This is a genomic window from Mesorhizobium ciceri biovar biserrulae WSM1271 (assembly GCF_000185905.1).
GTDB classification, from domain to species: domain Bacteria; phylum Pseudomonadota; class Alphaproteobacteria; order Rhizobiales; family Rhizobiaceae; genus Mesorhizobium; species Mesorhizobium ciceri.
This window is the reverse complement of record NC_014923.1, coordinates 5016739-5471587: the sequence shown is the minus strand read 5'-3', so window position 1 is coordinate 5471587 and position 454849 is coordinate 5016739. Positions and strand designations below refer to the sequence as shown.

Annotated in this window: 425 protein-coding genes, 2 tRNA genes, 3 pseudogenes and 2 riboswitches (1 of these 432 cut by a window edge); of the genes and pseudogenes, 217 read left to right on the top strand and 213 right to left on the bottom strand. The window is 62.8% G+C overall.

The window, feature by feature from the left end:
• The 3 genes from MESCI_RS26580 to MESCI_RS26570 all read right to left on the bottom strand — a co-directional run.
• Nucleotides 1–350: the 5' portion of a D-ribose ABC transporter substrate-binding protein gene (locus tag MESCI_RS26580; protein WP_013533056.1), read on the bottom strand. Its footprint begins 592 nt before the window's first position; the window shows 350 of its 942 coding nt (coding positions 1–350); the start codon lies at nucleotides 348–350; its stop codon lies off the left edge, out of view.
• A 329-nt stretch (nucleotides 351–679) separates the two neighbouring features.
• On the bottom strand, nucleotides 680–1507 hold the full coding sequence (locus MESCI_RS26575) for a phosphogluconate dehydrogenase C-terminal domain-containing protein (RefSeq protein WP_013533055.1): 828 nt from the start codon (nucleotides 1505–1507) through the stop codon (nucleotides 680–682).
• A 302-nt stretch (nucleotides 1508–1809) separates the two neighbouring features.
• Complete coding sequence (locus tag MESCI_RS26570) at nucleotides 1810–2484, bottom strand: GntR family transcriptional regulator (RefSeq protein ID WP_013533053.1); 675 nt, start codon at nucleotides 2482–2484, stop codon at nucleotides 1810–1812.
• A gap of 226 nt (nucleotides 2485–2710) precedes the next feature.
• Here MESCI_RS26570 and MESCI_RS26565 point away from each other — a divergent pair, with 226 nt between their 5' ends.
• From MESCI_RS26565 to MESCI_RS26520, 10 genes are all read left to right on the top strand, one after another.
• Entirely contained in the window at nucleotides 2711–3838 is a 1128-nt protein-coding gene (locus MESCI_RS26565; RefSeq protein ID WP_013533052.1) for a sugar ABC transporter substrate-binding protein, read from the top strand.
• 79 nt (nucleotides 3839–3917) lie between these two features.
• On the top strand, nucleotides 3918–5450 hold the full coding sequence (locus MESCI_RS26560) for a sugar ABC transporter ATP-binding protein (RefSeq protein WP_013533051.1): 1533 nt from the start codon (nucleotides 3918–3920) through the stop codon (nucleotides 5448–5450).
• Nucleotides 5447–7531: an ABC transporter permease subunit gene (locus MESCI_RS26555; RefSeq protein ID WP_013533050.1), complete on the top strand. Its 2085-nt coding sequence runs from the start codon at nucleotides 5447–5449 to the stop codon at nucleotides 7529–7531. The genes MESCI_RS26560 and MESCI_RS26555 overlap by 4 nt, the downstream gene beginning before the upstream one ends.
• A 13-nt stretch (nucleotides 7532–7544) precedes the next feature.
• Complete coding sequence (locus tag MESCI_RS26550) at nucleotides 7545–8351, top strand: SDR family oxidoreductase (RefSeq protein WP_013533049.1); 807 nt, start codon at nucleotides 7545–7547, stop codon at nucleotides 8349–8351.
• A 10-nt stretch (nucleotides 8352–8361) separates the two neighbouring features.
• A complete protein-coding gene (locus MESCI_RS26545) occupies nucleotides 8362–9309 on the top strand; it encodes a 3-hydroxyacyl-CoA dehydrogenase (protein WP_013533048.1) in 948 nt (315 codons plus the stop codon).
• The gene (gene kce, locus MESCI_RS26540) at nucleotides 9306–10268 is read left to right on the top strand and encodes a 3,5-dioxohexanoate:acetyl-CoA acetone transferase (RefSeq protein ID WP_013533047.1); all 963 of its coding nucleotides are present in this window, start codon (nucleotides 9306–9308) and stop codon (nucleotides 10266–10268) included. Before MESCI_RS26545 ends, kce begins: the two co-directional genes overlap by 4 nt.
• Before the next feature lie 46 nt (nucleotides 10269–10314).
• Nucleotides 10315–11193 carry an SMP-30/gluconolactonase/LRE family protein gene (locus MESCI_RS26535; protein WP_013533046.1) on the top strand — a complete coding sequence of 293 codons (879 nt, stop codon included), beginning with the start codon at nucleotides 10315–10317 and terminating at the stop codon, nucleotides 11191–11193.
• 189 nt (nucleotides 11194–11382) lie between these two features.
• On the top strand, nucleotides 11383–12039 hold the full coding sequence (locus MESCI_RS26530) for a GntR family transcriptional regulator (RefSeq protein ID WP_013533045.1): 657 nt from the start codon (nucleotides 11383–11385) through the stop codon (nucleotides 12037–12039).
• A gap of 75 nt (nucleotides 12040–12114) precedes the next feature.
• On the top strand, nucleotides 12115–12909 hold the full coding sequence (locus MESCI_RS26525; RefSeq protein WP_013533044.1) for a DeoR/GlpR family DNA-binding transcription regulator: 795 nt from the start codon (nucleotides 12115–12117) through the stop codon (nucleotides 12907–12909).
• Nucleotides 12910–12986: 77 nt separating this feature from the next.
• The gene (locus MESCI_RS26520) at nucleotides 12987–15464 is read left to right on the top strand and encodes a GcvT family protein (RefSeq protein WP_013533043.1); all 2478 of its coding nucleotides are present in this window, start codon (nucleotides 12987–12989) and stop codon (nucleotides 15462–15464) included.
• Here MESCI_RS26520 and MESCI_RS26515 read toward each other — a convergent pair.
• Nucleotides 15461–16330, bottom strand: a complete 870-nt coding sequence (locus MESCI_RS26515) for a LysR substrate-binding domain-containing protein (RefSeq protein ID WP_013533042.1) — start codon at nucleotides 16328–16330, stop codon at nucleotides 15461–15463. The genes MESCI_RS26520 and MESCI_RS26515 overlap by 4 nt on opposite strands.
• A 155-nt stretch (nucleotides 16331–16485) precedes the next feature.
• Here MESCI_RS26515 and MESCI_RS26510 point away from each other — a divergent pair, with 155 nt between their 5' ends.
• The 10 genes from MESCI_RS26510 to MESCI_RS26465 all read left to right on the top strand — a co-directional run bounded on the left by MESCI_RS26510 (nucleotide 16486) and on the right by MESCI_RS26465 (nucleotide 29034).
• Complete coding sequence (locus MESCI_RS26510; protein WP_013533041.1) at nucleotides 16486–18186, top strand: Na/Pi cotransporter family protein; 1701 nt, start codon at nucleotides 16486–16488, stop codon at nucleotides 18184–18186.
• Between the two features lie 125 nt (nucleotides 18187–18311).
• A complete protein-coding gene (locus MESCI_RS26505; protein ID WP_013533040.1) occupies nucleotides 18312–19511 on the top strand; it encodes a 2-aminoethylphosphonate--pyruvate transaminase in 1200 nt (399 codons plus the stop codon).
• A 24-nt stretch (nucleotides 19512–19535) separates the two neighbouring features.
• On the top strand, nucleotides 19536–20792 hold the full coding sequence (gene phnA / locus MESCI_RS26500; protein WP_013533039.1) for a phosphonoacetate hydrolase: 1257 nt from the start codon (nucleotides 19536–19538) through the stop codon (nucleotides 20790–20792).
• A gap of 227 nt (nucleotides 20793–21019) precedes the next feature.
• Nucleotides 21020–22477: a phosphonoacetaldehyde dehydrogenase gene (gene phnY, locus MESCI_RS26495; RefSeq protein WP_013533038.1), complete on the top strand. Its 1458-nt coding sequence runs from the start codon at nucleotides 21020–21022 to the stop codon at nucleotides 22475–22477.
• A 72-nt stretch (nucleotides 22478–22549) separates the two neighbouring features.
• Complete coding sequence (gene pbfA, locus MESCI_RS26490) at nucleotides 22550–23908, top strand: (R)-1-hydroxy-2-aminoethylphosphonate ammonia-lyase (protein ID WP_013533037.1); 1359 nt, start codon at nucleotides 22550–22552, stop codon at nucleotides 23906–23908.
• 2 nt (nucleotides 23909–23910) lie between these two features.
• Entirely contained in the window at nucleotides 23911–24921 is a 1011-nt protein-coding gene (locus tag MESCI_RS26485) for a C-terminal binding protein (protein ID WP_013533036.1), read from the top strand.
• Nucleotides 24922–25176: 255 nt separating this feature from the next.
• Nucleotides 25177–26208, top strand: coding sequence for a 2-aminoethylphosphonate ABC transporter substrate-binding protein (locus MESCI_RS26480; RefSeq protein ID WP_013533035.1), 1032 nt, complete (start codon nucleotides 25177–25179; stop codon nucleotides 26206–26208).
• Nucleotides 26209–26237: 29 nt separating this feature from the next.
• Entirely contained in the window at nucleotides 26238–27383 is a 1146-nt protein-coding gene (locus MESCI_RS26475) for an ABC transporter ATP-binding protein (RefSeq protein ID WP_013533034.1), read from the top strand.
• Nucleotides 27376–28233 carry a 2-aminoethylphosphonate ABC transporter permease subunit gene (locus MESCI_RS26470; protein ID WP_013533033.1) on the top strand — a complete coding sequence of 286 codons (858 nt, stop codon included), beginning with the start codon at nucleotides 27376–27378 and terminating at the stop codon, nucleotides 28231–28233. The genes MESCI_RS26475 and MESCI_RS26470 overlap by 8 nt, the downstream gene beginning before the upstream one ends.
• A gap of 3 nt (nucleotides 28234–28236) precedes the next feature.
• A complete protein-coding gene (locus tag MESCI_RS26465; RefSeq protein ID WP_013533032.1) occupies nucleotides 28237–29034 on the top strand; it encodes an ABC transporter permease subunit in 798 nt (265 codons plus the stop codon).
• Nucleotides 29035–29048: 14 nt separating this feature from the next.
• Here the strand turns inward: MESCI_RS26465 and MESCI_RS26460 are convergent, their stop codons facing one another.
• The 8 genes from MESCI_RS26460 to MESCI_RS26425 all read right to left on the bottom strand — a co-directional run bounded on the left by MESCI_RS26460 (nucleotide 29049) and on the right by MESCI_RS26425 (nucleotide 36350).
• The gene (locus MESCI_RS26460) at nucleotides 29049–29504 is read right to left on the bottom strand and encodes a MaoC/PaaZ C-terminal domain-containing protein (protein WP_164920076.1); all 456 of its coding nucleotides are present in this window, start codon (nucleotides 29502–29504) and stop codon (nucleotides 29049–29051) included.
• Entirely contained in the window at nucleotides 29501–30577 is a 1077-nt protein-coding gene (locus MESCI_RS26455) for a Gfo/Idh/MocA family protein (RefSeq protein ID WP_013533030.1), read from the bottom strand. Before MESCI_RS26455 ends, MESCI_RS26460 begins: the two co-directional genes overlap by 4 nt.
• The gene (locus MESCI_RS26450) at nucleotides 30570–30899 is read right to left on the bottom strand and encodes an L-rhamnose mutarotase (RefSeq protein ID WP_013533029.1); all 330 of its coding nucleotides are present in this window, start codon (nucleotides 30897–30899) and stop codon (nucleotides 30570–30572) included. The genes MESCI_RS26455 and MESCI_RS26450 overlap by 8 nt, the downstream gene beginning before the upstream one ends.
• A gap of 10 nt (nucleotides 30900–30909) precedes the next feature.
• Entirely contained in the window at nucleotides 30910–32022 is a 1113-nt protein-coding gene (locus MESCI_RS26445; RefSeq protein WP_013533028.1) for a mandelate racemase/muconate lactonizing enzyme family protein, read from the bottom strand.
• Between the two features lie 5 nt (nucleotides 32023–32027).
• Nucleotides 32028–33125 carry an ABC transporter ATP-binding protein gene (locus MESCI_RS26440; protein WP_013533027.1) on the bottom strand — a complete coding sequence of 366 codons (1098 nt, stop codon included), beginning with the start codon at nucleotides 33123–33125 and terminating at the stop codon, nucleotides 32028–32030.
• Nucleotides 33126–33129: 4 nt separating this feature from the next.
• A complete protein-coding gene (locus tag MESCI_RS26435) occupies nucleotides 33130–33996 on the bottom strand; it encodes a carbohydrate ABC transporter permease (protein WP_013533026.1) in 867 nt (288 codons plus the stop codon).
• A 2-nt stretch (nucleotides 33997–33998) separates the two neighbouring features.
• Complete coding sequence (locus MESCI_RS26430) at nucleotides 33999–34895, bottom strand: carbohydrate ABC transporter permease (protein WP_013533025.1); 897 nt, start codon at nucleotides 34893–34895, stop codon at nucleotides 33999–34001.
• Between the two features lie 135 nt (nucleotides 34896–35030).
• The gene (locus tag MESCI_RS26425) at nucleotides 35031–36350 is read right to left on the bottom strand and encodes an ABC transporter substrate-binding protein (protein ID WP_013533024.1); all 1320 of its coding nucleotides are present in this window, start codon (nucleotides 36348–36350) and stop codon (nucleotides 35031–35033) included.
• Between the two features lie 169 nt (nucleotides 36351–36519).
• On the opposite strand from MESCI_RS26425, the gene MESCI_RS26420 reads away from it, so the two are divergent.
• The gene (locus MESCI_RS26420) at nucleotides 36520–37305 is read left to right on the top strand and encodes an IclR family transcriptional regulator (RefSeq protein ID WP_013533023.1); all 786 of its coding nucleotides are present in this window, start codon (nucleotides 36520–36522) and stop codon (nucleotides 37303–37305) included.
• A gap of 65 nt (nucleotides 37306–37370) precedes the next feature.
• Entirely contained in the window at nucleotides 37371–38210 is an 840-nt protein-coding gene (locus tag MESCI_RS26415) for an amidohydrolase family protein (RefSeq protein WP_013533022.1), read from the top strand.
• 9 nt (nucleotides 38211–38219) lie between these two features.
• Here MESCI_RS26415 and MESCI_RS26410 read toward each other — a convergent pair whose 3' ends face one another.
• The 8 genes from MESCI_RS26410 to MESCI_RS26375 all read right to left on the bottom strand — a co-directional run bounded on the left by MESCI_RS26410 (nucleotide 38220) and on the right by MESCI_RS26375 (nucleotide 45787).
• Nucleotides 38220–39191 (bottom strand): ABC transporter permease, encoded by a 972-nt coding sequence (locus MESCI_RS26410; RefSeq protein ID WP_013533021.1) that lies wholly within the window; start codon nucleotides 39189–39191, stop codon nucleotides 38220–38222.
• Nucleotide 39192: 1 nt separating this feature from the next.
• Entirely contained in the window at nucleotides 39193–40143 is a 951-nt protein-coding gene (locus tag MESCI_RS26405; protein WP_013533020.1) for an ABC transporter permease, read from the bottom strand.
• Complete coding sequence (locus MESCI_RS26400; RefSeq protein ID WP_013533019.1) at nucleotides 40140–40898, bottom strand: ATP-binding cassette domain-containing protein; 759 nt, start codon at nucleotides 40896–40898, stop codon at nucleotides 40140–40142. Before MESCI_RS26400 ends, MESCI_RS26405 begins: the two co-directional genes overlap by 4 nt.
• The gene (locus MESCI_RS26395; RefSeq protein WP_013533018.1) at nucleotides 40891–41628 is read right to left on the bottom strand and encodes an ATP-binding cassette domain-containing protein; all 738 of its coding nucleotides are present in this window, start codon (nucleotides 41626–41628) and stop codon (nucleotides 40891–40893) included. Before MESCI_RS26395 ends, MESCI_RS26400 begins: the two co-directional genes overlap by 8 nt.
• A gap of 66 nt (nucleotides 41629–41694) precedes the next feature.
• Nucleotides 41695–42882, bottom strand: coding sequence for an ABC transporter substrate-binding protein (locus MESCI_RS26390; protein WP_013533017.1), 1188 nt, complete (start codon nucleotides 42880–42882; stop codon nucleotides 41695–41697).
• Between the two features lie 25 nt (nucleotides 42883–42907).
• Nucleotides 42908–44077 carry an extracellular solute-binding protein gene (locus MESCI_RS26385; protein ID WP_013533016.1) on the bottom strand — a complete coding sequence of 390 codons (1170 nt, stop codon included), beginning with the start codon at nucleotides 44075–44077 and terminating at the stop codon, nucleotides 42908–42910.
• The gene (locus MESCI_RS26380) at nucleotides 44074–45234 is read right to left on the bottom strand and encodes a CaiB/BaiF CoA transferase family protein (protein WP_013533015.1); all 1161 of its coding nucleotides are present in this window, start codon (nucleotides 45232–45234) and stop codon (nucleotides 44074–44076) included. The genes MESCI_RS26385 and MESCI_RS26380 overlap by 4 nt, the downstream gene beginning before the upstream one ends.
• Nucleotide 45235: 1 nt before the next feature.
• Nucleotides 45236–45787 (bottom strand): MaoC family dehydratase, encoded by a 552-nt coding sequence (locus MESCI_RS26375; RefSeq protein WP_013533014.1) that lies wholly within the window; start codon nucleotides 45785–45787, stop codon nucleotides 45236–45238.
• A 199-nt stretch (nucleotides 45788–45986) separates the two neighbouring features.
• Between MESCI_RS26375 and MESCI_RS26370 the strand changes: the two genes are divergently transcribed.
• A complete protein-coding gene (locus MESCI_RS26370) occupies nucleotides 45987–47084 on the top strand; it encodes a lactonase family protein (protein WP_013533013.1) in 1098 nt (365 codons plus the stop codon).
• A gap of 41 nt (nucleotides 47085–47125) precedes the next feature.
• Here MESCI_RS26370 and MESCI_RS26365 read toward each other — a convergent pair whose 3' ends face one another.
• From MESCI_RS26365 to MESCI_RS26355, 3 genes are all read right to left on the bottom strand, one after another.
• The gene (locus MESCI_RS26365) at nucleotides 47126–48109 is read right to left on the bottom strand and encodes a Tim44 domain-containing protein (protein WP_013533012.1); all 984 of its coding nucleotides are present in this window, start codon (nucleotides 48107–48109) and stop codon (nucleotides 47126–47128) included.
• A 73-nt stretch (nucleotides 48110–48182) separates the two neighbouring features.
• Nucleotides 48183–48485, bottom strand: coding sequence for a TFIIB-type zinc ribbon-containing protein (locus tag MESCI_RS26360; RefSeq protein WP_013533011.1), 303 nt, complete (start codon nucleotides 48483–48485; stop codon nucleotides 48183–48185).
• Nucleotides 48486–48735: 250 nt separating this feature from the next.
• Nucleotides 48736–49725: a zinc-dependent alcohol dehydrogenase family protein gene (locus MESCI_RS26355; RefSeq protein ID WP_013533010.1), complete on the bottom strand. Its 990-nt coding sequence runs from the start codon at nucleotides 49723–49725 to the stop codon at nucleotides 48736–48738.
• A gap of 101 nt (nucleotides 49726–49826) precedes the next feature.
• Between MESCI_RS26355 and MESCI_RS26350 the strand changes: the two genes are divergently transcribed.
• Nucleotides 49827–50729: a LysR family transcriptional regulator gene (locus tag MESCI_RS26350; RefSeq protein ID WP_013533009.1), complete on the top strand. Its 903-nt coding sequence runs from the start codon at nucleotides 49827–49829 to the stop codon at nucleotides 50727–50729.
• Between the two features lie 17 nt (nucleotides 50730–50746).
• Here MESCI_RS26350 and MESCI_RS26345 read toward each other — a convergent pair whose 3' ends face one another.
• The 7 genes from MESCI_RS26345 to MESCI_RS26315 all read right to left on the bottom strand — a co-directional run bounded on the left by MESCI_RS26345 (nucleotide 50747) and on the right by MESCI_RS26315 (nucleotide 59512).
• Nucleotides 50747–52774 (bottom strand): CocE/NonD family hydrolase, encoded by a 2028-nt coding sequence (locus tag MESCI_RS26345; RefSeq protein ID WP_013533008.1) that lies wholly within the window; start codon nucleotides 52772–52774, stop codon nucleotides 50747–50749.
• Between the two features lie 48 nt (nucleotides 52775–52822).
• On the bottom strand, nucleotides 52823–53797 hold the full coding sequence (locus MESCI_RS26340) for an ABC transporter ATP-binding protein (RefSeq protein WP_013533007.1): 975 nt from the start codon (nucleotides 53795–53797) through the stop codon (nucleotides 52823–52825).
• Entirely contained in the window at nucleotides 53794–54777 is a 984-nt protein-coding gene (locus MESCI_RS26335) for an ABC transporter ATP-binding protein (RefSeq protein ID WP_013533006.1), read from the bottom strand. The genes MESCI_RS26340 and MESCI_RS26335 overlap by 4 nt, the downstream gene beginning before the upstream one ends.
• Nucleotides 54774–55619, bottom strand: a complete 846-nt coding sequence (locus MESCI_RS26330; RefSeq protein ID WP_013533005.1) for an ABC transporter permease — start codon at nucleotides 55617–55619, stop codon at nucleotides 54774–54776. The genes MESCI_RS26335 and MESCI_RS26330 overlap by 4 nt, the downstream gene beginning before the upstream one ends.
• A gap of 22 nt (nucleotides 55620–55641) precedes the next feature.
• Nucleotides 55642–56589 carry an ABC transporter permease gene (locus tag MESCI_RS26325; protein ID WP_013533004.1) on the bottom strand — a complete coding sequence of 316 codons (948 nt, stop codon included), beginning with the start codon at nucleotides 56587–56589 and terminating at the stop codon, nucleotides 55642–55644.
• A gap of 52 nt (nucleotides 56590–56641) precedes the next feature.
• Nucleotides 56642–58201, bottom strand: coding sequence for an ABC transporter substrate-binding protein (locus tag MESCI_RS26320; RefSeq protein WP_013533003.1), 1560 nt, complete (start codon nucleotides 58199–58201; stop codon nucleotides 56642–56644).
• A gap of 318 nt (nucleotides 58202–58519) precedes the next feature.
• The gene (locus MESCI_RS26315) at nucleotides 58520–59512 is read right to left on the bottom strand and encodes a dipeptidase (RefSeq protein WP_013533002.1); all 993 of its coding nucleotides are present in this window, start codon (nucleotides 59510–59512) and stop codon (nucleotides 58520–58522) included.
• 195 nt (nucleotides 59513–59707) lie between these two features.
• Here MESCI_RS26315 and MESCI_RS26310 point away from each other — a divergent pair, with 195 nt between their 5' ends.
• A complete protein-coding gene (locus tag MESCI_RS26310; protein WP_013533001.1) occupies nucleotides 59708–60979 on the top strand; it encodes an NAD(P)/FAD-dependent oxidoreductase in 1272 nt (423 codons plus the stop codon).
• A 3-nt stretch (nucleotides 60980–60982) separates the two neighbouring features.
• On the opposite strand, the gene MESCI_RS26305 is transcribed toward MESCI_RS26310, so the two are convergent.
• The gene (locus MESCI_RS26305) at nucleotides 60983–61900 is read right to left on the bottom strand and encodes a LysR family transcriptional regulator (protein ID WP_013533000.1); all 918 of its coding nucleotides are present in this window, start codon (nucleotides 61898–61900) and stop codon (nucleotides 60983–60985) included.
• A gap of 128 nt (nucleotides 61901–62028) precedes the next feature.
• Here MESCI_RS26305 and MESCI_RS26300 point away from each other — a divergent pair, with 128 nt between their 5' ends.
• Together MESCI_RS26300 and MESCI_RS26295 are read left to right on the top strand one after the other, a co-directional pair.
• The gene (locus MESCI_RS26300) at nucleotides 62029–63366 is read left to right on the top strand and encodes an aromatic ring-hydroxylating oxygenase subunit alpha (protein WP_164919966.1); all 1338 of its coding nucleotides are present in this window, start codon (nucleotides 62029–62031) and stop codon (nucleotides 63364–63366) included.
• An 84-nt stretch (nucleotides 63367–63450) separates the two neighbouring features.
• A complete protein-coding gene (locus tag MESCI_RS26295; RefSeq protein ID WP_013532998.1) occupies nucleotides 63451–65097 on the top strand; it encodes an acetolactate synthase large subunit in 1647 nt (548 codons plus the stop codon).
• 48 nt (nucleotides 65098–65145) lie between these two features.
• On the opposite strand, the gene MESCI_RS26290 is transcribed toward MESCI_RS26295, so the two are convergent.
• From MESCI_RS26290 to MESCI_RS26255, 8 genes are all read right to left on the bottom strand, one after another.
• The gene (locus MESCI_RS26290; protein WP_245265311.1) at nucleotides 65146–66294 is read right to left on the bottom strand and encodes a substrate-binding protein; all 1149 of its coding nucleotides are present in this window, start codon (nucleotides 66292–66294) and stop codon (nucleotides 65146–65148) included.
• 103 nt (nucleotides 66295–66397) lie between these two features.
• Nucleotides 66398–67099, bottom strand: a complete 702-nt coding sequence (locus MESCI_RS26285; RefSeq protein ID WP_013532996.1) for an ABC transporter ATP-binding protein — start codon at nucleotides 67097–67099, stop codon at nucleotides 66398–66400.
• A gap of 2 nt (nucleotides 67100–67101) precedes the next feature.
• Entirely contained in the window at nucleotides 67102–67806 is a 705-nt protein-coding gene (locus MESCI_RS26280) for an ATP-binding cassette domain-containing protein (protein WP_013532995.1), read from the bottom strand.
• Nucleotides 67803–68789, bottom strand: a complete 987-nt coding sequence (locus tag MESCI_RS26275) for a branched-chain amino acid ABC transporter permease (RefSeq protein ID WP_013532994.1) — start codon at nucleotides 68787–68789, stop codon at nucleotides 67803–67805. The genes MESCI_RS26280 and MESCI_RS26275 overlap by 4 nt, the downstream gene beginning before the upstream one ends.
• Complete coding sequence (gene urtB / locus MESCI_RS26270; protein ID WP_013532993.1) at nucleotides 68786–69643, bottom strand: urea ABC transporter permease subunit UrtB; 858 nt, start codon at nucleotides 69641–69643, stop codon at nucleotides 68786–68788. Before urtB ends, MESCI_RS26275 begins: the two co-directional genes overlap by 4 nt.
• 4 nt (nucleotides 69644–69647) lie before the next feature.
• Nucleotides 69648–70769 (bottom strand): class II histone deacetylase, encoded by a 1122-nt coding sequence (locus MESCI_RS26265; protein ID WP_013532992.1) that lies wholly within the window; start codon nucleotides 70767–70769, stop codon nucleotides 69648–69650.
• An 83-nt stretch (nucleotides 70770–70852) separates the two neighbouring features.
• The gene (locus MESCI_RS26260; protein WP_013532991.1) at nucleotides 70853–73579 is read right to left on the bottom strand and encodes a winged helix-turn-helix domain-containing protein; all 2727 of its coding nucleotides are present in this window, start codon (nucleotides 73577–73579) and stop codon (nucleotides 70853–70855) included.
• A complete protein-coding gene (locus MESCI_RS26255; protein WP_164919965.1) occupies nucleotides 73576–74238 on the bottom strand; it encodes a GNAT family N-acetyltransferase in 663 nt (220 codons plus the stop codon). The genes MESCI_RS26260 and MESCI_RS26255 overlap by 4 nt, the downstream gene beginning before the upstream one ends.
• Before the next feature lie 203 nt (nucleotides 74239–74441).
• On the opposite strand from MESCI_RS26255, the gene MESCI_RS26250 reads away from it, so the two are divergent.
• Genes MESCI_RS26250 through MESCI_RS26235 form a run of 4 tightly spaced genes read left to right on the top strand, consistent with a single transcriptional unit; the run spans nucleotide 74442 to nucleotide 78788 of the window.
• Nucleotides 74442–75737: an ArgE/DapE family deacylase gene (locus MESCI_RS26250; RefSeq protein WP_164920073.1), complete on the top strand. Its 1296-nt coding sequence runs from the start codon at nucleotides 74442–74444 to the stop codon at nucleotides 75735–75737.
• Nucleotides 75734–76792 carry a phosphotransferase gene (locus MESCI_RS26245; protein WP_013532988.1) on the top strand — a complete coding sequence of 353 codons (1059 nt, stop codon included), beginning with the start codon at nucleotides 75734–75736 and terminating at the stop codon, nucleotides 76790–76792. The genes MESCI_RS26250 and MESCI_RS26245 overlap by 4 nt, the downstream gene beginning before the upstream one ends.
• Entirely contained in the window at nucleotides 76793–78103 is a 1311-nt protein-coding gene (locus MESCI_RS26240; RefSeq protein ID WP_164919964.1) for an aspartate aminotransferase family protein, read from the top strand.
• Between the two features lie 16 nt (nucleotides 78104–78119).
• On the top strand, nucleotides 78120–78788 hold the full coding sequence (locus MESCI_RS26235; RefSeq protein WP_013532986.1) for a GntR family transcriptional regulator: 669 nt from the start codon (nucleotides 78120–78122) through the stop codon (nucleotides 78786–78788).
• On the opposite strand, the gene MESCI_RS26230 is transcribed toward MESCI_RS26235, so the two are convergent.
• The 5 genes from MESCI_RS26230 to MESCI_RS26210 are packed head-to-tail and all read right to left on the bottom strand — an operon-like array spanning nucleotide 78785 to nucleotide 83514.
• The gene (locus tag MESCI_RS26230) at nucleotides 78785–80089 is read right to left on the bottom strand and encodes an NAD(P)/FAD-dependent oxidoreductase (protein WP_013532985.1); all 1305 of its coding nucleotides are present in this window, start codon (nucleotides 80087–80089) and stop codon (nucleotides 78785–78787) included. The genes MESCI_RS26235 and MESCI_RS26230 overlap by 4 nt on opposite strands.
• Nucleotides 80086–81069, bottom strand: a complete 984-nt coding sequence (locus tag MESCI_RS26225; protein ID WP_164920072.1) for a branched-chain amino acid ABC transporter permease — start codon at nucleotides 81067–81069, stop codon at nucleotides 80086–80088. The genes MESCI_RS26230 and MESCI_RS26225 overlap by 4 nt, the downstream gene beginning before the upstream one ends.
• On the bottom strand, nucleotides 81066–81974 hold the full coding sequence (locus MESCI_RS26220; RefSeq protein WP_013532983.1) for a branched-chain amino acid ABC transporter permease: 909 nt from the start codon (nucleotides 81972–81974) through the stop codon (nucleotides 81066–81068). Before MESCI_RS26220 ends, MESCI_RS26225 begins: the two co-directional genes overlap by 4 nt.
• On the bottom strand, nucleotides 81971–82720 hold the full coding sequence (locus MESCI_RS26215; RefSeq protein ID WP_013532982.1) for a branched-chain amino acid ABC transporter ATP-binding protein: 750 nt from the start codon (nucleotides 82718–82720) through the stop codon (nucleotides 81971–81973). Before MESCI_RS26215 ends, MESCI_RS26220 begins: the two co-directional genes overlap by 4 nt.
• The gene (locus MESCI_RS26210; protein WP_013532981.1) at nucleotides 82717–83514 is read right to left on the bottom strand and encodes an ABC transporter ATP-binding protein; all 798 of its coding nucleotides are present in this window, start codon (nucleotides 83512–83514) and stop codon (nucleotides 82717–82719) included. Before MESCI_RS26210 ends, MESCI_RS26215 begins: the two co-directional genes overlap by 4 nt.
• A 126-nt stretch (nucleotides 83515–83640) precedes the next feature.
• On the opposite strand from MESCI_RS26210, the gene MESCI_RS26205 reads away from it, so the two are divergent.
• The 6 genes from MESCI_RS26205 to MESCI_RS26180 are packed head-to-tail and all read left to right on the top strand — an operon-like array spanning nucleotide 83641 to nucleotide 87994.
• Nucleotides 83641–84375, top strand: a complete 735-nt coding sequence (locus MESCI_RS26205) for a GntR family transcriptional regulator (RefSeq protein ID WP_013532980.1) — start codon at nucleotides 83641–83643, stop codon at nucleotides 84373–84375.
• Nucleotides 84372–84854 carry a DUF3830 family protein gene (locus MESCI_RS26200; protein WP_013532979.1) on the top strand — a complete coding sequence of 161 codons (483 nt, stop codon included), beginning with the start codon at nucleotides 84372–84374 and terminating at the stop codon, nucleotides 84852–84854. Before MESCI_RS26205 ends, MESCI_RS26200 begins: the two co-directional genes overlap by 4 nt.
• 1 nt (nucleotide 84855) lies before the next feature.
• Nucleotides 84856–85209: a TIGR04076 family protein gene (locus MESCI_RS26195; RefSeq protein WP_013532978.1), complete on the top strand. Its 354-nt coding sequence runs from the start codon at nucleotides 84856–84858 to the stop codon at nucleotides 85207–85209.
• Nucleotides 85206–86261, top strand: coding sequence for an aldo/keto reductase (locus tag MESCI_RS26190; protein WP_013532977.1), 1056 nt, complete (start codon nucleotides 85206–85208; stop codon nucleotides 86259–86261). The genes MESCI_RS26195 and MESCI_RS26190 overlap by 4 nt, the downstream gene beginning before the upstream one ends.
• Nucleotides 86258–86686, top strand: coding sequence for a hypothetical protein (locus MESCI_RS26185; RefSeq protein ID WP_013532976.1), 429 nt, complete (start codon nucleotides 86258–86260; stop codon nucleotides 86684–86686). Before MESCI_RS26190 ends, MESCI_RS26185 begins: the two co-directional genes overlap by 4 nt.
• Nucleotides 86687–86734: 48 nt before the next feature.
• Nucleotides 86735–87994: an ABC transporter substrate-binding protein gene (locus MESCI_RS26180; protein ID WP_013532975.1), complete on the top strand. Its 1260-nt coding sequence runs from the start codon at nucleotides 86735–86737 to the stop codon at nucleotides 87992–87994.
• A 91-nt stretch (nucleotides 87995–88085) separates the two neighbouring features.
• Here MESCI_RS26180 and MESCI_RS26175 read toward each other — a convergent pair whose 3' ends face one another.
• From MESCI_RS26175 to MESCI_RS26140, 8 genes are all read right to left on the bottom strand, one after another.
• Nucleotides 88086–88886: an ABC transporter permease gene (locus MESCI_RS26175; protein WP_013532974.1), complete on the bottom strand. Its 801-nt coding sequence runs from the start codon at nucleotides 88884–88886 to the stop codon at nucleotides 88086–88088.
• Nucleotides 88883–89755: an ABC transporter permease gene (locus MESCI_RS26170; protein ID WP_013532973.1), complete on the bottom strand. Its 873-nt coding sequence runs from the start codon at nucleotides 89753–89755 to the stop codon at nucleotides 88883–88885. Before MESCI_RS26170 ends, MESCI_RS26175 begins: the two co-directional genes overlap by 4 nt.
• Nucleotides 89752–90855, bottom strand: coding sequence for an ABC transporter ATP-binding protein (locus MESCI_RS26165; protein WP_013532972.1), 1104 nt, complete (start codon nucleotides 90853–90855; stop codon nucleotides 89752–89754). The genes MESCI_RS26170 and MESCI_RS26165 overlap by 4 nt, the downstream gene beginning before the upstream one ends.
• 75 nt (nucleotides 90856–90930) lie before the next feature.
• On the bottom strand, nucleotides 90931–91956 hold the full coding sequence (locus tag MESCI_RS26160) for an ABC transporter substrate-binding protein (protein ID WP_013532971.1): 1026 nt from the start codon (nucleotides 91954–91956) through the stop codon (nucleotides 90931–90933).
• Nucleotides 91957–92007: 51 nt separating this feature from the next.
• Nucleotides 92008–93006: an AraD1 family protein gene (gene araD1 / locus MESCI_RS26155; protein ID WP_013532970.1), complete on the bottom strand. Its 999-nt coding sequence runs from the start codon at nucleotides 93004–93006 to the stop codon at nucleotides 92008–92010.
• Nucleotides 93007–93038: 32 nt separating this feature from the next.
• Nucleotides 93039–93815 carry an SDR family NAD(P)-dependent oxidoreductase gene (locus MESCI_RS26150; RefSeq protein ID WP_013532969.1) on the bottom strand — a complete coding sequence of 259 codons (777 nt, stop codon included), beginning with the start codon at nucleotides 93813–93815 and terminating at the stop codon, nucleotides 93039–93041.
• Nucleotides 93816–93826: 11 nt separating this feature from the next.
• A complete protein-coding gene (locus MESCI_RS26145) occupies nucleotides 93827–95554 on the bottom strand; it encodes an IlvD/Edd family dehydratase (RefSeq protein ID WP_013532968.1) in 1728 nt (575 codons plus the stop codon).
• Nucleotides 95551–96294, bottom strand: coding sequence for a FadR/GntR family transcriptional regulator (locus MESCI_RS26140; RefSeq protein WP_013532967.1), 744 nt, complete (start codon nucleotides 96292–96294; stop codon nucleotides 95551–95553). The genes MESCI_RS26145 and MESCI_RS26140 overlap by 4 nt, the downstream gene beginning before the upstream one ends.
• A 109-nt stretch (nucleotides 96295–96403) precedes the next feature.
• Here MESCI_RS26140 and MESCI_RS26135 point away from each other — a divergent pair, with 109 nt between their 5' ends.
• Nucleotides 96404–97333: an aldose 1-epimerase gene (locus tag MESCI_RS26135; RefSeq protein WP_013532966.1), complete on the top strand. Its 930-nt coding sequence runs from the start codon at nucleotides 96404–96406 to the stop codon at nucleotides 97331–97333.
• 18 nt (nucleotides 97334–97351) lie between these two features.
• Here the strand turns inward: MESCI_RS26135 and pcaQ are convergent, their stop codons facing one another.
• Nucleotides 97352–98269, bottom strand: coding sequence for a pca operon transcription factor PcaQ (pcaQ, locus tag MESCI_RS26130; protein WP_013532965.1), 918 nt, complete (start codon nucleotides 98267–98269; stop codon nucleotides 97352–97354).
• 93 nt (nucleotides 98270–98362) lie between these two features.
• Here pcaQ and pcaD point away from each other — a divergent pair, with 93 nt between their 5' ends.
• Genes pcaD through pobA form a run of 6 tightly spaced genes read left to right on the top strand, consistent with a single transcriptional unit; the run spans nucleotide 98363 to nucleotide 103175 of the window.
• Nucleotides 98363–99172, top strand: coding sequence for a 3-oxoadipate enol-lactonase (gene pcaD / locus MESCI_RS26125; RefSeq protein WP_013532964.1), 810 nt, complete (start codon nucleotides 98363–98365; stop codon nucleotides 99170–99172).
• Nucleotides 99165–99572 carry a 4-carboxymuconolactone decarboxylase gene (gene pcaC / locus MESCI_RS26120; protein ID WP_013532963.1) on the top strand — a complete coding sequence of 136 codons (408 nt, stop codon included), beginning with the start codon at nucleotides 99165–99167 and terminating at the stop codon, nucleotides 99570–99572. The genes pcaD and pcaC overlap by 8 nt, the downstream gene beginning before the upstream one ends.
• Nucleotides 99562–100317, top strand: a complete 756-nt coding sequence (pcaH, locus tag MESCI_RS26115; RefSeq protein ID WP_013532962.1) for a protocatechuate 3,4-dioxygenase subunit beta — start codon at nucleotides 99562–99564, stop codon at nucleotides 100315–100317. The genes pcaC and pcaH overlap by 11 nt, the downstream gene beginning before the upstream one ends.
• Complete coding sequence (pcaG, locus tag MESCI_RS26110) at nucleotides 100317–100931, top strand: protocatechuate 3,4-dioxygenase subunit alpha (RefSeq protein WP_013532961.1); 615 nt, start codon at nucleotides 100317–100319, stop codon at nucleotides 100929–100931. Before pcaH ends, pcaG begins: the two co-directional genes overlap by 1 nt.
• Before the next feature lie 19 nt (nucleotides 100932–100950).
• On the top strand, nucleotides 100951–102003 hold the full coding sequence (locus tag MESCI_RS26105; protein WP_013532960.1) for a 3-carboxy-cis,cis-muconate cycloisomerase: 1053 nt from the start codon (nucleotides 100951–100953) through the stop codon (nucleotides 102001–102003).
• A complete protein-coding gene (gene pobA / locus MESCI_RS26100) occupies nucleotides 102003–103175 on the top strand; it encodes a 4-hydroxybenzoate 3-monooxygenase (RefSeq protein ID WP_013532959.1) in 1173 nt (390 codons plus the stop codon). The genes MESCI_RS26105 and pobA overlap by 1 nt, the downstream gene beginning before the upstream one ends.
• Nucleotides 103176–103185: 10 nt before the next feature.
• On the opposite strand, the gene MESCI_RS26095 is transcribed toward pobA, so the two are convergent.
• Entirely contained in the window at nucleotides 103186–103656 is a 471-nt protein-coding gene (locus MESCI_RS26095) for an NUDIX hydrolase (RefSeq protein WP_013532958.1), read from the bottom strand.
• A 173-nt stretch (nucleotides 103657–103829) separates the two neighbouring features.
• Here MESCI_RS26095 and MESCI_RS26090 point away from each other — a divergent pair, with 173 nt between their 5' ends.
• Nucleotides 103830–104363 (top strand): sterol desaturase family protein, encoded by a 534-nt coding sequence (locus MESCI_RS26090; RefSeq protein ID WP_013532957.1) that lies wholly within the window; start codon nucleotides 103830–103832, stop codon nucleotides 104361–104363.
• A 19-nt stretch (nucleotides 104364–104382) separates the two neighbouring features.
• On the opposite strand, the gene rsgA is transcribed toward MESCI_RS26090, so the two are convergent.
• Nucleotides 104383–105423, bottom strand: coding sequence for a ribosome small subunit-dependent GTPase A (rsgA, locus tag MESCI_RS26085; protein WP_013532956.1), 1041 nt, complete (start codon nucleotides 105421–105423; stop codon nucleotides 104383–104385).
• A 339-nt stretch (nucleotides 105424–105762) separates the two neighbouring features.
• On the opposite strand from rsgA, the gene MESCI_RS26080 reads away from it, so the two are divergent.
• Nucleotides 105763–106797 (top strand): LacI family DNA-binding transcriptional regulator, encoded by a 1035-nt coding sequence (locus tag MESCI_RS26080; RefSeq protein ID WP_013532955.1) that lies wholly within the window; start codon nucleotides 105763–105765, stop codon nucleotides 106795–106797.
• Here the strand turns inward: MESCI_RS26080 and MESCI_RS26075 are convergent.
• The 3 genes from MESCI_RS26075 to MESCI_RS26065 form a co-directional block, all read right to left on the bottom strand.
• Nucleotides 106794–107747 carry an alpha/beta hydrolase gene (locus MESCI_RS26075; RefSeq protein ID WP_013532954.1) on the bottom strand — a complete coding sequence of 318 codons (954 nt, stop codon included), beginning with the start codon at nucleotides 107745–107747 and terminating at the stop codon, nucleotides 106794–106796. The two genes, MESCI_RS26080 and MESCI_RS26075, sit on opposite strands and share 4 nt — an antisense overlap.
• 10 nt (nucleotides 107748–107757) lie before the next feature.
• Nucleotides 107758–108906: a Gfo/Idh/MocA family protein gene (locus MESCI_RS26070; protein ID WP_013532953.1), complete on the bottom strand. Its 1149-nt coding sequence runs from the start codon at nucleotides 108904–108906 to the stop codon at nucleotides 107758–107760.
• Between the two features lie 267 nt (nucleotides 108907–109173).
• Complete coding sequence (locus tag MESCI_RS26065; RefSeq protein ID WP_013532952.1) at nucleotides 109174–109935, bottom strand: DeoR/GlpR family DNA-binding transcription regulator; 762 nt, start codon at nucleotides 109933–109935, stop codon at nucleotides 109174–109176.
• A 162-nt stretch (nucleotides 109936–110097) separates the two neighbouring features.
• Between MESCI_RS26065 and MESCI_RS26060 the strand changes: the two genes are divergently transcribed.
• The 12 genes from MESCI_RS26060 (at nucleotide 110098) to MESCI_RS26005 (ending at nucleotide 121695) form a co-directional block, all read left to right on the top strand.
• The gene (locus tag MESCI_RS26060) at nucleotides 110098–110898 is read left to right on the top strand and encodes a beta/alpha barrel domain-containing protein (RefSeq protein WP_013532951.1); all 801 of its coding nucleotides are present in this window, start codon (nucleotides 110098–110100) and stop codon (nucleotides 110896–110898) included.
• 3 nt (nucleotides 110899–110901) lie between these two features.
• Nucleotides 110902–111852, top strand: coding sequence for a PfkB family carbohydrate kinase (locus MESCI_RS26055; protein WP_013532950.1), 951 nt, complete (start codon nucleotides 110902–110904; stop codon nucleotides 111850–111852).
• Nucleotides 111853–111940: 88 nt separating this feature from the next.
• Nucleotides 111941–113086: an ABC transporter ATP-binding protein gene (locus MESCI_RS26050; RefSeq protein ID WP_013532949.1), complete on the top strand. Its 1146-nt coding sequence runs from the start codon at nucleotides 111941–111943 to the stop codon at nucleotides 113084–113086.
• A 110-nt stretch (nucleotides 113087–113196) separates the two neighbouring features.
• Nucleotides 113197–114444: an ABC transporter substrate-binding protein gene (locus MESCI_RS26045; protein WP_013532948.1), complete on the top strand. Its 1248-nt coding sequence runs from the start codon at nucleotides 113197–113199 to the stop codon at nucleotides 114442–114444.
• Between the two features lie 138 nt (nucleotides 114445–114582).
• Complete coding sequence (locus MESCI_RS26040) at nucleotides 114583–115479, top strand: carbohydrate ABC transporter permease (RefSeq protein WP_013532947.1); 897 nt, start codon at nucleotides 114583–114585, stop codon at nucleotides 115477–115479.
• A 5-nt stretch (nucleotides 115480–115484) separates the two neighbouring features.
• Entirely contained in the window at nucleotides 115485–116327 is an 843-nt protein-coding gene (locus MESCI_RS26035; protein ID WP_013532946.1) for a carbohydrate ABC transporter permease, read from the top strand.
• Between the two features lie 63 nt (nucleotides 116328–116390).
• A complete protein-coding gene (locus tag MESCI_RS26030) occupies nucleotides 116391–117212 on the top strand; it encodes a sugar phosphate isomerase/epimerase family protein (protein ID WP_013532945.1) in 822 nt (273 codons plus the stop codon).
• Nucleotides 117213–117223: 11 nt separating this feature from the next.
• On the top strand, nucleotides 117224–118300 hold the full coding sequence (locus MESCI_RS26025) for a Gfo/Idh/MocA family protein (RefSeq protein WP_013532944.1): 1077 nt from the start codon (nucleotides 117224–117226) through the stop codon (nucleotides 118298–118300).
• Nucleotides 118300–119118 (top strand): sugar phosphate isomerase/epimerase family protein, encoded by an 819-nt coding sequence (locus MESCI_RS26020; protein WP_013532943.1) that lies wholly within the window; start codon nucleotides 118300–118302, stop codon nucleotides 119116–119118. The genes MESCI_RS26025 and MESCI_RS26020 overlap by 1 nt, the downstream gene beginning before the upstream one ends.
• On the top strand, nucleotides 119118–119951 hold the full coding sequence (locus MESCI_RS26015) for an alpha/beta fold hydrolase (RefSeq protein ID WP_013532942.1): 834 nt from the start codon (nucleotides 119118–119120) through the stop codon (nucleotides 119949–119951). Before MESCI_RS26020 ends, MESCI_RS26015 begins: the two co-directional genes overlap by 1 nt.
• Nucleotides 119948–120670: a ribulose-phosphate 3-epimerase gene (locus tag MESCI_RS26010; protein ID WP_013532941.1), complete on the top strand. Its 723-nt coding sequence runs from the start codon at nucleotides 119948–119950 to the stop codon at nucleotides 120668–120670. The genes MESCI_RS26015 and MESCI_RS26010 overlap by 4 nt, the downstream gene beginning before the upstream one ends.
• The gene (locus MESCI_RS26005; RefSeq protein ID WP_013532940.1) at nucleotides 120667–121695 is read left to right on the top strand and encodes an ROK family protein; all 1029 of its coding nucleotides are present in this window, start codon (nucleotides 120667–120669) and stop codon (nucleotides 121693–121695) included. The genes MESCI_RS26010 and MESCI_RS26005 overlap by 4 nt, the downstream gene beginning before the upstream one ends.
• A gap of 67 nt (nucleotides 121696–121762) precedes the next feature.
• Here MESCI_RS26005 and MESCI_RS26000 read toward each other — a convergent pair whose 3' ends face one another.
• Nucleotides 121763–123091: a dicarboxylate/amino acid:cation symporter gene (locus MESCI_RS26000; protein WP_013532939.1), complete on the bottom strand. Its 1329-nt coding sequence runs from the start codon at nucleotides 123089–123091 to the stop codon at nucleotides 121763–121765.
• A gap of 169 nt (nucleotides 123092–123260) precedes the next feature.
• On the opposite strand from MESCI_RS26000, the gene MESCI_RS25995 reads away from it, so the two are divergent.
• The 3 genes from MESCI_RS25995 to MESCI_RS25985 are packed head-to-tail and all read left to right on the top strand — an operon-like array spanning nucleotide 123261 to nucleotide 127026.
• Nucleotides 123261–125219, top strand: a complete 1959-nt coding sequence (locus MESCI_RS25995; protein ID WP_013532938.1) for a sensor histidine kinase — start codon at nucleotides 123261–123263, stop codon at nucleotides 125217–125219.
• On the top strand, nucleotides 125216–126607 hold the full coding sequence (locus MESCI_RS25990; RefSeq protein ID WP_013532937.1) for a sigma-54-dependent transcriptional regulator: 1392 nt from the start codon (nucleotides 125216–125218) through the stop codon (nucleotides 126605–126607). The genes MESCI_RS25995 and MESCI_RS25990 overlap by 4 nt, the downstream gene beginning before the upstream one ends.
• Entirely contained in the window at nucleotides 126604–127026 is a 423-nt protein-coding gene (locus MESCI_RS25985) for a GNAT family N-acetyltransferase (RefSeq protein WP_013532936.1), read from the top strand. Before MESCI_RS25990 ends, MESCI_RS25985 begins: the two co-directional genes overlap by 4 nt.
• Here MESCI_RS25985 and MESCI_RS25980 read toward each other — a convergent pair.
• The gene (locus MESCI_RS25980; protein WP_013532935.1) at nucleotides 127023–128138 is read right to left on the bottom strand and encodes an anhydro-N-acetylmuramic acid kinase; all 1116 of its coding nucleotides are present in this window, start codon (nucleotides 128136–128138) and stop codon (nucleotides 127023–127025) included. The genes MESCI_RS25985 and MESCI_RS25980 overlap by 4 nt on opposite strands.
• Nucleotides 128139–128509: 371 nt before the next feature.
• Between MESCI_RS25980 and MESCI_RS25975 the strand changes: the two genes are divergently transcribed.
• From MESCI_RS25975 to cuyB, 4 genes are all read left to right on the top strand, one after another.
• Nucleotides 128510–129199 carry an SDR family NAD(P)-dependent oxidoreductase gene (locus tag MESCI_RS25975; RefSeq protein WP_013532934.1) on the top strand — a complete coding sequence of 230 codons (690 nt, stop codon included), beginning with the start codon at nucleotides 128510–128512 and terminating at the stop codon, nucleotides 129197–129199.
• A gap of 204 nt (nucleotides 129200–129403) precedes the next feature.
• Nucleotides 129404–130243, top strand: a complete 840-nt coding sequence (locus tag MESCI_RS25970) for a substrate-binding periplasmic protein (protein ID WP_064995078.1) — start codon at nucleotides 129404–129406, stop codon at nucleotides 130241–130243.
• Nucleotides 130244–130335: 92 nt separating this feature from the next.
• Nucleotides 130336–131607, top strand: a complete 1272-nt coding sequence (locus MESCI_RS25965) for a dicarboxylate/amino acid:cation symporter (RefSeq protein ID WP_245268569.1) — start codon at nucleotides 130336–130338, stop codon at nucleotides 131605–131607.
• Nucleotides 131604–132401, top strand: a complete 798-nt coding sequence (cuyB, locus tag MESCI_RS25960) for a cysteate racemase (RefSeq protein WP_013532931.1) — start codon at nucleotides 131604–131606, stop codon at nucleotides 132399–132401. Before MESCI_RS25965 ends, cuyB begins: the two co-directional genes overlap by 4 nt.
• Nucleotides 132402–132407: 6 nt before the next feature.
• Here the strand turns inward: cuyB and MESCI_RS25955 are convergent, their stop codons facing one another.
• Entirely contained in the window at nucleotides 132408–133763 is a 1356-nt protein-coding gene (locus tag MESCI_RS25955; RefSeq protein ID WP_013532930.1) for a glutamine synthetase family protein, read from the bottom strand.
• Nucleotides 133764–134246: 483 nt separating this feature from the next.
• Between MESCI_RS25955 and ftsZ the strand changes: the two genes are divergently transcribed.
• On the top strand, nucleotides 134247–135281 hold the full coding sequence (ftsZ, locus tag MESCI_RS25950; RefSeq protein WP_013532929.1) for a cell division protein FtsZ: 1035 nt from the start codon (nucleotides 134247–134249) through the stop codon (nucleotides 135279–135281).
• A gap of 57 nt (nucleotides 135282–135338) precedes the next feature.
• Here ftsZ and fba read toward each other — a convergent pair whose 3' ends face one another.
• The 3 genes from fba to MESCI_RS25935 all read right to left on the bottom strand — a co-directional run bounded on the left by fba (nucleotide 135339) and on the right by MESCI_RS25935 (nucleotide 138569).
• Entirely contained in the window at nucleotides 135339–136403 is a 1065-nt protein-coding gene (fba, locus tag MESCI_RS25945; protein ID WP_013532928.1) for a class II fructose-bisphosphate aldolase, read from the bottom strand.
• Nucleotides 136404–136567: 164 nt separating this feature from the next.
• Nucleotides 136568–137041 carry a 6,7-dimethyl-8-ribityllumazine synthase gene (locus tag MESCI_RS25940; RefSeq protein WP_013532927.1) on the bottom strand — a complete coding sequence of 158 codons (474 nt, stop codon included), beginning with the start codon at nucleotides 137039–137041 and terminating at the stop codon, nucleotides 136568–136570.
• 77 nt (nucleotides 137042–137118) lie between these two features.
• Nucleotides 137119–137333, bottom strand: a riboswitch (FMN riboswitch).
• Between the two features lie 66 nt (nucleotides 137334–137399).
• A complete protein-coding gene (locus MESCI_RS25935; RefSeq protein ID WP_013532926.1) occupies nucleotides 137400–138569 on the bottom strand; it encodes an MFS transporter in 1170 nt (389 codons plus the stop codon).
• A 49-nt stretch (nucleotides 138570–138618) separates the two neighbouring features.
• Here MESCI_RS25935 and MESCI_RS25930 point away from each other — a divergent pair, with 49 nt between their 5' ends.
• Nucleotides 138619–139158 carry an Lrp/AsnC family transcriptional regulator gene (locus MESCI_RS25930; RefSeq protein WP_013532925.1) on the top strand — a complete coding sequence of 180 codons (540 nt, stop codon included), beginning with the start codon at nucleotides 138619–138621 and terminating at the stop codon, nucleotides 139156–139158.
• 10 nt (nucleotides 139159–139168) lie between these two features.
• Here MESCI_RS25930 and mtnA read toward each other — a convergent pair whose 3' ends face one another.
• Both mtnA and mtnK read right to left on the bottom strand, forming a co-directional pair.
• Complete coding sequence (gene mtnA, locus MESCI_RS25925; protein WP_013532924.1) at nucleotides 139169–140263, bottom strand: S-methyl-5-thioribose-1-phosphate isomerase; 1095 nt, start codon at nucleotides 140261–140263, stop codon at nucleotides 139169–139171.
• Entirely contained in the window at nucleotides 140260–141534 is a 1275-nt protein-coding gene (gene mtnK, locus MESCI_RS25920) for an S-methyl-5-thioribose kinase (RefSeq protein ID WP_013532923.1), read from the bottom strand. Before mtnK ends, mtnA begins: the two co-directional genes overlap by 4 nt.
• A 135-nt stretch (nucleotides 141535–141669) precedes the next feature.
• On the opposite strand from mtnK, the gene MESCI_RS25915 reads away from it, so the two are divergent.
• The 4 genes from MESCI_RS25915 to MESCI_RS25900 all read left to right on the top strand — a co-directional run bounded on the left by MESCI_RS25915 (nucleotide 141670) and on the right by MESCI_RS25900 (nucleotide 146307).
• Nucleotides 141670–143181, top strand: a complete 1512-nt coding sequence (locus MESCI_RS25915) for a sugar ABC transporter ATP-binding protein (RefSeq protein ID WP_013532922.1) — start codon at nucleotides 141670–141672, stop codon at nucleotides 143179–143181.
• A 79-nt stretch (nucleotides 143182–143260) separates the two neighbouring features.
• On the top strand, nucleotides 143261–144256 hold the full coding sequence (locus MESCI_RS25910; protein WP_013532921.1) for an ABC transporter permease: 996 nt from the start codon (nucleotides 143261–143263) through the stop codon (nucleotides 144254–144256).
• A gap of 51 nt (nucleotides 144257–144307) precedes the next feature.
• Nucleotides 144308–145360 (top strand): substrate-binding domain-containing protein, encoded by a 1053-nt coding sequence (locus MESCI_RS25905; protein ID WP_013532920.1) that lies wholly within the window; start codon nucleotides 144308–144310, stop codon nucleotides 145358–145360.
• A gap of 101 nt (nucleotides 145361–145461) precedes the next feature.
• A complete protein-coding gene (locus tag MESCI_RS25900; RefSeq protein WP_013532919.1) occupies nucleotides 145462–146307 on the top strand; it encodes an acyl-CoA thioester hydrolase/BAAT C-terminal domain-containing protein in 846 nt (281 codons plus the stop codon).
• 53 nt (nucleotides 146308–146360) lie between these two features.
• Here MESCI_RS25900 and MESCI_RS25895 read toward each other — a convergent pair whose 3' ends face one another.
• Nucleotides 146361–148415 carry a bifunctional aldolase/short-chain dehydrogenase gene (locus MESCI_RS25895; protein ID WP_013532918.1) on the bottom strand — a complete coding sequence of 685 codons (2055 nt, stop codon included), beginning with the start codon at nucleotides 148413–148415 and terminating at the stop codon, nucleotides 146361–146363.
• Between the two features lie 91 nt (nucleotides 148416–148506).
• On the bottom strand, nucleotides 148507–149472 hold the full coding sequence (locus MESCI_RS25890) for a sugar-binding transcriptional regulator (RefSeq protein ID WP_013532917.1): 966 nt from the start codon (nucleotides 149470–149472) through the stop codon (nucleotides 148507–148509).
• 190 nt (nucleotides 149473–149662) lie between these two features.
• On the opposite strand from MESCI_RS25890, the gene MESCI_RS25885 reads away from it, so the two are divergent.
• The 4 genes from MESCI_RS25885 (at nucleotide 149663) to MESCI_RS25870 (ending at nucleotide 156915) form a co-directional block, all read left to right on the top strand.
• Complete coding sequence (locus MESCI_RS25885) at nucleotides 149663–151303, top strand: acyl-CoA synthetase (RefSeq protein WP_013532916.1); 1641 nt, start codon at nucleotides 149663–149665, stop codon at nucleotides 151301–151303.
• A gap of 452 nt (nucleotides 151304–151755) precedes the next feature.
• Nucleotides 151756–152361 (top strand): TetR/AcrR family transcriptional regulator, encoded by a 606-nt coding sequence (locus MESCI_RS25880; protein WP_013532915.1) that lies wholly within the window; start codon nucleotides 151756–151758, stop codon nucleotides 152359–152361.
• A 56-nt stretch (nucleotides 152362–152417) separates the two neighbouring features.
• The gene (locus tag MESCI_RS25875; protein WP_013532914.1) at nucleotides 152418–153569 is read left to right on the top strand and encodes an efflux RND transporter periplasmic adaptor subunit; all 1152 of its coding nucleotides are present in this window, start codon (nucleotides 152418–152420) and stop codon (nucleotides 153567–153569) included.
• A 199-nt stretch (nucleotides 153570–153768) separates the two neighbouring features.
• Nucleotides 153769–156915: an efflux RND transporter permease subunit gene (locus tag MESCI_RS25870; RefSeq protein WP_013532913.1), complete on the top strand. Its 3147-nt coding sequence runs from the start codon at nucleotides 153769–153771 to the stop codon at nucleotides 156913–156915.
• A 68-nt stretch (nucleotides 156916–156983) separates the two neighbouring features.
• Here the strand turns inward: MESCI_RS25870 and MESCI_RS25865 are convergent, their stop codons facing one another.
• From MESCI_RS25865 to MESCI_RS25795, 16 genes are all read right to left on the bottom strand, one after another.
• Entirely contained in the window at nucleotides 156984–158693 is a 1710-nt protein-coding gene (locus MESCI_RS25865; protein WP_013532912.1) for a trimethylamine N-oxide permease, read from the bottom strand.
• A gap of 390 nt (nucleotides 158694–159083) precedes the next feature.
• Nucleotides 159084–161453, bottom strand: coding sequence for a trimethylamine N-oxide demethylase (locus MESCI_RS25860; RefSeq protein ID WP_013532911.1), 2370 nt, complete (start codon nucleotides 161451–161453; stop codon nucleotides 159084–159086).
• A 145-nt stretch (nucleotides 161454–161598) separates the two neighbouring features.
• Nucleotides 161599–162222, bottom strand: coding sequence for a sarcosine oxidase subunit gamma (locus tag MESCI_RS25855; RefSeq protein ID WP_013532910.1), 624 nt, complete (start codon nucleotides 162220–162222; stop codon nucleotides 161599–161601).
• Nucleotides 162215–165196, bottom strand: a complete 2982-nt coding sequence (locus tag MESCI_RS25850; RefSeq protein ID WP_013532909.1) for a sarcosine oxidase subunit alpha — start codon at nucleotides 165194–165196, stop codon at nucleotides 162215–162217. Before MESCI_RS25850 ends, MESCI_RS25855 begins: the two co-directional genes overlap by 8 nt.
• A complete protein-coding gene (locus tag MESCI_RS25845; protein ID WP_013532908.1) occupies nucleotides 165196–165471 on the bottom strand; it encodes a sarcosine oxidase subunit delta in 276 nt (91 codons plus the stop codon). The genes MESCI_RS25850 and MESCI_RS25845 overlap by 1 nt, the downstream gene beginning before the upstream one ends.
• A 16-nt stretch (nucleotides 165472–165487) precedes the next feature.
• Nucleotides 165488–166741: a sarcosine oxidase subunit beta family protein gene (locus MESCI_RS25840; protein WP_013532907.1), complete on the bottom strand. Its 1254-nt coding sequence runs from the start codon at nucleotides 166739–166741 to the stop codon at nucleotides 165488–165490.
• Between the two features lie 36 nt (nucleotides 166742–166777).
• Entirely contained in the window at nucleotides 166778–168085 is a 1308-nt protein-coding gene (glnT, locus tag MESCI_RS25835; RefSeq protein WP_013532906.1) for a type III glutamate--ammonia ligase, read from the bottom strand.
• 61 nt (nucleotides 168086–168146) lie between these two features.
• A complete protein-coding gene (locus tag MESCI_RS25830) occupies nucleotides 168147–169475 on the bottom strand; it encodes an FMN-binding glutamate synthase family protein (protein WP_010914750.1) in 1329 nt (442 codons plus the stop codon).
• A 6-nt stretch (nucleotides 169476–169481) separates the two neighbouring features.
• A complete protein-coding gene (locus MESCI_RS25825) occupies nucleotides 169482–170207 on the bottom strand; it encodes a GltB/FmdC/FwdC-like GXGXG domain-containing protein (RefSeq protein ID WP_013532905.1) in 726 nt (241 codons plus the stop codon).
• 4 nt (nucleotides 170208–170211) lie between these two features.
• A complete protein-coding gene (locus MESCI_RS25820) occupies nucleotides 170212–171108 on the bottom strand; it encodes a class II glutamine amidotransferase (RefSeq protein ID WP_013532904.1) in 897 nt (298 codons plus the stop codon).
• Nucleotides 171109–171212: 104 nt separating this feature from the next.
• Nucleotides 171213–171536 carry a hypothetical protein gene (locus MESCI_RS25815; protein WP_013532903.1) on the bottom strand — a complete coding sequence of 108 codons (324 nt, stop codon included), beginning with the start codon at nucleotides 171534–171536 and terminating at the stop codon, nucleotides 171213–171215.
• Nucleotides 171533–172222, bottom strand: coding sequence for a hypothetical protein (locus tag MESCI_RS25810; protein WP_024502593.1), 690 nt, complete (start codon nucleotides 172220–172222; stop codon nucleotides 171533–171535). Before MESCI_RS25810 ends, MESCI_RS25815 begins: the two co-directional genes overlap by 4 nt.
• A gap of 45 nt (nucleotides 172223–172267) precedes the next feature.
• Nucleotides 172268–173671, bottom strand: a complete 1404-nt coding sequence (locus MESCI_RS25805; protein ID WP_013532901.1) for an APC family permease — start codon at nucleotides 173669–173671, stop codon at nucleotides 172268–172270.
• A 14-nt stretch (nucleotides 173672–173685) separates the two neighbouring features.
• Nucleotides 173686–173847: a hypothetical protein gene (locus MESCI_RS32370; protein WP_013532900.1), complete on the bottom strand. Its 162-nt coding sequence runs from the start codon at nucleotides 173845–173847 to the stop codon at nucleotides 173686–173688.
• Between the two features lie 35 nt (nucleotides 173848–173882).
• On the bottom strand, nucleotides 173883–174260 hold the full coding sequence (locus MESCI_RS25800) for a hypothetical protein (protein ID WP_013532899.1): 378 nt from the start codon (nucleotides 174258–174260) through the stop codon (nucleotides 173883–173885).
• 12 nt (nucleotides 174261–174272) lie between these two features.
• The gene (locus tag MESCI_RS25795; protein ID WP_013532898.1) at nucleotides 174273–174560 is read right to left on the bottom strand and encodes a hypothetical protein; all 288 of its coding nucleotides are present in this window, start codon (nucleotides 174558–174560) and stop codon (nucleotides 174273–174275) included.
• A gap of 286 nt (nucleotides 174561–174846) precedes the next feature.
• On the opposite strand from MESCI_RS25795, the gene MESCI_RS25790 reads away from it, so the two are divergent.
• The 4 genes from MESCI_RS25790 (at nucleotide 174847) to MESCI_RS25775 (ending at nucleotide 178731) form a co-directional block, all read left to right on the top strand.
• Nucleotides 174847–175980, top strand: a complete 1134-nt coding sequence (locus tag MESCI_RS25790; RefSeq protein ID WP_013532897.1) for an aminomethyl transferase family protein — start codon at nucleotides 174847–174849, stop codon at nucleotides 175978–175980.
• A 142-nt stretch (nucleotides 175981–176122) separates the two neighbouring features.
• Nucleotides 176123–176719: a dimethylamine monooxygenase subunit DmmA family protein gene (locus MESCI_RS25785; RefSeq protein WP_013532896.1), complete on the top strand. Its 597-nt coding sequence runs from the start codon at nucleotides 176123–176125 to the stop codon at nucleotides 176717–176719.
• Complete coding sequence (locus MESCI_RS25780; protein WP_013532895.1) at nucleotides 176716–177681, top strand: PDR/VanB family oxidoreductase; 966 nt, start codon at nucleotides 176716–176718, stop codon at nucleotides 177679–177681. Before MESCI_RS25785 ends, MESCI_RS25780 begins: the two co-directional genes overlap by 4 nt.
• Nucleotides 177682–177690: 9 nt before the next feature.
• Nucleotides 177691–178731, top strand: coding sequence for a heme-dependent oxidative N-demethylase family protein (locus MESCI_RS25775; protein WP_013532894.1), 1041 nt, complete (start codon nucleotides 177691–177693; stop codon nucleotides 178729–178731).
• Nucleotides 178732–178785: 54 nt separating this feature from the next.
• On the opposite strand, the gene MESCI_RS25770 is transcribed toward MESCI_RS25775, so the two are convergent.
• Complete coding sequence (locus MESCI_RS25770; RefSeq protein WP_013532893.1) at nucleotides 178786–179502, bottom strand: helix-turn-helix domain-containing protein; 717 nt, start codon at nucleotides 179500–179502, stop codon at nucleotides 178786–178788.
• A gap of 318 nt (nucleotides 179503–179820) precedes the next feature.
• On the opposite strand from MESCI_RS25770, the gene MESCI_RS25765 reads away from it, so the two are divergent.
• Entirely contained in the window at nucleotides 179821–181179 is a 1359-nt protein-coding gene (locus MESCI_RS25765; RefSeq protein ID WP_013532892.1) for an NAD(P)-binding domain-containing protein, read from the top strand.
• 15 nt (nucleotides 181180–181194) lie between these two features.
• Here MESCI_RS25765 and MESCI_RS25760 read toward each other — a convergent pair whose 3' ends face one another.
• The 7 genes from MESCI_RS25760 to MESCI_RS25730 form a co-directional block, all read right to left on the bottom strand.
• Nucleotides 181195–181572, bottom strand: coding sequence for a GFA family protein (locus tag MESCI_RS25760; RefSeq protein WP_013532891.1), 378 nt, complete (start codon nucleotides 181570–181572; stop codon nucleotides 181195–181197).
• A gap of 29 nt (nucleotides 181573–181601) precedes the next feature.
• Nucleotides 181602–183584, bottom strand: coding sequence for an ABC transporter permease (locus MESCI_RS25755; protein ID WP_013532890.1), 1983 nt, complete (start codon nucleotides 183582–183584; stop codon nucleotides 181602–181604).
• Nucleotides 183581–184666, bottom strand: coding sequence for a quaternary amine ABC transporter ATP-binding protein (locus tag MESCI_RS25750; RefSeq protein ID WP_013532889.1), 1086 nt, complete (start codon nucleotides 184664–184666; stop codon nucleotides 183581–183583). The genes MESCI_RS25755 and MESCI_RS25750 overlap by 4 nt, the downstream gene beginning before the upstream one ends.
• A gap of 77 nt (nucleotides 184667–184743) precedes the next feature.
• Nucleotides 184744–185718: an ABC transporter substrate-binding protein gene (locus MESCI_RS25745; protein WP_013532888.1), complete on the bottom strand. Its 975-nt coding sequence runs from the start codon at nucleotides 185716–185718 to the stop codon at nucleotides 184744–184746.
• A 419-nt stretch (nucleotides 185719–186137) separates the two neighbouring features.
• Complete coding sequence (locus MESCI_RS25740; protein WP_013532887.1) at nucleotides 186138–186902, bottom strand: SDR family oxidoreductase; 765 nt, start codon at nucleotides 186900–186902, stop codon at nucleotides 186138–186140.
• An 80-nt stretch (nucleotides 186903–186982) separates the two neighbouring features.
• Entirely contained in the window at nucleotides 186983–187852 is an 870-nt protein-coding gene (locus MESCI_RS25735; protein ID WP_013532886.1) for a DUF427 domain-containing protein, read from the bottom strand.
• Between the two features lie 17 nt (nucleotides 187853–187869).
• Nucleotides 187870–189525, bottom strand: a complete 1656-nt coding sequence (locus tag MESCI_RS25730) for an ABC transporter substrate-binding protein (protein ID WP_013532885.1) — start codon at nucleotides 189523–189525, stop codon at nucleotides 187870–187872.
• Between the two features lie 111 nt (nucleotides 189526–189636).
• Between MESCI_RS25730 and MESCI_RS25725 the strand changes: the two genes are divergently transcribed.
• Nucleotides 189637–190539: a LysR family transcriptional regulator gene (locus tag MESCI_RS25725; RefSeq protein ID WP_013532884.1), complete on the top strand. Its 903-nt coding sequence runs from the start codon at nucleotides 189637–189639 to the stop codon at nucleotides 190537–190539.
• 25 nt (nucleotides 190540–190564) lie between these two features.
• Here the strand turns inward: MESCI_RS25725 and MESCI_RS25720 are convergent, their stop codons facing one another.
• From MESCI_RS25720 to MESCI_RS25690, 7 genes are all read right to left on the bottom strand, one after another.
• On the bottom strand, nucleotides 190565–192595 hold the full coding sequence (locus MESCI_RS25720) for a dipeptide ABC transporter ATP-binding protein (RefSeq protein ID WP_013532883.1): 2031 nt from the start codon (nucleotides 192593–192595) through the stop codon (nucleotides 190565–190567).
• Nucleotides 192588–193466 (bottom strand): ABC transporter permease, encoded by an 879-nt coding sequence (locus tag MESCI_RS25715; protein ID WP_013532882.1) that lies wholly within the window; start codon nucleotides 193464–193466, stop codon nucleotides 192588–192590. The genes MESCI_RS25720 and MESCI_RS25715 overlap by 8 nt, the downstream gene beginning before the upstream one ends.
• Nucleotides 193463–194416 carry an ABC transporter permease gene (locus MESCI_RS25710; protein ID WP_013532881.1) on the bottom strand — a complete coding sequence of 318 codons (954 nt, stop codon included), beginning with the start codon at nucleotides 194414–194416 and terminating at the stop codon, nucleotides 193463–193465. The genes MESCI_RS25715 and MESCI_RS25710 overlap by 4 nt, the downstream gene beginning before the upstream one ends.
• Nucleotides 194417–194547: 131 nt before the next feature.
• Nucleotides 194548–196212, bottom strand: a complete 1665-nt coding sequence (locus tag MESCI_RS25705) for an ABC transporter substrate-binding protein (RefSeq protein WP_013532880.1) — start codon at nucleotides 196210–196212, stop codon at nucleotides 194548–194550.
• Between the two features lie 247 nt (nucleotides 196213–196459).
• Nucleotides 196460–197644 (bottom strand): mandelate racemase/muconate lactonizing enzyme family protein, encoded by a 1185-nt coding sequence (locus MESCI_RS25700; RefSeq protein WP_013532879.1) that lies wholly within the window; start codon nucleotides 197642–197644, stop codon nucleotides 196460–196462.
• Between the two features lies 1 nt (nucleotide 197645).
• Nucleotides 197646–198752 (bottom strand): mandelate racemase/muconate lactonizing enzyme family protein, encoded by a 1107-nt coding sequence (locus MESCI_RS25695; protein WP_013532878.1) that lies wholly within the window; start codon nucleotides 198750–198752, stop codon nucleotides 197646–197648.
• A gap of 35 nt (nucleotides 198753–198787) precedes the next feature.
• Nucleotides 198788–199480 carry a GntR family transcriptional regulator gene (locus tag MESCI_RS25690; RefSeq protein WP_013532877.1) on the bottom strand — a complete coding sequence of 231 codons (693 nt, stop codon included), beginning with the start codon at nucleotides 199478–199480 and terminating at the stop codon, nucleotides 198788–198790.
• A gap of 132 nt (nucleotides 199481–199612) precedes the next feature.
• Here MESCI_RS25690 and MESCI_RS32740 point away from each other — a divergent pair.
• Nucleotides 199613–199744, top strand: a pseudogene (locus MESCI_RS32740) (LysR family transcriptional regulator); the annotation flags it as partial.
• 109 nt (nucleotides 199745–199853) lie between these two features.
• Entirely contained in the window at nucleotides 199854–200039 is a 186-nt protein-coding gene (locus tag MESCI_RS32735) for a type 2 periplasmic-binding domain-containing protein (protein WP_224620052.1), read from the top strand.
• 22 nt (nucleotides 200040–200061) lie between these two features.
• Here the strand turns inward: MESCI_RS32735 and MESCI_RS25680 are convergent, their stop codons facing one another.
• The 3 genes from MESCI_RS25680 to MESCI_RS25670 are packed head-to-tail and all read right to left on the bottom strand — an operon-like array spanning nucleotide 200062 to nucleotide 204653.
• On the bottom strand, nucleotides 200062–201213 hold the full coding sequence (locus MESCI_RS25680) for an efflux RND transporter periplasmic adaptor subunit (protein ID WP_013532876.1): 1152 nt from the start codon (nucleotides 201211–201213) through the stop codon (nucleotides 200062–200064).
• Nucleotides 201214–201228: 15 nt separating this feature from the next.
• Nucleotides 201229–204405: an efflux RND transporter permease subunit gene (locus MESCI_RS25675; protein ID WP_013532875.1), complete on the bottom strand. Its 3177-nt coding sequence runs from the start codon at nucleotides 204403–204405 to the stop codon at nucleotides 201229–201231.
• The gene (locus tag MESCI_RS25670) at nucleotides 204399–204653 is read right to left on the bottom strand and encodes a hypothetical protein (RefSeq protein ID WP_013532874.1); all 255 of its coding nucleotides are present in this window, start codon (nucleotides 204651–204653) and stop codon (nucleotides 204399–204401) included. The genes MESCI_RS25675 and MESCI_RS25670 overlap by 7 nt, the downstream gene beginning before the upstream one ends.
• 241 nt (nucleotides 204654–204894) lie before the next feature.
• On the opposite strand from MESCI_RS25670, the gene MESCI_RS25665 reads away from it, so the two are divergent.
• Nucleotides 204895–205485, top strand: coding sequence for a TetR/AcrR family transcriptional regulator (locus tag MESCI_RS25665; protein WP_013532873.1), 591 nt, complete (start codon nucleotides 204895–204897; stop codon nucleotides 205483–205485).
• Nucleotides 205486–205815: 330 nt separating this feature from the next.
• Here MESCI_RS25665 and MESCI_RS25660 read toward each other — a convergent pair whose 3' ends face one another.
• From MESCI_RS25660 to MESCI_RS25635, 6 genes are all read right to left on the bottom strand, one after another.
• The gene (locus MESCI_RS25660) at nucleotides 205816–206838 is read right to left on the bottom strand and encodes a LacI family DNA-binding transcriptional regulator (RefSeq protein WP_013532871.1); all 1023 of its coding nucleotides are present in this window, start codon (nucleotides 206836–206838) and stop codon (nucleotides 205816–205818) included.
• 137 nt (nucleotides 206839–206975) lie between these two features.
• On the bottom strand, nucleotides 206976–207767 hold the full coding sequence (locus tag MESCI_RS25655) for an ATP-binding cassette domain-containing protein (RefSeq protein ID WP_013532870.1): 792 nt from the start codon (nucleotides 207765–207767) through the stop codon (nucleotides 206976–206978).
• A 3-nt stretch (nucleotides 207768–207770) separates the two neighbouring features.
• Nucleotides 207771–208757 carry an ABC transporter permease gene (locus MESCI_RS25650; protein WP_013532869.1) on the bottom strand — a complete coding sequence of 329 codons (987 nt, stop codon included), beginning with the start codon at nucleotides 208755–208757 and terminating at the stop codon, nucleotides 207771–207773.
• A 114-nt stretch (nucleotides 208758–208871) separates the two neighbouring features.
• A complete protein-coding gene (locus MESCI_RS25645) occupies nucleotides 208872–209807 on the bottom strand; it encodes a substrate-binding domain-containing protein (RefSeq protein ID WP_013532868.1) in 936 nt (311 codons plus the stop codon).
• 321 nt (nucleotides 209808–210128) lie between these two features.
• On the bottom strand, nucleotides 210129–210674 hold the full coding sequence (locus MESCI_RS25640) for a histidine phosphatase family protein (protein WP_064995104.1): 546 nt from the start codon (nucleotides 210672–210674) through the stop codon (nucleotides 210129–210131).
• 76 nt (nucleotides 210675–210750) lie between these two features.
• Nucleotides 210751–211908 (bottom strand): fumarylacetoacetate hydrolase family protein, encoded by a 1158-nt coding sequence (locus MESCI_RS25635; RefSeq protein ID WP_013532866.1) that lies wholly within the window; start codon nucleotides 211906–211908, stop codon nucleotides 210751–210753.
• A gap of 237 nt (nucleotides 211909–212145) precedes the next feature.
• On the opposite strand from MESCI_RS25635, the gene MESCI_RS25630 reads away from it, so the two are divergent.
• The 9 genes from MESCI_RS25630 to MESCI_RS25590 all read left to right on the top strand — a co-directional run bounded on the left by MESCI_RS25630 (nucleotide 212146) and on the right by MESCI_RS25590 (nucleotide 219988).
• Nucleotides 212146–213426 (top strand): NAD(P)/FAD-dependent oxidoreductase, encoded by a 1281-nt coding sequence (locus MESCI_RS25630; RefSeq protein ID WP_013532865.1) that lies wholly within the window; start codon nucleotides 212146–212148, stop codon nucleotides 213424–213426.
• 104 nt (nucleotides 213427–213530) lie between these two features.
• Nucleotides 213531–214415 carry an ABC transporter permease gene (locus tag MESCI_RS25625; RefSeq protein WP_013532864.1) on the top strand — a complete coding sequence of 295 codons (885 nt, stop codon included), beginning with the start codon at nucleotides 213531–213533 and terminating at the stop codon, nucleotides 214413–214415.
• A complete protein-coding gene (locus MESCI_RS25620; RefSeq protein ID WP_013532863.1) occupies nucleotides 214412–215281 on the top strand; it encodes an ABC transporter permease in 870 nt (289 codons plus the stop codon). The genes MESCI_RS25625 and MESCI_RS25620 overlap by 4 nt, the downstream gene beginning before the upstream one ends.
• Entirely contained in the window at nucleotides 215266–216336 is a 1071-nt protein-coding gene (locus tag MESCI_RS25615; protein WP_013532862.1) for an ABC transporter substrate-binding protein, read from the top strand. The genes MESCI_RS25620 and MESCI_RS25615 overlap by 16 nt, the downstream gene beginning before the upstream one ends.
• A 173-nt stretch (nucleotides 216337–216509) precedes the next feature.
• Nucleotides 216510–217118 (top strand): cupin domain-containing protein, encoded by a 609-nt coding sequence (locus MESCI_RS25610; RefSeq protein ID WP_013532861.1) that lies wholly within the window; start codon nucleotides 216510–216512, stop codon nucleotides 217116–217118.
• Nucleotides 217108–218193 carry an ABC transporter ATP-binding protein gene (locus tag MESCI_RS25605; protein ID WP_013532860.1) on the top strand — a complete coding sequence of 362 codons (1086 nt, stop codon included), beginning with the start codon at nucleotides 217108–217110 and terminating at the stop codon, nucleotides 218191–218193. The genes MESCI_RS25610 and MESCI_RS25605 overlap by 11 nt, the downstream gene beginning before the upstream one ends.
• A gap of 177 nt (nucleotides 218194–218370) precedes the next feature.
• Nucleotides 218371–218976: a 2'-5' RNA ligase family protein gene (locus tag MESCI_RS25600; protein WP_013532859.1), complete on the top strand. Its 606-nt coding sequence runs from the start codon at nucleotides 218371–218373 to the stop codon at nucleotides 218974–218976.
• A 134-nt stretch (nucleotides 218977–219110) separates the two neighbouring features.
• Nucleotides 219111–219464 (top strand): nuclear transport factor 2 family protein, encoded by a 354-nt coding sequence (locus MESCI_RS25595; RefSeq protein WP_013532858.1) that lies wholly within the window; start codon nucleotides 219111–219113, stop codon nucleotides 219462–219464.
• A gap of 173 nt (nucleotides 219465–219637) precedes the next feature.
• Nucleotides 219638–219988 (top strand): ArsC family reductase, encoded by a 351-nt coding sequence (locus MESCI_RS25590; protein WP_013532857.1) that lies wholly within the window; start codon nucleotides 219638–219640, stop codon nucleotides 219986–219988.
• 213 nt (nucleotides 219989–220201) lie between these two features.
• On the opposite strand, the gene MESCI_RS25585 is transcribed toward MESCI_RS25590, so the two are convergent.
• Genes MESCI_RS25585 through MESCI_RS25575 form a run of 3 tightly spaced genes read right to left on the bottom strand, consistent with a single transcriptional unit; the run spans nucleotide 220202 to nucleotide 222822 of the window.
• On the bottom strand, nucleotides 220202–220555 hold the full coding sequence (locus tag MESCI_RS25585) for a DUF488 domain-containing protein (RefSeq protein WP_013532856.1): 354 nt from the start codon (nucleotides 220553–220555) through the stop codon (nucleotides 220202–220204).
• Between the two features lie 21 nt (nucleotides 220556–220576).
• Nucleotides 220577–221833 (bottom strand): aminopeptidase, encoded by a 1257-nt coding sequence (locus MESCI_RS25580; RefSeq protein WP_013532855.1) that lies wholly within the window; start codon nucleotides 221831–221833, stop codon nucleotides 220577–220579.
• Nucleotides 221830–222822, bottom strand: coding sequence for a LysR substrate-binding domain-containing protein (locus MESCI_RS25575; RefSeq protein WP_013532854.1), 993 nt, complete (start codon nucleotides 222820–222822; stop codon nucleotides 221830–221832). Before MESCI_RS25575 ends, MESCI_RS25580 begins: the two co-directional genes overlap by 4 nt.
• Nucleotides 222823–222916: 94 nt before the next feature.
• Here MESCI_RS25575 and MESCI_RS25570 point away from each other — a divergent pair, with 94 nt between their 5' ends.
• The 3 genes from MESCI_RS25570 (at nucleotide 222917) to sbmA (ending at nucleotide 225788) form a co-directional block, all read left to right on the top strand.
• Nucleotides 222917–223138 carry a hypothetical protein gene (locus tag MESCI_RS25570; protein ID WP_013532853.1) on the top strand — a complete coding sequence of 74 codons (222 nt, stop codon included), beginning with the start codon at nucleotides 222917–222919 and terminating at the stop codon, nucleotides 223136–223138.
• Nucleotides 223139–223254: 116 nt separating this feature from the next.
• Entirely contained in the window at nucleotides 223255–224415 is a 1161-nt protein-coding gene (locus MESCI_RS25565) for a YbfB/YjiJ family MFS transporter (protein ID WP_013532852.1), read from the top strand.
• A gap of 113 nt (nucleotides 224416–224528) precedes the next feature.
• Nucleotides 224529–225788 carry a peptide antibiotic transporter SbmA gene (gene sbmA / locus MESCI_RS25560; RefSeq protein ID WP_013532851.1) on the top strand — a complete coding sequence of 420 codons (1260 nt, stop codon included), beginning with the start codon at nucleotides 224529–224531 and terminating at the stop codon, nucleotides 225786–225788.
• Nucleotides 225789–225821: 33 nt separating this feature from the next.
• Here sbmA and MESCI_RS25555 read toward each other — a convergent pair whose 3' ends face one another.
• On the bottom strand, nucleotides 225822–226829 hold the full coding sequence (locus tag MESCI_RS25555) for a polysaccharide deacetylase family protein (RefSeq protein ID WP_013532850.1): 1008 nt from the start codon (nucleotides 226827–226829) through the stop codon (nucleotides 225822–225824).
• A gap of 213 nt (nucleotides 226830–227042) precedes the next feature.
• On the opposite strand from MESCI_RS25555, the gene MESCI_RS25550 reads away from it, so the two are divergent.
• On the top strand, nucleotides 227043–227708 hold the full coding sequence (locus tag MESCI_RS25550; RefSeq protein WP_013532849.1) for a tetratricopeptide repeat protein: 666 nt from the start codon (nucleotides 227043–227045) through the stop codon (nucleotides 227706–227708).
• Nucleotides 227705–229138 (top strand): ribosome biogenesis GTPase Der, encoded by a 1434-nt coding sequence (gene der / locus MESCI_RS25545; RefSeq protein WP_013532848.1) that lies wholly within the window; start codon nucleotides 227705–227707, stop codon nucleotides 229136–229138. The genes MESCI_RS25550 and der overlap by 4 nt, the downstream gene beginning before the upstream one ends.
• A gap of 32 nt (nucleotides 229139–229170) precedes the next feature.
• Here der and MESCI_RS25540 read toward each other — a convergent pair whose 3' ends face one another.
• Nucleotides 229171–230079, bottom strand: coding sequence for a LysR substrate-binding domain-containing protein (locus MESCI_RS25540; protein WP_013532847.1), 909 nt, complete (start codon nucleotides 230077–230079; stop codon nucleotides 229171–229173).
• Between the two features lie 119 nt (nucleotides 230080–230198).
• Here MESCI_RS25540 and MESCI_RS25535 point away from each other — a divergent pair, with 119 nt between their 5' ends.
• The 7 genes from MESCI_RS25535 (at nucleotide 230199) to MESCI_RS25505 (ending at nucleotide 235776) form a co-directional block, all read left to right on the top strand.
• The gene (locus MESCI_RS25535) at nucleotides 230199–231491 is read left to right on the top strand and encodes an MFS transporter (protein ID WP_013532846.1); all 1293 of its coding nucleotides are present in this window, start codon (nucleotides 230199–230201) and stop codon (nucleotides 231489–231491) included.
• Between the two features lie 145 nt (nucleotides 231492–231636).
• Nucleotides 231637–232821, top strand: a complete 1185-nt coding sequence (locus MESCI_RS25530; RefSeq protein WP_013532845.1) for a cell wall hydrolase — start codon at nucleotides 231637–231639, stop codon at nucleotides 232819–232821.
• A gap of 254 nt (nucleotides 232822–233075) precedes the next feature.
• Complete coding sequence (locus tag MESCI_RS25525) at nucleotides 233076–233483, top strand: AtpZ/AtpI family protein (protein ID WP_013532844.1); 408 nt, start codon at nucleotides 233076–233078, stop codon at nucleotides 233481–233483.
• Nucleotides 233484–233542: 59 nt separating this feature from the next.
• Nucleotides 233543–234301, top strand: coding sequence for a F0F1 ATP synthase subunit A (locus tag MESCI_RS25520; protein WP_013532843.1), 759 nt, complete (start codon nucleotides 233543–233545; stop codon nucleotides 234299–234301).
• Nucleotides 234302–234386: 85 nt separating this feature from the next.
• Nucleotides 234387–234611 (top strand): F0F1 ATP synthase subunit C, encoded by a 225-nt coding sequence (locus tag MESCI_RS25515; protein ID WP_006206606.1) that lies wholly within the window; start codon nucleotides 234387–234389, stop codon nucleotides 234609–234611.
• A 63-nt stretch (nucleotides 234612–234674) separates the two neighbouring features.
• Entirely contained in the window at nucleotides 234675–235274 is a 600-nt protein-coding gene (locus tag MESCI_RS25510) for a F0F1 ATP synthase subunit B (RefSeq protein WP_013532842.1), read from the top strand.
• Nucleotides 235275–235284: 10 nt separating this feature from the next.
• Nucleotides 235285–235776, top strand: a complete 492-nt coding sequence (locus tag MESCI_RS25505; protein ID WP_013532841.1) for a F0F1 ATP synthase subunit B — start codon at nucleotides 235285–235287, stop codon at nucleotides 235774–235776.
• Nucleotides 235777–236053: 277 nt separating this feature from the next.
• On the opposite strand, the gene MESCI_RS25500 is transcribed toward MESCI_RS25505, so the two are convergent.
• The gene (locus tag MESCI_RS25500) at nucleotides 236054–236755 is read right to left on the bottom strand and encodes a ribonuclease HII (protein WP_013532840.1); all 702 of its coding nucleotides are present in this window, start codon (nucleotides 236753–236755) and stop codon (nucleotides 236054–236056) included.
• 152 nt (nucleotides 236756–236907) lie between these two features.
• A complete protein-coding gene (locus MESCI_RS25495; protein WP_023808673.1) occupies nucleotides 236908–238062 on the bottom strand; it encodes a PA0069 family radical SAM protein in 1155 nt (384 codons plus the stop codon).
• Between the two features lie 149 nt (nucleotides 238063–238211).
• On the opposite strand from MESCI_RS25495, the gene MESCI_RS25490 reads away from it, so the two are divergent.
• Together MESCI_RS25490 and MESCI_RS25485 are read left to right on the top strand one after the other, a co-directional pair.
• Nucleotides 238212–238736, top strand: coding sequence for a glycosyltransferase (locus MESCI_RS25490; RefSeq protein WP_013532838.1), 525 nt, complete (start codon nucleotides 238212–238214; stop codon nucleotides 238734–238736).
• A gap of 143 nt (nucleotides 238737–238879) precedes the next feature.
• Nucleotides 238880–239854, top strand: coding sequence for a hypothetical protein (locus MESCI_RS25485; RefSeq protein WP_013532837.1), 975 nt, complete (start codon nucleotides 238880–238882; stop codon nucleotides 239852–239854).
• A 20-nt stretch (nucleotides 239855–239874) separates the two neighbouring features.
• Here MESCI_RS25485 and moaB read toward each other — a convergent pair whose 3' ends face one another.
• From moaB to MESCI_RS25455, 6 genes are all read right to left on the bottom strand, one after another.
• On the bottom strand, nucleotides 239875–240429 hold the full coding sequence (gene moaB, locus MESCI_RS25480) for a molybdenum cofactor biosynthesis protein B (protein WP_013532836.1): 555 nt from the start codon (nucleotides 240427–240429) through the stop codon (nucleotides 239875–239877).
• Nucleotides 240416–241315 (bottom strand): 4-(cytidine 5'-diphospho)-2-C-methyl-D-erythritol kinase, encoded by a 900-nt coding sequence (locus MESCI_RS25475; RefSeq protein ID WP_013532835.1) that lies wholly within the window; start codon nucleotides 241313–241315, stop codon nucleotides 240416–240418. Before MESCI_RS25475 ends, moaB begins: the two co-directional genes overlap by 14 nt.
• Before the next feature lie 20 nt (nucleotides 241316–241335).
• Entirely contained in the window at nucleotides 241336–241521 is a 186-nt protein-coding gene (locus MESCI_RS25470; protein WP_013532834.1) for a membrane protein, read from the bottom strand.
• An 83-nt stretch (nucleotides 241522–241604) separates the two neighbouring features.
• Nucleotides 241605–242468, bottom strand: coding sequence for a S49 family peptidase (locus tag MESCI_RS25465; protein ID WP_013532833.1), 864 nt, complete (start codon nucleotides 242466–242468; stop codon nucleotides 241605–241607).
• A 79-nt stretch (nucleotides 242469–242547) separates the two neighbouring features.
• Nucleotides 242548–243348 (bottom strand): tRNA1(Val) (adenine(37)-N6)-methyltransferase, encoded by an 801-nt coding sequence (locus MESCI_RS25460; RefSeq protein WP_013532832.1) that lies wholly within the window; start codon nucleotides 243346–243348, stop codon nucleotides 242548–242550.
• On the bottom strand, nucleotides 243348–243572 hold the full coding sequence (locus tag MESCI_RS25455; protein WP_013532831.1) for a putative signal transducing protein: 225 nt from the start codon (nucleotides 243570–243572) through the stop codon (nucleotides 243348–243350). Before MESCI_RS25455 ends, MESCI_RS25460 begins: the two co-directional genes overlap by 1 nt.
• A 201-nt stretch (nucleotides 243573–243773) precedes the next feature.
• Here MESCI_RS25455 and MESCI_RS25450 point away from each other — a divergent pair, with 201 nt between their 5' ends.
• The 5 genes from MESCI_RS25450 to MESCI_RS25430 all read left to right on the top strand — a co-directional run bounded on the left by MESCI_RS25450 (nucleotide 243774) and on the right by MESCI_RS25430 (nucleotide 248738).
• On the top strand, nucleotides 243774–244790 hold the full coding sequence (locus MESCI_RS25450) for a polyprenyl synthetase family protein (protein WP_013532830.1): 1017 nt from the start codon (nucleotides 243774–243776) through the stop codon (nucleotides 244788–244790).
• Between the two features lie 105 nt (nucleotides 244791–244895).
• A complete protein-coding gene (locus MESCI_RS25445) occupies nucleotides 244896–245564 on the top strand; it encodes a GntR family transcriptional regulator (protein WP_013532829.1) in 669 nt (222 codons plus the stop codon).
• Between the two features lie 107 nt (nucleotides 245565–245671).
• Nucleotides 245672–246265 (top strand): biotin transporter BioY, encoded by a 594-nt coding sequence (locus MESCI_RS25440; protein WP_013532828.1) that lies wholly within the window; start codon nucleotides 245672–245674, stop codon nucleotides 246263–246265.
• A complete protein-coding gene (locus MESCI_RS25435) occupies nucleotides 246262–246705 on the top strand; it encodes a DUF1284 domain-containing protein (RefSeq protein WP_013532827.1) in 444 nt (147 codons plus the stop codon). Before MESCI_RS25440 ends, MESCI_RS25435 begins: the two co-directional genes overlap by 4 nt.
• Nucleotides 246706–246962: 257 nt before the next feature.
• A complete protein-coding gene (locus tag MESCI_RS25430; RefSeq protein ID WP_013532826.1) occupies nucleotides 246963–248738 on the top strand; it encodes a tetratricopeptide repeat protein in 1776 nt (591 codons plus the stop codon).
• An 81-nt stretch (nucleotides 248739–248819) separates the two neighbouring features.
• Here MESCI_RS25430 and MESCI_RS25425 read toward each other — a convergent pair whose 3' ends face one another.
• Nucleotides 248820–249281: a GNAT family N-acetyltransferase gene (locus tag MESCI_RS25425; protein ID WP_013532825.1), complete on the bottom strand. Its 462-nt coding sequence runs from the start codon at nucleotides 249279–249281 to the stop codon at nucleotides 248820–248822.
• Between the two features lie 218 nt (nucleotides 249282–249499).
• On the opposite strand from MESCI_RS25425, the gene MESCI_RS25420 reads away from it, so the two are divergent.
• Nucleotides 249500–250420, top strand: a complete 921-nt coding sequence (locus MESCI_RS25420) for a glycine--tRNA ligase subunit alpha (RefSeq protein ID WP_174299093.1) — start codon at nucleotides 249500–249502, stop codon at nucleotides 250418–250420.
• Nucleotides 250421–250423: 3 nt separating this feature from the next.
• Here MESCI_RS25420 and MESCI_RS25415 read toward each other — a convergent pair whose 3' ends face one another.
• Entirely contained in the window at nucleotides 250424–250738 is a 315-nt protein-coding gene (locus MESCI_RS25415) for a hypothetical protein (RefSeq protein WP_145923741.1), read from the bottom strand.
• An 88-nt stretch (nucleotides 250739–250826) separates the two neighbouring features.
• On the opposite strand from MESCI_RS25415, the gene glyS reads away from it, so the two are divergent.
• The gene (gene glyS, locus MESCI_RS25410; RefSeq protein ID WP_013532823.1) at nucleotides 250827–252947 is read left to right on the top strand and encodes a glycine--tRNA ligase subunit beta; all 2121 of its coding nucleotides are present in this window, start codon (nucleotides 250827–250829) and stop codon (nucleotides 252945–252947) included.
• Between the two features lie 109 nt (nucleotides 252948–253056).
• Nucleotides 253057–253356 carry an ATPase gene (locus MESCI_RS25405; RefSeq protein ID WP_013532822.1) on the top strand — a complete coding sequence of 100 codons (300 nt, stop codon included), beginning with the start codon at nucleotides 253057–253059 and terminating at the stop codon, nucleotides 253354–253356.
• 105 nt (nucleotides 253357–253461) lie between these two features.
• Here the strand turns inward: MESCI_RS25405 and MESCI_RS25400 are convergent, their stop codons facing one another.
• Together MESCI_RS25400 and MESCI_RS25395 are read right to left on the bottom strand one after the other, a co-directional pair.
• Complete coding sequence (locus MESCI_RS25400; RefSeq protein WP_245268568.1) at nucleotides 253462–253815, bottom strand: hypothetical protein; 354 nt, start codon at nucleotides 253813–253815, stop codon at nucleotides 253462–253464.
• A 170-nt stretch (nucleotides 253816–253985) separates the two neighbouring features.
• On the bottom strand, nucleotides 253986–254471 hold the full coding sequence (locus MESCI_RS25395) for a hypothetical protein (RefSeq protein ID WP_013532820.1): 486 nt from the start codon (nucleotides 254469–254471) through the stop codon (nucleotides 253986–253988).
• Between the two features lie 192 nt (nucleotides 254472–254663).
• Between MESCI_RS25395 and MESCI_RS25390 the strand changes: the two genes are divergently transcribed.
• From MESCI_RS25390 to MESCI_RS25380, 3 genes are all read left to right on the top strand, one after another.
• Complete coding sequence (locus MESCI_RS25390; protein ID WP_164753806.1) at nucleotides 254664–255638, top strand: L-threonylcarbamoyladenylate synthase; 975 nt, start codon at nucleotides 254664–254666, stop codon at nucleotides 255636–255638.
• Nucleotides 255639–255646: 8 nt separating this feature from the next.
• The gene (locus MESCI_RS25385) at nucleotides 255647–257077 is read left to right on the top strand and encodes an FAD-binding oxidoreductase (protein ID WP_013532818.1); all 1431 of its coding nucleotides are present in this window, start codon (nucleotides 255647–255649) and stop codon (nucleotides 257075–257077) included.
• Between the two features lie 186 nt (nucleotides 257078–257263).
• Nucleotides 257264–257830 carry a DUF6101 family protein gene (locus MESCI_RS25380; RefSeq protein WP_013532817.1) on the top strand — a complete coding sequence of 189 codons (567 nt, stop codon included), beginning with the start codon at nucleotides 257264–257266 and terminating at the stop codon, nucleotides 257828–257830.
• Between the two features lie 167 nt (nucleotides 257831–257997).
• Here the strand turns inward: MESCI_RS25380 and ubiA are convergent, their stop codons facing one another.
• The gene (ubiA, locus tag MESCI_RS25375) at nucleotides 257998–258981 is read right to left on the bottom strand and encodes a 4-hydroxybenzoate octaprenyltransferase (protein ID WP_064995195.1); all 984 of its coding nucleotides are present in this window, start codon (nucleotides 258979–258981) and stop codon (nucleotides 257998–258000) included.
• 68 nt (nucleotides 258982–259049) lie between these two features.
• A complete protein-coding gene (locus tag MESCI_RS25370; RefSeq protein ID WP_013532815.1) occupies nucleotides 259050–259961 on the bottom strand; it encodes a LysR family transcriptional regulator in 912 nt (303 codons plus the stop codon).
• Nucleotides 259962–260050: 89 nt separating this feature from the next.
• Between MESCI_RS25370 and MESCI_RS25365 the strand changes: the two genes are divergently transcribed.
• Both MESCI_RS25365 and purD read left to right on the top strand, forming a co-directional pair.
• Complete coding sequence (locus MESCI_RS25365) at nucleotides 260051–260866, top strand: phytanoyl-CoA dioxygenase family protein (RefSeq protein ID WP_013532814.1); 816 nt, start codon at nucleotides 260051–260053, stop codon at nucleotides 260864–260866.
• Between the two features lie 278 nt (nucleotides 260867–261144).
• Complete coding sequence (gene purD / locus MESCI_RS25360) at nucleotides 261145–262422, top strand: phosphoribosylamine--glycine ligase (RefSeq protein ID WP_013532813.1); 1278 nt, start codon at nucleotides 261145–261147, stop codon at nucleotides 262420–262422.
• A 13-nt stretch (nucleotides 262423–262435) separates the two neighbouring features.
• On the opposite strand, the gene MESCI_RS25355 is transcribed toward purD, so the two are convergent.
• From MESCI_RS25355 to MESCI_RS25345, 3 genes are all read right to left on the bottom strand, one after another.
• A complete protein-coding gene (locus MESCI_RS25355) occupies nucleotides 262436–263545 on the bottom strand; it encodes a glycoside hydrolase family 25 protein (RefSeq protein ID WP_032809930.1) in 1110 nt (369 codons plus the stop codon).
• Nucleotides 263546–263791: 246 nt separating this feature from the next.
• A complete protein-coding gene (locus tag MESCI_RS25350; protein ID WP_013532811.1) occupies nucleotides 263792–264010 on the bottom strand; it encodes a hypothetical protein in 219 nt (72 codons plus the stop codon).
• Nucleotides 264011–264438: 428 nt separating this feature from the next.
• Nucleotides 264439–265521: a glycosyltransferase family 9 protein gene (locus tag MESCI_RS25345; RefSeq protein WP_013532810.1), complete on the bottom strand. Its 1083-nt coding sequence runs from the start codon at nucleotides 265519–265521 to the stop codon at nucleotides 264439–264441.
• Between the two features lie 938 nt (nucleotides 265522–266459).
• Between MESCI_RS25345 and MESCI_RS25340 the strand changes: the two genes are divergently transcribed.
• Entirely contained in the window at nucleotides 266460–268229 is a 1770-nt protein-coding gene (locus MESCI_RS25340; RefSeq protein WP_013532808.1) for an acyl-CoA dehydrogenase family protein, read from the top strand.
• Nucleotides 268230–268248: 19 nt separating this feature from the next.
• Nucleotides 268249–269001 carry a crotonase/enoyl-CoA hydratase family protein gene (locus MESCI_RS25335; protein WP_013532807.1) on the top strand — a complete coding sequence of 251 codons (753 nt, stop codon included), beginning with the start codon at nucleotides 268249–268251 and terminating at the stop codon, nucleotides 268999–269001.
• Nucleotides 269002–269010: 9 nt separating this feature from the next.
• Here the strand turns inward: MESCI_RS25335 and pdxH are convergent, their stop codons facing one another.
• Nucleotides 269011–269628, bottom strand: a complete 618-nt coding sequence (gene pdxH / locus MESCI_RS25330) for a pyridoxamine 5'-phosphate oxidase (protein WP_013532806.1) — start codon at nucleotides 269626–269628, stop codon at nucleotides 269011–269013.
• A gap of 72 nt (nucleotides 269629–269700) precedes the next feature.
• On the opposite strand from pdxH, the gene MESCI_RS25325 reads away from it, so the two are divergent.
• The 4 genes from MESCI_RS25325 (at nucleotide 269701) to MESCI_RS25310 (ending at nucleotide 272752) form a co-directional block, all read left to right on the top strand.
• On the top strand, nucleotides 269701–270162 hold the full coding sequence (locus MESCI_RS25325; protein WP_013532805.1) for an RT0821/Lpp0805 family surface protein: 462 nt from the start codon (nucleotides 269701–269703) through the stop codon (nucleotides 270160–270162).
• Nucleotides 270163–270262: 100 nt separating this feature from the next.
• Nucleotides 270263–271192, top strand: coding sequence for a DnaJ C-terminal domain-containing protein (locus MESCI_RS25320; protein ID WP_013532804.1), 930 nt, complete (start codon nucleotides 270263–270265; stop codon nucleotides 271190–271192).
• A 106-nt stretch (nucleotides 271193–271298) separates the two neighbouring features.
• A complete protein-coding gene (fabI, locus tag MESCI_RS25315; protein ID WP_013532803.1) occupies nucleotides 271299–272117 on the top strand; it encodes an enoyl-ACP reductase FabI in 819 nt (272 codons plus the stop codon).
• Nucleotides 272118–272164: 47 nt separating this feature from the next.
• Nucleotides 272165–272752 carry a histidine phosphatase family protein gene (locus MESCI_RS25310; RefSeq protein WP_013532802.1) on the top strand — a complete coding sequence of 196 codons (588 nt, stop codon included), beginning with the start codon at nucleotides 272165–272167 and terminating at the stop codon, nucleotides 272750–272752.
• 169 nt (nucleotides 272753–272921) lie between these two features.
• Here MESCI_RS25310 and MESCI_RS25305 read toward each other — a convergent pair whose 3' ends face one another.
• Complete coding sequence (locus tag MESCI_RS25305) at nucleotides 272922–273182, bottom strand: DUF1344 domain-containing protein (protein ID WP_013532801.1); 261 nt, start codon at nucleotides 273180–273182, stop codon at nucleotides 272922–272924.
• A gap of 179 nt (nucleotides 273183–273361) precedes the next feature.
• On the opposite strand from MESCI_RS25305, the gene aroC reads away from it, so the two are divergent.
• The 3 genes from aroC to MESCI_RS25290 all read left to right on the top strand — a co-directional run bounded on the left by aroC (nucleotide 273362) and on the right by MESCI_RS25290 (nucleotide 276259).
• Entirely contained in the window at nucleotides 273362–274471 is a 1110-nt protein-coding gene (gene aroC, locus MESCI_RS25300) for a chorismate synthase (RefSeq protein WP_013532800.1), read from the top strand.
• A gap of 111 nt (nucleotides 274472–274582) precedes the next feature.
• Nucleotides 274583–275683, top strand: a complete 1101-nt coding sequence (gene ribB, locus MESCI_RS25295; protein WP_013532799.1) for a 3,4-dihydroxy-2-butanone-4-phosphate synthase — start codon at nucleotides 274583–274585, stop codon at nucleotides 275681–275683.
• A 33-nt stretch (nucleotides 275684–275716) separates the two neighbouring features.
• Nucleotides 275717–276259 (top strand): GNAT family N-acetyltransferase, encoded by a 543-nt coding sequence (locus MESCI_RS25290; protein WP_013532798.1) that lies wholly within the window; start codon nucleotides 275717–275719, stop codon nucleotides 276257–276259.
• A 37-nt stretch (nucleotides 276260–276296) separates the two neighbouring features.
• Here MESCI_RS25290 and MESCI_RS25285 read toward each other — a convergent pair whose 3' ends face one another.
• Nucleotides 276297–277520, bottom strand: coding sequence for an MFS transporter (locus MESCI_RS25285; RefSeq protein WP_013532797.1), 1224 nt, complete (start codon nucleotides 277518–277520; stop codon nucleotides 276297–276299).
• A gap of 120 nt (nucleotides 277521–277640) precedes the next feature.
• On the opposite strand from MESCI_RS25285, the gene MESCI_RS25280 reads away from it, so the two are divergent.
• The gene (locus tag MESCI_RS25280) at nucleotides 277641–278249 is read left to right on the top strand and encodes a TetR/AcrR family transcriptional regulator (RefSeq protein ID WP_013532796.1); all 609 of its coding nucleotides are present in this window, start codon (nucleotides 277641–277643) and stop codon (nucleotides 278247–278249) included.
• A 287-nt stretch (nucleotides 278250–278536) separates the two neighbouring features.
• A complete protein-coding gene (locus MESCI_RS25275; protein WP_013532795.1) occupies nucleotides 278537–279520 on the top strand; it encodes a hypothetical protein in 984 nt (327 codons plus the stop codon).
• A 122-nt stretch (nucleotides 279521–279642) separates the two neighbouring features.
• Here the strand turns inward: MESCI_RS25275 and bluB are convergent.
• Nucleotides 279643–280260 (bottom strand): annotated as a pseudogene (bluB, locus tag MESCI_RS32730) (5,6-dimethylbenzimidazole synthase); the annotation flags it as partial.
• A gap of 111 nt (nucleotides 280261–280371) precedes the next feature.
• A riboswitch (cobalamin riboswitch) is annotated at nucleotides 280372–280551 on the bottom strand.
• A 121-nt stretch (nucleotides 280552–280672) separates the two neighbouring features.
• Here bluB and MESCI_RS25265 point away from each other — a divergent pair.
• The 6 genes from MESCI_RS25265 (at nucleotide 280673) to MESCI_RS25240 (ending at nucleotide 285758) form a co-directional block, all read left to right on the top strand.
• Nucleotides 280673–281599 carry a histone deacetylase family protein gene (locus MESCI_RS25265; RefSeq protein ID WP_013532793.1) on the top strand — a complete coding sequence of 309 codons (927 nt, stop codon included), beginning with the start codon at nucleotides 280673–280675 and terminating at the stop codon, nucleotides 281597–281599.
• Between the two features lie 3 nt (nucleotides 281600–281602).
• Nucleotides 281603–281854, top strand: coding sequence for an exodeoxyribonuclease VII small subunit (locus MESCI_RS25260; protein WP_013532792.1), 252 nt, complete (start codon nucleotides 281603–281605; stop codon nucleotides 281852–281854).
• A 110-nt stretch (nucleotides 281855–281964) separates the two neighbouring features.
• A complete protein-coding gene (locus MESCI_RS25255) occupies nucleotides 281965–282231 on the top strand; it encodes a DUF2277 domain-containing protein (RefSeq protein WP_013532791.1) in 267 nt (88 codons plus the stop codon).
• A gap of 39 nt (nucleotides 282232–282270) precedes the next feature.
• Nucleotides 282271–283191: a pirin family protein gene (locus MESCI_RS25250; protein ID WP_013532790.1), complete on the top strand. Its 921-nt coding sequence runs from the start codon at nucleotides 282271–282273 to the stop codon at nucleotides 283189–283191.
• A 142-nt stretch (nucleotides 283192–283333) separates the two neighbouring features.
• Nucleotides 283334–285247: a 1-deoxy-D-xylulose-5-phosphate synthase gene (dxs, locus tag MESCI_RS25245; protein WP_013532789.1), complete on the top strand. Its 1914-nt coding sequence runs from the start codon at nucleotides 283334–283336 to the stop codon at nucleotides 285245–285247.
• A gap of 148 nt (nucleotides 285248–285395) precedes the next feature.
• The gene (locus MESCI_RS25240; RefSeq protein ID WP_013532788.1) at nucleotides 285396–285758 is read left to right on the top strand and encodes a hypothetical protein; all 363 of its coding nucleotides are present in this window, start codon (nucleotides 285396–285398) and stop codon (nucleotides 285756–285758) included.
• A 19-nt stretch (nucleotides 285759–285777) separates the two neighbouring features.
• Here MESCI_RS25240 and MESCI_RS25235 read toward each other — a convergent pair whose 3' ends face one another.
• Nucleotides 285778–286929: a GNAT family N-acetyltransferase gene (locus tag MESCI_RS25235; RefSeq protein ID WP_013532787.1), complete on the bottom strand. Its 1152-nt coding sequence runs from the start codon at nucleotides 286927–286929 to the stop codon at nucleotides 285778–285780.
• Complete coding sequence (locus tag MESCI_RS25230) at nucleotides 286926–287921, bottom strand: sterol desaturase family protein (protein WP_024503607.1); 996 nt, start codon at nucleotides 287919–287921, stop codon at nucleotides 286926–286928. The genes MESCI_RS25235 and MESCI_RS25230 overlap by 4 nt, the downstream gene beginning before the upstream one ends.
• Nucleotides 287922–288247: 326 nt before the next feature.
• Between MESCI_RS25230 and MESCI_RS25225 the strand changes: the two genes are divergently transcribed.
• Together MESCI_RS25225 and MESCI_RS25220 are read left to right on the top strand one after the other, a co-directional pair.
• The gene (locus MESCI_RS25225; protein WP_013532785.1) at nucleotides 288248–289012 is read left to right on the top strand and encodes a TlyA family RNA methyltransferase; all 765 of its coding nucleotides are present in this window, start codon (nucleotides 288248–288250) and stop codon (nucleotides 289010–289012) included.
• Nucleotides 289009–290250 (top strand): class I SAM-dependent RNA methyltransferase, encoded by a 1242-nt coding sequence (locus MESCI_RS25220; RefSeq protein WP_013532784.1) that lies wholly within the window; start codon nucleotides 289009–289011, stop codon nucleotides 290248–290250. The genes MESCI_RS25225 and MESCI_RS25220 overlap by 4 nt, the downstream gene beginning before the upstream one ends.
• A 16-nt stretch (nucleotides 290251–290266) precedes the next feature.
• On the opposite strand, the gene MESCI_RS25215 is transcribed toward MESCI_RS25220, so the two are convergent.
• The gene (locus tag MESCI_RS25215) at nucleotides 290267–290926 is read right to left on the bottom strand and encodes a transglutaminase-like cysteine peptidase (RefSeq protein WP_064995142.1); all 660 of its coding nucleotides are present in this window, start codon (nucleotides 290924–290926) and stop codon (nucleotides 290267–290269) included.
• A gap of 449 nt (nucleotides 290927–291375) precedes the next feature.
• Between MESCI_RS25215 and MESCI_RS25210 the strand changes: the two genes are divergently transcribed.
• Complete coding sequence (locus MESCI_RS25210) at nucleotides 291376–291615, top strand: hypothetical protein (RefSeq protein WP_164919960.1); 240 nt, start codon at nucleotides 291376–291378, stop codon at nucleotides 291613–291615.
• A gap of 25 nt (nucleotides 291616–291640) precedes the next feature.
• On the opposite strand, the gene tldD is transcribed toward MESCI_RS25210, so the two are convergent.
• Together tldD and MESCI_RS25200 are read right to left on the bottom strand one after the other, a co-directional pair.
• Complete coding sequence (gene tldD / locus MESCI_RS25205) at nucleotides 291641–293053, bottom strand: metalloprotease TldD (protein WP_013532782.1); 1413 nt, start codon at nucleotides 293051–293053, stop codon at nucleotides 291641–291643.
• A 157-nt stretch (nucleotides 293054–293210) separates the two neighbouring features.
• On the bottom strand, nucleotides 293211–293765 hold the full coding sequence (locus MESCI_RS25200) for an invasion associated locus B family protein (protein ID WP_013532781.1): 555 nt from the start codon (nucleotides 293763–293765) through the stop codon (nucleotides 293211–293213).
• A gap of 376 nt (nucleotides 293766–294141) precedes the next feature.
• Between MESCI_RS25200 and coxB the strand changes: the two genes are divergently transcribed.
• From coxB to rnhA, 12 genes are all read left to right on the top strand, one after another.
• Entirely contained in the window at nucleotides 294142–295041 is a 900-nt protein-coding gene (coxB, locus tag MESCI_RS25195) for a cytochrome c oxidase subunit II (protein ID WP_013532780.1), read from the top strand.
• Nucleotides 295042–295079: 38 nt separating this feature from the next.
• Nucleotides 295080–296732, top strand: a complete 1653-nt coding sequence (ctaD, locus tag MESCI_RS25190) for a cytochrome c oxidase subunit I (RefSeq protein ID WP_013532779.1) — start codon at nucleotides 295080–295082, stop codon at nucleotides 296730–296732.
• Between the two features lie 75 nt (nucleotides 296733–296807).
• A complete protein-coding gene (locus MESCI_RS25185) occupies nucleotides 296808–297752 on the top strand; it encodes a heme o synthase (RefSeq protein ID WP_013532778.1) in 945 nt (314 codons plus the stop codon).
• A gap of 2 nt (nucleotides 297753–297754) precedes the next feature.
• On the top strand, nucleotides 297755–297913 hold the full coding sequence (locus MESCI_RS25180) for a hypothetical protein (RefSeq protein WP_013532777.1): 159 nt from the start codon (nucleotides 297755–297757) through the stop codon (nucleotides 297911–297913).
• Nucleotides 297913–298545, top strand: a complete 633-nt coding sequence (locus MESCI_RS25175) for a cytochrome c oxidase assembly protein (protein ID WP_013532776.1) — start codon at nucleotides 297913–297915, stop codon at nucleotides 298543–298545. The genes MESCI_RS25180 and MESCI_RS25175 overlap by 1 nt, the downstream gene beginning before the upstream one ends.
• A gap of 1 nt (nucleotide 298546) precedes the next feature.
• The gene (locus tag MESCI_RS25170; RefSeq protein ID WP_013532775.1) at nucleotides 298547–299428 is read left to right on the top strand and encodes a cytochrome c oxidase subunit 3; all 882 of its coding nucleotides are present in this window, start codon (nucleotides 298547–298549) and stop codon (nucleotides 299426–299428) included.
• A 91-nt stretch (nucleotides 299429–299519) separates the two neighbouring features.
• Nucleotides 299520–300011 (top strand): L,D-transpeptidase family protein, encoded by a 492-nt coding sequence (locus MESCI_RS25165; RefSeq protein WP_013532774.1) that lies wholly within the window; start codon nucleotides 299520–299522, stop codon nucleotides 300009–300011.
• A gap of 21 nt (nucleotides 300012–300032) precedes the next feature.
• Nucleotides 300033–300419, top strand: a complete 387-nt coding sequence (locus tag MESCI_RS25160; RefSeq protein WP_024503617.1) for a DUF983 domain-containing protein — start codon at nucleotides 300033–300035, stop codon at nucleotides 300417–300419.
• Complete coding sequence (locus MESCI_RS25155; RefSeq protein ID WP_164766140.1) at nucleotides 300416–301171, top strand: SURF1 family protein; 756 nt, start codon at nucleotides 300416–300418, stop codon at nucleotides 301169–301171. The genes MESCI_RS25160 and MESCI_RS25155 overlap by 4 nt, the downstream gene beginning before the upstream one ends.
• Before the next feature lie 88 nt (nucleotides 301172–301259).
• The gene (ispH, locus tag MESCI_RS25150; RefSeq protein ID WP_013532771.1) at nucleotides 301260–302270 is read left to right on the top strand and encodes a 4-hydroxy-3-methylbut-2-enyl diphosphate reductase; all 1011 of its coding nucleotides are present in this window, start codon (nucleotides 301260–301262) and stop codon (nucleotides 302268–302270) included.
• Between the two features lie 5 nt (nucleotides 302271–302275).
• Nucleotides 302276–303238 carry a homoserine kinase gene (locus MESCI_RS25145; RefSeq protein ID WP_013532770.1) on the top strand — a complete coding sequence of 321 codons (963 nt, stop codon included), beginning with the start codon at nucleotides 302276–302278 and terminating at the stop codon, nucleotides 303236–303238.
• 4 nt (nucleotides 303239–303242) lie between these two features.
• A complete protein-coding gene (gene rnhA, locus MESCI_RS25140) occupies nucleotides 303243–303773 on the top strand; it encodes a ribonuclease HI (protein WP_013532769.1) in 531 nt (176 codons plus the stop codon).
• A gap of 132 nt (nucleotides 303774–303905) precedes the next feature.
• Here rnhA and MESCI_RS25135 read toward each other — a convergent pair whose 3' ends face one another.
• The 3 genes from MESCI_RS25135 to MESCI_RS25125 all read right to left on the bottom strand — a co-directional run bounded on the left by MESCI_RS25135 (nucleotide 303906) and on the right by MESCI_RS25125 (nucleotide 305829).
• On the bottom strand, nucleotides 303906–304382 hold the full coding sequence (locus MESCI_RS25135) for a DUF2938 domain-containing protein (protein WP_013532768.1): 477 nt from the start codon (nucleotides 304380–304382) through the stop codon (nucleotides 303906–303908).
• Between the two features lie 72 nt (nucleotides 304383–304454).
• The gene (locus MESCI_RS25130) at nucleotides 304455–304937 is read right to left on the bottom strand and encodes a peroxiredoxin (RefSeq protein ID WP_013532767.1); all 483 of its coding nucleotides are present in this window, start codon (nucleotides 304935–304937) and stop codon (nucleotides 304455–304457) included.
• 85 nt (nucleotides 304938–305022) lie between these two features.
• Nucleotides 305023–305829: a protein-disulfide reductase DsbD domain-containing protein gene (locus MESCI_RS25125; protein WP_013532766.1), complete on the bottom strand. Its 807-nt coding sequence runs from the start codon at nucleotides 305827–305829 to the stop codon at nucleotides 305023–305025.
• 170 nt (nucleotides 305830–305999) lie between these two features.
• Between MESCI_RS25125 and MESCI_RS25120 the strand changes: the two genes are divergently transcribed.
• Nucleotides 306000–306608 (top strand): YqgE/AlgH family protein, encoded by a 609-nt coding sequence (locus tag MESCI_RS25120; protein ID WP_013532765.1) that lies wholly within the window; start codon nucleotides 306000–306002, stop codon nucleotides 306606–306608.
• Nucleotides 306609–306613: 5 nt separating this feature from the next.
• On the opposite strand, the gene MESCI_RS25115 is transcribed toward MESCI_RS25120, so the two are convergent.
• From MESCI_RS25115 to MESCI_RS33100, 5 genes are read right to left on the bottom strand one after another with little or no spacing between them, the layout of a single operon-like run.
• Nucleotides 306614–309502: an EAL domain-containing protein gene (locus tag MESCI_RS25115; RefSeq protein ID WP_013532764.1), complete on the bottom strand. Its 2889-nt coding sequence runs from the start codon at nucleotides 309500–309502 to the stop codon at nucleotides 306614–306616.
• A 3-nt stretch (nucleotides 309503–309505) separates the two neighbouring features.
• The gene (locus MESCI_RS25110; protein WP_013532763.1) at nucleotides 309506–310102 is read right to left on the bottom strand and encodes a GNAT family N-acetyltransferase; all 597 of its coding nucleotides are present in this window, start codon (nucleotides 310100–310102) and stop codon (nucleotides 309506–309508) included.
• 15 nt (nucleotides 310103–310117) lie between these two features.
• Nucleotides 310118–311410: a M16 family metallopeptidase gene (locus MESCI_RS25105; RefSeq protein ID WP_013532762.1), complete on the bottom strand. Its 1293-nt coding sequence runs from the start codon at nucleotides 311408–311410 to the stop codon at nucleotides 310118–310120.
• A 14-nt stretch (nucleotides 311411–311424) separates the two neighbouring features.
• Nucleotides 311425–312822 (bottom strand): threonine synthase, encoded by a 1398-nt coding sequence (thrC, locus tag MESCI_RS25100; protein ID WP_013532761.1) that lies wholly within the window; start codon nucleotides 312820–312822, stop codon nucleotides 311425–311427.
• Nucleotide 312823: 1 nt separating this feature from the next.
• Nucleotides 312824–312952, bottom strand: coding sequence for a hypothetical protein (locus tag MESCI_RS33100; RefSeq protein ID WP_263499029.1), 129 nt, complete (start codon nucleotides 312950–312952; stop codon nucleotides 312824–312826).
• Here MESCI_RS33100 and MESCI_RS25095 point away from each other — a divergent pair.
• On the top strand, nucleotides 312951–313682 hold the full coding sequence (locus MESCI_RS25095) for a hypothetical protein (RefSeq protein WP_013532760.1): 732 nt from the start codon (nucleotides 312951–312953) through the stop codon (nucleotides 313680–313682). The two genes, MESCI_RS33100 and MESCI_RS25095, sit on opposite strands and share 2 nt — an antisense overlap.
• Nucleotides 313683–313724: 42 nt before the next feature.
• Here the strand turns inward: MESCI_RS25095 and MESCI_RS25090 are convergent, their stop codons facing one another.
• Nucleotides 313725–314411 (bottom strand): HAD family hydrolase, encoded by a 687-nt coding sequence (locus MESCI_RS25090; RefSeq protein WP_013532759.1) that lies wholly within the window; start codon nucleotides 314409–314411, stop codon nucleotides 313725–313727.
• Between the two features lie 175 nt (nucleotides 314412–314586).
• On the opposite strand from MESCI_RS25090, the gene MESCI_RS25085 reads away from it, so the two are divergent.
• Nucleotides 314587–315720, top strand: a complete 1134-nt coding sequence (locus MESCI_RS25085; protein WP_013532758.1) for a site-specific DNA-methyltransferase — start codon at nucleotides 314587–314589, stop codon at nucleotides 315718–315720.
• Nucleotides 315721–315786: 66 nt separating this feature from the next.
• On the opposite strand, the gene MESCI_RS25080 is transcribed toward MESCI_RS25085, so the two are convergent.
• The gene (locus MESCI_RS25080; RefSeq protein WP_013532757.1) at nucleotides 315787–316398 is read right to left on the bottom strand and encodes an HAD family hydrolase; all 612 of its coding nucleotides are present in this window, start codon (nucleotides 316396–316398) and stop codon (nucleotides 315787–315789) included.
• Entirely contained in the window at nucleotides 316391–317596 is a 1206-nt protein-coding gene (gene mutY, locus MESCI_RS25075) for an A/G-specific adenine glycosylase (protein WP_013532756.1), read from the bottom strand. Before mutY ends, MESCI_RS25080 begins: the two co-directional genes overlap by 8 nt.
• Before the next feature lie 53 nt (nucleotides 317597–317649).
• On the opposite strand from mutY, the gene MESCI_RS25070 reads away from it, so the two are divergent.
• From MESCI_RS25070 to smc, 3 genes are all read left to right on the top strand, one after another.
• Nucleotides 317650–318150: a DUF721 domain-containing protein gene (locus tag MESCI_RS25070; RefSeq protein WP_013532755.1), complete on the top strand. Its 501-nt coding sequence runs from the start codon at nucleotides 317650–317652 to the stop codon at nucleotides 318148–318150.
• Between the two features lie 163 nt (nucleotides 318151–318313).
• Nucleotides 318314–319057, top strand: a complete 744-nt coding sequence (locus MESCI_RS25065; RefSeq protein WP_013532754.1) for a DsbA family protein — start codon at nucleotides 318314–318316, stop codon at nucleotides 319055–319057.
• Nucleotides 319058–319162: 105 nt separating this feature from the next.
• A complete protein-coding gene (gene smc / locus MESCI_RS25060; protein WP_013532753.1) occupies nucleotides 319163–322624 on the top strand; it encodes a chromosome segregation protein SMC in 3462 nt (1153 codons plus the stop codon).
• A 263-nt stretch (nucleotides 322625–322887) separates the two neighbouring features.
• Here smc and MESCI_RS25055 read toward each other — a convergent pair whose 3' ends face one another.
• The 5 genes from MESCI_RS25055 to MESCI_RS25035 form a co-directional block, all read right to left on the bottom strand.
• Entirely contained in the window at nucleotides 322888–323103 is a 216-nt protein-coding gene (locus MESCI_RS25055) for a hypothetical protein (RefSeq protein ID WP_082826424.1), read from the bottom strand.
• Nucleotides 323104–323283: 180 nt separating this feature from the next.
• Nucleotides 323284–323652, bottom strand: a complete 369-nt coding sequence (locus MESCI_RS25050; protein ID WP_013532752.1) for a VanZ family protein — start codon at nucleotides 323650–323652, stop codon at nucleotides 323284–323286.
• Nucleotides 323653–323744: 92 nt separating this feature from the next.
• Nucleotides 323745–324626, bottom strand: coding sequence for a hypothetical protein (locus tag MESCI_RS25045; protein ID WP_013532751.1), 882 nt, complete (start codon nucleotides 324624–324626; stop codon nucleotides 323745–323747).
• Nucleotides 324627–324701: 75 nt separating this feature from the next.
• Nucleotides 324702–325904, bottom strand: coding sequence for an alpha-2,8-polysialyltransferase family protein (locus MESCI_RS25040; RefSeq protein ID WP_244514274.1), 1203 nt, complete (start codon nucleotides 325902–325904; stop codon nucleotides 324702–324704).
• A gap of 761 nt (nucleotides 325905–326665) precedes the next feature.
• Entirely contained in the window at nucleotides 326666–328303 is a 1638-nt protein-coding gene (locus MESCI_RS25035; RefSeq protein WP_013532749.1) for an ABC transporter substrate-binding protein, read from the bottom strand.
• 128 nt (nucleotides 328304–328431) lie between these two features.
• Between MESCI_RS25035 and MESCI_RS25030 the strand changes: the two genes are divergently transcribed.
• Entirely contained in the window at nucleotides 328432–329331 is a 900-nt protein-coding gene (locus tag MESCI_RS25030) for a LysR family transcriptional regulator (RefSeq protein ID WP_013532748.1), read from the top strand.
• 86 nt (nucleotides 329332–329417) lie between these two features.
• On the opposite strand, the gene MESCI_RS25025 is transcribed toward MESCI_RS25030, so the two are convergent.
• From MESCI_RS25025 to MESCI_RS25010, 4 genes are all read right to left on the bottom strand, one after another.
• The gene (locus MESCI_RS25025; protein WP_164745819.1) at nucleotides 329418–330290 is read right to left on the bottom strand and encodes a phytanoyl-CoA dioxygenase family protein; all 873 of its coding nucleotides are present in this window, start codon (nucleotides 330288–330290) and stop codon (nucleotides 329418–329420) included.
• A gap of 168 nt (nucleotides 330291–330458) precedes the next feature.
• Nucleotides 330459–332549, bottom strand: coding sequence for a glycosyltransferase family 25 protein (locus tag MESCI_RS25020; protein ID WP_013532746.1), 2091 nt, complete (start codon nucleotides 332547–332549; stop codon nucleotides 330459–330461).
• A 221-nt stretch (nucleotides 332550–332770) separates the two neighbouring features.
• Nucleotides 332771–332845: transfer RNA gene (locus MESCI_RS25015), tRNA-Gln, on the bottom strand.
• 127 nt (nucleotides 332846–332972) lie between these two features.
• Entirely contained in the window at nucleotides 332973–333317 is a 345-nt protein-coding gene (locus MESCI_RS25010; protein ID WP_013532745.1) for a VOC family protein, read from the bottom strand.
• Between the two features lie 222 nt (nucleotides 333318–333539).
• Between MESCI_RS25010 and ppdK the strand changes: the two genes are divergently transcribed.
• From ppdK to MESCI_RS24995, 3 genes are all read left to right on the top strand, one after another.
• Nucleotides 333540–336218, top strand: coding sequence for a pyruvate, phosphate dikinase (gene ppdK, locus MESCI_RS25005; RefSeq protein WP_013532744.1), 2679 nt, complete (start codon nucleotides 333540–333542; stop codon nucleotides 336216–336218).
• Between the two features lie 118 nt (nucleotides 336219–336336).
• The gene (locus MESCI_RS25000; protein WP_013532743.1) at nucleotides 336337–337440 is read left to right on the top strand and encodes a glycosyltransferase family 9 protein; all 1104 of its coding nucleotides are present in this window, start codon (nucleotides 336337–336339) and stop codon (nucleotides 337438–337440) included.
• 168 nt (nucleotides 337441–337608) lie between these two features.
• On the top strand, nucleotides 337609–338349 hold the full coding sequence (locus MESCI_RS24995) for a polysaccharide deacetylase family protein (RefSeq protein ID WP_013532742.1): 741 nt from the start codon (nucleotides 337609–337611) through the stop codon (nucleotides 338347–338349).
• 35 nt (nucleotides 338350–338384) lie between these two features.
• On the opposite strand, the gene MESCI_RS24990 is transcribed toward MESCI_RS24995, so the two are convergent.
• Together MESCI_RS24990 and MESCI_RS24985 are read right to left on the bottom strand one after the other, a co-directional pair.
• Entirely contained in the window at nucleotides 338385–338774 is a 390-nt protein-coding gene (locus tag MESCI_RS24990) for a DUF427 domain-containing protein (RefSeq protein WP_013532741.1), read from the bottom strand.
• A 147-nt stretch (nucleotides 338775–338921) separates the two neighbouring features.
• Entirely contained in the window at nucleotides 338922–339278 is a 357-nt protein-coding gene (locus MESCI_RS24985; RefSeq protein ID WP_013532740.1) for a hypothetical protein, read from the bottom strand.
• Nucleotides 339279–339460: 182 nt separating this feature from the next.
• Between MESCI_RS24985 and MESCI_RS24980 the strand changes: the two genes are divergently transcribed.
• Both MESCI_RS24980 and MESCI_RS24975 read left to right on the top strand, forming a co-directional pair.
• Entirely contained in the window at nucleotides 339461–341089 is a 1629-nt protein-coding gene (locus MESCI_RS24980) for a fatty-acid--CoA ligase (RefSeq protein ID WP_013532739.1), read from the top strand.
• 80 nt (nucleotides 341090–341169) lie between these two features.
• Nucleotides 341170–341955: a DUF1499 domain-containing protein gene (locus MESCI_RS24975; protein WP_013532738.1), complete on the top strand. Its 786-nt coding sequence runs from the start codon at nucleotides 341170–341172 to the stop codon at nucleotides 341953–341955.
• A 31-nt stretch (nucleotides 341956–341986) separates the two neighbouring features.
• Here the strand turns inward: MESCI_RS24975 and MESCI_RS24970 are convergent, their stop codons facing one another.
• On the bottom strand, nucleotides 341987–342895 hold the full coding sequence (locus tag MESCI_RS24970; protein WP_013532737.1) for an MBL fold metallo-hydrolase: 909 nt from the start codon (nucleotides 342893–342895) through the stop codon (nucleotides 341987–341989).
• Between the two features lie 117 nt (nucleotides 342896–343012).
• On the opposite strand from MESCI_RS24970, the gene MESCI_RS24965 reads away from it, so the two are divergent.
• The gene (locus MESCI_RS24965; protein ID WP_013532736.1) at nucleotides 343013–343603 is read left to right on the top strand and encodes a biotin transporter BioY; all 591 of its coding nucleotides are present in this window, start codon (nucleotides 343013–343015) and stop codon (nucleotides 343601–343603) included.
• Between the two features lie 92 nt (nucleotides 343604–343695).
• Here the strand turns inward: MESCI_RS24965 and MESCI_RS24960 are convergent, their stop codons facing one another.
• Both MESCI_RS24960 and MESCI_RS33095 read right to left on the bottom strand, forming a co-directional pair.
• On the bottom strand, nucleotides 343696–344208 hold the full coding sequence (locus MESCI_RS24960; RefSeq protein WP_244514275.1) for a Fic family protein: 513 nt from the start codon (nucleotides 344206–344208) through the stop codon (nucleotides 343696–343698).
• 6 nt (nucleotides 344209–344214) lie between these two features.
• Nucleotides 344215–344268, bottom strand: a pseudogene (locus MESCI_RS33095) (Fic family protein); the annotation flags it as partial.
• A 483-nt stretch (nucleotides 344269–344751) separates the two neighbouring features.
• Between MESCI_RS33095 and MESCI_RS24955 the strand changes: the two are divergent.
• Together MESCI_RS24955 and MESCI_RS24950 are read left to right on the top strand one after the other, a co-directional pair.
• The gene (locus MESCI_RS24955) at nucleotides 344752–344904 is read left to right on the top strand and encodes a Rossmann-fold NAD(P)-binding domain-containing protein (protein WP_158515784.1); all 153 of its coding nucleotides are present in this window, start codon (nucleotides 344752–344754) and stop codon (nucleotides 344902–344904) included.
• Nucleotides 344904–345929, top strand: a complete 1026-nt coding sequence (locus MESCI_RS24950; protein WP_013532735.1) for an NAD-dependent epimerase — start codon at nucleotides 344904–344906, stop codon at nucleotides 345927–345929. The genes MESCI_RS24955 and MESCI_RS24950 overlap by 1 nt, the downstream gene beginning before the upstream one ends.
• Nucleotides 345930–345951: 22 nt before the next feature.
• On the opposite strand, the gene MESCI_RS24945 is transcribed toward MESCI_RS24950, so the two are convergent.
• The 6 genes from MESCI_RS24945 to MESCI_RS24920 all read right to left on the bottom strand — a co-directional run bounded on the left by MESCI_RS24945 (nucleotide 345952) and on the right by MESCI_RS24920 (nucleotide 349368).
• Nucleotides 345952–346245 carry a hypothetical protein gene (locus MESCI_RS24945; protein WP_013532734.1) on the bottom strand — a complete coding sequence of 98 codons (294 nt, stop codon included), beginning with the start codon at nucleotides 346243–346245 and terminating at the stop codon, nucleotides 345952–345954.
• Nucleotides 346246–346251: 6 nt separating this feature from the next.
• On the bottom strand, nucleotides 346252–346461 hold the full coding sequence (locus tag MESCI_RS24940) for a hypothetical protein (RefSeq protein WP_013532733.1): 210 nt from the start codon (nucleotides 346459–346461) through the stop codon (nucleotides 346252–346254).
• Between the two features lie 11 nt (nucleotides 346462–346472).
• Complete coding sequence (locus tag MESCI_RS24935) at nucleotides 346473–346652, bottom strand: hypothetical protein (RefSeq protein WP_013532732.1); 180 nt, start codon at nucleotides 346650–346652, stop codon at nucleotides 346473–346475.
• Nucleotides 346653–347210: 558 nt separating this feature from the next.
• A complete protein-coding gene (locus tag MESCI_RS24930; RefSeq protein ID WP_013532730.1) occupies nucleotides 347211–347921 on the bottom strand; it encodes an SOS response-associated peptidase in 711 nt (236 codons plus the stop codon).
• 192 nt (nucleotides 347922–348113) lie between these two features.
• Nucleotides 348114–348893: a thermonuclease family protein gene (locus tag MESCI_RS24925; RefSeq protein ID WP_244514276.1), complete on the bottom strand. Its 780-nt coding sequence runs from the start codon at nucleotides 348891–348893 to the stop codon at nucleotides 348114–348116.
• Between the two features lie 49 nt (nucleotides 348894–348942).
• Nucleotides 348943–349368: a calcium-binding protein gene (locus MESCI_RS24920; RefSeq protein ID WP_224674090.1), complete on the bottom strand. Its 426-nt coding sequence runs from the start codon at nucleotides 349366–349368 to the stop codon at nucleotides 348943–348945.
• Between the two features lie 119 nt (nucleotides 349369–349487).
• On the opposite strand from MESCI_RS24920, the gene MESCI_RS32720 reads away from it, so the two are divergent.
• From MESCI_RS32720 to MESCI_RS24885, 8 genes are all read left to right on the top strand, one after another.
• Entirely contained in the window at nucleotides 349488–350195 is a 708-nt protein-coding gene (locus tag MESCI_RS32720) for a hypothetical protein (RefSeq protein WP_245268566.1), read from the top strand.
• Nucleotides 350188–350676, top strand: a complete 489-nt coding sequence (locus MESCI_RS32715) for an O-antigen ligase family protein (protein ID WP_244514278.1) — start codon at nucleotides 350188–350190, stop codon at nucleotides 350674–350676. The genes MESCI_RS32720 and MESCI_RS32715 overlap by 8 nt, the downstream gene beginning before the upstream one ends.
• 143 nt (nucleotides 350677–350819) lie before the next feature.
• The gene (gene rfbA / locus MESCI_RS24910) at nucleotides 350820–351701 is read left to right on the top strand and encodes a glucose-1-phosphate thymidylyltransferase RfbA (protein WP_013532727.1); all 882 of its coding nucleotides are present in this window, start codon (nucleotides 350820–350822) and stop codon (nucleotides 351699–351701) included.
• Nucleotides 351702–352256, top strand: a complete 555-nt coding sequence (gene rfbC / locus MESCI_RS24905) for a dTDP-4-dehydrorhamnose 3,5-epimerase (RefSeq protein ID WP_013532726.1) — start codon at nucleotides 351702–351704, stop codon at nucleotides 352254–352256.
• Between the two features lie 22 nt (nucleotides 352257–352278).
• The gene (rfbB, locus tag MESCI_RS24900; RefSeq protein WP_013532725.1) at nucleotides 352279–353349 is read left to right on the top strand and encodes a dTDP-glucose 4,6-dehydratase; all 1071 of its coding nucleotides are present in this window, start codon (nucleotides 352279–352281) and stop codon (nucleotides 353347–353349) included.
• Complete coding sequence (rfbD, locus tag MESCI_RS24895) at nucleotides 353346–354233, top strand: dTDP-4-dehydrorhamnose reductase (protein WP_013532724.1); 888 nt, start codon at nucleotides 353346–353348, stop codon at nucleotides 354231–354233. The genes rfbB and rfbD overlap by 4 nt, the downstream gene beginning before the upstream one ends.
• Before the next feature lie 94 nt (nucleotides 354234–354327).
• Nucleotides 354328–355077 carry a class I SAM-dependent methyltransferase gene (locus MESCI_RS24890; RefSeq protein WP_013532723.1) on the top strand — a complete coding sequence of 250 codons (750 nt, stop codon included), beginning with the start codon at nucleotides 354328–354330 and terminating at the stop codon, nucleotides 355075–355077.
• 172 nt (nucleotides 355078–355249) lie between these two features.
• Nucleotides 355250–356032 carry a sulfotransferase family 2 domain-containing protein gene (locus tag MESCI_RS24885; RefSeq protein ID WP_064995165.1) on the top strand — a complete coding sequence of 261 codons (783 nt, stop codon included), beginning with the start codon at nucleotides 355250–355252 and terminating at the stop codon, nucleotides 356030–356032.
• Here MESCI_RS24885 and MESCI_RS24880 read toward each other — a convergent pair.
• From MESCI_RS24880 to MESCI_RS24855, 6 genes are read right to left on the bottom strand one after another with little or no spacing between them, the layout of a single operon-like run.
• Entirely contained in the window at nucleotides 356018–356713 is a 696-nt protein-coding gene (locus MESCI_RS24880) for a class I SAM-dependent methyltransferase (RefSeq protein ID WP_013532722.1), read from the bottom strand. The two genes, MESCI_RS24885 and MESCI_RS24880, sit on opposite strands and share 15 nt — an antisense overlap.
• A gap of 32 nt (nucleotides 356714–356745) precedes the next feature.
• Complete coding sequence (locus MESCI_RS24875; RefSeq protein ID WP_013532721.1) at nucleotides 356746–358197, bottom strand: ABC transporter ATP-binding protein; 1452 nt, start codon at nucleotides 358195–358197, stop codon at nucleotides 356746–356748.
• Entirely contained in the window at nucleotides 358187–358981 is a 795-nt protein-coding gene (locus tag MESCI_RS24870; protein ID WP_013532720.1) for an ABC transporter permease, read from the bottom strand. The genes MESCI_RS24875 and MESCI_RS24870 overlap by 11 nt, the downstream gene beginning before the upstream one ends.
• Nucleotides 358978–361788, bottom strand: coding sequence for a glycoside hydrolase family 99-like domain-containing protein (locus MESCI_RS24865; protein ID WP_013532719.1), 2811 nt, complete (start codon nucleotides 361786–361788; stop codon nucleotides 358978–358980). The genes MESCI_RS24870 and MESCI_RS24865 overlap by 4 nt, the downstream gene beginning before the upstream one ends.
• On the bottom strand, nucleotides 361788–362672 hold the full coding sequence (locus tag MESCI_RS24860; protein ID WP_013532718.1) for a class I SAM-dependent methyltransferase: 885 nt from the start codon (nucleotides 362670–362672) through the stop codon (nucleotides 361788–361790). The genes MESCI_RS24865 and MESCI_RS24860 overlap by 1 nt, the downstream gene beginning before the upstream one ends.
• Complete coding sequence (locus tag MESCI_RS24855) at nucleotides 362669–364387, bottom strand: sulfotransferase family protein (protein ID WP_013532717.1); 1719 nt, start codon at nucleotides 364385–364387, stop codon at nucleotides 362669–362671. Before MESCI_RS24855 ends, MESCI_RS24860 begins: the two co-directional genes overlap by 4 nt.
• A 565-nt stretch (nucleotides 364388–364952) precedes the next feature.
• Here MESCI_RS24855 and MESCI_RS24850 point away from each other — a divergent pair.
• The 3 genes from MESCI_RS24850 (at nucleotide 364953) to MESCI_RS24840 (ending at nucleotide 368626) form a co-directional block, all read left to right on the top strand.
• On the top strand, nucleotides 364953–366938 hold the full coding sequence (locus MESCI_RS24850; protein ID WP_063167692.1) for a nucleoside-diphosphate sugar epimerase/dehydratase: 1986 nt from the start codon (nucleotides 364953–364955) through the stop codon (nucleotides 366936–366938).
• A 93-nt stretch (nucleotides 366939–367031) separates the two neighbouring features.
• Nucleotides 367032–367967: a glycosyltransferase family 2 protein gene (locus tag MESCI_RS24845; protein ID WP_013532715.1), complete on the top strand. Its 936-nt coding sequence runs from the start codon at nucleotides 367032–367034 to the stop codon at nucleotides 367965–367967.
• 122 nt (nucleotides 367968–368089) lie between these two features.
• Complete coding sequence (locus tag MESCI_RS24840; protein ID WP_013532714.1) at nucleotides 368090–368626, top strand: sugar transferase; 537 nt, start codon at nucleotides 368090–368092, stop codon at nucleotides 368624–368626.
• A 35-nt stretch (nucleotides 368627–368661) separates the two neighbouring features.
• On the opposite strand, the gene MESCI_RS24835 is transcribed toward MESCI_RS24840, so the two are convergent.
• The 3 genes from MESCI_RS24835 to MESCI_RS24825 are packed head-to-tail and all read right to left on the bottom strand — an operon-like array spanning nucleotide 368662 to nucleotide 371377.
• On the bottom strand, nucleotides 368662–369597 hold the full coding sequence (locus MESCI_RS24835; RefSeq protein WP_013532713.1) for an NAD-dependent epimerase/dehydratase family protein: 936 nt from the start codon (nucleotides 369595–369597) through the stop codon (nucleotides 368662–368664).
• Nucleotides 369594–370892 carry an O-antigen ligase family protein gene (locus tag MESCI_RS24830; protein WP_013532712.1) on the bottom strand — a complete coding sequence of 433 codons (1299 nt, stop codon included), beginning with the start codon at nucleotides 370890–370892 and terminating at the stop codon, nucleotides 369594–369596. Before MESCI_RS24830 ends, MESCI_RS24835 begins: the two co-directional genes overlap by 4 nt.
• Complete coding sequence (locus MESCI_RS24825; protein ID WP_127224166.1) at nucleotides 370889–371377, bottom strand: hypothetical protein; 489 nt, start codon at nucleotides 371375–371377, stop codon at nucleotides 370889–370891. The genes MESCI_RS24830 and MESCI_RS24825 overlap by 4 nt, the downstream gene beginning before the upstream one ends.
• Between MESCI_RS24825 and cysD the strand changes: the two genes are divergently transcribed.
• From cysD to cysQ, 3 genes are read left to right on the top strand one after another with little or no spacing between them, the layout of a single operon-like run.
• Nucleotides 371376–372281, top strand: a complete 906-nt coding sequence (cysD, locus tag MESCI_RS24820) for a sulfate adenylyltransferase subunit CysD (protein WP_013532711.1) — start codon at nucleotides 371376–371378, stop codon at nucleotides 372279–372281. The two genes, MESCI_RS24825 and cysD, sit on opposite strands and share 2 nt — an antisense overlap.
• A 2-nt stretch (nucleotides 372282–372283) precedes the next feature.
• On the top strand, nucleotides 372284–374221 hold the full coding sequence (gene cysN / locus MESCI_RS24815) for a sulfate adenylyltransferase subunit CysN (protein WP_024503688.1): 1938 nt from the start codon (nucleotides 372284–372286) through the stop codon (nucleotides 374219–374221).
• A gap of 10 nt (nucleotides 374222–374231) precedes the next feature.
• Nucleotides 374232–375023: a 3'(2'),5'-bisphosphate nucleotidase CysQ gene (gene cysQ, locus MESCI_RS24810; protein WP_063170189.1), complete on the top strand. Its 792-nt coding sequence runs from the start codon at nucleotides 374232–374234 to the stop codon at nucleotides 375021–375023.
• Between the two features lie 14 nt (nucleotides 375024–375037).
• Here cysQ and MESCI_RS24805 read toward each other — a convergent pair whose 3' ends face one another.
• The 4 genes from MESCI_RS24805 to MESCI_RS24790 form a co-directional block, all read right to left on the bottom strand.
• The gene (locus MESCI_RS24805; RefSeq protein ID WP_013532708.1) at nucleotides 375038–376180 is read right to left on the bottom strand and encodes a DegT/DnrJ/EryC1/StrS family aminotransferase; all 1143 of its coding nucleotides are present in this window, start codon (nucleotides 376178–376180) and stop codon (nucleotides 375038–375040) included.
• A gap of 247 nt (nucleotides 376181–376427) precedes the next feature.
• Complete coding sequence (locus tag MESCI_RS24800) at nucleotides 376428–377351, bottom strand: carbohydrate kinase family protein (RefSeq protein WP_013532707.1); 924 nt, start codon at nucleotides 377349–377351, stop codon at nucleotides 376428–376430.
• Nucleotides 377348–377794 (bottom strand): RbsD/FucU family protein, encoded by a 447-nt coding sequence (locus tag MESCI_RS24795; protein WP_013532706.1) that lies wholly within the window; start codon nucleotides 377792–377794, stop codon nucleotides 377348–377350. The genes MESCI_RS24800 and MESCI_RS24795 overlap by 4 nt, the downstream gene beginning before the upstream one ends.
• Nucleotides 377794–379020, bottom strand: a complete 1227-nt coding sequence (locus tag MESCI_RS24790) for an ROK family transcriptional regulator (protein WP_013532705.1) — start codon at nucleotides 379018–379020, stop codon at nucleotides 377794–377796. The genes MESCI_RS24795 and MESCI_RS24790 overlap by 1 nt, the downstream gene beginning before the upstream one ends.
• A 267-nt stretch (nucleotides 379021–379287) precedes the next feature.
• Between MESCI_RS24790 and MESCI_RS24785 the strand changes: the two genes are divergently transcribed.
• From MESCI_RS24785 to bglA, 10 genes are all read left to right on the top strand, one after another.
• A complete protein-coding gene (locus MESCI_RS24785) occupies nucleotides 379288–380265 on the top strand; it encodes a sugar ABC transporter substrate-binding protein (protein WP_395316708.1) in 978 nt (325 codons plus the stop codon).
• Between the two features lie 159 nt (nucleotides 380266–380424).
• Nucleotides 380425–381486: an ABC transporter permease gene (locus tag MESCI_RS24780; RefSeq protein ID WP_013532703.1), complete on the top strand. Its 1062-nt coding sequence runs from the start codon at nucleotides 380425–380427 to the stop codon at nucleotides 381484–381486.
• Nucleotides 381462–382271, top strand: a complete 810-nt coding sequence (locus MESCI_RS24775) for an ATP-binding cassette domain-containing protein (protein ID WP_224621066.1) — start codon at nucleotides 381462–381464, stop codon at nucleotides 382269–382271. Before MESCI_RS24780 ends, MESCI_RS24775 begins: the two co-directional genes overlap by 25 nt.
• 232 nt (nucleotides 382272–382503) lie before the next feature.
• Nucleotides 382504–384972 carry a glycogen/starch/alpha-glucan phosphorylase gene (locus MESCI_RS24770; protein ID WP_013532701.1) on the top strand — a complete coding sequence of 823 codons (2469 nt, stop codon included), beginning with the start codon at nucleotides 382504–382506 and terminating at the stop codon, nucleotides 384970–384972.
• Between the two features lie 108 nt (nucleotides 384973–385080).
• The gene (glgB, locus tag MESCI_RS24765) at nucleotides 385081–387294 is read left to right on the top strand and encodes a 1,4-alpha-glucan branching protein GlgB (RefSeq protein ID WP_013532700.1); all 2214 of its coding nucleotides are present in this window, start codon (nucleotides 385081–385083) and stop codon (nucleotides 387292–387294) included.
• Between the two features lie 52 nt (nucleotides 387295–387346).
• Complete coding sequence (glgC, locus tag MESCI_RS24760) at nucleotides 387347–388612, top strand: glucose-1-phosphate adenylyltransferase (RefSeq protein WP_013532699.1); 1266 nt, start codon at nucleotides 387347–387349, stop codon at nucleotides 388610–388612.
• 3 nt (nucleotides 388613–388615) lie between these two features.
• Nucleotides 388616–390061: a glycogen synthase GlgA gene (glgA, locus tag MESCI_RS24755; protein ID WP_013532698.1), complete on the top strand. Its 1446-nt coding sequence runs from the start codon at nucleotides 388616–388618 to the stop codon at nucleotides 390059–390061.
• 3 nt (nucleotides 390062–390064) lie between these two features.
• The gene (locus MESCI_RS24750; RefSeq protein WP_013532697.1) at nucleotides 390065–391693 is read left to right on the top strand and encodes an alpha-D-glucose phosphate-specific phosphoglucomutase; all 1629 of its coding nucleotides are present in this window, start codon (nucleotides 390065–390067) and stop codon (nucleotides 391691–391693) included.
• A 199-nt stretch (nucleotides 391694–391892) separates the two neighbouring features.
• Entirely contained in the window at nucleotides 391893–393908 is a 2016-nt protein-coding gene (glgX, locus tag MESCI_RS24745; RefSeq protein WP_013532696.1) for a glycogen debranching protein GlgX, read from the top strand.
• Nucleotides 393895–395517: a beta-galactosidase BglA gene (gene bglA, locus MESCI_RS24740; protein WP_013532695.1), complete on the top strand. Its 1623-nt coding sequence runs from the start codon at nucleotides 393895–393897 to the stop codon at nucleotides 395515–395517. The genes glgX and bglA overlap by 14 nt, the downstream gene beginning before the upstream one ends.
• A 10-nt stretch (nucleotides 395518–395527) precedes the next feature.
• Here bglA and MESCI_RS24735 read toward each other — a convergent pair whose 3' ends face one another.
• On the bottom strand, nucleotides 395528–397309 hold the full coding sequence (locus MESCI_RS24735) for a TadG family pilus assembly protein (protein ID WP_013532694.1): 1782 nt from the start codon (nucleotides 397307–397309) through the stop codon (nucleotides 395528–395530).
• Nucleotides 397310–397723: a TadE family protein gene (locus tag MESCI_RS24730; protein WP_174299092.1), complete on the bottom strand. Its 414-nt coding sequence runs from the start codon at nucleotides 397721–397723 to the stop codon at nucleotides 397310–397312. It abuts the gene before it with no gap.
• 412 nt (nucleotides 397724–398135) lie between these two features.
• Between MESCI_RS24730 and MESCI_RS24725 the strand changes: the two genes are divergently transcribed.
• The 4 genes from MESCI_RS24725 to MESCI_RS24710 all read left to right on the top strand — a co-directional run bounded on the left by MESCI_RS24725 (nucleotide 398136) and on the right by MESCI_RS24710 (nucleotide 403600).
• Nucleotides 398136–399728, top strand: a complete 1593-nt coding sequence (locus tag MESCI_RS24725; protein ID WP_013532692.1) for a peptide ABC transporter substrate-binding protein — start codon at nucleotides 398136–398138, stop codon at nucleotides 399726–399728.
• A 164-nt stretch (nucleotides 399729–399892) separates the two neighbouring features.
• Nucleotides 399893–400816: an ABC transporter permease subunit gene (locus MESCI_RS24720; protein ID WP_013532691.1), complete on the top strand. Its 924-nt coding sequence runs from the start codon at nucleotides 399893–399895 to the stop codon at nucleotides 400814–400816.
• On the top strand, nucleotides 400809–401933 hold the full coding sequence (locus MESCI_RS24715; protein WP_013532690.1) for an ABC transporter permease: 1125 nt from the start codon (nucleotides 400809–400811) through the stop codon (nucleotides 401931–401933). The genes MESCI_RS24720 and MESCI_RS24715 overlap by 8 nt, the downstream gene beginning before the upstream one ends.
• A gap of 47 nt (nucleotides 401934–401980) precedes the next feature.
• The gene (locus tag MESCI_RS24710; RefSeq protein WP_013532689.1) at nucleotides 401981–403600 is read left to right on the top strand and encodes an ABC transporter ATP-binding protein; all 1620 of its coding nucleotides are present in this window, start codon (nucleotides 401981–401983) and stop codon (nucleotides 403598–403600) included.
• A 33-nt stretch (nucleotides 403601–403633) separates the two neighbouring features.
• Here the strand turns inward: MESCI_RS24710 and MESCI_RS24705 are convergent, their stop codons facing one another.
• From MESCI_RS24705 to MESCI_RS24685, 5 genes are all read right to left on the bottom strand, one after another.
• Nucleotides 403634–403978, bottom strand: coding sequence for a hypothetical protein (locus tag MESCI_RS24705; RefSeq protein ID WP_013532688.1), 345 nt, complete (start codon nucleotides 403976–403978; stop codon nucleotides 403634–403636).
• 223 nt (nucleotides 403979–404201) lie between these two features.
• A complete protein-coding gene (locus MESCI_RS24700) occupies nucleotides 404202–404642 on the bottom strand; it encodes a hypothetical protein (RefSeq protein WP_063167694.1) in 441 nt (146 codons plus the stop codon).
• A gap of 6 nt (nucleotides 404643–404648) precedes the next feature.
• Nucleotides 404649–404864 (bottom strand): hypothetical protein, encoded by a 216-nt coding sequence (locus tag MESCI_RS24695; RefSeq protein WP_024503705.1) that lies wholly within the window; start codon nucleotides 404862–404864, stop codon nucleotides 404649–404651.
• Between the two features lie 206 nt (nucleotides 404865–405070).
• Nucleotides 405071–405361 carry a hypothetical protein gene (locus tag MESCI_RS24690; protein ID WP_013532685.1) on the bottom strand — a complete coding sequence of 97 codons (291 nt, stop codon included), beginning with the start codon at nucleotides 405359–405361 and terminating at the stop codon, nucleotides 405071–405073.
• A 538-nt stretch (nucleotides 405362–405899) separates the two neighbouring features.
• A tRNA-Pro gene (locus MESCI_RS24685) sits at nucleotides 405900–405976 on the bottom strand.
• A gap of 201 nt (nucleotides 405977–406177) precedes the next feature.
• Here MESCI_RS24685 and MESCI_RS24680 point away from each other — a divergent pair.
• Together MESCI_RS24680 and MESCI_RS24675 are read left to right on the top strand one after the other, a co-directional pair.
• Nucleotides 406178–407698 carry a phosphomannomutase/phosphoglucomutase gene (locus MESCI_RS24680; RefSeq protein WP_013532684.1) on the top strand — a complete coding sequence of 507 codons (1521 nt, stop codon included), beginning with the start codon at nucleotides 406178–406180 and terminating at the stop codon, nucleotides 407696–407698.
• Nucleotides 407699–407709: 11 nt separating this feature from the next.
• On the top strand, nucleotides 407710–409950 hold the full coding sequence (locus MESCI_RS24675) for a mannose-1-phosphate guanylyltransferase/mannose-6-phosphate isomerase (protein ID WP_013532683.1): 2241 nt from the start codon (nucleotides 407710–407712) through the stop codon (nucleotides 409948–409950).
• Nucleotides 409951–409958: 8 nt separating this feature from the next.
• On the opposite strand, the gene betB is transcribed toward MESCI_RS24675, so the two are convergent.
• From betB to betI, 5 genes are read right to left on the bottom strand one after another with little or no spacing between them, the layout of a single operon-like run.
• A complete protein-coding gene (gene betB, locus MESCI_RS24670) occupies nucleotides 409959–411422 on the bottom strand; it encodes a betaine-aldehyde dehydrogenase (RefSeq protein ID WP_013532682.1) in 1464 nt (487 codons plus the stop codon).
• Between the two features lie 57 nt (nucleotides 411423–411479).
• Nucleotides 411480–413132: a choline dehydrogenase gene (gene betA, locus MESCI_RS24665; protein ID WP_013532681.1), complete on the bottom strand. Its 1653-nt coding sequence runs from the start codon at nucleotides 413130–413132 to the stop codon at nucleotides 411480–411482.
• Nucleotides 413125–414126 (bottom strand): threonine/serine dehydratase family protein, encoded by a 1002-nt coding sequence (locus MESCI_RS24660; protein ID WP_013532680.1) that lies wholly within the window; start codon nucleotides 414124–414126, stop codon nucleotides 413125–413127. The genes betA and MESCI_RS24660 overlap by 8 nt, the downstream gene beginning before the upstream one ends.
• Nucleotides 414126–415649, bottom strand: a complete 1524-nt coding sequence (gene betC / locus MESCI_RS24655; RefSeq protein WP_013532679.1) for a choline-sulfatase — start codon at nucleotides 415647–415649, stop codon at nucleotides 414126–414128. Before betC ends, MESCI_RS24660 begins: the two co-directional genes overlap by 1 nt.
• 2 nt (nucleotides 415650–415651) lie before the next feature.
• Complete coding sequence (gene betI / locus MESCI_RS24650) at nucleotides 415652–416242, bottom strand: choline-binding transcriptional repressor BetI (RefSeq protein ID WP_013532678.1); 591 nt, start codon at nucleotides 416240–416242, stop codon at nucleotides 415652–415654.
• 203 nt (nucleotides 416243–416445) lie between these two features.
• On the opposite strand from betI, the gene MESCI_RS24645 reads away from it, so the two are divergent.
• Together MESCI_RS24645 and MESCI_RS24640 are read left to right on the top strand one after the other, a co-directional pair.
• Nucleotides 416446–417612, top strand: a complete 1167-nt coding sequence (locus MESCI_RS24645; RefSeq protein ID WP_013532677.1) for an acetyl-CoA acetyltransferase — start codon at nucleotides 416446–416448, stop codon at nucleotides 417610–417612.
• A gap of 25 nt (nucleotides 417613–417637) precedes the next feature.
• Nucleotides 417638–418642 (top strand): asparaginase, encoded by a 1005-nt coding sequence (locus tag MESCI_RS24640; RefSeq protein WP_013532676.1) that lies wholly within the window; start codon nucleotides 417638–417640, stop codon nucleotides 418640–418642.
• On the opposite strand, the gene MESCI_RS24635 is transcribed toward MESCI_RS24640, so the two are convergent.
• Nucleotides 418635–420011, bottom strand: a complete 1377-nt coding sequence (locus MESCI_RS24635) for a TIGR03808 family TAT-translocated repetitive protein (protein ID WP_013532675.1) — start codon at nucleotides 420009–420011, stop codon at nucleotides 418635–418637. The genes MESCI_RS24640 and MESCI_RS24635 overlap by 8 nt on opposite strands.
• 121 nt (nucleotides 420012–420132) lie before the next feature.
• On the opposite strand from MESCI_RS24635, the gene greA reads away from it, so the two are divergent.
• On the top strand, nucleotides 420133–420606 hold the full coding sequence (gene greA, locus MESCI_RS24630) for a transcription elongation factor GreA (RefSeq protein WP_013532674.1): 474 nt from the start codon (nucleotides 420133–420135) through the stop codon (nucleotides 420604–420606).
• Between the two features lie 32 nt (nucleotides 420607–420638).
• Here the strand turns inward: greA and MESCI_RS24625 are convergent, their stop codons facing one another.
• The 3 genes from MESCI_RS24625 to MESCI_RS24615 form a co-directional block, all read right to left on the bottom strand.
• Nucleotides 420639–420791 carry an AbrB/MazE/SpoVT family DNA-binding domain-containing protein gene (locus MESCI_RS24625; protein ID WP_244514279.1) on the bottom strand — a complete coding sequence of 51 codons (153 nt, stop codon included), beginning with the start codon at nucleotides 420789–420791 and terminating at the stop codon, nucleotides 420639–420641.
• Nucleotides 420792–420922: 131 nt separating this feature from the next.
• Nucleotides 420923–423046 carry a methylmalonyl-CoA mutase gene (scpA, locus tag MESCI_RS24620; RefSeq protein ID WP_013532673.1) on the bottom strand — a complete coding sequence of 708 codons (2124 nt, stop codon included), beginning with the start codon at nucleotides 423044–423046 and terminating at the stop codon, nucleotides 420923–420925.
• The gene (locus tag MESCI_RS24615) at nucleotides 423043–424485 is read right to left on the bottom strand and encodes a methylmalonyl-CoA mutase subunit beta (protein WP_013532672.1); all 1443 of its coding nucleotides are present in this window, start codon (nucleotides 424483–424485) and stop codon (nucleotides 423043–423045) included. Before MESCI_RS24615 ends, scpA begins: the two co-directional genes overlap by 4 nt.
• A gap of 329 nt (nucleotides 424486–424814) precedes the next feature.
• On the opposite strand from MESCI_RS24615, the gene MESCI_RS24610 reads away from it, so the two are divergent.
• The gene (locus tag MESCI_RS24610) at nucleotides 424815–426362 is read left to right on the top strand and encodes a helicase HerA-like C-terminal domain-containing protein (protein WP_013532671.1); all 1548 of its coding nucleotides are present in this window, start codon (nucleotides 424815–424817) and stop codon (nucleotides 426360–426362) included.
• Nucleotides 426363–426394: 32 nt separating this feature from the next.
• Here the strand turns inward: MESCI_RS24610 and MESCI_RS24605 are convergent, their stop codons facing one another.
• Nucleotides 426395–427219: a L,D-transpeptidase gene (locus MESCI_RS24605; RefSeq protein ID WP_013532670.1), complete on the bottom strand. Its 825-nt coding sequence runs from the start codon at nucleotides 427217–427219 to the stop codon at nucleotides 426395–426397.
• A gap of 167 nt (nucleotides 427220–427386) precedes the next feature.
• Nucleotides 427387–428049 (bottom strand): haloacid dehalogenase type II, encoded by a 663-nt coding sequence (locus MESCI_RS24600; protein WP_013532669.1) that lies wholly within the window; start codon nucleotides 428047–428049, stop codon nucleotides 427387–427389.
• Between the two features lie 157 nt (nucleotides 428050–428206).
• Here MESCI_RS24600 and MESCI_RS24595 point away from each other — a divergent pair, with 157 nt between their 5' ends.
• The 4 genes from MESCI_RS24595 (at nucleotide 428207) to MESCI_RS24580 (ending at nucleotide 431345) form a co-directional block, all read left to right on the top strand.
• Entirely contained in the window at nucleotides 428207–429085 is an 879-nt protein-coding gene (locus MESCI_RS24595) for a branched-chain amino acid aminotransferase (RefSeq protein WP_024505546.1), read from the top strand.
• Nucleotides 429086–429191: 106 nt separating this feature from the next.
• Complete coding sequence (locus tag MESCI_RS24590; protein ID WP_013532667.1) at nucleotides 429192–429791, top strand: superoxide dismutase; 600 nt, start codon at nucleotides 429192–429194, stop codon at nucleotides 429789–429791.
• 156 nt (nucleotides 429792–429947) lie between these two features.
• Nucleotides 429948–430388 (top strand): c-type cytochrome, encoded by a 441-nt coding sequence (locus MESCI_RS24585; RefSeq protein ID WP_013532666.1) that lies wholly within the window; start codon nucleotides 429948–429950, stop codon nucleotides 430386–430388.
• Nucleotides 430389–430397: 9 nt separating this feature from the next.
• Nucleotides 430398–431345 (top strand): cytochrome c, encoded by a 948-nt coding sequence (locus MESCI_RS24580; protein WP_013532665.1) that lies wholly within the window; start codon nucleotides 430398–430400, stop codon nucleotides 431343–431345.
• A 1-nt stretch (nucleotide 431346) separates the two neighbouring features.
• Here the strand turns inward: MESCI_RS24580 and MESCI_RS24575 are convergent, their stop codons facing one another.
• The 3 genes from MESCI_RS24575 to MESCI_RS24565 form a co-directional block, all read right to left on the bottom strand.
• Nucleotides 431347–431754 (bottom strand): SET domain-containing protein, encoded by a 408-nt coding sequence (locus MESCI_RS24575; RefSeq protein WP_013532664.1) that lies wholly within the window; start codon nucleotides 431752–431754, stop codon nucleotides 431347–431349.
• 157 nt (nucleotides 431755–431911) lie between these two features.
• Entirely contained in the window at nucleotides 431912–432538 is a 627-nt protein-coding gene (locus tag MESCI_RS24570) for a LysE family translocator (protein ID WP_013532663.1), read from the bottom strand.
• Complete coding sequence (locus tag MESCI_RS24565; protein ID WP_013532662.1) at nucleotides 432535–434658, bottom strand: S9 family peptidase; 2124 nt, start codon at nucleotides 434656–434658, stop codon at nucleotides 432535–432537. The genes MESCI_RS24570 and MESCI_RS24565 overlap by 4 nt, the downstream gene beginning before the upstream one ends.
• A 163-nt stretch (nucleotides 434659–434821) precedes the next feature.
• Here MESCI_RS24565 and MESCI_RS24560 point away from each other — a divergent pair, with 163 nt between their 5' ends.
• Together MESCI_RS24560 and MESCI_RS24555 are read left to right on the top strand one after the other, a co-directional pair.
• A complete protein-coding gene (locus MESCI_RS24560; protein ID WP_013532661.1) occupies nucleotides 434822–435190 on the top strand; it encodes an SH3 domain-containing protein in 369 nt (122 codons plus the stop codon).
• 444 nt (nucleotides 435191–435634) lie between these two features.
• A complete protein-coding gene (locus tag MESCI_RS24555; protein WP_013532660.1) occupies nucleotides 435635–436060 on the top strand; it encodes a Ros/MucR family transcriptional regulator in 426 nt (141 codons plus the stop codon).
• A 92-nt stretch (nucleotides 436061–436152) separates the two neighbouring features.
• Here the strand turns inward: MESCI_RS24555 and MESCI_RS24550 are convergent, their stop codons facing one another.
• Both MESCI_RS24550 and MESCI_RS24545 read right to left on the bottom strand, forming a co-directional pair.
• Nucleotides 436153–436581, bottom strand: coding sequence for a SufE family protein (locus MESCI_RS24550; protein WP_013532659.1), 429 nt, complete (start codon nucleotides 436579–436581; stop codon nucleotides 436153–436155).
• Between the two features lie 100 nt (nucleotides 436582–436681).
• Nucleotides 436682–437035 carry a DUF5330 domain-containing protein gene (locus MESCI_RS24545; protein ID WP_013532658.1) on the bottom strand — a complete coding sequence of 118 codons (354 nt, stop codon included), beginning with the start codon at nucleotides 437033–437035 and terminating at the stop codon, nucleotides 436682–436684.
• A 535-nt stretch (nucleotides 437036–437570) separates the two neighbouring features.
• On the opposite strand from MESCI_RS24545, the gene MESCI_RS24540 reads away from it, so the two are divergent.
• The 3 genes from MESCI_RS24540 to MESCI_RS24530 all read left to right on the top strand — a co-directional run bounded on the left by MESCI_RS24540 (nucleotide 437571) and on the right by MESCI_RS24530 (nucleotide 440493).
• Nucleotides 437571–439304: a sensor histidine kinase gene (locus MESCI_RS24540; protein ID WP_013532657.1), complete on the top strand. Its 1734-nt coding sequence runs from the start codon at nucleotides 437571–437573 to the stop codon at nucleotides 439302–439304.
• On the top strand, nucleotides 439279–440076 hold the full coding sequence (locus tag MESCI_RS24535) for a peptidoglycan-binding domain-containing protein (RefSeq protein ID WP_013532656.1): 798 nt from the start codon (nucleotides 439279–439281) through the stop codon (nucleotides 440074–440076). Before MESCI_RS24540 ends, MESCI_RS24535 begins: the two co-directional genes overlap by 26 nt.
• Before the next feature lie 69 nt (nucleotides 440077–440145).
• Nucleotides 440146–440493: a DUF1491 family protein gene (locus MESCI_RS24530; protein WP_013532655.1), complete on the top strand. Its 348-nt coding sequence runs from the start codon at nucleotides 440146–440148 to the stop codon at nucleotides 440491–440493.
• On the opposite strand, the gene MESCI_RS24525 is transcribed toward MESCI_RS24530, so the two are convergent.
• Nucleotides 440471–441505, bottom strand: a complete 1035-nt coding sequence (locus MESCI_RS24525) for a hypothetical protein (protein ID WP_063170191.1) — start codon at nucleotides 441503–441505, stop codon at nucleotides 440471–440473. The two genes, MESCI_RS24530 and MESCI_RS24525, sit on opposite strands and share 23 nt — an antisense overlap.
• A 186-nt stretch (nucleotides 441506–441691) precedes the next feature.
• Between MESCI_RS24525 and MESCI_RS24520 the strand changes: the two genes are divergently transcribed.
• On the top strand, nucleotides 441692–441880 hold the full coding sequence (locus MESCI_RS24520; protein ID WP_013532653.1) for a hypothetical protein: 189 nt from the start codon (nucleotides 441692–441694) through the stop codon (nucleotides 441878–441880).
• 139 nt (nucleotides 441881–442019) lie between these two features.
• Here the strand turns inward: MESCI_RS24520 and MESCI_RS24515 are convergent, their stop codons facing one another.
• From MESCI_RS24515 to MESCI_RS24495, 5 genes are all read right to left on the bottom strand, one after another.
• Nucleotides 442020–442589 (bottom strand): DUF1254 domain-containing protein, encoded by a 570-nt coding sequence (locus MESCI_RS24515; protein ID WP_013532652.1) that lies wholly within the window; start codon nucleotides 442587–442589, stop codon nucleotides 442020–442022.
• A complete protein-coding gene (locus tag MESCI_RS24510; RefSeq protein WP_013532651.1) occupies nucleotides 442582–443166 on the bottom strand; it encodes a DUF1214 domain-containing protein in 585 nt (194 codons plus the stop codon). Before MESCI_RS24510 ends, MESCI_RS24515 begins: the two co-directional genes overlap by 8 nt.
• A gap of 253 nt (nucleotides 443167–443419) precedes the next feature.
• Complete coding sequence (locus MESCI_RS24505; protein ID WP_013532650.1) at nucleotides 443420–445573, bottom strand: transglycosylase domain-containing protein; 2154 nt, start codon at nucleotides 445571–445573, stop codon at nucleotides 443420–443422.
• A 150-nt stretch (nucleotides 445574–445723) separates the two neighbouring features.
• Nucleotides 445724–446656, bottom strand: a complete 933-nt coding sequence (locus tag MESCI_RS24500; RefSeq protein WP_013532649.1) for a dimethylarginine dimethylaminohydrolase family protein — start codon at nucleotides 446654–446656, stop codon at nucleotides 445724–445726.
• A complete protein-coding gene (locus tag MESCI_RS24495) occupies nucleotides 446653–448272 on the bottom strand; it encodes a zinc-binding metallopeptidase family protein (protein ID WP_063167697.1) in 1620 nt (539 codons plus the stop codon). The genes MESCI_RS24500 and MESCI_RS24495 overlap by 4 nt, the downstream gene beginning before the upstream one ends.
• An 84-nt stretch (nucleotides 448273–448356) precedes the next feature.
• Between MESCI_RS24495 and MESCI_RS24490 the strand changes: the two genes are divergently transcribed.
• The 5 genes from MESCI_RS24490 (at nucleotide 448357) to MESCI_RS24470 (ending at nucleotide 453313) form a co-directional block, all read left to right on the top strand.
• Nucleotides 448357–449253 (top strand): LysR substrate-binding domain-containing protein, encoded by an 897-nt coding sequence (locus tag MESCI_RS24490; RefSeq protein ID WP_013532647.1) that lies wholly within the window; start codon nucleotides 448357–448359, stop codon nucleotides 449251–449253.
• Between the two features lie 120 nt (nucleotides 449254–449373).
• Nucleotides 449374–450468, top strand: a complete 1095-nt coding sequence (locus tag MESCI_RS24485) for an ABC transporter ATP-binding protein (RefSeq protein WP_013532646.1) — start codon at nucleotides 449374–449376, stop codon at nucleotides 450466–450468.
• 67 nt (nucleotides 450469–450535) lie between these two features.
• Complete coding sequence (locus MESCI_RS24480) at nucleotides 450536–451651, top strand: ABC transporter substrate-binding protein (RefSeq protein WP_013532645.1); 1116 nt, start codon at nucleotides 450536–450538, stop codon at nucleotides 451649–451651.
• A gap of 25 nt (nucleotides 451652–451676) precedes the next feature.
• Nucleotides 451677–452510: an ABC transporter permease gene (locus tag MESCI_RS24475; RefSeq protein WP_013532644.1), complete on the top strand. Its 834-nt coding sequence runs from the start codon at nucleotides 451677–451679 to the stop codon at nucleotides 452508–452510.
• A complete protein-coding gene (locus MESCI_RS24470) occupies nucleotides 452510–453313 on the top strand; it encodes an ABC transporter permease (RefSeq protein ID WP_013532643.1) in 804 nt (267 codons plus the stop codon). The genes MESCI_RS24475 and MESCI_RS24470 overlap by 1 nt, the downstream gene beginning before the upstream one ends.
• Here MESCI_RS24470 and MESCI_RS24465 read toward each other — a convergent pair.
• A complete protein-coding gene (locus tag MESCI_RS24465; RefSeq protein ID WP_013532642.1) occupies nucleotides 453310–454098 on the bottom strand; it encodes a 2-keto-4-pentenoate hydratase in 789 nt (262 codons plus the stop codon). The genes MESCI_RS24470 and MESCI_RS24465 overlap by 4 nt on opposite strands.
• A 293-nt stretch (nucleotides 454099–454391) precedes the next feature.
• Between MESCI_RS24465 and MESCI_RS24460 the strand changes: the two genes are divergently transcribed.
• Nucleotides 454392–454799, top strand: a complete 408-nt coding sequence (locus MESCI_RS24460) for a DUF3168 domain-containing protein (RefSeq protein ID WP_013532641.1) — start codon at nucleotides 454392–454394, stop codon at nucleotides 454797–454799.
• The last annotated feature ends 50 nt before the right edge of the window (nucleotides 454800–454849 follow it).

The following is a 454849-nucleotide window of genomic DNA, read 5'->3' as shown; positions in this document are numbered from 1 at the left end:
TCGCGGTCGATCAGGAAGGACGGAATGCCTGCGTCCTTGGCCTTCTGTACCGCGGCGACGGTGGCGTCGGCGCCGGCATTGTCGAGGATGATCGCCTTGGCGCCGCGGCCGATCGCGGTGTCGATCAGCTCGGACTGCTTGTTGGCGTCGTCGTCATGGACCAGCACCAGCGCCTCGTAGCCGAGTTCCTTGGCCTTGGCTTCGGCGCCGACGGCTTCCGCCTTGAAGAACGGATTGTCGTGCGAGGGCGTGATGATGGCAATGAGATCCGCCGCATAGGCGGGCACGGCCGTGCCAAGCGCCAGCATGCCGGCGAAAGCCGCAAGCGTCATTCTGCGTGTAAGTTTCATGAAGTCCTCCCGTTTGAAAAATTGCCTTGGTTACCCAAAGCATCTGTCGGCATCCGAATTCGTCAGGCGGCGCGGGCGGCGGATCGCTTTTGGGCTAAAGAGCCGTTTGCCGGCTTCCCCTCCACGGATCGTTGCTCCCCAGCCATCCTCCACTCGCCCAGGCATCGTACTCCTGCGAAAACCCTGTCGATCCCAGCCATGAACAGCTAAGCCAACTGGTATAATGAGTCAACCACAAATTCAGGTGATATGTACCTGATGAGCTACGATGCCGAGCGTCGGCAGCGGTACGGCGACGCGTCACGGCGCTGCGGCAGCGCCTCTCCTCTTCAGGTGATACGCTGAATGCTGGCGGCGATCTCTTCCGGCTCGAACACGCGCTTCCAGTCGTCCCGCATCAGCACCGGCTTGCCGAACTCGATCGCCTTGTTGCAGGCATCCGAGAAAACGCCCTTGGTCTCGCCGAAAATGACGGCGCCCAGCACGTTCATATGGCCGAGCAGGAAGTCGAGCGCCGCCTGCTGGTCGACGCCGCGTGCCACGACCTCGTCGACGGCTTCCTTCATGACCACCAGCAACGAGGCGCACACCGTCTCCGAAAGCCCGGGTTCCAGCAGCGCCATCTGTTCGACGCTGACGCGGTGCGAACGCATGACCGGCGCCCAGATGATCTTCGCGATCGCCTCGCCCTTGGCGTAATCCTCTTCCGGCCCCTGCATCAAGGCGCTGACCATATGCTGCTTGGCCTTGACGCCGCCGAAATAGTCCTTCTTTGCCGCCATGTCTGTTTCGTCGTTGAAGATCGGCGGATGGCAGGGGTGGGTGACGAAATAGGTGAGGTCCGGTCGATTCGGCAGATGGCCGGCGAAGGGTGCCGCCGCGTCGAGCACCACCACCATGGTGCCCGGCGCCAGCTTGCTCTCGATGCTGCTCGCCACCTTGCCGATATGCGTGTCGGGAACGGCCAGGATCACCACATCGGCGTCCTTGAGCGCCTCGTCGGCACTGACCGTATCGAAACCCAGTCCGGTCTTCAGCCGTTCGCGGCCGGCATCGCTGACCTCGACATGGCGTATCGTGTAGGGCGATCCGCGAAAATTGGTCGACAGGCGGTAGCCCATTTTCCCACCGGCACCGAACAGCGCAATCGTTGTCATTTGGTCACTACTCCTGATCTCAGCGGACGGTATCGCCCGTCGTCAACTGATCAACTGGTATAATCACGCTACCAGATTTTGGCAATCCGATAATGACAATGAGGACGCGGGTCATGTCCTTCGCCGCGTCATCGGCTGCCGCCCTCGCAAGCTCAAGCACGAGAACCATGGATGGCGCGCTCGGATATGACCTCTAGATCACCAGAAGAAGCCCGCGCTTGCCCGCTGAGTGCGCATGAGCGCTGCTCTGCCATCCCCAGAAATAGGAGGCATGTGATAGGGGTCGGAGGTCGGGCCGGGCGCTACTTCAAAAGATCGACCAGCATGTCGAAAGCCGCATCGATATCGCCGCGAACCGCCGCCTGAACTGCCTGCTCGTCCCGGTCGCGCAGGGCCGCAAACATCTGTTGATGGTATGTGTTCGCGGTCGAGTAGGATCCATGCAGCATATTGAAATAGGGGCTGATCTGCAGCCATAGATCCTTGATGATCTTGAGCAGGGTTTCGGATCCCGCTGCTCGGTAGATTGCGAAGTGGAAGGTATAATTCGCCCTGAGATAGGCCTTTACGTCGTCCGCGCCATTCGCGCGTTCCAGTGAGTCCAGATCGCGCGCGAAAATCGCAAGATCCGCATCACTGCGGTTCTGTGAGGCCCAGCCGGCGGCGATGGCCTCTATCTCAAAACGTACATTTCGCAAATCGGTGAGCCGCTCGCGGCTGAGCGCCGGAATACCAATGGAGCGCCCGGATACTACCGTCAGCGCGTTGGCTGCCGTCAGGCGCCGCAGCGCTTCCCTGACCGGCATCGGACTGACGCCAAAGGCGTCGGCGAGGCTCTGAACCGTGACCATCTCGCCCGGCACGATGCTGCCGTCGAGGATCAACTCGGTGACCTGATTGTAGACCCGGTCCTGCAGAGTTTCCTTGGACAGTGGAATGATCTCGACACCAGGCTTCCTGAACGCCGATCCAGCCATCTCCTGTCAACCTTCCCGCCTGAGGGCGACACCTGCTTGTGTGGTCGTGTCGGAATGCAAGGTTCGTGGTGCCACGTCAAGCGGCTGACACGGCCGGTTTTGATATAAACGATTTCATCATTGATATTTGATCAAATCATGATACGGTCGCTGGCATCGAATGACAAGGGTTTACGTTTTGTGCCCTTGGGAGGCATTCGGTCGTTCTGTTTGGGAGGAGTTCCACATGGGTATCGGATCGAAAGTCCGGCGGCTCGCGCTGCTGGCCGGCATGGCTGCGTGCGCCTTCGGCCTGTCCGCCGCGCAGGCCGCCGAGAAGCACAAGATCTTTCTCAGCATGAGCTACATCGGCAATGATTGGCAGGCGGAGGCGGCCAACATGGTCAAGGCCATGGCCGCTCATAAGAGCCTGGCCGACAAGGTCGACCTGCAGGTCCAGGTCGCTGGCCCCAACGCGCAACGCCAGATTCAGCAGATCAACGCAATGGTGCAAAGCGGCGCCGAAGCCATCGTCGTGTATCCGATCTCGCCGACCGCGCTCAACCAGGTCGTCAAGAATGCCTGCGACAAGGGTGTGAAGGTCTTTGCGTACGACGCCGAGATCACCGAGCCTTGCGCCTACAACGTCCACATAGACCAGCTGGAAGCGGGCAGGGTGACCGCCGAATGGCTGGTCAAGAAGCTCAACGGCAAGGGCAACATCATCGCCATCACGGGCGTCCCGGGAACATCCGTTGACGATCAGCGGACAAAGGCCGCCAAGGAAGTCTTCGCCAAGTATCCTGATATCAAGATCGTCGGCGAGGCTGTCGGCATGTGGAGCCAGGCGGTCGCCCGCACCGAACTTTCGAAAATCCTGGCCACCCGCAATTGGGACGACATCAACGGACTGTGGATGCAGGTCGGCTGCTTCACCGCCAACTCGATGCAGCTCGAGGCTGGCAAGAAGACCAGCGAACTCCTGCCTTGCGCCGGCGAAGGTTCCAATGGCGGCCGCATCCAGATGCTGCCGGAGGGCACCGAAGTCGAAGGTGCCGCTCCTCCTTATGCACCGGCGGGTGCACAACGCATTTCCTATGCCTCGCCGCCTTATTCGGGTGCGCTGGCGCTGAAGCTTGCCGTCGAGGCGATCGAAGGCAAGGACGTGCCCAAGACCACCATCCTGCCGCTGCCGGTCGTTACCAATGAGACGATCAAGCTGTGCGACGAAGGCACATGGGCGGAGATGAAGGCCGGCTGCAACGCCTTCAAGCCGTCGCTGGTCTCCAATCCGGGCTGGTTTGCCTCGATCTTCTCGGACCAGACACCCGAGGTCGGCCTTAATGCTGCCCTCGTCGGACAACCGGAGAACTAAGCCTCCCAAGGCGCGTGTGACGATGCACGGACAACTGTCCGTGCGTCGTCAATCCATGCCAAGCCGGCGATCGAGGACAATGACAGAACACTCCGAGCTCCCCGCCATCGAGATCGACGGCATCAGCAAGGCGTTCGGCCCGACCGTCGCGCTGGACGGCGTGTCGTTTGCGATCGCGCCCGGCAGCGTCCATGCCCTGCTCGGTGAAAACGGAGCCGGCAAGTCGACACTGGTGAAGCTGCTGTCCGGGCTGGTCCGGCCGAGCCAAGGCCATGTCCGTGTCTTCGGCAAGGAGATCGCTTACGGCGCACCGCGCGCAGCACATGCGCTCGGCATGCAGACAGCATTCCAGGAGATGACCCTGGTGCGCGATCTCTCCGTGCTCGACAACATGCTGCTGCCTTACGCCCCCGTCGGCATCTCCGGCCTTATCCGCCGCGGTGCTGCGCGCAAGGCCGTTCGCCGCCATATCGAAGATCTCGGTTTCTCCGTCGATCTCGATGCCGAGGTGAGCGAGCTCGAGCTTTCGGTGCGCCAGAAGATCGAGATCGCGCGCGCCGTCTACCGCAAGCCGCGCATCCTTTTGCTCGACGAACCGACCTCGACGCTCGCCGGACGCGACGTCGACTGGCTGGGCGACATCATCGCCAGGCTGAAGGCGGCAGGCACCACCATCGTCTTCATCACCCACCGCATGCGCGAGGTCCGCGCTTTGTGCGACACGCTGACGATCCTGAGAAACGGCCGCCACATCGTCACCGCGCCGGTCGCCGATGTCTCGGATGCCGACGTCATCGAAAAGATCATCGGCCGCAGCATCGAGCAGACCTTTCCGCCCAAGCCGGACAGCGCCCAGGCCTTCGGTCCGCCGGTTCTGGGCGTGCGCGACCTCAAGGTCGGACGCAAGCTCGACGGCGCGGGCTTCGATCTGCGCAAGGGCGAAATCCTCGGCGTCGCCGGGTTGCAAGGCATGGGCCAGCAGGACCTGTTCCTGGCCTGCTTTGGCATGGCCGAGATCGAGCGCGGCCACATCCTCGTCGACGGCCGCAAGGTCTGGCTCGGTTCGCCGGCCGATGCCTTGCGCCCCAACATGGCCATCGGCCTGGTGCCGGAAGACCGCAAATCCGAAGGCCTGTTCCTGAAATTGTCGGGCAGCCAGAACGCCACGCTGCCGGTGATATCGCGCTTCACACGGCTAGGCCTTGTCGACGCGCAAGCCGAGACCCGCTCCGTCGAGGCGGCATTCGCCACTGTCGAGGTCGACCGCCGCGCGCTGTGGACGCGGGCCGGTGCGTTTTCCGGCGGCAACCAGCAGAAGATCGCCATCGCCAAGTGGCTGGTGGCGCAGAGCCGCATCCTGCTGTTGTTCGATCCCACCCGAGGCATCGACGTCGGCACCAAGCACGAGCTTTATGTGATGATGCGAAACTACGTGGCTTCGGGCGGTTCGATCCTGCTGCACTCGACGGAGATCCCCGAACTCGTTCACCAATGCGACAGGGTGCTGGTCCTCTATGACGGGCGCATCGCCGCCGAACTCGAAGGCGACGCCATCACCGAACCGGCCATCATGCGCCCGGCGCTCGGCCATGCCGGGGAAGCCGCCGCATGAGCAGCGCAGCAGCCTCATCCCCTGTTCCCGGCGGCTTCGGACTGCGCCGTGCGCTGGTGCGCAATCGCGGCGCGCTGATCGCCGCGGCCGTCCTGGCGATCCTGCTCTTCGTCGTCGACTGGATCAGCGCCGGGCCGCTGACCTATTTCGATGTGTCGTTCCTGTCGAGCGGCGGCGCCACCTCGGCGCTCGCGGCGATCGGCCAGACGATCGTGATCCTGTCGGGCGGCTTCGACCTGTCCGCCGGCGCGGTGATATCGCTGGTCAATGCCGTGCTGGCATCGAGCATGGATCCGATGGCGCCAGGCGCAAGCATCCTTCTGTGGACCACCGTCGGCATCGGCGTCGGCATGGCGGTGGGCGCCTTCAACGGCTTCTTCATCGCGGTGCTGCGCATGCAGCCGATCGTGGTGACGCTGTCGACCATGTTCATCCTGCAAGGCGTCACGCTGCTGGTGATGGACAAGCCCGGCGGCTTCGTGTCGCCCGATCTCGGCGCCTTCTATCTCGGCGACGCGATCGCCGGCTGGCTGCCGATGCCGCTGGTGGTGATCGGTGTCGTCCTGCTCGCCTGGTTCTGGCTGAAGGGAACCCGCTTCGGCACAGCACTCTACGCGCTTGGCAGCGATCCGGAGTCGGCCGCTTCCGTCGGCATCAATGTCGTTCTGGTGCGCTTTGCCGTCTATGTCATCGCCGGCGGCTGCTATGGCCTTGCCGGCGTGTTCATCAGCGCCCAGACCGGCAGCGGCGATCCGCTGGTCGGCAATCCGCTGCTCTTGTCGATGTTCGCGGCGGTCGTCGTCGGCGGCACGCGCCTCGGTGGCGGGCAGGGCGGCCCGGTGGGCTCTGTCTTCGGCGCCTACATCCTGATGATCGTGGTGAACATCCTGCTGGTGCTCAACGTATCGGCCTATTATGCGACCATCGCCGAAGGCACCATTCTGGTGCTGGCAGCACTTGCCGGCTCGATCTCGCATGCATCGGTGCTTGCTGTGCAACTGCGCGCCGCGCGTGCCCGGCTCGCCGCCTGGCGCGCCGGCATATTGCCCTCGCAGCTCGAGCGCGTGGACCGGCGTCTCAAGATCGCCGAGCCAGCCCATGCCCAGCGCAGTCCGGCATCGCCGCGCCCTGCCTTCCATCTGCGCAATGCGGAAACGCTGCGCTATGCGCTGCCGGCCTATGTCTGCCTGCTGCTCATCGTGCTTGTCACCCAGATCTGGCTCGGCCGCGCCATCCTCAATCCGGGGTACTGGAATTCGCTGCTGGTGCTATCGTCCTTCCTAGCCGTCCTGGCGCTCGGGCAGGGAACCGTCATCCTGACCGGAGGCCTCGATCTCTCCGTGCCGTGGACGATCGGCATCTCCGGCATCATCCTGGCGGGCATGGTCAACGGCTCCGACGCCGCCCTTGTCTACGCCTTGCCGGTCGTCTTGGTGATGGCCTGCGCCATCGGCTTCGCCAATGGTTTCGGCATCGTCTATCTCGGCATCTCGCCGATCGTCATGACGCTCGCCACCAACGGCATTCTGCAAGGCTGTGCGCTGCTCTATTCGCAGGGAACGCCGGCCGGGTTTTCCTCGCCGATGCTGCGCTGGGTCATGACGGCCAAGCTCGCCGGCCTGCTGACTCCAATCGTGCTGCTGATGGTCGTCTTTGTCGTCGCAGCGGTACTCCTGCTTGGCCGCACCCCGTTCGGAAGGCGCGTCTACGGCATCGGCAACGGGCTGCGCGCGGCGCGCTTGTCGGGCATCGGCGTCGAGCGCACGCTGATCCTGGTCTACATGCTTTCGGCCGTCTGCGCGGCTGTTGTCGGCGTCATGCTGACCGGCTTTTCGGGTCAGGCGAGCCTCGGCATGGGCGACGACTATCTATTGCCGTCGATCGCCGTGGTGGTGGTCGGCGGCGCGCTGATCACCGGCGGGCGCGGCCACTATCTCGGCATGCTCGGCGGCGTGTTGTTGCTGACGGCACTGCAGATGCTGCTCGCCGGCACCACGCTTCCCTATGCCACGAGGGCAATTCTTTACGGACTGGTCGTTCTGGGCGCCGTCATGGCGCTGCGCGAACGGCGGCTGCAATGAGAAGGACAGGACCATGAGCACAAGGGCGCCGGCATCGGCGGACGAATTTTTGACCGGACTGAAAGGCCAGCGCGTGCTGGTGACGGCGGGCGCAGGCGGCATCGGGTTTGCCATAGCCGACACGCTGTCACGCCTCGGCGCCCGCATCGTCGTCTGCGACGTTTCCGACGAGGCGCTGGCCGCTGCTCCCAGCAAGATCGACCTGGTCGCGGCGGTCAAGGCCGACGTCTCGCGCGACCAGGACGTCGACCGTCTGTTCGAGGCGGTCGAGAAAAAACTCGGCGGGCTCGATGCGCTGATCAACAATGCCGGCATTGCCGGGCCGACCGGCGGTGTCGACGAGATCGATCCGGCGGACTGGCGGCGCTGCATCGACATCTGCCTGACCGGCCAGTTCCTGTGCGCTCGGCGCGCGGTGCCGCTGATCAAGGCGGCGGGCGGCGGTTCGATCGTCTCGATGTCGTCGGCCGCCGGCCGCCATGGCTACGCCTTCCGCACACCCTATTCGGCGGCCAAGTTCGGTGTCATCGGTTTCACGCAAAGCTTGGCCAAAGAGCTCGGGCCGCACGCCATCAGGGTCAACGCCATCCTGCCCGGCATCATCGAGGGCCCCCGCATCGAAGGGGTTATCTCGGCGCGCGCCAAGCAGGTCGGTATCAGCCACGAGGAGATGACCGGACGCTATCTGCAGAACATCTCGCTGCGCCGCATGACCAGCCCTTATGATGTCGCGTCGATGGTCGCCTTCCTGCTCTCCGATGCGGGGATCAACATTTCCGGCCAATCGCTCGGCGTCGACGGCAACGTCGAAACACTTTGAGGAACAATCCATGGCCAATGTCGCGATCGTCGGAAGCGGGTTCATCGGGCGGGCCTGGGCGATCAGCTTCGCCCGCGCCGGCCATGACGTGCGGATGTGGGACCAGTCGCCCACTGCCACAGGTGGAGCCCGCGACTACATTGCCGGCGTGCTCGGCGATCTCGCCCAGAACGATCTTCTGCGGGGACAGCAAGCCGGTGAGGTTCTTGACCGTATCTCCGTTGTCGCCGGGCTTGAAGAGGCGTTGGCAGGTGCCGTGCATATCCAGGAGAACACGCCCGAGAATCTCGAGGTGAAGCGCAAGGTGTTCTCCTTGATCGACACGCTTGCCGATCCGCGAACAGTCATCGCCAGTTCCACCTCGGCGCTGTTGCCGTCGAAATTCACCGACCATCTGCAAGGGCGGCAGCGCTGCCTGGTCGTGCATCCGATCAACCCGCCCTATCTCATTCCGGCGGCCGAAATCGTGCCGGCGCCGTGGACCTCGGCCGAGACGGTCGAGAGAACCCGCGCCTTCCTCGTCGACGCCGGCCACGCGCCACTGGTCATGCAGCACGAGCTTGACGGCTTCATCATGAATCGCCTGCAAGGCGCATTGCTTGAGGAAGCTTTCCGGCTTGTCGCCGATGGCTACGCCAGTGTCGAGGATGTCGACATCGGCATCCGCGACGGGCTGGCGCTGCGCTGGTCGTTCATGGGGCCGTTCGAGACCATCGATCTCAATGCACCCGGCGGCGTGCGCGACTATGTCGAGCGCTATCAGGGCATCTATTCCAACATCTTTCCCCAGACGCAGCGGCGCGTCGACTGGGCCGGCAAGGTCATCGACACGGTCGAGGCTGATCGCCGCAAGCGACTGCCACAGCAAAGCCTAGGCGACCGGCAGGTGTGGCGTGACCGCCGGCTCATGGCGCTCGCCGCCCACAAGAGAAAATCGGATCAGGAGTTTGGAGAATGACGCAAACCAGTCGCAAGCCGGGACCTGCACGGACCAGGGGCAAGGTCATCATCACCTGCGCGGTGACGGGCGCCATCCACACGCCGACCATGTCGCCCTATCTGCCGATCACGCCCGACCAGATCGCTTCGGAGGCGATCGCGGCGGCGGAAGCCGGTGCCGCGATCCTGCATCTGCATGCCCGCGATCCGGAAACCGGCAAGCCCGACCAGACGCCGGAGGCCTTCGCCCGCTTCCTGCCGCGCGTCAAGCAAGGCACCAACGCCGCCATCAACATCACCACCGGTGGCAGCCCCTACATGAAGGTCGAGGAGCGCGTGCGCCCGGCCGCCCAGTTCAAGCCGGAAGTCGCCTCGCTCAACATGGGCTCGATCAATTTCGGGCTCTATCACCTGGCCGACAAATACGAGACCTTCAAGTTCGATTGGGAAAAGCCGCATCTGGAAGCGACGCGCGACCTCGTCTTCCGCAACTCATTCAAGGACATCGAGTACATTCTGGCGACCTGCTACGACAACGGCACGCGCTTCGAGTTCGAGTGCTACGACATCGCCCATCTGTACAACCTTTCCCACTTCGCCGACCGTGGGCTGGTGAAGCCGCCTTTCTTCGTGCAGTCGGTGTTCGGGCTGCTCGGCGGCATCGGCACGCATCCAGAAGACGTCGCCCATATGAAGCGCACTGCCGACCGGCTGTTCGGCGACCAGTTCCGGTGGTCGGTGCTGGGCGCCGGCGCCAGCCAACTGCGCATCGCCGCGCAATCGGCGGCCCTTGGCGGCAACATCCGCGTCGGGCTGGAGGACAGTCTGTGGGCGGGCAAGGGAAAGCTTGCCAAATCGAACGCCGAGCAGGTCTTGCTGGCCCGCAAGATCATCGAAGGGCTCGGCATGGAGGTGGCGACGCCCGACGAGGCACGCGAAATCCTGTCATTGAAAGGCGGGGACAAGGTCGCTTTCTGAGGCGGTCCGAGCAATCGTCGCGAGACGCAAAACGGAGGAGGACGGCATGAAGATCGAAGTCGTGGTGGACGTGAAGACCACACTGGGCGAAGGACCGCTGTGGGACGTCGAACAGGAACGACTCTACTGGATCGACAGCTTCGACGGGCGCGTGTTTCGGGCGACCGCCGACGGGCGCGAGATCCGGTCATGGGACGTGCCGATGAAGATCGGCTCAATGGCGCTGCGCAAGGACGGCGGCGGCGCTGTCGTCTCGCTGCAGCGCGGCTTCCATCTGCTCGATTTCGCCACGGGCGAGGTGACGCTGATCCACGATCCCGAGCCGGACAAGCCGATGAACCGGCTCAACGACGGCAAGGTCGACCGGCGCGGCCGTTTCTTCGCCGGCTCCATGGATACGATGGAAGAGGGGCCGTCCGGCGGTCTCTACAGGCTCGATCCGGATTTCTCCGTCACCCGGATCGATTCCGGCATCATCTGCTCCAACGGTCCATGCTGGAGCCCCGACGACCGCACCTTCTATTTCGCCGATACCTGGACCGGGGAGATATGGGCCTACGACTACGATATCGCCACCGGTGCCGCCACCAACAGGCGTACCTTCGTGCGCGTCGACACCAGCCGAGGCGGTGCGGCGGACGGCTCGACCGTCGACGCCGAGGGCTATCTCTGGAATGCGCTGGTCTATGACGGAAGGCTGGTGCGCTACGCGCCCGATGGCAGCATCGATCGCATCATCGACATGCCGGTCAAGAAGATCACCAGCGTCATGTTCGGCGGACCGAAGCTCGACACCCTCTACGTCACCTCGATGGCCAAGCCGCCGCTGCCGCGTTTTCCCGGCGACGGCGTTTTGCGCGGCAGCCTGTTCGCCATATCAGGCCTTGGCGTTAGGGGCGTTGCGGAACCGCGCTTCGGCGGCTGACGCCAGGCAAGCGAAGCGCCGGTAAAATACGCAGATCAGGCCTTGGCGCAGGAATTCGGGCAAGTCTGGCAATTGATGCCGAACGTGTGCATATACAGGCATACATATATCCATGCAGAGGGGTTTCCGTTAGGCTGAGCGCCCCGCGTCAAACGGGAGCATCGATTGCCAGGATTTGCGGAAAGCGTGATGCAGGGGCCGCGAACCGTGGCCGAACAGGTCGCCAATGTCCTGCGCGAAGCGATTGCCAGTGGCACCATCAAGGCGGGCACTTCGCTGCGCCAGGACGACTTGGCCGAGCAGTTTGGCTTCAGCCGCATGCCAATTCGTGACGCCCTTCGCCAATTGGAAGCCGAAGGCATTGTTTCCATCCATCCGACAAAAGGCGCGCAGGTCGCCCGGATGGACAGCGCCGAGATCAGTGAAATCTATGCACTGCGCGAATTGCTCGAATGCGAGGCGTTGCGGCTTTCGCTTCCCAATCTCGCCGGTGACAGGCTCGACGAGGCGGAACAGGTTCTCGATCAGATCGACGCGGAGCGCAATGTCGGCCGATGGGGCGCGCTGAACCGTGCCTTTCATCTGGCTCTCTACGATGCCTGCGGCAACAATCGATTGCTGGCCTTAATCGAGGCGCACCACAATGCCGCCGATCGCTACGTCCGCATCCTGCTGTCGAACCTGGACTATCGCAGCCGCTCGCAGACGGAGCACCGCGATCTGCTGGCCGCCTGCCGGCGGCGCGACGGCGACAGGGCCATAGGCATTCTGAGGCAGCATCTTCGCGAGGGAAGCGAGACGCTGGTCAGCGCGATCAGGGAAGATGGCCTGTCGCGAAAATCCTGACGACATGGCTTGAGTTGCCTCTGCGCACGATCACTGCCACATATTGCAACATCGCTACTCGATCCGAGGATCATCATGTCCCCCGACAGCAGCCTGCCGGCGCGCGCCTTTGCTCCACGTCGCCACGAAGAGATCCTGCGGCGGCTGGGCGCCCAGGGGTCTGTCAGTGTCGCCGAACTGGCCGGGTTCTTCGATGTCTCGCGCGAAACCATCCGCCGTGATTTGAAGCTGCTGTCGGATAAGGGACGGCTCGGCATCGTCCATGGCGGCGCCGCCCGCTTCGAACCGAGCGAACCGGCAATGAGCTTGCGCAGCCACGAAAATGCCGGAGGCAAGGCCGCGATCGGCAGGCTGGCCGCCGGTCTTGTAAAGGACGGCATGGTGGTGTTCCTCGATTCCGGCACCACCACATTGGCCGTCGCACAAGCCATGGCCGACCTGCGCGATCTCACCATCTGCACGGCGAGCCTGAAGATCGCGCTTCTGCTGTGCCACGTCTCAGGCATGCGCGTGCATGTGCTGGGTGGCGAAGTCGATCCAGGCGAGGAAGCGGCCTCCGGAATCGACATGCTCGAAGCTATGTCGCGCTTTCGCGTCGACATCGCCTTCCTCGGTGGTGGCGCGCTGTCGCCCGACGGCGAGGTGACCGATTTCACCCGCGCCGGCGCCGAACAGCGCAGCCGCATGATCGCGCTTGCCGCCAAAACCTACTTCGTTCTCGACAGCAGCAAGTTCGCAAAGCTGACGCCGCTCAGGATTCCGAATTTTCAACGCGCCGCCGGCGTGATCGTCGACGCGAAACCGCAGGCTGACATCGCTGAAGCGCTTGCGCGCAAAGGGCCTGAGCTGATGGTTGCCTCTTTGATGTGATATTTTGTGGTATTTTGTGTTGATATTTGGAATTCGGCTGCTATGATCCAACCGGTGTCAAAACGGCAGGATGTCCCATGGCAAACGAATTCCCTACGCAAGCGCGCGTCGTCATCGTCGGCGGCGGTATCATTGGCTGCTCGGTCGCGTATCATCTGACGAAGCTCGGTTGGACCGATGTCGTGCTGCTCGAACAGGGGCAACTCAGCGGTGGCACCACCTGGCACGCCGCAGGGCTTGTCGGCCAGTTGCGCAGTCATTCCAACATGACCAGCCTGATCAAATACTCCACGCAGCTCTATGGCGAGCTGGAGGCCGAGACCGGGCTCGCCACCGGTTGGAAGAATTGTGGCTCGCTGTCGGTGGCGCGGACCGCCGACCGCATGACGGTGCTGAAGCGCACGGCCGCATCGGCTCGCGCCCAAGGCGTCGAGATCGACGTGATTTCGCCGAAGGAGGCGGCCGATCTATGGCCGGTCATGGCGACCGACGATCTGGTCGGCGCCGTCTGGCTGCCGGGCGACGGCAAGGCCAATCCGACCGATCTCACGCAATCGCTGGCCAAGGGTGCGCGCAATCGCGGCGCGAAAATTTTCGAGCGGGTCAAGGTCACCGGCATCAGCGTGAAGAACGGCGTCGCCTGCGGTGTCGAGACGGACCGCGGCAACATTGCCGCCGAGATCGTCGTCAATTGCGCCGGCCAGTGGGCGCGCAAGGTCGGGCTGATGTGCGGCGTCTCGGTGCCGCTGCATTCGGCCGAGCACATGTACATCGTTACCGGCAGGATCGAGGGCGTGCATCCGGACCTGCCGGTCATGCGCGACCCCGACGGGTTCATCTATTTCAAGGAAGAGGTCGGCGGCCTGGTCATGGGTGGCTTTGAGCCGCACGCCAAGCCGTGGGGCATGAATGGCATTCCCGAAAATTTCGAGTTCGCGCTGTTGCCGGACGATTGGGATCAGTTCGAGATTTTGATGGAAAACGCGCTGGTCCGCGTGCCGCAATTGGCCGAGGCCGAGGTCAAGAAATTCTACAACGGTCCCGAAAGCTTCACGCCGGACAACAATTTTCTCCTCGGCGAGGCGCCGGAACTGAAGAATTTCTATGTCGGCGCCGGCTTCAACTCCATGGGCATCGCCAGCGCCGGCGGCGCGGGCAGGGCGCTGGCGGAATGGATCGTCAACAGCGCGCCGACCATGGATTTGTGGCCGGTCGACATCAGGCGTTTCGCCTCCTTCAACAACAATCCGCGCTGGCTGCATGACCGTGTCAAGGAAACGCTCGGCTTGCATTACGCCATGCCGTGGCCGAACCGTGAACTGGACACGGCGCGGCCGTTCCGCCGCTCGCCGCTCTACGACCGGCTCGCCGCCAAGGGCGCCTGCTTCGGTTCCAAGATGGGCTGGGAGCGGGCCAACTGGTTCGCGGCACCGGGAGAGAAGACCGAGAACGACTATGCCTTCGGCCGCCAGAACTGGCACGAGGCGGTCAAGCGCGAAATGAAGGCGACACGCGAAGCCGTCGCCATCTTCGACCAGACCTCTTTCGCCAAGCTCCTCGTGCAGGGCCGCGATGCCTGCGCCGTGCTCAACTGGATCTGCGCCGGAAATATCGACGTACCGGACGGTACGTCTGTTTACACGGGCGTGCTCAATGCACGCGGTGGCTATGAGAGCGATCTCACCGTTATGCGGCTCGGCGCGGAGAAATTCCTCATCGTCACCGGGTCCGCACAAGCTGTCCACGATGCCGACTGGATCGTCAAAAACATTCCGTCCGACGCGCATGCAATCGTGACCGACGTCACCTCGTCCTACGCGGTGCTGGCGTTGATGGGACCGCGATCACGCGATCTGCTGGGCAAACTCTCCTCGGCCGATCTTTCCAACGCCGGCTTTCCCTTCGCCACCATCCGCGAGATCGATATCGGCTATGCCACCGCCTATGCCAACCGTATGACCTATGTCGGCGAACTGGGCTGGGAACTGATCGTGCCGACAGAATTCGCCGTCGGCGTCTATGAGGCGTTGCATGAGGCGGGCCGTGAATTCGGTCTGCTGGACGCCGGCTACTATGCGCTCGATGCCTTGCGCATCGAAAAGGGTTTTCGCGCCTGGGGCAGGGAGTTGACGCCTGATATCGACCCCTGGCAGGCCGGGCTTGGCTTCGCCGTGGCGATGGACAAGCCAGGTGACTTTATCGGCCGCGACGCGCTGGTTGAGACGAAGCCATCGGCAGCACCGGCAAGACGCGTCGTGCTGTTCACGCTCGATGATGCCGAGCCGATGCTGTGGGGCGGCGAACTGATCCTGCGCGACGGCAAGCCGGTCGGCGAAGTCCGCTCGGCCGCCTACGGCCACACGCTTGGCCGCTCGGTGGCGCTCGGCCTGATCGAGAACGAGGCGGGCGTCGACGCTGCGTTTCTCACCGGTGGTCGTTTCGAGATCGACCTTGCCGGCGTTCGCCATGCCGCGACAGCACATCTGCGCAGCCCCTACGATCCGAAGTCGGAGCGGGTGAAGGCTGATGCGGTGGAGATCAGGGCCGCCGCTTAATCCGCTGACATCGAGCGCGCCATATCCAGGAAAGCCCGCACCAGTTTGCCGCCGCTGCGTTCACGCAGGCAGATCAACGCCTCGTCCATCAGGGTCTCGGGAGCATCGATGGTGATCGGCACCAGCCGCGAATCCTGGCCGAATTCGGCCGCCGAGACAAAGCCGATGCCGGCGCCCGAGGCGACGATCTCGCGGACGGCTTCGCGGCCCTCGGCTTCGATCGCCGGCCTCAATTCGATTTTCGAGGCGGCTGCGAGATCTTCGAGTTTCTGACGCGTCTTCGATCCACGCTCGCGCATGACCAGTGATTCCTGCGCGAGCTGCTTGAGGGTGAGCGACTTTTTCGCGGCCAGCGGGTGGTCGACGGATGCAAACGCGATGATCGGCGTCGAGTTGAGTTTCAGCACCTCGAAATCGCGCCCCGTCGGCACCTCGCCCAGCACGCCGATATCGGCATCGTAGCTGTAGAGGCTGCTGATCACCGTCTCGGTGTTGCCGGCGCGCACCGAAACCTGCACGCCGGGGTAGCGGGCCCGGAAGCTGCCGAGAATATGAAGCAGATGATGTGCGGCATCGGCGACGATGCGCAGCGTGCCGGAACGCAGGGCGCGGGACTCCGTCAGGAGTTCGAGCGCCTGTTGCTCGGTATCGAACATGCGGTGGGTTATTTCGAGCAATTTCTGGCCCGAATGGGTCAGCGTGACCTGCTTCTTGTTCCGGTTGAACAGCAGCACATCGTACTCTTCCTCGAGCTTGCGCACCTGGTCCGAGATCGCCGGCTGGGTCAGGAAGAGCGCCTCGGCGGCGCGAGAAAAGCCACCGCAGATGGCCACCTGGTGAAAGGCTCGCAACTGGACGTAGCGCATTTCCCGTGCCTCCGACACTTCTGAAATCACCGACATCTTATCATAAGGACCGCTTAGGAAAAGATCGAAAGGAACGATTTGACTTATGTTTTGCCGACCCTCAGCCTGAGCATGGGTCGACATCCCTGCCGGCCGTTGGCACCGGAGGCGTCGCCATGCAATTTTCCATCATCCTGCTGCATCTGGCGGGTGCGGTCATGCTGCTGCTCTGGGCCGTGCATATGGTGCGCCAGGGTGTCGAGCGGGCCTGCGGGCCCGCTTTGCGTGATGCCCTGAGGCAAGCCCGGGGTGAGCGGATCAGATCGGCCGGTGTCGGCACCGTGCTTGCCGTGCTGCTGCAGAGCTCGACCGCCGTCGCTATCCTGGCGGCCGGGTTTGCCGCCAGCGGCATGGTTTCGGTGTCGGCCGGGCTGGCGATCCTGCTGGGCGCCGATCTCGGTTCCGCCCTGGTCGTGCAGGTGCTGTCGTTCGACCTCAGCTGGCTTGTGCCGGCGCTGATCCTGGTCGGCGGCGCGATGGCCCTGAAGTTCGAAGTGGCTGGCATCAGGCATAGCGGGCGAATCCTGATGGGGGTCGCCTTCGTCCTGTTGTCGCTGCATATGATCGGCGAGGCGACCGCACCGATGCGGCAGAGCACCTTGCTACCACTGGTGATTTCCTATCTGCGCGCGGACTATTTCACCGCCTTTGCCGCCGCTGCCCTGTTCACATGGCTGATTCACTCCAGCGTCGCGGCGATCCTGCTGTTCGTCACGCTTGCCGCGCAAGGCGTCTTGCCGGTCGAGGTCGGTCTGTTCTTCATCCTCGGCGCCAATTGCGGCGGCGCGCTGATCGCGGTTTGGCTGACGCGCGGCGAAGCCGTCGAGGCGCGCCGTATCCCGCTCGGCAATCTGATCTTTCGCGGCACGGCGGCGCTGGCGGCTTTGTTCGCGCTTCAGGCCGTGACCTTCCCGGCGCATCTGTTCGGCGCAACCGAAGGCCGCCAGCTGGTCAACCTGCACCTTGCCTTCAATCTGGTGCTGGTCATCTGCTGCTTGCCGTTCACCGGCATGATGGAGCGGCTGGTCGCCTTGTTGATCGCAGACAGGCCGGTGGCAAAGGCCGAAGAGGGTGGAGACCTGATGTCGCGCCGCACCAGCGCGCTCGACCGCACCGTCATGCGCACACCCGGTCTTGCGCTAGCCAGTGCCACCCGCGAGCTGCTGCGCATGGGCGAAGTCGTCGAGGTGATGCTGCGCCCAGTGATGGATTTCTTCGACGCCGGCACCGGCGACCAGATACGCCAGGCCCAAAAACTCGATGAGGAGGTCAACCGCGCCCATACCGAAATCAAGCTCTACATTGCCGAAGTCAACCGCGGCAGCATGAGCGTAGCCGAAGCGCAGCGCGGCATCGAGCTCACCGACTTCGCCATCAATCTCGAACGCGCCGGCGACATCGTCGCCAAGAACCTGCTCGTGCTCACCCAGGAGCTGCGTGACAAGAACCTGCGCTTCTCACGCGACGGCTGGAGCGAACTGGCCGGGCTTCACAACCGTGTCATGGCCAACATGCAGCTTGCACTCAATGTGCTGGTGTCGAGCGATCTCGATTCGGCGCGGCAACTCGTCGTCGAGAAGGAGCGGATGCGCAGACTGGAACGCACGAGCCACGACCGTCACCTCAAGCGCCTGCAATCGGGAATGCCGCAGAGCATCGACACCAGCGACATCCACCTGGAGGCCGTGCGGGCGCTGAAGGAGATCAACTCGCTGATGGCCTCGGTCGCTTATCCCTTGCTGACGCAGAGCGGTGATCTGCTGGAAAGCCGGCTGGCGAGAGGGGCTGCGGAAGTGAGGGCTCCCGCACTGGCCTGAGGACGGATTCCCGCCCGGCAGGTCATTACTAAAATCGATACATCGATACAAAATAACGATTTTACAAATAGATCATTCAGGCCAAGAATAAGGCCACATCGAACGCAGATCGAGCGGAGGACAACATGCTCGCCGAGACGAAATTTGCCGCGGAGCCGCTGGCCAGCCCGGCGCTGGGCGAGCCGTATCTTCTGACCCCGGGGCCGCTCACCACGGCCTATTCGGTCAAGCAGGCGATGTTGCGCGACTGGGGATCGTGGGACGGCGAGTTCCGCGCCATGACATCGGATATGCGTCGCCGGCTGCTGGCGCTGACCGGGGACAGGAACGATGAGTTCGACTGCGTGCCGATGCAAGGCAGCGGTTCTTTCTGCGTCGAAGCGATGCTGGGGTCGTTCATGCCCAGGGACGGCAAGGTTCTTGTGCTGGCCAACGGCGCCTACGGCCTGCGCGCCGCGCAGACCATGCAGTATCTCGGCCGCGCCTATACGCTGATCGACAAGGGTGACTATCTGCCCCCGCGCGGCGACGAGGTGGCAGCGGCCCTCGCGGCCGACCCTGATATCACCCATGTCATCGCCATCCATTGCGAGACCAGTTCCGGCATCCTCAACCCGGTCGCTGAAATTGCCGAAGCCGTCCATGCCAAGGGTCGCAAGCTGCTGGTCGATTCCATGAGCGCGTTCGGCGCCGTGGCGCTCGACGTCAACGAAATCCGCTATGAGGCGATGGTCTCGTCCGCCAACAAGTGCATCGAGGGCGTTCCGGGTTTTGGCTTCATCATCGCCCGTAAGAGCGAACTGGAGGCCGCCAAAGGCAGGAGCCATTCGCTGTCGCTCGATGTCCACGCCCAGTGGGCGCACCTGAACAAGACCGGCCAGTGGCGCTACACGCCGCCGACGCATGTCGTGGCCGCCTTCCTCGAAGCACTGCGCCAGCACGAGGCCGAAGGCGGCGTCGCCGGCCGTGGCGCCCGCTATACGAGGAACCGCGACGTCATGGTGGCCGGCATGCGCGACCTCGGTTTCGAGACACTGCTCGGGGATCGCTGGCTGTCGCCGATCATCGTCACCTTCTTCAACCCGGCTCATGCCAGTTTCGCGTTCGACCGTTTCTACGACCTGATGAAGGACAAGGGCTTTATCATCTATCCGGGCAAGCTGACCGCCGTGGATTCGTTCCGCGTCGGCTGCATCGGCCAGATGGACGAACATGTCATGCGCCGCGTCGTCGAGGCGGCAGCGTTCTCGCTTCATGAAATGGGCGTCGACACCGCCGCCCCACCCGCCGCGGCACTTGCCGAACGCGCCAAACTCGCCGCCTGAAGCGGCCGACTTCGAGGATATCAGATGAACCAGATGTCTCCCATCACCGTGTCGGTCAACGGCCGCACCTATGCCTGGCCGCGCGTGCCGGCCATCGCCATCTGCCTTGATGGCTGCGAGCCCGCCTATCTAGACGAGGCAATCGAGGCCGGGCTGATGCCGGCGCTGGTCAGGATCAAGCAGAAGGGCACGGTGCGTTTTGCGCACTCGGTCATTCCGAGCTTCACCAACCCCAACAATCTGTCGATCGCCACCGGCCGACCGCCGTCGGTGCACGGCATTTGCGGTAATTATCTCTATGAGCGCGAGACCGGCAAGGAAGTGATGATGAACGACCCGCGCTTCCTGCGCGCGCCGACCATCTTCCAGGCCTTCTACGATGCCGGCGCCAAGGTCGCCGTGGTCACCGCCAAGGACAAGCTGCGTGCCTTGCTTGGCAAGGGCCTCGCCTTCGATGAAGGCCGCGCGCTGTGCTTCTCGGCGGAAAAGTCCGACACCACGACTATAGCCGAGCACGGCATCGACAATGCCTCGAAGCACTTTGGGCTGCCGGTGCCGGAGGTCTATTCGGCCGAGCTGTCGGAATTCGTCTTCGCCGCCGGCGTGCAGCTGCTGAAGGAGTTCCGCCCCGACATCATGTACCTGACGACCACAGATTATGTGCAGCACAAATATGCGCCGGGCGTGCCGCAGGCCAACGCCTTCTACGAGATGTTCGACAAGTACCTGACCGAGCTCGATGCGCTGGGTGCTGCCATCGTCGTCACCGCCGACCATGGCATGAAACCGAAGCACAAGGCCGACGGCTCGCCCGACGTGGTCTATGTCCAGGATATTCTCGACGACTGGCTGGGCAAGGACGCCGCCCGCGTCATCCTGCCGATCACCGACCCCTATGTCGTGCATCATGGCGCGCTGGGTTCCTTCGCCACCGCCTATCTGCCTGATGGCGCCGACCAGGCCGGCATCATGGCCAGGCTGGCCAAGATCGACGGCATCATGCTGGTCGTCGACAGCCCGACCGCCTGCGAGCGCTTCGAGCTTCCGGCTGACCGCATCGGCGACATCGTGCTGATCTCGACCGAGAACAAGACGATCGGCACCTCGGAACATCGCCATGACCTGGCGGCTCTGAACGAGCCGCTACGGTCGCATGGCGGGCTGACCGAGCAGGAGGTGCCGTTCATCGTCAATCGTGTGCTGCCGGAATTGCCGAACGAGCCGACGCTGCGCAATTTCGACGCCTTCTACTACGCCACCATGGCGGCGGCGCTGGCTTGAGTCGAGCGTGATTGTCGACCCCCACTCCGCCGAGCTTCGCTCGGCACCTCTCCACCGATCGACGGGGGAGAGGAAAGGCGCCAGGGTTAGCCGCGGCTTAGCCTGGAAACGTTGAGGCACTGACCTCGCCTGATTTCCTCTCCCCCGTCGATCGGGGGAGAGGTGGCCCGAAGGGCCGGAGTGGGGGTCGATCCTCCGCGCAACAAGAATCTGCCGGAGCAGAGCACATGACCAAGATCGACCCTGCCATTAAAGTTCGCCACGAGCCGATGCGCATTGCCGGCAAAAAAGTCGATGCCGAAGGCGTCGTCGAGGTTCGCTATCCCTGGAACGACACCGTCATCGGCACCGTTCCGGCCGGCCGCGCCGATCACGCCCGCCAGGCATTCGAGATCGCCGCCGGCTACAAATCGAGGCTGACCCGCTACGAGCGTCAGCAGATACTGTTCCGCACCGCCGAGGCATTGGCCTCGCGCCGCGATGAAATCTCCGATCTCATCACGCTCGAGCTCGGCATCTCCAAGACGGACTCGCTCTATGAGGTCGGCCGCGCCTATGACGTGTTCACGCTGTCGGCACAGATGTGCATCCAGGATGACGGCCAGATCTTCTCCTGCGACCTCACCCCGCACGGCAAGGCGCGCAAGATCTTCACCACCCGCGAGCCGTTGAAGGCGATCTCGGCGATCACGCCGTTCAATCATCCGCTCAACATGGTCTCGCACAAGGTGGCGCCGGCGATCGCCACCAACAATTGCGTGGTGGTCAAGCCGACCGAACTGACGCCGATGACGGCGCTTCTCTTGGCCGACATTCTCTATGAAGCCGGTTTGCCGCCTGAAATGCTGTCGGTGGTGACCGGCTGGCCGGCCGATATCGGCAACGAGATGATCACCAATGAAAACATCGACCTGATCACCTTCACCGGCGGCGTGCCGGTCGGCAAGATGATCGCCCGCACCGCCGGCTACAAGCGCCAGGTGCTGGAGCTCGGCGGCAACGACCCGCTGATCATTCTCAACGATTTGTCGGACGAGGATCTGGCAAAGGCGGCGGACTTGGCAGTGGCCGGAGCGACAAAAAACTCCGGCCAGCGCTGCACCGCGGTCAAGCGCATCCTCGTCCAGGAAAGTGTCGCCGACCGCTTCGTGCCGCTGGTGCTGGAGCGGGCGAAGAAGATCCGCTTCGGCGATCCGATGGACCGCGCGACCGACCTTGGCACCGTCGTGCACGAGAAGGCGGCGGCGCTGTTCGAAGCCCGCGTCCACATGGCTGCCGAGCAAGGCGCCGACATCCTCTACAATCCGGGTCGTCAGGGCGCGTTGCTGCCGCCAATCGTCGTCGATCGCGTGCCGCATACATCCGAGCTGGTCATGGAAGAAACCTTCGGGCCGATCATCCCGATCGTGCGTGCGCCGGACGATGACGAGGCGTTGATTGCGCTCTCCAACTCGACCGCCTTCGGCCTGTCGTCGGGCGTCTGCACCAACTCTTTTCCGCGCATGCAGAAATACATCGCCGGCCTTCAGGTCGGCACCGTCAACATCTGGGAAGTGCCGGGCTATCGCATCGAGATGTCGCCCTTCGGCGGCATCAAGGATTCGGGCAACGGCTACAAGGAAGGCGTCATCGAAGCGATGAAGAGCTACACCAATGTGAAGACATTTTCGCTGCCCTGGTCCTGACCGGACGGCATAGACGGATAGAACAATCGAGGGAGCGTTCGCCGCTCCCTCATTCGCATTTCGGAGACCATGATGGCCGCGATATCTGAACTTGTGCACACCGAAGGCGATTCCAACACCACAGCGGCTCGCGGTCGCTGGGATGCCGGGCAGGGCGATCCGCGGATCCGCGGCCTGCTCGATCGCGACGCGGCCGCCTTCATGCACCAGAGCCTGTCCAGCCCCTGTTTGTCGACGATCGCCAAGGCGCAAGGCATCTGGATCGAGGACACCGCCGGTCGCCGCTTCATGGATTTCCACGGCAACAGCGTCCATCACCTCGGCTATGGCCACCCGAGGCTTGTGGCCGCCATCAAGAAGCAGCTCGATGAGCTCTGCTTTGCGCCGCGCCGCTTCACCTGTGAGCCCGCCGTCGAACTGGCCGAGAAGCTGGCGGCATTGGCGCCCGGCAATCTCGGCAAAGTGCTGTTCACCACCGGCGGCTCGGACGCCATCGAGGTCGCGCTGAAGATCGCCCGCGCCGCGACCGGCCGCTTCAAGACGGTGTCGTTCTGGGATGCGTTCCATGGCGCCGGCTTCGGCGCAGCAAGCGTTGGTGGCGAGGCGACCTTCCGCTCGCACATATCAGGCCCGATGATGACCGGCACCGAGCACGTCGCGCCTTGGGACGGCTATCGCTGCCCCTATGGCCACGATTCCCTGGAAGCATCGGGCCTCGCCTGCGCCAACATGATTGCCTACGTCCTTGGCTGCGAGCAGGACGTGGCGGCGGTCGTCGCCGAACCGATGCGGGCGACGCCAAACCCGCCGCCGCCGGGCTTCTGGAAGCGGGTGCGCGAGGCCTGCGACCGGCACGGCACGCTCTTGATCTTCGACGAGGTCCCGACCGGCCTTGGCAAGACCGGCAAATTCTTCGCGCACGAGCATGATGATGTGACGCCTGACATCGTCGTCCTCGGCAAGTCGCTCGGCGGCGGCGTCCTGCCGATCGCCGCCATCATCGCGCGCCGCGATCTCGACGTCACCGGTGGCTTCGCGATCGGCCACTACACCCACGAGAAGAACCCGGTGACGACCCGCGCCGCATTGACGACGATCGACATCATCCTGGAGGAAGGGCTGGTCGAGCGCGCGGCCGAACTCGGTCGGCACATGCTAGGGCGCATGCAGCACCTGATGGCGCGCTCGCCCCATGTCGGCGACGTCAGGGGCAGGGGACTGATGGTCGGCGTCGAGCTCGTCGAGGATCGCGATACGCGCCAGCCGGCACGCGATCTCGCCGAGCGCGTCTTCTATGCTTGCCTTGAACAGGGGCTGAGCTTCAAGATCAGCCAAGGCAACGTGTTGACGCTGTCGCCGCCGCTGGTCATTTCGAAAACCGACCTCGACGGCGCGCTCGACATCGTCGAGCGCACGGTGCTGGCGGCCTGACCGTGAAGGCCGTGCGCACCGACCGCGAACTCGAATGTCCCGGCATCGACGCCGGCTTGCGGGCGAGGGGGGTCGAACTGGTGACGCTGCCGGACGGCATCCCCGAAGCTGATCTCATGCAGGCCGTTGCGGACGCCGATCTTTTGCTGATGTGCTACACGCCGATCACCGCACGGGTGATCGAGGCGGCTCCCAGATTGAACGGCATCGTCAAATATGGCGTCGGCGTCGATGCCATCGACATCCCCGCCGCGATGCGGCGTGGCATTCCCGTTGTCAACGTGCCGGATTATGCTGAGGAAACCGTCGCCGAAGGCGCCTTCGCGCTGATGATCGCGCTGGCCAAGCGGCTGCCCTCCATCACCGCGGCGGTGTCACGTGATGGTTGGATCTGGCCCGAGCAACGCTGGCTGGGGCGCGACATGTCCGGCGCCACGCTTGGGCTCGTCGGCTGCGGCAAGATCGGCCGCAGCATGGCGCGCATGGCAGGCCAAGGATTTCACGCGCGCGTTCTCGGCTTCGATCCCGGTGTCGATGTCGCAACCATGCGCACCGCCGGCATCGAGAAGGTAGAAGACCTCCACGTCATGCTGCGCGCCTGCGATTTCGTTTCCCTCCACTGCGTGCTGAACGACAGGACGCGCGGCTTGATTGGTGAAGCCGAGCTCGCTTGCCTGAAGCCTTCCGCTATCATCGTCAACGTCTCGCGCGGCGCGCTGATCGACGAGGCCGCCCTTGTCGAGGCGATCATCTCGGGGCGCATCGGCGGCGCCGGGCTCGACGTCTATTCGGTCGAGCCGCTGGCCAAATCGGGCCATCCGATGAGCGCGCTGTTCGGCCGCGACAACGTCATCCTGTTTCCGCATCTCACCTTCTTCACGCAGGGGGCCATGCGCCGGCTCGAAGACGACACGCTCGCGCGCTGCTTCGAAATTCTCGAAGGCCGGCCGGTTACCGTTCGTTCGTTCGACCCGCGGCTGCGGGCGCAGACATCTGGGGTTTCATTCGGCTGACCATCACCATCTCTGCAGCCAATCGCGGGCCTTCCGCGAGGCCGGAATCGAAGCCAGGCGAGCGTTGCGACAGTTCCATGACAACTATCAGGTAAAATTTGCCTCTCATAAAATAAATAGATTTTACTTATCGATCGTCCGTCCCCAAAGTCGGCACAACGACGAGATCGAACGGTGCCGCATAAGGCTCCGGCCTACAGGCGAGATCGTCACAGTGCATCGCAGAATGTGCCATCAATCACAGGGGAACTGAGCATGAAATCGCAAAAGGCAACCATAGCTATGGCCTTCGCCGCGTCGCTGTTGGCGTCGTCGGCTCTTGTCGGACCGGCACTCGCCGACGGCGTCGTCACCATCTATTCCGCCGACGGCCTGCATGACGGCAATGGCAGCTGGTTCGAGACCGAATTCGCCGCCTTCACCAAGGCCACCGGCATCACCGTGCAGTATATCGAGGCAGGTTCCGGCGGCGTCGTCGAGCGTGTCGCCAAGGAAAAGTCGAATCCGCAGGCCGACGTGCTGGTGACCTTGCCGCCCTTCGTGCAGCGGGCCGCGGCTGACGGCCTGCTGCAGGACTACAAGCCGGAAGCCGCCGACCAGATCGATGGCGGCACAGACAAGTACCGGCCGCTGGTCAACAACTATATGAACTTCATCTACAACAGTGCCGTCCTGCCGGAAGCGCCAAAGGCCTACAACGACCTGCTCGATCCGAAGTTCAAGGGCAAGATCCAGTATTCTACCCCCGGCCAGGCCGGTGACGGCACCGCCGTCATGCTGCAGATCATCCACGCCTTCGGCAGCGAGGATGCCGGCTTCGAGTTCATGAAGAAGCTGCAGGACAACAATGTCGGCCCCTCCGCTTCGACCGGCAAGCTGACCGCGCTGGTCAACAAGGGTGAGCTGCATGTCGCCAATGGCGATCTGCAGATGAACATGTCGCAGATGGCCGACAATCCCAATATCAAGGTGTTCTGGCCGGCTGGACCTGACGGTGTGCGCTCCACCTTCGCGCTGCCCTATGAAATCGGCCTGGTCACCGGCGCACCCAACGCAGACAACGGCAAGAAACTGATCGACTTCCTGCTCTCCAAGGAAGCCCAGTCGAGCATCAGTTCCGTTGCGCTCGGCATGCCGGCTCGCAAGGACGTCAAGCCGGATGACGCCAACTTCGCCAAGGCGCAGGAGGCGATGAAAGGCGTGACCATCTGGTCGCCGAACTGGGACGACGCGCTGAGCAAGCTGCCCGATTATGTCAAGCGCTGGAACGAAGCGACCGGAAGTTGATCCGCAAGGGAAACCCGGAGGACCACGCCATGTCGGCCGCAGCGTTTACTGGTACCAGTGTCATGGACATCGACGCCGCGAAGGTTCGCGGCGCCGGCTCCAATGTCCATTTCGACAAGGTCAGCGTTGCCTATGGCGCGCATGTCGTCCTGCATCCGCTGACCCTGGATATCGCACCTGGCGAGATCCTGGCGATGATCGGCCCATCCGGATCCGGCAAGACGACGGCCTTGCGCGCCGTGGCGGGCTTCGTGCGACCCGCCAGCGGGCGGATCCGCATCGGCGCCACCGATGTGACCGATCTGCCGCCCTACGAGCGCGGCCTTGGCATGGTGGTGCAGAACTACGCGCTGTTTCCGCATATGCGGGTCGAGGACAACGTTGCCTTCGGCCTCAGAGCACAGGGCGCCGACAAGGCGCTGATCGGTGAGCGGATCAAGGATGCGCTGGGCACTGTCGGCATGTCGGCCTATGCCCGGCGCTATCCGCGCGAGCTTTCGGGCGGCCAGCAGCAGCGCGTGGCGATTGCGCGTGCCTTGGCCGTGCGGCCGCGCGTGCTCCTGCTCGACGAGCCGCTCTCGGCGCTCGACGCCCAGATCCGCCGCAACATGGTCGAGGAGATTGCGCGGCTGCACCGCAGCCTGCCCGGCCTGACGATCCTCTATGTCACCCACGACCAGACCGAGGCACTGACGCTTGCCGACAAGATCGCCATCATGCGCGACGGCAGGGTCTGTTCGCATGGACCGACGACCGAACTCTACCGCCGCCCGCCAAACCGTTTTACGGCCGAGTTCCTCGGCCGCGCCAATCTTCTTCCGGTAACGGTTGCCGAGGCCGTCGGGCCGAAGGGATTTGCCACGGCAAGGCATGGTGACGCGCTGCTGACCGGCGCCGGCCGCAACGAGAAGGCCGGCGACAAGAGCCTGCTCTGTATCAGGCCGCAGCATCTCAGCCTGACCGCCGACAGCGACCATACCAACCGCATCGTGGGCACGCTCCAGGAAGTGCACTGGCAGGGCGAACTGACCCATCTCGTGCTCGACGTCGACGGCACGCCGGTGCGTGTCTCGGCGACCAGGCTGCCGATCGCCTTGCCCGAACCCGGCGCCAAGGTGCCGCTGTTCTTCGCGCCCGCCGACACCTCGCTTCTCCCGGAAGACGCCGGTGTCTGAGGCCGTCACACTTCGCGCGCCGGCGTTTCGGAGGGAACCCGGCAAGCTCTGGATAGTGCCACCGGCGGCCCTGCTGGCGCTGCTGTTCTTTTATCCGCTGGTGCTGATCGCCCGGCAGGCCTTCCTCGACGACAGGGGCGTCGCCAATGTCGCCGAAGTCATCCGCGTGCTGCATTCGCGCTTCTTCCTCAACGCGCTGATCAACACGGTATCGATCTCGGTCGCGGCGACAGCCGGATGCCTGGTCGTCGGCCTCGTGCTGGCGCTGATTCTGGCCTTCGTGCCGTTCCCCGGCAGCGGCTTCATCGCCCGGCTGATCGATACTTTCATCGCGCTGCCGACATTCCTGGTGACGCTTGCCTTCACCTTCCTCTATGGCTCCGCCGGCATGCTCAATGCCGGGCTGATGGAGACCTTTTCGCTGCCGCTGCCGCCCGTCGATTTCCTCTATTCCGCGTGGGGTGTGATCCTGGCCGAGGTCACTGTCTACACACCCTTCATCCTGCGGCCGCTGCTCGCCGCCTTTTCGCTGGTCGACCGTGGCCAGATCGAAGCGGCGAGCGTGCTCGGCGCGCGGCCGTTTCGCATCGTTCGCCAGGTGATCCTGCCGGCGGCAATCCCGGCACTCATCGCCGGCGGCAGCCTCTGCCTGTTGTTGACCGTCAACGAATTCGGCATCGTGCTGTTCATCGGCGCCAAGGGCGTCATCACCCTGCCGCTGCTGATCTACGGCAAGGCGATCCAGGAATCGGCCTATCAGGTCGCCTGTATCATCGCCGTCGTCAACATCGCGCTGTCACTCGGCCTGTTTGGCCTCTACCGTTTCGCCGCCGGCCGGTTGGGAGCCTAGCCTATGCTGGTCTGGTCACGCTCCGGTCGTCTTGTCCTGTGGGTGCTCTTCGCACTGATCTTCGGCGTGCTGTTCCTGGCGCCGCTCGCGGTCATCCTCCTGTCCAGCCTCGCCGACCAGTGGAACGGCGTGCTGCCCAACGGCCTGACGACGGAGCACTACACTGATGTCATTTCCGGTGCCGCCGGCAGAGCGGTCAAGGCGAGCCTGGTCACCGGCTTCCTGGCCAGCGCGCTGGCGCTGGTCAGCGGCACCTGGGCGGCCCTGTCGCTGCGCCTCCAGGGCCATGCCTTGCGGCGGCTGCTCGGCCTTTTGTTCTTCATCCCAAGCGCGGTCCCTTCGGTGTCTGTCGGCCTTGGCCTGCTGGTTGCCTTCAGCCATCCGCCGCTGCTGCTCAACGGCACGATCGCGATCGTCATGATCGCGCATTTCGTGCTGATCTCGGCTTTCACCTTCGGCAATGTCTCGGCTGGACTGGCGCGGCTTTCGCCCGACTTCGAGCAGGTGGCATCGAGCCTCGGCGCTCGCCCGGCCTACCGGCTTTGGCACGTCACACTGCCCTTGCTCGCACCCTATCTGGTCGCCGCCTTCGGTCTCAGTTTCGCGCTGTCGATGGGGGAACTCGGCGCCACCGTCATGGTCTACCCGCCGGGTTGGGTGACGCTGCCGGTCTCGATCTTCAGCCTTACCGATCGCGGCGACATCTTTGCCGGTGCGGCACTGACAATGATCCTGGTCGTGGCGACGCTGGTTCTCTTGCTCGGGCTGGAGCGCATTACCAAGCGCGCTACCGGCTCGTAGGACTTTCCCGAGTCTCAGCCCTGCGCCGGCCTGCGTTCGACGATGTAGATGTGGTCTGCCGCCAGCACCACGTCGTCGCGCTGGTTGATCACCTCGCACCGCTCGATCACCCGTCCTGAACCCGGCCGCTTGGGATCGTCTTCCTTGACCGCGATGGTGGTGCGCGTGCGGATTGTGTCGCCGATGAACACCGGCTTGATGAAGCGCAGCCGGTCGTAGCCGTAGGAAAAGGCGACAGGGTTGACGACGCTCGCGGTCAGCCCGATGCCGACCGAGAACACCAGCGTGCCATGCGCGATGCGCTGGCCGAATGGCGTCGTCTTCATGTACTCGGCGTCCATATGGTGCGGAAAGAAATCGCCGGTGTGGCCGGCATGGACGATGAAGTCGGTCTCGGTGATGGTGCGGCCGCTTGTTAGGCGCGACGCGCCAATCTCGTAATCCTCGAAATACTTGATCTGTTCCATCAGGGTCTTTCCGCAATCGGCGTCGCCGGTGCCGCGCTCGACTGATACGCCGCCTCGACCAGCGCCATAGTGCTCCAGGCATCTTCGACGGGGCTTATCAGCGTATCATCTTCTCCGGTCGCAAAGCGCTGGACATTGGCCATGCGGCCGACGAAGGCATCGGGAAACCACTCGCCGGCCAAAGGCACGGCGATCCAGTCCGTTCCGCCCTTCGGATAGATCTCCAATACATCCGGTTCGCCTGTGGGATAATCGAGGTTGAGACCCAGCTTGAGATAGGCGGCACCCTCTGTGCCGCAGATGCGGAACTCGCAGGCCTGATGCCGGCGACCGAATTTGTGGTCGTGGTTGATCGACAGCGCGCAACGCACGGTGTCGCCATAGTCGAGAATGGCGCTGGTGCGTGTCTGCGCCACCTTATGGTTGGGATGGCCGAGCGTCTTGGCGTGCACGCCTCTGGGGTCGCCGAGCAACTGCCGGATCAGGTCGAGATAGTGGATCGAATGCATGGCGATCTCGACGCGCGGTGCCTTGAGCAGGAATTCCCAAAGCTCCCATGGTGTCGCCAGCGCCAGCCAGGCGTCGAAGTCGACGATCTCGCCGAGCCAGCCCTTGCCGATGGCATCCTTCAGCGCCAGCATCATTGGCGCGAAGCGCAATTGGAAATTCACCGCCGCGTGCAGCCTCCTGGCGCGGCAGATTTCGAGGATCGCGGTCGCCTCGGCAAGATTGCTGCCCATCGGCTTCTGGATCAGCGCCACCGCGCCGTCAGGCAAGGACTTCAGCACATCGGCATGATGCGACGGCGGGGTGGCAAGGTCGAAGATCGCGCCCTCGACAGCAGTCGCTTCTTCGACCGAGCCAAAGGCCGTCACGCCCCATTGGCTGGCCAGCTTTTCAGCCCTGACATGATCAGGATCATAAAGCCCGGCAACCGGAAAGCCGGCCTTCCGGTAGGCTGGGAAATGCGCGTCGCCGACGATCGATCCCGCGCCGAAGGTGACGATCGGCCGGGGTCTTGAGGGTTTTGGCCAGGATTGAACGAGCAAGGCAGGGTCGAAGCCGCCTTCAGTCATGATGGAAGACCTCATCCATCTCGGCCCACCACTCGCCCTCCTTGCGGGTCGCCAGCGGCTCCTGGCAGGGCATGCAGACGGCCCACCATTCCTGCGTCTTCGGGTCGGCCGCCATCTTGGCCATGTCGGCGGCATAGTCGGTGCCGTGGTATTCAAAATAGGAAAACAGCAGGTTCTCCGGCCGCTTCAGGTAGATCGAATAGTTCTTGATGTTGCAGGCCGAGATCATGGTCAGCACGCCGGGCCAGACGGCGGCATGGAGCCGAACATACTCATCGACCTTTTCCGGCTTCAGCCCCAAAACCATACCCATCCGCTGCATATCAGTTCCCCTATTTGGTGATCGCCGTGGTGAATTCGGCGATGCTCATGGCCTTGACCGCGTCCCAGTCCCAATCGATGCCGATGCCCGGTTCGTCGGGCGCCAGCGCCTGGCCATCTTCGATGCGCATGCGCTTGCCGGTCAACTGGTCGAGCTGCGGAATGTACTCGACATATCGACCGTTCTGAACAGCGCAGGTCAGGCTGACATGCAGTTCCATCAGGAAATGCGGGCAGACCGGAATGTCGAAGGCCTCTGCCGCGTGCGCGATCTTGAGCCATGGCGTGATGCCGCCGATGCGGCCGACATCGACCTGCACGATCGAACAGCCGCCTTTCTGCATGTATTCGCGGAAATGGCGGATCGAGTAGAGCGACTCGCCGATGGCGATCGGCGTCGGCGTCGAGTTCGACAATCGCACATGCCCGTCGATGTCGTCTGCCGGCAGCGGTTCCTCGATCCAGGCGAGGTCGAGCTCACGCAGCCTCGCAGCGCGCCGGATCGCTTCGTCGACCGAAAACCCCTGATTGGCGTCGGTCATGATCTCGTAGCCGTCGCCGACCGCCTTGCGCACCGCCGACAGGCGGGCAAGATCCTCCGACCCGTGCGGCCTGCCGATCTTGACTTTCGAGCCGCGAAATCCCTTCGCCTTGGCGGCCAGCGCATCGTCGACCAGCGCCTGCGTCTCGATGTGCAGCCAACCGCCTTCGGTGGTGTAAAGCGGACAACGATCCTTGGCGCCGCCGGCCAGTTTCCACAAAGGCAGGTTTTGCTTCTTGGCCCGCAGATCCCAGAGTGCTGTATCGATGGCGGCGATCGCGATGGCGGTGATGGCACCGATGGTCGTGGCATGGGTGGCGAATTCGAGATCGTGCCAGATCGCCTCGATCATGTCGGGATCGCGGCCGATCAGGCGCGGCACCAGATGGTCCGAGAGCAGCCGCATCACCGACGAACCGCCGGTGCCGATCGTGTAGCTGTAACCGGTGCCGACCGCACCGTCGGAATCGGTGATCGTGACGATCGGCGTTTCCTGGCTGACGAAGCTCTGGATCGCGTCGGTGCGCTTGACCTTGGGCACAAGGTCCACCATGCAAAGGTCGACTTTCTCGATTCTGGCCATGCCGATCAGCTCCGCAATGTCTTTCCGGTCTCAGTGGCAAACAGATGCGCCTGCGACATGTCGAGGCTCATGGCGACCCGCTCGCCCGGCCGCAGTGGCCTCGGGTTCAGCATGCGCGACACCCAGTCCGTGCCGTTGAATTCAACGAACACCAGCGTCTCGTTGCCGAGCGGTTCGGTGACCGTGATCGGCAGCTCGATCTGGTGGACATCGGCCGCGCCACCGGAACTGATGCCATGGCCGGTCGGGTAGATGTCGTCCGGCCGCAGCCCGAACACGACCTTGTCGCCGGTCGCGACATTGGCCTTGAACTGGCCGGGCAGCGGCAGCTTCTCGCCGCTGGCGAAAACCATCTGGCCGTCATCGATCGTCGCCTCGTGCAGATTCATCGGCGGTGAGCCGATGAAGCCGGCGACGAAGCGCGTCGCCGGCCGCCGGAACACCTCGTCGGGCGTGCCGACCTGTTCGATATGACCGTCGCGCATGATGACGATGCGATCGGCAAGCGTCATCGCCTCGACCTGGTCGTGGGTGACGTAGATCACTGTCGACTGCACCTTGGCATGCAGCTTCTTGATCTCGGTGCGCATCTGCGTGCGCAATTTGGCGTCGAGATTGGAAAGCGGTTCGTCGAACAGAAACACATCGGGGTCGCGCACGATGGCGCGGCCCATCGCGACGCGCTGGCGCTGACCGCCGGACAGTTGCGACGGGCGGCGGTCGAGCAACGTGTCGAGGCCGAGGATGGCCGAGGCCTCGGCGACGCGGCGGTCCATGTCTTCTTTGGCGGCGCCGGCGATCTTCAGGGAGAAGCCGAGATTCTCGCGCACCGTCATGTGCGGATAGAGCGCATAGGATTGGAACACCATCGAGATGTTGCGCGAGCGTGGCGGCAAATCGTTGACGATGCGTCCGCCGATCTCGATCGAGCCGGCGCTGATTTCCTCCAGCCCGGCGATCATGCGCAGCGTCGTCGACTTGCCGCAGCCGGACGGGCCGACCAGCGCAATGAACTCGCGGTCGGCAATGTCGAGATCGATGCCGTGCACGATCCCAATAGTGCCGTAGCGCTTGGTCAGCTTGGTGAGGGTAACGGTTGCCATGGGATCAGCCTTTCACCGCGCCGGAGGTCAGGCCGCCGACAAGGTGTTTCTGGACTATGTAGGTGAGGGTGAGCGCCGGGATGATCATCACCACGGCCAGCGCGCACATGCCGCGCCAATCGATGGTGAACTCGGCCGTGTAGTCGAGCAGGCCGACCGGCAGCGTCTTGGCGCTCACCGAGCGGGTCAGCTGCGAGGCCAGCGCGAACTCGTTCCAGCAGGTCAGGAAGGCGAAGATCGCGGCCGACGCAATGCCCGGTCCGGCGAGCGGAAACTCGACCTGCCAGAACGCCTGCCAGCGGGTGCAGCCATCGATCTGCGCTGCTTCCGCGAGGTCCTTGGGCACCTGGCGGAAGAAGCCGTCGATCAGCCAGATGGTGAACGGCACGTTGAGCGCGACATAGGCGAGGATCAGCCCGAAATGGGTGTCGATGATGCCGAGCCGCACATAGAGGAAGAACAGCGGCAGCGAGAGCGCGATGCCCGGCACGGTGCGCGTCAGCATCAGGCCGAGGAAGACGCTCGATTTACCGCGAAAACGATAGCGGGCGAACGCATAGCCGCCTGCCATGCCGATGGCCACCGCAATCACCGTCGAGGTCACCGAGATGATCAGCGAGTTGCGGAAATATTCAATCACCGGGATGCCGCCCTTGCCGATGCCTGAGAACATCGCGACATAGGCGTCGAACGAAATCTCCTGTGGGATCCACACCGGTGGCTTTGCCATGATCTCGACCGTCGGCCGCAGCGACGACAGCACGATCCACAGGCCCGGCAGGCAGATGGTCAGCATCGCCAGGAACAGGCCGATGCGATAGATGATGCCGAGCAGCCGGCGCTTCAGGCGGGCGGAAGAATTCTCGTCCATCTTCACCACTCCGCACCGATCTGCGTGCGCGCCGCGGCGAGCTTGTTGAAGAAGTAGACGGTGAAGGCGATCGACAGCAGGATCGAAAAATAGGCCATGGCGTTGGCCATGCCCATGCGCCCGTCGCTGTAGGCGGTGCGGGCCACCAAGGTCCATAGCAGTTCGGTGCGGCCCGCCGGTCCGCCATCGGTCATGATCTTGACGATGTCATAGGCGCGCGCCACGTCGAGCGAACGGATGGTCATGGCGATGTAGGCGAAGGGCATGACGAATGGCCACGTCACATAGCGGAATGTCTGCCACGGCGTGCAGCCGTCGACCCGCGCCGCCTCGATCGGCTCCTTGGGCATGGCGAGCAGACCGGCGAGGATCAGGATGGCGAAGATCGCCGTCGACGACCAGATCTCGGCGATCGAGATGGCGATGAAGGCGAGATGGCCCTCGATCAGCCACGGTATGGCGTCTCGCGTGATGCCGAGCGACTGCAGCGCATTGTTCACCAGGCCGATATTGTCGTTGAACATGAACTTGAATTGGAAGCCGACCAGGATCGGCGAGAACATCATCGGAAACATCATCAGCGTGCGCAGGATGCGCTGGCCGCGCGTCGCCTTCTCGACGAGCATGGCGAGGCCGAGCCCGAGCAGCATTTCGAGATTGAGCGCGATGGTCAGCAGCAGAACCGTGCGGCCGAAGGCCCACCAGAAGTCGGTGTTGGACAGGATCGAAAGATAGTTCCGGATGCCGATGAAGACGTAGAACGTTTCGGGCCGCGTCAGGCGGAACGGGGTGAAGCTCGAATAGAGCGACAGAAGCAGCGGCACCACCACCACCGCCGCCAGCACGATCATGGCCGGAAGCAGCAGCAGGAATGGCGCGGATGGCTTGAAGCCCTTCATCAGAATCCTTGAGTGTTTGTATTTGGACGGCGGTGCGTTGGCTGGGCGCGAAGGGTTAGCGTAAACCGCTGGCATCCCGCGCAACGCGATCGCCTCCCCCATTGCTGATGGGGGAGGCAGCCCTGGGAGCCGTTGCTAGAGCTTGCCGGCGTCCTGGAGGATTTGTGTCGCCTTGGCGGCGGCTTCATCCAGTGCCTGCTTCGAGGTCTTGTCGCCGAGGATCGCCGCCTGCAGCTCGGGATAGACGGCGTTCGAGATCTCGATCCATTCAGGCGTCTGCGGCACGGCGAAGGCGTGCTTGGCCTCTTCCTGGAAAGCGGTAAGAACCTCCTTCTTGTAAGGATCGTTTTCGGCCTGCTTCAGGTCCCAGTCCCAGACCGCGGTGCGGGTCGGCAGCGGACCGGCGGCGGCCTCGAGCTTCTGGCTGTCCTCGTTGGTCAGCCACCAAACCAGGGAAGCCGCGGCCTCCTTGTTCGGGCAGTTCTCGGTCACCGAGAAGCCATGGAAGCCGGACCAGCCGGTGCGCTTGCCGGACGAACCCTTCGGCGCGACTTTGACGCCGACATTGCCGGCGACCTTCGACGACTTCGGATCGTTGAAGAAGCCGGCCCAGCCCGGCCAATCCAGGTTGATGGCGACAGTGCCGGACGCAAAGCCCTGGCCGAGATCGTCCCAGAGATAGTTGGTGGTGCCGGCCGGCACGGCCTTGGCCTTGTAGAGGTTGACGAACCAGTCGAGCGCCCGGATGCCGGCCTCGGAGTTGAAGACCGGCTTGCCGTCCTTATCGAGATATTCGCCGCCCTCGGCGACGACCATCTCGTAGAAGCGGCCGTTGATCGCCTCTTCCTTGCCGGCGAACTGGGTGCCGTAGAAATTGGGCGGGTTGGCGAAGAACTCGGCCTGGTCGGTGACTTCCTTCCAGGTGTCCGGCGGCACCAGGTCATAGCCGTATTTCGCCTTGAACTTGGTCTTGTTGTCGGCGTTCTCGTACAGGCTCTTCTGGTAGTAGAGCGCCGAAACGTCGAACTGCGCACGCGGCAGCATCTCCAGCTTGCCGTCGATGGTTGCCGCCTTGATCGTCGACGGCACGAAGGCGTCGATCTCTTCCTTCGGCAGCAACTTGCTGAGGTCGGTGTAGAGGCCGGTATATTGCGGCGCGAAGGAGGAATGGTTCCAGCCGACGCACCAGTTGTTGCTGCCCGAGGCGATGTCCGACTTGAGCTCCTTGTCGATGTCGAAGCCGTTCTTCTTGGTCAGGATGTTGACCTTGGCGCCAGTCGCCTTCTCCCATTCCGGGATCCGTTCGTAGAGCTTTTCATATTGCTGGCCGCCGATCAGCTTCACGTCGACGGTCACGCCTTCGAACTTGCCGGGCAGGTCGCCGGCAAGAGCAGCGCCTGCACCTGACGCGAGCAACAATGCGCCGGCGCACACGCCGGAAAGCAGTCTGTTCATTGGTATCCTCCCTTGGCGCCGCCTTCGCGGCGACCGCAACTCGTCTGATGACAAGAAGTGCTACATTCATATACAAACAAAACATTCATAGACACGTCAAGGCGAAATTTGTTTCCGCCGCGCACGTTCCTGCGTATATGAAGGGCGAAATTCACTGGAGGATGAGCCCATGGACGACAGCGAAGACGAGCGCTATCGCGCGCCGGCGCTCGACAAGGGGCTCGATATCCTTGAACTGCTGGCGGGCGTCGACGGTGGCCTGACCCAGGCCGAAATCGCCAAGAAACTCGACCGCAGTCCCAACGAATTCTATCGCATGCTGGACCGGCTGGTGCGGCGTGGCTACGTCACGCGCCTCGACGGCGACCGCTATTCGCTGACGCTCAAGCTGTTCGGCCTGGCACAGCTGCACGCGCCGGTACGGCGGCTGGTCTCCTATGCGACGCCGCTGATGCGTGAGCTTGCCGAGACATCGCAGCAGGCCAACCAACTCGTTGTTTTTGATCGTGGTTCTGCCGTCGTCATCGGTCAGCAGGAAGCACCGAACTACTGGGGCATATCGATCCGGGTCGGCTCCCATATCAGTCTATTCGATACCGGCTCGGGACATGTGCTGCTCGCCTTCCGCTCACCGGAAGAGCGCCAGATGATGATTTCCGAACACGTCCGCAGCACCGACAAGACGGCGCAATCGAGCGAGTTCTTCACCCGTCTCGACCAGATCCGCGACCGTGGCTACGAGATGATGGCTTCGATGCAGACAGCCGGCGTCTTCAACCTGTCGGCCCCGGTGCGCAGTTCCGACGGCAAGGCGATCGCCGCGCTGTCGATTCCCTACATCACGGTGGTCAACGCGCCTTCCGCACCCGATATCACCAGGACAATCGAACTGTTGCTGGCAACGTGTGAAAAGCTGTCGCACCTTGCTGGATCAGCAGTCGGCTCATCGGTGTGAATTCTTATTTGAATGAAGAATTCTCTCGTGAGATGATTTGAAAAGCCAGAGGGAGGAGCCTCGCCATGATCATCGACACCCATCTTCACCTCATCGATCGCTCGGCCCTGCGCTATCCCTGGCTCGCCGACGTGCCGGCGCTCAACCGCGATTTCTCTTATGAAGACTACGCGACGGAGGCGCAGCGTGTCGGCGTCGAGCGCGTGCTGCATATGGAGGTCGATGTCGATCCGGCCGACATCGAAGCCGAGACGGCTCGTGTGGAAGGACTGTCACGGCAGCCCGGCAGCATGCTGGCCGGGGTGATCGCGTCCTGCCGTCCTGAGGAAGGAGACTTCGCGGCCTATCTCGAACGGCAGCGGGCAAACCCGTTCGTAAGGGGCTTTCGCCGCGTCCTTCATGTCGCGCCCGACGAGCTCTCGGAAGGTGCGGTGTTCCGCGACAGCATCAAGCGGCTTGGCGGCACCGGCCTGACCTTCGATCTCGTCGTGCTGCCGCACCAGATTCCCAAGGCTATCGTGCTTGCCGACCTGGCACCCGATGTGACGTTCGTCCTCGACCATTGCGGCGTGCCCGACATCAAGGGCAACAGGGAACATCCATGGCGCGAGCATATGAGCGAGATCGCCCGGCGACCGAATGTCATGGCCAAGATTTCCGGTGTCGTCGCCTATGCCGATGCCGGCAGCTGGACGGTCGAGACGTTGCGGCCGTACGTCGAGCACACCATCAATTCATTCGGCTGGGACCGCGTCGTCTGGGGCAGCGACTGGCCGGTCTGCACGCTAGGCGGCGGCCTGTCGACCTGGGTAGCGGCGACCCATGCATTGCTCTCGGGCTGCAGCATTGCCGAGCGCGACAGGCTGTTGTCCGGCAATGCCCGCAAGCTGTGGCGGCTCGACTGACAGGTCCTTTCAGATGGTTGCCGAGACGTGCCGTTCGCGGCCATAGAGCGAAACCAGCAGCACGATGACGAAGCCGAGCGCGGCCTGCACTGCCGCGGGCTGGAAGCCGAGGCCGATGAGCAGCGTGTTGATCTCGGTCAGCACCAGCACGCCGGCGATCGTGCCGAGATAGCTGCCCCGGCCGCCGACCAGTGCTGCGCCGCCGACGACGACCGCTGCGATGGTCTGGAACAGATAGGGCTGGCCGACATCGCCATAGGCCGAGCCGGTGAAGCCGAGCAGCAGCACGCCCGCGACAGCGGCGAAGAAGGCGCTTGCTGCATAGGTGATGACCCACATGCGAACCGGATCGATCAGCGCCAGCGGCGCCGCTCCCGGATTGCTGCCCAACGCATAGAGCCGGCGGCCATAGGGCGTCCGCTCCAGCACCAGCACGACCAGCGCCGCCAGCACGACCAGGCTTGGCACCAGCCACGGCACCGGCAGCGGGCCGGCCGATCCGCCGATCGAGACGAAGCTGGAAACCGCTTGTGGCGCGGAGCCTGACGGGAAGCCGGCTGTCCACAGCAGCACCAGCCCTTGCACGACCATGCCGATGCCGAGCGTGACGATGAGCGGCTGGATGTCGAGGCTGCGCGAGATCAGCCCGTTCAGCCCGCCGATGACGAGCGCCAGCGCGCCGACTAGGCCGCAGACGAGAAAAAAGTTCCAGCCATCGCCATAAAGCTGCGCCGCCACGACATTGGCAAAGCCGATGACGAAGGGGATCGAAAGGTCAATGCCGCCCATGATGACGACCAGCGTCTGGCCAATCGAGGCCACGGCGAGCAGCGAGGCGAGCACCAGCATGGCCCGTATCGCAAACGGCGCCGAGTAGCCGGGAATGAGAATTGTGCCGGCAAGGTGCAGAAGGGCGGCGACGCAGAAGGCGCCGACGACACGGGCGTTGGTTGTCGCGAAGAGGTTTTGGCGCAAAACCATGTCAGCGTCTCCCCATGGCAAGACGTTCCTGCAGCGCTGTCAGCATCACCGCCAGCACCAGGATCGCGCCGTAGGCGATCTGCAGCACGAAGGTCGAGACGTTGAACGTCGTCAGCACGCTCTGCAGCAGGAAGATGTCGATGGCGCCGATGGCGGCACCCGCCACGCCACCACGGCCGCCGGCCAGGCTGACGCCGCCAAGTGCTACGGCGGCGATGGCGATCAGTGTGTAGGTCGGCCCGATATTGGGATCAGCCGAGCCGATCAGCGCGGTCAGCATCAGCCCGGCGCATCCGCCGAGGATGCCGGTCATGACATAGGCGATGAAGCGCACGCGCGTGACATCGACACCGGCGGTGTAGGCGGCGCGGTCGTCGCTGCCGACCGCCATAAGCTGGTCGTAGTATGGTGTGCGCCGCACCAGCCACCAGGCGACGAGCATCGCCGCCAGCGGCAGCATCGACAGCGAACCGGACAGCGCCTTGAGCCAGGCCGGCGCTGGGCCGATCGGCGCCGGCAGGATTGTCAGCGTCACGCCGGTCAGGATCAGATAGGTGCCGAGCGTGGCGACGATCGGCTGAATGCGCACGATTGTCGCCAGGAAGCCGTTCGCCGCGCCCACCAGCGCGCCGACGAGCAACGCCGCCGGAACGAGCACCAAGGGCGACGAGATGCCGGTGCCGAGGAACAGCACCTGGATCGTCAAAGCGTTGACAAAGCCCATCAATGGCCCGACCGAGATGTCGATTCCGCCACGCCCGGCGAGGATGACAGGCGTGGAGGCGATGGCAGCACCGATCAAGGGCGCCGCCAATCCGACCAGCGCCCCCCAGGAACCCGGCTGGAATCGTCCCGGGCTGAGGATGAGATTGACCGCAAGCAGCACGACCAGCAGCACGACGGCGAAGCCGAAATTTCGTCCAAGGGACAGGAGGCGCGCAACAGGGCTCATGCCGCACGTCCGAACATGGCTGATATCACGCCGTCGGTGGTGAGGGCGTTGCCGGCGATCTCGGCCGCGACTTCATTCTCACGGAACACCAGCACGCGCTGGCACAGGAGAAGAATCTCCTCGATTTCGCTGGACAGGATGACGAGCCCCATGCCGTCGGCCGCCAGCCCGCGAAACACGTCGTAGAGAACATGCCGCGTCGCCACGTCGACGCCACGCGTCGGATCGTTGAGGAGCAGGATCGCGGGCTCCAGCGCCAAGGCCCGCGCCAGCAGCACCTTCTGCTGGTTGCCGCCCGACAAAGTGGTGATCGGCGCATCGGGCCGGGGTGCGGCGATTGACAGTTTTTCGCGGTAGATGTCGTAGCGCGCCTTGCGCGCCGCCGGGCTGATCAGGCCGAGCCGTGTGTCGCGCGACAGAGTCGAAACGGCGAAGTTGTCGAGCACCGACTGCGTCGGGAAAATGCCGTTGGCGCGTCGGTCGCGCGGCAAATAGGCGATGCCGCTGGCGACAGCCTTGCGAAACCCGGTGATCTTGCGGGACGCATCCGATGCACCGAGTTCGATCGAGCCGCCATGCGGCGGTTCCAGGCCAGCAAGCATCTTGAGAAACAGCTCCTGGCCATGACCATCGAGGCCGGCAAGCCCGACGATCTCACCCGGAGCGATTGCCTGCGTGATCGGGCTGGCGCCGGGCGCGATGACGAGTTCGCGAACGGCAAGACCACCAAATTCGAGAGCGGTGCGATCAGCCATGCGCAAGCTCCGCGGCGGTACGTGGCGCCATTGTCTTGAGAAGCTCAGCCGGCGTCGAAGCGCCGCGCTCTTCGGTGCGCACCACGCTGCCGCCCCGCAGGATCGAGATGCGATCCGAAAGCGACATCACCTCGTCCATGCGGTGGGTGATGAACAGGATCAGGCAGCCCTCGCCGGCAAGCGCACGCATCAACGAAAAAACGGATTCGCGATCGGCGAAGTCGAGCGCGGCGGTGACCTCGTCGAGGATCAGGATCTTTGGGTTGCGCACGATCGCGCGAGCAAGGACGACCAATTGCTGCGCGGCGAGCGGCAGCAGGCCGGCTGGCATGTCGAGAGGGACGTCGGTGACCGCGAAGCGCTTAAGCGCAGCTTTCGCCCGGTCACGGCGCTCGTTGCGGGGCACAGCGCGCCGGACCAGCCCGTCGAGGCCGAGCAGGATGTTGTCGGTCACGCTGCGATCCGGCGCGATCAGCACCTCCTGGAACACCGTGGCGAAGCCTTGCGCCTGGAAGGCCGAGGGGTTGGCGCCCGAGAACGGCTTGCCGTGCAGGAGGATCGCGCCGCTGTCCGGCTGGACGATGCCGGACAACAGCTTGACCATCGTGCTCTTGCCCGAACCGTTCTCGCCCAGGATGGTGTGGATGGTTCCCGCCCGAAACGCGATCGATGCGTCCGCGAGCGCGATCGTCTCGCCATAGCGTTTGGATATGGTTTTGACTTCAAGCATGTCGCATTTCGATGCTGGCAGGCCGGCTCCCCGAAAGGAGCCGGCCTGTTGAGAGATTAGCAGGCGTCACTTTGCACAGGCATCGGGCACCTTCGAATAGTCCCAGCCCTTGGTCGGCGCCGGGTTCGAGAAATAGGCGTCGAGCCATTCCTCCGGCATCGGATCTTTCGGCGGGATCGGGAAGATAGACACGGCGTCCGTCGTCATGCAGTCCTTGTACCAGGCACCGAGATCGGCGGTGTGGACAGGCGGGATCGGGATCAGCAGCGTGTTCAGCTTCGGCTTCTGCCCGTCGAGCATGCGCTCGCCGACGCGGAACAGCGTCTGCGCGGTCCAGTGCGGCAGCACCGCATGGCCTTCGAAGCGGTACTTGTCGGGGTTGGCCTTCCAGTAGCCCAGCGCATCGCCGGTGATCGAGCCGGTGATCAATGGTGCGGGCCGGCCGGCTTCTGCGAAGGCTTCGGCGACGACGCGGCTTTCGCTGCCTGTCGTCCACACTGCATCGATCGGCGCCGGGTTGGTGGCGATCGCCTGCAGCACCACGGTCTTGGTGACGTTGGCTGTCCAGTTGCCATTGACATTGCGCGAGATCTTCAGCTTCGGATTTTCAGTCAGCGCCTTGTCCGCGCCCTGGCGCTCCTGCACCACGATCGGGTGTCCGGCGATGCCTTCGACCAGAAGGATGCTGGCGCCGTCCGGCTGCGCCTTGCCGATCGCCGCCATCATGTCGTAGCCCCAGCGCGCATAGTTGGAATCGACATTGATGGCGTTCGGGCTGGTCACCGAACCGGCAGCGGTGATGAACGGAATGCCGGCTTTGGCGGCAGCGTCGATCGCATCATCGAGTGCCGTCGCCGAGCCCGGGATCGAGGTGATGATCGAGCACTTCTTGTCGATGAAGGCGCGGATCTGGTTGATCTGCTGGCTGGCGTCGTTGTTGGAATCAGACACCTCGAAGCTGGACACCGTTCCGTCGGCGATCAGCCCGTCGACGAGACGCTTCAATTCCTTGGTCACCGTGACCCGCCACGGATTGCCCTGGTAGGATTCCGAGTGGCACCATTTCCACGGTTTCGGCGGCGCTGTGAAATTGTCCCAGGCCGAAGGCAGCACCTTCTGCGGCGCGCCGTCATATTGCGCCTTGAGTTCGCTCGGCAGCCCGCCGATGACGCCTTGCACATCCTGCGCAAAGGCGGTCGTTGCAAGCGAGGCAAGCGCGGTTGCGGCCAGCAGGCCGCGGATCATTCCTGTCATCTCGTTCTCCTCCGTTCGGTTTGGTTCAGGCTCCTCCACCGGCAGCGCCGGACACCTGCACCGGGGAACTCTCCCGAAACAGGCGATTGAGATCGGCAACAACCTGTCGGGCTTGATGCCGGGAGGTCATGCCGGAAAGGATGCGTTCGGATGCTGCTTGCTGGAAAGTCATGTAGCCGTCGTGGCGCGGCCGCACCCATGCACCCTCCAGCGTCGCGCGCGTATCCCGATAGAAGTCGCCGGTCGCTTCATTGACAGCCTGGTCCTCCCAGGCCGCTGCATGGCCGGGCTGGCCGCCGGCGGCGGCATAGGCGCCACGCTGGACATCGCCGCTCGCGACCCAATAGGCGAAGTCGATCGCGGCATCCCTGGCTTTGGAAAAGGCTGATACGGCTATGCCGGTGCCGCCAAGCGCCGAACCGACCGGGCCGCCGGAACCGATGACCGGAACGTCGGCAAAGGCCAGCCGGTTCGCCCGAAAGCCAGCCGTCGCATAGGAAACGTAGCCATAGATCAGCGGCGCGCAGACGAACCTGGAATCGGCCTCCGCCATACGTTCGGAGACGGCAATCGGGTCCATCTCGAAACACGCAGGATCGACCAGCGCTGCGATCTCGCGCATTGCCTCGAAGACTTGGCTACCGATCTCCACATCGATCAGATCGTCGGATGGATCGGTCGTGCAGGCATGCCCGAGATTGCCGGCAAGCGTGTAGAACACCATCAACACGTGAGGCGGCCGCAGCGGCAGCAGCACGCCGTCTTGCCGGGCGAGATTGAGCACCTCGCTCCAGCGCGCCGGCGGCGCCGCGAGCGCATCCGGACGCCATGCCTGGACCTGGGTTGCCGCATCGATCGGGAAAGCCCATTGCCGTCCTTGCCAGTTGTAGCTCGGATAGGACTGGCCGATGCTGCCTGAGGCAAGGGCCGTGCGTTCCGCCTCGCGTCCGGCGACATCCAGCGGCTCCAGGCAGCCTTCGGCCGTGATCTGGCCGACATGCGGATGGTCGATGACGATGAGGTCATAGGCGCGCGCCAGTTCTTCGACCGGGAAGGATTCGAAGTCCTGCAGCGAGCGCTTGTCCCATTCGATGGCAATACCGGTCTTCTGCTGCCACAGCGCCGAGCAGGCGACCATCGGATCATAGCCACGCGGATGGCTCCAGGTCATGCCTTTGAGCTTGGGCGAACTCACAGGCCGAACTCCGCGCGGATGGCGGCACTGTGCTCGCCGATGCGGGGCGCCGCCCGATCGCCCTTGGCCCTTATGCCATCGACCCGGAGCGGCGAACTGGTGGTGAGGATCGACACATCGTCCTCGCGCGTCACAGTCTGCAGCATGTCGAGGGAGTGGAACCCTTCGCTCGCCAGCATCTCCGGCCAGGTCAGCACTTTGGCGCACCAGATGTCGGCCGGCTCGAGGATATCAAGCCACTCGTCGATCGTCTTGGTGGCGATCCGCTGTGCGATGATCGCCTTGATGTCGTCGCGCGCGGTGAACCACGACGCAGGCTTGTCGCGATAGGGTGCGAGTTCGCTGAGCGACAGGAGATCGGCCAGCTTGGGGATCGGCGTCATGGCGATGGCGAGGTATCCGTCCTTGGCCGGGTAAACACCGTAAGGCGCCGACAGATAGGCATGCGCGCTGCGGAAGCTGGAGCGCCTGGGCAGCCGGCGGCCGTCATTGAGATGCGTCGTCAGCACCTCGAACTGGAAATCGACCAGCGCTTCCAGGAGACTGGTTTCGATATGGCTGCCCTGGCCGGTGATGCCGCGCCGCACGAGTGCGGCCAGAATGCCCTGCGCGCAGGCGGCACCGGCCAGCATGTCGCCGATGGCAAGACCGAACGGCACCGGCCCTTGGTCCTCATCGCCGTTCAGCCACATCACGCCGGAGCGCGCCTGCGCCAGCAGGTCTTGGCCGGGTCTCTTGACCCATGGTCCGTCTTCGCCATAGCCGCTGATCGAGGCATAGACCAGCCGCGGGTTGATCTTGCGGACCGCCTCATAGTCCAAGCCGAGCCGCTCGATGACGCCCGGCCGGAAATTCTGGATCAGCACATCAGCCTTGGCCAGAAGGCCGCGCAACGCCTCGAGATCGGCCTCGTTCTTGAGGTCGATGGCAAGACTTTCCTTGGCCCGGTTGATGGCATGGAAGATGGTGGAATCGCCGCCGATCTCGGTGTCGCTGAGATAGAGCCGGCGCGACAGGTCGCCGCCATCCGGACGCTCGATCTTGATGACGCGGGCGCCGAGATCGAGCAGCCTGAGTGAGCAATAGGGCCCGGACAGGAACTGGCTCATGTCGACGACGACGAGACCGGCGAGCGGCAATTCGGCTGCTGCCGGCATGCTATTTCTCCGTCTTGCCGACGAAGTCGGCCGGGTTGCGGTACTTCACCGTCTGCAGATGCTCGCAATAGAGAACCAACTCGCCTTCGCCCTTGAACACCTCATAGCTGGCGCGGATCAGCCCCATTTCCTTGTAGCGGGGCTTCTTGTCGAGGTTGGAGCGGATCGAATAGATCGTGTCGCCAATGAAGACGGGTTTTATGAAGCGGAGCTTGTCGTAGCCATAGGAGAAGGCATTGACGCAGTTGGTGGCGACCAGCCCCAGGCCAGCCGAAAAGACGAAGGCGCCGGCGATCAGCCGCTTGCCGAAAATGCCTTCGTTCTCGGCAAACATCTGGTCCTGCACATAGGGGTGGATGTCGAGCACCAGCGTGTTGAACAAATGGCTGTCGCCTTCGGCCATTGTGCGCCGCAACGAGCGGATCTTCTGGCCGACGGGCCAGTCCTCGTAGAACCAGTTCTCGGCATTCCACACCGGCAGCGCGGCGTGATCTCCGGGCATGTTCTTAGGATGCGTCGAGGCGACGCCGACGGTAGGTGCGAAATCGTTCATGGTCGGCACCGCCAGACCTGCATGGGGCACGTCACAGCTATCGGAGAACGCATCAAGGCGTCGAAATACAAGACGTCTCCTCCCGTCAATCTTCTTTTGTAAATAGTATTTTCACATATGGGGTTGCGTTGCAAGCGTGAACAGGCGAAATTTTGGCTGCTCCCGCGCGCCAAAGCGCAGGCGGGTAGGGGAGGAAATCATGCGCGAGAATTGTCTGGTCTTTGTCGGCAGCCTGAACCGCGAGGCGCCGTATTTTCAGGGCGCTCGGGGCGTCGGCCTCAGCGTCTACAGCTTTGACGAGACGACGCTGGAAACACGAAAACTGGCCGAGACCAACGACGTCGACAATCCGACCTTCCTCTCGGTGACACCGGACGGCTCGCGGATCTACGCCAACTCGGAAGTGTTCACCTGGCGCGAGGGCACCGTCTCAGCTTACAGCTTCGATCGAGCTTCGGGGACGCTCATTTATCTGAACAAGCAACCGTCGCTCGGCAGCATAGCCGCCCACAACACCATCACCCGCGACGGGACAAAACTGCTGGTCGCCAATTACGGCATGGGCGAGGGCGGCCCGGATCGCGCGGTGGCTGTCTATGGCTTCGAAGAGAACGGCGCCTTGTCGGCGCCGCTTGCCAGCGTTTCGCATGAGGGCAGCGGCCCGAATGTGGCGCGGCAGGAACGCTCGCATGCACACAGCGTCACCGAAACCATCGGTGGGGGAACAGCCATCGTCGCCGACCTCGGCATCGACCGGCTGGTGTCTTACCGGATCGAGCGCGAGGGCAATCTGGCCAAGCTAACCGAATCCGCTTTGCCATCCGGCGCCGGTCCACGCCACCTCGCACTGCATCCGAACGGACGCTTCGTCTTCGTCATGAACGAACTGGATTCGACCATCGTGTCGATGACGCTGGACGAAGCCACCGGCAAGCTCTCGATCATCGACGCAAAGCCGGCGGTGCCGGCCGAGGCACGCGACAGCAACCACTGCGCCGATATCCAGATCTCACCGGATGGCCGTTTTGTCTACGGCTCCAACCGCGGCCATGACAGCGTCGTCATCATGGCGGTCGACCAGCAGACAGGGTCGCTCAGCCTCGTCGGCTATATCCCTTGCGGCGGCGCGACCCCGCGTAACCTGGCGCTGACGCCGTCAGGCGGCCATCTGTTTTCCGCCAACCAGAATGGCGACCGCATTTCGATCTTCGCCCGCGACGCCGACAGCGGCATACTGACCGACACCGGGCGCGCCATCGAGATCGGCACGCCGATGTGCGTCAAGATCGTGCGCTGAACGCCCACAACTGCGAAACCTCGGAAAAAATCGCCCGAGGCTCAAGCCTGTATTGCCGAGAGCTTCCAGTTCGATCCATTCTCACGCACGAAAGTCCACAGCTCGGTCGTCTCTGTCGGATGATCATCGTCGCCCGCGACGATTTTGCCGCTGGCCCGTTCGCGCGTCACGTCACGAGATTCGTAGCGCAAGGCGGCCGTGGCGTAGTCGCGCTCATCCTCGCGCCAGCTTTCCGCGATGTCGGCCTGCAGCAAGGTGATATCAGTCACCTCGTTCCTGAGACCTTTCTGGGCATTGTCGGCCAACTCTTCCGACAGATAGGATACCATTTCGGGTGTAACCGCCCGGCGCAGAGCGGCATGGTCTTCGCGCCCGAATGCTTCCTGGACATCGGTCAGCAGCTGCTGGAATGCGTCGAGATCCGTCTGGGCCAGCGTGATCTCCTCGGAGGCGGCGGCCGGAGAGCCTCCACCTGAACCGCCGCCGAAACCGGGAATTGTGAAGGAGCCTGCAGTCTGCTGCCCTGCCGTTGAGCGGTTCTCAAATCGCGAAGCCTGGGCATTGCCGGCACCTGCGAGCGCCGGCGCGGGGCCGCGCGCGGATTGCGAGCGGAAGAACCTGATGGCCAGCATGATCGCGCCACCGATCAGCAAGGCCTGAAGCAGGAAACCGAACATGCCGGCCAGGCCGCCGAAGCCCTGACCCAAAAGCAGGCCGAACAGGCCGCCGAGCAACAGGCCGCGCAACATCGTTCCACCGAAACCGCTCATGAAGCCGGGCCTCTGCAGGCCGGCCTGCGGCTGCCGGGCCGCGTTGTTCACACCGGTGTTGGGCGTCATCGACCGCTCGACCGGAGCGGTCGGTGCTGGGGCCGTCCTGGTCGGCGGTGCCGATTGGAACGTACGCATGCCACGACTGCCGAAACTGCCGCCACGACGGGCCTCGGCATGGTCCATCGCAACCATGGAGAATGCAAGGAACAGTCCTGCAAAGAGGGCTGCAAATCGGCTGGTGCGGGAAATCATCGGAGATGAACCTTTGTCGATGTGGTTTCGGAAGTTTCAGCAAGTGCCGGCCTGGATGTCGGGCATCATGCGGTCAGTCGAACAACTCTTCGAAGAATGATTTCTTCCGCTTCGGATAGCGGTGACCGTGCGAGCGGGAATAATCGTCATCGCGGCTCTGGCCATTTTGTGGCTGGGAGAATGCTGCCGGCTGTGGCTGCGGCGCGGGCGCCGCTTCCCTGCCGGAACGCTCGATGATCTTGTCGAGTTCTCCTCGATCAAGCCAGACGCCGCGGCACTGCGGACAGTAGTCGATTTCGATACCCTGGCGTTCGCTCATCACGAGCGCGACGCGGCAGGAGGGGCAAACCATACCGAGGAGGGAAGTAGATGTCATACGGGGCTCCAAACCGAAAGGAATGAGCCCGCTTGACCGAAAGAATGGAAACGGGCCCGTTAAAGCGGTCCGACATCACAATCGCCAAAAGCGACAGTCAGAGGGGCCCGGCCCGCACCGAACAGTTAGGGATGCAAAGCCGCGGCTTCAAGGTCGATATTGCCCTGCAAGAATGATTTGTTCGCCAGCGTTGCTCAGGCAGTCACCACGATTCAAATCGTCACCACGATCTCAGATCGTCACTACGATCTCAGATCGTCACTACGATCTTGCCGAACTGCTCGTTCGACTCCAGGTAGCGGTGCGCCTCGACGATTTGGTCGAACGCGAAGGTCCTGTCGATGATCGGCCTCAGCGTTCCGTGCTCCAGACCTTCGACGATAAACGCCTTGGCGGCCTCGAGTTTCACAGGGTTGCCGGTGATCTCGTGGACGAGGTAGCCGCGCAGTGTCAGCGTCTTGCTCAGCACCGCTGGCAGAGGGAATGGCGTCGGTTCGCGGCTGAGACCGCCATATTCGATGAGGATGCCGCCACGCGACATGGCCGCTGTGAGTGGCTCGAAGATCGGGCCGCCGACCGCATCGAACACGACGCGCACGCCTTCAGGCCCTGCGATCTCATTCAGCCGTGCCGCCAAATCCTCCTCGGCCAAGGTGACGACTTCAGCCGCGCCGGCGTCGAGCAGGGCCTGCCTCTTCGCCGATGTCCGCGTCACCGCAATCGCTGTTGCACCGACCCTGTTGGCGATCTGGATTGCCGCAAGCCCGACGCTGCTCGAGGCTGCGGTGATCACCACGTGGTCTCCGCTGTGCAGCCCGGCGATATCGATCAGCGCGCCATAGGCGGTGAGATACTGCATCCAGACGGCCGCTGCCGTCTGCCAGTCGAGCGACGGCGGATGCTTGACGACAAGTCCGGCGGGGTAGGTGGCAAACTCGCCATAGGCCGGCCAGCGGATCATCGATTGCGGCGGGATAACACTGACGCTGTCGCCCGGCGCGAAATCCCTCACACCGTCGCCAATAGCCTCGATGACGCCCGCTGCCTCGAGGCCAAGCCCCGAGGGGAGCGTCGGCGTCTCGATATAGGAAGCCGCGCGCAGCAGCGCTTCGGCGCGATTGAGGCCGAGTGCCTTGACCCGGATTTGAACTTCGCCCGAACCCGGTGGGGAAAGCGCGACATCCTCGATGCGCAGAACCTCGGGGCCACCATGCTGGTGAAAGCGAACTACGCGTGTCATTCGGATACTCCAAATCATCTGAACCGAATGAGCTATGCAGCCGGTCTTGTCGGGGATAAATGGCTGTAAGAGAAGAACAGTAGAAACCAGGAGTTCCGAATATGGATCGGCTTGAGAGCATGGCCGTGTTCGTCAAGGCGGTCGATCTCGGCTCGTTCGCGGCCGCGGCGGTCGCGCTCGACCTCTCCGGACCGATGGTAGGCAAGCATGTCCGGTTTATCGAGGAGCGGCTGGGCGTGCGGCTGCTCAACCGGACCACGCGACGGCAGAGCCTGACCGACTTCGGCCGCGCTTACTATGAACGCTGTCGGGTGGTGCTGGCCGAGGCCGAAGCCGCCGATGCGCTCGCCGCCGAACAGTTTTCGGAGCCACGTGGAAAACTGCGGGTCACCATGCCGGCGCATTTCGGGCGCCATTGCGTGACCCCCGTGTTGCTGAAGCTGGCCCATCAATATCCGATGCTGGAACTCGACCTGTCGCTCACCGACCGCTTGGCGGATCTTGCCGAGGACGGCTACGATCTCGCAATCCGCACCGGCACTCTTGACGACAAGGTGGGGGTGATTGCGCGTCGCGTCGCGCGTCAGGGCATGGTCGTCTGCGCGGCACCCTCTTATCTCAGAATTCATGGCGAGCCGCAGCGGATCGAGGATCTCGCCGACCATCAGGCGATTGTCTACCGCCGGCTCGGCCAGGTCGTTCAGCCGTGGTTGTTTGTGCGCGAGGGGCAACCCACGCTCGAGATCACGCCAACCGGACGGCTGCGGCTCGACGATCTCGATGCCATCGCTGACGCGGCCGCCGACGGCATGGGGCTGGCCTGGCTGCCCTGGTGGCTGGTACGCGACCGCATTCAGGCCGGCGCGCTGATGGCGCTGTTGCCGGACCAGCCGCGATATCTCTACGACTGCCACGCGCTTTGGCTGCAGACACCGCATCTGCCGCTGAAGGTGCGGCTGGCCGTCGATGCGCTGGCCGTCGCCTTGCCGAAATCGATGGCCTGATTGACAATCGCCGCCGCTCAGTTGAGATCGCGCCGATACTCCTTGACCTCGCTGCGGTCGACGATCCGCTCGTCTCCGTCATGGGCAGTGATGTGGGTCTCGATCCGCCAGACGTCGCGCAGGGCGCGCACCGTCGCCGTCACTGAAAGGCGCGCCTGCCAGTCGCCGCGGCCATAGGATTTTTCCCAGGTGCAGGTGCCGACCGCCGAGGTCGGGTCGTCGGGGTGAATGGAGAACCGGTCGACATGCTTCGCTGAAAGGACGATTCCCGTATGTGGATGCCGCACCGTGCCGCCATCATTGACGACTTGGTAGACGGTCTCGCCAGTGACCTGGTCTGTCGAAACCGAGCGCTGAAAGCCGTCCCCTTTGGTCAGAACCTCCTGCTCCATCGGCGCGGCGCTTTCCGGAGCCAGGAAGGCCCCCAGCGTGTCGTCCAGCTTCTGCGGCGCGCGCACCGGCAGGATCAGCCGGCTATCGCCGCAATGGATCGACAGCGTCGCCTGCTCGGCGGTCGGAAAGACGATCGGCCAATGCGATGTCGCCAGTGCCAGCCGGATACGCTCGCCAACCTCGAAACGCTGCCCGCAGCAGCGCAGCTTGATGCGGACGGTCTCCGCCCGGCCCGGCACCATGGGTGCGATGTCCAGATCATCGTTGCGATGGCTCAGATTGAGGATGCCGTAGCTGACGCGCGAGGCAGCACCTTCAGGGAACATTTGCGACAGCGTGGCGGACAGAAGCGCAACCGGCTTGTCGGAGGAGAGCTTGACCTCGAATTCGGGAAAACCGAGGATCTCGACCGCTTCGGTCAACGGCGCCGTCTCGAAGATCAGGGCATTGCCTTCTTCCGTGCGTTGGTCGACCGGCAAGGTCGGCATGACGCCATAACCGCACCAGGCGCCGGAAGACAGGCCGGCCGTCTGCGGCGATGAAATCTCCAGGATCGTGTCTTCGCCCCTGGCCTCGCTCAGCACATGCGGCGCAAGGTTCAGCACCTTTTCGCCGATCCCCGGCCCCGGCCATGCCGGCTCCGCGACCCAGCGGCCGGGTCGCTCGTCATAGATCGCTGCCGGCCGTGCGGGATCCTGAATCCAGGCGCGCAGCATCGGCTCGTCGGCAATGCCGGTGTTTATGCCCTTGAGATATTGGTCCCACCAGCGCAGGCACTCCTGCAGGAAGCCGATGCGCGGTCCTGGCATGGCGAAGTGCGGATATTTATGGCCCCAGGGTCCAATCAACCCTTTGCGGGGACCGCTTAGCTTTTCCAGCATCCGGAAGATCGGATTGGGGTAACCGTCGGCCCAGCCGCCGACGGCGTAGACCGGGATTTCGACATCGGAATAATCCTCGCAGATCGAACCGTGCTTGTAGAAATCGTCGCGGCGCTGGTGTTCGAACCAGTCCTGCATCCAGATGCCATTGCCATTCAGCCGTTGTTTCCAAAGATCGCGCCAGCGGTCACCGACAATGAGCGGGTCGGGCGGGGTCATGGCGATGGCCCAGGCGGTGGTTCCCCACATCAGATTGTCGCACATCATCGCGCCGCCGAGATAATGCACGTCGTCGTTATAGCGGTCGTCGGTCGAACACAGCGAAACGACGGCTTTCAGCGCCGGCGGCCGGCGGGCCGCGACCTGCAGCCCGTTGAAGCCGCCCCAGCTGATGCCGATCATGCCGACGCTTCCCGAGCACCAGGATTGCCTCGCCAGCCATTCGATGACCACCAGGCAGTCATCCTGCTCCTGCTTCAGATACTCACCCTTGCACAGCCCTTCGCTGTCGCCCGAGCCGCGCATGTCGACCCGCACGCCGGCATAGCCGTGACCGGCGAAATAGGGATGCGTCAGCGCATCGCGCTCCACCGTTCCGTCACGCTTGCGATAGGGCAAATATTCGAGGATCGCCGGCACGGGATCGCTCTCCGCGTCTTCCGGCAGCCAGACACGCGCCGCCAGCTTGACGCCATCCGGCATCGGAATCCACAAATTCTCGATCTCGCGGATTTTGCGCGGGAAATCGGTGACGACGCGGATATCTTGCATGGCGGCTCCTCTCAACGCCCCGGCCGACACTTGCGCCGGTGGCGATCCTTATGTGTTCAGCGGGAAATGGCAGGTCAGACGGCTGTCGCCGACCGAGGCCGGGACGGGGACATCCAGCGCGCAACGGCCCTCGGCCTGCGGGCAGCGTGTGTGAAACTCGCAGCCTGAGGGGCGCGCCAGCAAGGACGGAACGTCAGCCGGCAGCGTGATGCGCTGATGCACCCTGTCGGGATCAGGCTCGGGATTGGCGGAGAGAAGGGCCGCCGTATAGGGATGATGCGGGGCGCGGAAGATCGCTTCGGTTTCGCCCTGCTCGACGAAGCGCCCGAGATACATCACCGCCATGCGGTCGGCGATCTGGCGCACGACATGCAGATTGTGGGTGATGATCAGCATCGACAGGCCCATGCGGTCGCGCAGGTCGTTGAGCAGGTTCAGCACCTCTCCCTGCACGGAGACGTCGAGGCCGGCGGTCGGCTCGTCGGCGACGACCAGCACCGGGTCCAGCGCAATCGCCCGCGCTACGCCGACGCGGCGCGCCTGGCCGCCTGATAGCTGGTGCGGGTAGCGGTCGGCGAAATCGCGCGGCAGCCCGACCAGCGCAAGAAGCCGTGTGACTTCAGCGTTGAGATCGCGATCCGACAAACCGTGGATGACGAAAGGCTCCGACAGCAGCGAGCGCACGCTGAGCCGCGGCGACAGCGATCCGACCGGATCCTGGAACATCATCGGCATGCGCCGCCGCACCGGTTTCATCGCGGCGTTGGACAGGCCTTGCAGTTCCTGTCCTTCGAACACGATCGTGCCTGCTTTCACCGGCTGAAGACCGTTGAGGGTGCGCGCCAGCGTCGTCTTGCCCGAGCCGGATTCGCCGACCAGCGCGAAGGTGCTGCCTCGTTGAAGCGTGAAGCTGACGCCGGAGACCGCTTCGATTTCGGTGGCCCGCCCCGCGAGCCTGGCGGACAGGCCGCCAACCCGGAACGAGACGCGCAGGTCGCTGACACGGAGCAGGTCTTCGTTCATGCGCTCATGGCCCCCAGTGGAACGTCCGAGTGCCAGCAATGGGCGATATGAGATCCGCCGACAGGGGCGCTGGGAGGCGTCGTCAGGCATTGGGCGTCGGCGCGATCGCAGCGCGGCTGGAAGACGCAGCCGCTTGGTCGGCGGCGCAGGTCCGGCAAGGTCCCGGCAATCGTCGGCAGCCGGGGCACACGCTGCGACAGCCGGGCGGGATCGCAGGCCAGCAGCTTCTGCGTGTAGGGATGGCGGGCGTCGTGGAAGATCTCGCGGGTCGTGCCGCTTTCCACGACCTCGCCGGCATACATCACGATCATCTCGTCGCAGAGTTCGGCGATCACGCCCAGATGATGCGAGATGAACAGCACCGAGCAGCCGATGTCGCGCTGCAGATCCTTGAGCAGTTCGATGGTGGCCACCTCCAGCGTCGCATCGAGCGCCGTGGTCGGCTCGTCGGCGATCAGCAGCGCCGGCTCCATCATCAGCGCCATGGCGATGGCGATGCGCTGCTTCATGCCGCCGGAGAATTCGTGCGGAAACTGCGTCAGCCGGCTTTCCGGATCGGGAATGCGAACCTTGCGCAGCATGGCGACCGAGCGCGCATCCTTGTCCCGCTTCGACAGACCCGAGCGATACTGGATGTCGCGCATCTGCCGCCCCACCGACAGCACCGGGTTGAGCGCACCCATCGGGTCCTGGAAAACGGTAGCTATCCTTTGGCCGCGCAAGCCGCGCATCGCCGTGGGGTCAAGCCGGGCGAGGTCTTTGTCGCCCTCGAAGATGATCTCGCCCGATAATATCTCGCCATTGTCGGCGAGCAGGCCGAGAATGGCGTTGATGAGCGTCGACTTCCCGCAGCCGGATTCGCCGACCACGCCAACGCTGCGGTTGGCCGCCACGGAAAAACTCACCTGCTTCAGCGCCTCCAGTCGCCCACTCTCGGTGTGGAAGGCGACGCTCAGATCCTTGATCGCGAGAACCGTCATGACCGCCCCTTCAGCCGGGGATCGAAGAGGTCGCGCAGCGTCTCGCCGAAGAAGGTGAAGCCGAGTGTGGTCAGCACGATGGGCAGGCCGCCGGCAATCACGATCCAGTAGGAATCGCGGATGTTGGCAAAGCCGTCATTGAGGATCGCGCCCCAGCTCGGCGTTGGCGGCCGCACGCCGAGCCCGAGGAAGCTCATGCCGGCCTCGATCGCCACCACCACGGGAATGTCCATCGATATCAGGATCAGGATCGGGCCGATGATGTTGGGCAGGATATGGACGCGCAGGATACGGCCGGCACTGGCGCCCATCGAGCGCGCCGCCATGACATGTTCGGCCGACTTCAGCACCAGCGTCTGCGTCCTGATGATGCGGGCATAGCCCGGCACATTGACCAGCATCACCACCAGCACCACCGCATAGAGCGAGGGGCCGAACAGGGTGACCAGCGTCAGCGCCAGCATGACGGTGGGAAAGCTCTTCACGGCGTCGAAGATCAGCAGCAGCACATTGTCGAGCCAGCGCGGCCCATAGCCGGCGATCAGCCCGAGCACCACGCCGAGGACCAGCGACACCGCTGTCGCGCCGAGCGCGATCAAGAGCGCGACGCGCCCGCCATAGAGCACCCGGGTCAGAAGATCACGGCCGAGGTGGTCGGTGCCGAGCAGATGCAGCAGGCTCGGCGAAGCGAAGCGTTCGGCCGGCGATATCTTGCTCGGCGCATAGCTGGTCAGCGCGCTGGCAAACACCGCCGACAGCACCACCAGCGTCACCAGCGTCAGGCCGACGGCGCCGAGCGGCTCGCGCATGATGCCGCGCACGGTGCGCCACAATCCGGACAACCGGCTGCCGCCGGAAGACAGCTCAGTTGAAACTTGATCTGACACGGGGATCCAATACACCGACGAGGATGTCGGCTGCTACGTTGACGAGGACGAAGAAGACCGTGGTGACCAGCACGGCTCCGGAGACGATGGGATAGTTGCGCACCGAGATCGCCTCATAGACCAGCTTGCCGATGCCGGGGCGGGCGAAGACGATTTCGGCGAAAACGGAAGACGACAGCATGTGGCCGATACCGACGCCGAGCAGGGTGATCGTTGGCAGCACGGCAATGCGCAGCGCATAGGTGTAGACGATCCTGTTTTCGGTCAGGCCGAAGGCGCGCGCCGTGCGGATATGGCTGGCCTCCAGCGTCTCCAGCATCGAGGCGCGCACTATGCGCGAGATGTAGCCGATCCAGCCAAGTCCGACCGCCAGCGACGGCAGGATGAGGTGCTGGAGCCGGCTGGTGAGGTCGCCCGGTTCGCCGGCGCCGATCGCCGGCAGCCATTGCAGTGCGACCGCGAACACCAGCAGCGAATAGATGGCGACGACGAAGGACGGCACGGCGATCATCGCCACCGAAAGAACCCCGATCACCTGATCGACAAAGCCGCCTCGGCGCACCGCGGCGATACAGCCAAGCGGGATGCCAAGCGCCACCGACCAGGTGATGCCGCCGACCACCAGCGCCAGCGTGAACGGAAGCTGCTCGATCACCACGTCCAGCACCGGCCGGTTCGACAGAACCTCGGTGCCCAGGTCACCGCGCAGGACCGATCCGTAGAAGTGCAGGAACTGCCGCCACACCGGCTGGTCGAGGCCCATGCGCACGCGCAGCGCCTCCATCATCTCCGGCGTCGCGCGTGGCCCCAGCGCGACGGAGGCCGGGTCGCCGGGAATGAGGTAGACCATGGCGAACATCATCATCATAGCGACGCTGATGATGATGGCGCCAAGCCACAGACGCTTGAGGGCGTAGCGGATCATTTTCGGTACCTGTCGGACGGTCTTTGGTGGGGGCGAGCCCCGCCCGCCGACATCATGCCGGTTTGAAGTCGGTGAAGACGGGTTCGCCGTTCGGCTTCAGGCCGGCCACAAGCGTGTCTCGATTCATGATGCCGGTGACCTCATGCGTCAGGAAAACGTAGTTGCCGTTCTCCTCCATCAGGTCCTGCAGCTTCTTGTAGATGACATCGCGTTTCGCCGGGTCGAGCTCGACCATGCCTTCGGCATTGAGCTTGTCGAATTCCTCGCTGGAAAACCGCTCCCAGTTCCAGACGCCGATCTGGTCGCGGGTGAACCAGGCAGTCGCCCAGCTCGGATCCGGCTGCATGGAGAAGCGGCTGATGATCATCTGCAGCTTCTTCCAGTAGTCGCCTTCCTTGGCGCCAAGCGTCCAGAAGGTGCCGCTGTCGTTCTGCTTGATCTCCACATTGAGGCCGACATCCTGCAGGTTCGACTGCACGACCTGCGCCGCGGTCAGCCGCTCGGTCTTGTTGAGGATGTCGAGCGTGATCGTCGTGCCGGCCAGCCCCTCCTTGGCGATCATGTCGCGGGCGCGGTCTGGGTCGAAATCGAAAAGGTTCTTCTCGCGATGGCCGGGCAGGCCGGGCGCGATGATGCCGGTGGCGGTTGCGGCGGCGCCGAAATAGGCAGCATCGACCACCGCCTTGCGGTCCACGGCGTACTGAACCGCGCGGCGCATGTTGGGATTGTTGAAGGGAGCGACATCCTGGTTCATGCCGAGCCAGACAAAGGCCAGCGAAGGCTTCTCCACCACTGTCGTCTTCGGCGGCGGCGTCTGCTTCAGGCGCGAGATCGAGGAGACCGCGGTCCAGGTGTAGTCGAGGTCGCCGGCCTCATAGCCGAGTTCGGCGGTCTTCTCGTCCTCGATCGGATGAATGTGGATTTCCGCGAAGGCACCTTGCTCGTACTTCCAGTCGGGATTGCGGACCAGCACCGTGCGCTGCTTGGGCAGCCATTCCTTCAGGATGTAGGGGCCTGACTGAGCCACTGGCTTGACGCCCATCTTGCCACCGAGCTCGGTGATGGCGCGCTTTGACAGGATGGTGCCGGACGGCGTCGGCAAGGTCGACGTCCACAGCGGCGCGAAGGCTTGTTTCAGGTGGATCAGCCCCGACAGCTTGTCCTTGACCTCGACTTCCTTGAGCGTTGCCCAGTCGCCGGAATAGGGGCTCTTGTTGGCTGGGTCGGCGATGCGTTCGATCGAAAACTTGACGTCTTCGGCCGTCATCTGGCCGTAGCCATCGGTGAAGCCGATATTGTCGCGCAGCTGGAAGGCGACGGTCAGCGGATCGAGCTGCTTGATCGTTTCCGCCGCCATCGGCCGCCAGCCCCAGCTGTCGCCAGGCGTGGTGACGACGAGGCCGGCGAAGATGACGCTGGTGATGTCGCCTTCAGGCGCCGCCAGCCGGAAGCAAGGGTCGAGCGTCTGGATGTCGGCGTAGGATCGCACCTTGAGGATCGGCCCGTCGCTCGACCAGGAAACTTTTGGATTGACCATTGAGGCAAGGCCGAAAGCGCCGGCTCCGGCGAGCAGGCTGCGGCGCGAAACCCTGGTGTCGGCTAGAATGGACATGCTCTACCCCTCAGCTGTTTTCGTTGTCTTGTTTTCTTTTCAGGCCGCAGGCCATTCTCCAAGCCGGGCCGAATGTGTCGGTCCGCTAAAACTGCTAATAATAGACATCTATGTCTAGCGAAAATTTTGCCGGCACGTCCGAATCTTGGATACCGACGATCTTGCGGAAAAATCTCGACATCTGTTCCGACCGCCGCCGGCGCGTCGACTTGGGCAAGTCGCGGGCGGAATGTGATCGCGCAGACGATATGGCCTGGCCCGCCATTCGGTGGGGCCTGGATCAAGAGTTGTAGCGGAGATAGGTCTCTCCGCCGCCGCTCACTTCCAGATTTCAGCCGCCAGGCGCATGAAATTGCCGCCCAGGACATCGCGCACGGTCTGCTCGGACTGGCCGCGGCGCAGAAGAACCTCGGTCAGTTCGCGCATCTGACCTGGAGCCGCGTAGGTCGTCGCCCCCTCCGGATATTCGCTCTTGGGCCAGAATTGCGGATTGTCGGAAATGATGCGGTCGATGCCTTTGACATCAACCGGAAAGGCGTAGTCCAGTCCGATGCCGACATGATTTGGGCCAGCCAGGTCGACGAGATATTCGATGTGGTCAGCCAACCTGTCCGAGTCCGTGCGTCCCTCTCCCAGGAAACGATTGAGCCCGACGATCGCGACGATGCCGCCGGTGCGCGCGCAGGCCTTGATCTGCTCGTCGGTGATATTGCGGCCATGGCCGCACAAGGCCTTGGCGTTGGAGTGCGAGAAGATGACCGGCCGGTTGGAGTATTCCATCACCTCCATCGAGGTGCGATAGCCGGTGTGGGTGACGTCGACGAACATGCCGAGACGGTTCATCTCGTCGATGACCTCGCGGCCGAACGCCGTCAGGCTGGTCTCGACATCGTGGCAACCGCCGCCGGCCAGATTGTTCCTGTTGTACGCAAACAGGATCTGGCGGACGCCCAGATGGTGATAGAACTCCACCATCTCGATACGGCCGTCGAGCGCGTTCATGCCCTCGATGTCGAAGGTGATCGCCAGTTTGCCTTCAAGCTTGGCCTTGCGGATTTCCGCGACGGAGGAGACCAGCGTGTAGTGCTCGGGATTGGCAAGGATCCAGTGGCGGAAATTTGCGAGCGTCCGCACGGTCTGCTCCCAGGGCAACAGGTCGAAGCCGACATCGATCGACAGATAGTCGATGCCGGCGTCGCGCCAGATCTGCAGATTGTTCAGGTCCGCCGCCGGGTCCGGCATGAAGCCGGAATGCGCGTCCCATATGATTTCACTGTCGAAAATGGCCTGGGCGGCTGTCGAAACGCTCACTTTTTCCTCGCTCTCTCGGCGACACAACACAACGGAAAGCCGGATCAAGCGGCGTTCCGGACGTGTGATCCAGATGCAGTGCGCATCAAGTATCAGGCCACAGACACATGTGTCTAGACAGTCCGGGACGAGCCTGTATGGTCGCCGTCGCTGTATGTCGCTCCGACCGGAACATCGGCAAAAGGGAGAACAAAGATGAGTTCAAACGGAAGCCATGGCGGCAGCGATAGCAGGCATATCGCGGTGATTGGCGGCGGCATCATCGGCTGCAGCGCGGCTTTCCATCTGCTGCGGTCCGGCGTGCGCCGGGTGACGGTCATCGATGCCGGCCAGCCGGGTGCCGCAACCACAAGCGCCGGTGCTGGCTTCGTCTCCCATTGGTCCGCCGGCATGATCCCGCTCGGTGAAGAGGGCTTTCAGCTGCAGCAATATGGCCTCGATTTCTATCGCAGGCTGCACGAGGTCGGCGCCGAGATTGGTTATCGGCCGAACGGCACCTTGATCATGGCGCTGACCGAGGACGGGCGCGAACGCTTCGTCCGCCCGGTGCTGGATTCTCCCTATGCGCCGCCGGAAATGCAGGACCTGGATGCCGTGCAGATCGGGCAGAAGATGCAGGGTCTCATCGATCCGGCCCGGGTCCATTCGGCGGCCTACAATCCGCATGGCATCCAGCTCGACACCAAGCTGGCGATGGGGGTGCTGACCGGCCAGACCAGCGAGCTCGGCGGCGTCTTCCGCAGCAACACACGCGTGACTGCCGTCCATGATGCCGGCGACCGGGTGACGATCGAGACCGACCAGGGCGGTCTTGAGGCTGATGGCGTGATTGTTGCCGCCGGCGCCTGGAACAATCAGGTCCTGTCAGGCCTTGGCTGGCAGTTGCCGCTGCTGCGCGTCGTTGCAACGCGCATCGTCACCGACGACCGTGGGCTGCCATCGACCATTCCCACCGTCCAGTGCCGCGAATTGCGGCTGTGGCTGCGCGAGACATTCGGCGCCGTCATGTGGGGAACCGGCCGGCACTACAAACCTCTCTACAAGACGAACGACAGCGAAATCGAACCCGGCCAGCCGCACAATATCGGGCTGATGCAGGAAACCTCCGAGCAGGAGCTTGCCGAGTTGCAGACGGTGTTCCCGCCGCTGCGCGGTTCGAGGATCGCGAGCTGGGCGCAAGGCGTGCCGTGCTACACGCCCGACAACAACCTTATCGTCGGCAAAGTCCCCGGCAGCGACAATATCGTGGTCGTCGGTGGCGACAATGAGAGCGGCGTCACCCATGGACCGGGTCTTGGCCGGCTCTCTTGCGAACTGGTTCTCGGGCAGACCCCGTTCGTTTCCGTCGAGCGGTTCCGTGTCGATCGCTACGCATCCGATGCTTTCAAGTCGGAAGCTGAAATCGAAGCCGCCATGCCGGTCTGGGGCGCGCGTCACGAGGCGTCGCGGTTTGGTCGCGAGGCCTGATCGTCAGCTGCCCCCGGCCCTTGCCTGCAAGCTGTCGCCGACGCTGCCGAGCAGCGCCTGCGCCACCGCCCTGACAACCGGGCCGGCGTTCTTCCTCATGACGATGTGGAAGGAGCCGGCGTGGCGCCGCGAGGTCTTGGTCAGCCGGACGAGCTGGCCGCGGCGCAGATGCTCGTCCGCAAATCCCGCCCAGGCGAGCGCCGCGCCGCGCCCGGCGATGGTTTCGTGTATCATCGACATGTAGCCGGTGAACCGAGGTCCGTCGAGTTTCCGGTCGGTTCCGACCCACGATTGCCAACTGTCGATCGCGGCCGGCGGCGTCACCTGATGCAGCAGCGGCACTGCCAGGAAAGCCTCAGGCTCTTCCGAGGCGAGCGCCGGATAACGCGCCAGGAACGCGGGCGCGCAAACCGGGAACCACTCACCCTCGAGCAGTTTTTCGGTCACGAATTCGGGCCATTGCCCGGCTTCGCCGAAACGGATCGACAATGCCACTTCAGGCTGGTCGAAATCCCTGTAGTCGGTGGATGTCTGCAGCAGCACCCGGCCATCGGCAACCTGCGATGTGATGAGGCCGAAGCGCGGCATCAGCCATGCCTGCGCGAAGTCGTGGCTGCAGCCGATCACGAATGTATCGCTGTCGTGCGCGGTCAAATCCTCGACCGCTTGCCTGATGGTGCCGAGACCCTCGCGGATCGCTTCGGCCAGCGTGTTGCCGGCCCCGGTGACGGCGACGCGGTTGCCTCTGCGCGTGAACAGCTCGACCGACAGCTGGCGCTCGAGATTGGCGACATGCCTGCTGACCGCCGATTGTGCGATGTTGAGCTCCTGTGCGGCCAGCGTCAGCCCGCCATGCCTAGCGGCAGCCTCGAAGACGACCATGGCGTTCAGCAGGGGAAGCGATGTCTTGAGGGTTTTCACAATCCAAACCTGCTTTCATGCCTTTTCGATATGAAGGTCTATCATTTCTGTATTTGCTGCAAGCCTTTCCGCATCGCACACTCTATCGAAACGTCATTCGAACGCCAGCGAGCAGAAAGGTGTTTGCCGTGCAGGCCTACACATCGAACAGCCAGCCTATCGACAGAAGCGAGACCGTCAGGCTGATCGACCGGCAACGTCCGGACTGGTCGCTGGAACAGGCCTTCTACGCGGCCCCTGCCATCTTCGCGCTGGAACGGGACTTGTGGTTTCCGCGTCAATGGATGCTTGTCGCTCATGCCAGCGAGGTCCCAGAAAAGGGCCGCTACATCGTGCGCCAGCTTTTCGACGAGGAGATCATCGTCGTGCGCTTCGACGACGGCGAGGAGGACATCGCGGCCTACTACAATGTCTGCACCCATCGCGGCTCGCGGCTCTGCGCCAAGGATGGTCGCGGCAAGCTTCTGGTCTGCCCCTACCATGCCTGGTCGTTCAGGCTGACCGGCGAGTTGCAGTCACGGCAGGATCTACCGGAAAGCGTCGATCCGGAAGCGCTGGGACTGCACCGCGTGCCCTGCAAGCATTTCGGCGGCCTCGTGTTCTGCGGCCTTGATGCCAATTCGCTGCCCGACATCCAGCCTGTCGCGGACGGGCTGACCGGCGGCTTGCGCGAAAACGGCCTTGACCGTGCACGCATCGTCGCGCGCAAGAACTATCTCACCAAGGCGAACTGGAAGCTGGTGCTCGAGAACTTCCTCGAATGCTATCACTGCCGGCCGGCTCATCCCGAATATTACCGCGTCAACGGCCATGTCAAAGTGACCGCGACCCGCGACGCCGACAAGGCGGTCGAGTGGCAGAATGAAATCGAGGCCTGGCACAGCGTCATCGGCGATGCCGAGTTCCACAAGGGCGCGTGGCAGGCTGGCGACCTCGACACGATGCCGTTTGCCATGCACCGCAAGCCGATCGGATCCGGCCGCAACACGCTGTCCAATACGGGTGAGGGGGTCTCATGCCTGATGGGCGGCCGTCACGCCTATGATGGTGGCGAAAGCGGCTTCCGCCTCGGACGCCTGTCGTTTGCAAGTGCTGCCAATGATTATGTCACGCTGTTCCAGATGATACCGCGCAGCGCCACGGAAACCGACGTCATTCTGACCTGGCTCGTCGACAAGGACGCCGATGGCGACATCGACGCCGATGCGATCAGCTGGATGTGGGACGTCACCACGGTGCAGGACAAGAAGATCACCGAGGACAATGCCGACGGCATCATGTCGCGCGCCTACCGGCCGGGTCCCTATACGCCGCTGGAAAGCCAGACCTCGTTCTTCGTGCAGACCTATCTGTCAGAACTGCGTTCACTGATCACCGGCACGCGCGGCGCACCGCTCAGCCAGTGGTCTGCACCGAAGGAACTTTTCGCCTCGCCGAAAGCGGCGAGCTGCAACACGCGCCGCTGACCCGCAGCCGAAGATGCCTCTTTGAGGCGTCGCATTCCGATGCCATATGAAGGTGGCCGACGGAATGTTGCGGGAGAGGTGGTCATGACCAAAGGTTCGGATCTGTTCGTCGCGGCCCTCGAGAACGAAGGGGTCGAGCGGATTTTCGGCATTCCGGGCGAAGAAAATCTCGACATCGTCGAATCCATCCGCCGCTCCTCGATCCAGCTGATCCTGACCCGCCACGAGCAGGCAGCCGCTTTCATGGCCGCCACCTATGGCAGGCTTACCGGCAAGCCGGGTGTGTGCATCACCACGCTTGGCCCGGGCGCGCTCAACCTTTCGACCGGTTCGGCCTATGCGCTGCTCGGCGCGATGCCGATGATCATGATCACCGGCCAGAAAGGCATCCTGTCATCCCGGCAGGCGCGCTTCCAGATCGTCGACATCGTCGCGGCGATGAAGCCGCTGACCAAGCTGTCGCGTCAGATCGTCTCGCCGAAGATGATCCCCTCGTTGGTTCGCGAAGCTTTCCGTGTCGCCCAAGAAGAGCGTCCCGGCCCCGTACATCTTGAATTGCCGGAAGACATTGCGGCGGCCGAGTGTGAACCGGTAGCACTCGTGCCAACGCATCCGGTCGAACTGCCGCTGGCCAGCCCGGGCGCGCTTGATCGCGCCGCCCGTATGATCATGGAAGCCAGGCGTCCGCTGCTGATGTTTGGTGCGGCGGCGTCCCGACCGCGCGTGACTCCCGATGTCGCCCAGTTCGTGCTGCGGACGCAAATTCCCTATTTCACCACGCAGATGGGCAAGGGCACCGTGCCTGGCGGCACGGAGCTCTATATGGGAACGGCAGCCCTTTCGGAGCGCGACTATGTGCACGAGGCCATCGAACAGGCCGATCTGATCATCACCATCGGTCACGACACGGTGGAGAAGCCGCCCTTCATCATGGGGGCAAAGGGGCCGAAGGTCATTCATGTCGGCTACCATTCAGCCGATGTCGAGCAGGTCTATTTCCCGCAAGCCGAAATCGTCGGCGACCTCGGTCCTTCGCTGGCGCTGCTGGCCGACCGCATCGAGGGCAAGGTCCCCAATGCACAGGCCTTGCTGCCGCTGCGGGAAGGCATTCTGAGCCGCATCGCCGCGCGCGCCACCGAAGATCGCTTCACGCCGCAGCGCATCGTGCATGACGTGCGCGCCGTGATGCCGCCGGACGGGATCCTCGCCCTCGACAATGGCATGTACAAGATCTGGTTCGCGCGCAACTACCGGACGCGCATGGCAAACACGATCCTGCTCGACAATGCGCTGGCCACCATGGGCGCGGGCTTGCCGTCGGCGATGATGGCGGCACTGCTCTATCCGCAGCGCCGTGTCATGGCCATCTGTGGCGATGGCGGCTTCATGATGAACAGCCAGGAACTGGAGACCGCCGTCAGGCTCAAGCTCAATCTCGTCGTTCTGCTGCTCGAAGACCATGCCTATGGCATGATCCGCTGGAAGCAGGCGGTCGACGAATTTCCGGATTTCGGCATGACCTTCGGCAATCCCGACTTCGTCAGATATGCCGAGGCCTATGGCGCCAGGGGGACCAGGGTTACGGAGATCGCCGACTTGCGGCCGGCGCTGGAACAGGCCTTCACCGGCGGCGGCGTGCACCTCGTCGTCGTGCCCATCGACTATTCCGAAAACACCAGGGTGCTCGTCGACGAACTGCGCGAGCGGCTGCCGGCGCCGCAGACGCCCTGACGGCGGCAAAGCCGCCGTCAGGATTGCCTGGAGCCGTTGCCGGAGCTCCTACAGCTTGCAGTAAGGCGTGACCGGCGCGATGGTGCCGAAATCCTTGGCGATTTCATAGCTGATGCCGTCTGCGGCCGCCTTGCCGACATAGGAATGGCAGAGCGTGTGGTTGTTGCTGGCATCGACCCGGATCTTGCCTTGCGGCGCGTCGAACTCGATCGTCGGCAGCGCCTTGAGCACATCATCGTCCTTCAGCGATCCGGCCTTCTCGGCGGCCAGGGCGTAGAGATGCAGGCCGTTGTAGCCGGCCTCGCCGATGCCGTTGACCATCTTCTCCTTGCCGAACTTCTCGCGGAAGCTCGCGATGAACTTCTTGTTGACCGGATTATCGAGCGCCATCCAGTAAGGCTGCGGTGCGTAGGTGCCGGCCGCAACGCCGGGCGGCAGCGCGTCCTTGTTGAAGACCTCGTCGAGCGGCGCGATCAGCGGCTGCTTGATGTCGAAAGAGCGATACTGCTTGAGCTGCGTGACCGCGTCATTGCCGACCACCATCGACCACACGACGTCGGGCTTCAGCGACTTGATCTTCTGGAAGGCCGGGCCGAAATCCGTGGTGCCGAACGGATAATAGTCGGCGCCGATGATCTTGCCGCCGGCCTTTTCGTAAGCCGCCGTGATCGCCTCGGTCATCTTCTGCGGCCAGGCATAGTCGGAAGCCATGACATAGATCGTCTTGCCGAGCGTCTCGGCCACCCATGGCATCATCGGGTCGACCTGCTGCATCGGGATCGGGCCGGTGGCGACGAAGTAGCGGTTGCATTCGCCGCCTTCGAAATTGGTCGGGTAGAAGAACAGCTTCTTGGCCTTCGAGGTCACCGACAGCGTAGCACTTCGCTCCGGCGAAATGATCGTGCCCATGACCACGTCGACCTTGTCTTCGTTGATGAGCTTGCGCGCCTTGTCGATGGAACCCTTGGTCGTGGTCTGGTTGTCCTCGATGAACAACTCGACCTGGCGCCCGCCAATGCCATTGGCGGCGTTCAGTTCGGCGGCGGCGAGCTTGTAGCAATTGAGCAGCGTCTCGCCGAGGATCGCCTGCAGCCCGGTGATCGGGATCGACAGGCCGACCTTGACGGTGTCGGCGGCGCGCAGGACCGACGGCGCACCGACCATGGCGAAAGCGGCCGCGGCGCCGCCGGATTTCAAGACAGTTCTTCTGCTTATCATTGTTGTGTTCCCTTCCAGTCCCAGACGCGCCCCATGCACGCCTTACAAGTCAACAAGCTCCCAGGCGCGCTTCAGGCGCGCCCTATAGGGCCAACAGGTCCTTCAGCAGGGTCTCGTCGGCGAACGCCTCCGGCGCGCCTTCATGGACGATCCTGCCCTTCTCCATCACCAGGCAGCGGTCCGATGCCTTGAGAACGAGATCGAGATTCTGCTCGACCAGTACGATCGCGATGCCGCGTTCGCGCGCGATGCGCGGCACCAGCTCGGCGATCGACTGCACGATGTTCGGCTGTATGCCTTCCGAAGGCTCGTCGAGCAGCAGCACCGACGGCAGGCCGCAGAGCGCGCGGCCGATCGCCAGCATCTGCTGCTGGCCGCCTGAAAGCGTGCCTGCGATCTGTGCTTCGCGTTCGCGCAGGATTGGAAAATAGCCGAAGATGTCGGCCGGAATGCCGCCGTCGCCACGGTCCTTGGCAGCGCGGGTGCCGACCTCCAGGTTTTGCCGCACCGTTAGCTGGTTGAAGATCCCGCGCCCCTGCGGCACATGCGCAATGCCTGCCCGCGCGCGGCGGAAGGCCGGCGCGTTCGTGAGGTCCTTGTCACCGAGAACCACCGCGCCACCGCTCGCTCGCAAGCCGCCGGCGATGACGCGCAGCAGCGTCGTCTTGCCGGCGCCGTTACGGCCGAGCAGGCCGACGACTTCGCCCGGCGCGACACTGAGGTCGATGCCGTTCAGCACCGGGAGCGGGCCGTAGCCGGCCGACACCGCCATTGTCCGCAGCATGATCAGCGCCTCCCCAGATAGACATCGCGGACCATTTCGTCGGTCTCGATGTCATGGAAAGGACCGCTGCGCAGGCGGCGTCCCTGATGCAGCACCAGCGTCTCGCAGTTCAGCGCCCGTACGAAGCGGATATCGTGTTCGACGGCGACGATCGAGAACTCGCCCTTTAGGCGTAGCAGCATATCGGCCGTCGCCAGCGTCTCCTGCGGCGTCATGCCGGCGGTGGGTTCGTCGAGCAAAAGCAACCGCGGCTCGATTGCCAGCGCCATGCCGATCTCCAGCCATTGCTTCTGGCCATGCGCGAGTTCGCCGGCCGGTGTGGCGGCGCGATTGCTCAGCGCGACCAATTCCAGCAATTCGCCAACCGGGCGCACAGGCGAGGGCGCCCCCCAGCGGGCGACCTTCACATTGTCTTCCACCGAGAGGCTCGGGAAGACGGACGGGATCTGGAACTTGCGCGCGATGCCGAGCCGGGCGATGCGATGCAGCGGCAGGCCGGCTATGTCGTGGCCGAGGAAGCGCACGCTGCCGCTGGTCGGGCGCAGCGTACCGGTCAACACATTGAGGAAGGTGCTTTTGCCGGCGCCGTTCGGGCCGATGATGCAGCAGAGTTCCTTGTCGCGTACAGTGAGGTTCAGGGCCTCCAGCGCCTGCAGCCCGCCAAAGCGGATGCCGACATTTTCGGCCTGGAGCAGGATGTCGCTCATTGTGCGCGCCTCCCGCCTTTGAACAGGGCTTTCAGTCGCGCGTAGATCGACAGGATGCCGTCCGGCAGGACGAAGACGATGATGACGAAGACACAGCCGAGCAATAGCGGCCACAGGCTCGGGTTGAAACTGCTGATCGTCTGCTGCGCACGCTGGATGAAGATGGCGCCGAGCACCGGCCCCAGCAGCGTGCCGCGCCCGCCGACCGCCACCCAGACGATGACTTCCGTCGACAGAAGCAGTCCGGACAAATCCGGTGCCACCAACCCCGCCATGCAGACATAGAGCGCGCCGGCAAGGCCGGCGATCGCCGCCGACAGGACGAAGGTGACGAGCAGCCGCAACGGCGCATTGTGGCCGAGCGCTGCTGCCCGGACTTCATTGTCCTGTATGGCGGTCAGCACCGTACCCCAGCGGCCACGGCTGATCGACCACAGCGCCAGCACGGTCACCGCGACGATGGCCGAGACGAAGATGTAGCTGGGCAGGTCCTGGCTGAGATCGACGTGCAGCCCGCCGACATCGAAGGCAATCGGCGGAATGCCGATCAGCCCGCTGTCGCCGCCGGTGACCGAGCTCCAGGAGACCGCCGCCTGCTGGCAGATGACGCCCATGGCCAGCATGACGATAGTGAAATAGCTGCCACGGATGCCGCCGAAAAACAGGAAGTAGCCGATGATGGCGGAGACCAAGGCCGCACCGGCCACCGCACCGATGATGCCAAGCAGGCTGGCGAAGGAGATCGCATCGTTGAGCGTGATCAGCGCCATGATGTAGCCGCCGATGCCGAAAAACGCAGCGTGGCCGAAACACAGGATTCCAGTGCGGCCCCAGAAGAAGTCGAGGCTCGCGGCGAACAGGCCGAAGATCAGCGCGTCGCGGATCACGGTCAGCTGATACCCGCCGACAAAGAACGGATAGATGATCGCGAGCGCCACGCAGGCGGCGAAGATCAGCAGCCAGTTGCGGTCGCGGGCGATCATCGCGACGCTCCGTTGAACAGGCCGTTGGGCCGAAGCCGGACAGCGACGATGGCCGCCAGCAGCACGACCGCCTGCGCCAGCGACGGCGAGATCTGATAATTGAGGATGCTGGTCAGCCCGCCGACGAAGACGCTGCCGGCGACGAGGCCGCCGATCGAGCCGACGCCGCCGACAATGACGACGAAGAAGGCGTTGGCGAGATAGTTCACCCCCATCTGCGGCAGCACGATCGCCAGCGGCGCGACCAGTCCGCCGGCGAGCCCGGCGATGGCCGCGCCGAAGGTGAAGGCGATGGCGTAGGTGCGCCGCGTGTTGATGCCGACGCCCTCGGCCATTTCTCGGTTCTGGATGACGGTGCGGATGTCGAGACCGAAGGACGTGCGGCTGATCAGCAGGATGACGCCGAGCAAGGTCAGCATGGCGATGCCGATCAGGATCAGCCGATAGGCCGGGTAGACGGTGAAGAAGAGGTCGAGCGTGCCCTCGATAGGCGGCGTCACCGGCTTGGCGCCGAGACCGAAGATCAGTTCCAGCCCTTGCTGCAGGATCAGGCTGACGCCCCAGGTGGCAAGCACAGTTGAGACCGGCCTGGAATAGAGATGGCGGATGATGGCGAATTCGAGGATGCAGCCGATCACCGCGCCGGCGATGGGGGCAGCCGCCAGCCCTAGCCAGAACGAGCCACCCATGCTCTGGACGAAATAGACCGCGAAGGCGCCGACGGTGACGAACTCGCCATGTGCCAAATTGGTCACGTTCATCAGGCCGAAGCTGATCGCCAGCCCGAGCCCGACCAGCATCAGGATACTGATCAGCGTCAGCGCATTGAGCAGCGTGGTGATGACAAAATCCATCGCGTCAGGCCGCACTGGCGAGACGTTGGCGCAGGCCGGCGAGCAGGCCTTCGGCGGCATCGATCACCGCGGCCTGATGAAGCTGCAGGTCTTGCCCGGCCCATTCGTCGATATGGTCCGACAAAGGGTCGACCACTTCGGTACGGTGATTGGCTAGCGTCTCGATGACGGCATGGCCGCAGAACGGCACATAGCCCTCGGAGTAGCCGCCTTCATGGGTCATCATCAGGCGCCCTTGCGAGGTCTCGGCGGCCAGCGCAACCATGCGCGCGGCGAGACGCCTGAAGCATTCGCTGTTGAGCATCATGCGGCCGAGTGGATCGAAGCCGGACGCATCGAAGCCGGAGGCGACGATGACGAGGTCCGGCCTGTAGGCGCGCAGTGCCGGCGCGACAACGCGGTCGAAAGTCGCTTCATAAGCACCGGTTCCGCTGCCGGCCGGCAGCGGGATGTTGATGTTAAAGCCCTCGCCGGCATCTTTCCCGTTGTCGGCCAGCGCACCGCGCCCGGTCGGATAGAGATTGTCCTGGTGCACGGAAATGGTCAGAACCGACGGGTCGGAATAGAACACCGTCTCGGTGCCGTTGCCGTGATGCACATCCCAGTCGACTATCGCCGCGCGCCCGAGCAGGCCTTCATGCTGCAGCCGGCGGACAGCGACGCCAATGTTGGAGAACAGGCAGTTGCCCATCGCCTGGTCGGGCTCGGCATGGTGTCCCGGCGGCCGCGCCAGCGCATAGGCATTGTCGACGCGGCCCGTCAGCACGGCGCGCATCGCGGCATAGGTGGTGCCGGCCGACAGCAGCGCGATGTCAAAACTGTTGAGGCCGATCGGCGCCTGCGGCCCGGCGAAACCGGAGCCGCGTTCGCTGAGCATGCGAATATCGTCGACATGGCGTTGCGTGTGCACGCGCAACAGGTCGTCGACCGAGACCGGCTCGGGGATGATCGGCACCAGATGCCGCGACAGGCCGCTGACCTGGATGAGGTTGTTCAGCCGGCGCTTGGAGCCAGGGGATTCCAGATGCCGGCCGGGTTCCACGAAACGGCCGGGCGGCATCATGTCGGCGCTGGAGCCGGTGTCATGCCACATCAGCTGTTCGTGAAAAACGTAGCCTGTCGCCATCCGCAGCGTCCTCTGAAAACCAGGTGACGCTAGCAGGCTAACGATCAGATGGCCCGACCCGAAAGTGGGGTCGCGCCTCTTATCTATGCCCCTCCTTTCGGAGGGGTATGGGCGCCTGCAGATCCTTGCGCGGCGCGCACCGCCTGCACCCGGTTGGTCACCGCGAGCTTGCCGAAAATGTTCTTCAGATGCCATTTCACCGTGGTCTCGCTCACCGACAACGCCAAGGCGATATCGCGGTTGGACATGCCCTCGGTGAGATAGCGCAGCAGTTCGGCCTCGCGCTGGGTGAGCTGTTCCTTCTCGGCGGCTGGTGCGGTCAGTTTGCGTGTCGCGACAGGCATCGCCTGCGCGGCATCGATGATGCGCGACGCATAGGCTGACAGTGCGGGATCGGTCTTCGCCTGGGCCGCGCGCAGCCGCATCAACCCTTCGACAACAGGCCTTCCCTCGTCGACGAAAGAACGGATGAAGCCGGAGGGTTGGGCGAGACGCAACGCATTGAGGAGATTGCGGTCTGCCTCGCGTTGGTCGTGGGCAGCGCTGGCCGCTTTGGCGCGCAGGATCAGCGCCAATATATGGCGGCGCATGCGCCCGCTGTCTTTCGTGCGCTCGAGCAGCGCGTCGAAAACCCCCGCGGCAGCGGCATAGGATTTCTCGGCCGTCAGCAGGCGGCCCTCGGCAAAGAACTCGAACTCGTTGGCGGTAGTGATGACCACCGAAGCCTCGGTCCCTTCGCCCCGATGCTCGGCCAGCAGCGCACGCGCCTCGGCAATACGGTTCTGGTCGAGCAGCACACGTATGCGGTCATGCACGATCATCGATGCCAGGCGGCGATACACCGTGCCGTGTACGCGTTGATAGACGCGTTCAAGCATATCCAGTGCCGCTTCGGTGCGACCGGTCAGCTGCAGCACGCGGGCATAGGTCGGCACGCTGGCCAGGGGATAGACGATGACCGCCGCGCCCTCGATCTGCGGTCCGAGATTCTCGACCAGGGTCAGCGCTTCGCCCGACGCATTGGTCTCATAGGCAAGTTCCGCAAGCAGCGTGCCGGCCAGGGCCTCGGCATAGGAGTTTGCACCGATCCGCGCCCGAGCCTCGATGATCGCGTTGCGCAGCAGCCGCTCGGCGGCGGGCAAGCGGCCCGCCGAACGCTCGATCACGGCCATGTAGCAATTGGCAATGGTGACGCCGAGCAGGCTGCCGCTTCGCTCATGCGCCCGGCGTGCCGCATCGATCGCGGCGCGGGCACCTTCAAGGTCACCCAGCGCGTAGAGGTTGTAGCCGATGACATTGGCGGTCGCGCCCTCCATGAACCAGGCATCTGGCGCGATGACGCGCAGGGCCGCAAGGGCTGTGTCGCGCGCCTGATCGAACTGCTCCAGCGTGCTGTGAACGGCGGCGGCGAGAACCACGAGCTCGGCCTCGATCGTTGTGCCGGTCATCGTGCCCGGGTCGTTGCTGTCGGTCGGTCCGGCTTCGACCAGCTTGCGCGCATTGCTCAGCGTCTGTTGGGCAATCTCCGGCTGGCTGCTGTGCACCGCCAACCACAGCACGACCAGCTGCAGCCGAATGCGCTGGTCGATCAGCTTCCTCGGCAGCAGTGCCAGCAGCTGGCGCACGTAGAGAAGCTGGCACTGGGCGATGAGGTCGAGCGCATTGTTCTCCACGAACACCGCCGCGCGGGCCTGGTCGCCGGCGGCCAGCGCGTGCCCGATCGCCTCTGTCAGCATCTTGCGCTCGCCGAACCATTCGGCGGCCGCCAGATGCAGCGGCGCGATCATCTCCGGTTCGCGCCGTTCCATTTCGCGGCTGAGGAAATCGCGGAACAGATGATGGAAGCGGAACCAGCGCCGCTCTTCGTCGAGCGGCACCAGGAACAGGTTGCGCGTCTCGATCTCGGTGATCGCCGCTTCGGCGTCGGCCGCGCGCATCACCGCCCGGCAGGCCTCGGCGCTGAAGCGTTCGAAGATCGAGCTGTAGAGCAGGAATTTTGCGATCGCCGGCGGCAGTTCCAGGAACACTTCGCCCATCAGGAAGTCGGCGACGTTTCGGTTGGCGCCGGTAAAATTGCCGATGACGGTTTCCGGTGCATGCGCGGCACTCAGTGACAAAGAGGCCAGTTGCAGGCCGGCGGCCCATCCTTCGGTGCGCGAGCACAAGGTCTCCACCGTGCCGCTGCTGACGCTCAGGCCCAACTTGTCGTTGAAGAAAGCTTCGGCCTCGGACGAGGCGAAACGCAAATCGTCGGGGCCGATTTCGAAAACGTCGCCAAGCACCCGGAGCTTGCCGAGCTGCAGGTCGGGCAGGCTGCGTGAGCCGATGACGAAAGCAACATTTTCCGGCGCCTGCCGGGTCAGGCGCTCCATGAACCGCTTCACCGCCGGCGCCTCGACGGCGTGGTAATCGTCGAAGAACAGGGTGATGTCGGCCTCGCGCGCCGCCAGACCCGCCACAAGTGCCGCGAGCACGACATCGAGCTGCGGGATGGGGCTCGACTGGAAGGCAAGGTCGAGTTCCGCCGGGCTCTGGACCAGATGGCGCAGCGCGCCCACCAGATGCGATAGGAAGGCGCCCTCATCATTGTCCGTCGCCTCGCAGGACAGCCATGCCGTCAGCCTGCCGTGGCGTGCGATTTCCGCAGCCCATTGCGCCATCGTCGTCGATTTGCCGAAGCCGGCGGGCGCGGCGAACAGCACGATGCGGGTGTCGATATGACGCTCCAGCGTCGACAGAATGGTCTCGCGGCGCACCCATCGGCGATGGTGCGGCGACGCTTGGCTGACGGATTGCGGAGCTGTTCTCATCTAGGTCCGCACAGCCTGTAGCTCTCTGGGGGAGAGTCGCCGCAGCCGCTCCACTCCGCTTCGATCAGCGGAATTTGCGGTGCGGCATCGCGCGGCAAGGTTCCCTTGATACGGGGATCGTCGACGATCTCAAATCCGGTAGCGAAGGGCACGAACCCGCAGGCGCTGTAGAATCCGATGACGCTGTGATGATCGAAGCTGCTTGTATGCAGCCAGATGCGGCTCGGGTTGAGACGCCATGCGAGCTCCAGTGCCCCGGCCATCAGCCGTTTGCCGAAACCGCGGCCGGTCAGGGACGGGAACAGGCCGAAATAGGTGATCTCGATCTCGTTACTGTCGGCGACGAAGAACTCGACCATGCCGAGATGCGCGCCGGTTTCGCCGTGGCCGTAGTAGAGATGCTGGCGCGGGTCGGCGAAATGCTCGGTGATTTCGGCATCGGACATTTCGGAAACGCGGTCCCACAGCCAGGGTGCGCCGATCTCGAGAAAGATCGCCCGGTAGGAAACGCAATCGGGCGTCGTGATCCGTGTCATGCCCAAGGGGCGCGCGAGATCCGGCTGCGGCGTGCGCGCTTCCATCCAGGTCACCGCATTGGCAAGCTTGCCAGCCGGCAGGCGATGGTAGCCAATGGCGAGATCGGTGATTTCGGCGGGCATCGTGTCTTCTGTGATCAACGCATTCCCTCGTCATGTCTTCCAGAGATAGCAGTATCGGCTTGCTGCATCCGATGCCAACTCTCCAAGACCATGGCAGCATCGAACGGCAAGTCCTGGACTGAAAGTTTGGCGCGCATGCCTCTTGCATTTCACAGGAATGGCATATGAGATATGATACACCATCCAGATGAAAGTAAAATATGATGCCTGAGCGGATTGCGGATGAGGCCATTCTGAGGGCAGTCGATGATGGCTTCGCCCGACAGGTCGCGTTTCTGCAAGACCTCGTGCGCTTTCCCTCCCAACGTGGCGAGGAACACCCCGCGCAGTCGTTTATGGCCGCCGCCTACGAGGCGGATGGCTACGCGGTCGACATGTGGCGCGTCGATGTCGACGTGATTCGCAACCTGCCGGGTTTTTCACCCGTGGCGGTCTCTTACGACGATGCCTTCAACGTCGTTGCTACCCACACGCCGCGAAACGCGACCGGCCGCTCGCTGATCCTCAACGGCCATATCGATGTCGTTCCGACCGGACCGCTCGACCGCTGGGTGCGCGATCCCTACGATCCGGCGATCGAGGATGGCTGGATGCATGGCCGCGGCGCCGGCGACATGAAGGCCGGCCTGTCCGCCTGCCTCTATGCGCTGAGCGCCTTGCGTAGCCTTGGCTATCAGCCGGCCGCGAACGTGTATCTCCAGTCGGTGGTCGAGGAGGAATGCACCGGCAATGGCGCGCTTGCATGCCTGCAGCGCGGCTATCGCGCCGACGCCGCCTTCATTCCCGAACCGCTGGAGCCGCGGCTGATGCGGGCGCAGGTCGGGCCGATCTGGTTCAGGGTCGAGGTCGACGGCGATCCGCAGCATGCGTCGGGTGCATTTTCGGCCGGCGCCAATGCCATCGAAAAGGCCTTCGTCATCATTCAGGCGCTGAAGCAGCTCGAAATCGTCTGGAACGCGCGCAAGGTCGATGACAGGCATTTCCATGATCACCCGCATCCGATCCGCTTCAACCTCGGCAAGATCGAAGGCGGCGAGTGGACATCGAGCGTTCCGGCGCGCTGTGTCTTCGAGATGCGCGTCGCCACCTATCCCGGCCAGAGGCTCGAAGACGCCAGGGCCGAGCTCGAGGCCTGCATTGCCGATGCGGCGCGCGCCGATCCGTTCCTGGCCAACCGACCACCCAAGATGACCTACAATGGCTTCATGGCCGAGGGCTATGTGCTGGAGGGCGCCGACGAGATGGAAGCGGTGCTGCGCCGCAGCCATACCGCCGTGTGGGGCGAGCCGCTGACGGAACACGTCACCTCGGCGACCACCGATGCACGTTTCTTCGGCCTCTATGCCGACACGCCGGCGATCGTCTACGGCCCGATCTGCCGCATGCCGCATGGCTATGACGAGGCCGTCGATCTCGACTCGGTGCGCAAGGTCACCCAGACGATCGCGCTGTTCATCGCCGACTGGTGTGGCCTCGAACCTATCGAGGCTAAGCCATGAATGCGGCGGTGCCCGATGCGTTCGGCGAAACACTCGCCGAGGACGCACCGGATGTCTCCACGGCCGACGCGCTCGCCATCCTGCGCCGGCACTACGGGCTGACCGGCACCGCGCGTCCGCTGCCTGGCGAACGCGACCACAATTTCCATGTTCAGACCGACGGCGAGGGCGAGTTCGTCCTGAAGATCTCCCATCCGGCGGAAGAAGCTGGCTTCACCGATTTCCAGAACAAGGCGCTCGACCACATCCTTGCGGTCGACCCCACCTTGCCGGTTCCCTCGGTGCGCAAAAGCCTCGAGGATGAGGCGCAGTTCGCGGTTAGAGTCGCTGGATCGGCGCCGCGCATCATCCGGCTGGTGACCTATCTGCCCGGTCAGTTGCTGTCGCGCTCGCCGACTTCCGAGGCGCAGGATCGCAATCTCGGCATCTTCCTCGCCCGCCTTGGCAGGGCGCTGCGCGGCTTCTTCCACCCGGCCGCCGGCAGCGACCTGCTCTGGGACATCCGCAAGGTCGCCAAGACACGGCCGATGATGGCGCACATCACTGATCCGACTCGGAGGGCGATGGTCGAGCGCGCGATCGACTCCTTCGAGCAGCATGCAGCGCCGGTTATTCCCACCTTGCGCGCGCAGATCGTCCACAACGACATGAATTCCTACAATGTGGTGATGGATGCTTCGCGGCCGGAGGTCGTCAGCGGCATTCTCGATTTCGGCGACATGATCCATTCGCCGCTGATCTGCGACCTCGCCATCGGCGCCGTCTACCGCTGGCCGGCGGAAGGCCATCCGCTGGCACCGGCGGCGCGCTTTGTCGCAGGTTATCAGTCGCTCCAACCACTGGAGGAGGAAGAGATTGGCATTCTCTTCGATCTGATCCGTGCCCGACTTGCGCTCATCGTCAACATCGCCAGCTGGCAGGCCCAGCGTTTCCCGGCCAAGCGCGACTACGTGCTGCGCCTCGCCACCGAAGTCTGGGCTTCACTCGAACGGTTGAACGGCCTGTCGTCCACCGATGCCCGCCGCTATTTTCTCGACCATTCCAATCCGGAGTAGATGCTCGTGTCCCAGTCCTCGCCATACCCCGCAAATGCCGACGCGGCTGCATCGGAGCGCGCGCTGCTCGAACGCCGCGCCACGCTGCTCGGGCCGACCTACCGCACCTTCTACCGCAACCCTATTCATCTGGTGCGCGGCAGCGGTGTGTGGCTCTACGATGCCCAGGGCCGCAAGTTCCTCGACGCCTACAACAACGTCGCCTCGGTCGGCCACTGCCATCCGCGCGTCGTCGAGGTGCTTTCGAGGCAGGCCGCAACGCTCAACACCCACACACGCTATCTCAGCGAGATCATCCTCGATTACGCGGAAAAGCTTCTCGGCACCGTTCCGGTCCATCTCGGCCACGCCATGTTCACCTGCACCGGCAGCGAGGCGAACGACCTTGCCATCCGCATTGCCCAGCATTCCAGCGGCGGCACCGGGGTGATCATCACCGATTTCGCCTATCACGGCGCCACCATAGCGACGGCGCAACTGTCGCCGGCGGCGGTCGGGGCAAAGGGGGTGCCAGCGCACCACCGCACGGTGGCAGCGCCGGACACGTTCCGCGACCATGGCCGGGCCGCGCATGATTTCGCCGGAAATGTCGCCGCTGCCATAGAGGACATGCGAGCAAAAGGCATCAAGCCGGCGGCGCTGCTTCTCGACTCGGCCTTTTCCAGCGACGGCATTTTCTTTCCCGATGCGAAGGTGATGCGCGAGGCAGCCGATCACGTCAAAAAGGCCGGCGGCATCGTCATCGCCGATGAGGTCCAGTCCGGCTTCGGCCGGCTTGGCCAGGGCATGTGGGGCTTCGCAAACTATGGCATCGAGCCTGACATCGTCTCGATGGGCAAGCCGATCGGCGATGGGCACCCGATGGGCGCCGTGCTCGTGCGGCCGCAGCTTGTCGCCTCCTTCGGTTCGAACACCGGCTACTTCAACACCTTCGGCGGCAACCCGGTCGCGGCCGCTGTCGGCCTCGCCGTTCTCGATGTCATCGAAGGCGAGGGGCTGATCGAGAATGCGCGCAATGTCGGCGCCTATACGAGTGAACTGCTGCGCGCCCTGCAGGGCCGGCACGGCGCGGTCGCTGATGTCAGGCACAACGGCCTCTATTTCGGCGTCGAGCTGACGGCGGACGGCGATGAGGCTCTGGCCGCCACCAAGACATCGGCGGTCGTCGAAGCCATGCGCGAGGACGGCGTGCTGATCTCGTCCTGCGGTCCGCGCGGCAATGTGCTGAAGATCAGGCCGCCACTGCCCTTTGCCAGGGACAATGCCGAGCAACTGGCCGAGACGCTCGATCGCGCTCTGTCGAACTGGTGATCGGAGCGGCCCGCGTATGCTGAAGCTTGAACATCAAACCCTGAATGACCGCGCCTATGGCGCGCTCAAGCAGGAGCTGATTTCCGGTGGCTTCAGCCCGGGCCAGGCGCTGGTCATACGCAAGCTCGCCGAGACGTTCGGCATCTCGACGACACCGATCCGCGAGGCGCTGCAGAGGCTTGTCGCCGAGCGGCTGCTCGAGATGCAGAACAACCGCTCGGTCATCGTGCCGTTGCTGTCCGCGCCTGCCTTCGAGGAGCTGACGCGCATCCGCATCGCCGTCGAGGGACTGGCGGGCGAGATGGCGGCGACCAGGATGAGCAAAAGCGGGCTGGCTGACATCCAGGCGACGCTCGCCGGCATGCAGCGTGCCATCGAGGCCGGCGACGCCAGGGCCTATCTCTCATTGAACGAGGCGTTCCACTTCGCCATCTACCAGCATGCCGGCGCGCCGATCCTTTTGAACATGATCCGCGACCTCTGGGGGCGGGTCGGGCCTTATCTCAAGCTGCTGATGCAGGCCGATCGCTACATCCCGCAGTCCAACGACGCGCATCGCAAGATCGTCGCCGCACTGGAGCAGCGCAGCGGTCCCACTGTGCGGATTTTCATAGAAGAGGACATCGCCGTGGCGGCCGCTGTGCTGTCTGCAAACCTTGACACTGCCAGGGAGCCGTCGGCCTAGCTCGTCCCGTCCAGCCGGTCGCGCAGCATGCTCCAGCCGAGCAGCATGTTGGGCGCGTGCCGCAGCACGGCGTGGAACGGTATTGGCGCCGGCGGCGCGAAGGGCAGCGGCAGGTCGCGGGCGTCGGTGCCGGCGGCCCAGTCGGCCAGAACCTTGCCCATCGCCGTCGTCATGGCGATGCCGCGCCCGTTGCAGGCGCGACCGGCGATCAGTCCCGGACCGAGGTCGATCAGGTGCGGCAGGAAATCCGGTTCGACCGCGGCCATTCCCGACCAGCTATAGGCGAGTGGCGGCAGGTCGGGCAGGTCGAGATGCCGGCCAAGCCTTCGCCAGATCGTCTGGGGTACGCGCGTGTCGGCACCGGTGCCAAGGATATGCATGCCGCCGCTGATCAGCCGGTTTTCGGCGTCGAAGCGGAAAGTGAACAGATTGCGCCTGGTGTCGCCGACACCTTGCCCACCGGGAAGCAACCGGCTGCGCACTTCACGAGGCAGCGGCGCTGTTGCGATCTGGAAAACCTTGAGCGGGAAATAGGTTCGCTGCAATGACGGATTGAGGGACCGGCCATAGGCGTTGGTGGCGATCAGCACCTTGCCCGCGCGTACTGAGCCAGATGGCGTTTTCAGCATCCAACCATCGGCTGTCCGATCAACCGAGGTGACGCGCGTCTGCTCGAAGATCTTCGCGCCGGCCTTCTCCGCCGCATCCGCGAGCCCGCGCGCATAGGCGACCGGATTGAGCACGCCGCCGGAACGATCCATCCAGCCGCCGACATAGCCTGGCACGCCGGTCAGTGTTTCGATTTCCTGCCGATCCAATGTGGCTGCCGGCCGGCCACGCTGCGCCCATTGCCCGGCACGTGATTTGACCTTCTCGAGGGCGGCAGGCGAATGCGCCGGCTGGATCCATCCGTTCTGCACGGCGTCGCAGTCGATGCCGTGCTGCCGGATCAGGCGGAAAACCAGGTCGGCGCTGCCGGCGGCGAAATCGATCAGCCTTTCGCCGCGCGACGGTCCGAGATGGGCCAGTATATCGACCGGGTCCATCTTGGCGAAGTTCGGCACGACGAAGCCAGCATTCCTGCCGGTTGCGCCCCAGGCGATGAATTCGGCTTCGAGAACGGCGACGGAAAGGCCTTTGCCGGCGGCGTGCAGCGCGGTTGAAAGGCCCGAAAAGCCGCCGCCGACAATGGCCAGGTCGACATCGAGCTTACCCTGCAGCGCCGGCCGTTCGCGGCGGTCGCGGCTGACGGCAAGCCAGAGTGAAGCGCCATGCGCTTCCTGCCGAACCGCGGCATTCATGACGGGGAAACGCTTTTGGCCGTAGTCACCTTCGTCCGCTTGCCGAGCCAAGGCCGCCGTGGCCTGTCGCCGAACAGCCCGTTCGGCCGGACCAGCAGGATAACGCAGAGCATGACGCCGATGGCGGCGATCTGCAGCGCGGCGGCACGAGCCTGCTGTTCCGGCGGGAAGAGGATGCTGGTCAGCGTGCCCGACCCAGCCCATATCGCCCAGACCAGGATGCTGCCGACGACGGCGCCGAGATTGCTGCCCGAGCCGCCGACGATCAGCATCACCCAGACCTGGAAAGTCAGGATCGGCAAATAATTGTCCGGCGCGATGAAGCCGGTGAAATGCGCCTGCAGTGCACCGGCCAGCGCCATGATGGCGCCGCCCACGGCAAAGGCCTGGACTCGGTAGAAACGCGCGCTCTTGCCAAGCGAGATCGCCGCCCGCTCATCCTCGCGTAGCGCCTTCAGCACGCGGCCCCACGGGCTGCGCGACAGATGTTCCAGAGCGAAATAGGCGACCAGAGTCACCGCCGCGACCACGGCAAGGTTCGACAGGTTGAACAGCAGCGGCGTCTCGGCAAGGCTGCCGAAGGGGCGCGGGATGAAGCCGATGCCGAACGGGCCGCCGGTCAGTTTCTGCGCGTTGAGCGCGACCAGTTGCACGACGACGGCGACGCCGAAGGTGGTGATCGCCAGATAGTCGGACCTGAGCCGCAGCGTCGCCATGCCAGTTAACGCCGCGGCAATGCCGCCGACGACCATGGCGCCCGCCCAGCCGACAACGATCGGCAGGCCAAGGCCACCCAGCCGCGCGGCGTCGTCGGGAGTGGTCAGCAATGCCGAGGTGTAGGCGCCGATGGCGACGAAGCCGGCAAGGCCGACATTGAACAGGCCGGTCAGGCCCCACTGCAAATTGAGCCCCAGCGTGACCAGCGAAAAGATCAGCGCGGTGGTCAGGAAGAAGGCGCCGTAGCCGATCAGATCCATCAGCGTTCCCTCACACCAAACAGGCCGATCGGCCGCACGAACAGCACCGCCATCAGGATGATGAAGGAGACGGCGGCGCGCCATTCGGCGCCGATCAGCTGCACGGCACCGGCCTCGGCGAGCCCGATGATCAGGCCGCCGAGCACGGCGCCGGGGATGCTGCCGATGCCGCCGAGAATGGCGGCGGCAAACATCGGCAGCAGCATGTCGAAGCCCATGAACGGGCGGATCTGCACCAGGATGCCGATCATCACGCCGGCCACGCAGGCCAGCGCCCCGCCGATGACCCAGGTGACGCGCACCACGCTGGCGACGTCGATGCCGACGATGCGGGCCAGTGCCGCGTTCTGGCTCAGGGCCTGCATCGAGCGGCCGGTCTGCGTGCGCGTCATCAACAGATGCACGGCGAGCACCAGCACCGCGGTCAGCAGCAAAAGCGCGATCTGGTCTGATGTGATGCGGATGCCGAAGCCGACCGGCATGGCGATCTGGATCGCCCGGCTGAAATAGGTCGGCCGCGAGGTGAAGGTGAATTCGAGCAGGCTTCTCAGCGCCATCGAGGCACCGAAGCTCGCCATCACCACGATGATCGCCTGGCCTTGCGAGCGCAGCCGCGAAAACAGCACCTTGTCGAGCAGCAGCGCCAGCAAAGCGGTGAACGCCATGCCGACGACCAGCGCGACAATCAGCGGCCAGCCGAAGGACAGCGGTGCGATCGGTGCCACCTTGCCGACTGTCGCGCCGATGGCGCTGACGACGGCCAGCGTCGCATAGGTGCCCCAGGCCATGAAGTCGCCATGGGCAAAGTTCGAGAAGCGCAGGATCGAATAGGTAAGCGTCACGCCGATGGCGCCCAAGCCGATCATCGAACCCGTCAGCAATCCGTCGACGACAAATTGCAGGCTCATGCCCCACCTCCTGTGCCGGACTTGCGGGGGCGCTGGCCGAGATAGAGTTCGGCGACCACCGGATCGTTCCACAGCTCGGAAGCAATGCCCTCGTGCCGGTCTTTGCCTTCGACCAGCACATAGGCGCGGTCGCCGATGGCGAGCGCTGCCTTGGCATTCTGTTCGACGAGCAGGACAGTGACGCCGGACTTGCGGATGCCGGCCAGCATCTCGAACACCATCGAGACGAATTTCGGCGACAGGCCGGCCGACGGCTCGTCTAGCACCAGCACCTTGGGGTGGACGATCAGCGCCCGCGCAACGGCGAGCATCTGCCGTTGTCCGCCCGAGAGGTTGCCGGCGGCGGTGCGGCGCTGGCGGACGAGATCGGGGAAGGCGGCATACATCTCCTCGATGCGCGCAGGAATTTCGCGCCGCTCAAGGATGCCGCAAGCAACTCTGAGATTGTCCTCGACCGACATCAGTGGGAAGATGTTTTCGGTCTGCGGCACGAAGGCCAGCCCGAGCCGCACCATGGTGTGGGCCGGCGCGGCAGTGATGTCCTTGCCGTCCAGAAACACTGTGCCGCCGGTGATCGGGACGAGGCCGGCGATGGCCTTGATGAAGCTAGACTTGCCGGCGCCGTTGGGGCCGAGCACCACGACGATCTCGCCCTTGGCGACGGTGATCGAGGCGCCGCGCACGATCGGCACGCCGGGCTCGTAGCCGGCTTCGAGGTCGCGGACATCGAGAACGATCTCGCTCATGCCGCGCCTCCGAGATAGGCCTCGATGACGCGCGGGTCGCGAGCGACCTCTTCGGCCGTGCCTTCGCTGAGCAACTGGCCGCTCGCCATGACGAGGACGCGATGGCAGAGCCGCGTCACCATGTCGATATTATGCTCGATCAGCAGGAAGGTGATACCGCGCGCATTGATGTCGCGGATGCGGTCGATGATGACTTCGAGCAGCGTCGCGTTGACGCCGGCCGCCGGTTCGTCGAGCAAGATGATCGCCGGATCGGCCATCATCACGCGGGCGAGTTCGAGCAGCTTGCGCTGGCCGCCGGAAAGCACGCGCGCCGGCTCATGCGCGAGATGGGCGAGGGCGACCAGTTCCAGCAGTTCAAGCGCCTTTGTCCTGGCGGCCCTTTCCTGCGCGGCGACGCGCCATGGCGTGACGAAATTGGCAAGCAGCTTTTCGCCGGCCTGACCCTGTGCCGCCAGCATGATGTTTTCGATCAGCGTCAGGTTGGGCAGCGGGCGCGGTATCTGAAACGTGCGGCCGAGACCGCGTCCGATGCGCAGATGTGCTGCTTCGCCCGAGACGCGCGCGCCGTTGAGAAGGATTTCGCCGCTGGTCGGCAATATGCTGCCGGCAAGCAGGTCGAACATCGTCGTCTTGCCGGCGCCGTTGGGGCCGATGAGGCCGAGGATTTCGCCCGCTTTGACGTTAAACGAGACGTCGTTGACCGCGACAAGGCCGCCGAACCGCCTGACGACATTCCTTGCCGTCAGAACCGGCGCGCGGGTTTCCCCTTGCCGTTTGGTTGCCTCGCTCATCAAACCCTCTGGCCGAAGACGATCGCTGCCGCCTCCTGATTATGATTTGTGATCACACTTGCGTTGATCACGCTATTCGGCTTTAATTTCCTCCGCAAGCCGAAAACCGGCCACGAACGGAATTCCATGCAAAAGGCTGCCATCGAAAAGAACAACGAGGCGATCGCGGCCCAGCTTGCGCCGGTCGGCCGCGAGACCGTGCAGGACCGCGTGTATTCCGAGCTGCGCCGCGCCCTGATTGGCGGCCTGTTCGAACCGAGCCAGGTGCTGACCATCCGTGGCCTGGCTGACGCCTTGGTCACCTCGACCATGCCGGTGCGCGAGGCGCTCGGCCGGCTGATCACGGAAAAGGCGCTGGAGGCGCTGCCCAACCGTTCGGTGCGCGTGCCGCCGATCACGCTGGAACGCCTCGACGATCTCCTGCGGGCTCGCATCCTGATCGAGGGCGAGGCGATCGCGCTGGCCGCCGCCCGCATGGGTCCGCGCCAGATCGCCACCATCGAAACCATCCTCGCCGAATGGGACGAGATGCGGGCTTTGAAACACAAGAAGGACGTCGACCGCGAAGTGACGCTCAACCAGAGCTTTCATTTCGAGATCTACCGCTCCTGCGGTTCGGCCGTGCTGATCCCGATGATCGAGAGCCTGTGGCTGCAATCGGGTCCCTGCATTCGTGTCGCCATCTACGCCTTCTCGGAAGCCGGCGAGGTCGACACCGCCCAATATCACCGCCGCATCGTCACGGCGCTGTCCACGCAGGATGCGCAGGCGGCGCGCGAGTCGCTGGTCGCCGACATCAGCCGACCCTTCACCTTCCTGCGCAGCAAGCTGCAGGCCGCCGCCGCGAAAGACCAGACATGACCGCCATCAGGATCACCGAGCCGCGCTCGCAGCTTTCCGTAACGGCATTGCTGCTGCCCGAGAAGGCGCCGGAAAACGCTGCCTTCCTCTTGGCCTACCTCGGCACGCCACGCGTTGTTCCGGGCATCCATGCGATGTGGACGGGGCCTGAGATTTCCTGTCCGGTTCCATCAGCCGACCTCGAGGGCCAGGCCTATGCAAAACCGTTGCCGGCCGAGAACGCGACGCTGAACCCGCAGCCGGGCGACATCGTACTGTCCTACGTGCCGCCACGCATGTGGGGCGGCAATCCCAATGCGATCTTCGACATTGGCCTCTACTACGGGCAGGGCGCGCGGCTCTTGTTCCCGATAGGCTGGCTGGCCGGCAGTGTGGTGGCGCAGGTGCGCGTCGAAGAGCGTGACCGGTTCGCCGCCGCGTGCGGTGTCATCCGCCGCAACGGCGCCTGCGATGTCACCTTCAGCCTGATGGAGGCCTGACATGGCCGACGACGGTTTCGAGCTGTTCGACCTTCGCGTCGAGGCGATCATCCCCAAGGACAAACCTATCTATTGCGGCGCCAAGGAAGGCGACTATTTCGAGCTCAAGGGCGAGATGCTGTCGATGCCGGCAGGGCAGGGTTTTTCGATCTATTCGATCGCCGCCGTGTTGCCGCTGCTGGCAGCCAAGCAGCGCCCAACCCACCCGAACGACTGGATGACCTCGGACGCCGAGATCGCTTGTCCCGATCCCAATTGCGGCAGCCGGCTGCGGATCGTCAGGGCGGCCAAGCGGCGGTTCAGCCACGCCGAGACGACGGCGGTGCCGCTGCCGAAAGAGGATGACCTTAGATGACCGCCAACACCTTCGAACTCGGCCCCGGCTACACCATCTCGCGCGTCATTCGCGGCGGCTGGCAGCTGGCTGGCGGCCACGGCGCCATTGACCGCAGCCAGGCGGTGGCCGATCTGATCGCCACTTTCGATGCCGGCATCTGGACCTATGATTGCGCCGACATCTACACCGGCGTCGAGGAGCTGATCGGTGCCGCGCGCCTGCGGCTGGCCAGCGAGCGCGGCCTCGACGTCGCGGCCAGGATGAAGGTGCACACCAAGCTGGTGCCCGACCTCGAACGGCTGGCCAGTATCAGCCGTGACTACATCAGGGGCATCATCGACCAGTCATTGCGGCGGCTGAAGACCGAGCGGCTCGATCTCGTGCAGTTCCATTGGTGGGACTATGAACAGCCGCGCTATGTCGATGCCATGGGCTGGCTCAACGAGCTTCGGTTGGAGGGCAAGGTGCGAAATCTCGGCACCACCAATTTCGACACGCCAAGGCTCGCCGAGATACTCGCTGCCGGCATCCCGCTGGTCAGCCAGCAACTGCAATATTCCGTGCTCGACCAGCGCCCGGGCAGCAGCCTGGCCGCGCTCGCAAAACAGAACGGCGTCAGCTTCCTCTGCTATGGTTCAGTCGCCGGCGGCTTCCTCAGCAACAAATGGCTCGGTGCGGCCGAGCCCGCCACGCCGCTCGAAAACCGCTCGCTGGTCAAGTACAAGCTGATCATCGACGATTTTGGCGGCTGGGAGCTGTTCCAGCACCTGCTGCAGGCGCTGAAGGCCGTTGGCGACCGCCACGGCGTTGACGTCGCCACCATCGCCAGCGCCTGGGTGCTGGAGCAGCCGCAAGTGGCGGCGGTCATCGTCGGCGCCCGCAACCAGGCCCACGCCATTGCCAATGCGAAAATCATGGACGTTGCGCTCGACGCCGAGGACCGGGAGCGGATTGCGGCCGTCATCGCGCAAGGCACCGGCCTCGAAGGTGACGTCTACACGCTGGAACGCGACCGCCGCGGCCGCCACGGTTCGATCATGCATTACAACCTCAATGCGGGGAAGAAATGAGCGGCGAACCCTCCCTGTTTTCACGCGCCAGCGCCGAAATCATCGACCTGCACCGCTTCTTCGTCGACTGGTTCGTCGCCGCGCGAGCCAACACGGTGGACTTCGGCCGCTTCGAACGCGCCATGGGCAAGGACCTCAGCATGGTGGCGCCGGACGGACATATCCTCGATCGCGAAGCGGTCGTCGACCATGTCCGCGCAAGCCGTGCTTCCTGCGACGATGGTTTCGCCATTTCGATCGAGGACATCCGGCCCGGCTGGCAGGACGCGGATACCATCGTCGTCCTCTATGTCGAAGCGCAGCTGCGCGCAGGCAAGCACAGCCGCCGTCAATCGAGCGCCGTCTTCACCACCAGTTCATCGGCGCCCAACGGCGTCGAATGGCGACATCTGCATGAAACCTGGCTGCAGGTGCCGGAACGCTGAACAAGCTCCAGAGTTCAAATACAGTCGAGTAACGAAAGGGGAACAACAATGACAAAGACGATACTCCAACTCACCACAGCGCTGGCCCTCGTCACGATGGCGGGTGCTGCTCAGGCCGCCGACTGCAAGATCACCGTCGGCCTCGTCATGGAACTCACCGGCCCGGCCGGCGAATATGGCCAGGCCGGCGCCAAGTCGGTCGAGATGGCCTTCCGCGACATCAACGGAGCCGGCGGGGTGCGCGGCTGCGATCTCGTCACCGACACGCGCGACAGCCAGAGCCAGGGCAACATCGCGGTCGACGCCGCCACTCAGCTTGTGCAGGTCAAGAAAGTGCCTGTGATCATCGGCGGCATCATTTCTTCGGTGTCGATCCCAATCCTGACATCGGTCACGGCACCGGCCAAGATCGTCCAGGTCTCCCCGGCATCGTCCTCGCCGACGCTGACCGCGCTCGGCCGCGACGGCAAGACCAACGGCATCTTCTTCCGCACCATCACCTCGGATGCGCTGCAGGGTGTCGCCGCCGCCAAATATGCCATCGACAAGGGTTTCAAGAAGCTGTCGATCATCCACGTCAACAACGATTTCGGCGTCAACATGGTGGCCGAATTCTCGCGTGCCTACAAAGCGCTCGGCGGCACCATCGTCTCCGACACGCCTTACAATGAAAAGCAGTCGAGCTATGCCTCCGAAGTCACCGCGGCAATGGCCGGTGAACCGGACGGTCTCTACCTCGTCAGCACACCGGTCGACGGCGCCACGGTCGCCCGCACCTGGATCTCGCAGGGCGGCGTGCAGAAATTCCTGCTCAATGACGGCATGAACAGCCCGGACTTCATCGAATCCGTCGGCGCCGACTATCTGAAGGAAGCCTACGGCACGTCGTCCGGCACCAGCCCGACGGCCTCGACGGAGTATTTCACCAAGAACTATAAGGAATTCTCCGGCATCGAACCGACCAATCCGGCAGCCGACCGTTCCTATGACGCCGGCGCGATTGTTGGCCTCGCCATCGCCATTGCCGGCTCCGAGGACCCGGCCAAGATCAAGGACGCGATGTACAAGGCGGTCGATCCGGCCGGCACGCCGATCTTTGCTGGCAAGGAAGAGTTCGCCAAGGCGCTCGGCCTGATCAAGGACGGCAAGCCGATCCGCTACGAAGGCGTCATCGGCCCGGTCGCCTTCGATAAATATGGCGACATCACAGGCCCGTTCCGGCTGTGGAAGATCGTCGACGGCAAGGTAGCGACGGACGGTGAAATGACCACCGACGATGTCAACGCCTTGCAGGCCAAGCTTCAGTAAGCATCATTCCGTTTGGTCCGGCATCGATTATGTCAGCATCGATGCCGGGCCAAGAATATGGCTGCCTCATTGCGGCGCTCTTGCCCGGCACTCACGTCCGTTCCGTCGCAACTTGCCTGGGGATGAGAAAGCGGGCGGCGAGCACGCAGAGCAGCACGGTGAACATCAGGATCAGCGCCACCAGCGCATTGATATCGGGTGAGAAGCCAAGCCGCATCATCGCCCACAGCCTGACCGGCAGCGTGCTTTGCGTGCCAGTGACCAGGATGGTGATCATGGTCTCGTCGAATGACAGGGCGAAGGCCAGGATGGCGCCGCCGACCATGGCGCTCGACAGGTTCGGCAGGATGATGCGCCAGAAGGTCTGCCAGCCCGTGGCACCGAGATCGTAGGACGCTTCAACCAGCGTGCGGCTCATCGACTGCAGCCGCATCAGTACCGTGCGGTAGACTATCGCCAACACGAAAACCGTATGGCCGATAACGACCGTCAGCAGCGAGCGTTCGAGGCCGATCTCGCGGAAGAAGATCAGCAGCGCCAGGCCGCTGATGATCGGCGGCATCAGGAACGGCAGGAAGATGATGAACTGCAGCAGCGAGCGTCCGGAACGGCGCCCATGATAATAGAGCGCCAGCAGCGTTCCGCTGACCACCGACAGGATGACGGTGCAGACGCCGACGATCAGCGTCGTGCGCAGAGCGACCAACATGTCGTGGTTTTCAGCCAGCGCCACATAGGTCGACAGGGTCGGCGACGACCAGTCGACGGAGCCATGCGAAATGGTGAAGAACGACGACACGATCGGCACGAACAGTGGGCTGTAGAGCAGCACCGCAACCAGTGTCGTGATCGCGGCCAGAAAGATCGTGGACAGTCGGGGCAGGGCGCTCATGCCGAAGTCCCCGGGTTGCGGCCAAAGCGTTCGCCGATGAGGATTGCGGCGATCACCACGACGGCCAGCGCCACCGACAGCGCCGCGCCGAACGGCCAGTTATAGGCCGTGCCGAACTGGCTGTAGAGGATGCGGCCGAAGGTGAAGCCGCTGATCCCGCCGACCATCTGCGGCGTCAGGAAATCGCCAATCGCCAGCACGAAGACGAAGCTCGCCGCCGAAGCGACGCCGGGCAGGCTGAGCGGCAAGGTGATGCGCAGGAAGGTCTGCAAGCCGCTCGCGCCGAGATCGTCGGATGCGCGCAGCAGCACTTGCGGAATCCGCTCCAGCGACAGGAAGATCGGCAGGATGGCGAAGGGGATCAGGAGCAGGGTCAGCGTCAAAAGGATGGCGTTCATATTGAACACAAAAAGCGTCGACGGTTCCTGCAGAATGCCGAGCGCCACCAGTGCCTTGTTGAGGAAACCGTTGAGGCCGAGGATGCTGCGGATGGCATAGATCTTGATGACGTAGCTCATCAGCAGCGGCACCAAGAGCAGCATCAGCAAGGCATAGCGCCAGCGCCCTTTCAGCGTCGTCAGGAAATAGGCGGCGGGATAGGCGAGCAGGATGCAGACGATGGCCACCGACACGCACAGCACGATGGTGTTCCAGAACACCGGCAGAAAGACCGGATCGGTGAAGAACCTGACATAATTGCCCAGCGAAAAGCCGTAGACGATCGTGCCCTGGTCGACGCTGAAGAAGCTGTAGCCGAGGAAGATCGCCAGCGGCACCAGGACGAAGACCACTGGCAAGGCAAACGCCAGCACCGTCACCAGCAGCGACAGCCGTTTTTCCGCAGGCAGTGTCGATCCGGCTTCGCTCATGCCAGCACCAGATGGCCTTCATGCGGCGCAAAGGAAAGCGATACGGCCTCGCCGGATCTGAGCGCGCTGCCGTCGACCCGGCTTGGCACGCGCAGCCGCAAGCGTTGCGCGGCATTGTCGGGGCCGGCCGCGATGGTGGCGACGGTCGACGAGCCGGCAAAGGCCAGATCGGAGATCGTGCCGGAAAAACGGTTGTCGGTGTCCTTTGCATCCGCAAGGTGCAAGGCTTCTGGACGGAACGCGGCGTAAGCGCTGGCGCCTTCCGCTGCGGCTTTCAAATGCGGCTGGTCGCTGATCGAACAGATGAGGCGCCCGAGCGCCGTCTCGATCGATCGCAGCTCGCCCTGGACCGGTCCGAGTTTCCCGGCCACCAGATTGTTCTCGCCGAAGAAACGCGCGACGAATTCGCAATTCGGTCTGTAGTAAAGGTCGTGCGGCGTGCCGAGCTGGCGGATATGGCCGGCCTCCATGACGCAGATCCGATCGGCCATGCCGATGGCTTCTTCCTGGTCATGGGTGACGAACAGGAAGGTGGTCCTGATTTCGCGCTGGATGGACTTTAGGAACACCTGCATCTGCCGGCGCAGTTCGAGGTCGAGTGCGGCGAGCGGCTCATCGAGCAGGATCAGGCGCGGCTGGCAGATCAGCGCACGGGCGAGTGCGACGCGCTGGCGCTGGCCGCCGGAGAGCTGCGCCGGAAAGCGGTCGGCGAAACGCCCGAGCTGGACCAGTTCCAGCGCCTCCGCGACTCGGCGCGCGATTTCCTTGCGCTGGACATGGCGAACCGAAAGCCCGTAGCCGACATTGCCGGAAACGGTCAGGTGCGGGAACAGCGCATAGTCCTGAAACACGGTGTTGAACGGCCGCCGGTTGATCGGCATGCGGCTGATGTCTTGCCCATCCAGGCGTATCTCCCCCGACGTCAGCGGTTCCAGCCCGCCGATCAGCCGCAGCACCGTGGTCTTGCCGGAGCCGGATGGTCCAAGAACGGTGAGGAACTCACCGTCCTTGATCGACAGGTCGATGTCGTGCAGCACGGGGACCGTGCCGTAGGATTTCGAGACGGACCGCAGCGTCAAGAGGTCGGTGTTCTGGTTCATGAAATACTCTCGCATACGCTTCGGCGGTCCGGAACTCCGGACCGCCGGGTCCTTCGAAGGCATGGTGCGGAAAGATCAGGGCGTTGCCTTGACCTCGTTCCACATGTCCGAACGCTTGAGCGGGTCCTCGACATTGTTGAGCCAGACCAGCTTGTCGTTGCCGCCGGCGCTGCCGGTTTCCGTCACCGTGTTGCCGAAGCCGGTGCGCTCGGAAAGCTCGCCGCCGACCTTCTTGCTCAGCATGAAATCAATCCATTTCTCGGCTGCCGCATTATCACGGACACCCTTGGAAATGACCCAGTTGTCGAGCCAGGCAAGCGCGCCCTCGCTCGGATTGACGTAGGCGACATGGGCGCCGATCTTCTGCAGCGCCTTGACCTGCTGCTGGCCGTAATTGGCCCAGATCAGGGCCACATCATTGTTCTGGTAGATCTGCTGCGCCTCGTCGGCGGTGGTGTAGAAGCTGAGCACGTTGCGCTTGAGTTCGACCAGCTTGGCCTTGACTGCAGCCATCTGCTCTTCGTCGAGGTTGAACGGATCCTTGTAGCCGAGCGTCAGTGCGGTGAACGAGAAATTGTGCTCGCCATTATCATACGCCAGCACCTTGCCCTTGTAGGCCGGGTCCCACAGAACCGACATCGAGGTCGGCGCCGGCTTGACCTTGTCGGTGTCGTAGATCAGGCCGATGGAGTCGAAGCAGAACGGAATGCCGTAGACCTTGCCGTCCTTGGTGACGCCGCTGACCGCCGTCAGGTCGCGGAAGCGCGGCAGCACGTCTTTCTGGTTGGGGAGCTTGGTGACGTCGATCGGCGACACCAGGTCAGCCTTGATGTAGCGCTGCAACTGGGCGGTGTTGACAGCAAAGACGTCGAAGTCCTGGCCCTCGCTGCCCTTGATCTTGGCCCAGATCTCGTCGTCGCTGCCGATGAAGACGACATCGACGCCGATGCCGGTCGCGGCGGTGAAGTCCTTGACCCAGTCGGCATCGGCGTAGCCGTCCCAGGCCAGTACCCGAAGGTTCGCGGCGAGCGCCGCCGATGTCATCAGGCCGATGCTGAGCCCGATTGTCGCTAGTCTTAAAAACGCTTTCTTCAGTCCCATTTTAATCTCCCATTATCGTTCTGGTGGACCGTAATTTTCGGGCCTGCGCCGTCACAGCTGGGTAACAGCGACCAGTCCCTCGTCCGGCACCGACACCATCCGGTTGCGCAGTGGCTTGCCGAACGTCTGTGCCTGGATTTCATACTCGTCGCCGGAAGCCGTCTTGACGCCGGAGGCGTAGCTCATCACCGCCGCGCCGAAGAAATAGGCGTGAAGGTCGCCCGCCCTGCGGTGCATCGGGTAGCGGAAATGGAAGTGTTCGAGATTGGCGATCGAGTGCGACATGTGCGCTTCACCCGACAGGAACTCCTGCTCCCAGATAACAGTGCCGTTGCGTAGGATGCGCGAATGGCCGCGCACTTCTTCGGGCAGGTCACCGATCAGCAGTTCCGGACCAATCGAGCAGGAGCGCAGCTTGGAATGGGCGAGATAAAGGTAGTTCTCGCCCTCCGTCACGTGGTCGGAATATTCGTTTCCGAGCGCATAGCCGATGCGATAGGGATGGCCATCGGGTCCATTGACATAAAGCCCGACGATCTCGGCTTCCTCTGCACCGGCTTTCGCGAATGCCGGCATCGGCAGCGGCGCGCCGGGCGGGACAACGCAGGTGCCGACGCCCTTGAAGAACCACTCTGGCTGAATCCCGATCTTGCCGGAGCCAGGCTTGCCGCCCTCCAGCCCCATGCGGAAGATTTTCAAGGAATCGGATTCGTCGGCACCTTCGCCATGGGTCATAACATGCATCTGGTTGCGCGCGGCGGCACTTCCGGTGTGGGTGAGGCCGGTGCCGGTGACCAGGAAGCGCGCCGGTTCGGGATGGTCGACCGGAGCGAGCACCTGCCCATCGCGCAACAGTTGGTCGTAGTCGATTTTCGCCGTGCCGGTCCGCTTCTCGACCAGCGCTGCGATCGACGTGCCCTGGGCAATTGCCGCTTCGGCCAGTTCCAGCACGCTGCTGGTCTTTTCGAGCGGGTGCAGATGATTGCCGTCATCGCAGACACGGCCCACCCGTCTGCTGCCGTCGGCCATTCTGAACTGAACAAGACGCATGAACTAACCTTCTTCCTTTGAAACCGTACGGATCACACCCAGCCCGCATCGACGATGAACTGCTGGCTCGTGCACATGCGGCTGTCGTCGGCGGCGAGGAACAGCGCCATGCGCGCGATATCGGAGGGTTGCAGCCGGTCGGGCAGGCACTGCCTTTCCGCGATCTGGCGTTCGCCGGCCGGGTCCAGCCACAGGCGCATCTGGCGCTCTGTCATCACCCAGCCCGGCACCATGCAGTTGACGCGGATGCGCTCAGGGCCAAGCTCGCGGGCCAGCGCCCGCGTCATGCCGTAAATACCCGCTTTCGCGGTGACATAGGCTGGGCAATCCGGATCGCCGACCATCCAGGTGATGGAGCCGAAGTTGATGATCGAGCCGCCGCCCTGCGCGCTCATCTGCGGACGCACTGCCTGCGCCGCGAAGAACTGGTGGCGCAGATTGACCGCCATGCGGTCGTCCCAATAGGCAACCGTCACATCCTTGGTCTGGTGGCGGTCGTCATTGCCGGCATTGTTGCACAGCGCCTGGATGGGGCCATTGTGCTGCATTGCCTGCACGGTTGCCGCCTGCAACTCTTCGACGTTGCGCAGGTCGCAGGGAATGAACAGCGGCGCGGCATGTCCCTCGGCCGCAATCGCGTCGACCAGACGTTGGGATGGTTCTTCGGCCATGTCGACGAAGGCGACGCGGCTGCCCTGGGCGCAGAAATGGCGCACCAGGCTTTCGCCGATGCCGCTGCCGCCGCCGGTTATGAAGACGCTGCGGCCCTTGAGGCTTGGATAGATCGCGTAGCCGATTTCATCCGTCATCGCGCGCCTCTCTAGTGCGAATGCCGAGGAATGCCGGCATCGCGCCGGCCGACGAGAAAGTCGAAATCGCAGCCCTTGTCGGCCTGCAGCACGCGCTCGACATAAAGGCTCTGGTAGCCGCCCTCCGGCGACGCCGGCGGCTTCCAGTCACGCCGGCGGATGGCGAGCTCCTCTTCCGACACCAAAAGTTCCAACCGGCGGCCGGCGACGTCGAGCTCGATGAGGTCGCCGTCGCGCACCAGCGCCAGCGCGCCGCCTGCGGCTGCTTCCGGTGCCACATGCAGAACCACGGTGCCGTAGGCGGTGCCGCTCATGCGCGCGTCCGAAATGCGCACCATGTCGGAGATGCCTAGCTTGAGCAGTTTGGCCGGCAGCGGCATGTTGCCGACCTCGGCCATTCCGGGATAACCGCGCGGCCCGCAGTTCTTCAGCACCATCACCGAGGTGGCGTCGATGTCCAACTCCGGATCGTCGATGCGGGCGTAGTAATGCTCGATGTTTTCGAACACCACCGCCTTGCCGCGATGCTGCATCAGCTCGGGCGTTGCCGCGGACGGCTTGATGACCGCGCCGTCAGGCGCCAGATTGCCGCGCAGGATGGAGATGCCCCCTTCCTTGGTCAGCGGCTCGCTCATTGGGCGGATCACTTCGCTGTTGTAGTTGGGCGCGCCGTCGATCAATTCACCGATGGTCTTGGCGCTGACGGTCATGGCGTCGCGATGAAGAAGCCCCACTTCATCAAGCGACGCCATGACCGCAGCTAGCCCCCCGGCGTAGTAGAAATCTTCCATCAGGAACCGGCCCGACGGCATCAAATCGACAATAGTTGGAACGTCACGACCTAGGCGGTCCCAGTCTTCGAGGCTGAGATCGACACCGATCCGGTTGGCGATGGCGATCAGATGCAGCACCGCATTGGTCGAGCCACCGATCGCGCCGTTGACGCGAATGGCGTTCTCGAACGCTTGCCTGGTGAGGATCTCCGCGATCGTCACGTCCCTGCGCACCAGATCGACGATCTGGCGTCCGGCCATCTGGGCGAGCACGCCACGGCGCGAATCCACCGCCGGGATCGCGGCGTTGTCCGGCATGCCGATGCCGAGCGCTTCGACCATGCTGGCCATGGTCGAGGCCGTGCCCATCGTCATGCAGCTGCCCGCCGATCGGCTTTGGCCCTGCTCGGCGGCGAGAAAGTCGGCAACCGGCATGCGGCCGGCTTTAACCTCCTCGGCGAATTTCCAGACATGGGTGCCCGAGCCGATATCCTGTCCGCGGAACTTGCCGTTGAGCATCGGCCCGCCGGAAACGGCGATGGTCGGCAGGTTGCACGATGCGGCGCCCATCAGCAGCGCCGGTGTGGTCTTGTCGCAACCGACCAGCAGGATGACGCCATCGATCGGATTGCCGCGGATGGACTCTTCGACATCCATGCTGACCAGATTGCGAAACAGCATGGCGGTGGGGCGCATGTTGCTCTCGCCCAGCGACATCACCGGAAATTCGAGCGGCAGGCCGCCGGCTTCATAGACGCCGCGCTTCACGTGATCGGCCAGCGCCCGCAGATGCGCGTTGCATGGGGTCAATTCCGACCAGGTGTTGCAGATGCCGATCACCGGGCGGCCGTCGAAAGCGTCGGCGGGAATGCCCTGGTTCTTCATCCAGCTGCGGTGCATGAAGGCGTTCTTGCCCTCACCGCCGAACCAGGCCTCGGACCGCAGTTTGCGTTTGGTGTCGCTCACGATGCCAGCTCCCGATTCTGGCGGCGCTTGTTGCGGTTTTCGACACTGCGGCGCACGTCCTCCTCGGCATTGTCGATGAGGACCAGCAGCGCCTTTTGTGCGCCGGTCGCGTCGCCGGCGGCGATCTTTTCGGCGACTTCCCGGTGCAGCGGCAATGAGGGGCGCTGCCCTTCCGGATTGTCGTTGGAAAGACGAAAGCTCGTCACCAATGCGGTTTCGACCAGTGCCGCCAGCGAGCCGATCAGCTCATTGCCGGTCATGCGCAGTATGGTCTGGTGGAACAAAAGGTCAGGCTTGGCGAAGCGGTCGCCGTCGTCGACCACCGCCTCCATTTCGACCAGAGCTGCATTGATCTCGGCGATCTGCGCTGGCGTGGCGCGCTGGGCCGCAAGCGCTGCCGACATCGGCTCGATGGCCCTGCGCAATTCGAACAGCGCCCGGACATCGTCGGCGCTGACACCGCTGGCATAGCGCCATGACAGGACGTCCGGGTCGAGGAAATTCCAGTCGGCACGAGGACGCACCCTTGTGCCGGTCTTCGGCCGCGATTCGACCAGCCCCTTGCCCGCCAACACCTTGATCGCCTCGCGCAGCACCGTGCGGCTGACCCCCAGCATCTCGCTTGAATCGTCGGCATTGGGCAGTGCCTCGCCGGGCAGGAAATCGCCTTGAACGATGCGCAATCCGATTTGCTCGACGACGGTCGCATGCAGAGCGGTGGAGCCGCTGGAAACCGCCACCGCGACTCTCGACGTACGCGCCATACTGAAAGATTTGTTATTCTTCATACTATTCATATGATATGTCTTATCGGCATTGCGATTGGAGTCAAGGGATGGGGGAGTGCCGATGACAAAGAATTCCGCTGCCGTTGCCGAGCAGCACCAAGGGCTGATCTCGATCAGCGACGGCATTGCGACCGTGGAGATCGCGCCGGTCGCCGGCGGCGCGCTGGCGTCGTATCGCTGGCGGCAAAACGGATCCGTCGTGGATTGGCTGCGCCCTGCGGATCAGGCGGCGATCGACGGCCGCGATGCCGGCGCCATGGCCTGCTTCCCGCTGGTTCCCTATTCCAATCGCATAAGGCACGGCCGCTTCGCATTCGCAGGCCGCACCGTCGAACTGCCGACCAGCCCGGACGATCCACATCATGAGCATGGCCATGGCTGGCGTCGGCCATGGACCGTCGTGCGGCACGAAGCCAGCGCCACCGTCCTATCCTACCGCCATGCCGCCGATTCCTGGCCGTGGAGCTATGAGGCAAGGCAAGAGATCTCGCTGGTCAATGGCAGCCTGATCATCGCCATCTCGCTGCGCAACCTGTCGGACGCGCCGATGCCGGCCGGGCTCGGCCTGCATCCCTATTTCCCATCGACACCGTGGACGCATGTCCAGGCGCGGGTGTCCGGCATGTGGGAGACCGACGCGGAAATCCTGCCCACCCGGCACGTCCTGCCGCCTGCAGGCTCCAACCCGACCACGGGCTTCGACGTGTCGGAGACGGACTTCGACACGGTCTTCACCGGATGGTCGCGCCGCGCCCGGATCTCCTGGCCGGAGCATGGACGGCAACTGGACATCGAGGCCGAGGCGCCACTCGATTTCCTTGTCCTCTACACGCCGCCCGGCGAGCCATTCTTTTGCGCCGAACCGGTCAGCAACATCACCGATGCCTTCAACCGCAGGGCTGACACGGGCATTGAGACCGGCTGCATCGTACTGGCGCCCGGGCACATGAGGTCCGCAAGCGTTCGCTTCAGGCCTTCGCGGGAGATCTGATCGCCAGTCTGAGCCGCATCAACTGCTTTGCCTCGCCGCTTCGCGGATGGTCTGCAGCAGGATGGAGAAGGCCGGCGAGGGCGCCGTGTCGGTCCGCATCGTCAGGCCGACCGGTCCTTTGGTTTCCTCGGTGTCGACCGGCAGGGCGACGAAGGCGCCACTGCCGACTTCATTGGCGACGACGCCTGCCGAAATGATCCAAACCGCATCGCTCTGCCGCAGGAAGGCGCGGCCGAAGGAGTCCGAGACGGTTTCGATCTCGGTTGCCGGCGCCGTCATGCCGTTGGTGATGAACAGGCGGTCGACGAAAGGGCGGATGACCGATTCCCGTGTCGGCATCAGCGCCGGGAACTCGTCGAGCCGCGCGAACACGTCCTGTCCGGGCTCAAGCAGCGGATGTCGCGCCCGCACCACGAACAGCACCTGTTCGGAGTAGAGATGCTCGAAGAAGAAGCCGGTCATGTTCTCCGGCGCCGCCAACCGTCCGACGACGAGATCGAGCGCGCCGGTGCGCAACTGTTCGAGCAGCACCGCGTTCTCGCCGGTGACGATCTTGATCGCCGCACCGGTGCTCTCTTTGAGGAACAGGCTCATGGCAAGCGGCATCACCCGCGCCGACACCGTCGGCAGCGCGCCGATGCGGATCGGGTGCCGGTTGACCGCTCCGTCCTGGCGGACGGAATCGACGCCTTGCTTGAGCGCCGTGATCGCCGTGGCGGCGTGGCGAAGGAAGATCTCGCCGATGCGCGTCAGTCGGATGCCGCGGCCGTCGCGCTCCACCACCGCAACCCCCAGCGCCTCTTCCAGTTCGCGCAATGTCTTGGTCACGGCCGGCGGGCTGACATGCAGCAAGTCAGCCGCTCGCGCCACGCTCCCCTGCCGCGCAACTTCCAGGAATGCCTGCAGGTGACGGAACCGAATGCGGCTCTCGGACATGGATTCGATAACCCCTGAGTTAATGAAACGCCGCAAAATATCATTTTACCGAACCAAACGCCTTGTGCAATGTGGGGGCGGAGGATCGAAACCGTGCCATTCGTCACCATCGGCGGCATCACGCTGCACCATCGCCACATCAAGGCGACCGGCAATGCGCGCCCAATCATATTCATCAATTCGCTCGGCACCGACTTCCGGATCTGGGACGAAATTGTCTCGACGTTCGATGGTGAAATGCCGCTGCTGGTATATGACAAGCGCGGCCACGGACTGTCCGACATCGGCGACATCAGGTCGATCGACGATCACGTCGATGACCTCTCGGCGCTCATCGATCATTTCGGCTTGAGCAAGGTCGTGCTGTGCGGCCTGTCGGTCGGCGGCATGATCGCGCAGGGGCTCTATGCCAGGCGGCCTGAAATCGTCGAAGGCCTGATCCTTTGCGATACGGCACACAAGATCGGCACGACAGACAGCTGGAACACACGCATCGCGACTGTCGAAAGCAAGGGCATCCAGGCGATTGCCGATGGCGTGCTCAAAGTGTGGTTCACCCCCGCCTTCCACGCGGCGCATCAGGCCGAGCTCGACGGTTACTGGAACATGATGACGAGGCAAGCGCTTGCAGGTTACGTCGGGACTTGCGCGGCCGTTCGCGATGCCGATTTCACCGATGCTGCACGCCGCATCGCGGTGCCGACGCTCTGCGTCGCCGGCGACCAGGATGGCTCGACACCTCCCGATCTCGTCCGCTCGCTGGCCGCGCTGATCCCCGGCGCGCGCTTCGAAATCATCCGCGACGCTGGACACATTCCTTGCGTCGAACAGCCTGAAGCGCTCACCGCCCTGATCCGCGGCTTTATCGCGTCGCTTGCCCCTGGAGCAGAAACCCATGGATGAAGTCCCCGGCAACGCAACCAGATATCGCACCGGCCTCGCGGTGCGGCGCTCGGTGCTTGGTGACCGCCATGTCGACCGCGCCGAGGTCGCCGCCACCGATTTCGACCAGCCTTTCCAGGAGTTGATCACCGAGGCCGCCTGGGGAACCGTGTGGGCGCGGCCGGGCTTGACCAGGCGTGAGCGTTCGATCGTCACGCTGGCGCTGCTGGCCGCACTCGGCCATGATGAGGAGGTTGCTATGCATGTGCGCGCCACCGTCAACACTGGTGCCTCGCGCGACGATATCTGCGAGGCGTTCCTGCATGTCGCCATCTATGCCGGCGTGCCGGCCGCCAACCGTGCCTTCAGAATTGCCAAGGACGTGTTTTCGGAAATGGACGGAAGTCAGAATGACCGCTGAGTCCGGCTCGAACCGAAGGCCCGAGACCGGCGCCTTCTTTCAGCGCGACCGGACCTGGCATCCGCCTGTTCTGACACCGAATTACAAGACCTCCGTGCTGCGCTCGCCGCAGAAGGCGCCGCTGCCGTTCGACAACACGCTGTCGGAGATTGCAGGCCCGGTCTTCGGTCACGCCATGCTCGGCAAACTCGACGCCGACCTGATCCACAATTTCGCCAGGCCCGGCGAGAGCGCGCTCGGCGAGCGCATCATCGTCCATGGCCGGGTGCTCGACGAACGCGGTGTTGGCGTACCCGGCGCGCTGCTCGAATTCTGGCAGGCCAATGCCGGCGGCCGCTACCGCCACAAGAAGGACGGCTATCTGGCGCCGCTCGACCCGAACTTTGGCGGCTGCGGGCGCGCCATAACAGGCGAGGATGGCGGCTACGCCTTTCGCACCGTCAAGCCCGGCCCCTATCCCTGGCCGAACGGGCCGAACGACTGGCGGCCCTCGCACATCCATTTCTCGGTCTTCGGCCACGGCTTTGCGCAGCGGCTGATCACGCAGATGTATTTCGAGGGTGATCCGCTGATCTGGCACTGCCCGATCGTGCGCGGCATCCCCGACAAGGCCGCCGTCGAAACGCTGATCGCCACGCTCGACATGCAGGCGACGATCCCCTTCGACGCGCGCGCCTACAAGTTCGACATCGTGCTGCGCGGGCGCCGCGCGTCGCTGTTCGAAAACAGGCTGGAGGGCAATTGATGGCCCAGTCGCTCGACCGGCTCAGGGAAAGCCCCTCGCAGACCGCCGGACCTTATGTCCATATCGGGCTGACGCCCAATTTCTGCGGCATCGGCGGCGTCTATGCGACCGACCTTGGTGCGACCATGGTCAACGACAAGACCAAGGGGGAGCGCATCGGCCTGCGCATCCGGGTGCTCGACGGTACCGGCACGCCGCTCAAGGATGCGCTGATCGAGATCTGGCAGGCAGATGCGGATGGGCTTTACAATTCGCCGGCTGAACTGCGCGGCGCGGCCGATCCGAACTTTTTCGGCTGGGGCCGTTGCCCGACCGACATGGACACCGGTCTGTGCACGTTCGAGACGATCAAGCCGGGCCGCGTGCCGTTCAGGGACGGAAGCCTGATGGCCCCGCACATCACCCTCTGGATTGTCGCGCGCGGCATCAATCTCGGCCTGCACACACGCCTGTATTTTTCCGATGAGGAAAAGGCCAATGCCGGGGATGCGATCCTAGCGCGCATCGAGCACCGCGTCCGCGTGCCGACGCTGATCGCCGAGCGCAACGGCGATATTTATGTTTTCGACATCCATCTCCAGGGGGAGAAGGAAACGGTCTTCTTCGACAGCTGATGGTCAGGAGGAGCAGGATATGACCGTATCGCCCTTCGACCATCCACTGCTCTCCGCTCTTCTCGGCGACGAGGAGGCGAACCGGCATTTTTCCGTCGAGGCGGAAATCGAGGCGATGCTTGCCTTCGAGCGGGCGCTGGCGCAAGCGGAAGCTGAAAACGCGATTATCACCAAGGATGATGCCGCCGCGATCGTGGCCGCACTTGCCACATTCCGGCCCGACACCGCCTTGCTGCGGGCTGCCGTCGCCAGAGACGGCGTCATTGTGCCGGAACTGGTACGCCAGATCAGGGCGGCGGTCGGCGAACCGCATGGCGACAAAGTGCATCTCGGCGCAACCAGCCACGATGTCATCGATACCGGCCTGGTGTTTCGGCTGAAGTCCATCGTCGAGCATCTCGGCCTGCTCCTGACCGAGACCATTATACGGCTCGTCTCGCTCGAAGAGCGGTTTGGCGGCAGGGCGCTGACGGGAATGACGCGCATGCAGCCAGCCATTCCGATCAAAGCGGCCGACCGCGTCAGGACGTGGCGGGCGCCACTGCAACGGCATCAGGAAAGATTGTCGGAACAGTCGAGGCGTCTGCTGGTGGTGCAGTTCGGCGGTGCCGCCGGCACGCTGGAAAAGCTAGGCGACAAAGGTCCGGCGGTGCGCGCAGCACTAGCCGCAAAGCTCGGCCTTGGCGACGCACCGCATTGGCAGAACCAGCGTGACGCACTCGCCGATTTCGCCGGCCTGATGTCGCTGCTATCAGGCAGCCTCGGCAAATTCGGCCAGGACATCGCGCTGATGGCGCAAGGTGGAACCGAGATCGAGCTTTCCGGCGGCGGCGGCTCTTCGGCCATGCCGCACAAGCAGAACCCGGTGAAGGCCGAAGCGCTGGTGGCGCTTGCCCGCTTCAACGCCACGCAGCTTGCGGGCATGCATCACGCGCTCGTGCATGAGCAGGAGCGCTCGGGCGCTGCCTGGACGCTGGAATGGCTATTGCTGCCGCAAATGGTCATCGCGACGGCCGCGTCGCTCCGCCTTGCCGCTGAGCTGGCCGCACAGGTCGAAAGTCTCGGCCACTGATGCGCACGCAAATCGTCATCGTCGGGTCCGGACCGTCCGGCCTGCTGCTTGGGCAGCTTCTGGCCGGCATCGGCGTCGAGACGGTCATTCTGGAACGCGCGAGCCGCGAGCACGTGCTTGGCCGAGTGCGGGCAGGGGTGCTCGAACAGGGCACCGTCGAATTGCTGGAACAGGCCGGCGCGGCGGCAAGGCTGCACGCGGAAGGACTGCCGCATTCCGGCATCTCGCTCGCCTTCGACGGACGCCTGCACCGCATCGACCTCGAGGCACTGACCGGCGGCAGGCATGTCACCGTCTATGGCCAGACCGAGGTGACGCACGATTTGATGGACAAGCGCGATGCGGAGGGACTGACCACGATCTACGAGGCGGCAAATGTCGCGTTGCACGATTTCGACGGCGCCGCAACTTTCGCGACCTATGACAAGGACGGGGTCACGCATCGCATCGATTGCGACTTCATTGCCGGCTGTGACGGCTATCACGGCGTCAGCCGCAAATCGGTGCCCGAGCGTGCGCTGAAAATCTTCGAGCGGCAGTATCCGTTCGGCTGGCTCGGCGTGCTGGCCGAAGTGCCGCCGGCCGATCACGAACTGGTCTACGCCAATCACGAGCGGGGTTTTGCCCTGTGCTCGATGCGCTCGACGCATCGCAGCCGCTATTATGTGCAGTGTCCGCAGGACGATCGCGTCGAAGCCTGGCCGGACGATCGCTTCTGGGACGAGTTGCGCCGCCGCTTGCCGGAGCAGACCGCGGCAAGCGTCGTTACCGGACCATCCTTTGAAAAGTCGATCGCGCCGCTGCGCTCCTTCGTTGCCGAGCCGATGCGTTTCGGCAGGCTGTTCCTGGTCGGGGACGCCGCCCACATCGTGCCGCCGACCGGCGCCAAGGGCCTCAACCTCGCCGCCAGCGACGTGCGCTATCTCTTCGCCGGTTTTCGCGACTTCTACATCGAGAAATCATCTGTTGGCATCGACGCCTATTCCGGCAAGGCGCTGGCACGGGTCTGGAAGGCGGTGCGCTTTTCCTGGTGGATGACGACGATGCTGCACCGTTTTCCCGACACCGGCGAGTTCGGCCAGCGCATCCAGGAGGCCGAGCTCGACTATCTCGTGCAGTCGCGTGCCGCATCGACCGCGCTCGCGGAAAACTATGTCGGCCTGCCCTATTGAGGGCTGCGGATCATTCGGCGCCTTGCTGCCTGGCAAAATCCAAAAGCATCGGGCGCTGCCCCTTGAGGATTTTCACCTCCGCCTCGGCCAAAGTGAACCAGCCCGCTCTGTCGACCTCCGGAAATTCCTTCAGGGATCCCGACCTTGGCGGCCATTCCATGGTGAACATGTTGCTTTTGATGGCAGCCACATCGATGTCGATGCGCGCCTCGACAGACCAGGCCGAGACGATCTTGCCGCCGGGTTGTTTGTAGTCGCCGAGCCGCGCGAAGGGACCATCAACCTTGACGCCGAGCTCTTCCTCGGTCTCGCGTTGCGCTGCCGTCAACTCATCCTCGTCCTCGCCGACGAGACCCTTCGGTATCGACCAGGCGCCATCGTCCTTCTTCGCCCAGAACGGCCCGCCCGGGTGAACCAGCAACACCCTGAGATCGCCATCGCTGCGGCGATAGATCAGCAATCCCGCACTGCGTTTTACCATTTTTGTACGTCCATTTGCGAAGCCGGCAGCCTGCCGATGGTCCTTGAATCGTTGATACGAACCTTGCACTAGGGGATTGCGACGCTATGTCAGGCGCGTCTGCATTGCACCTCGGTCGCGAGTCCGGCAATCTGATACCATCGCTTATTTGGCGGCTCGAAGGCTAGGTGACGATGCAACTCGGTCTTATTGGCTACTATAGCGACTTCGTGGTGTATCCGCTGGTGATCGCCGTGCTGGCAGTGGCCGGGCTGCTCGAGGCTGGCGAAGAGAGTGCGCCAGGCTGGATCGGCACTGTCCTCGCCTGTCTCGGCCTCTGGACGCTGATCGAGTATGTGCTGCACAGGTTCGCTCTTCACCATATTCCTTACGTCAAGGACCTGCACGACCGTCACCATGTCGAGGAACGCAGTTCTGTGGGCACGCCAACCTGGTTCAGTCTCGGCGTGCATGCGCTGGTCGCGTTTGTGCCCGTTTGGGTGGTCTCAGATTTCGCCACCGCGAGCGCGGTGAGCTGCGGGTTGATGCTGGGATATCTGTGGTACATCAGCATCCACCATATGATCCATCACTGGCACCCGGCGCATCCGAGCTATCTTTACACGCTCAAGCGCCGTCATGCGGTGCATCACCACATCGACGAAACGGCCAATTTCGGTGTGACTTCGGCATTCTGGGATCGCGTTTTCGGCACGGCGCAGCTCTGAAGTCCTCAGTCCTCGCCGTTCAGCGCCTCTTTCTGCGACCGCCGGAAGTCTTGGCTCCGCGAGGCCCGCTCTGGACCGGCGTGTTGTTCTGGTTCTCGTCGGACAGTTTTCGCCAGCGGGCAAGGCGCTCCGGGTCGAGCGTCCCCGCCTTCAAGGCAGCCTGAACCGCGCAACCCGGCTCGTGCACATGCGTGCAGTCGCGGAACTTGCAGAGCGGTGCAAGCTCGGTGATTTCGGCAAACAGCGTGTCGATGCCGTAGCCGACATCGCTGACCTGCAGCGTCCGCATGCCCGGCGTGTCGATCACCCAGCCACCGCCGGCGATGGAATGCAGCGATCGCGACGTGGTGGTGTGGCGTCCCTTGGAATCGTGCTCGCGGATGCCCCCGGTCTGTTGCGGCGATTGCTGCGCCGATCCGGCCAGCGTGTTGACCAGCGTCGATTTGCCGACGCCGGAGGAGCCGATCAGCGCCACCGTCTGGCCGACACCGCACCAGGCAGCCAGGACGGTTGCCGCATCCGATGTGCGGGGGTTCAGCATCACCACCGGCAATCCACGCTGCAACGCCGCAGCTTGCTTCTGGTAGGTCTCGGCGTCTTCAGCGGTATCGGCCTTGGTCAGCAGGATCACCGGCGTCGTTCCGGCCTCGTTGGCCAGCGCCAGATAGCGCTCGAGCCGGGCGGGATTGAAGTCGGCATTGCACGAGGTGACGATGAACAGCGTATCGACATTGGCCGCGGCAAGCTGCGGCACCCTGCCGCCGCCCTGGGTGCGGCGTTCCAGCACCGTCTTGCGGGTCAGGCGGCGCTTCACAAGGTGTTCATGCCCATCGACCAGCACCCAGTCTCCGACGGCATAGTCACCGGTGTTCGCCTGCGCCGCCAGCGTCAGATCGACCGGCCCTGCCTGGGACAGGCCGGTCAGGCGATCGCGGTGGACGGTGGCGATCCGCGTCGGGACAAGATTGGCTTCGCCGGGCTCGAGCTGGTCGCCGAAAAATTCGGTCCAGCCCAGGCTGGCGAGCGATGGCGTGGAGTGATCCGTCACGGCTTTGACCACGGCGTCACGGACATTGGACGGTATCCCTGGCAGGGGGGGCGAACGGGGTGGGGTGATTTCCAAGCCGTGTATGGGCGGCATGGCGACATTTGGCAAGCAGGCCCGTAGCCGAGGGCTGAGCGGCAAGCTTCTGCAGCCCTTCGTCGAACTGACAATGAAGTCCATGACGCCATCAGTTTTGAAGCGTTAACAAATAATTTGACGCATGGAATATTTTTGCGTTCTATTGGGAACTGTGAAAATTGACTGAATAAGTTCCGTCAAGCATTGTCGCATCCGGTCAACGGTCGCATGACTGTGGGCGGGGCCGATCGTTGGCAGGGGATCAGGAATATATCGATGGCGGAGAAGACGCACCGCACGATGGACGACTTCGCCCAGGCATGCGGCGTGTCGCGCCCGACGCTGTCCAAATATTTCGACGATCCGGCGAGCGTGAAGCCGGCGACGCGGGCGCGCATCGAAGCCGCCCTGCGTTCCTCGGACTATCAGCCGAACCTTTTCGCCCGCAACCTCAACCGCAAGCGCACCCGCAACATCGGCATCGTCGTGCCGACGATCACCGATCCGTTCTACGCCGAGATGGTCAGCCGCATCGAATTTCGCTGCCGCGACGAAGGCTACTGGCCGATCGTCATCTCCTCGCATGGTTCGCCGAAGCTGGAGGCGGAGTCGGTCAGGACGCTGCTGTCGCTGAAGGTGGCCGGCGCGATCATCGCCCCGCTCGGCCTTGCCTCCGACCGCAGCGTCTTCGACAAGCTCGGGCAGGACATTCCGATCGTCTATTTCGACACCTATATCGAGGGCGATACGCCGTTCGTCGGCAACGACAACCGGCAGAGCGTGTCGACCATCGTCGACTATCTCTGTCGCTCGGGCGAACCGCCGGTCTATCTCGACATTCCGCATGTCAACCACAACTCCGGCGAACGCCAGGAGAGCTACATCGTCGCGATGGAGACCGCCGGCTTCAGGCCGGCCGTCATCGAGGCCGCGCGCGATTACACCTGGGACTTCGAACGCATCGGCTACGAGCAGACGGAAAAAATGCTGGAGGCCGGGACCTTGCCCGGCCGCACCATCCTGTGCGCCAACGATCGTCTCGCCTTTGGCGTAATGGCGGCCGCGTACTCGCGCGGCCTGAAGGTCGGCCGCAGGCCCGATTGCGATCTGCGCGTTGCCGCCCACGACGACCATCCGCTGAGCCGCTACACCTGTCCGGCGCTGACCACCATGGCGCAGGATTTCACCGCCATGGCCGGCCGCAGCGTCGAGATCCTGCTGGCCCTGCTGGACGAGGCCGATCCGCCGAAGCAGGGCATGGCGCGCACCGTCAAGCTCGGTGCCACCCTGGTGATGCGTCAGTCGGCCTAACCGGTCGACGTCGATCCCTCGAAGTGGCGCCAGGCCGTCACCCCCTCGACCACCGCTTGCCGGGCGGCGCGAATATGGCGTCCCATCGAGACGAAGCCATGGATCTGGCCCGGCCATTGCCGCAGGATCACAGGCACGCCCGCGGCCTGCAGGCACGCCGCATAGGCTGCCCCTTCGTCGGCCAGGATGTCACAGCCGGCAAGCCCCACGAATGCCGGCGCGACGCCGGCAAGATCAGGCGCCAGCAAGGGCGAGACGCGCCAGTCCATGATATCGTCGGGCGTTCGCACATAATGGTCGCGGAACCATGCCATGGTCGTCGCGGTAAGGCCGAAGCCGTCGCCGAAACGCCGGTAGCTGTCCGATGTCTGCCGCGCGTCGGTGTTGGGATAGATCAGGATCTGCGTCGCAAGTGGTGGAGCGAGCCCATCGCGTGCGAGCAGCGCCAGCACTGCGGCAAGATTGCCGCCGGCGCTGTCGCCGGCAACACCAATGCGCACCTTGTCGATGCCCAGGTCGACGGCATTCTCGGCCATGAAGCGAAGTGTCGCCAGGCAATCCTCGAGCCCGGCGGGAAATTTGTGCTCCGGGGCCAGGCGATAGTCGGGGCAGACAATGACGGCGTTGCCGAGATTGGCCATCAGGCGGCAGATCTCGTCATGTGAATCGAGATTGCCGATGACCCAGCCGCCGCCATGCAGATAGAGCAGCGCCGGCGCCCCGCTCGGCAGTGCGTCGATGCCGCGATGGATGCGGACAGTGATGGGGCCGTTCGGCCCGTCGATCTGCTGTTCAAAGGTCGTCGCGACCGGCTCATGCTCACCTTGCAGCGTCGGGAAGGAGGCGTTGTAGGCAGCTCGCGCCGCCGCCACGCTGCCGGTCTCGAATGGCTTGCCGCCGGCTGCACGAGCCATGTCGAGGACGCGCAGCGCATCCGGATCGAGCGTCATGATCATACCCTCAGGCCAGCAGATCGCTCGCCTCTTCCTCGGTCAGCAGGGCCGGCTGGACGACATCGCCCGCGATGGCGACCGAGCCCTGTGTTTCACCGGAGCGCAGGATAGCCTCCATGATCTCCAGTACATGCAGCGCCAGATTGCCGGAGGCGCGCGGCGTGTTGCCGGTCTGAAGCGAGCGCACCAGATCGGCGACGCCGAGCATGCGGTAATTGGCGCGATCGGGCGCCGCATAAGGCCAGTTGCGGGCGCCATAGAGTTCGCCTTCGCTGGCGAAATCCCTCCAGTCGGTGCCGCGTTTCGACAGCGACACGGTGCCGCCGAACGTGTCGGGGTCGGGCAGGCGCAGCGAGCCTTCCGTGCCGTGCAGTTCGATCGGATGGTTGGAGTGGCGAAAGACGTCCCACGAGGCGCCGAAGGTGACGGTTGCGCCGGAGCGGAACTCCAGCAGCGACAGCACATTGGTCGGCGTGCCGACCTTGAATGTGGTGTTCTTGAATGGCCCTTCGGCAGTGATCAGCCGCTCCTCCTGGCCGCGCGTCGCCATCGCCATGACGCGTTCGACCGGGCCGAGCAGATTGACCAGCATGGTCAGATAGTAGGGGCCCATGTCGAACACCGGGCCACCGCCTGGCTGGTAGTAGAACTGCGGGTTGGGGTGCCAGTGCTCCATGCCGCGGCCCATCATGAAGGCGGTGCCGGTGACCGGGCGGCCGATGGCGCCGTCATCCATCAGCCGGCGGGCGCGGCGTCCGGCTGCACCAAGGAAGGTGTCGGGCGCCGAGCCGAGCAGCAGCCCGCGCGACCGCGCCTCGTCGACCAGGCGCCGTCCATCGGCGGCCGAGGTGGCGAGCGGCTTTTCGGTGAAGACGTGCTTGCCGGCCGAAAGGGCGGCAAACGAAATGTCGAAATGCGCCGCCGGAATGGTCAGGTTGAGGACGAGATCGATCTCGGGGTCGGCCAGCAGTGCATCGACGCCGAGTGCCCGTATGCCATATTCCTTCGCCCGCAGCGCCGTCATGTCGGCCGAGATATCGGCGCAGGCGCGCAACTCGATGCCGCCGAAGAGAGCGGCATTGCGCAAATAGGTCATCGAGATATTGCCGCATCCGATGACGCCGATCCCGAGTTTCGTCGTTGATATCCCGTGCATTTTCGATCGTACCTCCCAACGCGGTCACCGTCTGCCGAATCCGCCCAGAAGTAACGGATCGCCTTCGCAAAGGGCTATACAACATTTTAAATATTGACGCGCGTAAAATTTTTATACAACATGCGAAAATGCTGGCGCGATATCGGGAGGCTGCCAGTCCTGGGAGGAGAAAATGACCGACATGAAAAAACGGCCGACCGCCGATGCGGATGCCGTGGGTCATGCGCGCATCGGACATTTCCGCCGCGGCCAGGGACCTCGACGGGGTCAGGCATAGATCACCTTGGCCCCTGTCCTATCAAGCTGGCTGCGTATTGGGCCGGACAGGCCATCGTCGGTGATCACGACATCGACGCTCGACAGCGAAAAGGCCTTGGAGGTTCCGCTGACGCCCCATTTGCTCGAATCCGCAAGGAGGACAACGCGCCGGGCCATGCGCACGAGGTTTCGCTTGGTTCGCGCCATGTCTTCGTTCACGTCGACCACATCCAGTGACGAGTCAATCGCATGCGCTCCAACAAAGACCTGATGCGCTACCAAGCCGCCGAGAGCCGTGTCGGCATCGGTGATCAGCGTGCTTACCGTGTCCGGATAGACCCGGCCGCCGATCATGTGAACGTCGAGCCCGGGCCGATGCATCAGATGCTGCACGATATTCATCGCCGTGGCCGCGACCACGACATTGCTGAGCGGCGGTAACAGCATGGCAACCTGCATCAATGTCGAGCCGCCATCGAAGATGACCGATTGGTTGTCCTCGAACAGGTCTATCGCTGCCCGGGCGATGCGTTTCTTTGCATCGAGGTTTGTTTGCATCCGCCGGGCGAACGCGGCCGTGGTCGAATCCGTGGTCCGGGTCACCGCGCCTCCGCGGGTCTTGGTCAGCAGTCCCTTGCGATCCAGTATCTCGAGGTCGGAGCGCACCGTGACTTCCGACACGCCAAAATCGTCTGACAGGTCCTTGATGCGAACCTGCCCGCTGCGTTGCACTTCACCCAGGATCGATTGGCGTCTCTGCTCTGACAACATTGGCCTGTCCTTGCCCCCATGCGCCAAGCGATCGCCCTGGCCTCGGTTCACTCTACCAAAAATAGGCGAATTCGAAAGATTTCGAAAGATTGCATTTGTTATTTCTTTCGCAAACACTGGATCCAGGATTTTGAAATCAATCAATTGGAGAGTTTTGGACTCATGAGCCTCGGAACCAAGGTGCGCCTGGCGCGCCTCTTCTCACATCCATCGGGGAATCTTTTTGGCGGCGCGGTCGACCACTTTGTCGGCTATGGCGACGTGCGCAAAGGAGGTCTTGCCGACCTGCCGGGTGCGCTTGCACGCGTCATGGTAGGCAAACCCGACTACGTCAGCATCCAGCCTGGCACCGCGCGCCATCTGTGGCCGCAATATGCGGGCAAGGCTTCCCTGGTGATCCAGGCCGGCTGCTTCACCCCAGACGATCGCATCAGTGAGCTGATTGCAACGCCCGAGGATGCGGTGCGCGCCGGCGCCGATGCGTTGGCCGTGGCCATTCCGGTGCGCGGCGCGACCGAGGGAAAATACATACGCTGGCTGACCGATTCGGTGAACGCGGCGGCTCGTTACGGCATGCCGGTGGTGGCGCATATCTACCCTCGCGATTTCACCGACGGGGCAAAAATCGTCTTCACCCCCGACGAGATCGCCTATGCGGCACGCATCGGCTACGAGTCCGGCGTCGATGTGATCAAGATCGGTTACACGGGCGATTTCGAGTCGTTCCGAGAGACCGTTCGGACCTGCCCGGTGCCGGTTGTGATCGCCGGAGGTCCGAAGACCGACACGCTGCTCGGCGCCCTTCAGCAGACGGCGGACGCCATCCGTGCAGGCGCGCGCGGTGCCGTGGTGGGCCGCAATCTATGGGGGCACGGCGATCCGGAAAAGGCAGCGATCGCCTTTCGGGGCGTCATCCATGAAGGCCTTTCGGCGCAAGACGCCTTGGCGAAGGCCGGTGCCTGAACGATGCCCGCCGTCCCTTCAATCCTCGGCTTCGGAGCTATTGCGATCGACGACATCGTCTATGTCGATCAGCCGTTGTCGGCGGGCAAGGGGAAGGTTTTGCAAAGTGCCCGAGCTTTCGGGGGAAACGTCGCGACGGCACTTGCCGCCGTCGCGCGGCTCGGCGGAAGCGCCGGGTTCGTCGGATGGCTGGGCAGTGCCGCCGACGACGCCGTGTTGTGCGATCTCGTTGCGAGCGGCGTTGAAACCGCGTTCGCGCCGCGCCACCCGCACGCGCGCCCGGTGCGCTCGCGGATCACCGTCGGTTCGGATGGGGAGCGGTTCATCGCGTACGACGACGAAGCGATGCTGGGCACCGCGCCGGACTTTCCGGACGAGGTTCTCAGCCGCGCGACTGTCCTGATCGTCGACAGTTACGGGATCGGGTCGCTGGATGTCGTGGCTCGGGCTCGCGATCTCGGCCTTGCGATCCTCGGCGATGTCGAATGGAGCCACGGCCCGGCCACCGAGAGACTGATCGGGCTCTGCGACCATCTCATTCTTCCGCTCGGCTTTGCGCGGACCGCCACCGGCCGCCAGGCTCCGGCCGAGATACTCGATGCATTGTGGTTGCCGTCGCGGTCCGCCGTGGTTCTGACGGATGGCGGCAGAGGCGTCTTCTATCGCGGACGCGACGAGACAGGGCTCTGGCACCTGCCTCCGCACCGGGTTGCCGTCGTCGACTCGACCGGCGCCGGTGACTGCTTTCATGGCGCCTATGCCCTTGCATTGACGCGCGGGGCCGACACCGGAGGCCGGGTCGCATTCGCGGCCGCGGCGGCGGCCCTTTCGATAACGGGGCGGGGCGGGCGCGAGGCGCTTCCGACCGACGACCAGGTCAAGGAACTCCTGGCATCGACGAACGCGCCGTCGGCAGTCGAACTGAAATATGCGCGGCTTGATACCGGAACATAGCCTGAACTATCCGAGGAAAATTTCGCAGGTGAACGTAAGCCGAGGACAATCATAAGAATCAATGGCTTAGACTTGTGGAGGGAGGAATATGGCAGAAGTCGTTCTTGAGAATATCTGCAAGACATACGGGAACAATTTTCACGCAATCGACCAATTGAACCTGTCGGTCAAGGACGGCGAGTTCTTGATTCTCGTCGGGCCGTCCGGCTGTGGCAAATCCACCGCGTTGCGGATGATCGCGGGATTGGAGGACGTCACCAGCGGCAGCCTCCGGATCGGCGGAATAGACGTCGTCGACATGCCGCCCAAGGATCGCGACATCGCGATGGTCTTCCAGAGCTACGCTCTCTACCCGCATATGACCGTGTTCGAAAACATTGGCTTTTCGATGCGGCTGGCAGGCAAGCCGAAGGCCGAGCGCAAAAAGCGCGTGGACGAGATCGCCAAAACCCTTCAACTGACGTCTCTGCTGGACAGCAAACCCGCGAACCTTTCAGGTGGACAGCGTCAAAGGGTTGCCATGGGCCGCGCCATGGTGCGCGCGCCGGCAGCCTTTCTCATGGACGAACCCCTTTCCAATCTGGACGCGAAACTGCGTGTTCAAATGCGCGCCGAAATCACCAGGCTGCAAAAGCAGCTCGGCGTAACGACCATATATGTGACCCACGACCAAACCGAAGCCATGACGATGGGCGACAGGGTCGCGGTGTTGAAAGGCGGCGTGCTGCAGCAGGTCGACGCGCCCAAGAGGCTCTATGAATCGCCGGTGAACGCTTTCGTTGCTGGCTTCATCGGGTCTCCTTCGATGAATCTTTTCGAGGCAACCCTGACGGGCGACGAACTGATGTCCGGCGCCTTGGCCATCCGGCTGCAGGATGCAGCCTTCGTGCGCAGGCCGGGCTTGAGGTCGTATGCGGGGCGCAAGGTCGTGTTCGGGATACGACCGGAGGATCTCTATGACAGCAGTCTCGAATCCGGCCGCAAGTATCAGACGATACCGGCAAAGGTGACCTCGATCGAAGAACTCGGATCCGAACAAATCGTCCATCTCAACATCGACGCGGTCCGGGTGGACTCCGGCGACCCTGACGCGGTGCAGGATTTCGGCCTGGCGTCGAATGCGGTGGCGAAATTCGAACCGGTCAGCACAGTCCGCTCCGGCTCGGAAATCAGCTTGGCCCTGGATGATGCCAAGCTCCATTTCTTCGACCCCGAGACGCATCTGGCAATCTGAATATCAGCGATAAGACCCGCGGGCGAAGGTGAGGCGCCTGCGTAAGAAGACTTCTGAATAATCAGACGATCGGCCGCATTGTGCGGGCGAATATAAAGAAGGAGGAGAAAATGACGTTTCGTATTAAACCCGCGATGCTGAAAATAGCCGCGGCCGCATGGTTGCTTGGCGCAACCGGCGCCATGGCGGATACGACGCTGGAATTCACCCAATGGTGGGAGCCCGAATTGCCGGCTGGCTCGCTCAGGTCAATCATGGATGAGTTCGAGGCGGCAAACCCCGGAATCAAGGTGACGCTGGTCAGCGGCCCCTACGCTACCACGCGAGACCAGATCTCGGTTGGTGCTGCAACCGGAACGCTCAGCGACGTCGTCGGTCTCGACGGCGCCTGGGTGAACAATCTGAATGCGCAGGGCGCACTCGCCGACATGAATCCGATGATGGATGCAAGCGGTTTCGACAAGAGCCAGGTCGCGGATATCATCAAGGTGGACGGCAAGGCCGTGATGTTTCCCGTGGCTTCGTTCGTCTATCCGGTCTTCGTGAATTTGGACCTCGCCGCCAAGGCGGGCGTGACCAAGCTGCCGTCGACCCGTGCGGAGTTTCTCGAAGCCGCCAAGAAGATGACGCACGCCGACCAGAACCAGTATGGCTGGGTGCTGCCCCTGTCGCTGCAAACGCCATCCGGCGTCCAGAACGACATGATGTCGTGGGTTTGGGCTTCGGGCCAGTCGATGATGGCGAGCGGCAAGCCGGACCTTGAGGGCAAACCGGTGGTGGATATGCTCACTTTCGTCAAATCACTCAATGACGCCGGCACCATCTCGCCCGGCATCGCCACCAAGACCGAGCAGGAAAAGGTCGAGGAGTTCGTCAACAACCGCGTCGGGATGATGATCGACTCGCTCGCGCATGTGAACCTCATCCGCGAGCGCAATCCCAAGCTGAACTTCGACCTCATTCCGGTCCCTGTCGTGGAAAACTATACCGGCAAGCGCGGCCTTCCCTATGCCTCCTGGGGCATCGGCATCTCTGCGGCTTCGAAACATCAGGAAGAGGCCTGGAAACTCGTCCAATATCTGATGAGTGAAAAGGTCAACGCCAAGCTCGTGTCGCTTGCAAACGCCTTCCCGGGCAACGTCAACGCCAAGCCCGATTTCGTGACCTCGGACAAGGCTTTCGGCAAGGCTTTTGAAATCTTCAAGACCGGTCATCTCGCCAATGAGTTCACGGGCCTGCCGGTGGCTGAAGACCTGATGACCCAGTTCGACGTGCAAGCCCAGAAGATGCTCGCCGGCGAGCAGTCTCCGGAACAAGCAGCCGCCGCCGCTCAGAAGGGCTGGATGGCGAAATTCTGATCGGCCTGTTCCCGTTTGCTGTCTTCGACCGGGTGACCTGACTTCGGGCAGGCCACCCGGCAACAACGGATCGGCATTCTGAGTGGACTTGTTTTTGAAAGCTTACCTTCCCTTGAAGGCGTATCCCAAGGTTGGCACATGACCCGGCAAAAGCGCTCCCACCACAAGCTCAAACGAGCGGTCGCACCCTACCTCTATCTGTCGCCCTCGCTGCTCATAATCGGGCTCCTGATGCTGCTGCCGATGGTGACGGTGATTGCCTACTCGTTCCAGAACAGCGCGGTGCTGCGTCGTGACCCATCCTTTGCCGGACTGAAGCACTACCAGGCGATCTTCGACGACCCCGTGTTCTGGGCTTCGCTGTGGCACACGCTCTACTTCACATGCATGAGTGTCATTTTCCACATGACCATCGGCATGGTCTTCGCGCTCATGCTGAACAGCGACCGCATCAATCCGGCGCTGCGCAACATTCTGCGCGTGCTCTACATACTGCCCTGGCTGTTCACCGCGGTGATCATCGCCGTGATCTGGCGCCTCCTGCTTGAGCCGAACGGTGTCGTGAACAGTATTCTCATGCAAATCGGCATCATCGGTTCCAAGGTCGAATGGTTTTCCTCGCCTGAGACCGCGCTGCATGCAGTCACTTTTGCCAATATCTGGGCGGGCTACCCGCTCTTCATGGTCAGTTTGCTCGCGGGTTTGCAGGGCATTCCCAAGGATTTCTACGAGGCCGCCGATATCGACGGGGCGAAAGCCTACCAGAAGCTGATCTTCATCACCATTCCGCAGCTGATGCCGATCATCATCAGCATCTCGCTGCTCGACTTCATCTGGACCATGCAGGTCTTCCCGCTAATCTGGATAACGACGGGCGGTGGCCCGATCTACTCGACCGAGGTCCTCAGCACCTACACGTACAAGCTGGCATTTTCGAGCTACAACCTGTCGCAGGCTTCGGCCAGCGCCGTGGTCATCCTGCTGATCTCTCTCGGCCTGACGCTGTTCTATATTCGCTATCAAAAGGCTCGGTAATCACCATGAGGAAAAGGCACACGCCGAAAGACAGGCTGATCACCGTGGCGCTCCATGTAGCGCTTGCAGCAGGGCTCTTTTTCGCGGCATTCCCGATCTACTGGATGCTGAGCAGCTCGTTCAAATCGAATACCGAAATCTTTGCCCTGCCACCAACCATCCTGCCAAAGGCGTTCACGCTGGAAGCGTATGCAGCCATCCTTGGCGACCCGGTAAAGCTGCGCTTCTTCTTCAACAGCTATTTCGTGGCGGGAGCGGTGACCGTGCTGACGGTGCTGATCGCCTTGCTGGCGGCCTACGGGTTCAGCCGCTTCAATTTCCGCGGCAAGGGCAGCCTGAACACAATCATCATCAGCACGCAGACGATTCCGCCGATCACACTTTTGATCCCCTTCTTCGGGCTTGTCGTCTCATACGGTATCTTCGATACCTACGTCGCGCTGATCCTGACCTACCTGGTGTTTACGCTGCCCTACGCGATCCTGCTGATGACGGGATATCTGAACACCTTGCCCCGCGATCTCGATGAAGCCGTGGCTGTCGACGGCGGCAGCAGCTGGACCGCGCTTTGGCGGGTGATTGTCCCGATTTCACTGCCTGGTATCGTGGCGACGTCGGTCTACACCTTCCTGTTGTGCTGGAACGAATTTCTCTTTGCGCTGACGCTGACGAAATCGACGTCCATGCGAACCGTCCCGATCGGCATCCAGCTGTTGATGGGGCAGCATGCCTTCGAATGGAACCAGATGATGGCGATGAGCGTGCTCGGCTCGCTACCGCTCTTGCTCATCTACCTCGTTGCCCAGAGGTACTTCCTCGCCGGCATGACCGCGGGCTCGGTCAAGTAGGATGTTCATCCCACGGCGACGCAGGGTGGCATCAATCAATAAGCGGTATCAAGGATTGAAAGGATGAACGTGAAAGACCTCAAAGTCGGCTGCCAGACCTTCACCTGGGAAATGCTGGGAGACCGGTTCACCGGCGGCCCCGACGATCTGCTGAGGGCGATCTCTGACGGTGGCTATGCCGGCATCGAGATCACCGACACCATGATCGGACATTATGGCGACAAGCCGGAGGAGTTCGCCGCCGCGCTGAAGACGTCGGGGCTGACGCTGGTTTCTTTCGCCTTTGGCTCGAACAGTGGCTTTACGCTGAAGGAGAAGATCGGCGACGATCTCGAGACCGTCAAACGCTGGATCGGCTTCGCGGCTGCGTTCCCGGGCGCGCTGGTCTCGATGGGCTCGGCGACGGTGGTGTCCGACGGGCCGCGCGACGAGAAGTTCGCCATCGCGGCCGATGTCTACAACAACGCCGGCGAGATCGGACGCAAGGCCGGGGTCCAGGTTGCGGTGCATCCCAGCTCGCACCACAACACGCTGCTGTTCGACCGCGCCGATTACGACGCGATCTTTGCCTTGCTCGACCCCGACCTGGTCGGCTGGGTACCGGATACCGGCCATATACTGCGCGGCCACAAGGACATGTCCGATACGCTGCGCACCTACCGCGACCGCATCCGCTACATCCACCTCAAGGACGTCGATGCCAACGGCACCTGGGCCATGCTCGGCAAGGGCGTCTGCGACACGCCGGCGGTGATCGAGATCGCCAACACCGCACCGCGCTTCAACGGCTGGCTGGTGCTGGAGGAGGAATCCGAAACGGCCGCCGCCGATCCCGCCGGCGCGGTAAAAACCAACCGCCAGACAATGCGCAGCTTGGGCGCCTGAAGAACGAGACGATGATCAAGAAACAAGACAGACGCCTCAGGGTCGGTGTGCTCGGCTGCGGCCCCATCGCGCAGTTCGCGCATCTGCAATCCTGCGTGAAGGCTGGGAATGCCGACCTCTACGCCATCTGCGACGCGGCACCCGATCTGCTCGCCCGCATGGGCGCCACCTACGAGCCGCAAAAGATGTATGCCGACTACGACGCCATGCTCGCCGATCCCGAACTGGAAGCGGTGATCGTCGCCACGTCGGACGCCTATCACGTGCCGATGTCGATCAAGGCGCTCGATGCGGGAAAGCATGTCCTGTGCGAAAAGCCGATCGGCACCTCGGTGGAGGAAGGCGAGGCACTGGCGCAGGCGGTCAGGCGCTCGGGCAAGGTCCTGCAGGTCGGTCACATGAAGCGCTTCGACCCGGCGCTGGAGGCGGCGCGCGACTTCGTGCGCGACGAGATCGGCGAGGTGCTGGCGCTGAAGGCCTGGTACTGCGATTCCACCCATCGCTACACCAACACCGATGCCATTCAGCCGCTGCCGGTCACCAGCAAGCTGGCGAAGAAGCCGACCGGCAATCCCAAGGCTGATCTCAGGCAATATTTCATGCTGGCGCACGGCTCGCATCTCGTCGACACGGCGCGTTTCCTGTGCGGCGATATCGTTGCCGTGCGCGCCCGCCTCAATGAGAAATTCGGCGCCTATTGCTGGTTCGTCGAGACCGAGTTCGCCAGCGGCGCGCTCGGGCATCTCGACCTGACCGTTGCCGTGCGCATGGACTGGCACGAAGGTTTTCAGCTCTATGGCGAGAACGGCTCCGTCATCGCGAAAACCTTCAACCCCTGGTACTTCCGCGCCAGCGAGGTCGAGATATTTCACGAGAAGACCGCCACCGCCCACAAGCCGCTCGGCGCCGACGGCCACTTCTTCCGCCGCCAACTGGAAGGCCTAGCGGATACAGTCCTGAACGGCACGCCGATGCGCGGCGCCAATGTCGAGGACGGCATCGCCTCGATCCGCGCCATGGTCGCCATCGCGCGTTCGGTCGAGACAGGTGAACGGGTCGAACTCGCCTCGGTTTCGGGAGCGGTCTGATGCGTCTCGGCATTTTCGCCAAGACATTTGCCGGCACAGAGCCGGCTGCCGTGCTGACGGCGGTTAAGCAGGCTGGCTATGAGACGACGCAGTTCAATCTCGCCTGCGCCGGCCTGCCGTCGATGCCGGATGTCGTGCCGGCAGATGCCATCGCTTCCGTCCGTGCCGCAGTGCGATCGTCAGGCGTTTCGCTGGCCGCGCTGTCGGGCACCTACAACATGGCGCATCCCGACAAGGCTGTGCGCGACGATGGTCTTCGCCGTCTTGCCGTCGTCATCGAGACGGCGGCGGCCCTCGGTATTCCGCTGGTCACGCTCTGCACCGGCTCGCGCAATGCCGCCGATCAATGGGCGTATCATCCCGACAATAGCACGCCGGCCGCCTGGTCCGACATGGCCGCCGAGATGGAGAAAGCGCTGGCGCTTGCCGAAGACGCCGGCGTCGATCTCGGCGTCGAGCCCGAGCAGGCCAACATCGTTACCTCGGCCAGGGACGCGACCAGGCTGATCGCCGAAATGGGATCGAAGCATCTGAAGATCGTGCTCGATCCGGCGAACCTGTTCGAGCACGCGACGCAACACGAAGCGCGCGCCATCGTCGCCGCCGCGATCGACGAGGCTGCCGGCCATATCGCCATGGCGCACGCCAAGGATCGCTCTGGTGACGGCCGCTTTGCCACCGCCGGACAAGGCATCGTCGATTTTCCGCATTTTGTTTCACGGCTGAAGGCAGCGGGCTTCGACGGATCGCTCGTCACCCACGGGCTGTCCGCCGATGAAGCCCCCGGCGTCGCAGCCTTTCTGCGGGGACTCCTCTGATGGTCGCCGCGCCAACGATCCTGCTTCGCGACGATGCATCGCTTCGTGTCTTCGACACGGGGCAGGGCAGGCCTCCCGTCGTCTTCCAGCACGGCCTCGGCGGTGATGCGGCACAAGTGGCGCAGAACTTTCCCGATGGTCCCTCATGCCGCCGACTGACCGTCGAATGCCGCGCTCAGGGCAGCTCTGGCGCCGGCACGACACGGCCGTTTTCGATCGCGATGTTCGCCGATGATGTGCTGGCCGCCGCGGATGCGGTCGGCCTCGACCGTTTCGTCGCCGGCGGCATCTCGATGGGCGCGGCAATCGCCTTGCGGCTTGCGGCCCGGCACCCGGATAGGGTCACAGGTCTGGTGCTTGTTCGCCCTGCCTGGGCTTTCGACGCGGCACCGCAAAACATGCGCCCTTACGTGGAAGTGGCGGAGCTCATCCTCAGCCGTCCGCTGGATGACGCGCGAGATATCTTCGCGGCCTCCGCGACGGCCGCACGCTTTCGAACCGCAGCGCCGGACAATCTTGCTTCCCTGCTCGGCTTCTTCGCGCGCGCCAACGCGAATGTTTTCGCCGAGGTGATGCGAGCAATCGCAAACGATGGGCCCGGCGTGACGCGGGCAGCGGCCGCCGGCCTCGCGCTCCCGACACTCGTCATCGGCAGCGGCATCGATCTCGTCCATCCGCTGGCCACCGCGCGCAGCCTTGCAGACACCATCCCCAATGCCGCCTTTGTCGAGGTGACGCCGAAGGCCACCGACAAGGAGCGCCATTTCGCCGAAATCCGCGCCGCCATCGGCAGCTTTCTCAACACAAATTTTGACAAGCAGGACCAATCATGATCTCGAAATCTCTCTCCGGCCCGGCCGCCATCGCCGAACTGCCACGCGATCGCATGATCGCCGAATTCTCGCTCTGGTCTGCCAATCTTGCCAATTTCGAGAACGACTTGAAGCGCATCGAACCCTATGTCGATCTTCATCATATCGATGTGGCGGACGGTCATTTCGCCCCGTCCTTCCTGTTCTTCCCCGACCTCGTCGCCCGCATCGCCGGGCTGACGGCCAAGCCGATCCATGTCCACCTGATGGTCGATGAAGCAATCGTCGAGGCGCAGACGCGCCAGTTCATCGAAGCCGGCGCCGACATGATCAGCGTCCATGCCGAGAATGGCGAGGCGGGATTGCGCGCCGTGCGGCTGGCGCGGGAGCTCGGCGCCGAGGCGGGCGTCGTGCTCAGGCTGGAGACGCCTGTGGAAGCGGTGACGGCCTTCGTCCCGGAAGTCGCCTTCGTAACGCTTCTTGGAACCGCAATCGGCGTCAAGGGACAGAGCCTGTCGGACAAGGCCTGCGACAGGCTGGGCGCTACCCGCGCTATCCTGAGAAAGGCCGGCCGTGAGGCGCAAGTGGTTCTGGCCGCCGACGGCGGCATCCGCCACGAGACCGTGCCGTTGCTGCGTGCCGCCGGCGCCGAAACCGTGGTTCTCGGTTCGCTCGCCTTCGGTGACAAGGACCTCGCCGGCCGCATCGGCTGGCTGCACGGCTTGAAGGTCGCGGCATGACAACGGAAGCCGCCCTTGCGATCGATCTTGGCGGGACGGAGCTTCGCGCCGCCTTGGTCGACCGCGAAGGCAAGATCCTGGCATTCGCGGCGGTGCCGACGCAGGCGCAGGCCGGTCCAGACGTGGTGATCGGCCAGATCGAGGCGCTGGCGGCGACCGTCCATGCCGAAGCCCCGGCACTGTCGGTCGTCGGCGTCGGTGTCGGTGCGCCGGGACCGCTTGATCCGCTGGCCGGCATCGCCGTCGGCCCGCCGACACTCACCGGCTGGCTGGATGTACCGCTTGCCGACATCCTCGAGCGGCGGCTCGGCCTGCCGGTCCGTCTGGAGAACGACGCCAATGCCGCGGCGCTCGGCGAATGGCGCTTCGGCGCCGGCCATGGCGCTCGCTCGCTGGTCTTTGTCACGGTGTCGACCGGCATCGGCGGCGGTGTCGTCGTCGATGGGCGCATCCTGCATGGCCGCCGTGGCCTTGCCGCCGAGATCGGTCACATGACCATCACCAATGAGGGCGAGCGTTGCGTGTGCGGCGTCATCGGCTGCTTCGAGGCCATCGCTTCGGGAACCGCGCTCGGCCGCCGCGCCACCGCCGCCACGGCGGCCGGCGACGGCTCTGCCTTGCGGCGCCTGTCAGCGGATGCGGAGGTGACCGGCCGCCACGTCGTCGAGGCGGCACGGCTGCGCGACGATCTTGCCTCGGCCTTGCTGGACGAGGAAGCCCGCTGGCTGGGCGTCGGCTTCACCAACCTGTTACATCTCTATTCGCCCGATGTGCTGGTCGTCGGCGGCGGCATCGCCAATGGGCTCGACCTGATGGCGCCGACCATCGAGGCAACCATCAGGCAGCGGGCCATGCGCGCCTATCGCGACGTACCGGTCGTTCCAGCACAGCTCGGCCGCCATGCTGGGCTCGTCGGCGCCGCCAGCCTTGTGCTGTTCGACGACGAGGGCACGATTGCCGCCCGCATGCCTGTCGGCCCAAGCACATATCCGGACACACCACTGAGCAAGATCGGCACCGTCTGACGTGCGACTGCATGACAAAGGCCGGAGGCAGCATGCCTCCGGCCTTTTACGCATAAGCCACGCGTGGTTACTCGGCGGGGACGACATCCGCCGGCAGGCTGTCGTCAGCCGTGCCCGCCAGCGCCCTCGCCAGCTTGGCCTCGTCGAGTTCGCCTTCCCAGCGCGCCACCACCAGCGTGGCGACGGCATTGCCAACGAAGTTGGTCAGCGCCCGGCATTCCGACATGAAGCGGTCGACGCCGAGGATCAGCGCCATACCGGCGACCGGCACCGCCGGAACCACCGACAGCGTGGCGGCAAGGGTGATGAAGCCCGCTCCGGTGATGCCGGCGGCACCCTTGGACGAGAGCATGGCCACCAGCAGCAGCAGGATCTGGTCACCCATCGACAGGTGGATGTTGGTCGCCTGTGCAATGAACAGCGCCGCCAAGGTCATGTAGATGTTGGTGCCGTCGAGGTTGAAGGAATAGCCGGTCGGGATGACCAGGCCGACCACCGAGCGCTTGGCGCCGGCCTTCTCCATCTTTTCCATCAGCGAGGGCAGGGCGGCCTCCGACGAGGAGGTGCCCAGCACCAAAAGCAGCTCTTCCTTGATGTAGCGGATCAGCGCCAGGATGGAGAATCCGTTGTAGCGGCAGACCGCACCCAGCACGATGAACACGAACAGGAACGACGTCACGTAAAAGGTGCCGACCAGCATGGCGAGATTGATGACCGCGCCGATGCCGTATTTGCCGATGGTGAAGGCCATGGCGCCGAAGGCACCGATGGGGGCGGCCTTCATCAGCACGCTGACCAGCTTGAAGATCGGCGTCGTCAGCGCCTGCAGGAAATTGAGGACGGGCTCGCCCTTGTCGCCGACCAGCGCCAGCGCGATGCCGAACAGCACCGAGAAGAACAGGACCTGCAGGATGTCGCCGTCGGCGAAGGCGCCGACGATGGTCGACGGGATGATGTTCATCAGGAACCCGGTGACCGACTGATCGTGCGCCTTGGCGGCGTAGGTGTTGACGGTCGAGGCGTCGAGCGTCGCCGGGTCGATGTTGAAGCCGGCGCCCGGCTGCACGACATTGGCGACGACAAGGCCGATGATCAGCGCCAACGTCGAAAAGGTGAGGAAATAGAGCATCGCCTTGCCGGCAACACGCCCGACCTTCTGCAGGTCGCTCATGCCGGCAATGCCCGTTGTCACGGTCAGGAAGATGACCGGGGCGATGATCATCTTGACCAGCTTGATGAAGGCGTCGCCGAGCGGCTTCATGCTCTCGCCGACCGACGGATAGAAATGGCCGAGCAGGATGCCGACGGTGATCGCGACGAGCACCTGCACGTAGAGTTGGGCATAGAAAGGCTTGCGCTGCGCGGCAAGCGCGCGTGATTGGTCTGCGATGTGCATCGAACTCTCCCTGGCCGGATGGGCGAAAACGGATCGCCTGCGTGACTTCTCCCATCGCGGCGCTCCGGTCGCACGCCGCTGAAAACAGTTTTGCAAGCGTCGTGCCAGATCGGGGAAAGGCCGGAATCGCGGATTTCCGCCTTTGTCAGAGGTCGCGCGGACAATACTTGTGCGGATTTCCGCACAAGTGGCGTTTGCCTGGGCGGATTTTCGCATTACACTGACCGGAAAGCCGCGAAGAAAAGGGAGAGGGCAGACGCCGCAGGCAGGCACCGATAGCGAATCCCAAGGGTTTGCCGGCCGTGAGTTGCTGCGCGAGGCGGTGGCCCGGCTGCGCGATGGCCGCTGGCTTGCCGTGGTCGCAGCCCTTGCCGTCCTGGCTGGCGCGATCGCCATCGCCGGGCGCATCGCCTCCGGCCAGGCGGCCGACAATCTGCGCGACACAGCACTTGCCGCTCTGCCGCTGGCGGCGGGAACGCTGACCGGCGAAATCGAAAAGCAGCGCCTGGTTCCCTTGGTGCTGGCCCGCGACGATGCTGTGCGGGGCGCGCTGCGCCGGGCCGGGAAGATGCAAGAAGCGGCCCTCAACGACAAGCTCAAGGCGATTGCCGGCGATGCCTCGGCCTCCGCCATCTATGTCATCGATACGGCAGGCATCGCCATATCAGCCAGCAATGCCGGCGAACCGACCAGCTTTGTCGGCATCGACTATAATTTCCGGCACTATTTTCAGGAGGCGATGGCGAAAGGTGCTGCCAGCCAATATGGCCTCGGCACGATCAGCGGACGGCCGGGACTCTACCTTTCGAGCCGCGTCGACGATAACGGCAAGCCGCTTGGCGTTGCGGTGTTGAAGGTCGAGCTCGACGGCGTCGAGGCAAATTGGCGTTCCAGCGGTTTCCTTGTCTTTGTCACCGATGAACGAGGCGTCGTGCTGGCCACCAGCCAGCCCGACTGGCGGTTTCGTGCGCTGGCACCACTGTCGGCCGAGGACGTGGCCGCCGCCCATGAGCAACTGCAATTGGCCGATGCTGCCTTCGAGCCGCTGCCGTTCAGACGCGGCGCCGGCGATGGCCTGGCGACGATCGACAACGCCGGAAAACCACGCCAGTTCGTCGAGGTGGTGCAGGATTTGCCCGGTGCAGTCCCAGGCTGGCGTCTGTGGCTGCTGACGCCCGCCGACGCTGCTCTCTCCTCGGCCGCCAATACGGCGCGCCTGACCACGCTCCTGGGCTTGCTGCTTCTAGGCTTGATTGCCTACGTGCTGACCCGGCGCCGGCGAACGCGCAGGCTGCGGCAGGAAGCGCTGGCGCGCATGAATGCCGAGCTCGAAAGCCGGGTCAGCACGCGAACGGCCGAGCTGACGCGCTCCAACACCGCACTTGCCGGCGAAATCGCCGAGCGCGAGAATGCCGAAGCCAAGGTCCGCCGACTGCGCGACGATCTCGCCCAGGCCAACCGGCTTTCCATCCTCGGCCAGATCGCCGCCGGCGTGGCGCATGAGATCAACCAGCCGGTCGCCGCCATCCGCACCTATGCCGAGAATGCAGGTCGTTTTCTGGACAGCGGCAAGACCGGATCGGCCAGCGGCAATCTGACATCGATCGTTTCGATGACCGAACGCATCGGCGCGATCACCGGCACCTTGCGCACTTTCGCCCGCCGGCCGGGCGTCGCCGCTTCGCCGCTGCCGGTGCGCGAGGCGATCGACGGCGCGCTGTCGCTGCTGTCAGGCCGCATACGCGATTCCGGCGTCACCATCGTCAGGCCGCGCGGCAATGCCTCGCCGGTGGTCATGGCGAGCCGCATCCGGCTGGAGCAGATCCTGGTCAATCTTTTGCAAAATGCATTGGACGCGATGAAGGACCAGCCCGATCCCCGCATCGAGATCGAACTTGCCGAGCGCGACGACAGGGTGCTGATTTCGGTGCGCGACAATGGACCCGGCCTTGGTCCGGAGGCGGCTGGCAATCTGTTCATGCCGTTCCAGACCACCAAGGAGAAGGGGCTTGGCCTGGGGCTGGTGATCTCGCAGGAGATCGCCCAGGAATTGGGCGGCACGCTGCGGCTCGATCCCGGCAATGGCAGCGGCGCATCCTTCACCATCGATTTGAGGCGGATTGAATGACAGACGGATCAGGGCTGGTCGCGCTCGTCGACGACGATGCGGACCTCCTTCATGCCACCACGCAATTGCTCGAGCTTGCCGGCTTCACGGTGGTCGCACTCGACGCCGCCGAGGCAGCACTTGCCGTCGTCGACAGGAATTTCGAGGGCGTCGTCGTCAGCGATATCCGCATGCCGGGCATGAACGGGCTGCAGCTGTTCGATCGCATCAAAGCGATCGACGCGGATATACCGGTGATCCTGGTTACCGGGCATGGCGATGTCGATCTCGCTGTGGCCGCGCTCAAGGACGGCGTTTACGATTTCATCCCGAAACCCTATGCCGGAGAACGCCTTGTCGAGGCGCTGAAACGGGCATCGGAAAAGCGGCGGCTGGTGATGGAAAACCGGCGGCTGCGCGAAGCCGCGGCATTGGCCGCCGACGGCCTGCCGCTGATCGGCGAGGCGCCTGCCATCAAGCGGTTGCGCGAGACCTTGCGCCAGATCGCCGACATGGATGTCGATGTGCTGGTCGAGGGAGAAACGGGAACCGGCAAGGAAGTGGTGGCGGACCTCCTGCACCGTTGGGGGCGGCGGCGCGCAAAACCCTTCGTGGCGCTGAATTGCGGCGCCCTGCCGGAGACGGTCATCGAAAGCGAGTTGTTCGGCCACGAGGCTGGCGCGTTCACCGGCGCGCAGCGGCGGCGGATTGGCAGCATCGAGCATTCGAGCGGCGGCACGCTGTTTCTCGACGAGATCGAATCCATGCCGCCTGCGCTCCAGGTCAAGCTGCTGCGCGTGCTCGAAACGCGCAGCCTCACGCCGCTTGGCTCGAACGAGATACGGCGCATCGATCTCAGGGTCGTCGCAGCGACCAAGGTCGATCTCGGGCGGCCGGACCAGCGCGGCGATTTTCGCGAGGATCTGTATTTTCGCCTCAACGTGGTGACGCTGCGCATTCCGCCGCTGCGTGAACGCCGCGGCGATATCCCGATGCTGTTCGGGCATTTCCTCGGCAAGGCGGCCGAACGGTTTGGCCGGCCTGTCGCCAAGGTGAATGCAGCCGTCAGCGATCATCTCCAGTCGCATGACTGGCCGGGCAATGTGCGCGAGCTCGCCCATTTCGCCGATCGCGTCGCGCTCGGTCTCGGCCCGGACGAGGAGATGAAAACGGTTCGCGCGTATTCGCCGGAGCCTGCGGCAGCATTGCCCGAACGGGTCGGCCACTATGAGGCGCAACTGATCCGCGATGCGCTGCGCGACCATGGCGGCGACGTGCGCGCCGCCATCGACGCGCTCGGCGTGCCGCGTAAGACCTTTTATGACAAGCTCAAGCGCTACGGCATTGCCGCGTCCGAATTTCGCAATGGCGGCGATGCCGATACGCAACCCATCTCGGAAAAGCGATGAACACGACACTGCAAACGACGGCAAATCCCTCGCCGCAAGACCTCACTTTTCTCAGCGAAAGGCTGACGGCGTTCAACGACGGCGATGTCGGCGCGTCCGAAAGGCAAGCGCTTGCGGTGTTCGTGCGCGACGACGCCGGCGCGGTCGTCGCCGGCATTTCCGGTTACACCGCCTGGGGCTGGCTTTATGTGCAATGGCTCTGGGTGGATGAGCGGCTGCGCGGCCAGCACATCGCCGGCAAGATGCTGGACGCGGCCGAACATGAAGCGGTGGCGCGCGGCTGTCGAAACGCCTGGATCGACACCTTCAATCCGAATGCCGCCAAGGCCTATCAGCGCCAGGGTTATCAGCCCTTTGGAACACTTGCCGACTTCCCCGTCGGCCGCAGCCGCATCTTCCTGCAGAAGAAACTGGCTTAACCGGCGAGTTTTCCGCCCTGCATCGGCCGCGGTGCGCCGGTCGTGCTCGGAAAACTGATCGGCAGCCCGCGCAGCACGCGAACCGCGAGGAAGGCAAAGCATTCCGCCTCGACCGCGTCGCCGCTCCAGCCCAGGCTCTCGGCCTGCACCACCTCGACGCCGGCGCGGCTGGCCAGCATCGCCATCATGGTCGGATTATGGCGACCTCCGCCGCTGACCACGAGTTTCTTCGGCCGGTGCGGCAAGAGGTCGAGCGCCTTTCCGACGGCCGCAGCGGTGAAGGCGGTGAGCAGCGCCGCGCCATCCTCGGCGCTTAGGCCGTCCGCCATCGCCGCGCCGAAGTCGAAACGGTCCAGTGATTTTGGGTAGGCTTTGCTGAGATAAGGGTGCTGCAGCAGCTTTGCCAAGCGCTCCTCGTCCACCTTGCCCGCCCCGCCAAGCGCGCCGTCGCGGTCCATTTCGCCGAGCCCTTTCGACTTGATGAAATCGTTCAGCGGTGCGTTGGCGGGGCCGGTATCGAAGGCAACGACATTGTCGGCACCGTCCCACCAGGTGATGTTGGCGACGCCGCCGAGATTGAGCACCGCCACCTCGCCGCTGGCGCCGGCGCTGCGCATCAGCGCGGTGTGGTAGGCCGCGGCCAAGGGCGCGCCTTGTCCGCCGGCGCGCATGTCGGCCGAACGGAAATCGTAAGCGACCTTGGTGCCCAATAACGCGTGCATCAGTTCACCGTCGCCGAGCTGCCTTGTCTGGCCAAGCCGTCCGACCTGCGGCGCACGATGCAGCACGGTCTGGCCGTGAAAACCGACGACGCCGATGTCGGCCATCGTCATGCCATAGCTCTCGACCAATTCCTTGACCGCCGCCGACTGCGCTCGCGTCAGGGCTTCTTCCGCGGTGCGGAAGATCGCCGGCTCCGGCCCGACGAAATTCCACGCCCGCGCCTCCGTCAGCGTCTCTTCCAGCAGCGAGCGGATCGACGCGGGATAGGGCATCAACCGATAGGTGCCGAAATCCTCGATCTGCTCGCCATCGGTCTTGATCAGCGCGACGTCGATGTTGCCGTCCAGCACCGTGCCGGTCATCAGGCCGACGGCCCAGATTGGTTCCATAGTCGTTTCCTCGTTGAGCATGATCTTTTCCGAAAACCGTTTCCCACTTTTCGGGACCATGCTCCAGTCCCCATCGATGAGATCGCCGATAGCTTTGCGAAGCCTGACGATTCTACCGTCAAAATATCGGTCGGATGAATCCGGTTGGCGGGCAAGGTCCAGGCCTTGCCACTGTCGAAGCGGCGGTCTCGGTGCTGAAGGCCGAGCGGCCTTCGTAGCGCCACAGGCGATGCTGGACCGCGCAACGTTGGTTCTGCAGCCGTCTGGCTCAACAACCGCCGAGATGCCACCTCTTGCCTGTCAGCCCCGAAGGCGCGACCTTGCCTGATCTGGCGAACGCTTCCGCCGAAATCCGCAAGGAGTGAAAAATCATGGCATCCGATGTGGCCGTCATTGCAGGCGCCGGCGCTGGTCTGAGCGCCTCGCTTGCGCGCCTTCTCACCCGGGAAGGCTTTCGCGTGGTTCTGGCCGCCCGCAATGTCGAGAAGCTCAGCGCTCTGACCGACGAAACCGGGGCGCTGGCCGTCGAGACGGATGTTGCCGACGTTGCGTCCGTCGCCAGCCTGTTCGACACCGCAGACAAGGCCGGCCCGCTGGCGCTTGCAGTGTTCAACGCCAGCGCGCGCACCCGCGGACCGATCGCCGAGCTCGATGCCGAAGCGGTCAAACAGGCATTGCTGGTCGGCGCCTATGGCGGCTTCCTGGTCGGCCAGCAGGCGGCGCGCCGGCTGCTGGCGCGGGGTTCCGGATCGATCCTGTTCACCGGCGCCACCGCCAGCGTGAAGGGATTTCCCGGCTCAGCCGGCTTCGCCATGCCGAAATTCGGCCTGCGCGGCCTGGCGCAATCCATGGCCCGTGAACTCGCTCCGCAGAACATCCACGTCGCCCACTTCATCATCGACGGCCAGATCGAGCCGGCCGGACAGGTGGCCGATCCCGGCCGGCCGGACCGCCGTCTATCGCCGGACGCCATCGCCGAGGCCTATCTTACAACCCATCGCCAGCATCGCAGCGCCTGGAGCTCGGAGCTTGAGCTGCGGCCCTGGGCAGAGACGTTTTGACAGTGCAGCTGATCGACTAGGGCCAACTGATCGCCTGGCGGGAAGTAACGCGGTCCTTCCGCTATTCCTTTACATTAGGCGATACTAATATTTTGTGGCTCTGAGCTGCTTATCCGATACATAAAAAAGCCCAGTGTAATATATACGTTTGTTTAACGTCGGTTGTGCATCTTGCTGGCTTTCCCGGTCTAATTGAGAACGCGTATGCCGGTTACACGTCGTACACTGCTTGCGGCCGGGAGCGGCGGGTTGCTGATCTCGCAAGCCCGGGCGGCCAACACTCCAGGACAGCAGGCGGAGAACGCCCCAAAGCCGATCGCGAGCGGCGATGCCTTGCGCATCGCAATGCCGGTCTTCGCTTCCAATCCGTTCTTCCCGGCCGACGGATCGGGGGACAATGGCATAGACATGGAACTGGCCCACGGCATCGCCGCGGCGCTTGGGGTCGAGCCGGTGTTCGACCGATCCGCCGCAACGTTCGACGATATCGTCAGACAGGTCAGTTCCGGACAGGCCGACATGGCGATTGGCAAGCTCAGCAGGACGCTTCAGCGCGGCCGGTCGATCATCTATTCCCGCCCCTACGCCATGCTGCGGCAAGGGCTGATCGCCAACCGCCTCAACCTGGCGCGTATCGCGCAAGGCAAGCCGCCAGAACAGATTGTCCGTGATTTCTCAGGTGATCTCGGCGTGATCGAGGGCTCTTCCTTCGCCACTTATGCGGCCACGACTTTCCCACATGCGCAAATCCATCGCTTGGCAAGCTGGGACCTGATCATCGATGCGATCCGAAACGGGACGATCGACATGGCCTATCGCGATGATTTCGAGATCAAGAAGCTGATGGTCGACGATCCGTCGATGACAGTCGTAGCGCGCTCCATCACGCTGACCGACAAGGTCGATACGATCGCAGTCGGCGTGCGGCCGGACAATCCGCATCTCGCGGCCTTTGTCGATCTGTATCTCGACCTCGCTCGGGGTCAGCAGATTCTCAACACGGACGAGATCATCGCCCGCTATCGCCTGGGGAGCAAAGCCTGACAATGGCCATCTCCGACGTAGCCGGACCCCTGCCTTTCGATTGGCGTCTCGCGGCAAGGCGTATCTTGCGATCGCCGGTGACGACGATTGCGATGATTGCTGCAGGAATCCTGTGCGGCCTCTACTATCCAGACTTTGCCCATGCGATCAGCCCTGTCGCACAACTCTACCTGAATTTCCTAAAGATGGTCGTCCTGCCCTATTTGGTCTCGTCGGTCATCTTCTCCATCACGGCGATGGTCCAGGACCCGAAATCGGTCCGCTACCTCGGTAAGGTGGGTATGGCCGTGCTGGTCGTGTCGTTCCTGGCCGTGCTGGTGAGCGGCACCTTGTCGCTGATCCTGCAGCCGGGCCAGATCGAGAATCCCCAGTCGCGCATCGAGCTTGGCGAGTTCATCAATTCGCAAGGCAGCGTGTCCACCGATCTCGCCTTCCCGTTCCAGCCGCCGCCCTCCAATGGGGATCCCAGCGGCGGGCATTCGATCCTGCTCGACCTGGTGCCGAACAACGTCTTCAATGCGCTGGCCTCGGGACAGACCATCCAGGTTCTGCTGTTCTGCCTGCTTTTCGGGCTCGCGATGGGAAAGATTCCCCAGCCCTCGTCCATGAGCCTGACGCAGGCGCTCAACGCGGTCTACAGGGCCTGTACGGTGCTGACCAACTGGTTCATCTGGGGGTTGCCCTTTGCAACCTTCATCCTGATCGCGGACCAGACCGCGTCGACCGGAACCAAGCCGCTCACGCTGATGGGCGGTTACCTGCTGGTGATGGGTCTTTCCTGCCTCATATTCGTAGCCGGGGCCTTTGCCATTATCGCCATCCGGTCGCGACGAAGCTACTGGACGACGATCAAGACCTGCCAGCCCCTTCTCATGGTGGCCATCACCACACGCTCTACGGTCGCCTCGCTGCCGTGGGTCATCAACCTTTTGAGCGAGCGCCTGCGGTTCAGCCTGGTGGTCGTGGAACTGCTGGTGCCGCTGCAGGCGGCTTTGCTGCGTACAGGCCCGGCGCTGCTCTACACTTCGGGTGCGCTGTTCATCGCCCAGCTCTACGGCCATCCGCTTGCAGTCCCCGACCTCGTGCTCGTCGGCATCATCTCGGCGCTTCTTGCGCTCACCACCGGCGGCATGGGCAGCCTGCTCATCCTGTCGCAGATGTCCATCGTCTGCGGCTACCTGAAGCTTCCCTTCGAGGCGGCGTTCGCCCTGTTCGTTGCGGTGGATGCGGCCGTGGACACGTTCATGACGCTGGCCAGCGTCTGCACCGTCGCAGCGAGCACGGCAATGATCGCTCCCAGCCACAGGGAGGCGACACAGCCTGAAACCGTCTCGGAACAGCTCGAAGCCGAGCCTGCCGGATGATCGACGACACCATCCGTCCCCAGCTCGGCATTATCGGCGGCCTCGGGCCGCTTGCATCGGCTGACTTCTACTTCAAATTGACCCGGATGACCCAGGCGTTCAGAGACAACGAACATGTGCCTGCCGTGATCCTCAGCATACCGCAGCTGCCCGACAGGACCGAAGCCATCCTTGCCGGCCATGACGGCCCGCTGGCGCCTTTGAAAGCGGCGGTCGCGACGCTCAATGCGCTCGGCGTCGCCTGCGTCGCGATGCCGTGCAACACCGCCCATCATTGGTACGACCAACTGGCGGCGAATTCGCGCGCGGAAATCATCCATATCGGCGACGCCGTGGTGGCGGAGACGCGTCGTAGCCTGGAGCGGGGCCGGGTTGCTGTTCTCGCCACCCAGGGCACGCTGGTCTCCGGCTTCTATCAGGACAGGATGTCGGCGGCGGGATTTGAGCTCTGCCTTCCCTCGAACACCGAATTTCAGGCGTGCGTCGACAGCGCGATCAGCCTCGTCAAGGCGGGTTCGATCGTGGATGCGGCGGTTGAAACCGAGCGCGCGCTCGACATCGCGCAAGCGACCGGCGCCGATGCCGCCCTGCTCGGCTGCACCGAACTGTCGGTGGTGGCTGCCAGCCTCAACGACGTGAATGGATTGGTCGTCATCGACAGCAATGCGGCCCTGGCGCGAGCCTGCCTGACGCGATTAGGGTTCGGTACGCAGGAAGCCCGAGGCCTGCCGACCGTATCGCGGCCGCCAGGACATGATTGGCCGATGCGCGCCAGCTTGGCCGTACTGGCGTAACCCGATCTAGACGCTCTCGAGGTATGTCTCGATCTCGAAGTCGCTGACATTGAGCGCGAATGTGTTCAGCTCCTGGCGTTTGCAGGCCACAAAGGAGTCGCGCAGGATGGCTGGAAAAATCTCCGCCACATGCGTCCCGCTCTCGAAGGCGGCGATGGCGGATGCCCAGTCCGGCGGAAGCTTTGCCGGCGGAAGTCCCTGGCCGTCTGTGCCGATCGGATCACCGGGCGACAACTGTCTTTCGATGCCGGTCAGTGCGGCGCCCAATATGGCCGCGAGCACCAGATAGGGGTTGGCGTCGGCTCCCGATACGCGGTGCTCGATACGGCGAGCAGCGGTCGGTCCGCCCGGAATGCGGATCGCGACCATGCGGTTCTCATAGCCCCAGGCGACCGCGGTTGGCGCATAGGATCTTGGGCGCAGCCTGCGGTACGAATTGAAGTGCGGCGCGAATACCAGCGTGCTCTCGGCCATTGCCGCAAGCAGGCCACCGACTGCATGGCGCATGGTCTCCGAGCCCTGGTCGGTGCCGTCGTCGAAGACGTTGCGCCCTTCACCGTCGACCAGGCTGAAATGAACGTGAAAGCCGTTGCCCGCCCGGTCGCCATAGGGCTTGGCCATGAAGCAGGCGGCAAAGCCGTGCTTGCGGGCAATGCCCTTCACCGTGCGCTTGAACAGCACCGCATCGTCAGCCGCCCGCAACGCGTCCGCGACATGGTTCAGATTGATCTCGAACTGACCGACGCCGTTTTCGGCGATGGCCGTGTCGACGGGAATGCCTTGCGTCCGGCAAGCCTCGTAGACGTCATGGATGAAGGATTCGAAATCGTCGATTTCGTCGATCGACAGCGCCGCGTCGGAATCGAGCCGGCGTCCGGTCACCGGCGAGACAGGGCCGACCGGCCGCTGCGATTGCGGATCGACAAGGTAGAATTCGAGTTCCGTTGCCGCGACCGGGGTCAGGCCCAGGGCCTTGTAGCGATCGAGGATGCGGGCCAGCGCCCGTCGCGGGTCGCCGAGATAGGGCGCGCCGCTTTCGTCGGCAAGCCACAGCGGGACAAGTGCCGTCGGATGCGCCGTCCAGGCCACCGGCAGAATGCCGCGCCCGGTCCATTGGCACAGTCCATCGGCATCGCCGGTCGAGAAAACCAGGCTGTTGCCTTCGATGTCTTCGCCCCAGACATCCAGTCCGATCAGCGAAAAAGGCATGCGCAGCTTGCCTTCCAGCGCCTTTCTTGCCTGCTCGACGGGAATGCGCTTGCCGCGCATGATACCGTTGAGGTCGCACACCGCCGCCCTGAGGCTCTGGATGTCGGTTCTGCTTTCAAGCCAGTTCAAAACGTCCGCAATTGCATCGCTCAATTTAAAACCTCTGGTTTTCGAAGGTGCCGCAGCCTGACCGGCCGCACGTCCCTGGTAAAAATAGCTGGTGAGTTTTAGGAAAACAGACGTGGCTGTCGCCAAGCGCTTTTCCTTATTTTTTCAAGTCACTAGCTGGTATGTCGGGAGGCATTTCAAAACCAATTGCGCGATCTGCGATCGCAACATAGAGGTTGGAGGGCGGAATGCCAAGCACGAGCCGGTAAACCAGCGCGCAGCCGCTATCGGCGGGATCGGCGAGCTCGCTGCGGTAAGATCTGGCGCACGCAGCGCCCGAGCCACGCTGTGCAAAACGGTCATCACAAATCTTGACCTCGCATGCACTTGCACCTCTGGCCGCTGTCTGGCTTTTTGGGGTACCCATCGCAACGGACTGATTCGCGTCATGCCGCTCGATTGCAATATGCCCAAGGCAGTCTGCGGGTGGGTCGTGAAGCGCGCGCAATTGACGAAGGAGAAACAGGCATGGCCGAGTTCAAGAAGCCCGAAATCTCCGAGATGAGACCCAAGATCACCGTTATCGGCGTCGGCGGCGGCGGCGGCAATGCCGTCAACAACATGATCGCCGAGCAGCTTCAGGGTACCGAATTCATCGCCGCCAACACCGACGCGCAGGCGCTGACTATGTCCAAGGCGACGCGGCTGATCCAGCTTGGCGCTCATGTCACCGAAGGGCTGGGCGCCGGATCGCTTCCCGAGATCGGTCGCGCCGCGGCCGAGGAATCGCTCGACGAGATCATGGATCATCTGGCCGGCACGCATATGTGTTTCGTCACCGCCGGAATGGGCGGCGGCACGGGAACCGGTGCGGCTCCAATCATCGCCCAGGCGGCGCGCAAAGCCGGCATCCTGACGGTTGGCGTCGTCACCAAGCCGTTCACCTTTGAAGGCCGGCGCCGCATGCAGATGGCCGAAGAAGGCATCGAGCGGCTGCGCGAGAGCGCCGACACGGTGATCGTCATCCCGAACCAGAACCTGTTCAGGATCGCCGATGCCAAGACCACCTTCGCCGATGCGTTCGTCATTGCCGACCGGGTGCTCTATGCCGGCGTCAGCTGCATCACCGACCTCATCGTCAAGGAAGGCCTGATCAATCTCGACTTCGCCGATGTCAAATCCGTGATGCGCGACATGGGCCGCGCCATGATGGGCACCGGTGAGGCTTCCGGTGAAGGCCGCGCGATGAAGGCGGCCGAAGCCGCGATCGCCAACCCGCTGCTCGACGAAGTGTCGATGAAAGGCGCCAAGGGCGTGCTGGTCTCGATATCGGGCGGCAGGGACATGACCCTGTTTGAAGTCGACGAGGCCGCCACCCGCATTCGCGAAGAGGTCTACGAGGATGCCGACATCATCGTTGGCGCCATCTTCGACAAGGGCATGGAAGGCCGCTTCAGGGTCTCGGTCGTGGCGACGGGCCTCGACCGTGCTTTTGGCGCCGAGGATGCCGACGCCGGCATCGCGCGCGACCACGCCGGTCAGCCGGCGCGGACGCTTCAATAGTGTTCGGTAAACGGGCAGGGCGCTGCCGCGCTCCTGCCCTCGATACCAGCGTTCAGCTCAGCCGAACTTCGGGTCCAGACTGCCCGACTTGTAGCGCTTGGCCATTTCGGCGACCGGCAGCGGCTTGATCTTCTGCGCGTTGCCGGCGGTGCCGAACTGTTCGAAGCGCTCCTTGCAGAGCTTGCGCATGGCGGCCATGGCCGGTGTCAGATACTTGCGCGGGTCGAACTCGCTCGGGTTCTCGGTCAGCACCTTGCGGATGGCGCCGGTCAGCGCCATGCGGTTGTCGGTATCGATGTTGATCTTGCGCACGCCGTGCTTGATGCCGCGCTGGATTTCCTCGACCGGGACGCCCCAGGTCGGCTTCATCTGGCCGCCATATTTGTTGATGATCTCCTGCAGATCCTCCGGCACCGAGGACGAGCCGTGCATGACCAGGTGCATGTTCGGCAGGCGGCGATGGATCTCCTCGATGACGTTCATGGCCAGCACCGCGCCGTCCGGCTTGCGCGAGAATTTGTAGGCGCCATGGCTGGTGCCCATGGCAACCGCCAGCGCATCGACATGGGTGTCCTTGACGAATTCCACCGCCTGTTCGGGATCAGTCAAAAGCTGGTCGTGGCTGATCGCGCCTTCGACGCCGTGGCCGTCTTCCTGCTCGCCGCCGCCGCTTTCCAGCGAGCCGAGCACGCCGATCTCGCCTTCGACGGACACGCCGCCCCAATGCGCCATGTCGACGACGCGCTTGGTGATGCCGGAATTGTAGGCGTAGTCGGCCGGCGTCTTGCCGTCTTCCTTCAGCGATCCGTCCATCATGACGGAGGTGAAGCCGTACTGGATCGCGGTGACGCAGGTGGCTTCGTTGTTGCCATGGTCGAGATGCATGCAGACCGGAATGTCGGGATGGATTTCGACCAGCGCGTCGATCAGCTTGGCCAGCACCACGTCATTGGCATAGGCGCGCGCGCCGCGGCTAGCCTGCAGGATGACCGGCGACTTGGTCTCCTCGGCGGCCTCCATGATGGCGAGGCCCTGTTCCATGTTGTTCATGTTGAAAGCGGGCACGCCATAGCCGTATTCGGCGGCGTGGTCGAGCAATTGTCTCAGTGTTATGCGAGCCACCCAATAGTCTCCCGTATCTGGTTTCAAGCGCAACGTCGCGGGCCGGCCGGTTTGCCGGTCGGCCCTTGATGCTTCTGGCGGGATTTCAAGGGAACCGCAACCTTCGGAGCGCTTCTCGATCGCAATTCTTGTTGCAGGGTTGAAATCCGGCCAGTTTGACGACCTCAGGCCGCGATCAGGTCCCGCGCCGCCAGGAGTTGCACGCAGGCGTTCGCCGCTTCCTTGCCCTTGACGGTGAAGTGCTCGAAGAAGAAGCGGTGGTGCTCGGCGCTGTCGTGGCAGTTGTGCGGGGTGAGCACCGCCGACAGCACCGGCACGCCGGTCGACAGCTGCACGTTCATCATGCCGTCGATGACAGCACTTGCGACGAACTCATGCCGGTAGATGCCGCCATCGACCACAAAGGCCGTGCCGAGGATCGCGGCATAACGGCCGGTCCCGGCCAGGGTCTTGGCATGCAGGGGGATCTCATAGGCGCCGGGCACGTCGAAAATGTCGACGGTGAAGCGTTCGCCTCCCAGAGAGGCCAGTTCAGCTTCGAAGGCCTGTACGCACTGGTCGACGATGTCGGCATGCCAGCGCGCGCGGATAACGGCGATGCGGGTCGTTTCATAGTCTTTATGGGAATGCTGATTCATGGGTCCATCCTTCCGTTTCGAACCAGAATCAGGACGCACGATACGGATTAAGCCCGCAAAAAGCGGGCCGGCTTCCGTTTCGTCCTCTTCCATCCGGACTGTAACCGTCGGCTCCGGAATCACACCGGATCTGCTGACCTTTCCACTAGAGCGCCACGCGTCCCTTGGACGCGTAAAGGACGCTCTAGCACTTAAGAATCCACGCATTGATGCGTGGACCGGAAAGCGCTCGCGGGCTTGGGTAGAAACCCTTACCGCCGGTGGGGACTTTCACCCCGCCCTGAGAACATTAACGGCTTTGTATGAAAGGGCGGGGCGCTGCTGTCAACCGTGAGAAGGTTGGGCCAAGCACGTTCGACTACCGCGTGCGCCACGCCGCCGCCGATGCGGCGATCAGCATGAGCAGTGCTGCAACCATCACGCAGACAGCAAAGCCGAAGTTGGAATAAAGCGGCCCGAAGCTGGTGGTGCCGACAAAGACCGCGAGGTAAGTCACCGCACTGTTCAGGCCCATGATCGTGCCGCGCCGCGATGGATCGAGCGCCGACAGGCGCATCACCAGGACGTTCAGGCCGAAATGATTGGCCAGTCCCCAGATTGCCACCATGGTCAGGGTCAGCCCGAAACTGCCGCTCGTCGCCGCCATCGCGACGTAGACGACGGCGACAAGAAGATAGGCAAACGGCATGACGCGCCGCGCACCCAGTCTGTCGATGATGCCGTCGAGCAGAGCAGCCGTCCCGAAGCCTATGCCGTAGGCAAGCGCCGCCAGGCCGTTGGCGCTCACCGGCTGTCCAAGCCCGACATGAAGATGGTCGCCGAGATAGCCATAGACGCCGTAGAACGAAGTCATGAAGGCCGCGCACGCGACCAGCAGCGGCAGGATTCCGGGAATGCCGAGCGCTTCCAGCGGGGCGGGCGCCGGTCCGGCCTTCCTGGTGTCGCTGAGCGACGTCACTGTCAGTCCCATCCATGCAAGGGCCGCAAGCACCGCGACCGCCACGAAAACGGCGCGCCAATGCACAAGATCGGCAAGCACGGCCGACAGCGAGACGCCGGCGACCATGCTGAGCGTCCATCCGGTCAGCACGACGCCGATCGTGCCGCTCTCCCTGCCCGGTGGGGCGATGGCCGCCGCGCTGGCATAGATCGCCGGCATGGCGACGCCGGCGGCGATGCCGGCCAGCAGCTGTGCGGCGACCAGCATGATCACCGTGGGTGCCGCGGCGCTGGCGACCAGCGCCAGTGCCAACAGCAGCAGTGCGCCCTGCAGCATTCTGCGAGCACCGAGCCGGTCGATGTAGCGCGCCAGGAACAGCGCGCTGGCAGAGGTGCCGAGGCCGAACGCGGCCGCCGCAATCATCACGGCCGGCACGCTGGTTCCGAACGAAGAGGCGACAGCCGGTGCAATCGGACCCAGCACCAGCGAGTTCGAGCCGATGACCGCGATGCAGCCCGTCAACAGATAGGCAAGCGCCGGGATCGGGGCTCGGGCAGTCAATGGTGCAAGTTGATCAATGTTCGACATATCGGCATAATGGCCGTATTCTATTCAGCGGAGAACCAGGAATTTCGCCATGGATGAAGAAACAGATGGCATTCTGCAGAACAGGCCAGCGGCCCGCGATCTCGACGCGATAGACCGAAGAATATTAGGTGTCCTGGTCGATGATGCCACGATCAGCTACGCCGAACTCGGCGATCGCGTCGGCTTGTCGCCACCGGCAGCGCATGAGCGGGTCAAACGGCTCCGGCGCAGCGGCGCCATCCGCAACACGGTCACCATCATCGATCCCCGGGCGGTGAAAAAGCCTTTGCTTGCCTTTGTCCATATCGACACCAGGGGCTGGGGAAAGACGCCGGAACTGATGGCGGTCTCGCAATATCCCGAAGTGGAGGAAATCCATACCGTCGCCGGCGACACCTGCATGCTGCTGAAGGTCCGCACCGAAGACACCAGGGCCCTCGAAGGCCTTTTGGCGCGCCTCTACGAAACGCCGGGCGTCACCTCGACGCGCAGCTATGTGGTGCTCTCGACCTATCTGGAGCGGCCGGTGCAGCCGGGTATCACCGAGACTTGGCCGACACCCAAGCACATGGCCGAGCCTCTGTACTAGAAGCGAGCGGCTACGCCCGCTCGGGAAACATCTGCTTCAGGCCCTCGCGCGAGGCCTTGGCGACACCGCGCTCGGTGATCAGGCCGGTCACCAGCCGCGCCGGCGTCACGTCGAAGGCCGGGTTGGCCGCCGGCGTCGTCTCAGGCGAAATGCGCACCTGGGCAATCTCGCCGGCGGCGGTCTTGCCCCAGACCAGCGAGACCTCGTCGGCCGAGCGTTGCTCGATCGGGATTTCGGCCAGTCCGTCATGCACCGTCCAGTCGATGGTCGGCGACGGCAGCGCGACATAGAACGGCACGTCGTTGTCGGCGGCGGCGAGCGCCTTGAGATAGGTGCCGATCTTGTTGCAGACATCGCCGTCGGCCGTGGTGCGGTCGGTACCGACGATGACCATGTCGATTGCGCCGCGCTGCATCAGATGGCCGCCGGCATTGTCGACGATCAGCGTGTGCGGCACGCCGTGCCCGGCCATCTCCCAGGCGGTCAGCTGGGCGCCCTGGTTGCGCGGCCGCGTCTCGTCGACATAGACATGGACCGGAATGCCGGCTTCTGTGGCCAGGTAGATCGGCGCGGTCGCCGTGCCGTAATCGACCGTCGCCAGCCAGCCGGCATTGCAATGGGTCAGGATGTTGACCGGCTCGCCCTTCTGCTTGCGCGCCGCGATCGCCTTGATGATGGTGAGACCGTTCTCGCCGATGGCGCGGTTGAGGCCGACATCTTCGTCGGCGATCTCACTGGCCCGCCGATAGGCGGCTGCAGCGCGTTGTTCGGTAGGCAAAGGCCGCAGGAAGCGCCGCATTTCGTCCAGCGCCCAGCGCAGATTGATCGCGGTCGGCCGCGTCTCGTGCAGGGTCTCCCACACGGCGTCGAGCGCTGCATCCGACGCATCGTCGGCCATCTGCATGGCGACGCCATAGGCAGCGGTGACGCCGATCAGCGGCGCGCCGCGCACCCACATGTCGCGGATGGCGGTGGCGATGCCGGCAACCGTGCCGATCCTCTCGATGCGGAAATCATGCGGCAGCCAGCGCTGGTCGATGATATCGACCGAACGCCCGTCGTCGCTCAGCCAGATGGTGCGATAGTGGCGGTCGCCGACGTTCAAATGCTGCTCTCCTGTTCGATCAGCGCGGCCAGTTGGTTGACCTCGTCGATGCTGTGGATCTGGCGCCGGTTGACGGCGAGGTGGCGGCCGAATTTCAGCGCCTTTGCTTCACAACTGGCGCGCAGATCCTCGTCGGCAATGGTCTCGAAATCGGCATTGTGAGCGAGACCGAGGATGCGCCGGTGCAGTTCGACGCCGGCAAAGCCTAGCAGATCGGTCCAGATCTGGTGCAGCACATGGTCGAGCGCCTGCTCTGAGGCAAGGATGTCGCCCTGGTCCTCGAACAGGCTCTTTTGGTAGAGCATGCCGGTGCGCTCGCTGCGCCATAGATGCGAAAACTCGGCGCGGAACACCGCCCAGGTCTCGACCGTCACACCGAGCAGATAGGCGCGCATGGCGTCGCGCTTGCCCTTCTGTTCGTGACCGCGTTGCGAGAAGAAGGACATCCAGAAATTGGCAAGCAGCATGCCGACGTCGAAAGCCATCGGGCCGTAGAAGGCGAACTCCGGATCGATCATCCGGGTCTCCGTGTCGGTGACCATGATCGAACCGGAATGCAGGTCGCCATGCAGCAGCGTTTCGGCATTGGCGGCGAAGATGTGCTTCAGCCGCTGCGCCTCGACCTTGAGGTCGCGGTCGGCGCGCAGTTCGGCGACCAGGCCGTCGAGCTGCGGCGAGGTGTGCCGGTTCATCTTGGCATCGAAATAGGGATCGGAGAACACCAGGTTTTCGGTGATGTCGCAAAGCTCGACATTGTCGGCGAACAGCGCCAGATCGGCCTTGCGGTCCTTGGCGGCCATATGCAGGTCGGAGCCGCGAAACAGCGTCCGGGCCATGAACAGGCCGATATCCCGGGCGATGTTCGGCAGTTGGCGGCCGTCGATCAGGGCACGGCGCAGGATGATATGCGGCGGCGCAAGATATTCCATGATGATCAGCGCCTGGCATTCATCGAAATAATGGATCGCCGGCACTGACCCCGGCGCGCGCGCCTCTTGCCTGGTCAGCGCGTGATATTCGAAGAAGGAGCGCTTCAACGGCAGCGGCCAGCTGTCGCCGACCAGGCGGACATAGGGCAGGGCCTGCTTGACCACGGCCGCACCGCTGGCGCCTTCGACGATGAACACCAGGTTGAGATTGCCGTCGCCGACCTCGCGGACCTTCCAGGCGCCGGTGTCCTTGCCGATCTTCGCGCACAGCGCCTCGTTGCCGCCAAGGCGTGCAGCCAGGGTTTCGACCGACAGGGCTTCGAACGGCAATTCTTCAGTCATCGTTATCCTCCCGCATATGCGCTTCCAACATAACGGAGGCGTGGCGGCCGGGCCAAGCTAGGAAGCGATCTGGCAATTGTCAATCGTGTTGACAATTGCCGATACAGCCCATAGCGTCATGTCAGGGAGGAACGCATGGTCGGCAATGCCGTGTTCCGCGTAGAGGGACTGAGGAAATCCTTTGGCCATAACGAGGTGCTTGGCGGCGTCTCGCTGGAACTGCATGCCGGTGAAGTGACCGTGCTGATGGGCGCCAACGGCGCCGGCAAATCCACCCTCGTCAAGATCATCTCTGGTGTCTACGAACGCGGCGGCGGGACGATGGTGCTCGCCGACCAGGATTTCGCGCCGAAAACCCCGGCCGAGGCGATCCGCGCCGGCGTCGTCACCGTGCACCAGAACATCAATGACGGTGTCGTTGCCGATCTCGACGTCGCCACCAACCTGACGCTGGACCGGCTGAGCGGCAGCGGTGCGCCGACCCTGTTCAATCCAATGCGCGTGCGGCGAGAGGCCAAGGCGGTTGCCGACCGCATGGGGCTGGCCATCGATTTGAAGGCGCGGGTGAGTGATCTTTCGCTGGCCGATCGCCAGATGGTGGCGATTGCCCGCGCGCTGGCGCACAAGCCGAAAGTGCTGATCCTCGACGAGCCGACCTCATCGCTCTCCAGCGCCGAGGCTGATCGGCTGTTTGCCCTGATCGACAGGCTGCGCGAGCAAGGCGTGGCCATCCTCTACATCTCGCACCGTATGTCGGACATAAGGCGGCTGGCCGACCGCATCGTATCGATGCGGGACGGGATCATCTCAGGCATTTTCGACAAGAAACCGCTCGACTATGAAGGCGCGGTCAACGCCATGCTCGGCCGCAAGATCCATCTCGACCGGATTGTTGTCAGGGATTCGGCCAATGCCGTCTTCAAGATAGACGGTCTGCGCATCGCACAAGGCGCACGGCCGATCTCGCTGACGCTCGGCGACGGTGAGGTCGTTGCCATCACCGGCCTCGTCGGCGTCGGCAAGACGGCGCTTGCCGAGACGCTGTTTGGCGTGCGCCAGCCGCTGGCCGGCACAATGACGCTGAACGGCAGGCCTTATGCTCCTGAAACAGCCGGCGAGGCGATCGCCGCCGGCGTGTTCCTCGTTGCCAAGGACCGCGGCGAGAACGGCATCGTCGGCGGCTTCAACATCCAGGAAAATATCAGCCTGCCGTTTCACAAGCGCATGTCACGTTTCGCTGTTCTCAAGCGCCGTCTGGAACGCGCCACGGCGCGCCGGCAGATCGAGGAGCTGGGCATCGTCTGCCGCTCCGAGAAGGACGAGATGTCGGAGCTCTCCGGCGGCAACCAGCAGAAGGTGATGGTCGCCCGCTGGATGGCCCAGCATGCGAGACTGTTCATTCTGGACGAGCCGTTTCAGGGCGTCGATATTTCCGCCCGGCGCGACATCGCCGCCAAGCTCAGGGCCAGTGCAAACGGACGCGCCACGCTGCTGTTCGTCACCGAACTCGACGAGGCGCTGGAGACCGCCGATCGCATCCTGGTCATGTCGGAACAGACCATCGTCGGCGAGCACCGCAATGCCGATGTCGATCTCGACCGCCTGTTGGCCGAGGTCGCCGGCGGGCCGCTGCACAGTGCCGCCTGAGCACGGGCGTTAGGAATGGGAATGGAAAGAGCATGGGTTCGGATTGGCTAAAAACGGCAGCAGCGCGCGGGAGCGCCGAATGACATTGCGCGACCACGCCATCCGCTACGGCTTCATCGTGCTCTTGTTCGGGCTCGTCGCCTATTTCTCGATCGCCGCCGACGGTTTCGTTTCGCCGCAAAGTGCGGTTTTCATCTTCCAGTCGGTCGCCATCACCGGCGTGCTGGCGCTCGGCGTCACCGCCACGCTGGTCGTCGGAGGTTTTGATCTGTCGATCGGCTCGGTCGCCACCTCAGCCATGATGGCGGCCGCCTATGTCATGGTGGTGCTGGAGCAGAACGCCCTTGTCGCGGTCGTCGTCTGCCTGCTCATCGGCGCCATCGTCGGCCTGATCAATGGCTGGCTGATCGTCTACATGCGTGTGCCCGATCTGCTGGCGACGCTCGGCATGATGTTCCTGCTCGTCGGCCTGCAGCGCATTCCAACCGAAGGCCGCTCGATCGCCACCGGCATGACCATGCCGGACGGTTCGGTCGCCAACGGCAAATTCTCCGACGCCTTCCTGGCGCTCGGCCGCCACCGCTTCGACTTCTTCATCCCGAACCTCATTCCAGTGTCGGTGGTGGTGCTGCTCGTGCTCGCCGTGCTGATCTGGTTCTTCCTCGAATACACCCGTTTCGGCCGCATGATGTATGCCGTCGGCAGCAATGAGCGCGCCGCCGAACTCGCCGGTGCGCCTGTCAAGGCATACAAGATCTGGGCTTACGTCATTTCAGGTGTTTTTGCCTCGATCGGCGGCATTTTGCTCGCTGCCCGGCTTGGACGCGGCGACATCGCCTCGGGTAATAATCTGCTGCTCGATGCGGTTGCCGCGGCGCTGATCGGCTACGCGGTGCTGGGTGCCGCCAAGCCGAATGCGTTCGGCACCGCCATCGGCGCGCTGTTCGTCGGCATCTTGCTGCAAGGCCTGACGATGATGAACGCGCCTTACTACACGCAGGATTTCATCAAGGGCGTGGTTCTGGTCGTCGCCCTTGTCTTCACCTTTGCGCTTTCGGGCAGGGGCAGGAGATAGCTTTCGACCGGAACAGGATTTTCGAGTTCAACAAGAGTGGAGGAAAACAAAGTGAGCATTACAAGAAGACTTCTGGGGAAGGTGGCGCTCGGATTGGCCGGCGCAACCATGCTGATGCAGTTTCCGGCTTTTGCCGCGGACAAGCCGGCGCCCTTCGACAAGCCCGGCGTCAAGATCGCGCTGGTGCGCTATCTCTCGACCGGCGACTTCTTCCAGGCCTATCTCTCGGGCGTCGAGGCGCAGTCGAAGGCGCTCGGCATCGACCTGCGCGTCCTCGACAGCCGCCAGGATGCGGCTCTTCAGTCCGACATGGTCGATCAGGCCATCGCGCTCGGCGTGCAGGGTATCATCATCCAGCACGGCCTGACCGAATCGATGAAGGACGCCGCGCAGCGTGCGGTCGACGCCGGCATCAAGGTTGTGGCCTTCGACGTCAATGTCGAAAACCCCAAGATCCCGCAGATCGAACAGTCCGATCGCGACCTGGCCCGCCTCGCGCTCGAGCAGGCGGTCAAGGACAATGGCGAAAGCTGGAATGCCGGCTATGTCTATGTCGCCGGCATCGCGCCGCTCGACCGCCGCAACGAGACCTGGGTTGACGTCAAGAAGAAATATGCCGGCATCAAGGAAGTCGCGATGTTCGGCACGCTCGACAATCCGATCGCCAACTCCGTCGCCAACCAGGCGCGTTCGGTGCTGACGGCGCATCCCGACATCAAGGTGATGTTCGCTCCCTATGACGAATTCGCCAAGGGCGTGAAGATCGCTGTCGACGAAGCGGGCTTAAACAAGGGCATCAAGATCTATTCGGCCGACATTTCGACCTCGGACATCGCTGCGATGCGCGAGCCCGACAGCGCCTGGGCCGCGACCGCCGCGACCAACCCGGCCGTCGTCGGCCAGGTCTCGGTGCGTGCGCTGGCGCAGCTGCTGGCCGGTGAAGATCCGGGCCACAACGTCGTCGTGCCGCCGACACTGATCACCCAAAAGGACCTCATCGACAAGGACATCAAGAACATGGAGGACCTGTCGGCCAAGCTGCCGCAGTTCGCCCACGCCGATGTCGCGATGCCGGCCTGGATGCCGAACCCGAACGCCAAGTAACTTTCGCAATCGAAGGCCGCCTGCAGCCGCTTGCTGCAGGCGGCCTTTTTGCTGAATATCTGCAGCCGGCGCCAGGCTCCGGCCCAAGGTTCGGTGCGTGTATGCAAGTCCAAGCGGCAATCGAGGAAAACCTGTCCGGCGCCGTCGCCGGAACCTTGTTTCGATGCCCGCAGGCCACCACGGGTGTCGTGGTGCTGGGTGGGTCGAGTGGCCGCGTCGATGTCGGGCGCGCACGGCTCTTTGCAAACGAGGGCTCGTCGGCTTTGGCCCTGCAATGGTTTGGCGGTGAGGGCCAGCCTCCCGGAATATGCGAAATTCCCCTCGAAACCTTCTTCGCGGCAACCGATTGTCTCCTTGAAACAGGATGCCACCGCATCGTCTATGTCGGCACATCCAAGGGTGCCGAGGCCTCACTGCTTGCGGCGGTCCATGACCCGCGCATCGACGCTGTGGTCGCCATCAGCCCGTCATCGGTGATTTGGGGAAATATTGGTGCTGGCCGGGATGGCGTCAGTTGGCCTGAACGATCCTCATGGTCGCTCGACGGAATTCCCCTGCCGTTTGTGCCGACGGATCCAAACTGGACACCAGAATACGTGGATGGCTTGGTATCCTACAGGGGACTCTTCGAACATTGCTTGAAAACCTTCAGGCAGGAAGCGGCTGCGGCGACCATCCCCGTTGAGACCGCATCGGCCGAGATCCTGCTGGTCGCAGGCGGCGACGATGCGCTGTGGCCCTCCCTATGGTTCGCGACAGAAATTGTCCGGCGGCGCAGCGAAGCAGGCAAGATCACACATCTCGTGTCATCGCCGGATGCGGGGCATCGCATTCTCTTGCCTGGCGAGAACACACCACGCTCGACATTGCATGCACATGGCGGCAATGGCGAGGCCGATTCACGGTTGGGCAGAATGGCGTGGGAAGGCATCCGAGAACTGCTGTAGCTGCAGATCCCGAATACCTTCGCCTGTTTTGCGTCAGTCTCGGCCGGTTTTCCCTACCGCAGCGCTGCCGCGATATTGCCGCCGTCGACGGTCGTCACGTCGGCGGTGGTGCGGTCGGCCAGCGCGTGATGCAGGAAGGCCTGCGCCACGTCCTGCGCCGTCACTTCCTGGCCGAGCAGATTGCCGGACATGTAGTCCTTCTCCGACACGCCGCGCGCGCCTGAGCGGCTGGCAATCATGGCGTCGGTCAAAAGGCCCGAGCGGATACGGTCGGCGTTGACGGCGTTCGAGCGGATGCCATGCGCGCCATAGTCGAGCGCGTACTGCCTGGACAGGAACAGCGTCGCCGCCTTCGGCACGCCATAGGCGCCGAACTTCGGGCCGGGGTTGACGGCCTGCTTGGAGGTGTTGAACAGAAGCACGCCGCCGGTGCCCTGCTCGAGCATGATGCGCACGGCATTCTGCGCCACCGATTGGTGGGCGAAGAAATTGAGCTCGAAACTCTTGCGCAAAAGTGCATCGTCGAGCTCGCCGATGCGGCCTTCCCAGGCGGCGCCGGCATTGGAAACCAGGATGTCGACACCGCCGAACACGGCGACCGCTTTGTCGAAGGCGGCACGCACCTGTGCCGGGTCGGTGATGTCTGCGGCGACGCCGATCGAATTGTTGCCGGCTTTCTTCGCTGCATCGGCGGCTTTTTCGGCGTCGAGATCGACGACGACGGCATGGGCGCCATTGTCGGCGAACAGCTTTGCCGTCGCTGCACCGATCGCGCCGGCACCGCCGGTGATCAGCACCACCTGGCCGGTCAGCGGCTTCGGCTTGTTGGAGGCGAGCTTGGCCTGTTCCAGCGACCAGTATTCGAGCGGGAACAGGTCGGCCTTGGAAAGCGGATGGAACCGGCCGACGGCCTCGGCGCCACGCACTGCCTCGATCCACATCTCACCGACATCCGACGCGATCTTCGCGTCCTTCAGGGTGCGGCCGTGGCCGAACATGCCGAGGCCGGGCACCAGCGTCAGCCGCGGCATCTGGTCGAGCATGGTGCGCTTGACGTCGTCGAGCGCATCATTGGTTTCGAAATAGGCGCGATAATCCTTGGCGAACGCGTCGACATGGCTCTTGATCACCGCCTTGTAGTCGCCGGCCTTGTCGGCGTCGGGCGCCGGCAGCGCCATCGGCCCGGTCTTGATGCGGATCGACAGATCGGGCGTCGAGACGCCGCGCCCGGCATAATCGGCGATCTCGGCTGAATTGATGAAATCGACAATTACCGGCGAAGTGCGGAAATCGCTGACCATCCGGTCGAAGCGGCCTTCGCCGCGCGCTACCGCCACCGCGCCGCGCAGCATCGGCGCGATCGACGCCGGCGTCGCGAGCTTTGCCGGCAAGGCTGCCTTTGCCGCCTTCGGCTTGCCGCTTGCGGCAATATAGTCCTCGGCGACGTTCACATAATGGATCATCCGGTCGTAGGCCTGCTTCGCATCGTCGCCGAAGGTGAAGATGCCATGCTTGTCGAGGATCAGGCCCTCGACGTCAGGATCGGCGTCGAAGATGTCGGCAGCCGCCTTGGCGAGGTCGAAGCCGGGCATGATGTAAGGCACGTAACCCATCTTGCTGCCGAAAACCGTCTTCACCAGCGGCTTGGAGTCCTCCTGGTCGACGATGGCGAGAATGGCGGTCGAGTGCGTGTGGTCGACGAATTTGTGCGGCAGGAAGGCATGCAGCAACGTCTCGACCGACGGGTTGGGCGAGGACGGATCGATGAGGTTGACGCGTTGCAGGGCAACCATGTCCTCGTCGGCCAGCCTGTTCAGCGCGCGCGCCTTGAGCAGCGGCTTGAGCTTGACCGCCGGCAGGCCCTGCGGCTCGATGACGCCCATGTCCCAGCCGCTGCCCTTGACGCACAGCACGTCCCACTGGTCGCCGACGAGGTCGGTTGCCGTCGTCTTGCAAGAGGTGTTGCCGCCGCCATGCAGGACCAGCCGTGGTTCGCCGCCGAGCAGCCGGGTCGTGTAGACGCGCAGCGCCAGGTCGCGGCCGACACCCTTTTTCGCGTAGTCTGCGACGAGTTTTTCGGCGGCTTCGTCATTCCACAAATTCTTCATGTTCGCTTCGTCCGGTTGTTTGTCTTTGATGGTGAAACAGGAATGCCGCGACGCTTTGATGACAATGCGCCGGCGACGGAGAGGGGATTTCCTAGGAGGCCTTTTCTGTCGTGGCAGCAGCATGGTCCAGAAGCCGCTGCGCCATGTGCGCGCCGACCACCAGATGCGTGCAAAGGCCGCCGGCGATCGCCGCGAGCAGCGGTTCGAACTTGCTGTCCTCCTGCACCACCACCAACCGCCTGGCGATGGCGCGCAGCGATGCAAGCTCGGCGGAGATCACCCGCCTGTTATAACTGCAGTCGAGCACCTTGCCCTCGGCGTCTATGATCTGCCCGGCAATTACGCCGGCAGCGCCTTGGCTGCGCAGATCCGCCATTTCACTTGGCGTCAGCGCGCCGCATTTGACCAGATGGCTGTCGGCGTCGACCGCGCCGACCGAGTATAACGCCAGGTCGCATTCGCCGACACCCGACAATTGTTCCCGGATCACCGGCTCGGCACGCAGCGCACGCGCAAGTTCTTCCGTAGACAGCACCAGCGGCGCGTAGAAATTGAGCCCTTTGGCGTTGAGCCGCCGCGCGATTTCCATAGTGCATTGGTCGGGGCGATAGGAATAGGGCGCGCCGAGATTGCCGCAGAGCTGCACCACCGTGACATCCTGCAGATCGGCATAGGACATGACGTCGGCAATCATATAGACGGTGCGGCCCCAGGCGACGCCGATGCGGTCGCCCTTCTTGACCAGTTCGAGAAAGACGCTCGCCGCCAGCACGGCGATTTCCGTCGACGGGTCGGCAATATGATCATTCTCCGGCGCGATCCAGACGGCGTCGAGGCTCAGCGCATCCTCGAGCTTGCGCGCCAGCACGTCGTCGGTGAAAAGCTGGGTCGAAGTCGAGATGTTGACGATGCCGGTCTCGCGCGCCTTGCGCAGGTACATGGCGACCGAGGCACGGGAAATGTTAAGCTGGCTCGCCACCTGGTCCTGCCGCAGGCCATGGGCATAGTAGAGCCAGGCGGCCTTGTGGATGAGTTGTTCTGCCGGTCGGATCGCCATGCCGTCTCCTCAGCTGACATTATTCACGGCTCTCGACAAAAGTCAAACTGGGCAGAGGTATGCGATGCTCCCGCTTGCGCCGAATCTGGTTCATCATTGTGCCGAATGCGCTCTGTCGTGGCATCGTTTGTGGTGACGCGGCCCGAGCCTGTGATTAGAACGTCTGAAAGAAAATCGCGGGGAGCATGGGATGGGCAATCCTTACGAACAGGATCTCGACAAGAACGCGGCCAACCATCAGCCGCTGACGCCGCTCACCTATCTGGAGCGCGCGGCCAAGACCTATCCCGACCATATCGCCATCATCCATGGCCGTCAGCGCATCGACTATCGCACTTTCTGGCAGCGGTCGCTGAAGCTTGCCTCGGCCCTTCAGAAGCGCGGCATCGGCAAGGGCGACACCGTCACCGTCATGCTGTCAAACACGCCGCCGATGCTGGAGGCGCATTTCGGCGTGCCGATGACCAAGGCGGTGCTGCATTCGCTCAACACCCGCCTCGATGCGGCGGTCATCGCCTTCCAACTCGATCATGCCGAGACCAAGGTGCTGATCGTCGACCGCGAATTCTCCGGCGTCGTCAAGCAGGCCCTGGAACTGGCCAGGGTCAAGCCGCTGGTCATCGACTATGACGATCCCGAATACGCCGCCGACGCGCCGTACCCAAAGGGCGAGCGGGTAGGCTCACTGGACTATGAGGCATTTGTCGCAGGCGGCGACGCGGACTTCGCCTGGTCGATGCCCGACGACGAGTGGGATGCGATTTCGCTCAACTACACGTCCGGAACGACGGGCAATCCGAAGGGCGTCGTCTACCACCATCGCGGTGCGGCCCTGATGGCCTACACCAACACCATCCATGCCGGCATGGCCAAGCACGCGGTCTATTTGTGGACGCTGCCGATGTTCCACTGCAATGGCTGGTGCTTTCCCTGGACGCTCGCCGTCCAGGCTGGCACCCATGTCTGTCTGCGCTGGGTGCGGCCGAAGCCGATCTACGATGCGATCGCCGATCAGGGCGTCACCCATCTGTGCGGCGCGCCGGTCGTCATGTCGGTGCTGATCAATGCCAGGGACGAGGACAAGCGCGCATTTCCGCAGACGGTCACTTTCAACACGGCTGCAGCACCCCCGCCGGAAGCCGTGCTGTCGGGGATGGCGGATGCCGGCTTTGCCGTCACCCATCTCTACGGCCTGACCGAGACCTATGGCCCGGCGGTCGTCAACGAATGGCACGGCGCCTGGGATGATCTCGAAAAGGGCGAGCGCAGCGCCAGGAAGGCGCGGCAGGGCGTGCGCTATGCAGCGCTCGAAGGCCTGACGGTCATGGACCCCGAGACGATGCGGACGACACCGGCCGACGGCGAGACAATCGGCGAGGTCATGTTCCGCGGCAACATCGTCATGAAAGGCTACCTGAAAAACCGCAAGGCGAGCGACGAAGCCTTCGCCGGCGGCTGGTTCCATTCCGGCGATCTCGGCGTCATGCACCCCGATGGCTACATCCAGCTCAAGGACCGCTCCAAGGACATCATCATCTCCGGTGGCGAGAACATTTCCTCTATCGAGGTCGAGGACGCGCTCTACAAGCACCCGTCGGTTGCCTCTTGCGGCGTCGTCGCCAGGCCCGACGACAAATGGGGCGAAGTGCCTGTTGCCTATGTCGAGCTGAAACCCGGCAAGGTCGCGACCGAAGCCGAGATCATCGATCACTGCCGCGCGCTGCTTGCCCGGTTCAAAGTGCCGAAGGCGGTCATCTTCGCCGAAATCCCGAAAACCTCGACCGGCAAGATCCAGAAATTCCGGCTACGCGAGATGGCCAAGGGGGCTTAGCTGCATCGCCACCCATGCTTCGCCTCGACAATTTGTCGCGGGCTTCGTCATCCTAGGGTGTAGCAGTCGCGAGCGACGTCGCGGAAACCCTGGAGCTGCTCCGCAGCCCAAGGGATCCATGCCGTCACCTTGCGGCCGAGCTCCGACAGTCGAGAATGGCGGCTGCAGGCTACAGCTCGCTGACCGGTGTAACCTGTTGATCCGTCGCACTCTTTGACCAACGTCGCGGCATGGATCCTAGGGTCTGCGCCGCGTCGCTTCGCTCCTTGCTTCGCCCCAGGATGACGAATTCATCAGGGCCAGCCGCTAACAGCGATCGTCGATTCCACCTTCTCCCTGTCACCATCTGTCATCATTCGTACGTGTATACCGAATCCGCATTGACAGGTCCTTCTTTTCGATTTACGAGTGATGAAAATCAAAATTCGTCACTCGTAAATCGATAGAGGATCATGTCCGAAGCCGCCACCATAGTCGCCGAAGCCGCCCGACAGGAAAATGTAACGCGCATTCTCGATTGCGCCGAGCGCCTGTTCCGGCACTATGGCTACGGCAAGACCAATGTCGCCGACATTGCGCGTGAGCTCGGCATGTCGCCGGCCAACATCTACCGTTTCTTCGCCTCCAAGGTCGAAATCCACCAGGCCGTCTGCGGCCGGATGCTCGGCGCCAGCTACAAGATGGCCTACGAGATTTCGCGCCTGCCGATCAGCGCCGAGGAGCGGCTCCGGCGCTACGTGCATGCGCAATACAAGATGACGATGGAGGTCATGCTCGACGACCAGAAGGTCCACGAGATGGTCATCGTCGCCCTCGAACGGGATTGGGGTGTGATCGACAAGCATGTCGACAGCATTCACGACCTGTTCGCGGAAATCATTCGTGACGGGATCGAGGCCGGTGAGTTCAGAAAACAGGATCCGGTTATCGCGTCTCGCTGTTTCGGCGCCGCGACCGTCATCCTGTGTCACCCGCAGATGGTGGCGCAATGCCTTGCCAAGACCAACCGGGCAATGCCTGACGACCTCGTCGACTATGCAATCAAGGCCTTGAAGTAGCCTCCGCCCGTCGGGCGCCGGTTTCAACGATTCATCTCCATTTCGGGAGTACGCGCGTGTCTTCGTTCAGTTCAATCATCGGCAGGCTGCCGGCTGTAGGCCCGGTGCTGCTTGTCACCGCCACTCTCGGGCTTGCCGGCTGCAGCCAGGAAAAAGCCGAAGTCAAGGATATCATCCGCCCGGTCAAGGTTGTCGAGATCGCGAAGGTACATGACACCCGCACGCTCTCCTATTCCGGGTCGGTGAGGGCCCGCACCGAGAGCGCTCTGGCATTCCGCGTCAATGGCAAGATCACCGAGCGCCTCGTCGATATCGGCCAGCATGTGGCCTCGGGCGATGTGCTCGCCCGCATCGATCCCATTGACTACGACCTTTCGGTCAAGAGCGCGCAGGCAGCGCTCGATGCCGCCGAGCGGCAGGTCGAGACCGTGGAACTCGCCCGCAAGCGTGCCGAGCAGCTTTTTGCCAAGAATTTTGCCCCGAAATCACAGCTCGAACAGGCGACCTTGACCTATGACCAAGCGGTCGCCACCCGTGATTCCGCCCTTTCGACACTGGCTCAGGCGAAGAACCAGGTCGGTTATACCGATCTCAAGGCCGACAGGGATGGCATCGTCACCACGGTCAGCGCCGACGTTGGCCAGGTGGTCGGTTCCGGCACGCCGGTTGTCACTGTCGCTGTCGACGGCGAAAAGGAAGTGCTGATCGCCGTCCCCGAAATGGAAATCGCCGAATTCAAGCCGGGCAAGGCGGTCAAGGCGGGCTTCTGGTCGGACGATGCGCTGGCGCTCGACGGCAAGGTCCGCGAAGTCGCCGGCAGCGCCGATCCGCAATCACGCACCTTTGCCGTCCGCGTCAGCCTGCCCAACGATCCGCGTGTGCTGCTCGGCATGACCGCCAGCATCGAAGCCACGGCGGCCAATGAGCGGCAGCTGGTCTCGATCCCCCTGAGCGCACTGGCCGAGCAAGGCACCCAATCGATCGTCTGGACCGTCGATCGTGGCGCCGACACCGTTCATGCTCGTCCGATCAAGGTTGCCGAGTTCGCCGCCGATGGCGTGCGTGTCGCGGAGGGTTTGAAACCCGGCGATGTCGTGGTCGCCGCCGGCACGCAATTCATGACCGAGAACCTCAAGGTGAAGCTCGCCGGTGATACGGCGCTGCAATCGGCATCCGCGGCGGACGGCGACGCCAAGCAGGTGCGCTGACGACAGACAACCGGCTGCGCGTTCCCGCAGCCGCTGGTTTCCGGGCGGCAGGCGCCCGACCGAGACGCTCGATTGATGTAACCCCCACATCGATTTCGCGTCCCACCGCGATGAGTGCTTCTCCGCTGGGAGAGCCTTGCCGCCCGGAAGCCACTACGAACCCTCGATTTTGTTGCGCTAGATAGATGGACCAGCGTCGATGACCAATTCCACGGAAGAGAAGCGGCCCTTCAACCTGTCGCGCTGGGCAATCGGCCATCCCGCCATTGCGCGGTTCCTGTTCGGCCTGATCATCATTTCCGGCGCGCTCGGCCTGATGCGCATGGGCCAGAAGGAAGATCCCGATTTCACCTTCCGGGTCATGGTCGTCCAGGCGATCTGGCCGGGCTCCTCGATCCAGGAGATGGAAGACCAGGTCGTCAACAAGATCGAACGCAAGCTGCAGGAGACGCCGCATCTCGATTTCGTGCGCTCCTTCACCCGCGCCGGCAGCGCCATCATCACCGTGCAGATCAAGGGCGACACCAACACCGCCGAGGTGACCGACGCCTTCTACCAGGTGCGCAAGAAGGTCGGTGACATTGCCGGTGACTTGCCGCAAGGTCTGCTCGGCCCCTATTTCAACGACGAATTCGGCGACACCTTCATCACCCTGCATTCGATCAGCGGCGACGGCTTCAGCTATCCCGAGCTGAAGAAGTTCGCCATCCAGGCGCGCGACATGCTTTTGACGACGCCCGGCGTCGAGAAGGCCGTCATCATCGGCGACCAGCCTGAAAAGCTCTACATCGACGTCTCGTCCAAGGCCCTGGCCGAACGCGGCCTGACGCTGACCGATCTGCAGAATGCGATCAAGGGACAGAACAATGTCGACCCGGCCGGCTCCGTCGATACCGGCACCAACTCGGTGCGCATTTCCGTCGAGGGCGATGTCGGCAAGGTCGAGGATATCAGGAACCTGCGCCTGCGCGCCGGCGGTCAGGTCACGAGGCTGGGCGACATCGCCACGGTGAGTTCGGGGTTGCAGGATCCGTTCCAGCGAAAGTACCGCTTCAACGGTCACGACAGCGTGCAGTTGGGCGTCGTCATGGCCAAGGGCTTCAAGGTTACCGATGTCGGCAAGGATGTCGAGGCCACCTACAAGCGTTTCGAAGAGGCGCTGCCCTACGGCGTTGCCGTCGACCAGATCTCCGACCAGCCGGGCGTCGTCACCGATGCGGTGGCGGAGTTCATGCATGCGCTTGGCGAAGCGTTGCTGATCGTGCTCGTCGTCTCGTTCCTGTCGATCGGTTGGCGTTCCGGCCTGGTCATCGCCATCGCCATCCCGCTGGTGCTGGCCGCGACCTTCGCCATCATGTACGAGCTCGGCATCGACCTGCAGCGCATCTCGCTCGGCGCGCTGATCATCGCGCTCGGTCTTCTGGTCGACGACGCGATGATCGTCGTCGAGATGATGGAGCGCAAGCTGGAGGAGGGAATGGTCAAGGTCGAGGCGGCGAGCTTCGCCTATTCCTCGACCGCCTTCCCGATGCTGACCGGCACGCTGATCACCACGGCCGGCTTTATTCCGGTCGGCTTCGCGGCCTCGACCGCCGGCGAATATGTCCGCACGCTGTTCTATGTCGTCGGCATCGCGCTGATCGTCTCCTGGTTCGTCGCGGTCTATTTCACGCCATGGCTCGGCAACATGATCCTCAAGCAGCGCAAGCATGCCGGCAGCCATCACGATGTCTTCGACACGCGTTTCTACCGCCGGCTTCGTGCCACCGTCAGCTGGGCCGTGCGCCATCGCATCATCGTCCTGGTGATGACGCTGGTCACCTTCGGCACCAGCCTATGGGCTTTCCAGTTCATTCCGCAGAACTTCTTCCCGCAATCGTCGCGGCCGGAAATCCTCGTCGACCTTTGGCTGCCGGAAGGCACCAGCATCAAGGAAGTCGAGGCGCAGGCCAAGGCGCTCGAGACCAAGATGATGGACGACAAGGACAAGCGTTTCATCGCCACCTATATCGGCGAGGGCGCGCCGCGCTTCTTCCTGCCGCTCGACCAGCAGCTGAGCAACCCCAACTTTGCCCAGTTGCTCGTCATGGCCAATGACGAACCGGCTCGCGAGCGTCTGATCGTCAAGTTGCGCACCGTCCTGGCGCAAGACTTCCCGTCCATCCGTGCCAAGGTCGATCGTCTGTTCCTCGGTCCGCCGACCGGCTGGCCGGTGCAGATGCGCGTCATGGGGCCGGATCGCCAGGAGGTGCGCCGCATCGCCGACCAGGTGAAGGCAAAGTTCCGTGAAGATCCGCTGCTTGGCGCCGTGCATGATGACTGGCTGGAGCCGGTTCCGGCGATGAAGCTGGTCATCGACCAGGATCGTGCCCGCGCACTCGGCGTCACCTCGCAGCGCATCCGCCAGATGCTGCAGGCGACGATGTCCGGCGCGCCGCTCGACGACTTCCGCGACGGCGAGGAGACGGTGTCCATCGTCGCCCGCGAGCCGAATGCCAGCCGCAGCCTGCTGTCCTCGGTCGACTCGGTCTATATCCCGACCGACTTCGGCGGATTCGTGCCGCTGTCGCAGGTGGCCAAGGTGGTGCCGGTGCTGGAGCAAGGCATCGAATGGCGCCGCGACCGCCTGCCGACCATCAGCGTGCGCGCCACCTTGCCCGACGGCGTGCAGTCCAACGACGTCGTCACCAAGATGTACAACGACATGAAGGACCTGCGTGCGGGTCTGGCGCCCGGTTACAAGATCGAAATCCAGGGCGGTGCGGAGGATTCGGCGGAAAGCCAGGCTTCGATCGCCGCCAAGGCACCGATCATGCTGGCCGTCATTGTCGTGCTTTTGATGATCCAGCTGCAGAACTTCGGCAAGGCGATGCTGGTGCTGGCGACCGGTCCGCTTGGCATTATCGGTGCTGCCGCGGCGCTCCTGATCAGCGGTGCGCCGTTCGGCTTCGTCGCCATTCTCGGCGTCATCGCGCTGCTCGGCATCATCATGCGCAACTCGATCATCCTGGTCGACCAGATCGACCAGGACATCGCCGCGGGCATGGACCGCTACGAGGCCATCATCGGTTCGGCCGTTCGCCGTTTCCGGCCGATCACGCTGACGGCGCTGACGGCGGTGCTGGCGCTGATCCCGATCTCGCGCGGCGTCTTCTGGGGTCCGCTCGCCTACGCCATGATGGGCGGCATCCTGGTTGCCACGGTGCTGACCATCCTGGTCCTGCCGGCCGGTTACGCCCTGTTCTTCGGCCGGGAGCCGAAGAAGCGCGGGGCGGAGGGACGGACGGACGATCTGGAACTGAGCCAGGAAGCCGAAAAGCCGCAACTGGCGCTGGCCGCCGAATAGATCGATCGCGCCAGTCGAAAAGGATCGGGCGCGCCGAAGCGCGCCCGATCCTTTTTATTTTTATGAGGTCAGATGACGAAGAACCAGTTGGCGAGCAGCATCACCACCACGCCGGCGACCAGCGTCAGATAGGGCAGCATGCCCGCCTTTTTGACCGAGAGGTCGGCCCCCGTCATGCCGAGATCGGCCAGCATGTGGTCGGGGAACTTGCCCTTGTCCTGAATGTAGTGTCGGAAGCAGAACACCGGGATGATCAGCGCTGCCGTGATCAGGCCGGCCCACAGCGCCATCGGGTTCCATACCTTGGCACCGGCGCCCATGAAGATCGCGTTGACATAGGCGAAGATCGCCCCGATCCCGAGCAGCCAGCTCGGCGCCTTCCAGGGCCGTGCGATATGGCCGTTGTCGATGCGGTGGATCCAGCCGGCGTTGAGGTTGAGGAAGTTGAAGATGATGTAACCGCAATTCGACACGGCGAGGATGAAGAAGAAGCTCGTCGCGTCGGCCGAGGCGATGGCCAGCACGATCAGATTGAAGACGAGATCGGTCCACATTGCCCGTGTCGGCGCACCATGTTCGTTGACATGGCTGAGATAGCGCGGCAGCCAGCCGTCGACCGAGCCCTGGTAGAGCGTACGCGAAGAGCCGGCCATGGCCGTCATGATGCACAGCACCAGCGCCAGGATCATCAGCATCACCAACAGGCTGTGGACTAGCGCGCCGCCGCCGACCATGCCGGCCAGCGCGTCGGCGACCCCGGAGCCGTCGACGATCGGCGTCGCCAGCATACCGTTGAGGCCAAGCACGCCCTGGAAGGTGAACGGCACCAGGATGAACAGCAGCATGCACAGAAGGCCGGAATAGAAAATCGCCTTGAACGTGTCGGTGCCGGGGTTCTTGAACTCGGATGTGTAGCAGACGGCGGTCTCGAAGCCGTAGGTCGACCAGGCGGCGATGAACATACCACCAAGCACCAGCGTCCAGCCGGCGATGTTCCAGGCACCGGGCTCGGGCGCGTAGGCTGCGGCCAGCGGCACCAGCGGCGAAAAATTCGCCCAGTTGATCTGGCCGGTGACGATCGGCACCACGCCGACGATCAGCATCGGGATGATGACCAAGAGGCCGATGTATTTCTGCACATTGGCGGTGCCGAGAATGCCGCGATGCTGGATCGCAAAGATGATCAGCATCAGCACTGCGCCGATGAAGAAGGTCGCGTTGAAGGTGAACGAGACCGGTCCCAGCGTGTGGCTGTAAAGCGTCCAGTTGCGGATTGCCGGCGTCGCCGCCGCGGTCACCGCTGTGATGGCGTCGGCGGCACTCGTCCCGGCATGCGCGGCGATATAGGCGACGACATCGGGTGAGGTTTCGGTGAACAGCGGCACTGGCGCCAGCGCATTGAGGATGTAGGCGGCGGCGATCGAGCAGCCGAGCGACAGCACCGGCGACCAGGCGAACCAGTTGCACCAGACAGACAGCGGCGCGATGAACTTGGAATAGCGCAGCCAGGCGGTGGCGCCGTAGATCGACGCGCCGCCCGACTTGTTCGGAAACAGGCCGGCGATTTCGGCATAGGTGAAGGATTGCAGGAAGCCCATGATCATGGAGAAGATCCAGATCGCGAAGGCCAGCGTGCCGGTCGTGCCGGCAATGCCGCCGATCGAGAACAGGACCAGGGCCGGCACGCCGCTCGCCACCCAGAAGGCGCCGCGCCAGTCGATATTTCGGTGCAACTTGCCTTCGGCAAGCGGCTCCAGGACAGTCGTTATCGTGCTCATATGTCTTTGTTCCCCATTTTGATGTTCCCCGTTCGTGACGGCCGCGACTTCGCGAGGCTTCATCATCGACGCATGCTTTGGGCGGCTGTCGGTGTTTCCACTCAGTCGCATTTTTTTCTTAACAGTGAAGATTGATCCGGCGCGCTTTCAGGTCAAGCGATTTGTCGCGCCGTGCACATCACGCTTGCGAAACATGTCGGCTTCACACTGCCGCGGTGGGATTGTTCGGAAAAGGACCAAGGGTCAGGAAGCGAAAAACCCGCCGGAGGCGGGTCGCGGCGCAAATCAGCACCATGGACGAATATGTAGCATAGCTGCCCTCAGCAGGTCAAGAAAAAATTCCTATCACGAACTGCAGCACGGCCTCACTGTCTTGGGAGGGAAGGGCCGTCAGGAACGCGGTTTGGTCTTTTGCGGATCGTAGTGGGCGAAGGCGACGACTCGCGCCGGCAGCCGCTTGGCATGGCCGTCGAGCTTGCCGATCTCGACCTCGGTACCGACAGCCGAATGGGTGACATCGAGCCTGGCCAGCGCGATGGTCTTGTTCAGCACCGGCGAGCGCATGCCTGACGTGACCACGCCGATCTGGGCACGGCCGACATGCACGCAATCGCCATGGCCGACGTCGACATTGGCGTCGATGTCGAGACCGACCAGCTTCGTCTGCGGGTGCTCCTTGCGGCGGATCAGCGCCTCGCGGCCGACGAAATCGTCGGTCTTGCTCTTCAGCGGCACGGTGAAGCCGATGCCGGCCTCGAACGGATCGGTCTGGTCGGAAAATTCGTATCCGGCGAAGATCAACCCGGCCTCGATGCGCACCATGTCCAGCGCCTGCAGTCCCATCGGCTTCAGCCCGTGAGGCTGGCCGGCTTCCCAGATGGCGTCGAAGACTTTTTCGGCGTCGCGCGGATGGCACCAGATCTCGTAGCCGAGCTCGCCGGTATAGCCGGTGCGCGAGACGACGACCGGAATGCCGTTGCCGCCACCAATGCGGGCGACGGCGAAGCGGAACCAATCGAGTTCGTCGATCGACGGCTGCAGCGGCGAGGTCCAGATCACCTCCCTGAGGATGTCGCGGCTCTTCGGTCCCTGCACGGCGACATTGTGCATCTGGTCGGTGGAGGAACGCACAAGGACATTGAGGCCGAGTTTTGTCGCCGTCTCGCGCAGCCACTCGCCAGACAGATCGTCGCCGCCGATCCAGCGGAAATTGTCCTTGCCCAGCCGCAGCAGGGTGCCGTCATCAATCATGCCGCCATGCTCGTAGCACATGGCCGAATAGACCACCTGGCCAACGCCGAGCTTCTTGACGTCGCGGGTCAGCGTGTATTGCAGCAGCGCTTCGGAATCCGGGCCGGTGACCTCGAACTTGCGCAGCGGCGACAGGTCCATGATCACCGCGTCTTGGCGGCAGGCCCAGTATTCGGCGATCGGCCCGTCCTTGGCGAAGGAATTGGCGAGCCAATAGCCCTTGTACTCCTGAAAGTTGCGGGTGTGCTTGGCAAAGCTCGAATGAAAAGCGGTCTCGCGGGTCATTTTCGGTTCCGAATCGGGCGTCATGCGTCTGGCGATCGCTCGCGAGAATTTGTGCTGGCCGGAATAGGTCCGCACATGGATGTCGGTCGGGTTCCAGCCATTGGCCGGCGTCGTGTCGTCGGGGCAGGCGGAGGAAACGCAAACGATGTCGGTGAGCGCCCTGAGCAGCACATAGTCGCCCGCCCGCGACCACGGCTCGTCGGACACCATGACGCCATGCGCGTCGATCGCCGTGTTGAAGAAGAAGTTGATCGCCATCCAGCCCGCGCGGGGATTGACGCCCTTGCCGGCCAGAGCGCCGTTGAAATTCTCCGAACAGTTGGTGTGTCCGGGATAGCCGATGTCGTCGTAATATTTGGCGGCGCAGGCGAGCGCGAAGGCGTCGTGCCGGCCGCATGTGTCCTGCACCACCTCGACCAGCGGCTCCATGTCCTGGTCATAGTATTTGGAATGCAGGCCGGGCATCGGGTAGCTCGCACCCATGAGCGTGCGCGTCGTCGTCACGTCGAGCGGATGATCCAGTCCCCTGTCCAGCTTGCGCGCCGAAAAGCACTGGAAATCGGTGCATTGGCGCCCGTCGACATCGATGATCTGCAGATAGTCGCCAGCCCCAACGAAATAGGCCTCCGCGGTCGCCGAATGGACGCGCAAATCGAGCACCGGGTCGGCAAGCGGATCAGCCAATAGCGATTTCGCCGCCGGGCGGATCGTGGCGCGGCGAACGAAGACGGTCAGCGGTGTAGCCGTATCATGGCCATCGACCAGCATCGGCCCGCCGGGGGCGGCAATCAGCACCGCACCATCGCGTGCGACGGTGAAAGCCTGCTCGGTGCCGGCCGGTGTCGTGACGCCGAACACCCGCACCGCCTTGGCGTGGTCAAGCTGCACCTGCCGGCGGGCGAGCCCGCTCCGCAGGGATGCGAGACTGTCGTCGCCCTCTATGAGCAGCGCTTTGATGCCGGCAGCGTTGCTGTTCGATGCTTCACCAAAAATGCCGGGATCGGTCGCGCCGGTCCTGTCCCAGGCCAGAAGTTCGCAGGCCTGGCCGCCTTCGTCATTGCGCACGGTGATCGCGTCGCCGGCCTCGATGTCGATCAGCACCGCGCCATTGCCCTGGATCGTATAACGCTCCATGCCCGGCGGCAGCGCGATCTGGCCGGGCCTCAGGATGAGGCTAGGCTTGGGCGGTCCGGCAGCAATTGCGGGGTAGGGCGACTGGCTCATCTCAGCCTTGCGGTTCGAGAAACAAGTTTGCCTGTGCGTGAAATTATTTTAGCAGCAAGAATAGCAGTGCGGTTGGGTTTGGCAAGGCGGAGGTGGCGCGCGCTTTACCTTCTCCCCTTGTGGGAGAAGGGAAGACGAGCCAAGGCTAAGCCAGTCTCTCTGTATGGTTGATGTCGACGCCGTACTCCGCGCCCGAATCCAGCATCGTATGCCAAAGGCTCTCGGCAAACGTCGCAAACATCAGAACGTTGAACACCGCCTGCCCATCCGTCCGATCACCGCCGCGCCAGAGCGTGACGCTGGTGTGATCCATCGACGTCGCGGCGGCGGCGCCAACCGGAAACGCATCGGGATGCAAATCGATCGACGACAGTTTCGCCAGCATTGTCCGCGCCTTGGCGCCGGAGATGCTGACCAGAACCCGCGCATGCGACTGGTCCGACAGCGAGCCGGACAATGCGGGCTCCAGCGTCTGCATCGTGTGCTTGCCGCCCTTCGACAGCACGAAGAACTGGTCCGGTCCCGACCAGATCAGCGTTGCGTCCGAAGTCCGCACCGCCTTCGGCGCATCAGGGACAGCAACACCAAACCGAGCCTTGGCGGCTTGTCCCAGCTCGGCCGCCTGGCCGCGCCGCGCCATCACCTGGATCAGATCAAAATTGCGGATCTCGGTCAGCGAGATGCCGGCCTCGATACCGCGTGCGCCATCTGTACCGGTGACAAGCGCATGCTCGAGTGGGCTGCGAGAAACCCAGGAAAACTCAACCACGCTGGCGCCCTCCATCCGGGTCGTAGAAGACGGGATTGCAGAGTTCGACGTCATAGTCTTCGCCGCGCAATGGATCATGCGCGTGCACGATCTCGCCGATGCGTTCGCGGCCGCGTTCGACAAGCGCGAGCCCGATCCACTGATTCAACGTCGGCGAGAAGCAGACCGAGGTGACATAGCCCTGGTCGTTGCCGGGGCCGGGCGTCTGCCCCTTCGGGATGATGTGTGCGCCGGAGCGCAACCGGCGTGTCTCGTCCGTCGGCTTGATGCCGACGACGACCTGGCGATCTGGGGCTACCAGCGCCTCGCGTCCGGCCATGACGCGGCCGATATAGTCTTTCTTGGTCGACATCATCTTGCCCAGACCAAGATCGGCCGCTGTCGTCGTGCCGCTCAGTTCCGGTCCGGCGATGTGGCCCTTTTCGACGCGCATGACGCCGAGCGCCTCGGTGCCGTAAGGCGTCACGCCGAATGGCGCGCCGGCCAGCATCAGATTGCGCGCCATCGCATCGCCGAAGCGTGCCGGTACCGAGATCTCGAAGGCCATTTCGCCGGAGAACGAGATGCGAAACAGCCGCGCCTTGAGGCCGCCGCGCAATGTCACTTCGCGCGCGCCCATGAACGGAAAGCCTTCGTTGGAAAGGTCCTCGGACTCATCAACGATCTGTTTCAGCAACTCCCGCGCGCTCGGTCCGGCGATCGAGAACTGCGCCCACTGGTCGGAGACGGAAGTGAGCTGCACGTCGAGCTCCGGGAACAGCACCTGGCGGCAGAATTCGAGATGCTGCATCACCAGACCGGCCTTGGCCGTGGTGGTGGTGAGAAAATAGTGGTCTTCGGCCAGCCGCGACGTGGTGCCGTCGTCATAGACGATGCCGTCCTCGCGCAGCATCAGACCGTAGCGCGCTTTTCCCACGGCAAGATTGGAGAAGGTGTTGATGTAGACGCGGTCGAGGAAGGCGCCGGCATCCGGACCGTGCACGTCGATCTTGCCGAGCGTCGAGACATCGCAGAATCCGACGCCTGAGCGCACCGCCTTGACCTCGCGCGTCACCGATTCCAGCCAGTCCTTCTCGCCCGCGCGGGGGTACCACTGCGCCCGTTTCCAAAGACCGGTGTCGACGAAGACAGCACCTTGTTCCACGGCCCAGTGATGCGACGGCGTCAGCCGCGTCGCATGAAAAGTCCCGTCGCGGTGATGGCCGGCGAAGGCGCCGATGGCGACGGGCACGTAAGGCGGCCGGTAGATCGTTGTCCCGGTCTCGGGGATCGAACGGCCGCTGACCGCAGCCATGATGGCGAGGCCGGCGACATTCGAGGTCTTGCCCTGGTCGGTCGCCATGCCGAGCGTCGTGTAGCGCTTCAGGTGCTCGACCGATTCAAAACCTTCGCGCTGCGCCAGTTCGATGTCGGAAGCGGTGACATCGTGCTGGTAATCGACAAAGGCTTTTCCCTTGCCCGCGACATGCCAGAGCGGGGTGAGCGAGAAAACCTCGTCGTCGGCGACAGGCGCCGATCCCGCATTGCCGGTCCGGCCGGCATCATGGGCGGCTGCCGCGCCGGCGGCAAAGCCTTGACTGAGGCAGGCGCCGAGGCCGAAATCGCCATTGGCGGCACCCGCGGCGACCATGCCTGGAGGCGCGCCGTCGGGCACGAAGGCGGAGATGTCGCTGCGCCATTTCGGCCGGCCGCGATGATAGGAGGTCAGCCCGACCGCCGGGTTCCAGCCGCCGGAAACGGCGAGCCCGTCCGCTTCGACCTCGGCGCGCGCGCCGCCGGTCAGCGACACCGCGATTTTCCTGACGCCATCCTTGCCGCCGTCGACGCCGCTGACGGAACCGTGCAGCACCGGGAAGCCGCCCTTCGAGGCCAGCGAACGATGCGCCGGCGATATTTCGGGCCGTGCATCGATGACCGCCGCTATCTGCAGGCCGGCACCGAGCGCCGTCTCGACGGTGCGCCAGCCGTCCTCATTGTTGGTGAAAAGTGCGATCCGCTTTGCCGGTGTAGCGGCGTAGCGCGCGACATAGGTGCGCATGGCGGAGGCCATCATCACGCCGGGCGTGTCGTTGCCGGCAAAGACGATCGGCCGTTCGATGGCGCCGGCTGCCACGACGCAGCGCTTCGCCACGATCCGCCACAGGCGCTGGCGCACCTGGTGCTCGGGCGGCGAGGGCAAATGGTCGTTGACCCGCTCAATGGCGCCATAGGTGCCGCCATCGTAGACGCCGAACAGCGTCGTGCGGGTCATGACGCGGACGTCGGGCATACCAGCCAGTTCAGCCAGCGTCCGCGAGATCCACTCGGCCGCAGGTTCGCCGTCGATCATTCCGCCATCCGACAGCAGACGGCCGCCGAGGACAAAATCCTCCTCGCACAGGATGACGCGGGCGCCTGCGCGGCCGGCTGCCAACGCCGCGGCCAGGCCAGCCGGGCCGGAGCCGGCGATCAGCACATCGCAATGCGCCCATGCCTTGTCGTAATGGTCGGGATCGGCGATGCCGGCGGCACGGCCAAGGCCTGCGGCGCGGCGGATCGCCGGCTCATAGATCGCTTCCCAGAACTTCGCCGGCCACATGAATGTCTTGTAGTAGAAGCCGGCAACGAAGATCGGCGCGAACAGCTGGTTGACCGACATCACGTCGTGGCGTAGCGACGGCCAACGGTTCTGGCTGGCGGCCTCGAGCCCGTCATAGAGTTCGGCCGTCGTCGCCTTGGTGTTCGGCTCGCGCCGTGCCCCGGTGCGCAGCTCAACCAGCGCATTGGGTTCTTCCGAGCCCGCAGTCAGGATGCCGCGCGGGCGATGGTATTTGAATGAGCGGCCGACCAGCTTGACGCCGTTGGCGATCAGCGCCGAGGCGAGCGTGTCGCCCTGGAAGCCGGAGAAAGCCTTGCCGTCGAAACGGAAGTTCAGCGGTGCCGAGCGGTCGACAAGCCCGCCATTGCCGAGCCGGTGTGTCTGCGCGCCGGCCATCACGCACCAACCTTCGCAGCGCCGGCACCAGCCGCCGGTTCGATGGAGGAAATCTCGTGCGTCAGCGTGTTGCGGGTGACCTTCAGCCAAGCCCGGCAACCACCGCCATGGTACCAATATTCGCTGGTCGCGCCGGCGACATTGTCGCGCAGATAGACATAGTCGAAGACCTCGTCTTCCGAGGCGCCGGCCTCGGGCCGCACCGGCTTGGCGTCGCCGAGATAGGTGAACTCGCCGAGTTCGCGTTCACCGCAGAAAGAACAGGCAATGCGCATTTCTTCTAAACCGCCTTCAATGCAGGTTCGGTTGGGCGCCCTGGCCCTTTTCGTCGATCATGGCGCCAGTTCGGAACCGGTCTAGGCGGAACCGTGCCGCTTCTTCATGCGACTCGTCGCGAGCCAGGAGGTGCGCAAAGACAAAACCGGACCCTGGCGTCGCCTTGAAGCCGCCATAGCACCAGCCCGCGTTGAGATAGAGCCCGTCGACGGGCGTCTTGTCGATGATCGGTGAACCGTCCATCGACATGTCCATGATGCCGCCCCACTGGCGCAGCAGGCGCACGCGGCCGATCATCGGCATCAGCGCCATGCCGCCCTCGCAGACGTCTTCCATCACAGGCATGTTGCCGCGCTGGGCGTAGGAATTGTAGCCGTCTATATCGCCGCCGAAGACGAGGCCGCCCTTGTCGGACTGGCTGACGTAGAAATGGCCGGCGCCGAAGGTCATGACGCCCGGGATGAGCGGCTTGATCGCCTCGGAGACGAAGGCCTGCAGCACATGGCTCTCGATCGGCAGGCGCAGGCCGGCCATTGCCGCGACGCGCGACGAGGAGCCGGCGACCGCCATGCCAACCTTTCCGGCGCCGATCTTGCCGCGCGACGTCTCGACGCCGGTCACCTTGCCATTGGCGTCTCTGACAAAGCCGGTGACTTCGCAATTCTGGATGATGTCGACGCCGAGTTCGCTCGCCGCATGCGCATAGCCCCAGACCACCGCATCGTGCCGCGCCGTGCCGCCGCGCCGCTGCAACAGCCCGCCTTGCACGGGAAAGCGCGCATTGTCGAAGTTCAGGAACGGGATCATCTTCCTGACGGCAGCGAGGTCGAGCAGTTCGGCGTCGATGCCGTTGATGCGCATAGTGTTGCCGCGCCGCGCATAGGCGTCGCGCTGCGCATCGGAATGGTAGAGGTTGATGACGCCGCGCTGGCTGACCATCGCATTGTAGTTGAGGTCCTGCTCCATCCGCTCCCACAGCTTCATCGACAATTCGTAGAAGCCGGTGTTGCCGGGCAGACCGTAATTGGAGCGGATGATGGTGGTGTTGCGGCCGGCATTGCCGGAGCCGATCCAGCCTTTTTCGAGCACGGCGACATTCTTGATGCCGTACTCGCTGGCGAGGAACCAGGCGGTGGCCAGCCCGTGCCCACCGCCGCCGATGATCACCACGTCGTAGCGATCCTTCGGCGTGGCGTCGCGCCAGGTGCGCTGCCAGTTCTTGTGGCCGGACAGGGCGGCACGAGCGAGCGAGAAGATCGAATATTTCATCAGTTCATTCCGAGGTCGCTCGCGTCGCGCTGGTGGTCAAATATCCAGCGTGTGGTCGCGCTCCCATTGCGTGAAGTGCGAAGCATAGGAATTCCATTCCTGGTGCTTCAGCTTTAGGTAGGCCGACGAGAATTCCTCACCCAGCGCCGCCTTGAGCGATTTGTCCTTGTCGAACTCGCGCAAGGCGTCAAGCAGGTTGAGCGGCAGTTTTGGCGCGCCCTTTACCGTATGGCCATGCTGGTACATGTCGATGTCGTAGCGCTTGCCAGGATCGGCCTTCGAGCGAATGCCGTCGAGGCCGGCGGCGATGATGACCGCTTGCAGGAGATAGGGATTGGCGGCGCCATCCGGCAGCCGCAGCTCGAAGCGGCCGGGGCCGGGCACCCGCACCATGTGGGTGCGGTTGTTGCCGGTCCAGGTCACCGTGTTCGGTGCCCAGGTCGCGCCCGAAATGGTGCGCGGCGCGTTGATGCGCTTGTAGGAATTCACCGTCGGGTTGGTGATCGCGGCCAGTGCGGAGGCATGTTTCATGATGCCGCCGAGGAAATTCCTGCCCTTGGCCGACAGGCCGAGCTCCATCGAATTGTCGGCGAAGACGTTGGTCTTGCCGGCCTTGTCCCAGACCGAGATATGCGCATGGCAGCCATTGCCGGTCAGGCCCTGGAAGGGCTTCGGCATGAAGGTCGCGCGCAGGCCATGCTTTTCCGCGATCGACTTGACCATGAATTTGAAGAACGAGTGCTTGTCGGCGGTGGCCAGCGCGTCGTCGAAGGCCCAGTTCATCTCGAACTGGCCGTTGGCGTCCTCATGGTCGTTCTGATAGGCGCCCCAGCCGAGCGCCAGCATGTGGTCGCAGATCTCGGCGATGACGTCGTAGCGGCGCATCACCGCTTGCTGGTCGTAGCAGGGTTTTGAGGCCGTGTCGTATTCGTCGGAGATCGTCTTGCCGTCAGGCGAGATCAGGAAGAACTCGGCCTCGACGCCGGTCTTGACATGCATGCCGTCGCTGGCGGCTTCCGCGATCAGCCGCTTCAGTGTGTTGCGCGGCGCCTGGTCGACCTCCTTGTCGTCCATGATGCAGTTGGCCGCGACCCAGGCAACCTCAGGCTTCCACGGCAGCTGGATCACCGAATCCGGATCCGGCACCGCAAGCATGTCGGGATGCGCCGGCGTCAGGTCCAGCCATGTGGCGAAACCGGCAAAGCCGGCGCCGTCCTTCTGCATGTCTGATATCGCCTGCGCCGGCACCAGCTTGGCACGCTGGCCACTGAACAGGTCAGTGTAGGAAATCATGAAATATTTGACGTTTTTCGCCCTTGCGAATTCAGCAAGATCAGTTGTCACGGTAGTTCCCCATTTTTATCGATTGTTGTTCCCGAGTATGCGGGAATCGGCCCTTCGTTGATCAGAAGCCGTTCTTCCCCGGTATCCAGTTGGTGCCGGCCAGCGGCACGCCGGCCATGGCGGCTGCCTCGATCGTCAGCGCGACCAGGTCCTCGGGTTCGAGATTGTGCAGGCTGTTCTTGCCGCACGCGCGGGCGATCGTTTGAGCCTCAAGGGTCATCACCTTGAGGTAGTTCGCCAGCCGGCGCCCGGCAGCCACCGGATCGACCCGCTTCATCAGTTCCGGATCCTGCGTGGTGATGCCGGCGGGGTCGCGCCCCTCGTGCCAATCGTCATAAGCGCCGGCGGTGGTGCCAAGCTCGTTGTACTCCGCCTCCCAGCGCGGATCGTTGTCGCCGAGCGCGACAAGGGCCGCCGTGCCGATCGAGACCGCGTCGACGCCGAGCGCCAGCGCCTTGGCGACATCGGCGCCGTTGCGAATGCCGCCGGAGACGATCAACTGCACCTTGCGGTGCATGCCGAGGTCCTGCAGCGCCTGCACGGCCGGCCTGATGCAGGCAAGCGTCGGCTGGCCGACATTTTCGATGAACACTTCCTGGGTGGCGGCGGTGCCGCCCTGCATGCCGTCGACGACAACGACATCGGCGCCGGCCTTCACGGCAAGCGCCGTGTCATAATAGGGGCGCGCGCCGCCGACCTTGACGTAGATCGGTTTTTCCCAGTCGGTGATTTCGCGCAATTCGAGGATCTTGATCTCGAGATCGTCGGGTCCGGTCCAGTCGGGGTGGCGTGAGGCCGAGCGCTGGTCGATGCCTTTCGGCAGCGTGCGCATTTCGGCGACACGATCCGAAATCTTCTGGCCAAGCAGCATGCCGCCGCCACCCGGCTTGGCGCCCTGGCCGACGACGACCTCGATCGCATCGGCGCGGCGCAGATCGCGCAGGTTCATGCCGTAGCGCGAGGGCAGATATTGATAGACCAGTTGCTTGGAATGGCCGCGCTCCTCCTCGGTCATGCCGCCGTCGCCCGTCGTGGTCGAGGTGCCCGACAGGGTAGCGCCGCGTCCGAGCGCTTCCTTGGCCGGACCCGACAGCGAGCCGAAGCTCATGCCGGCAATGGTGATCGGAATCTTCAACTCGATCGGCTTCTTGGCATGGCGAGAGCCGAGCACGACCGATGTGTCGCAGCGCTCGCGATAGCCTTCGAGCGGGTAACGCGAGATCGAGGCGCCGAGGAACAGTAGGTCGTCGAAATGCGGCAGCTTGCGCTTGGCGCCGGCGCCACGGATGTCATAGATGCCGGTCGCCGCGGCACGGCGGATCTCGGAAAGCGTGTAGTCGTCGAAGGTCGCGGATTTGCGCGGCGTCGTCGGCGGGTTCCTGTAGGTCATGCTGCCTCAATACGCGTCGGCGTTGTCGATATTGAAATTATAGAGGGTACGCGCCGAGCCGTAGCGCTTGAACTCCGACGGCTTGACGCCGGTGACGCCGGCGCGGTCGAGCAGGCCCTGCAGCAATTCCAGATGCTCGGTCCGCATTTCCTTGGCGATGCAGTCGGCGCCGAGGCTGTCGACCTTGCCGCGCACGAAGAGCCGCGCCTCGTAGATGGAATCGCCGAGCGCATCGCCGGCATCGCCCAACACCACCAGATTGCCTGACTGCGCCATGAAGGCCGACATATGGCCGATATTTCCATGCACGACGATATCGATGCCCTTCATCGAAATGCCGCAGCGCGACGAGGCGTTGCCTTCGATGACCAGCAGGCCGCCCTTGCCGGTGGCGCCGGCATACTGGCTGGCGTCGCCTTTGATGGTGATCGAGCCCGACATCATGTTCTCGCCGACTCCAGGCCCTGCCGAGCCATGCACGGTAATGGTGCTGCCGGAATTCATGCCGCCGCAGTAATAGCCGACGCTGCCGCGCACATCGATGGCAACAGGCTGGTCGACGCCAACGGCCACCGAATGGCTGCCTTTCGGGTTCAGCACTTCCCATGCCGTTTCGTTCGAGCCGGGAGCCAGATTGTGCAGCGCCTGGTTGAGTTCGCGCAGCGACAACTGGTCGAGATCGAAGACCCGAGGGTCGTGTGCCGCGGTTTTTGAAAGCGTGGTTGCCGGCATGAACTCAATGCTCCCAGAAATAGACGGTTGCGGGCTCGGGTTCCCAGACCCTCGCATTGTCTATGCCGGGCAGTTTGGTCAGCGCGCGATATTCCGAGCCGAAGGCGACATATTGGTCGGTTTCGGCCATCACGGCTGGCTTGCAGGCAATCGGATCGCGCACCACGCCAAAGCCGTTCTTGGTGCCGACGACGAAGGTGAAGAAGCCGTCGAGGTCGGAGAGCGTGCCTTCCAGCGCCTCGCCGAGATTCTTGCCATGCGCCATCTGTGACGAGAGATAGGCGGCAGCGACTTCGGTGTCGTTCTCGGTTTCGAAGGACATGCCTTCGCGGATCAGTTCGCGGCGGACATTGTTGTGGTTCGACAGCGAGCCATTGTGCACCAGGCACTGGTCGGCGCCGGTCGAGAACGGATGCGCGCCCATCGTCGTCACCGCCGATTCCGTCGCCATGCGGGTATGGCCGATGCCATGTGTGCCGGTCATCTTGCGGACATCGAAGCGATCGACGACAGCCTCGGGCAGGCCGACTTCCTTGTAGATCTCGACCACGTCGCCGGCGCCCATGATGCGGATGTCGGGGCGCAGCGCCTGGATGGTTTCGCGCGCTTCATCGATCTTGGCAGGCGTGGTCCTGACGACTGCATGGGTGGATTTCACCGCGATCGTCACCGGCGTGCCGATGGCCTTGGCGAGCTCCGCCTCGAGGCCGCGGAAATCGCGGTCGGGCTTGGCCGACTGGATGGTGATCTTGGCCTCATTCTTGGACGGCGCGCCATAGATGGCGATGCCGGCGCTATCGGGACCGCGATCGCTGAGCGAGATCAGCATCTGCGACAGCATCGCGCCAAGCTGGGGTTCCAGCGACTTGTCCTTCAAAAACAGTCCGACAATTCCACACATGTCAGCCTCCCGACGTTTTGTAGCTAAGAGATCGTTTGCAACTCTGAAATGATGTATCGAATGAGGTCTGCAAATTCAATCGTATGAAAAAAATATTCCTCTAATTACCTATGCGTCTCAATGCCGCTCTGCCCACTATCGTTGCCTTGCCGGGCGTTGTGAACCCATTTGGCGGTGCGGATGCGGGCGAGCTTGTAGGCGTCCAGGATCGACAAAGCATAGATCAGGAAGCCGCCGGCGTGACGGCCGACGAAGCTGGCATCGGGCGGCGCGATCTTGGCCGTCACCCATGCCAGGATCACCATGAAGAAAAGGAATTGAAGGCCGCGCACCGGCACGCCCAGAATGACGTGCCCGCTTCCCGGCAGCACGATTGCGGCGCCGAGAACCAGATAGGGATTGGTGGGTGCAGTGGCGGAACTGGTCATGCGGCCTGCCGTTCGCTTTTGTTGATCGCGTCGCGAAGCGCCGACACCGACATCAGCAGCCTTTCGATCAGCGCGGGATCGAGTGCGGCGTCGCCGAATTCGGCCTGCCGGAAAACGCCATAGCGCGCCCGCTCGGCTTCGGCCAGAAGCCAGACGATGCGTATACCCTTGGGCGTGATCAGCAGTTCCTTGGCGCGCCCTTCGGAAAAGATCTCGATATGGCTGGCGATCAGGCCTTGCGGAAAGCGCGCCGCCCTGCGGTCGGTGCGCAGCACCGACTCGGCGGGAAATCCCGGAGCCTTGGGCAGCGTATGCTCGAGATGATCGAAATTGGAGAAGGTCGTCGGCGAGCCCGGCCGCATCATCATGTCGAAGGTGGCTGGTACCGCGACCTCTTCGGTGATCGAAACACTGAGCCAGCGCGCCGGCAGTTTGCGCGTCGCCAGCGTATCGACGATGGTGCGCACCTGGACACGTTTGCTGTTCCAGGATCCTTCCCAGGTGATGACGCCGGCGGTGCCATCCGAAACATTGGCAGCATCGGCGATGATTGTGCGGATGCGGTCCTGCTCGACGGCGAGCGCCATCGATGCCCTGCTGCGGCTGGCACGCGCTTGCCAGGCAAGGTGGAGAACGACAACCAGGACAATGGCCCCGGCCAGCAGTGCTGATGTCAGATCGGACATTTTCTCATGCCAGGCCCGCCCGGGATCCGGACGGGCCTACTCCCATCAATAACCCTGCGGCTTTGGCCACGGCATGGTGAACTGGTCGCCGCGCCGCACGAATTTGTAACGGTAGAAGTGGAACCACAGCGAGATCAGGAAGTAGAAGGCGACCATGGCGATCAGCTGCGAGCCGAAGCCGAGGAAGATGGCGAAGAAGGTCACCACGCACAGGCAGAACAGCACCATGGCCGGGATCGGATGGAAGGGGTGGGTGTAGCCTCGGCGGATCGAGCCCAGCGGCCACTTCTTGCGGAACATGATGATGTTGATGCTCATGAACGTGTATTGCAGCACCCCCGACAGGATCGAGAAGGTGATCGCCTGGTTGAGGTCGGCGATGAAGGCGAAGGCCAGCGCGATCGGCAGCAGGAACAGGATCGAGCGATAGGGCGTGCGATATTTCGGATGCACGGCCGAGAACCATGTCGGCAGATAGCGGTCACGGCCGAGCGAGAACCAGGCGCGCGCCGCATCGTTGATGCAGCCATTGGCCGACGCCAGTGCGGCGAGCAGCGTGGCGACGAACAACAGGTTCTCGAGCAGCGCGCTGCCGGTCAGCTTGCCGGCGTCCCACAGTGGATAGTAGGTGATGCCGAGATATTCCCAGGGCATCAGCGAGGCGCAGACATACCAGGTCATGGCCGCCGCGATCAAAAGCGTGATCATGCCGGCCATGGTGCCGTAAGGCAGCGAGCGGGCCGGGGAGCGCACTTCCTCGGCGGCCTGTGTGGTGCCTTCGATGCCGAGATAGTACCAGATGCCGAACTGGAAGGCGGCGATGACGCCGATCCAGCCATAGGGAAGCGCATTGCCAGGGGTGACCAGTTCGTTCAGCTTCAGCACCGCGCCTTGCGTCCACGGGCTGACCGAGAAGAACAGGATGACGATCGAGATATAGGCGATCGCGGTGATGACGAAGTTGACGTTGAGCGTCATCAGCACGCCGCGATAGTTCAGCCACGCCAGCACGACGATGGTCGCGGCGATGAAGGAATTGTGGGTGAGCCCTTCGACGCCGGCCTTGGCGACGATGGTGTCGCCGAGCAGGATGGCGTCGGACACTTCGAGCATCGTGTAGGCAAAGACCAGGAACAGCGCGACGTTGAACGCCATCAGCGGTCCGACGATGTGCTTTGCCTGCGCATACTGGCCGCCGGCGGCGGCCACGGTCGATGTCACCTCGGAATCGATCATCGCGACCGAGGTGTAGAGCAATCCGACGACCCAGCAGACGATCAGCGCGGCCAGCGCGCCACCCTTGTCCGCCGAGAAATTCCAGCCGGTGAATTCGCCGACCAGGACGATGCCGACGCCGAGCGCCCAGACATGGGCCGGTCCGAGCACGCGCAGGAGTGAAACTCTGTCCCCTTGGACAGCCGGGGCAGCCGGTTCAAGTGCGATCGTCATTGTTCAATCCTCACTCAGATCCGGTGTTTTTCGGAAGTGGCTTCCAGTTCGCCTTCGCGCGACGAGGTCAGCACCTCTTCGGAGAAGGTCGTGTCGACCTTGAACCAGTCGTAAAGCATCCACAAAGCGAGCACGATCGAGATGCCCCAGCATGCGTAAGAGAGTGCCACCCACATGATCGTGTCCCCGAATTAAATCGTCCTCAGAACTCTTACTTGTCGTCGAATTTTTCGTTGATGACGTCGCGATATTCGCGGTCGGATGCGCGAAACAGGAAGACGAAATAGCCTATCAGCACCGCAGCCATTATGATCAGCGTCGGCCAGTCGATGACATAATGGAAGCGGTTCTGGATGATGTCGTGCGCGGTCTCGGGCGTGTAGCCGAGCTTTTCCCAGATCGAGGCCATGGTCGGGTTCTGGCCGAGCGCTTCCCACGTCTTGGCGTCGAGGGCGTCGATGGATTTCGCCGCACCGGCGAGGCCCAGTTTCAGCGGCAGCCACAGCGCCACGAAAATGGCGACGACGACGACGGCGATGTCGAAAACCTGCCCGGCCTTGCTCTGCTCCGGCGGCGTGTAGCGGGACATTTCTTCTACCCCTCAGGACTTGCGGTTGCGGAATGCGTCGGCGTTCTTGATGTCGAGCCCGTAGATGAATTCCTTGTCTTCCTTGTAGTGCTTGACCATCGCCAGGATGGCGGCCGTGTTGAAGATCAGCACGGCGGCGGCGGCGATCGCGACCACGGCCTTGATGCCGCTGTGCGGGATGTAGGGCCATGTCATGAGCAGGACGAAGAGGATCGTCGCCCACAGGCAGACGATCAGGAGCGCAGATCCGCGCACGTCGGAGCGGTACAGCGCTTCGATGCGCTGTTGCATGTCTGACATCGGTTTTCCCCTTTTTCCAACGCCAGGCCCCGAATTGGCCGGCCGCTGCCCTCTTTCAAGAGAGTGAAATTTTTTTCATAAATTCAGTCCGAATCCCGCAATTGTCAAGCGCGATTTACGTGAGGTTAACTGTTTGCTTTGCGCGGTGGATTTTGCCTGACAATGAAATTAATTGCTTATGGGTATTGCGGCGTCCTGGCGTTTGCGATCAATATTCGGTCAAAGCTCCCGCCACTGCGCAGGGGGCAGGGAACAGCAGAGCTTTATCGAAACGGAGGACGAGCGGATGACGGCATCCTGGAGATTTTCGACCCTGGCGGATCGCCACCGAGCGCTCGGTTCGAAGCTCGAAGACTGGAGCGGCATGGGAACCGCCTGGACCTACGACAAGGATGCCGACGAGGAGTACATCGCCATCCGCACCAAGGCTGGCCTGATGGATGTCTCCGGCCTCAAGAAGGTGCACATCACCGGGCCGCATGCTTCACACCTGATCGACCTGGCGACGACGCGCGACGTCGAAAAGATCTACCCCGGCAAGTCGGCCTATGCCTGCATGCTGAACGAGGCGGGAAAATTCACCGACGATTGCATCCTCTACCGCACCGGCCCCAATGCCTGGATGGTCGTGCATGGTTCGGGCACCGGTCATGAGGAGTTGCAGCGGGCGGCTATGGGCCGCGACGTGTCGCTGCGCTTCGACGACAATCTGCACGATCTTTCGCTGCAGGGGCCAACCGCCGTCGACTATCTGGCCAAGCACGTGCCGGGCATTCGCGACCTCAACTATTTCCATCATATGCAGACGCAACTGTTCGGTTTGCCCGTCATGATCTCGCGCACCGGCTACACCGGCGAGCGCGGCTACGAGATCTTCTGCCGCGGCCAGGATGCCGGCACGATCTGGGACAGGATCCTCGACGAGGGCAAGAGCGCCGGCATCATTCCGTGCCGCTTCACCACCCTCGATATGCTGCGGGTGGAAAGCTACTTGCTGTTCTACCCCTACGACAATTCGCAGAAATATCCGTTCGAGAACGAAGGACCCGGCGACACGCTGTGGGAGCTCGGCCTCGACTTCACCGTCAGCCCCGGAAAGACCGGCTTTCGAGGCGCCGAGGAGCATTATCGCCTCAAGGGTAAGGAGCGCTTCAAGATCTACGGCGTTCTGCTCGACGGCAAGGAGCCGGCCGATGAGGGTGCGCCGGTCTATCGCGACGGCAAGAAGGTGGGCGTGGTAACCTGCGCCATGTATTCGCCCCTGGTCGAGAAATCGATGGGCATCGCCCGCCTCGACGTCGACTGCGCGGTCAAGGACACCGAGCTCGAAATCCGCAACAGGAGCGGCGCCATCAAGGCCACCGCCCAGCCATTGCCATTCGACGATCCCAAGAAGACCAAGCGCACGGCGAAAGGTTGAGGCATAGTCGACGGCGAGGGGTTCGAGCAATTCCAGGAAAAGTGTGAAACGGTTTTCCGTCCGGAATTGCGTCAAAGCAAAGAGATAGAGCGGTCCGCCGTTTCTATGAAACGGTGAAGCGCTCGAAGGCACGAAGACTTAAATGGCAGCCAAAAGCATCATCAGCCGGCCTGTTTACGGAACCTTGTCTCCGCAGCCCGGCAAGCATCATCTTTTTATCACGGATGCGGAAGGGGCACTGGCGATAGCGGAGATGGCCGGGAGTGCGCCGCCCGGGTTTTTCGACGACGCCGAAATCGTCTTCATTCCCGGGCCTGACGGCAAACACACCGCAGCCCTCCAAGCGCTGAGACCGGCGCAGTTTCATCTGTCGCCATCCTTCGCCAGCCTGCTGCCACGGCTTAGGCAGACACTGGCAAATGCGCATATGGGCCTGCGCCTCTATCTCGCCGGCACTGAGGGCCTGATCGGCCAGGCGATGCAGGTGGCGCTTGAAGCCGGCATCGACCACACTTCGATCCAGACCGAGCACCGCGGTTCGCTGGCGCGGCGCATGCAATGCGTCCACTGCAAGGGCATCACCGAGAATGTGACGACGCAGCCGGCGACCTGCGCGCATTGCGGCCTGCTGCTTCTGGTGCGCGATCATTATTCCAGGCGCATCGCGGCGTTCCAGGGCGTCTGCATCAACGCCGAGGATCGCAGCGAGATTCCTCCGATGGAGGAGGTTTTCCGATGAGCACCGGAACCACAAAACTCGATGTCGTGGTCAGCGACGTCGTCCCGGTCAACGACCTCGTCACCCGCTTCCATTTCCGCCGGCGCGACGGCGAGTTGCTGCCGACCTTTTCCGGCGGCGCCCATGTCGTGGTCGAGATGCGCGACGGCGAACGCACCAGGCTCAACCCCTATTCGCTGATGGGCTCGCCGCTCGACACGCGCGAATACACGATCTCGGTGCGCCGCGACGATGTCGGCCGCGGCGGCTCGCTGTTCATGCACCGGAACGTCAAGCCCGGCATGGAGATGGTGGTCAGCTATCCCGTCAATCTGTTCTCGCTCGACCTGCGCGCCAAAAAGCATCTGATGCTGGCCGGCGGCATCGGCATCACGCCGTTCATGGCGCAGACCGCTCAGCTTGCGGCGGAAGGCGGCAATTTCGAACTGCACTACACCTGCCGCACCGCATCGCTCGGCACCTACGCCGATGTGCTGCGCGAGCGCTACGACCGCCGGGTCAGGCTCTATCATGACGACCTTGACGAGCGCATCGAACTCGACCGGCTGCTGTCGACGCAGCCGCTCGGCACGCATCTCTATGTCTGCGGCCCGGCTGGCATGATCAACTGGGTGCGTGATCGCGCGGCAAGCCTCGGTTGGCCATCGGAAACCGTGCATTTCGAGCATTTCGCGGCCCCCCAGCCTGGCCTGCCTTTCGACGTGACGCTTGCCGTCAGCGGCAAGACGATCCGCGTCGATGAGCAGCAGAGCCTGCTGGAAGCGATCGAAGCGGCCGGCGTCGATCCGCCCTATCTCTGCCGCGGCGGCGTCTGCGGCCAGTGCGAAACCAACGTCATCTCTTGCGACGGCAAGTTCATCCACAACGACCACTGGCTGAGCGAGGAAGAGCACCGTTCGGGCAAGAAGATCATGCCGTGCGTGTCGCGCTTCGAGGGCCGGTCGCTGGTCCTGGAGCGCTAGGAGGAAATCATGGGCATCACCTTTCGCAAGGAAACGTTCCGCGACGACTTCACCTTCAGGAACAGCCCTGAGCACATCAGGCGCTTCCCGTTCCCTTTCCACGAAGACGCCTACATGTATGCGGTCAACATCGAGCCGCATGTCGTCGGGCCGAAAGGCAGCGTGCTGGAAAACCTGATCGACGTCGACGAGCACTATGTCGCCGAGATGCAGGACCGGGCGCTGGTGCTGGCCGAGGACCCGCTGCGCTGCCAGTCGCTGCCGCACATGACGCTGGCCGGCTGGGACTTGCTGGAACTGCTGATGGAGCAGCAGGCGCTGGGCTATCCCGAGCATTTCACGCTGACCCGCGACGGCGACCGCTGGCGCTGGATCAACCGGCCGCTCGGCATCGACGACACCTTCACCTTCGGCGACACCTCGACGCTGCCTTACGGCCCGATGGAGTACATCACCCGCCAGAGCCAGGGCGACTTCTGCATCCTCGACCAGCGCGACGGCAATCTGTGGATGGATGCCGGCATGGTCACCACCCAAGCCGACTGGTCGCTCGATTTTGACATCGGCATGAACTTTTTCGAATGGCACGCGCCGGTGCCGCTGGCGCATGAGAAGGGGATTTTTGTCAGGGCGCTGAAATTCCTCACCAACATCCAGCAAGGCAAGCCGGCCAGGCGCCTGAACTGGACGATGACCATCAATCCGCGCCTCGACACCAGCCCCGAAAACTATCACAAATGGGGTCCGGACCGGGCTACGGTGACGCCGGAAAATGTCGGCGACAAAGTGCATCTGCGCGTCGAGCTGCAGAGTTTTTGGCGCCTGCCGCGCTCGAACGGCATCGTCTTTCCGATCCGCTGCTATCTGATCAAGATGGATGAGCTGGTGACGCAACCAAAATGGGCCCGGCACTTGCACCGCGTCATCCGCGACCTGCCCGACGAACTCGCCAACTACAAGGGCCTGACCCGATATAGGTCAACGTTGGTCGAGTGGCTGTCGAAGCTCGACGACGGCAGCCCGACGAACCCTGGGTTCGGGCCGGATTGAGCGACGCCCGCGAAGCTGCCGATCTCCCCCTCGTGGGGGGAGATCGAGTCCCGCTCAACCCGCGCTCTGCGGATAGCAGATAATCGACAAATACCGCATCGGCAGTTTCGTCAGCTGTTCCGGCCCGTGCGGCGCGTCGGCGTCGAAGAACAGGCTGTCGCCGGGCTTCATCGGGTAGAGATTGCTGCCGTGCCGGTAAACGACCTCGCCCTCGAGCATATAGAGGAACTCCATGCCCTCATGCTGGAAGGTCGGAAACACGTCGGAATCCTCGGTCAGCGTGATCAAATAGGGCTCGACGACGACGCCGCTGGTATTGGAGCCGATATGGCCGAGCAGATTGTACTGGTGACCGGCGCGCGTGCCGCGGCGCTCGACATCGAGGCCTTGGCCGGCCTTGACGAAAACGGCGCTGCGCTCTTCCTCGAACCGGCGGAAGAAGGCAGTGACCGGGACGCCGAGCGCCCGCGACAGCGCCTGCAAGGTGGTCAGTGACGGCGAGGTGATGCCATTCTCGATCTTCGACAGCATGCCCAGCGAAATGTCGGTGGCGACCGCCAGATCGGCGACGGTGATGCCGAGCTTCTTGCGGAAGGCGCGCACCTCGCGGCCGATCGCCACCTCCAGCACCTTTTCGCGCGTGTCGCGAATGGCATGCGGGTTCTGCGTCAGCGGCGCGCGGATGGTTTTCCCGTCGGCCGAGACCTTTGGCTGCGGCTTGGCCTTTGCACCGGCTGGACCAGCCTTGGAATCGGAAACCTTCTTCGCCATGTCGCCCCCGGCACTCCTGCGGATTTATTTCACTCTAGGTGAACATGTCAGGTGCCGATACAGCAGCGCAACTGCGACGGCAAGTCGCCTGAAAGCGCATGCGCACGATCCGGCGTTTGGCCGCGTCCGGTTTTTTGCGGGAAATCCACATCGGCGGAACGTTGTTTCCGCACCGGGCTGTTGACAGCACGAAAGGGCCAATTACTGTCCCTGTGAGTGAAATTTGTTTCGTAAGAGCAATTCCGGGAAAAGCGCATAGCGCTTTCCGCTTGGGATTTGCGTCAAGGCAAAAGTCGAAACCAGATCGGGAGGCCTGCCATGAAAAGTCGCGTTGCCGTCATCGGAGCCGGCCCATCCGGCCTGGCACAGCTCAGGGCCTTCAAATCGGCGGCCGACAAGGGCGCCGACATTCCCGAGATCGTCTGCTTCGAAAAGCAGTCGGACTGGGGCGGCCTGTGGAACTACACCTGGCGCACCGGTCTCGACGAGCATGGCGATCCGGTGCACGGTTCCATGTATCGCTATCTCTGGTCGAACGGACCAAAGGAATGCCTGGAATTCGCCGACTATACTTTCGAGGAGCACTTCGGCCGGCCGATCGGCTCCTATCCGCCGCGCGCCGTGCTGTGGGACTACATCAAGGGGCGCGTCGAGAAATCAGGCCTGCGCAAATGGGTGCGCTTCAACAGCCCGGTGCGCATGGTGACGTTTTCGGACGAGACGAAGAAATTCACCGTCACCGCGCATGACCGAACCAACGACGTCACTTATTCCGAAGAGTTCGACAATGTCGTCGTCGCCTCCGGGCATTTCTCGGTACCCAACGTGCCCTATTTCGAGGGTTTCTCCACCTTCAATGGCCGCATCCTGCACAGCCATGATTTCCGCGACGCGATGGAATTCAAGGGCAAGGATATCCTGATCATCGGCCGCTCCTATTCGGCCGAGGACATCGGCTCGCAATGCTACAAATACGGCGCCAAATCCATCACCTCCAGCTACCGCTCGAAGCCGATGGGTTTCAAATGGCCGGAGAATTGGAAAGAGGTGCCGCTGCTGCAGAAGGTCGTCGGCAAAACCGCGCATTTCAAGGATGGCACGACCAAGGATGTCGACGCCATCATCCTGTGCACCGGGTACCTGCATTCCTTCCCCTTCCTGACCGACGATCTGAAGCTCAAGACAGCCAACCGCATGTGGCCGCTCGATCTCTATGAAGGCGTCGTCTGGGAGAAGAACCCACAGCTTTCCTATATCGGCATGCAGGATCAGTTCTACACCTTCAATATGTTCGACGCGCAGGCCTGGTTTGCCCGCGACGTCATCATGGGCCGCATCAAGCTGCCCTCGGCCGAGGCGATGGCCGCTCACGGCGCGAAGTGGCGCGCGCGTGAGGAAACGCTGGAAGACGCCGAGCAGATGATCTGGTTCCAGGGCGACTACACCAAGGAATTGATGGACCAGACCGATTATCCCGGTTTCGACGTCGAGGCGGTCAACCAGACCTTCATGGAATGGGAACACCACAAGGGCGAAGACATTATGAGCTTCCGCGACCACGCCTACCGCTCGCTGATGACCGGCACCATGGCGCCGCTGCATCATACGCCGTGGCTGCAGGCGCTGGATGATTCGATGGAGAGCTATCTCGAGGTGAAGGGCGTCGCGGCGGAATAACGAGTGGGCTTGCCGTCAGGCCGGCGCCTCGACCCAGCCGTGGCGACTCTCGCCATAAACAGACTGCGTCGGCGCCGGAAATGCCGGGTCTCCGAAGCAGCCGACTGCGACGGCTACCGCCGCCGGTTTTCGTGACGGATACCAGAAGACCGTTGAGCCGCACGTTCCGCAGAAATGGAAGGTGACGGGAAAGCCGCTGTCGGAATCGCGTTGGAATGTCTGGAATGAGCCGCTGATCTCGGTCTCGGCGGCATCGAAGAAAGCGGCGATCCCGAACGGACTGCCGGTCCGCCGCTGACAGTCCAGGCAATGGCAAAGCGAGACCTTGGCCGGCTCTTGCGGGCAGCGGATCTGCAATTGGCCGCAGGTGCAGTGAGCGATCCGGCCGGTCATCATTCTCTCCTGTATCGGGGCGGCTAATCCTAACCCAGCCTTGCGCGCGCCTTCGCCGTCCAGGCGCTGAACAGCCGGTCGGCGACGATGCCGATGAAGGCGATGGCGAGACCCGCGACGATGCCGCGGCCGGAATCGGCCTTGGACAGCGCGATGAACACTTCCTGGCCGAGATCGCGGGTGCCGACCATGGCGCAGATGATGATCATTGCCAGCGCCATCAGGATCGTCTGGTTGACGCCCAGCATGATTTCCGGCAGCGCCAGCGGCAGTTGCACGCGAAAGAAGGTCTGGCGCGGCGTGCAGCCCGACACCTTGGCCGCCTCGATCAGCGCCGGCGGCACCTGCCTGATGCCGTGATTGGTGTAGCGGATCGCCGGCACCACGGCGAAGGCGATCGTCGCGATCATGGCGGTGACGTCGCCGACCCGAAACAGCATCACCACCGGGATGATGAAGCAGAAGGATGGCAGCACCTGCAGCGTATCGATGACCGGCGTGACGATCTTCTCGAACCGGTCGCTGCGCGAAGCCATCAGCCCGATCGGGATGCCGATCAGGCAGGCGATGAAGGCCGAGATACCGCAGAGATAGACCGTCGCCATGGTCTTTTCCCACAGGCCGGTGATGGCGCAGAAGGCGGTCAGCGCGGCGACGAGGACGGCGAGACGCAGGCCGGAGAGTTGATAGCCGGCAAGGCCGAGCAGGAAGACAGCGCCGAGCCACGGAAAGCCCTCGCAAAAGGCGCGCAGCGGGTTCAGCAGATTGAGGATGAGCGCCACGCGAAACGCTTCGATCGTGTCGAAGAAATTGATGGTCACCCAGTTCACCGCCGCCTTCCACAGCGGCGCCGTGGTGAAAGTGATCGCTTTCGGCACCACTGCCAAGGCCGGCACGAACAGGCCGAGCAGTGTTGTCACGACAAGGATGGCGATGGCCAGCGTCAGGTTGGGGTAGCGCCGCCAGAGGCTCGGGCTTACCTCCTGATGGACATGGCCCTTTGCTTGGCTGTGCGCGATGGCCTGGCTCAGCCGGTCGAGTGCGATGGCGAGTGCCACAATGGCAAGGCCGGCTTCCATCGCCTCGCCGACCTTCAGCGCGCGTAGCGCCAGGAGCACGTCGTAGCCGAGGCCGCCGGCACCGATCATCGAAGCGATGATCACCATGTTCAGCGCCAGCATGATGACCTGGTTGACGCCGACCATCAGTGTCGGCCGCGCCGACGGCAGCAGCACCCGCCACAGTTTCTGCCGCGCCGTGCAGCCGGCCATTTCGCTGAAATCGTCGATCTCCGACGGCACCCGCGACAGGCCGAGCATCGTTGCTCGCACCATCGGCGGGGTGGCGAAGATGGCGGTCGCAATCATCGCCGAGACCGGGCTGTTGCCGAACAGCAGCAGCATTGGGATGAGATAGGCGAAGGTCGGGATCGTCTGCATCAGGTCAAGGGCAGGGGAGACGATGAGCCTTTCGGCCCACGGCTTGCGCCACGCCCAGATGCCGGCGAACAGCCCGGTGACGATGCAGAACGGCACGGCGATGGAGATCAGCCCAAGCGTCAGCATGGCGCTGGTCCATTGGCCGAACAGCGCGATATAGAGAAAGCAGCCGCCGACCAGCAGGCTGAGCTTTCTGCCGCCGGCTGCATGTCCGGTGATGAAGGCGGCAGCGCAGACGCCGACCCAGGACAGGCGCGGCAGGACATAGGCTTCTGCGCCGTGACCGATCTTGAAATTCTTGGCCAGCAGATTGAGCGCGAAATCGAGCGGAACGCCGAGCACAGCGGTGATCGAGCGGGTGAGCCACGACAGGTTCGACTTGATCCAGCGCATCAGCGCGCTGACCCAATCGGCGACCGGCACGACGGCGCTGGCCGGATAATTGACCGCCCAGGGCAGGCGGTCTTGCAACAGGAACACGACAAGCACGGCCGCGAGTGCCACCGCCCAGACGAGCAGCCAGACCTGAACCGGGCGCGACCGTGTTTCGCCGGCGCTTGCCGTCGCCGTCATGTGCCGGCTCCGGAACGCTCAATGCCGGCCAGCAGATCGATCACCGCTTGCGGCGTCACCTCGCCGATCGGCTTGCCGCTGCCGTTGACGACCGCGAACGGCTTGTTGGCGGCAACGATGCTGGCGGAAAAGCTGGATATCTTGGCCTCCGGCGCCACCGTTCCGCCGTGCTCGGAGCCGTCGCAGGCGCGCATGAGGCTGCGTGCCGAGATCACCTTGGCGCGGTCGACGTCGCGGGTGAACTCGGCGACGTAGTCGGTCGCCGGATTGACCACCAGTTCCTCCGGCGTGCCGATCTGGATGACCTCGCCATCCTTCATGATGGCGATGCGGTCGGCCAGCCGGATGGCCTCGTCGAAATCATGGGTGATGAAGACGATGGTCTTGTGCAGCATCATCTGCAACCGCATCAGCTCGTCCTGCATCTCGCGGCGGATCAGCGGATCGAGCGCCGAGAACGGCTCGTCGAGGAACCAGATTTCCGGTTTTGTCGCCAGGCTGCGGGCGATGCCGACACGCTGCTGCTGGCCGCCGGACAGTTCGCGCGGATAGAAATGCTCGCGACCCCTTAAGCCGACAAGCTCGATGACCTCGCGCGCCCTTGCTTCGCGTGTCGCCCGGTCCTGCCCCTGGATGCTGAGCGGGAAGGCGATGTTCTCCAGCACGTTGAGATGCGGCAACAGCGCAAAATTTTGGAACACCATGCCCATGCGGTGTCGTCGCAATTCGATGAGTGCTGCATCGGAGATTTTCAGCAGGTCATTGCCCTCGAATTCGACCTTGCCGTGGGTCGGCTCGACCAACCTCGACATGCAGCGCACCAGCGTCGACTTGCCGGAGCCCGACAGGCCCATGATGATGAAAATCTCGCCCTGGCGGATTTCAAGGTCGACGGCGCGCACCGCGCCGACCAGCCCGGCAGCCGTGACGTCGGCCATGCTGGCCTTGCCGTCACGTTCACGGATGAAATTGGCCGCGTTCGATCCGAACAATTTCCAGACATTGCGGCAGGCAAGCTTTACCGGACGGGCGTCTTTTGGCGCGCCCGCCGTGTTTGGCTCCTGTTCAGTCCTGTCCGTCATTCGAACGTCCCTCTGGAATATCAACAAGTGAGGCCCGGCTGGTCAGCAGCCGGGTCTCATTTTTCCAGTCGGAACGATCACTGCGCCCAGGCTTTCCAGTCGGCCTCGTGGGCGGCGATCCAGGCAGCTGCGACGTCTTCCGGTGTCTTGCCGCCGAGATCGATCTCGCCGCTCATCTTGTTGAGCTCATCGGTGTCAATCGTGTAGGCCTTGGCCACCTTGTAGGCGACCGGCCATTTGTCCTTCATGCCGGACCAGGAGTATTTCCAGATCTCGCCATGCGGCTTGCCGCAGTCATATTTGGCGTCGGGGTTCACGCCCCATTTCGGGTCGTTGTAGCACTCGGGCGTGTATTCCGGGAATTCAACCCACTCGCCCTTGTACTTGGCCGGCGCCCAATGCGGCGAATAGATCCACAGCATGATCGGCGCCTTGCGCTGATAGGCGGAATCGAGCTCGGCGAACATCGCCGCGTCGGTGCCGGCATGGATGACGGTGAAGGGCAGTTTCAGCGCCTCGACGCGCTCGTCGTCAAAGCCTTCCCAGGTCACCGGGCCGCCGAGATAGCGTCCCTTCGGTGCGGTCTCCGCCGTCGAGAAGGCTTCGGCGCATTTCGGGTCCTTTAGCGCTTCCCAATTGGGCAGGCCCGGGCATTTCTCCTTCATGTATTCCGGAAACCACCACTCTTCCTTGGCCTTGGGTCCGAGCTTGCCCAGCCGTTCGGTCTGGCCGGTCGCATCGGAGGCCTTCATGGCTTCGCCGGCGGTCGTGTCCCAGAACTCCAGGCCGACATCGAGATCGCCATTGGTGAGGCCCGTGGTCAGGCTGGAGAGGTAGTCGGCCGTGGGATACTCGACGGTATAGCCGAGCTTTTCCAGGATACCGCCAAGGATCTTGGCGTTCAGATTGACGCTGGTCCAGTCGAACAGCGCGATCTTGATCGGATCGGTGGATTCTGGTGCGGCGGCTTGGGCGGAAGGTGTCAGTGCACTCGCCGCGGCGAGTGCGAAGGTTCCCATTGTTAAGTTCGAAATCACACTGCGAAGTGACATGCTTGTTCTCCTTCAAGCTGTGAAAATTATCGTTCGTTCCCTTCTTGCGGCTTTTCTTGATTGTGTTGGAAAGGCTGGTCTTTGCGCAAGGCCGTCGGCGCCAGATTGTTGCCCCGGCTTTGGCCGGCGCAGGCAAGATGGTGCTCAATTCTAGTGATGATGGAACAGGACTGCAGTGTCGGCGTCATGGTTGCCGACGGATCGCTGCGGGGGCGGTCATCTGCGGATCGATTGCCAGTCTTGCGGCGCCTTGCAAGGTGCGAGCCATCAAGGTCTCATGTTCTCGGCTGTCGACCCGGCAAGCGCCATCTCGCCAAGCCAGTTTCATGGGATGAAATTATATATATCAAGGTTCATGTCGCGCAACGACTAACACCGCGCGAAGCGTATAAATTCAGACTGCAGGCGAAGTTGAACCTCTACCAGCAGACGTAGCCGCCATCGACAATCAGGTCGAGGCCGGTGACGAAGCTCGCTGCGCGGCTGGCCAGGAACACCGTCGGTCCGACCATTTCCTCCGGCGCCGCCATCCGCCCCATCGGCGTGTCGCGCTTGAAGATCTTCACCTCTTCGGCCACCTCAGGCCGCTTGTTCATCGGCGTCAGTGTGTAGCCCGGGCTGACGACATTGACGCGCAGGCCGCGATCGGCCCACTCCATGGCGAGACTCCTGGACATGTGGATGACGGCGGCCTTCGAAGAGTTGTAGTGCGCCTGCGTCAGGCCCCGGTTGACGATGGTGCCCGACATCGAGGCGATGTTGATGATCGAGCCCTTGCCTCGCACCAGCATCTTGCGCGCTTCGGCCTGACAGGACAGGAACACGCCGGCGACATTGACCTCGTGCACCTTCTGCCACGTCTCCAGCGGCATCGTCTCGGCGGGTTCGGAGCCGGCAATGCCGGCATTGTTGACCGCAACGGTCAGCGCACCGAGTTCGCTCTCGACTCGATCGATCGCCGCCGCCAGATCGCTCTGCGATGTCACTGTACCGTTCAGCACCAGCGCCTTGCGGCCGAGTGCCGTGATCCGGTGCGCCGTTTCATCCAGCCCACCTTTCGACGCATGACCAAAACAGGCGATGTCGGCGCCTGCCTCGGCCAGCCCGATCGCGATGGCTTGGCCGATGCCGCTGCCGGCGCCGGTGACCAGCGCGACATCGCCATCCAGCTTGAAAAGATCCATCGAGTGTCCTCCCTGTCCCAGGGAGGGTATGCGCTGACCCGTGCTTCGATCAAGCGCCCGCGCGCAAGCGGCGTCGATGCCTAGAAATAACCGCTCGACGCGGCCGTGGCTTCCTTCGGGATTTCGACGCCATCGACCAGGATCTTGTCGACCAGCTCGTGGTGGAAACAGACCAGCCCCTTGATGCGCTCCGCCTCGTGCACCGGCTCAGGATAATACCAGACCAGGTTCTCGTGGCGCTTGGCCTTGGTCGTCACGTGATAGTAGTTGGAGATGCCCTTGTAAGGACAGCGCGAGATGTAGCGGCTGGGCGCGAACATATCGAGCCGCGTGTCGGCGATCGGCAGATAGTGGCGCACCGGATGGCCGGTCTCGAACAGGAACACGCCGCGGCGTGAATCGGCGACCTGCTCACCATCGAGGATGACCTGCACGCGCCGCGACGACGGCAGGCAGTCGACGCGGCGGAACGGATCGCGGGCGTGGACAAAGATCTCCTCGTCCTCCTCGAACCAGTGCCCCATCTTGCTCCAGGTGAACGTCATATAGTCCGATATCGGCGGACAGCCCTTGACCGGATCGAGATAGCGCCAGGCCGCGTCCTCGACCAGCGTGATGCCGGTGTTGAGCGAATAGTGGGTGGCTGTGCCCTTGAATGGGTCCTCTGTCGTGGTCTTGCTCGGCAGCAGGAACTCCTCGCGAACGTCGCCGATCGGAAAATAGTAGACCGGCAGATGATCGGATTCGTAGAACACCAAGGCGTTGGTCGTATCGGCCACGGTCATTGACCCCACCTGCACGCGCAGGCGCTTCTGCGTCGGCATGGTGAAGGCTATGTAGCCCGGCTCGAAGTCGTACTGCACGATGCTGTCGAGCAGCGGAAAATGCGGCCCGCGGCCGCGCAGATGAGGCTTGCGAATGGTAGTCTCCCGTTTTGTTTCTTTTGTCATCGGGCGTTGAGGCACGATCAGCTCAGGGACACGCGATCGAGCAGCAGGCCGGCGGCGATCGGCGGCAAGCCGCTGACATTCTTGCGCACCGGCACCAGCAGATCGGGGAAATAGCTGAAGATGACAGGCGTCTCGTCGAGCAGCAGTTTCTGGATGTCGGAGGCGGCAGCGCGTTGCGCGCCGACATCGAGCGCCTTGAGATAGCTGGTGACCATGCCGTCATAGGCCGGGCTCTTGAAATGCGCCGCATTCCACGGACCGTCGCTGACCAGCGGGCTCTTCAGGAAGACGTTCGGCACGCTGCGATGGGCGTAGTCGGTGATGCCAAGTGGGCTGTCCAGCCAGTCCGACTGGCCGAACACCGCCTTGCCGTAATATTTGTCCTGGTCTTCGATGTTGAGCGAGATGCGGGCACCGATTTCCTTGGCGAAATTCTGGAACAATTGCGCGTAGCCGGGAATGTCGGAATAGCGCAGCGTCGTTAGCGTGATGTCGAAACCACTGGCAAGGCCCGCCGCCTCCAGCAACTGCTTGGCCTTGGCGATATCCTGGACGCGCTGCGGCACCGTCTTGTCGGTTGCGGGGAAAGCGGGTGCGAAGGGGCTGTCATTGCCGGTCGCCGCCATGCCGCGGCACAGCCCGTCGACCAGCTTGGAGCGGTCGATGCACAGCGCCAGCGCCTGGCGCACGCGCTTGTCGGTGAAGGGGCCGGTGTCGCAGCGCATGTGAAGCTGCCGGTGCGCGGTCGAAGCGACACGCAGCACCGTGATATCAGGACTGTTCAGCACCACCTGGCTTACATCGAGCGGAATGGCGTCGAGAATGTCGACCTCGCCGGCCTGCAGCGCCAGGATGCGCGGCTGCACGTCGCCGTAGAATTTGAATTCGAGCCGGTCAGGCAGCGCCTTCTCGCCCCAATAGTCGGTATTGCGGATGAAGGTCGCGCCGACCTTTGGCGTGTAGGTCTCCAGCCGGAATGGCCCGGTTCCTTCGAACGTCTTTTCGTAGTCGCCCTTGTAGCTCGCCGGCAGGATGACGGCGTTGTAATTGTCGATCGACACCGAATAGGGAAAGCTGCCATTTGGCGCATCGAGATGGAAGGCGACGGTGTGGTCGTCGACCTTCCGGGTGCCGCCTTTCGACAGCAGCCCCTTGAACACGGAAAGTGCATTGGAAGCGCCGTTGGGGTCGGCCAGCCGGTCGAAGGTCGCGACGACGTCGTCGGCCTTGAAATCCTCGCCATTGTGGAATTTCACGCCCTTGCGCAGCTTGAACGTCCAGACGCTGCCGTCCTCGTTCGGCGCCCAGCTCTCCGCCAGCACCGGCTTCAAGGTGAGGTCCGGCTGCGTGATGCAGAGAAATTCGGCGGTCTGGAAAACCAGCTGGTAGCTGCCGCTGTCATAATAGGTGACGGGATCGATGGCGCCGCCCGGCGTCGCCACGCCGGCGCGCACCGTGCCGCCCGGCTTGCCCTCCGCGCGTGCTTGCTGCGTGCCGAGGCCGGCGGCCGCGACAAGGCTGCCCAGGAACGGCAGTGAGAGACCAAGCACGCTGCCATGGCGCAGGAAGTCGCGGCGGTCCATCCTGCCGGCCAGCAATTCGTCGACAGCGGAATTTTCGATTGCAGTGAGCGTTCTGCGAGCGTTGTCGATCATCCGGAAATGCTTGGGCATGGCTGGATTCCTCGCTTGTCTTGGGGTTCGGCCATCTAGTTCATTGTTGACTGTCGCCGGAAAGCGATATTTTTTGATAGGGTCATCGAAATTTTCGATGCAGAGGTGGGCATGGACACTGAAAATCTGCGCAGCTTTCTCGAAGTCGCCACCCATGGCAGCTTCACCGTCGCAGCCAGCCGGCTCAACCTCGCGCAGTCCACCGTCAGCGCACGGATCAGGGGGCTGGAGGAGCAGTTGGGCCGCCGGCTTTTCGTGCGCGACCGCGATGGCGTCACGCTGACGCCGGCCGGCCGGCAGTTCCTGCCACATGCCTCTTCCATCACCCGCACCTGGGAGCAATCGCGGCAGGACATCGCCGTTCCCGATGGCTACGAGACCTTGCTGCGGCTGACCGCGCCTGCCTATCTGTGGGACCGCATCACCTCGCCATGGGTCGAGTGGATGCGCACCAGGCGGCCGAACGTGGCGCTGCGGCTGGAGGGCAGCTTTCCGGACTCGGCGATCGACCAACTGGCGGAAGGCCTGCTCGATATCTGCATCCTCTATCTGCCGCGGCCGCATCCCGGCATCGTCTACGAAACGCTGGCCGTCGATCAGGTCGTGCTGGTGCAGCACGCCGCGCAGAACAGGCCGTGGACCGAAAACTACATCCTGATGGACTGGGGGCTTGAGTTCCGCATCGAGCACGACCGCGCCTTTGCCGGCATGGTCAAGCCGGCCATATCGGCGGGGCTGGTCTTCATCGGGCTGCAGCATGTCCTGTCGCAGCAGGCCGCCGCCTATCTGCCGCTCAGCGCCGTCAGCGGCCATATCGAGCGCGGCGAAATGCGGCGCATCGACGACGCGCCGGTGTTCCAGCGGCCGATCTACCTCGCCTATCCCTCCAATCCTGTTTCTTCGGATGTCCTGGATGTCGCGCTCACAGGCCTGCGCACGCTGGCCAGGGACTGGGCCGAAGGGCAGGGCTTTTCGGAAGGTGACCGTGCTCTCAGCATGGCCGGCCAGGTCTGACTGGCCAAGCCACGGAAGCGCGGCGCTATGCCGGCTCGGTCACGGCCGCTCTCTGCAGCCTGGCCAGTTCGGCATATGGAATGTGGCAGCGGATCGAATGGCCGGGCTGGGCCTCGCTCAGCGGCGGCTCCTGCTGTTCGCAGATCGGACCGATCTTGCGCGGGCAGCGCGTGTGGAACACGCAGCCCGACGGCGGATTGGTGGCGCTCGGGATTTCGCCGTCGAGACGAATGCGCGCCGTCTCGGTCTGGTCGAGTTTGGGCACGGCCGACAGCAGCGCTTCGGTGTAGGGATGATGCGGCCCGGAAAAGACCTCTTCCGACGGTCCGAGCTCCATGATGCGGCCGAGATAGAGCACGGCGATCTTGTCGGAGAGGTAACGCACCACGGCCAGATCATGCGAGATGAAGATGTAGCTGACGTCTTCCTTCGACTGCAGGTCGGCGAGCAGATTGAGGATGGCCGCCTGCACCGAGACGTCGAGCGCCGAGGTCGGCTCGTCGCAGACGACGATGCGCGGGTCGCCGGCGAAGGCGCGGGCAATGGCGACGCGCTGCTTCAGGCCGCCGGAGAGCTGGCGTGGCTTGACGGCAAGATGGCGGTCGGTGAGCCGCACCGAGCGGACGAGGTCGTTGAGACGAGCCTCCAGCGCCTTGCCGGAGAGGCCCGCCAGCCGCTTCAGCGCGCGTCCGATCAGATGCCGGATCGAATGCGATCGGTTGAGTGCGGAGTCCGGGTTCTGGAAGACGATCTGCATCGCCTTGATCTGGTCGTCGCTGCGGTTCTCCAGCCTGGGCGCCAGCGCCTTGCCTTCCAGCTCGATCGTGCCGCCTGCGTCCGGCGGCACAAGGCCGAGCAGCAGCCTGGCGAAGGTCGTTTTGCCGCTGCCGGATTCGCCGACCAGCCCGAGCGTTTCGCCAGGCCGCAGGTCGAGCGACACGTCCTTCACGGCGCGCAGTGCATGGCCATGGCTGGCATAGGTCTTGTTCAGCCCGGTGACGCGCAGCACCGGCGCTGCCGCCGCCCTTGGTACAGGCGCCACATCGCTCGGTGTCGCACGCGGCAGCGCCTGCGCCTTGTCGTGATGAAAGCAGCGCGACAGCCGGCCGCCCAGATCGTAGAGCGGTGGCAATTCGCTGCGGCAGCGGTCGTCGGCGAGCGCGCAGCGATCGGCGAAGGCGCAGCCCTTGATGTCGGCCCCGATGCCGGGAAGGAAGCCGGGAATGGTATCGAGGCGGCCCTGGTCCTTGCGCTGGCCCCCGCGCGGCAGGCAGCGCAGCAAGGCTACGGTGTAGGGATGGCGCGGGTCGTTGAAGACGACCTCCGTCGGCCCTTCCTCGACCAGCATGCCGGCATAGAGCACGCCGACGCGGTCGCACATGTTGGAGACGACGGCGAGGTTGTGGCTGATAAACAGGATCGAGGCCGACAGTTCTTGCCGCAGCTGTGCGATCAGGTTGAGCACTTCGGCCTCTACCGTCGCATCGAGGCCGGTGGTCGGCTCGTCGAGGATCAGCATCGAGGGATCGTTGGCCAGCGCCATGGCGATCGCCACGCGTTGCTGCATGCCGCCGGAAAGCTGGTGCGGGTAGCGCTGCATCACGCTCATCGGATCGGAGATGCGCACGCGATTGAGCATCGCAATCGCCCGGTCGGTGGCCGCTTGTCCCGAAATACCGCCGAGTTCAAAAATCTCGGTCAACTGACGGCCGACGCGGATCGACGGGTTCAGCGCCTTGCCCGGGTCCTGATAGACCATGGAGACGCTTTCCGCGCGCGCCCGCCTGAGCGCCTCGGCGTCGAGTTTCATCACGTTCTGGCCGTCGAGCGAGATCGTGCCGCCGGTGATAGAACCGTTTCTCGGCAGATAGCGCACCACCGTAAGCGCCACGGTGGATTTGCCGCAGCCGGATTCGCCGACCAGGCCATAGGCTTCGCCCTGGCCGATGGTGAGGCTGAGGTTACGCAGCACGGCGCGGTTGCGGCCGGCGACGCGGTAGGCAACCGAAAGATCGGTGACTTCGAGTGCGTTTTCGGCCTTGGCGGAGTTAGTCATTGAGCGCTCCGTGAACGCCGTCGGCCGCCAGATTGACGCCGATGACCAGCGAGGCGATGGCGAGCGCATCGAACAGCACCGTCCACCAGAAGCCGCCGCCGATCATGCCGTAATTGTTGGAGATCGACAGCCCCCAGTCGGGCGAGGGCGGCTGGATGCCGAAACCCATGAAGGAGAGCGTGGCGACGGCGAAGATGGCATAGCCGAGCCGCACAGTGGTTTCGACCAGGATCGGCGGAATGACGTTGGGCAGGATCTCGACGAACATCGTATGCAGGGCACTTTCATGCCTTAGCTGCGCGGCAGCGACATAGTCGAGTTCACGCTCGGCCAGCACCGCGGAGCGCACGGTGCGCGCGATGATCGGCGCGAAGCTCAAGCCGATGACGACGATGACCGTCGTCTTCGAGGTGCCGAGCGCAACGATCGCCAGCAACGCAACGATGACCACCGGGATCGCCATGAAGGCTTCCAGGATTCGGCTGACGACATCGTCGACGAGGCCGCGAAAATAGCCGGTGACGAGGCCGAGCGCCGTGCCGGCCACTGTCGCCAGCAAGGTCGCCAGCGGGGCGACGGTCAGGATGTCGCGCGAGCCGACGATGACGCGCGAGAAGACGTCGCGGCCGATCTGGTCGGTGCCGAACCAGTGTTCGGAAGAAGGCGGCGCCAGCGCGTTGATGATGTCGTCGGCGAGCGGGTCGTAGGGTGCGAAGTGCTCGCCGAACAGCGCGCAGGCAACCCAGAACAGCACGATGGAGAAACCGACAAGGAATGTTCGCGAGCGCAGCAGCGAGAAGAAGACCTCGGCCAGCGGGCCGCGCGGGCGCGTGTCGTCGGGTGTCGAGGAGGTGGTCTGGATGGTGCTCATTGGTCTGACCCCAGCCGGATGCGCGGATTGAGCACGGAGTAGAGGAAGTCGGCGACAAGAGTGGCCACGGCATAGACGATGCCGATGGTGAGGATGCCGGATTCCAGCATCGGGAAATCCTTGCCGCGCGCGGCAGTGAAGATCAGCGAGCCGATGCCCTGGTAGCGAAACAGCGTTTCGATGACGACAAGGCCGCCGATGAGGTAGCCGGTCTGCGTGGCGATAACGGTGATGGTCGGCAGCAGCGCATTGCGCAGCACATGGCGCCAGATCACCGTGCGCCAGGGCAGGCCCTTCAGCACGGCCGTTCGCGTGTAGTCGGAATCGAGCGCTTCGATCATGCCGGAGCGCGCCATGCGGGCGATGTAGCCGAACAGCACCAGGAACAGCGGCAGCGACGGCAGGATCAGGTAGTAGAGCTGCGTGAAGAAGCCGGCGTCGCGCGGCCATGCGGCCGATATCGGCAGCCAGCGCAGCCAGACACCAAAGATCAGGATCAGGATGATGCCGGTGACGAATTCCGGCAGCACCGTCACCGACAGACCGCCGAGGCTGATGATGCGGTCGAGCGGGCGGTTGAGGTTGAGCGCGGCGACGACGCCGCCGAGGATGCCGATCGGTACCACCAGCACGAAGGCGACCGCCGCCAGCTTCATCGAATTGCCGAGCGCATCGATGACGAAAGGCGCGACCGGCGAGCGGAAGATGTAGGACGTGCCCATGTCGCCCTGGACGAAATTGGAGATCCAGCCCCAGTACTGTGCCAGCAGCGGGCGATCGACGCCGAGCGTGTGATTGAGCGCGTCGACCGCGCGCTGGTCGGCGAACGGACCCAATATGGCGCGCCCGACATTGCCGGGCAGCACCTGGCCGCCCAGGAACACCATGATGCTGAGCAGGAACAGCGTCACCAGCGACAGCGAGACACGCCGGGCAAGGAAGGAGAGAATGGCTAAGACTCCTTGTGGAGCCAGCCCCCATGCGGGAGCTGGCTGTTAGAGGATTGGCTTTCCCTTTGAGCATGATCCCGAAAAGTGGGGACCGGTTTTCGGAAAAGGTCATGCTCCAACAAAGAGTTAGTTCAGGCTTTCGATGCCTTGTCGAGGAACAGCTGCGACATGGCGGTCGGCTGTACGCCGGCCACGCCCTTCGCCGTCGCCGTCAGATAGTCGTAGAAATAGCCGAAAATAACAGGCGTTTCCTCGAGCAACAGCTTCTGGATCTTGCCGGCGTCGGCCTTCTGCGCCTCGAGGTCGAGTGCTGCGATGTAGCTGGTCGCCAGCGCGTCATAGTCCTTGTTCTTGAAATGCGCCGCATTCCAGGTGCCTTCGCTCTTCAGCGGTGCCGCAAGATAGACGTTCGGCACGCCGCGGTGGCCGTAGTCGGTGATGCCCATCACCGAATCCAGCCAGTTCGACTTGCCGAACACCGCGTCTCCGTAATAGCCGCTCTGGTCGAGGATGTTGAGGTCGAGCTCGACGCCGATCTCCTTGACCCAGTTCTGGATGAGCTGGGCGTATTCGGGGATTTCCAGGTAGCGTTCGGTGGTCAGGGTTATCTTGAAGCCCTGGCCAAGGCCGGCTGCTTCCATGAGCTGCTTGGCCTGGGCGATATCCTGCTTGCGTTGCGGCACGCTCGTATCGGTCGAAGGATAGACGGCGGCGAACGGGCTGTCATTGCCCAGGGCGGAGCGTCCCTTCATCAGGCCGGCGGCCAGCTTGTCGCGATCGAGGCAGAGCGCAATGGCTCGGCGCACGCGCGCATCCTTCAACGGACCCTCGTCGCAGCGCATGTGCAGCTGCTGATGGGCCGACGACTTCAGGCTGATGATGTCGATGTTCGGATCGTTGAGCAGAGCGACGCCGGCCAACACCGGCATCTGGTTGATGATGTCGACCTGTCCGCCCTGCAGCGCCAGGATCTGCGGCTGCATGTCGGTGAAGAAGGTGAATTCGGTGCGCTCGGGCAAGGCCTTGGGACCCCAATAGTCCTCGTTGCGGACGAAGGACGCGCCGACCTTTGCCGTGTATTTCTCAATTCTGAACGGCCCGGTGCCGTCGAAGCTCTTTTCGTAGTCGCCCTTGTAGCTCGCCGGGATGATGACGGCGTTGTAGTTGTCGGACGACAGCATGTAGGGGAAGTTGCCGTTCGGCGCATCGAGGTGGAATTCCACCGTGTAGTCGTCGACCTTCTTTGAAGCGCCTTTCTGCAGGATGCCGGTGAACACCGACAGCGCATTGGACGAGTTGGCCGGGTCGGCAAGGCGGTCGATGCTGGCCACGACGTCGTCGGCCTTCATCTCGCCGCCGCTGTGGAATTTTACGCCCTTGCGCAGCTTGAAGGTCCACACCGTGCCGTTGTCGTTCGGTTTCCAGCTTTCGGCCAAGGCCGGCTGCAGCACCAGATCGGGGCCGTCGACGCAAAGGAATTCGGCAACCTGCTGCATGATCAGCAGGCCGCCGGCGTCCGCAATGCTGACCGGGTCGATCGTCGCCGCCGGCACACTGCTGGCGACGCGGATGGTGGCGCCCGGCGCGCCCTGGGCGCGCGCCAGCGACGGCATGCCGCCAAGGCCGGCGGCCATGCCTATGCGGCCCAGCAGCGGCAGCGACAGGCCGAGCAGGCTGCCGTGACGGACGAAGTCGCGGCGGCTGACCCTGCCGTCGACGAGGCCGTCGATCAGGTGATTTTCAAGCGGCGTGCGATTGCGCCGGATCAGGTCGAGAATGCTGTGGTTCTTGCTCATGGGTTTTTACCCTTTCCCCTATTTCTTATGGTTGACGAAATTTTCGTGGATTGCTCCATTTTCCCGGCATCGGAGGCCTGTCTACCGGAACTTTAGCATGCGGTTTTGTCCGGTCCATCCAGTCGTGGCGTGGACGCTCGGGATTGTTGGCTGCACGACTTCCACCGTCTTTGTCCAACCTTCCCGACCGAAGTCGCGGCGGTTGGCTTCTCGTGTCTGGCCGTCGGTCTTGGCCGCTAGCCGTCATCTAGTTCAGCGGCAAACGGCGATAGGTTCCGGGCTTTGCCGGGTCATGATACTTGTTGCACGGTCCTTTCTCGGTAAAGTCTCTGTGACAGGCAGCGAGGTTTTCGCGCGACAAGGTGACGCCGAGACCGGGACCTTCCGGAACGCGCACGACATTGTTCTTCGGCGAAAACGGTCCTTCCTCGGTGACATCCATCGGCAGCATGCGAAACAGCGACTGGTTCGGCTCCCTGATCCAGCCGAGTGCCGCGCACAGATGCAGATAGGCGGCGCTGCCGATGCCGCTGTCGCCGCTGTAGCACCAGAAATCGATCCCGGCATGCTCGCAGGCGCCGACGAAGCGCAGCAGCCGGCCGATGCCGCCATGCGTCGTCGGGTTGCCGACGAACGCGTCCGGCACTTTGGTTTCCATGGCGCGCGCAATGTCGATGTTGTGGGTCGAGAACGGGATCGAGCAATGGCGCCGCAACTCGCGCATCTCCTCGATGGTCGCCACCGGATCCTCCCAGTTGCGCACGCCCAACTCTTCCAGCGGGCGCGCCAGCCGCCGCGCGGTGCTGAGCGAATACGCCTGGTTGGAATCGATACGGATCATCGCATCGTCGCCGAGTTTTCTGCGGATCAGCTCGACCATCCTGAGCGAGATTTTCGGATCTTCGGTCGAGAACTTGCCTTCGAAGAAAGTCGTTCCATGCGTCTCGTGCAATTCGACGCAATAGTCGGCGACTTCCTCGGGCGCCGTCTCGCCCTTCACCTTTGGCCCATCACCGCGCAGCGAAAAATAGTCGGTGAACGGGATATCCTTGCGTACGGCGCCGCCGAGCAACTGGTAGAGCGGCTGGTTCCACGCCTTGCCGCGCAGGTCCCACAAAGCCATCTCGATGGCGCCGAAAGCCATGATGCGTGTGCGGTCGTTGATCGACTGCACGCCGGTCCAAAAGGGCAGGCAGACATGCTCGGCGCCGGCGATGTCGAAGGCATCGCGCCCGACCAGCCGCGGCGCCAGGACATCGTTGATGATCGCGGCCGCCGCTGGCGTCGGCGCTTCGCCGAGGCCGACCAGGCCATCCTCGGTCTCGACTTCGACGACGGTCGGGGAAAATCCGTCGAGTTCGCCGAACACCCAGGCATAGGGCGCTTCGAGGCGCAGATTGATCGGCGTGGCTTTGATGCTGCGGATTTTCATCTCAGCGCCCGACCTCGAAGAACGGCGCGCCGAGCAGATCGGGAACGACGTCTATGCCGAGACCCGGCCCGTCTGGAATGCCCATGCGGCTGCCGGTGACTGGTGGCATGTTCGATGCCGTGCGCACCGTCACCCATTCATGGAAGGCGATGGCGTGCAGCCGGCGCTCTTCCGGCGTCGACAGCGACAGATGCGCCATCGCCGCGGTGTCGATCTCGGCGCCGCCCGTGTCCTCGACCGTGATCATGAAGCCGAGGTCGACGGCAACGTCGCGGATCTGGCGCGTCTTCGTCACGCCGCCGAGGCGCGAGATCTTCAGCGTCAGCCCGTCGGCCGCGCCCAGGCGATGAATTTCCAGCATCGCCTCGAGCGAGGTGACGGATTCGTCGAGCACCATCGGCTTGTCGAGCATGCGGCGCACCGACATGTTTTCATCGATCGTGGTGCAGGGCTGCTCGAACGTGTAGTCGATGGCGCGCGTGGCATCGGCGAATTGGCGCGCCTGGTAGGGCGTCCAGCCGGCATTGGCGTCGCAGAAGATGACCGTGCCTTTCGGCACCGAGGAGGCAACCGCGATGACGCGTTCGATGTCGTCATGGACATTGCCGCCGACCTTGACCTGCAGCCGGTGGAAGCCGTCCTTGACGATGCGCTTGGCCAGCGCGGCCATGGCGTCGACGCTCCCGTGCGTGACGACCTTGTAGAGTTCCGCGGTGTCGCTTTCCTTGCCGCCGAGCAGCGTGACCAGCGGCACGTCGGCTGCGCGCGCCGCCAGATCCCAGCAGGCCATGTCGAGCGCCGACTTGATGTAGGGATGGCCCTTGAACATCGTGTCCATCAGCCGCCCGATGCTGGCCAGCCCGCGCGGATCGCGGCCGATCAGATGCGGCGCGATCTCGACCACGCCGGCGCGAACGCCGGCGGGGAAGGCGGCTGAGTAAAAATTGCCGAGCGGCGCCATCTCGCCCCAGCCGGTGATGCCGCTGTCTGATGTCATGGACACGATCACGGCGTCGAAGGCGTCGGCCTCGCGCCCCTTCGACATGCGGTATGGCCCGTCAACGAAGGGCTGCATGACGTGGTAGGCCTTGATGGTCTCGATCTGCACGTGTCTTGTCCGCTGTCTGTGGTGTTGGGAACGGGTCAGGCGCCCCTCGATGGGCGTTGTTCGAGGCCGCGGGCGTAGGCAAGCAACTCCTCGAAGTCGAGATCGATATGCTCCCTGGCATGGCACTGGGCCGCACGCATGTCCTTGCCCTTCAGCAACCGCACATAGGTTTCGTGAACGTCTTCGGCCGGCACCGGCTCGTTGCGGGCATGCTGGTGGAGCGCGAAATACATCTGCAGCCGGCTGGTCAGCCGCTGCCAGGTTTCCAGCAGCACCGAATTGTCGGCCCATTCGTAGATCAGGCCATGCAGTTGCAGCGCGGTTTCGATCTGGCGTGTCGTGTCCAATGCGCGGGTCGCCTGCTTCACGGCTTCGTGGCGCCGGTCGAGCTCGTCGAAGAAGCGCTGGTCACGCAGCGGCCACGCCCGCTCGATGGCCAGCTCGTCCATCACCTTGTTGAACGAATAGGCATCGTCGATGTCCTTGGCTGTGACCTCGATGACGAAGGTGCCGGCATAGGGGATGCTGGTCAGGATGCCTTCCTGGACCAGCTCGCGCATCGCCTCGCGCAGCGGCGCGCGGCTGACCCGCATCTGTTCGGAAATCCGCAGTTCGTTGAGCTTCTGGCCGGGTGCGAGCTGCCCGGTCAGGATCGCGCGCCGCAACAGCGCAACGATCTCGGCGCGTCGCGTCGTGTCCGCGATCGGACTGAAATCCGCTTTCGCCATTCGGCCACTCCCAGGAAACCGAAAGCAAGACAAGCAGATTGTCGACAATCTAACAAGAGGGTATCTCAATTGATTGGCCAACGCTGCTGAGACCGTTTCGAAATTCCCTCTGGCGAGTCATATGGGGCCGCTGTGGAACGGTTGCCGCCGCTGAATGCGATCAAGACTTTTGAAGTTGCCGCCCGTGCCGGCAGCTTCACTCTGGCCGCCTCTGAACTCGGCGTGTCCTCTGCAGCGGTCAGCCAGCAGATACGCAATCTCGAAACCTGGTTCGGCAAGCAGCTGTTCGTGCGCAGCGGCAACCGCATCGCGCTCACCGACGCCGATCGCCTCGGCAAGGCTCGGCCTGGGCATCGCGCTTGGCCAGTGGGTCATGGCGCGCGCCGATCTGGAGGCCGGTCGGCTGATTGCGCTCTCCTCCGTCTCGGTGCGCCTCGGGCACCCCTATTGTGCATTCATGCCGCCGGCCAAGGCCGACCGGGCCGATGTTGCCGGCCTGGTGGAACTGCTCAGTCGAGCGGCGCCCGCGACCTGTGGGAAGGCCGGGGCGCCGCGCTGAAGCCGGATCCTGACGGGGGTGTTCAGGTGGCCGGCTTTTCCGGTATCGGCGATACGGGCGCTCCGGGGCCGATCTTCTGCAGATTGCCCGTAATCACCTGGTCGCCCTCGGCGACGCCGCTGAGGATGGCGACCTGATCGCCGCTCGTCGGTCCGAGCGAAACCAGCCGCTGGTCGACCGTGTTGCCCTTGCCGACGACATAGAGATATTTGCCGAGCTGGCTTGAGCCCAGCGCCGTCTGGGGCACCATCAGCGCATCGGCTTGCTCTCTCACATGCAGCCGGACACGGACATACTGGCCCGGCAGCAGCGTAAACTTGCCATTGCCGATCGTCGCGCGCGCCGTGATCGTGCCGGTCGAGCGGTCGACCGAATTGTCGATGAAGGTAAGCTCGCCCTTCTGGCTTGCCTCGGTCTGGCCGGGGAGCAGGACATCCACTTCGATCGGGCCGTTCGCACGGGCTTGCTCGATCTCGGTCAGATCCGTCTCGCTCGGGTTGAAGGTGACGTAGATCGGGTCGAGCTGCACCAGCGTGTTGAGCACGGTGCCGGCGACGCTGACCAGCGTTCCGACCGAGGCCTGGTTGCGGCCAAGGCGCCCGGCAAACGGCGCCCGGATTTCAGCGTAGCTCAGATTGAGCTCTGCCGTGCGGACCGCCGCCTGGTTCAGCGCCAGCGATGCCTGCGCTTCGCGCAAGGTGCTGGTGCGCTGGTCGAAGCCGTCCTTGGCGAGGTAGCCGCTCTTGGCGAGCTCGGTGCCGCGACCAAGATTCGAGCGGGCATAGTCGAGCGTCGCCGTGTCGCGCTGCACCTGGGCCTTGGCCTGGTCGAGCGCCGCCTGGAAGTCGTCAGGCGAGATCTTGTAGAGAAGATCGCCTTGCCGGACGTCGACGCCGTCGGCTGCGGTCTGCTCCTGCAGATAGCCGGGAATCCTCGCCTGTAAGGTGATGCTGCGGATCGGCTCTGTCCGCGCGGCATAGTCGAGGTAGATCGGGATCGTCTTCTTGACGACACTGACCACCGGCACCGGCATGACGAACGCCGCCGGGGCGGGCGCCGCACCTGCCGTGCCGGCATTGAGGCTGAGATTGCCCATATCGAGCAGGTGGACGCTGGCCACCGAGATCGCACCCAGCGCGACAGCCGTTCCCAACGCGATTTTCCATTTACGCATGATCAGTCTCCAATCTTATTCGGCCGCTTCCGCCAGGGGCGGTAAAGCGTGCTCAGCAGTTGGTTCATTGTCTTGAGAGGTGGGCTCGTCTTTGCCGCGGCGTTCACGCAGCTGTTCGATGACCGCGTAGAACACCGGCACGAACACCAGCGACAGGATGGTCGCCGCGACCATGCCGCCGAACACGGTGGTGCCGATCGACTGCCGGCTTGCCGCACCGGCGCCGGTCGCAAACATCAGCGGCAGCACGCCGAGGATGAAGGCGAAGGCCGTCATCAGGATCGGCCGCAGCCTGAGCCGTGCCGCCTCCATCGCCGCGTCGACGATGCTGAGGCCTTCCTCGCGCCGTCGCCTTGCGAATTCGACGATCAGGATCGCATTCTTGGCCGCCAGGCCGATCAGCATGACGAAGCCGATCTGCGAGTAGACGTCGATCTGCATGCCACGCAGCAACAACGCTGCGAAGGCGCCGAACAGGGCCAGTGGCACCGCCAACAGCACCATGAACGGCATCGCCCAGCTCTCATACTGCATCGCCAGGATCAGGAAGACGAAGACAATGGCGAGGCCGAAGACGACGGACGCGATCGATCCTGCCTTGAGCTCCTGGAAGGTGATGCCGGTCCATTCGAAACCGAAATCCCTTGGCAGCGCGGTTGCAGCGGCCCGTTCCATGGCGGCAACCGCCTGGCCGGAGGAAAAGCCCGGTGCGGCGCCGCCATTGATCGAGGCCGAGGCATTGTTGTTGTAGTGCGGCACGGTCTCCGGGCCGACGAAGGGCACGAGTTTGCCCAGCGTCGAGAGCGGCACCATGCCGCCGGAGGCATTGCGCACATAGAGCCGCGAAATGTCGGCGGCACCTGCACGTGCATCCTTGTCGGCCTGGATGGTCACCCGGAAGGTGCGGCCAAACAGGTTGAAGTCGTTGACGTAGAGCGAGCCGAGATAGATCTGTAGCGTGTTGAAGACGTCAGGCAGGTTGAGGCCGAGCAGTTTGGCCTTGCTGCGGTCGAGGTCGTAGTTGAACTGTGGCGTCGAGGTCGAAAACGGCGAGAACAGCTGCTGCGGGTTGATTTCCGGCTGCTTGCGCGCCTCGGCGATCACGGCTTGCGTCGCATCGTTGAGGGCTGAACTGCCGCGGCCGGTCAGATCCTCGACGACGAACTCGAAGCCGCCCGTCGTGCCGATACCGGGGATCGACGGCGGATCGAAGCTCAGCGCAAAGGCCTCCGGGATCTGCATCAGCTTGCCGCGCACATCGGCGACGAGCTTCGACGCGCTCTGGTCGGGGCCCCGCTCCTCCCATGGCTTCAGGATGGCGAATTCGACCGCCGAATTCGATTGCGCGGCACTGGTCAGGAAGTTCAGGCCGCTGATCGAGCCGACGATGTCGACGCCGGGCGTCGCCTGCAGGATGTCACGCGCCTTCTGCGCCACCGCGTCGGTGCGTTCCAGCGACGCGCCGTCGGGCAACTGGATGACGACGAAGAAATAGCCCTGGTCCTCGACCGGAAGGAAGGTCGAGGGCAGCCGCTGCCAGACGAAGTAGGTGGCGACCAGCCCCGCCGCGAACAGACCGAGCATGATCCAGCGCAAGCGGATGAGGATGCGCACACCATTGGCATAGGCGTGCGACAGCCTGTCGAAGCCGGTGTTGAACCAGCGGAACGGGACGAACTGCGTTTCGCCGCGATGCCGCAGGAAGGCGGCACTGAGCGCGGGGCTCAGCGTCAGCGAGTTGAAGGCGGAGATGCCGACGGAGATCGCCACCGTCAGTGCGAACTGGTTGTAGAGCTTGCCGGAGACGCCGGGAATGAAGGCGACCGGCACGAACACCGCCATCAGCACCGCGGTGGTGGCGATGATCGGGCCGGTGACCTCGGTCATTGCGGCCTTGGTCGCCGCAAGCGGTTTGAGCCCGGCCTCCAGCTGTCGTTCGACATTCTCGACCACGACGATGGCGTCGTCGACGACGAGGCCGATCGCCAGCACCATGCCGAGCAGGGACAGCATGTTGAGCGAGAAGCCGAGCATCTCCATGACGACCAGCGTCGCCACCAGCGACACCGGAATGGCGATGGTCGGGATGATCGTCGTGCGCCAGCTTTGCAGGAAGAGGAACACCACAGCGACGACCAGCACCAGCGCTTCGCCGAGCGTGATCAGCACGTCATGCATCGACGCCGAGACGAAGCGGGTGGTGTCGTAGTGCATCGCATAGGACACGCCCTTCGGGAAACGGCCCGACAGCTCCTGCATCTTGTCCTTGACGCGCTGCTGCAGATCGAGCGCGTTGGAGCCGGGCATCTGGTAAACGGCAAGCACCACGGTCGGGTCTTTACCGAAGAAGGCAGACGACGAATATTGCAGCGCGCCGAGTTCGATGCGGGCGACGTCGCGCAGCCTGACCAGCGAGCCGGTATCGGTGTTGGCGCGCACGACGATGTCGCCGAATTCCTTGGGATCGCTCAAGCGGCCGACGGCGTTGACCTGCATTTCGAAGGCAGTGCCCGCGGGTGCCGGCGACTGGCCGATCTTGCCGGCCGCCACCTGGACGTTCTGCTCGGCGATGGCGTTTTGCACATCGACGGCGGTGATGCCGAGATTGGCGAGCTTGTCGGGATCGAGCCAGACGCGCATCGAATAGCGCCGCTCGCCGAAGATCTGCACATCGCCGACGCCGGGCAGCCGCTTCAGCGGGTCGACCACCTGCAGATAGGCAAGATTGCTCAGCGCCACCGGATCGACCGAACTGTCGGGCGAAGTCAGGTTGACGATGAGGACGAAATTCGGATTCTGCTTCTTGATCGTCACGCCGCCCTGGTTGACGATCGCCGGCAGCGACGAGGCGGCCTGCGAGACGCGGTTCTGCACGTCGACGGCGGCGGTGCTCAGCGAATAGCCGACATCGAAGGTGATGGTGATGGTCGAGGAGCCGTCATTGGAACTCGTCGACGACATGTAGGTCATGCCCTGCACGCCGTTGATCTGCTGCTCCAGCGGCGTCGTCACCGTGTCGGCCACCACTTGTGCGCTGGCGCCCGGATAATGGGCGCTGACCACGACCTGCGGCGGCGTGATGTCGGGAAACTGCGAGACGGGCAGCAGGAAATAACAAATCGACCCGGCGAGCACCATGATGATGGCGATCGCCGAGGCGAAGATCGGACGGTGAATGAAAAAGTTTACCACGACACGCACGCCTCTCCGGCTGCTGTTGCCCGCCCGAAGGCGCTGGCAACCCTGGACAGCCTTTGGCCGCGCTTGTCACCGAGGTCGTCCCGCGAACGCAGCAACCGCACCTCGCCACGCTGCGTATCGGCGAGCGAGCGCAACATCGTCTCGAAGGCGCGCGGGTCGACGCCATCGGCTTTCATGACCAGCCGGATCATCGGATCCCGGACGGCTTCATCTATGGTAAGATCGCGGCGCTGTGGCATGGCCGGCTCCTTGTCTGTCGATTCGCAGCCCGTGCTCGCGAACCGTTTTCATCTCTTCACCGGCCGAGGCCGCATGATTGGCAGTTTCTCGCCCCTCTCGTCTGGCAGGGCCGTTCACGGCCTTGTTATTGACGGTGGACGATATAGGTGTTACCAGTAAGTAACATTCTGGAAGTTACAGACCGGTAACACCCTAGTCAAGAGGTGGCCGAGGGTTTTTTGGAAACGAAAGGAGATCATGATGGCAGACGGCATCGTGGAGCGCTCTCGTCCCCGGGATCGGATCCTGGAGACGGCACGCGACATGTTCCACAAGCATGGCATCAAGGGCGTCGGCGTCGACGCCATCACCGAAGCTGCCGGCACGAACAAGATGACGCTCTATCGTCACTTCGAATCCAAGGACGAACTGATCGTCGAATGCCTGCGCGCCAATGCGGCCAAGGCCGGCGCTATGTGGGAAGCATTCGAGGCCGAATTCCCTGGTGACAAGCTTGCCCAGCTGCATGCCTGGGTTCGCAAGGCGGCTGCCATGCTCAATGCGGACGGCCGCGGCTGCGACATGGCCAACGCCGCCGCTGAGCTGACCGAGCCGGACCATCCGGCCAGGCTGGTGATCAAGGAGCTCAAGGAAGCCCAGCGCGCGCGCCTTGTGACGCTATGTCGGGATGCCGGCATTGGTCAGGCCGAACTGCTCGCCGATACGCTGTCGCTGCTGTTCGAGGGCGCGCGTGTCAGCGTGCAGACCGTGGGTACCGAAGGTCCGAGCACCCAGTTCGTGCGCATGGCCGAAGGGCTGATCGTTTCGTTCCGGGGCGCTGCCGCCGGTTGAGATTCGCCACGATTGTTGGCGGGTTACGGCTCTATGACGGAGGGCCGCGTACGCCTTTGACCCAGGCGGTATGGAAACTCCGGCGGCCAAACGAAAAAAGCCCGCTGCCGGGAGGAGGTGGCAGCGGGCTCGATTTTCGAATGTGGCGCGGGAGGAGGTGCACCCCATTCAGCGTCGGCATCGCATCTGGGAGGAGTAGATGGCCGACAACCAGAACCTACGAGTTGCCCAACGATTCGGCAACAAAGAAACTTGCATAGCTGCTGTGCAGATTTGCCGTGCCAATTATCATACAAATCCGGCAACAGGCATTTTTGCAGGCCGCCTGCTTCACTGCACCGGCACGTTTTCCCTGAAGATCAAGCGCGGTTCGATGAACTTGCGCGTCAGATAGGGTGCGGAGGAGGCAATCGAGCCGAGCAGGCGAATGACCGACTGCTCGGCGATCAGCCGCGCATTCTGGTCGATGACGACATCGGCGAGATCGTCGACGAGATGACCGCGCGTGTCCTTGGTCAGGTCGTGGCAGATGAACACCGGCTTGCGGTTCGGCCTGGCCTCGCGGATCGCCTTTGCAACGCCCGAATGTCCAGCTCCGACGCAATAAATGCCGAGCAACTCCGGCTCGTCGTGCAGTGCCTTCATGGTCTCGGTGTAGCTGGCATCGGGCTCGTCGTTGATCTCGACGGCGCTGCTGACGGTCAGATTGGGAAACTCCTCATTGAGCACCGAGCGGAAACCCATCTCGCGTTCCTCGTGGCCGCGATAGGAACGTGAGCCGACGACCATCGCCAGATGGCCGGTGCGGCCGCCAAGGAAGCGTCCCATCAGCAGCGCCGCCGTTCGTCCCGCCACCCGGTTGTCGATGCCGACATAGGCCGCGCGCGGTGCCGCAGGAACATCGGACACCAGCGTCACCAGACGCATGCCGGCTTCGGCGATGTCGCGCAGGATGTTGCGCGTACGCGGATGATCGACAGCGATCACGCCGACGCCATTGGCCCTGAGCGACAGGTTTTCGACAGCGCTCTGCAGCGCGTTCGGCGAGATACCGGCGAGATTGTGGATCCGGCACGAGGCGACAAGCGGCAGACGCGCGGCGTAGTCCTCGATATGCCCGGCGAGATCGCGCATGAAGGCATTGCTGCCGATCGGCAGCAGGAATTCGAGGTGGGCGGGCCGCGAGGGCAGCGTCACCTGATCGGCGACCGGCAGGTAGCCGAGTTGCTTGGCCGCCTCCATGACGCGCTGGCGGTTGGCCGCACTCGCACCCGGCCGGTTGTTCAGCACCCTGTCGACCGTTGCGGTCGACAGCCCGCAATTGCGGGCGATATCCGAGACGGTGGCTTTCATGCCGCTACCCACAGCCCGCAATTGCGGACGATATCCGAAACGGTGGCTTTCATGCCGCTACCTATGCGCCCTGCGATGCCGCGCCAGACAAGCGATGCGATCTGAGGCGGCGGTGATTGCCGCCCATCACCCGATAGTCAGTGCGACGGCTTGCCATCGGTGATGGCATCGCGGATTTCCTTGTCCGACATGCCGGTGATGATCCGCTCTACCTCCGCCACGCTGGTCGTCTTCGGGTCGATGTCGTCGGCGACCACCTTGCCCCGGCGCATGACGACGATGCGGTCGACCACCTGGAAGACATGGTGGATGTTGTGGGCGATGAAAATGCAGGAGTGACCGGAATCGCGGGCGCTGCGCACGAAACTCAGCACGCCCTGTGTTTCGGCGACGCCGAGATTGTTGGTGGGCTCGTCGAGGATGATCAGGTCGCTGTCGAAATGCATGGCGCGCGCGATCGCCACCGCCTGACGCTCGCCGCCGGAGAGCGAACCGATCGGCGTCGTCGGCGGGATGTTCTTCGAGATGCCGACCTGCTTGAGCAAATCGCGGGCAACCGTGTTCATCGCCTCCTGGTCCATCCGGTTGAGGAAGCGCGGCGGCTTGATCGGCTCGCGCCCGAGGAACAGATTGCGGGCGATCGACAGTTGCGTGACCAGTGCGGAGTCCTGGTAGATCGTCTCGATGCCATGGGCGATGGCGTCGCTGGTGCTGCGCAGGCTCACCTTCTTGCCACGGATGAAGATATCGCCGCTGGTCAGCGGAACGGCACCCGAAAGCACCTTGATCAGCGTCGACTTGCCGGCGCCGTTGTCGCCGAGCAAGCCGACGATCTCCCGTTCATTGACATGGAAATTGGCATCCTCCAGCGCCTGCACGCGGCCGTAGGACTTGCGGATGTTCGTCATGCGGATCAGTGGCTCGGCCATGGTTCAAGTCCCCGCCTGATGCCGGCGTTCCAGCCATGAATGCAGTGCCATCATGCCGAGGATGATGGCACCGATGAAGATGTTGTAGGCAAGACCAGGCACGCCGATCAGCACGATGCCGTTGCGCATCACGCGCAGGATCAGGATGCCGAGCACGGTGCCGATGATCGTGCCGCGCCCGCCGGTAAGTGCGGTACCGCCGATCACCACCATGGCGATGACTTCCAACTCATAGCCGGTACCGCTGTTGGGGTTGGCGGCGGACGTGCGCAACGAAGAGATGACGCCGGCAAGCGAGGCCATGACCGACGACAGCACGAACAGGCCGATCTTGACCCCGCTGACATTGACGCCGCGCGCCCGCGCCGCGCTCGGGTTGCCGCCGGCCGCCTGGATCCAGTTGCCGGTGCGGCTTTGCGTCAGTACGTAGCCGAGCGCGATCGCCGCGGCGATGAACCAGAACAGTGACATGTAGATGCGGAACGGGCCGATGAAGAAGTCGCCGACCAGCGCTTCCGCCAGCCAGCTGCCCTCCGCACTCCAGGTGCGCTGGGGAAAACCGTCGGTGACGAAAAGGGCGGTGCCGCGCACCACCAGCAGCATGCCGAGCGTCACCAGGAAGGATGGGATCTTGAGCTGCGTCACGAACCAGCCATTGACCAGCCCGATGAAGGCGGCGACCAGCAGCGCGGCGACAAAGCCGGCTTCGAGCGAGGTCAGGCCGCTGTTGAACAGGGTCCACATCAAGACCGGCGAGAAGCCGAACAGGGAGCCGACCGAGAGGTCGAACTCGCCGGACGTCATCAACAGCGTCATCGCCAGCGCGATCAGGCCGAGCTCGACCGTGAAAGCCAGCGTGTTGGAGATGTTCTGCGGCGACAGGAAGTCGTGGTTGAAACTCCAGAAAACGGCGATCTCGACGACGAGCAGCACGAAAGGGCCGAATTCCGGCCGTGCGATCAGGCGTGGGACGAGCGAATGATTTTCCACGGGCAATCCGCGACATGAGTGGAAGGCTGAGCGTTGCACATCGCGTGCGAAGGGCTCGGCGAAATGGAGAGCCAGTCGCGACCGTTGGGCGGCCGCGACTGTTGAGATTGGATGTTACTTGCCGGACAGGATGTCGTCGTAGATCTGCGCGGTGTCTTTTTCATAGAGCGCGCCGGTGATGACGTTGAAGCCCGGAGGAATGCCGCCGGCGGCCATATTGGCCAGCGAAAGCGCGACATAGCTGGTCGCCTGCGGGTCCTGCCACTGGCCGGCATTGACATAGCCGTTCAGCACTTCCTGGGTGGTGTCGAGCGAATTGCCCCAGCCGACGACCGGGATTTCGCCCGGCTTGATGCCGACCTGGTCGAACACCCGCTTGATCGAGCCGGTGACGAGGTCGCCTAGGCCGATGATCGCCTTGACCTTGGCCTTGTTCGCCGTGAGGTAGTCGACCATGCGGTTGATCACTTCAGCCTGATCAAGCGTCGCTTCCGTGATTTCATAGGTGATGCCGAGCGGCTCGAAGACGCTCTTGATGCCTTCCTCTTCCTGCACGCCATAGGTGGCGCCGGGGATTTCGACCGGCATCCAGACGAAGTCGCCCTTCTTCACCAGGCCTTTGTCGACCAGATACTGTGCCCAATGCTTGCCGAAGGTGACATTGTCGCCGCCGACATAGGCGTTGAAATCGGCTTTCGGATCAGGCGTGTTGAAATTGATGATCGGCACTTTCGCCGCACGCGCTTCCTTGACGATCTCGATCAGGCTGCCCGGATCGGGGCTCGTGGTGACGATGCCATCGGCCTTGGCGGAGAGGGCGGCGCGAACCGCTTCCTGCTGCGAGGCGACATCGCCATTGTGGAACGAGGTGTTGACCGTGTTGCCGGTGTCCTTGGCCCACTGCTTGGCGCCGGCCAGGAAGTAGGTCCAGACCGGATCGGCCGGACCGCCATGCGAAATCCAGTAGAACGTCTTGGCCTGTGCCGCTGCTGGTACCACCATCAGCGCCACCAACAGGCCGTATAGAACGAGTCTTAGCCGTGTCAGCATTTGATTTCCTCCCGTTTGTAGATCGTCAGTTCAAAATCCGTCCCTTGTTCTGCGTCTTTTGCCAGTGCCGATTGAATGCGTCAGAGCATCCCCTTTTTCGACGGATGGCAAGCCTCCATCTGCCAGGCCTCCATCTGCAGGTGTAGTGGGCGCCTGACGGGGCGTCATCAGCCGTCCCATCAGATTGCATCAGTTGAGGTGATTTTCCGACTGTCGGATAATTGATGTCGAGGCTAGCCGAGCAGATAGTCCTCGTCATGGTCGGCGCGCAGGTTGCTCCACAGCCGATCGGCCGCCAGGCGAGCAAGGCGATTTGTTCCGTTAGGTATCCGACAAATGCAGATGCTCGGGCACTCGCAGCATTTCGGCATTGGTGAGTCTTCCGCTGGTGAACTCTAGTCGGAGCCCCTCGCAGTATCCGATGGCTTCTCCCTCGATAGGACGTTTGCTGGCCATCAGGAACGCGACAACGCCGAGATCGATGATCCCACCGTGCGTCACCAATAAGCCCGTCGCTTCGTTGGGAACTCGGGCAGCTATGCTCGTCCACAGTCGCACTTGGGTGTTAGCAAATGCAATGCAGTCTACGTCCGATCGGAGTACACGTTCTACCTCCGCCAACGGGCTCGGCCACGAGATCGTTTCGAGTATATTTTTGGGAAGAATTCCAAGTTCGGCAATCAACTCATTTACTTCGAAACCCATCGCAATTGCGGTTTCGATTGCCCGTGGAATTTCGCTTGTGACAACAAGTTCATAAGAGTCAGCCCCTTGGGCTACAAACCGCGCTAGTTCGATTCCTTCTCGAGAAAGGTGCGCGCCAGGCTTGCGCCTCATGGTGTGCCGGCGAACATCAAGTATCGTCATTGGATTCCAGTCCGACGAGGTCACGAGTAATAAGGCGCCAACATTGCGTTGATGGTGGCCCTGGGCCAAGGCTTGGCTAAATAAGATCGGCCTTCGCCAGCTCCCGCATCAGATGGCTGGCGCCGTAGGTCCAGTGCGGGCAGTCTGGCGACAGCTGCACGCGGTTGACCAGCGCGCCGAATTTTTCCGACGAGATGGTGACGATGTCGCCGACCTTGTGAGTAAAACCCTTGCCCTTTTCGCCGCGATCCTTCGACGGCACGAACATGGTGCCGAGATAGAGCGCCAGCCCGTCCGGATACTGGTGGTGCGGCCCCATGGCCGCGGCGACCAGTTCCTCCGGCGAGCGGCTGATCTCGGCCATCGAGCTTGCGCCCTCCAGCGAGAACCCGTCCTCGCCCTCGACTTTCAGGCGCACGACGGCGCGCTTGACGTCATCGATGGAGAATTTCTCGTCGAACAGGCGGATGAAGGGGCCAAGTGAGGCCGAGGCATTGTTATCCTTGGCCTTGCCGAGCAGCAGCGCCGAACGCCCTTCGACGTCGCGCAGATTGACGTCGTTGCCGATAGTGGCGCCGACGATCCTGCCGCTGGAGGCGGCGATCATGGCGATCTCGGGTTCCGGATTGTTCCAGGTCGACACCGGGTGCAGCCCAACATCGGCGCCGAAGCCCACCGAGGCCATCGGCTGGCACTTGGTGAAGATCTCGGCATCGGGGCCGATGCCCACTTCCAGATATTGCGACCAGGCGCCGCGCGAAATCAGCTTGGCCTTGATCTCCATCGCTTCGGGCGAACCGGGCTTCAGCTTCGACAGGTCGTGGCCGATCAGTCCGGCAATGTCGGCGCGGATGGCATCGGCTTTTTCAGCCGAACCACGCGCCTGTTCCTCGATCACCCGTTCCAGCAGACTGACGACGAAGGTGACGCCCGATGCCTTGACCGCCTGCAGGTCGACCGGGGAGAGCAGGTAGGGTTTTGCTGGATCGCGCGCGGTTTCAAAACTGTTGGCGGCGATGTCATCGAGCGAACCGATCGGTCTGCCTTCGGCCGAGCGGACATGCCCAGCCGGGTCGGCCATCTCGCAAAGGTCGCGCATGGTCGGTGCCGTACGCGAGGTGATGTCGAAGACCGTGCCATCGCGAACCGTGACGACCAGCGGGTATGCAGCACCGCTGCTTCTGGCGCGTCCGACAAAAAGGCCCTCGCTGGGCAGGTGGGTCGGGTTCGTCATGGCGCTCTGTCCTCTTAGTGATCGACAATGTGGTGAAGTGATCGACAATGTGGGCTAGCCGGATCGGCGTGGCACTTTCACCGGATTCCCGTCAAAGGTCTATCCCGTCGCAGGCGATCGGAACTCTGGGTCTCCGGTCGTCTCGGCGGCAGTCCACAGGCGAAAGCCAGGGTACTCTTTCAAAATTGTGAAATTCTGAATAAGATTTTCACAAATCGCAGCGCATTCAGGTGACCCTTGGCGACAGCATTCTCCGATCCCATCTGGCGCAGGCCGCAGGCAGCTTCCACGTTTCAATCGCTTTCCAATGGCGAACGGGTCGATCTCGCCATCGTTGGCGGTGGCATCATGGGCTTGTCGACTGCCTTGCATGCCGCCCGGCTTGGCCTGTCGGTGCAGGTGCTGGACGCCGGCGAGATCGGCCAGGGCGCATCAGGCTTGAATGGCGGCCAGGTCATTCCCGGCCTGAAATACGATCCGGAATGGTTGCTGGAGCATTTTGGCCCGGAGCGCGGCGAGGCGCTTGTCAATTTCGCGGCGTCGACCGCCGACGCGGTGTTCGAGCTGATCCGCGACGAGAATCTGGCGGTGCCGTTCGTTCGAAATGGCTGGATCCAGGCGGCGCACACCGAGGCCGCGCTGAAGGCGGCGACGAACCGCGACCGGCAATGGCACGCGCGCGGTGCCGACGTCCGGTTGCTGAACGCAGCGGAGGCCGCAGCCAGGACCGGCGCACAGGGTTATCTCGGCGGCTGGCTCGACCGCCGCGCCGGTGTGATCGATCCGCTCGCCTACACGTCTGAACTTGCCCGGGTCGCGACCGCGGCTGGCGTGAGGATAGCAGAGCGCCAAAGGGTCGTGCGGCTCGCCAATGCCGCCGGTGTTTGGCGTATTTTGATCGAAAATGGCCTGGAATTGCAGGCAAAGGCGGTCGTGCTGGCGACAAACGCCTGTACGGACGGTCTGATCCCCGGTCTCGCCCAGACGATCGTGCCGCTGCATTCCTTTCAGATCGCCACAGCGCCGCTGCCGTCCAATCTGGCGGCCACGATCCTGCCGGAAGGGCAGGCGGTGTCGGACTCCAGGCGCATCCTCGTCTACTACCGCAAGAGCGCCGACGGCCGGCTGGTGCTTGGCGGACGGGGCCGCATGGCGCTGCCGACGAGCGCCGGCGACTGGGCGCATCTCGAGCGTGCGCTGGTACGGCTCTATCCCTCGCTGTCCGGCGTTCCCATCGAGAAGCGCTGGTTCGGCCGGGTGGCGATGACGCCGGACCACCTGCCGCACATCCACGAGCCGGAGAAAGGCCTGCTCGCCGTGGTCGGCTGCCAGGGTCGTGGTGTCGGCCTGATGACTGCGCTTGGCGAGCGCATCGCCGGCTACCTCCAAAGTGGCGACGCCAGGCAATTGCCTTTCCCGGTCTCGCCGATCCGGCCGATCCCGTTTCACGCCTTCCGCCAGGTCGGCGTCGCCGCGACCATCGCCTGGTATCGCTTGCTCGATGCGTTGGAGCGCTGACCAGGGCGCTTTATCTCCTTGGAGTTCCGTTAGGGGATTCTGCTTGACAGTTTCATGGATATGAAAAACTCTAGGCTAATTTCAAATCTCCAATAGGCAGGTCGATGTCGACCCTAGTTGCAACATCAGCGCCAGAGGCCCGGTCTTCCCAGGGCTTCCGGGTCGCCATGCTGCTGCCGGGCGCGCTGGTCACCTTGCTGCTGATCCTGTTTGCGCTTGGCCTCGTGCTTTTCCTCGCCTTCCGCGGCAATGACGGTTCGCTGCTCGGCGCCGGTTTCACCGTCGCGAACTTCGTCACCGTGGTGTCCGATCCGCTGTACTGGACGGTGACGCTGCGCTCGCTGATCATTGCCGCTCTGGTCACGCTGGCGACGGTCGTCACTGCCTATCCCGTCGCCTACTACCTTGCCTTCCACGCCGGCCGGCGGCGCGGCCTGCTGCTGTTCCTGGTGACGCTGCCGTTCTGGACCAGCTATCTCCTGCGCGTCTTCGCCTGGAAGATCGTGCTCGCCTACAATGGCGTTTTGAACTCGGCGCTGATCGAAAGCGGCATCTGGTCCGAGCCGACATTGGCCTTTCTCAACACGCCGGCCGCCGTCGTCGTCACGCTGGCGCACGCCTATGCGCCTTTCGCCATCCTGCCGATCTACGTGGCGCTGGACACCATCCCGAAATCGCTGATCGAGGCCGCTTCCGATCTCGGCGCGCGGCCATTCACCTCTTTCCGCCGGATCGTGCTGCCCAATTCGATGCCGGGCGTGCTGGCGGCAGCCCTCGTCGTCTTCGTGCCGACGGTCGGCGACTATGTCACGCCGGCGCTCGTCGGCGGCCCGGCCAGCACCATGATCGGCACGCTGATCCAGGCGCAATTCGGCAAGGCCAATGACTGGCCGTTTGGCGCAGCACTCTCCGTCGCCGTCATGCTGGTCATCCTGTGCGTGGTGCTGGTCGCCCGCTTCGCCGACCGCAGATTTGGCAGCCGCACATGAGCACTGCACGCACGCAGGGAGGTGGCCGCTGGCTCGGCATGTATGTCGCCGCCTATTTGGTCTTTCTCTATCTGCCGGTGCTGCTGATCCCGCTGTTTTCCTTCAACAACTCGATCCAGGCAGCGTTTCCGCTGCAAGGTTTTACCTTGCAATGGTACGCGACGCTGTTCGGCAATTCGGCGCTGACCGGTGCACTCTTGAACAGCCTCGCCATCGGCGCCTTCGCCGCCACGGGTGCGACGCTGTGCGGCATCACCGTGTCCTACATGGACCTCTACGGCCGCTCGCCGCTGGCCGCCACCATCAGCGCCATCGCAAGGCTGCCGATCCTGATCCCGGGCGTCATCGTCGGCATATCGCTGCTGATCCTCATCAACCTCGTTGGTCTGGGGCCATCGCGCGTCGCCATCGTTCTCGGCCATATATTGGTGGCGCTGCCGACGACCGTGGTGATCATGCGCAGCCGCTTCGCCGCCATCCCGAAAACCATTCGCGAGGCGGCACTCGATCTCGGCGCCTCCGACTGGACGACCTTCCGGCGGGTCATGCTGCCGCTCAGCCTGCCGGCCATCGTCTCGGCATTCATGCTGGCCTTCCTGATCTCCTTCGACGAATTCATCGTCGTGTTCTTCCTGGCCGGCACCGAGCCGACGCTGCCGCTCTACATCTGGAGCCAGCTGCGTTTTCCCCGGTCGCTGCCGACGGTGATGGCACTGGGCACTTCGATCCTGGCGGTGTCCTTCGTCATCGCTGCAACAGCTGAAATTCTGCGCCATCGCGGCTTGTCCGCCACGGCGCCAAAGCGCGCGGATCCATCACAACCAAAACAGACCAAGAGAGGAGAACTGCAATGGCATTCGACCTGAAATCGATCTCTGCAAAGACTGTTTGCGCTGGATTGACGGCGTTCGCGCTGGCGCTGTCGTCGACCGTCGCTTTCGCCGGCGACAAGCTGCAATATTTCACCTGGTCGGGCTATGAACTGCCCGACTTCAACAAGAGCTTCCTTGCCGCGCATCCCGATGGCGTCGAGGCCTCGATCTTCGGTGACGACGATGACGCCTTCACCAAGGTCAAGGCCGGCTTCCGACCAGACATTGCGCATCCCTGCTATGACAAGGTGGCGCGCTGGAACAAGGAAGGCCTGCTGCAGCCGATCGACACCAAGCGCATCAAGAACTGGGACTCGATCTTCCCGGTGTTCAAGAACCTGCCAGACCTGCAGGCTGGCGACGGCAAGGTCTGGATGGTGCCGTGGGACTGGGGCAACACCTCGATCCTCTACCGCACCGATCTGGTGGAGAACCCGGAAGCGAGCTGGAACCTTTTGTGGGACAAGCAGTATGCCGGTCGCATGGCGACGATCGACGCGGTGCATGACACGCCTGTCGTGGCGGCGCTGCTCGCCGGCGTCAATCCGTTCGACATGACGCCGGAGCAAATGGACAAGGTGGCCGAGAAGCTGCGCGAGCAGCGCCCGCTGCTCTCCAACTACACCACCGACATGACCTCCGTCGAACAGGCGCTGGCCAGCGGCCAATTGGTCGCCGCCATGACCTGGAACGCGTCGGCCACCTCGCTCAAGAAGCAGGGCGTGCCGGTCGAGTTCATGAAGCCCAAGGAGGGCATGCTGACTTGGGCCTGCGGCTTCGTGATGCTCAAGGACGCCAAGAATGTCGACCTCGCCTATGATTTCATCAACAGCCGGCTGGAGACGGATTCCGGCAAATACCTGATCGAGGCCTACGGCTATGGCAGCTCGACCAGTTCGGCCTTCGCCGCGGTGCCGAAGGAGGAGCTGGAGAAATTGCAGCTGCCGTCCGACCCGGAGGTGATGCTGAAGACCACCATCTTCACCGGACCGATGAAACAGAATGACGACCTCGCCAAGATGTTCGAAAAGGTCAAGGCGGGGGGATAAAGCTCCCCCTTCTCCCCTTGTGGGAGAAGGTGTCGCCGAAGGCGACGGATGAGGGGTGCTCCAGGGAACACCAGCGTCTCACTCCGCTGGAACACCCCTCAACCGTCTCGGCGCTGCGCGCCGATCCACCTTCTCCCACAAGGGGAGAAGGGAAAGCAAACGAGGACTAACGCATGGACATGCTGGACGAAACGGCTGGGAAGCCGAAGGACGATGCCGACGTTCGCGTCGGCCGGCGCGTGCGGGCGCTGCGGCTGGAGCGCAATTTGTCGCTGGCCGATCTTGCGGCAAAGGCCGGCGTGTCGATCGGTGCATTGAGCCAGATCGAGCGCGGCATGTCCTCGCTGCGCGTCAAGGTGATCTGGCCGCTCGCCGCCGCCCTCGACATCGAGCCGTCGGCGCTGATCGCCGACGGCAGCGACACGGCGAACGACCTCTATTGCGTGCGTGCCGACAAGCGGCGGCAAATCCCGGTGAAATCGGAAGGCATTGCCAAGGCGCTGCTGTCACCCCCGGGCGCGACGCTGACCGGCATGCTGGTGACGGTGGAAGCCGGCGGCGGCACGGCCGAGGCCTATGCGCATGCCGGCCATGAATTCGGCTTCGTGCTGGCTGGTGAGGTCGAACTGGTGGTGGATTCGACAAAGTACGTGCTGAAGGCCGGCGACAGCTTTGCCTTCAAGAGCACGCTTTTGCATGCCTTCCGCAATCCGGGCGCCGAGCGGTGCCAGATACTCTGGGTCAACACCACGAAGCCGTCCGAGGTTCGCGATGGCGCCTGATCCACTCGTCCGGCTGCAGGCGGTCTCGAAGATTTTTCCTGGCGGCATCGTCGGGCTCGACGCCGTCGATCTCGACATTGTCAGCGGCGAGTTCATCACGCTGCTCGGGCCGTCGGGTTGCGGCAAGACCACCAGTCTGCGCGTCATCGCCGGTTTCGAAAGCCCGTCGAGCGGCAAGGTGCTGCTAGACGGCCGCGATATCACGGCACTTCGCCCGTTCGACCGGCCGGTCAATACCGTGTTCCAGGACTACGCGCTGTTCCCGCACATGAATGTTGCAGAAAATGTCGGCTTCGGTCTGTCGCTGCGCAAACTGTCTGGAGCCGAACAGGCTAAGCGCACCGGCGAAGCGCTCGACATGGTCGGTCTCGCCGACAAGCTTGGCGCCCGTGTCTCCGAACTGTCTGGCGGCCAGCGCCAACGCGTCGCGCTCGCGCGTGCCATCGTCTGCGAGCCGCGCGTGCTGCTGCTCGACGAGCCGCTGTCGGCGCTCGATGCGCATCTGCGCGAACAGATGCAGGTTGAGCTGAAGCGGCTGCAGTCGCGGCTTGGCACCACCTTCGTCATGGTCACCCACGACCAGACCGAAGCGCTGTCGATTTCCGACCGCATCGTCGTCATGAACAAGGGCCGCATCGAGCAGATCGCACCGCCGGCCACACTTTATGACCGGCCTGCCACGAAGTTTGTGGCGAGCTTCATCGGCACCATGAATCTCCTGCAATCACGGTTTGTCGGCCGCGATGGCGATCGCTTGCGTTTCACCGCCGGCACCCTGCCGCTGGAGGCTATTTCCGAAACCGGCGAGGCACCTGCCGAGGGCGCTACCCGCACCATCGGCGTGCGCCCGGAGGATTTGCTGGCGATGACCGAGGCCGCGCCCGGCACCGCACCGGCGCGCGTCAACAGCGTCGTCTTTCACGGCCGCACGCTGCGCCTGCATGCCGAACTCGGGCAGGGCGCGCCTGTCGTCATCGACGCGCCGCGCCAGGCCGAGGGTTTTCGCTTCCAGGTCGGCGACGTGGCGCATATCAGCCTGCGCCGTGGCGCCAACTGCCCAGTGCTGCCAGGTTAGTTCATCGAACGCTAAAAACCGGGGCCAACTGGGCGATCCACGATTTCCTCGAGGTCGAGGGTATCATCGGCTGCTGGGCGTGAGCTCGAATAGATTCCAGGCTTGACTCAAGGAGAGTGTTCCTGTTTTGTTCCAGAATGGAGCAAAACAGGAGCGTTCTTTGCCGGGCGTGTGCGTATGTATCTGCAAGGCGAATTCGACTATGGACTTCCAGAGCCGCCATGGCGGCCTAAACGGCCCGAGCGCGTGTTCTTCGGTTTGTTTTTGCATTCTAAGGACCATTCGCGCTTTGCCGATTGTCAAAATCGGCTATGCGGCCAATGCGGGGTAACCGGCGACCAACTGCTACCGGAGCGTTTTCACGTCAGCCTGCAGCATGTCGGTGATTACAAAAGGCTACGGTCCAAAATTCTTTTTGCGGCCGCCCGATCGGGACGGTGCATTGCGATGGCCCCGTTCGAGGTTACCTTTCGCTATGCCAGTAGCTTTCCCGGCCGACCGGCGACTAGGGGCAAGCCAGCCAAACACCCTTTCGTGCTTCTCGCCGATGACGGACCGGTTTGTGAGTTGAGCAGGAAGCTCGGCGTCGAAATGCTGCGCGAAGGCCTCAAGGCGTCAGATGGTTTCGTTCCGCATCTGACGCTTGCATATGACCGAAAACTTGTCCCCAAACAGCCTATGGGCCCAATCAGCTTTGTTGCACGAGAGTTCGTCCTTGTGCACAGCTTGCGCGGACTGAAGAAGTACGTTTTCCCGGAATGTTGGCCGCTGAGCGCGATGTGATGTGCTCACATCGTCGTCACATACTCCGAGCGATATCCATCATCCTGACATGGCTTGTCAGCACGGCGCGGTCCGACGATGGCAGGCCAGCAGGCTGTTCCCTACCTAAATGCGTCTGAACAGGAGGAACGCAAATGACCATCGCCGAAATTGCCAAGGATTTCACCGAGCTGCTCAAGCAGGGCGAGAACGAAGCTGCCGCCGAGAAGTACAATTCCGACGATATCGTGAGCTACGAAGCCATGGAGGGGCCGATGGCCATCTCCCGTGGCAAGGAGGCTCTCAGGCAGAAGGGCCAGTGGTGGCAGGAGAACAATGAAGTCCATGGCGGCTCTGTCGAAGGCCCCTATGTCAATGGCGACCAGTTCGCGGTGCGCTTCAAGTTCGACATAACGCCCAAGGCTACCGGCGAGCGTGTCACCATGGATGAAGTCGGCCTCTACACGGTCAAAAACGGCAAGATCACCGAAGAGCGCTTCTATTATTGAGGCCGGACCCCCGGCTTCCGGCTCACATCGCTGCTGCATGATCTGGAGGTTAGACGGCCAGGACATTGTTCTGGCCGTCATGTGGAACGGAGATATGGCAACGGCTCTGGCAAAGCGGAAAGGGTGGTTTAGTCTGTGGAACGGATTCGACAGTCAGCCAAGGAAGCACGCTTTTGACGATCACCATGTATGGCATCACCACTTGCGACACGGTCAGGAAGGCGCGCGTCTGGCTGGAAGGCCATGACGTAGCCTACCGGTTTCACGATTTCAGGGCCGAGGGACTGGACGCGAAGCGGCTGGATGGTTGGGCGGGCAAGGTCGGCTGGGAAAAGCTGCTCAACAAGGCGAGCACGACGTTCCGCGAGCTGCCGGACAAGGAAAAGCAGGGTCTCGACGAGAAGAGCGCCAAGGCGCTGATGCTGGCCAAGCCGACCATGATCAAGCGGCCGGTGCTGGAAGTAGGCGACCGGGTTATGGTCGGGTTCAAGGCTGATGTCTATGAGGCGGCGGTGGGGAAGTAGAGCTGCCTCTCGTTCCACGGTGTTCCGTGGCGCCCCCCTCTGTCCTGCCGGACATCTCCCCCTCAAGTGGGGAGATTGGCAGCTTCGCCGCTCCGCCATCCTGTCACGTTCGGGATTTGCGAAGAAGATGATGACAGCGGATCTCCCCACTTGAGGGGGAGATGGCCGGCAGGCCAGAGGGGGGGGCGCTGTTCCGCCGACCGCCATAAAATCTCAGCGTCCGTGCAAATACCCCGCCAGCGCCACCGCATTGTTGTGCGCCTCGTCATGCGCGCCGTAGAGCAGCGTCACCTTGCCGTTACCCAGCAGGCCTCGCAACTGCGTCACCGCCGCGCCATTCCCATCCAGCTCAGCGCCATACCGCTCCTGAAACTCCGCCCAGCGCACCGCCTCGTGTCCGAACCATTTGCGCAACTCGTCGCTCGGCGCGATGTCCTTCAACCACAGCGTCAGCGCGGCGTCTTGCTTGCTGACGCCGCGCGGCCAGATGCGGTCGACCAGAACCCGCTGCCCGTCATCGGCAGCGGGCGGCTCGTAGATACGCTTGACCGCGATCTTGAAGGCCATCACACCTCTCGGCTGGAACCCTCAGGCCCACTCGCCCTTGCGCATGACAGGCACGCGGGCGCCGTCCTTGTGGACGCCATCGATGTCGATCTTGTCCGAGCCGATCATCCAGTCGATGTGGATGAAGCTCTTGTTGCCGCCGCGCGCGGCGATCTCGTCCTGGCTGAGCGAGGCGCCGTCGACGAAGCACTTCGAATAGCATTGGCCGAGCGCGATGTGGCAGGCGGCGTTCTCGTCGAACAGCGTGTTGAAGAACAACAGGCCGCTGGCCGAGATCGGCGAGGAATGCGGCACCAGCGCCACCTCGCCGAGACGGCGCGCGCCCTCGTCGGTGTCGAGCACTTTCTTCAGCACGTCCTCGCCCTTCGATGCCTTGGCCTCGACGATCCTGCCTTCTTCGAAACGCACCGAAATGTCGTCGATCAGCGTGCCCTGGTAGGACAGCGGCTTGGTCGAGGAGACATGGCCTTCGACCCGCCTCGCATGCGGCGTGGTGAAGACCTCCTCGGTCGGGATGTTGGGGTTGCAGGTGATACCGTTCTTGGCGGTCGAGGCGCCGCCCATCCATTCATGGCCGTCCGCCAGTCCAACCGTCAGGTCGGTGCCCGGTCCGGTGAAGTGCAGCGCATGGAAATTATGGCCGTTGAGCCATTCTGTGCGGCTGCGAAGCGCTGTATTGTGCGCCTTCCAATTGCCGATCGGGTCCTCCACATCGACCCGCGACGCGGCGAAGATGGCATCGGCGAGCTTCACGACCGCAACATCGTCGGCATCGCCGGGAAAGACCTGTTTGGCCCAGGCGAGGTCCGGATAGGCGACGATGTTCCAGTTGATGTCGAAGCCGGTGATCTTTTCCAGCGCCGGCTGATAAGCCATCGAATTGGCCTTGTTGGCGCGCGCCACTTTCGCCGGATCCTGTGCGGAGAGCAGCGACGGATCCTCGCCGCGCACCGCAAGCCTGGCCGCATTGTTGGAGAAGGCCTTCGCCATGCCTTCATAGAGCCAGCCGGCGGCGCGGTCGAAACCGGCATCGGCGCCGAAGCGGTAGCGCGCCAGCGTCATCTCGTCATCGTTGAAGATCGGCGTCACCAGGCCGGCGCCGGCCTTGTAGGCATGCTCGACGATCCGCCTGGTTAGCGGCAGTGCCGCGATCGATGACGTCAGCACCAGATCCTGCCCTGGCTGCAATTGCAGCCCGACCTTGATGGCGACTTCCGCCAGCCTGTCGAGCTTCACCGGGTCGATTGATGCGGAAACGCCGCGCGAATGTGTGGTCATGATCCTGCCTGTCGTAGTTTGATGTCCGACCTACCATAGAGCGGCGGCGCGGCGCTTTCCACCGCGATCGCGCCGGCGGGTTTTGGGTTTGCGGACCCGAACCGCGCCATGGTTGCTTCGATCTCTTCCCTGATCCAGACCTTGAAATCCCGGACCTTGCGGCTTTCCGCCTTGACGGACGAGGTCACCAGCCAATAGCCGAGCCCGCTCTGGGCGCGGATACCGAAAGGCGCCACCAGCCGCCCGTCGGCCAGCGCATCCGCGGCGAGCAATTGCCAGCCCAGCATCACGCCATGGCCGGCAATCGCCGATTCCAGGCACAGCATCGGGTCGGTGAAACGCGCACCCTTGAGGAAGCTGACAGGTGGGACGCCGGCCGTCTCGAACCAGCTTTCCCAGTTGATCATTGCTCGCTCGTCGGTGATCGCGCAGGTCTGGGCAAGGTCCTCGATCGACTTCAGTTTTTGGGCAATCGCCGGCGCGCAGACCGGGAAGACTTCCTGCGCCAAGAGCAGTTCCGTGCGCCCGCCCGGCCATTTGCCGTCGCCAAGCCGGATGGCGATGTCGATGTCTGAGTGATCGAGATTGGCCAGCCGCACCGAAGCGTCGATGCGCAGCAGCACGTTGGGATGCCGGTCGAAGTGGCGAGATAGTCTGGGCAACAGCCACTTCGAGGCAAAGGCCGGCGCCACCGAAACCACCAATGTGCATTGCGTAGCCTCGTCGGCCAGCGCCACGGCCTGGGAAAGCTCACGAAATCCAGCACCAAGGCGGGCCGCGAAGACGGCGCCGAATTCGGTCAGCACCAGACCGCTCGCCGTTCGCTCGAACAGCGCCTGGCCGAGCTGTTTTTCGGTACGGCTTATCTGCTGGCTGACGGCGCTGACGGAAACGTTGAGCTCACCGGCGGCCGCCGCCAGCGATCCGAGACGGGCAACGGTTTCGACGGCGCGCAGGCCGTTGAGGTGGACGCGGTTGAGCATGGCCATTGAGTTTTTCTAAACTGATCCGGCTGAAATCTCAATTGAAAGGCATGTCGAAACGGCGGATTTTATCGGAAGAGACAGACCTGTGGAGCCGGAAATGCTGAGGATCTTGTCGTCGTCGCTGAAGGTCTTTTTCGCTGCGAGTACGCCGTATGAGCCGCACCCGGACAGCGAAACGCAGCGATGGCTGACCGATCCGCTTTCGCATCCGATGCTGAACACCATGTCGGAGCGCGAACTGGGCGATGTGCCGTTCAGGCTGACGGCACGGCGGACAGTGCACGAGACGGCCCCGTTGCACGCCGGCGGCCGCTGCTGAGCAGGCGCCAAGCGTTCCGGCTTGAGGAAAGTCGAGGCGAGCACCACGTCCCGCGCACGCGCTGGCCCAACAGATGGCGATTGTTTCAGCGACCCCTGCACTTATTGTGCAGTGCAATGACATCAGCCACCTCGACAGCGCTGCGTTTCGCCTTCGCCGGCATGATTGCCATGGCGGTTGCCATGGGCATCGGCCGTTTCGTCTACACGCCGATCCTGCCCGGCATGATGCAGGAATTGCATCTGTCGCCTGCCGATGCCGGTTGGATCGCGTCGGCCAATTATCTCGGTTATCTCGTCGGCGCGTTGGCAGCGGCGGGCGGCTGGGCGCATGGGCGCGAGCGCCTGCTGATGCTGGCGGGGCTTGGCGCCAGTACGGTCCTTGCCGCGCTGATGGGGCTGACCGAAGCGATGGCGGCCTTTCTCGCCATCCGCTTTCTGGCCGGTCTGGCCAGCGCCTTCGTCATGGTGTTCATGGCCAGCATCGTTTTCAGCCACATCGCGGCTGCCGGTCGCAACGACCTGCAGGCCTGGCATTTCGGCGGCGTCGGGCTCGGCATAGCGGCATCGGCGGCGATGATGGCGGTGCTGGTCGCCGAGCATTCGGGCTGGGCTGCAGGCTGGCTGTGGTCGGCGGCGATTTCGGCCTGTGGTTTCGTCCTCGTTGCGCTGTTGGCCAATGAGGGTCCGCTCGGCAACGGCGAAGTCACCCGCGAGCCGGCACTGCGGATGGACCGGTCGTTGGTCAAGGTCATCGTCGCCTACGGCCTGTTCGGCTTTGGCTATGTGGTGACGGCGACATTCCTGGTCGCCATCGTCCGGCAAGGCGGCGGCAGCCGCGTCTTCGAGGCCATGGTGTGGATGGTCGCCGGTCTTGCGGGCTTTCCCTCAGTCTGGCTCTGGCAGAAGATCGCGGCCCGCACCGGCCTCTATGCCGCCTATGCGCTGGCGTGCTTCATCGAAGTTGCCGGCGTCACCGCCAGCGTCGCCATCGGCGGCGCCACCGGGCCGCTGCTTTCCGGCGTGCTGCTCGGTGGCACCTTCATTGCCATCACCGCATTTGGCCTGCAGGCCGCCCGGCAGCAGGCGCCAAGCGCGCCGCGGCGGATATTCGCCCTGATGACGGCTGCGTTCGGCCTTGGCCAGATCATCGGGCCGGTCGCCGCCGGGTTTCTGGCGCAGATGTCCGGCGATTTCTTCCTCGCCTCGATCACAGCCGCGATCGTGCTGGTCGTCTCCGGCGCCATCACATGGTCGGCTGCGCCAAAATCGCCATGATTGTGGGCTTGCTGTGCCGGGCATCGGGCACGGGCATTTTCTTTCCCACTAATGTGTGACTTTATGCCCGCTGTCGTCAGCTGATTTGTGCCTAGATCGAGGAATTCGCCACAGTGTTCGTATCCTTTTTCCCGCAGCCGAAGCTGTTCTTCACTTCGGCCGCCGTCTGGAGCCTTGCGGCGATCCTGTTCTGGTTCTTCGGTGGTGAACAATTAGGTACGGTTTTCGGATTGCCGCCCGCCGCGGCCGGCGCGCCGCCCATCATCGGCATCGCCATCCTCGTATCGAAGCCGTTCCTCTGGTTCTATCTCTATTTCGCGTTCTGCGTGCTCGTCTTCTACGCATTCTGGAGCTGGTATTCGCCGCATCCATGGCAACGCTGGTCGATCCTGATGACCGCGGTCATCCTGTTCTTCATCTATTTCAATGTGCAGGTCAGCGTCGCCGTCAACGCCTGGTATGGGCCTTTCTTCGACTATGTGCAGGGGCTGATGTCGGGGACTGGAAAGTCGACCAACAGCGAATTTTATATCGGATTGGCTGATTTTTCGTGGCTCGCCCTGGTCGGCATGAATGTGCAGGTGGTCAACGCCTTCATCGTCAGTCACTGGATCTTCCGTTGGCGCACGGCGATGAACAACTACTTCGTCGAGAATTGGGGCAGGCTACGCCATATCGAGGGTGCCTCGCAGCGCATCCAGGAAGACACGATGCGGTTCTCGCAGATCATGGAAGATCTCGGCTCCAGCTTCGTCCAGTCGATTATGACGTTGATCGCATTCCTGCCGGTCATGATCCAGTTGCAGGCCCATATCACCGAGTTGCCGATTATCGGCGCGATTCCACAGCCATTGGTTGTCGCAGCCCTTGCCTGGTGTCTGTTCGGGACGATCTCGGTCATGGTTGCAGGTCTGAAACTTCCAGGGCTGCAGTTCCGCAACCAGCGCGTTGAGGCAGCCTACCGCAAGGAACTCGTCTACGGCGAGGATCACGCGGACCGGGCCCAGCCGGCCACCACGGCCGAGCTGTTCGAGAATGTTCGCCACAATTATTTCAGGCTCTATTTCCACTACATCTATTTCAACGTCGTCCGTTACACCTACCTGCAGGCCGACAACATTTTCTCGCTGCTGATCCTCGGTCCCTCGCTGGTGGCGCACAAGATCACGTTCGGCGCGCTGAACCAGATTTCGAACGCATTCGGCAAGGTGACCGGTTCACTGCAGTTTCTGCTCACCTCCTGGTCGACCATCGTCGAGCTGCAATCGGTCCACAAGCGCCTGCGCGCCTTCGAGGCGACGCTGCAAGGCGAGCCGCTGCCCGATATCGACCAGCGCTATCTGGCAAGGCAGGGCGCTGAGGATCCGGCCTAAAGATCGAGGTTGGAAACGAACCGGGTTGGCGGCTCAGCCGCCGACCGAGACCTGCCTCTGGCCGGCATCCTGGCGCGAAACATAATCGCGAAAACTGATGCATTCGACATCGGCCTTGACGCAGACCTCGCCGGCAAAGCGCTCCAGCGCGTTCCAGTAGGCGCCGTCATTCATCAGCGCGAAGTGGAAGCCGAGCTCCAGCGGAATGCGCTTGCCGGCATACTGCTTGTCGAAGGCGGCGCGGAAGGCATCATAGGTCCGGTTGGCGAACTCGCCCGCTTGGCTTGGCCGTTCGAAGCCGCCGGAATGCCTGACATAGAGATTGTAGTCCATGGCGATCACCGGCCGTGACTTCGGTCCTTCTGGAATCTGCGGCAGCGAAAAGTGCATGACGCCGTTGCTGGCCGTCGGTCGGGCGGGGCCCTGCGAGACGCCGCTGGCGTCGAATTGATAGCCGGCGGCCGGCAGCGCTTCATAGAGCGCCTTGCCCGTCGACAGATACGGCGCGCGAAAACCGACAACCGCATGCCGTGCGAAATCGCGCCAGCCCTCAGGCTCGGGCGCAATGCCGTTGATGGCATAGGCGTTCTCGAGAATGTGCTCGAACGAACCGAACTCTTTCAGCCAGTCGGCCTTGCTCCAGTCCTTGCCGTCGAAATGGCCGCAGCCATGGCTGGCGATGTCGTGGCCCTCATGCGCGGCAAGCCCGATCTGCTCGAGCCGGTCGGTGACTTCCTGTTTCGAGGCGGCAAAGCCGATATTGGATTTCCCGGCGCTTCTGCCGGGTGCGGTGTATTCCTTGCGTGTTTCCGTCGACAGCAGGAAGACGCAGGACAGAAAATAGGTGAAATGTGCGCCGGTGCGCTCAGCCAGTGCTCGACTGCGCTTCCACTGCGAAATGTCGCGGGCGCTGTCGAACGAGATGATGACGACCTGCTTGGGCTTTGCCGGCACCGGTGGCGCGGGCGGGTCGGCCAGAGCCACGCCGGCAGTGACGAGCGCGGCAAGCGAAAACGCAACAACGCGGAACGGACGAAGCATAGGAAATCTGATCTCAACTCGGGGAACGTCTGCAAGCCGGCTATCGCCTAAATGTGGCGCGGGTGCGATGGGCCTCTTCGGCTGCTCGTCCGGGGCAAACATCCGTTTGCCCCGGACAATAGCGATTTTCCGGTTGAACCCCTTCCATGCCGGCAAAATTTCGCTAAAACGCGGGCTGACAAAGGCCCGACCGGGCAGGAATGGTTTGATTTGATGTCCGACGACAGTTTTATCCGTGAAGTCAACGACGAGATCCGTCGCGAACAGGCGCAGGCGCTGTGGGACCGTTTTGGCCCAGCCCTGATTGTCGTTGCGATCCTCGTGGTGCTCGGCACCGCAGCCTTCGTCGGCTATCGCTACTGGGACGAGACGCGCGCCAACCGCTCGGGCGATGCGTTCTCGCAGGCGCTGAAGCTTGCCAATGACGGCAAGAACGATGAGGCGCTGACCGCGCTCGATCAGTTGGAGAAGGATGGCTACGGCGCCTATCCGCTGCTCGCACGCATGCGCGGCGCGACCGTCAAGGCGAACAAGGGCGACGTTCCCGCCGCCGTCAAGGATTTCGACGAAGTCGCCGCCGACACGGCCATTCCTCAGAGCATTCGCGACATGGCGCGGCTGCGGGCAGCGCTGCTGCTCGTCGACCATGGCTCGTTCGCCGACGTGTCCAGCCGTGTCGAAGCGCTGACATCCGACACCAACACGCTGCGCCACACGGCGCGCGAGGCGCTCGGCCTTTCCGCCTGGAAGGAAGGCAAGACGCAGGACGCGCTGAAACTGTTCGACCAGATCGCCGCCGATGACGGCGCCCCGCGCAACACCCGCGAGCGCGCAACATTGATGTCCGAGCTGATCCGCGGGTCGGGCAGTGCGTCGTGACCTTCAAAGTCGCCATCATCGGCAGACCTAACGTCGGCAAATCGACTCTCTTCAATCGGCTGGTGGGAAGAAAGCTGGCGCTTGTCGACGACACGCCGGGCGTCACCCGCGATCGTCGCGTCCACGCCGCCAAACTCTACGACCTGCATTTCGATGTCATCGACACCGCCGGCTTCGAGGACGCTGGTGCCTCGACCTTGCCCGGCCGCATGCGTGCGCAGACCGAGATCGCTATCCGCGAGGCCGACCTGATCTTCTTCACCATCGACGCCAAGTCCGGCCTTTTGCCTGATGACAGGACCTTCGCCGAGATCGTGCGCAAGTCCGGCAAGCCGGTCGTGCTGGTCGCCAACAAGGCCGAGGCGAAGGGCGCCCAGGGCGGTATGCTGGAAGCCTGGGAGCTCGGCCTTGGCGAGCCGATCCCGGTTTCGGCCGAGCATGGCCAGGGCATGCCCGATTTGCGCGACGCCGTGATCGGCGCGCTCGGCGAAGCGCGCGCCTTCGGCGAAGACGAAGATGGCGAAGACGAAGAGATTGCTGCCGGCGAGGTGCTGATCGGCGAGGATATCGCCGATCCGGATGCCGAGCACACCTATGACGACACCAAGCCGATGCGCATCGCCGTCGTCGGCCGTCCCAATGCCGGCAAGTCGACGCTGATCAACGCGCTGATCGGCGAAGAACGGCTGCTCACCGGACCGGAAGCCGGCATCACCCGTGATTCGATCTCGGTCGATTGGGATTGGCATGGCCGCCGCCTGAAGCTGTTCGATACGGCCGGCATGCGCCGCAAGGCCAGGATTCACGAAAAGCTCGAAGTGATGTCGGTGCAGGACGGCCTGCGCGCCATCCGCTTCGCCGAGATCGTCATCATCGTGCTCGACGCCACCATTCCCTTCGAGAAGCAGGATCTGCAGATCGCCGACCTGATCATCAGGGAAGGGCGGGCGCCGGTGATCGCCTTCAACAAATGGGACCTGATCGACCATCCCCAGGAGCTTCTGGCCGAACTGCGCGAGAAGACGGAACGGCTTCTTCCCCAGGCGCGCGGCCTGCAGGCCGTACCTGTCTCCGGCGAGACCGGGCGCGGCCTCGACAAGCTGATGGATGCCGTCATCAGGACCCACAAGGTATGGAACAGCCGCGTCTCGACTGGCAAGCTCAACCGCTGGCTGGAAGGCATCCTGGCACACCATCCGCCGCCTGCCGTGGCAGGGCGCCGGCTGAAGGTCAAATACGTCACCCAGGCCAAGACCCGGCCGCCGGGTTTCGTTGTCCAGTGCTCGCGGCCCGATGCGATGCCGCAATCCTATGTCCGCTATCTCTCCAACAGCCTGCGCGAAGCCTTCGACATGCCCGGCGTGCCGATCCGCATCGCGCTGCGTACGTCGGACAATCCATTCGCCGGCAGGTCGAACAAGCGTAAATAAGCGGTCGGGCGCTGGATACCTGTTCCGGCTGTCTAAGCGACCTCCTTCAACCGCTCGTCCCGTGGCAGCGCCTGCAAAGCCGCCTGCAGCAATATGTCGGCCAGCCGCGCTGCCACCGGATCCAGTTCAGCATCCTTCTGGTGCAGCACCAACGCCATTTTGGGCAATGCAGGCAGCCCGGCGATCTCCGGCGTCATCGCGCTGACGCTGGCCGGCAGGCCGATGTCGGTGCGGATTGTCAGCCCCAGCCCCGCCGCCACGGCTGCCCAGATGCCGCCAAGGCTCGGACTGGAAAAGGCCATCCGCCACGACAGGCCGGCGCGGTCGAGCGTTTCGGTTGCCACCGTGCGCAGAAGGCATGGCGCTTCGAGCGCCACCAGCGGCAGCGGCTCACTGTTGCGCAGGCTGGTCTCGATACGCTTTGCCGGCCCGATCCAGCGCATCGGCACATCGGCGACATGCTGGCTGTAGGGCAGCGTTTCGCCGCAGTGCCAGGCGAGCGCGATATCGAGGCTGCCCGACAGGACCCTTTCGGCAAGGTCGTGGCTGCGTGCGATCCTGGCTTCGATCTTCACCTTGGGGTGCGCCCGGGCAAATCGGCCGAGCACGTCCGGCAGCACCGCCTCGCCGAAATCTTCCTGCAAGCCGAGCCGTACCCAGCCTTCCAGCTCGACACCGTGGATGGCGGATGCCGCCTCGTCATTCAATTCGATCAGCCTGCGCGCATAGCCGAGCATGGTCTCGCCGGCCTCGGTCAAAGCGAGGCCCCGTCCTGATTTGCGGAAGATCGGCGTCGCCGCCTGTTCTTCCAGTTTCTTCAATTGCGCGCTGACCGCCGACGTCGACCGGCCAAGCCGGTCAGCGGCCTTGGCAAAGCTACCCAGCTCCATGCCGGTGACGAAACTGCGCAGGACGTCGAGGTCGAATGTCACGCGTCGCATGTTGGAAGTCCCGATTTTCAGGATTGTAAGTTCAAAACTTCCTGATTTTCAGGATGAAATTATGGCGGTAGGGACAGATCGTCAAGGCCGGACCGCTGGCCAGCACGGGAAATGAAGTCATGTCCGCCATTGTCAATTGCACCGACCGGCAGCCGTCGGAACTTCTGGAAGATACCGGTTCCACCGGGAGGGTGTTCAAGCCGGGCCATCGCTGGAAAGTCCTGGGCATCGGCGTTGCCGCCAATGCCGCCTTCTCGGCTACGTTCTCCGGCATCCCGGCGACGGCGGTCGTTCTTCGCCAGGGCTATCACCTAGGCAATGCCGAACTCGGCCTGGCGCTCGGCCTTCTCGGGCTTGGGGTCGCGCTCAGCGAACTGCCCTGGGGTCTGCTCACCGATCGCTGGGGCGACCGCCGCGTGCTGTTGATCGGGCTCGGCGCGACGGCGGCGTGGCTCCTGGTCATGGCGATGCTGGTCGTGCCGACAAAGGCCGGCACTCCCGATGTCACGCTGCTCTCCGCGAGCCTATTCATCACCGGATTGCTCGGCGGCAGCGTCAACGGTTCGAGCGGCCGCGCCATCATGGGCTGGTTTCGGGAAAACGAGCGCGGCTTCGCCATGAGCATCAGGCAGACGGCGGTGCCGCTTGGCGGCGGCTTTGGCGCGCTCGTGCTGCCCTCGCTTGCGCTGGCTTTCGGCTTTGCCGCGGTGTTCGGGGTCCTGGCGGGTGCATCCGCTCTGTCTGCCCTGTTCGCCTGGCGCTGGCTGCACGAGCCGCCGACGCCGGGCGAGGGCCATCCCGCTTCGGCTTTTGTGGCCGGACCGGCGCCGCTGCGCAATCGCGACGTCTGGCGTATCGCGACCGCCATCGGCCTGCTCTGCTTTCCGCAGGTGGCCGTGCTCACCTTCGCCTCCGTGTTCCTGCATGATTTCGTTGGGTTGGGAACGGCGGCAATCAGCGGGAGCCTCGCCGCGGTGCAGATCGGCGCCATGGTCATGCGCATCTGGAGCGGCCGCTTCACCGACCGTCACGGCAACCGCCGCCAATTTCTTCGCCTGTGCAGCGCGTTCAGCGCCCTTGCCTTCGCCATGCTTTGGCTGCTCGTCCTGTTCGGCCCAACCATTCCGGGCGGCCAGCTCATTTGGTTGGCGGTTCTTCCGGTCGTGCTTATTGTCGCAGGCATCTCTGTCTCCGCCTGGCACGGCGTCGCCTACACCGAGCTTGCCACCCTTGCCGGCGCCGGCCATGTCGGAACCGCGCTCAGCCTTGCCAACACCTTTGTTTTCGTCGGCTTCTTCCTGGTGCCGGTGGCCATTCCGGGGCTCTTGCACCTCTGGTCCTGGTCCGGCGTCTGGCTGGCGGCCGCCATCTGCGCGCTGATCGCCCGGCCGATCTTCCTGCGCCCGGCCTGAATGGTCCGGCCGCAAAATCGCCCGACTTCGCAACCACGACCTCGGGCCGACCGGGAAAACCCGATCGAATCCGTTAACGTCCCATCAAGGTTAATGCATCATTTTGCTCTCCAGTGGGGTCTGTAGCGTTCCTGGAGAGAGTTCCGTGCATCGACGTGTGTTGAAGCGGCTGGTTGCCGCCGCCGGTGAGAGAAAACGTGGCTTTCTGGGTCCGCTCGTCATCGGTTTCGGCATCTGGATCGGCTTTCCGACCGTCGCCGCCTATCAGGACATGACGAGCCTCGTTTCCGGCCTCGAAGCATCGAGCACGCGCTGGAATTCCTATGTCGAGAAATCCGTTGCCGGCTCGACCCATGCGGCTGAGATGCCCTTTGTCGATTCCGATGTCACCGGCTCCATTTCCGGATCGGGCGTCCACCTGGCCGGTGTCGGCAACGTGTCGTTTCGCGGCAAGGGCGGCAAGGTCAGCGCCACGCCCGATGAGGACCGCGTCGTGCGCGCCGAGAAGAAAGGGCGCATCGTCCAGATGTCTCCCGTCGCACCGCCAAAGAACTTCAACGCCGGCTCGATCTTCGAGCGCACCTCCTCCTTGCTCCGGCCCAGCATGGACAGCGGCCTGAAAATGGCTTTCGCCAAGCCGCAGATCAAAGGCAAGGAAATCCAGATCGCCGCCGCATTCCATGTGCGCGAGGACAAGAAGCCGGATCCCGGCATGCCGGCCATGCTGGCGGCGCTGGTCAACAACGACCATCCGGATGTGCTGGCCACCGCCTATGCGCAATCCGAGCCGGACTATGCCAAGGCATCGCCCTTCGAGGCCCTGCTTCAGGACGAGCAGCCCAATGAGGGCCGCTTCATTCCGCCGATGGCCAAGGGCGATCATTCGTGGATCCAGAACCCGCTGCCGGCGAGTGTCTTCTCCAAGAAGGAGCAGGCATGCCTTGCCAACGGAATCTATTTCGAGGCGAGGAGCGAATCCGTGCGCGGCCAGGCCGCTGTCGCCCAGGTCATCCTCAACCGCGTCCGCAATCCGACCTATCCGAATTCGATCTGCGGCGTCGTCTACCAGAACGACAGCTGGTTCAACCGTTGCCAGTTCTCCTTCGCCTGCGACGGCAGGAAGAAGCGCATCGATAGCCCAGCCGCCTACAAGACCGCCCAGGAGATCGCCATGGCCGTCACCGCCGGCAAGATCTTCATTCCGGAAGTCGGATCGTCGACCCACTACTATGCCCAATATGTCCATCCCGGCTGGGCGCGCACGATGCAGAAGATGACCAAGATCGGCCTGCATATCTTCTATCGGACCTATGGCGGCGGCTGGAGCTGAGTGCGGAGCAGCCGCTGATCCTTGATGTGGCGCGCAGCCGATCAAAGAGCCATTGCGCGGGGGATTCGCGCCATGCATCCTCGTCATCCTGGCGGGCACGATGTCGCACCTTCGTAATTCATTGATTTCATTGCCTAAAATACATGGCAATGAACTTCCGCCCGTGGCTTGACGGGCGCAAACCCTCTAACTATGTTGCCGGCGACTTTAGAAGCGGACGGACGGTGACGGTCTGACCGGGCAGGGGGGTTGCGATGGCCGACAAGAATGGGCCAGACGGAACCGGAGAAACCGGCCGCGGCAATCAGCATGAACCCGACATCCGCGACGACGATCTTGAGCGCCGCCGCCGTGACCTTGAAGCTTCGCTTGCGACAAGGCGGCCGGGCCGGCTCGAGGGGAAAGACGACGCGAAAGCGGGCAGTGTGGCCGGTTATGGTCAGGCGCTCAAACTCTCCAGCGAGTTTATCGCCGGGGTGGTGGTGGGTGCCGGCATCGGCTGGGTCATCGACCGTCTGGCGGGGACATCGCCATGGGGTCTGATCGTGTTTCTGCTGCTTGGTTTTGGCGCCGGAGTGCTCAATGTGATGCGTTCCGCCGGCGTCGTGGCAGAATTTGGACAGGGCGATAAATCGCGCCGTGGCCAAGACGACAAGAAATGACCGCGCACCATGTGCGGTAATGGTAACGAGGCCGTACGCGGCATTGACGGGGTTTGAACGTGGCAGCTGACAAGGTCGATCCGATCCACCAGTTCCATATCAACAAGCTGATTCCGATCGACATCGGCGGCTATGACCTGTCTTTCACCAATTCGGCGCTGTTCATGGTCGCAACCGTGATCGTCGCGGCTGGATTCCTGTTTCTCACGACGTCGAGCCGCAGCCTGGTTCCCGGGCGGCTTCAGTCGGTCTCCGAGATGGCGTACGAGTTTGTCGGCAACATGTTGCGCGACGCCGCCGGCACGCAGGGCATGAAGTTCTTCCCTCTCGTGTTCTCGCTGTTCATGTTCGTGCTCGTCGCCAATCTGCTTGGCCTGTTCCCCTATTTCTTCACCGTCACCAGCCACATCATCGTCACCTTCGGCCTTGCCGTGCTGGTGATCGCAACCGTGGTCGTCTACGGCTTCATGAAGCATGGTCTTGGCTTCCTGAAACTGTTCGTGCCGCACGGCGTGCCGGTCTTCCTGCTGCCTCTCGTGGTGCTGATCGAAGTGATCTCCTTCGTGTCGCGCCCGGTCAGCCTCTCGGTTCGTCTGTTCGCCAACATGCTCGCCGGCCACATCACGCTGAAAGTGTTCTCCGGCTTCGTCGTCAGCCTGAGCGCGCTCGGCGCGGTTGGCGTCGCCGGCTCGATCCTGCCTCTGGCGATGGCGGTGGCGCTGACGGCACTGGAACTGCTGGTCGCCTTCCTGCAGGCCTACGTCTTTGCCGTGTTGACCTGCATGTATCTCAACGACGCCCTGCATCCAGGGCACTAGGTCCAAAAGTTTCCGGCCCAAAGATTTCCAACATTGGCGCCGGATGGAATCGCAACGGAATTTTAGATCCAAAGGAGTTGAACAAATGGACGCAGAAGCAGCAAAGTACATCGGCGCCGGCATCGCTTGCCTGGGCATGGGTGGCGCGGGCATTGGCCTCGGCAACATCTTCGGCAGCTACCTGGCGGGCGCACTGCGCAACCCTTCGGCCGCCGATGGCCAGTTCGGCCGTCTGATCTTCGGCTTTGCCGTGACCGAAGCTCTGGGCATCTTCTCGCTTCTCATCGCGCTTCTGGCCCTGTTCGGCTGAGCACTCGGGAAGATTGGACAGGCCGGCCGCGCAAGCGGCGGGCCTGAATTTCGGGGATAGTCCATGTTCGTGACATCTGCCTTTGCGCAAGAGTCCGCGCCATCAGCCGATACCAGCCACGCTGCGACGGAAGGCGACACGCATTCCGGCACCAGCGTGCCTGCTGAAGCGCATGGCACGTTTCCGCCATTCGATCCGGCGACGTTCCCGTCGCAGCTTCTGTGGCTGGCGATCACCTTCGGGCTGTTCTATCTCTTCCTGAAGCGGGTGGTGATGCCGCGCGTCGGCGGCATCATCGATGTGCGCAACGATCGCATCACGCAGGACCTCGATCAGGCGGCCAGGTTGAAGGGCGAGGCCGACGCCGCCGTTGCTGCCTACGAGCAGGAACTGGCGGAAGCCAAGACCAAGGCCAACGCGATCGGCCAGCAGGCCAACGACGCTGCCAAGGCCGAGGCCGACACCGCTCGCAAGAAGGTCGAGGCCGCGCTCGACGCGAAGCTTGGCGAAGCCGAAGCCCGCATTTCTTCCATCAAGGCCAATGCCATGAAGGAAGTCGGCAGCATCGCCGAGGACACCGCTTCGGCGATCGTCGAGGCTCTGGTTGGCGGCAAGGCCAGCAAGGCCGAGATCGCGGCCGCGGTCAAATCCGTGGCCCGGTGAGGAGCGCATCATGGATTACACATCTCTCGCGACGCTCTGGGCCACGATAGCCCTGATCATCTTCCTCGGCGTTGCCGTCTACATCAAGGTGCCTGGCATGATCGCCAAGGCGCTCGACGCCCGTGCCGCCAGGATCAGCAATGAACTGGACGAAGCGCGCCGGCTGCGCGAGGAGGCCCAGCAGCTGCTCGGCCAGTACCAGCGCAAGCGCAAGGAAGCCGAGCAGGAGGCCGCCGACATCGTCGCTGCCGCCAAGCGCGAAGCCGACATGCTTGCCGCCGACGCGCATAAGAAGACCGAGGACTATGTCGTCAGGCGCACCGCGCTTGCCGAACAGAAGATCGGTCAGGCCGAGCGTGATGCCATCAGCGAAGTGCGCGCCAGCGCCGTCGACATCGCCGTCGAGGCAGCACGCGCGCTGCTTGCCGGCAAGATCGACGCCAAGGCCGGTGCAGATCTGTTCAAGGCTTCGCTCGCGGACGTGAAGTCGAAGCTGAATTAGGCGGTTCGTCTAGCCAGTCATCGAAAGCCGCCCGGGCAACCCGGCGGCTTTTTTGTTGCGGCGCTGAAGCTGCCAATCTCCCCCCTCGTGGGGGAGATGCCCGGCAGGGCAGAGGGGGGGGCGTGAAGGAACGCTAACCTTTGTTGTCCTAAGGTCTATCGGGACAAGCCTGAGGGCATAACTGCAATCGATTGAGAGGCCGGCGGGACAGCGCCCCCCTCTGTCCTACCGGACATCTCCCCCACAAGGGGGGAGATTGGCTTGTCGTCGTCGTCGCTCAATCCAGCCCGGCGAAGCTCTCTTCTTCCACCACGTCCACCTCGGCCCCACCCAGCCGGAATGGCGCAAACGACACGCGGTGCAGCCGCGCCACCGGGCCATGCGCTTCGATCGCGGTGCGATGGCGAACCGTGGCGTAGCCCATATGGACTTCGAACCCGTAGCGGTCGTGATGGTTGCCGCAGCCGCACATCATGCGGTCGCGCATCACCTTGGCGACGATCGAGGCGGCGGCGATCGACTGCGAACGCTGGTCGCCCTTGATCAGCGCGCGCCCTTCACAAGGCAGTCCCGGCGGCACGTCGCGTCCATCGGCAAGCGCAAGCTTCGGCCGGATCGACAGCCCTACCAGCGCGCGCCGCATGGCTTCCAGGCTTGCCTTGAGGATGTTGCTGCCGTCGATGCCCTCGGCGCTGATGGAGGCCATCGAGACCGCCTGTGCGGAGCCGAGAATGCGCAGGAACAGGGCCTCACGCTGTAAATGGCTGAGGCGTTTGGAATCGTCGAGGCCGTCGGGAATGTTGGCGGGATCGAGCACCACCGCTGCGGCGACCACCGGCCCGGCCAGGGGGCCGCGGCCTGCCTCGTCCATCCCGGCGACCGGCCACAGGCCCTCCGCCATCGCCTTCGTCTCGAAGGAGAAGTCGGGCTTCTCGATGATCTCAAAGAGAGGCGGAGAATCAGAACGCGCGCGAGCCATGTTGCGGCGAGGTTCGCATCGGCTCCGATTCTCCGCAAGTCCCTCCGGGTCGGGTGGGGCGCCGGACCGGGAGGGCACCGTCTGCAGGCCGGGGCAGGCCGGACGGGATTCTTGGTGCGCGACGGATCAAACCATCGCGACGAATTGTCTCTTCAAAGCAGCGTCAGTTGCACCTGGTCTTTCCCGGCGGCAACGAACTGATCGGTCCGCAGCGTGCGCCGTTCGGCATTGAGACCAAGCCGCTTGGCTGTGATCTCGAAGCGCCGGCCGATCTGCCAGGCATAGGGACCGGCGCCCTTCATGCGCTTGCCCCATTCCGAATCGTAGTCCTTGCCGTCACGCATGGAGCGGACAAGCGACATCACATGGCGGTAACGGTCGGGATAATGGCGCAGCAGCCAGTCCTTGAAGATCGGGCTGACCTCCAGCGGCAGCCGCAGGATCACATAACCCGCCTCGCGCGCGCCGGCCGCACGTGCCGAATCGAGGATGCGTTCCATCTCCGGATCGGTCAGGCCCGGAATGATCGGAGCCACCATGACCGACGCCGGAATGCCGGCATCCGAAAGCTGCCGGATCGCTTCCAGCCGCTTGGTCGGCGTCGACGCGCGCGGCTCCATGGTGCGCGCCAGCATGCGGTCGAGCGTCGTCACCGACAGCGCCACCTTGGCGAGCCCTCGTTCGGCCATGCGCGACAGGATATCGATATCGCGCGTCACCAGGGCGGACTTTGTCACGATGCCGACCGGATGGCCGCGCGCTTCCAGCACTTCGAGGATTTCGCGCATGATCCGGTATTGCTTCTCGATCGGCTGGTAGGGGTCGGTGTTGGTGCCGATGGCGATGGTGCGCGGCTGATAGCTGTCCTTCGAAAGCTCCTTGTCGAGCAAGCGCGCCGCATCAGGTTTGGCGAACAGCTTCGATTCGAAATCCAGACCCGGCGACAGGCCCATGAACGCGTGCGTCGGGCGGGCAAAGCAATAGACGCAGCCATGCTCGCAGCCGCGATAAGGGTTGATGGAACGGTCGAAGGAAATGTCGGGCGATTCGTTGCGGGTGATGATGGTGCGCGGCTTCTCGACCTGCACTTCGGTCTTGAAGGGGGGCAGTTCTTCCAGCGAATTCCAGCCATCGTCGAACACGTGCCGGCTGACTGGCTCGAATCGGCCGGACGGGTTGATGCCGGCCGACCTGCCGCGGTTGCGGTCCGGGCGGACACGCATGCCGCTCTGCTCGACCATCGCATTGGCCATCTCGGCTCTTCCTGCTCCGAAAGCTGCAATGTCGGCGCGCACGATCTGTTCCATTTTCGCCCGCTCCCAGGGACTGTCCGTGTTGTGTCGAATCGCTCTGTTCATGAAATTATTCCTATTTCATCGATGAGAACAAAGCAAGAACTTTCTATGGTGCGATGCAAAACTGGCGCTGTCCGGTGCTTTCCGCTATTCGGCTAAGGATGCTCAGTGTTCTCATCGAAACCCGCAATGACGAGGAGGGCCTCGCCCGCACGCTCGCCTCGCTGATTGGCGGCGCGGTCGAAGGCGTGGTGCGTGAAGTCATCGTCTGCGACACAGGCTCCACCGACCAGACGCATCGTGTGGCCGAGCATGCCGGCTGTCAGTACGTGACCGGCGGTGTCGCTGCCGGCATCCGCCAGGCCAAGGGGGACTGGTTGCTGCTCCTGGAACCGGGCGCGCGGTTGGTGGAGGGCTGGATCGATGAGGTTGTCGCGCATACGGCCAGGCAGACCATGGCCGCACGATTTTCGCGCACGCGGGCCAGCCGCACGCCATTCCTGGCACGGGTCTTTTCGGGAAACCGCGCCCTGGCCGACGGATTGCTGATCAGCAAGCGTCAGGCGGCGGCCGCGGCCAAGAGTGCCGGCAGTGCTGAGGCCATCGCCCGCGGCCTCGCAACGAAGCGGCTCGACGCCGAGATCTGGATGGCGCCCGCCAAGCAGGAACGCCGCTCCTCGACATGATTTTTTGCAGCTGCTCAGGCCATTGTGCATTGCACAAAATCTGACGCGGGGTTAGCTTCCGTTCAAGCGGGAATTGGGTTTGGGACATGCCGAGTGGCGAGCACCGATGCGGCATCGGTGGTGCTCTCATAGCCGAGGACCCAATGAAGCTTTCAACCCCCGACACATCCGGCGCGGCCAGTCTCGAGGCTATTGCGCGCGACGGCAGTCTGTTGCGACGCATCGCGGTGCGCATTCCGACCTATCTCAAGGACCTGCGCGAAAACCCCGCCTGGCTGCCGATGTTCGTGCTGGCGCGCACAATGCCTGGACGCCGCATGCATTGGCTGGGCGCAAAACGCGCCCGCCCGGTCGCCAATGCCGGGGATACGATGTTTGCCGGTGTCGAACGGGGAGCGGTCGTCGATGCGTTGCGCTCCGACGGGCTGTTCTCAGGCTTGGTCCTGCCGCCTGATATCCATGAAGAGATCGCCGACTTCGCCGGGCGCACGCCTTGCTTCGGCAATTTCGACCGCCGTCTCGAATTCATGCCGGGGGAACATGCCGAGGCCGAGAAACGCCTTGGCCGCTCGCTGCTCAGCGGGCATTTTTTCGAGCGCATCCTCGACTGCCCGGCGGCGCTTGCCATCCAGCGCGATCCGCTGCTTCTGGATATTGCCGCGCACTATCTCGGCGGCCAGGCAAAACTGATCACGACGCGCGTCTGGTGGAGTTTTCCAACCGGTGCCGCTTCGGATGCCGACAAGAACCTCGCCTCGCTCGGCAAGTATCATTTCGACCTCGATGATTGGCGCATGCTGAAATTCTTCTTCTACCTCAAGCCGGTCGACGCCGACACCGGTCCGCATGTCTATGTCAGGGGCAGCCACAAGCGCCGCAGCCTCAAGCACCAGCTCACGCTTCTGGTTGGCCACCCCGCGCAACAGGTCCTGGATGTCTATGGCGAGCAGAGCCCGGTGACGCTGACCGGCGAGGCCGGTCTCGGTTTCGTCGAGGACCCTTTTGGCTTCCATATGGGCACCGTGCCGGCACGCACGCCGCGACTGATGATGGAAGTCGGCTTCGGCGTGTCGCCGCCGTCGCGCCGGCGGTTTCATGGCGAACCGGTCATCCGCTGAGAGCGACGCTTGCCTCGGCTTTACGGAGCTGATTTGCCGCGCCGTAAATGCTCGTCCAGGCGCGGCATGATCTCGACGAAGTTGCACGGCATATGCCGGTAGTCGAGCTGTGCCTTCAGGATGCCGTCCCACGCGTCCTTGCAGGCGCCTGGCGAACCCGGCAGCACGAAGACGAAGGTGGCGTTGACGATGCCGCCGGTCGCCCGGCTCTGGATCGTCGAGGTGCCGATCTTGTCGTAGGAGATCCGGTGGAACACTTCCGAAAAGCCATCCATGCGCTTTTCGAAGATCGGCTCCAGCGCGTCCGGCGTCACGTCACGCCCGGTGAAGCCGGTGCCGCCGGTGGTGATGACGACATCGATATTCTTGTCCCGCGACCACGCCAGAACCGTGTCGCGGATTTTTTCCCGATCGTCGGTGACGATATCGCGGGCCGCCAGCATATGGCCGGCCTCGGTGATGCGGTCGGCCAGGGTCTGGCCGGATTTGTCGTCGGCGAGGCTGCGCGTATCTGAAACGGTCAGCACCGCGATGCGCACGGGAATGAAGGAGCGGCTCTCGTCAATTCTGGCCATCAGATCCCTCCGATGCGATGCTGCGCGTCGCCGCGACGAACCAGTCGGGCTGGCGGCCGCGGATTTCGGCGGCGGCGCGCTTGGCGACATTGCCGGTCTCGAACAGGCCGAAGCAGGTGGCGCCGGACCCGGACATCCGTGAAAAACCCGATCCGGCCTTGTTCAGCCAGGAAAGCGCCCTGCCGATCGCGGGCTGCATCGCCAGCGCGGCGGGCTCGAGATCGTTGCGGGTGATCTCCAGCCAGTTGCGCAGGCTGTGGAAATCGATGCTGCGCGGCAGCGGCGGCAAGGCTTCGTTGTCACGACGCGAAAGCGCTGCGAAGACCTCGGCCGTCGAGACCGGCATGCCTGGATTGACCAGCACCAGCCCAAGCGCCGAAAAATCCGGCACCATCGACAGGTCATCCCCGATGCCGCGCGCGACCAGAGGTCTGGCCGCCAGGCACATCGGCACATCGGCGCCGAGCGAGAGGCCGATCCGCGCCAGCTCTGCGCCATCGATATCCAGGCCCCATGTCTCCACCAGTCCGCGCAGCACCGTCGCCGCGTCGCTCGAACCGCCGCCGACGCCGGAGGCAGCCGGCAGGTTCTTTTCCAGCCGGATAGCGACCGGCGGTGTTCTCTCGTGTCCGACCGCCTGTCGCAGGGCATCGCGCGCCCTAGGCACCAGATTGCTGGCGTCGAGAGGAACCGCCGGGGCGTAGCGGCCGGACACGGTAAATTCATCGCTGTCGGCAGGCGCGATTTCGACCCTGTCGCCAAACCGCGTGAACACCGCCAGGCTCTCGATCAGATGATAGCCGTCAGGTCGCCTGCCGGTGACATGCAGCGCAAGATTGATCTTGGCGTGCGCGTGCCAGCTACGCGACCCGATGTCGGTGTCCACAATGGTCTGCGAAATGGTGCTCAGTCCTTGGCCAGCCGGTACTCGCCGGTCTTCGGATCCTTGACCAAAGTGCCCATCGCGCCGTTGGCCGTCTGCTTTTCGGTACGCCGCACCTTGGCGGTCACGCGCTCGGCTTCCCTAATGAAGGTGCGGTAGCCGAAATAGGCGGCGACGCCAACGACGGCGAAGAAAATGATCTGCGGCATGCCAAAACTCCTCCCACGCTGGGCCGGCGAAGGCGGCCGGTCGGGTCGGTTAAGCTCTCATGCTAGACGCTTTTGCCGGGTTTTCAAAGCCCGAAGCGAGACCACAATGCGCGCTCTTCCGCCGCATCGATCAGGCCGCTGGCGGCGGCGGCTGCGATATCAGGCGCTGAAAAGCCCCCGCTTGAGCCGAACAGGCCGAAACGGCTGAGGAAACCGCGCGGCGCCGTGATCAGCCTGAGCTGGGTTTTTGCCCCGAAACGGGTCTTGAGCACCGTGCGCATGTCGCCGAGCGCATCGACCAGGCCGAGTTCAAGGCCCTTGATGCCGGTCCAGAACAGGCCGGTGAACAGGTCCGGGTCGTCTTTCAGTTTCGAGCCGCGCCGCTCCTTGACGAGGTCGATGAACGTGCCGTGCACCTCGAGCTGCAGCGCCTTCAGCCGCTCGACATCTTCCTTTTTCTCGGGCTTGAACGGGTCGAGCACCGCCTTGTTCTGGCCGGCGGTGTGGACGCGTCGCTCGATGCCGATCTTCTTCATCAGTTCCGGGAAGCCGAACGAAGCCGAGACCACGCCGATCGACCCGACGATGGAGGATGGGTCGGCGAAGATCTCATCACCGGCAACCGCGATCATGTAGCCACCCGACGCCGCCACGTCTTCGACGAAGACCAGTACCTTTCTGTTCTTTTCCGTGGCCAGGTCACGGATGCGCTTGAAGATCAGCCGCGACTGCACCGGCGAGCCGCCGGGCGAATTGATCGAGATGGCGACTGCCGGGGCGTCGTAGGAAAACGCCTTCTCAATGAGGCCAGCGGTGGAGGCCAGCGACAGGCTCGGCCGGAACTGGCCACCGCCTGCCATGATGGTGCCGTGCAGCCGGATGACCGGAATGGTGACGACGGTGGAGCGCCAGGATTTCGGCAGCAGGCGGTTGATAAGGCGTTTCACGAGGGCGTGGTCTCCGGTCGATAGGTTGCAGGCATGTAGGGATTTCCCGGCCAACGGCAATGTGGCCAGGCAGAATAGCTCAATCTCCGAACAGCGAGGCGAGGCCGTTGGTGATCATTTCGCTGCGCTCGTCGGGGCCGTTGCCTGATTGCGCGTGCAGCATCAGGGGCGGGCGGATGGCAAGCTTTCCCCGTGCCCCGAGCGCTGCCCGCACAACGATGCGGATTGCCGCGGCGTCTGGGCGAGGGTGGACGGCGAGCATTTCGGCATCGCCGAAGCGCCCTGCGATCGCATCGAGAATGGCGCCGAGCTGTTCGGGGCGGGCGATCACGGCAAGCCCGCCGCGCGGCCTGACCACCGCCGCCGCACTGCGGATCCAGCTCTCGAACACCCCGTCCTCCATGACATGGGCCTCTTTTCTGAGGCGATCGGGGGAGGCGCGGTCCCGGGGAGCGTTGAAGGGCGGGTTCATGATGACGAAGTCGAAATCATTGTCGGCGAGGCCGGCGGCCGCCCGCGCCCGGCCCGATACGGTGACATCGGCGACCAGCACGGAGGCGCGATCGCTCAGATGGGCATTGCCGGGATGGGCAAGGGTGGCTGCCGCGAAGGCCGCCATTTCCGGCGCGCGTTCGACAAGCACCGCCTCAGCGGCCGGGCAGCGCGACAGCACCGCCAGGCCGGCGGCCCCGGCACCGGCACCGAAATCGGCGAGACGACCGGCAAGAGAGGACGGCACGGAGGCCGCCAGCATCATCGCATCCATGCCGGCGCGATGACCGCCTTGCTTGGGCTGCACCAGCCAGAACCGGCCGCGATGGAAAGCGTCGACCGTATGGGCCGGCGTGTCCGGGACAAGGGCGGCGGGCGCGGCGGACATTATCTTCCGCGGATTTCGTTGGCGATGCCGGCATCCGTCAGGATGCGCCGTGCCGCGTCGGCCTGGTCGGCGTCGACCATGACGCGCTTCTGCAAAAGGCCGATCGACCCTTCGAGAATGCTCATATTCTGGTCGGCGACAAAGCAGGCAATGCCGGCGTCGCGCATCAGCGATTCGACAAAGGAAATGATCACGGCATCGTTGGTGCGGACTAGTTCTATCATCGTATGAAACTCGCAGTTTGCGCTATTGATGTAAACGGGCAGGGGATTCCGGGGCAGAGCCGTTCCCTTGGGGGTCGTTGACATTCTGTCGCCGCCGCCGCGCCAATTCGCCACTTGCCGTGCCCATGTCCGCCGCCCTAGAGTCCATACAGGGACTAAGGGTGCCGTCGCACGCTCTATACCAAGACGGGAGTGATTGTCGTGGGTGTCGTTCTCAACATCGAAAACGGGAAGCGGGAGCCCGCCTCCATCAAGGATCTGATCGATCTGACTGCCGCCGATATGGGGCGCGTCAATGAATTGATCCTGTCCAAGGCCGGCTCCGACGTCGAGATGATCCCGGAGGTCGCCAACCATCTGATCTCGTCCGGCGGCAAACGGCTGCGGCCGATGCTGACGCTGGCCGCAGCCCAGATGTTCGGCTATGCCGGCGAGGGCCACGTCAAGCTCGCCACCTCGGTCGAATTCATGCACACCGCGACGCTTCTGCACGACGATGTCGTCGACGAGAGCGGCATGCGCCGCGGCAAGAAGACCGCCCGCATGATCTGGGGCAACCAGGCAAGCGTTCTGGTCGGCGACTTCCTGCTCGGCCAGGCCTTCCGCATGATGGTCGATGTCGGCTCGCTCGAAGCGCTCGATATCCTGTCGAGTGCGGCCTCCATCATCGCCGAGGGCGAGGTCATGCAGCTCGCCGCCGCCAAGAACCTCGAAACCACCGAGGACGAGCATTTCGCCGTCATCAAGGCCAAGACCGCCGCACTTTTTTCGGCTGCTGCCGAGGTCGGCCCGGTCATCGCCCAGGCGACGCGCAACGATCGCGCCGCGCTGCGCTCCTATGGCATGAATCTCGGCCTGGCCTTCCAGCTGATCGACGACGCGCTGGACTATGGCGGCACCAGCAAGGATCTGGGCAAGAATGTCGGCGACGATTTCCGCGAGGGCAAGGTGACGCTTCCGGTCATTCTCGCCTATCGGCGCGGCACCAAGGCCGAGCGCACCTTCTGGAAGCGCGCCATCGAGGACAATGTCGCCGATGACGCCGGCCTGGAAAAGGCGACCGGCCTGATGACCCGCCACGGCGCCATTGCCGACACGATCGGACGCGCCCGCCATTTCGGCGAGATTGCCCGCGACGCGCTGGCGCCGCTCGAAGCGACGCCGCAGAAATCGGCGCTGATCGACGTCATCGATTTCTGCATCAGCCGGGTCAACTAAAGGCTGGACTTTCGCGACGCTACCTCTGGCCTGCGCTAAGAGGAAGTTTAGGAATTCGGTCCCGCCGTCTCGACAAGCCGCCCTGCCGCAAATTATCTATAAAACATGGCAAAGGGCACAGACGACACCATCGCGGTGCGCATCAGCAAGGTTCTGGCGGACCGCATCATTTCCGGTGCGATCGAGCCGGGGGCCAGGCTTCGGCAGGATCATATCGCCGAAGAATTCCAAACCAGCCATGTTCCGGTGCGCGAGGCCTTCCGCCGCCTCGAGGCGCAAGGGCTGGCCAACGGCGAGCCGCGCCGCGGCGTGCGTGTCGCGTCTTTCGATCTGGGCGAGGTCAAGGAAGTCGCCGAAATGCGCGCCGCCCTTGAAGTGCTGGCGCTGCGCCACGCCGCGCCGCATCTGACATCGGCCATTCTCGATCTCGCCGATGAGGCGACCAAGGCCGGCGACAAGTCCCGCGATGTCAGGTCGTGGGAGGAAGCCAACCGCGCCTTCCACCGCTTGATCCTCGCGCCATGCGGCATGCCGCGCCTGCTCGCCACCATCGACGATCTGCACGCGGCAAGCGCCCGTTTCCTGTTCGCGGCATGGCGTTCGGAGTGGGAGACGCGCACCGATCAGGACCATCGCGCGATCCTCGCCGCCTTGCGGCAGGGAAACACCGAATCGGCGGCCGTCACACTGGGGCGGCACGTCCAATGGATTGGCCGCAAGCCGGTAAGGACGGCCTCAGGGACCACGCGCGAAGCCTTCGCCATCGTAGGTTAGACGGCCTCCGCCAAAGCCAGGGCTTGCAATCTCCAGGGAAGTGTGGATTCGATAATAGATCGAAAACAGAAATTATCTATAATTTGAAATCGATCGAAGGAATCCCAATGGCAGACGTCGCATTCTCACCCAGCAAGCCGTCGTTCAGTCCGCTCCGGCTTCAGGATCGTTCCCTTGCCTGGCAGGTCGGAGCCGTCGTGCTCGGCACCCTGTTCCTGACGCTGTCATCCTACGTCGAAGTGCCGATGGTGCCGGTCCCGGTGACGATGCAGACCTTCGCGGTGACACTGATCGGCGCGCTCTATGGCTGGCGGCTTGGCGCGCTCACCATCGCCGCCTGGCTGGTCGAGGGTGCGGTCGGCTTTCCGGTTCTGTCCGGAGGGGCAGCGGGTGCGGCGCATTTCGTCGGGCCGACGGCTGGCTATCTCTTCGCCTTCCCGCTTGTCGGCGCACTGGTCGGCTGGCTGGCCGAACGCGGCTGGAACGGCAAAAGGGTGATGCTTGCCTTCGTCGCCATGCTGCTTGGCAACCTTGCCTGCCTCGTGCTGGGCACAGCATGGCTTGCCGTCATGATTGGAGCCGAACAGGCCGTTACCTTCGGCTTCCTGCCGTTCATCGTCGGCGGCTTGCTCAAGTCGGCGCTGGGTGCCGCGACCCTCATGGCCCTTCCCGGCGGTAAGGCCAAGCTGGTCAATCCGTGACGATCAGGCTGCGCGCCCATCACCTCCTTTGCCTGCTCACCTATGTGGGCAAAGGATACAGCCCCGCCTTCACCGCCAATTATGATCGCGTCGCGGAGCGCCTGAGCCGGGGCGAGGACATCCTCCTCGTTTCCGGCCCGGACGATGTCTGCGCCCCGTTGCTTGATGAGCTGGAACCGCACTGCCTCAACGAGAGTGTCGTCGAGCGGGACCGGCTCGCCACGCAGGATGTGGGCGAGTTGCTGGCGCGGCCAATCCGCGTCGGCACCCGTCTTGATCTCGATCCTGCGATGCTGGGCCGGATGCGGCAGGCGTTTTCGGCTGGCCTTGTACGCAAGGCCTGCGGCGGCTGCGAATGGAACGAACTGTGCAGCACGATAGCGGCCGGCGGCTACAGCGACACGCTGGTGCAACGGCCTGCCTCGCCAGGCGAGGGCTGATATTGGCCCGAGCCTTAGCGGTCGAAGCGGAGCCTCAGCGTCGAATCTGTGATATATTCGGCGCCGCGTAGGGCCATGGCCGAAATCCCAAGAGCGGAAAATTGGTGCCTGTCGCCATGATTTGTTAATCGGGTGCCCGGATTGTGAATTCGAGGCGGATTGAAGCGCGACCCCAAAAAGGCCATGCTTTGCCTGGAAAGATCGAGTCTACGCCGATCCCGCTGACGCGGAGATGGCGCCTGGCTGAAAGGGATACGATGCGGCAAGGACGTGCGCGCTGGCTGACAAGGCTGGCAATTGTGACAGGCATGGCGATCTCGGCTTTGCCGGCCTATGCCAAGCAAACCACCGAACCGGTCAAGATCACGTCGTTTTCGGGCGCCTATCTGGCAGCCCGGATCGCCGAAGGCGATAACGACCTCGACAGCGCCATCGCCTACTACAAGCAAGCATTGGCCTTCGATCCGAGCGACACCGGCCTGCAGCAGAGCCTGATGCTGTCGCTGATCGCGCAAGGGCGCTTCGACGAATCCCTGGTCTATGCCGACAAGCTCAAGGAAGTGCCTGACGTCGAGCGTTTCTCGCGACTGGCGCTCGCCGTCGATTCCTTCCACAAGAAGGATTTCACCAAGGCGCAGTACTGGCTCAAGCTGTCGCTGGAATCCGATCTCGACCGGCTGATCTCCGGGGTGATGTCCGGCTGGGCGCAGCAAGGCGCCGGCGAGCCTGCCGATGCGATGGCGTCCATCGACAAGCTGCAGGGGCCGGATTGGTTCGGCCTGTTCAAGTCGTTCCACCGTGCCCTGATCGCTGATGCATCCGGCATGCCCGAAAAGGCCGAGGCGATCTACGCCGCGACCATGCAGGATACCGCCGCCGGTGGTGCCGCTCCCGAAACCTGGATGCGCAATGCCCAGGCCTACGCCTCGTTCCTGGCCCGCAAGGGCGACAAGACCAAGGCGCTGTCGGTGCTCGACCAGGCCGAGGCGTTTTCGCCTGGCAAGCTGGAAATCGTCGCCTTGCGCGACCGAATTGCAAAAGGCGACAAGATTGCGCCCCTGGTGGCCGGCCCATCCGATGGCGCCTCCGAAATCCTGCTCGACCTCGCCACCGCGCTCAACCGTGGCGGCGGCGAGCCGTTCGTTCGCCTCTATCTGCAATATGCGCTTGCTTTGAAGCCTGATAGCGACGCTGCCCTTGTGCAACTCGCTGCCGTGTCCGAGCAATTGAAGGACGGCGAAGGCGCCATCGCGCTCTATCGCCGGATCCCCGCCGGTTCGCCGCTGAAGGAGCTTTCGGACCTGCAGCTCGGCCTCAACCTTGCCGATCTCGACCGTCACGAAGAAGCGATCACTCATCTGAAGGCTTTCGTCGACGCCCATCCCAATGACATGCGCGCCTATCTGGCGCTCGGTGGCGTCTATTCCTCGAAGGAGGATTTCCGTTCGGCCGCCACACTCTACGACAAGGCTGTCGAGGCGCTGAAGACGCCGACCGCAGCCAACTGGAACATCTTCTACCAGCGCGGCATCGCCTATGAGCGCCTGAAGGAATGGCCCAAGGCCGAGCCGAACTTCCGCAAGGCGCTGGAACTGTTCCCCGACCAGCCGCAGGTGCTGAATTATCTCGGCTATTCCTGGGTCGACATGAACATGAATCTCAAGGAAGGGCTGGCGATGATTCAAAAGGCCGTCGACCTCAGGCCGAGCGACGGTTACATCGTCGATTCGCTGGGTTGGGCCTATTTCCGCCTCGGCAGGTTCGATGACGCGGTGCGCGAAATGGAACGCGCCGTGTCGCTGAAGCCGGAAGATCCGGTTCTCAACGACCACCTGGGCGATGCCTACTGGCGCGTCGGCCGCAAGCTGGAAGCCACCTTCCAGTGGAACCAGGCTCGCGACCTGAAGCCGGATCCCGATGTGCTGGCCAACTTGCAGCAGAAGCTGATGAAGGGCCTGCCGCCGATCGAATCCAACACGGCGCAGGAGACCCCGAAGGTCAAGCCGGAGCCGGTGCCCGCCCCGAAGGGATGAAGTCAGCCATTTGAATTCAACGCAAACGGGGCTCTTTTCAGGGTCCCGTTTTCGTTTGAACCGCGTATCCGGCTGGCTGCCTCAGAAGAGCTTGCGATAGACGACAAAGCCGGAGTGTTCGGCGACCTTGTCGTAAAGCTTCATTGCCGTGTGATTGGTCTCATGCGTCAGCCAGTATACCCGGCCTGAACCGGCTGCCCGGGCGCGCTCGTAGACGCCCTCGATCAGCGCCCGTCCGATGCCTTTGCCACGCGATGCCTGCGTGGTGAAAAGGTCCTGCAGATAGCAATTGGGCGCGATCGCCGTTGTGCTGCGATGGAAGAGATAATGCACGAGGCCGAAAAGCCGTCCCTCGCTTTCGGCCACCAGCGCGTGGACCGGCTCATAGGCATCGAAGAAACGCGACCATGTCATCTGGGTAATCTCACCCGGCAGGGCCGTTTCGCCCGAGCGGCCATAAAATGCATTGTAGCCGTCCCACAGCGGCAGCCATTGCTCGAAATCCTGTCGCGCAACGGGGCGGATGACGATCGGGCTGGGCATGGCTGGAACCTGTTGTCGTTGCTGCACAGGCGAACAGAGCGCAGGCCCGAGAGATGGGCAATGGGCCAGCCCCTGCAAAGCTCTCAACATTGTCCATAATGTCGGCGCGACCGCATCGGCGTGCTTTGCTTGACGCTTCGCCGCCGTGTCTCTAGGACGTGCCGGCAAGCTAGCCTGTGCTGTCGAGGCCACCCGTGACAATTGAAATCCCCGCCCATATGCATCCCAGCCGCTCGTTCCAGGGGCTGATCCTGACCTTGCACAACTATTGGGCGGCCTATGGCTGCGTCATCCTGCAACCCTACGACATGGAAGTCGGCGCCGGCACTTTTCATCCGGCAACGACGCTGCGCGCGCTCGGCCCAAAGCGCTGGAACGCTGCCTATGTCCAGCCCTCGCGCCGCCCCAAGGACGGGCGTTATGGCGAGAACCCGAACCGGCTGCAGCATTATTACCAGTACCAGGTGATCCTGAAGCCGAACCCGCCCAACTTGCAGGAACTCTATCTCGGCTCGCTGGCGGCGATCGGCGTCGATCCGCTGCTGCACGACATCCGCTTCGTCGAGGATGATTGGGAAAGCCCGACGCTGGGCGCCTGGGGTCTCGGCTGGGAATGCTGGTGCGACGGCATGGAAGTCTCGCAGTTCACCTATTTCCAGCAGGTCTGCGGTATCGAATGCGCGCCGGTGGCCGGCGAACTCACCTACGGGCTGGAGCGGCTGGCCATGTATGTGCAGGGCGTCGACAATGTCTACGACCTCAACTTCAACGGCCGGGAAGGCGCCGACAAAGTCACCTATGGCGATGTCTTCCTGCAGGCCGAGCAGGAATATTCGCGCCACAATTTCGAACACGCCAACACGGCGATGCTTCTGCGCCACTTCGAGGACGCCGAGACCGAATGCAAGGCGCTGCTCGATGCCGGCGCGCCGGCATCGAACGACAATCTGCCGATGCACCGCATGGTTTTCCCGGCCTATGATCAGTGCATCAAGGCCAGCCATGTCTTCAACCTGCTTGACGCGCGCGGCGTGATTTCGGTCACGGAACGACAGAGCTACATCCTGCGGGTGCGCAATCTGGCGAAGGCCTGCGGTGAGGCGTTTTTGAAGACGCAGGCGGGTGGCCTGGCGGCCTGAGTCTCAGGCCCGCTTCGTCATCTCGAAGGAAACTTTGATCGGCAATATGTTCTGGCTGCTGGCACCGTCGATTGTGCGCAATGCCTGTCGAACGCCCGGCATCGAGAAGGCACCGTGAGCCTGCGCGGTGAAGCAGGCGCCGAGTGCGAGGATCTGCAGAAGTCTGGATGCCGTTTTCATGGTCGTTGAGCCAAATGTTCCCTGCCTGAGCGTGGGTCGCTTCAGCGCTGCGTTCGGTTCATGGAAATCTTTGATCCAAGGACGGGTGGCGCGGTCTCGTCCCGACAGGATGGCCAAAATTTCTGGAAACGGGCGCAAATCGGCGATCCCCGTGCGGAAAGGGTGACAGCGGCCAGCCGAGTTGCTATGCCCCCGCCCGGACCATTTTGCCGCGTGAGCCCCATCCATGCCCGACCTGCTTCTAGAACTCCGCTCGGAAGAGATTCCCGCCCGCATGCAGCGCAAGGCGGCTGGCGATCTCAGGAAGATGCTGACCGACAGCCTGGTCGAGGCGGGGCTGACCTATGAGGCGGCGCGCGAGTACTGGACGCCGCGGCGGCTGACCCTCGACATCAGGGGTCTCACCGCGCGCTCGAAGGATATAAACGAGGAGATCAAGGGGCCTTCGACATCGGCGCCCGAACAGGCGGTCCAAGGCTTCCTGCGCAAGGCCGGACTTTCCTCGATCGCCGAGGCGCATGTCCATTCCGATCCGAAGAAGGGCGATTTTTATGTCGCCCACATTTCGAAGCCGGGCAGGGCGGCCGAACAGATCATCGCCGAACTGGTGCCAGGCATCATCCGCAATTTTCCGTGGCCGAAATCGATGCGCTGGGGGCCGTCTTCGGCCAAGCCCGGTTCACTGCGCTGGGTGCGCCCGCTGCAATCGATCCTGTGCACGTTCGGCCCGGAGACAGAGGAGCCTGTCGTGATCGATTTCGAGATCGACGGCATCCGCTCCGGCAACATCACCTATGGCCACCGCTTCCATGCGCCTGATGCCATCACGGTGCGCCGCTTCGACGACTATGTTTCCAAGCTGGAAGCGGCCAAGGTCGTGCTCGATGCCGACCGGCGCAAGGAGATCATCCTTGCCGATGCCCGCAATCTCGCCTTCGCCAACGGGCTTGATCTGGTCGAGGACGAAGGGTTGCTGGAGGAGGTGTCCGGACTGGTCGAATGGCCGGTCGTGCTGATGGGCGAGTTCGAGGAGGCATTCCTTGCCATTCCAGCCGAAGTGATCCGACTGACCATCCGCGCCAACCAGAAGTGCTTTGTGACGCGGCCGCAGGGTGTCGACGACGCGCTTTCCAATCGCTTCATTCTAACCGCCAACATCGAAGCCAGGGATGGCGGCAAGGAGATCGCCCACGGCAACGGCAAGGTGGTGCGCGCCCGCCTGTCCGACGCGCTTTATTTCTGGACGACCGACCAGGGCGATTTGCCTGACCTGGCTGAGCTCGAGGCATCGGCGGAAAAATTCGGGCTTGATCTCAAGAAGCCGCTCGACCAGCGCATGGCCCGCCTCGACCATCTCGGCGTGACTTTCCACGCCAAGCTCGGCACGCAGGGCGAACGGGTGGAGCGGATCAAGCGATTGGCGGAAGAACTGGCTCCGATCGTCGGCGCCGATCCCGCACTCGCGCGCCGCGCTGCCGTCTTGGCCAAGGCAGATCTCACCACTGAAGTCGTCGGCGAGTTCCCGGAACTGCAAGGCGCCATGGGCCGCAAATATGCGCTGCTTCAGGGCGAGCACGCATCGGTCGCCGCTGCAGCGGAGGAACACTACAAGCCGCAAGGCCCGTCCGATCGCGTGTCGAGCGATCCGGTTTCGATCACAGTGGCGCTTGCCGATAAGCTCGACATGCTGGTCGGTTTCTGGGCAATCGACGAAAAGCCGACTGGGTCGAAGGATCCCTATGCGCTGCGTAGAGCGGCGCTGGGTGTGGTTAGAATATTGGTCGAGAATGATATTCGACTGGCGCTGGCAGCCATCGTCGGGAAAGCGTCTGACCTTCTGTCCTTCTTCCACGACCGCCTGAAAGTCTACCTCCGCGATCAGGGCGCCCGGCACGATCTCATCGATGCCGTCATCACGCCGCAGTCCGACGACCTCTTGCAGATCGTCCGCCGCGTCGAGGCGCTCGGCGCCTTCCTCGACACCGAGGACGGCAAGAACCTGCTCGCCGGCACCAAGCGCGCGGCCAACATTCTGGCTGCCGAGGAGAAAAAGAAAACGGCGGTCGCCGAAACCGTTGAGCCGGCGCTGTTTCGCGCGGATACCGAGAAATCGCTGTTTGCGGCGGTGAACCAGGCTGAGAAGCAAGCCGGCGAAGCGATTCAAAACGATGATTTTTCCGGCGCCTTGCTGGCGCTTAGCGTGTTGCGCGAGCCGGTTGATTCATTCTTTGAGCATGTTCTTGTAAACGATGAGGATCAGGCGGTGCGTGCCAACCGCCTGGCGCTGCTCGCCCGCATCCGCGCGGCCACCGGTCAGGTCGCGGATTTCTCCAGGATCGCAGGTTAAGGCGAAGAAAATATTCTCTGCTACCGGCCGTTCGAGCCGGCTTACAGTCATATGGCGATGATCTCTCCGTGGCAAAAGGGACATGTTCCCCAACCCCACGGAGGCTTCCATGAATTCCGATCACGACATCGAAGTGACAGAAGAAACCCCGGCTCCCGCCGAGACGCTTGAATCCGCTTCCGAAACCATCCTCGATCATGCCGCCGCCGCAGCGATCGAAGCCGCTGACCTGTCTGATGACGACGAAGACGGCGACGATGAAGAAGGCGAAGAGTCCACCGAAGCTGCCACGCTCTCGGATGACGACGAAGATGAAGACGAAGACGAAGACGACGCCGAGGACAGCGTGAAGGCTGAAGGCGACGAGTCCGAAGAAGAAGACGACGACGACAAGGAAGAAGCGGCCTGATCTTTTCAGCCGCCGAGTCTATCGATGGCAAGGCGGCGCTGAGGCGCCGCCTTTTCCTATCAGCCGTCCCCGAAGCCAACTGTCAGCCGCCCCGGCGACGGCCCGTCAGTTCTCGAGAATGCTGACGCGCACGCTGTTTTCGTAGACATCGACCTGGATCAGCGGTTCGCCATTGACGATGGCGCGCTTGGTCGAGGAACTCATCGCGTCGCCGCGTTCCAGCATGCGCTGCAGGTCGGCGCGCTGGTCGTTGGTCCTGAACCAGCCATCAGCCTCGTCGTCGCTGTCACGGCGGTGGAATTTATGCCAGTTGGCGCGGTCCTGCCGCACCATCTGCGCGGCATTGTCCAGCGCATAGCCGTCACTCGCCTGATGGTCGCGATCGGAAATGCGCGCGACATAGGATCCCAGCATGTCGTCGGCATGAGCCGCGACGACGCCAAGCAGTGACGCCAGCAATAGGCCTGCTCCGGTTACGATTCCAGATTTTCTCATGGACCCCCTTTACCCCTAGTGATGAAATCCCGTCTGCCAGAAATGCCTGGAACGGGGACTGCCTGGCAATGGTGCGCCGGGCGCCAGATCGCCGTCAAGTCACGCCATCGATGTCGGCTGTCTTTGAGCCGAGGCTACTTGGTGTAGCCGTTGGGAGGCATGCGCTGCCCTGCTGCCGGGGCCGGAGCGCTCGGCGGGGCGGGTTGGTTCTCGGCGTTCCCGGAGGGGGCAGCGGAAGCGGTGGCCGTTGCCGGCGCGGTGCCAGCGGCCGGCGCGGCACCGGTCGCTGGTGCAGCGGTTGGCGCGGGTGCCGGGAAATCGGGACCGGTAACGCCGCCACGGATGACCATCGGGCTTGGCTGGAAGCCGTGTCCGGTCGCGGGCTTGTCCGGGATCGCCGCTACCTTTTCATCGGTGACGTCGGGCGGCGCTTCCCCTACTGCCATCACCGACCGCGCATCGCTGGTGTTGACCGCATCGACGGTTCCAGGCTGGTTGGGAGCGCCGATCCTGACGATCGATGGTGTGGAGGATGGCGTGCCTGGAAAAACCAGGGATGATGCCTGGGCTTCGCCGGCCGCAACAGCAAGAATGATACCCAGCAGGATACGCGCAGACACCGATGTCGCTCCCCTTTGCCCAGAAGCTGTTCGATAGCAGGCCGGAATTGATGCCGGCTTTCGTGGAAACATAGCATTTTAGGGATTGATAAATCGCCAATGCTCCTGCTCGCCAACAAACGGTTACCCAACAGCCGACTTGCCCAATGGCCGCCATCGTACTACGCACCCCGCATCTGTGAGGTGACGAGAGTGGCTGAAATACTTGGCTCGGGCGAGGCGCTGGAGCGGGCGCTGGCGCTGCTCAGGGAGGGCGATGTCGTCGCCATCCCGACGGAAACCGTCTACGGGCTGGCCGGCGACGCGACCAACGGCATCGGCGTCGCGCGCATCTTCGAAGCCAAGGGGCGGCCGCGCTTCAACCCGCTGATCGCCCATGTCGCCGACATGGCGATGGCCGAGCGCCTCGCGCTGTTCGATCCGCTGTCGAAGAAACTCGCGCGCGCGTTCTGGCCCGGTCCGCTGACGCTGGTGCTGCCGCAACGGCCCGGCAACGGCATCCATCCGCTGGTCACCGCCGGGCTCGATACAATCGCCTTGCGCATGCCGAGGGGCTTTGGCGGCGATCTGATCGCCAGGCTCGGCCGCCCGCTTGCCGCGCCCAGCGCCAATTCATCCGGCAGGATCAGCGCAACGACCGCGCAAGCGGTGGCAGCCGATCTCGGTGCGCGGATAAAGCTGGTGGTCGATGGCGGCGCGACCCCGGTCGGGCTGGAATCGACGATTCTCAAGGCCGAGGGGGAAAGAATGCGGCTGCTGAGGCCCGGCGGCATCGCCGCCGAGGAGATCGAGGCGGCCATCGGCATGGAATTGTTGCGCGGCGGCACCGCCAGTATCGAGGCGCCGGGCATGCTTGCCTCGCACTATGCGCCAGGTGCCGCGATGCGGCTCAATGCCGGCACGGTCGGCGAGGGCGAGGCTTTGCTCGGCTTCGGCAGCCAACGGGCGGACGGCTGGCGCCGCGCCGAAGCCTTCCTCAATTTGTCCGAAACCGGGGACCTGCGCGAAGCGGCGAGCAATCTGTTCGCCTATATGCAGGCACTCGACCGCAGCGGCGCGCGCACCATCGCCGTCGAGCCTATTCCCTGCGACGGGCTCGGCGAAGCGATCAACGATCGGCTGTCGCGTGCAGCCGCCCCTCGTGACATCACGCAACCCGCAACATAGTTTCCCCCATGATCGAAATCACAAAGACACTCGATCCCGCCCTCATCGATCGCTTCACGGCGATCGTCGGCGACAAATATGCACTGCGTGATCAGCAGGACATCGCGCCCTACCTCATTGAGCGACGTGGGCTTTGGCACGGCGCGACGTCGCTGGTGCTGCGGCCGGGCAGCGTCGACGAGGTCAGCCGGATCATGCGGCTGGCGACCGAGACGGGAACGCCGATCGTGCCGCAAAGCGGCAACACCGGGCTGGTCGGCGCGCAGGTGCCGGACAGGTCCGGGCGCGAAATCGTCCTGTCGCTGTCGCGGCTGAACCGCATCCGCGAGATCGATGTCCTGTCCAACACGGTGACGGTCGAGGCCGGTGTCATCCTGCAGACGCTGCAGGAGGCAGTCGACGCCGCCGACCGGCTGTTCCCGCTGTCGCTGGCCGCGCAAGGCTCCTGCCAGATCGGGGGCAATCTTTCCTCCAATGCCGGCGGCACCGGCGTGCTTGCCTACGGCAATGCGCGTGAACTTTGCCTCGGTGTCGAGGTGGTGCTGCCGACCGGCGAGGTGTTCGACGACCTGCGCAAGCTGAAGAAGGACAACACCGGCTACGATCTAAAAAACCTGTTCGTCGGCGCCGAAGGCACGCTCGGCGTCATCACCGCCGCCGTGCTGAAGCTGTTCCCGAAGCCGAAGGGGCGCGAAGTCGCCTTCGTCGGCCTGTCGTCGCCCGAGGCGGCACTTTCGCTGTTCGGCCTGGCCATGGACCGTGCCGGGGCAGCACTCACCGCTTTCGAACTGATCGGCAGGCGGCCATATGATTTCACCCTGGCGCATGCCCAGGGTGTGGTGCGGCCGCTGATCGAGGACTGGCCGTGGTACGTGCTGATGCAGATTTCATCAGGCCGTTCGTCGGAAGATTCGAGAGCGTTGATCGAGGATGTGCTGTCGGCTGGCCTCGAACAGGAATTCGTCGGCGACGCCGTCATTGCCGCGAGTCTCGCGCAGGGCGATGCCTTCTGGAATTTCCGTGAGTTGCTGCCCGAGGCGCAGAAACCGGAGGGCGCCTCGATCAAGCACGACATTTCGGTGCCTATTGCCTCGATCCCGCGTTTCATCGAAGAAGCCGCCGGCGCGGTGGCGTCGGTGAGCGCCGGCGCGCGCGTGGTCTGCTTCGGCCATATGGGCGACGGCAATCTCCACTACAACATTTCCCGGCCCGTCGACGGCGACGATGAGGCGTTCCTCGCTCTCTATCACCCCATGAACAAGGCGGTGCACGATGTGGTGCGCAGCCTGCACGGTTCGATCTCGGCCGAGCATGGCATCGGCCAGTTGAAGCGCGACGAACTGATCGCCACCGCGCCGCCGATGGCGATCGATCTGATGCGAAGGGTGAAGGCCGCTTTCGATCCGGCCGGCATCATGAATCCGGGTAAGGTTATCTGATCCTTTCGACATCTTGTGGCTGGTGGGATTCCGATAACCATCCCTGAGATCAGCAAAATTTAACCGACTTTCTTAAGCGGGGCGGTAAGGAGCCCGCGCTACTGTCTCCATACAAACGAGGCCGGAAAAACCGGCCCGGAGAGAACCGGACACCGGCTCTCAGGAGACAGACAGGAAGGCCACTCTATGAACACCGGACTGAAGCCAGTCTGGGCGGGACGCAACATGCGTCTCGACCCATTCCGCCTGCCGCAAGTGGTGAGCTACGCGACTCGCGACGACTACGGCGATGTAACCTTCACCATCGACCAGCGCGGCGCCGTGATCCGCCGCTTGCTCGAGATGAGCGGCCTGCCCGCGATCATCGTTCTGCCCTCCAATGCGTTCCGCGGCGTTGCCGCCCGCGCCATGGAGGATCCGGACGGCAATGTCACGGTGACCTTGGAACTCCTGCACAACGACCCGATGCTGTCGGTGCCGCTGCTGGTGGCCGACGATCTCGACGATGTCGCCGCCGACTGGCGCGCCTGGGCCGACGCTTACCGCCTGCCGATGCTGCTCATCGAATCGGACGGCGTTGCCCGCACCCTGGAAGAATCACTCGGCGCCGCCATCAAGACGCTGCCGCCGCAGGATCGGCGCAAGGGGCGGATTTCGAACACGCGCCGCCCGCGTTTCCTCGCCCGCCGCAGGGCCGGCGACCTCGGCCTCAGGCTGGTCGTCGACGGCCAGGAGATTATTTCGCGGGAGTAGGAAGGTTCTTCCTTCTCCCCCTGTGGGAGAAGGTGGCCGAGCGAAGCTCGGTCGGATGAGGGGTGTTCCAGCTTGGCAATGCCGGCGTTCCGTCACGCACCCCTCAACCGTCTTGGCGCTGCGCGCCAATCCACCTTCTCCCACAAGGGGAGAAGGAAGAAGCGCCGCTAAACCAGCGGCTTCAGAGCCACCCACACAGCGCCGCCGATCAGGCCGAGGAAGATCAGCCAGCCGACCTGGTTGTTCGACCTGAACAGGCGCAGGCATTGGTCCGGATTGTCGATGTCCAACACGGCGATCTGCCGCGCCATATGGGCGCCGGCGGCGATCAGCCCGGCCAGCGCCACCACCGGCGCCTGCGCCGACGCGAAGGCGATGGCGAAGCAGATCAGCGCGCCGCCATAAAGTCCGGCCAGCCAGGCCTTGGTGTTGTCGCCGAACAGGCGTGCCGTCGAGCGCACGCCGACAATGGCGTCATCTTCCTTGTCCTGGTGCGCGTAGATCGTGTCGTAGCCGATCACCCACAGGATCGAGCCGATATAGAGCATGACAGCAGGCCCATCGAGATCGCCGAACTCGACCGCCCATCCCATCAGCGCGCCCCAGGAAAAAGCAAGGCCGAGCACAAGTTGGGGCCAGTTGGTTATCCGCTTCATGAACGGGTAAATGGCTATGACCGCCAGCGAACAGATGCCGAGCAGGACGGCGAAGCTGTTGAACTGGATGAGCACCACGAGGCCGACCAGGGCCTGCAGGACGAGAAACAGCCATGCCCGCCGGCGCGTCGCCTTGCCTGACGGCAGCGGTCGCGAGCGCGTGCGCTCCACCTGGTTGTCGATGTCCTCGTCGACGAGGTCGTTGTAGGTGCAGCCGGCGCCGCGCATGGCGATGGCCCCGACCAGGAACAGCACAAGATACAAAGGCGCCGGCAGCAGTGAGAGCAGCGGGTCGCCCGGACGCGGATAGGCGCTTGCCGCCAAGGCCGCCGACCACCAGCACGGCCACAGCAGCAGTTGCCAGCCTATCGGCCTGTCCCACCGCGCAAGCTGCGCATAGGGCCATATCGAGCGCGGCAGCACGCGGTAGACCCAATGGCCGTTCGGCGCATCGGCGACACGGCCCTGGGCCGCTTTCGACTGGATGGTTTCCATGCCCATGGAGTGGCAGCAGCGGCGGAAACCGTCAAGCGGCAAGCGGAGACGCGGCGCCCGTCAGCCTTTCACGAGGCAAAGATGTCGCGGGTGGCGAACCAGTCCTTGGCCACCTCCACGAAGGCCAGCGCTGCATTCGACACACGCTGATGCGTGTCATAGGTGAGCAGGATCCGCTGCATGGGCAGCGGATCGGACAGCGGCTTGCAGATGAGCGGCAGCCCGTCATAGCTGCGGTCGCCATGCGGGCGGGTGTAGCTGACCGCAACGCCGAAGCCGTTGGCGACCATGCTCCGTTGCAGTTCGAACGAGCTTGTCGTCATGTCGGCCACAGGCGAAAGGCCGCGGCTGCGGAACAGGTCGAGCATATGCTGCCAGCTGTGCGGCTGGTCGGTGGTGATCAGCGGATAGGCGGCCAGATCGGCAAGGCTGACCGACGGGCGATCCGCCAGGGCATGGCCTGCCGGCAACAGCGCGTGCGGGCGAAGTTCACGCAGCAGGATGCGGGCGAAATGCGTCGGCAGGCTGAGATCATAAGTCAGGCCGAGATCGATGGCCGCGTCACCCAGCCGTCGACCCAGCGTCTCGAACGTCTCGTCGCGAACGACGATCTTGACGGCCGGATAGCGTTCGGAGAAGGCGCGGATCAAAGCCGGCGCGAAGAAAGGCGCCAGATCCTCGAAGCATCCCAACACCAACTCGCCGCTGACAGCCGATTTGCTTGAACCCAGGCCGATGAGTTCCTCCGTTTCGGTGAGAACCTGCCTTGCCTTGGCCACGACGGCGCGGCCGAACGATGTCGGCGACACGCCGCTTCCCCGCTGGCGGACGAACAGTTTCTGGCCGAAATTCTTTTCGACCGCGTCGATGGCCACCGAGATCGACGGCTGAGAGACGTTCAGCATCTTTGCCGCGCCGGTGACGCTGCCGTGACGCGCCACGGCAACCAGATAGCGTAGCTGCGTGAGAGTCACACTCATAGAGGCACTCTATATGTCAGATCGAAAGTTATTATTTTACCGAATGAATAGATGTTGCGATAGTGGCTTTATTCCAAGAGGAGAACGCCATGGCTTCCCGGACTGCCACCCTCGACGCCACCAGGATCGGCGCGTCCACGATTGCCGACTATCAGCGTGACGGCGCTGTTTGCATTCGCGGCGCCTTCAAGGGCTGGGTCGACACGATTGCCGCCGGCATCGAACGCAACATGCAGAACCGCAGCGCCACCGCATCCGACATAGCCAACGGTCGCGGTAGTTTCTTCGATGACTACTGCAACTGGGAGCGCATCCCCGAATTCGTCAGCCTGGTACGGGACTCACCCGCCGCCGAACTGGCGGCGGCGGTGATGCAGTCGCGCACCGCGCAGTTCTTCCATGATCATGTGCTGGTGAAGGAACCCGGCACGCAGAAGCCGACGCCCTGGCATCAGGACATCCCCTACTATTTCGTCGATGGCCAACAGACGGTGAGCTTCTGGATACCCATCGACCCGGTGAAGGAGGCGACGCTGCGGCTGATCGCCGGCTCGCACAAATGGGACAAGATGATCCTGCCGGTGCGCTGGCTCGACGATAGCAATTTCTATGCCGGCGAGGGCGACTATCTGCCGGTGCCCGATCCCGACAAGGACCCTTCGATGAAGGTGCTCGAATGGGAAATGGAGCCGGGCGACGCCATCCTGTTCGACTTCAGGACCGCGCATGGCGCGCGTGGCAATATGACCGCGGCGCGGCGTCGGGCGCTGTCGCTGCGCTGGGTCGGTGACGATGCGCGCTATGTCGAGCGGCCGGGCCGTACCTCGCCGCCCTATCACGGCCATGGCATGCAGCCGGGCGAGAGGCTGCGCGAGGACTGGTTTCCGGTGGTTTTCTCCGCCTAGCGAATCGCCAGAAAATTGGCGGCGGGGATAACGTTCCCGTGCGCAATTGCGATCTAAACACCCTGATGCCTTGACCCGTCGCCCGGAGAGCAATAGCGGGTCTCCAAGAGACTGTTTCGAAATTCGCTCTGGCGAGTCATATGGTGGTGGTTTCGAGAACCGTAGCGGAGCGGACATTTGGTCCGTGAGCTCAGTTCTACTGCACGCAGTAGAACGGGAAGCGCAGAAAACGCCATCAGATGGCCGCCAGAGCAGAATTTCGGCATCAAGAGGTGGCCATGAACGTTCTTCTTCTGGGCTCCGGCGGCCGCGAACATGCGCTCGCCTGGAAGATCGCCGCGTCGCCGCTGCTGACGAAGCTTTATGCCGCCCCCGGCAATCCGGGCATTGGCGGCGAGGCCGAACTGGTCAAGCTCGACATCGCCGATCACGCCGCGGTCACCGCATTCTGCCGGGAGAAAAAAATCGACCTCGTCGTGGTCGGTCCGGAAGGCCCGCTGGTCGCCGGCATTGCCGACGATCTGCGCGCCGAAAATATCCGCGTCTTCGGTCCCTCCAAGGCAGCGGCACGGCTGGAAGGCTCGAAAGGTTTCACCAAGGACCTCTGCGCCCGCTACAACATCCCGACCGCCACCTATGGCCGTTTCAGTGACCTGGCCTCGGCCAAAGCCTATGTCGAAAAGACCGGGGCGCCGATCGTCATCAAGGCCGACGGGCTCGCTGCCGGCAAGGGCGTCACCGTCGCCATGACGCTCAGTGAAGCACAGGCAGCACTCGATGCCTGCTTCGATGGTTCCTTCGGCGCCGCCGGCGCGGAAGTTGTGGTCGAGGAATTCATGACCGGCGAGGAGGCGAGCTTCTTCTGCCTCTGCGACGGTACCACCGCACTGCCCTTCGGCACCGCGCAGGATCACAAGCGCGTCGGCGACGGCGACACCGGTCCGAACACTGGCGGCATGGGGGCCTATTCGCCGGCACCGGTGATGACGCCGGAACTGGTCGAGCGCACCATGCGTGAGATCATCGAGCCGACCATGCGCGGCATGGCCGAACTGGGCGCGCCTTTCTCCGGCGTGCTGTTTGCCGGGCTGATGATCACCGACAAGGGGCCGAAGCTGATCGAATACAACACCCGCTTCGGCGATCCGGAATGCCAGGTGCTGATGATGCGGCTGAAGGATGATCTGCTGGTCCTGCTCAACGCGGCAACCGACGGCCAGTTGGCACATACTTCGGTGCGCTGGCGCGACGAGGCGGCATTGACCGTGGTGATGGCGGCGAGAGGCTATCCCGGCACGCCGGAAAAGGGCTCGGTCATCCGCGGCGTCGAAGATGTGGCGGGCGACGGCGTCCAGATATTCCATGCCGGTACCGCCATCAATGGCGGCGCGCTGGTTGCCAATGGCGGCCGCGTCCTCAACGTGACGGCATCAGGCGCCACGGTCGGCGAGGCGCAGAAACGAGCCTATGCCGCGCTCGACCGCATCGACTGGCCGGACGGTTTCTGCCGCCGCGATATCGGCTGGCAGGCGGTGGCGCGCGAACAGGGAAACTGAAGTCCGCGTTGGCTTACCGCTGGCCGCGATCGAGTTCGGTGGAAGCGGTGCTGAGCGGATCGGCAGCGGCAAAGGCAGCGTCGAGTTGTGCGGGCGAACGCCGCTCGGTCCGCTTCCAGGCGACATATTGGACAATGCCGAAACTCGGTCTCCGGGGCACCGTCTTCACGACCGGCATGCGGAAGCCGTCGCGGAAACGGGACCAGCGTGTCCCCAACGCTGCGACCATGTCCTCGAAAGTCGGCGGCGCGGCCACAGACGCATAGGTGATGGTGACATTGCCGGCGAGGCCGGCCTCGCGTGAAACCGGTAGCGGTATGGAGGCGAGATAGTCCGGCGGCACGTCGATAAGCCCGCCGAACGGCCATTGCGCGCGCAGCGTTGCGGCGTCTGTCGGCGCGACATTGACGTCTATGTCGTTAGGCGTGCCGGCAACCCTGTAAGGGCAGCGGAAACGGCCGCAATTGGCTTGCGCCGAAAACTGCCACAGTGCGTAGCCTTGCCAGTTGCCCATCGGAAAATGCACGTCGATGTCGGACTTATAGCGGGCATACCAGAGCGGCAGCCGCGACAGGAGCCGGTATCGGTAGCTGTTGTCGGCAATGTACTGGGCGGTCTTGCCGTTGGTGTACAGCACCGGGAAACGGCCGATGCGCCGATGCACCTGGCGCACGAACTCCTCGGCATCGTCGAGCGACATCCATTGCGAGGGATCATTGCCCTCAATGTCGAGAGCCATGAGATCGTCTGGTGCGGGCTCGGCGAAATCGAGGAAATTGTTGGCCTGCTCGACCGGATTGCCGGGGCGGGCAAGGTGATAGGCGCCCCATTTCAGGCCGAGTGCCTTGGCCACCACCCGGCGCGTCTGGAACAGTTCGCGCGTCACCGCATGGCGTTTCCACAGCGCCTTGCAAAGCTTCACCTCAATGTCGTTGCCCAGGCAGAAATAGGGCGGCGGCATGCCGTCGGAGGCCTTGTTGATGAAGCCGACGACCCGCTTGTCGGTGGCGAGTTGGGCCCAACCGATGGAATTGTATTCGTAGGCATCGACCACCAAAGCGCGGTCGGCGTTCTTCCAGGGTTCGGAAAAATCCGAAGCCTTTGCCGCCGTGGACAGCGCCATCGTCGCCGCCAAGGCGAGAAGCGCCAGCGCATGTCGCCCAAAAGTGTGCAGCGGTTTTGGGGCAACGACATGCGGAGGAAACAATGGCTTGAAGGGCGTCGGCACGACACTCTTCAAGCGGCGAAGGAGGCGCGCCGTCCTTTCCAAAACAGGGAATCCCCGTTGATCAAAGACAAATCCTGAACGGCTATGGTTAAGGAAGTACTTTCGGGGCTGACTTCAGAAAAGCTGGCGACGCATCAGCTGCTAGAATTCAAACGGGTCCGGAGCCGGCTCTTGCCGCAGCGTGCCCTCGGCGGCGCGTTTGCGGTGGTGGGCGAGTGAGCATTGCGGCGAGCATAATATGCCGCGATCCGACCAGTAGGCGGCCCCGTGGTCCAGTCTGCCGCCATGGTAGCAGAACCCCTCCGCTCGATAGGGCAGGCCGCATTCGATGCAGCGATAGGCGTCGGGTCTGGCAAGCATGGGCGGTTCCGGTTGGCTGGTTCTGATCCGTCGCCGGTCGACTTGATCCGGCATGGATTGAACTTAATACGCGCCGCCGCGATTGCAAAATCCGCGTGACAAAATTTGACGTTTACGTAAAAAATGCGCGCGCCATGACCATCGTCCGGGAGCAGCTTGCCTCCCGTGTCGGATACGGCGAGGCGCGAAGCCAAGCACTGCCAGCATCTGCTCCTGCATCTGACGCCCGGCGACGTGACCGTTCATGGGGTCAGGTCGAGCTCGCGAGTATCTTGGCGGCCAGACGGACGTGAGCTACGAGACGGCCGAAGAAACGATCTCGCATCGCGTGGTTGATCGAACGGCATCGAGGGGCACGTCTGTTCGATGACGTCACGGATCAAATGCGAGGCAGTTACACGCATCGTTTGGGCTGGTCGAGAGCCGTCTCATGATTGTGTCTCGATGAGATCGAATGTCGCCTCTGCGACTTCAGCAACCTGAAGCCGGTGAACACAATAGACCCCACCAGGGTTGTATTCTTTACAAACACCTGGAGCGATACATGGACAAGGCACGGGCGGCCGGAGCGTTTTGCTGGGTACACCAAACGGGCCCCATAGATCAGGAGACTGCAGACCGAACAATCCCACCGCCGGAGTTCCAACAGACGCTGCAACGTGCATCGGGCCGCTGTCATTGCCAAGGAAAATTGCCGCTTCTGCCAACAACGCGACAAGGACTTCAAGCGAGGCCTTTCCGACCACAGTGGCCACCGGCGACGTTGCCGTTTCAACTATGCTTTGCGCAACGGGCCGTTCATCAGGGCCACCGATGATCAGAGACCGCAGTCCGGTTTTGGCGTAGATCTCATCAATGACGGCGGCAAAATGTTGCGGCGGCCAACGACGCCCCTCAGACCTCGCGCCCGCATGCACAGCCACATATGATTTCGTCGCCAAGGCGTTTTCCGAAAGAAGCCTAGCACACTCCTCTTGGGCGCCCTTGGTGGGCTGCAGTCGAGGAGTTGGATCTTGAATTGCTAATCCGAGGGCGCCCAATGGGGACAAGTATCTGTAGAGATAATGGGACCCACCATGGCCTAAGGGCGCCGCGAGAACATTTGCCATCTGGATTTCCCAGAACTTAAACGGACGCTCGGGAGGATCGAAGCCAACGCGAACTGTGGCGCCGGTCAAACGGTGCATAATCCGTGAGGTTTTTGTATCGGTAAGATCAATACTGAGATCGAATTTTTGACCGCGCAGAGCAGAAATGACGGCATAATAGTCGGTCAATCGCTTAAGCGGAGTCCTTCCTCTGCCCCCGGGTTCAAAGCCAACCGCCACGTCGGCAATCTGTTGCGCGACAATGAATTGCTTAAGGCCAGGCGCGCATATCATTGTTATCGAAGCGTCGGGATAGGCGAGGCGTAGATTACGGACCAAGGCAGATGTCAGCGTGACATCACCAATGAATTTTGTTTGGACAATGCATATCGAGCGAATTTCATTGCCGGATTTTGGACTCATGACTGCGTTGCCGCAAGTAGACGAGGCCAAAGCGCCGCTTTGGTTAGTATCGAGTTACGCTGTTTGGCTGAGTCCAGCCATGGCGTCGCGGGGGTAATTTCGTAATCTTCCGGCGCAGTCCATTTTGACTTTGTCACGATCTCACCTATCCGCCGAGATAACCGGCACCATGGAATAAGAGCTGTACGCCGAAGCGTTGCCAGCATCGGTCTTTAGGGTTTTGCGGTGTGTGAGGCAACATTGATCGAAAACCAGCAATTGCTATCGCAGATTGAGCTAGTCTTATTAGGTTCTGGCACTTTCAATGTATGTCGGTGCGAGCAGATCGAAGTTGGCTGTTGGATTGTATCACCCACAAGTGTTCACTCCCGTTGATCGCAAGCCATGTTCTCGCTGTGTTCACTGCATGGCTTCGACGTCGGCTCATTGATAAAGGCAGGGATGCAGATCATGGCGCATCGCCTCCGCTGCCATCACCCCATACGCTCGGCTTGGAGGCGCTGCGCGCCAAGGATGCTCCGGCCATGGCCATCGATCTCGCGCTACGAGTGCGCTGCACCGCCTACCAACGGCGTGCCGTCGGTTCAGCCACACGCCCGACGTCAGGAAGCATTCGAGCATGGGCGTCGCGGACGGCTACGCCGAGAGGGCGGGCGCTTACAACGGCGTGGTGGCGTTTGTCGTCGGAGCGATCTGGCGTCGCGATCATTGACGCGACCCCACGGGCTGACGCTGTATGATGTGGCGCGGGGCGCGCTGTGGGCAAAGTATCGGAAGAGAGCAATTAGCGAGGACGGCGATGCCTTGGTAGTCCTGGCGTCGCGAGCCTTGGTTGCCGTTTTTGAGGAAAGATGGGAGAGCGCTGATACGGCGGGTGGTTTTGCAGCGGCACCGGCTCTAGGGTTGGGCGGGCCGATGCATCGGGAGGAGTGAGCGGCATGTATAGAGCACCGGTCGAGGATATTGCTTTCACGCTCAAGCACGTCGCCGGCATGAAATCGGCGCTCGATGCCGGCAGGTTCGGCGATCTCGGCGATGACCTGGTCGATGCCGTTCTTGGCGAGGCCGGCCGCTTCGCCACTGAAGAGGTCGCACCGCTCTACACGATCGGCGATCGGCAAGGTGCCGCGCTGAAGGACGCTGCCGTCACCACACCACCCGGCTGGAAGGAACTCTATCGCCGCTGGATCGATGGCGGCTGGAACGCGCTCTCCGGGCCTGAGGAATATGGCGGCCAGGCGCTGCCGACCATGCTTGGCGTTGCCGCGCTCGAAATGTGGAACTCCGCCGCCATGGCCTTCGGCATCGGCCCGACGCTGACCATGGGCGCTGTCGAAGCGCTCGACAAACACGCCTCCACAGACCTCAAGGCAAAGTATCTCGAAAAGCTCGTCTCCGGCGAGTGGATGGGCACAATGAACCTGACCGAGCCGCAAGCCGGTTCGGACCTCGCCGCCTTGCGCGCCCGCGCGGAGCCGGTGGGTGACGGCAGCTACCGCATCTTCGGCCAGAAAATCTTCATCACCTATGGCGAGCACGACTTCACCGACAACATCATCCATCTGGTGCTGGCGCGGTTGCCCGATGCGCCGGCCGGCACGCGCGGCATATCGCTGTTCCTGGTGCCGAAATTCCTGGTCGGCGACGATGGCGCGCTCGGCGCGCGTAACGATGTCTTCTGTTCCGGCCTTGAGCACAAGCTCGGCATCCATGCCTCGCCGACCTGCACCATGATCTATGGCGACGGTTTTCAGGGCACCAAGCCCGGCGCCGTCGGCTGGCTGATCGGCGAGGAGAACAAGGGCCTCGCCTGCATGTTCACGATGATGAACAATGCGCGGCTTTGTGTCGGCATGCAGGGGGTAGCGGTCGCGGAAGCCGCAACGCAGAAGGCGATCGCCTATGCCAATGAACGCCGGCAGGGCAAGGCCGCGAGCTACACTGGCACGGGTATGGCGCCTATCGTCCATCACCCCGATGTCCAGCGTAACCTGCTGACCATGAAGGCGCTGACCCAGACCGCGCGCGCCATCAGCTATTCCTGTGCCCACGCCATCGACATGGCCCGTGTCTCCGCCGGTGACGAGGCGGCCCACTGGCGCGACCGCGCCAATCTGCTGACGCCGCTGGCAAAGGCGTTCTCGACCGATATCGGCGTCGAGGTTGCCTCACTCGGCCTCCAGGTTCATGGCGGCATGGGCTTCATCGAGGAGACGGGAGCGGCCGCCTTCTATCGTGATGCGCGCATCGCCCCGATTTACGAGGGCACCAACGGCATTCAGGCGATCGATCTGGTGATGCGCAAGCTGCCGCTCGGCGGCGGCGACCATGTGCATGGTTATATCGCCGAACTGGCTGATATGGCCGCAGCGGTGCGGACCTCGAACCTGCAGGGTTTCGGCCGCACCGCCGACGCTCTCGACGCGGCACTTGGCGATCTCGGCGAAGCGACCCGCTTCCTGCAGAAACTGGCGGCCGAAGGCTGGGCGGACGAGGCGCTGGCGGGCGCGACGCCCTATCTCAGGCTGATCTCGCTTGCCGCCGGCGGCGCCTATCTGGCGCGCGGCGCTCTTGCCGATCAAGGCCGTATTCCCCTTTGCCGCTTCTTCGCCGAAAACCTGCTCGGCGAGGTCAGCGCTTTGCGGGCGCGCGTCATCGATGGCGCCGAAAGCCTCGCCGCTGCCGGAAAAACGCTGATTTCCGCCTGACGTTCACAAGGAAAGAACCGTGACAGACCATATCCTCGTCGAGCGCCAGGGCGCCATCCAGATCATCCGCATGAACCGGCCGGACAAGAAGAACGCGCTGACGCGCGCCATGTATGCGAAAATGTCAAAAAGCCTGGCCGAAGGCGACGCCGACCCGGAGATCCGCGTCCATGTCTTTCTCGGCGTGCCCGGCGCCTTCTCCTCAGGCAACGACCTTGCCGACTTCATGATCATCGCCACCGGCGGTGACGGCGGCACCGAAGTCTGGGACTTCCTGATGGCGCTGGCAAAGGTTGAGAAACCCATGGTCTCCGGCGTCGACGGCATCGCGGTCGGCATCGGCACCACGCTCAACCTGCATTGCGACCTGACCTTCGCCACGCCACGCACCGTGTTCAGGACACCTTTCGTCGACCTTGGCCTGGTGCCTGAGGCGGGATCGAGCCTCCTGGCGCCGCGCATCCTCGGGCAGCAGGGTGCCTTCGCGCTGCTCGGACTCGGCGAAGGCTTTTCGGCTGAACGGGCGAAGGCCGCCGGCCTGATCTACGAGGTGGTCGAGGAAGCAGCACTGGAGGCCTCGGTGCTGGCGGCCGCCGGCCAGATTGCGGCCAAGCCGCCGCAGGCGTTGAAGATCGCGCGCGACCTGATCCGCGGCTCGCGCGACGACCTCGTCGCCCGCATCGGCGAGGAAAGCGAGCATTTTCGCGAGCGCCTGAAGTCCGATGAGGCGCGCGCCGCGCTCACCGCGTTCATGACGAGAAAGAAGGCCTGAGCCTCTTCTTCAGGGATAAAGCCTCGTCTTGTCCCAGGCGCCTTTCGCGTTGCGGCTGAAGACGAGCCGGTCGTGCAGGCGGAACGGCCTGTCGTGCCAGAACTCGATTGTCGTGGGCACGATTCGGAAGCCGGACCAGTGCTTTGGCCGCGGGATCTCGCCGATCGGGTAGCGTGCCGTGTATTCGGCCACTGCCTTCTCCAGCGCAAAGCGGCTTTCCAGCGGCCGCGATTGTTTCGAGGCCCATGCGCCGATGCGGCTGCCGCGCGGCCGTGTCGCGTAGTAGGCGTCGGCTTCGGCGTCGCTGACGATCTCCACCGGTCCGCGAATGCGTACCTGGCGGCGCAGTGATTTCCAATGGAAACACATCGCCGCCTTCATGCTGCCAAGAATCTCCTGGCCCTTGGCGCTCTCGAAATTCGTGTAGAAGACAAACCCGCTTTCATCGAACCCCTTGAGCAAAACCATGCGCACATCCGGCATGCCGTCGGTATCGACGGTCGCCAGAGCCACGCCGTTGGGGTCGTTCGGCTCGCTTTTCGTGGCGTCGTCCAGCCATGCGGCAAACAGGCGAAACGGCTCGGCAGCCTCGGTAAAGTCACCGCTTGTTAACTCAGTGTCACTCATAGTTTTTCTCAAATTGTCACGAAGATTCTTACAAAGCCAAGATTCTTAACGAAGCAAGGGGGAGGCTGCCGATTGTCGCTTATCGCGCAAGCTTTTGACAGCAGGCAATGGAGCGTTATCGCTTCGGCCAGCGCGAAAGCCGCGATCGTGGCGGTCGCCTTGCCGCTTGCCGCTTGTGGCGCCGGCGGCTTCAGCCTGGAAAAAGCCGAAGTCGACCGCTCGATCCTGACCAGTAGCACATCGGCCTCGGCCGCGCCGGCCAGTCTGGATCGCGACTCCGACCAGACGACGATCGGCAATGCAGTCTCCTCGGCCGACATCGAGCAACTCGGCGGGCAGGCCGTCCCATGGGCCAATGCCGGTACCGGCTCGCGCGGTTCCATCACCGATCTGGCGGAATTGAAGGACAACGGCCAGACCTGCCGCCGCTTCAAGGCCTCGCGCGAAAGCTTTGACGGCGTTGCCATGTTCGAAGGCGAACTGTGCCTGGCCAGCGCCGGCGGCTGGCGCATGCAGGACTTCAAGGCGCTCTGATTTTCCGCGTCTGATATGCGGCTCCAGCACTGGAATTTCTTCCTATGGGAGCGCATATAAGAGGCAACCAGAGACTCAACTCTTCTCCAGGGCAGTAAGCATGCGCGACCCCTATGAGGTGCTGGGCGTTGCCAGGAACGCATCGGCCAAAGACATAAAGTCGGCGTACCGGAAACTCGCCAAAAAGCATCATCCGGACCAGAATCCGAATGATCCAAAGGCGAAGGACCGTTTTGCCGCAGCCAACCAGGCCTACGAGATCGTCGGCGACGAAAAGAATCGCGCCGCTTTCGATCGCGGCGAGATCGACGCTGACGGCAAGCCGCGATTCCAGGGCTTTGAGGGCGCTGCCGGTGGCGGCGATCCGTTTGGCGGCTTTCGCCGGCAGCAAGGTCCGGGCGGCTCGCGGTTCGAATTCCGCTCCGGTCGACCCGGTGGCGATCCGTTCGACGGCAACAGCGACATCTTCAGCCAGATTTTTGGCGACACTTTCTCCGGCGCGCGCGGTCCCGGCATGGGCGATCGCCGCCAGCAGACGAACGCTGCCGATCTGAACGTGACGCTCGACGTCACCATCGAGGAAGCGGCGACCGCTGAAAAGGTGACGGCGATGTTCCCCGACGGCCGCAAGGTGGCGGTCAAGCTGCCGGCCTATGTCGAGGATGGCCAGACCATCCGCCTCAAGGGCCAAGGCGAGCAGGGGCCGGGCCAGCCAGGCGACGCGCTGGTCAAGATCCATCTGCGCCGGCATCCACGCTACCGCATCGAAGGCCGCGACCTGCACGCCGATCTGCCGGTGGCACTGGCGGATGCCGTGCTCGGCGCCAAGGTGCCTGTCGAGACGCCGACCGGCAGGCTCGCGGTCAACATTCCGGCCTGGTCGAGCTCCGACAAGGTCCTGCGGCTGAAGGGCAGGGGCCTGCCGGAAAAGGCCGGCGGTCACGGCGATCTCTACGCTCATGTGCGTATCATGCTGCCGGAAGGCGGTGATAGCGCACTCGAAGCGCTGTTGCGCAGCCAAAAAGGCTGATCGGCGGCTTTTGTCCCCTGAACTGTCCGTTTTGAGCGCTTGAAGGGGCTCTGTGCCTGTGCGATAGGGCAACCCACAAAGCTGAAATCTTGCGGAGAGCGCTCACATGGCGGGTGGACAGGGCCTAATGGCCGGCAAGCGCGGCCTCATTCTTGGCGTCGCCAACAATAGGTCGATCGCTTATGGCATCGCCAAGGCCTGCGTCGATCATGGCGCCGAGATAGCGCTGACCTATCAGGGCGAGGCGTTCAAGAAGCGTGTCGAGCCGCTGGCGGCGGAACTAGGCGCCTTTGTCGCCGGCCATTGCGACGTCACCGATCCGGCGAGCCTGGATGAGGTTTTCGCCAATGTCGCCAAACATTGGGGCAAGCTTGATTTCCTCGTCCACGCCATTGCCTTCTCCGACAAGGATGAGCTGACCGGCCGCTATGTCGAGACTTCACGCGACAATTTCCTGCGCACAATGGACATTTCGGTCTATTCCTTCACCACTATCGCCAAGCGCGCCGAGGCGCTGATGACCGATGGCGGCTCGCTGCTGACGCTGACCTACTACGGCGCCGAAAAGGTGATGCCGCACTACAACGTCATGGGTGTCGCCAAGGCGGCGCTCGAGGCCAGCGTGCGCTACCTGGCGGTCGATCTCGGCGCCAAGAAGATACGCGTCAACGCCATTTCGGCCGGCCCGATCAAGACCCTTGCCGCTTCCGGCATCGGCGATTTCCGCTACATCCTGAAGTGGAACGAGTACAATTCGCCGCTGAAGCAGACGGTGACGCAGGAGGAAGTCGGCGATTCCGGCGTCTATTTCCTGTCCGACCTGTCGCGCGGCGTCACCGGTGAAGTGCACCACGTCGATTCGGGCTACCACGTCGTCGGCATGAAGGCGGTCGACGCGCCTGATATTTCGACCGTCAAGGACTAACACCCCCGCCAACCGTCGTCCGTCCCGATCCCGCACCGGAAGACCTGATGTACCCGCTGGTTTATATCGCGCGCCACGGCCAGACCGCGTGGAACGCCGAAATGCGGCTTCAGGGGCAGGCTGACACCGATCTCAATGCTCTTGGCCGCGAACAGGCGACCGGCAACGGGCTTCGGCTAGCTGCGTTGGTTCCAGATCCCTGGGAATTCGACTTCGTCGCCAGTCCGATGAAACGGACGCGCGAAACGATGCAGCGTATTCGCGCCGCGATGAAGCTGGATCCGGATGCCTATCGAACCGATCCGCGCCTCGTCGAGGTCAATTTCGGCGATTGGCAGGGATTTACCTTTCCCGAGCTGGAGACGCGGTATCCCGGAGCAAGCGGGACGCGTGCTCTGGACAAGTGGAACTTCCAGCCGCCCGGCGAAGGCGCCGAGAGCTATCAGATGCTGCTCGAACGGGTGAGGCCATGCTTCGACGCGATCGAACGCCAGACGATATGCGTGACCCATGGCGGCGTCATGCGCACCTTGTTTCGTTTCGTTCTGGGATTGGCCGAGGACGAGGCAGCGAACCTGGAAATACCGCAGGATCGCCTGCTCAAGCTCGAAGGCAAGAGTCTGGAGTGGCTTTGATGCATGTCACCCAAAATTGGCCCCGGTTTTGGGAGAACGACATGCATAAAACGAAGACCTAAAGCGGGTCGCCTGAAATCCGTTCAGACGCGACACGCTCTAGGCCATTTCGCAGGCGGCTCGGCGAAAGCTGAACCGCAAACGCTGCATTCAATTGAGGTTGGAAGCCCTAGTTGGCTGAGCTGTCCGGCAGTTCCATGTCGGTGATGACGTTTTCGCCATTGGTCACATCGTAGGCGATGACGATGTCCATGCCCGGCTTCAGCGCGTCGAGATCGGTCTCTGCGTTCAGCTTGTAGGACTTGCCGTCATCCAGCGTCAGCGTCGCCGTGTCCTTGTCGATCTTCTTGATCAGGCCTTCGGTCTGGCCGGCGAAAGCGGCGGTGGAAAGCAGCAGCGTGGCGGCAACGGCGCTAATCAGGGTACGCATAATCGTTCCTCTTTATCATTGCACCGGCATGGCGGCGGGCTGTTCAACAGCGGATGGAGCAGAGCAGAAACCAACCGAATGTGTCAAAACTAAATCCGCCAGATCACAGTTTGACCCCTGTGAAAAACGCCAATAGAACGCAATCTTCAGCCGGCTCCGATGCCGGGCAGGGTCATTTCATGTCTCACAACACGTTCGGCCACCTTTTCCGCGTCACCACCTGGGGCGAAAGCCATGGCCCGTCACTCGGCTGCGTGGTCGACGGCTGTCCGCCCGGCATCCGCTTTACGCGCGACGAGATCCAGGCCGAACTCGACAAGCGCCGGCCGGGACAGTCACGTTTCGTGACGCAGCGCCGCGAACCAGATGAAGTGAAGGTGCTGTCAGGTTTCATCCTCGACGAGGACGGCGAGACCATGATCACCACCGGCACGCCGGTGTCGATGCTGATCGAGAATGTCGACCAGCGTTCAAAGGATTATGGCGAGATCGCCCGCCAATACCGACCCGGCCATGCCGACTACACCTATGACGTCAAATACGGAGTGCGCGATTATCGTGGCGGCGGCCGCTCCTCGGCCCGCGAGACGGCAGCCAGAGTGGCGGCCGGTGCCTTGGCGCGCAAGGTGGTGCCCGGCGTGGTGGTGCGCGGTGCGCTGGTGTCGATGGGCGAGAAATCCATCGATCGCGCCAACTGGAACTGGAATTTCATCGGCGATGCGGAAAATCCGTTCTTCACCCCCGATCCGGCTTCCGTTCCTGTCTTCACGCAGTATCTCGACGGCATCCGCAAGGCGGGCTCCTCGGTCGGTGCGGTGATCGAGATCGTCGCCGACGGCGTTCCACCGGGCCTCGGCGCGCCGATCTATGCCAAGCTCGACCAGGACATCGCCTCCGGCCTGATGTCGATCAACGCGGTCAAGGGCGTCGAGATCGGCAACGGCTTCGAGGCCGCCCGCATCACCGGCGAGCAGAATGCCGACGAGATGCGCATCGGCAATGACGGCAAGCCGGTGTTCCTGTCCAACAATGCCGGCGGCATCCTCGGCGGCATCTCGACCGGCCAGGCAATCGTCGCCCGTTTCGCCGTCAAGCCGACCTCGTCGATCCTGACCCCGCGAAAGTCGATCGATAAGGACGGCAAGGACGTCGAGATCATGACCAAGGGCCGCCACGATCCATGCGTCGGCATCCGCGCCGTGCCGATCGGCGAGGCAATGGTTGCCTGTGCGATCGCCGATCATTATCTGCGGCATCGGGGACAGACGGGGAGGGGAATAGGGGAATAGGGGAATAGGGGAATATGTTGCGCTCTTAGCCCGGCCGGCCAAATCTTTTTGCTTTTCCCTACTCCCTTACTGCCCTACTCCCTTATTCCCCTGCGAGCAAAGCGAGCACTTATGCCTTACGACCAGAAGAAAATCGTCGAAGCCCTGCGTGCTTTCGAACGCGGCGAGATCGTCGTCGTCATGGATGATGACGGGCGCGAGAACGAGGGCGACCTGATCGTCGCCGCTGTCCACTGCACGCCCGAAAAGATGGCGTTCATCGTTCGCCACACCTCCGGCATCGTCTGTACGCCGATGCCGCGCGAAGAAGCCAAGCGGCTGAACCTTGCCCCCATGGTCGCCGACAACGATTCCGCCCACACCACCGCTTTCACCGTCAGCGTCGATTTCAAGCATGGCACCACGACCGGCATCTCGGCCGAAGATCGCACTTTGACCGTTCGCAATCTTGCCAACGGCAATGTCGGTGGCTCGGATTTCGTCCGCCCCGGCCACATCTTTCCGCTGATTGCGCGCGAAGGCGGCGTGCTGATGCGCTCAGGCCATACCGAAGCAGCGGTCGATCTGTGCAAGCTCGCCGGCCTGCCGCCGGTCGGTGTCATTTCCGAGCTGGTCAATGATGACGGCACCGTCAAGCGCGGTCCGCAGGTGCAGGCTTTCGCCGAGGAGCATGGCCTCAAGCAGGTTTCGGTCGCCGACCTCATCGCCTACCGGCAGCGCAAGGAAACGCTGGTCGAACGCGTCGCCTGCTCGGAAATCGACACGCTCGGCGGCAAGGCACAGGTCTTCACCTACACGCTGCCGTGGGACTCCATGCATCACGTCGCCATCGTCTTCGGCGACATTCGTGACGGCGAGGACGTGCCGGTGCGTCTGCATTCCGAGGATGTGGTGACCGATGTCTTCGGCACCAGCCACCGGCTCGACGCCATCATGAAGACAATGGGCGAGCGCAGGCGCGGTGTCATCGTCTATCTCAGAGAAGGCTCCGTCGGCGTTGCGCATCAGGAGCGCAAGCGGCCGGCAAGCGGCGACCGCGAGGATCACGAAGAGGCGCGCCGCCGCGAAAACGAGTGGCGCGAGATCGGGCTAGGCGCCCAGATCCTCAAGGATCTCGGCATCTCCTCGATCAACCTGATCGCCTCGCGCGAACGCCACTATGTCGGCCTCGAAGGTTTTGGCATCCACATCGCCAAGACGGAGATCCTCTGAGCCTCCCGCCGATCCGGTTGCCGGAGAAGACGGATGAATGCGTCCCTGCCTACCAGCCAGCGCAGCGAGCGGCTTTTGCTGCGCCGCCCAGAAGAGACTGATCTGGATTTCCTGATCGATCTCTTTTCGCGCCGGGAACTTGTTGCGCATCGCCCCGACCCTGTTCCGGATACACCCCAGCAGAGCGCCGCGCGGCTGACGCGCGACATCGGCCATTGGGACAAGCACGGCTTTGGCCGCTGGGCGGTCGAGGCGGACGAAAAGCTGGTCGGCTTCGGCGGCGTCACGGTATCGGCGGATTTCGACGGTCTGAACCTGTCCTATCATCTTCATCCGGCGAGCTGGGGACATGGCTATGCCACGGAATTGGTGATGGAAGCACTGCGCACCGCGTTCGGCCCCTTGCGTGCCGATCGGGTTGTCGGCCTCGTCCGCCCCGCCAATCCGGCTTCGCGACGGGTGCTGGAGAAATGTGGCTTCGTCTTCGAAAAAGAGGTGATGTTGCATGGGGCGCCAACGATAGTTTTGGCATTGGCGCACCCAAGAAGAGTCAATATTTCAGGCCCGGCCGCCTAGAGCGGCGCGCCCGGCCTAAGGCCCGGGCGCGCCGGAACTATTCCGCAGCAATCGCGGCTGCTTCGCATCCGTCCATCTCGCACTCAGCCGTGGCAAGGCTGCGCTGGCCAAGCAGCACCGTGGCCAGCGCGATCATGCCTGAAGCCACAGAGACCCAGAACCCGTTCTGGGCACCGAACGCATCGACCACCGCGCCGGCCGCGAACGAGCCGAGTGCCATGCCGATGCCGATGCCGGTCATGACCCAGGTAATGCCTTCGGTCAGCATCGCCTCCGGCACATGCCGCTCGATCAGGCCGAAGGCGGTGATGAAGGTCGGCGAGATCGCCACGCCGCTGATGAACACGGTCAGCGCCAGCAGTGGCACGGTGTCGGCGGTGAGCGGCAACAGCGTGCCGAGCGCGACGAGGGCGACCGCGATGGCCAACTGGCGTTGCAGCGGCGCCTTCAGGCTGAGCGCGCCGACGATGATGCCGAGCACGAACGATCCCAGCGCGTAAACGCCGATGACAAGGCTGGCGGCGCCGGGCTGGCCAAGCTCCTTGGTGATCGCCACGGTGCTGACTTCCGTCGTCGCGAAGGTCGCGCCGATGAAGATCAGGGCGAAGGTGATGATCTGAACCGGCCGCAGGCGGATCGCCGAGCCGCTTGAGCCATGGTCCACCGGCCGCACTTGCGGCTCCGTCGAGCGTTGCAGGATGAAGGCCGCTGATCCGAATGCGAGAAATAATGTGCTCACCAGAACGCCGGCTTCCGGGAACAGGGCAGCACTGAGACCGACCGATAGCGATGCCCCGGCGATATAGACCAGTTCATCGGCCGCGGACTCGAAGGCGAATGCGGTGTTCATCTGCGGCCGTCCGCGGAAAATCTCTGTCCAGCGCGCCCGCACCATCGCCGGCATGCTTGGCATGGCCGCGGCCAGTAGGGCCGACACGAACAGCGTCCACACCGGCCAGTCCTGGTTGGCCGCCGCTATCAGGACGGCGAAAGCCAGCACCGCGATGATGGTGGTGGGCACGACGATCCGTGTCTGGCCCAGGCGGTCCACCAGTCTCGATATCTGCGGCGCAACGAAAGCGTTGGCCAGAGCGTATGTTGCCGAGACGGCTCCGGCCAGCCAGTATTCGCCACGCGTCTGCGACAGCATCGCCACGATGCCGATGGGCGCCATGGCGATCGGCAGGCGCGCCATGAATCCGGCGGCCGCAAAGCCCTTGGCTCCGGGGGCACGAAAGATTTCCGAATAGGGATTTTGCATGGGTGGTTCCTCGACAAAGGACGATTCGGCAATTACATACGAAGCGTATGATTGTTAAATAGAGCATACGCCGCGTATGTCAATTGGCATACGTTACGTATGTGAATAGGGCCAGAAGCCATGCACAGACCCCGCAAGGAGATGATCGCCGAGACGCGCGCAAAGCTGATCGCGGCGGCCCGCCATGCCTTCGGCACAACAGGCTATGCGGAAGCCTCGATGGATGATTTCACCGCTTCGGCCGGGCTGACGCGCGGCGCGCTCTATCATCATTTTGGCGACAAGAAGGGGCTGCTGCAGGCGGTCATAGCCCAGATCGACGGCGAGATGGCGGCGCGCATCAATGAGGTCGCGTCGAGAGCGCCGACCCGCTGGCAGCATTTCGTCGACGAGTGCTCGACCTATATCGAGATGGCGCTGGAGCCGGAAATCCAGCGCATCATGTTCCGGGATGGCCCGGCCGTGCTGGGGGATCCAGCGCAATGGCCGAATGCCAGTGCGTGCATCGTGTCAATGACCGACCATCTGACCGCGCTGCAGGAGGAGGGGGTCGTTGTCTCGAGCCTCGACCCCGAGACGGCCTCGCGACTGATCAACGGAGCGAGCAGCCAGGCAGCGCAACGGATCGCCAATTCGGACGACCCCGAAGCGACGTCCAAGAAGGTGGTGACGGCGTTCAAGCAACTGCTCGAAGGCCTGCTCAAGAAGCCGGATCCGCAGTCGAATTGAGTTCCCACCGGAGCTTTCGTGCCGGCAGCTGTTCCCGATAGGAATTTTTTCTTGACACCTGCCCTCAGCTAAGGTACATATTCGTCCATGGTGCTGATTTGCGCCGGTGACCCGCCGCACAGGCGGGTTTTTCGTTTGATGCTCCGTCAGACAACGCGCCGGCGAAAGGCTGCGAAAGAAAACCGTTGCCCAGAATTCGTCGCCCTGTGGTGCCAGGGCCGGCAATTGACAATCGCCGGGTTGAGTTCATCCTCTTCCACCATCTCTGAGGCGGAGATTCGGGGCACATGTGGGATTTCGAGATCGGCCGGTCGGTGTCCATCATGATGCGGACCTGGCCGTTCATCGTCTTTCGTATGATCGTCTATTTCGGCATCACGCTGGCCTACATCATGGCGACCGGCACCGGTGCCTCGGTCGGCTATGGCGTCGGCCATATCTCCACCGATCCCGACGGGCCCATGTCCTTTGCCCTGTGGGGCGGCGTGGTCGGGTTTGGCATCGTCTCGATCGCGGTCTACTGGATCCGCGAATACATCCTCTATATCGTCAAGGCCGGCCACATCGCCGTCATGGTTCATCTGATCGACGGCCGCGACATTCCCGCAGGTCAGGACCAGATCGCCTACGCCAGGGATATCGTGACCCAGCGTTTTGCCGAGGCCAACATCCTTTTCGTCGTCGACCAACTCGTCAAGGGTGCCATCCGCGCCATCACCGGCCTGCTCGGCGGCATCGCCGCCTTCCTGCCGATACCGGGCCTGAGCGGCCTGGTCTCCTTCATCAACACGGTGATCCGCCTGTCGCTGACCTATGTCGACGAGATCATCCTCGGCTACAACATCCGCATCAATTCAGCCTCACCCTTCGAGACGGCGCGCCAAGGCGTCGTGCTCTATGCCCAGAACGGCAAGGTCATGGTCAAGAACGCCGTCTGGCTGGCGGTCATCATGTGGGGCGTGTCCTTCGTCATCTTTCTGATGATGCTGGCGCCTGCCGGCGCCATTCTGTTCCTGATGCCCGGCCAGCTCGCCGGCTGGGCCTTCGTGCTCGCCATCGTCTTCGCCTGGGCGTTCAAGGCGGCCTTCATCGAGCCTTTCGCCATCGCTTGCCTGATGCAGGTCTATTTCAAGACCATCGCGGGCCAGGTGCCGGATCCGGCCTGGGACGCCCGGCTGGCCGAGGCGTCGTCGAAGTTCAGGGAGCTCAAGGACAAGGCGCTCGCCTCCTTCGGCGGTTCGCGCTGGGGTACGGCCGGCGCCACACCCTGATCCGGCGGGCGGGTGGTGTCTGGTGCGGCAGAAACGCTGTTGAGGCGCGCCACGGTGGATTTGAGCTGTGCCTCGCCTTGCCCGGAAAACGTCTCGCTCATGATCAGTTCCGGCAGCGGCAGCCGCCGTCCCCAACCATGCGTTTCAAGGTCCGGTTTGGAAGCGAACTCGGAAACACGGCCGACGCAGAGATAGGCGATTGGCGTTACGTGATCCGGAATGGCCAACAGCCGCTTCAGCGCCTCAGCCTCGATGATGCTCACCCAGCCGACGCCAACGCCCTCGGCACGCGCGGCCAGCCAGAAATTCTGCACCGCGCAGACGGTGCTGTAGAGATCCATCTCCGGATTGTGCCAGCGTCCCAGCGGCGAACCCTTCGAGCGCTGCCGGTCGCAAGTGATGCAGATGTTGAGCGCGCTCTCGCAGATGCCTTCCAGCTTGAGCTTGCGGTACAGCGCCTGTTTTTCCGTCTCGATCGCCGGCAGTTCCTGCTCGCGCGCGGCCAGGAACAGGTCGCGCACCCTTTCGCGTCGCTCGATGTCACGAATGACAATGAAATTCCATGGCTGCATGAAGCCGACCGATGGCGCATGATGGGCGGCAAGCAGCAGCCGCGCCAGCACGTCGTCATCGATCGCGGTGGGCAGGAAATGGCTGCGCACGTCGCGCCGCGTGAACATGGCGCGATAGACCGCATCGCGCGCATTCTGGTCGAATCCATCGTCAATGGCAGCGGTCATATATTCCGGCATCGCTTGTCCCCTTGCGATTGCAGATTCAAAACGGTCAGAGCGTACCTTGTGCGTCCAAATGGACGCACGTCGCTCTGATGCCACCCGCCCGACCATGCGGATGACGATGCCTGCCAGGCCGGTCTTCTGGCTTGGGATCAACCCGCGTCCGGTGCCTTCCCGTCATCGACAGTGGCATTTACCGGCGCGGTCCCCCTCACAGCGTTGGGCACGCCACGGAATTCAACCGTGTTCCCGATTCTCCCGCTTGCGGCGGGCACCAGGCAGTGCCAAGGACTTTACGCCGAAGCGCCGGCGAGGCCAATGCCTGCGGCGACACGAATGGACGCAGGCGCGATTTTCCCCAGTCATCGGCCGCCCGTGCATGGCCTTTGTCGATCCGGGTCACTAGATTAGGACGATGACCACCCGTCTCTACACGCATCCGATCTTCCTCGAGCATCTCACGCCGCCCGGACATCCCGAGCGGCCCGACCGCTTGCGCGCCATCGAGCGCGTGCTCGATGAGGAAGCCTTTGCCGGGCTCGAACGTATCCAGGCGCCGGAAGGCGACGAGGCCACCATCCTCTACGCGCATCCCGCCGATTTCGTCGCCCGCGTGCGCGCCGCCATTCCCGACGAGGGCATTGCCCGCATCGATGCCGACACCACTGCCAGTCCGAAGAGCTGGCAAGCGGCGATCACTGCGATCGGCGCCGCCAACGCTGCCGTCGATGATGTCTTTTCGGGCCGCGCCGACAACGTCTTTGTCGCCGCCCGGCCGCCCGGCCATCATGCCGAAAAGACCACGGCCATGGGCTTCTGCCTGTTCAATACGGCGGCGATCGCGGCGCGTTATGCGCAGAAGAAACACGGTGTCGAGCGCGTTGCCATCGTCGACTGGGACGTGCATCACGGCAATGGCACGCAGGATATTTTCTGGGACGATCCCTCGGTGCTCTATTGCTCGACACACCAGATGCCGCTTTATCCCGGCACCGGAGCGAAGACCGAAACGGGCGCCGGCAATATCGTCAACGCACCGCTGGCGCCGCAGACCGGCAGCGAAGTGTTTCGCGATGCCTTCCTGTCGCGCGTCCTGCCCGCGCTCGACAATTTCGCGCCCGACCTGATCATCATTTCGGCCGGGTTCGACGCGCACCACCGCGATCCGCTGGCCGAGATCAATCTGACCGAGGATGATTTCGACTGGGCGACCGGCCAGTTGATGCAGCGCGCGGCACGCCACAGCGGCAACCGGCTCGTCAGCCTGCTCGAGGGCGGCTACGATCTGCAGGGATTGGCATTTTCGGTCGCCGCCCATGTCGGGCGACTGATGAAAGGATGAATGATGGCTGGTGAGACCAACGAAGACGTCAAGGCGATGAGCTTCGAGCAGGCACTCGATGCGCTGGAGAAGATCGTCGATGATCTGGAGCGTGGCGACGTGCCGCTCGACCAGTCGATCAGGATCTATGAACGTGGCGAGGCGCTGAAGGCGCATTGCGACCGGCTGCTGAAGGCCGCCGAGGACAAGGTCGAGAAGATCAGGCTGTCGCGCGACGGCAAGCCGGTTGGAACGGAGCCGCTCGACGCGGATTGAGGCCGGTCCGAACGATGGCCTCGCCTCACCGGTTTTTGGACATGATCATGATCGAGGCTATAACTCGTTGCGATTGAAACAGCTCAAGGACAAGAGGAGATACGGAAGCGATGTGCAGAAACATCAAGACCCTGTTCAATTTTGATCCGCCGGCAACCAATGACGAGGTGCGCGACGCGGCCCTTCAGTTCGTCCGCAAGCTGAGCGGAACGACGCGACCCTCGAAGCAGAACCAGCACGCCTTCGATCATGCCGTCGACGCCATCGCGGCCTCGGCGCGCGAACTGCTCGATTCCCTGGAAACCCATCAGCATCCGCGCAATCGCGAAGAGGTGGCGGCCAAGCTGCGGGCAAAGGCGGCCATCCGCTTTGCCTGATGCGGCCAGGCGGCCTTCGACCACCGACAAGGAGAGTCCATGAGCTTCTTCCCCGGGAAAGACCCTGAGGTGGGCGATGCGTTCGCCAGCGATCAGATCGAATTGATGGTCGTTCCGAACGCCAAGGACATCGGTGGTTTTCAGGTGCGCCGTGCCCTGCCAACGGCAAAAAGGCGGTTGGTCGGTCCGTTCATCTTCTTCGACCGCATGGGTCCCGCGATCCTGCGGGCCGGCCAGGCGCTGGACGTCCGTCCGCATCCGCATATCGGACTGTCGACGGTCACCTATCTGTTCGACGGCAAGATCCGGCACCGCGACTCCCTCGGCACCGAAATGGTCATTCAGCCCGGCGACGTGAATTTGATGACCGCCGGCCGCGGCATCGTCCATTCGGAGCGTACGCCGGAGGAACTGCGTGGCGCGCCGATGTCGGTATCCGGCCTGCAGACATGGCTGGCGCTGCCGGACGACAAGGAAGAGGTGGCTCCTGTGTTCGAGAACACAGGAGCGCTCAGGCTTCCCGAGATTGATGCCGAAGGCGTCAACGGGCGCCTCATCATCGGCGATTTCCAAGGATTACGGTCCCCGGTCAGGGCCGATTCGGAGACGCTCTACGCCGACCTGCGCCTGGCGCCCGGCGCCAGCGTGAAAATCCCTGCCGATGCGGAAGAGCGCGCCATTTACACGCTGGAAGGCGAGGTCTCGATTTCGGGCGATGTGTTCCCAGCCGAACGGCTGCTGGTGTTCCGTCCCGGTGACGAGATCGTCGTGTCGTCGCAGACCGGGGCGCATTTCATGCTGTTCGGCGGCGCCTCTCTTGGTTCGAAGCGTTACATCTGGTGGAATTTCGTCTCGTCGTCGAAAGAGCGTATCGAACAGGCGAAAGAGGAATGGAAGACAGGCCGCTTCGACATCGTTCCAGGAGACGAGGAAGAGTTCATTCCGCTGCCGGAAAGCTGATGCCTGTCGCCCAAAGTGGCCCGGTTTTGGGGAAACGACCTGCATAGAAGCAAAAGACCACAGTCTGATCCGCGTCACTGACACGCATTTACTTTCGCCGGCCGGCGGCCTATTTCGCCCATCAACCGAAAGCCTGAGCACCGTGAACGCAACGCCGCATACGCCGCTTCTCGACAAGGCCCGCATCCCGGCCGACCTGCGCATGCTTGCCGAGAGTGAGCTGCCGCAACTGGCGTCCGAGCTTCGCGCCGAGCTGGTCGACGCGGTATCCCGCACGGGTGGTCATCTGGGCGCCGGCCTTGGCGTGGTCGAGCTGACGGTGGCGCTGCACTATGTCTTCAACACCCCGGACGACCGGCTGATCTGGGATGTCGGCCACCAGGCCTATCCGCACAAGATCCTGACCGGCCGCCGCGACCGTATCCGCACGCTGCGCCAGGAAGGCGGCCTATCCGGCTTCACCCGCCGCGCCGAGAGCGAGTACGATCCATTCGGCGCTGCCCACTCCTCGACATCGATATCGGCCGGCCTCGGCATGGCCGCGGCCCGCGATCTCTCCGGCGGCCGCAACAATGTCATCGCCGTCATCGGCGACGGCGCCATGTCTGCCGGCATGGCCTACGAGGCGATGAACAATGCCGGCGCACTCGATGCACGACTGATCGTCATTCTCAACGACAACGACATGTCGATCGCGCCGCCAACCGGCGCCATGAGCGCCTATCTGGCGCGGCTGGCCTCCGGCAAGGCCTATATCGGCCTGCGCGATTTCGGCAAAAAACTGACGTCTTATCTCGGCAAGCGCGCGGATCGTGCGATCACAAGGGCGGTCGAGCATGCACGTGGCTACGTCACCGGCGGCACGCTGTTCGAGGAACTCGGCTTCTATCACATCGGCCCGATCGACGGCCACAATCTGGAACATCTGATCCCGGTCCTGAAAAATGTCCGAGACAATGGCGAAGGCCCGGTGCTCATCCATGTCGTCACCCAGAAGGGCAAGGGCTATGCGCCGGCGGAAGCCGCCGCCGACAAATATCACGGCGTCAACAAGTTCGACGTCATCACCGGCGCGCAGGCCAAGGCGCCGGCCAACGCACCGGCCTACACCAAGGTGTTCGCCGAAAGCCTGGTCCAGGAGGGCCGCGAGGACGACCGCATCGTCGCCGTCACCGCAGCCATGCCGAGCGGTACCGGCCTCGACCTGTTCGGCGAAGCGTTCCCGTCGAGGACCTTCGATGTCGGCATCGCCGAACAGCACGCGGTGACCTTCGCCGCCGGCCTCGCCACCGAAGGCTACAAGCCGTTCGCGGCCATCTATTCCACCTTCCTGCAGCGCGCCTACGACCAGGTCGTCCACGACGTCGCCATCCAGAAATTACCGGTGCGCTTTCCCATCGACCGCGCCGGCTTCGTCGGCGCCGATGGCGCCACCCATTGCGGCGCCTTCGACACCACCTTCCTGGCGACACTGCCGGGCTTCGTGGTGATGGCGGCGGCCGACGAGGCGGAGCTGCGCCACATGGTACGCACCGCGGCAAGCTATGATGACGGCCCGATCGCCTTTCGCTATCCGCGCGGCAATGGCGTTGGCGTCGACATGCCGGAGCGTGGCTCCGTGCTCGAAATCGGCAAGGGCCGCATCGTCAGGGAGGGCACCAAGGTAGCATTGCTGTCCTTCGGCACACGGCTGCAGGATTGCCTGATCGCCGCCGAGGAGCTAGGGGCTGCCGGGCTTTCCACCACGGTCGCCGACGCCCGTTTCGCCAAGCCGCTCGACGAGGATCTGATCCGGCGGCTGGCCCGCTCGCATGAGGTTCTGGTGACGGTGGAGGAGGGCGCCGTCGGCGGCTTCGCCAGCCATGTGCTGCAGTTCCTCGCCCATGAAGGCCTGCTGGAAAGCGGCCTGAAGGTGCGCCCGCTGGTGCTGCCCGACGCGTTCACCGACCACGCCAAGCCGGAAAAGATGTATGCCGATGCCGGGCTCGATGCTGCCGGCATCGTGCGCACCGTGTTCGTCGCGCTCGGGCATACGGTTCGCGCCCAGCGCGCCTGAATCAAAGTCTCAGTGACTTGAATCAGTTTGCCGGCCAACGTTCTTAACGCGTTGTTTACGCTGCCGTTTGGCGCTTTGCTTACCGTGTCTCTTGGCCGTTTTTCAACGGCGCCCTGCTAGATCGTGATCAGGCAGGGAGACAGCAACAATGAAAACGCTTCTGTACGGCGCAGCGCTTTGCGCCGTCATCGTCGCGCCGGCCACAGCCGAAACGCGCTATGATCGCAGCCTCGAAAAGGCGGCCATGGGCATCGTCGCCGGCAAGATGGGCGGCATCCGCGGCGGCTTTTCCTTCAAGCAGGTGCCGCAACTGGTGGTTCTGCCGGCCCCCGTTCCCGCACCTGCGGTTGCCATCGAGCCTTCACGCGAGCAAGCGTCGGGAGGGCGTGCGGATGGGTTGTCTCCGGCCGTCGAGCGCCCGGTTTCGCGAAGCGTATTCTGCGCTAGAGACCAGCAAGCCCTGATCGGGATTGCCCGATCGTTTCATCGTGCTTTGCCGCTGTGCGGGTGATCTAAAGGCGTCGGCACTGCTACTCCGCCGCCACCAGCTCCGCTTGCTGCGCCGGTTTCTCGGGGCGCCAGGATTGCGCCGCGTGGCGGGCGCGGTCTGCCAGGGCGGCAAGGCGTCCGCGCAGGTTTCGTCCACCCACCACTGACGACAAGATCACCGAATGCGTCGCAAAGCGGCGCTTGAAATCCTCGCCGCCGCAGAGAAAATCGATCGTGGTCAAGCCCCTGTCGAACGACCACTGGATGTAATCCATCATCAAGACCATGCCCGGCGAGGCCCGTTCGAAGGCCGGATCATAGGTGGTGACGAAAGCCATCATCGTTCCATGCTGCTCGAAATTGATCGATATGGCGATGATCTCGTCTTCGCGTTCGAGCACGAAAATGCGCAGCAACCCAAGCCCGGCCAGAACCGAGATCAGTGCCGGCAGCGCGGGGGAACCTTCGTCGAACAGGTCCGAGACGCGGCCGTGTTTTGCGAGCCATAGCCGTTTCAGCGCGGCGACGCGTTCCAGCACCGGCTCGCGGGCTTCGTGCGCATCCATCAGGCGGAAACGCAGCGCGCCGCCTTCCTCCATGAATTTGTAACCACGGCGATAGTTTTGCCGGGTTTTCTTCGACTGGCTTTCAAACCATTGTGCGCCGCGTTGTCCGGCGCTGGAAACTCGGTAGCTGACCTCGCTGCGGTGGCTCGGCTGCAAAATGCTGCCCTGGCCTGGGGCGGCGGGACCAAGCAGGGTCCGGAATCGAGCATCGGGCAACAGCCGATTGAGATACGCAAGATCGAAGCCGCCATCGTCGAGGATATGTTGCCAGAGTTGCGGCAGGATCTGTGGCTCTGCATCGGGAGCAAGCAGGACATCTCCATAGTCGCAGTGATCCTTCGCCGCCCATTCCAGCATACGGATGCCCGAGCGCCAGAAGGTCGCGAGCGCAATGACCGCCTCGAGGCGCTCGCCGCTCCAGACCAGGCCGATCCTGAGGCCGCGGCGGTCCTGATGCGGTGTGGTGTGCCACCAGGCCGAGATCCAGTCGGGATGCTGGAAAACGAGGCCGCCGGCGCGTTGCCAGAGCGCTGCCCAGGCGGGCGCGATTTCTGCCAGTCGCTCTGGCGAGGTTGCAATTTCGATCCGGTGCGCTTGCTGCATCCGGAACACGGCCGGTCCGTTCATGGCTTGCCCCCCTGCGGCGATTGCTGTGGCTCGGGCTTGTCGGCGCGGAAATGTCTGGCGATCTGCCGCCACATCCGCTGCAGCGGCATGACATAGAGGCCTGCGAGCGACTGGTAGTCGCGCACGTTGCGTTCGATCAAACCGAACTTGAAGTCCTCGTCGGGTCTCGGAACGCACAGAGTTCCGAAGAGCCGATCCCAGAACGAGAAGAGCAGCCCGAAGTTCTTGTCGTAATGGCGCGGGTCGGTGCTGTGGTGCAACTGATGCCAGTGTGGGCACAGGATCAGATTGTTCAACGGCCCAAACGAGATCTTGAAATGCGTGTGCCTGACGAAATCCATCATCAGGATGTTGCGTATGATGTAGACGTTGACGCCGAAGACCGTCAGTTCAACCAGGTTCAGCGACACCAGCGACCAGATGCCGAAGCAGATGCCGGGAATGACGCCGTCCCAGGCCCGGTTCATCAATTCGTCGAGCGGGTGGACGCGATCCTTGGTGATGCCGACCATCACCTCGGCCGAATGGTGCACCTTGTGCAGTTCCCAGAGCACCGGGTAGCGGTGCTGGGCGACATGATAGAGATAGTACGAAATGTCGTAGGCAAGCAGCATGGTGAGGGTGAAGATCGTCACCGTCACAGGCCCCGCCGGCCCCTCGATCAGAGGCGGCTGGATTGCCAGCAGCGTGGAGAGCAACCAGTTCGTCGCATAGCCGACGGCGCTGACGAAGACGACGCCGGCGGGCAGCATGAGGAATGGCATCAGCGCCTTCCGCGTCACCCAGAACAAAAGGTCGGCTTTCGCCGAAGGATGCGTGATGACCTCATGCGGGACCGCGAACTCGAAGAATTCTTTCCAGCTCTTTTTCTCGACCGTGCGCCAGTAGGCGACCAGGGCACTGACCAAAGCAGTCAGCAACAGAAGTCCGGTCGCCAGCAGGCCGGCGCCGGAAATCCGGTCAAGAACCTTGTAGACGATGTCGCTAGCCATTTCCAAAGTTGCCGCCTCTTCATCCGGGTTTTCCGGTCGTCGCGGTCATAACATTGAAGTCCTCAAGCAAATGCGATGAAAATTGGTTAAGAAATCATGAGGCTTTCTAGGTTTTTGGTATTTATCCGCAGTCGGTGAGACCTCATGCTTCGGCGGTCATCCGTCTCAACGGGCGTAACGCATGGGTATTCATAAGGATGGTCGGCGGGACGGGACGCCTCACCATCGTCGCCGTGCAAGATGCTGAGCGTGATGATGGGAACGGGAGACGAAATGCTTCCAGCTGGCGCTCTTGCCATCGTCGTCGGCTTTCGCCATGAAGGCCGATGAATTCGCCTCTGCCAGCCAGCGCACGCCAGCGGCTCGACGACCTGCTCGTCCAGCGCGGGCTGTTTGCCAGCCGCTCACGTGCCCGCGATGCGGTCGAGCGCGGCACTGTGACCGTCGACGGCGTCATTGCGCGCAAGCCCGGCCAGAGCGTTTTGCCGCAATGTCACGTTGCCATCGATGATCCGGCGCAAGGCTATGTGTCGCGCGCGGCACTCAAGCTGATCGGCGGGCTCGATCATTTCGGCCTCGATCCTGCCGGCCGTGAAGCGCTCGACATCGGCGCCTCGACCGGCGGCTTCACCCAGGTGTTGCTCGAGCGCGGCGTGGCCCATGTCACCGCCGTCGATGTCGGGCATGGCCAGATGCATCCTGATATCGGCGGCGACCCGCGTGTGACGGTGATCGAAGGGCTGAACGCCCGCGACCTCGCCGTCACCGATCTCGGCGGGCGTATTCCGGATTTCATCGTCTCCGACGTCAGCTTCATCTCGCTGAAACTGGCGCTGCCGCCGGCCCTTGGTCTGGCCAAGGCTGGCGCAAAGGCCATGTTTCTGGTCAAGCCGCAATTCGAGGCCGGCAGGGAAGCGATCGGCAAGGGTGGTCTGTTGAAGGATCCCTTCGACGCCGCCCGTGTCGCCGGCCTGCTGCAGGATTGGCTGGACTCCGTTCCCGGCTGGCGCTCGCTGGGGCTGCATCTGTCGCCGATCGATGGCGGCGACGGCAATCGCGAATTCCTGCTCGGTGGGATCAAGGACCGATGAGCGCGCGCTTCAGCATCAGGAAACTTGGCGCCCAGGGCGACGGTGTCGCCGAGACCGAGACAGGCGATCTGTTCATTCCCTTCACACTGCCCGGTGAAACGGTCACCGCCGCGCGCGAACGGGATCGCGCCATGCTGATGGCGGTGCTGGAAGCATCGCCGCTGCGCATCGATCCCGCCTGCCGCCACTTCACCGAATGCGGCGGTTGCGCGCTCCAGCATTTCGAAGCCGAAGCCTATCGCCAGTGGAAGCGCGAAAAAGTGGCGCACATCCTGAAGGGCAAGGGCATCGATTGCGAGATCGGTGACCTGGTCGCCTGCGCACCGCAGACGCGCCGCCGTGTCGTGCTTGCCGCCCGGCGCACCGAGACAGGCATGCTGCTCGGCTTCCATCGCCATCTGTCGCCGGAGATCGTCGCCATATCGGAATGCCCGATCTCGCTGCCGGAGATCGTTGCCGCCCTCGATCGCTTGAAGGCGCTCGCCGAATTGGTCTGCGCAACCACCAAATCGTTCCGGCTGGCGGTCACCGTGACCGGTTCGGGGCTTGATGTCGCGGTTCACGAATCCGGCAAGCTCGGGGAGCACCAGCGCCGGATCGCGGCTAACTTCGTCATGGCGCAGGGCTTTGCCAGGCTGTCCATCGATGACGAAATCATCATCGAGCCGAAAAAGCCGGTGGTCATGTTCGGCAGCGTCGCTGTCGCCTTGCCCCCGGGCGCGTTCCTGCAGGCAACCGAGGCCGCCGAACAGGCGATGGCCGACATCGTCGGCGGACATCTGAAGCGTGCCAAGAAGGTGGCGGATCTTTTCGCCGGTTGCGGTAGCTTTGCTCTGCGCCTGGCCGCGAAGTCGGAAGTCCATGCGGTGGAAGGCGATGCGGCAGCGCTTTCAGCGCTCGACCGTGGATCGCGCTTCGCCACCGGCTTGAAGCGGGTGACGGGCGAACGCCGCGACCTGTTCCGCCGGCCGCTGACGTTCAAGGAGTTGAATGCGTTCGACGGTGTGGTGTTCGACCCGCCGCGCGCCGGCGCCGAGGACCAGTCGAAGCAGATCGCCCGCTCGGATGTTCCCTACGTTGCTGCGGTGTCCTGCAATCCGGTGACGCTGGCTCGCGACCTGCGCATCCTCATCGACGGCGGCTACGCCTTGAAGAGCGTGACGCCGATCGACCAGTTCCTGTGGTCGCCGCATGTCGAAGCGGTGGCACTGCTGGAGAAGCCGAAGAAGCGGCGATAGCCTGGAGGCTTCGGCCCTACGAACTTGGCGACAGTCGTTTCGACGTGCCGCCGCGTTGGTTGATCGACACCCAGGTGTTTGGGTTCTGCTGCGACTGGCGTTTCACGAAGTAATAGCCCGTCGCGTTCCAGGGCCTGATCTCATTGACCAGATTGTCCAGGACAAGATCGCCCTTGTCGGTTTTCACCGTCAGAATGGTGTGGCCTTCATTGTCCAGGTCGCGCACCACGGTCATCAGCAACGCTTGCCGGGGGAATCCCGCTGCCAGAAGAAGCTTGCGCTTGTAGAGCGCGTAGATCTTGCAGTCGCCCTTGCCGTCTACCGGATAGTCCCAGTGATCCGCCATTGTACCCCAGTGATCGAAATTGCTGACGGGTTTGATGGCGCTGTTCGCCTTGTGATTTATCCGCTTGAGGATGCGTAGGTTCTGCGCGGTCAGCTTGATATTCGCGGCCGGCAGAGCGGGCACCTTGCACTCCTTTGGCCGGCGATGGCAGAAATCGACCCAACCGTAGGGGACGCTGGTGCTTCCACCAACTGCGGCAGATTGCGTCGATCGCGACTTGAACAATGTCGACTGTGCCGCCGCCGGACTGGCTTGCAACGATGTCGCGCCAATCAACGAAACGAAGCCAAGCAGGAAAGAGGAGGTCAGGACGCCGGGGAAATGCCGCATTGCCAACACCACCGCAACCAGAAGGCCGGCACTGCGTTCGTGCGGAAACGGCAGCCCAGGCAGTTAAACACCTAACAATTTCCTAATGCCGATTGTGTTCACTTCAAGGTGCAGCCGGGAATTCAAATTGGAAAACGCAAGCATCAGCCGGCGCATTCGGTCTGACTCGATCATCGGGGCGCCAGCGACGGACCTTTGTCATGCGTCCTGCAAGCTGTCATATCCCGCCGTCTCTGCAGCCTTGAGGAAATTACGATCAAAGGTTGCAAAGCCAGCGCAATGAGCTGATTTCCCAGATGCAGAGCATCTGCGAAATCCATTCCCTTCTTCGCGAGGTCGAGTGCGGACGACACCACCGCGCTGTCCGCGACCTCTACTGTTGGGAGCCCGCCAAATGTCCGCAGCGCGATGTCAGGCGCCGCATAACCGTAAGCGCCGGCGCAGCTCTCATGATGGCGCTCTCGGGTGCGCTCGTCGCCTGGATTTTGCGAAAGATCGCTCGAACCGGGCTATTGCCGTCCTATGCACTTGACATCGCGGCCATGACGTTTGTCGCAGCTGCGCTGTATGTCTCCGGCCACGACGGGACCGTCGACTACCTGAGTGCTTGGCTCAAATATGCGATCGGTGGCGTCATCGCCTTCCTGATTCTCTACACGACTTCGCGCCGGTCTATCGGCAAGGCATAACGGCCCGGCCATCGGGGCCGTTCGCTCAGACCCGCGTGCCGCCCACCGTCATCTGGTTCATGCGCAGATGCGGCTGGCCGACGCCGACCGGCACGCCCTGTCCGGCCTTGCCGCACATGCCGATGCCGGTGTCGAGCTTCATGTCGTTGCCGATCATCGAGACGCGATGCATGGCGTCCGGACCGTTGCCTATCAGCATCGCGCCCTTGATCGGCTGCGTCACCTTGCCGTTCTCGATCAGGTAGGCCTCGGTGCAGCCGAACACGAATTTGCCCGAGGTGATGTCGACCTGGCCGCCACCGAAGGAGACGGCATAGATGCCGTTCTTGACCGAGGCGATGATTTCGTCCGGCTCCATGTCGCCCGCCGTCATATAGGTGTTGGTCATGCGCGGCATCGGCTGGTGTGCGTAGCCTTCGCGGCGGCCGTTGCCGGTTGCCTTCATGCCCATCAGCCGGGCGTTTTGGCGATCCTGCATGTAGCCGACCAGCTTGCCGTCCTCGATCAGCACATTGCGGGCCGAAGGCGTGCCTTCGTCGTCGACTGTCAGCGAGCCGCGCCGCTCGGGCATCGTGCCGTCGTCGACGACGGTCACCCCCTTGGCGGCGACCTGCTGGCCGAGCAGTCCGGCGAAGGCCGAGGTCTTCTTGCGGTTGAAATCGCCTTCCAGCCCATGGCCGACGGCCTCGTGCAGCATGACGCCCGGCCAGCCGCTGGACAAGACGATGTCGAAAGTGCCGGCCGGCGCCGGTATCGCCTCGAGATTGACCAGGGCTTGCCTGAGCGCCTCCTTGGCGGCGTGCTTCCAACTGTCCTCGACCAGGAATTCGCCAAACGCCTTGCGGCCGCCCATGCCGTAGGAGCCGCTCTCCTGGCGGTCGCCATTGCCCACAACGACGGAGACGTTGACGCGGACCAGCGGGCGGATGTCGCGCACCATTTGGCCGTCGGCGCGCACGATCTCGACATGCTGCCAGGATGCGGCGAGCGATGCCGAAACCTGCCGCACGCGTGGGTCCTCGGCGCGCAGCCAGGCGTCGATTTCCTGCAGGAGCTTTGCCTTGGCCTCGAAGGAGGGCGAGGGGATCGGGTTCTCTTCGCCATAGAGATGGCGGTTGGTGCGGGCGGGTGCGGCGGCAAGCGTGCCGGAATAGCCGCCCTTGACGGTCGAAACGGCATCGGCCGCGCGCAGCAGCGAAGCTTCGGAGAGATCGCTGGAATGGGCATAGCCGCTGGCTTCGCCGGCAACCGCGCGCAGGCCAAACCCTTGGTCGGTGTTGAAGTTGGCGGTCTTCAGCCGGCCATTGTCGAACATCAGCGCTTCGCTCTCGCTGTATTCGAGGAACAGCTCGCCGTCATCGGCGCCGTTGATGGTTTCGGCGACGATCTGCTTGATGCGATCGTCTGAAATGTCGAATTGGCCGATCAGGCTGTTCATGGCGCGTCCGTTCACAGGAGGAATGGGTCTTTGCCACGATGTAGGCGCGAAGGTGCGCCGAGACAATCGCTCAGCCGCATTGTGAAGACAAAAGCGGTTTGCCAGCAGACCGTCGACGTCACTTCTGGTTGATGAAGCCGGTGATGTCGCCGGGCTTTCAGGGGAGGGCGGCGAAGCCGTCGGCAAAACCCTTGAGGTCGACCGGGATGCCGATGCCTTCTTCCGGGGTCTGGAAGACAATGAAGGTGGCCGACGTGCCGGTCTTCAGCGTGTCGAGAAGCGGCTTTTCGAGGATAACCTCGGCATAGCAGCCGTCCTGGAAACAGCGCACGAAATAGGCGCGACCGATGTCCTTGCCGTCGACATTGAGGCCAAGCCCGTTGGGCAAAAGCACGCCGAGCGGCGCCAGCACGCGCAGGATCTCCGCCTTGTTGTCGGCGGTGCGCAGCACGACGACCGACAGTCCCATCTCCGGACGGTCCTCGGCGACGACGTTCTGCATCATCACGCATTGTTCCGAGGTGGCACCGGCCGGCGTGTCGCAGATGATCGACCATGCGCCATGCGTCGAGCGAACGGTACCGCTCGGTTGCGCGGCGTTCGCCGTGCCGGACACGATCGCGGACAAGCCGATGCCAGACAGGGCGGCGAAAAAGATGACCTTCGCCCAGTTTCTCGAAAACCGAGAGTTTCTCGAAAGCCAGTAATTCATGACGGCTCCATTGCGAATCACGGCACTTTAAGCCGCGCCAAAGCCAAGTAAAGGACGAGACCGCACCAGGTCTGCCCCGAAAAAGCCAATACGGCGCTTTTCCCTGCCAATTTCGCCCGAATTGCGACGTTCGGCACGTGCGCGCCGCGGGAATGCCGCTGTGGGTTCAATGTAGGCGATTCGGGGCTGCCGCGGCTGCCTCCAAAGGCACATCCGGGCTTGCGCGCAAAAATGCCGCACGGTTTCGTCCGCTCCTTTCTTGCGGAGGGAAAAAGAGTATGGTTTGAACCAGCTTGAAACTGTCGGGATTCCCGTCCCGGCATTGTTCGTTATTCTCGTGGGTACCACAGCGAGGAACTGGGAGACGATGAGGGCGATGAGAAATTTCCTGGCAAACGCCAAGGTTCCAGCAAGTGCCAAGTTTCTAAGTGCTTGTGCCGCTATCACGTTTTTCGCCGGCGCATCCGCCCATGCCGACCAGCCCAAGAACTGGGAGACAACCTTCCAGGCGCCGGCGACCGACATGATGCGGCAGATCGAGTGGTTCGGGAACTACACGATGTGGTTCATCGTCCCGATCACCATCCTGGTGCTGATTCTTCTCGCCTATTGCATCATCAGATTCCGCGCGAGCGCCAACCCGGTTCCGTCCAAGACCAGCCACAACACGTGGATCGAGTTGATCTGGACGATCGGACCTGTCGTCATCCTGCTCCTCATCGCTATCCCCTCGTTCCAGTTGCTGACCGCGCAATACACGCCGCCGGAAGAAGCAAAGCTGACCGTCAAGGCGACCGGCAACCAGTGGAACTGGGACTACGAGTACCAGACCGACAACACGCTCTCTTTCAACTCCGCGATCCTCCAGGACGCCGAACGCGCCGCTGCCGGCAAGGAGGACCGCAAGGTCTACCCGCGCCTGCTGGCCGTCGACAACGAGCTGGTCGTGCCGGTCAACACCATGACCCGCGTGCTCGTCACCGCGACCGACGTGATCCACTCCTTCGCCATGCCGTCGTTCGGCATCAAGATCGACGCCGTTCCGGGTCGCACCAACGAGACCTGGTTCAAGGCGGAGAAGGAAGGTATTTTTTACGGCCAGTGCTCGCAGCTCTGCGGCAAGGACCATGCCTTCATGCCGATCGCCATCCGCGTCGTCTCCGATGCGCAGTTCAAGACCTGGCTGGCGGCAGCCAAGACCGATCTGCCCGGCGCCAACAAGACGCTGATGGCCGAGGTCGACGGCCAGAACAAGGTAGCGGCCGCCGGCAACTGATGCCGCGGGTTAGCAAGATTTAGGGAACGGAGCGGAACATGGCAGACGCTGCAGCTCACGACGGGCACGACCACAAGCCTTATCACGGCTGGGTGCGCTGGGTTTATTCGACCAACCACAAGGACATCGGCACGCTCTACCTGATCTTCGCGATCATGGCCGGCATCATCGGCGGCGCCTTGTCGGTCGCCATCCGCATGGAGCTGCAGGAGCCTGGCATCCAGATCTTCAGCGGTCTGGCGCAGATGGTCTACGGCATGAACGGTGACGCCGCGATCGACGGCGGCAAGAGCATGTACAATGCCTTCGCCACCGCGCACGCCCTGATCATGATCTTCTTCATGGTCATGCCGGCGCTGATCGGCGGTTTCGCCAACTGGATGGTCCCGATCATGATCGGCGCGCCCGACATGGCGTTCCCGCGCATGAACAACATCTCCTTCTGGCTGCTGCCGCCGGCCTTCATCCTGCTGCTCACCTCGATGTTCATGCCGAGCGCACCGGGTGCCTATGGCGTCGGTGGCGGCTGGACGCTTTATCCGCCATTGTCGACTTCGGGCCAGCCCGGGCCGGCCATGGATCTGGCGATCCTGTCGATCCACATTGCCGGTGCCTCGTCGATCCTCGGCGCCATCAACTTCATCACCACCATCTTCAACATGCGCGCGCCTGGCATGACGCTGCACAAGATGCCGCTGTTTGCCTGGTCGGTGCTGATCACCGCCTTCCTGCTCCTGCTGTCATTGCCGGTTCTGGCCGGCGGCATCACCATGCTGCTCACCGACCGCAATTTCGGCACCACCTTCTTTGCGCCCGATGGCGGCGGCGACCCGATCCTGTTCCAGCACCTGTTCTGGTTCTTCGGTCACCCTGAAGTGTACATCCTGATCCTGCCGGGCTTCGGCATCATCAGCCACGTCATCTCGACCTTCTCGAGGAAGCCGGTGTTCGGTTACCTCGGCATGGCCTACGCCATGGTGGCGATCGGCGCCGTCGGCTTCATCGTCTGGGCGCACCACATGTACACGACCGGCCTGTCGCTCGACACGCAGCGCTACTTCGTCTTCGCCACCATGGTCATCGCGGTGCCGACAGGCGTGAAGATCTTCTCCTGGATCGCGACGATGTGGGGCGGGTCGATCTCGTTCAAGACGCCGATGCTGTGGGCGCTGGGCTTCATCTTCCTGTTCACAATCGGCGGCGTCACCGGCGTCCAGCTGGCCAATGCCGGCCTCGACCGCTCGCTGCATGACACCTATTTCGTCATCGCCCACTTCCACTACGTGCTGTCGCTGGGCGCGGTGTTCGCCATCTTCGCCGGCTGGTACTACTGGTTCCCGAAGATGACCGGCTACATGTATTCGCCCGTCATCGCCAACACCCACTTCTGGGTCACCTTCGTCGGCGTGAACCTGATCTTCTTCCCGCAGCACTTCCTCGGTCTCGCCGGCATGCCGCGCCGCACCATCGACTACCCCGATGCGTTTGCCGGCTGGAACTATGTGTCGTCCATCGGCTCGTATATCTCGGCCGTCGGCGTCCTGATCTTCCTCTATGGCGTGTTCGAGGCCTTCCAGAAGAAGCGGATCGCCGGCGCCAACCCATGGGGCGAGGGCGCAACGACGCTCGAATGGCAGCTGCCTTCGCCGCCGCCCTTCCACCAGTGGGAACAGCTGCCGAAGATCAAGTAAGGCGGCTGCCCGCTCGAATACGAAACCGCCGGTCCGCCGGCGGTTTTGGCCAACGGATGATGGACTTAAGTACGCATGGCCCTTGTCGACGACCCATTGATTGACGAAGCGGGCTTTCGCATGTCGGAAGCGACGGCGGGCGATTTCTTCGCGCTGCTGAAGCCGCGCGTCATGTCGCTGGTGGTGTTCACCGCCTTTGTCGGCCTGGTCGCCGCACCCGTGACCATCAACCCTCTGCTGGCGGTGATCGCCATTCTGGCTATTGCGATAGGTGCTGGCGCCTCCGGCGCGCTCAACATGTGGTACGATGCCGACATCGATGCCGTGATGACCAGGACCGCCAGCCGCCCGGTCCCGGCCGGTCGCATCCAGCCGCACGAAGCGCTGACCTTCGGGTTGGTGCTGTCGGTGCTGTCGGTGATGACGCTCGGCGTGCTGGTCAACTGGCTGGCGGCTACGCTGCTGGCCTTCACCATCTTCTTCTACGCCGTCGTCTACACGATGTGGCTGAAGCGCTGGACGCCGCAGAACATCGTCATCGGCGGGGCCGCCGGTGCCATTCCGCCCGTGATCGGCTGGGCCGCGGTGACCGGGACGGTCAGCCTCGAAAGCGTTGTCTTGTTCCTGATCATCTTCCTGTGGACGCCGCCGCATTTCTGGGCGCTGGCGCTGTTCAAGTCCGAGGACTATGCCAAGGCCGGCATTCCGATGATGCCCAACGTCGCCGGCCACGCTTCGACCCGCCGCCAGATCTTCGCCTATGCGCTGGTGCTGGCCCCGGTCGGCGTGCTGCCGTGGCTGCTCGGCTACACCACGCCGTTCTATGGCGTGGCCGCCCTGCTGCTCGGGATCGGTTTTGCCTGGTACGCGTGGAAAGTGCTTGGCATGGCCGACGATGACCGCGTCATGAAACCGGCCAAGGCCCTGTTCGCCTATTCGCTGCTTTATCTCTTCGCCATCTTCGCTGCCTATCTGGCCGACAGCGTTGTCGAACGCGCGCTTGCCATGGGTGGAGCATGACCATGATCGAGGAAAAGCTCGAGACCGTCACGTTGACCGAGCGTCAGAAGAAGGCGCAGCGCAGCCGTTCCATCGCCATCGGCGTGGCGCTGGCGCTGCTGGTGGTCATTTTCTACATCGCGACGATCGTGAAGTTCGGCCACAATCTGGGCACGATGTGATGAGCGTCGAGACGTCCAGGAAAGCGGCGGGCAAGAACAGCAACGTCATCGTCGCGGCTGTCTGCCTCGCCTTCTTCACCGGCATGATCGGCATGGCCTATGCCGCGGTGCCGCTCTACAAGATGTTTTGCCAGGCGACCGGCTATGGCGGCACGACGCAACGTGCCGAGAAGCAGTATGCCGGCCGCGTGCTCGACCGCGAGATCACCGTCCGCTTCGATGCCAACGTCGCCGGCGTGCCATGGGAGTTTCAGCCGGTCCAGCGCTCGATGACGATGAAGATCGGCGAGACCGTGCAGGCGCACTACCAGGCGACCAACAAGTTCGATCGTTCCGTGACCGGCCGCGCCACCTTCAACGTGCAGCCTGAACTGGCGGGCCCCTATTTCAACAAGGTCGAGTGCTTCTGCTTCACCGACACGACGCTGAAGCCCGGCGAGACGCTGGACATGCCGGTCCTGTTCTACGTGGACCCCGACATCGTCGATGTGCCGGAGCTCAAGGACGTGAAGACGATCACGCTGTCCTATACGATGTTCCCGGTCGAGAAGACCAAGCCGGTCGCCTCCTCGGCGCCGACCGATGGCAACAGCAAGACAATTTCGAATACCGAAGCAAATCTCGGGGGTTGATATGGCAGACGCGCACGCAAAACCACAGCATGACTATCATCTCGTCGACCCGAGCCCATGGCCTTTCCTAGGCTCGGTAGGGGCGCTCGTCATGGCCTTTGGCGGTGTCGCCCTGATGGAATATCTGAAGGGCGGGTCGTTCCCGGTCTTCGGCTTCAACATCGCCAATCCGTGGCTGTTCTTCATCGGCCTCGTGATCGTCCTCTACACCATGTTCGCCTGGTGGTCGGACACGATCAAGGAAGCGCATGAGGGTCATCATACGCGGGTCGTGTCGCTGCACCTGCGCTATGGCATGATCATGTTCATCGCCTCGGAGGTGATGTTCTTCGTTGCCTGGTTCTGGGCCTATTTCGATGCCAGCCTTTTTGCCGGTGAGGCACAGAACTACGCGCGCGCCACATTTACTGGTGGCGTCTGGCCGCCGAAGGGCATGGAGGTTCTCGATCCCTTCCATTTGCCGCTCTACAACACCGTCATCCTGCTGCTGTCGGGCACCACGGTGACCTGGGCGCACCATTCGCTTCTTCACGGCGACCGCAAGGGGCTGATCAACGGCCTGGTGCTGACCGTCGGCCTCGGCATGCTGTTCACCATGGTGCAGGCCTACGAATACATGCACGCTCCGTTCGCTTTCAAGGATTCCATCTATGGCGCCACCTTCTTCATGGCGACCGGCTTCCACGGTTTCCACGTCATCATCGGCACCATCTTCCTGTTGGTCTGCCTGATCCGGGCGATGAAGGGTGATTTCACCCCCAAGCAGCATTTCGGCTTCGAGGCGGCCGCCTGGTACTGGCACTTCGTCGACGTGGTCTGGCTGTTCCTGTTCGCCTCGATCTACGTCTGGGGATCGGTCGGCGCGGTGATCGAGGGCCACTGATCCAGGCCTGAGGGATTTTCATTTCTGGAGGCGGCCGCGGCAACGTGGCCGCCTTCTTCTTTTTGGCGCAATGATCGCTGATCGATAGCCAATGCGACTGACAATCTTCCGGGCTATTTGCGCATTGATGATCGGGGCACTCCCGGCCTTTGCCGGCGAGAAGGTGGGCCTGGTGCGTGTTCACAAGGCCGAACGCCGGCTGGAACTGATCGGCGACGGCAAGGTCCTGCGAAACTACGGCATCGCGCTCGGCGGCGATCCCGTCGGGCACAAGCACCAGGAGGGCGATCAACGCACGCCCGAGGGGAACTATGTCCTGGACTGGCGCAACCCGAACAGCATCGCGCATAAATCGATCCATATTTCGTACCCCAATGCCGACGATGAGGCCGCCGCCAAGGCGCGCAATGTCGGCGCGGGCGGCATGATCATGATCCACGGCCAGCCGAATGGTTATGGCTGGTGGGGCTGGCTGCTTCAATTGGTCGACTGGACCGACGGCTGCATTGCGGTTACGGACTCCGACATGGACGAAATCTGGGCGCTGGTGGCCGATGGCACACCGATCGAAATCGAGCGGTAAGCAATGAGCGACGACGCTCCTATGAGTGAAGACAGAGCGATCTGGCCGCCGATCGATCCGATCTCGGCCGGCCTGCATGGCCGCTGCCCGCGCTGCGGCGAGGGGCGGTTGTTCTCCGGCTTCCTCACTGTCGGCAAGCGCTGCGTCAATTGCGGCCTCGATTATTCCTACGCCGATGCCGGCGACGGGCCGGCGGTGTTCGTCATCCTGATCATAGGCTTCCTTATCGTCGGCCTGGCGCTCTGGGTTGAAGTCACGCTTAGCCCGCCGCTCTGGTTGCATCTGCTGGTCTGGATTCCGCTGGCTGTCGTGCTGTGCCTGGCGGCGCTGCGGCTGATCAAAGGCGTGCTGCTGACGCTGCAATACCGCAACAAGGCGGCCGAAGGCCGGTTGGATCGCGGCGAATGAGCGAGGCAACCGTTAAAGCCGATGGCCGATCGCGGCCTAGGACGGCATTGCTGCTCGCCCTAGGCCTTGTGCTGTTCCTGATCCTGCTGGCGCTCGGCACCTGGCAGGTGCAGCGCCTTTATTGGAAGGAAGGCCTTCTGCAGACCATCGACCAGCGCACTCATTCAGCGCCGCGGCCGCTGGCCGAGGTCGAGAAAGAATTCGCAGCCACCGGGGACGTCGATTATACGCCCGTCGCCGTCACCGGGACGTTCCTGCATCAAGGCGAACGGCATTTTTACGCGACCTGGGAGGGTGATGCCGGCTTCAATGTCTACACGCCGCTGGCGCTCGACGACGGCCGCTTCGTCCTGATCAATCGCGGCTTCGTGCCTTACGATCTGAAGGACGCCGCCAAGCGCGCCAAGGGACAGGTGACCGGCAGAGTGACGGTCACGGGGCTCGCTCGCAACCCCCTGCCAGCAAAGCCGTCGATGATGCTGCCCGACAACGATGTGGCGAAGAACATCTTCTACTGGAAGGACCGCGACGTCATGGCGGCGAGCGCGGGCCTGCCGGCTGGGTTCACGCTGGTGCCGATCTTCATCGACGCAGACAAGACGCCAAATCCAGGCGGATTGCCGGTTGGCGGCGTCACCATCATCGACCTGCCGAACAGCCATCTGCAATATGCCGTCACCTGGTACGGGCTTGCCGCCGCGCTCGCCGCCGTGCTCATCCTGCGGCTTCGCCGCCCCGCGAAAGAGGAATGAATGCGAGCGACGCCCCCTTTCTACCGATGCCCTTGACAGGGCAGGGGTGCGCACCTCATTTCGGCTTTGATCAACCGGCCCGGATTTAATGCTTCAGACAACCACCAAACCACCTCTGACGATCCGGCTCTGCCAGCCGCGCGGTTTTTGCGCCGGTGTCGACCGTGCCATCCAGATCGTCGTGCTGGCGCTGAAGAAATATGGCGCGCCGGTCTACGTCCGCCATGAAATCGTGCACAACCGCTACGTCGTCGAGGGGCTGCAAAGCCTTGGCGCCGTCTTCATCGAGGAACTCTCCGAGATCCCGGCCGAACATCGGCAGTCGCCCGTCGTGTTCTCGGCGCATGGCGTGCCGAAATCGGTGCCGGCGGATGCGAAGGCGCGCAATCTTTTCTATCTCGATGCCACTTGCCCGCTGGTGTCGAAGGTCCACAAGCAGGCGATGCGCCATCAGCGGCTCGGCCGTCATGTGCTGTTGATTGGTCACGCCGGACATCCCGAGGTGATCGGCACCATGGGCCAGCTCCCGGACGGAGCGGTGACCCTGATCGAAACCGAAGCCGATGCCGCAAAGCTCTCGCCCGTCGATCCGCAGGCGCTAGGCTTCGTCACCCAGACCACATTGTCGGTCGAGGACACCGCCGGCATCATCCGCGCCTTGCAGGATCGCTTTCCGGCGCTGCAGGCGCCAGCGGCGGAATCGATCTGCTATGCCACCACCAACCGCCAGGAAGCCGTCAAGGACACCGCGCCGGGCGCCGATCTCTACCTGATCGTCGGCGCGCCGAATTCATCCAATTCGCGACGACTTGTCGAAGTGGCGGAGCGTGCAGGCGCCACCATGTCGCTTCTCGTGCAGCGCGCCGCCGAGATTCCGTGGAATGACATCGGCAACATTTCGACGCTCGGCCTGTCGGCCGGCGCGTCGGCGCCCGAAATCATCGTCGACGAGATCATCGACGCGTTCCGGCAGCGCTTCGATGTCACGATCGATCTGGCCATCACGGCCACGGAAACGGAGGATTTTCCGGTCATGCGGGTACTGCGCGATGTCGAACTGACGCGGGCCGACATGGCCTTCGTCAATGGAGCCGCGTAAGGCACATGGCGGTCTACACTGACGTCGCGGAAGGCGAACTCGGCGCATTCCTGAAGCACTATCCGGTCGGCGATCTCCTGTCCTACAAGGGCATCGCCGAAGGCACCGAGAACTCGAACTTCCTGCTGCACACCTCGAGCGGCTCCTACATCCTGACGCTCTATGAGAAACGCGTCGAGAAGGCGGATCTGCCGTTTTTCCTCGGGCTGATGGGCCATCTCTCCTACAAGGGCGTGTCCTGCCCGCTGCCGGTGACCGCCCATGACGGCAGCGTCATCGGCACGCTCGCCGGCCGGCCGGCGGTCATCATCACCTTCCTGGAAGGGCTTTCGTTGCGGCGGCCCACAGCCACGCATTGTGCCGAGGTCGGCAAGGCGTTGGCGCAATTGCATCTGGCCGGCGCCGATTTTTCGATGACGCGTCCGAATGCCCTGGCCATCGACGGCTGGCGCAAGCTCTGGGACGCAGCGCGCGACCGCGCCGACGAGGTCGAGCCGGGCCTAGCGGCCGAGGTTGATGCCGACTTTGCCGATTTTGAGCGCAACTGGCCCAAAGACCTGCCGCAAGGCATCATTCATGCCGATCTTTTCCCGGACAACGTTTTCTTCCTCGGCGAAAAGCTCTCCGGCCTGATCGACTTCTATTTCGCCTGCGACGACCTCTATGCCTACGATGTCGCCACCTGCCTCAACGCCTGGTGCTTCGAGAAGGATTTTTCCTTCAACCTGACCAAGGGCAAGGCGCTGCTCGCCGGCTACCAGAGCGTCCGGCCCCTGAGCGATCAGGAAAAGGCTGCGCTGCCGATGCTGGCGCGCGGTTCGGCGTTGCGCTTCATGCTGACCCGGCTATACGACTGGCTGACCGTCCCCGATGGCGGGCTGGTGATGAAACGCGATCCGACCGAATACATCAGAAGGATGCGGTTCCACCGGGCGATCAAATCTCCTTCGGAATATGGATTGGCCTGATATCATGAGCAAACAGGTTGAGATCTTCACCGACGGCGCTTGTTCGGGCAATCCCGGCCCTGGCGGCTGGGGCGCGATCCTGCGCTTCAACGGCACCACCAAGGAGCTTTCCGGCGGTGAGGCCGAGACGACCAACAACCGGATGGAACTGTTGGCCGCTATTTCGGCGCTGAACGCGCTGAAGGAACCGTGCACGGTCGAGCTTCACACTGACAGCAAATACGTCATGGACGGCATTTCCAAGTGGATCCACGGCTGGAAGAAGAACGGCTGGAAGACCGCCGACAAGAAGCCTGTCAAGAACGGTGAACTCTGGCAGGCGCTCGACGAGGCCAACAAGCGCCACAAGGTCACCTGGAACTGGGTCAAGGGCCATGACGGCCATGTCGAGAACGAGCGCGCCGACGAACTCGCGCGCGAAGGCATGGCGCCGTTCAAGAAAGGCCCGTTCAAGCCTGCAGCAGCGCCAAAGCCTGCTGCGCCGGCAAAACAGCCGGCAGTCGCGAAGGTGCGGCGCTCGACCCAGAGCTATTGAATTCAGGAGCGGCGCGGCTCGGGTACGAAGAAGCGGATCAGCCAGCGGGCGGCGGCAACTACTACGATATCGGCGCGCATTCCGTTGTCTACGGCTGGCAGCCGATCGACAGGCCGACACAGCCGTAAGCGCTTATCGTATCAGCAGCGCCGTGCCCCAAAGCCCAAGTGCGAACACCGTGTGCGACACCAGGTTCAGCGCCCGGATCCGCATCGGGTTGGGCCGCTTCGAGGCGGCCCAGCCGGCGCCCATGCCGGGTGCCAGCAGGAACCAGCCGGCGCCGACGGTGACAATGCCGAGGATGAAGGCCGGCAGAAATGTCGGCGCGGCAAGCCAGCCCGCTCCGGCCAGCACCACCAGGATGATGCCGTAGATGATGCCGACAAAATAGTGAAAGGCCCAACCCAGCGCCTTTTCATGCGCGTATGGTGCTGTATCGCCGATATCGTCGTGAAAGACCTTGTCACGGAGATGCCAGACCCAGCGGCCGACCGGCCCCCAGTTCGGCCGTGGCTGGCCGAACGCCTTGTGCAGGAAGATGGCCCAGAGATCCATCAGCACGGTGGCGCCGACGCCGATCGCGATAGCGCGCCAGAAGATGTCAAACATCGCTAGGATCCCCCCAAAGCAAGCCATGAACCACAAGCGCCATCGCCGTTGCGGCCGAAGGCGCACTGAAGTTCAGAGCTGTCCCAGAATATGGGCCGCGCCGGACTCGTCGACACCGGGCTTGGTCTCGACATTGAGCGCGGTGACCTTGCCGTCGTCGACGATCATCGAAAATCGTTTCGAACGCAGCCCCATGCCGCTGGCGGAAAGGTCATTGTCAAGGCCCACTGCCTTGGCGAAATCGCCACTGCCGTCGGCCAGGAACAGGATCTTGCTCTCGCCGCCGGTGAAGCGCGCCCAGGCGCCCATGACATGGACGTCATTGACCGAAACGACGGCGATGGTGTCGACGCCGCGCGCCAGGATGGCGTCATGGTTCTCGAGATAGCCGGGCAAGTGGTTGTTGCTGCAGGTCGGCGTGAAGGCGCCGGGAACTCCAAACAGAACGACCTTTTTGCCCGGGAAGATCTCGGCCCCGGTGATCGGCTTGGCGCCGTCGTCGGTCATCGTCTTGAAGGTCACGTCAGGCAGCTTGTCGCCAACGGAAATGGTCATGGATTCCTCGCTTGGGAAAATGGGGAAGGACGTGTCTTTGCGTAGCGAACCCAACGGCTTCCTGCAACCGTTGCGATGGGCTGGATCAAGGGAAAGGCAGAACCCCTTCGACAGCGCCCGCCGCACTCGTCAGCGTATAGTGAAGCCCGCCATCGGTCGGCGTCGTCGAGGGGCGGTCGAGGATCGGCACGGTGAAAATCAGCTTGCCGTCCTTTTCGCTGCGGGCCGGGGTGCCGAACATGTAGTCCCGCTCGCCGGCAACGAAGAAGTCCGCCGCCGCCGGATCGCCGGGAAAGCTCGCCTCGACAATCAGCGTCTCATGGTCGCCCGGCAGCACATTGATGCCGAAATCGGACCTCGCGGGCGCAGGCAGTGCCGTAAAACTCGCCTTCACCAGCGCCGCGTCCTCGGCATTGTCCGGATCGGAGGCGGGGTCGACGGTCAGCCGCGTCTGCACCGGAATGCAGATCGTTTCGCAGATGCCGAGAAAGATGTCGGCATCGATCACCGCCGGCTGGTTCGGCGTCGCCAGCGTGAATGTCACCGGCAGAGAGACCGGATAGTTGTAGCCCGCCCATTTGCCATAGCCGTCGTCATGGCGCTGCGGCGCCGGAAACGACAGAGCGGCGTCGGCGATGTTGGTGCTGGCCGAAATGTCGAGTTGCGGCGGCACGCCCGCGTCTCCCGGATCGCGCCAATATGTCTTCCAGCCGGGCTTGAGCGCTATGTCGAGAACGCCCTGTATGCGGCCGGCATCGTCGGCTTTGCCTGATGTAACCAGCCGGACCTTGCCGCCTTCGCTGTTGTACCACGCCGACGAAGAGGCGGCGGCGGGAAGAGCGGTGGCCGATCCGATGGCGGCGCCGAGCAGCAGGATTTTCAAGGTTCGCATGGCGGTGATTTGATCGTCCGTTCGTGGCCGCGCAATGATTTCATGGCCTTGCCGGTATCATATTTGCGTGACTTCGAGGGAGAAGAATGTTCGAGCCGCCGCCACAGGCTTTGGTCGAATCCAGCACGGCGCATCTTTTCGACGCTTTGGAAACGCGTTACGCTCCCTTCATGGACTTGTTGCGCCACAAGAAGACGGTCGCCAGTCGCGGCTTTCTCGACGATCAGTTCCTGATTGCCATGCCCGGCATGAAGGACGACCGTTTCACGCGCTCGGTCATCTATGTCTGCGCCCATTCCGATGAAGGCGCCATGGGCCTGATCATCAACCAGACGCAGCAGATGCTGTTTCCGGACTTGCTCGTGCAACTGGGCATCATGAACGAGCAGGAGGCAATCCGCTTGCCGGCTCAGGCCCGCGATTTCGTCGTGCGCAATGGCGGCCCCGTGGATCGCAGCCGGGGCTTCGTCCTGCATTCGGGCGACTATCGGGTGGAATCGTCGCTGACCGTTTCCGACGACATCTGCCTGACGGCGACCGTCGACATATTGCGCGCCATATCGTCCGGCCGCGGACCCCGTCATGCGCTGATGGCGCTCGGCTATTCCGGCTGGGGCGCCGGCCAGCTGGAGACCGAGATCGCAGAAAATGGCTGGCTGACCTGTCCGGCCAGTGCCGAGCTTCTGTTCGACACCGATATCGAGCGCAAATACGACCGGATCCTCGCCTCGATCGGTATCGACCTCGCCCATCTCAGCTTGGCGGCCGGACACGCCTGATCCGTTTACGCTTGCGTCAGCGGATACTGCTCTTTCAGCGTCTTCAGCACCTGGTCGCCCGGCATCGGCGCGCCGAACATGAAGCTCTGGACATATTCGCAGCCCATCTGGCGCAGTTCCAGCGCGTCGCTCTCGTCCGAAATGCCCTCGGCGACGACGGACAGGCCGAGTTCATGCGCCATGTTGACCATCGATTTCAGCAGCACCGCGCGCTTGGGCGTGTTGTCGTCGACGAAGCTCTTGTCGATCTTGATGGTGTCGAAGGGGAAACGCGTCAGATAGGCCAATGAGGAATAGCCGGTGCCGAAATCGTCCAGCGACAGGCCGATGCCGAGCTGCTTCAGCTTGGTCAGCACATGGGCGGTCTGCTCGGGATTGTCCATGACAAGCGATTCGGTGAGTTCGAGCCGGAAGCAGCGCGGCTTCAGGTTGGCCCGAGCGATGACCGAGCGGACGTCGCTGACCAGGTCGCGGCGGATCAACTGGCGGCTGGACAGATTCACCGAGACCGACAGCGGCGCGTCGCCGATCTGCTTTTGCCAGCTGGCGAGGTCTTCCGCCGCTTGCTGCATGGCAAACAGGCCGAGCTGCACGATCAGGCCGCAGCTTTCGGCGACCGGGATGAAATCCGCCGGCGGGATCATGCCGCGGCGCGGGTGGTCCCAGCGCAGCAGCGCCTCGAAGCCGGCGACGCTGCCGTCCTCGAGCCGCACGATCGGCTGGTAGGCAAGGGTGAATTCGCGTCGCTCGATGGCGCGGCGCAGGTCGGATTCGAACTGCAGCCTGTCGGTGCCGACAGTGCGGAAAGCCGGACGGAACGGCTCGATCCTGTCGCCGCCGAAGCGCTTGGCCTGATGCATGGCAAGCTCGGCATCCTTGACCATGTCCTCGGCCGACATCTGTGGCGAATTCCAGGTGATCAATCCGATCGAGGCGGTCAGCACGATCTCGCGCTTGGCAAAGGTGATCGGATTGTTGATGGCATGCTTGATGGCATCCGCCACGGCGGCGATGCGGGCCGGGTCCTGTTCGGACAACAGCATCAGCGCGAACTGGTCGCCGGCAAAGCGCGACAGCGAGTCCTTCGGCTTGAGCAGCCGGTGCAGGCGACGCGCGATGGTCAAGAGGATGGTGTCGCCGGCCGAGATGCCGAGCCCGTCATTGACCTGCTTGAAACGGTCGATGTCGATGACGAAGACGGTCGGACGCACCTTCTCTTCGGTGCGCGCGATCGAGATGATCGCTTCCAGCCGGTTCATCAAAAGTTCGCGGTTCGGCAGGCCGGTCAGGTTGTCGTGCACGGCATCGTGCAGCAGCCTTTCCTCGGACTTTTTCTGCTCCGTCACGTCGACCATGGTGCCGACGCAGCGGATGACCTCTCCATCGGATCCGATGACCGGGCGCGCACGCAGCGAGAACCAGTGATAGTGGCCGTCAGCGCCGCGCAGTCGGAAGTTCTGCGACACCCGGCCGCGCCGGTGCTCGAGCACGACGTCGAGCGTCGTGCGGAACGTGTCGCGGTCGTCGGCATGCAGCACCGGCAGCCAGTTACGCGCCGCACCGCCGAGGCTGTTCGGCGCCAGCCCGAGTTGGATGCTGACATCGGGCTTGGTGACGACGCGGTCGCGCAGCACGTCCCAGTCCCATACCGTGTCGCCCGATCCGGCGACGGCAAGCGCCTGCCGCTCCAGATCGGAGAACAGGCCCTGATGCAGCGCGCCGCCGGCAAAGGCATGCTGCATGACAGTGAAGCCGATCAGCAGGATGATCAGGATCAGCCCGCCGCCCAGGGCCGGCTGGGCGATGTCGTTGTCGAGCATGCCGGTGATCGCCATCCACGATCCGCATAGCCACAACAGCACCATGACCCAACTGGGCACCAGCATGATCGCACGATCATAACCACGAATCCCGAGGAAGATGATCAGGCCAAGCCCCGTCAGTGCGGTGGCGGCGAAGGACAGCCTGGCGATGCCGGCGGCGACCGCGGGATCGACGATCGCGACGCCGGCGATCAGCACCAGCCCGAGTATCCAGACCAGCGCGCCATAACTGAAATGGCCGTGCCATCGGTTGAGGTTGAGATAGGCGAACAGGAACACCACGAAGGTTCCCGCCAGTGCCACCTCCGTCCCCGCCCGCCACATCTGCTCATTGCCGGGCGAGATCTCGATGACCTTGTTGAGGAAGCCGAAATCGACGCAGATATAGGCCAGTACCGCCCAGGCAAGCGCGGCGGTCGCGGGGAACATCGAGGTCCCCTTGACCACGAAAAGGATGGTCAGGAACAGCGCCAGCAGGCCCGCAATGCCGATGACGATGCCGCGAAACAGCGTGTAGGAATTGACCGAGTCCTTGTAGGATTCGGGATCCCAGAGGTAGACCTGCGGCAGCTTCGGCGAGGCCAGTTCGGCGATGAAGGTGATCACCGTGCCGGGGTTCAGCGTCACCCGGAAAACGTCGGCGTCGGGACTGGTCTGGCGGTCGAGCGCGAAGCCTTCGCTGGGCGTGATGGCAGCGATGCGGGTCGAGCCCAGATCCGGCCAGAAGATGCCGGAATTCACCAGGCGGAAATGCGGTGCGACGATCAGCCGGTCGAGCTGCTGGTCGGTGGTGTTGGCGAGCGCGAAGACAGCCCAGTCGCCGGTCGAACGGGCATCATTGGCCTCGACCTCGATGCGCCGCACGATGCCGTCCGGACCCGGCGCGGTCGACACCTGGAAATTCTCGCCCTGGTTGCGGTAGATCTCGACGGCGCCGGAAAGGTCGAGCGCGACGTCGTCGCGGGCGATCTTGATCGGCTCGACGGCGAAGGCCGACGATGCCGCCCACAGCGTCAGGAGTGTCGCGAGGACAATGGCGAACAGCGGCCCGTTGCGCAGGAATTTCGTCAAAAATCAGTCCTTCGTTCCAACGCCCGGCGGATCGTCCGCGATCCGGGCGTAGAGGTAGTGGTCCTGCCAGATGCCGTTGATCCTGAGATAGGATCGCAGCAGTCCTTCGCGCCGAAATCCGGCTTTTTCAAGCACGCGGATCGACCTGATATTGTCGGGAATACAGGCCGCTTCGATCCGGTGCAACCTCAGCGTATCGAAGGCGAAGCGGGTCACCACCTTGACCGCGTCGGTCATCAGGCCGCGGCCGCCGAAGCGCTCGCCGATCCAGTAGCCGACATGGCCGCTTTGCGAGACGCCATGGCGTATGTTGCCGAGCGTGATGCCGCCGGCAAGCTTGCCGCTGCTCCTCTCGAAGATAAAGAAGGCGATAGCGGTTCCCTGAGCATAATCCTCGCGGTAGCGGCTGATGCGCAGCCGCCATGCGTTGCGGTCGAGTTCATCGGGAGTCCAGCGTGGCTCCCATGGTTCGAGGAAGGCGCGGCTTTCCCCGCGCACCGCCGCCCACTCGCGATAGTCGTTGGTGAACGGCACGCGCAGCGTGACACGGTCGCCCTTCAGTGCCGGCAGGTCACGGCGAAAGAAAGGGAGCGCGAACATGGCGCTTTGAGGGGCTTAGACGGCGAGCTTGCGGGCCGCGGTCTGCGTGCCCGCGAGCGATTCGAGAATCGCCTCGTAGGGCGCCAGTGTGCCCACAGGCCCGACAGCGGTAAGCGTCGGCTTGGTCGAGAACAAACGCGACGATAGATCGGTCAGCCGCTCGATCGTCAGCGCCGACAGCCGTTCCATCAGTTCCTCCTTGGCGATCGGCCGGCCGAACAGAAGCAGTTGCCGTGCGATCTGCGAAGCGCGGCTGGCCGGGCTTTCGGCTGACATGATCAGTCCGGCGCGATATTGGGCGCGCGCCCGGTCGAGTTCTTCCTGCAGGATCTTCTCACCGGCCTTCTGCAGTTCGTCGATGATGACAGGCACCAGTTCGGCGATGTCGCTCTGGCCGGTCGCTGCATGGACGCCGAAGACGCCGGTGTCGGAAAAGCCCCAATGGAAGGCATAGACCGAGTAACACAGGCCGCGCTTCTCGCGGACCTCCTGGAACAGGCGCGACGACATGCCGCCGCCGAGGATCATCGACAGCACCTGCGAGGCGTAGAAGTCGCGCACATGATAGGCCCGGCCTTCGAACCCCAGCACGATCTGCGCGTCCATCAGGTCGCGGTCCTCGCGAAAATCGCCGCCGACATATTGCGCATATTGCGGGATGGTGCTGTCGGCCTTGCTGCGGAAGCCGCCGAGCTGCTTTTCGACCTCGCGCACGAAATTGTCATGCTTGATGTCGCCGGCGGCGACAATCACCATGCGCTCGGCGCCATATTGCCGCTCTATGAAGTCGTGAAGTTGTTTCGAGGTGAAGGACTTGACCGTTTCGGGCGTGCCGAGAATGGAGCGCCCAATCGTCTGATGGCGATAGGCGGTTTCCGTGAAACGGTCGAAGACGATGTCGTCGGGCGTGTCGTGCGCGGCGCCGATCTCCTGCAGGATCACATGCTGTTCGCGTTCGAGTTCCTGCGGGTCGAATTCGGACTCCTGCAGGATGTCGGCAAGAATGTCGACGGCCAGCGGCACGTCGTCGGAGAGCACCCTGGCATAGTAGGAGGTGGTCTCGACGCTGGTGGCGGCGTTGATTTCGCCGCCGACGTCCTCGATCTCCGAGGCGATTTCGAAGGCGCTCCGCCTTTTCGTGCCCTTGAACGCCATGTGCTCGAGCAGATGGGCCATGCCATGCTCGTCGTCACGTTCATTGCGGGCACCCGACTTGACCCAGGCACCAAGGGCAACCGATTCGATGCTTTGAAGGGTTTCGGTGGCGACTGTCAGGCCGTTCGACAGACGGCTTACCTCAACACCCATATGGCTACTACTCCCTAACGCGCCGCCCGCGCGCGGCGGCCGACGTAATCTTCCACCATTTTCAGGTCGGATGGAAGTACCGTGTATTTTTCCTCCGATGTCATCAACCCACCTAGCCACGCGGGCAGTGCGGGCGACACGCCGCTGGCGGCTTCGACGGCGGCCGGGAATTTTGCCGGGTGCGCTGTACCCAGCACCACCATCGGCACGGCGCCTGACGCCTTGCCTGCGGCGACATGCACGGCTGCCGCAGTGTGCGGATCGAGCAGATAGTTGCTGGTCGCGAGCGTCGAGCGGATGGTGGCGGCGACCTCGTCCATATCAGCGCGGCCGGCGTCGAATTCGGACCGCATCCCGGCAATTTGGTGGGGTTCGATGGTGAAAGCACCGGACTGCTTCAGGCCGTCCATGTAGCGCCGCACGGTCGCGGCGTCACGGCCGGAGGCCTCGAACAGCAAGCGTTCGAAATTCGACGACACCTGGATATCCATCGACGGCGACGTGGTCGCAAAGACGCCCTTGGTGCGGTATTCGCCGGTCGAAAAAGTGCGCGCCAGGATGTCGTTGTCATTGGTGGCAATGACCAGCCGATCGATCGGCAAGCCCATCTTCTTGGCGGCATAGCCGGCAAAGATATCGCCGAAATTGCCGGTCGGCACGGTGAAGGAAACCGGCCTGTCCGGCGCGCCGAGCGACAGCGCCGAGGAGAAATAATAGACGATCTGGGCCATGATGCGGGCCCAATTGATCGAATTGACGCCCGAAAGCGCCACCCGGTCGCGAAAGCCGTGATCGTTGAACATGTCCTTGAGCAGGCCCTGGCAATCGTCGAAATTGCCTTCGATCGCCAGCGCATGGACGTTTGCAGCCGTCGACGTCGTCATTTGCCGCTGCTGCACCGGCGAGACGCGGCCATGCGGGAAAAGGATGAAGATGTCGGTCCGGCTGCGACCGGCAAAGGCATCGATGGCCGCCCCGCCGGTATCGCCCGAGGTGGCGCCGACGATGGTGGCGTGCTGGTCGCGTTCGGCAAGCACATGGTCCATCAGCCGGGCCAGAAGCTGCATCGCCACGTCCTTGAAGGCGAGCGTCGGCCCGTGGAAGAGTTCCAGGACGAAGGTGTTGGGGCCGGTCTGCACCAGCGGGCAGACGGCCTCGTGGCGGAAGGTGGCATAGGCTTCGCGGACCAGCCGCTCGAAGACGGGCGCCGGGATTTCGCCGCCAAGGAACGGCGACAGCACGCGGATGGCAAGGTCGGGATAGGCAAGGTCGCGCATGGCGCGGATCTCGGCGGCGGAAAACTGTGGCCACTCGCGCGGCACGTAGAGCCCGCCGTCGCGCGCCAGCCCAGCCAGCACGGCGTCGGAAAATCCAAGAACGGGGGCTTCCCCGCGGGTACTCACATAGTGCATGTCACAATTCCGTTACTGCCTGGCTTTTTCCGTCCACCGCAAGGTGGTTAATTCTGCACTGGCTCAGTCGCATTTTTGCCGCGCGGTTGATATACGTCACCAGCTTTGCGAGAGGGAAGTGCAGTTTCATGGCGTTTCGTACATTCAGTGGTCGCTTTTTGGCGGGTCTTGCGCTCACCGGCTTTATGCTTGCCGCCGCCGGCTGCCAATCGGGCGACAATGGCATCCTGAACCTCGGCATCGGCAAGAAGGAGGACCCGACGGCGCCACCGCCGCCGCAGGATCCCAAGATCCTGGCCAGCCAGTTGCAGGCCTATTGTCCCAGGGTGACCGTGCGCGACGGCACGGCCTTCTTCAACACCTATTCCAGGGAAGCTCAGAAGCCCAAGCCCAGGATCAAGAAGACCGGCGATGCCGCGCAGGATGCCGCGGCCCAGGCCGAGGCTGACGCCGCTGCTGCAACGCCGCCCGACGATTCGGCCAATATCATCTACCAGGCGTCGGTCAGCGACGTGACACGCGACTGCAGCCGTGCCAACGGCCAGTTGGCGATGAAGATTGCGGTCGCCGGCAAGATTGTCCCCGGACCGAAGTTTTCTCCAGGCACGATCACCATGCCGATCCGAACGGCGGTGATGCACGGCACCCAGGTCCTCTATTCGCAGCTCCACCAGTATCAGGTCCAGGTCACCGATCCTTCCGTTGCCACGCAGTTCGTCTTCACCGATTCCAATGTCGTCGTGCCCGAGCCGACGGCCCAGGATTATCAGGCCTTTGCCGGCTATGACGAAACCGCGCATCAGGCAACGGCCAACAAGTCGAAGAAGACCCGCCGCAAGAGGGCTGCCGCGACGAACTAGGTCTCGGCAGTTGCATGAGGCGTGCGTCGCGGCGCACGCTTCTCAGGCGTCCGACCACTCCGACAGCGCGGCGATCACGCTTTTCAACTCTGCCCAGCGGCGGATCACCGTTTCGGCGCCGGCCTCGGTGAGCGCGTCGGCATGGCCGGGATAACTGTGTCCCGCGCCGGTGAAGCCGATCACCCGCATGCCCGCCGCCCTTGCGCCGTGGACGCCGTGCACGGAATCCTCGATGACGAAAGTGTTCGCCGGGTTGGCGTTGAGTTTCTCCGCCGCGAACAGGAACACGTCCGGCGCCGGTTTCGTTTTCGCGGTCGGTGTTTCCATCGCCGAAAAAATCCGGTCGGTGAAAAACGGCAGAAGATGCACCTTTTCCAGCATGAATTCGATCCTCTCGGAGCGTGAATTCGAGCAGACGCAGCGCGGCACGGTTACCGCGGCAACGGCCTCGCGCGCGCCATCGATGGCGCGGACGTCACTGCGCAGTTTGCGGTCGACCAATTGTTCCTCCCTGTCGATCAGAGAGGCTTGGAAGGGAATGCGGGACTTTTCCTCGACCCGCAGCATGATGTCCTTGAAGGTCAGGCCGGCATAGCTCTCCGAAATCTCCTCAGCCGATATCTCGTATCCGGCCAAGGTCAAAAGCTCGGCGTCGACGCGGGCGGCGATGATCTCGGAATCGACGAGCACGCCGTCGCAATCGAAGATGACAAGGTCTGGCTGGGGCATGGTGATCCGGACAATGGGAGGGCGAAGTGGCCTCGGAAGGCTCAGGCGGCGCGGCATACACCAACAGGGCCGCCTTCGCAAATTCGCCACACCAGTCCCTTGCCTTCACGGAATATTTACGCTGATCGGTAACCATAACCAGGAGTAAACAGTAACGCGTGCCTTGGGTGTCAGAATGTCTGCCGTGCGTCTTCTCGACGAGCTTTCCCACGCTCCCCAGCAATCCGAATGGCTGGACACGATCCTCAAGGGCGACTGCGTCGCCGCGCTAGACCGGCTGCCCGAAAAATCGATCGACGTCATCTTCGCCGATCCGCCCTACAATCTGCAGCTCGACGGCGACCTGCACCGCCCTGATCAGTCGAAGGTCGACGCCGTTGACGACGATTGGGACCAGTTCGAGAGTTTCGAGGCCTATGATGCTTTCACGCGTGCCTGGCTGCTGGCGGCGCGCCGGGTGCTGAAGCCCAACGGCACCATCTGGGTCATCGGCTCCTATCACAACATCTTCCGTGTCGGCGCCAAGATGCAGGATCTCGGCTTCTGGATCCTCAACGACGTCGTCTGGCGCAAGACCAACCCAATGCCGAATTTCCGCGGCCGCCGCTTCCAGAACGCGCATGAGACGATGATCTGGGCCACGCGCGACCAGAAGGGCAAGGGTTACACCTTCAACTACGAAGCCATGAAGGCGTCCAACGACGATATCCAGATGCGCTCCGACTGGCTGTTTCCGATCTGCACCGGCGGCGAGCGGCTGAAGAACGACAATGGCGACAAGCTGCACCCGACGCAGAAGCCGGAAGCGCTGCTTGCCCGCATCATGATGGCCTCGACCAAACCGGGCGACATCGTGCTCGATCCGTTCTTCGGCTCCGGCACCACCGGCGCGGTGGCCAAGCGCCTCGGCCGCCATTTCGTCGGCATCGAGCGCGAGCAGGCCTACATCGACGCCGCCAACGAGCGCATCGACGCGGTGCGGCCGCTGGATGGTGCCGATCTCACCGTTCTCACGGGCAAGCGCGCCGAGCCGCGCGTTGCCTTCGTCAGCCTGATCGACACCGGCCTGATGATGCCGGGTGCGACGCTCTACGATGCCAAGAAGCGCTGGGCGGCCAAGGTGCGGGCCGACGGCACGGTGGCGATCGGCGACAGCGCCGGTTCGATCCACAAGGTCGGCGCCGAAGTGCAGGGGCTGGATGCCTGCAACGGCTGGACCTTCTGGCATTATGAGCGCAGCGGTGGCCTGACCCCGATCGACGAGCTTCGCCGCATCGCGCGGCTCGGCATGGAGCGGGCAGGGGCCTGAGCCCCTGCCAATTGCTTCGAATGCCTTTGATTCAAAGGCTCAACGGATCGCGCGAAGCGATTCAAATCAGGCCTTGATTCCGAGACGTTCAAGGTCTGCTTGAAGCGTCCTTGCGTCGGTGAACAGCACCGATTGCCAGCCTGCCGCCTTGGCGCCGTCGACATTCTTCTGGCTGTCATCGATGAACAGCGTCGCGGCCGGTTCGAGGCCGAATGCGGCGACGTGGTGATCGTAGATGGCTCGGTCGGGCTTGATCTGGCGAATATCGGCCGACACCGTCACGCCGCGCGGACGATTGAGGAAATCGAAGCGCTCGCGGGCCTCGGCCAGCGTGTCGCTGGCGAAATTGGTCAGCATGGTCACGTCGTGGCCGCTCTCGATCAGACCGACCATGATGGCGACGCTGTCCTCATAGGCATGCGGCACCATCTCGTGCCAGTGGCGGCGGAAACCGCGGATGTTTTCCGCGTGATCGGGATGGTCCGCGATCAGCAGCGCCTCGGCCTCTTCCCAGGTCCGGCCGCGATCCTGCTCGATGTTCCAATCATGCGTGCAGACATTGTCGAAAAACCACTTTCTCTCTTCGGCATCCGGAATGAGGCGGCTGAACGGAATGTTGGGATCGTAGTGGATCAGCACGCGGCCGATATCGAAAACGATGTGGCGTATTTCAGTCATGGGGCCTCTTTGCACTGTGTGGCGACGGCTTTTTCGTCGCGCCGGGTATCGCAGCCTCGATTGCCTTTTTCATGACAGTCGGCAGCGCCTCGCCGGAAATCTCGTGAGCGAGCGACCAGAAATGCCCGTCTGGCGCATCACCTTTGATGTGAGCGTGAAAGACTTCGAGTTCGAGAGCGAAATGCGTGAAGACATGCGCAATGCGGCCCGCATGCCGCCAGTCGGCGGGAAACGGCGCGGCCGCTTGCGTGGTTGCCCCATCGATCCGCGCGGTCCAGCCTGTCGTCGGCACCTCGGTCATGCCGCCGAGCAAGCCCTTCTCGGCCCGTTTGCGCAGAAGGATGGCGCCGTCGGCCCGTACGGCGACAAAGGCCGCGCCGTGCCGCTGCGGCTTGTCGGCCTTGGGCAGGCGCACCGGGAAGTGCTCGGGATCGCCTGAAACGACCGCGTCGCAGTCTTCGCGCAGCGGGCACAGCATGCAGCGTGGCCGGCGTGGCGTACAGATGGTGGCGCCGAGATCCATCATCGCCTGGGCGAAGTCGCCAGGCCTTATCCCGGGCACCATGCGCTCGACATGGGCGCGGATCTCGGGCTTGGCTTCGCTGAGCGGGGTTGTGATCGAAAACAGCCGGGAGATGACACGTTCGACATTGCCGTCGACAACCGCGGCGGGGCGGTCGAAGGCAATCGCCGTGATGGCCGCCGACGTATAGGCGCCGATGCCGGGCAATTCTCTCAAACCAGTCTCCGTGTCGGGAAACCGGCCGCCACGCGCAGCCACAAGATCGGCACAGGCCTTGAGATTGCGGGCGCGGGAGTAGTAGCCGAGCCCGGCCCAGGCCTTCATCACGTCCTCCGCTGGCGTCGCGGCCAGCGCCTCGACATCGGGCCATTTCTCGACGAAAATCCGGAAATAGGCCTTCACTGCTTCGACGGTGGTCTGCTGCAGCATGACCTCGGAGAGCCAGATGCGGTAGGGATCAGGCCGCACGCCGCGTGCATGCTCACGGGGCGTGATGCGCCACGGCAATTCACGGTGATGCACATCATACCAGCCGAGCAGGCGGGATGCGATATCGTCGCTGACACCGGATGCAGCTGTGCTGCTATCTCCAGATGCAGCTATGCTGCTATCTGCGGATGTGGCTTTGCCACTATCCCAGGATGCGGTCTTGCGGGTCTGGTCTGCTGGTGCCATTGATCTTGTATTGGCCTGGCCGGTATCTGCTGGGTCGTCGCTGGAGGACGTACATGGCAGGGAGAACGCCCTACGGCAATCCCGTCCCGGTCAGCGATCTCGCGACCAGGATCCTCGATCCGGTGCTGCGCAAGCGGGCCGGCATTTCGATCGGCCTCGTCCAGTCATGGGACGAGATCGCCGGCCCACGGCTGGCCAGCCACTCGCGCCCCGAAAAAATCCAGTGGCCGCGCCGTATGCATGAGGACGATCCGTTCGAGCCGGCCGTGCTGGTCATTGCCTGCGAAGGCATGGCGGCACTTCATCTGCAGCACGAGACGGGCGAGATCATCAACCGGGTCAACGCCTTCCTCGGCTTCACCGCCATCAACCGCATCAGGATCCTGCAGAAGCCGGTGACAGCCGACAAAGGAAAGCGCAGACCGGCCCTGAGACCGCTGACCGCGGCTGAGAAGACGAAATTGTCGGGGACTGTCGGCCTGGTCGATAATGAAGGACTGCGCGCCTCGCTGGAGAAACTTGGCGCGACCATTATTGGGGAGAGAAAATCATAGGCGTCTTGAAGAAAGTCATGGATTCGTCGTCTATATCTCGCATTCGTGATCGCCCTTGTCAGGTTTCGCGATTGGATTGGGGATCGAGATGCCTTAATTCGCGCCAACTCTCGCCTTTTCGTGTCTTTGCATTGCAAAATCCAACCCTTGTCAGGTGATTCGTATGAACCGTCCCCCGTTTGGCCAAAGCTTGTCTCGCAGAAACGTCCTGTCTTCGCTGGCCGCCATTCCGGCGGTGGCCCTGCTCGCGGCCTGCAGCGACTCTGGCGAGGAGGCGAAGGCTGCGAATGTGAAGCCCGCTGAGCCGGCCGCTCCCGCAAAGCCGGCCACGCCGGCCGCCGCCACCGCGCCGGAAGCCCAGGGCACCGTGGACATGACGGAACTGATGAAGCCGGGCGCGCTGCCCGACAAGCAGCTTGGCAAGGACGACGCCAAGGTCACCATCGTCGAATACGCCTCGATGACCTGCCCGCATTGCGCGCATTTCGCCGAGACCACCTTTCCGGACCTGAAGACCAAGTACATCGACACCGGCAAGGTTCGCTACATCCTGCGCGAATTCCCGTTCGACCCGAGCGCCGAAGCCGGTTTTATGCTGGCGCGCTGCGCCAAGGATAACTATTACCCCATGGTCGACGTCCTGTTCCGGCAGCAGGCGAACTGGGTTGGCGTCCAGAATACCAAGGATGCGCTGCTGCAAATCTCGAAGCTCGCCGGTTTTACACAGGAGTCCTTCGAGGCCTGCTTGACGGACCAGAAACTTCTGGACGATGTGAGATCGGTCCAGAAGCGCGGCGCCAATGAATTCAAGGTCGACTCGACACCGACCTTCTTCATCAACGGTAAGACCTACAAGGGGGCGATGTCGATTGAGGAAATGTCGGCCATCATCGACCCTCTGCTCTGACGTCCAGTCAGCCCTGAGGCGGCGGCGCTTCGGCGTGCGCGGCTTCTCGTTGTGCTGCGAATTCCTTTCGCAAAACCACGGAAATCCGCTTAGCGGGCGGCGCGAATGAAGTTTTCGCGCCTTCGCCTCCTTGGTTTCAAATCTTTCGTCGAGCCTGGCGAGTTCGTCATCGAACGCGGCCTGACCGGCATTGTCGGGCCCAATGGCTGCGGCAAGTCGAACCTTGTCGAGGCGTTGCGCTGGGTGATGGGCGAAAGCTCCTACAAGAATATGCGCGCGTCCGGCATGGACGACGTCATCTTCTCCGGCTCGGGCACGCGTCCGGCGCGCAACACCGCCGAAGTGACGCTCTTCCTCGACAACAGCGACCGCTCGGCGCCCGCTGCCTTCAACGATGCCGACGAACTGCAGGTGTCGCGCCGCATCGAGCGCGAGGCCGGTTCGCTTTACCGTATCAACGGCAAGGAGGCCCGCGCCAAGGACGTGCAGCTTCTGTTCGCCGACCAGTCGACCGGTGCGCGTTCGCCGTCGATGGTCGGCCAGGGCCGCATCGGCGAACTGATCCAGGCCAAGCCCCAGGCACGCCGCGCCCTGCTCGAAGAGGCGGCAGGCATTTCCGGCCTGCACACCCGCCGCCACGAGGCAGAACTGCGGCTGAAGGCGGCCGAACAGAACCTGGAACGGCTGGACGACGTCGTCGGCGAGCTGGAAAGCCAGATCGAAAGCCTGAAGCGCCAGGCGCGCCAGGCGTCCCGCTTCAAGAACCTGTCGGCCGATATCCGCAAGGCAGAAGCGACGCTGTTGCATCTGCGCTGGACGCTGGCCAAAACCCAGGAAGGCGAGGCGCGATCGGCGCTGGCGGTTGCCACGGCACTGGTCGGCGACCGCGCCGCGGCCCAGATGGCCGCCGCCAGGGAGCAAGGCATAGGCGCCCATCGGCTGCCGGACCTGCGCGACGCGGAAGCCGCCGCCGCCGCTGCCTTCCAGCGCCTCTCGATCGCCAAGTCGCAGATCGAAGAGGAAGCCGGCCGCATCCGCGCCCGTCAGAGCGAACTCGAGCGCCGGCTGCAGCAGCTCGACGGCGATATCGCGCGTGAGGAGCGCATGGTCCGCGACAACGCGGACATTCTCGAGCGCCTGCGCGCCGAAGAGGCGGCACTCAATTCGGAAAATGCTGGTGCCGCCGAGCGCGAGGCCACCACCCGCGCGGCTTTCGAACAAGCGGCATCTACGCTTTCACAAAGCGAAGCCAAACTCGCCGCGCTGACTGCCGAGCGGGCCGAGGCTGCCGCCTCGCGCAACCAGATCGAACGGACGCTGCGCGATACCGCCGAGCGCCGCGACCGCTTCGCGCGTCAGCTTGCCGATGTCGACCGGGAATTGTCGGAGATACTCTCCAAGGTCGCTGGCCTGCCCGATCCGGCCGAGAAGCGGGTGCTGGTCGAACAGGCCATGGCGCTGCTGGAGGAGGCCGAGGCTGCCGTGTCCGAGGCCGAGCAGTCGGTCATCGATGCCCGCGCTGCCGAAAGCGCTGCCCGGCCACCGCTTCAGGATGCCAGGGCCGAGCTGGCAAGGATCGAAACCGAAGCGCGCACGCTGGCAAAAATCCTCAATGCCGCCAGCGGCGATCTCTTCCCGGCCGTGCTGGAGCAGATCAGCGTCGATCGCGGTTTCGAAACGGCGCTGGGTGCAGCCCTTGGCGAAGACCTCGACGTGCCGCTCGACCGCAGCGCGCCGGTGCATTGGGGCGAAGGCGCGATCCAACCCGGCGACGCGGCTCTGCCGGAAGGCGTGAAGAGCCTGGCCAGCGTGGTCCACGCGCCGGCACAGCTCGCCCGCCGCCTGGCGCAGATCGGTATCGTCGATGCCGCCGGCGATGGCCGCCGGTTGCAGCCGCTGCTTGCTCCCGGCCAGCGGCTGGTCAGCCGCGAGGGCGCGCTGTGGCGCTGGGACGGCTTTACCGCCAGTGCCGACGCGCCGACCGCCGCGGCGCAACGGCTGGCGCAGAAGAACCGGCTGGCTGAGCTCGATGCCGAGGCGATACAGGCGACGCTCGTCCTGCGCCAGGCCGAGGAGGCGCTGGGAGAGGCCGAACAGGCGCTCCGCCTGGCAAGCGAGGCCGAGCGCAACACGCGCCAGGCCGGTCGTGACGCACAGCATCGGCTGGACGCCGCCCGCAATGCACTGGCTGAGGCCGAGAGGGCCGGCGGCGAATTGCAGAGCCGGCGCGCAGCACTCGATGAAGCGCGCGCCCGCATCGTCGACAGCCATGAGGAGATTTCGGCCGCCTTCGCCGAGGCGGAAATGCTGCTGCAGGACGCGCCCGATCTTGGCGATCTGCAATTGCAGCTCGAACAGTCCTCGGCCAATGTCGCCCGCGACCGCGCCGCGCTTGCCGATGCGCGTGCGGTGCATGAGGGGCTGCGCCGCGAAGCCGAGGCGCGCGCGCGCCGGCTCGATGCCATTGGCGCCGAACGCAGCAATTGGCTGGAGCGGGCCGAAAACGCCTCGACGCAGATCGCCTCGCTTGGCGAACGCAAGGCCGAGGCCGAGGCCGAACGCGAGCGGCTGGCGGATGCGCCCGATGAAATCGACGCCAAGCGGCGCGCCCTGCTGTCGCAGCTCACCGAGGCCGAAACCTTGCGCAAGGCGGCGGCCGACCGTCTGCAGGAAGCGGAGAACCGGCAATCCGAACTGGACAAGGCCGCCACCGGCGCCATCCAGTTCCTGGCTGAGGCGCGCGAGAGCCGCGTTCGCGCCGAAGAGCGGCTGACCGCGGCCGACGAACGCCGGCTGGAGGTCGAGGCGCGCATCCAGGAAACGCTGAACACACCGCCGCATGTGGTTATTCGCCATACCGGTCTGGAGGCTGACAGCCCGATGCCTGAGATGCCCGAGATCGAGCGTCAGCTGGACCGGCTGAAGATCGAGCGCGAACGGCTGGGCGCCGTCAATCTGCGCGCAGAGGAAGAGCAGAAGGAGCTTTCCGACCGGCTGGAGGCGATCGTGTCGGAGCGCGAGGACATCATCGAGGCGATCCGCAAGCTCAGGCAGGCGATCCAGAGCCTCAACCGCGAAGGCCGCGAGCGGCTGCTTGCCGCCTTCGATGTCGTCAACGGCCATTTCCAGCGGCTGTTCTCGCATCTGTTCGGCGGCGGCACGGCGGAATTGCAGCTGATCGAATCCGACGATCCGCTCGAGGCCGGCCTCGAAATCCTGGCCCGCCCGCCCGGCAAGAAGCCGCAGACCATGACGCTGCTGTCGGGCGGCGAGCAGGCGTTGACGGCGATGTCGCTGATCTTCGCGGTGTTCCTGACCAATCCGGCGCCGATCTGCGTGCTCGACGAAGTCGACGCCCCGCTCGACGACCACAATGTCGAGCGCTTCTGCAACCTGATGGACGAAATGGCCGCCACCACCGAGACGCGCTTCGTCATCATCACCCACAATCCCATCACCATGGCGCGCATGAACCGGCTGTTCGGCGTCACCATGGCCGAACAGGGCGTCAGCCAATTGGTGTCGGTCGACCTGCAGGCGGCCGAGGCCATGCGCGAGGCAAGCTGACCCAGGTCAGCGCTGGCTGGAATGGGCCGCACCGGAGCAATTTCAGGAAAAGGGTGCAAGCGGTTCTCGCTCGGCAAAAAATGTCAGGGCCGCGGACTGTGCCTGTGCGAATGATGTTTGGCCGGGGACCAGACGAAATAGAGCGAGCCCAGTTTCAGCACAGGCACCCTGTGATCCCGCTCGCGATCACGCAGTTCCCGGTAGGTCTTCACCTTCAGTGTGCCCCCCGGCAATCTGATTCGCAAAGCCATGATGCATAGAGCTTACGTGCTTTCTCCAGACGATGGAAGATTCATTTCAAGTTCCTCATCAGTATTCGAGCTCCTGGAGGGGCGATCAGGAATTGTACTGGGCCACCAGATGACGAAATATTTGCCAAACTGCCAGACCGGGACTTCGCCCTTGTACTCTCGCCGCCGCAACTCATAACGTTGCTTGACCTTCAATACACCGCCCGGAAGCCTGATCTTGATCGTCATCGTCCCTCAATACTGATGGCGCACTTCCTGGGTGCCGCGCCCAAAATATCTGTCCGGCCAAGTTAGAAAAATCGCTCACTCTCGGATCGGATCGTTGCAATCCGATTTCGCTGAGTCAATGGAGCCGAGGGCGAACTCCTGTGGCTATCGGCGCCGTGCAGATAAGGCTTGAGAGCGGGCTCAACCTCTGCGCCGCAAGATCCAGTTCACACAGATCACGGCCACGAGGCCACATGCGATGCCGGCGCAATCGGCAAACCAGTCGAACACATCCAGATCGCGCCGTATCAGCGCCGTGCCCTGCAGGACCTCGATCGCCGCTCCAATCATGGCCAGGAAGACGATTAGTCTTGCTTTTCGATCGGGCCAGCCGAGCCCTCCAAGGAAAGTCATGACGGCAAAGGCGCTGGCGTGGTTCAGCTTGTCGGAACGGAAACCGATATCGATCCCGTACTCTTCAAGTCGGGGTATAGGCAGCAGTGCAAGGGCAAGAACAGCGGCAAGCGTGGCGAAAAAGGCGATCCGTTCGACGGCTGGATAAAATCTCATTCTGTTCCAATCTTTGCCTAGCCGCCGGGAAAGTCGAATCCGGCTCGGTATTGGCAGTTCAGGCTGAAACTCGGATCGACGGCGTTGTTCTTCTAAAGCCGCAATTTTTGCTTGAGCTTTTTCAGCCAGGTCTGTTCCGCCTCATCCTGATTTTGATGCGCCGGGACGTAGCGCGGCCGTATCTTTTTTCCTTTGATGTAGAATGGCTTTTCGACTTCTCCAACCAGATTGACGAAAAGCCGGGATTTGTTGGTGGGTTGGCGGACTGTGACGCCGTGGACCGATTCAATCGAGTTGATGAACAATACAAGAATGTTCTTGTCGTATTGAACTGTTTCGACGCATTCCAAATGGGTGTCGTCGACATAGGCATCATTGAAGAGTGTCGCTTTGGCTTTCAGCGTGGCGTATTTGGACTGGAAACGACTAATTGTCAGGTCCCCGCCAACGGCATCATAATCTTCCGGCCTCATATAAAACAGGCCAGAAAATAGCTTGTCGCCATTGTCGATGTGGCTTGTCCGCACCGAGCCGGCATTGGTCACCGGCGTGTTCCCGCTGAGCATCGCATCCATCAGTATGTCGCGTGTTGCATAGGTGTCACTAAACCTGATGCCCGCTTTCATATTCTTGAGGCGTTCATAATTGGGGTAATAATCAGGGTAAAGCTTGTGAATATCGTCATAGAACAGGTCGGCGACCTCGCCGAAAAATGCTTGCGATACATGGTAGGCGATAAAATCGCGCCATATTTGCGGCACGGCTTCGTTCGACCGAACGCGGTGGGCCTCATAATCCCACCTGGTGTTGTTGCGGCGTGTATCGATTTCGAGCGTTTCCGGAGCGGGAAACGTGCCGGCCAATTCCTGGTAGAGATCGAGGGGAAGGGCGTCAGGCAGGATGATGTGTGGAAACGGCTCCGATCGAACGTCGGCCTTGGTGGCTCGTTGAAGGACTGAAAGCGGCTTTGACATCGATGGTGTCCCAGATCGAGTTTGTCCGAATTTGGACAGCGAGGATCGTGTTCAACCTGTTCGGGTTACCGCCTTTCAACGGATCCCTTTCTGCGTCTCGTTCAAAGATTGGAGCGTTGAAAAGGGCTCCGCATGGGCTTTTACCATTTCGCTCATTAGAATATCCGCGCCAGTCATGAGGGGGACCAGGGTTTCCGCAAATGTGTATGTTTTGATGCCGTAAAGCCACTTCAGGTAAAGAAGGGCAGCTGACGTGCCGGAGACGCAGCCAACGATGTTCATTCGGGATACGACAAGCTCTATCGGATATATGTGTGGCAGGTTAGCTTCCATGATCCTGGTGTTGGCGTCGGCCGTCACATTGCCAACTGCATCCAGCAATTCGGGGAAGAAGGGCTTGCTTATTCTGGGATGTTCCTTCCAGACGACGTCGTATCCCCTCTCGACGATCTGCTCCGCAATTCGTCTATAGATCGCCGCCTCTTGCGCGTACGACATTATGCGGTTTCGCGACAATGCCTGGCCGAGCAGCAGGATCCGTGGGTTGGCTGACGCACGGCAATGTTCATCGCCGCCGGAAAGCGCATCCCTGCAGGCTTCACCTATTACGTCGCGCATCAGCGAAGCGCCGACCTGAAATCTTGGTACGTTCTCCAGTGCATCGTGAATGGGGATTTCGTGAAGCAAAGAATAAAACTTCGTCACCCGTCTCAGATGGTGTCTTTCTATCCTGTCGGCCGCTTTCCTCAATCGGAACGCCGGTGAAATTGTAGAGAGTCCTGCAATCAAGACCGCGGTGATGCGTCGTCGAAACCTTGTGCCCGGCGGCCGTGACATGGTTGCCATCTCGAATGGAAGGTATGACGTCAAGCCATCCTCATACAAAACGATCTTGGCTTCAGGGTATGAATCCAGCAGTATTTTTTCCGACGGCCGGTTAACGAAGCAGGCCCAGATTTCAGCTACGGAACTCGCGTCGAGACCAATTGTGTCTCGGATCAGACGATGGATCCGGAAAATTTGCAGTTGCCCATATTTACGCTCGGACGTCAGAAGGTCGTACGCCCATATGATCCGTCTCCAGGTCCATACTTTAGACGCAAGTTCAGCAAGACCGGTCTTGAAATGCTCGGAAACGCCGGCCGTTTCATAAAGCAGGAGATAGTCCTCATGCTCCTGATCCGCCGGGGAGCTTCCATCCATTGTTGATTGGCGAAGTGAGGCAACCAGGCTGAGCAATTGCCAGCTGCCAAAGACGCAGCATATTCGAGCTGGCAATTTAAGATCTCCAGATCGGATGGAAATAACGCTGCATGTTCCGCGATCTCAACCGCAAAATTGCTTCATATCCGACAGGCCGTGTGGCTCGGGGCGTCCCACCCGCTTCGTAATACTGCCTATCGCGTCGGTAGGAAATATCTTTCAGACGGCGGGTCTAACGTCCAAGACAGGCTAGAGTTCCGCACAATAGGCAGGCGAATTCACTTCAACTGAGCGGCAGAGACCTGTCGAGATCCGGCAATAGCACCCGGTGCGGCAGACCGCTCATGCGGTCGTCTTGCTGCTTCGGGTCCCTCTCGGCACCAAGAGCACGAATTCTCCCGGTTCTCGGGAAGGTCGTTGCCCGGGAAAGCGGGTTTCGCTTCCCCCAGTCAAAAGTAAGCTCCAGCCATGAACCGGAGCTAGATGATGACAGAGGCAGAAACCAGAATGTTTCACACACTTGATGTGCCAGCCGGTCCGGTGTGGCGGCCTGCAATCCCGGCCGACCTGACAAGGCAGGGCATGTGTGGGCGCATCTGCGCATCATGCCCGATACAAAGCCCGCACTGCCCCTCGAACGCCCTTGAGGCCGACGCTTCGGCGCAACGTCCCCGGTGAGCAGGCCAGAGCAATTCTAGGAAAAGTGTGAAGCGGTTTTCCGGCCAAAATTGCCTCAAAACAAAGAGTTAGAGCAGCTCGCCGTTTCCGTGAAACGGTGAACTGCTCTGAGGGCGGCGCCGGAAAATGCGCCGCCCTGTCGGAGGGGTCGTCCGCGATCAGGCGGCGAGCCAGGCCCGTGTGAAATCCTGCTCATAGGCCTGGTGCATCTGGTAGCCCATCAAGGAAGGTTTCATATGGCAGAACAGCTTTCGCCAGTAAGGCTGAACGATGATGCCGGAATCCTGCAGCATGACCTGGAGTTCCTTCATTACCACACGGCGCTGCTCCGGATCGGCGATGGAATTGGCCTTGTGGACCTTGGCATCGAAGTCTGGATCGGCGAACCCCGTCTCGTTCCATGCCGAACCGGTCTGATAGGCAAGCGCATAGGTCTGGATGCCGAGCGGTCGGGCGTTCCAATTGGTCGTCGCGAAGGGATACTTCGTCCAGTGGTTCCAGAACGCCGATTCCGGGATGACGGTGCGTTTCACCTTGAAGCCGGCGTCGCGCATCTGCTGGGCGACGGCATCGGAGCTTTCCTTGCGGTAGTCGGCTTCGACCGAGATCAGATCGAACTCGAAATCGAGCTGGCCGGCTTCCTCGAGCAATGCCCTGGCCCGGGCCGGATCACGTTTGATCGGCGGCAGGTCGGCGTGTTCGGGATGCATCGGTCCGACATGATCGTTCTGCGCGACGATGCCCATGCCGTCGGCGCCCAGTTGCAGCACCGCTTCGTTGTCGACCGCAAGCTGTATGGCGTTGCGCACGCGCTTGTCGTCATAGGGTTTGGCGTTGACGTTGCAGCGCGAGACCAGGGTGGCGGCAGTGACGATCTCGCTTTTCTTCAGGCCCAGCCTGTCGAGCATGGCGACGTCATAGGACTGCGTCTGGCCGTTCAGGTCGATCTCACCGGATTCGAAAGCGGAGACGGTGGCGGCCGAGTCGGTGCCGTAGTCGGTCCAGTCGATGCCGTCGAGGAACACCTCGCCGCCCCACCACGACCCGTCCGGCCGCTTGCGCACCGAGGCAGCAACGCCGACATCGAGTTTTTTAAGCTCGAATGGACCCGTGGAAACGGGGTTGGCCGACAGTGGCGCTGCCTTCGGATTGAACGTGCGGTGGACGATCAATGCCGGGTAGTCGGTCATCGCAGGGATAATGGTGATGTCGGGCTGCGACAGTTTCAGGACCAGGGTGTGGTCGTCGCGAACCTCGATGGCACCAGTGCGCGCCACCTTGGTGTCGGGATCGATCAGGGCGGTCATGCGCCCCGCCATCGAGTTGCCGGCGGCATCCTTCTCACACCAGCGCGTGATGTTGAAGGCGACATCCGTGGCGGTGAAATCGTCGCCGTTCGACCACTTCACCCCTGGGCGCACCTTGAGCACATATTCCGTGGCGTCCGCATTGATCTCCCAGCTCTGCAGCAGCACCGGCTCGAAGGTGAAATCCGGCTTCCAGCGCACCAGCGGTTCGAGAAACTGCATGGCGATGTTGCCCATCTGCGAAACCTTGAACTTGCGCGGGTCTTCCAGCTCCATCACCTGCATGGCAACACGCAGCACGCCGCCCTTTCTGGGTTGGGCGGCTTCCTCGGCCCGCGCCGGAACCGGTTGACCGATGAGCCCATAGGCAATCGCCGTGCTGGCGCCGAAGGCGCTGGCCAACGCCAGGAACTCGCGGCGGCCAAGCGCGCCGCTCTTCGCGCCTTTCGCAAATGTGCCGATCGCCGGATGAAGAGGTCTGGATGTCATATCGGTTCTCCCATTGTTGATTTTACGCCCAAATTCGGTGGAATGCCCTTGCCGCGTCGTTGCTGGGCGCTGTTTTCTACAAGACGCAGCGGATGGCGGCGGGGCCGCGACGGCGAGGGGAAGGCAAGATGAATCTTCTGACGGCGATGCGGGTGTTCGATCGGGTCTGCCTGCTGGGCAGCCTGTCGGCGGCGGCGCGCGATCTCAACATGTCGACGACGGCCGTCAGCCGCACCATCAAGGAACTGGAAGACGACCTCGGCGTCCGGCTCATCAATCGCACCACAAGGCGCCTCAGCCTCACAGAGGCGGGCCGCGACTATGCTCCGCGTGCCCGCATCCTGCTCGACGACATTTCCGAACTGCAGGATTCGACGCGCGGCCTTCACAAGGAGACGCGCGGCCTGATCCGGGTTTCCTGCTCCAATGTTCTGGGCCACACGCGCATAACCAAGCTGGTGCCGAAATTCCTCGAAGAGAACCCGCTCACCACGATCGAGTTCGACCTCACCGCGCGTTATGTCGTCGGCATTGTCGAGGAAGGCTACGATGTCGCCATCCGCTTCGGCGGTCAGGCCGATTCCGCCTTGATTGCCCGCCGGCTTGGGGAAGTTCGCAACTATGTCTGCGCCACGCCCGATTATTGGGACACAAACGGCCGCCCGGTCCACCCGGATGAGCTGGCAAGCCATTCCTGCGTGCTGAGCAATTTCGCCAAGCGGCTTGGCACATGGCCTTTCATCGGACCAGACGGCCCTTTCGATGCGGCTGTCGGCGGGCGCATCTCGACCAACAGCGTCGAGGCCGCCTACCAGATGACCACCGCCGGTTTCGGCATCGGCAATCTGCCCAGCCTGCTGGTCGATGCTGCGATCAGCGACGGCCGGTTGGAAGTGCAGCTGGATGAGTTTCGCCCCGGCTCCAGCCCGATCTACGCACTCTATCCGCACCGCACCTATATTGCGGCCAAGGTGCGCGCGTTCGTCGATTTCCTGATCCGCGAACTGTCGGCCGACTTCACCGCCTGAAATGCTGCCCGATTGCCGGCCAACGCCGTCAGGGGCCTGGCGCGAACGCCAGGCCCCTGCTGCCCCCGTCGCCCGACGCGGCAGCGTCATTTCCACCAGGCGGTGGTGTCGTACATCGGTCCCGGCTCCTCGAAGAGCTTTTCGTATTTGCACAGTGCCGGCGTCTTGCCGAGCGGCACCGAAACACCGTCCCTGAACGCCCATTCGCCACGTTGCGTCGTATCCGCCCGCACATAGCTGGACAGTGCAAAGGCGCGGTCGTGCTGTGACCTGTTGGGCGAGGAGCCGTGCACGGTGAGCAGCCCCCATAAAGCAAGATCGCCCGGCTCCAGCACCAGCGGAACGATGGTCGCCGGGTCGATGCCGACCTTGCGCAACTCTTCTTCGGCGGTCAGACCCTTCATCAGCTCGCCGGTTCCCTCGTCCGACAGGCCGAGATAGCCGAGCTTGTGGCTGCCGGGCACGACCTGAAGACAGCCATTGTCCAGCGTCGCCCGATCGACCGCGAGGCCTGTTGTCACGGTGGCGTCGGCGACATTGTCGAAGGCGGCCTGGTTACGGAAGCGCAGATCCTGGTGGAAGCGATAACCCGTGACATTGGCGCCGGGCGGCTTCCAGTGCAGCTGTTGGGCGATCTGTTTTATGTCGCGGCCGATCAGACCCTCGAGCAGCTTCAGATAGTCGGGATTGCGGCGGAACTGCTCGAAATAGGAATTGATCCAGGAAAACCAGTAAGCCTGCAGCACATATCGTTGGCCAAAGTCCGATTCAGGCAGGATCTGGAAATTCAGGTTGCCGTGCCGGAAAGTGGCGTGATGCTTGAGGCCATCGGCATAGACCGCATCGGTTTCCTTCTTCAGCCGGATCATCTCGTCGCCGTCGACGAATTGTCGAACGACCGCATATCCTTCCTCGCGGTACTGCTCCACCGCTTCGCGTGCCTGCCTGTCCGTCAGCATATCCGTGACAACCCCCGTCTGTGATCTGTGTCGATCGTAACAAACGGGTTGCCGGCGATAAGCCGTGGATTTTGGCATCGACTTTCCCGATTATCGGGAAATTGAGCGGGGCCTCAAAGGTGCATTGGCCGCAACCGGCTGATCAGATACGTGCTGCGCCGGCAGGCCCTAAAAATAGGTTCGCGGCGCGACAAGGTTCTTCTGCTGGCGAACATAAAAACAATAGAAGCCGAACGCCGCGGCAAACCACATGAAGGCCTCACCCATGGCCAGCCGGTTGTTGGAATTGGTAAGGATGCTGAGGGCGAAGAAAACCAGTGTGGAGATGTAACAGGACCATGCGGCCGGAGCGACAAGCTTGGCTCGCATGGCCAGCAGAACCTGCCTGGCCGACCAGGTGTAGAGAAAGGCAAAGAACGCCAGTCCGACCACACCATAGCGCACGACAATTTCCAGATAACCATTGTGGAAGACGTTTAAGATCATGGGATGATAGGTTCTGTTCTCCCACTCGGTCAGCCAGCTGGAACTGGCTCCGAAGATCGGGTGGCGTTTCCAGATATCGATCGCATCCGCCCACAGCATCAGCCTTTCCTTGGCTGCAAGCGGAACCGCATCGCTCGCGATGGCGCGGTCGAATGCGGGAAGGACGCCATGCCTGAACACATCCGGAACCAGGGTTTTGACGAAGGTCATGGTGTCGCCGGCGGTGGACGAGAAGATGTTGTGTGTTGCGACAATGCCGGCCGCCACGATCGCCAGCACGCCACCCGAAACCAACAGTTCGCGGCGATGGCCTCTCGCCAGGGTCATGACCGTCAACAGGAGCAGCGCAAGCGCAAGCGCAAGCCACACGCCCTTTGACCGCATCTCGATGATATTGACGACGGCAAGCAGCAGGACGGCTGTCGACAGCGCCCAATAAAGGTTCTTGGTTGCTTTCCCGAGGTCCGTTCTCTGGGCCGTGTAAGCCATGAATTGCAGCGTGCAGAGGAAGATGAAACCGGCCGCCACCGACGCGTGGATGGGATTGTTGAAAAGCCACGGGGCCGGTTGGATATCCTGAAACATGTTCGAACAGGCGGTGTCCGCCGCCAGGAAGACAAGACTGAGGATCATGAACCAGAGGACCAGCCGTGCGGGCTGCCTGACAAACAGCAGAAAGGCGAATCCGGTCGTCGCATAGAACAGCGGAAACATGTAAATGCCTTCGGCGCCACCCAACTGGTGGGTGCCGAAATAGACGATCGCCAGTCGGATGAAGACATAGAGCGACCAGCCCAGACACAGGAAGCCGACCCAACCGATCAGTGGTTTGCTGTAGGTCCACAAATCCACCCTGAACCAGCGGATGACCGCGACCAGGGCCAGCGCCAGGCCCGCATAGCGGTAGGTGTCTGCCTCGCGCCACACCGCGGAAACCATGGCGAGAACGGCGAGTGCCGCAAGCAACAGAAGCAAGGTGTGGCGCGGCGCGTTGTCCTTGGCATAGTCCAGGGTATCTCGCGGCAAAGGGGGCCGCAGCAGGACGTGATGCAGGCGGCGCAGCTCGTCACTGGCCCGCAACACCCCGGCACGTAGCCGGCTCGGCCCCCCCAACCTTGCGGATTTGTAGCTTCCCGAGGGACCGGCTATGCCGGAGATCTCGCTGCTGGCGGCGAAGCCAAGCACGTTTTGGCGGGCCGAATAGACCTTCAGACCGGTATCCCAAAAGCGTTCGAGCGCGACGTCCCATGGCATTTTCATGACGGCGAGCGCCGACAACAGACCCTGCGCGCCCTCCCGCGTCACCAGATAGGCGGCGGCCGAGCCTTGCGGGCCATGCAGCGCACGACCGATCTCGTCGCCTTCCGCCGTCTCGACGGCGCGCATGAAGAAGCTGATGCGATGGTTGATCAGTTTGATGACGTCGAAATCCGGCACCGCCGCGATGACGGCCTCGATGCGCCGCATGGTGTCTTCGCTGAAGAGGACGTCGTCCTCGACGATCAGGCCATGGGCGCTGCCACCGGCCACGAACGTTTCCAGCGCCTGGATATGGCTGCGGTAACAGGCATATTCGCCGGAAAGGATGTCGCGCCCGCTCAGCTTGCGTGCGGCTGGCAGATCGATCTCCGTCCAGGCCTCTTTGGCAAGCGCATGGCCGTCGACGGCGGCAATGCGCTGCAAGGTCAGGCCTGCCGCTTCGGCGCTGGCGAGCAATTCGCTCCAGCGCTGGGTCTCGCGATCGAGGTTGATGGCGAAGATAGGAAGGTTCATTGAAGTTCCATGTTGAGCCGCCACCCACCCGGCCGACCTATGTATGGAAAGAAGGAGATGTTCAAGGCGACACTATCCAGATCATGTGCAAGACCTGAATTTGCCGCGACGGCTTTGGCTCATCTGAATTTATGACACAATCGAACTGTTAGCCGATCGGCTTCATGGAAGATCGCAAAGGTACTCTCGGTCCTAAGTGTCCGGAACGGACCTGAGCGGGATGGCTGGGGCGCCAGGATTCGAACCTGGGAATGTCGGTACCAAAAACCGATGCCTTACCACTTGGCGACGCCCCAATTGCCGTCAGAGTCGCTTGTGCGGCGCGTTATTAGCAGAGCAGCCAAAAAGCACAATGCCCCATGAATGGTGGTGAGAACGCCTGTTTGGGCAGCAAAAGCAACGCCACCAGACGGCACCAGCTGGCTATTCGGACCACACCGCCATCTCGTTGCCGGCCGGATCGGCAAAGTGGAAACGGCGGCCGCCAGGGAACGCGAAGATCGGTTTGACGACCGTGCCGCCGGCGTTTTCGACAGCCTCGAGGGTCGCCTCCAGATCCCTGCTGTACAGCACCGGCAGCGGCTTCGATGGCGCTTCGGCGGCGTCGGCCTGAAAACCCCCGTCCAGGCCTTCGGCAAAGGCCGAATAGGTCGGCCCATAGTCAGTGAACGACCAGGCAAAGGCGGAACTGTAGAAGGCCTTCAGCCGGTCCAGCGTTCCGCCCGTAGCCGGCATTTCCAGATAGTCGAGTTTTCCGGACAGTTTCATAGCCACCTCTTTGTTCACTGTATGTTCTACTCCAGAATCCCCGGCATAGCAAACCTTTTTGCCGCATCCTGAGGCACGGCTTTGCTTAATCGATTGTAGTGGCCGGGCGGCTTTGCCGACGCCTTGCCTTTCGCACTGCAGCATCATATCGCTCCAAGGGCGGACCGGCGGAACTTTCCGTTTCGCCAATCTTTCCAATCTCCTGCAACCGGAGAGCGATGCATGACCAAATGGGTTTTCACCTTTGGCGATGGTGCGGCGGAGGGCCGTGCCAGCGACAAGAATCTCCTGGGCGGCAAAGGCGCCAACCTAGCCGAGATGTGCAGCCTGGGGCTGCCGGTGCCGCCGGGCTTCACCATCACCACGGAGGTCTGCAACGCCTACTACGCCAACGGCCGTATTTATCCGGCCGGGTTGGAAGCCGATGTCGCGGTCGCGCTCGATCACATCGGCCGGCTGACCGGTCGTCGGTTCGGCGACCCGTCGAAACTGCTGCTGGTGTCGGTGCGTTCTGGCGCTCGCGCCTCGATGCCCGGCATGATGGACACCGTCCTCAATCTCGGCCTGAACGACGAGACGGTCGAGGCGCTGGCCGCCGATTCCGGCGATGCGCGCTTTGCCTATGACAGCTACCGCCGCTTCATCCAGATGTATTCCGATGTCGTCATGGGTCTCGACCACGAAGTGTTCGAGGAAATCCTGGAGGACCAGAAGGGCGGGCTCGGGCACGAGCTCGACACCGAACTGACGGCGCTCGAATGGCAGGGCGTCATCGCGCTCTACAAGGCCAAAGTCGAGGAAGAGCTTGGCAGGCCGTTTCCGCAGGATCCGCATGAGCAGCTCTGGGGCGCGATATCAGCCGTGTTCTCGAGCTGGATGAACAACCGCGCCATCACCTATCGCCGCCTGCACGATATTCCCGAAAGCTGGGGCACGGCGGTCAACGTCCAGGCCATGGTGTTCGGCAATATGGGCGAAACCTCGGCCACCGGCGTTGCCTTCACGCGCAACCCATCGACCGGCGAAAAGATGCTCTATGGCGAGTTCCTGGTGAACGCGCAGGGCGAGGACGTCGTTGCCGGCATCCGCACGCCGCAGAACATCACCGAAGCGGCGCGTATCGCAGCAGGCTCGGACAAGCCGTCGCTGCAGAAGCTGATGCCTGACGCGTTCCAGTCCTTCGTCACCATCTCCGATAGTCTGGAGAAGCACTACCGCGACATGCAGGATCTCGAATTCACCATCGAGCGCGGCAAATTGTGGATGCTGCAGACCCGCTCCGGCAAGCGCACCGCCAAGGCGGCGCTGAAAATTGCCGTCGAGATGGCGCGCGACAGGCTCATCACGAAAGAGGAAGCCGTTGCCCGTATCGACCCGGCCTCGCTCGACCAGTTGCTGCATCCCACCATCGACCCCAAGGCCGCGCGCGACGTCATCGGCATCGGACTGCCGGCCTCGCCCGGTGCCGCTACCGGCGAGATCGTCTTTTCCTCAGCTGACGCCGAGGACTTGAAGACACAAGGGCGCAAGGCGATCCTAGTGCGCATCGAGACCAGTCCCGAAGACATCCACGGCATGCATGCGGCGGAAGGCATCCTGACCACGCGCGGCGGCATGACCAGCCACGCCGCGGTGGTGGCGCGCGGCATGGGCAAGCCTTGCGTCTCGGGTGCCGGCTCGCTGCGCGTCGACTATAGGGCCGGCACGCTGCTCTCGATGGGGCAGACCTTCCGCAAAGGCGACATCATCACCATCGATGGCGGCAACGGCCAGGTGCTGAAGGGCGCGGTTGCCATGCTGCAGCCTGAACTGTCAGGCGATTTTGCCGCCATCATGGAATGGGCGGACGCGGTGCGGCGCATGAAGGTGCGCACCAATGCCGAAACACCGCTCGATGCGCGCATGGCGCGCTCCTTCGGCGCCGAAGGCATCGGGCTTTGCCGCACGGAGCACATGTTCTTCGACGGCGACCGCATCGTCGCCATGCGCGAGATGATCCTGGCCGACACCGAAAAGGACCGGCGCGCCGCACTCGCCAAGCTTCTGCCCATGCAGCGCTCGGATTTCCTCGAACTGTTCGAGATCATGGCCGGCCTGCCGGTGACGATCCGACTGCTCGATCCGCCGCTGCACGAATTCCTCCCCAAGACCGAGGCTGAAATCGCCGAGGTCGCCGCCGCCATGAACGTGTCGCCCGACAAGCTCAGGCAGCGCACCGAGGCACTGCACGAGTTCAACCCGATGCTCGGCCATCGTGGCTGCCGCCTGGCCGTCTCCTACCCCGAGATCGCCGAGATGCAGGCACGGGCCATTTTCGAGGCGGCCGTGGAGGCCGGCAGGAAGGCCGGCGCCCTGGTGGTCCCCGAGATCATGGTGCCGCTCGTCGGCCTGGTGAAGGAACTCGACTACGTCAAGGCGCGCATCGATGCGGTTGCCAAGAGCGTCATGGAGGAAACCGGGGTCAAGATCGACTATCTCACTGGCACGATGATCGAGCTTCCCCGCGCCGCCATCCGCGCGCATGTCATTGCAGAATCAGCCGAATTCTTCTCCTTCGGCACCAACGACCTGACCCAGACGACCTTCGGCATCTCGCGCGACGATGCGGCCTCGTTCCTGGAAACCTACCGCCAGAAGGGCATTATCGATCAGGACCCGTTCGTCTCGCTCGACATCGAGGGCGTCGGCGAACTGGTGCGCATGGCCGCGCAAAAGGGCAAGGCGACGCGGCCCGACATCAAGCTCGGCATCTGCGGCGAACATGGCGGCGATCCGGCCTCGATCCGCTTTTGCGAAGAGGTCGGCCTCGACTACGTGTCCTGTTCGCCCTATCGCGTGCCGATCGCCAGGCTGGCGGCAGCGCAGGCAGCGGTGCTGGTTGCGAAAACAGGCCGCGGATAGGATCCATCCAGCTTACCGTTTTGTAAGACAATTCACGCGAACGTGCTGGCCGCGCCGCGTAATCTCGACATTGTTCCTGCCCAATTTGCGGCCATCCGCAAATTGCTCCCGGAAACAGATGCTGCAGATCTCTCCCGCGCCGCTCCGCTCGATCCTGGTCATTCAAACCAAGTTCATAGGAGATCTCGTCCTCGCCTCGGCGCTCGCCAAGAACCTGCGGCTCGAATTCCCCGGCGCCAGCATCGTCTTTCTGTGCGAGGCCCGCTTCGAGAGCTTCGTGATCGCCCATGGTATCGCTTCCGAGGTGGTCGCATTCAGGCGCGACCGCATGCGCGGCACGCCCTTGGAGCGCGGGAAGGAGCTCTACGCCATGGTGCGGGCGTTGCGCCGCTTCCGCTTCGACCTGACCATCGACCTGACCGATTCGAAGACGTCGCGCATCCTCACCGGGCTCGTCCACGCAAAGACCCGTGTCGGATACAATCCCTCCGAAAGACCCTTGCGTATGCTGGAGCGGCAGCCCGCCAACGTCCTTGCCAAGCCCTACGGCTTTGATGGCCAGCATTTCCTGTACCGCTACCTCTCGCCGCTCGAAGCGCTCGGCATTGAACTTCGCACGGTGATTCCGAACCTTCAGCCGCTGCCATTGGAGATGGCGAAAGCATTGGCGCTCCTGGATAAACACCATCTGCGGCCAAATGCCTTCATCGCCGTGCATGCGGGTGCAAGCTTCGAGGGGCGACGTTGGCAGCCGGAGCGGTTTGCAGCAGCGATCGTCGAGATTGCCGGCGAGACCGGCCTGGACGTCGTCCTGGTGGGCGGCCCGGACGAGCGCGAGATCGCCGAACGCATCGTCGCCAGGACCGCGCCGCCGGTCGTCAATCTCGTCGGTGACCTGTCGCTTGAAAGCCTGCTGGCGGTGCTGAAACAGGCCCGGCTGTTTCTCGGCAATGAGAGCGGCCCGATGCACATGGCGGCAGCCACTGGGACCCCGGTTGTCGGGCTGTTCGGTCTGACGGAGCCGTCGCGCTGGGGTCCCGTCGGCGTGCCCAGCATCTCGCTCCAGCCGCCGATGCCTTGCGCCTGCATGGCCGAGGACCTTTGCCGCGCGCCGGATCCCAGCAAGGCATGCTGCGTCTGGGGCCTGGAAGTCAAGCCGGTGGTCGACGCGGTGCGCGAGGTTCTTTCGCGCACCGAAATGCAGCTGGAATGCGTCATCTGAGATCATGGGTCGCATGCACGACTCTCGACGCGGTGGAATGACCCCTTCGCCACAGGCACGGTCACATTGTCGCGTGGAGCGCTTTTCTGCTATGCATCATCCTGATTTCCGCCTTCATGCGGGTCTTTGGGATGCCTGCTTGAAATGACGGGTCAGGAAATCGGTTTGATGCGCCTGCTGCAAAAAAATCTCTGGATGATCGCCATGTCGTTGGCGATGGCATCCGCCGGCCATGCCGCGCCGCTCGTCGAGCCGACGCTGCACATCAGGCCGCAGGCGAGCGGCGCCGGCCGTGTGGCACTCACGCTCGATGCCTGCGGCGGACAGACCGACAGCCGGATCCTTTCGGCGCTGGTGGACAACAAGATCCCCGCCACCATTTTCGTGACCGGCATCTGGCTGAAGCGAAACGCCGCCGCCGTCGAGATCATGCGGGCGCATCCCGATCTGTTCGAACTGGAAAATCACGGCGGTCACCACATCCCGGCGGTCGACACGCCGCGGAAAATCTACGGCATCCGCAGCGCCGGCAGCCCGGATGCGGTGCTGGCCGAGGTCGAATCGGGGGCCGCCGCTCTTGCCGGGACCGGCGAGCCGGCGCCGAAATGGTTTCGTGGCGCAACCGCCGAATACAGCCCGTCGGCAATCGCCATGATCCGCAAGCTTGGCTTCAAGGTCGCGGGATTCTCGATAAACGGCGACGGCGGCTCCTTGCTCGGCGCCAAGGAAACCGCGCGGCGCATCGCGGCGGCCAAGGACGGCGACGTCATTATCTCGCATATCAACCAGCCGACCCATGCGGCAGGCGAAGGCGTGGTGCAGGGGCTGCTGGCGCTCAAGGCCAAGGGCTTGACCTTTGTGCGGCTCGACGATGCCGAGGGCATCGGCAATAACGGCACCACGGAGTGAGTGGCCAGCCGAGCGTATCCCGCTTCGGCGTTGGCTCAGTCCGGTTTGGCTTCGATCGTGACCTTGCTGGCGTAGAATGCGCCGTGGTTGCCGATTTCAGCCATCTCGTCGAAAGGCCGTTCATAGGCCCACATGGCGTTCTGGCCGGTCTCGCCGGCAGGCAGCACGCTCCAATAGCTTGCATCGCCCTTGTAGGGGCAATGGGTCGAGTGGTCGGTGCGGCCAAGCTTGCCGAAATCGATGTCGGCGAACGGAATGTAGAAGGCCGCCGGATAGGGAGCTTCGGTCAGCACCTTGGCCTTCGCTGTTGAAGCGATGACCACGTCTCCGGCGCGCACGGTAACGGTGCCGGCATAGGGCTCGATGGTGATGATTTTGTCCGGGTTGCGTTGGAAACCGGGTGCGGGGTTGGCGATCTGATCCATGCGGCGGCTCTCCTTGCGTCGACTTTGAGATGTGTCGCGCAAACGCATTGTTCAAGGCCTGCCGTCGCCATGCAACACGCAAACACCTGCCCAGGCCGGCACTGCCGGATCGCGCCTCCGAATATCCTCGATACTTGTCGTCAGCTGTCAGGCAGCGGCCTTGAACACGTCCATGAGACCCGCATAGGCGGCAGCAATACCGGCGACCGGGTTGCTGCTTCTCGATACGGTCTCGACCTTCAGGGAACCACCGCCGGTCGGCAAGGTGAGCAGCAGGAACTGGCGGTTTCCGCCATCGCCGACTGACGCGGCTGCGACGTGCTGGTCCTCGCCCTGGTTCTGGACGCACATCTTGAACAGCAACGTGCCGCCGACCGCTTCCAGCGCGCCGCCGACAACTTCAACAAATTCATCTTCGGAAACAGTCTTTGTGTCCGGCACCAGATCGGCCAGACTTTCGGCAAGCGTACTCTCGAGAGCCTTGTCGTCGAGCTGCGCGTCCATGCGAACCTCTTTCAGTCGCCAATCGCACCCCTTTGCCCGTTAACGAAGCTTAACGCCGACGATGGCCGGATTGTGGCGGTTGTTCCCAATGCAGTGCTCGGCCGTATTGGCGGCTGGACAATCCGTCGGTTCGCTCCACAATGGGACAAAAAGCACAACGCAAAAGCGTGAGGGAGGACCGAATGCTGGGACTGATGCAGGAATGGCCGCTGCTTTGCCATAAGCTCATCGACAATGCCGAGCGGCAGCATGGCATGCGCGAGATCGTGTCACGCTCGATCGAAGGGCCGATCGTGCGCACCACCTACGCCGACATCCATCGTCGCGCCCTGAAGGTCGCCCAGCGGCTGGAGCGCGACGGCTATGGGTTGGGCGACCGCATCGCGACGCTGGCCTGGAACACCGCCCGCCACATCGAGGCCTGGTACGGCATCATGGGCATCGGCGCCATCTACCACACGCTCAATCCGCGGCTGTTTCCCGAGCAGATCGTCTGGATCATGAACCATGCCGAGGACAAGGCAGTCTTCGTCGACCTGACTTTCGTGCCGCTGCTCGAGAAGATCGCCGGCGCCGTCAAGTCGCTGAAACAGGTGATCGTGCTGACCGACAAGGCACACATGCCGCAGACGACGTTGCCCAATGTGGTCGCCTATGAAGAGTGGCTTGACGAGGCGGATGGCGACTTCGCCTGGAAGACCTTCGACGAAAGCACCGCCGCAGGCATGTGTTACACCTCCGGGACCACGGGCGATCCCAAGGGCGTCGTCTACAGCCACCGTTCGAACGTGCTGCACGCCATGATCGCCGCCATGCCCGACGCCATGGGGTTGTCGTCGCGCGACACGATCCTGCCTGTCGTGCCGATGTTTCACGCCAATGCCTGGGGCCTTGGCCAGAGCGGGCCGATGATCGGCGCCAAGCTGGTCATGCCCGGCTGCAAGATGGACGGCGCCTCGATCTATGAACTGCTCGATACCGAGAAGGTGACCTTCAGTGCGGCCGTGCCGACCGTCTGGATGATGCTGCTGCAGCATCTGGAGGAGACCGGCAAGAAGCTTCCCTATCTCAATAAGGTCGTCATCGGCGGCTCGTCCTGCCCGCGCGCGACCATGACGAAGTTTCAGCAGAACTACGATGTCCAGGTCATCCATGCCTGGGGCATGACCGAAATGTCGCCGCTCGGCACGCTGTGCACCCTGAAGCCGGACTATGCTGGTCTTGAGGGCGAAGCCCGGCTCGATGTCCAGCAGAAACAGGGCTATCCGCCGTTCGGCGTCGAAATGAAGGTGACCGACGACGACAACAATGCGCAACCCTGGGACGGCAAGACATTTGGCCGCCTGAAAGTGCGTGGGCCGGCCGTTGCCCGTGCCTATTATGGCGGCGCCGGCGTGGAGCAGTTCGACGGGGACGGCTGGTTCGATACCGGCGACGTCGCCCACATCGACGCGGGCGGCTATATGCAGATCACCGATCGTGCCAAGGACGTCATCAAGTCCGGCGGCGAATGGATTTCGACCATCGACCTCGAGAACCTGGCTGTCGGTCACCCCGATGTCGCCGAGGCGGCAGCCATCGGCGTCCACCATTCGAAATGGGGCGAACGGCCGCTGCTGGTCGTCGTCCGCAAACCGGGCAAGGAACCGAGCAAGGCTGATATTCTCGACTTCATGGACGGCAAGGTGGCCAAATGGTGGATGCCGGACGATGTCGCCTTCGTCGGTGAAATTCCGCACACCGCCACCGGCAAGATCCAGAAGATCACCTTGCGCCAGCAGTTCAAGGATTATCGCCTGCCGACGGATTGACGCGATGTCGCATGTTTCGGCTTCATGGCATCGCAAAAAGGTTCTAAGTCTCCGTTCGGGTTGGGGTGGTGCGGCAATCGATGGCAAGTATTCCTGAACGGCAAACGTCGAGGGCGGCCGGATGGTCGCGGCGCACGGCCGCTTTTTCGTTGGTGCTGCTGCTGACGGTCTTTGTCGGCCATCGCTTCGATCTCGTCGAAACACCTGTCTTTCTGTGGGTGCTCGGCATTGTCGCGCTGCTGGCGGCGATGGCGCTGTTGTTTGCCGGGTTTGCCTTTTCGCGGCTCTGGAATTTCGGCGACCGCGGCGGTCGCGACCTGACGGTCGGCGCGCTGCTGGCGCTGCTGGTGCTCGCACCCTACGGCGTCGCCGCCTACTGGGCGACGATCTATCCGCCGCTCAGGGACATCTCGACGGATTTCGACGAACCGCCGGCGCTCGACGTGAGCGACCGCAAGAAGGATATGAACGTGCTTGCGCCGTCGACGCCTGGGGAACAGCGGCTGCAGACCGATAGCTATCCGCTGGTCAGCGCACGCAGCTACGACCTGCCGTTCGAGACTGTCGTCAATGCCGTCGAAACCGTACTCGACCGGCGCGACTGGGATCTATCGGAACCCTATCCTGATCTCGCCGGGCAAAGCGAGGTGACCATCACCGCCGTCGCCAAGGGCTTCGTGATCGGCCTTCCCGCCGATGTGGCGATCCGCGTGACGGACGATGGCGATACGGTCATCGTCGACATGCGGTCGGCGTCCCGCTACGGTCGCTACGACCTTGGCGACAATGCCGCGCGTATTGTCGATTTCCTTGCCGAGCTCGACCAGGAAGTCGCCGGTCAGGTTGGCGCCGCGCCGGCCGAGTGAGGCACGGGCACTTGGCAGTGGGCTGCGTTGCCTATCCGGCCGGCGTGAAAATGCCGTCGATGGCCGGTGCGGCATCGGTCACAACCAGACCGCGCGCCGTCAGATCCTCGAGATGGGCAAGCACCGACAATCCGGCGGCGCCATGCAGCCGCGGATCGGTATCCCTGTAGATCGCCCTGACCATGTCGGGAATCGTCCGGTCGCCTTCTCTGACCCGCTCCAGGATGGCTCGCTCGCGCATCTTGCGGTGCGTCTTCAGCCCGCGCATGAAAGCGCGCGGTGCCGTCACCGGCCCGCCATGTCCGGGCAGCAGCAAGCGGTCCTCGCGGTCGATTAGACGGTCCAGCGAGGCCATGTAATCGGCCATCGCTCCATCCGGCGGGGCGACGATGGAGGTTGCCCAGGCCATGACATGATCGGCCGAAAACAGGATGCCGGTTCCTTCCAGCGCGAATGCCGCATGATTGGCGGTGTGGCCCGGGGTCAGAACCGTCCTGATCGACCAGCCGTCGCCATCGACCGCCTCGCCGTCGGAAAGGGCGATGTCGGGAACGAAAGCCATGTCTGCACTGGCGTCGAGCGCATTGGTCTCGCCGATGTGCAGGGCTCTTGCCGGCCGGTGCGGCCCCTCGGCCAGCACGATGGCGCCGGTGCGCTCTTTCAGCCGGGCCGCCAGCGGGGAGTGGTCGCGATGCGTATGGCTGACGAAGATATGGCTGACTGGCCGGCCTGCGATCACTTCGAGCAGGGTCCGCAGATGCGCCTCGTCATGCGGCCCCGGATCGATCACCGCCAGCGTATCGCGGCCAATTATGTAGCTGTTGGTGCCGTGAAAGGTGAAAGGGCTTGGATTGCGGGCCGTGATGCGCTGGACATCGGGCGCGACGCTCACCCCCTGGCCATAGAGGGGGTCGAAGCCGGTCTCGAACTTCAGTGCCATGCATCGGTGCCTTGTTTGGGGAAACGGCAAAACCGATTGCCGCATAACACGCAAGCCAATATAGGAGGATGTGAGGCCGCGAACATCTGGTAGCGGCAATCGGATTGGGGAAATACCATGGCAATTGCAACTACGATGCGTCCGCTTGTTTCTCTGGCTCTGCCGCAAAGCGGCGCGGCGCGGCTGGCAACGCAGCTTTTCCTGGCCATCGCCGGAACGCTTGTGCTGACACTGTCGGCCAAGACCAAGGTGATGCTCGGGCCGGTCGACATTTCGATGCAGACGCTGGCCGTGCTGCTGATTGCCGCCGCTTTCGGCATGCGTCTCGGCGTCGCCACCCTGCTGCTCTACATGGCCGAGGGCGCCATGGGCTTCCCCGTCTTCCAGAGCACGCCTGAAAAGGGTCTCGGCATTGCCTACATGCTCGGCTCGACCGGCGGCTATATCGCCGGCTTCGTGGTCATGGCGGCCATTGTCGGCTGGGCGGCGGATCGCGGCTGGGACCGCCATCCGATCAAGCTTTTCAACGCCATGCTGGTTGGCGAAGTCGTCATGATGGCGATGGGCTTTGCCTGGCTGGCGCTGCTCATCGGTCCGGAAAAGTCGTGGCAGTTCGGCGTCGTGCCGTTCATCGTCGGCGACCTGATCAAGGTGGCTCTCGCGGCAAGCCTGGTGCCGGCCGTCTGGACGCTGCTCAAGCGCGGCTGAAGCCCGAGCAGACCAGCGGCTTGAGCAATCAAGCCTTGGCTGGCGTGGGGTGATTGGCGGATTTCAGCGTGGCGTCTGCCAAGTAATCACACTTAGGTTTCTGGAAACAGCTTCGGAAACAGTGAATCCAATGCGTTGGCCGGAAAGCGTATCGACACCGGACCTTTGGGTGTTTCCGACGCCAACAGACCGAGCGCGATCACCTCATTGAACACGCGACGCGCCGTGCGTTCGGGTAGTCCGCTAATGCGAGACGCTTCGCCGCGTTCAAATTCGCCGCGCATTAGCGCTTCCTCCAGGAGGCGGGCGGCTTCGGGTTTGAGGCCACTGCGCTCGACGTAGCGACGCAGCCGCTTCGCGAGCGTGTCGAGATCGAACAAGCCGGTCATAAAGTTCACCTGATCGATGCACACCTGCATGAACCATAGCGTAAAGTCGCCGAGTGCGCGCTCGGAGAGGTTGCCCCGTCCGTCGAGATCACCCTGGCGGGGCATATCGGCATGATCCATCATGCGCTTGTAGTCCGTGCGGCTTTTCACGCCGCGCGCTAGACCGCGTGAGATCGACCACAGCCCGTGCGCGGCGATCCCAGCCTCATGGGCCATGGCGTGGCTCATCAAACGGCTGACGCGGCCATTGCCGTCGGGGAACGGGTGAATGTAGTTGAAACGCTTTCTTCCATGTCTGGCCGATCTTGGCTTCTGCTAAATACGTAATTATAAAGATATATTTCGAATTTGCCCGGATGTTTGGCCGATCTTATGGCCGATGATCGGTACCCTCCGCCGGCCATACGCATCTGATTAGGTTGCCGTCCCGACGACACCAACATACAGCTGCTTCGGAACGCAATATCTCCGCTCTCTAGATCGATCTGTCTCGGCTCCCAGGCGACTTGCCAAGGGGTTGATCGCCGAAGCGGTGCTGGAAATTACATCGCATTATTGGCCCTATCGTTCGGCGTTGGTGCGTTGCAGACGGTATCTTTTCAATCGCATAAAGCAATGCTGTTGATCAAAAGTTCCCGCACTGTTGATCCGAGAAATAGATGCTTGCTGGAGCAGCCGCGCTGTCGTAGCTCTTGGTCGTTGGCAGTCGGATTCTGGTGATGGGGGTGGCCTTTGAGGAAAATTGTCCGGACCTGAGGAATGAAGGACATTGACGTCGTTATCGTGGCCGTCGGCCACAGGCAGTTCCGCGCTCTGGGCGTCGACGGCCTGCAGGCTCTTTGCAAGACCCCCGGCGTCATTTACGACATCAAGGGTCTGTTTCCCAGGCATGTCACGGATGGGCGCTTCTGATGAAGGTTCTGGTCACCGGCGCGGCCGGCTTCATAGGGTATCACGTAGCCAAGCGGCTGCTGGAGCGCGGTGACGAGGTCGTCGGCATCGACAACGTCAACGACTACTACGATCCGGAAATCAAGGAGGCGAGACTGCGGCTCCTGGACGAGGCGAGCCGCAAGACCAATGCCGGCTACCATTTCATCCGCGGCAATCTCGCCGACAAGAGCGTGGTCGACGCCTGCTTTGCCGACCACGCATTCGACCGGGTGATCCATCTCGCCGCCCAGGCAGGGGTTCGCTACAGCCTGGAAAACCCGCACGCCTATGTCGAAAGCAACATCATCGCCTACACCAACATGCTGGAGGCCTGCCGCAACAGCGCCGTCGCGCACCTGACCTATGCCAGCACCTCGAGTGTCTACGGCGCCAACACCGACATGCCGTTTTCCGAGCATCGTCCGGCCGACCACCCGCTGCAGTTCTACGCCGCGACCAAGCGCGCCAACGAGCTGATGGCGCACAGCTACAGCCAACTGTTCGGGCTGCCGACGACCGGGCTTCGCTTCTTCACCGTCTATGGCCCCTGGGGGCGCCCGGACATGGCGCTGTTCCTGTTCACCAAAAACATCCTTGCTGGCGAGCCGATCAAACTGTTCAACAACGGCAACCACACGCGCGACTTCACCTATGTCGACGACATCGCCGAAGGCGTGATCCGTGCCAGCGACAGCCCGGCCACGGGCAATGCCGCCTGGGACTCCAGCCGTCCGGATCCGGCCACAAGCAGCGCCCCCTGGCGCATCTTCAACATCGGCAACAACAACCCGGTTAAGTTGACCGCCTATGTCGAGGCGCTGGAAAACGCGCTCGGCCGCAAAGCCATCGTCGAACTCTTGCCGCTGCAGCCCGGCGATGTGCCCGATACCTTCGCCGACACCTCGGCGCTGGAGCAGGCGGTCGGCTACCGCCCGACGACGACAGTGACCGAGGGCGTCGGGCGGTTCGTCGAGTGGTACAAGGCGTATTTTGCGCGGGCATAGCGGAAGACGCCGGGTTTCATGCTCAGATTTTAAATGGTGTCTCGTTGCCTTCGTCAAGCTCTAGCGGAACAGGCAGATAAGCATTGGCAATTAGCCAGTCGCTGACGATCGTTTTGATCAAATCGGACTTGGAAACTTCCATCTCCGCTGCGATTCCAAAAAGTAATTCGTCTGTTCTCGTGCCCAGATCGACACCGGCGACGTTTCTAAGCATCAGGGCGGCCCTACGAAGTACAATTTGAAGGTCGGCGCGGGATATGTCCGCTATCTGGTCGGCGGCGCTCTCAAGCTCTCCTGCAAAGATCAGGCGGCTCATTGAAGGTCACTCCAGCACAGGCGGAGTAGGATCGTACCCGATTGAAACTATCCCCGGATGCCGATGGGCGATGGCGAGTATCTGGGTCTCAAGCTCACAGTTGTAGGCCATGAGCGCCTTCACGGTCTCAAGAGGGCTGTCGTAGCGGGCGATCAGCTTCACCGCTTCAGAGTGCAGTTCGGATTTGGCTTCGGTGTCGAAGTGCATTGTGCCCATGGTGCCTACTCCTAACGCGTCGCGCGGCGCTGCGGGGTGAGTGCGTCAAGTCGTTCCTGAAGGTGCCCGTTGAGCACGATCATTTCCTTGAGCGCTTTCATCACATCACCCTTGTGGACTGCAATGAAATCCTCGGCGTGGGCCTGGAGGGCAGCCTCCTGGCGGCTGTTCAGTGTCACAATTCGATCCATGGCATTACTCCATACGCTGCATGGGCGTAGTGAACAAAAAGGGAACATAAATGTCAAGAGTGAATTGACTCGGCGAGGAACTCATTCCTATTTTTGGCTATGCCGGAACAGAGCAGACGACCGCGCCGCCTTGTCCAGACCCTGTGCCGAGCGCATGAGGTTGGTCAGCTAATCCGTGTCCGGTGCATCAACTGCAACATTACACGCCACTATCTCCCCGGGGACCTCGCCAAATTGGTGGGGGACATTCCGTTTTGGGACGTTGACCGGCACATGCGCTGCGAGCGCTGCAAACGCCGCGAGCTTGATGTGGACATTCTGCTGCCAAGCGCATCGGAGGGCATGAAGATACGCGTGAGGCGACTTGTTGAAATCCGCATGGTACGACGCGTGATCTGGAGGGATGAATAACTGGCGCTAACAGCCCAACATTTCAATCACGTGCCGCCGATTTGCTTAGCGCCGCTTACGACGAAAAAACATCACGACCAAGATTGTAAGAAAGATGGCAATCGCAAGGCCCGGTGCAACGTCCGAGAGTATCCGAAGGCCAGCCATCTAGAACAACGAGCCTTGGCTTGGCGGTACTGGTGCCTGCTCGGGAAACTTGATCTGTGTGGCAGGCTTCTCGACAATCACAAGAGCATCATCCGGCGCTGTGCGTTGTAGCCGCTTCGCTTCCGACCATGGCGCTGTCAGCCAAGTCTCTGTTTCCTCTTGCGTCCTCAGGATCACCGGCATAGCTTTTTCATGGATCGGCTTGATGAGGGCATTGGGCGCGGTCGTCATGAAACCGTAAAGCTCGAAATCGCCGGGGCCGTCCTTTACCTTGCGGACCCCATGCCATGGCGTCCAGAGGCCAGCGAAGAAGAATAACGGGCGGTCCTCATTGAGCGCGAACCAATAGTTCCGCTGAATGCCTGTCTCGCGGTCTTTATCGCCGGGAGTTGGGCTGGGCTCTGCGAAGCTTGTTACCGGCACCACGCAACGGTTCTCGACGCCGACATACTGTTGCCAATGGCTGTACTGCGGGTTGCGAATGTTGGTAGTGCCGTAGTCAGCCTTGCCCTTGACGCGCTCGGCCGGCGTCGGCATTCCCCACAGGAGATTGGCTAGCTCACGGCCTTCAGGGGCGTTACGCACCACTGGGCCGGGCTGGTTGGGATAGATGTCAACGGACGGTTCAAGGTTGCCTAGGATGTCCCGCAAAGTCCGGGTCCACTGGCGGACCGCCTCTTGTGACGTGGTGATGTTGTAGAGATTGCACATGCGGTGAATGTGCCTAGCAGCGAACCGATCAGCAAGCCCCAACGGGGATATCCTGTTGCGACTAGCCCCGGTAATAGATCACCGTAGGATCAAACCAGTGTACCCGTACCGACCAAAAGAGAGAAAGAGGGGCTCCAAACCGGAATTTCTCGACTGTTGGGCCACTGACCAGTCCTCCGTCGTTCTCGGTATTTAGCAAAGCGTTTCGCACGCAATCCCGTCACTATCGCGATCCAGCCTGCCGCCCCATGAGCAGTTGCTGAGATACCATTGGGCTTCAGCGCAAGAGCTTATCTGAGAGCATTTACGGCGAGGCTCGCACGAATAGCCTTGTGACTGAGCCTGACGGCCTATGATACCGAGAGGCTGATTGGCCGCGGGCTGCGTATCTTCGGCGTGCTCGGCGCGCCACGTCCATGGGTCTTCGAAGAAGCCTTTCCACAGGCCGAGCTTGGCAGCCTTGGCGACCGCTTGTTGGGATGCATAGCCGCCATGGCTGTATTTGGGCCAGTCGAGGGCCAGCCCATTCTTGACGAGCCAGGCCGCCACGTCGGCTCCGTCCGCCCGGTAGCAATTGCCAACGAAGCGTCCGTATTGATCCCAAGTGACAAACTCGCATCGTAAGGGCTTCGATTTAGCCATGAATTTTTCGAGGGAAGTTTTGGCCTGCCATCCACATGAATACCGAAAGTGCTTCGCATCCTCGCACTGTTGATCATACTCGGGTGCGTCGATGCCGTTGAACCGAACGCGCGTCCCATTGATCTCAATTGTATCGCCATCAACTGCCGATGCGCGGCCTTGAAGCACTTCCCCGTTGGTTTGCTGACTGGGTGCGGCCGGTTCCTCGACCTGCCGTGTAACGCTCTGGGTGAGATTGCTGGCCTCCGGTCTGATCTCAACGGTGGCCTTTGGATTTGGCGAGGTAATGCCCGGTCTCTGGTACGGAACGGGATAATAATACGCGGCCAACGCAATGACTGCGAGCCAGCCTAGCCCTCCTTTCCTTGTTCGAGACAACCTATTTTCCCTCGCACCCAATGCCGTCGCGATCACCATCGAGCCCGTTAGGATCAGAGCCTGTGATCTGCACCCCAGGGGCAACCACTGCATTGTTTCCGCTGCCGCCTGCACAGTCCAAATCAGCGCTACGGGCTCGGGTCGCACCTCGGTATCCGTTGAAGACTGCCACCGCGCGCGCTCCGTCGCCTTCAATACGCGTGTTTTGGCTATTCGGATTGAACGGATCGACAGTTTGCAAAAGCATATTTGAGCGGTTCGCATCGCCGGCAGCGAGCGTCACCGAGTCATAATTATTCAAATAGTCGGCAGTGCAGCCTGAGATGAACGCAACAACTGTTGCGGTCGAAAACCAACGCCAATTCATGAAGGTATCCCCCGACACCAAACCCATCATGCACCTTTTGAATTTTGTTGTCGAATCCACTCTCTAATCCGTTTGCCTTGTGACTGGGCGTTTCCCATACAAGGCGCCGGGAGTGCTTTATTGGGTAAGGTCGATTCTTGAGCTATTGGGTATTTTTGGGTATTTTTTTAGGTATGGCCATGAAGATCGGTTTCCTGCAAATCACCCCTGAAACCCTTGCTTTGGTCTCGGAGATCGACGAATTCAAAGGGGCCGTGTTCTGTTTTCAAATCGTGCCGCTGCCTGCCGCCCTGTTGAGCGGATTGCGGCCTGAGGTTCTACTTGCAAATCCGTGGCTGAGCGGTGAAACCGGGCTGCGTTTCGTCAGTGTCGGCGTGGGACGTACGATCGAGTGTCTGTTGTATTTCGTGGCGATGGCTGCATTCTTTCTGAGCGTCACCCGCTTGCGCCCAGATCAGGTCTACGGCCTTCTGCCCTTCTTTTTCATGGGTGTCATCTGTAACGGATTGGCTGCGGCGATCCAGTATTCACTCTCCGATACGGTTGCCATACAGGGTTTGTTGCCGTTCACGATCAATGCGGGACTGTTTGCCAACCAGAACCATTTTTCAGCTTTGCTCTTCGTCTCCATCCCCTTCGTTGTCTACTACGGCCTGTTTCGCGGGCACCTTCTGTCCGGGTCGCTCGGCTTGATAACGCTGCTGCTGTTGCTTCTGGCCGCCGGTTCGCGCGCCGGTATTCTGATAGGGCTGGCGATCACCATGGTATCAGTCGTCTTTCTGTCCGCGCGCTCGAGGCTGGGCGGGTATGGAATACCCGCTGTCTTCATCGGGCTTTCACTCTACACGATCGGGGGCGTGGACGAAGATCGATGCGGAAGTGGTTGACCCGGCCTTTGGACGGGCCGAATTTGCCCGCACGACGATCGCGGGAATTGAAGAGAACTGGGCGACGGGCGTCGGCTTTGGGAGTTTTCCGAAGGTCTATCAGATTTACGAAAAGGGAGAGATGATCTTCAAGCCCTACGTCAATCACGCCCACAATGATTATCTGGAATTGGCGCTTGAAGGTGGCGCTCCTGTTGTCTTTCTGGTCGCAGCTTACGCGATATTGCTTTTTGCGTTTTCCGTTACGGCACGGCGAGATCCGCTGCAGAAAATGGCGTTTCTCTCAGTATCGTTTCTGCTCGTTCATTCTCTGGTCGATTATCCCTTGCGAACGGCGGCACTGGCGATGACCTTCGCCTATATGAATGGCGTTATCTTTCACAAGGGACTTGCTGAGCGGCTGAGCCAGAGAGGCGAGTCGACCGCCGCCCATGATGACAATCTGCTTGTTCCCGTCAGGCCGGCCCTGGCAAGACGATAGCAATGCGTCGCCTGAATTGGCCATGGATTGGCGCCGGATCGTGACCCAGTCATTTGACGAACGCCGAGATTGACAAGCCAGTGCATGGAACCTAAGCACGGGCGGCTAGGGCCGGGGGGTTCAGGCATGTCAAGGAGAGCTTCTTGAAAGGAATTATCCTTGCTGGAGGCAGTGGAACGCGTCTTTATCCACTAACATTAGCAGTCTCTAAGCAAATTCTGCCGATATACGACAAGCCGATGATCTATTATCCGCTGAGCGTTCTGATGCTCGCGGGTATCCGAGAGATTCTGATCATTTCGACGCCGCGTGACCTGCCGGTTTTTCGCGATCTGCTTGGCGATGGATCGGAGTTCGGGCTCGACCTGTCCTATGCCGAGCAGCCGCAGCCCAACGGGCTGGCGGAAGCCTTCATCATCGGCCGCAATTTTATCGGCAAGGACAACGTGTCGATGATCCTCGGCGACAACATCTATTTCGGCGATGGGCTGTCGCAGCTTTGCCGCGACGCTGCCTCGCGCGAAAAGGGCGCTTCGGTGTTCGCCTATCATGTCGAGGATCCCCAGCGTTATGGCGTGGTTTCCTTCGACAAGGCCACGGGAACGGCGCTGACGATCGAGGAAAAGCCGCAGGTGCCGAAATCCAACTGGGCGGTCACCGGTCTCTACTTCTATGACAACGATGTCGTCGACATCGCCCCTGCCATCCGTCCCTCGGCGCGCGGTGAGCTCGAGATCACGGCGGTCAACAACGTCTACCTTGAGCGCGGCCAGTTGCATGTGCATCGGTTGGGGCGCGGCTATGCCTGGCTCGACACCGGCACCCATGACAGCCTGCATGAGGCCTCGTCCTTCGTGCGCACCATCGAGCACCGCCAGGGCATCAAGGTCGCCTGTCCCGAAGAGATAGCCTTTGAACAGGGTTGGCTGACTGTGGACCAGGTTCTGCGTCGCGCCGATCACCTGGGCAAGAACGAATATGCCGCCTATCTGCGCCGGCGTGTCGTCGACCTGTCGGAGGCCTAGGTGCTGGAAGTCAGGCCCCTTGGCATCGATGGCGTTCTGGAAATCGTTCCGAAGCGACATGGCGACGCGCGCGGCTTCTTCGTCGAAACCTACAATGCCGAGCGCTTTTCGCAGGCCGGCATAGACTTGGCTTTCGTGCAGGACAATCATTCTTATTCCGCCGCGGCGGGCGTCTTGCGAGGGCTTCATTATCAGCTTGCGCCGCGCGCCCAGGACAAGCTGCTGCGCGTCATCCGGGGCAGCATTCTCGACGTTGCGGTCGACATTCGCCGCAGCTCCAAAACTTTCGGAAAATGGGTCGCTCTCGAAGTGTCGGCCGAAAAGGGCAACCAGATTCTGGTGCCGAAAGGCTTCGCGCACGGCTTCGTGACGCTCGTGCCCGACACCGAGGTCCTGTATAAGGTGACCGATACCTATTCGCAGGCGCATGACCGGTCGATCCGTTTCGACGATCCCGCCATCGGCATCGAATGGCCGTCATTGACCGGCGGGTTCCAGCTCTCGGACAAGGACCTGAAGGCGCCGCTGCTGGCTGCCGCCGAGGTGTTCGCCTGATGGGTTATTTGAGGACAGCGGCATGAATTTTCTGGTGACGGGCGGTGCTGGCTTTATCGGTTCGGCGGTATGCCGGCATCTATGCGCCAACCCGGCCTATCGGGTGACCAATCTCGACAAGCTGACCTATGCGGGAAACCTGGCCTCGCTGCGGCCGATCGAGAACGCACACAATTATCGCTTCGCGCAGGCCGATATCTGCGACGAAAGGGCCGTGCTCGACATCCTCCGGCGCGACGATATCGACATCGTCATGAACCTTGCCGCCGAGAGCCATGTCGACCGCTCGATCGATGGGCCGGGCACTTTTATCGAGACCAACATCGTCGGCACCTACAAGATGCTCAATGCCGCGCTGGAGTACTGGCGCGGCCTGCCCGAGGACAGGAAGAGCCATTTCCGCTTCCATCATGTCTCGACCGATGAGGTGTTTGGCGATCTTCCGTTCGATGGCGGCATGTTCGTCGAGGAAACGCCCTACGCGCCATCCTCGCCCTACTCCGCCTCGAAAGCGGCCTCGGACCATCTGGTGCGGGCCTGGCACGAAACCTATGGCCTGCCGGTCGTGCTTTCCAATTGCTCGAACAACTACGGACCCTATCACTTTCCCGAAAAGCTGATCCCGCTGGTCATCCTCAATGCGCTCGACGAAAAGCCGCTGCCGGTCTATGGCGCCGGCGCCAATGTGCGCGACTGGCTGTTCGTCGAGGATCACGCACGCGCGCTGGAACTTGTCGCGACCAGGGGACTGTCCGGCGAAAGCTACAATGTCGGCGGCAATTCCGAGCGGACGAACCTTGGCGTCGTCGAGACGATCTGCGATCTGCTCGACAGCAGGCGGCCGCGGGCAGGGGGCAAGAGCTATCGCGACCTGATTTCCTTCGTCACCGACCGCCCCGGTCACGATCGCCGCTATGCCATTGACGCCTCGAAGATAGGCCGGGACCTGGGCTGGACGCCCAATGAGAATTTCGACAGCGGCCTCGCCAAGACCGTCGACTGGTTTCTCGACAACAAATGGTGGTGGGGACCGATCCGCGAGCAGCGCTACGCCGGTGAACGGCTGGGCGAAGCACGCAAGGGGGCGGCGTGAGGCTGGTTGTCACCGGACGCGACGGGCAGGTCGCGGCAAGCCTCCTGGAGGCCGCCCAGGCGGCCGCCGGCGTTGAGGTCATCGCCATTGGCCGTCCGCAACTCGACCTTGCAAGACCCGACACGGTGATCGAAGCCATCGCGGCCGTGAAGCCGGATATCGTCGTGTCGGCTGCCGCCTACACGGCGGTGGATCAGGCCGAGGACGAGCCCGATCTGGCATTCGCGGTGAACGCCGTCGGCGCCGGCAAGGTGGCGCAAGCGGCGGCGCTGCTTGGCGTTCCCGTCATCCATCTATCGACCGACTATGTCTTCGACGGCACCGCCCATGGCGCCTATGTCGAGACCGACGCCACTGCACCGCGCAGCGTCTATGGCGCCTCCAAGCTTGCCGGCGAACAGGCGGTTGCATCGGCCAATCCGCGCCATCTGATCCTGCGCACGGCATGGGTCTACAGCCCGTTCGGCAAGAATTTCGTGAAAACCATGCTGCGGCTGGCCGCTGACCGCGACGAGATTTCGGTTGTGGCCGATCAGTGGGGAAATCCAACATCGGCACTTGATATCGCCGACGGCATCTTTCATATGGCGCGGCACCTCAAGGCGGACCTGAAGTTTGCGGAGTGGGGCGTCTACCATGTGGCGGGCGACGGCGACACAAATTGGGCCGAGTTTGCACAGCGCGTCTTCGTAACGAGTCTGGAAAGGGGCAGGCCGTACGCTGCGGTGCGCGGCATTTCGACGTCAGACTATCCGACGAAGGCGAAACGTCCTGCGAATTCACGCCTCAACTGCGGTAAAATGGCCGCTACGTTCGGCTGGCGGTGCAGATCTTGGTACACCGCGTGCGACGAGGTGGTTGAGCGGCTGACGGCCCGTTTGTAGGACCTTGCCAAAGTCATCTGATTGCAGTGTCAGGCCACGATGATACGAGCGGCAACCACACAGATCAATATCGACTCGCCTGGAGTACTTGCGAATGAAGGATGCCAACCACGGACCAGATGTCGTCGGGAAAAGCTACCTAGAGACGATCGCCGATATCCACTCGGCCCTAAGGCCGCGATCCTATTTCGAAGTTGGAGTCCAGTTTGGAAATACTCTTGAGCTGGCCAAGTGTGAAACGGTAGCGGTCGATCCCTACTTTGTCTGTGCAAAGAACATCATTGGCTCCAAGCCCCGCTGCTTTCTCTATCAGCAGACCAGCGACGATTTTTTCAAGAAAACGCGTCCGAGCAAGATTTTGGGCAAGCCTGTAGATTTGGCCTTTCTAGACGGCATGCATCCGTTCGAGTTCCTCCTGCGCGACTTCATCAACACCGAAAGAGAGTGCGCGGAAGGCTCAATCATTCTGCTGCACGACTGTCTCCCTCCCGGCTACAAGATGACCACCAGGGATATGAAAACGGCGATCGAACCTGCTGACAACAACTTTCCAGGGTGGTGGGCAGGTGACGTATGGAAGGTAGTTCCCACCCTGCTGAAGTATCGTCCCGATCTATCCGTGACTGTCACGGACTGCGCGCCGACCGGGTTGGTCGTCGTTACCAATCTCAACCCCGAGAGCACGGTTCTGCAGGACGCCTATGATGATATCTTGAAGACATTCAAAGCTGACAATCGGGACGAGTATGACGACTATTGGAAGTCGGTCAAAATCGTTCGTGAAACGGCGCTCAATATCGCGGCAAGGCACCGGCCGTTCGACGGATGCGGAAAGAGTTCCTGATATGGAAGCGATGGCCGAGCGGGTGACTGGGTTGGTCTCGTCTGCCCCCCGCGCGCCCGCTCCTATAAGTCGGAAGATCGCATCTTTTCGAAAGGCGACAGCCCAATTGACTCTGCGACGCTGTCAGCGCAAGTAGGTTTTCACTTTTCCGTTATCTGGATGTGATACCTGCATGATACCTGCTCTATTCCTTCATATTCAGAAGACCGCCGGGACGTCCATACTTGCAAAGGCATCCGAGCTGTATGGTCGAGAAAATTGCTGCATGCACGGCGATTATCTCAGCCGCACACCGGAACAACTCGAACCCTTGATGATGGTATCCGGCCATTTCGGTTTCGATTACGCTGAACGCTTCATGACGGGACGTTACAGCTTTACCTTCCTCCGGGATCCCGTTGAACGGCTGCTTTCATATTACAGCTACTGTCGTGGCGCGACGAGAGATGAGTATGAAATCAATACGTTGGCACATGACAACGATGCTGAAATGTTCTTTCGGGCAGGAGAGACGGCTGACTCCAAGTTCGCTTCGCACATGTGGAATCATCAAGCATGCCAACTGGCGTCGGGCTGGGGCGCCTCGTTGGTCGGCAAGAGCGATATCGAGCCAGGCGGGTTGCCGCCGGACGAGCTCCTCGATCGGGCCAAAGCCAACCTAGCTCGCTTCGATTACGTTGGGCTGGTGGAGAATTTCGAGGCCGACAACGCCGCAATCTTCGCCGCGCTTGGCGATACATCGTCGAACGTTTTCCGGATCAACGCAGCGCCGGTCCGAACGATGCGAGAAGAACTGCCGTCATCGACCCTGGACCTGTTGGCGACGTTGACCGAGATCGATCAGCAACTCTACGGCTGGGCGGTCCGATGGCGGGCGTCAGCGTATCAAACCCATAGAGATGGTACTGCGGCGGTTGCCGAATACGGGGCACGGCGTGCGTCACGCCGTGGCTAGCACGAAGCAGCGCTGGCTTCGAGGATGATCGAAGCGAACTTCTCTTTCGATGTGCCAGCCTGTCGATCCCGCCATAAACTCAATGTCGGCGACCTTATAATGATACGGGTCCGCGTCACCGTAAGTGGTTATGCCGCCTCTCGGATGTGAGATAGGCCGCCACAATGGCAGGCCATCATCACACACAAAAAAAGTCGCGAACAACCTACCGTCAGTCGCCATTGTCGGCCGAAGCTTCTCAAGGCAAGTTCGAATGAGGTTGATTGGCAGGTGCGTGAACAGCGACAAGGCCAAGGCGTAGTCGAACGTGGTACCCAATTTGCCAACGTCAAAATCACCGGTCACCAGCAGATTGGCCCGCGGCACTTTGTTGGCCAGTCCCAACGGCGCCAGTTCCCTGTCGTATCCGGCGTCCATGATGCTAGCATTTATGTCCGCGCCGAAATAATTACCCGCGTCAAGATAATTGGCGAAGTGGACCCCGCCCCGGAAACTGCCGCAGCCAAGGTCAATCAGCCTGTGACGGGGCTGCAGGCCATTATCGACCAGCAAGTCGAATTGCAAGCGGCCGATTTCATCCCACATTCCACCGATGATCTGGCGATGGTCGCCTGACTCCATCGCTCGGGCGATGGCGTCCGTGCGATGATAAGCGCTTGGAAGTCTTTGATCGTTGGTCATCGAACGGTGCCCCGAATGGATGCGGAACAAATTCAGGCGGCTGCAATCTTGCGAACTAGGGGCGTGTCCGAGGTCAAATCAGCGGGGGTCAACTTGAAGGTCATTCCCAGGCTGAAGAAGCCGTAGTCAATCTCATCCGGGGCCGGCATAACCTTGAAGATCACGGCATCAAGTATGCGATGAAGGTATTGTCTTTCAAAATTTGCATTCCCCATCGCTCCAACGTTGATGAAATAAACTCCGGCCCGTAGCAGGCACTTAAACTCAAAGTTGACCTGCACAGACTCGCCTACCCCTAAGCTCTTCAGCCGAAGATCCGGCACCCGATCAGTATTTCCCCCACACAGTTCCACACCGTAAGGGGATTTGAACAGGGTGCCAAACGCGAGATCGTCGACGTCCGTGGTTGCAGTGAAGGTATATTGCACCGCGTAGACACAGCCTTGGGTCAGCACGTTGACCATTTCCCCACCGGTGTTGACAATCCGCACGTCGGCAATGCGCCCACCAGTCTCTTCATAGGGCGTGATGGTCTGGCTGGTAAGCGCAGGGTCCCAAAAACCATCATCAACGATCTCCGACTGTTCGGGTCTCTGCGTCGGCAACTTCGTCGCTGGTGCATGATTGCCAATCACCGGCGGGCCGTCCGAATCGCTAGTGCCGGCAAGCGTCTTGATCTCTTCACGCACTTGTCTGGCCTCTTCGCCACGAAGATTGACAAGCCGCTGATATTGGCTGGCCACCCGCTTGGGTGTGCCCTCCAATATCTTCTCGCCGCCATCGATGAGAATTGCGCTGGTACACAATTGAATGATCGTCTGGGCGCCATGCGAGGTAAACAGGATAGTAGCTCCGGCGTCCTTGATCTGCTCGATGCGGGCCATGCATTTGCGCTGGAACGCCTCATCGCCCACCCCAAGCGCTTCGTCGACGACCAGGATGTCGGGATCGACATTGATCGCGGTAGCGAAGGCAAGTCGCATATACATGCCGGACGAATAGGTCTTGACGGGCTGATCGATGAAGTCGCCGATCTCCGCAAATCTTTCGATCTGCTCGAAACGCCAGGCCATCTCCTCCCGTGGGACGCCGAGAATGGAGGCATTGAGGTGGACATTCTCACGCCCGGTGAATTCGCGATTGAAGCCGGCACCGAGTTCAAGCAAGGCCGCGATCCGGCCGTTGACTTCAACCGTACCGCTGGTCGGTGGAAGCGTTCCGCAGATCACTTGCAGCAGCGTGGATTTTCCCGATCCATTACGGCCAATGATGCCAATCACTTGGCCGTGGCCGAGTTCGAAGGAGATGTCGTTGAGAGCCGCGAAGTCCTTGTAATAGCGGCGGGGTTGCATGCCCACTAAACGTTCCAATCGCGGCACGATCATCTGCTTGAAGCGGTCTTCCGGCCGCTCGAACATCGTGTATCGCTTGGTGACGTTGCGAACCTTGATCGCAAAGGGCCGGCTATCGCGCTCAGATGACATCGGCAAATCCCCCTCGTGTCTTCTCGAAGAACAGCCTGCCTAGCAGCGCGACGATCAAGGCAACGCAGAAATAGGCGGCCAGCGCCCACCATGAAGGCAGGGTATCCATGAGGACGACGGCACGGAAATTTTCGATCGGCACCGTCAGCGGGTTTAAAACCACCCAGGGCCGAAGCCATTCCGGCATCGATGTTCGGGGCGTGAACATGGGCGAGAGAAACATGGACGCCGTCAGAACCGGACCGATCATCTGGCTGATGTCGCGAAAATAGACCCCCAGAGAGGCCAAGACCCACGCAATTCCCTGCACCAGCAGGACGAAAGGAACAATCGTAAGGGGAGCGAGCAAGATATAGAGCGACAGGCTTCCGGTTATGATCAGGGTAAAGACCAGCAGCACGGCCAGACTGATTCCGAGTTGCACCATCGCGGAACCGGTGACCACCGCCGGCAGAATTTCGATCGGAAAGACGATCTTTTTCACGAAGGTCGCGTTGTTCAATATAGCCCCCGTCGATTTGGACAGAACCTCGGCATAGAAGTTGAAAAACATGAGGCCACAAAACAGGGCAAGCGCAAAGAATCCGACGGAGTGGTTCTGGTTGGCACCTGCGGCGGCCCATTTGACGCCGAACACGGAGCCAAACATCAGGGTGAAAACGGAAAGGGTGAGCAACGGCGTTAACAGCGCCCAACCAATCCCGAAAAACGAACCCTTGAACCTGCTGCTCACGTCCCTGCGAACAAGATTGGACAAGACCTGAAAATCGCGCTGACTAATCATCGGGTGGCCTTGTGTAGCTCTTTTATCGCCTGATCGATGTGGTCCATGGCCACTTCAACGTCAACCGTGGACTGCATGGCATAGGTCTTTGGCTGCCACGTTTCAGATGATCCATTAGAGTCACATAATATGACATTGTAGTCGAACTTCTTCAGGGCACAGATACGGCTGATCCATAATTCGACTACTCCGCCGCCGGCACCCCAGAAATTGATCCAGGCGTCGGGCATCAAGTCGAAAACCACCGTTCCCGCCTTCGACCATATCAGGTTGGCAAAGGCGGACCCATGCGCTCCGACGATAATTTCGGCATCTGTGAAAAGGTCGATCTGGTCCGAATAAGCCAGCACGGCCGGATCGATGACCTTGAAACCACGCTTGACCAGCGCAGCCTGAAGCGCGGCTTCGTTGGCTATCGTCCTACCGGAATTTGTGGTTTCGCTTGAACGCCCGAGATATATCCGTCTGGCACGATAGTCTTGAACCGCCGGGGGAAGCACGAGCGTTCGCGACATCAGATCGGCTGTTTCCGGATGCGGGAAGAACGTGGTGAACGTGGTCAGAGCATTGGAGACAATGGCCGAACGGAACTTGTAGACAGCGGTGCTGGCCGCGTCGAGGATAAGAAAATGGTGTGGAAGGAAGCCCCAGACCGACAGCATCCTGATCAACCATTTTGGCGCTTTCGTCGACAGGACAACACGCAACCGCTCAGCAATGATCTCATCACGAAACGCCAACAATTGTGGAACCATATCAAAGACCACATGGCCGAACGCTTGGGAGTAGTGCATGGGAATGATCACGTCCGCATCGATCTCGGTCGCTGTTTCAGCCTTCAGATGCGCGCCTGCATCGTCTTCCACCAAATATTCAAGCTCTGTCACTTGCGACCTGACATAGCGGTAGATGCGCATCGTTTCGGCGATGACCTGGTTGTTCCGGGTGACGAGAGCCACGGCGATCGGATGCGCCACACAATTGTGAAACCGACCGAACCGCAATGGCGCTGCCTCATAGGGAACCGTCTTCAGCATGCGAGCGAATTCGTCGCCATTGACCACGCCTTTCGCGACGTGCAGTCGCGGAGCTAGTTCAGCCTCGACGTTGCAGGGAGAGAACGCGGTCCAAATGCAATCCTCGTTCGAAGTGAGCATTTCTTGTTTGCTCGACGCCACCCTGCCAATGGATTCGAGCGAAACCTCCTGGACATCGTGCCCTTCCAACTGGTGACGACTAGAGGCCATCGCAACCTGGTCCGGGAGATCAGCGATTACTTTTTTTTTTTGCGCCGGCTCGGTTGCAGAGGACGGATTAACCACGCGTTTCGCGGCACGATAGGCAAAGCGGACGGCCTTGAACATCATTGGCCTGTCGTAAAGCCGGTGCGCCACCCTGAACTTCAGGGGCACCTTGATCGAACCGGGTTCAGGCATCGTCAGGACCGCCGGGCTCGTCGTCGTCAGCTTCGGCTGAGGTTGCTCAACCGCTTGGGCGTCCCGCGCCTTTTGAATGCTTCTCGCCGCAGTTTCCGTGATTTCGCGCTGCGGCTCAGGAGCGGTTTCATTCCCGGACTGCAAGCGGCTGGCTTCCTGCTTGAGCAAAGTCACCTTGCCATCGAGGTCAGCGACTTCCCGGATTTTTGCGGCACGGAGCTTTGCGATTTCGGCGTCCCTGGCTTCCTCGGGGATCGCCGCTAATTGCTGCCTGAGTTCGAACCGCACGCGTTCCGGCGCAACGTCGTAAATATCGTCAACCATCGACATGCCATTTTTCACGCGAAGCGTGGCCTCCAGGAACCCCCGGCCGTGTCTCCGGTCTGGTTCGAGATAGCATCCCTCGGCCCATTCGTTCCAAGCATTGATGAAGACCAGTTGATCGCCTTCCGCGCGATTGGCGCGCGTCAGCGAACTCGATCCCCGCAGCCAGCGCTCATAATTTGCAACGGTGGAGCCAAGAACGATCAATGAGCGATTCTTTACCCGGGCCGTATTGTCCCAATCGGGGAAAACGGTTCGATAGATCCGCTTGCGGCTATGGTCCCTCGATAGGAAATCGCGCGCAACGTTGGCATATTCGACCGGGTAGCCTTCGAATGGCTTATAGGTCGGCACGATCTCCTTCACACCATGGAATTTCATGTTGTGCGGCGGGAACTCGACGCCTGCGTCGAACTCATACTGCTCGTAGTCGTTATTGCCGTGAACGAGCGCGTTCACGATGTGAATTTCGCCGATACCCATCTTGCGGCAATGCTCCCGCCAGCGCTTACCTGCGGCCTTGGCGTCAGGAAGATGCTGCGGCCGGTAGACGACCAGCAACGGCTTGCCATCGACCCGCAGATAGCGGGGATCCTTGAAATAGGGAAAGAGGCTTTCGATGAAGCGCAACTCCCAATCCGGACCATAGGTCTGCGCGATTAGAACCTCGTGCTCGGCGGCGTCCCATCGGCGGGTCCAGTTTTCGTTCGCCCAGCACAGGCAGAAGCCCATGTCGATGCTCTTGTCGGTCAGGAAAGCATCGACCGGCTTCTCCATCAGCCGGTGGCCGTCGAACCAGTAGTAGTGAAAGCAGAAAGCGTCGATCCCGTGCTCCCTAGCGACCTCGGCCTGATCGCGGATGGTGTCCAGGACGCGAAGGTCGTAGTAGCCGAAATCGGTCGGATAGCGCGGTTGATTATGGCCATCGTAGAGCGGCTCCGCCTTCGCAACGTTGGTCCATTCGGTGAACCCTTTGCCCCACCATTCATCGTTCTCGGGGAACGGATGGAACTGCGGCAGATAGTAGGCAACATAACGCAGCGCCATTATCGCATGCTCAGGATCGACTTCACGATGCGACGGCCGGTCGGGCCGAGCATGCGGCCAACCATCGTTCTGAACGTCGGTCGCTGCTGTGGCGAATAGTGTGGCGGCGGGACAAACGGCAAATTCGAAACAGGCTTGCCGATTTTCGGGGGCGCGCGATCGAGCAGGACAAACTCATTCTTCGGCGAGTTCGCCAGTTCTGCCTTCACGACCGTCTGATAGATCTGCGAATAGGCGCCGAGTTCCAAAGCTGCCCGGACTTGTTCGGGCGTTTTCTTCCAGTTCTCGGCGAACTCTGTCATCTCGGGCGTCCGCACGACAAAGAGCGCGTCGACGATCTTCAGATTGGCTTGGCGGAAGAGGTGCTGAAGGTTCTTGGCGCCAAAGAAGCGGATATGTGTGCGATCGAGAAGGCCCCAGTCCCGGTAGTCGACATTGTCATCAAGCATCATCGCCATCATTGCGGCATGATTGGCGTTGGGGATCGACGAGACCACGCTGCCGCCAGGCCGCAGATAGCGGGTGACCTCCCTCAATGTCTCCCAGGGATTGACCAGATGCTCGAGCACATCCGCGATGACGACGGCATCGAAGCGTCGCTCACCGAAGACCTCGCCCCATCCTGGCGTGTTGAGATCGCCCTGGACCGCGTCGACGCAAAAGCTCTTCAGGATCGGAATGCAGTTCGGATCATATTCGAGCGCGGTAACCCGACAGCCGTTCAGAGCTATCAGTGGCTTGGCGATCGACCCCGGTCCGGCGCCGATTTCGAGGACATCCTTATCCCTGCCGACTAACCGCAACACATTTGCCGCAGCCGTGTCCGAATTCGGGTCGACATCGAAAACGTAGATATCTGCTGATGTCTTCTGTTTTGCGCTCACTTATCCGTGCCTCGTGTGTCTGCGCCAATCTTTCGGATCGGCAAAGCAAGCTTTGACAATGCTTTCGCAACTTTCCACGATTTGCTCTCGTGGATAAGCGTTAGCTCGCGCGCCGCTGCCTGAAGGCTTTCCGTCACGGCCGCCAATTGGCCTCTCAGGGCCGAAACGTCAAGGCCCTGCTTGTCGTACTGCTCGGTGAGCGATCCTAAATCCGCTTGGAGAGCTGACATCTGGCTGACATGCTTTGCGATTTCCTGTCTCGCATCTGTGAGTTGTGCCGAGCGCGTTGAGAGCTCGGCATTCAAGCTCGCGATCTCATCGATTCTCGTGGCCAACTCGCTTGACTTGGCGGCGATCTCCAATCGCAGTTGTTCTGCTTGGTCCCTCAGGGTCGAAACGTCCAGGCCCCGGCTGTCGTACTGCTCGGTGAGCGATCTCAAATCTGCCTGGAGAGCTGACATCTGGCTGACATACCTTGCGATTTCCTGTCTCGAATCTGCGAGTTGCGCCGAGCGCGTTGAGAGTTCGGCATTCAAGCTCGCAATCTCACCGATCCTTGTGGCCAACTCGGTGGCCAACTCGCTTGACTTCAGTCGCTCTGCTCTTATCTCACCCTCGACCGCCTGCCCTTCCATTGGGTTCTGGTCCTCAACCATCGCTACGATCTTTGATTTCAACGCATCGCGTTCCGCGCTAAGTTGATCGACTTGAGACATCAGCGCCCGGACATTGCCGACCAGTCTTAACTCTGTGGCGGCGTAATCGGTTGTCGGCGCGAGGCGCGCCTTGGTCTCACGCGCCAGCAATTCGGCAAACATGACTTGGCCAGCCGGCAGCCAACTGTCCTCAAATTCGTCATAGATTGCATCGAGTTCGGCGGTCGCTGCTGGCGAAGACGCGTCTTCCTCGAGGTCGAGCATGGCAACATAGGCTCGCTTGACCAGATCCGGCACGCCATCATTAGCCATGAGCAAGTCGACGCTCGCCAGATGGTGCTGGTGATCAGTCGACAGATAAGCTGCAATTTCTTTCTCGACAGAGCTAATCTTGCGCGGCCATTCGATCGAAAATCGTTCTGAGATCTTCTCCAGGGCAGGCCCGAAATCTCGAACCATCGACTCGTACGACAAGAAGACACGAGGTGAATTCCTAGTGCTTCTCTCGGAGGCCAGAACGTAGTTCAGCCAAACGAGGGAGGCGAATCCCAGATCCATTCCGTCGCGCTTTGCCAGCGATTTGGCGACCGACAGTGGATTGCGAGTGATCGTTACATAGTCAGTCTTGTACCTGAGCGATGTAAGCAGTTGCTGATAGATCGGCACAATGCGCGAAATCCGCGGCTCCTTGAGCACGATCGTTGGCATGCCGCCATATTCGCCATCGAGTAGGCGAGCGATCTCGTCGTGGTAGAATCTTAACCGGCTTGCCGACAGTTCCTCGACCCGGACCGGCCTCCAATCGTCCCACCGGCTACCAAGTTCGAGCAAGAGCTGCTCGTTCAGCAGGGCCAGATGCAATGGTTCCCAATAACCTGTCCGGTTGCTTTCGTCGGCGGGAATCAAGTTCTTTGGTGGAGCAACACCCAGCAGTTGAAGCACGCCGGCCAACGCGCTGGTGCCGGACCGATGCATGCCAAGAACCATCAAGCAGGTGCGCTCGCCCTGGCTTTCTCGCTTTAACTTCGAACTCTTCATTGTCGTCGCGGCAACAGCCATAATTGTATCCCATGGATGGGCAAGCCACAGAGCTGGCTTCTGCGATCATGAGCCTTGCCTGTACTCTACGCCGGTTTTGGAAGCTGCAACCGAGTCATTACGTCTCTGAAGGCCGTCCCAGTATGGAAATGGCCAGCGTGCCATCATGTCGCGACATGTTATGACTATAATGTGGCGCGCCCGCGCCCCACCTCTGGTAGCTTTGTCCTCTGCACGCACTCGACCCGCAAACTTGGCCTTCATAGCCATTTCGACCAGTTGCGTCGTAGCGAGGTCGAGAGCAGAGTCAATTGCGGCAAAACCGAAACAACGCTGACGCGGCGGCAGTGTCCAAATCGCAACGCACCGATCGGACTCCACCGATCCAGTAACAGGGCGTCAAGCTTACTCGTATTCACGCTCTTGTCCGAAAAAACCTCTGGCTATGCCCTCGCACCCGCAGTATGCGATACAGGACGGCGGGGGTCGGGGATGGCACGTGGGTAAGGTGATTGATCGCGAAGTATCTTCGTGTTCGCACTTCGCTGGTGTCGATGCCCTTGAGCCTGGAGTCTAGTGCCGTCCAATGAATTCCCATCTAGAAGCTGTGTTCGGGCTCAGGCCACAGATGCGGCGCGCCTTCATCATGGTCCAGGACGTGGTCATGGTCCTGGTCGCCGTGGCACTCAGCCTTATTCTTTCGCGGTCGAATCTTTCGTTCGAAGCGTTCTCCAACGAGGGTCTGGCGACATGGGCGGGCATCGTCGTCATCAGCCATTTGTTGTTCCGCTACAGTGGCCTTTACACCACTGTCTGGCGCTTCGCCTCGACGCCGGACTTTTTCAACATCCTGAAGAGCTGCGCGATTTTGACGTTCACTCTTTACATGGCGTCGCTGCTGCTGCGTTTTTACCGGCCGGTGGCGGGGCTCAACGAGCGTCAGTTCATCGTCTTCTTCCTCGTCTCCTTCACCATCATATCGGCACCCCGGCTGTTCTACCGCTTCCTGCGTGACGGCGCGAGCTGGGGGATTCTGAGCCGCAAGACCGACCAGCAGGCCAAGCGCGCTCTGTTTGTCGGCCGGCTCGGCGAGGCCGACCTGATCATTCGCTTCACGCGCACGGCGCAACCGGCGGACTATTCCATCGCAGGCATCATGGCCACCGAGCGCGGCGCACCGTTGGGCACGCGGATTCAAGGTGTTCCCGTGGTGGCGACAATGCCGCGCCTGATCGATGTCCTGGAAGACTATGCGACCGGCACCAAGAGCCTGGACTTGCTGATTTTCGGCAGCGGCGCCGAGCACGAAATCGAGGACTATTCGGAACTTGTGCGCATTGCCCGGCACGGCGACATAAATGTGGTGCAGTTCTCAGGCCTTTCGGAGTTGGAACAGCACGGAAAGCTGGTTCTCGACACCGTCGAGATGGAAACGATCCTGCGCCGGCCGACGGTCGCGTCCGATATCCAGCGTATCGGCGCCTTTGTCGGCGGCAAACGCGTTCTGGTGACCGGCGGTGCCGGTTCTATCGGTCAGACGCTGGTCAGGCGGTCGCTGGAACTCGGAGCCGAGGCGGTGCTGGTCGCCGACAACTCCGAGTTCGGCATTTTCCAGCTGAGCCAGTATGTTGACGAGAAGGACCACGACCGCCTCAAGGTCCGCATCGTCGATGTCGCGGACCGGCGCCAGATAACGCGTGTCGTCACGGAATTCCGGCCGGACATCATCTTTCATGCCGCGGCCCTCAAGCATGTTCCGCTGCTCGAGGAAAACTGGGATTCGGCCATCCAGACCAATATCTTCGGAACGCTCGTCTGTGCCGAGGTCGCCGCCAAGTGCGGGGTTGCGCAATTTGTCCTGATATCGAGCGACAAGGCGGTGGATCCCTCGTCAGTGCTCGGCATGACGAAGCGGGCCGCCGAACAGATCATCAGCGCCTTGCATGGCACGCCGGCAGGCGAGACAAGCGGGCGTCGCCCGGCCACCAAGTTCATTGCAGTGCGGTTCGGCAACGTCTTCGGCAGCAATGGTTCGGTGGCGACCATATTCCAGGCGCAGATCGAGGCCGGAGGGCCCGTCACCATCACCGACCGGCGCATGACACGCTATTTCATGACCGTGGCCGAAGCCGTCGATCTCGTCATCATGTCGGCGGCCGATGCCGCGTCGCGGCAGAGCGGAGACGATTATGCCGTCTATATGCTCGACATGGGCAAGCCGGTACCGATCCTTGAAGTGGCCGAAACGATGATCCGCTTGTCCGGAAAGAGCCCATACAAGGACGTCGCGATCCGGTTCACCGGCATAAGGCCGGGTGAAAAACTCCACGAAACGCTGCATGGCGAAGACGAGGAACTCGTCGAACTCGGCATCTCGAAGATTTTCGGCCTCAGCACGGACGTCGTGGAATGGTCGGATGTCCAGGTCGCGCTCACGGCGCTGCAGCAGTCGGCGAAAAACCAGGACAAGGCTGCCGCGCTCGCCGCATTGGCAGGTCTCGACCGCGCCAAGAAGGCCAGGGCAAGTGCACGTCAAGACGCGATTCCGAAGACGGCCGGGCAGGCGACCTAGAACAATTCCGGGAAAAGCGCACGGCGCTTACCTTTGGGAATTGCGCCAAATCAAAGAGATAGATCCAATCAGAATCAGAAAGCGATCTTGCTCGTGAGCAAAGATGATCTGCGCATCGCGGTCCTGATGGGCACGAAAGACGGCGCCGCCTTCATCGAGGAGCAGCTGCAGTCCCTGCTCGAGCAGTCGCACCCTCTGGTCGACCTGTGGATATCCGACGATGGCTCCGTCGATGGCACGACCGCCATCATCGAGGCATGGAAATCCCGCTGGCGGCCCAAGTGTCGAATGACGCTCGTCGAGGGGCCGCGGCAAGGCTTCGCCGCCAATTTCCGCTCCATGATCGTCGATCGACGCATCGAGGCGGACTGCTATGCCTTCTGCGACCAGGACGATATCTGGGAGCCCGACAGGCTGGAGAGCGCTATCGACTGGATGCGGACCCAGGATGCGAAAATCCCGCTGATGTTTTGTTCGCGAACCGCGACCATGACGGAAACAGGAAGCCTTGTCGGCCATTCGCCTTTGTTTGCCCGGCCGCCAACCTTTCGCAACGCGCTTGTGCAAAGCATCGCCGGCGGCAACACCATCCTGCTCAACGCAGCGGCACGCAACCTGCTGGCCAGGGCCTGCATGCGGACCGGGTTCGTCAGCCACGACTGGTGGGCCTATCTCATCGTGACCGCCGCCGGCGGCATCGTCCGCTACGATCCGCGGCCGCTGGTGCGCTACCGGCAGCATGCGGCAAACCTGGTCGGCGCCAACGTATCCTGGAAAGCAAGGGTGTCCCGGCTTGGCCGCCTGTTTAAGGGGGAATTCGCCGGCTGGACGGACCTCAACCTTGACGGTCTTGCCGTCAATCGCGACCTCCTGACCGAGGACGCGATGGTGTGCCTCGACCTTTTCACCCGCGGGCGCGACGGCGGCCTTTTCCGCCGCTTGGCAGGCTTGCGCCGAAGCGGCGTCTATCGGCAGACCGTTTCCGGAAACCTGGGGCTCTATCTCGCCTTCGTCCTGGGGCGCATCTGAACATTGCGACGGCTGCGTGGCGCGCTTGGTCAAGAGATCGGCTCATGCTACGTCGACCGGATTGACGGCATTGGCCTGCGGCATTGCCTCGGGACTTCGGCAGGGAGCACTATCGGCCGTTCATGAAGGCAGCCAAGCAAATCTTCGATCTTGCCGGTGCGGCTCTGCTGCTGGTGGCGACATCTCCTGTCTTGGCGCTCACCGTCCTTGCCGTTCGGGCATCGTCGCCGGGCCCGGCTATTTTTTCACAGGTGCGGGTCGGCCGTGACGGTCGGCTTTTCCGCTGCCACAAGTTGCGCACGATGTATGTCGGGACGCCGTCGCTACCCTCGCATGAGGCGCCGGCGGATTCCGTGACATCGGTTGGAAAGGTCTTGCGGAAGTTCAAGCTCGATGAGCTGCCGCAATTCTGGAACGTCTTGAAGGGGGAAATGAGCCTGGTCGGGCCGCGGCCCTGCCTGCCGACCCAGACGGAATTGATCGAGTGTCGCAGGCGGCTGGGGGTTTTGGCGGCGCTGCCGGGCATAACCGGCCTGGCCCAGATCAGGGGCATCGACATGTCTAACCCGGAGCTCTTGGCGCAAACGGATGCTGCCTACCTCCGCACCGCGTCGTTCTGGCTCGATCTTCGGATCCTGTTTGGAACGCTCTACCGCTGAGCAGACCATGAAAAGATCATGGTCAAGCAAGAAAGTCAGGATCTGCTGAGCCGCGCCAGCTCGGCCAGCCGCTCAAGCGTGCCGGCTTCGGGCGTCCACCCCTGCGATACCAGCAGGGCGGGGTCGCATATTTGTGTCGCGGTCAGGCTGTCCCAGAACGCCCGCCTGCCGAGTGCGGCCACCACCGGCCGTATCAGCCCGGCCGGCATCGCCATCAGGCGCACAGGCCGCCCCAAACCTCTGCGAAAGACGGCGATGACGGCGTCGAGGGCGACCGGCGGCACATCGGCGCCGACATAGATCGGGCGAAGCAGCCCGGAATGGCTGAGCAGGTGCGACACTGCTCGCACCGCGGCCTCGGAAGACATCAGCGAACGGATTCCGGTCAAGGCACCAGTCGGCAGCGGCAGCGGCGTATCGGCAAGGCGCATCAGCGTTGCCAGATTTCCCCTCATGCCACTTCCATAGACCGGAGGCAGGCGCAACACGGCGGCGTCGGAGCGGCCATGCGACGCATAGGCGTCCAAAACCGTGATCTCGCTTTCGCGCTTCGAGCGTCCATAGGCGCATTGTGGGGCAGGAAGCGTGTCCTCGTCGATCGTTGCGCTGACGTGCGCGCCGATCACCGCCCGGATCGAGGAGAGATGAATGAAACGTCCGCTTATCTGGGCCGCCGCTGCATGCGCCAGCCTTGCGCTCAGTTCCACATTGGCCGCCTGGTAATCGGCTTCGGTTGCATTTCCCCGATCATTGTTGAGGCCAGCGCAATGGACGACGTCAGTCATATGCCGGGTCAGTTCCAGGAAGGCGGCGGCCGGCGCATCGAAGCCGGGCATCGGCACAGTCTCGTTCTCCGAACCAAGCCTCTCGGGATGGCGGGAGGCGAGGCGAAGCTCGGCACCGGCTTCGCGTAAGTGGCGCACGACAAGACGCCCGATGAAACCTGTCGCGCCCGTGACCAGAACCTTCATGGCCTTGCCCGAGACAGGTCTTGCGTGACTGGTGCAAGTGCCGGTTCGTCCAGCAAAGGAACATGACGTCCGGAGGCGAGATATGTTCCGCTCACCAGGAAGACCATCAGCACCGAGTCCAGAATGTCATGGCCGACCAGGATGCCTGTCATTCCGGCCGTCAGATAGGTGATCACCACGACGACAATCATGGTGGCGCCGAACCGCTCGTTCGGATCGCTGCTGCTTCGCAAGACCCGGGCGGCATTTCCAGCGGCAACGATAAAGATCGCTGCCAGCGTCACGGCGCCCAGAATTCCTGCTTGCACCAAGGCGGTCAGGAAGCCGTTGTGGAAATGGTTGAAGCCTGTGTCCATCGCGAACTGCTCATGAAAGCCCTGTTTGATCAGAAGCTGGGTTGCACCCACACCGTGCCCGAACAGTGGCATGTCATGGAATGCTTTGAGGCCGATCTCCCAAAGCGCAACACGTATTCCCAACGAGGTGTCGTAGTTGCCGCTAGCTCCAAGCGCACCCCAATCGGAGCGCAAAAAGTCGACCCGCCCGGATATCGCCTGGAAGCTGGAAGCGGCGATCACGACGCCGACTGCCGCCAGCAGCAGCAGCAGGCGAACGGCATTCCTGCCCCTGAGCCTGTGCCGGTTGATCAACATGACGGCTATGCCGGCAATCAGCAGTGCCAGCCAGATGGTACGCGAGCCGGAATAGATGACGGCGATCGTCCCGGCCAGTGTCGCGTAGAAGAGGGGTGTCCGGGCTTGCTCAATACTGGACAAGGCGCCAGCCACACACGTCACCACGGCAAGGCAGACGACGGTTGCGAAGACGATCGGATTTCCGGCTCCCCCCTCCGCCCTGACGCCAATCCAATATTGCTGGATGACGGCCATGAGCAGCGCGACAAAGCAGGCGGCCATGCTGGAAAGCACGACGATGCGGGCAAGCGTGGTTTTCTGCGTGTTGCTCCAGGTCGAATAGGACACGGGAAAAAACAGGAAGGTGACGAGCGGGATAAGATGCGGCGCATCCCGGACAAACGAGTTGTTGACGATGGACGCCAGGAGATTGGCGGCGCAGTAGGCATAGATCGCGACCGTCATCCAGATCATGGGCCGGTCGGCGTTGAAGCGCCTTTTCCCTAAAGCAATCAGCAGGGCGGACGAAAGGCCTCCGCAATTGAACACAAAGCTGACCACCGACCCCAGAACCGGTGGAAAAAAGAAGCAAAGGATGGAGAAGTAGTTGTTGATCCGCGAAGGCGAGAATTGCTGTGTGAGGGATGAAAGCCGGTTCAATTTTCGGGCTCGCTGTTTTCGGCAAGTGTCATGCGGCGGATCTTGTTTAGCGAAGTTGAATGCGCTCGCCTCGAAATTGCCCATGCCTCATAACGCGCTTGCCCGCTGCCGAAGCTGGTATAGCGGCCGCCCCCCGTTTTCGATAGTGTATCTGGTGGATTGCCACCGAAAATCGGCGGCAGGCGACGGTCGGCCAAGGGAAGTCGCTTGAAAGCCGTAGCCGGCCATTCAAGCAATATTTTCCCCGCGTTTTCTCGGTTGTTGAGCTTGCGGGCAGGAATTTCCGGGTTTGATGGTATCTGTGGAAAATTCATTCTCGAACCATGTGCGGCCGGGCCAGTCTTGCATTGTTCTTGACAACGGCGATCTGCTAGAACGCCGGCACGAGGAAGATTGTCCAGAAACAAGGCTCGAACCGGGCGCAAAAGCTCGATGATTTGAGGCAGGTCTTCTGTTGGAAATACGAAAGAACGCCCACGGTCCATGACAACAGCGCTTACGCATCTTCAGCGGCTTGAGGCCGAGTCCATCCATATATTCCGCGAGGTTGCGGCCGCCTTTGCCAAGCCGGTCATGCTCTATTCGGTCGGCAAGGATTCATCCGTGTTGATGCATCTGGCGATGAAGGCGTTTTATCCCGCCAAGCCGCCATTTCCCTTTCTTCACGTCGACACGACGTGGAAGTTCCGCGAGATGATCGCCTTTCGCGATCAGATGGCGCAGAAACTCGGCTTCGATCTCCTGGTTCATGTCAACGAAGACGGCGTGCGCGACAACATCAATCCGTTCGACCATGGTTCGAACACCCACACCCATGTCATGAAGACCGTGGCGCTGCGCCAGGCGCTCGACAAATACGGCTTCGACGCGGCCTTTGGCGGCGCACGTCGCGACGAGGAGAAATCGCGCGCCAAGGAGCGCATCTTTTCCTTCCGCAATGCCCAGCATGTGTGGGATCCGAAGAACCAGCGCCCCGAAATGTGGAAGATATTCAACACCCGCATCGCATCGGGTGAATCGATCCGCGTCTTTCCGCTGTCGAACTGGACCGAGCTGGATATCTGGCAGTACATCCTGCAGGAAAGTATCCCGATCGTGCCGCTCTATTTCGCCAAGGAACGGCCGGTGGTGGAACGCGACGGCATGCTGATCCTGCGGGACGACGAGCGCATGAAACTCCGCCCCGACGAGACAGTGGAGAACCGGCTCGTGCGGTTCCGCACGCTTGGCTGCTATCCGCTGACTGGCGCCATCGAATCGGAGGCCGACACGCTGGAAGCCATCGTCGGCGAAATGCTGACGGCACGGACATCCGAACGGCAGGGGCGCCTGATCGACCGCGATGAAGCCGGCTCGATGGAAAAGAAGAAGCGCGAGGGGTACTTTTGACCATGCGCCACATCATGGCAAAGAGCCTCGCCCCCACCGACGGCGTTCGCGACTATCTGGCGGCGCAGGAGAAGAAGTCGCTGCTGCGCTTCCTGACCTGCGGCTCGGTCGATGACGGCAAGTCGACGCTGATCGGGCGCCTGCTGTCCGACACCAAGCAGATTTTCGAGGACCAGCTCGCCGCGCTCGAACGCGATTCGCGCAAGCATGGCACGACGGGCGACGACATCGATTTCGCACTGCTGGTCGACGGCCTCGAGGCCGAGCGTGAGCAAGGCATCACGATCGACGTCGCCTACCGTTTCTTTGCCACGCCGAAGCGCAAATTCATCGTCGCCGACACACCTGGTCACGAGCAATACACCCGCAACATGGCCACCGGCGCCTCGACCGCCGACCTGGCGATCGTGCTGATCGATGCCCGGCAGGGTGTGCTTCGCCAGACAAGGCGACATTCGATCATCGCCTCGCTGCTCGGCATCCGCCACGTCGTGCTGGCCGTCAACAAGATCGATCTTGTCGATTTCGATCAGACGGTTTTCGACCGGATCGTCGAAGACTACGGGCAATTCTCGCGCGATCTCGGCTTCCAGACCATTGTGCCGATCCCGATGTCGGCCCGTTATGGCGATAATGTCAGCCGTCGGTCGGAAAGCATGGAATGGTATTCCGGCCCAACGCTGATCGAGCATCTCGAAACCGTGTCGGTCGACCAAGCGATGGTCGAACTGCCGTTCCGTTTCCCGGTCCAGTATGTCAATCGTCCCAATCTCGACTTTCGCGGCTTTGCCGGCACGGTCGCTTCCGGCTCGGTTGCGCCCGGCGACGAGGTCGTTGTCGCCAAGTCGGGCAAATCCTCGCGCGTCAAGCGGATCGTCTCGTATGGCGGCGATCTCGCCCAGGCGGCTGCCGGACAGGCCGTCACGCTCGTCCTCGACGACGAAGTCGAAATCTCGCGCGGCAACATGCTGGTTTCGCCTGCCGCACGGCCGCAGGTCGCCGACCAGTTCGCCGCCAACATCGTCTGGTTCGACGAGCATGCGCTGCTGCCGGGCCGCTCCTACATCCTGCGCACCGAGACCGACCAGACCAGCGCCACCGTCACCGATCTGAAATACCGGATCAACGTCAACGACTTTGCCCATGAAGCGGCCAAGTCGCTCGAAATGAACGAAGTCGGCATCTGCAACATCTCGACGCGGACGCCGATCGCCTTTGATCCCTTCGCCGAAAACCGCACAACCGGCGCCTTCATCCTGATCGACCGCATCTCCAACGCCACGGTCGGCGCCGGCATGATCCTGCACTCGCTGCGTCGTGCCGAAAACATCCATTGGCAGTCGCTCGATGTCGGCAAGCGCGTGCGCGCCGACATGAAGAACCAGCGGCCCGCCGTGTTCTGGTTCACCGGGCTGTCGGGATCCGGCAAGTCGACCATCGCCAACCTGTTCGAAAAGAAGCTGTTCGCCACCGGCCGTCATACTTATATCCTCGACGGCGACAACGTCCGTCACGGTCTCAATCGCGATCTTGGCTTTACCGATGCCGATCGCGTCGAGAACATCCGCCGCGTCGCCGAGGTGGCGCGTTTGATGGCCGATGCCGGGTTGATCGTCATTGTTTCGTTCATTTCGCCGTTCAGCGCCGAACGGCGCATGGCACGTGAATTGATGGCCGACGGAGAATTCGTCGAGGTGTTCGTCGATACGCCCTTCGAGGAATGCGCCAGGCGTGATCCGAAGGGCCTCTATGCGCGCGCGCTGAATGGCGAGATCAAGAATTTCACCGGCGTCGATTCCCCTTATGAAGCGCCGGAAACCCCGGAGATCCATCTGCAGACACTCGGCAAATCGGCCGAAGAGATGGTCGACGCCCTGGAACACTGGCTGAACGAGCGCGACATTGCCGAAGACCAATACGATAGCGGCGGCGGCATCTGACGACAGGCTGATGCTTGAAATCTTCGAGCGCCTGGCCTTGTCGGCCGGGCGCGAGGTGATGCGCGTGTTCCACGCCGGCTGTGCGGTTGACCGCAAGTCCGACGCCTCGCCGGTGACCGAGGCGGACCGCGAGAGCGAAAAGATCATTCTCGCCGGACTGCGTGCCGCATTTCCCGATATCCCCTGCGTGGCCGAGGAAGAAGCTTCCGCCGGTATCGTGCCGCCCGACCTAAATGGGGCTTTCTTCCTGATCGATCCGCTCGACGGCACCAAGGAATTCGTCAACCGCCGCACCGATTTCACCGTCAACATAGCGCTGGTTCGCGATGGCGTGCCGGAAGTCGGCGTCGTCTTTGCGCCCTGCGCGGGCCGCTTCTTTTCCGGCCTGCCGGGAAGGGCGGAATCTCTCGAAATCGATGGCGGCTACCAGATCGTCGGCCGCCGGCCGATCTCGGTGAGAAGGGCCGTGGCGCCTCTGGCCGTCGTCGCCAGCCGTTCCCACAACACGCCGGAAACCGAGGCCTATATTCGCGACCTTGGTGCCGCCGAAATCGTCTCGGTCGGTTCGTCCTTGAAATTCTGCCTTCTCGCCAGTGCCGAGGCTGATGTCTATCCGCGCTTCGGCCGCACCATGGAATGGGACACGGCGGCAGGCGACGCCATCCTGCGCGCCGCCGGTGGCATGACGCGCACGCTCGATGGCCAGCCTCTGGTCTATGGGAAGCGCCGGCAAAGCGACGACGAGGATTTCGCCAATCCGCATTTCATTGCCAGCGGCGGGGCAGGGGTCAGCCCCGCCTGAGAAGGCCCGGTAGCTTACTCGGCCGCTGCCTGCGCCGAATTCGAGCCTATATAGTTGCGGATCGTCTCGATGATGCGGTCCTGGTCGGCTTCGCTGAGATAAGGGTGCATCGGCAGGCACAGGATCCGCTTCGGCAGGTCTTCCGAAACGGCAAGGCCGGTCGGCGTGCGCGGATAATCGCGATAAGCGACCTGGGCATGCAGCGGCTTCACATAGTAGATGACAGACGGAATGCCCTTTTCGCCGAGATGCGCCCTCAGCCCGTCGCGCTTCGGCGTCTCGATGGCGTATTGCGCCCAGGCCGAACGGCTGCCGTCCAGATTGCGGGCGGCGGTAACGACGTCGCCAAGCCCATCGGCATAGCGCTGTGCCACGACCTGCCGGGCGACCATCTCGTCTTCGAGAATGGCCAGCTTCTCGATGAGGATCGCCGCCTGTATCGTGTCGAGCCGCGAATTGATTCCGACGCGGACATTGTCGTACTGCGTCTCGCCCTTGCCATGAAAGGCGAACGAGCGAAGCTGTTCGGCCAGCGCATCGTCATTGGTGAACATCGCGCCGCCGTCGCCGTAGCAGCCAAGCGGTTTTGCCGGATAGAAGCTGGTCGAGCCGACCGCACCGAAGGAGCCGCACATCTTGCCGTCGAGCGAACCGCCCATCGACTGGGCGGCATCCTCGATCACCATCAGGCCTTCGCGGTTGGCGATCGCCATGATCGCCTCGTAATCGGCGGCAAGGCCAAACAGATCGACGGGAATGATTGCCTTCGGCTTCAGCCTTCCTTCCTTCTTGATCATGGCAATGGCCGCTTCGAGGCTGGCAATGTCGATGTTGTAGCTGTGCGGGTCGACATCGACGAACACCGGCGCGGCCTTGGCCAGCGCCACCACTTCGGCGGTGGCGGCGAACGTGAAGCTCGGCACGAACACCGCGTCACCCGGGCCGACGCCGGCTGCAAACAGCGGCAACAGCAGCGCGTCGGTGCCGTTGGCGCAGGCCACGACATGCTTGGTACCGATATAGGCGGCAAGCTTGTTCTCGAATTCGGTGACTTGCGGGCCAAGAATATAGCGGCCCTCGTCAACGACACGGTCGATCGCGGCCTTCAGCCGGTCGCGGATTCGTTCGCGCTGCGCGCCAAGATCGATGAACTGCATGTCGGCCTCAAAATGGGTTAGCCAGATAATCGGCCGCTGGTACCAGAGTTGCGCTTGCCGAGAAAGCCGGGCAGGCGGAGCCCTAAATTGCGGAAGTGTCGCAGTCCGTTACCAGTTTTCCCGGCGAATGTCAGTCAGATGCCGGAAATCCGGGCTTCGTCGGGCGCCATCCCGCCCTTATAGCCTTGGAAAGAGCCCCTGCGAAACATAAAGTGATCGATTGGGCTCAACTTATGTTGAGCGTTGCTCAGGCGATTTCATGTCGCCAGGGTGGATTGGCGCCGGCCCGCGACACGGTCACTGCCGCCGCCTTCGCGCCGAGCGCCAGCGCCTTATGGATGGCGTCTTCCGACAGTCCGGAAATCGCCGCCTTCGTCAGCAGGCCTTGCTCGTGCAGCGAGGCGAGGATGCCGGCGTTGAACGTGTCGCCGGCGCCGACCGTGTCCGCCACCTCGACCCTTTCGGGCATCACCGTGACGGCGTGCTCCTTGCTGTAGCCGATCGCGCCTTCGCCGCCATGGGTGACGACGATCAGCTTCGGGCCGCGGTCCAGCCAGTTGCGGATGACATCCTCATGCGAGCCGGCTTCGCCGAACCAGTTCAGGTCTTCGTCCGACAGTTTCACGATGTCGGCCATCGCCATCATGGTGCGAATGCGCTTGAGGTGCTTGGGCTTGTCCGGGATGAAGTTCGGCCGGATGTTGGGGTCGAGCATCATGACGCGGCTTTCATGCTCGCGCCGCATGAACTCTTCATAGGCACTGCCGGCCGGCTCGGAAATCAGGCTGATGGCGCCGAACAGCATGGCTTCGATCTCGTTGCCGAGCTGCGGCAAATCGTCGATCGTCAGCATGCGTCCGGCGGTGTTCTCGTCATAGAAAGTGTACGTCGCCTGGCCGTTGGTGAGCTTGACGAAGGCCAGCGTGGTTGGCCGTGGCGAGGTGTGTGCATAGGTGGAACTGACCTTGCTCGCCCCAAGCGCATCCCGGAATTGGCCGCCGAACAGATCCGACGACAGGCCGGAAAAGAAGCCGGCCGGCGCGCCGAGCCGGCCAAGTGCGATTGCCGTGTTGAATACGGCGCCGCCGACATAAGGCGCAAAGGCCGGCTCGCCCGCTGTCGTCGTGCGCGGCAGCATGTCGATCAGGGCTTCGCCGCAGCAGAGGATCATGGCTTCTTGGTCTCCGGCGGATAGATCACGCCCTTGCGTATGATGATGTTGGCGTAGAGCCGCGGCTCGCTTGTCGCGACGATGGCATGCGCCGATTTGACCCGTGCATAGAAGTCGGCGCCGGCCAGCGCAACCACCTTGCGGCCTGGCGCCCGTTTGGCGCAGATCGCTTCGATCTCATGATGGACAGGATCGGCAAGCGAGGGATCGCCTCGGACCGAGGCGCGAAACAGCGCCTCCGGCACGGCGTCATCGACAGGCAGGACACTCAATATCGCATCGAGTACCGGGATAAGAGGGTGGCCATCGGCGCGTACCAGTCGGGTTGCCTGCTGTTCCGCCGGATAGTTTCCGTCGACAAGGGCGATTTCGTCGCCATGGCCCATGCCGCGCAGGATCGCCAGAAGCTCCGGACCGAGCAGCGCCGGGATTCCGATCAGCATCAGGCGCTCCTGGAAATCGTCGTCGAGCCGATCAGGAAGCGTTCGGAAAGTGGCAGGCTGGCGCCGCCGAGCGCCCGGGCATGGATACCGACGGTTCCCTCGCGAATGGCGGGCAGCTTCAAGCCTTCGCCGTCGATCGTGGCGATTGCCGCAATGATGGCGTCGACCAGCTGGCGGCGCACCGCCTTCGGCATCCAGCCGTCGATCACCGCCGCTTCGAAATCGATGATCGAGGATGCGGCGACGATGGCGTAAGCGAGCGCCCTTGAGGCGCTGGCGATCCAGCCGTCGAGTTCGGGTCCGATCTCGCCCCAGTCGTCCGGCGAGGTCCACAGATGCGAGGCCTCGATGCCGCGCGCATTGAGCGCCTTTTCGAGCATGGCGATGGAAGCGACATCGATCAGTTGGGTCGGCTTGCCGTCCGGCCCGGGCACGGGCATGGAGCCGAGCGCTCCGGCATTGCCGGTCGGGCCGCCGAAAAGCCGGCCGTTCAGCACAATGCCGCCACCGGCAAAGGCGCCGATATAGAAATAGACGAAGTCACGCGCAGCGCCCGCCTGCCCGAAGACGAGTTCGGCGCCGCAGGCCGACGTGGCGTCGTTCTGCAAATAGACCGGAAAATCGCATTGCGCCTGGATGTCGGCCCTGATGTCGCGGTGACGCCATTCGTCCATCACGTCGCGCGGGGCGCCGGCGGTATCGGCCCAGTTCCACAATTCGAACGGCATGGCGATGCCCAGCCCGGCGATGCGCTTGTCTTGCGCGGGCGTCAGCTCGCCGCGCATCTGCCGCATGCCGTTGCTGACGAAGTCCACCGTCTCGCGCGGCGCCGGGTAGCGATAGGAATGCTGTAGCATCGAACGGACATTGCCAAGGAAGTCGATCAACACCAGTTCAGCGCTGCGGCGGCCGATCTTCAGGCCGATGAAGAAAGCGCCTTCGGGATTGAGCGCCATCGGGATGGAAGGCTGGCCGATCTTGCCGCGCAACGGCGCCTGACGCAGCAGGAGGCTTTCTTCCTCCAGCTCGCGCATGATGACGGAAACCGTCTGCGCCGAAAGTCCGGTCATGCGGGCGATGTCGGATTTTGCCAGGCTGCCGTGTTGACGCACCAGCGACAGCACCAACCGCTCATTGTGGTCGCGCATGCCGCTCTGGTTGGTGCCGCGGTGAATGAGACTGTCATTCACCTCGGGCGAACCGTGCCTCGCAATGGCCGTTTCCACCCTGTTCCTCCCGTCGTTTCCCCTCAATGCTTTTGGGCCAGAATGGGTGAACGAAGCAATGCTGTCAATAATAAATAAGAGTGATTTAATTATTGACACGGGCTTCGGCCTGGTGTCTGTTAAGGCAGCGTCCACGCTGGGAGAATTTCGTTGGATGCGCTGCAGGTGCCGGTTGGCCGGCATCGGAATGGTTCCACTGGGAGGAAAATCGTGACCAATACAAAATTGTTGAAATCGACCGTGTTTGCCGCCGCGGCTCTGGGGCTGATGGCGTTTGCCTCGTCCGCATCCGCGGCCGGTGTCGGCGCCTGCCTGATCACCAAGACCGACACCAATCCCTTCTTCGTCAAGATGAAGGAAGGCGCGACCGCGAAGGCCAAGGAACTCGGCGTCGACCTCAAGACCTATGCCGGCAAGATCGACGGCGACAGCGAGAGCCAGGTCGCGGCGATCGAAAGCTGCATCGCCGATGGCGCCAAGGGTATCCTGATCACCGCATCCGACACCAAGGGCATCGTGCCGACCGTGAAGAAAGCGCGTGATGCCGGCCTGCTGGTGATCGCGCTCGACACGCCGCTCGATCCGATCGACGCCGCCGATGCGACCTTCGCGACGGACAATCTCGAAGCAGGCAAGCTGATCGGGGCCTGGGCCGCCGCCACGCTCGGCGACAAGGCCAAGGACGCCAAGATCGGCTTCCTTGACCTGACGCCTTCGCAGCCGACTGTCGACGTGCTGCGCGACCAAGGCTTCATGATGGGCTACGGCATCGATGTAAAAGATCCCAACAAGATCGGCGACGAGACCGATCCGCGCATCGTCGGCCATGACGTCACCAACGGCAACGAAGAGGGCGGCCGCAAGGCGATGGAGAACCTCCTGCAGAAGGACAACACCATCAACGTCATCCACACCATCAACGAGCCCGCCGCTGTCGGCGCCTACCAGGCGCTCAAGGCTGTCGGCCTCGAAAGCCAGGTGCTGATCGTTTCCGTCGACGGCGGCTGCCCCGGCGTGAAGTCGGTGGCCGAAGGTGTCATCGGCGCCACTTCGCAGCAATACCCGCTGCAGATGGCTGCACTCGGCATCGAGGCGATCGCCGCTTTTGCCAAGGACGGAACCAAGCCGAAGCCGACCGAAGGCAAGAACTTCTTCGACACCGGCGTCAACCTGGTGACCGACAAGCCGGCCACCGGCGTCAAGTCCATCGACACCAAGGAAGGCCTCGCCAAGTGCTGGGGCTGATGCCGTTCTGACCGGCATCCAAGGAACCTGAGCGGTCGGGGCTTGATCCCCGGCTGCTTCGGGTGGACGATGGCTCGCGTGACCGCGAACAATCCCGGCAGCAGACCGGAAAGGCGTGGACTGGCGTCGGCGTTTGGCTGAAGCCTACGGGGAGAAAACATGGCTCAAGCTCAGGAATTCGAGAAGGTTCTCTCGAGCAGCGACACCAGCGTTGCTGCTTTTGACGAGCACAAATCGGCCGTCAAGCGTATCCAGCATTTCTTGCATTCGACGCCGGCCGCGGTGCCGCTGATCGTCCTGGTTCTGGCGATCATCGTCTTCGGCATCACCATCGGTGGGCGTTTCTTTTCGTCCTACACGCTGACGCTTATCCTGCAGCAGATCGCCATCATCGGCATTCTGGGGGCTGCGCAGACATTGGTCATCCTGACCGCAGGCATCGACCTGTCGATTGGTGTGATCATGGTGATTTCAGCGGTGATCATGGGCAATTGCGCGGTCTCCTACGGCATGCCGAGCGCGCTCGCAGTGGCGATCGGGCTTGCCGCCGGCGCCGCCTGCGGGCTGCTCAACGGGGTGCTTGTCGCCTACATGAAGCTACCACCCTTCATCGTGACGCTTGGCACCTGGAACATCGTCATGGCCACGAACTTCATCTATTCGGCCAACGAGACGATCCGCGACACCGACGTCGATACCCAGGCGCCGCTGCTGCATCTCTTTGCCATCAGCTTCAAGGTCGGCACTGCGGTGCTGACGCTCGGCGTCATTGCCACGGTCCTGCTCGTGATGATCCTCTGGTACGTGCTCAATCACACGGCGTGGGGCCGCCATGTCTACGCCGTTGGCGATGACCAGGAGGCGGCGAAGCTGTCGGGCATCCAGACCAAGAAGGTGTTGATGACGGTCTACACCTTGGCCGGCCTGATCGCCGCTTTCGCGGCCTGGGTCTCCATTGGCCGCAACGGCTCGATCTCGCCGTCGGCTGCCGTCACCGACTACAATCTGCAGGCCATCACCGCGACGGTGATCGGCGGTATTTCCCTCTTCGGCGGACGCGGCTCCATCCTGGGCACGCTGTTCGGCGCGATGATCGTCGGCGTCGTTTCCATGGGCCTCAACATGCTGGGCGCCGATCCGCAATGGAAGGTGCTGCTCACCGGTGTGCTGATCATCGGCGCCGTGGCAGTCGACCAATGGATCAGAAAGGTGTCGGCATGACCATGACCCAGGAGCCCATCCTCACCGCGCGTGGCCTGATCAAGCGCTATGGCCGTGTCACCGCCCTCGACAATGCCGACTTCGACCTTTATCCCGGCGAAATCCTCGCCGTCATCGGCGACAACGGCGCCGGCAAGTCGTCGCTCATCAAGGCGATTTCCGGCGCGGCCGTGCCCGACGAAGGCGAGATCCGGCTTGAAGGCAAACCCGTCGCCTTTAAATCGCCGATGGAGGCACGCGAAGCCGGCATCGAGACCGTCTACCAGAATCTGGCACTGTCGCCGGCGCTCTCGATCGCCGATAACATGTTCCTTGGCCGCGAGATCCGCAAACCGGGTTTTCTGGGCGATTGGCTGCGTATGCTCGACCGTCCGGCGATGGAAAAGCGCGCCCGCGACAAGCTTACCGAGCTTGGCCTGATGACCATCCAGAACATCAGCCAGGCTGTGGAAACGCTCTCGGGGGGCCAGAGGCAGGGCGTTGCGGTGGCGCGCGCGGCCGCCTTCGGCAGTCGTGTGGTGATCATGGACGAGCCGACGGCCGCCCTTGGCGTCAAGGAAAGCCGCCGCGTGCTCGAGTTGATCCTCGACGTCAAGAAGCGCGGCCTGCCGATCGTGCTGATCTCGCACAACATGCCGCATGTGTTCGAAGTGGCCGACCGCATTCACATCCACCGGCTCGGCCGTCGCCTCTGCGTCATCGATCCCAAGCAATATACGATGTCCGATGCCGTGGCCTTCATGACCGGAGCAAAGGTTCCGCCCGAGGCAGCGCTGGCGGCCTGATACATGTCGCCCAAGTGCTGGAGGGTTGGCGGCACGGCAGGCACGGAACAGGAATTTGAAGCGCGTCGCGCGACCGTCTTGGCGCGTCACACTTGCGAATTGCCAAATTGCCGCAGGGGGCATGCCGGTTCGGGCATGTTTAAATCGATTGAATATATAGCGGTATCAGCTAGCATGGGCTGGGAGGAGCGATGAAAGCCGGTATGATCATGGCAACCGCACGAGAGGCATCATGACGAGCGCGATGACATCCGAACCCCTTCCTCCACTGCTCGAAAATCCTGATCCCAAGACACTCGCACGTGAAGTCTTGGTGGCCCTCAAATACCGGGTCGGCAAGGATACCGCCGTTGCGACCCAGTACGACTGGCTGACCGCCTCGATCAAGGTCGTGCGCGACCGGATCGTCGATCGCTGGATGCAGGCGACGAAGGAGGCGTACGATCAGAAGGAAAAACGCGTCTATTATCTGTCTCTGGAGTTCCTCATCGGCCGCCTGATGCGCGACGCCTTCTCCAATCTCGGCCTGATGGACAACATGCGCGAGGCCCTGTCGTCCCTGGGCGTCGATCTCGATCTCATCGCCGCACTCGAGCCGGATGCCGCACTTGGCAATGGCGGCCTCGGGCGGCTTGCGGCCTGCTTCATGGAAAGCATGGCGACCGTCGACATTCCCGCGCATGGCTACGGCATCCGCTATGCCAACGGCATGTTCCGCCAGGAGATTCACGACGGCTGGCAGGTCGAATTGCCTGAAACCTGGCTCGATCACGGCAACCCGTGGGAATTCGAACGCCGTGAGCGCTCGTTCGAGGTCGGTTTCGGCGGTTCGGTGGAATCGATCACCTCCAAGGACGGACGCCTCGAACGCCATGTCTGGAAGCCGACCGAGCATGTGCTGGCCGTCGCCTATGATACGCCCGTCGTCGGCTGGCGGGCCAACCGCGTCAACACGCTGCGGCTCTGGTCGGGCATGCCGGTCGATCCGATCCTGCTCGACAAGTTCAATGCCGGCGACCACATCGGCGCGCTCGCCGAAAGCAACAAGGCCGATGCCTTGTCGCGCGTGCTCTATCCCGCCGATTCCCACAAGGCCGGGCAGGAACTGCGGCTTCGGCAGGAATATTTCTTCTCCACCGCATCGCTGCAGGACATCGTTCAGCGCCATCTCAGCCAATATGGCGACCTGAAGTCCTTGCCCGACAAGGCTGCGATCCACCTGAACGACACCCATCCGGCCATCGCTGTGCCGGAGTTGATGCGCCTGTTGATGGACGTCCACGGCATGGACTTCGATCAGGCCTGGGACATCACCCAGCGCACCTTCGGCTACACCAACCACACGCTGCTGCCCGAGGCACTGGAAAGCTGGCCGGTGCCGCTGTTCGAGCGGCTTTTGCCGCGCCACATGCAGATCGTCTATGCCATCAACGCTGAAGTGCTTCTGGAGGCGCGTGCGTCCAACCAGTTCTCGGACGAGCAGATCGGCCGCATCTCGCTGATCCAGGAAAATGGCGACCGCCGGGTGCGCATGGGCAATCTGGCCTTTGTCGGTTCGCACTCGATCAACGGCGTTTCGGCGCTTCACACCGACCTGATGAAGGAGACGGTGTTCGCCGATCTGCACAAGCTCTATCCCGATCGCATCAACAACAAGACCAACGGCATCACGCCGCGGCGCTGGCTGATCCAGTGTAATCCCGGGCTGACGTCGCTTGCCCGCGAGGCGATCGGCGACCGCTTTCTCGATGACATCGACGCCATCAAGGATCTCGACGGTTTCGCCGGCGATGCCGCCTTTCGCGACAAGTTCGCCGCCGTCAAGCGAGCCAACAAGGCGCGGCTGGCCAACCTCGTCGCCGACCGGCTCGGCATCAAGGTCGATCCCTCGGCGCTTTTCGACATCCAGATCAAGCGTATCCATGAATACAAGCGCCAGCTTCTGAATATCCTCGAGGCGATTGCCCTCTACGACCAGATCCGCTCGCATCCCGAGCGCGACTGGATGCCGCGCGTGAAATTCTTCGGCGGCAAGGCGGCGCCCAGCTACCACAATGCCAAGCTGATCATCAAACTCGCCAACGATGTCGCCAAGGTCATCAACCGCGATCCGGCCGTGCGCGGTCTGCTGAAGGTGGTGTTCGTGCCGAACTACAATGTCAGCCTTGCCGAGATCATGATGCCGGCCGCCGATCTGTCCGAACAGATCTCGACCGCCGGCATGGAAGCGTCGGGCACCGGCAACATGAAGTTCGCGCTGAACGGTGCGCTGACCATCGGCACGCTCGACGGTGCCAATGTCGAGATCAAGGAATGCGTCGGCGACGACAACATCTTCATCTTCGGCCTGACCACCGCCGAGGTCGCCGAGCGGCGCAACAACGGCTACGATCCGCGCGCCGTCATCGAAGGCTCGCCTGAGCTGGCGCAAGCGGTTGCGGCTGTTTCGTCAGGCGTCTTCTCGCCGGACGATCCGGAGCGTTACCGCGATCTCATCAACGGTCTCTACAACAGCGACTGGTTCATGGTTGCCGCCGATTTCGATGCCTATGCCGCCGCCCAGCGTGAGGTCGATGCGGTCTGGCGCAACAGTCCCGACTGGTACGCCCGGGCAATCCGCAACGTTGCGCGTGTCGGCTGGTTCTCCTCCGATCGCACGATCCGCCAATATGCGAAAGAAATCTGGAACGTGCCTGTCTGATGTGATTGCATGAGGCCGCAAACAATGTGGTCCCGGTGATGTGAATTTGAATGTTGGATTTACATCACTAGAAACAAACACTTGGTGCCCGGGGAGGGACACTGCCTGATGAAGAAGCCGCGCGCGACCGCTGCGACAAGCGGGCCGGATGGACTGGCGCCAGCCGGCGATGTTGCGGCGATTGTTGCCGGCACGCACGGAGATCCCTTCGCCGTCCTTGGTGTCCATGAGGTCGGCAAGAGCCTGTATGCCCGGTGCTTTGTTCCGAATGCCGAATTCGTCACCGCCTACACGCTGACCGGCACCATCGCGGGTGAACTGTCCAGGCGCAACGATGGCGGCTTTTTCGAAGGCAAGCTCTCGATCAAGAAGCGGCAACCCCTGCGCTATCATGCCAGGAACGCCGGCGGCGACTGGTGGCTGACCGATCCCTATTCGTTCGGTCCGGTGCTGGGCCCGATGGACGATTACTACATCGCCCAAGGCTCGCATCTCAGGCTGTTCGATAAGCTCGGCGCCCATGTCATTGATCACGAAGGCGCCACCGGAGTGCATTTCGCCGTCTGGGCTCCCAATGCGCGGCGCGTCTCGGTGGTCGGCGACTTCAACGAGTGGGACGGCCGCCGGCACACCATGCGAGACCGCCGCGACACCGGCATCTGGGAACTGTTCATACCCGACATCGGTGCCGGACGACCCTACAAATACGAGATCATCGGCCCCGATGGTGTGAGGCTGCCGCTGAAGGCCGACCCGTTCGCCTTCAAATCCGAACTGCGTCCGGCTACTGCTTCGGTCGTGGCGGTGCCGCCGGCGCACGAGTGGGGCGACGAGGCGCATCGCAATTTCTGGCGCAATGCCGATCACCGGCGAGAAGCCATCTCGATCTACGAGGTCCATGCCGGCTCCTGGCAGCTTCGCGACGACGGAACGTTCCTGTCATGGGACGAGTTGGCCGACCGGCTGATCCCCTATGTGGTTGAGACCGGTTTCACCCACATCGAATTCATGCCGATCTCTGAACATCCCTACGACCCGTCCTGGGGCTACCAGACGACCGGCCTTTACGCGCCATCGGCCCGCTTTGGCGACCCGGACGGCTTTGCCCGTTTCGTCGATGGCGCCCACCGCGCCGGCGTCGGCGTCATCCTCGACTGGGTGCCGGCACATTTCCCGGTCGACGCGCATGGCCTGGCCAATTTCGATGGCACCGCGCTCTATGAACATGCCGATCCGCGCAAGGGTTTTCATCCCGACTGGAACACCGCGATCTACAATTTCGGCCGCCGCGAGGTGGTGTCGTTCCTGGTCAACAATGCGCTGTTCTGGGCCGAGAAATACCATGTCGACGGTTTGCGCGTCGACGCGGTCGCCTCGATGCTCTACCTCGACTATTCACGCAAGGCCGGCGAATGGATCCCCAACGAGAAGGGCGGCCGCGAGAATCTCGAGGCGGTCAGCTTCCTGCAGAAGATGAACAAGGAGGTCTACGGCCATCATCCGGGCGTCATGACCATAGCCGAGGAATCGACCTCATGGCCGAAGGTCTCGGCACCGGTGCATGAAGGCGGCCTCGGCTTCGGCTTCAAGTGGAATATGGGCTTCATGCACGACACGCTGGAGTATTTCTCCAAGGAGCCGATCTTCCGAAAGCACCACCACAACGACCTCACCTTCGGCCTGACCTACGCCTTCTCGGAGAATTTCGTGCTGCCGCTCTCGCATGACGAGGTTGTGCACGGCAAAGGCACGTTGCTTGGCAAGATGGCCGGCGACGACTGGCAGAAGTTTGCGACGCTACGCGCCTACTACGCTTTCATGTGGGGCTATCCCGGCAAGAAGCTGCTTTTCATGGGGCAGGAGTTCGCGCAGCGCCGCGAATGGAGCGAGGCGCGCGCGCTCGACTGGAACCTGCTTGAATTCCGGCCGCATCGCGGCGTTTGGCAGACGGTGCGCGATCTCAACTATCTCTACCGTTCGCGCCCGGCGCTGCATGGCCGCGACTGCGAACCGGAAGGGTTTTCCTGGCTGATCGTCGACGACAGCCAGAATTCGGTTTTTGCCTGGCTGCGCAGCGCGCCGGGCGGCAGCCCGGTGGCCGTCATTTCCAATTTCACGCCGGTGCCGCGCGATAATTATCGCGTGCCGTTGCCGACATCAGGCAAATGGCGCGAGATCATCAACACCGACGCTTCTGAATATGGCGGTTCCGGCAAGGGCAATGGCGGCATGGTCGAGGCACGGGCGGAGGAAGGAAGCATCGCCGCGACGATGCTCTTGCCGCCGCTGTCCACGATCATGCTCGAGCTCGTCGCCGACTGAACCCATCGACACTGAGTAACATGTCGAGATCGAGTAACTTGGGAGGGTAGAAATGGCAGACTTGAAACGGACCCAGCCGCTGGCGCGCGATGCCATGGCCTATGTATTGGCCGGCGGCCGTGGCAGCCGCCTCAAGGAACTGACCGACCGGCGTGCCAAGCCGGCCGTCTATTTCGGCGGCAAGACGCGCATCATCGACTTCGCGCTCTCCAACGCGCTTAACTCCGGCATTCGACGCCTCGGCGTTGCCACCCAGTACAAGGCACATTCGCTGATCCGTCATTTGCAGCGCGGCTGGAACTTCCTGCGCCCAGAGCGAAACGAAAGCTTCGACATCCTGCCGGCCAGCCAGCGCGTCTCGGAAACGCAGTGGTATGAGGGCACGGCTGACGCCGTCTATCAGAACATCGACATCATCGAGGCCTACGGACCCGAATACATGGTCATCCTGGCTGGCGACCACATCTACAAGATGGACTACGAGATGATGCTTCGCCAGCACGTCGACGCCAATGCCGACGTCACCGTTGGCTGCCTCGAAGTGCCGCGCATGGAAGCCACCGGCTTCGGCGTCATGCATGTCGATGGCAAGGACAACATCATCGCCTTCGTCGAAAAGCCCGCCGATCCGCCCGGCATTCCCGATAAGCCGGAGTTTGCCTTGGCCTCGATGGGCATTTACGTCTTCAAGACCAAGTTTCTGATGGAGCAGTTGCGCCGCGATGCGGCCGAGCCGGGCTCGAGCCGCGACTTCGGCAAGGACATCATCCCCTATATCGTCCAGCACGGTAAGGCGATCGCGCACCGCTTCGCCAAGTCCTGCGTCCGTTCGACCGCCGAGAACGAGGCCTACTGGCGCGACGTCGGAACGGTCGACGCCTATTGGGAAGCCAATATCGACCTGACCGATATCACGCCGGAACTCGACCTCTACGACCGCGACTGGCCGATCTGGACCTATGCCGAATTGAAGCCGCCGGCAAAGTTCGTGCATGACGAGGATGGCCGCCGCGGTTCGGCTGTGTCTTCGCTGGTTTCGGGCGATTGCATCGTCTCGGGGGCTTCGCTGAAAAAAAGCCTGATCTTCACCGGCGCGCGCATCAATTCCTATTCGACGCTCGAAGAAGTCGTCATGCTGCCCGACGTTCATGTCGGCCGGAACGCAAAGTTGAAGCGCGTGGTCATCGACCATGGTGTTAGGATACCGGAAGGGCTGGTGGTCGGCGAAGATCCTATTCTCGACGCCAAGCGCTTCCGCGTTTCCGAAAAGGGCATCTGCCTGGTCACCCAGGACATGATCGACAAGCTGGGGCTCTGACGCATGCAGGTTCTGTCGGTCACGCCGGAAATTTTCCCGCTCATCAAGACCGGTGGGCTTGCCGACGTGACCGGCGCGCTGCCCATTGCCTTGGCGGCCAAGGGCGTGACCGTGCGCACGCTCATGCCCGGCTTTCCGACCGTCATGGCTGCCTTCAAGAAAAAGCGGGCGGTTCTGCAATACCCCTTGCTGCAGGGCGGCAAGGCCTCTGTCCATTCCGTCCAACTCGCCGGGCTCGAACTGTTCGTGCTCGATGCGCCGCATCTGTTCGACCGTCCCGGCGGCCCCTATGGCAATGCGACCGGCGTCGACTGGCCAGACAATTGGCGGCGTTTCGCGGCGTTGAGCCAGGTCGGCGGCGACATCGCCGGCGGCGCCATCTCGGGCTACCAGCCCGACATCGTGCACGCCCATGACTGGCAGTCGGCGATGACGCTGGCCTATATGCGCTATGGCAAGGCGGTCGGCGTGCCTTCGATGATGACCGTCCACAACCTCGCCTTCCAGGGCCAGTTCGGCGCCGGCATTTTCGGCGAGCTTGGCTTGCCGGCGGCGGCGATGGCGCTCGACGGCGTCGAATATTATGGTGGTGTCGGCTTCCTCAAGGCGGGCCTGCAGGCCGCCTGGGCGATCACCACGGTCAGTCCGACCTACGCGCAGGAAATCCGCTCGCCCGAATTCGGCATGGGCCTCGACGGCCTCATCAACATGCGCTCCAGCGATCTCCATGGCATCGTCAACGGCATCGACACCGGCATCTGGGATCCGGAAACCGACAAGCATCTGGTGTCCAACTACACGGGCAGCACGCTGAAGGCGCGCGCACCCAACAGGGCTGCCGTGGAGGATCGCTTCAGCCTTGAGCGCGATGACAGCCCGATCGTCTGCGTGGTCAGCCGCCTGACCTGGCAAAAGGGCATGGACATATTGGCGCTGGTGGTCGACGGCATTGTCGCGACGGGTGCGCGGCTCGCCATCCTGGGATCGGGCGATGCCGGTCTCGAAGGCGCGCTGCTTGCCGCCGCCGCCAGGCATCGCGGCCGCATCGGCGTCGTCGTCGGCTACGACGAGGGGCTGTCGCACATCATGCAGGGCGGCTGCGACGCCATCGTCATCCCCTCGCGCTTCGAACCGTGCGGGCTGACGCAGCTTTACGGCCTGCGCTATGGCTGCGTGCCGGTGGTCGCGCGCACCGGCGGCCTCGCCGACACGGTCATCGACGCCAATGAGGCTGCCGTCTCTGCCGGCGTCGCCACCGGCTTCCAGTTCGCGCCCAACAATGGCGGCGCCTTGCTGCACGCTATCCGCCGCCTCGTCGACGCCCATGCCAGTCCGACGGTCTGGGAATCACTGCAGCGCCAGGGCATGAAAGCCGATGTGTCGTGGGACAAGAGCGCGGAAAAATACGTCGAACTCTATCGTTCGCTGCTTTCGAAAAGGGTTGCCTGAAGCATGATACGGACCGTTCCCACCAAGCCTTATTCCGACCAGAAGCCCGGCACGTCGGGCCTGCGCAAGAAGGTGCCTGTCTTTCAGCAGGAGCACTATGCCGAGAATTTCATCCAGTCGATCTTCGACGCGCTCGACGGTTTCAAGGGCAAGACCCTGGTGATCGGTGGCGACGGCCGCTTCTACAACCGCGAGGTCATCCAGAAGGCCATCGCCATCGCAGCCGCCAACGGCTTCGGCAAGGTGATGGTCGGGCAGGGCGGCATCCTGTCGACGCCAGCCGCTTCGCATGTCATCCGCAAATACAAGACCTTCGGCGGCATCATCCTGTCGGCCAGCCACAATCCGGGCGGCCCGCATGAGGATTTCGGCATCAAGTACAATGCCGGCAATGGCGGCCCGGCGCCGGAAAAGCTCACCGACGCGATCTTCGAAAAGACCAAGGCGATTTCGAGCTTCAAGATCGCCGATATCGATCCGATCGACATCGACACAACAGGCACGGTCAAGGCCGCCGGCATGACGGTCGAGATCATCGATCCGGTCGTGGACTATGCCGCGCTGATGGAAAGCCTGTTCGATTTCGACGCCCTGCGCAAACTCTTCAAGTCCGGCTTCCGCATGCGCTTCGACGCCATGCACGCGGTGACCGGTCCCTACGCCAAGGAGATCCTGGAAAACCGGCTCGGCGCGCCCAATGGCACCTGCCGCAATTTCAAGCCGCTGCCGGATTTCGGCGGCCATCACCCGGACCCTAACCTCGTCCATGCCAAGCACCTCTATGACGAGATGATGGGACCGGACGCACCGGATTTCGGCGCCGCCTCGGATGGCGATGGCGACCGCAATCTGATCATCGGCAAGGGCATTTTCGTCACCCCGTCGGATTCGGTCGCCATGCTCGCCGCCAATGCGCGTCTGGCGCCCGGCTACAAGGCCGGTTTGAAAGGCATTGCACGCTCGATGCCGACCAGTGGCGCGGCCGATCGCGTTGCTGAAAAACTCGGCGTCGGCATCTATGAGACTCCGACCGGCTGGAAATTCTTCGGCAATCTGCTCGATGCCGACATGGCGACGATCTGCGGTGAAGAGAGTGCCGGCACCGGCTCCAACCATGTCCGCGAAAAGGACGGCCTGTGGGCGGTGCTTTTGTGGCTCAACATCCTCGCCGCGCGTGGCGAAAGCTGCAAGCAGATCGTCACCGAGCACTGGGCGACCTACGGTCGCAACTACTATTCGCGGCATGATTATGAAGAGGTCGAGAGCGACCGCGCCAACGCGCTGGTCGACGAACTGCGTGCCAAGCTCGGCTCGCTGCCTGGCACCAGCGTGCGCGGCCTGAAAATCGCCAGTGCCGACGATTTTGCCTATCACGATCCGGTCGACGGTTCGATCAGCGAGCATCAGGGCATCAGGGTTCTGTTCGAAGGTGGTTCGCGGGTCGTCTTTCGGCTGTCCGGCACCGGCACGTCGGGCGCGACGTTGCGCGTCTACATCGAGCGCTACGAGCCGGACAAGTCTCGGCACGATCTCGACACCCAGGCCGCCCTTGCCGATCTGATTGCCGCGGCTGACGATATTGCCGGGATTCACAGCCATACCGGCCGCCCCAAGCCGAGCGTGATCACTTGAGAGTGGCTGCGCGCGTTTCACCTTCTCCCCTTGTGGGAGAAGGTGGCCGAGCGAAGCTCGGTCGGATGAGGGGTGCTCCAGCTTGGCGCAAACCGATGTCCAGATCACTAACGCCGCGTTCCTTTCAACACCCCTCATCCGTCTCGGCGCTGCGCGCCGATCCACCTTCTCCCGCGAGGGGAGAAGGTGAGGCGCGGGCATGACCCAGCTCGGCGCCACAGTCACCCGCGAAGGCATCCGCTTTGCCGCCTGGTCGCAGGCCGCCCGTCGGCTTTGGGTCTCGATCTTCGACGAGCAGGGCATGCGGGAAATCGAACGGCTCGAACTGCAGCGGGAAGGCGAGGGCGTCCACGCGCTGTTCGTTGCAGGTCTTGGCTCCGGAACCCGCTACGGTTTCCGCGCCGACGGGGACTATGCGCCGGAGCATGGACTGTGGTTCGACCCCGACAAATTGCTGACCGATCCCTACGCCGTCGAGATTGACAGGCCTTATGCCTATGACTGGCGGCTGGCCGATCGCCGGGGCGAGGGGGGCGATACCGCGTCGCTGATGCCGAAGGCGATCGCGGCTGCGCTACCGAAGCCTGTGCAGGCTGCGCCGCCGCTCTTCCGCGCCGGCGGCCTGGTCTACGAAATTCCGGTGCGCGCCTTCACCATGCTGCATTCGGACGTTCCCGAAAAATTGCGCGGAACAGTCGCCGCACTTGCTCAACCGGCGATCGTCGAGCACCTGAAAAAACTCGGCGTTGGCGCGGTCGAATTGATCCCGGTGACCGCGTCGATCGACGAACGGCATCTGCCGCCGCTCGGGCTGCGCAACGCCTGGGGCTACAATCCCGTGACGTTCATGGCCCTCGATCCGCGCCTTGCGCCGGGCGGCATCATGGAACTGCGAAACACGGTCGCTGTGCTGCGCCAGGCTGGTATCGGCGTCATCCTCGACCTCGTCTTCAACCACACCGGCGAGAGCGACAGGCTTGGTCCCACGCTGTCGCTGCGCGGCTTCGACAACCAGGCCTACTACCGGCACACACCTGATGGCAGGCTGGCCAACGACACCGGTACCGGCAACACAGTCGCTTGCGACCATCCTGTGGTCCAGGAGATGGTCCTCGACACGCTTCGCCATTTCGTCAGGGATGCCGGTGTCGATGGCTTCCGCTTCGACCTCGCTCCCATTCTGGGGCGGGTCGAGGGCACATTCGATGCCGAGGCGCCGCTGCTGAGAGCGATGCGCGATGACGCACTGCTGGCCGATCGCGTGTTGATCGCCGAGCCGTGGGACATCGGCCCCGACGGCTATCAGCTCGGCAATTTTCCAGCGCCCTTCCTCGAATGGAACGACAAGTATCGCGACGATGTAAGACGGTTCTGGCGTGGCGACGCCGGCATGGTCGGCGCCCTGGCGACCCGGCTCGCCGGTTCGTCAGATGTGTTTGCCGCGAACGGGCAAGGCGCCAGCCGCAGTGTCAATTTCATCGCCGCCCATGACGGCATGACGCTCGCCGACATCGTGCGCTACGAGCGCAAGCACAACGAAGCCAATGGCGAGCAGAACCGCGACGGCCACAATGAAAACCTGTCCTGGAACAACGGCGTGGAAGGTGATGCGGACAACCCGGCCGTGGCAGCGGCTCGCCAGAACGACCAGCGCGCTCTGCTCGCCGCGCTGTTTGCCTCGCGCGGCACCATCATGCTGACCGCGGGCGACGAATTCGGCCGCACCCAGCAAGGCAACAACAACGCCTATGCCCAGGACAACGAGATCACCTGGCTCGACTGGGCCGGCCGCGACCAGGCGCTGGAGCGCTACACGGCGGAACTCTCGAGGCTGCGCCGATCGATGCCGGCGCTTTCCGACACAAGCTTCCTCACTGGCCAGCCGCCGGCAGGTTCGGAGATACCGGACGTCGCATGGCTTGCTGAGACGGGCGCGCCGCTCGATGAACAGAGCTGGCAGGATCCGCAGCGGCACCGTCTTGTCATGGTCCTGAGTGGCGCCAGCGATGACGACCGCCGTCTTGCGGTGCTTGTCAACGGCGATCGCCGGGCCTGCATGTTCACCTTGCCTGAACGAGACGGATTCTTCTGGGCCCCAGCTATCGAAGCGCCGGATGCGGCGGATATCTCGCGGCCAATATCCGGGCGGACGATGATCTTCATGATCGAACGAGCGCAGGCCGGCACAAGGGAGAAGCGCAATGGCGGCGAGTGACAAGAAGGGATGGTGGCGCGGTTGCGCCATCTACCAGATCTATCCGCGCTCCTTCCAGGACACGACCGGCGATGGCAGCGGCGATCTCGCCGGTATCACATCGAGGCTCGCCCATGTCGCCTCGCTCGGTGTCGGCGCCATCTGGCTGTCGCCTTTCTTCAAGTCGCCGATGGCCGATATGGGCTACGACGTGTCGGACTACTGCGATGTCGATCCGATGTTCGGCACGCTCGAGGATTTCGATGCGCTGGTCGCCGAGGCGCATCGTCTCGGCCTGAAGATCATCATCGACCAGGTGCTGTCGCATTCATCCGACAAGCACGACTGGTTTGTCGAAAGCCGCGCCAGCCGCGATAACCCCAAAGCCGACTGGTATGTCTGGGCCGATACCAAGCCAGATGGCAGCGCGCCAAACAACTGGCTCTCCGTCTTCGGTGGCCCGGCCTGGGAATGGGATTCTACCCGCCGGCAGTATTACATGCACAATTTCCTCCCCTCGCAGCCCGATCTGAATTTCCACAATCCGGAGGTTCAGGACGCGCTTCTGGAAACTGTGCGCTTCTGGCTGGAGCGCGGCGTCGACGGTTTTCGGCTCGATACGGTCAATTACTATGTCCACGACCGCTGGTTGCGCAGCAATCCACCCTTGGCATCAAGCGTCGCCGGCACCAACAGCGAGACCAACACCTACCTTTACCAGGAGCACCTGTTCGACAAGACGCAGCCGGAAAACCTGGCGTTCCTGCGCCGCTTCAGGGCGCTGCTCGACGAATATGACGACCGCGCCGCCGTCGGCGAGATCGGCGATGAAGGCCGCTCGCTGCAGACGCTCGCGGCCTACACTTCAGGCGGCGACAAGCTGCATATGTGTTACACCTTCGACCTGCTCGGTCCGCAGTTCTCGGCTGCGCATGTGCGTGGCTGCGTCGAAGCCTTCGAGGCGGCCGTCTCCGACGGCTGGGTCTGCTGGGCCTTCTCCAACCATGACGTGGCGCGCCATGTCAGCCGCTGGACAAGGCCGGACAGCGAGCCCGACGCGGTCGCAAGATTCTCGATCATGCTGCTCGCCTGCCTGCGCGGCTCGATCTGCCTCTACGAGGGCGAGGAACTCGGGCTGGAGGAGGCGGAGCTGGCCTATGAAGATCTGCGCGATCCCGTCGGCATCCGCTTCTGGCCAGGCGTCAAGGGCAGGGATGGGTGCCGCACGCCGATGGTGTGGGAGGCCGGCGCCGACAATGCAGGCTTCTCCACGGCCAGGCCCTGGCTGCCGATACCGGCCAGCCATCGCGCTCGCGCCGTTGACGTCCAGAATGCCGACACGGTCTCTGTGCTCGCGTCCTACCGGGCTGCGCTGGCCTTGCGCGGGGAGCATGAGGCGCTGATATCCGGCTCGATCCGCTTTCTCGACGCCAAGGGTGACCTGCTCGCTTTCATCCGCGACGGCGGCGGTGAAAGACTGCTCTGTGTCTTCAATTTCGCCGGAGGACCGGCCAATTGGCCGTTGCCGGGGGACATCGGAGCGGTTGCGCAGCTGGATGGCAATGCCGCGGTCGTCGAGACTGAGCTTTTGCTGCCAGCGCTCGGAGCCTTTTTGGGCAGGCTCGACTGATATCCCGACGTTACTGCACCAGCACGGCACGTCCGCATGTCGCGCCGGTGACCCGGACATCGGCCACGCCGAGATGCACGCCGAGCGTATCGAGTAGATTGTAAAGCAATGTGTCGACTGGTGCGGTCACGGTTTTCAGAAGCGTCGTCACAGCTGGCTTCACGGTGCCGAGCAACGCCGTTACGTCAAGCCCGAGGATACCAAGCGCATTGACGGAAAGCGACAACTTGTCGACCAGTGACGTTGTCAGCGTCTGGGTAATGTCCCGTGTCGGCGTCGTCTTGATGGTTTTGGCGGCGATCTCGGTTTTGTTGAAGACCAGGTTGGTCGGGCTGACGTTGGTGATGTCGGCACCCGCCGAACCCTTCACCAGTATTAGCGGGATTTTTAGCAGCAGCAGATTGAGGCTGACATCCGCGATGTTGGCGTCGGAGAACGACTGCGGGTTGCTGAAATCCGCGAAGGCGGTGGGGCTGTTATCGGCATCGCTGGCGGCAAGGTTCACCGCCGCGATGCCGGGCTTCGCGGCAATGGTAACCTTCAGGCTGTCGGGGCCGGTCGGGCAGTTGATGTCGGTCAGCTTGGCCTCGGCGTAGGCTACTTCGACATTCAGCGGCAGCTTGACCGACAGCAGGCTGATACCGCCGCCCAGGTTTGGGTTGCCGACGCCGACCGTGACAAGCAGCTTAATGCGCGTTTGCGCGGTGCGAACCACGGTGCCGGCTTCTCCAACCGCCAGCCATGGCGAGGATTGCGGTGGTTCGCCGATGGCGATGGCGAGCGTGGTCGACAGCACCCCGGGAATGGTGGCTCCGAGGGCGACGTCGACCTGTTTTGAACCGTTTGCCAGTCCGGCGGCGGCCGTCAGCATTCCCAAGGCGCTGGCGTCGACGCCGAGGCCGGCGGGCCTTTGGCCGAGGCCCAACTTGCCGACGGAGCCGAGATCGACCAGATGACTGAGCGGGATCTGGACCGTGCTGGTCGACTTGGACGCGATCGTCTGCAGGGCGACCTTGGCCGTGTTGCCAAGCCCAGGCACATTGGCCATGGCCGTGGCGATCTGGCCGACGGTCGCCTTCGATGCCAGCACATCCGAATACGAGACGCCGGTCAGGTTCAGCTGTGTGGCAAGGCCGTCCACGAAGGAGAGCACGCTCACATCCGCGGAGATCAGCGCGTTGTAGTCCATGACACTGAGCGAGATGTTGCTGCCGAGCAGTCCGCCGAGAAGCGCGTTGAGGATACCGCCATCGAGGCTGGCGAGCCTCGATCCGACCGAGAATGTCGCCTGTGGCGTCATGCTGGCGGTGGCTTGGGTGCCGATGACGGGAGTGGGGATCAGGGAACTCGCGAAATAGCGGGCGGGGATCTTCTTCAGGGTGACACGGACGGCATTGTAGGGGGTTATGCTGGCCTGGAAACGCTGGCCCACATTGGCCCCGGATGCCACATATCGCCCGGGCGTGACCGTCACGACGGTTTTGCCGACCGCCGGCTCGATCGTCTGTCCCGAGCTTTGAACGACAACCCCTGGCATGCCGTTGTCGGTCAGCGTGGTAACGACCGCTGTATTGACATTGGTCATGTTCGAGGCGGCGGTGATCGCCGCCAGATCCACCATTGCCTGCGCTTCGCGGCGCTCGGTGTAGATCGAGGCTTCGTCGATGGCCACTGCGGCCAGCGCCAGCGCCACCGGCGCGCTCAATGCCGCCATGACGGTGAAGTTCGCTTTCCTGTCACTCAGCATCAACCGGGCAAGCCGACCGATCCCATTGCACGCATGCAGCAGCATTCAAATGCCCCCGACCCTGATCGTTGACTGGCGCCTGATCGTGGTCCCGGGCATGGCTATGCCCGGGAAAAGGTTCCAGATCGGCAGGTTGCGGGCGTCGTATTGGATGGACACCACGAACTGGCTTCCATCGGCCGTGCTGTCGTTGGCCTGGTAGGTCAACTTGCTGACATCCACGAAGGGATATCCGCCGGCATTGTTGGTGACGAAGCTGGTTACGAGCGTTTGACGTTCGGTCTGGTTCAACCCGGCAATTGCCGTGCGGGCGGCATCCGCTGCGATCTGCTGGATCGAGTTGGCGGCGCCGAAGTATATACCGTATGCAACCATTCCGAGTAGAAGAAGAATGAAAATCGGTGAAAGCAAGGCAAATTCAACCGCAGAGGTACCGCGCTCTTCTTGAAAGTTCCGCATTAGTTGACGGATTTTGGGCAATTTACTTGCTCCGTTACTCATAGCCGCCGCGCGTCTGAAGCTCGAACCGTATAGAAGGTACTCGTAATGTAACCTCAGGTTGCTTAAGAACGCATTAAGACATTCCGGCAAACTGGCATGGCTCCCGATTCGCGGTGAAAAATAGCGTCGAGGTGAAGAAACCAAGTCAAGCTTTTGGTTTCGGCTGGTGTTTCAGCGGCCACACCATAGCTTTCGTCCGCCTTACTTTGGGTGACCCAGAGAGTCTGTTGAAATAAAAATTCTCCGCGTTAGTGTCTGGGCACGAGCCGCAGGACGGGAACCAGCGGCGCGCTCAAAGGGGTCAGATATCGGCTCCAGGGCGTCAACACTTAATAGGCGCGCCAACGGCGGCGCCGACAGGGAGAACTTCATGCTGAAAAACATGCTGAAGGCGACTGTGTTCGCCACGACGATGACGCTGGCCGCCGGGACGTTCTACACGCAGGCCTTTGCCGAGACCGTCTATAACAGGGGCACCGCCGCTGAATCGGAGTCGGTCGATCCGCACAAGACCTCGACGGTTTACGAAGCCAATGTCCTGCGCGACCTGTTCCAGGGCTTGGTCATGCAGGACCAGAAGGCCAATCTCATTCCTGGTGCCGCCGAGAGCTGGACGGTTTCGGACGACGGAACCGTCTATACGTTCAAGCTGCGCAAGGACGGCATGTGGTCGGATGGCAGCCCGGTTACGGCTGACGATTTCGTCTATGCCTTCCACCGGCTGGAGGATCCGGCGACCGGCGCCGAATACGCCTCGATGCTGTATCCGGTAAAGGGTGCGGAGGACGTCAACACCAAGAAGGGCAAGCCTGAGGACATGGGCGTCAAGGCGATTGACGCAAATACGCTGGAGGTCACGCTGAAGGCGCCGACGCCCTACTTCCTGGAGATGCTGACCCACCAGGCGACCTATCCGGTGAGCAAGGCCTCCATCGAAAAGCTCGGCGCCGATTGGATCAAGCCCGGCAATCTCGTTTCGAACGGCGCCTATACGCTGGCCGAATGGGTTCCCAACGATCATATGAAGCTGGTCAAGAACCCGAAATTCTGGGATGCGGCGACCGTCAAGTTCGACGTCGTCAACTACATCCCGACCGAGGACCGCTCTTCGGCGATGAAGCGCTTCGAGGCAGGCGAACTGGACAGCTACGACGACCTTCCGACTGAACAGCTCGCCGATCTCAAGACCAAGTTTGGCGACCAGATCCACGTTGGACCGTATCTCGGCACCTATTATTATGCGATCAAGACCGACAAGGCGCCGTGGGATAATGTAGAGCTGCGCAATGCCATCTCGATGGCGATCGACCGCGACTTCCTCGCCGAAAAAGTCTGGCAGAACTCGATGCTGCCCGGCTATTCAATGGTGCCTCCCGGCATCGAAGGCTACACGCCGGCAATGGCCAAATATGCGGACATGCCGCAGATCGACCGCGAGGATGCGGCCAAGAAGATCCTCGAGAAACTCGGCTATACGCCCGAAAAGCCGCTGAAGATGGAAATCCGCTATAACACGTCGGAAAACCACAAGAACACTGCGGTGGCGATCCAGGAACAGCTGAAGCCGCTTGGCGTCGACGTCACGCTGCTCAACACCGACACCAAGACCCACTACTCCTTCCTCGAGCAGAAGGGCAACTATGATCTGGCACGTGCCGCCTGGATCGCCGATTACAAGGATCCGGAAACCTTCCTCGGCATCTCGCGCAAGGCCAGCGGCAACAATTATTCGGACTACAACAGCCCGGCCTATGAAGCGGCCATGGACAAGGCGGCCGCCGCCGGGGGCAACCCCGAACAGCGCATGAAGGAACTGGCCGACGCCGAACGCATCCTGGTCGACGACGTCGGCCAGATACCGCTCCTCTATTACAGCTACCACGATATCGTCTCCTCGAAGCTGCATGGCTTCGTCGACAACGTGATGGACGTGCATCCGTCGCGCTTCGTCAGCAAGGACTAACCCTGGCCAAGCCACCGCGCCTTCCAGGCGCGGTGGCGATGGTTTGCCATCGCATCGGCCCGGGTACCGGAATTCGATTTCGGCAAATGTCGGTGCGAAGATTTGAAAGCTGGAGCGCGGCCGTCCAACTGGACGCGCGCGGCTCTGGATCAAGCGGGGCACCGATGCTGCGATACGTATTACGGCGGCTTCTGACCGCCATTCCAACGCTGTTCGTCATCGTGACAATGGCGTTTTTCCTGATGCGCGTCGCGCCGGGCGGTCCATTCAACCAGGAGCGGGGGCTCAGTCCCGAGATCAGGGCCAATCTCGAAGCCCAGTTTGGCCTCAACGACCCGCTCTGGCTGCAATTCGTCCACTATCTCGGCAATCTGTTGCGCGGCAATTTCGGCCCGAGCTACAACATGCCGGATTTCACCGTCACCGAACTGTTCGCCAAGGGGCTGCCGATTTCGGTCCAGCTCGGCGCCTCGGCGCTTGTCCTGGCGCTGCTGCTCGGTTCCGTGCTCGGCACCATTGCGGCGCTCAATCAGAACAAGCTTGGCGACTATACGGTGATCGCGCTGGCGACGGCCGGCAGCACCATCCCAACCTTCGTCATCGCGCCGGTGATCCAACTCCTGTTCGGGCTGACCTGGAGGCTGCTGCCGATCGGTGGGTGGGGCGATGGCGCTTTCATCAACAAGGTCGGTCCGGTGCTGACGCTCGCCCTGCCGCAGATCGCCATCGTCGCCCGGCTGATGCGTGGCTCGATGATCGAATCCTTGCGGTCCCACCACATCCGCACGGCGCGCGCGCTGGGCCTGTCCGACTGGTCGGTGGTGGTCAAGCATGCTTTGCGCGGCGCCATCCTGCCGATCGTCTCCTTCACCGGTCCGGCGGCGGCGGCACTGCTGACCGGCTCGGTCATCGTCGAGACGATCTTCTCCATCCCAGGCGTCGGCCGCTATTTCGTCGATGCCGCGCTCAATCGTGACTACACGCTGGTGATGGGAACGGTGGTGGTGATCGCCATCTTTACCATTGTCTTCAACCTGATCGTCGACGTCATGTACGCGGTCGTCGATCCGAGGGTGCGCTATGACTGACATCGCGGCCACAGTCGCCCCCACCGTCATCGGCCGTTCGCTCTGGGGGGATGCCTGGGCGCGGCTCAAGGCCAATCGCGCCGCCATGTTCAGCCTGTATTACCTTGCCCTGATCGGTGTCGTCAGCGTGTTCGGGCCGTGGTTCGTGCCGCATCAATACACCACCATCTATGCCGACTATGTGCGCATGCCGCCAAGCCTGTCAGCCTATCCGAAGGCCGACATGATCGAGACGGCGCTCACCGAAGCGATCAAGCGCATGCGGGTCGACATCAAGGAATGGCGGCAGGAAGGCAACCAGGTCTTCGTCACCGTCAAGTCGACCAGGCCGATCGACGATCGCAACATCCGCTATCTTGACCGATCCGATGCCTTTGACGACACCAAGATCGAGAGCAAGTCGCCGGACGGTCTCGAAGTGACGATGAGCGCCTCGATCAAGCAGCAATATTTCCTGTTCGGCACCGACAACACCGGACGGGACCTGTTGTCGCGCACGCTGATGGCCGGGCGTATATCGCTGGCCATCGGCCTGCTCGCGGGCGTCGTGGCGGTGGTCATCGGCGTGGTCTACGGGGCCGCTGCCGGTTTTGCCGGAGGCAAGGTCGACGAGGTGATGATGCGCATCGTCGACGTGCTCTATTCCTTGCCCTTCATCTTCTTCGTCATCATGCTGGTGGTGTTCTTCGGCCGCAACTTCGTGCTGATGTTCCTGGCCGTCGGCGCCGTGCTGTGGCTCGACATGGCGCGCATCGTGCGCGGCCAGGCACTGTCGATCCGCCGCCAGGAATATGTCCAGGCGGCGGAAGCCATGGGCGTCGGCCAGCGCGGCATCCTGCTGCGCCACGTCATCCCCAACCTGCTCGGCCCGGTGGTCATCTACATGACGCTGCTGGTGCCGCAGGTGATCATCCTGGAAAGCTTCCTATCGTTTCTCGGCCTCGGCGTGCAGGAGCCGATGACCAGCTGGGGCGTTCTGATCTCGGTCGGCGCCAAGAACATCGGCACCGCCAACTGGCTGCTCCTGTTCCCCGCCTTCTTCCTCGTCTCGACGCTGTTTGCGCTGAACTTCGTCGGCGACGGCCTGCGCGACGCACTCGACCCGAGGGATCGCTAAGATGGGGATCGCTAAGATGCGGGTCGATAAAGAGGGGGACCGCTGAGATGGCTGCTTCCGAAACGATCCTCAGCGTCAAGGATTTGCGTGTCCGCTTCCGCACGCTCGACGGCGCCGTCGAGGCGGTCAAGGGCATAAACATCCATGTCAAATCGGGCGAGACCGTTGCCGTGGTCGGCGAATCCGGCTCCGGCAAAAGCCAGACGATGATGGCGGCGATGAGCCTGCTGGCGTCGAATGGCGAAGCGACAGGCAGCGTCGACTATCGTGGCCGCAATCTTCTAACACTCAGCAAATCCGAGCTCAACAAGGTCCGTGGCCGCAAGATCAGCATGATCTTCCAGGAGCCGATGACTTCGCTCGATCCGCTCTATTCAATCGGCAACCAGTTGATCGAACCGATCCGCCGGCATCGGGGCCTGAATGTCGCCGAGGCGCGTGAAGAAGCGCTCAAACTGCTGCGGCTGGTGCATATTCCCGATCCCGAGCGGCGGATGAAATCCTATCCGCACGAAATGTCGGGTGGCCAGCGCCAGCGTGTGATGATCGCGATGGCTCTCGCCAACGACCCTGACATATTGATCGCCGACGAGCCGACGACGGCGCTCGATGTGACCATACAGGCGCAGATCCTGATGCTTCTGGCCGAATTGCAGCGCAAGCTCGGCATGGCGATCGTCTTCATCACCCACGATCTTGGCATCGTCCGCCGCTTTGCCGATCGGGTCTATGTCATGCGCCAGGGCGAGGTTGTCGAGGAGGGGGAGGCGGAGGCCATCTTCGTCAACCCACAGCATGCCTACACGAAAATGCTGCTGGCGGCCGAGCCGACCGGCAGCAAGGCGCCGCCGCCCGCCAACGCCCCAGTGCTGCTCGAAGGCAGGAATGTCGAAGTGACGTTCAGGATCGGCGGCGGGTTTCTTGCTGGCGAACCGCTGATGCTGCGTGCAGTCGATCACATCTCGATCCGGCTGCAGCGCAACCAGACCATCGGCATCGTTGGTGAATCCGGCTCGGGCAAATCGACTCTTGGCCGCGCCTTGCTGCGGCTGTTGCCGAGTGACGGGCTCATCCGTTTCGGCGATCGCGACATTTCCCAAGCCGACAGGCAGGCGATGCGGCCGCTGCGGCGCCAGATGCAGCTCGTCTTCCAGGACCCGTTCGGCTCGTTGTCGCCGCGCATGACTGTCGGCCAGGTCATCACCGAAGGACTTCTGGTGCATGAGCCTGACCTTTCGGGCAAGCAGCGTGATCAACGCGCGGTCGAGGCCTTGCGCGAGGTCGGCCTCGACCCCAACGCCCGCAACCGCTACCCGCACGAATTCTCCGGCGGTCAGCGGCAGCGCATCGCCATTGCCCGCGCCATGATCCTGAAGCCCAGGCTGGTGGTATTGGATGAGCCGACTTCGGCGCTCGATCGCTCTGTGCAGAAACAGATCGTCGAACTGCTGCGCAAGCTGCAGGCGGACCACGAATTGTCCTATCTCTTCATCAGCCACGATCTGTCGGTCGTGCGCGCCATGGCCGACTACATCATCGTCATGAAACAGGGCAAGATCGTCGAGGAAGGGCCGACCGAGGCGATCTTCAGCAATCCGCAGCACGCCTACACACAGACGCTGATGGCCGCCGCGATCGACGTGACGCGATTTCGCCTGAGCGCCTGAACCGGGCTCTGCACCGAGGCGTTGGCTGTCCGCTCAATTCGCGGACCTCTGGCACTTGCGCGCTCGCACGGCGGCAATGGCATCCTGTTGCTGCTTAAGCCGGTCGATCCTGGCTGTTTCACGGTTGGCTACCGCGGTCTTCACGCGTGAGCCGCCGAGCAGCCAGCGTGGAACATTGGTGTTGGCGACCTTGCCGCGCGTGATTGCCGTTTGCGAGATGTCACGGGCGACGTCTCCCATCGCACTGTTGAGGTCGGTGCACGTCATTGAATCGTATTTCGCCGGATCGACGGTTCTGCCGAGCGATGAACAGCCAGCGACGAGAACCAGCGTCATCACAAGAATCAAGGGCGGGGCTGTGGTTGAATTCAAATTCATGTCGCACTCGGCCCGCCGTTTCACTCATTCCATCAGGTCCATCGACCCTAGAGCCGACGGGCCTTTTCGTCAAAATATGCGGCCGCGAAGCAACCTGCCACAGGGTTCGGCCATGCGGGCCGACGGCAGGAACATCCCCAGTCTGAATTGCTATCTGCCGGGTGTGGAGTTCAATCGCTGGCAAACGGAGAGTGCCGGTTCCGGCGACGTCGAGGCGGCTTTCCTAAGCTGCTTCGGCCACCAACGTCGACGGGGGACCGCCGAGCACTGTCTGAGCGATCTCGGCGTCATTTTCATCGACATGCGCCGTCACCAGGACGACGCCCTCGGCCACGTCCTGATCATCCGCCTTCATGGCGTGCAGGGCGAATGTTCCAAACAGACCGCCGGCAACGCCGCCACAGACCGCGCCAGCCACCGCTGTTGGCAATACGCTCGCAGCAACAGGATTGATGCCAACTGCCGCAACGACGCTCAGACATGCCAACCCGCCGGCAGCAGCGCCCAGTACCGATCCCAAAGCGGAAACCCAAACAGATCCTGTCTCGTCATTGTAAGGCCCGATGATCGCGATCTGTACGCGAGGAATTCCGGCCGCCACCAAGTCGCTAGCGACCCGCGTCGCATCGGCGTGGGAATCAAAAAGTCTGCTAATCGTCGGCATGGTCGCTTAACGCTTCGGGCTGTTCAGCAGCGTGTCGGTGAGGAATGACGCGGCAATCAGGTCGTCAACCTCGATTCGGCCCTCGCCGCCCTCCATGATGGCCGCGACCTTCTGGAAGGTCTTCATCTCGTCTTCGGTAATCTGGGCTTGCTGCATCCTGGCCTTGATCTCTGTTACTCGCGTGCTCAGGGCATCGGATCGTTTGGTCTCACGGTTCGACATGCTGCTGCTCTTGGTTTCATCGATCATTTTGCCCGCCACCCCGAATTTGGGGCAAGCGCATGCGTTTCCAACCTGGACTTCGGTCGGGCAGGGGTCAGACCTAAGTCTGGCTAGGGGCAATTGTCTTGCCGACGGTGCTGCCAAAAGCATGATCAAAGGGCCTCTCGTGGCCCGATTCCTTCAAGAATCGGGCCGGAGATCTGTGGTCAGTACCCGTCGTTCTCGATCACCACGGGATGGTGCCGATGGTGGTGGCGATGGGTGGAAACGGAACCTGTCACGACAACGGTATCGCGGTGATGATGCCGGCGCCCATGGTCGTAGAACGCCACAGTACCATGGCGGCGGTGGTGCAAGCGCTGACCGTCTTCGTTGATGATCTTGACGCTGCCGTGATGTCGATGATGGGTTCTAACAACCACATCGGCTTCGGCTGCCGAAGCCACGACGGGCAGTCCAATGGAAATCGCCAACGCGCACATGATCATTGTTTTCATTGCAATTTCTCCATTTTCTTAATTAGCCCTTCATTGGATTAACTGCCCCTGATCACTTTGGTTCCGGTGGTCCGGCATCGGCCCGAACGTTCACTGGTCATCGCCGGATCTCGTCAACGACGGAACATTAGACGTGCCTGATGGTTTTATTTCTCGCAGCCGGGATCACGATTTGGTGTCTGCTGCGGATCAGTCGGCAAAGACTGGTCGGCCCGCGTTCTCCGCCAGAGGCGCGGGCTTCCCCCAGGCAACAGGAGAGAGATCATGAACAATATCATTTGGCTCGTTGGAGCTGTGGTCATCGTGATAGCGATCTTGAGCTTTTTTGGCCTCCGCTAGCCGGACGCGCGTGCCAGTTGAGATGTTTTCCGGAATCTGTCCGCGAGCGCACGTATGAAGGCATAAAGCGGCCGGTTGACCGTCTGGTTGCTGTCCAGTGCAACAGGCATCGCTGTCGGCCGGCGGGGAGACGCGAGTAATCTCGCTTGAGGGGCAGGTGGAGCGCCGAAGTCGGGATGCGCTAACTCTTTGTTTTTTCTGGTCGGAGTGGCAGGATTTGAACCTGCGACCCCCTCGTCCCGAACGAGGTGCGCTACCAGGCTGCGCTACACTCCGTGACCAGACCGCGGGCTTATAGCCGCCACACTTCGTTCCTGCAAGCGGCATGGCAGCACTTCTGTCGCATTTCATCGGCTTTCGTCGAGCATAGCCCGAAAGGCTCGGATTCCCTCCTGGGATAAACGTGGCTTAAAGCCTTCTGTGCTAAGCCGCAGTCCTCGACAACTCGTAATTTCCGCCACTCGGAGTTTTCCAGTCTTGTCCTTCAGCATCGTTGGCGACGCCCGGCCCAACAGTTTCGAGTTCGAAACCGAAGCGCTGATCAAGCCATCCGGCTTTCGAGAATATGATGCGCGCTGGTGGTTTGGCCATCCCGGCTCCGCGCAACTGCCGGAGCTCAATCTGAATGGCGTCCAGGCGCTCGGAATGGGGCTTGGCACGCTGATCCGCCGTGTCGGTGCCGGTCCCGATATCGTCACCGGGCACGATTTCCGCTCCTATTCGCTTGGCATCAAGCTGGCGCTGGTGTCCGGTTTGATGGCTGCAGGCGCTCGGGTGAGGGACATCGGACTGGCGTTGTCGCCGATGGCCTATTTCGCCCAGTTCGCACTGGACGTGCCTTCGGTCGCTATGGTCACCGCCTCGCATAACGAGAATGGCTGGACCGGCGTCAAGATGGGTGCGGCGCGGCCGCTGACTTTCGGGCCGGAAGAGATGAGCGCGCTGAAGCAGATTGTACTGGCCGGCGATTTCGATCTCGTCGGCGGCGGCTCCTACGATTTCGTTCGCGATTTTCGCGCTACTTATCTCGACGATCTGACCGAGGACAAGCGCATCACCCGAAAGCTGAAAGTGGTCGCCGCCTGCGGCAACGGCACCGCCGGCGCCTTCGCGCCGCAAGCGCTGCAGCGCATCGGCTGCGAGGTCATCCCGCTCGATGTCGAACTCGACCACACCTTTCCGCGCTACAATCCCAATCCCGAGGATATGCAGATGCTGCATGCCATCAGGGACAAGGTGCTTGAGACTGGAGCCGATGTCGGCCTTGGCTTCGACGGTGACGGCGACCGCTGCGGCGTCGTCGACAATGAGGGCAATGAGATTTTTGCCGACAAGGTCGGTGTGATGCTGGCGCGCGATATCTCCAGCCAGCATCCGGGCTCGACCTTCGTCGTCGACGTCAAGTCGACCGGCCTGTTCAACACAGACAGCGTGCTGCGCGCCAACAGCGCCGTCACCGACTACTGGAAGACCGGCCACTCCTACATCAAGCGCCGCGTCGCCGAGCTTGGCGCCGTCGCCGGTTTCGAAAAGTCGGGCCATTTCTTCTTCAACCCGCCGATCGGGCGGGGTTATGACGATGGGCTGGTCACCGCCATTGCCATCTGCCAGATGCTGGACCGCAGCCCCGGCAGTTCGATGGCCGATCTATACCGCGCGCTGCCGCTGACCTTCGGCACGCCGACCATGTCGTCGCACTGCGCGGACGATGTGAAGTATGGCGTTGTCGAGCGGGTGGTTGCCGACTTTCAGGCCATGAAGCGGGATGGAACGGTTTTTGCGGGCCAGAAGATCGCCGACCTCATCACCGTCAACGGTGCGCGCGTTGTCGCGGACGACGGCACCTGGGGACTGGTGCGCGCCTCGTCGAACAAGCCGGAACTGGTCGTGGTCGTCGAAAGCCCGGTGTCGTCGCAGCGTCGACGGGAGATGTTCGAGGCTGTCGACACCGTGCTGCGCCGCAGCCCCGAGGTGGGCGCCTACAACCAGACCTTTTGAATGGTGGTTGAATGACCGAGCGGATTGTCAGTTTTGTCATGAGCGGCGGGGTCGGCTCGCGGTTGTGGCCGCTGTCGCGCGAGGACAATCCCAAGCAGTTCCACGATCTGTCCGGCGACGGCTCGATGCTGGCCAAGACCTTGCGCCGGCTGACGGCCCGGCCGGAAGGCGAAACGCCGATCTTCCTGATTGCCGCGGAGCGCCATGCCGACCGCGTTCACGCCGATCTTGCCGGCCTCGACCTCGCCGGCGGCGGGCCGCTGTTCGAGCCGACCGGGCGCAACACAGCCGCCGCCGTCGCACTGGCGACGCTGCGCACACTGTCCGAGTTCGGCGACAGCCTGGTGCTGGTGGTGCCGTCGGACCATGAGATATCGACCCCGCGCCAGTTCTGGCAGAGCGTCGAAGCCGGCACCGAGGCAGCGCGTAGCGGCCGGCTGGTGGTGTTCGGCATCAGGCCGACACAGCCCGAGACCGGCTACGGCTATATCGAGGTTGCGGCCGAAAGCGGCGGCATCTTCGACGTGTCGCGCTTCGTCGAAAAGCCGGATCTTGCGACTGCGCAAAGCTATCTCAAGGCCGGAAATTTCTACTGGAACACCGGTATCTTCCTTTTTCGCGCCAGCGCCATGCGTGATGCCTTCATAGCGTTCCAGCCGGATATCTGGCAGGCCACCGAAGCAGCGTACAAGGCAGCGACATCGGATTTGTCCGGCCTTTACATGCCGCTAGAACTCTACGCCGCCATTCCGTCGAACTCGATCGACTACGCCATCATGGAGCGGGCAAAAGACATCGCGATGGTGCCGGCCGGCTTCCGCTGGAACGATCTCGGCTCATGGCAGTCGCTGCTCGATGTCGGCCCCGCCGACGACCGGGGCAATGTCATCATCGGCGACGTCGTCGCCATCGATTGCGAGAATTCCTACATTCGCAGTGACGGCCGCCTGCTGTCGGCGATCGGCATGAAGGACATCGCCATCGTTTCGACATCGGATGCCACCTTCGTCGCTCCGGTCAGCCACAGCCAACACGTCAAGAAGATCGTCGAGCAGCTCGAAAAATCGGGTCGCCTGGAAACCAGGTTCACGCCGGCGCATGACCGCGTCATCGAAAGCGGCGCCTGGCGGCGGCGCGTGCATCACTGGCTGTTTCAGGAGACCTTGCCGCTGTGGTCGACATCGGGCGTCGACGAACGCCATGGCGGCTTTCACGAAGCGCTTGGCCTGGACGCTTCGCCGTTGATGAAGCCCAAGCGCATGCGCACCACGGCGAGGCAGGTCTATGCCTTCGCCGTTGCCCGGGCGCGCGGCTGGGACGGTCCGGCCGACCGGCTGATCAGCCACGGCATCGCCTTCATGGCCGGCAAGGGCCGCACCGACAAGGGCGGCTGGGTTCGGACGCTGAATGTTGACGGTTCGGTTGCCGACGCCACCGAGGATGCCTACGATCATTCCTGCGTGCTCCTGGCACTGGCGCATGCGCATATGTCTGGCAATCCCGACGCCTTGCGCCTCGGCGAGGAAACCTTCGCCTTTCTCGATGCGCATCTCGAAGACAGCCGCATGACCGGCTTCCTTGAGACATCGGATGGCAAAGGCGAGCGCCGCTCCAACCCGCATATGCACCTGCTTGAGGCCTTCCTCGCCTGGCACCAGGCGACCGGCGAGCGCGCCCATCTGCGCCGCGCAGCGCGCATCATCGACCTCTTCCGCAGTCATTTCTTCGATCCGGAAAGCTGGACGCTTGGCGAGTATTTCGATGCCGAATGGAAACCATCCGCCGGCGAGAAAGGCTCGTGGACCGAGCCTGGCCACCATTTCGAATGGGCCTCTTTGTTGGTCGATTTCGCCGGGCGCAGCGGCCAGGCCGAGTTGAGCGGCTTTGCCAGGAAACTCTACGCCTCGGCCATCGCCAATGGCCTCAACCGCGCCACCGGGCTTGCCTATGGCGCCGTCTCGCGGCAGGGCCTGCCGCTCGACCTGATATCGCGCAGCTGGCCGCAGGCCGAAGCCGTGAAGGCGGCGATCGCACTGGATGGCTCGGGCGGCCCCGATCTGAAGCCCGAGATCGAAGCGCGCGTCGGCCGGCTGTTCCGCTGGCACATCGACCCGGCGCCGCTCGGCCTGTGGATCGACCGCATCGACGAGCGCGGCCGCTCACTGGCATCGGACGTTCCGGCCAGCATCTTCTATCATCTGGTCTGCGCGCTGACCCAGTATCTGGACAGCACGGCCGACCTGAAGGCGTAAGGGCAGCCTCAGTACGGGCTCGCCACATCCCCGGTCTCGACATAGATCGACTTCAGCTGCGAATAGAGCGCCAGTGCGGCCAGTGAATTCTCACGCCCGATGCCTGACTGTTTGAAGCCGCCGAACGGGATTTCCACCGGCGTCAGATTATACGCGTTGATCCAGCAGGTGCCGGCCTGCAGTTCGGCGATGACGCGGTGGGCGCGCGGCAGGTCGCGCGTGAAGACGCCGGCAGCGAGGCCGAATTCGGTGTCGTTGGCGCGGTCGATCACCTCGTCCTCGCCGTCGAATTTCAACACGCTCATCACTGGTCCGAAAATTTCTTCACGGGCGATGCGCATGCCATCGGTCACGCCGGTGAACACCGTCGGCTCGACGAAGAAGCCGCCCTGAAAGCCCTGCAGCGAAGGCACATTGCCGCCGCAAGCAAGCGTCGCTCCATCCTGCTTGCCGATCTCGATATAGCCGGCCACCTTGTCGTGCTGCGCCTTGGAGACCAGCGGTCCCATCTGGGTTTCGGGATCGAGCGGGTCGCCGATGCGGATTTTCTTGGTCCGCTCTATCAGACGGTCGACAAAGCGGTCGTGGATGCCGCTCTGCACGAAGACGCGCGTGCCGTTGGAGCAGATCTGTCCGGTCGAATAGAAATTGCCGAGCATGGCGCCGCCAATGGCGTTCTCGATGTCGGCATCGTCGAACACGATCAGCGGCGACTTGCCCCCGAGTTCCATCGTCGCGTGCTTCATCTTCGAGCCGGCAAGCGACAGCACCTTGCGGCCGGTCGGCACCGAACCGGTCACCGAGACCTTGGCGACGACATCGTGGCCGACAAGCCCGGCGCCGACATCGCCATAGCCCTGCACAACGTTGAACAAGCCGTCGGGTAGCCCCGCTTCGCTGTAGATCTCGGCCAGTGCCAGCGCCGACAGCGGCGTGTTTTCCGACGGCTTGAACACCATGGCATTGCCCATGGCGAGCGCCGGTGCCGATTTCCAGCCGGCGATCTGGATCGGGTAGTTCCATGCGCCGATGCCGACACAGACGCCGAGCGCTTCGCGCCTTGTGTAGGCGAAGGGTCCGCCGAGATCGACCGACTCGCCGTTGTAGGCGGCAACGGCACCGCCGAAATATTCAAGGCAGTCCGCAGCCGAGGGCGCATCCGCCACCAACGTTTCCTGGATCGCCTTGCCGGTGTCCAGCGTCTCGATGCGAGCGAGGTCGGCGTTGCGGGCGCGTAATATGTCGGCGGCGCGGCGCAGGATGCGCCCGCGCTCGACCGGCTTCAGCCGCGCCCAGGCGGGCTGCGCCGCCCGCGCGGCCTCGACGGCGAGTTCCAGCACGTTCGGCGTTGCCGAACGCAGCATGGCGATGGTCTCGCCGGTTGCCGGATAGATGACCGGCAGCGGGGCGCCGCCTTCGTCCTCGATGTAGCGTCCGTTGACATAGTGCGATGCCGTGGGCTGAGCGCGCATGGAAGTCTCCAGATTGTCTTTCGCGGCATGCGGATCGTGCAGTCACACGATCATGCTCTATCTGTCCGACGCCTGCCAGCGCGGATTGATCCATGGTTCCTGGTTGGACGGCGCCAGCGGCGTGCGGCCAAGGATGTGATCGGATGCCTTCTCGCCGGTCATGATCGACGGCGCATTGAGATTGCCGTTGGTGACGCGCGGGAAGATCGAGGAATCGGCGACCCGCAATCCTTCGACGCCGATGACCCGGCACTCCGGATCGACGACGCTCATCACGTCGTCGGCGCGGCCCATCTTGCAGGTGCCGCAAGGATGGTAGGCGCTCTCCGCGTGATCCCGGATGAAGATGTCGAGATCGTCGTCCGACTGCACGTGGCTGCCCGGCGATATCTCCTTGCCTCGATAGGGATCGAACGCCGACTGGCCGAAGATCTCGCGGGTCAGCCGGATGCAGTGGCGGAACTCCGCCCAGTCGTCTGGATGCGACATGTAGTTGAAGTGGATCATCGGTTTCGATTTCGGGTCCGGCGAGCGCAGCGTCACCGACCCCCGCGACTTCGAGCGCATCGGTCCGACATGCGCCTGGAAGCCGTGCGACTTGGCCGCCGCCTTGCCGTCATAGCGGACTGCCGCGGGGATGAAATGGTACTGGATGTCGGGGTAGTCGACGCCGGCACGCGATCGCACGAAGGCCGCCGCTTCGAAATGGTTGGTGGCGCCTAGCCCGTTCTTGAGGAACAGCCACTGCGCCCCGATGAGCGCTTTCGAGAACGGATTCAGCACCGAATTGAGCGTGATCGGCAGCAATGATTCCTGCTGGATGTAGAGCTCCATATGGTCCTGCAGGTTGCGGCCGACGCCGGGCCTGTCGGCCACCACCGGAATGCCGTTTTCGCGCAGATGCTCGGCCGGACCGATGCCGGACAGCATCAGGATCTTGGGCGAATTGATCGACGATGCGGCGACGATTACCTCACGTCGCGCCTTAACGACCTGAATCTGTTTGTGAGCTTCGATCTCGACGCCGATGGCGCGCTGATTCTCGATGATCACCCGCCGCGCAAAGCCCTTGACCAGACTGACGTTTTTGCGCTTCAGCGCCGGCTTCAGATAGGCTGATGCCGCCGACCATCGGCGGCCGCCGCTGATGGTCTGCTCCATCGGCCCAAAACCTTCCTGCTTGGAACCGTTATAGTCCTCCGTCAGTTCGAACCCGGCCTGGCGGCCAGCCTCGACGAAGGCGCCATAGAGCGGATTTTTACGCGAGCCGCGCTGCACATGCAGCGGCCCGCCGTGCCCGCGCCAGCCATCCTCGCCGCCATCCGAATCCTCCATGCGCTTGAAATAGGGGAGCACGTCGGCGAAGCCCCAGCCGGCCGCACCCTCTTCGGCCCAATGGTCGAAGTCGCGGGCGTGGCCGCGCACATAGACCATGCCGTTGATCGAGGACGAGCCGCCGATAACCTTGCCGCGCGGTGTCGCCAGCACACGGCCGCCGAGATGCGGCTCCGGCTCGCTGGCAAAGCCCCAGTCGTAGAGGCTCATGTTGAGCGGGATCGACAGCGCCGACGGCATCTGGATCAGCGGCCCGATATCGCTGCCGCCGAATTCGATGACGATGACCGAATGCTTGCCGTCTTCCGACAGGCGATAGGCCATGGCCGAGCCGGCCGAGCCGGAGCCGATGATGACGAAATCCGCTTCAAGCATGGTTCATATGCGCCATGAAATCGGCGAGCGAGACATTGCCGCCGGTAGCCACAACAAGGACGGTCTTGTCCTTCACATCCACCTTGCCGCCGAGCAATGCCGCGATCGACGCCGCCCCCGACGGTTCGAGCACCAGCTTCATGCGCTCGAAGGCGATCCGCATCGCGCGCCGCACCGATTGGTCGTCGACGGTGATGCCGTGAACACCCGCCGTCTTGACCGCGGCAAACGGAGCATCGCCCGGCCGTCGCGACATCAAACCGTCGCAGATCGATTTCGGCCCGATCGGCATCGTCTCGATGCTGCCATGCGCCAGCGACGAGCCCATGCCATTGAAACCTTCCGGCTCGACGCCGATGATCTCTGTGGCGGGCGACAGATAATGGAAGGCGAGCGAAACGCCGCCGATCAACCCACCGCCACCGACCGAGCAGAACAAGAGGTCGGCGCTGGCACCTTTGGCTTCGAGTTGGTCAAGCGCTTCGAGGCCGGCGCCCGCCTGGCCGGCGACGATCTCCGGATCGTCGAATGGATGCAGCAGCGCCAGGCCCTCTGTCTCGGCGATCTCGCGCGCCTTGGCGGCGGCGACTTCCTCCCGCGCGCGCTCGCCATGGTCGGTCAGCACGACGCGGGCGCCATAGCCCGCCGTGGCATCACGCTTGGCGGCCGGTGCGTCGATCGGCATGACGATGGTGACGGGAACGCCAAGCGCCTGGCCGGCAGCCGCCAGCCCTTGCGCGAAATTGCCGGAGGAGTAGGCGACGACGCCCTTCTTCGCTTCGTCAACTGAAAGCTGCTTCAGGCGCCAATAGGCGCCGCGCACCTTGAATGAGCCGGCCCATTGCAGCGATTCCGGCTTGATGAAGACGCGGGCGGCGCCGGTCTCGCGGGCTAGTGCCGTCGATTCCAGCAGCGGCGTGATCTGCGTCGCCCTGGAGGTGACGGCATAGGCCTGCTTGAGATGGTCAAGGGAGGGGACGAGAAGGTCTGACATCATTCGCCTCGCGGATACCGTTTGCTCTCTTCGAGATTGTCGAGGTTCATGTGATTGCGCATGTAACGCTCGGACGCCTTTTGCAGGGGTTGGAAATCCCAGGGGTAATAGGCGCCGTTGCGCAGCGCCGGATAGACGACCCAGCGGCGCGCCTGGCTTTCGCGGACAGCGGCGTCGAAGCCGGCCATGTCCCAGCGTGTCTGGACCTTGTCCATGAATGCCGCCACCAGGCCCGCATTGGCCGCGTCGTCGGCCAGATTGTCCCGTTCGAGCGGATCGGCTTCGAGATCGAACAGTTGCGGCGGATCGAGCTCGCAATGGACGAATTTGTATCTGCCGTCGCGGATCGCCACCAAAGGCGCATTGGACCCTTCGGCGGCATACTCCATCAACACCGGCGCGGTGCGCTCGATGCCCTCGGTGAGCGGCAGCAGCGACTGGCCGTCGGTCCACGGCGCGATCGCAGCGATGTCGATGCCGGCGAGATCGCAAAGCGTCGGCGCCACGTCGAGATTGGAGACCGGCGTCTCGATCAGCCCGGCGCGAACGCCCTTGCCGGCAATCATCAGCGGCACCCGCGCCGAACCCTCGAAGAAGCTCATCTTGAACCACAGGCCGCGCTCGCCGAGCATGTCGCCGTGATCCGAGCAGAACAGGATGATTGTGTCGTCCGCCATGCGTGTACGCTCGAGAACGTCCAGGATCTCGCCCAGCTTGTCGTCGACATAGGAGATGTTGGCGAAATAGCCCTGCCGCGAACGACGCACCTGCTCCGGTGTGATCTCGAAAGAGGGATAGTCGCTGGCGTGGTACAGCCGCCGGGAATGCGTATCCTGCTGGTCATACGCGATGAACCCGGTTTCCGGGTCCAGCGCCCGGCAATGCTCATAGAGATCCCAATACTGCTTGCGCGCGACATAGGGATCGTGCGGATGCGACAGCGAGACAGTGAGGCACCAAGGCCGATGGTTCGCATCGTCCTGTTCGCGCGAAAGCTGATAGAGCTTCTGCGTGGCCAGGAACACGACCTCGTCGTCATACTCCATCTGGTTGGTGATCTCGGCGACGCCTGCACCGGTCACCGAGCCCAGATTGTGATACCACCAGTCGATACGCTCGCCGGGCTTGCGGTAATCCGGCGTCCAGCCGAAATCGGCTGGATAAATGTCGGTCGTCAGCCGCTCCTCGAAACCATGCAACTGGTCCGGCCCAACGAAATGCATCTTGCCCGACAGGCAGGTGTAGTAGCCGGCGGCGCGCAAATGATGGGCAAAGGTCGGGATCGATGAGGCGAATTCGGCGGCATTGTCATAGACGCCGGTGCGCGACGGCAATTGCCCGCTCATGAACGAGGCACGGCCCGGCGCGCAGAGCGGCGAGGCCGTGTAGTTGTTGGCAAAGCGCGCCGAACGCGCGGCCAACGCTTTCAGATGCGGTGTATGCAGAAACTCCGCCGGTCCGTCCGGAAACAGGGTTCCGTTGAGCTGGTCGACCATGACGATCAGGAAATTGGTTCGCTTCATTGTCACTGTTTGCGCCGCTCGCCAAGTTTGGTTTCGAGATAGTCCTCGACCAGCGCGATCGCGGTCGCGGCATCGGGCACGCCGTCTTTCAGCGCCCGCCTGATGTAGAGCCCGTCGATCATCGCCGCGGTCGCTTCGGCGGCGCGGTCGGCTTCGGCTCTGGGCAAGATCCCGGTCAGCCCGCTCATCAGGTTCGAGTGCAGCCGCCGCGCGTAGACCTTGAGCAGCCGGCGCAAGGCCGATGATTTCTGCGCCTCGACATAGAAGGCGAGCCAGGCGGCGATGGTTTCCGGCTGGAACTGGATGTCGGAGAAATTGACAGCGACCACCGCCGAGACCCTTTCGCGCGCGCTATTGGCCGAGCCAAGGGCGCGCAACGTATCGGCTGTAAGCTCCGCCAGTATGTGCCGCATCGTCGCCAAGAGCAGCTCGTCCTTGGCACCAAAATAATGATGGGCAAGGGCGGACGACACGCCGGCGCGTCCGGCGATCTCGGACATGGTCACGTCGAGCGAACCGCGCTCGCCGATCGCCGAGATCGTCGCGTCGATCAGCGCCTTGCGGCGCAGCGGTTCCATTCCGATTTTCGGCATCTCGCCATGATCCTTTGAGAGAACAGGATTATTTTTTATTGACGCGTCAATCAACAAAAAAATCGGCCGCGATCTCGGCTGTACCAAGCGATTGTACGCCTCCAGCCCTTCACGAAACCGGCACGATTGTTTATCTTTGAACAATAGATGCGAAATGCGCCGTGAGCCGACATGCCAGGCCGGCGCCAAGGATGGAGACCGCCATGACCGCATGCATCGTCGGATGGACGCATTCGCGCTTCGGCAAGCTTGAGGGCGAAACGCTCGAAAACCTCATCGTCAAGGTGGCAACGGACGCGCTCGACCATGCCGGCATCGGTCCCGACGAGGTCGACGAGATCGTGCTCGGCCACTTCAACGCCGGTTTTTCGGCGCAGGATTTCACCGCCAGTCTGGTGCTTCAGGCCGACGACCGGCTGCGCTTCAAGCCGGCGACGCGTGTCGAGAACGCTTGCGCCACCGGATCGGCGGCGGTCCGCCAAGGCATCCGCGCCATCGACGCGAATGCCGCTCGCATCGTGCTGGTGGTCGGCGCGGAGCAGATGACGACGACGCCGGGGCCGGAGATCGGCAAAAACCTGCTCAAGGCGTCCTATCTGCCCGAGGACGGCGAGACACCCGCGGGTTTCGCCGGCGTCTTCGGCAAGATCGCGCAGGCCTATTTCCAGCGTTATGGCGATCAGTCGGATGCGCTGGCCATGATTGCCGCCAAGAACCACAAGAACGGCGTCGACAATCCCTATGCGCAGATGCGCAAGGATTTCGGCTATGAGTTCTGCCGCCAAGAGAGCGAGAAGAACCCCTTCGTTGCCGGTCCTCTGAAGCGCACCGACTGCTCGCTGGTCTCCGACGGCGCCGCCGCCCTTATCCTTGCCGACACCGCCACGGCACTGAAGATGCGCCGTGCCGTTGCCTTCCGCGCCAACGAACATGTGCAGGATTTCCTGCCGATGTCGAAGCGCGACATTCTGACCTTCGAAGGCTGCGAGCAGGCCTGGAACCGGGCGCTGAAATCGGCCGGCGTGACGCTCGACGATCTGTCCTTCGTCGAAACGCATGACTGCTTCACCATTGCCGAACTGATCGAGTACGAGGCGATGGGCCTTGCCAAGCCGGGAGAGGGGGCGAAGCTGGCGTTGGACGGCACAACGGCCAAGGATGGTCGCCTGCCGGTCAATCCGTCCGGCGGGCTGAAGGCCAAGGGCCATCCGATCGGCGCCACTGGCGTGTCCATGCATGTCTTGACCGCCATGCAGCTTGTCGGTGAGGCCAGCGGCATCCAGGTGCCGGGCGCAAAACTGGGCGGCATCTTCAATATGGGCGGTGCGGCGGTCGCCAACTACGTTTCCATTCTCGACCGGATCAGATAAACCGCCCGCATTTGCGGGAGGTGACATGACAAATCCGGTTCTGATCGAAGTCTTGCGCGGCGCGATCGTCGAGAGCGCGCATCGCGGCTCAGTCGCGGTCTTCGATGGCGACGGCAAGCCCGTGTGGGAGATCGGCGATACGGCCAAGCCGGTGTTTCCGCGCTCGGCGGTCAAGGCGATCCAGGCCTTGCCGTTGGTCGAAAGCGGGGCGGCGGATGCCTATGGTTTCGGCAACCGCGAACTGGCGCTCGCCTGCGCCTCCCACTCGGGCGAGCCGGCACATGTCGACCTTGCGCGATCCATGCTGGCCAAGGCTGGGCTGGACGGATCGGCGCTCGAATGCGGCACGCATTGGCCATCCAATCATGACGCCGAGATTGCGCTCGCCCGCGCCGGCGGCTCGCCGAACGCCTTGCACAACAATTGTTCCGGCAAACATTCCGGCTTCCTCTGCACCTGCGTCCACGCCGGCATTGCGCATCGCGGCTATGTCAAGCCGGGACACGGCCTGCAGGACATGGTGCGCGACGCCATGCAGTCGGTGACGGGCGCTGTCCATGGTGAGGACCAGCGTGCCATCGACGGCTGTTCGATCCCGACCTACGCGGTGCCGCTCAGGAGCTTCGCGCTCGGCTTTGCCCGCATGGCCACGACATCAGGTTTTGGCCCAGAGCGAGCCAAGGCTGCAAAGCGGCTGCTTTCCGCCTGCATGGCCGAGCCCTTCTTCGTTTCCGGCAGCGGCCGCGAAGACGTCGCGTTGATGGAGGCCGCACCAGGGCGGATTTTCACGAAGGGCGGCGCCGAAGGCGTCCATTGTGCCGCAATTCCGGAACTTGGCCTCGGCATCGCACTCAAATGCGATGATGGCGCCGGCCGCGCCGGCGAAGCCATGGTTGCCGCCGTCCTTGCCAAACTGTTGCGTGCCGACGAGGCCTTGGCGGCGAAGCTGCTCGAATTGGCAAACACGCCCATCGAAAATCGCAACGGTGCCAAAGTCGGAGCGCTGAGGCCGACGGCAACTCTCAAGTGACGTGATTGCGCTCGACGGTCAGATGCGCGTAGCCGCTACCGTTTGACGAGGCGAGATCGCCTGTCGCGGGCTCCGCCCAGCGCTGGCCGACAACCGCACCGTTCAGCGCGCCGTCGATGACATTGTCTGAAATGACGGCCGTACCGGCGCCCTCGACCACGGATACGACGATCCCGGTTCCTGCCTTGCGGATGATGTTGCCGGTGGCGACGACATTGCGCAGGTACGGGCCCCAGCCGATCTGCATGCCATAGAGTGGCGCGTTCTCGATGACATTGTTGGAAACGGTGGTGTCGGCCTCAACGCCGATGCCGACGCCAAATCCCGGCGAGTCGGCGGGGTAGGGGCCGCTGGTCGACAGATTGCGCACGATGTTGCCGGAACAGACGCCCATGCGGCCGCCTTCGTTGAAATTGACGATCGAGATGCCGTTGGCGGCGCCGTCGACGATGTTGTTGCTGATGATGGCGCCTTCGAACGAGAACTCGGAATAGATCGCCGTTTCGCCAGAGCGCGAGCAGGTGTTGCCCGATATCTGCAGGTTGCTGGCGCTGTTGGCGCGGATGGCCGAGAAGGCGCAGTCCGAGACGATGTTGCCCGAGATGACGACATTGCCGGCGCGAAAGGCATTGATGCCGTTGCCGTTCTGCCCGGTTCCGCCGCTGCGTGCCTGGATCCCTTGGACGCGGTTGCCGGTGACCATGGTGCCGTCTTCGGCCACCTGCCAGCGGTGTACGAGGATGCCGCCATTGGCGCAGTCGGAAACGGTGTTGCCCGTGATGGCCAGCCCGCCGGCTTCGACCGAATAGATGCCGGCATCGGCGGCGCCCGATATCTCACAGCGCTCGATCCGGCCGATCGCGTGTTCCAGCGCCAGCCCGTTCTTGCCGCTGCCGGTGATCTGGCAATTGTCGATGGCGAGGTGCGCGACACGGCGCAGATCGAGCAGCCCTTGCGTGTAATCGCCCATCGCACGGTTCGCACCATCGAAGACCAGTCCGCTAAGTTCGATATGGTCGGCCTGTTCGGCCATGAACAGGTGGCCGTCACCGCCGTAAACGATGCGCGTCGCGCCCGGCACGCCGGAAAGACGTACGCGGCCGGGCAGCGAAAGATTGGAGACGACATAGGTGCCGGGCGGCAGGAACACCGGCATGTCGCGGCTGTTTGCGTCACGCAGCAGTTTGGCGAAGGCCTTGCTCTGATCGTCTGATGTGCCGGGCTGCACGCCGAGTTCGGTGGCATTGATCGAGCCGCGCATCGAGGCTTTCTCGATGCCGCTCAAGCTTGCGGCTACCGCCTTGCCGAGCGCAAGGCCCATGACGGCAAAGCCGGCGGTTCCAGTCAGCAGCGTTCGTCTGTTCAACATCGGCACAGAATCCCAGCGTTCAACCTTGGCGTCGCAGGAATCGTGCCAGACGGTTTGCCTCTCCTCTGGACGGAAACGACAATGGCTTGTCGAGCAGCCTCTGCGGGCCTAAGTTCAGGAAATGAGCAGAGCTTTCACCCGCGAGGAAGACAGCGAAAATGCCATCGCCGGTGTCGGTGAGCGGCCGGTCAGCCAGCATCGCAATCTGGTGACGGAACGCGGCCTGGCGCAGATCGAGGAAAATCTGGCCGATCTGCGCGACATACTGGCGAAGGCCGAACGCAAAGCCGACCGCGAGCGCATAGCGGTCGTGTCGCGCGATCTGCGTTACTGGACCGCCCGGCGCGAAAGCGCCGAACTCTCGGTGCCGGAGCCGGGCAGTGACGTTGTGCGCTTCGGCATGGGCGTCACGATCGAGAGCGATGACGGCAAGAAGGTGCATTGGAAGATCGTCGGCGAGGACGAGGCTGATCCCACCAAGGGCAGCATTTCGCATGTTTCGCCAATGGCTGTCGCCCTGTTCGGCAAGAAGATCGGCGACTTGGCCAGCGTCAACGGCAAGGAATGGGAAATCGTCAAGCTCTCCGAGAGCTAGGACGTCTCAAATCCGCCGCACTGATTGGCGCGTCATTTGGCGAGTTTCTGAAGCCCGACCCGATATTTGTCCATGACCTCGCGCGCGGCCTTCATCTGCCGTTCGAACCTGTCGGCCACCGGTCTTAAAATGATGCCGTGATCAGTTTCGATGATCTGGAGCTGATCGCCCGATTGCAGATTCAAGCTGTCCAGCATTCCCGTGGCAAGATCAGGGCATCTGATCCGTCGTCGAGCTTGTGGATGGTCGTCTTCACGGTTACCGCACCTTGGTTGCAGTGTCAGTCTAGCACAACCTTTTCAGAGATGCAGCAGTCCTAGTCCGTGGCCAGCAGGCGGTCCAGCAGGCGATCCGCTGCCTCTGGAATGACTGTGCCCGGCGGGAAGATTTCCGCAGCGCCGGCTTGCCGCACCGCGTCATAGTCCTGCGGTGGGATGACGCCGCCGGCGACGATCAGCATGTCGCCGCGGCCGAGCTTTTTAAGCGCGTCGCGCAGTTCCGGGATCAGCGTCAAATGTCCCGCCGCCAGCGACGAGGCGCCGACGATGTGGACGTCCTGTGCGACCGCCAGCCTGGCGATCTCATCCGGTGTCTGGAACATCGCGCCGACGGTGACGTCGAAGCCGAGATCGGCGAAGGCCGTAGCGATGACCTTCTGGCCACGGTCGTGGCCGTCCTGGCCCATCTTGGCGACGAGAATGCGCGGCTTGCCGCCGGTCTTCTTCTCGAAGGCGTCAAGCTTGTCCTGCAGCCCGTCGACCACGGGATGATCGCCAAGCGCCTTGCGATAGATGCCGGAAATGGTCTGCACCGTAGCGACGTGGCGCCCAAACGCCCTTTCCAACGCGAATGAAATCTCGCCGACCGTTGCATTGGCGCGCGCGGCTCGGATGGCGAATTCCAGCAGGTTTTCATTGCCTTGCGCGGCACGGGTCAGCGCATCGAGTGCGCTTTCGACGGCGGCGACATCGCGCGTGCCCTTCAGCCGTTGCAGCTTCGACAATTGCCGGGCCCTGACCTCGGCATTGTCGATCTTCAGCACGTCGACCTCGATGTCGGTCTCGGGCCGATGGGCGTTGACGCCGACCAGCATCTGCTCGCCGGAATCGATCCGCGCCTGCGTGCGCGCGGCAGCTTCCTCGATGCGCAGCTTGGGAATGCCCTGTTCGGTCGCCGCCGCCATGCCGCCGAGCGCCTCGACCTCCTCGATATGAGCAAGCGCGCGCGCCGCCAGATCATGCGTCAGCCGTTCAAGATAGGCCGAACCGCCCCACGGGTCGATGATGCGCGTGGTGCCGGATTCCTTTTGCAGGATGAGCTGGGTGTTGCGGGCGATCCGCGCCGAATGGTCGGTCGGCAGCGCCATCGCCTCGTCGAAGGAATTGGTGTGCAGCGATTGGGTGTGGCCCTGCGTTGCAGCCATTGCCTCGATCATGGTGCGGACAATGTTGTTGTAGGGATCCTGCGCCGTCAGCGACCAGCCAGAAGTCTGGCAATGGGTGCGCAGCGACAACGAGCGCTCGTCCTTGGGCGAAAAATTCTTCTGCATCAGGGTCGCCCACAACAGGCGCGCGGCCCGCAGCTTGGCGACTTCCATGAAGAAATTCATGCCGATGGCCCAGAAGAAGGACAGGCGCGGCGCAAAGCGGTCAATGTCGAGGCCCGCCGCGACGCCGGCGCGGGCATACTCGATGCCATCGGCGATCGTATAGGCGAGTTCAAGGTCGGCCGTCGCGCCGGCCTCCTGCATGTGATAGCCGGAGATCGATATCGAATTGAACTTCGGCATGTTCTTCGATGTGTACGAGAAGATGTCCGACACGATCCGCATCGAGGGTTTCGGCGGATAGATGTAGGTGTTGCGGACCATGAACTCTTTCAGAATGTCGTTCTGAATGGTGCCGGCGAGATCTTTCTGCGCAACGCCCTGTTCTTCCGCCGCGACAATGTAGAGCGCCATGATCGGCAGCACCGCGCCGTTCATCGTCATCGATACCGTCATCTCGCCGAGCGGAATGCCGTCGAAGAGCTGCCGCATGTCGAGAATGGAATCGATGGCGACGCCAGCCATGCCGACATCGCCGGCAACGCGCGGATGATCGCTGTCATAGCCGCGATGCGTGGCGAGATCGAAGGCGACCGACAGGCCCTTCTGGCCGGCGGCAAGGTTGCGTCGGTAAAATGCATTGGATTCTTCGGCCGTCGAGAAGCCGGCATATTGCCGGATGGTCCAGGGCTGCTGGACATACATGGTCGGGTAGGGGCCGCGCACGAAGGGCGGCAGGCCGGGATAGGTGTCGAGATGCGGCAACCCCTTGAGGTCGCTTTGATTGTACAGATGCTTGGCGACGAGCCCTTCCGGCGTGGTCCGCTGGCCTTTGACCTCGACGGGAGCGCGGCGTGGCGGGACCCAGCCGATCTGGCCGAAGTCCGGGATCAAGAGCCGGCTCCGATCGATTGGTCGATGCGGACTGGAAACAGCGCCTCGCAGACGGCAACGCCTTCGGTGAAGGCCGGCCGCCGTTCCGCCGCCAGCGTCTCGACCGGACGTTCGTCTTTCGATGGATAGAGCGTGGTGCCGATGATGGCCCGTTGGCCTGTGCGGTAGGCTGCATTGCGCTGCTCCGCAGCTGCGTGGACGCGCTTCTGGATGCGTCCGTCCTGAAGGCTGGACAGGACACCGCCCTCGGCTTCGATCGTCTGCAATTCCGTCCACGCCAACTCGCACAACTCCGCGGTCAACGCCTCGACGGCGCCGGAACCATAGGCGGGATCGGTGACATGATCGATATGGCTTTCATTGGCCATGATCAGCTGCGTGTTGCGGGCAACACGACGGGCAAAACCCGCCGGCAGACCATGCGCGATCGTGTGCGGCAGGATGGAGATCGAATCGGCGCCGCCGCACGCCGCGGCAAAGCATGCAATGGTGGTGCGCAGGATGTTGGTCTCCGGATCCATCGCCGTCATCATGCGAAACGACGTCTCGGCATGGATATTGGCGGTGGATGTCGGGATCGAACAAGCCTCCTGCACCCGCGCCCATAGCCTGCGCAGTGCTCGCATCTTGGCCGTCGACAGCAACTGGTCCTGGTCGACGCTGAGCGCAAAACCGATATGGGGTGCGGCATAGACAAGCGGCTGCCGCGCCGTCTCGAACATTCTGAGATAGGAGACAGCCGAAGCCAGCATGATGCCAAGTTCCTGCGCTTCCGTGGCGCCGGCATTGTGGAACACGCGCCCGTCAGCTTCCAGCAGCACGCCCGGAACGCCCATCGCGAAGAAGTGCGCCAGCGACTGTGGCATAGAGGCCTGCAGCGCCTCGATCGACATGCGCAGCCGACCGGTTCCCGCGAAGATCGCCGCTGGATCGATGCCGAAGGAGAGGTTGAGCTTTGCCGGGTCCGATCGCCGCTTGCTCAGGAACGCGACCAGCCAGTCGGCCACGGCGCGGCTCCAGGGATGGGCGTCGATGCGAACCTGGATGCGGTTGAGCGGTATGCCGTCCAGCACCGCCTCCAGCGCCTCCGCCGTTCTCGGCAAGCCGTAGCCGAACGCGTTGGGCGCCCCTTCGAAGACCAGCGACAATCCCGTGGCACCCTGTGCAACATCCTCCAGCGCTTGGCTTCTGGCACGGTCGATGTCCGGATCGTCGATGCGCTGGCTGACGATCCATGGCGATTTCGGGTTTGTACGCACGATCGGTTCCGCCGCGGTGCTGCGGTCGTAGAGCGGTTCGATACGGATGTTGTCATCGCTGTGCGAGACCAGCTTTTCCTCGAAGGAAGCGCCTGCCAATGCCTTTTCCGCCAAGGCGAGCCATCGCTGACGCTCGGCGTTCTCGGGTTCCACGTCCTGGATCAAGGCTCCGGCGCCCATCCGTCCTCCTCGTTTCATGCGGCCGCACCAGCCGGGAGCGGTTCAGTCTACGGTCCCCGGTCCGATATCGCAATGCAATGCGCTTTCAGAGACCGGATTCGATCCATCAGATATAGGTCAGTCCGCGTGGACGACGATTGCCAAACAGCGGCAAAATCCGCAAGCTCCAAAAACCCGATCTGAACGAATGGGGCCGATTTGGGCGAATGGCCCGGATTTGGACGAATGGCCCCGATTTGGACGAATGGCATTGTCGCTGTGCAATGGCCTCACTATACCTGCGGCAAGGCCACTGGCTTTAGACACATCAGTTTGCGGAGACCGGACATATGGCTGACGAGACCAGTATTTTCATCGGCGCCAGCCGAAAGCCCGACGACAGCTATCAGCGTGCCGAGCAGTTGTTGCTGCGATATGGGAATCGTCACGGCCTGGTGACCGGCGCCACCGGCACCGGCAAGACCGTCACCTTGCAGATCCTGGCCGAAGGATTTTCCAACGCCGGCGTGCCGGTGTTCTGCGCGGACATCAAGGGTGATCTGTCGGGCATCGCGATGATGGGCACGGCACAGGATTTCCTCGTCAAGCGGGCCGAACAGGTCAAGCTCGATCCGTATGACTTCCAGGAATTTCCCGTTATCTTCTGGGACTTGTTCGGCGAGCAGGGTCATCCGATCCGCGCCACGGTCTCGGAAATGGGGCCGTTGTTGCTGTCGCGCCTGATGAACCTGACCGAGGCGCAGGAAGGCATCATGAACATCGCCTTCCGCCTGGCGGACGAGGAAGGCTTGCTGCTGCTCGACATGAAGGATCTGCAGGCGCTGCTCGCCAACATCGCCGAGCGCGCCGACGAGATCGGCTCGCGCTATGGCAACGTGACGAAGCCATCGGTCGGGGCTATCCAGCGCACGCTGCTGGTCCTCGAACAGCAGGGGGCCGCAAACTTCTTCGGCGAACCGGCACTGCGTATCGCCGATATCATGCGCACCACCCGCGACGGACGCGGCGCCATCAGCGTGCTTGCCGCCGACAAGCTGATGATGAATCCGCGGCTCTACGCGACCTTCCTGCTATGGCTGATGTCGGAGCTGTTCGAGGTGCTGCCGGAAGTCGGCGACCCCGACAAGCCGAAGCTGGTGTTCTTCTTCGACGAGGCCCATCTTCTGTTCGACGAAGCACCCAAGGTGCTCATCGATCGCGTCGAACAGGTCGTCCGACTGATCCGCTCGAAAGGCGTCGGCGTCTATTTCGTCACCCAGAACCCTTTGGATATCCCTGAAAAAGTCCTGGCCCAGCTCGGCAATCGCGTCCAGCACGCGCTGCGCGCCTATACACCGCGCGAGCAGCAGGCAGTCCGGACGGCGGCCGAAACGTTCCGGCCAAATCCCGATTTCGACTGCATGACCGCCATTACACAGCTTGCCACTGGCGAGGCGCTGGTCTCGACGTTGGAAGCCAAGGGTGTTCCGTCCATGGTGCAGCGGACACTGATCCGCCCGCCATCCTCGCGGCTTGGGCCCATAACGGCCGCTGAGCGGCAAAAGCTGATCCAGGAAAGCCCGGTCGCCGGCCAGTACGATCAGGCCGTCGATCGCGAATCGGCTTTCGAAATGCTGCAGAAAAAGGCCAAGGACGCGCAGGATGCCGAAGAGCAGGCCCAGCAGGCCGGCAGCGGCGGCTCGCGCTGGACCATTCCGGGCTTCGGCAATGACGATCCCGCGCCGCAATCCGGTGGCAGGCGCACATCTGCACCGCGCCCGTCCAACCGCCAGACGGTCGCAGAGGCGGCGATCAAGTCGGTGGTGCGCTCGGTCGGCTCCTCGGTCGGTCGGGCAATCGTGCGCGGCATTCTGGGGAGCTTGTCGCGCGGGCGGTGACTGGAGGCAGCGGGCGCCGCTGCCTAGTCAGCTCAGAAAATCGAATTCGTGATCGCCTTGACCGGTCCAAGCAGCACCGAACCGTCCGGCACGCCGGCATCGATCGGGATCGCCTGTCGGTTGGCCGTCGCCACCATGGGTTGGCTGGCGTCGCTGGTCACGATGACCGGCGTCTTCGAGGGCACGCGATCATAGAGGTCGATAATGTCCTGGTTCATCAGACGCACGCAGCCTGACGACACCGACTTGCCGATCGAGCGCCACTCCGGCGAGCCGTGCAGACGGTAGAGCGTGTCGACATTGCCCTGGAACAGATAGAGCGCGCGTGCACCGAGCGGATTCTTCAGGCCGCCGGGCATGCCGCCATTGTCGGCGCTGTAGGGTTTCAGTTCCGGCTGGCGGGCTATCATTTCGTCCGGCGGCGTCCATTTTGGCCATTTCTGCTTCCACTGAACGACGGCGTCGCCGGACCATTCGAAGCCGGCGCGGCCAAGGCCGACACCGTAGCGTATCGCCTGACCGCCTGGACGAACCAGATAAAGGAAGTGGCCGGTCGTATCGACGACTATGGTTCCCGGCTTCTGTCCCGTCGGGTCGGGAACGATCTGACGCAGGAATTGCGGATCGATCTTGTCGACTGGGATGGCCGGCAAATCGAAGCCGCCGTCGCTGACTGCTGCATACATCGTCACATAGTCCGCCAGAGGCGGCTCGACATAGGTTGGTGGCGGCGGCTCGACCGGACCCGGCCCGGTGGTGGCGCATGCGGAAACCGCGATCGAAGCGGCGCCCAGGGCTGCGGCATTGAGAAAGCCGCGACGGCTCAGGCGAAAAGATTCGATTTCGGTTATGGACATGGTTGCCTTCTTTAAGTCTCAAATCGCAAAGCGTGAATTCGCCGACAGTTACGCGGGTGCCTGACAACACCTGGGGCGATAGGCGGTTCCGATTCTGGCCCGAACGTGGGCAAAGAAAGGCGAAGCTGTGACCAGGCTGCTACTGTGGCGCCAGAGACACAGGTCTCTTAGCTGCCGGGCACAAGGGCTTCGAGCGACGGCAGGATCAGGGCCGGTGGGAAGTCCCGGTATTCTTCGGGCTGGTTGGAGCGGTTGATCCACACCGTGCGAAAGCCGAATTTGGTGGCGCCTGCAATGTCCCAGCGATTGGACGACTGGAAGGAAACCGCGCCGGGGTAGAGGCGCCGGCCGGTGGCGACCATGTCGTAGACCGCGGGATCGGTCTTGAAGCGCCGCACCGTATCGACGGAATAGATATCGTCCAGAACCTGGTCGAGCGCGGCGGATTTGACCGCCGCCTGCAGCATTTCGGGCGAGCCGTTGGACAGGATCGCCAGCCTCGCTCCCGAAGCCTTGAGCGCCTTGAGCACGGCCGGCACTTCCGGATAGCAATCGAGCCGCCAATAGGCATCCAGCAATATCGCCTTGAGACCGGGGTCGGCCGAGGGAACCTTGCGCAAGGCGAAATCGAGCGCCTGTTCGGTCAGTTGCCAGAAATCGGCATAGGCGCCCATCAGCGTGCGCACCCAGGAATATTCGAGCTGTTTGGCGCGCCAGATCTCGGACAGCAATTGGCCGTCCGGCCCGATCCGGTCGGCATGACGGCGTACGGCGGCATGCACGTCGAACAGCGTGCCATAGGCGTCGAAGACATAGGCGGCGTATTGCATGACAGCAGTTTTGAGGGCAGGCGCGACAAGGTGCAAGCTTTGATTGCATTGCGCCCCGGCACTGGCCTCAACAAAACTCCATGATGCCGGTTGACGGCGCCCGCCAAAGCATCTTCCAATGGCTGTCACACGAGACCGATTGAGACGGGACGAGATGATGACACTGGCGGCTGCGGCGCAATCCACGACATGGACTTTCGTCGATGGTGATTGGCACGAAGGCAACGTCGCCATTCTGGGGCCGCGCAGCCACGCCATGTGGCTCGGCACCAGCGTTTTTGACGGCGGCCGCTGGTTCGAAGGCGTGGCGCCGGATCTCGACTTCCACGCAGCCAGGGTGAATTCCTCGGCGATTGCGCTCGGCCTGAAGCCGAACATGAGCGCCGACAAGATCGTCGGGCTGACATGGGATGGGTTGAAGAAGTTCGACGGCAAGACGGCGGTCTATATCAGGCCGATGTACTGGGCCGAGCATGGCGGCTATATGGGCGTGCCGGCCGATCCCGCCTCGACGCGCTTTTGCCTTTGCCTCTATGAATCACCGATGATTCCGGCGACTGGCTTTTCGGTGACCGTGTCGCCGTTCCGGCGTCCGACCATTGAAACCATGCCGACCAACGCCAAGGCCGGCTGCCTTTACCCCAACAACGGTAGGGCCATTCTCGAAGCCAAGATGCGCGGCTTCGACAACGCAATGGTGCTCGATATGCTGGGCAACGTCGCCGAGACCGGAACCTCGAACATCTTCCTGGTCAAGGATGGCCACGTCTTTACGCCTGCGCCGAACGGCACCTTCCTATCCGGCATCACCCGCTCGCGCACGATAGCGCTGCTCGGCGAATATGGCTTCAGGACCACGGAAAAGACGCTGTCGGTGCGCGATTTCCTCGAAGCAGACGAAATTTTTTCGACCGGGAACCATTCCAAGGTGGTGCCGATCACGCGCATCGAGGATCGCAATCTGCAACCCGGGCCGGTGGCCAAAAAAGCGCGCGAACTCTATTGGGATTGGGCGCATTCGACTTCTGCTGTTTGAGCGGATAAAAAGGCGATCGACGCTTCATCCGGAGTTGTCCCAACCCATTCCAGACCTATCTTACTCCGGTATCGACACCGGATTTTTCCACGAGGGAGTACTATCCATGGCCTTTGAATTGCCCGCTCTGCCTTACGACTATGAGGCCTTGCAGCCTTACATGTCGAAAGAGACGCTGGAATATCACCACGACAAGCACCACAAGGCGTATGTCGATAACGGCAACAAACTCGCCGCCGAGGCCGGCTTGGGCGATCTGTCGGTCGAAGAGGTGGTCAAGCAGTCGTTCGGCAAGAATGCCGGCCTCTTCAACAATGCCGCCCAGCATTACAACCACATCCATTTCTGGAAGTGGATGAAGAAAGGCGGCGGCGGCAACAAGCTGCCGGGCGCCTTGCAGAAGGCAGTCGATAGCGATCTCGGCGGCTACGACAAGTTCAAGGCCGACTTCATTGCCGCTGGCACGACACAGTTCGGCTCCGGCTGGGCCTGGGTCTCGGTCAAGGATGGCAAGCTGGCGATCTCCAAGACACCGAACGGCGAAAACCCGCTCGTCCATGGCGCGTCGCCGATCCTCGGCGTCGATGTCTGGGAGCACTCCTACTACATCGACTACCGCAACGCCCGGCCGAAATATCTCGAGGCGTTCGTCGACAGCCTGATCAACTGGGACCATGTCCTGGAATTGTACGAAAAGGCGAAGTGATCGATTTCCAGAAGCCCCGGTATCACCCGGGGCTTTTCTTTTCTGCGTCCCGCAAGAGCAAAGGTCCGGCAAAAATCATCAGGGGGAAGGGAATTTTCCCTCTGTAACATCCGTTGACGTCCTGTCCCGAAATGCCTTCATCATGGAGCCAATTGAATGAGAAAGCTTGTTATCGCCATCTCTATGCTCGCACTCGCGGCTTCGGCGGCCTTTGCCGACCCGATCCTCGACCGGCAGGCACTGATGAAGGAACGTGGAAAGATCGTCGGCGGCCTGTCGAAAGTGGTCAAGGGCGAGGAGCCGTTTGATGCCGCCGCGGTGCTGACGGCGCTGCAGGCGCTGCATGCGAATGCCGAGAAAGTCGACGTCGACGCGCTGTTTCCGGCGGGCAGCGACACAGGCGGCGATACCACTGCGTCGCCGAAGATCTGGGAAGACATGGCCGGCTTCAAGGCCACCAACGCCAAATATGTCGCCGACGTCAAGGCAGCGGCCGCTGCCGCTCCTGCCGACGTCGATGCGTTGAAGGCGCAATTCGGCGCCATCGGCTCCGATTGCGGCACCTGCCACCAGACCTACCGGGTGAAAAAAGGCTGATAGCGGGCGATGCCCTGGCTAAAGAAACTCGTCGGCGCCATCGTCATCCTCGGCGGCGTCGGCGCGGTTGCCGGGTGGGTCGGGTCGGCGCCGGTGAGGCTCGACAGGGAGACCCTGGCCAAGCTCGGTCCTGGCGACGCAGCCAGGGGCAAGCGCATTTTTTTTGCCGGCGGTTGTACATCCTGCCATGCAAAGCCGGGCTCACAGGGCGATGCGCGGCTTCAACTCGCGGGCGGTCTCGAGCTCAAGACGCCGTTCGGAACCTTCGTGCCGCCCAACATTTCGCAAGACGCCAAGGACGGCATCGGCGCATGGTCGGTCGAGGACCTCGCCAATGCCATGCTGAAGGGCGTGTCGCCTTCGGGCCGACACTTCTATCCGGCGTTTCCCTATGCGTCCTACGCGCGCATGAATCCGGTCGACATTGGCGATCTCTATGCCTTCCTCAAGACGCTGCCGGCCGTCGCCGGCAAGGCGCCTGCAAATTCGCTCGGTTTTCCCTTCAACATTCGTCGCGGCATCGGCCTGTGGAAATTGCTCTATCTTAGCGACCAGCCTGTCGTTCCATTTCCCGCTGCCACGCCCGATCCGGTCATGGCCGGCCGCTATCTGGTCGAGGGGCCGGGTCATTGCGGCGAATGCCACACGCCGCGCGACCTCGCAGGTGGTACGAAAAAGAACGTGTGGCTGGCCGGTGCGGTGGCTGCCGAAGGCAGCGGCGTCGTGCCGAACATCACATCGGGCGAGGGCGGTATAGGCGATTGGTCGGAAGCCGACATCGCCAACTACCTCGAAACCGGCTTCACGCCCGATTTTGATTCCGTCGGCGGCGCCATGGTCGACGTGCAGCGAAACATGGCCGAGCTGGCGCCGCAGGACCGTGCTGCCATCGCCGCCTATCTCAAGGCGATACCCGCGCATCCAAACGGCTATCCGGCCCGCAAGAGGGCGAACTAGTCTAGATCGAGTCTGCGGATGACAGGTGGCGGTCACCGAGAAAATCGAAGCCCGTTTCGAAAAAATGGTTGTAGTTGCAGGTCAACTCTTCGCCAGGCGCGATGTCGCGCAGCGCAAAACTCTCCTCGGGTGAGGAGACGTCGCAATTAGGCTCGTCGGCATGGTTCATGTAGCGCGCGTCGTCGGCTTCGAAGACGATGTAGTTCGGATCGCGGCGGTCAGGATAGGAGTAGCGGTCGAGATAGCTCTTCACCGGGCCGGCCGCCCGCTCATAAGTCTCGACCTCGATGAGCCGATCGAACCTTGGGTCTAACTTCCAGATCAGAGTACCGCGAGGAATGTGGTTCTTGGCAAAGACGCCGATTCCCTGGATGGGTGATTTGTCGAGATAGACGTCGACGAGCAGCATAATGAACCTTTACGCGATTGGAGGCTGTCAGGCCGGGAAAAGCCGCGCACTGGGTAGCGCGCGGTCGTCGCAATTGCGAGTGAAAATGAGCGACGGGAGCTTCAAAAAGTCCTGACACCCAGCCCTCTGGAAAGGGTGCGTCGATTATCGTCCAGAGTCAGCGTTGCTGCAGCGCCAGACGGACGCCCAAAGCGCAGTAGATGCCGCCGACAACTTTGCCCTGCAATCGTAACACCGACGGATTTCGGCGCAGGAACGTGCCGAGCCGGCCAGCGCTCACGGCAAAGACGACCGTGCTGAAAAGGCCCAGTATGACGAAGATGACCCCCAACGCGGCCATCTGAAGCATCACCGATCCGTTTTCAGGCCGCACGAACTGAGGCAGAAAAGCGAGGAAGAACAGAGCGGTCTTGGGGTTGAGCACTTCGGTCAGGACAGCCTGTCGAAACGCCTTGCCGGCGGAGATCGCGAGCGCACCGGCCGCCGGGTTGGCCGGTGTTTTCTCGATGATCGCGCGAATGCCGAGATAAACCAGGTAGGCCGCGCCGATGTACTTGATGACGCTGAACAGCGTCGCCGACGCGGCGATGATCGCCGAGATGCCGATCATGGCCATGACGGTATGAAAGACGTCGCCGGCAGCGATCCCGGCGCCCGTCGCGATGCCGACCCTGGTTCCGGAACTCGTTGCCCGGGCGATCGTCAGCAGGGTGGCGGGGCCTGGAATGAAGACGAAGCCGAGCACGACCGCGATGTAGGCGATCAGGGTGGTCAGGTCGATCATTTGTTGGTTGCTCCCGTAAGCTGCGCCTTGCCCATCACTTTCAGCGCGAAGGAGTAGGTGTAGGCGATCTCTTCCAGCCGCGAAAACCGGCCGGAAGCGCCTGCATGGCCGGAATCCATATTGATCTTGAACAGAACCGGATTGTCGCCGCTCTTGCGGTCGCGCAGCCGGGCCACCCATTTGGCCGGTTCCCAATAGGTGACGCGCGGATCGGTGAGACCGGCCAGCGCCAGGATCGGCGGATAGTCGTGATCAGAGACATTGTCGTAGGGCGAATAGGCAGCGATCGTCCGATAGTCGTCGGCGGACGCGATCGGGTTGCCCCATTCGGGCCATTCCGGCGGCGTCAGTGGCAGGGTCGCATCGAGCATGGTGGTGAGCACATCGACGAAGGGAACCTCGGCGACGATGCCGCCAAAACAATCCGGCGCCATGTTGGCGACGGCACCCATCAGCATGCCGCCGGCCGAACCGCCTTGCGCGACGATACGGTCATGCGCCGTGTAACGCTCGGTGACCAGATGGCGCGCGACGGCGATGAAATCGGTGAACGTGTTCATCTTGTTCTCCCGCTTGCCGTCATCGTACCAGCCATAGCCCTTGTCCTTGCCGCCGCGAACGTGAGCAATGGCGAAGACAAAGCCGCGGTCGACCAGCGAGAACCAGTTGGTGTTGAAGGCGGCCGGCACGGTGATGCCATAGGAGCCGTAGCCGTAAAGCAGGCAAGGTGCGGATCCGTCCAGCGGCGTGTCGCGATGATGCAAAAGCGAGATCGGCACCAGTTCGCCATCGCTGGCCGGCGCCATCAGCCGCCGCGTGACATAATGGTCCGCATCATGGCCGGACGGCACTTCCTGGGTCTTCAGCAGCACCCGCTCGCGGGTGCGCATGTTATAGTCGAACACCTGCGCGGGCGTCGTCATCGACGAGTAGGAAAAGCGCATGATCTCGGTGTCGTACTCATAGGAACCCGACAGGCCGAGCGAGAAGGCCTCCTCGTCGAGGGACAGAAGATGCTCCTCGCCGCTGATACGGTCGCGCACCACAATGCGCGGCAGGCCTTCCTTGCGTTCGAGCCGGACCATGTGGTCCCTGAAGCCGATCACCGACAGGATCAGCCGGCCGGGCTCGTGCGGCACCAGTTCCTGCCAGTTGGCGCGCACGGGATCGCTCGCCGGCGCCGTCATGATCTTGAAGTCCTTGGCGCCGTCGGCATTGGTCAGGATGAAGAAGATATCGCCGCCTTCTTCCAGCTCGTATTGAAGGCCAACCTCGCGCGGCGACACCAGTTTCGGTTCGGCAAACGGATCGTCGGCGCGCATCAGGCGGTATTCCGAAGTCTCGTGATCGTTGATGCCGATCATGATCCATTCGTTGTTGCGGGTGCCGTCGACATTCATGAAGAAGCCGGGATCGGTTTCCTCATAGATCAGCCGGTCGCTGTCCGGGCTGTCGCCCAGCGCATGGAAGAGTACCTTGGACGGGCGATGGTTGGGATCGAGACGGGTGTAGAAGAAGCCGTCATTGCCTGCGTTCCAGACGCCTGAACCGCCGGTGTCGGGGATCTGGTCGGCAAGCTCCTTGCCATCGGCAAGGTCACGCACGCGAAGCGTGTAGAATTCGGAGCCCTTGTCGTCGAATGCCCATAGCAGCTTGGCGTGGTCGGCCGAATGGTCGACACCGCCAAGACGGAAATAGGCCTTGCCCGCGGCCTCCGCATCGCCGTCGAGCAGGATATGCTCGGCGCCGCCGTCGCGCGACATGCGGAAATAGCGCGGCTGCTCGCCACCAAGTTTAAAGGACGAGCCGTAGGCATAGGGCCCATCCTTCATCGGCACGGAAGAATCGTCTTCCTTGATACGGCCCTTCATCTCCTTGAAAAGCTGCTTTTGCAGTTCGACCGTGTCGGCCATCAGCTTCGACTGGTAGGCATTCTCCGCCTCGAGTTCTGCGCGGATCCCCGCATCGAGCAATGACGGGTCGCGGAACATCTCCTGCCAGTTGTCGGCCCGTAGCCAGGCATAGTCGTCGGTTCGCGTGATGCCGTGATGCGTGTCGGAAACCGGCCGCTTCTCGGGCGTTGGCGGGCTGACGATCGGAAATATGGATGTCTTGGTCATTGCATCTCGCTTTGCCAGTATCTTCAATGGGCCAGTATCTTGAAGGGCCATCTCGAATGGAGAAGTATCTTGAATGGCAAATGAACACGCCGATCAGGGCAGGTTCAAGAGCCGGAGCGTATGGGTTGTGTCGGCTCCAGGAGATGAGCCGGGAGGAGAGATGATGACTATTTGGTCTCGGACTGCTGCGGCTTTCGCCGTTGCTTCGCTAACTCTGGGCTTTGCCGGCCAGTCTCATGCGACCGTATTCGCGGCTTGGCAAGTGGCCAATGTCCCGTTCGGCGACACGCTCAATGTACGCAAATACCCTTCGGGCACATCCCAAAAGCAGGCGGGATATCCGAACGGTACCGTTCTGCAGATGACCGGGCGATGCACCGGCGGAATAAACCTGCTCGACATCGCCAACCAGCCGGCATGGAAGCAGGCACAAAAGATTCGCTATCGCTGGTGCGAAGTCTGGCATGATCCGGTCCAGAACGGCAATTTCGTCACCGGCTGGGCCTATGGCAAATACATCATCCCGCATTGATTGACGCGGCAGCAATCAGCCGATCGGTCGGATGACTGGCATGTCGCCTGATTGCTTGTGTATGACCACGGCAACCTGTGGTTTTGTGGGCAAATGCGAACAACCAATATTTCTCGAGCGATAGCCAAGCAAGATCAAACATTAAAACCCGTTTCGTGAGTTGCCACGAATGTAACGGCGATCTGACGTTGCGTCAGCTGCCGCCGACGGGAACGCGAAATATCGATAAATTACACAATGCACGAAAGATTGAAGCTGATCGCGGAACATTTGATCAATATCGTTCAATATAGCGCGAGGGGTGAATTGACTTACTTGGTCTGCACGCTCATTGATGTGCCCGCGACACGAATCGTAGAAACTCTACCTGCACAAAATTCGTGCGATGCCCTGCTTGTAAAAAAGGGCGCAGATCGATGTAACTCTTGTTGGGGACCGAAGACCATGGATATTGTCGAAACACCTTCCAGAAACAGCGATGCGCTGATCGAATTGACCGCCGATGTGGTGGCCGCCTATGTCAGCAACAATCCCGTGCCGGTCGGCGAACTGCCGAACCTGATATCCGATGTCCATGCCGCACTCGGGCGTGTGGGCGGAACCGCCGAACAGCCGCCTGCCGACAAGCAGAAGCCGGCGGTCAACCCGAAGCGGTCGGTTCATGACGACTACATCGTCTGCCTTGAAGACGGCAAGAAGTTCAAGTCGCTGAAGCGCCACCTGATGACCCACTATGACCTGACGCCGGACCAGTATCGCGAAAAGTGGAACCTCGACCCTACCTATCCGATGGTTGCACCCAACTATGCAGCTGCCCGGTCCCAACTCGCCAAGAAGATGGGTCTCGGCCGCAAGCGCAAAGCGCGGTAATTGCTGCCAGCCAGATCGGATCGACATCAACGGCGCCTTCGGGCGCCGTTTGATTTTTGCGAGCCGCGACGCGCGGATCGGGTCGGGAAGCGTCAGGCGGTCTGCTTGAGCGCTGCCTCGGCGTCGCGCTTGATGCGCTTGACCATCGAGCGAAGGCCGTTGGCGCGCTGCGGCGACAGATGTTCGTCGAGGCCGAGTTCTTTCAATGTCGCTTCCGCATCGGTCTTCTGGATTTCGCTGGCGGTCCTGCCGGAAAACAGCGCCAGCATGATCGCGACCAGCCCACGCACGATATGAGCGTCCGAATCGCCGGAGAAGGTGATGACAGGATCGGCTCCAGCTCCGCGTTCAGTGGTCAGCCAGACCTGGCTGACGCATCCCGGCACCTTGTTGGCGGGGCTGCGCTGCTCGTCCGGAAACGGCGGCAGCGCCTCGCCGAGTTCGATGACATAACGATAGCGGTCTTCCCATTCCTCGAGGAACGAGAAGTCGTCGCGGATCGTCTGGATCGTCGTGGTCATGTCTGGGATATAGTCACGCGGCGGCTCCGCGTCACGGAAAAAACAAGGACACCGCGGGCGTCGAGAGGGCAGACAGCCCGCGGTGCGCCGTCGAAACGGCTTAATTCTGAGGCGGCAGGTTGACGGTCTCGGGCAAGACGATTCCTTCGGGCACGCTGCCGGTCATCGTCGACGTGTCGGGGCCGGCGGCGGACTTGTCGTCCATCATCGCTGCCGCGATCTTGGCGGTCTCTTTGGCGCGGGCGGTAATGGTGTGCATCGCCGACTTGCCGGTCTCGCAGACATCGGGTTTGCGTTCGCAAATGCCGGCGATATCGCCAACCGCTTCGCGTGCCGCAAACAAGGCTTGGATCGGTCCGACGCTTTCATGCCCCGCTTCATCGGGGCCGACACTCAATGGCAGCGCCAGCAGCACCAGCGAAAACCAGAAAGCCATTCTTATGAGGAAGACCATGCCCTTGCCCTCTCGTCGTGACCGGATCATGCATCCATATGGCATGACCTCTTTTGTAGGCAGGATTTTGGCACACAGGCGCAAAGGACGGCTTGCGGGCAAAGAGAGAATTTTCCTCAAATTTTAGGCAAATTCGAAACGAACCGTTCTGCAATCGACTTGTCTCAAATCCGAGCAATTTTCCTTAACAACAAATAACCATATATCCCCATGATTTCCCTGTGTTTTTCTTGAAATAGGGAAGTCCAGGTGCCGAGTGCGCCCGGCCGATGGGTGCAGTCGGCGGATAACTCTCCGTTTACTATGGCTGCATTTGTCCGTGCTTTCGGCCGCCGGCATCCCGATATTTGCCGCAGGCCGGGCCCTGGTCGGCCCTGCCTTATCCATTCCTTAAACGCTGGATGCGAGTTTCAAAGCCAACCAGAACCATCTGCAAAGCAGAGCTGTCCACGACAAGTGCGAGTGCGTTGAGTTGAGTTCAATCAAGGCCAGATACGTTGAATTGCCTGGCGCGATTTCGGCCGGTTGCGAACGTATGGTCCATCCGTCCATCCTTGGGCGGAGCGACCGCGAGCGCCAGCGCCGCTTTATCGGCGTCATGCTCGCCGCTCCTTTCTTTGTCGCCGGTGCCGCGGTCACGCTGGTTACTTCAGGCATGGGCGTCGCCGTCACCATGGCCGCCATTTTCGCCGCCTTTGGCCTGTGCTGGTTCGTCGCCTTGCTGGTGGCGGCGACCGGCAAGATGGCGATAGCGAGTTGGGTCGCCCTGGTGCTGGCCGGCATTTCTCTCGGCAGTCTCATTGCCGCCGCGGGCGGGCTGAGTTCGCCTGTCGCCATGCTTGTCGTGGCGCTGCCTTTTGAAGCCTGGTGGATCGGCGCTTCGCGGCGGGCGGCGCTGTGGGGAGCCGTGTCGGCCGCTGTCGCCATCTTGGCTCAGCCTTTGGCTGGAACCGTATTCCCGTTCGCAGGAGCGCAGATCGCGGCGTGGCACTGGTTGGTGCCGTTGGCCTGGACGCTCACACTGATCCCGCGCGCATCGGCATTTCAAAACACGGCCGATGCGGCTGATGTGCTCGACACTGCCGACCGGCTCGAAGACATCATCGATGCGGTGGTCTTGCGCGTCGCCCGTCATGGCGAGGTCCTGGACGCGTCGCCAAAAGCGCGCACGCTTTTGAAACTGCCGCCCGAACTGCTGTCCGGAAACGGCCTCTTCGATCGCGTCCATCTGTCGGATCGCGTTTCCTATCTCAGCGCAATGGCCGACATGCGCGACGGCGCACTGTCGCGCCGGCTCGAATTGCGCATCCGGCTGCCTCAGAATGGCAATGGCCTGACGGCCGACAATTACCGGCCGTTCTCGCTTGATCTCGTGCGTGGTGAGGAACAGGGTGATGTCTTTACGTTCGTCCTGAGGCAGAATGACGAGATCGCCCGGTTGCGCGAGGATCTGGCGGCAGCCAATGAGGCGGCCGCGTCCGCCGAGGTGGCGAAGGGACGCTTCCTGGCGGTGGTCAGCCACGAACTGCGCACGCCGTTAAATGCCATTATCGGCTTCTCGGATATGCTGCTGCATGAGATGTTCGGCGCCTTCAAGGATCCGCGCCAGAAAGAATATGTCGGCTTGGTACGGGATTCGGGCCAGCATCTGCTCGCCGTCGTAACCTCGATACTCGACGTGTCCAGGATTGAATCGGGCGTCTATGCGACCGAACCCGAGCCGTTCCGGTTCGCGGAGGCGGTCGATATGTGCCAGTCGATGATGCAACTGCAGGCGCAGGCCAAGAACATCGATCTGCAGGCGCAGATCGCGCCGGACGCCGGCGACATCAATGCCGATCAGCGCGCCGTGCAGCAGATGCTCATCAACCTGGTCTCCAACGCGATCAAGTTCACTCCCGACGGCGGCGACGTCGTCGTCGGCGCCAAGCGGATCGGTTCGCGCCTGCATTTCTGGGTCAGGGACACCGGCATCGGCATCGCCGAGGAGGATTTCGCCAATCTCGGCAAGCCCTTCATGCAGATCCAGAACGACTATACCCGCCGTTTCGAGGGGACTGGTCTTGGCCTTTCACTGGTCAAGGGCCTGGTGGCGCTGCACGAGGGCACGATGTCCATCGAAAGCATGCCAGGCGAGGGCACCACGGTGACCATCAGCCTGCCGGTGAACGGACCGAAGGGACATCAGGCGGAGAAGACCGGCGTGCTGACCATGCCTGTGGCGATGGCGAAAGGGGACAGAGATGGCTCGCTCCGCAAAACCGGCTAAGGCGGTCAAGCGCCGCAGCAATGCCTTTCAGGACGGCGCTGTCGCCGTCGGCGGCATGATCTCGCGCAATCCTGTCCTGGTGGGCGGCTCGACGGCGTTCCTGGTGACGCTGTTCTATGTCTCGGCCAATGCCTTGTGGTACCAACCTTTCCCGCATGCCGGCGCATTTTTTGCGACCCGCAGCATTGCGGGCTTTCCGCACGCGACGCCCGACGAACCGGAGACGACATTCAACATCGTGCGGCCATCCGGCGCGCCGGCACCGATCAAGGGCGATCCGGTTGTCGAGCAGGTGCAAGGCATATTGAAGGATCTCGATTTCTATTCCGGGACGGTCGACGGCATTTCCGGACCCAACACCCGCAAGGCCATCCAGGACTATCAGCAGAAGGTCGGGCTCAACACGTCCGGCGAGATCGACGCGCTTCTGCTCGATCAACTGGGCGCGACGCCGAAGACAGCTTCCGTCGTGCCCAGACCGCAGCCGCGCCCGGATATGCCGGCCGCCGTTCCGGTGTCTTTGCAGACAGGTTCGGGACAGACAAATTCCGGGCAGGCGGATGCCGCGACGCAAGCGCCCGATGCCCGCATCGTCAAGATCCAGGCCGGGCTCAAGGCGTTCGGCAATGACGACATGCAGCTGGATGGTGTCGTCGGCGCGCGCACAAAGGCGGCGATCAAGGAATTCCAGTCGCTGTTCGGGCTGCCGCAGACCGGCGAGCCCGATGAGATCGTCTATGTCAAGATGCGCGAGATCGGCCTGACCAACTGACGGCCGAAACGACGGCTCGCCGAGCGGCGGAAATATCGATAGAGAACCGGCAGTTTCGGGAGCTCTCTCATGCGCGTCACATCGGATCTGTGGGTTTCGGCCCTGTTGCGCCGGATTTTCGGCGCCGGTGGATTTGCCGCCGTGGTCAAGCGTGGCGCGACCGAGGCCGGCGCTGTGTTCGTGCTGGCGCGGGGCAGGCTGGGTGAGGTTGCCCTGTTCGGGCCGGCGCCGCAGACAAGCTATGATTCGGCCAAGCCCGACGACCGGTTTTTCACTCTGCTCGGAGCTGGTGACGATCCCGCGGTGCTCGAAGCCAGGCTGGAACGGGAGAAAAAATTCGATCCCGACATCTGGGTGGTCGAAATCGAGGCCGGTGCCGTGCCCGTCGAGGAGCTTATTTCCGTGAAGACGCCCTGAGGCCGGAAGAAGCCGCCGCATCGTCGCTGTTCGAAGCGGTGCGTGTATCGCTGTTGGCAGGTGCTGCGCCGCGAACCACCCTTGAAAGGATTTCCGCTCTCCACGACCGCATCTTGTCCTGGGCCGCCTCGCGATGCAGCAGCCGGTAGCGGTCGAGGAAAGTCCGGATAGCCTGCGGGTGCGGGAACTGGCTGGGATAGACGGCAACCGTGACCAGGAAGGCCCTGTCTTCGCTGAGGTCGAGCGAGCGCAAGGCGACAAGCAGCGAGGCATAATTCTGGTTGGCGGTGAGCGATCGCGCGGTCTCGAAATCGATGTCGAGCGCATCGGCGAGCGCGGTCTGGAAGAACGCGGCGTTTCCCGTCAGCGCTGTCTCGCGCAATTTCATATAGGTGTCGGCGCCCTTGAAAGGCTCGGCGGTCGCTGTCTTCTCGTCGCCGGTGCGCATCATCGAGCGCAGCCTGCGCCGTGCATTCTCGGCCGCGATGCCGAGTGTCTGTTCCCGGGCTGGCTCGCCGGAGGCGGTATCCGCGCTCGCTGGCGCGATCTTGTCTGCCCCAGCGGCGTTCGCATCCGGGTCCGGCGCGCGCACCAGGGTTGGCCTCTCGAGGGCCCTGATCAGGTCAGCAATGGTCGGGTTCAAGCCCTTGCGGCGCGCAATGGCACGCGCATGCGGCAGGCCATGTCGCCCGATCAGGGCGATGAGATCGATGTCGCTGACGGCGCGTGAGCGGATGAGCAACGGCGCGGCAATGTCGACCGGTTCCTCGCAAAGACGGCGCACCAGGGCGGCGGGTGCGTATTCGCATTCGGAAAGGGCGGCTGCCACGTAACGGCGGGATTCGACGGACACGTCATTGAACAGCGGCAGCGTCAGGTCTTCGAGCTGGCCGATCTCGCGGCGTGAAGGGCGGGTGAGCGAGCAGAACGCCGACACTGCGGCGCGGAACAGCCTTTCGGCCTTTCCCGAGTCTTTTCGTACCGCGATTTGCCTGAAGTCCGAAGATGACACGAAGGATACGCCCGTACTCGACACAAGCTTGGCGCGCTCGACCGGGATTGTGTCGGTTTCGCGAGCACCAAGAACAAAGATCAAGTTAGCGACGATCCGTTAGCGTTCCGTTAACCCTCTGCCGCCTTAATGACATTTGGAGGCGTTGCGTTGTGCTCCGGGGAAACCGAGAGGAATGCGCGAACCATGGGCATGGTACTGTCTTTCGTGCCGCGTACGGCACCAAACACCAGAGCAAAGCAAACCGCCGAAATGCCGGCGGCGGTGATCATCTTTCCCGGCATCCGCTATGAGCGGTCGCATGCCGGCGAAGTGCGGCCGGTCGATCCCGACAAGACGGGATCGCCAGGGACGAAGCCGGTCCCGCACCACTGAGTTTCGGCGGCCACGGACCTTTGGTCCGGGATCATGTCTAGTGCATGTCGCCCAAAAGTGACCTCGGTTTTGGAGAACGACATGCATGAAAACAAAGACCTAAAGCGGGTCGTCTGAATCCGTTCAGACGCGACACGCTCTAGAAGTCCTGCAACTCACAGGAACTCTGTTCGAAGAAGCGCGACACGATCGGCTTCCAGCTGCTGTCGGGGACGAAGGCACGGATGACGAAGATGCCTTCCTCGATCGGCGCTTCGACGAAGATCGCCCCCTGAAGATCCTCTGGAAGGTCCTTGCGCACGTCGATCATCTGCGCCGGCGTCAGCACCACGGCATCCAGAACGCCGCCGGTCGCTGTGTGGTCGTTGAAGGAATAGATGTTGTGGCCGCTGCGGTCATAGACCGACACCGACCAGAACGGGACATGTCCAGGTGCCTTGACGCGGACCAAACCTTCGCCCAGGTCGAACCGGCACGCCGTTGCATAAAACAGCGGGTCGACGGATTTCACCACGGGCGCCCCACCGGCCTCGGCATCGAGCCGCGTCATCTTGTAGAGATCCGAAGCCATGGACAGCCGCGACCAGGCGTCGCGTTCGGAAAATTCAGGCACCAGAAGCAGCACGGCGATGTGCACAATGCCGGCGCCGAGCAGGCCGAGCAGGACGGCATGCAAAAGTCTGCGCATCGCCGCATAAAAACTACGCATCGCAGCCGACCTTGACGATCCGCGGCAGCGAGACGTCCGACAGGCCCGTGCTGCTGGCGATTGGCGTGTCGTAGAAGGTCAGCACGAAATACATCCTGCCGAAGCCGTCTGTCAGCAGCCAATTGCCGGGCATCGGGTGATGGCCGGCGGAAATGATCACCGAATTGTCGGGCTGGCGCACCACCCCGTAGGATTGCAGCGCCGCCAGCCGGGATTTGCCGGTCTCGACCACGCTGAGCGACTGGTCGGCGGCGTAGAGCGTCCAGAACCGCGCCGTCGGAAATCCGCCCTCGATGGTGTAGGTGCATTCGCGCTTGAGCTCGGCGCCGCCCGTGTCTCGCTCGGCGACGAAGGACAGCCCCTCGGCACGGCCGAGTGCAAGCACGCCCTCGCGCGCCACGCGAGCCTTGGAATAAGGATCGGCGGACGGCGTGCCGATATCGGGAAAGGCTGTCCATTGACCGATCCGGATGGCGCCGACGCCATCCTGGACTTTCAGCGCATACCAGACGCTGCCGCCACCGCCGATGATGGCTATGGCAAGCGAAAGCAACGTCAGGAAGGCAGTTTTGAGCATGAAGGGCCGGGGACACCGAAGAGTTGCCGCTCGGGGATATCGCGGCGCAGGGCCTTGTGGCAAGCGGGCCGATGTAGAATTGCAGCCGCCTCTTCCTTCTCCACCTGCGGGAGACGGTGGCCGAGCGAAGCTCGGTCGGATGAGGGGTGTTCCAGCTTCGCAAGGACGGTGATCCGGCCAGCACCCCTCAACCGTCTCGGCGCTGCGCGCCGATCCACCTTCTCCCACAGGTGGAGAAGGAAGAGGCGCGCCATCACAGCGCCGACAGCGTCTCCGGCGGTTGAGGCGTATTGAGGACGGGCGCCGACTGGAACAGGCTGGTCATGTCCCGCAGCGTCTGCGTCGTGCGGCTGGACAGCACCGGCGGCCGTTCGGCGGCTGCATCGGCCACCGCCTGCGCGTCGCTCTTCTTCTGTGCTTCCTCGGCTTTGGCAGCGATCTCCTCGTCGACGAAGGGCTTGTCGATGCCCGGGATCGGCTTGAGGTCGATGTTCTGGTGCGCATAGACCATCAGGCGCTGCCATACCATCGCAGGCAGCGAGCCGCCGGTCATGTTCTTGGTCGGCGTGAAATCGTCATTGCCCATCCATACCGCCGCCGTGTAGTTGCCGGTGAAGCCGACAAACCAGGCGTCGCGGTAGGATTGCGTCGTGCCCGTCTTGCCGGCGACGACGATGTTGGGAAGTTGGGCCCGCCGCGCCGTGCCCATCACCGGTACTGCCGCCAGCATGGTGTTCATCGATTTCAGCGCCTGCTCCGACAACACCCGGTGTGGCGGCGGCGCATCCTTGGCGAAATCATAAACCACCTCGCCGGTGCGGGTGACGAGTTGGCTGATGCCGTGCCGGAAGCCGACGAAACCGTTGTCGGCGAACACGCTGTAGCCCGTCGCCTGGTCCATCACCGTCATGCCCGAGGTGCCCAGCACCATCGTCTTGTGCGCTTCGAGCGGCGATTCCACGCCCATCGCCTCGGCCATGGCCTTGATCGGCCCGATGCCAAGGTGATCCTTGGCCAGCCGAACCGGCACGGTGTTGATCGATTTGGCCATAGCCATGATCAGAGTTACATTGCCCGCCGATCCGCCGCTGTAATTGTGCGGCGACCAGGACCCCCAGCTGATCGGGCCGCCGGAGATGATGGAGTTGGGCGTGAAGCCGTGTTCCATCGCCGTTGCATAGACATAGGGTTTGAATGACGAGCCGGTCTGGCGCAGCGCCTTGGTGGCGCGGTTGAACTGGCTGGCGCCATAGTCGCGGCCGCCGACGATGGCGCGCACGGCGCCGTTGGTCTCGATGACGACGACGGCACCTTCGGTGACGTTGTACTCCTTGCCGAACTGGCGCAGGTGGAACTCCACCGATTCTTCCGCTGCCTTCTGGATGTTCGCGTCGAAGGTGGTGTGGGCAACAAGCGAGTGCTGGCCCGGTTTGGCGATCTTCTTGACCTCGTCGAATGCCCAGTCGAGGTAATAGTCCGGACTTTTCTGCTCGCCGCGGTCGACGACATCGGCCGGATGCAGCCTTGCCTGCAGAACCTGCCCCTCGGTCATGAAGCCGGAATCGACAAGGTTGGACAGCACCACATTGGCGCGTGCGCGCGCTGCCGGCAGGTTGATGTGCGGCGCATATTTGGTCGGCGCCTTGAACAGCCCGGCCAGCATCGCCGCCTCGGCGAGGTTCAGATCCTTGACGCTCTTGCCGAAATAGAAATCGGCGGCCGCCTCGATGCCGAACGTACCGCCCCCCATGTAGGCTCGATCGAGATAGAGCTGCAGGATTTCCTTCTTCGACAGATTGGCCTCGAGCCACAGCGACAGGAAGGCTTCCTTGATCTTGCGCTCTAGCGTGCGCTCATTGGTGAGGAACAGGTTCTTGGCCAGCTGCTGGGTTATGCTCGAGCCGCCCTGAACGACGGAATTGGCCCGCACATTCTCGAAGATGGCGCGGGAAAGGCCGAGCACATCGATGCCGTAGTGATCGAAGAAGCGGCGATCCTCGGTAGCAAGCACCGCCTTGATGACGTGATCGGGCATCTCGTCGACCGGCACGGAATCGCGCTGGATGATGCCGCGCTGGCCGATCTCGTTGCCATAGCGGTCGAGGAAGGTGACGGCGAAGTCGCCCTGGGCGCGCCAGTCGCCGGCCGTATCCTGGAAAGCCGGAATGGCCAGCGCCAGCATCACCACGATGCCGCCGGCGCCGAGCGTAAAACCTTCGCTCAACACTTCGATGATGCCACGGCGCCAGCCGTTGACGCGGAAGCGCCGCGAGAAGATCGTCGCCGATTCCCAGAACTGGCGCGCCTTGAAGCCGATCTCGTAGAGCGAGGAATCGATCCACGCGTCGAGCGCCAGCAGCCGGGCGGCGATCGGACCTCTTCTCTTGCGCGGTTCGGGACTGGCCATTCGGAATCCGGCTAGCAATTGCACGACCTGAGTACCGCAAACCGGCAATTTCAGGGCGATGCATTCCGCAAGACTATTCCTCCATTTTTCCAGCACTCACAAGGGCAGCGAAGACACAGTATCGGGTTTGTTGCTGAGGGGCGAGCCGGCTCAGGCCGGTTCGCGCTTCAGCGCCTGCGCCATGCAGTGGATGCCGCCGCCGGTCTTCGAAATCTCGCTCATGTCGACGGCCGCGACCTCGAAACCGCGGGCCTTGAGCTGGCCGATCAGCGACTGGCTGGAGGTCGGCGCGATCACCCGGTCCTTGCCCAGCGACATGAAGTTGCAGCCGAGCGCCATCGTGTCCTGGAACGGCACGTCGATGATCTCGTGGCCTTTGCCCTTCAGCCAGTCGACAATGCCGGGCTCGGTGCAGGCAAGGCAGACGGCGGTCAGTTTTTCGGCGATCGGCACCACCATCAGGTCGATATGGACGTAATATTCGTCGATGAAGGCGATGCGGGTTTCCCAGCCTTCCTTGTCGAACCAGGCCTGCACCTGGCGCGCACCTTCCTCCTGCGTGCGCGCGCCGCCGCAGCCTATCAGCACGACGCCATCCTCGATGACGTTGAAGTCGCCGCCCTCGAACGTACCAGCCGTGACCATGTCGTAGATCGGGATGCCGAGTTTTTCATAGGTGCGGATCGCGGCATAGTTCTCGCCGCGCCGCCACCAGTTGGCCATGGCGGTGATGAAGGCGCCGTAGGGCGTCATGACGCTGGAATCGCGGGAATAGACCTGCATCGGCAGCTCGGGCGTCGGCTCGTGCCAGTGGATGTTGACGCCGAAATGCTCGTAGGCGGCGACCAGGTCCTTGTGCTGTGCTTGTGCGATCTGCACGTTGCAGGGCGCCTCGCGCAGGTGCTTGCGCGACAGCGAGCTGGTCGACAGATGACGCAGGAAATTGGGCGAGCCGAGCAGGACGTCGGTCAGCACGTCGGTCTCGTTGGCAAAACCCCAGGCGGTCAGCGGCTTGGTGCCGCCGGCGGGGTTGCGGCGCTGCAGCGAAAACGGCTCGGCGACAATGCGGTCATGAACGGTCATGGGATGCTCCTCGTGAGGTGACTTGGGGGTGTCTGATTGCTCGGTATCCACCAGTCGCGTCCACGCGGGGTGGTGACATATTCTGGCCAGCGAAACCCGATCGGCGGCTCGTAGTCGCAAAGCGGTGCGATCCAGTTCGAACCGCCGATGCCGCCGCCGGTGCGGGTAACGAACTCGTCCATCGCCGCCTCGCGGGCAGTCTGGTCTTCCAGCAGGCGAAGGGCGGCAAGCGCAATCGTGCGGGAGGCGCAGGCCACCATCGGGTCGATCGTGGCCGAAATACCGCCCAGCGCATTCATCACCCAGGCTGGATAGGGATAGCCGGTCTCCGAACGCAGCGCCGGGCGGGCGACATAGAAGCGCGCCGTCGGCGTATGCCAGCTCATGTCGGTGTAATCGTCGGAGGTCGAATTGACCTGCGAGGGCGGCAGGTCGCGGCGCAGGATCGCTTCCGCCGCCTGCGGCTCGATCAGGCGCTCCAGCTCTTCGATGAACGGCTCGTCGCTCGCCATGCGCCCGGCATTGACCTGCATTTCGCGCGCGACTGCCTTGGCGTCTTCGTCCCAGCGCGGCGGCCCGACCGCCGACAGCGCTTCATAGGCGATCTCGGCCATGGCATGATTGGCAAGTCCCGGTCGTGACTTCGACACCCAATGCCGCTCGGTGCGGCAATCACTCATCGCTGCCGCCGCCTCGGCATTGCGGTCGAGCACCGCGGTGACCTGCTCGGCCATGGCAAGCGTCGGCACGCGGATCATGTACTGAATCTCGGCCAGCCCCGCCGGCAAATTGTCGGCGGTCGCTTGCCCCGCCGTCAGGATCGCCTCGCTGATCGACCAGCCGCCCTGGTGAGGCAGCATGGAATCGCGCAGAGCCTTGGAGGCCATGTACATCATCATCAATGCGTCGTTGGCGCCGGGCGCGCGCGCCGCCGAATGTGCTTGCGGAATGGGTGCAGCACCCGCAGCCAGCGCCCAGCGCTCCGGTTGGTCGCAGATGAAGCGATAGATCATCGCGTAGGCCGCGCCGCAATGCGTGTCCCAGCGCGCCGTGTTGCAGAGCGGCAGCATGTAGAACGGATGAAAGGAGATCATGCCGGCAAGGCCGTCATAATAGCCCTTGGCGGCATGGATCGGCTTTGACCCACGCACCTTTTCCGCCGGCTCGCCGGTGAAGCGCAGCGTGCCTGATATGCCGTGGCGCTGCATCGCGGCCTTGGTCGCCAGCAGCCCGCCGAGGCTCGAAATACCCAGCCCGGAATGCGGGTCGGTGTGGCCGCCGGCCTGGTTGCCAAGTCCCCGGCGCGGACGCTCGACCGTAGCGGCATCCTGGCAATTGCCCGGCACCGCGTCGTATTCGGCGTACATGCCGATGGTCGGGCCGGGGCCGTTGGTCCAATGTGCGCAGAAGGCGGTCGGCATGCCGCCGGAGCCTTCTTCGACAGAAAAGCCTTCGAGTTTCAGTCGCTCGACATACCAGGCGGCGGATTGATATTCCCGCCACGCGGTCTCGCCGTAATCGAAGATGATGCGTGTCCACGCGGACAACAACGGCTGGATGCCGTCGAGACAGGCAAGGGCGGTTGCTTGCGCCGAGGTGGCCACCGGTTTCTCCATGGCATGAGAAGAAAGCAGTGAAGCGGTTCGCTAAAAAGTGATATGTTTTCCCGGTTCGTGCAAATTCGGTTCACCTGAGGTTCCTTGCGTATACCATCCACACAAGCGCTGCGTGCGCTCGACAGCTTCGCCCGCCATGGCAGCGTCTGGCGCGCCGCCGACGAGTTGCACCTGACCCGCAGCGCCGTGAGCCATCAGCTTCGTCTGCTGGAGCGCGATCTCGGCTTCGACCTGCTCGAACGCATCGGCAAGGGCGTGGCGCTGACGCCGCGCGGCCAGCGCTATGCCAGCGACGTGCGCAAGGCGCTCACCGTTTTGGGCGATGCGGTGACGCGGGACGCCGGCACCGGCGTCGGCGGCTCGTTCGCCGTCAGTTGCACGCCCGGCTTCGCCTCGCTGTTCTTGTGCACCCATATCGGCGAGTTCCGGCAGATGTATCCTGACGTGGCGCTGCGCATCCTGACGCCGCGCCGGCTCGACGATGTCAGCAACGCAGATGCCGATGCCTTCATTGCGTTTGGTGTCGGCAATTGGCCGAACCGGGCGGTCGAGCCGCTCTGCGAAATCTCGTTCACGCCGCTCTGCAGCCCGACGCTGCTCAACAAGGTCGGCGGTTTTTCCCGACCGTCGGACGTGCTGCGCGCCAACCTGCTGCATCTCGACGACACCGAGGATTGGGCGCGCTGGCTGGCGCTGTCCAAGGTGGAAAACCCCGACATCGAGGGTGGCATCTTCTTTTCCGACATGAACCTGGTCTTTTCGGCGGCGATTGCCGGCCAGGGCATCGCCATGGGCGACGAACTGACCAGCCGGCGGGCGCTGAGCGAGGGCCGGCTGGTCAGGCCGTTCGACATCGCGATCAAGTCGCCACGCTCTTATTTCCTGGTCTCCGAACACGCCAAGGCTTCGCATCCGGTGCTGGAAGCGTTCGCGGGATGGCTGCGGTCGAAACTCCAGGAGAACCGCATTCTGCCGTATTGAGGGCAAGGCGGCGCCATCTCGCCATAGATGAATGGAATTTGCCGATCACGCGAAAACTATTCGGTTGCGGTGAGCCGGCACCCTGCCTACGATTTCGACAAGCGTTAGGGAAAGGGCAGTATGCAGCAACCCGGCCGTGCCGCAGAGATCAAGGCAATCGGGATCGGCAAGAGCTTCGGCTCGTTCCGTGCGCTGGACAATCTGTCGCTCGATATCGGCCGTGGCGAGTTCCTGACCCTGCTCGGGCCGTCGGGTTCGGGCAAGACCACCTTCCTGATGATCCTTGCGGGCTTCGTGCAGCCGACCGAGGGCAAGCTGTTCAGCGACGGCGTCGACATCACCGACCGACCGGCAGAGCAACGTGCCGCCGGCATGGTGTTCCAGGGCTACGCGCTGTTCCCGCATATGAGCGTCGAAGCCAACATCGCCTTCCCACTCAAGGTGCGCAAGAAACCGGCCGCCGACATCAAGCGCCGTGTCGGCGAGATGATCGAGCGCGTCGGTCTCAAGGGCCACGAGAAGAAACTGCCGGCGCAACTGTCGGGCGGCCAGCAGCAGCGCGTGGCGCTGGCCCGTGCGCTGGTGTTCGAACCTGGCGTGCTGTTGCTCGATGAGCCGTTCTCGGCGCTCGACAAGAGCCTGCGCGGCCAGATGCAGGCCGAGATGAAGCGGCTGCACCAGGAAACCGGAACCACTTTCGTCTTCGTCACCCACGACCAGAGCGAGGCGCTGGCGCTGTCGTCGCGCGTTGCCATCTTCAACCACGGCAAACTGCTGCAGGTCGGAGCGCCCGACGAAGTCTACGACCGGCCGGACAACCGCTTCGTCGCCGAGTTCCTCGGCGAAATCAACATGCTGCCGCTGAAGGGCGTCAAGCCTGCCGGCAATGGCTCGACCGGCCTTTGCGAAGACCGCGCGGTCAGCATGGGCTGCAAGGCCGAACTCGTGCGCGGCGATGCCATCCTGGCGATCCGGCCCGAATACATGTCGATATCGGGCGAGGCGGCGGATGGCGAGAATGGCATCGCCGCTACCGCCACCAACTCCACCTATCTCGGTGCTGCGACGCGGCTCGACCTGACGACACGGCAAGGCGCCAAGGTTACCGTCTCGGTGCCGAACGAGGTGGCGGCCGCAGCGCTCAGCAAGGGCAATTCCGTCTGGCTCACCTGGCCGGCGGAAAAGGGTTTCCTCCTTCCGCATGGAGGGCAATGACGACGGTGTGGCGAGATGTCGCTCCACCGCTTTCCGGCACTATCAACAACAAAAAAGGGGAACTGACATGACACATGACAACAAAAAACAAGCCGTCGAGAGCCTGTCCGCCAGGGCAGGTCGCGGCGAGATCTCGCGCCGGCAGTTCACACAGCTGGCGGCACTCGTGCTGGCCGGCACGCCGATGCTGCTGCGCTCGACAGGTGCCTTTGCGCAGGCCAAGGAACTGGTGCTGGTCAACTGGGGTGGCGATGCCATCACCGCCTATGATGCCGCCTATGGCCAGGCCTTCACCAAGGACACCGGCATCGCCGTCAAGATGGACGGTTCGGGTCCGACCGAAGGCGCCATCGCCGCGCAGTTCAAGAGCGGCGCGCCGACCTGGGATCTCGTCGACGTAGACCCCTTCTCGGCCATCACGCTCGGCGCCCAAGGGGCTCTCGAGCCGATCGATTACAACATCGTCGACAAGAAGAAGATGCGGCCCGGCTTTGGTTGGGAATACGCCGCCTCGACCTATTTCTTCTCCTATGTCATCGCCTATGATTCCGAGAAGTACGGCAAGGACGCGCCGACCGGCATGGCCGATTTCTTCGACGTGAAGAAATTCCCCGGCAAGCGCTCGCTCTACAAATGGGGCGTATCGAGCTGGGAAGCAGCACTTCTGGCCGACGGCATCGCGCCGGCGTCGCTCTACCCGCTCGACCTCAAGCGCGCCCATGACAAGATCGCCGCGTTCAAGGAAAACGTCGTTGCCTATTGGGGTGGCGGCGCCGAAAGCCAGAGCGTGCTGCTCAATGGCGAGGCCTCGATGGCGATCGTCTGGTCGACGCGCGCTTCGCTGATCGAGCAGGATTCGGGCGGCAAGATCAAGTTCATCTGGGATCAGGGACTGATCTCGCCCGGTGCGCTGGCCGTGCTCAAGAACAACCCCGGCGGCAAGGACGCTGCGATGAAGTTCATCGCCAGTGCCCAGGACCCTGAAAAGCAGCTGGTCATGTTCGACAAGCTCGGCCAAGGTCCTGCAAACCCGGCGGCAGACGCGCTGATCACGGCCGACAAGAAGCGCATCAACCCGGTCGATCCCGAGAACATGAAGAAGCAGATCGCGCTCGACATGGACTGGTACGCCAAAAATTACGGGCCGGCGCTCGACGAATACACCAAGATCATCTCGGCCTGATCAGGGCCGGGATAATCGGGTGGACATGAGATCCTATCTCTCCGACAGGATGGGCGCGGCGCTGTTGATGGCGCCGCTGCTCCTGTTTCTTGTCCTGGCCTATGCCTGGCCGTTCCTCGGCGTCGTCAAATGGAGTTTTACGCTGCCGACGCCCGGCCTCGGCCAATATGAGGCGCTGCTCACCGACGATCTGGTGCAGTCGGTGTTCATCCGCACGCTGCGCATCGCGGCGGTCGTCACCGTGGTCTCGGTGGCCGCTGCCTACGCCATCACCGTCGTCTGGGTGCGTGGAACCCCGGCACAGCGCCTGATCGCCGAGTTCTGCATTCTCGTTCCCTTCTGGATTTCCGTGCTGACCCGTGCCTTCGGCTGGGTGGCGCTGCTCTCCAATCGCGGCCTGATCAACACGTGGCTGCAGGCGATCGGCTTCATCTCCGAACCGCTGGCGTTGGTGCGCAACGAATTCGGCGTCATCGTCGGCATGACGCACTTCCTCATTCCTTTCGCCGTTTTTCCGCTGGCATCGGCCATGCGCAGCCTCGACGACCGCGTGCTCCTGGCGGCGCGCGGGCTCGGCTCCAGCCGCATGCGCACCTTCTGGACGGTGTTCGTGCCGATGACGCGCTCCGGCATCATAGGCGCGGCGATGATCGTTTTCGTCTTCTCGCTCGGCTTCTTCGTCACGCCAGCGATCCTTGGCGGCGGCCGCAGCGTCATGATTGCCGAGCTGATCTATCTCAGGATATTCCAGAGCCCGGACTGGGGCTTGGGTGCAGCGATCAGCGTCGTGCTGGTGCTGTTCGTCGGCGCGCTGATGGCGCTCTTGTTCCGATATGTCAGACCGAAGCAGTTGATCTGATGCCGACCTACCGCCCCGGTCCCGTCTCGCTGATCATCGCCGCCTTCGTGGCGCTGTTCCTGCTGATGCCGCTGCTCGCCGTCATCCCGGTGTCGCTGACGCCGAGCCGCATGCTGGCCATGCCGTCGGGCGAACTGTCGCTGCGCCATTACCGGGCGCTGATCGAAGACCCGCGCTGGCTCCAATCGATTCTGCTCTCGATCCGCATCGGTGTCGTCAGCAGCGCCTTTTCAACTGTGCTGGCGCTGTGCTTCAGCCTTGGCGTCTGGATGTTCCAGCCGCGCTTCACCGCGGCCCTGGTCGGCTTCGTGCTACTGCCGATGGTGGTGCCGCCGGTGGTCTCGGCGATCACGCTCTACTTCTTGCTCACCTCGATCTCGGGTTTCAGCGCGTTCTTCGGCTACGACACCTGGCTTGGCGTCGCCATGGCCCATTCGGTGATGACCGTGCCCTTCGCCACGGTGCTGATGCTGGTCTCTCTCAGCCAGCTCGACCGCCGCATCGACCTTGCCGCGCGGGGCTTAGGGGCCACTGTGTGGGAGCGCGCCACCCGCGTCATCATGCCCAACATCAAGTTCGGCATCGTCACCGCCGCACTTCTCTCCTTCGTGCTGTCCTGGGAAGAAATCGGCGTCACCCTGTTCATCACCTCTGTCAACGCCATCACGCTGCCGCGGCTCATGTGGATGGGCTTGCGCGACAACATCGACCCGGCGATCGCGGCATTGTCGGTGATCCTGATCATCATCACCGTGCTGGTGCTGGCGGTGCGCAGTTTCGTGGCCAGGCAGCGCGGAGCCTAGACAAACCGCACCGAGACGCGGCCAAACCTGCCTAGATCGCCGATGACTTCGTCGCCTGCCTCGACGCTTATCGGTGTCACGCAGGTGCCGGTAATCACCACCTGTCCCGGCTGAAGCGCTATGCCCAGGCCCGACAGTTCATTGACGATCCAGGTAAGCGCGATGCGAGGATCGCCCAATACGGCTGCTCCCGATCCGCTATGTTGCGACCTTCCGGAAACGGACGCGATCACGGGGTGCTTTGCAAGATCCACGTCGTGCCAGTCGTCTTCCGCCGCCTCGCCGATGACAAACAGATTGGCGCAGGCATTGTCCGCAATGAGCTGCGGCGCCCCGACGGCGCAGAAATCGTCATACCGTGAGTCCGGGATTTCGATCGCCGGGTGCAAGCTCGCCACGGCTTCCATCGCCTCGGCGATTTCATAGGGTGCCGCACGAGGCGGCAGCTCGCGGCCGAAACGGAAAGCGAACTCGATCTCGGCCACGCGCATCTTGCTCGTCGCCAGGGAAACGGTCCCGCCGATCTCCACCGCTTTCTCGGCCAGGAGACGTCCGGCCATGGGGCCGTCGACGTTGATGTGCCTTTGTCCCGCCAGACTGGTCGCGGCAATCTTCCAGCCGAAAAGCGGAGCCGCCGAGCGATCCATGACATGCGACTGGACAGCGTAACCTTCGAGCCGTGTTTGTGGGCGCAACGCCTCGGGTATGGCGTCGAGACGGGTGCCCTTGTCCCAGTGGCCTACCAACAACCGCGACGCAGCCCTGGTCTTTTCTGCATCGAGCATCATCAGCTTCCGAAATTGCTTCCTGGATCAAAAACGGCAAGGAAACATTGCGTCATGCGACGCTGTATGGAGCGAGAATATGTGACCAGGAATCGAGAGTCCATGTTCACGGCGTGGTGCCCGCGACGGTGGTCTTGGCAAAGCCGCCCTTTCGAGATCATCGGCATCCATCATTCCGATGACGAATCGCCATCGCCTCTGCGCGTCGAATGGCTATATCTGTCAGAACACGCAGAACGCGGACAGCTTCCGAAAAGCAACAGTCGGCAGCGCAGGAACCGGAGGAAAAGACGATGACCGCGCCAGGCGATTTGCAGCAGGCAGTGTTTCTCAGGCTGAGAAGCGACGCATCGCTGTCGGCCTTGTTGGGCGGCGCCGGACTGCTCGAACGGCCAACCGACAACGCCGCTTTTCCGTACGTGACCTGCGGCCATACCTCCGCTTTCGACTGGGATACGGGCATCGAGAACACTGACGATCAGTTGATTACGCTGCATGTCTGGTCGAAAGCCCATGGTGATGCCGAAACGCTAGCCATCATGGCCGCCATCCAGGTGCGCCTTGCCGACGCAGCATTGGTGATCGGCCCTCGCGGCCAGACACGACTGTCGCTGGAATTTGCCGAAGCCCGCCATGACGAGGATCTGCTCGTGCATCACGGGCTGCTGCGTTTTCGCGCGATGACGCAGGAAAATGCCTGATGCGCTTTCAATATGGTCAAAACGGAGTCTAGACTGGACTTTCGCGGGAT

Bases quoted from the DNA above. Each gene is read 5' to 3' on its own strand.
- MESCI_RS26575 (WP_013533055.1), bottom strand. From the start codon at position 1,507: ATGACAACGATTGCGCTGTTCGGTGCCGGTGGGAAAATGGGCTACCGC.
- MESCI_RS26570 (WP_013533053.1), bottom strand. From the start codon at position 2,484: ATGGCTGGATCGGCGTTCAGGAAGCCTGGTGTCGAGATCATTCCACTG.
- MESCI_RS26565 (WP_013533052.1), top strand. From the start codon at position 2,711: ATGGGTATCGGATCGAAAGTCCGGCGGCTCGCGCTGCTGGCCGGCATG.
- MESCI_RS26560 (WP_013533051.1), top strand. From the start codon at position 3,918: ATGACAGAACACTCCGAGCTCCCCGCCATCGAGATCGACGGCATCAGC.
- MESCI_RS26555 (WP_013533050.1), top strand. From the start codon at position 5,447: ATGAGCAGCGCAGCAGCCTCATCCCCTGTTCCCGGCGGCTTCGGACTG.
- MESCI_RS26550 (WP_013533049.1), top strand. From the start codon at position 7,545: ATGAGCACAAGGGCGCCGGCATCGGCGGACGAATTTTTGACCGGACTG.
- MESCI_RS26545 (WP_013533048.1), top strand. From the start codon at position 8,362: ATGGCCAATGTCGCGATCGTCGGAAGCGGGTTCATCGGGCGGGCCTGG.
- kce (WP_013533047.1), top strand. From the start codon at position 9,306: ATGACGCAAACCAGTCGCAAGCCGGGACCTGCACGGACCAGGGGCAAG.
- MESCI_RS26535 (WP_013533046.1), top strand. From the start codon at position 10,315: ATGAAGATCGAAGTCGTGGTGGACGTGAAGACCACACTGGGCGAAGGA.
- MESCI_RS26530 (WP_013533045.1), top strand. From the start codon at position 11,383: ATGCAGGGGCCGCGAACCGTGGCCGAACAGGTCGCCAATGTCCTGCGC.
- MESCI_RS26525 (WP_013533044.1), top strand. From the start codon at position 12,115: ATGTCCCCCGACAGCAGCCTGCCGGCGCGCGCCTTTGCTCCACGTCGC.
- MESCI_RS26520 (WP_013533043.1), top strand. From the start codon at position 12,987: ATGGCAAACGAATTCCCTACGCAAGCGCGCGTCGTCATCGTCGGCGGC.
- MESCI_RS26515 (WP_013533042.1), bottom strand. From the start codon at position 16,330: ATGCGCTACGTCCAGTTGCGAGCCTTTCACCAGGTGGCCATCTGCGGT.
- MESCI_RS26510 (WP_013533041.1), top strand. From the start codon at position 16,486: ATGCAATTTTCCATCATCCTGCTGCATCTGGCGGGTGCGGTCATGCTG.
- MESCI_RS26505 (WP_013533040.1), top strand. From the start codon at position 18,312: ATGCTCGCCGAGACGAAATTTGCCGCGGAGCCGCTGGCCAGCCCGGCG.
- phnA (WP_013533039.1), top strand. From the start codon at position 19,536: ATGAACCAGATGTCTCCCATCACCGTGTCGGTCAACGGCCGCACCTAT.
- phnY (WP_013533038.1), top strand. From the start codon at position 21,020: ATGACCAAGATCGACCCTGCCATTAAAGTTCGCCACGAGCCGATGCGC.
- pbfA (WP_013533037.1), top strand. From the start codon at position 22,550: ATGGCCGCGATATCTGAACTTGTGCACACCGAAGGCGATTCCAACACC.
- MESCI_RS26480 (WP_013533035.1), top strand. From the start codon at position 25,177: ATGAAATCGCAAAAGGCAACCATAGCTATGGCCTTCGCCGCGTCGCTG.
- MESCI_RS26475 (WP_013533034.1), top strand. From the start codon at position 26,238: ATGTCGGCCGCAGCGTTTACTGGTACCAGTGTCATGGACATCGACGCC.
- MESCI_RS26465 (WP_013533032.1), top strand. From the start codon at position 28,237: ATGCTGGTCTGGTCACGCTCCGGTCGTCTTGTCCTGTGGGTGCTCTTC.
- MESCI_RS26455 (WP_013533030.1), bottom strand. From the start codon at position 30,577: ATGACTGAAGGCGGCTTCGACCCTGCCTTGCTCGTTCAATCCTGGCCA.
- MESCI_RS26450 (WP_013533029.1), bottom strand. From the start codon at position 30,899: ATGCAGCGGATGGGTATGGTTTTGGGGCTGAAGCCGGAAAAGGTCGAT.
- MESCI_RS26445 (WP_013533028.1), bottom strand. From the start codon at position 32,022: ATGGCCAGAATCGAGAAAGTCGACCTTTGCATGGTGGACCTTGTGCCC.
- MESCI_RS26440 (WP_013533027.1), bottom strand. From the start codon at position 33,125: ATGGCAACCGTTACCCTCACCAAGCTGACCAAGCGCTACGGCACTATT.
- MESCI_RS26435 (WP_013533026.1), bottom strand. From the start codon at position 33,996: ATGGACGAGAATTCTTCCGCCCGCCTGAAGCGCCGGCTGCTCGGCATC.
- MESCI_RS26430 (WP_013533025.1), bottom strand. From the start codon at position 34,895: ATGAAGGGCTTCAAGCCATCCGCGCCATTCCTGCTGCTGCTTCCGGCC.
- MESCI_RS26425 (WP_013533024.1), bottom strand. From the start codon at position 36,350: ATGAACAGACTGCTTTCCGGCGTGTGCGCCGGCGCATTGTTGCTCGCG.
- MESCI_RS26420 (WP_013533023.1), top strand. From the start codon at position 36,520: ATGGACGACAGCGAAGACGAGCGCTATCGCGCGCCGGCGCTCGACAAG.
- MESCI_RS26415 (WP_013533022.1), top strand. From the start codon at position 37,371: ATGATCATCGACACCCATCTTCACCTCATCGATCGCTCGGCCCTGCGC.
- MESCI_RS26410 (WP_013533021.1), bottom strand. From the start codon at position 39,191: ATGGTTTTGCGCCAAAACCTCTTCGCGACAACCAACGCCCGTGTCGTC.
- MESCI_RS26405 (WP_013533020.1), bottom strand. From the start codon at position 40,143: ATGAGCCCTGTTGCGCGCCTCCTGTCCCTTGGACGAAATTTCGGCTTC.
- MESCI_RS26400 (WP_013533019.1), bottom strand. From the start codon at position 40,898: ATGGCTGATCGCACCGCTCTCGAATTTGGTGGTCTTGCCGTTCGCGAA.
- MESCI_RS26395 (WP_013533018.1), bottom strand. From the start codon at position 41,628: ATGCTTGAAGTCAAAACCATATCCAAACGCTATGGCGAGACGATCGCG.
- MESCI_RS26390 (WP_013533017.1), bottom strand. From the start codon at position 42,882: ATGACAGGAATGATCCGCGGCCTGCTGGCCGCAACCGCGCTTGCCTCG.
- MESCI_RS26380 (WP_013533015.1), bottom strand. From the start codon at position 45,234: ATGCCGGCAGCAGCCGAATTGCCGCTCGCCGGTCTCGTCGTCGTCGAC.
- MESCI_RS26375 (WP_013533014.1), bottom strand. From the start codon at position 45,787: ATGAACGATTTCGCACCTACCGTCGGCGTCGCCTCGACGCATCCTAAG.
- MESCI_RS26370 (WP_013533013.1), top strand. From the start codon at position 45,987: ATGCGCGAGAATTGTCTGGTCTTTGTCGGCAGCCTGAACCGCGAGGCG.
- MESCI_RS26365 (WP_013533012.1), bottom strand. From the start codon at position 48,109: ATGATTTCCCGCACCAGCCGATTTGCAGCCCTCTTTGCAGGACTGTTC.
- MESCI_RS26360 (WP_013533011.1), bottom strand. From the start codon at position 48,485: ATGACATCTACTTCCCTCCTCGGTATGGTTTGCCCCTCCTGCCGCGTC.
- MESCI_RS26355 (WP_013533010.1), bottom strand. From the start codon at position 49,725: ATGACACGCGTAGTTCGCTTTCACCAGCATGGTGGCCCCGAGGTTCTG.
- MESCI_RS26350 (WP_013533009.1), top strand. From the start codon at position 49,827: ATGGATCGGCTTGAGAGCATGGCCGTGTTCGTCAAGGCGGTCGATCTC.
- MESCI_RS26345 (WP_013533008.1), bottom strand. From the start codon at position 52,774: ATGCAAGATATCCGCGTCGTCACCGATTTCCCGCGCAAAATCCGCGAG.
- MESCI_RS26340 (WP_013533007.1), bottom strand. From the start codon at position 53,797: ATGAACGAAGACCTGCTCCGTGTCAGCGACCTGCGCGTCTCGTTCCGG.
- MESCI_RS26335 (WP_013533006.1), bottom strand. From the start codon at position 54,777: ATGACGGTTCTCGCGATCAAGGATCTGAGCGTCGCCTTCCACACCGAG.
- MESCI_RS26325 (WP_013533004.1), bottom strand. From the start codon at position 56,589: ATGATCCGCTACGCCCTCAAGCGTCTGTGGCTTGGCGCCATCATCATC.
- MESCI_RS26320 (WP_013533003.1), bottom strand. From the start codon at position 58,201: ATGTCCATTCTAGCCGACACCAGGGTTTCGCGCCGCAGCCTGCTCGCC.
- MESCI_RS26310 (WP_013533001.1), top strand. From the start codon at position 59,708: ATGAGTTCAAACGGAAGCCATGGCGGCAGCGATAGCAGGCATATCGCG.
- MESCI_RS26295 (WP_013532998.1), top strand. From the start codon at position 63,451: ATGACCAAAGGTTCGGATCTGTTCGTCGCGGCCCTCGAGAACGAAGGG.
- MESCI_RS26285 (WP_013532996.1), bottom strand. From the start codon at position 67,099: ATGCTGCGGACAATGGCGGTGTCGGCCGGCTACGGCCCGCTCCCGGTG.
- MESCI_RS26280 (WP_013532995.1), bottom strand. From the start codon at position 67,806: ATGAGCGACATCCTGCTCCAGGCCGAAAATGTCGGCATCCGCTTTGGC.
- MESCI_RS26275 (WP_013532994.1), bottom strand. From the start codon at position 68,789: ATGATCGCCCGCGACCGCAACTGGCTGCTGATCTTCGCCGCCTGCGTG.
- urtB (WP_013532993.1), bottom strand. From the start codon at position 69,643: ATGGATTTTGTCATCACCACGCTGCTCAATGCGCTGACGCTGATCAGT.
- MESCI_RS26265 (WP_013532992.1), bottom strand. From the start codon at position 70,769: ATGGCGACAGGCTACGTTTTTCACGAACAGCTGATGTGGCATGACACC.
- MESCI_RS26260 (WP_013532991.1), bottom strand. From the start codon at position 73,579: ATGAGAACAGCTCCGCAATCCGTCAGCCAAGCGTCGCCGCACCATCGC.
- MESCI_RS26255 (WP_164919965.1), bottom strand. From the start codon at position 74,238: ATGCCCGCCGAAATCACCGATCTCGCCATTGGCTACCATCGCCTGCCG.
- MESCI_RS26250 (WP_164920073.1), top strand. From the start codon at position 74,442: ATGCCTGAGCGGATTGCGGATGAGGCCATTCTGAGGGCAGTCGATGAT.
- MESCI_RS26245 (WP_013532988.1), top strand. From the start codon at position 75,734: ATGAATGCGGCGGTGCCCGATGCGTTCGGCGAAACACTCGCCGAGGAC.
- MESCI_RS26240 (WP_164919964.1), top strand. From the start codon at position 76,793: ATGCTCGTGTCCCAGTCCTCGCCATACCCCGCAAATGCCGACGCGGCT.
- MESCI_RS26235 (WP_013532986.1), top strand. From the start codon at position 78,120: ATGCTGAAGCTTGAACATCAAACCCTGAATGACCGCGCCTATGGCGCG.
- MESCI_RS26230 (WP_013532985.1), bottom strand. From the start codon at position 80,089: ATGAATGCCGCGGTTCGGCAGGAAGCGCATGGCGCTTCACTCTGGCTT.
- MESCI_RS26220 (WP_013532983.1), bottom strand. From the start codon at position 81,974: ATGAGCCTGCAATTTGTCGTCGACGGATTGCTGACGGGTTCGATGATC.
- MESCI_RS26215 (WP_013532982.1), bottom strand. From the start codon at position 82,720: ATGAGCGAGATCGTTCTCGATGTCCGCGACCTCGAAGCCGGCTACGAG.
- MESCI_RS26210 (WP_013532981.1), bottom strand. From the start codon at position 83,514: ATGAGCGAGGCAACCAAACGGCAAGGGGAAACCCGCGCGCCGGTTCTG.
- MESCI_RS26205 (WP_013532980.1), top strand. From the start codon at position 83,641: ATGCAAAAGGCTGCCATCGAAAAGAACAACGAGGCGATCGCGGCCCAG.
- MESCI_RS26200 (WP_013532979.1), top strand. From the start codon at position 84,372: ATGACCGCCATCAGGATCACCGAGCCGCGCTCGCAGCTTTCCGTAACG.
- MESCI_RS26195 (WP_013532978.1), top strand. From the start codon at position 84,856: ATGGCCGACGACGGTTTCGAGCTGTTCGACCTTCGCGTCGAGGCGATC.
- MESCI_RS26190 (WP_013532977.1), top strand. From the start codon at position 85,206: ATGACCGCCAACACCTTCGAACTCGGCCCCGGCTACACCATCTCGCGC.
- MESCI_RS26185 (WP_013532976.1), top strand. From the start codon at position 86,258: ATGAGCGGCGAACCCTCCCTGTTTTCACGCGCCAGCGCCGAAATCATC.
- MESCI_RS26180 (WP_013532975.1), top strand. From the start codon at position 86,735: ATGACAAAGACGATACTCCAACTCACCACAGCGCTGGCCCTCGTCACG.
- MESCI_RS26175 (WP_013532974.1), bottom strand. From the start codon at position 88,886: ATGAGCGCCCTGCCCCGACTGTCCACGATCTTTCTGGCCGCGATCACG.
- MESCI_RS26170 (WP_013532973.1), bottom strand. From the start codon at position 89,755: ATGAGCGAAGCCGGATCGACACTGCCTGCGGAAAAACGGCTGTCGCTG.
- MESCI_RS26165 (WP_013532972.1), bottom strand. From the start codon at position 90,855: ATGAACCAGAACACCGACCTCTTGACGCTGCGGTCCGTCTCGAAATCC.
- MESCI_RS26160 (WP_013532971.1), bottom strand. From the start codon at position 91,956: ATGGGACTGAAGAAAGCGTTTTTAAGACTAGCGACAATCGGGCTCAGC.
- araD1 (WP_013532970.1), bottom strand. From the start codon at position 93,006: ATGCGTCTTGTTCAGTTCAGAATGGCCGACGGCAGCAGACGGGTGGGC.
- MESCI_RS26150 (WP_013532969.1), bottom strand. From the start codon at position 93,815: ATGACGGATGAAATCGGCTACGCGATCTATCCAAGCCTCAAGGGCCGC.
- MESCI_RS26135 (WP_013532966.1), top strand. From the start codon at position 96,404: ATGACAAAGAATTCCGCTGCCGTTGCCGAGCAGCACCAAGGGCTGATC.
- pcaQ (WP_013532965.1), bottom strand. From the start codon at position 98,269: ATGTCCGAGAGCCGCATTCGGTTCCGTCACCTGCAGGCATTCCTGGAA.
- pcaC (WP_013532963.1), top strand. From the start codon at position 99,165: ATGGATGAAGTCCCCGGCAACGCAACCAGATATCGCACCGGCCTCGCG.
- pcaH (WP_013532962.1), top strand. From the start codon at position 99,562: ATGACCGCTGAGTCCGGCTCGAACCGAAGGCCCGAGACCGGCGCCTTC.
- pcaG (WP_013532961.1), top strand. From the start codon at position 100,317: ATGGCCCAGTCGCTCGACCGGCTCAGGGAAAGCCCCTCGCAGACCGCC.
- MESCI_RS26105 (WP_013532960.1), top strand. From the start codon at position 100,951: ATGACCGTATCGCCCTTCGACCATCCACTGCTCTCCGCTCTTCTCGGC.
- pobA (WP_013532959.1), top strand. From the start codon at position 102,003: ATGCGCACGCAAATCGTCATCGTCGGGTCCGGACCGTCCGGCCTGCTG.
- MESCI_RS26095 (WP_013532958.1), bottom strand. From the start codon at position 103,656: ATGGTAAAACGCAGTGCGGGATTGCTGATCTATCGCCGCAGCGATGGC.
- MESCI_RS26090 (WP_013532957.1), top strand. From the start codon at position 103,830: ATGCAACTCGGTCTTATTGGCTACTATAGCGACTTCGTGGTGTATCCG.
- MESCI_RS26080 (WP_013532955.1), top strand. From the start codon at position 105,763: ATGGCGGAGAAGACGCACCGCACGATGGACGACTTCGCCCAGGCATGC.
- MESCI_RS26075 (WP_013532954.1), bottom strand. From the start codon at position 107,747: ATGACGCTCGATCCGGATGCGCTGCGCGTCCTCGACATGGCTCGTGCA.
- MESCI_RS26070 (WP_013532953.1), bottom strand. From the start codon at position 108,906: ATGCACGGGATATCAACGACGAAACTCGGGATCGGCGTCATCGGATGC.
- MESCI_RS26065 (WP_013532952.1), bottom strand. From the start codon at position 109,935: ATGTTGTCAGAGCAGAGACGCCAATCGATCCTGGGTGAAGTGCAACGC.
- MESCI_RS26060 (WP_013532951.1), top strand. From the start codon at position 110,098: ATGAGCCTCGGAACCAAGGTGCGCCTGGCGCGCCTCTTCTCACATCCA.
- MESCI_RS26055 (WP_013532950.1), top strand. From the start codon at position 110,902: ATGCCCGCCGTCCCTTCAATCCTCGGCTTCGGAGCTATTGCGATCGAC.
- MESCI_RS26050 (WP_013532949.1), top strand. From the start codon at position 111,941: ATGGCAGAAGTCGTTCTTGAGAATATCTGCAAGACATACGGGAACAAT.
- MESCI_RS26045 (WP_013532948.1), top strand. From the start codon at position 113,197: ATGACGTTTCGTATTAAACCCGCGATGCTGAAAATAGCCGCGGCCGCA.
- MESCI_RS26040 (WP_013532947.1), top strand. From the start codon at position 114,583: ATGACCCGGCAAAAGCGCTCCCACCACAAGCTCAAACGAGCGGTCGCA.
- MESCI_RS26035 (WP_013532946.1), top strand. From the start codon at position 115,485: ATGAGGAAAAGGCACACGCCGAAAGACAGGCTGATCACCGTGGCGCTC.
- MESCI_RS26030 (WP_013532945.1), top strand. From the start codon at position 116,391: ATGAACGTGAAAGACCTCAAAGTCGGCTGCCAGACCTTCACCTGGGAA.
- MESCI_RS26025 (WP_013532944.1), top strand. From the start codon at position 117,224: ATGATCAAGAAACAAGACAGACGCCTCAGGGTCGGTGTGCTCGGCTGC.
- MESCI_RS26020 (WP_013532943.1), top strand. From the start codon at position 118,300: ATGCGTCTCGGCATTTTCGCCAAGACATTTGCCGGCACAGAGCCGGCT.
- MESCI_RS26015 (WP_013532942.1), top strand. From the start codon at position 119,118: ATGGTCGCCGCGCCAACGATCCTGCTTCGCGACGATGCATCGCTTCGT.
- MESCI_RS26010 (WP_013532941.1), top strand. From the start codon at position 119,948: ATGATCTCGAAATCTCTCTCCGGCCCGGCCGCCATCGCCGAACTGCCA.
- MESCI_RS26005 (WP_013532940.1), top strand. From the start codon at position 120,667: ATGACAACGGAAGCCGCCCTTGCGATCGATCTTGGCGGGACGGAGCTT.
- MESCI_RS26000 (WP_013532939.1), bottom strand. From the start codon at position 123,091: ATGCACATCGCAGACCAATCACGCGCGCTTGCCGCGCAGCGCAAGCCT.
- MESCI_RS25990 (WP_013532937.1), top strand. From the start codon at position 125,216: ATGACAGACGGATCAGGGCTGGTCGCGCTCGTCGACGACGATGCGGAC.
- MESCI_RS25985 (WP_013532936.1), top strand. From the start codon at position 126,604: ATGAACACGACACTGCAAACGACGGCAAATCCCTCGCCGCAAGACCTC.
- MESCI_RS25980 (WP_013532935.1), bottom strand. From the start codon at position 128,138: ATGGAACCAATCTGGGCCGTCGGCCTGATGACCGGCACGGTGCTGGAC.
- MESCI_RS25975 (WP_013532934.1), top strand. From the start codon at position 128,510: ATGGCATCCGATGTGGCCGTCATTGCAGGCGCCGGCGCTGGTCTGAGC.
- MESCI_RS25970 (WP_064995078.1), top strand. From the start codon at position 129,404: ATGCCGGTTACACGTCGTACACTGCTTGCGGCCGGGAGCGGCGGGTTG.
- MESCI_RS25965 (WP_245268569.1), top strand. From the start codon at position 130,336: ATGATTGCTGCAGGAATCCTGTGCGGCCTCTACTATCCAGACTTTGCC.
- cuyB (WP_013532931.1), top strand. From the start codon at position 131,604: ATGATCGACGACACCATCCGTCCCCAGCTCGGCATTATCGGCGGCCTC.
- ftsZ (WP_013532929.1), top strand. From the start codon at position 134,247: ATGGCCGAGTTCAAGAAGCCCGAAATCTCCGAGATGAGACCCAAGATC.
- MESCI_RS25940 (WP_013532927.1), bottom strand. From the start codon at position 137,041: ATGAATCAGCATTCCCATAAAGACTATGAAACGACCCGCATCGCCGTT.
- MESCI_RS25935 (WP_013532926.1), bottom strand. From the start codon at position 138,569: ATGTCGAACATTGATCAACTTGCACCATTGACTGCCCGAGCCCCGATC.
- MESCI_RS25930 (WP_013532925.1), top strand. From the start codon at position 138,619: ATGGATGAAGAAACAGATGGCATTCTGCAGAACAGGCCAGCGGCCCGC.
- mtnK (WP_013532923.1), bottom strand. From the start codon at position 141,534: ATGACTGAAGAATTGCCGTTCGAAGCCCTGTCGGTCGAAACCCTGGCT.
- MESCI_RS25915 (WP_013532922.1), top strand. From the start codon at position 141,670: ATGGTCGGCAATGCCGTGTTCCGCGTAGAGGGACTGAGGAAATCCTTT.
- MESCI_RS25910 (WP_013532921.1), top strand. From the start codon at position 143,261: ATGACATTGCGCGACCACGCCATCCGCTACGGCTTCATCGTGCTCTTG.
- MESCI_RS25900 (WP_013532919.1), top strand. From the start codon at position 145,462: ATGCAAGTCCAAGCGGCAATCGAGGAAAACCTGTCCGGCGCCGTCGCC.
- MESCI_RS25895 (WP_013532918.1), bottom strand. From the start codon at position 148,415: ATGAAGAATTTGTGGAATGACGAAGCCGCCGAAAAACTCGTCGCAGAC.
- MESCI_RS25890 (WP_013532917.1), bottom strand. From the start codon at position 149,472: ATGGCGATCCGACCGGCAGAACAACTCATCCACAAGGCCGCCTGGCTC.
- MESCI_RS25885 (WP_013532916.1), top strand. From the start codon at position 149,663: ATGGGCAATCCTTACGAACAGGATCTCGACAAGAACGCGGCCAACCAT.
- MESCI_RS25880 (WP_013532915.1), top strand. From the start codon at position 151,756: ATGTCCGAAGCCGCCACCATAGTCGCCGAAGCCGCCCGACAGGAAAAT.
- MESCI_RS25870 (WP_013532913.1), top strand. From the start codon at position 153,769: ATGACCAATTCCACGGAAGAGAAGCGGCCCTTCAACCTGTCGCGCTGG.
- MESCI_RS25865 (WP_013532912.1), bottom strand. From the start codon at position 158,693: ATGAGCACGATAACGACTGTCCTGGAGCCGCTTGCCGAAGGCAAGTTG.
- MESCI_RS25860 (WP_013532911.1), bottom strand. From the start codon at position 161,453: ATGAGCCAGTCGCCCTACCCCGCAATTGCTGCCGGACCGCCCAAGCCT.
- MESCI_RS25850 (WP_013532909.1), bottom strand. From the start codon at position 165,196: ATGGCCGGCGCGCAGACACACCGGCTCGGCAATGGCGGGCTTGTCGAC.
- MESCI_RS25845 (WP_013532908.1), bottom strand. From the start codon at position 165,471: ATGCGCATTGCCTGTTCTTTCTGCGGTGAACGCGAACTCGGCGAGTTC.
- MESCI_RS25840 (WP_013532907.1), bottom strand. From the start codon at position 166,741: ATGAAATATTCGATCTTCTCGCTCGCTCGTGCCGCCCTGTCCGGCCAC.
- MESCI_RS25830 (WP_010914750.1), bottom strand. From the start codon at position 169,475: ATGACCTACAGGAACCCGCCGACGACGCCGCGCAAATCCGCGACCTTC.
- MESCI_RS25825 (WP_013532905.1), bottom strand. From the start codon at position 170,207: ATGCCGGCAACCACGCTTTCAAAAACCGCGGCACACGACCCTCGGGTC.
- MESCI_RS25820 (WP_013532904.1), bottom strand. From the start codon at position 171,108: ATGTGTGGAATTGTCGGACTGTTTTTGAAGGACAAGTCGCTGGAACCC.
- MESCI_RS25815 (WP_013532903.1), bottom strand. From the start codon at position 171,536: ATGACCAGTTCCGCCACTGCACCCACCAATCCCTATCTGGTTCTCGGC.
- MESCI_RS25810 (WP_024502593.1), bottom strand. From the start codon at position 172,222: ATGTCCGATCTGACATCAGCACTGCTGGCCGGGGCCATTGTCCTGGTT.
- MESCI_RS25805 (WP_013532901.1), bottom strand. From the start codon at position 173,671: ATGACGATCGCACTTGAACCGGCTGCCCCGGCTGTCCAAGGGGACAGA.
- MESCI_RS32370 (WP_013532900.1), bottom strand. From the start codon at position 173,847: ATGTGGGTGGCACTCTCTTACGCATGCTGGGGCATCTCGATCGTGCTC.
- MESCI_RS25800 (WP_013532899.1), bottom strand. From the start codon at position 174,260: ATGTCCCGCTACACGCCGCCGGAGCAGAGCAAGGCCGGGCAGGTTTTC.
- MESCI_RS25795 (WP_013532898.1), bottom strand. From the start codon at position 174,560: ATGTCAGACATGCAACAGCGCATCGAAGCGCTGTACCGCTCCGACGTG.
- MESCI_RS25790 (WP_013532897.1), top strand. From the start codon at position 174,847: ATGACGGCATCCTGGAGATTTTCGACCCTGGCGGATCGCCACCGAGCG.
- MESCI_RS25785 (WP_013532896.1), top strand. From the start codon at position 176,123: ATGGCAGCCAAAAGCATCATCAGCCGGCCTGTTTACGGAACCTTGTCT.
- MESCI_RS25780 (WP_013532895.1), top strand. From the start codon at position 176,716: ATGAGCACCGGAACCACAAAACTCGATGTCGTGGTCAGCGACGTCGTC.
- MESCI_RS25775 (WP_013532894.1), top strand. From the start codon at position 177,691: ATGGGCATCACCTTTCGCAAGGAAACGTTCCGCGACGACTTCACCTTC.
- MESCI_RS25770 (WP_013532893.1), bottom strand. From the start codon at position 179,502: ATGGCGAAGAAGGTTTCCGATTCCAAGGCTGGTCCAGCCGGTGCAAAG.
- MESCI_RS25765 (WP_013532892.1), top strand. From the start codon at position 179,821: ATGAAAAGTCGCGTTGCCGTCATCGGAGCCGGCCCATCCGGCCTGGCA.
- MESCI_RS25760 (WP_013532891.1), bottom strand. From the start codon at position 181,572: ATGACCGGCCGGATCGCTCACTGCACCTGCGGCCAATTGCAGATCCGC.
- MESCI_RS25755 (WP_013532890.1), bottom strand. From the start codon at position 183,584: ATGACGGCGACGGCAAGCGCCGGCGAAACACGGTCGCGCCCGGTTCAG.
- MESCI_RS25750 (WP_013532889.1), bottom strand. From the start codon at position 184,666: ATGACGGACAGGACTGAACAGGAGCCAAACACGGCGGGCGCGCCAAAA.
- MESCI_RS25745 (WP_013532888.1), bottom strand. From the start codon at position 185,718: ATGTCACTTCGCAGTGTGATTTCGAACTTAACAATGGGAACCTTCGCA.
- MESCI_RS25740 (WP_013532887.1), bottom strand. From the start codon at position 186,902: ATGGATCTTTTCAAGCTGGATGGCGATGTCGCGCTGGTCACCGGCGCC.
- MESCI_RS25735 (WP_013532886.1), bottom strand. From the start codon at position 187,852: ATGACAAAAGAAACAAAACGGGAGACTACCATTCGCAAGCCTCATCTG.
- MESCI_RS25730 (WP_013532885.1), bottom strand. From the start codon at position 189,525: ATGCCCAAGCATTTCCGGATGATCGACAACGCTCGCAGAACGCTCACT.
- MESCI_RS25725 (WP_013532884.1), top strand. From the start codon at position 189,637: ATGGACACTGAAAATCTGCGCAGCTTTCTCGAAGTCGCCACCCATGGC.
- MESCI_RS25720 (WP_013532883.1), bottom strand. From the start codon at position 192,595: ATGACTAACTCCGCCAAGGCCGAAAACGCACTCGAAGTCACCGATCTT.
- MESCI_RS25715 (WP_013532882.1), bottom strand. From the start codon at position 193,466: ATGAGCACCATCCAGACCACCTCCTCGACACCCGACGACACGCGCCCG.
- MESCI_RS25705 (WP_013532880.1), bottom strand. From the start codon at position 196,212: ATGAGCAAGAACCACAGCATTCTCGACCTGATCCGGCGCAATCGCACG.
- MESCI_RS25700 (WP_013532879.1), bottom strand. From the start codon at position 197,644: ATGAAAATCCGCAGCATCAAAGCCACGCCGATCAATCTGCGCCTCGAA.
- MESCI_RS25690 (WP_013532877.1), bottom strand. From the start codon at position 199,480: ATGGCGAAAGCGGATTTCAGTCCGATCGCGGACACGACGCGACGCGCC.
- MESCI_RS32735 (WP_224620052.1), top strand. From the start codon at position 199,854: ATGGCGCGCGCCGATCTGGAGGCCGGTCGGCTGATTGCGCTCTCCTCC.
- MESCI_RS25680 (WP_013532876.1), bottom strand. From the start codon at position 201,213: ATGCGTAAATGGAAAATCGCGTTGGGAACGGCTGTCGCGCTGGGTGCG.
- MESCI_RS25670 (WP_013532874.1), bottom strand. From the start codon at position 204,653: ATGCCACAGCGCCGCGATCTTACCATAGATGAAGCCGTCCGGGATCCG.
- MESCI_RS25665 (WP_013532873.1), top strand. From the start codon at position 204,895: ATGGCAGACGGCATCGTGGAGCGCTCTCGTCCCCGGGATCGGATCCTG.
- MESCI_RS25660 (WP_013532871.1), bottom strand. From the start codon at position 206,838: ATGAAAGCCACCGTCTCGGATATCGCCCGCAATTGCGGGCTGTCGACC.
- MESCI_RS25655 (WP_013532870.1), bottom strand. From the start codon at position 207,767: ATGGCCGAGCCACTGATCCGCATGACGAACATCCGCAAGTCCTACGGC.
- MESCI_RS25645 (WP_013532868.1), bottom strand. From the start codon at position 209,807: ATGCTGACACGGCTAAGACTCGTTCTATACGGCCTGTTGGTGGCGCTG.
- MESCI_RS25640 (WP_064995104.1), bottom strand. From the start codon at position 210,674: ATGACGATACTTGATGTTCGCCGGCACACCATGAGGCGCAAGCCTGGC.
- MESCI_RS25635 (WP_013532866.1), bottom strand. From the start codon at position 211,908: ATGACGAACCCGACCCACCTGCCCAGCGAGGGCCTTTTTGTCGGACGC.
- MESCI_RS25625 (WP_013532864.1), top strand. From the start codon at position 213,531: ATGTCGACCCTAGTTGCAACATCAGCGCCAGAGGCCCGGTCTTCCCAG.
- MESCI_RS25620 (WP_013532863.1), top strand. From the start codon at position 214,412: ATGAGCACTGCACGCACGCAGGGAGGTGGCCGCTGGCTCGGCATGTAT.
- MESCI_RS25615 (WP_013532862.1), top strand. From the start codon at position 215,266: ATGGCATTCGACCTGAAATCGATCTCTGCAAAGACTGTTTGCGCTGGA.
- MESCI_RS25610 (WP_013532861.1), top strand. From the start codon at position 216,510: ATGGACATGCTGGACGAAACGGCTGGGAAGCCGAAGGACGATGCCGAC.
- MESCI_RS25605 (WP_013532860.1), top strand. From the start codon at position 217,108: ATGGCGCCTGATCCACTCGTCCGGCTGCAGGCGGTCTCGAAGATTTTT.
- MESCI_RS25600 (WP_013532859.1), top strand. From the start codon at position 218,371: ATGTATCTGCAAGGCGAATTCGACTATGGACTTCCAGAGCCGCCATGG.
- MESCI_RS25595 (WP_013532858.1), top strand. From the start codon at position 219,111: ATGACCATCGCCGAAATTGCCAAGGATTTCACCGAGCTGCTCAAGCAG.
- MESCI_RS25585 (WP_013532856.1), bottom strand. From the start codon at position 220,555: ATGGCCTTCAAGATCGCGGTCAAGCGTATCTACGAGCCGCCCGCTGCC.
- MESCI_RS25580 (WP_013532855.1), bottom strand. From the start codon at position 221,833: ATGACCACACATTCGCGCGGCGTTTCCGCATCAATCGACCCGGTGAAG.
- MESCI_RS25575 (WP_013532854.1), bottom strand. From the start codon at position 222,822: ATGGCCATGCTCAACCGCGTCCACCTCAACGGCCTGCGCGCCGTCGAA.
- MESCI_RS25570 (WP_013532853.1), top strand. From the start codon at position 222,917: ATGCTGAGGATCTTGTCGTCGTCGCTGAAGGTCTTTTTCGCTGCGAGT.
- MESCI_RS25565 (WP_013532852.1), top strand. From the start codon at position 223,255: ATGACATCAGCCACCTCGACAGCGCTGCGTTTCGCCTTCGCCGGCATG.
- MESCI_RS25555 (WP_013532850.1), bottom strand. From the start codon at position 226,829: ATGCTTCGTCCGTTCCGCGTTGTTGCGTTTTCGCTTGCCGCGCTCGTC.
- MESCI_RS25550 (WP_013532849.1), top strand. From the start codon at position 227,043: ATGTCCGACGACAGTTTTATCCGTGAAGTCAACGACGAGATCCGTCGC.
- MESCI_RS25540 (WP_013532847.1), bottom strand. From the start codon at position 230,079: ATGCGACGCGTGACATTCGACCTCGACGTCCTGCGCAGTTTCGTCACC.
- MESCI_RS25535 (WP_013532846.1), top strand. From the start codon at position 230,199: ATGTCCGCCATTGTCAATTGCACCGACCGGCAGCCGTCGGAACTTCTG.
- MESCI_RS25525 (WP_013532844.1), top strand. From the start codon at position 233,076: ATGGCCGACAAGAATGGGCCAGACGGAACCGGAGAAACCGGCCGCGGC.
- MESCI_RS25515 (WP_006206606.1), top strand. From the start codon at position 234,387: ATGGACGCAGAAGCAGCAAAGTACATCGGCGCCGGCATCGCTTGCCTG.
- MESCI_RS25510 (WP_013532842.1), top strand. From the start codon at position 234,675: ATGTTCGTGACATCTGCCTTTGCGCAAGAGTCCGCGCCATCAGCCGAT.
- MESCI_RS25505 (WP_013532841.1), top strand. From the start codon at position 235,285: ATGGATTACACATCTCTCGCGACGCTCTGGGCCACGATAGCCCTGATC.
- MESCI_RS25500 (WP_013532840.1), bottom strand. From the start codon at position 236,755: ATGGCTCGCGCGCGTTCTGATTCTCCGCCTCTCTTTGAGATCATCGAG.
- MESCI_RS25495 (WP_023808673.1), bottom strand. From the start codon at position 238,062: ATGGAACAGATCGTGCGCGCCGACATTGCAGCTTTCGGAGCAGGAAGA.
- MESCI_RS25490 (WP_013532838.1), top strand. From the start codon at position 238,212: ATGCTCAGTGTTCTCATCGAAACCCGCAATGACGAGGAGGGCCTCGCC.
- MESCI_RS25485 (WP_013532837.1), top strand. From the start codon at position 238,880: ATGAAGCTTTCAACCCCCGACACATCCGGCGCGGCCAGTCTCGAGGCT.
- moaB (WP_013532836.1), bottom strand. From the start codon at position 240,429: ATGGCCAGAATTGACGAGAGCCGCTCCTTCATTCCCGTGCGCATCGCG.
- MESCI_RS25470 (WP_013532834.1), bottom strand. From the start codon at position 241,521: ATGCCGCAGATCATTTTCTTCGCCGTCGTTGGCGTCGCCGCCTATTTC.
- MESCI_RS25460 (WP_013532832.1), bottom strand. From the start codon at position 243,348: ATGTCCGCCGCGCCCGCCGCCCTTGTCCCGGACACGCCGGCCCATACG.
- MESCI_RS25455 (WP_013532831.1), bottom strand. From the start codon at position 243,572: ATGATAGAACTAGTCCGCACCAACGATGCCGTGATCATTTCCTTTGTC.
- MESCI_RS25445 (WP_013532829.1), top strand. From the start codon at position 244,896: ATGGCAAAGGGCACAGACGACACCATCGCGGTGCGCATCAGCAAGGTT.
- MESCI_RS25440 (WP_013532828.1), top strand. From the start codon at position 245,672: ATGGCAGACGTCGCATTCTCACCCAGCAAGCCGTCGTTCAGTCCGCTC.
- MESCI_RS25430 (WP_013532826.1), top strand. From the start codon at position 246,963: ATGCGGCAAGGACGTGCGCGCTGGCTGACAAGGCTGGCAATTGTGACA.
- MESCI_RS25425 (WP_013532825.1), bottom strand. From the start codon at position 249,281: ATGCCCAGCCCGATCGTCATCCGCCCCGTTGCGCGACAGGATTTCGAG.
- MESCI_RS25420 (WP_174299093.1), top strand. From the start codon at position 249,500: ATGCATCCCAGCCGCTCGTTCCAGGGGCTGATCCTGACCTTGCACAAC.
- glyS (WP_013532823.1), top strand. From the start codon at position 250,827: ATGCCCGACCTGCTTCTAGAACTCCGCTCGGAAGAGATTCCCGCCCGC.
- MESCI_RS25405 (WP_013532822.1), top strand. From the start codon at position 253,057: ATGAATTCCGATCACGACATCGAAGTGACAGAAGAAACCCCGGCTCCC.
- MESCI_RS25385 (WP_013532818.1), top strand. From the start codon at position 255,647: ATGATCGAAATCACAAAGACACTCGATCCCGCCCTCATCGATCGCTTC.
- MESCI_RS25380 (WP_013532817.1), top strand. From the start codon at position 257,264: ATGAACACCGGACTGAAGCCAGTCTGGGCGGGACGCAACATGCGTCTC.
- ubiA (WP_064995195.1), bottom strand. From the start codon at position 258,981: ATGGAAACCATCCAGTCGAAAGCGGCCCAGGGCCGTGTCGCCGATGCG.
- MESCI_RS25370 (WP_013532815.1), bottom strand. From the start codon at position 259,961: ATGAGTGTGACTCTCACGCAGCTACGCTATCTGGTTGCCGTGGCGCGT.
- MESCI_RS25365 (WP_013532814.1), top strand. From the start codon at position 260,051: ATGGCTTCCCGGACTGCCACCCTCGACGCCACCAGGATCGGCGCGTCC.
- purD (WP_013532813.1), top strand. From the start codon at position 261,145: ATGAACGTTCTTCTTCTGGGCTCCGGCGGCCGCGAACATGCGCTCGCC.
- MESCI_RS25355 (WP_032809930.1), bottom strand. From the start codon at position 263,545: ATGGCGCTGTCCACGGCGGCAAAGGCTTCGGATTTTTCCGAACCCTGG.
- MESCI_RS25350 (WP_013532811.1), bottom strand. From the start codon at position 264,010: ATGCTTGCCAGACCCGACGCCTATCGCTGCATCGAATGCGGCCTGCCC.
- MESCI_RS25345 (WP_013532810.1), bottom strand. From the start codon at position 265,521: ATGAGTCCAAAATCCGGCAATGAAATTCGCTCGATATGCATTGTCCAA.
- MESCI_RS25340 (WP_013532808.1), top strand. From the start codon at position 266,460: ATGTATAGAGCACCGGTCGAGGATATTGCTTTCACGCTCAAGCACGTC.
- pdxH (WP_013532806.1), bottom strand. From the start codon at position 269,628: ATGAGTGACACTGAGTTAACAAGCGGTGACTTTACCGAGGCTGCCGAG.
- MESCI_RS25320 (WP_013532804.1), top strand. From the start codon at position 270,263: ATGCGCGACCCCTATGAGGTGCTGGGCGTTGCCAGGAACGCATCGGCC.
- fabI (WP_013532803.1), top strand. From the start codon at position 271,299: ATGGCGGGTGGACAGGGCCTAATGGCCGGCAAGCGCGGCCTCATTCTT.
- MESCI_RS25310 (WP_013532802.1), top strand. From the start codon at position 272,165: ATGTACCCGCTGGTTTATATCGCGCGCCACGGCCAGACCGCGTGGAAC.
- MESCI_RS25305 (WP_013532801.1), bottom strand. From the start codon at position 273,182: ATGCGTACCCTGATTAGCGCCGTTGCCGCCACGCTGCTGCTTTCCACC.
- aroC (WP_013532800.1), top strand. From the start codon at position 273,362: ATGTCTCACAACACGTTCGGCCACCTTTTCCGCGTCACCACCTGGGGC.
- ribB (WP_013532799.1), top strand. From the start codon at position 274,583: ATGCCTTACGACCAGAAGAAAATCGTCGAAGCCCTGCGTGCTTTCGAA.
- MESCI_RS25290 (WP_013532798.1), top strand. From the start codon at position 275,717: ATGAATGCGTCCCTGCCTACCAGCCAGCGCAGCGAGCGGCTTTTGCTG.
- MESCI_RS25285 (WP_013532797.1), bottom strand. From the start codon at position 277,520: ATGCAAAATCCCTATTCGGAAATCTTTCGTGCCCCCGGAGCCAAGGGC.
- MESCI_RS25280 (WP_013532796.1), top strand. From the start codon at position 277,641: ATGCACAGACCCCGCAAGGAGATGATCGCCGAGACGCGCGCAAAGCTG.
- MESCI_RS25275 (WP_013532795.1), top strand. From the start codon at position 278,537: ATGTGGGATTTCGAGATCGGCCGGTCGGTGTCCATCATGATGCGGACC.
- MESCI_RS25265 (WP_013532793.1), top strand. From the start codon at position 280,673: ATGACCACCCGTCTCTACACGCATCCGATCTTCCTCGAGCATCTCACG.
- MESCI_RS25260 (WP_013532792.1), top strand. From the start codon at position 281,603: ATGGCTGGTGAGACCAACGAAGACGTCAAGGCGATGAGCTTCGAGCAG.
- MESCI_RS25255 (WP_013532791.1), top strand. From the start codon at position 281,965: ATGTGCAGAAACATCAAGACCCTGTTCAATTTTGATCCGCCGGCAACC.
- MESCI_RS25250 (WP_013532790.1), top strand. From the start codon at position 282,271: ATGAGCTTCTTCCCCGGGAAAGACCCTGAGGTGGGCGATGCGTTCGCC.
- MESCI_RS25240 (WP_013532788.1), top strand. From the start codon at position 285,396: ATGAAAACGCTTCTGTACGGCGCAGCGCTTTGCGCCGTCATCGTCGCG.
- MESCI_RS25235 (WP_013532787.1), bottom strand. From the start codon at position 286,929: ATGAACGGACCGGCCGTGTTCCGGATGCAGCAAGCGCACCGGATCGAA.
- MESCI_RS25230 (WP_024503607.1), bottom strand. From the start codon at position 287,921: ATGGCTAGCGACATCGTCTACAAGGTTCTTGACCGGATTTCCGGCGCC.
- MESCI_RS25225 (WP_013532785.1), top strand. From the start codon at position 288,248: ATGAATTCGCCTCTGCCAGCCAGCGCACGCCAGCGGCTCGACGACCTG.
- MESCI_RS25220 (WP_013532784.1), top strand. From the start codon at position 289,009: ATGAGCGCGCGCTTCAGCATCAGGAAACTTGGCGCCCAGGGCGACGGT.
- MESCI_RS25215 (WP_064995142.1), bottom strand. From the start codon at position 290,926: ATGCGGCATTTCCCCGGCGTCCTGACCTCCTCTTTCCTGCTTGGCTTC.
- MESCI_RS25210 (WP_164919960.1), top strand. From the start codon at position 291,376: ATGATGGCGCTCTCGGGTGCGCTCGTCGCCTGGATTTTGCGAAAGATC.
- tldD (WP_013532782.1), bottom strand. From the start codon at position 293,053: ATGAACAGCCTGATCGGCCAATTCGACATTTCAGACGATCGCATCAAG.
- MESCI_RS25200 (WP_013532781.1), bottom strand. From the start codon at position 293,765: ATGAATTACTGGCTTTCGAGAAACTCTCGGTTTTCGAGAAACTGGGCG.
- coxB (WP_013532780.1), top strand. From the start codon at position 294,142: ATGAGAAATTTCCTGGCAAACGCCAAGGTTCCAGCAAGTGCCAAGTTT.
- ctaD (WP_013532779.1), top strand. From the start codon at position 295,080: ATGGCAGACGCTGCAGCTCACGACGGGCACGACCACAAGCCTTATCAC.
- MESCI_RS25185 (WP_013532778.1), top strand. From the start codon at position 296,808: ATGGCCCTTGTCGACGACCCATTGATTGACGAAGCGGGCTTTCGCATG.
- MESCI_RS25180 (WP_013532777.1), top strand. From the start codon at position 297,755: ATGATCGAGGAAAAGCTCGAGACCGTCACGTTGACCGAGCGTCAGAAG.
- MESCI_RS25175 (WP_013532776.1), top strand. From the start codon at position 297,913: ATGAGCGTCGAGACGTCCAGGAAAGCGGCGGGCAAGAACAGCAACGTC.
- MESCI_RS25170 (WP_013532775.1), top strand. From the start codon at position 298,547: ATGGCAGACGCGCACGCAAAACCACAGCATGACTATCATCTCGTCGAC.
- MESCI_RS25165 (WP_013532774.1), top strand. From the start codon at position 299,520: ATGCGACTGACAATCTTCCGGGCTATTTGCGCATTGATGATCGGGGCA.
- MESCI_RS25160 (WP_024503617.1), top strand. From the start codon at position 300,033: ATGAGTGAAGACAGAGCGATCTGGCCGCCGATCGATCCGATCTCGGCC.
- MESCI_RS25155 (WP_164766140.1), top strand. From the start codon at position 300,416: ATGAGCGAGGCAACCGTTAAAGCCGATGGCCGATCGCGGCCTAGGACG.
- ispH (WP_013532771.1), top strand. From the start codon at position 301,260: ATGCTTCAGACAACCACCAAACCACCTCTGACGATCCGGCTCTGCCAG.
- MESCI_RS25145 (WP_013532770.1), top strand. From the start codon at position 302,276: ATGGCGGTCTACACTGACGTCGCGGAAGGCGAACTCGGCGCATTCCTG.
- rnhA (WP_013532769.1), top strand. From the start codon at position 303,243: ATGAGCAAACAGGTTGAGATCTTCACCGACGGCGCTTGTTCGGGCAAT.
- MESCI_RS25135 (WP_013532768.1), bottom strand. From the start codon at position 304,382: ATGTTTGACATCTTCTGGCGCGCTATCGCGATCGGCGTCGGCGCCACC.
- MESCI_RS25130 (WP_013532767.1), bottom strand. From the start codon at position 304,937: ATGACCATTTCCGTTGGCGACAAGCTGCCTGACGTGACCTTCAAGACG.
- MESCI_RS25125 (WP_013532766.1), bottom strand. From the start codon at position 305,829: ATGCGAACCTTGAAAATCCTGCTGCTCGGCGCCGCCATCGGATCGGCC.
- MESCI_RS25120 (WP_013532765.1), top strand. From the start codon at position 306,000: ATGGACTTGTTGCGCCACAAGAAGACGGTCGCCAGTCGCGGCTTTCTC.
- MESCI_RS25110 (WP_013532763.1), bottom strand. From the start codon at position 310,102: ATGTTCGCGCTCCCTTTCTTTCGCCGTGACCTGCCGGCACTGAAGGGC.
- MESCI_RS25105 (WP_013532762.1), bottom strand. From the start codon at position 311,410: ATGGGTGTTGAGGTAAGCCGTCTGTCGAACGGCCTGACAGTCGCCACC.
- thrC (WP_013532761.1), bottom strand. From the start codon at position 312,822: ATGCACTATGTGAGTACCCGCGGGGAAGCCCCCGTTCTTGGATTTTCC.
- MESCI_RS25095 (WP_013532760.1), top strand. From the start codon at position 312,951: ATGGCGTTTCGTACATTCAGTGGTCGCTTTTTGGCGGGTCTTGCGCTC.
- MESCI_RS33100 (WP_263499029.1), bottom strand. From the start codon at position 312,952: ATGAAACTGCACTTCCCTCTCGCAAAGCTGGTGACGTATATCAACCGC.
- MESCI_RS25090 (WP_013532759.1), bottom strand. From the start codon at position 314,411: ATGCCCCAGCCAGACCTTGTCATCTTCGATTGCGACGGCGTGCTCGTC.
- MESCI_RS25085 (WP_013532758.1), top strand. From the start codon at position 314,587: ATGTCTGCCGTGCGTCTTCTCGACGAGCTTTCCCACGCTCCCCAGCAA.
- MESCI_RS25080 (WP_013532757.1), bottom strand. From the start codon at position 316,398: ATGACTGAAATACGCCACATCGTTTTCGATATCGGCCGCGTGCTGATC.
- mutY (WP_013532756.1), bottom strand. From the start codon at position 317,596: ATGGCACCAGCAGACCAGACCCGCAAGACCGCATCCTGGGATAGTGGC.
- MESCI_RS25070 (WP_013532755.1), top strand. From the start codon at position 317,650: ATGGCAGGGAGAACGCCCTACGGCAATCCCGTCCCGGTCAGCGATCTC.
- MESCI_RS25065 (WP_013532754.1), top strand. From the start codon at position 318,314: ATGAACCGTCCCCCGTTTGGCCAAAGCTTGTCTCGCAGAAACGTCCTG.
- smc (WP_013532753.1), top strand. From the start codon at position 319,163: ATGAAGTTTTCGCGCCTTCGCCTCCTTGGTTTCAAATCTTTCGTCGAG.
- MESCI_RS25055 (WP_082826424.1), bottom strand. From the start codon at position 323,103: ATGACGATCAAGATCAGGCTTCCGGGCGGTGTATTGAAGGTCAAGCAA.
- MESCI_RS25050 (WP_013532752.1), bottom strand. From the start codon at position 323,652: ATGAGATTTTATCCAGCCGTCGAACGGATCGCCTTTTTCGCCACGCTT.
- MESCI_RS25045 (WP_013532751.1), bottom strand. From the start codon at position 324,626: ATGTCAAAGCCGCTTTCAGTCCTTCAACGAGCCACCAAGGCCGACGTT.
- MESCI_RS25035 (WP_013532749.1), bottom strand. From the start codon at position 328,303: ATGACATCCAGACCTCTTCATCCGGCGATCGGCACATTTGCGAAAGGC.
- MESCI_RS25030 (WP_013532748.1), top strand. From the start codon at position 328,432: ATGAATCTTCTGACGGCGATGCGGGTGTTCGATCGGGTCTGCCTGCTG.
- MESCI_RS25025 (WP_164745819.1), bottom strand. From the start codon at position 330,290: ATGCTGACGGACAGGCAGGCACGCGAAGCGGTGGAGCAGTACCGCGAG.
- MESCI_RS25020 (WP_013532746.1), bottom strand. From the start codon at position 332,549: ATGAACCTTCCTATCTTCGCCATCAACCTCGATCGCGAGACCCAGCGC.
- MESCI_RS25010 (WP_013532745.1), bottom strand. From the start codon at position 333,317: ATGAAACTGTCCGGAAAACTCGACTATCTGGAAATGCCGGCTACGGGC.
- ppdK (WP_013532744.1), top strand. From the start codon at position 333,540: ATGACCAAATGGGTTTTCACCTTTGGCGATGGTGCGGCGGAGGGCCGT.
- MESCI_RS25000 (WP_013532743.1), top strand. From the start codon at position 336,337: ATGCTGCAGATCTCTCCCGCGCCGCTCCGCTCGATCCTGGTCATTCAA.
- MESCI_RS24995 (WP_013532742.1), top strand. From the start codon at position 337,609: ATGCGCCTGCTGCAAAAAAATCTCTGGATGATCGCCATGTCGTTGGCG.
- MESCI_RS24990 (WP_013532741.1), bottom strand. From the start codon at position 338,774: ATGGATCAGATCGCCAACCCCGCACCCGGTTTCCAACGCAACCCGGAC.
- MESCI_RS24985 (WP_013532740.1), bottom strand. From the start codon at position 339,278: ATGGACGCGCAGCTCGACGACAAGGCTCTCGAGAGTACGCTTGCCGAA.
- MESCI_RS24980 (WP_013532739.1), top strand. From the start codon at position 339,461: ATGCTGGGACTGATGCAGGAATGGCCGCTGCTTTGCCATAAGCTCATC.
- MESCI_RS24975 (WP_013532738.1), top strand. From the start codon at position 341,170: ATGGCAAGTATTCCTGAACGGCAAACGTCGAGGGCGGCCGGATGGTCG.
- MESCI_RS24970 (WP_013532737.1), bottom strand. From the start codon at position 342,895: ATGGCACTGAAGTTCGAGACCGGCTTCGACCCCCTCTATGGCCAGGGG.
- MESCI_RS24965 (WP_013532736.1), top strand. From the start codon at position 343,013: ATGGCAATTGCAACTACGATGCGTCCGCTTGTTTCTCTGGCTCTGCCG.
- MESCI_RS24960 (WP_244514275.1), bottom strand. From the start codon at position 344,208: ATGGCCCATGAGGCTGGGATCGCCGCGCACGGGCTGTGGTCGATCTCA.
- MESCI_RS24955 (WP_158515784.1), top strand. From the start codon at position 344,752: ATGAAGGACATTGACGTCGTTATCGTGGCCGTCGGCCACAGGCAGTTC.
- MESCI_RS24950 (WP_013532735.1), top strand. From the start codon at position 344,904: ATGAAGGTTCTGGTCACCGGCGCGGCCGGCTTCATAGGGTATCACGTA.
- MESCI_RS24945 (WP_013532734.1), bottom strand. From the start codon at position 346,245: ATGAGCCGCCTGATCTTTGCAGGAGAGCTTGAGAGCGCCGCCGACCAG.
- MESCI_RS24940 (WP_013532733.1), bottom strand. From the start codon at position 346,461: ATGGGCACAATGCACTTCGACACCGAAGCCAAATCCGAACTGCACTCT.
- MESCI_RS24935 (WP_013532732.1), bottom strand. From the start codon at position 346,652: ATGGATCGAATTGTGACACTGAACAGCCGCCAGGAGGCTGCCCTCCAG.
- MESCI_RS24930 (WP_013532730.1), bottom strand. From the start codon at position 347,921: ATGTGCAATCTCTACAACATCACCACGTCACAAGAGGCGGTCCGCCAG.
- MESCI_RS32720 (WP_245268566.1), top strand. From the start codon at position 349,488: ATGAAGATCGGTTTCCTGCAAATCACCCCTGAAACCCTTGCTTTGGTC.
- rfbB (WP_013532725.1), top strand. From the start codon at position 352,279: ATGAATTTTCTGGTGACGGGCGGTGCTGGCTTTATCGGTTCGGCGGTA.
- MESCI_RS24890 (WP_013532723.1), top strand. From the start codon at position 354,328: ATGAAGGATGCCAACCACGGACCAGATGTCGTCGGGAAAAGCTACCTA.
- MESCI_RS24885 (WP_064995165.1), top strand. From the start codon at position 355,250: ATGATACCTGCTCTATTCCTTCATATTCAGAAGACCGCCGGGACGTCC.
- MESCI_RS24880 (WP_013532722.1), bottom strand. From the start codon at position 356,713: ATGACCAACGATCAAAGACTTCCAAGCGCTTATCATCGCACGGACGCC.
- MESCI_RS24875 (WP_013532721.1), bottom strand. From the start codon at position 358,197: ATGTCATCTGAGCGCGATAGCCGGCCCTTTGCGATCAAGGTTCGCAAC.
- MESCI_RS24870 (WP_013532720.1), bottom strand. From the start codon at position 358,981: ATGATTAGTCAGCGCGATTTTCAGGTCTTGTCCAATCTTGTTCGCAGG.
- MESCI_RS24865 (WP_013532719.1), bottom strand. From the start codon at position 361,788: ATGGCGCTGCGTTATGTTGCCTACTATCTGCCGCAGTTCCATCCGTTC.
- MESCI_RS24855 (WP_013532717.1), bottom strand. From the start codon at position 364,387: ATGGCTGTTGCCGCGACGACAATGAAGAGTTCGAAGTTAAAGCGAGAA.
- MESCI_RS24850 (WP_063167692.1), top strand. From the start codon at position 364,953: ATGAATTCCCATCTAGAAGCTGTGTTCGGGCTCAGGCCACAGATGCGG.
- MESCI_RS24840 (WP_013532714.1), top strand. From the start codon at position 368,090: ATGAAGGCAGCCAAGCAAATCTTCGATCTTGCCGGTGCGGCTCTGCTG.
- MESCI_RS24835 (WP_013532713.1), bottom strand. From the start codon at position 369,597: ATGAAGGTTCTGGTCACGGGCGCGACAGGTTTCATCGGGCGTCTTGTC.
- cysD (WP_013532711.1), top strand. From the start codon at position 371,376: ATGACAACAGCGCTTACGCATCTTCAGCGGCTTGAGGCCGAGTCCATC.
- MESCI_RS24825 (WP_127224166.1), bottom strand. From the start codon at position 371,377: ATGGACCGTGGGCGTTCTTTCGTATTTCCAACAGAAGACCTGCCTCAA.
- cysN (WP_024503688.1), top strand. From the start codon at position 372,284: ATGCGCCACATCATGGCAAAGAGCCTCGCCCCCACCGACGGCGTTCGC.
- cysQ (WP_063170189.1), top strand. From the start codon at position 374,232: ATGCTTGAAATCTTCGAGCGCCTGGCCTTGTCGGCCGGGCGCGAGGTG.
- MESCI_RS24805 (WP_013532708.1), bottom strand. From the start codon at position 376,180: ATGCAGTTCATCGATCTTGGCGCGCAGCGCGAACGAATCCGCGACCGG.
- MESCI_RS24800 (WP_013532707.1), bottom strand. From the start codon at position 377,351: ATGATCCTCTGCTGCGGCGAAGCCCTGATCGACATGCTGCCGCGCACG.
- MESCI_RS24795 (WP_013532706.1), bottom strand. From the start codon at position 377,794: ATGCTGATCGGAATCCCGGCGCTGCTCGGTCCGGAGCTTCTGGCGATC.
- MESCI_RS24785 (WP_395316708.1), top strand. From the start codon at position 379,288: ATGGCGTTTGCCTCGTCCGCATCCGCGGCCGGTGTCGGCGCCTGCCTG.
- MESCI_RS24780 (WP_013532703.1), top strand. From the start codon at position 380,425: ATGGCTCAAGCTCAGGAATTCGAGAAGGTTCTCTCGAGCAGCGACACC.
- MESCI_RS24775 (WP_224621066.1), top strand. From the start codon at position 381,462: ATGGATCAGAAAGGTGTCGGCATGACCATGACCCAGGAGCCCATCCTC.
- MESCI_RS24770 (WP_013532701.1), top strand. From the start codon at position 382,504: ATGACGAGCGCGATGACATCCGAACCCCTTCCTCCACTGCTCGAAAAT.
- glgB (WP_013532700.1), top strand. From the start codon at position 385,081: ATGAAGAAGCCGCGCGCGACCGCTGCGACAAGCGGGCCGGATGGACTG.
- glgC (WP_013532699.1), top strand. From the start codon at position 387,347: ATGGCAGACTTGAAACGGACCCAGCCGCTGGCGCGCGATGCCATGGCC.
- glgA (WP_013532698.1), top strand. From the start codon at position 388,616: ATGCAGGTTCTGTCGGTCACGCCGGAAATTTTCCCGCTCATCAAGACC.
- MESCI_RS24750 (WP_013532697.1), top strand. From the start codon at position 390,065: ATGATACGGACCGTTCCCACCAAGCCTTATTCCGACCAGAAGCCCGGC.
- glgX (WP_013532696.1), top strand. From the start codon at position 391,893: ATGACCCAGCTCGGCGCCACAGTCACCCGCGAAGGCATCCGCTTTGCC.
- bglA (WP_013532695.1), top strand. From the start codon at position 393,895: ATGGCGGCGAGTGACAAGAAGGGATGGTGGCGCGGTTGCGCCATCTAC.
- MESCI_RS24735 (WP_013532694.1), bottom strand. From the start codon at position 397,309: ATGCTGCTGCATGCGTGCAATGGGATCGGTCGGCTTGCCCGGTTGATG.
- MESCI_RS24730 (WP_174299092.1), bottom strand. From the start codon at position 397,723: ATGCGGAACTTTCAAGAAGAGCGCGGTACCTCTGCGGTTGAATTTGCC.
- MESCI_RS24725 (WP_013532692.1), top strand. From the start codon at position 398,136: ATGCTGAAAAACATGCTGAAGGCGACTGTGTTCGCCACGACGATGACG.
- MESCI_RS24720 (WP_013532691.1), top strand. From the start codon at position 399,893: ATGCTGCGATACGTATTACGGCGGCTTCTGACCGCCATTCCAACGCTG.
- MESCI_RS24715 (WP_013532690.1), top strand. From the start codon at position 400,809: ATGACTGACATCGCGGCCACAGTCGCCCCCACCGTCATCGGCCGTTCG.
- MESCI_RS24710 (WP_013532689.1), top strand. From the start codon at position 401,981: ATGGCTGCTTCCGAAACGATCCTCAGCGTCAAGGATTTGCGTGTCCGC.
- MESCI_RS24705 (WP_013532688.1), bottom strand. From the start codon at position 403,978: ATGAATTTGAATTCAACCACAGCCCCGCCCTTGATTCTTGTGATGACG.
- MESCI_RS24700 (WP_063167694.1), bottom strand. From the start codon at position 404,642: ATGCCGACGATTAGCAGACTTTTTGATTCCCACGCCGATGCGACGCGG.
- MESCI_RS24695 (WP_024503705.1), bottom strand. From the start codon at position 404,864: ATGTCGAACCGTGAGACCAAACGATCCGATGCCCTGAGCACGCGAGTA.
- MESCI_RS24690 (WP_013532685.1), bottom strand. From the start codon at position 405,361: ATGAAAACAATGATCATGTGCGCGTTGGCGATTTCCATTGGACTGCCC.
- MESCI_RS24675 (WP_013532683.1), top strand. From the start codon at position 407,710: ATGACCGAGCGGATTGTCAGTTTTGTCATGAGCGGCGGGGTCGGCTCG.
- betB (WP_013532682.1), bottom strand. From the start codon at position 411,422: ATGCGCGCTCAGCCCACGGCATCGCACTATGTCAACGGACGCTACATC.
- betA (WP_013532681.1), bottom strand. From the start codon at position 413,132: ATGCTTGAAGCGGATTTCGTCATCATCGGCTCCGGCTCGGCCGGCTCG.
- MESCI_RS24660 (WP_013532680.1), bottom strand. From the start codon at position 414,126: ATGTCAGACCTTCTCGTCCCCTCCCTTGACCATCTCAAGCAGGCCTAT.
- betC (WP_013532679.1), bottom strand. From the start codon at position 415,649: ATGAAGCGAACCAATTTCCTGATCGTCATGGTCGACCAGCTCAACGGA.
- betI (WP_013532678.1), bottom strand. From the start codon at position 416,242: ATGCCGAAAATCGGAATGGAACCGCTGCGCCGCAAGGCGCTGATCGAC.
- MESCI_RS24645 (WP_013532677.1), top strand. From the start codon at position 416,446: ATGACCGCATGCATCGTCGGATGGACGCATTCGCGCTTCGGCAAGCTT.
- MESCI_RS24640 (WP_013532676.1), top strand. From the start codon at position 417,638: ATGACAAATCCGGTTCTGATCGAAGTCTTGCGCGGCGCGATCGTCGAG.
- MESCI_RS24635 (WP_013532675.1), bottom strand. From the start codon at position 420,011: ATGTTGAACAGACGAACGCTGCTGACTGGAACCGCCGGCTTTGCCGTC.
- greA (WP_013532674.1), top strand. From the start codon at position 420,133: ATGAGCAGAGCTTTCACCCGCGAGGAAGACAGCGAAAATGCCATCGCC.
- MESCI_RS24615 (WP_013532672.1), bottom strand. From the start codon at position 424,485: ATGGGCGCCGGAGCCTTGATCCAGGACGTGGAACCCGAGAACGCCGAG.
- MESCI_RS24610 (WP_013532671.1), top strand. From the start codon at position 424,815: ATGGCTGACGAGACCAGTATTTTCATCGGCGCCAGCCGAAAGCCCGAC.
- MESCI_RS24605 (WP_013532670.1), bottom strand. From the start codon at position 427,219: ATGTCCATAACCGAAATCGAATCTTTTCGCCTGAGCCGTCGCGGCTTT.
- MESCI_RS24600 (WP_013532669.1), bottom strand. From the start codon at position 428,049: ATGCAATACGCCGCCTATGTCTTCGACGCCTATGGCACGCTGTTCGAC.
- MESCI_RS24595 (WP_024505546.1), top strand. From the start codon at position 428,207: ATGACACTGGCGGCTGCGGCGCAATCCACGACATGGACTTTCGTCGAT.
- MESCI_RS24590 (WP_013532667.1), top strand. From the start codon at position 429,192: ATGGCCTTTGAATTGCCCGCTCTGCCTTACGACTATGAGGCCTTGCAG.
- MESCI_RS24585 (WP_013532666.1), top strand. From the start codon at position 429,948: ATGAGAAAGCTTGTTATCGCCATCTCTATGCTCGCACTCGCGGCTTCG.
- MESCI_RS24580 (WP_013532665.1), top strand. From the start codon at position 430,398: ATGCCCTGGCTAAAGAAACTCGTCGGCGCCATCGTCATCCTCGGCGGC.
- MESCI_RS24575 (WP_013532664.1), bottom strand. From the start codon at position 431,754: ATGCTGCTCGTCGACGTCTATCTCGACAAATCACCCATCCAGGGAATC.
- MESCI_RS24570 (WP_013532663.1), bottom strand. From the start codon at position 432,538: ATGATCGACCTGACCACCCTGATCGCCTACATCGCGGTCGTGCTCGGC.
- MESCI_RS24565 (WP_013532662.1), bottom strand. From the start codon at position 434,658: ATGACCAAGACATCCATATTTCCGATCGTCAGCCCGCCAACGCCCGAG.
- MESCI_RS24560 (WP_013532661.1), top strand. From the start codon at position 434,822: ATGACTATTTGGTCTCGGACTGCTGCGGCTTTCGCCGTTGCTTCGCTA.
- MESCI_RS24555 (WP_013532660.1), top strand. From the start codon at position 435,635: ATGGATATTGTCGAAACACCTTCCAGAAACAGCGATGCGCTGATCGAA.
- MESCI_RS24550 (WP_013532659.1), bottom strand. From the start codon at position 436,581: ATGACCACGACGATCCAGACGATCCGCGACGACTTCTCGTTCCTCGAG.
- MESCI_RS24545 (WP_013532658.1), bottom strand. From the start codon at position 437,035: ATGGTCTTCCTCATAAGAATGGCTTTCTGGTTTTCGCTGGTGCTGCTG.
- MESCI_RS24540 (WP_013532657.1), top strand. From the start codon at position 437,571: ATGGTCCATCCGTCCATCCTTGGGCGGAGCGACCGCGAGCGCCAGCGC.
- MESCI_RS24535 (WP_013532656.1), top strand. From the start codon at position 439,279: ATGGCTCGCTCCGCAAAACCGGCTAAGGCGGTCAAGCGCCGCAGCAAT.
- MESCI_RS24530 (WP_013532655.1), top strand. From the start codon at position 440,146: ATGCGCGTCACATCGGATCTGTGGGTTTCGGCCCTGTTGCGCCGGATT.
- MESCI_RS24520 (WP_013532653.1), top strand. From the start codon at position 441,692: ATGGGCATGGTACTGTCTTTCGTGCCGCGTACGGCACCAAACACCAGA.
- MESCI_RS24515 (WP_013532652.1), bottom strand. From the start codon at position 442,589: ATGCGTAGTTTTTATGCGGCGATGCGCAGACTTTTGCATGCCGTCCTG.
- MESCI_RS24510 (WP_013532651.1), bottom strand. From the start codon at position 443,166: ATGCTCAAAACTGCCTTCCTGACGTTGCTTTCGCTTGCCATAGCCATC.
- MESCI_RS24505 (WP_013532650.1), bottom strand. From the start codon at position 445,573: ATGGCCAGTCCCGAACCGCGCAAGAGAAGAGGTCCGATCGCCGCCCGG.
- MESCI_RS24500 (WP_013532649.1), bottom strand. From the start codon at position 446,656: ATGACCGTTCATGACCGCATTGTCGCCGAGCCGTTTTCGCTGCAGCGC.
- MESCI_RS24495 (WP_063167697.1), bottom strand. From the start codon at position 448,272: ATGGAGAAACCGGTGGCCACCTCGGCGCAAGCAACCGCCCTTGCCTGT.
- MESCI_RS24485 (WP_013532646.1), top strand. From the start codon at position 449,374: ATGCAGCAACCCGGCCGTGCCGCAGAGATCAAGGCAATCGGGATCGGC.
- MESCI_RS24480 (WP_013532645.1), top strand. From the start codon at position 450,536: ATGACACATGACAACAAAAAACAAGCCGTCGAGAGCCTGTCCGCCAGG.
- MESCI_RS24475 (WP_013532644.1), top strand. From the start codon at position 451,677: ATGAGATCCTATCTCTCCGACAGGATGGGCGCGGCGCTGTTGATGGCG.
- MESCI_RS24470 (WP_013532643.1), top strand. From the start codon at position 452,510: ATGCCGACCTACCGCCCCGGTCCCGTCTCGCTGATCATCGCCGCCTTC.
- MESCI_RS24465 (WP_013532642.1), bottom strand. From the start codon at position 454,098: ATGCTCGATGCAGAAAAGACCAGGGCTGCGTCGCGGTTGTTGGTAGGC.
- MESCI_RS24460 (WP_013532641.1), top strand. From the start codon at position 454,392: ATGACCGCGCCAGGCGATTTGCAGCAGGCAGTGTTTCTCAGGCTGAGA.